The organism is Rhodococcus sp. NPDC127527 (genome assembly GCF_042672245.1).
In the GTDB taxonomy this organism is placed as follows: Bacteria; Actinomycetota; Actinomycetes; order Mycobacteriales; family Mycobacteriaceae; genus Rhodococcus_G.
Genome location: NZ_JBHXVP010000003.1, coordinates 83,522 through 539,224, shown reverse-complemented (window position 1 = coordinate 539,224; position 455,703 = coordinate 83,522). Strand labels below are relative to the sequence as shown.

439 protein-coding genes, 4 tRNA genes and 6 pseudogenes (1 of these 449 running past the window's edge) are annotated in these 455,703 nt (G+C 69.2%); 178 read left to right on the top strand and 271 right to left on the bottom strand.

The window, feature by feature from the left end; all coding sequences use genetic code 11:
* From ACFVH2_RS08420 to ACFVH2_RS08400, 5 genes are all read left to right on the top strand, one after another.
* A protein-coding gene (locus ACFVH2_RS08420; RefSeq protein ID WP_378419985.1) for a TrpB-like pyridoxal phosphate-dependent enzyme crosses the window boundary here: on the top strand, positions 1-443 show its final stretch. 844 nt of this gene lie to the left of the window's left edge; the window shows 443 of its 1,287 coding nt (coding positions 845-1,287); the start codon falls outside the window, past its left edge; it ends in the stop codon at positions 441-443.
* Positions 444-505: 62 nt separating this feature from the next.
* Positions 506-1,303, top strand: a complete 798-nt coding sequence (locus ACFVH2_RS08415) for a carbon-nitrogen hydrolase family protein (protein ID WP_378419986.1) — start codon at positions 506-508, stop codon at positions 1,301-1,303.
* Positions 1,304-1,351: 48 nt separating this feature from the next.
* On the top strand, positions 1,352-1,978 hold the full coding sequence (locus ACFVH2_RS08410) for a phosphoribosyltransferase (RefSeq protein WP_378419987.1): 627 nt from the start codon (positions 1,352-1,354) through the stop codon (positions 1,976-1,978).
* Between the two features lie 183 nt (positions 1,979-2,161).
* The gene (locus ACFVH2_RS08405) at positions 2,162-3,949 is read left to right on the top strand and encodes an AMP-dependent synthetase/ligase (RefSeq protein ID WP_378419988.1); all 1,788 of its coding nucleotides are present in this window, start codon (positions 2,162-2,164) and stop codon (positions 3,947-3,949) included.
* 206 nt (positions 3,950-4,155) lie between these two features.
* Entirely contained in the window at positions 4,156-5,706 is a 1,551-nt protein-coding gene (locus ACFVH2_RS08400) for a molybdopterin-dependent oxidoreductase (protein WP_378419989.1), read from the top strand.
* A 3-nt stretch (positions 5,707-5,709) separates the two neighbouring features.
* On the opposite strand, the gene ACFVH2_RS08395 is transcribed toward ACFVH2_RS08400, so the two are convergent.
* The 3 genes and pseudogenes from ACFVH2_RS08395 to ACFVH2_RS08385 form a co-directional block, all read right to left on the bottom strand.
* Entirely contained in the window at positions 5,710-6,459 is a 750-nt protein-coding gene (locus ACFVH2_RS08395) for a maleylpyruvate isomerase N-terminal domain-containing protein (RefSeq protein WP_378419990.1), read from the bottom strand.
* 119 nt (positions 6,460-6,578) lie between these two features.
* Positions 6,579-7,007, bottom strand: a pseudogene (locus ACFVH2_RS08390) (alpha/beta hydrolase); the annotation flags it as partial.
* 160 nt (positions 7,008-7,167) lie between these two features.
* A complete protein-coding gene (locus ACFVH2_RS08385) occupies positions 7,168-7,950 on the bottom strand; it encodes an NAD-dependent deacetylase (RefSeq protein WP_378419991.1) in 783 nt (260 codons plus the stop codon).
* On the opposite strand from ACFVH2_RS08385, the gene ACFVH2_RS08380 reads away from it, so the two are divergent.
* A complete protein-coding gene (locus ACFVH2_RS08380; RefSeq protein ID WP_378419992.1) occupies positions 7,949-8,398 on the top strand; it encodes a hypothetical protein in 450 nt (149 codons plus the stop codon). The genes ACFVH2_RS08385 and ACFVH2_RS08380 overlap by 2 nt on opposite strands.
* Positions 8,399-8,423: 25 nt before the next feature.
* Here the strand turns inward: ACFVH2_RS08380 and ACFVH2_RS08375 are convergent, their stop codons facing one another.
* Positions 8,424-9,044 (bottom strand): alpha/beta hydrolase, encoded by a 621-nt coding sequence (locus ACFVH2_RS08375; RefSeq protein ID WP_378419993.1) that lies wholly within the window; start codon positions 9,042-9,044, stop codon positions 8,424-8,426.
* A gap of 39 nt (positions 9,045-9,083) precedes the next feature.
* On the opposite strand from ACFVH2_RS08375, the gene ACFVH2_RS08370 reads away from it, so the two are divergent.
* A complete protein-coding gene (locus ACFVH2_RS08370; protein ID WP_378419994.1) occupies positions 9,084-12,533 on the top strand; it encodes a TM0106 family RecB-like putative nuclease in 3,450 nt (1,149 codons plus the stop codon).
* Positions 12,534-12,557: 24 nt separating this feature from the next.
* Here the strand turns inward: ACFVH2_RS08370 and ACFVH2_RS08365 are convergent, their stop codons facing one another.
* Both ACFVH2_RS08365 and ACFVH2_RS08360 read right to left on the bottom strand, forming a co-directional pair.
* Positions 12,558-13,745, bottom strand: coding sequence for an amino acid deaminase/aldolase (locus ACFVH2_RS08365; RefSeq protein WP_378420489.1), 1,188 nt, complete (start codon positions 13,743-13,745; stop codon positions 12,558-12,560).
* Between the two features lie 69 nt (positions 13,746-13,814).
* Complete coding sequence (locus ACFVH2_RS08360) at positions 13,815-14,471, bottom strand: TetR/AcrR family transcriptional regulator (protein ID WP_378419995.1); 657 nt, start codon at positions 14,469-14,471, stop codon at positions 13,815-13,817.
* A 78-nt stretch (positions 14,472-14,549) separates the two neighbouring features.
* On the opposite strand from ACFVH2_RS08360, the gene ACFVH2_RS08355 reads away from it, so the two are divergent.
* Both ACFVH2_RS08355 and ACFVH2_RS08350 read left to right on the top strand, forming a co-directional pair.
* The gene (locus ACFVH2_RS08355) at positions 14,550-15,863 is read left to right on the top strand and encodes a D-arabinono-1,4-lactone oxidase (RefSeq protein ID WP_378419996.1); all 1,314 of its coding nucleotides are present in this window, start codon (positions 14,550-14,552) and stop codon (positions 15,861-15,863) included.
* Between the two features lie 58 nt (positions 15,864-15,921).
* The gene (locus ACFVH2_RS08350; protein WP_378419997.1) at positions 15,922-17,238 is read left to right on the top strand and encodes an amidase family protein; all 1,317 of its coding nucleotides are present in this window, start codon (positions 15,922-15,924) and stop codon (positions 17,236-17,238) included.
* A gap of 9 nt (positions 17,239-17,247) precedes the next feature.
* Here the strand turns inward: ACFVH2_RS08350 and ACFVH2_RS08345 are convergent, their stop codons facing one another.
* From ACFVH2_RS08345 to ACFVH2_RS08320, 6 genes are read right to left on the bottom strand one after another with little or no spacing between them, the layout of a single operon-like run.
* Positions 17,248-18,213, bottom strand: a complete 966-nt coding sequence (locus tag ACFVH2_RS08345; RefSeq protein WP_378419998.1) for an adenosine deaminase — start codon at positions 18,211-18,213, stop codon at positions 17,248-17,250.
* Between the two features lie 2 nt (positions 18,214-18,215).
* Positions 18,216-19,571 carry a DUF1254 domain-containing protein gene (locus ACFVH2_RS08340; protein WP_378419999.1) on the bottom strand — a complete coding sequence of 452 codons (1,356 nt, stop codon included), beginning with the start codon at positions 19,569-19,571 and terminating at the stop codon, positions 18,216-18,218.
* Complete coding sequence (locus tag ACFVH2_RS08335; protein ID WP_378420000.1) at positions 19,571-20,332, bottom strand: crotonase/enoyl-CoA hydratase family protein; 762 nt, start codon at positions 20,330-20,332, stop codon at positions 19,571-19,573. Before ACFVH2_RS08335 ends, ACFVH2_RS08340 begins: the two co-directional genes overlap by 1 nt.
* Before the next feature lie 54 nt (positions 20,333-20,386).
* Positions 20,387-21,184 carry an enoyl-CoA hydratase/isomerase family protein gene (locus tag ACFVH2_RS08330; protein ID WP_378420001.1) on the bottom strand — a complete coding sequence of 266 codons (798 nt, stop codon included), beginning with the start codon at positions 21,182-21,184 and terminating at the stop codon, positions 20,387-20,389.
* Positions 21,185-21,219: 35 nt separating this feature from the next.
* Entirely contained in the window at positions 21,220-22,656 is a 1,437-nt protein-coding gene (locus ACFVH2_RS08325) for a DHA2 family efflux MFS transporter permease subunit (protein WP_378420491.1), read from the bottom strand.
* Between the two features lie 47 nt (positions 22,657-22,703).
* A complete protein-coding gene (locus tag ACFVH2_RS08320) occupies positions 22,704-23,309 on the bottom strand; it encodes a PadR family transcriptional regulator (protein ID WP_378420002.1) in 606 nt (201 codons plus the stop codon).
* Between the two features lie 100 nt (positions 23,310-23,409).
* Between ACFVH2_RS08320 and ACFVH2_RS08315 the strand changes: the two genes are divergently transcribed.
* The 6 genes from ACFVH2_RS08315 to ACFVH2_RS08290 all read left to right on the top strand — a co-directional run bounded on the left by ACFVH2_RS08315 (position 23,410) and on the right by ACFVH2_RS08290 (position 29,281).
* A complete protein-coding gene (locus ACFVH2_RS08315) occupies positions 23,410-24,099 on the top strand; it encodes a GNAT family N-acetyltransferase (RefSeq protein ID WP_378420003.1) in 690 nt (229 codons plus the stop codon).
* A gap of 51 nt (positions 24,100-24,150) precedes the next feature.
* Complete coding sequence (locus ACFVH2_RS08310) at positions 24,151-25,194, top strand: glutathione S-transferase family protein (protein WP_378420004.1); 1,044 nt, start codon at positions 24,151-24,153, stop codon at positions 25,192-25,194.
* A gap of 307 nt (positions 25,195-25,501) precedes the next feature.
* Positions 25,502-26,179, top strand: a complete 678-nt coding sequence (locus ACFVH2_RS08305; RefSeq protein WP_378420005.1) for a hypothetical protein — start codon at positions 25,502-25,504, stop codon at positions 26,177-26,179.
* A gap of 24 nt (positions 26,180-26,203) precedes the next feature.
* Positions 26,204-26,599 carry a DUF6153 family protein gene (locus tag ACFVH2_RS08300; protein ID WP_378420006.1) on the top strand — a complete coding sequence of 132 codons (396 nt, stop codon included), beginning with the start codon at positions 26,204-26,206 and terminating at the stop codon, positions 26,597-26,599.
* Between the two features lie 68 nt (positions 26,600-26,667).
* Entirely contained in the window at positions 26,668-27,291 is a 624-nt protein-coding gene (locus ACFVH2_RS08295) for a DUF305 domain-containing protein (RefSeq protein WP_378420007.1), read from the top strand.
* A 163-nt stretch (positions 27,292-27,454) separates the two neighbouring features.
* Positions 27,455-29,281, top strand: a complete 1,827-nt coding sequence (locus ACFVH2_RS08290; protein ID WP_378420008.1) for a DUF222 domain-containing protein — start codon at positions 27,455-27,457, stop codon at positions 29,279-29,281.
* Positions 29,282-29,285: 4 nt separating this feature from the next.
* Here ACFVH2_RS08290 and ACFVH2_RS08285 read toward each other — a convergent pair whose 3' ends face one another.
* The gene (locus ACFVH2_RS08285; RefSeq protein ID WP_378420009.1) at positions 29,286-30,458 is read right to left on the bottom strand and encodes a YbfB/YjiJ family MFS transporter; all 1,173 of its coding nucleotides are present in this window, start codon (positions 30,456-30,458) and stop codon (positions 29,286-29,288) included.
* 100 nt (positions 30,459-30,558) lie between these two features.
* Between ACFVH2_RS08285 and ACFVH2_RS08280 the strand changes: the two genes are divergently transcribed.
* From ACFVH2_RS08280 to ACFVH2_RS08255, 6 genes are all read left to right on the top strand, one after another.
* Entirely contained in the window at positions 30,559-31,416 is an 858-nt protein-coding gene (locus ACFVH2_RS08280; RefSeq protein ID WP_378420010.1) for an LLM class F420-dependent oxidoreductase, read from the top strand.
* Between the two features lie 67 nt (positions 31,417-31,483).
* Positions 31,484-32,458, top strand: coding sequence for an ABC transporter ATP-binding protein (locus tag ACFVH2_RS08275; RefSeq protein WP_378420011.1), 975 nt, complete (start codon positions 31,484-31,486; stop codon positions 32,456-32,458).
* The gene (locus tag ACFVH2_RS08270) at positions 32,455-33,219 is read left to right on the top strand and encodes an ABC transporter permease (protein ID WP_378420012.1); all 765 of its coding nucleotides are present in this window, start codon (positions 32,455-32,457) and stop codon (positions 33,217-33,219) included. The genes ACFVH2_RS08275 and ACFVH2_RS08270 overlap by 4 nt, the downstream gene beginning before the upstream one ends.
* 54 nt (positions 33,220-33,273) lie before the next feature.
* Positions 33,274-37,080: an ABC transporter ATP-binding protein gene (locus ACFVH2_RS08265; RefSeq protein ID WP_378420013.1), complete on the top strand. Its 3,807-nt coding sequence runs from the start codon at positions 33,274-33,276 to the stop codon at positions 37,078-37,080.
* A gap of 133 nt (positions 37,081-37,213) precedes the next feature.
* Positions 37,214-40,945, top strand: a complete 3,732-nt coding sequence (locus ACFVH2_RS08260) for a multifunctional oxoglutarate decarboxylase/oxoglutarate dehydrogenase thiamine pyrophosphate-binding subunit/dihydrolipoyllysine-residue succinyltransferase subunit (protein ID WP_378420014.1) — start codon at positions 37,214-37,216, stop codon at positions 40,943-40,945.
* 30 nt (positions 40,946-40,975) lie between these two features.
* Entirely contained in the window at positions 40,976-41,677 is a 702-nt protein-coding gene (locus ACFVH2_RS08255; protein WP_378420493.1) for an AAA family ATPase, read from the top strand.
* Positions 41,678-41,686: 9 nt separating this feature from the next.
* On the opposite strand, the gene ACFVH2_RS08250 is transcribed toward ACFVH2_RS08255, so the two are convergent.
* The 3 genes from ACFVH2_RS08250 to ACFVH2_RS08240 all read right to left on the bottom strand — a co-directional run bounded on the left by ACFVH2_RS08250 (position 41,687) and on the right by ACFVH2_RS08240 (position 44,629).
* Positions 41,687-42,826 (bottom strand): LLM class flavin-dependent oxidoreductase, encoded by a 1,140-nt coding sequence (locus ACFVH2_RS08250; protein WP_378420015.1) that lies wholly within the window; start codon positions 42,824-42,826, stop codon positions 41,687-41,689.
* A gap of 65 nt (positions 42,827-42,891) precedes the next feature.
* Positions 42,892-43,917 (bottom strand): hypothetical protein, encoded by a 1,026-nt coding sequence (locus ACFVH2_RS08245; protein ID WP_378420016.1) that lies wholly within the window; start codon positions 43,915-43,917, stop codon positions 42,892-42,894.
* A 94-nt stretch (positions 43,918-44,011) separates the two neighbouring features.
* A complete protein-coding gene (locus tag ACFVH2_RS08240; protein ID WP_378420017.1) occupies positions 44,012-44,629 on the bottom strand; it encodes a TetR/AcrR family transcriptional regulator in 618 nt (205 codons plus the stop codon).
* Between the two features lie 71 nt (positions 44,630-44,700).
* On the opposite strand from ACFVH2_RS08240, the gene ACFVH2_RS08235 reads away from it, so the two are divergent.
* Genes ACFVH2_RS08235 through ACFVH2_RS08225 form a run of 3 tightly spaced genes read left to right on the top strand, consistent with a single transcriptional unit; the run spans position 44,701 to position 48,022 of the window.
* Positions 44,701-46,287 carry a flavin-containing monooxygenase gene (locus ACFVH2_RS08235; protein WP_378420018.1) on the top strand — a complete coding sequence of 529 codons (1,587 nt, stop codon included), beginning with the start codon at positions 44,701-44,703 and terminating at the stop codon, positions 46,285-46,287.
* Entirely contained in the window at positions 46,284-47,114 is an 831-nt protein-coding gene (locus tag ACFVH2_RS08230) for an SDR family NAD(P)-dependent oxidoreductase (RefSeq protein ID WP_378420019.1), read from the top strand. Before ACFVH2_RS08235 ends, ACFVH2_RS08230 begins: the two co-directional genes overlap by 4 nt.
* Before the next feature lie 5 nt (positions 47,115-47,119).
* On the top strand, positions 47,120-48,022 hold the full coding sequence (locus tag ACFVH2_RS08225; RefSeq protein ID WP_378420020.1) for an alpha/beta hydrolase: 903 nt from the start codon (positions 47,120-47,122) through the stop codon (positions 48,020-48,022).
* Here ACFVH2_RS08225 and ACFVH2_RS08220 read toward each other — a convergent pair.
* Complete coding sequence (locus ACFVH2_RS08220; protein ID WP_378420021.1) at positions 48,019-48,666, bottom strand: glycine betaine ABC transporter substrate-binding protein; 648 nt, start codon at positions 48,664-48,666, stop codon at positions 48,019-48,021. The genes ACFVH2_RS08225 and ACFVH2_RS08220 overlap by 4 nt on opposite strands.
* A gap of 194 nt (positions 48,667-48,860) precedes the next feature.
* Between ACFVH2_RS08220 and ACFVH2_RS08215 the strand changes: the two genes are divergently transcribed.
* Genes ACFVH2_RS08215 through ACFVH2_RS08200 form a run of 4 tightly spaced genes read left to right on the top strand, consistent with a single transcriptional unit; the run spans position 48,861 to position 52,329 of the window.
* On the top strand, positions 48,861-49,802 hold the full coding sequence (locus ACFVH2_RS08215; protein ID WP_378420022.1) for an ABC transporter substrate-binding protein: 942 nt from the start codon (positions 48,861-48,863) through the stop codon (positions 49,800-49,802).
* A gap of 9 nt (positions 49,803-49,811) precedes the next feature.
* Entirely contained in the window at positions 49,812-50,957 is a 1,146-nt protein-coding gene (locus tag ACFVH2_RS08210) for an ABC transporter ATP-binding protein (protein WP_378420023.1), read from the top strand.
* Complete coding sequence (locus tag ACFVH2_RS08205) at positions 50,957-51,649, top strand: ABC transporter permease (RefSeq protein WP_378420024.1); 693 nt, start codon at positions 50,957-50,959, stop codon at positions 51,647-51,649. The genes ACFVH2_RS08210 and ACFVH2_RS08205 overlap by 1 nt, the downstream gene beginning before the upstream one ends.
* A complete protein-coding gene (locus ACFVH2_RS08200; protein ID WP_378420025.1) occupies positions 51,646-52,329 on the top strand; it encodes an ABC transporter permease in 684 nt (227 codons plus the stop codon). The genes ACFVH2_RS08205 and ACFVH2_RS08200 overlap by 4 nt, the downstream gene beginning before the upstream one ends.
* Before the next feature lie 86 nt (positions 52,330-52,415).
* Here ACFVH2_RS08200 and ACFVH2_RS08195 read toward each other — a convergent pair whose 3' ends face one another.
* The 4 genes from ACFVH2_RS08195 to ACFVH2_RS08180 form a co-directional block, all read right to left on the bottom strand.
* Positions 52,416-53,609, bottom strand: coding sequence for an NADP-dependent malic enzyme (locus ACFVH2_RS08195; RefSeq protein ID WP_378420026.1), 1,194 nt, complete (start codon positions 53,607-53,609; stop codon positions 52,416-52,418).
* A gap of 332 nt (positions 53,610-53,941) precedes the next feature.
* Positions 53,942-54,283 (bottom strand): hypothetical protein, encoded by a 342-nt coding sequence (locus ACFVH2_RS08190; protein ID WP_378420027.1) that lies wholly within the window; start codon positions 54,281-54,283, stop codon positions 53,942-53,944.
* Positions 54,284-54,287: 4 nt separating this feature from the next.
* Positions 54,288-54,902 carry a MarC family protein gene (locus ACFVH2_RS08185; protein WP_378420028.1) on the bottom strand — a complete coding sequence of 205 codons (615 nt, stop codon included), beginning with the start codon at positions 54,900-54,902 and terminating at the stop codon, positions 54,288-54,290.
* Entirely contained in the window at positions 54,899-55,771 is an 873-nt protein-coding gene (locus ACFVH2_RS08180; protein ID WP_378420029.1) for a PHP domain-containing protein, read from the bottom strand. Before ACFVH2_RS08180 ends, ACFVH2_RS08185 begins: the two co-directional genes overlap by 4 nt.
* Positions 55,772-55,898: 127 nt before the next feature.
* On the opposite strand from ACFVH2_RS08180, the gene ACFVH2_RS08175 reads away from it, so the two are divergent.
* Positions 55,899-56,969, top strand: coding sequence for a magnesium and cobalt transport protein CorA (locus tag ACFVH2_RS08175; protein ID WP_378420495.1), 1,071 nt, complete (start codon positions 55,899-55,901; stop codon positions 56,967-56,969).
* 17 nt (positions 56,970-56,986) lie between these two features.
* Here the strand turns inward: ACFVH2_RS08175 and ACFVH2_RS08170 are convergent, their stop codons facing one another.
* The gene (locus ACFVH2_RS08170; RefSeq protein ID WP_378420030.1) at positions 56,987-57,574 is read right to left on the bottom strand and encodes a suppressor of fused domain protein; all 588 of its coding nucleotides are present in this window, start codon (positions 57,572-57,574) and stop codon (positions 56,987-56,989) included.
* Positions 57,575-57,610: 36 nt separating this feature from the next.
* Positions 57,611-59,023, bottom strand: coding sequence for a cellulase family glycosylhydrolase (locus tag ACFVH2_RS08165; RefSeq protein WP_378420031.1), 1,413 nt, complete (start codon positions 59,021-59,023; stop codon positions 57,611-57,613).
* Positions 59,024-59,097: 74 nt separating this feature from the next.
* On the opposite strand from ACFVH2_RS08165, the gene ACFVH2_RS08160 reads away from it, so the two are divergent.
* The gene (locus ACFVH2_RS08160) at positions 59,098-59,706 is read left to right on the top strand and encodes a hypothetical protein (RefSeq protein ID WP_378420032.1); all 609 of its coding nucleotides are present in this window, start codon (positions 59,098-59,100) and stop codon (positions 59,704-59,706) included.
* Here the strand turns inward: ACFVH2_RS08160 and ACFVH2_RS08155 are convergent.
* The gene (locus ACFVH2_RS08155) at positions 59,644-60,759 is read right to left on the bottom strand and encodes a winged helix DNA-binding domain-containing protein (RefSeq protein ID WP_378420033.1); all 1,116 of its coding nucleotides are present in this window, start codon (positions 60,757-60,759) and stop codon (positions 59,644-59,646) included. The two genes, ACFVH2_RS08160 and ACFVH2_RS08155, sit on opposite strands and share 63 nt — an antisense overlap.
* Positions 60,760-61,095: 336 nt before the next feature.
* Between ACFVH2_RS08155 and ACFVH2_RS08150 the strand changes: the two genes are divergently transcribed.
* Positions 61,096-61,440: a hypothetical protein gene (locus tag ACFVH2_RS08150; protein WP_378420034.1), complete on the top strand. Its 345-nt coding sequence runs from the start codon at positions 61,096-61,098 to the stop codon at positions 61,438-61,440.
* 54 nt (positions 61,441-61,494) lie between these two features.
* On the opposite strand, the gene ACFVH2_RS08145 is transcribed toward ACFVH2_RS08150, so the two are convergent.
* Positions 61,495-61,986 (bottom strand): general stress protein, encoded by a 492-nt coding sequence (locus ACFVH2_RS08145; protein ID WP_378420035.1) that lies wholly within the window; start codon positions 61,984-61,986, stop codon positions 61,495-61,497.
* Positions 61,987-62,060: 74 nt separating this feature from the next.
* Entirely contained in the window at positions 62,061-63,047 is a 987-nt protein-coding gene (locus ACFVH2_RS08140; protein WP_378420036.1) for an HpcH/HpaI aldolase/citrate lyase family protein, read from the bottom strand.
* 87 nt (positions 63,048-63,134) lie between these two features.
* On the opposite strand from ACFVH2_RS08140, the gene ACFVH2_RS08135 reads away from it, so the two are divergent.
* The 5 genes from ACFVH2_RS08135 (at position 63,135) to ACFVH2_RS08115 (ending at position 68,345) form a co-directional block, all read left to right on the top strand.
* A complete protein-coding gene (locus tag ACFVH2_RS08135; protein WP_378420037.1) occupies positions 63,135-64,406 on the top strand; it encodes a magnesium transporter MgtE N-terminal domain-containing protein in 1,272 nt (423 codons plus the stop codon).
* Entirely contained in the window at positions 64,399-64,905 is a 507-nt protein-coding gene (locus ACFVH2_RS08130) for a DUF1003 domain-containing protein (RefSeq protein WP_378420038.1), read from the top strand. Before ACFVH2_RS08135 ends, ACFVH2_RS08130 begins: the two co-directional genes overlap by 8 nt.
* A gap of 161 nt (positions 64,906-65,066) precedes the next feature.
* Positions 65,067-66,137, top strand: coding sequence for a lytic murein transglycosylase (locus ACFVH2_RS08125; protein WP_378420039.1), 1,071 nt, complete (start codon positions 65,067-65,069; stop codon positions 66,135-66,137).
* 194 nt (positions 66,138-66,331) lie between these two features.
* A complete protein-coding gene (locus ACFVH2_RS08120) occupies positions 66,332-67,183 on the top strand; it encodes a lytic transglycosylase domain-containing protein (protein WP_378420040.1) in 852 nt (283 codons plus the stop codon).
* A gap of 25 nt (positions 67,184-67,208) precedes the next feature.
* Positions 67,209-68,345 (top strand): Mrp/NBP35 family ATP-binding protein, encoded by a 1,137-nt coding sequence (locus ACFVH2_RS08115; protein ID WP_378420041.1) that lies wholly within the window; start codon positions 67,209-67,211, stop codon positions 68,343-68,345.
* On the opposite strand, the gene ACFVH2_RS08110 is transcribed toward ACFVH2_RS08115, so the two are convergent.
* The 9 genes from ACFVH2_RS08110 to ACFVH2_RS08070 are packed head-to-tail and all read right to left on the bottom strand — an operon-like array spanning position 68,336 to position 77,653.
* Entirely contained in the window at positions 68,336-69,502 is a 1,167-nt protein-coding gene (locus ACFVH2_RS08110; protein WP_378420042.1) for a VWA domain-containing protein, read from the bottom strand. The genes ACFVH2_RS08115 and ACFVH2_RS08110 overlap by 10 nt on opposite strands.
* On the bottom strand, positions 69,499-70,149 hold the full coding sequence (locus ACFVH2_RS08105; protein WP_378420043.1) for an SRPBCC family protein: 651 nt from the start codon (positions 70,147-70,149) through the stop codon (positions 69,499-69,501). Before ACFVH2_RS08105 ends, ACFVH2_RS08110 begins: the two co-directional genes overlap by 4 nt.
* Before the next feature lie 18 nt (positions 70,150-70,167).
* Positions 70,168-71,058 (bottom strand): AAA family ATPase, encoded by an 891-nt coding sequence (locus ACFVH2_RS08100; RefSeq protein WP_378420044.1) that lies wholly within the window; start codon positions 71,056-71,058, stop codon positions 70,168-70,170.
* Positions 71,055-71,669, bottom strand: coding sequence for an NTP transferase domain-containing protein (locus tag ACFVH2_RS08095; protein WP_378420045.1), 615 nt, complete (start codon positions 71,667-71,669; stop codon positions 71,055-71,057). The genes ACFVH2_RS08100 and ACFVH2_RS08095 overlap by 4 nt, the downstream gene beginning before the upstream one ends.
* Positions 71,660-72,541, bottom strand: a complete 882-nt coding sequence (locus ACFVH2_RS08090) for an XdhC family protein (protein WP_378420497.1) — start codon at positions 72,539-72,541, stop codon at positions 71,660-71,662. The genes ACFVH2_RS08095 and ACFVH2_RS08090 overlap by 10 nt, the downstream gene beginning before the upstream one ends.
* 24 nt (positions 72,542-72,565) lie before the next feature.
* A complete protein-coding gene (locus ACFVH2_RS08085; protein WP_378420046.1) occupies positions 72,566-74,971 on the bottom strand; it encodes an aerobic carbon-monoxide dehydrogenase large subunit in 2,406 nt (801 codons plus the stop codon).
* Positions 74,968-75,546, bottom strand: coding sequence for a (2Fe-2S)-binding protein (locus ACFVH2_RS08080; protein WP_378420047.1), 579 nt, complete (start codon positions 75,544-75,546; stop codon positions 74,968-74,970). Before ACFVH2_RS08080 ends, ACFVH2_RS08085 begins: the two co-directional genes overlap by 4 nt.
* A gap of 45 nt (positions 75,547-75,591) precedes the next feature.
* A complete protein-coding gene (locus ACFVH2_RS08075; RefSeq protein ID WP_378420048.1) occupies positions 75,592-76,458 on the bottom strand; it encodes an FAD binding domain-containing protein in 867 nt (288 codons plus the stop codon).
* Positions 76,459-76,516: 58 nt separating this feature from the next.
* A complete protein-coding gene (locus ACFVH2_RS08070) occupies positions 76,517-77,653 on the bottom strand; it encodes an XdhC family protein (protein WP_378420499.1) in 1,137 nt (378 codons plus the stop codon).
* 181 nt (positions 77,654-77,834) lie between these two features.
* Here ACFVH2_RS08070 and ACFVH2_RS08065 point away from each other — a divergent pair, with 181 nt between their 5' ends.
* Positions 77,835-78,281, top strand: a complete 447-nt coding sequence (locus ACFVH2_RS08065) for a hypothetical protein (RefSeq protein ID WP_378420049.1) — start codon at positions 77,835-77,837, stop codon at positions 78,279-78,281.
* Positions 78,282-78,350: 69 nt separating this feature from the next.
* Here ACFVH2_RS08065 and tatB read toward each other — a convergent pair whose 3' ends face one another.
* From tatB to sigE, 4 genes are all read right to left on the bottom strand, one after another.
* Positions 78,351-78,776, bottom strand: coding sequence for a Sec-independent protein translocase protein TatB (tatB, locus tag ACFVH2_RS08060; RefSeq protein ID WP_378420050.1), 426 nt, complete (start codon positions 78,774-78,776; stop codon positions 78,351-78,353).
* An 81-nt stretch (positions 78,777-78,857) separates the two neighbouring features.
* Positions 78,858-80,342: a S1C family serine protease gene (locus ACFVH2_RS08055; protein ID WP_378420051.1), complete on the bottom strand. Its 1,485-nt coding sequence runs from the start codon at positions 80,340-80,342 to the stop codon at positions 78,858-78,860.
* An 82-nt stretch (positions 80,343-80,424) separates the two neighbouring features.
* Positions 80,425-80,805: an anti-sigma factor family protein gene (locus ACFVH2_RS08050; RefSeq protein WP_378420052.1), complete on the bottom strand. Its 381-nt coding sequence runs from the start codon at positions 80,803-80,805 to the stop codon at positions 80,425-80,427.
* Positions 80,806-80,822: 17 nt separating this feature from the next.
* On the bottom strand, positions 80,823-81,449 hold the full coding sequence (gene sigE, locus ACFVH2_RS08045) for an RNA polymerase sigma factor SigE (RefSeq protein WP_378420053.1): 627 nt from the start codon (positions 81,447-81,449) through the stop codon (positions 80,823-80,825).
* A 314-nt stretch (positions 81,450-81,763) separates the two neighbouring features.
* Between sigE and ACFVH2_RS08040 the strand changes: the two genes are divergently transcribed.
* The 6 genes from ACFVH2_RS08040 (at position 81,764) to ACFVH2_RS08015 (ending at position 87,217) form a co-directional block, all read left to right on the top strand.
* Positions 81,764-82,375: an O-methyltransferase gene (locus ACFVH2_RS08040; protein WP_378420501.1), complete on the top strand. Its 612-nt coding sequence runs from the start codon at positions 81,764-81,766 to the stop codon at positions 82,373-82,375.
* Between the two features lie 71 nt (positions 82,376-82,446).
* Positions 82,447-83,124: a TetR family transcriptional regulator gene (locus ACFVH2_RS08035; protein WP_378420054.1), complete on the top strand. Its 678-nt coding sequence runs from the start codon at positions 82,447-82,449 to the stop codon at positions 83,122-83,124.
* An 8-nt stretch (positions 83,125-83,132) separates the two neighbouring features.
* Positions 83,133-84,050, top strand: a complete 918-nt coding sequence (locus tag ACFVH2_RS08030; protein WP_378420055.1) for an ATP-binding cassette domain-containing protein — start codon at positions 83,133-83,135, stop codon at positions 84,048-84,050.
* A complete protein-coding gene (locus ACFVH2_RS08025) occupies positions 84,047-85,690 on the top strand; it encodes an ABC transporter permease (RefSeq protein ID WP_378420056.1) in 1,644 nt (547 codons plus the stop codon). The genes ACFVH2_RS08030 and ACFVH2_RS08025 overlap by 4 nt, the downstream gene beginning before the upstream one ends.
* A 76-nt stretch (positions 85,691-85,766) precedes the next feature.
* Complete coding sequence (locus tag ACFVH2_RS08020; protein WP_378420057.1) at positions 85,767-86,120, top strand: WhiB family transcriptional regulator; 354 nt, start codon at positions 85,767-85,769, stop codon at positions 86,118-86,120.
* A gap of 113 nt (positions 86,121-86,233) precedes the next feature.
* Complete coding sequence (locus tag ACFVH2_RS08015) at positions 86,234-87,217, top strand: rod shape-determining protein (protein WP_378420058.1); 984 nt, start codon at positions 86,234-86,236, stop codon at positions 87,215-87,217.
* A 61-nt stretch (positions 87,218-87,278) separates the two neighbouring features.
* Here the strand turns inward: ACFVH2_RS08015 and ACFVH2_RS08010 are convergent, their stop codons facing one another.
* From ACFVH2_RS08010 to glgC, 3 genes are all read right to left on the bottom strand, one after another.
* Positions 87,279-90,008, bottom strand: coding sequence for an FtsW/RodA/SpoVE family cell cycle protein (locus ACFVH2_RS08010; RefSeq protein WP_378420503.1), 2,730 nt, complete (start codon positions 90,006-90,008; stop codon positions 87,279-87,281).
* Between the two features lie 101 nt (positions 90,009-90,109).
* Positions 90,110-91,186 carry a hypothetical protein gene (locus ACFVH2_RS08005; protein ID WP_378420059.1) on the bottom strand — a complete coding sequence of 359 codons (1,077 nt, stop codon included), beginning with the start codon at positions 91,184-91,186 and terminating at the stop codon, positions 90,110-90,112.
* Between the two features lie 363 nt (positions 91,187-91,549).
* On the bottom strand, positions 91,550-92,764 hold the full coding sequence (gene glgC / locus ACFVH2_RS08000; protein WP_378420060.1) for a glucose-1-phosphate adenylyltransferase: 1,215 nt from the start codon (positions 92,762-92,764) through the stop codon (positions 91,550-91,552).
* A gap of 155 nt (positions 92,765-92,919) precedes the next feature.
* On the opposite strand from glgC, the gene glgA reads away from it, so the two are divergent.
* Positions 92,920-94,101 (top strand): glycogen synthase, encoded by a 1,182-nt coding sequence (gene glgA / locus ACFVH2_RS07995; RefSeq protein WP_378420061.1) that lies wholly within the window; start codon positions 92,920-92,922, stop codon positions 94,099-94,101.
* On the opposite strand, the gene ACFVH2_RS07990 is transcribed toward glgA, so the two are convergent.
* From ACFVH2_RS07990 to ACFVH2_RS07945, 10 genes are all read right to left on the bottom strand, one after another.
* Positions 94,065-94,919, bottom strand: a complete 855-nt coding sequence (locus tag ACFVH2_RS07990) for a putative RNA methyltransferase (protein WP_378420505.1) — start codon at positions 94,917-94,919, stop codon at positions 94,065-94,067. The two genes, glgA and ACFVH2_RS07990, sit on opposite strands and share 37 nt — an antisense overlap.
* Before the next feature lie 117 nt (positions 94,920-95,036).
* A complete protein-coding gene (locus ACFVH2_RS07985) occupies positions 95,037-95,204 on the bottom strand; it encodes a DUF3117 domain-containing protein (RefSeq protein WP_003406247.1) in 168 nt (55 codons plus the stop codon).
* A 163-nt stretch (positions 95,205-95,367) separates the two neighbouring features.
* A complete protein-coding gene (locus tag ACFVH2_RS07980; protein ID WP_378420062.1) occupies positions 95,368-95,946 on the bottom strand; it encodes a DNA-3-methyladenine glycosylase I in 579 nt (192 codons plus the stop codon).
* Complete coding sequence (locus tag ACFVH2_RS07975) at positions 95,946-96,263, bottom strand: DivIVA domain-containing protein (protein WP_378420063.1); 318 nt, start codon at positions 96,261-96,263, stop codon at positions 95,946-95,948. The genes ACFVH2_RS07980 and ACFVH2_RS07975 overlap by 1 nt, the downstream gene beginning before the upstream one ends.
* Positions 96,264-96,297: 34 nt before the next feature.
* Positions 96,298-97,218, bottom strand: coding sequence for a glucosyl-3-phosphoglycerate synthase (locus tag ACFVH2_RS07970; RefSeq protein ID WP_378420507.1), 921 nt, complete (start codon positions 97,216-97,218; stop codon positions 96,298-96,300).
* Between the two features lie 5 nt (positions 97,219-97,223).
* A complete protein-coding gene (gene folP, locus ACFVH2_RS07965) occupies positions 97,224-98,036 on the bottom strand; it encodes a dihydropteroate synthase (protein ID WP_378420508.1) in 813 nt (270 codons plus the stop codon).
* A 155-nt stretch (positions 98,037-98,191) separates the two neighbouring features.
* A complete protein-coding gene (locus tag ACFVH2_RS07960; RefSeq protein WP_378420064.1) occupies positions 98,192-98,740 on the bottom strand; it encodes a TIGR00730 family Rossman fold protein in 549 nt (182 codons plus the stop codon).
* Entirely contained in the window at positions 98,734-99,558 is an 825-nt protein-coding gene (locus ACFVH2_RS07955) for a TIGR00730 family Rossman fold protein (RefSeq protein ID WP_378420065.1), read from the bottom strand. The genes ACFVH2_RS07960 and ACFVH2_RS07955 overlap by 7 nt, the downstream gene beginning before the upstream one ends.
* Before the next feature lie 76 nt (positions 99,559-99,634).
* Entirely contained in the window at positions 99,635-100,720 is a 1,086-nt protein-coding gene (dapE, locus tag ACFVH2_RS07950) for a succinyl-diaminopimelate desuccinylase (protein ID WP_378420510.1), read from the bottom strand.
* A 90-nt stretch (positions 100,721-100,810) separates the two neighbouring features.
* A complete protein-coding gene (locus tag ACFVH2_RS07945; RefSeq protein WP_378420066.1) occupies positions 100,811-101,731 on the bottom strand; it encodes an SMP-30/gluconolactonase/LRE family protein in 921 nt (306 codons plus the stop codon).
* A gap of 102 nt (positions 101,732-101,833) precedes the next feature.
* On the opposite strand from ACFVH2_RS07945, the gene dapD reads away from it, so the two are divergent.
* Together dapD and ACFVH2_RS07935 are read left to right on the top strand one after the other, a co-directional pair.
* Positions 101,834-102,787, top strand: a complete 954-nt coding sequence (gene dapD / locus ACFVH2_RS07940) for a 2,3,4,5-tetrahydropyridine-2,6-dicarboxylate N-succinyltransferase (protein WP_378420067.1) — start codon at positions 101,834-101,836, stop codon at positions 102,785-102,787.
* A gap of 3 nt (positions 102,788-102,790) precedes the next feature.
* Positions 102,791-104,200, top strand: coding sequence for an amino acid permease (locus tag ACFVH2_RS07935; RefSeq protein ID WP_378420068.1), 1,410 nt, complete (start codon positions 102,791-102,793; stop codon positions 104,198-104,200).
* 32 nt (positions 104,201-104,232) lie between these two features.
* Here ACFVH2_RS07935 and ACFVH2_RS07930 read toward each other — a convergent pair whose 3' ends face one another.
* A complete protein-coding gene (locus ACFVH2_RS07930; protein ID WP_378420069.1) occupies positions 104,233-105,696 on the bottom strand; it encodes a cellulase family glycosylhydrolase in 1,464 nt (487 codons plus the stop codon).
* A 79-nt stretch (positions 105,697-105,775) separates the two neighbouring features.
* Positions 105,776-107,920, bottom strand: a complete 2,145-nt coding sequence (locus ACFVH2_RS07925) for a phosphocholine-specific phospholipase C (RefSeq protein ID WP_378420070.1) — start codon at positions 107,918-107,920, stop codon at positions 105,776-105,778.
* Positions 107,921-108,091: 171 nt separating this feature from the next.
* On the opposite strand from ACFVH2_RS07925, the gene ACFVH2_RS07920 reads away from it, so the two are divergent.
* A complete protein-coding gene (locus ACFVH2_RS07920) occupies positions 108,092-108,901 on the top strand; it encodes an enoyl-CoA hydratase (RefSeq protein ID WP_378420071.1) in 810 nt (269 codons plus the stop codon).
* 12 nt (positions 108,902-108,913) lie between these two features.
* Here ACFVH2_RS07920 and ACFVH2_RS07915 read toward each other — a convergent pair whose 3' ends face one another.
* The 4 genes from ACFVH2_RS07915 to ACFVH2_RS07900 form a co-directional block, all read right to left on the bottom strand.
* A complete protein-coding gene (locus ACFVH2_RS07915; protein WP_378420072.1) occupies positions 108,914-109,258 on the bottom strand; it encodes a hypothetical protein in 345 nt (114 codons plus the stop codon).
* A 114-nt stretch (positions 109,259-109,372) separates the two neighbouring features.
* Positions 109,373-111,130, bottom strand: coding sequence for a cytochrome c biogenesis protein CcdA (locus ACFVH2_RS07910; RefSeq protein ID WP_378420073.1), 1,758 nt, complete (start codon positions 111,128-111,130; stop codon positions 109,373-109,375).
* Between the two features lie 108 nt (positions 111,131-111,238).
* Entirely contained in the window at positions 111,239-111,610 is a 372-nt protein-coding gene (locus ACFVH2_RS07905) for a DUF2568 domain-containing protein (protein ID WP_378420074.1), read from the bottom strand.
* Complete coding sequence (locus ACFVH2_RS07900) at positions 111,607-112,635, bottom strand: NADP-dependent oxidoreductase (RefSeq protein WP_378420075.1); 1,029 nt, start codon at positions 112,633-112,635, stop codon at positions 111,607-111,609. Before ACFVH2_RS07900 ends, ACFVH2_RS07905 begins: the two co-directional genes overlap by 4 nt.
* 162 nt (positions 112,636-112,797) lie before the next feature.
* On the opposite strand from ACFVH2_RS07900, the gene ACFVH2_RS07895 reads away from it, so the two are divergent.
* Positions 112,798-113,703: a polysaccharide deacetylase family protein gene (locus tag ACFVH2_RS07895; RefSeq protein ID WP_378420076.1), complete on the top strand. Its 906-nt coding sequence runs from the start codon at positions 112,798-112,800 to the stop codon at positions 113,701-113,703.
* A 25-nt stretch (positions 113,704-113,728) separates the two neighbouring features.
* On the opposite strand, the gene ACFVH2_RS07890 is transcribed toward ACFVH2_RS07895, so the two are convergent.
* The 10 genes from ACFVH2_RS07890 to ACFVH2_RS07845 all read right to left on the bottom strand — a co-directional run bounded on the left by ACFVH2_RS07890 (position 113,729) and on the right by ACFVH2_RS07845 (position 124,655).
* The gene (locus ACFVH2_RS07890; RefSeq protein ID WP_378420077.1) at positions 113,729-115,126 is read right to left on the bottom strand and encodes an acyl-CoA synthetase; all 1,398 of its coding nucleotides are present in this window, start codon (positions 115,124-115,126) and stop codon (positions 113,729-113,731) included.
* An 88-nt stretch (positions 115,127-115,214) separates the two neighbouring features.
* A complete protein-coding gene (locus ACFVH2_RS07885; protein WP_378420078.1) occupies positions 115,215-115,442 on the bottom strand; it encodes a hypothetical protein in 228 nt (75 codons plus the stop codon).
* A complete protein-coding gene (locus ACFVH2_RS07880; protein WP_378420079.1) occupies positions 115,442-116,596 on the bottom strand; it encodes a Rieske 2Fe-2S domain-containing protein in 1,155 nt (384 codons plus the stop codon). Before ACFVH2_RS07880 ends, ACFVH2_RS07885 begins: the two co-directional genes overlap by 1 nt.
* 125 nt (positions 116,597-116,721) lie before the next feature.
* A complete protein-coding gene (locus tag ACFVH2_RS07875) occupies positions 116,722-117,696 on the bottom strand; it encodes a proline dehydrogenase family protein (RefSeq protein WP_378420080.1) in 975 nt (324 codons plus the stop codon).
* A 2-nt stretch (positions 117,697-117,698) separates the two neighbouring features.
* Positions 117,699-119,342, bottom strand: coding sequence for an L-glutamate gamma-semialdehyde dehydrogenase (gene pruA, locus ACFVH2_RS07870; protein WP_378420081.1), 1,644 nt, complete (start codon positions 119,340-119,342; stop codon positions 117,699-117,701).
* Between the two features lie 108 nt (positions 119,343-119,450).
* Positions 119,451-120,551 carry a succinyldiaminopimelate transaminase gene (dapC, locus tag ACFVH2_RS07865; RefSeq protein ID WP_378420082.1) on the bottom strand — a complete coding sequence of 367 codons (1,101 nt, stop codon included), beginning with the start codon at positions 120,549-120,551 and terminating at the stop codon, positions 119,451-119,453.
* A 1-nt stretch (position 120,552) separates the two neighbouring features.
* A complete protein-coding gene (gene fdxA, locus ACFVH2_RS07860; RefSeq protein WP_142095390.1) occupies positions 120,553-120,876 on the bottom strand; it encodes a ferredoxin in 324 nt (107 codons plus the stop codon).
* A 116-nt stretch (positions 120,877-120,992) separates the two neighbouring features.
* Entirely contained in the window at positions 120,993-121,829 is an 837-nt protein-coding gene (locus ACFVH2_RS07855; protein WP_378420083.1) for a hypothetical protein, read from the bottom strand.
* Positions 121,826-124,360, bottom strand: a complete 2,535-nt coding sequence (locus tag ACFVH2_RS07850) for a bifunctional FO biosynthesis protein CofGH (RefSeq protein ID WP_378420512.1) — start codon at positions 124,358-124,360, stop codon at positions 121,826-121,828. Before ACFVH2_RS07850 ends, ACFVH2_RS07855 begins: the two co-directional genes overlap by 4 nt.
* Before the next feature lie 109 nt (positions 124,361-124,469).
* Complete coding sequence (locus ACFVH2_RS07845) at positions 124,470-124,655, bottom strand: hypothetical protein (RefSeq protein ID WP_378420084.1); 186 nt, start codon at positions 124,653-124,655, stop codon at positions 124,470-124,472.
* A 126-nt stretch (positions 124,656-124,781) separates the two neighbouring features.
* Here ACFVH2_RS07845 and ACFVH2_RS07840 point away from each other — a divergent pair, with 126 nt between their 5' ends.
* The 3 genes from ACFVH2_RS07840 (at position 124,782) to ACFVH2_RS07830 (ending at position 127,566) form a co-directional block, all read left to right on the top strand.
* Entirely contained in the window at positions 124,782-125,261 is a 480-nt protein-coding gene (locus ACFVH2_RS07840; protein WP_378420514.1) for a PH domain-containing protein, read from the top strand.
* A gap of 119 nt (positions 125,262-125,380) precedes the next feature.
* Complete coding sequence (locus tag ACFVH2_RS07835) at positions 125,381-126,853, top strand: PH domain-containing protein (RefSeq protein WP_378420516.1); 1,473 nt, start codon at positions 125,381-125,383, stop codon at positions 126,851-126,853.
* A 23-nt stretch (positions 126,854-126,876) separates the two neighbouring features.
* Positions 126,877-127,566: a uracil-DNA glycosylase gene (locus ACFVH2_RS07830; protein ID WP_378420518.1), complete on the top strand. Its 690-nt coding sequence runs from the start codon at positions 126,877-126,879 to the stop codon at positions 127,564-127,566.
* On the opposite strand, the gene ACFVH2_RS07825 is transcribed toward ACFVH2_RS07830, so the two are convergent.
* Positions 127,563-128,873 carry a YncE family protein gene (locus ACFVH2_RS07825; RefSeq protein ID WP_378420085.1) on the bottom strand — a complete coding sequence of 437 codons (1,311 nt, stop codon included), beginning with the start codon at positions 128,871-128,873 and terminating at the stop codon, positions 127,563-127,565. The two genes, ACFVH2_RS07830 and ACFVH2_RS07825, sit on opposite strands and share 4 nt — an antisense overlap.
* A 238-nt stretch (positions 128,874-129,111) precedes the next feature.
* Here ACFVH2_RS07825 and ACFVH2_RS07820 point away from each other — a divergent pair, with 238 nt between their 5' ends.
* Positions 129,112-129,618, top strand: a complete 507-nt coding sequence (locus ACFVH2_RS07820) for a hypothetical protein (RefSeq protein WP_378420086.1) — start codon at positions 129,112-129,114, stop codon at positions 129,616-129,618.
* A 166-nt stretch (positions 129,619-129,784) separates the two neighbouring features.
* Positions 129,785-129,991 (top strand): annotated as a pseudogene (locus ACFVH2_RS07815) (integrase core domain-containing protein); the annotation flags it as partial.
* Here the strand turns inward: ACFVH2_RS07815 and ACFVH2_RS07810 are convergent.
* From ACFVH2_RS07810 to ACFVH2_RS07780, 7 genes are all read right to left on the bottom strand, one after another.
* Entirely contained in the window at positions 129,988-130,404 is a 417-nt protein-coding gene (locus ACFVH2_RS07810; RefSeq protein ID WP_378420087.1) for a hypothetical protein, read from the bottom strand. The pseudogene ACFVH2_RS07815 and the gene ACFVH2_RS07810 sit on opposite strands and share 4 nt — an antisense overlap.
* 48 nt (positions 130,405-130,452) lie before the next feature.
* Positions 130,453-130,608, bottom strand: a complete 156-nt coding sequence (locus tag ACFVH2_RS07805; RefSeq protein ID WP_378420088.1) for a hypothetical protein — start codon at positions 130,606-130,608, stop codon at positions 130,453-130,455.
* A 79-nt stretch (positions 130,609-130,687) separates the two neighbouring features.
* Positions 130,688-132,064: a glutamate decarboxylase gene (locus ACFVH2_RS07800; RefSeq protein ID WP_378420089.1), complete on the bottom strand. Its 1,377-nt coding sequence runs from the start codon at positions 132,062-132,064 to the stop codon at positions 130,688-130,690.
* Positions 132,065-132,185: 121 nt separating this feature from the next.
* Complete coding sequence (gene mshB / locus ACFVH2_RS07795; protein WP_378420090.1) at positions 132,186-133,079, bottom strand: N-acetyl-1-D-myo-inositol-2-amino-2-deoxy-alpha-D-glucopyranoside deacetylase; 894 nt, start codon at positions 133,077-133,079, stop codon at positions 132,186-132,188.
* The gene (locus ACFVH2_RS07790; RefSeq protein WP_378420091.1) at positions 133,076-134,890 is read right to left on the bottom strand and encodes an ABC transporter family substrate-binding protein; all 1,815 of its coding nucleotides are present in this window, start codon (positions 134,888-134,890) and stop codon (positions 133,076-133,078) included. Before ACFVH2_RS07790 ends, mshB begins: the two co-directional genes overlap by 4 nt.
* A gap of 91 nt (positions 134,891-134,981) precedes the next feature.
* Positions 134,982-136,877 carry a translational GTPase TypA gene (gene typA, locus ACFVH2_RS07785; RefSeq protein ID WP_378420092.1) on the bottom strand — a complete coding sequence of 632 codons (1,896 nt, stop codon included), beginning with the start codon at positions 136,875-136,877 and terminating at the stop codon, positions 134,982-134,984.
* A gap of 253 nt (positions 136,878-137,130) precedes the next feature.
* Positions 137,131-138,255, bottom strand: coding sequence for a helix-turn-helix transcriptional regulator (locus tag ACFVH2_RS07780; RefSeq protein WP_378420093.1), 1,125 nt, complete (start codon positions 138,253-138,255; stop codon positions 137,131-137,133).
* A gap of 113 nt (positions 138,256-138,368) precedes the next feature.
* On the opposite strand from ACFVH2_RS07780, the gene ACFVH2_RS07775 reads away from it, so the two are divergent.
* The 3 genes from ACFVH2_RS07775 (at position 138,369) to ACFVH2_RS07765 (ending at position 141,146) form a co-directional block, all read left to right on the top strand.
* A complete protein-coding gene (locus ACFVH2_RS07775) occupies positions 138,369-139,781 on the top strand; it encodes an FAD-binding oxidoreductase (RefSeq protein ID WP_378420094.1) in 1,413 nt (470 codons plus the stop codon).
* 76 nt (positions 139,782-139,857) lie between these two features.
* Entirely contained in the window at positions 139,858-140,034 is a 177-nt protein-coding gene (locus tag ACFVH2_RS07770; RefSeq protein WP_378420095.1) for a hypothetical protein, read from the top strand.
* A gap of 134 nt (positions 140,035-140,168) precedes the next feature.
* Positions 140,169-141,146 carry a DUF389 domain-containing protein gene (locus ACFVH2_RS07765; RefSeq protein WP_378420096.1) on the top strand — a complete coding sequence of 326 codons (978 nt, stop codon included), beginning with the start codon at positions 140,169-140,171 and terminating at the stop codon, positions 141,144-141,146.
* A gap of 30 nt (positions 141,147-141,176) precedes the next feature.
* Here ACFVH2_RS07765 and ACFVH2_RS07760 read toward each other — a convergent pair whose 3' ends face one another.
* Positions 141,177-141,596, bottom strand: coding sequence for a (deoxy)nucleoside triphosphate pyrophosphohydrolase (locus ACFVH2_RS07760; protein WP_378420097.1), 420 nt, complete (start codon positions 141,594-141,596; stop codon positions 141,177-141,179).
* 15 nt (positions 141,597-141,611) lie between these two features.
* On the opposite strand from ACFVH2_RS07760, the gene ACFVH2_RS07755 reads away from it, so the two are divergent.
* Positions 141,612-141,896 (top strand): 4a-hydroxytetrahydrobiopterin dehydratase, encoded by a 285-nt coding sequence (locus tag ACFVH2_RS07755; protein ID WP_378420098.1) that lies wholly within the window; start codon positions 141,612-141,614, stop codon positions 141,894-141,896.
* Here ACFVH2_RS07755 and ACFVH2_RS07750 read toward each other — a convergent pair.
* Complete coding sequence (locus tag ACFVH2_RS07750; protein WP_378420099.1) at positions 141,844-143,109, bottom strand: mannosyltransferase; 1,266 nt, start codon at positions 143,107-143,109, stop codon at positions 141,844-141,846. The genes ACFVH2_RS07755 and ACFVH2_RS07750 overlap by 53 nt on opposite strands.
* A gap of 347 nt (positions 143,110-143,456) precedes the next feature.
* Between ACFVH2_RS07750 and ACFVH2_RS07745 the strand changes: the two genes are divergently transcribed.
* The 4 genes from ACFVH2_RS07745 to ACFVH2_RS07730 all read left to right on the top strand — a co-directional run bounded on the left by ACFVH2_RS07745 (position 143,457) and on the right by ACFVH2_RS07730 (position 145,960).
* Positions 143,457-144,248 carry a hypothetical protein gene (locus tag ACFVH2_RS07745; RefSeq protein WP_378420100.1) on the top strand — a complete coding sequence of 264 codons (792 nt, stop codon included), beginning with the start codon at positions 143,457-143,459 and terminating at the stop codon, positions 144,246-144,248.
* 54 nt (positions 144,249-144,302) lie between these two features.
* The gene (locus tag ACFVH2_RS07740; protein WP_378420101.1) at positions 144,303-144,680 is read left to right on the top strand and encodes a hypothetical protein; all 378 of its coding nucleotides are present in this window, start codon (positions 144,303-144,305) and stop codon (positions 144,678-144,680) included.
* A 56-nt stretch (positions 144,681-144,736) separates the two neighbouring features.
* Positions 144,737-145,264 carry a nuclear transport factor 2 family protein gene (locus tag ACFVH2_RS07735; RefSeq protein ID WP_378420520.1) on the top strand — a complete coding sequence of 176 codons (528 nt, stop codon included), beginning with the start codon at positions 144,737-144,739 and terminating at the stop codon, positions 145,262-145,264.
* A gap of 243 nt (positions 145,265-145,507) precedes the next feature.
* Positions 145,508-145,960 (top strand): hypothetical protein, encoded by a 453-nt coding sequence (locus ACFVH2_RS07730; protein WP_378420102.1) that lies wholly within the window; start codon positions 145,508-145,510, stop codon positions 145,958-145,960.
* Between the two features lie 45 nt (positions 145,961-146,005).
* Here the strand turns inward: ACFVH2_RS07730 and ACFVH2_RS07725 are convergent, their stop codons facing one another.
* On the bottom strand, positions 146,006-146,740 hold the full coding sequence (locus tag ACFVH2_RS07725; protein WP_378420103.1) for a DUF1906 domain-containing protein: 735 nt from the start codon (positions 146,738-146,740) through the stop codon (positions 146,006-146,008).
* 220 nt (positions 146,741-146,960) lie between these two features.
* Between ACFVH2_RS07725 and ACFVH2_RS07720 the strand changes: the two genes are divergently transcribed.
* From ACFVH2_RS07720 to ACFVH2_RS07710, 3 genes are all read left to right on the top strand, one after another.
* Positions 146,961-147,188, top strand: a complete 228-nt coding sequence (locus ACFVH2_RS07720) for a maltose regulon activator MalT (protein ID WP_378420104.1) — start codon at positions 146,961-146,963, stop codon at positions 147,186-147,188.
* Between the two features lie 162 nt (positions 147,189-147,350).
* Positions 147,351-147,716: a PLD nuclease N-terminal domain-containing protein gene (locus tag ACFVH2_RS07715; protein ID WP_378420105.1), complete on the top strand. Its 366-nt coding sequence runs from the start codon at positions 147,351-147,353 to the stop codon at positions 147,714-147,716.
* Positions 147,717-147,756: 40 nt separating this feature from the next.
* Entirely contained in the window at positions 147,757-148,893 is a 1,137-nt protein-coding gene (locus ACFVH2_RS07710; RefSeq protein WP_378420106.1) for an NADH:flavin oxidoreductase, read from the top strand.
* A gap of 21 nt (positions 148,894-148,914) precedes the next feature.
* On the opposite strand, the gene ACFVH2_RS07705 is transcribed toward ACFVH2_RS07710, so the two are convergent.
* Complete coding sequence (locus ACFVH2_RS07705; RefSeq protein WP_378420107.1) at positions 148,915-149,856, bottom strand: antibiotic biosynthesis monooxygenase; 942 nt, start codon at positions 149,854-149,856, stop codon at positions 148,915-148,917.
* 7 nt (positions 149,857-149,863) lie between these two features.
* Positions 149,864-150,640: a CPBP family intramembrane glutamic endopeptidase gene (locus ACFVH2_RS07700; RefSeq protein WP_378420108.1), complete on the bottom strand. Its 777-nt coding sequence runs from the start codon at positions 150,638-150,640 to the stop codon at positions 149,864-149,866.
* A 219-nt stretch (positions 150,641-150,859) separates the two neighbouring features.
* Here ACFVH2_RS07700 and ACFVH2_RS07695 point away from each other — a divergent pair, with 219 nt between their 5' ends.
* Together ACFVH2_RS07695 and ACFVH2_RS07690 are read left to right on the top strand one after the other, a co-directional pair.
* Positions 150,860-152,557, top strand: coding sequence for a fumarate hydratase (locus ACFVH2_RS07695; protein WP_378420109.1), 1,698 nt, complete (start codon positions 150,860-150,862; stop codon positions 152,555-152,557).
* Between the two features lie 94 nt (positions 152,558-152,651).
* Positions 152,652-154,289 (top strand): amidohydrolase, encoded by a 1,638-nt coding sequence (locus tag ACFVH2_RS07690; RefSeq protein WP_378420110.1) that lies wholly within the window; start codon positions 152,652-152,654, stop codon positions 154,287-154,289.
* A 266-nt stretch (positions 154,290-154,555) separates the two neighbouring features.
* Here ACFVH2_RS07690 and ACFVH2_RS07685 read toward each other — a convergent pair whose 3' ends face one another.
* Both ACFVH2_RS07685 and htpG read right to left on the bottom strand, forming a co-directional pair.
* Complete coding sequence (locus tag ACFVH2_RS07685; protein ID WP_378420111.1) at positions 154,556-155,899, bottom strand: wax ester/triacylglycerol synthase domain-containing protein; 1,344 nt, start codon at positions 155,897-155,899, stop codon at positions 154,556-154,558.
* Positions 155,900-155,967: 68 nt separating this feature from the next.
* Entirely contained in the window at positions 155,968-157,911 is a 1,944-nt protein-coding gene (gene htpG, locus ACFVH2_RS07680) for a molecular chaperone HtpG (protein WP_378420522.1), read from the bottom strand.
* Between the two features lie 176 nt (positions 157,912-158,087).
* On the opposite strand from htpG, the gene ACFVH2_RS07675 reads away from it, so the two are divergent.
* On the top strand, positions 158,088-158,708 hold the full coding sequence (locus tag ACFVH2_RS07675) for a hypothetical protein (protein ID WP_378420112.1): 621 nt from the start codon (positions 158,088-158,090) through the stop codon (positions 158,706-158,708).
* Between the two features lie 92 nt (positions 158,709-158,800).
* Positions 158,801-160,066 carry a M23 family metallopeptidase gene (locus ACFVH2_RS07670; RefSeq protein WP_378420113.1) on the top strand — a complete coding sequence of 422 codons (1,266 nt, stop codon included), beginning with the start codon at positions 158,801-158,803 and terminating at the stop codon, positions 160,064-160,066.
* Between the two features lie 2 nt (positions 160,067-160,068).
* Here the strand turns inward: ACFVH2_RS07670 and ACFVH2_RS07665 are convergent, their stop codons facing one another.
* A complete protein-coding gene (locus ACFVH2_RS07665) occupies positions 160,069-160,668 on the bottom strand; it encodes a methyltransferase family protein (protein ID WP_378420114.1) in 600 nt (199 codons plus the stop codon).
* Positions 160,669-160,982: 314 nt separating this feature from the next.
* On the opposite strand from ACFVH2_RS07665, the gene ACFVH2_RS07660 reads away from it, so the two are divergent.
* Complete coding sequence (locus tag ACFVH2_RS07660) at positions 160,983-161,774, top strand: 3-oxo-5-alpha-steroid 4-dehydrogenase (protein ID WP_378420115.1); 792 nt, start codon at positions 160,983-160,985, stop codon at positions 161,772-161,774.
* Between the two features lie 26 nt (positions 161,775-161,800).
* On the opposite strand, the gene ACFVH2_RS07655 is transcribed toward ACFVH2_RS07660, so the two are convergent.
* From ACFVH2_RS07655 to ACFVH2_RS07640, 4 genes are read right to left on the bottom strand one after another with little or no spacing between them, the layout of a single operon-like run.
* Positions 161,801-162,982, bottom strand: a complete 1,182-nt coding sequence (locus ACFVH2_RS07655; protein WP_378420116.1) for an acetyl-CoA C-acyltransferase — start codon at positions 162,980-162,982, stop codon at positions 161,801-161,803.
* A 2-nt stretch (positions 162,983-162,984) separates the two neighbouring features.
* The gene (locus ACFVH2_RS07650) at positions 162,985-164,529 is read right to left on the bottom strand and encodes a long-chain-fatty-acid--CoA ligase (protein WP_378420117.1); all 1,545 of its coding nucleotides are present in this window, start codon (positions 164,527-164,529) and stop codon (positions 162,985-162,987) included.
* A gap of 40 nt (positions 164,530-164,569) precedes the next feature.
* On the bottom strand, positions 164,570-165,913 hold the full coding sequence (locus tag ACFVH2_RS07645) for a M20 family metallopeptidase (protein WP_378420118.1): 1,344 nt from the start codon (positions 165,911-165,913) through the stop codon (positions 164,570-164,572).
* Between the two features lie 13 nt (positions 165,914-165,926).
* Positions 165,927-166,448, bottom strand: a complete 522-nt coding sequence (locus tag ACFVH2_RS07640; RefSeq protein ID WP_378420119.1) for a hypothetical protein — start codon at positions 166,446-166,448, stop codon at positions 165,927-165,929.
* Positions 166,449-166,727: 279 nt separating this feature from the next.
* Here ACFVH2_RS07640 and ACFVH2_RS07635 point away from each other — a divergent pair, with 279 nt between their 5' ends.
* The 3 genes from ACFVH2_RS07635 to ACFVH2_RS07625 all read left to right on the top strand — a co-directional run bounded on the left by ACFVH2_RS07635 (position 166,728) and on the right by ACFVH2_RS07625 (position 171,065).
* Complete coding sequence (locus tag ACFVH2_RS07635; protein WP_378420120.1) at positions 166,728-167,225, top strand: flavin reductase family protein; 498 nt, start codon at positions 166,728-166,730, stop codon at positions 167,223-167,225.
* 1 nt (position 167,226) lies between these two features.
* Positions 167,227-167,676, top strand: a complete 450-nt coding sequence (locus tag ACFVH2_RS07630; protein WP_378420121.1) for a hypothetical protein — start codon at positions 167,227-167,229, stop codon at positions 167,674-167,676.
* 101 nt (positions 167,677-167,777) lie between these two features.
* A complete protein-coding gene (locus tag ACFVH2_RS07625; RefSeq protein WP_378420122.1) occupies positions 167,778-171,065 on the top strand; it encodes a protein kinase in 3,288 nt (1,095 codons plus the stop codon).
* Between the two features lie 37 nt (positions 171,066-171,102).
* On the opposite strand, the gene ACFVH2_RS07620 is transcribed toward ACFVH2_RS07625, so the two are convergent.
* From ACFVH2_RS07620 to ACFVH2_RS07605, 4 genes are read right to left on the bottom strand one after another with little or no spacing between them, the layout of a single operon-like run.
* The gene (locus ACFVH2_RS07620; RefSeq protein ID WP_378420123.1) at positions 171,103-171,402 is read right to left on the bottom strand and encodes a hypothetical protein; all 300 of its coding nucleotides are present in this window, start codon (positions 171,400-171,402) and stop codon (positions 171,103-171,105) included.
* A complete protein-coding gene (locus tag ACFVH2_RS07615; RefSeq protein WP_378420124.1) occupies positions 171,399-172,850 on the bottom strand; it encodes an amidase in 1,452 nt (483 codons plus the stop codon). The genes ACFVH2_RS07620 and ACFVH2_RS07615 overlap by 4 nt, the downstream gene beginning before the upstream one ends.
* The gene (locus ACFVH2_RS07610) at positions 172,850-173,254 is read right to left on the bottom strand and encodes a YybH family protein (RefSeq protein ID WP_378420125.1); all 405 of its coding nucleotides are present in this window, start codon (positions 173,252-173,254) and stop codon (positions 172,850-172,852) included. The genes ACFVH2_RS07615 and ACFVH2_RS07610 overlap by 1 nt, the downstream gene beginning before the upstream one ends.
* Positions 173,251-174,399 carry an LLM class flavin-dependent oxidoreductase gene (locus tag ACFVH2_RS07605; protein WP_378475697.1) on the bottom strand — a complete coding sequence of 383 codons (1,149 nt, stop codon included), beginning with the start codon at positions 174,397-174,399 and terminating at the stop codon, positions 173,251-173,253. The genes ACFVH2_RS07610 and ACFVH2_RS07605 overlap by 4 nt, the downstream gene beginning before the upstream one ends.
* Positions 174,400-174,759: 360 nt before the next feature.
* On the opposite strand from ACFVH2_RS07605, the gene ACFVH2_RS07600 reads away from it, so the two are divergent.
* Positions 174,760-175,179, top strand: coding sequence for a hypothetical protein (locus ACFVH2_RS07600; protein WP_378420524.1), 420 nt, complete (start codon positions 174,760-174,762; stop codon positions 175,177-175,179).
* A gap of 120 nt (positions 175,180-175,299) precedes the next feature.
* Positions 175,300-176,442 carry a DUF1524 domain-containing protein gene (locus tag ACFVH2_RS07595; protein ID WP_378420127.1) on the top strand — a complete coding sequence of 381 codons (1,143 nt, stop codon included), beginning with the start codon at positions 175,300-175,302 and terminating at the stop codon, positions 176,440-176,442.
* Between the two features lie 28 nt (positions 176,443-176,470).
* Here the strand turns inward: ACFVH2_RS07595 and ACFVH2_RS07590 are convergent, their stop codons facing one another.
* Entirely contained in the window at positions 176,471-177,454 is a 984-nt protein-coding gene (locus tag ACFVH2_RS07590; RefSeq protein WP_378420526.1) for an NAD(P)-dependent alcohol dehydrogenase, read from the bottom strand.
* A 137-nt stretch (positions 177,455-177,591) separates the two neighbouring features.
* Between ACFVH2_RS07590 and ACFVH2_RS07585 the strand changes: the two genes are divergently transcribed.
* Positions 177,592-178,275 carry a TetR/AcrR family transcriptional regulator C-terminal domain-containing protein gene (locus ACFVH2_RS07585; RefSeq protein WP_378420128.1) on the top strand — a complete coding sequence of 228 codons (684 nt, stop codon included), beginning with the start codon at positions 177,592-177,594 and terminating at the stop codon, positions 178,273-178,275.
* Between the two features lie 29 nt (positions 178,276-178,304).
* On the opposite strand, the gene ACFVH2_RS07580 is transcribed toward ACFVH2_RS07585, so the two are convergent.
* Entirely contained in the window at positions 178,305-180,065 is a 1,761-nt protein-coding gene (locus tag ACFVH2_RS07580; RefSeq protein ID WP_378420129.1) for a GNAT family N-acetyltransferase, read from the bottom strand.
* Between the two features lie 63 nt (positions 180,066-180,128).
* On the opposite strand from ACFVH2_RS07580, the gene ACFVH2_RS07575 reads away from it, so the two are divergent.
* The 4 genes from ACFVH2_RS07575 to ACFVH2_RS07560 all read left to right on the top strand — a co-directional run bounded on the left by ACFVH2_RS07575 (position 180,129) and on the right by ACFVH2_RS07560 (position 183,079).
* Positions 180,129-180,908, top strand: a complete 780-nt coding sequence (locus tag ACFVH2_RS07575; RefSeq protein ID WP_378420130.1) for an alpha/beta fold hydrolase — start codon at positions 180,129-180,131, stop codon at positions 180,906-180,908.
* A 45-nt stretch (positions 180,909-180,953) separates the two neighbouring features.
* Positions 180,954-181,931 (top strand): pseudouridine synthase, encoded by a 978-nt coding sequence (locus tag ACFVH2_RS07570; protein WP_378420131.1) that lies wholly within the window; start codon positions 180,954-180,956, stop codon positions 181,929-181,931.
* Positions 181,932-182,644: 713 nt separating this feature from the next.
* Entirely contained in the window at positions 182,645-182,776 is a 132-nt protein-coding gene (locus ACFVH2_RS07565) for a hypothetical protein (RefSeq protein ID WP_378475695.1), read from the top strand.
* Between the two features lie 21 nt (positions 182,777-182,797).
* Entirely contained in the window at positions 182,798-183,079 is a 282-nt protein-coding gene (locus ACFVH2_RS07560; protein ID WP_378420133.1) for an HNH endonuclease, read from the top strand.
* Here the strand turns inward: ACFVH2_RS07560 and ACFVH2_RS07555 are convergent.
* Positions 183,031-183,891 carry an IclR family transcriptional regulator gene (locus ACFVH2_RS07555; protein ID WP_378420134.1) on the bottom strand — a complete coding sequence of 287 codons (861 nt, stop codon included), beginning with the start codon at positions 183,889-183,891 and terminating at the stop codon, positions 183,031-183,033. The two genes, ACFVH2_RS07560 and ACFVH2_RS07555, sit on opposite strands and share 49 nt — an antisense overlap.
* Positions 183,892-183,998: 107 nt before the next feature.
* Between ACFVH2_RS07555 and ACFVH2_RS07550 the strand changes: the two genes are divergently transcribed.
* The gene (locus ACFVH2_RS07550) at positions 183,999-185,543 is read left to right on the top strand and encodes a hypothetical protein (protein WP_378420135.1); all 1,545 of its coding nucleotides are present in this window, start codon (positions 183,999-184,001) and stop codon (positions 185,541-185,543) included.
* A gap of 467 nt (positions 185,544-186,010) precedes the next feature.
* Positions 186,011-186,730 (top strand): hypothetical protein, encoded by a 720-nt coding sequence (locus ACFVH2_RS07545; protein WP_378420136.1) that lies wholly within the window; start codon positions 186,011-186,013, stop codon positions 186,728-186,730.
* 96 nt (positions 186,731-186,826) lie between these two features.
* Here ACFVH2_RS07545 and ACFVH2_RS07540 read toward each other — a convergent pair whose 3' ends face one another.
* The 4 genes from ACFVH2_RS07540 to ACFVH2_RS07525 form a co-directional block, all read right to left on the bottom strand.
* The gene (locus tag ACFVH2_RS07540; protein WP_378420528.1) at positions 186,827-187,819 is read right to left on the bottom strand and encodes a glycoside hydrolase family 43 protein; all 993 of its coding nucleotides are present in this window, start codon (positions 187,817-187,819) and stop codon (positions 186,827-186,829) included.
* A 69-nt stretch (positions 187,820-187,888) separates the two neighbouring features.
* Positions 187,889-189,430 carry a flavin-containing monooxygenase gene (locus tag ACFVH2_RS07535; protein WP_378420137.1) on the bottom strand — a complete coding sequence of 514 codons (1,542 nt, stop codon included), beginning with the start codon at positions 189,428-189,430 and terminating at the stop codon, positions 187,889-187,891.
* 43 nt (positions 189,431-189,473) lie between these two features.
* Positions 189,474-190,568, bottom strand: coding sequence for an NAD(P)/FAD-dependent oxidoreductase (locus ACFVH2_RS07530; RefSeq protein WP_378420138.1), 1,095 nt, complete (start codon positions 190,566-190,568; stop codon positions 189,474-189,476).
* Between the two features lie 27 nt (positions 190,569-190,595).
* Positions 190,596-191,258 (bottom strand): TetR/AcrR family transcriptional regulator, encoded by a 663-nt coding sequence (locus ACFVH2_RS07525; RefSeq protein ID WP_378475696.1) that lies wholly within the window; start codon positions 191,256-191,258, stop codon positions 190,596-190,598.
* Positions 191,259-191,414: 156 nt separating this feature from the next.
* Between ACFVH2_RS07525 and ACFVH2_RS07520 the strand changes: the two genes are divergently transcribed.
* Positions 191,415-191,984 (top strand): YdeI family protein, encoded by a 570-nt coding sequence (locus ACFVH2_RS07520; protein ID WP_378420140.1) that lies wholly within the window; start codon positions 191,415-191,417, stop codon positions 191,982-191,984.
* 18 nt (positions 191,985-192,002) lie between these two features.
* Here ACFVH2_RS07520 and ychF read toward each other — a convergent pair whose 3' ends face one another.
* From ychF to ACFVH2_RS07505, 3 genes are all read right to left on the bottom strand, one after another.
* Positions 192,003-193,082, bottom strand: coding sequence for a redox-regulated ATPase YchF (ychF, locus tag ACFVH2_RS07515; protein ID WP_378420141.1), 1,080 nt, complete (start codon positions 193,080-193,082; stop codon positions 192,003-192,005).
* A 26-nt stretch (positions 193,083-193,108) separates the two neighbouring features.
* Positions 193,109-193,351, bottom strand: coding sequence for a hypothetical protein (locus ACFVH2_RS07510; RefSeq protein ID WP_378420142.1), 243 nt, complete (start codon positions 193,349-193,351; stop codon positions 193,109-193,111).
* Between the two features lie 374 nt (positions 193,352-193,725).
* Positions 193,726-194,304 carry a class I SAM-dependent DNA methyltransferase gene (locus ACFVH2_RS07505; RefSeq protein WP_378420143.1) on the bottom strand — a complete coding sequence of 193 codons (579 nt, stop codon included), beginning with the start codon at positions 194,302-194,304 and terminating at the stop codon, positions 193,726-193,728.
* Between the two features lie 181 nt (positions 194,305-194,485).
* On the opposite strand from ACFVH2_RS07505, the gene ACFVH2_RS07500 reads away from it, so the two are divergent.
* From ACFVH2_RS07500 to ACFVH2_RS07480, 5 genes are all read left to right on the top strand, one after another.
* Positions 194,486-195,052, top strand: a complete 567-nt coding sequence (locus tag ACFVH2_RS07500) for a LysM peptidoglycan-binding domain-containing protein (protein WP_378420144.1) — start codon at positions 194,486-194,488, stop codon at positions 195,050-195,052.
* A 93-nt stretch (positions 195,053-195,145) separates the two neighbouring features.
* Positions 195,146-196,723: an FMN-binding glutamate synthase family protein gene (locus tag ACFVH2_RS07495; protein WP_378420145.1), complete on the top strand. Its 1,578-nt coding sequence runs from the start codon at positions 195,146-195,148 to the stop codon at positions 196,721-196,723.
* Between the two features lie 65 nt (positions 196,724-196,788).
* On the top strand, positions 196,789-198,291 hold the full coding sequence (locus tag ACFVH2_RS07490; protein WP_378420146.1) for a DNA-3-methyladenine glycosylase 2 family protein: 1,503 nt from the start codon (positions 196,789-196,791) through the stop codon (positions 198,289-198,291).
* Positions 198,288-198,791, top strand: coding sequence for a methylated-DNA--[protein]-cysteine S-methyltransferase (locus ACFVH2_RS07485; RefSeq protein ID WP_378420147.1), 504 nt, complete (start codon positions 198,288-198,290; stop codon positions 198,789-198,791). The genes ACFVH2_RS07490 and ACFVH2_RS07485 overlap by 4 nt, the downstream gene beginning before the upstream one ends.
* 34 nt (positions 198,792-198,825) lie before the next feature.
* On the top strand, positions 198,826-200,091 hold the full coding sequence (locus ACFVH2_RS07480; RefSeq protein ID WP_378420148.1) for an AI-2E family transporter: 1,266 nt from the start codon (positions 198,826-198,828) through the stop codon (positions 200,089-200,091).
* A 16-nt stretch (positions 200,092-200,107) separates the two neighbouring features.
* On the opposite strand, the gene ACFVH2_RS07475 is transcribed toward ACFVH2_RS07480, so the two are convergent.
* Both ACFVH2_RS07475 and ACFVH2_RS07470 read right to left on the bottom strand, forming a co-directional pair.
* Entirely contained in the window at positions 200,108-203,089 is a 2,982-nt protein-coding gene (locus tag ACFVH2_RS07475) for an AAA family ATPase (RefSeq protein WP_378420149.1), read from the bottom strand.
* Positions 203,086-204,276 carry an exonuclease SbcCD subunit D gene (locus ACFVH2_RS07470; protein ID WP_378420150.1) on the bottom strand — a complete coding sequence of 397 codons (1,191 nt, stop codon included), beginning with the start codon at positions 204,274-204,276 and terminating at the stop codon, positions 203,086-203,088. Before ACFVH2_RS07470 ends, ACFVH2_RS07475 begins: the two co-directional genes overlap by 4 nt.
* A 98-nt stretch (positions 204,277-204,374) precedes the next feature.
* Here ACFVH2_RS07470 and ACFVH2_RS07465 point away from each other — a divergent pair, with 98 nt between their 5' ends.
* Both ACFVH2_RS07465 and ACFVH2_RS07460 read left to right on the top strand, forming a co-directional pair.
* Positions 204,375-205,541, top strand: coding sequence for a DNA recombination protein RmuC (locus tag ACFVH2_RS07465; RefSeq protein WP_378420151.1), 1,167 nt, complete (start codon positions 204,375-204,377; stop codon positions 205,539-205,541).
* A gap of 20 nt (positions 205,542-205,561) precedes the next feature.
* Positions 205,562-206,440 carry a DUF6542 domain-containing protein gene (locus ACFVH2_RS07460; protein WP_378420152.1) on the top strand — a complete coding sequence of 293 codons (879 nt, stop codon included), beginning with the start codon at positions 205,562-205,564 and terminating at the stop codon, positions 206,438-206,440.
* On the opposite strand, the gene ACFVH2_RS07455 is transcribed toward ACFVH2_RS07460, so the two are convergent.
* Positions 206,437-207,447, bottom strand: a complete 1,011-nt coding sequence (locus tag ACFVH2_RS07455; protein WP_378420153.1) for a 4-hydroxy-3-methylbut-2-enyl diphosphate reductase — start codon at positions 207,445-207,447, stop codon at positions 206,437-206,439. The genes ACFVH2_RS07460 and ACFVH2_RS07455 overlap by 4 nt on opposite strands.
* Positions 207,448-207,542: 95 nt before the next feature.
* On the opposite strand from ACFVH2_RS07455, the gene ACFVH2_RS07450 reads away from it, so the two are divergent.
* The 3 genes from ACFVH2_RS07450 to ACFVH2_RS07440 are packed head-to-tail and all read left to right on the top strand — an operon-like array spanning position 207,543 to position 209,649.
* Entirely contained in the window at positions 207,543-208,148 is a 606-nt protein-coding gene (locus tag ACFVH2_RS07450; RefSeq protein WP_378420154.1) for a lipid droplet-associated protein, read from the top strand.
* Entirely contained in the window at positions 208,145-209,431 is a 1,287-nt protein-coding gene (gene xseA, locus ACFVH2_RS07445) for an exodeoxyribonuclease VII large subunit (RefSeq protein WP_378420155.1), read from the top strand. The genes ACFVH2_RS07450 and xseA overlap by 4 nt, the downstream gene beginning before the upstream one ends.
* Positions 209,428-209,649: an exodeoxyribonuclease VII small subunit gene (locus tag ACFVH2_RS07440; RefSeq protein WP_378420156.1), complete on the top strand. Its 222-nt coding sequence runs from the start codon at positions 209,428-209,430 to the stop codon at positions 209,647-209,649. Before xseA ends, ACFVH2_RS07440 begins: the two co-directional genes overlap by 4 nt.
* Before the next feature lie 27 nt (positions 209,650-209,676).
* Here ACFVH2_RS07440 and ACFVH2_RS07435 read toward each other — a convergent pair whose 3' ends face one another.
* On the bottom strand, positions 209,677-210,246 hold the full coding sequence (locus ACFVH2_RS07435) for a DUF4245 domain-containing protein (protein WP_378420157.1): 570 nt from the start codon (positions 210,244-210,246) through the stop codon (positions 209,677-209,679).
* Positions 210,247-210,345: 99 nt separating this feature from the next.
* Between ACFVH2_RS07435 and ACFVH2_RS07430 the strand changes: the two genes are divergently transcribed.
* The 3 genes from ACFVH2_RS07430 to ACFVH2_RS07420 all read left to right on the top strand — a co-directional run bounded on the left by ACFVH2_RS07430 (position 210,346) and on the right by ACFVH2_RS07420 (position 214,274).
* The gene (locus tag ACFVH2_RS07430) at positions 210,346-211,623 is read left to right on the top strand and encodes a hypothetical protein (RefSeq protein ID WP_378420158.1); all 1,278 of its coding nucleotides are present in this window, start codon (positions 210,346-210,348) and stop codon (positions 211,621-211,623) included.
* Between the two features lie 77 nt (positions 211,624-211,700).
* Positions 211,701-212,783, top strand: coding sequence for a class II fructose-bisphosphatase (gene glpX / locus ACFVH2_RS07425; protein ID WP_378420159.1), 1,083 nt, complete (start codon positions 211,701-211,703; stop codon positions 212,781-212,783).
* A gap of 90 nt (positions 212,784-212,873) precedes the next feature.
* Complete coding sequence (locus tag ACFVH2_RS07420) at positions 212,874-214,274, top strand: class II fumarate hydratase (RefSeq protein ID WP_378420160.1); 1,401 nt, start codon at positions 212,874-212,876, stop codon at positions 214,272-214,274.
* A gap of 6 nt (positions 214,275-214,280) precedes the next feature.
* Here the strand turns inward: ACFVH2_RS07420 and ACFVH2_RS07415 are convergent, their stop codons facing one another.
* The 3 genes from ACFVH2_RS07415 to glyA form a co-directional block, all read right to left on the bottom strand.
* Positions 214,281-214,934, bottom strand: a complete 654-nt coding sequence (locus tag ACFVH2_RS07415) for a L,D-transpeptidase (protein ID WP_378420161.1) — start codon at positions 214,932-214,934, stop codon at positions 214,281-214,283.
* Positions 214,935-215,018: 84 nt separating this feature from the next.
* Positions 215,019-216,329, bottom strand: a complete 1,311-nt coding sequence (locus ACFVH2_RS07410; protein ID WP_378420162.1) for a PhoH family protein — start codon at positions 216,327-216,329, stop codon at positions 215,019-215,021.
* A 327-nt stretch (positions 216,330-216,656) separates the two neighbouring features.
* Complete coding sequence (glyA, locus tag ACFVH2_RS07405) at positions 216,657-217,970, bottom strand: serine hydroxymethyltransferase (protein WP_378420163.1); 1,314 nt, start codon at positions 217,968-217,970, stop codon at positions 216,657-216,659.
* Between the two features lie 194 nt (positions 217,971-218,164).
* Between glyA and ACFVH2_RS07400 the strand changes: the two genes are divergently transcribed.
* Complete coding sequence (locus tag ACFVH2_RS07400) at positions 218,165-218,623, top strand: nuclear transport factor 2 family protein (protein ID WP_378420164.1); 459 nt, start codon at positions 218,165-218,167, stop codon at positions 218,621-218,623.
* A 27-nt stretch (positions 218,624-218,650) separates the two neighbouring features.
* On the opposite strand, the gene ACFVH2_RS07395 is transcribed toward ACFVH2_RS07400, so the two are convergent.
* Positions 218,651-219,847 carry a DUF885 domain-containing protein gene (locus ACFVH2_RS07395; RefSeq protein WP_378420165.1) on the bottom strand — a complete coding sequence of 399 codons (1,197 nt, stop codon included), beginning with the start codon at positions 219,845-219,847 and terminating at the stop codon, positions 218,651-218,653.
* A gap of 92 nt (positions 219,848-219,939) precedes the next feature.
* Between ACFVH2_RS07395 and coaA the strand changes: the two genes are divergently transcribed.
* Entirely contained in the window at positions 219,940-220,872 is a 933-nt protein-coding gene (gene coaA, locus ACFVH2_RS07390) for a type I pantothenate kinase (protein ID WP_378420166.1), read from the top strand.
* Positions 220,873-220,908: 36 nt separating this feature from the next.
* On the opposite strand, the gene ACFVH2_RS07385 is transcribed toward coaA, so the two are convergent.
* Positions 220,909-222,243, bottom strand: a complete 1,335-nt coding sequence (locus ACFVH2_RS07385; protein WP_378420167.1) for a flavin-containing monooxygenase — start codon at positions 222,241-222,243, stop codon at positions 220,909-220,911.
* Positions 222,244-222,380: 137 nt separating this feature from the next.
* On the opposite strand from ACFVH2_RS07385, the gene ACFVH2_RS07380 reads away from it, so the two are divergent.
* Complete coding sequence (locus ACFVH2_RS07380; protein WP_378420168.1) at positions 222,381-223,010, top strand: TetR/AcrR family transcriptional regulator; 630 nt, start codon at positions 222,381-222,383, stop codon at positions 223,008-223,010.
* A 3-nt stretch (positions 223,011-223,013) separates the two neighbouring features.
* On the opposite strand, the gene ACFVH2_RS07375 is transcribed toward ACFVH2_RS07380, so the two are convergent.
* Complete coding sequence (locus tag ACFVH2_RS07375) at positions 223,014-223,781, bottom strand: isoprenyl transferase (RefSeq protein ID WP_378420169.1); 768 nt, start codon at positions 223,779-223,781, stop codon at positions 223,014-223,016.
* 169 nt (positions 223,782-223,950) lie between these two features.
* Between ACFVH2_RS07375 and ACFVH2_RS07370 the strand changes: the two genes are divergently transcribed.
* Positions 223,951-224,616 (top strand): hemolysin III family protein, encoded by a 666-nt coding sequence (locus ACFVH2_RS07370; RefSeq protein ID WP_378420170.1) that lies wholly within the window; start codon positions 223,951-223,953, stop codon positions 224,614-224,616.
* A gap of 12 nt (positions 224,617-224,628) precedes the next feature.
* On the opposite strand, the gene ACFVH2_RS07365 is transcribed toward ACFVH2_RS07370, so the two are convergent.
* The 5 genes from ACFVH2_RS07365 to mca all read right to left on the bottom strand — a co-directional run bounded on the left by ACFVH2_RS07365 (position 224,629) and on the right by mca (position 230,270).
* The gene (locus tag ACFVH2_RS07365; RefSeq protein ID WP_378420171.1) at positions 224,629-225,375 is read right to left on the bottom strand and encodes an ESX secretion-associated protein EspG; all 747 of its coding nucleotides are present in this window, start codon (positions 225,373-225,375) and stop codon (positions 224,629-224,631) included.
* A gap of 44 nt (positions 225,376-225,419) precedes the next feature.
* Complete coding sequence (locus ACFVH2_RS07360; protein WP_378420172.1) at positions 225,420-226,961, bottom strand: phospholipase C; 1,542 nt, start codon at positions 226,959-226,961, stop codon at positions 225,420-225,422.
* A gap of 66 nt (positions 226,962-227,027) precedes the next feature.
* On the bottom strand, positions 227,028-229,049 hold the full coding sequence (locus ACFVH2_RS07355; protein WP_378420173.1) for a thioredoxin domain-containing protein: 2,022 nt from the start codon (positions 229,047-229,049) through the stop codon (positions 227,028-227,030).
* 13 nt (positions 229,050-229,062) lie between these two features.
* Complete coding sequence (locus ACFVH2_RS07350) at positions 229,063-229,371, bottom strand: hypothetical protein (protein WP_378420174.1); 309 nt, start codon at positions 229,369-229,371, stop codon at positions 229,063-229,065.
* A complete protein-coding gene (mca, locus tag ACFVH2_RS07345; protein WP_378420175.1) occupies positions 229,368-230,270 on the bottom strand; it encodes a mycothiol conjugate amidase Mca in 903 nt (300 codons plus the stop codon). Before mca ends, ACFVH2_RS07350 begins: the two co-directional genes overlap by 4 nt.
* 210 nt (positions 230,271-230,480) lie before the next feature.
* Here mca and ACFVH2_RS07340 point away from each other — a divergent pair, with 210 nt between their 5' ends.
* Positions 230,481-230,909: a DUF4307 domain-containing protein gene (locus tag ACFVH2_RS07340; protein WP_378420176.1), complete on the top strand. Its 429-nt coding sequence runs from the start codon at positions 230,481-230,483 to the stop codon at positions 230,907-230,909.
* Between the two features lie 290 nt (positions 230,910-231,199).
* A complete protein-coding gene (gene greA / locus ACFVH2_RS07335) occupies positions 231,200-231,694 on the top strand; it encodes a transcription elongation factor GreA (RefSeq protein WP_378420177.1) in 495 nt (164 codons plus the stop codon).
* Between the two features lie 243 nt (positions 231,695-231,937).
* On the opposite strand, the gene ACFVH2_RS07330 is transcribed toward greA, so the two are convergent.
* The 3 genes from ACFVH2_RS07330 to ACFVH2_RS07320 form a co-directional block, all read right to left on the bottom strand.
* Positions 231,938-233,959, bottom strand: coding sequence for an SEC-C metal-binding domain-containing protein (locus ACFVH2_RS07330; RefSeq protein ID WP_378420178.1), 2,022 nt, complete (start codon positions 233,957-233,959; stop codon positions 231,938-231,940).
* Between the two features lie 79 nt (positions 233,960-234,038).
* Positions 234,039-235,955 carry an SEC-C metal-binding domain-containing protein gene (locus ACFVH2_RS07325; protein WP_378420179.1) on the bottom strand — a complete coding sequence of 639 codons (1,917 nt, stop codon included), beginning with the start codon at positions 235,953-235,955 and terminating at the stop codon, positions 234,039-234,041.
* A gap of 24 nt (positions 235,956-235,979) precedes the next feature.
* Positions 235,980-237,302 carry an NlpC/P60 family protein gene (locus ACFVH2_RS07320; RefSeq protein WP_378420180.1) on the bottom strand — a complete coding sequence of 441 codons (1,323 nt, stop codon included), beginning with the start codon at positions 237,300-237,302 and terminating at the stop codon, positions 235,980-235,982.
* 207 nt (positions 237,303-237,509) lie between these two features.
* On the opposite strand from ACFVH2_RS07320, the gene ACFVH2_RS07315 reads away from it, so the two are divergent.
* Together ACFVH2_RS07315 and ACFVH2_RS07310 are read left to right on the top strand one after the other, a co-directional pair.
* Positions 237,510-237,725 (top strand): hypothetical protein, encoded by a 216-nt coding sequence (locus ACFVH2_RS07315; protein WP_378420181.1) that lies wholly within the window; start codon positions 237,510-237,512, stop codon positions 237,723-237,725.
* A gap of 5 nt (positions 237,726-237,730) precedes the next feature.
* Positions 237,731-238,510: an FAD:protein FMN transferase gene (locus tag ACFVH2_RS07310; RefSeq protein ID WP_378420182.1), complete on the top strand. Its 780-nt coding sequence runs from the start codon at positions 237,731-237,733 to the stop codon at positions 238,508-238,510.
* Positions 238,511-238,582: 72 nt separating this feature from the next.
* Here the strand turns inward: ACFVH2_RS07310 and ACFVH2_RS07305 are convergent, their stop codons facing one another.
* The gene (locus tag ACFVH2_RS07305; protein ID WP_378420183.1) at positions 238,583-239,743 is read right to left on the bottom strand and encodes a cystathionine gamma-synthase; all 1,161 of its coding nucleotides are present in this window, start codon (positions 239,741-239,743) and stop codon (positions 238,583-238,585) included.
* A 43-nt stretch (positions 239,744-239,786) separates the two neighbouring features.
* Entirely contained in the window at positions 239,787-241,169 is a 1,383-nt protein-coding gene (locus ACFVH2_RS07300; protein ID WP_378420184.1) for a cystathionine beta-synthase, read from the bottom strand.
* Between the two features lie 111 nt (positions 241,170-241,280).
* Between ACFVH2_RS07300 and ACFVH2_RS07295 the strand changes: the two genes are divergently transcribed.
* Complete coding sequence (locus ACFVH2_RS07295) at positions 241,281-242,348, top strand: SGNH/GDSL hydrolase family protein (RefSeq protein ID WP_378420185.1); 1,068 nt, start codon at positions 241,281-241,283, stop codon at positions 242,346-242,348.
* A gap of 61 nt (positions 242,349-242,409) precedes the next feature.
* Entirely contained in the window at positions 242,410-243,627 is a 1,218-nt protein-coding gene (locus ACFVH2_RS07290) for an acetyl-CoA C-acetyltransferase (protein WP_378420186.1), read from the top strand.
* Between the two features lie 48 nt (positions 243,628-243,675).
* On the opposite strand, the gene lhgO is transcribed toward ACFVH2_RS07290, so the two are convergent.
* From lhgO to ACFVH2_RS07260, 6 genes are all read right to left on the bottom strand, one after another.
* Entirely contained in the window at positions 243,676-244,863 is a 1,188-nt protein-coding gene (gene lhgO, locus ACFVH2_RS07285; protein WP_378420187.1) for an L-2-hydroxyglutarate oxidase, read from the bottom strand.
* A 99-nt stretch (positions 244,864-244,962) separates the two neighbouring features.
* The gene (locus tag ACFVH2_RS07280; protein ID WP_378420188.1) at positions 244,963-245,808 is read right to left on the bottom strand and encodes a Bax inhibitor-1/YccA family protein; all 846 of its coding nucleotides are present in this window, start codon (positions 245,806-245,808) and stop codon (positions 244,963-244,965) included.
* A gap of 208 nt (positions 245,809-246,016) precedes the next feature.
* Positions 246,017-247,150: a methyltransferase gene (locus ACFVH2_RS07275; RefSeq protein ID WP_378420189.1), complete on the bottom strand. Its 1,134-nt coding sequence runs from the start codon at positions 247,148-247,150 to the stop codon at positions 246,017-246,019.
* Positions 247,151-247,180: 30 nt separating this feature from the next.
* Positions 247,181-247,864: a nitroreductase gene (locus ACFVH2_RS07270; protein WP_378420190.1), complete on the bottom strand. Its 684-nt coding sequence runs from the start codon at positions 247,862-247,864 to the stop codon at positions 247,181-247,183.
* Positions 247,861-248,637, bottom strand: a complete 777-nt coding sequence (locus tag ACFVH2_RS07265) for a M23 family metallopeptidase (RefSeq protein ID WP_378420191.1) — start codon at positions 248,635-248,637, stop codon at positions 247,861-247,863. The genes ACFVH2_RS07270 and ACFVH2_RS07265 overlap by 4 nt, the downstream gene beginning before the upstream one ends.
* A gap of 125 nt (positions 248,638-248,762) precedes the next feature.
* The gene (locus ACFVH2_RS07260; protein WP_378420192.1) at positions 248,763-249,428 is read right to left on the bottom strand and encodes a M23 family metallopeptidase; all 666 of its coding nucleotides are present in this window, start codon (positions 249,426-249,428) and stop codon (positions 248,763-248,765) included.
* A gap of 931 nt (positions 249,429-250,359) precedes the next feature.
* On the opposite strand from ACFVH2_RS07260, the gene ACFVH2_RS07255 reads away from it, so the two are divergent.
* On the top strand, positions 250,360-251,226 hold the full coding sequence (locus ACFVH2_RS07255) for a replication protein (protein WP_378420193.1): 867 nt from the start codon (positions 250,360-250,362) through the stop codon (positions 251,224-251,226).
* A 14-nt stretch (positions 251,227-251,240) separates the two neighbouring features.
* On the opposite strand, the gene ACFVH2_RS07250 is transcribed toward ACFVH2_RS07255, so the two are convergent.
* On the bottom strand, positions 251,241-251,384 hold the full coding sequence (locus tag ACFVH2_RS07250) for a hypothetical protein (RefSeq protein WP_378420194.1): 144 nt from the start codon (positions 251,382-251,384) through the stop codon (positions 251,241-251,243).
* Positions 251,385-251,398: 14 nt separating this feature from the next.
* On the opposite strand from ACFVH2_RS07250, the gene ACFVH2_RS07245 reads away from it, so the two are divergent.
* The 6 genes from ACFVH2_RS07245 to ACFVH2_RS07220 all read left to right on the top strand — a co-directional run bounded on the left by ACFVH2_RS07245 (position 251,399) and on the right by ACFVH2_RS07220 (position 254,319).
* On the top strand, positions 251,399-252,160 hold the full coding sequence (locus ACFVH2_RS07245; protein WP_378420195.1) for a DUF2637 domain-containing protein: 762 nt from the start codon (positions 251,399-251,401) through the stop codon (positions 252,158-252,160).
* Between the two features lie 117 nt (positions 252,161-252,277).
* The gene (locus ACFVH2_RS07240) at positions 252,278-252,733 is read left to right on the top strand and encodes a hypothetical protein (RefSeq protein ID WP_378420196.1); all 456 of its coding nucleotides are present in this window, start codon (positions 252,278-252,280) and stop codon (positions 252,731-252,733) included.
* A gap of 118 nt (positions 252,734-252,851) precedes the next feature.
* Positions 252,852-253,421: a DUF4352 domain-containing protein gene (locus ACFVH2_RS07235; protein ID WP_378420197.1), complete on the top strand. Its 570-nt coding sequence runs from the start codon at positions 252,852-252,854 to the stop codon at positions 253,419-253,421.
* Between the two features lie 199 nt (positions 253,422-253,620).
* Positions 253,621-253,791: a hypothetical protein gene (locus ACFVH2_RS07230; RefSeq protein ID WP_378420198.1), complete on the top strand. Its 171-nt coding sequence runs from the start codon at positions 253,621-253,623 to the stop codon at positions 253,789-253,791.
* Positions 253,791-254,012, top strand: a complete 222-nt coding sequence (locus ACFVH2_RS07225; RefSeq protein ID WP_378420199.1) for a hypothetical protein — start codon at positions 253,791-253,793, stop codon at positions 254,010-254,012. Before ACFVH2_RS07230 ends, ACFVH2_RS07225 begins: the two co-directional genes overlap by 1 nt.
* 13 nt (positions 254,013-254,025) lie before the next feature.
* On the top strand, positions 254,026-254,319 hold the full coding sequence (locus ACFVH2_RS07220; protein WP_378420200.1) for a hypothetical protein: 294 nt from the start codon (positions 254,026-254,028) through the stop codon (positions 254,317-254,319).
* Here the strand turns inward: ACFVH2_RS07220 and ACFVH2_RS07215 are convergent.
* The 4 genes from ACFVH2_RS07215 to ACFVH2_RS07200 form a co-directional block, all read right to left on the bottom strand.
* The gene (locus ACFVH2_RS07215; RefSeq protein ID WP_378420201.1) at positions 254,316-254,516 is read right to left on the bottom strand and encodes a hypothetical protein; all 201 of its coding nucleotides are present in this window, start codon (positions 254,514-254,516) and stop codon (positions 254,316-254,318) included. The two genes, ACFVH2_RS07220 and ACFVH2_RS07215, sit on opposite strands and share 4 nt — an antisense overlap.
* Positions 254,517-255,093: 577 nt before the next feature.
* A complete protein-coding gene (locus ACFVH2_RS07210) occupies positions 255,094-255,690 on the bottom strand; it encodes a DUF416 family protein (RefSeq protein ID WP_378420202.1) in 597 nt (198 codons plus the stop codon).
* A gap of 284 nt (positions 255,691-255,974) precedes the next feature.
* A complete protein-coding gene (locus tag ACFVH2_RS07205; protein ID WP_378475694.1) occupies positions 255,975-257,276 on the bottom strand; it encodes a hypothetical protein in 1,302 nt (433 codons plus the stop codon).
* A gap of 77 nt (positions 257,277-257,353) precedes the next feature.
* Positions 257,354-257,644, bottom strand: a complete 291-nt coding sequence (locus ACFVH2_RS07200) for a hypothetical protein (RefSeq protein ID WP_378420204.1) — start codon at positions 257,642-257,644, stop codon at positions 257,354-257,356.
* A gap of 117 nt (positions 257,645-257,761) precedes the next feature.
* Here ACFVH2_RS07200 and ACFVH2_RS07195 point away from each other — a divergent pair, with 117 nt between their 5' ends.
* From ACFVH2_RS07195 to ACFVH2_RS07170, 6 genes are all read left to right on the top strand, one after another.
* Positions 257,762-258,349 (top strand): SMI1/KNR4 family protein, encoded by a 588-nt coding sequence (locus ACFVH2_RS07195; RefSeq protein ID WP_378420205.1) that lies wholly within the window; start codon positions 257,762-257,764, stop codon positions 258,347-258,349.
* A gap of 14 nt (positions 258,350-258,363) precedes the next feature.
* Positions 258,364-258,528, top strand: coding sequence for a hypothetical protein (locus ACFVH2_RS07190; protein WP_378420206.1), 165 nt, complete (start codon positions 258,364-258,366; stop codon positions 258,526-258,528).
* Positions 258,521-258,766 (top strand): hypothetical protein, encoded by a 246-nt coding sequence (locus tag ACFVH2_RS07185; protein ID WP_378420207.1) that lies wholly within the window; start codon positions 258,521-258,523, stop codon positions 258,764-258,766. The genes ACFVH2_RS07190 and ACFVH2_RS07185 overlap by 8 nt, the downstream gene beginning before the upstream one ends.
* Positions 258,763-258,918, top strand: coding sequence for a hypothetical protein (locus ACFVH2_RS07180; protein WP_378420208.1), 156 nt, complete (start codon positions 258,763-258,765; stop codon positions 258,916-258,918). Before ACFVH2_RS07185 ends, ACFVH2_RS07180 begins: the two co-directional genes overlap by 4 nt.
* A 276-nt stretch (positions 258,919-259,194) precedes the next feature.
* Positions 259,195-260,223, top strand: coding sequence for a hypothetical protein (locus ACFVH2_RS07175; RefSeq protein WP_378420209.1), 1,029 nt, complete (start codon positions 259,195-259,197; stop codon positions 260,221-260,223).
* 121 nt (positions 260,224-260,344) lie between these two features.
* The gene (locus ACFVH2_RS07170) at positions 260,345-260,710 is read left to right on the top strand and encodes a hypothetical protein (RefSeq protein ID WP_378420210.1); all 366 of its coding nucleotides are present in this window, start codon (positions 260,345-260,347) and stop codon (positions 260,708-260,710) included.
* Between the two features lie 35 nt (positions 260,711-260,745).
* On the opposite strand, the gene ACFVH2_RS07165 is transcribed toward ACFVH2_RS07170, so the two are convergent.
* The gene (locus tag ACFVH2_RS07165; RefSeq protein WP_378420211.1) at positions 260,746-260,898 is read right to left on the bottom strand and encodes a hypothetical protein; all 153 of its coding nucleotides are present in this window, start codon (positions 260,896-260,898) and stop codon (positions 260,746-260,748) included.
* A gap of 699 nt (positions 260,899-261,597) precedes the next feature.
* Between ACFVH2_RS07165 and ACFVH2_RS07160 the strand changes: the two genes are divergently transcribed.
* Entirely contained in the window at positions 261,598-261,810 is a 213-nt protein-coding gene (locus ACFVH2_RS07160; protein WP_378420212.1) for a three-helix bundle dimerization domain-containing protein, read from the top strand.
* Positions 261,811-262,340: 530 nt separating this feature from the next.
* The gene (locus ACFVH2_RS07155; RefSeq protein WP_378420213.1) at positions 262,341-263,315 is read left to right on the top strand and encodes a hypothetical protein; all 975 of its coding nucleotides are present in this window, start codon (positions 262,341-262,343) and stop codon (positions 263,313-263,315) included.
* A gap of 78 nt (positions 263,316-263,393) precedes the next feature.
* Here ACFVH2_RS07155 and ACFVH2_RS07150 read toward each other — a convergent pair whose 3' ends face one another.
* The 58 genes from ACFVH2_RS07150 to ACFVH2_RS06865 all read right to left on the bottom strand — a co-directional run bounded on the left by ACFVH2_RS07150 (position 263,394) and on the right by ACFVH2_RS06865 (position 301,360).
* Entirely contained in the window at positions 263,394-263,822 is a 429-nt protein-coding gene (locus ACFVH2_RS07150; protein WP_378420214.1) for a hypothetical protein, read from the bottom strand.
* 3 nt (positions 263,823-263,825) lie between these two features.
* The gene (locus ACFVH2_RS07145) at positions 263,826-265,322 is read right to left on the bottom strand and encodes a hypothetical protein (RefSeq protein WP_378420215.1); all 1,497 of its coding nucleotides are present in this window, start codon (positions 265,320-265,322) and stop codon (positions 263,826-263,828) included.
* Positions 265,319-265,972 carry a hypothetical protein gene (locus tag ACFVH2_RS07140; protein ID WP_378420216.1) on the bottom strand — a complete coding sequence of 218 codons (654 nt, stop codon included), beginning with the start codon at positions 265,970-265,972 and terminating at the stop codon, positions 265,319-265,321. Before ACFVH2_RS07140 ends, ACFVH2_RS07145 begins: the two co-directional genes overlap by 4 nt.
* Before the next feature lies 1 nt (position 265,973).
* A complete protein-coding gene (locus tag ACFVH2_RS07135; protein WP_378420217.1) occupies positions 265,974-267,020 on the bottom strand; it encodes a hypothetical protein in 1,047 nt (348 codons plus the stop codon).
* A 4-nt stretch (positions 267,021-267,024) separates the two neighbouring features.
* Positions 267,025-267,348, bottom strand: a complete 324-nt coding sequence (locus tag ACFVH2_RS07130; protein WP_378420218.1) for a hypothetical protein — start codon at positions 267,346-267,348, stop codon at positions 267,025-267,027.
* Entirely contained in the window at positions 267,345-267,665 is a 321-nt protein-coding gene (locus ACFVH2_RS07125; protein WP_378420219.1) for a hypothetical protein, read from the bottom strand. Before ACFVH2_RS07125 ends, ACFVH2_RS07130 begins: the two co-directional genes overlap by 4 nt.
* Entirely contained in the window at positions 267,662-268,399 is a 738-nt protein-coding gene (locus tag ACFVH2_RS07120; protein WP_378420220.1) for an N-acetylmuramoyl-L-alanine amidase, read from the bottom strand. The genes ACFVH2_RS07125 and ACFVH2_RS07120 overlap by 4 nt, the downstream gene beginning before the upstream one ends.
* A gap of 16 nt (positions 268,400-268,415) precedes the next feature.
* The gene (locus ACFVH2_RS07115) at positions 268,416-269,984 is read right to left on the bottom strand and encodes a hypothetical protein (protein ID WP_378420221.1); all 1,569 of its coding nucleotides are present in this window, start codon (positions 269,982-269,984) and stop codon (positions 268,416-268,418) included.
* Positions 269,985-269,990: 6 nt separating this feature from the next.
* A complete protein-coding gene (locus tag ACFVH2_RS07110; RefSeq protein ID WP_378420222.1) occupies positions 269,991-270,848 on the bottom strand; it encodes a hypothetical protein in 858 nt (285 codons plus the stop codon).
* Entirely contained in the window at positions 270,845-275,590 is a 4,746-nt protein-coding gene (locus tag ACFVH2_RS07105; protein WP_378420223.1) for a phage tail tape measure protein, read from the bottom strand. Before ACFVH2_RS07105 ends, ACFVH2_RS07110 begins: the two co-directional genes overlap by 4 nt.
* 10 nt (positions 275,591-275,600) lie before the next feature.
* A complete protein-coding gene (locus tag ACFVH2_RS07100; protein ID WP_378420224.1) occupies positions 275,601-276,023 on the bottom strand; it encodes a hypothetical protein in 423 nt (140 codons plus the stop codon).
* Positions 276,020-276,289: a hypothetical protein gene (locus ACFVH2_RS07095; RefSeq protein WP_378420225.1), complete on the bottom strand. Its 270-nt coding sequence runs from the start codon at positions 276,287-276,289 to the stop codon at positions 276,020-276,022. The genes ACFVH2_RS07100 and ACFVH2_RS07095 overlap by 4 nt, the downstream gene beginning before the upstream one ends.
* Positions 276,286-276,657 (bottom strand): hypothetical protein, encoded by a 372-nt coding sequence (locus ACFVH2_RS07090; RefSeq protein WP_378420226.1) that lies wholly within the window; start codon positions 276,655-276,657, stop codon positions 276,286-276,288. Before ACFVH2_RS07090 ends, ACFVH2_RS07095 begins: the two co-directional genes overlap by 4 nt.
* 89 nt (positions 276,658-276,746) lie before the next feature.
* Positions 276,747-277,190: a hypothetical protein gene (locus tag ACFVH2_RS07085; RefSeq protein WP_378420227.1), complete on the bottom strand. Its 444-nt coding sequence runs from the start codon at positions 277,188-277,190 to the stop codon at positions 276,747-276,749.
* 33 nt (positions 277,191-277,223) lie between these two features.
* Complete coding sequence (locus ACFVH2_RS07080; RefSeq protein WP_378420228.1) at positions 277,224-277,790, bottom strand: hypothetical protein; 567 nt, start codon at positions 277,788-277,790, stop codon at positions 277,224-277,226.
* A gap of 137 nt (positions 277,791-277,927) precedes the next feature.
* Positions 277,928-278,416 carry a hypothetical protein gene (locus ACFVH2_RS07075; protein WP_378420229.1) on the bottom strand — a complete coding sequence of 163 codons (489 nt, stop codon included), beginning with the start codon at positions 278,414-278,416 and terminating at the stop codon, positions 277,928-277,930.
* Positions 278,413-278,715, bottom strand: a complete 303-nt coding sequence (locus ACFVH2_RS07070) for an HK97 gp10 family phage protein (protein WP_378420230.1) — start codon at positions 278,713-278,715, stop codon at positions 278,413-278,415. Before ACFVH2_RS07070 ends, ACFVH2_RS07075 begins: the two co-directional genes overlap by 4 nt.
* Before the next feature lie 4 nt (positions 278,716-278,719).
* Positions 278,720-278,884, bottom strand: coding sequence for a hypothetical protein (locus ACFVH2_RS07065; RefSeq protein WP_378420231.1), 165 nt, complete (start codon positions 278,882-278,884; stop codon positions 278,720-278,722).
* Positions 278,885-278,887: 3 nt separating this feature from the next.
* Positions 278,888-279,262, bottom strand: coding sequence for a hypothetical protein (locus ACFVH2_RS07060; protein WP_378420232.1), 375 nt, complete (start codon positions 279,260-279,262; stop codon positions 278,888-278,890).
* Positions 279,262-279,654 carry a hypothetical protein gene (locus ACFVH2_RS07055; RefSeq protein WP_378420233.1) on the bottom strand — a complete coding sequence of 131 codons (393 nt, stop codon included), beginning with the start codon at positions 279,652-279,654 and terminating at the stop codon, positions 279,262-279,264. Before ACFVH2_RS07055 ends, ACFVH2_RS07060 begins: the two co-directional genes overlap by 1 nt.
* Positions 279,623-279,991 carry a hypothetical protein gene (locus ACFVH2_RS07050; RefSeq protein ID WP_378420234.1) on the bottom strand — a complete coding sequence of 123 codons (369 nt, stop codon included), beginning with the start codon at positions 279,989-279,991 and terminating at the stop codon, positions 279,623-279,625. Before ACFVH2_RS07050 ends, ACFVH2_RS07055 begins: the two co-directional genes overlap by 32 nt.
* Positions 279,991-281,010: a major capsid protein gene (locus tag ACFVH2_RS07045; protein ID WP_378420235.1), complete on the bottom strand. Its 1,020-nt coding sequence runs from the start codon at positions 281,008-281,010 to the stop codon at positions 279,991-279,993. The genes ACFVH2_RS07050 and ACFVH2_RS07045 overlap by 1 nt, the downstream gene beginning before the upstream one ends.
* 13 nt (positions 281,011-281,023) lie before the next feature.
* Positions 281,024-281,392, bottom strand: coding sequence for a potassium transporter (locus tag ACFVH2_RS07040; protein ID WP_378420236.1), 369 nt, complete (start codon positions 281,390-281,392; stop codon positions 281,024-281,026).
* 22 nt (positions 281,393-281,414) lie between these two features.
* Entirely contained in the window at positions 281,415-282,134 is a 720-nt protein-coding gene (locus ACFVH2_RS07035) for a hypothetical protein (protein ID WP_378420237.1), read from the bottom strand.
* Between the two features lie 129 nt (positions 282,135-282,263).
* A tRNA-Tyr gene (locus ACFVH2_RS07030) sits at positions 282,264-282,344 on the bottom strand.
* Positions 282,345-282,465: 121 nt separating this feature from the next.
* Complete coding sequence (locus tag ACFVH2_RS07025) at positions 282,466-284,115, bottom strand: hypothetical protein (RefSeq protein WP_378420238.1); 1,650 nt, start codon at positions 284,113-284,115, stop codon at positions 282,466-282,468.
* Entirely contained in the window at positions 284,093-285,493 is a 1,401-nt protein-coding gene (locus ACFVH2_RS07020) for a phage portal protein (protein ID WP_378420239.1), read from the bottom strand. Before ACFVH2_RS07020 ends, ACFVH2_RS07025 begins: the two co-directional genes overlap by 23 nt.
* A gap of 16 nt (positions 285,494-285,509) precedes the next feature.
* Positions 285,510-286,112, bottom strand: coding sequence for a terminase (locus ACFVH2_RS07015; protein WP_378420240.1), 603 nt, complete (start codon positions 286,110-286,112; stop codon positions 285,510-285,512).
* Positions 286,090-287,172: a terminase gene (locus ACFVH2_RS07010; protein WP_378420241.1), complete on the bottom strand. Its 1,083-nt coding sequence runs from the start codon at positions 287,170-287,172 to the stop codon at positions 286,090-286,092. Before ACFVH2_RS07010 ends, ACFVH2_RS07015 begins: the two co-directional genes overlap by 23 nt.
* Positions 287,159-287,626, bottom strand: coding sequence for a hypothetical protein (locus ACFVH2_RS07005; protein WP_378420242.1), 468 nt, complete (start codon positions 287,624-287,626; stop codon positions 287,159-287,161). The genes ACFVH2_RS07010 and ACFVH2_RS07005 overlap by 14 nt, the downstream gene beginning before the upstream one ends.
* Positions 287,627-287,981: 355 nt before the next feature.
* Entirely contained in the window at positions 287,982-288,212 is a 231-nt protein-coding gene (locus ACFVH2_RS07000) for a hypothetical protein (protein ID WP_378420243.1), read from the bottom strand.
* Entirely contained in the window at positions 288,212-288,463 is a 252-nt protein-coding gene (locus tag ACFVH2_RS06995) for an HNH endonuclease (protein ID WP_378420244.1), read from the bottom strand. The genes ACFVH2_RS07000 and ACFVH2_RS06995 overlap by 1 nt, the downstream gene beginning before the upstream one ends.
* A gap of 110 nt (positions 288,464-288,573) precedes the next feature.
* Complete coding sequence (locus ACFVH2_RS06990) at positions 288,574-288,711, bottom strand: hypothetical protein (protein WP_378420245.1); 138 nt, start codon at positions 288,709-288,711, stop codon at positions 288,574-288,576.
* Between the two features lie 2 nt (positions 288,712-288,713).
* Positions 288,714-288,890: a hypothetical protein gene (locus tag ACFVH2_RS06985; RefSeq protein WP_378420246.1), complete on the bottom strand. Its 177-nt coding sequence runs from the start codon at positions 288,888-288,890 to the stop codon at positions 288,714-288,716.
* 247 nt (positions 288,891-289,137) lie between these two features.
* Positions 289,138-289,213, bottom strand: a tRNA-His gene (locus ACFVH2_RS06980).
* Between the two features lie 198 nt (positions 289,214-289,411).
* Positions 289,412-290,332 (bottom strand): DUF2971 domain-containing protein, encoded by a 921-nt coding sequence (locus tag ACFVH2_RS06975; protein WP_378420247.1) that lies wholly within the window; start codon positions 290,330-290,332, stop codon positions 289,412-289,414.
* Positions 290,333-290,361: 29 nt separating this feature from the next.
* The gene (locus ACFVH2_RS06970; protein WP_378420248.1) at positions 290,362-291,069 is read right to left on the bottom strand and encodes a hypothetical protein; all 708 of its coding nucleotides are present in this window, start codon (positions 291,067-291,069) and stop codon (positions 290,362-290,364) included.
* Positions 291,066-291,488, bottom strand: coding sequence for a hypothetical protein (locus ACFVH2_RS06965; RefSeq protein ID WP_378420249.1), 423 nt, complete (start codon positions 291,486-291,488; stop codon positions 291,066-291,068). Before ACFVH2_RS06965 ends, ACFVH2_RS06970 begins: the two co-directional genes overlap by 4 nt.
* 23 nt (positions 291,489-291,511) lie before the next feature.
* Complete coding sequence (locus tag ACFVH2_RS06960) at positions 291,512-292,234, bottom strand: hypothetical protein (protein WP_378420250.1); 723 nt, start codon at positions 292,232-292,234, stop codon at positions 291,512-291,514.
* Positions 292,235-292,490: 256 nt separating this feature from the next.
* Positions 292,491-292,865: a hypothetical protein gene (locus ACFVH2_RS06955; protein ID WP_378420251.1), complete on the bottom strand. Its 375-nt coding sequence runs from the start codon at positions 292,863-292,865 to the stop codon at positions 292,491-292,493.
* A gap of 31 nt (positions 292,866-292,896) precedes the next feature.
* Positions 292,897-293,844 (bottom strand): DNA cytosine methyltransferase, encoded by a 948-nt coding sequence (locus tag ACFVH2_RS06950; RefSeq protein ID WP_378420252.1) that lies wholly within the window; start codon positions 293,842-293,844, stop codon positions 292,897-292,899.
* Positions 293,841-294,089 carry a hypothetical protein gene (locus tag ACFVH2_RS06945; protein ID WP_378420253.1) on the bottom strand — a complete coding sequence of 83 codons (249 nt, stop codon included), beginning with the start codon at positions 294,087-294,089 and terminating at the stop codon, positions 293,841-293,843. Before ACFVH2_RS06945 ends, ACFVH2_RS06950 begins: the two co-directional genes overlap by 4 nt.
* Complete coding sequence (locus ACFVH2_RS06940) at positions 294,089-294,496, bottom strand: hypothetical protein (protein ID WP_378420254.1); 408 nt, start codon at positions 294,494-294,496, stop codon at positions 294,089-294,091. Before ACFVH2_RS06940 ends, ACFVH2_RS06945 begins: the two co-directional genes overlap by 1 nt.
* Positions 294,493-294,675, bottom strand: coding sequence for a hypothetical protein (locus tag ACFVH2_RS06935; protein ID WP_378420255.1), 183 nt, complete (start codon positions 294,673-294,675; stop codon positions 294,493-294,495). Before ACFVH2_RS06935 ends, ACFVH2_RS06940 begins: the two co-directional genes overlap by 4 nt.
* Entirely contained in the window at positions 294,672-294,944 is a 273-nt protein-coding gene (locus ACFVH2_RS06930) for a hypothetical protein (RefSeq protein ID WP_378420256.1), read from the bottom strand. The genes ACFVH2_RS06935 and ACFVH2_RS06930 overlap by 4 nt, the downstream gene beginning before the upstream one ends.
* A 100-nt stretch (positions 294,945-295,044) precedes the next feature.
* On the bottom strand, positions 295,045-295,497 hold the full coding sequence (locus tag ACFVH2_RS06925) for a DUF3310 domain-containing protein (RefSeq protein ID WP_378420257.1): 453 nt from the start codon (positions 295,495-295,497) through the stop codon (positions 295,045-295,047).
* Between the two features lie 266 nt (positions 295,498-295,763).
* The gene (locus tag ACFVH2_RS06920) at positions 295,764-296,924 is read right to left on the bottom strand and encodes a hypothetical protein (RefSeq protein ID WP_378420258.1); all 1,161 of its coding nucleotides are present in this window, start codon (positions 296,922-296,924) and stop codon (positions 295,764-295,766) included.
* Positions 296,914-297,777 carry a PD-(D/E)XK nuclease-like domain-containing protein gene (locus ACFVH2_RS06915; protein ID WP_378420259.1) on the bottom strand — a complete coding sequence of 288 codons (864 nt, stop codon included), beginning with the start codon at positions 297,775-297,777 and terminating at the stop codon, positions 296,914-296,916. Before ACFVH2_RS06915 ends, ACFVH2_RS06920 begins: the two co-directional genes overlap by 11 nt.
* On the bottom strand, positions 297,774-297,971 hold the full coding sequence (locus ACFVH2_RS06910) for a hypothetical protein (RefSeq protein ID WP_378420260.1): 198 nt from the start codon (positions 297,969-297,971) through the stop codon (positions 297,774-297,776). The genes ACFVH2_RS06915 and ACFVH2_RS06910 overlap by 4 nt, the downstream gene beginning before the upstream one ends.
* Positions 297,968-298,624 carry a helix-turn-helix domain-containing protein gene (locus ACFVH2_RS06905; RefSeq protein ID WP_378475693.1) on the bottom strand — a complete coding sequence of 219 codons (657 nt, stop codon included), beginning with the start codon at positions 298,622-298,624 and terminating at the stop codon, positions 297,968-297,970. The genes ACFVH2_RS06910 and ACFVH2_RS06905 overlap by 4 nt, the downstream gene beginning before the upstream one ends.
* A gap of 92 nt (positions 298,625-298,716) precedes the next feature.
* Positions 298,717-298,893, bottom strand: coding sequence for a hypothetical protein (locus ACFVH2_RS06900; protein WP_378420262.1), 177 nt, complete (start codon positions 298,891-298,893; stop codon positions 298,717-298,719).
* 112 nt (positions 298,894-299,005) lie between these two features.
* Positions 299,006-299,128, bottom strand: a complete 123-nt coding sequence (locus ACFVH2_RS06895; protein WP_378420263.1) for a hypothetical protein — start codon at positions 299,126-299,128, stop codon at positions 299,006-299,008.
* A complete protein-coding gene (locus ACFVH2_RS06890; protein WP_378420264.1) occupies positions 299,128-299,292 on the bottom strand; it encodes a hypothetical protein in 165 nt (54 codons plus the stop codon). Before ACFVH2_RS06890 ends, ACFVH2_RS06895 begins: the two co-directional genes overlap by 1 nt.
* 174 nt (positions 299,293-299,466) lie before the next feature.
* Entirely contained in the window at positions 299,467-299,838 is a 372-nt protein-coding gene (locus ACFVH2_RS06885) for a hypothetical protein (RefSeq protein WP_378420265.1), read from the bottom strand.
* Entirely contained in the window at positions 299,835-300,602 is a 768-nt protein-coding gene (locus ACFVH2_RS06880; protein ID WP_378420266.1) for a BRO family protein, read from the bottom strand. Before ACFVH2_RS06880 ends, ACFVH2_RS06885 begins: the two co-directional genes overlap by 4 nt.
* Positions 300,599-300,787 carry a hypothetical protein gene (locus ACFVH2_RS06875; protein WP_378420267.1) on the bottom strand — a complete coding sequence of 63 codons (189 nt, stop codon included), beginning with the start codon at positions 300,785-300,787 and terminating at the stop codon, positions 300,599-300,601. The genes ACFVH2_RS06880 and ACFVH2_RS06875 overlap by 4 nt, the downstream gene beginning before the upstream one ends.
* A gap of 56 nt (positions 300,788-300,843) precedes the next feature.
* Positions 300,844-301,032, bottom strand: a complete 189-nt coding sequence (locus ACFVH2_RS06870) for a helix-turn-helix domain-containing protein (protein ID WP_378420268.1) — start codon at positions 301,030-301,032, stop codon at positions 300,844-300,846.
* A 49-nt stretch (positions 301,033-301,081) separates the two neighbouring features.
* Positions 301,082-301,360: a hypothetical protein gene (locus ACFVH2_RS06865; RefSeq protein WP_378475692.1), complete on the bottom strand. Its 279-nt coding sequence runs from the start codon at positions 301,358-301,360 to the stop codon at positions 301,082-301,084.
* A gap of 142 nt (positions 301,361-301,502) precedes the next feature.
* Here ACFVH2_RS06865 and ACFVH2_RS06860 point away from each other — a divergent pair, with 142 nt between their 5' ends.
* The 3 genes from ACFVH2_RS06860 to ACFVH2_RS06850 are packed head-to-tail and all read left to right on the top strand — an operon-like array spanning position 301,503 to position 303,623.
* Positions 301,503-301,961, top strand: coding sequence for a hypothetical protein (locus ACFVH2_RS06860; protein WP_378420269.1), 459 nt, complete (start codon positions 301,503-301,505; stop codon positions 301,959-301,961).
* A complete protein-coding gene (locus ACFVH2_RS06855) occupies positions 301,948-302,397 on the top strand; it encodes a hypothetical protein (RefSeq protein WP_378420270.1) in 450 nt (149 codons plus the stop codon). The genes ACFVH2_RS06860 and ACFVH2_RS06855 overlap by 14 nt, the downstream gene beginning before the upstream one ends.
* A 20-nt stretch (positions 302,398-302,417) precedes the next feature.
* Positions 302,418-303,623, top strand: coding sequence for a tyrosine-type recombinase/integrase (locus ACFVH2_RS06850; protein WP_378420271.1), 1,206 nt, complete (start codon positions 302,418-302,420; stop codon positions 303,621-303,623).
* Positions 303,624-303,659: 36 nt separating this feature from the next.
* Here ACFVH2_RS06850 and ACFVH2_RS06845 read toward each other — a convergent pair.
* From ACFVH2_RS06845 to ACFVH2_RS06820, 6 genes are all read right to left on the bottom strand, one after another.
* Positions 303,660-303,733 (bottom strand) — tRNA-Leu (locus ACFVH2_RS06845).
* Between the two features lie 83 nt (positions 303,734-303,816).
* A complete protein-coding gene (locus ACFVH2_RS06840) occupies positions 303,817-304,761 on the bottom strand; it encodes an exopolyphosphatase (RefSeq protein ID WP_378420272.1) in 945 nt (314 codons plus the stop codon).
* On the bottom strand, positions 304,758-305,309 hold the full coding sequence (locus ACFVH2_RS06835; protein ID WP_378420273.1) for a DUF501 domain-containing protein: 552 nt from the start codon (positions 305,307-305,309) through the stop codon (positions 304,758-304,760). The genes ACFVH2_RS06840 and ACFVH2_RS06835 overlap by 4 nt, the downstream gene beginning before the upstream one ends.
* Positions 305,306-305,833, bottom strand: a complete 528-nt coding sequence (locus ACFVH2_RS06830; RefSeq protein WP_378420274.1) for a septum formation initiator family protein — start codon at positions 305,831-305,833, stop codon at positions 305,306-305,308. The genes ACFVH2_RS06835 and ACFVH2_RS06830 overlap by 4 nt, the downstream gene beginning before the upstream one ends.
* Before the next feature lie 200 nt (positions 305,834-306,033).
* The gene (gene eno, locus ACFVH2_RS06825; protein WP_378420275.1) at positions 306,034-307,329 is read right to left on the bottom strand and encodes a phosphopyruvate hydratase; all 1,296 of its coding nucleotides are present in this window, start codon (positions 307,327-307,329) and stop codon (positions 306,034-306,036) included.
* A 219-nt stretch (positions 307,330-307,548) separates the two neighbouring features.
* Positions 307,549-308,292 (bottom strand): lytic transglycosylase domain-containing protein, encoded by a 744-nt coding sequence (locus tag ACFVH2_RS06820; RefSeq protein WP_378420529.1) that lies wholly within the window; start codon positions 308,290-308,292, stop codon positions 307,549-307,551.
* A gap of 161 nt (positions 308,293-308,453) precedes the next feature.
* On the opposite strand from ACFVH2_RS06820, the gene efeU reads away from it, so the two are divergent.
* Genes efeU through efeB form a run of 3 tightly spaced genes read left to right on the top strand, consistent with a single transcriptional unit; the run spans position 308,454 to position 311,822 of the window.
* Positions 308,454-309,365, top strand: a complete 912-nt coding sequence (efeU, locus tag ACFVH2_RS06815; RefSeq protein ID WP_378420276.1) for an iron uptake transporter permease EfeU — start codon at positions 308,454-308,456, stop codon at positions 309,363-309,365.
* A 17-nt stretch (positions 309,366-309,382) separates the two neighbouring features.
* Positions 309,383-310,516 carry an iron uptake system protein EfeO gene (gene efeO, locus ACFVH2_RS06810; RefSeq protein ID WP_378420277.1) on the top strand — a complete coding sequence of 378 codons (1,134 nt, stop codon included), beginning with the start codon at positions 309,383-309,385 and terminating at the stop codon, positions 310,514-310,516.
* Positions 310,497-311,822 (top strand): iron uptake transporter deferrochelatase/peroxidase subunit, encoded by a 1,326-nt coding sequence (efeB, locus tag ACFVH2_RS06805; RefSeq protein ID WP_378420278.1) that lies wholly within the window; start codon positions 310,497-310,499, stop codon positions 311,820-311,822. The genes efeO and efeB overlap by 20 nt, the downstream gene beginning before the upstream one ends.
* Here the strand turns inward: efeB and ACFVH2_RS06800 are convergent, their stop codons facing one another.
* The 6 genes from ACFVH2_RS06800 to ACFVH2_RS06775 all read right to left on the bottom strand — a co-directional run bounded on the left by ACFVH2_RS06800 (position 311,823) and on the right by ACFVH2_RS06775 (position 319,207).
* Positions 311,823-313,286 (bottom strand): sugar transferase, encoded by a 1,464-nt coding sequence (locus ACFVH2_RS06800; RefSeq protein WP_378420279.1) that lies wholly within the window; start codon positions 313,284-313,286, stop codon positions 311,823-311,825.
* A gap of 204 nt (positions 313,287-313,490) precedes the next feature.
* The gene (locus tag ACFVH2_RS06795) at positions 313,491-315,359 is read right to left on the bottom strand and encodes a putative bifunctional diguanylate cyclase/phosphodiesterase (protein ID WP_378420280.1); all 1,869 of its coding nucleotides are present in this window, start codon (positions 315,357-315,359) and stop codon (positions 313,491-313,493) included.
* 9 nt (positions 315,360-315,368) lie between these two features.
* Positions 315,369-317,501 carry an Rv1355c family protein gene (locus ACFVH2_RS06790; protein WP_378420281.1) on the bottom strand — a complete coding sequence of 711 codons (2,133 nt, stop codon included), beginning with the start codon at positions 317,499-317,501 and terminating at the stop codon, positions 315,369-315,371.
* Positions 317,488-318,234: a hypothetical protein gene (locus ACFVH2_RS06785; RefSeq protein ID WP_378420282.1), complete on the bottom strand. Its 747-nt coding sequence runs from the start codon at positions 318,232-318,234 to the stop codon at positions 317,488-317,490. The genes ACFVH2_RS06790 and ACFVH2_RS06785 overlap by 14 nt, the downstream gene beginning before the upstream one ends.
* Positions 318,235-318,306: 72 nt before the next feature.
* The gene (locus ACFVH2_RS06780; RefSeq protein WP_378420283.1) at positions 318,307-318,732 is read right to left on the bottom strand and encodes an effector binding domain-containing protein; all 426 of its coding nucleotides are present in this window, start codon (positions 318,730-318,732) and stop codon (positions 318,307-318,309) included.
* Positions 318,722-319,207: a GyrI-like domain-containing protein gene (locus tag ACFVH2_RS06775; RefSeq protein WP_378420284.1), complete on the bottom strand. Its 486-nt coding sequence runs from the start codon at positions 319,205-319,207 to the stop codon at positions 318,722-318,724. The genes ACFVH2_RS06780 and ACFVH2_RS06775 overlap by 11 nt, the downstream gene beginning before the upstream one ends.
* Before the next feature lie 273 nt (positions 319,208-319,480).
* Between ACFVH2_RS06775 and ACFVH2_RS06770 the strand changes: the two are divergent.
* Together ACFVH2_RS06770 and ACFVH2_RS06765 are read left to right on the top strand one after the other, a co-directional pair.
* A pseudogene (locus ACFVH2_RS06770) lies at positions 319,481-319,564 on the top strand (hypothetical protein); the annotation flags it as partial.
* Positions 319,565-319,598: 34 nt separating this feature from the next.
* On the top strand, positions 319,599-320,249 hold the full coding sequence (locus ACFVH2_RS06765) for a PIG-L deacetylase family protein (RefSeq protein WP_378420285.1): 651 nt from the start codon (positions 319,599-319,601) through the stop codon (positions 320,247-320,249).
* Between the two features lie 19 nt (positions 320,250-320,268).
* Here ACFVH2_RS06765 and ACFVH2_RS06760 read toward each other — a convergent pair whose 3' ends face one another.
* From ACFVH2_RS06760 to ACFVH2_RS06750, 3 genes are read right to left on the bottom strand one after another with little or no spacing between them, the layout of a single operon-like run.
* The gene (locus ACFVH2_RS06760; RefSeq protein WP_378420286.1) at positions 320,269-320,796 is read right to left on the bottom strand and encodes a YdcF family protein; all 528 of its coding nucleotides are present in this window, start codon (positions 320,794-320,796) and stop codon (positions 320,269-320,271) included.
* 42 nt (positions 320,797-320,838) lie between these two features.
* Positions 320,839-322,158 (bottom strand): UDP-glucose dehydrogenase family protein, encoded by a 1,320-nt coding sequence (locus ACFVH2_RS06755; protein ID WP_378420287.1) that lies wholly within the window; start codon positions 322,156-322,158, stop codon positions 320,839-320,841.
* Between the two features lie 34 nt (positions 322,159-322,192).
* The gene (locus ACFVH2_RS06750) at positions 322,193-323,548 is read right to left on the bottom strand and encodes a glycosyltransferase family 4 protein (RefSeq protein ID WP_378420288.1); all 1,356 of its coding nucleotides are present in this window, start codon (positions 323,546-323,548) and stop codon (positions 322,193-322,195) included.
* 142 nt (positions 323,549-323,690) lie between these two features.
* Between ACFVH2_RS06750 and ACFVH2_RS06745 the strand changes: the two genes are divergently transcribed.
* Entirely contained in the window at positions 323,691-324,635 is a 945-nt protein-coding gene (locus ACFVH2_RS06745; RefSeq protein ID WP_378420289.1) for a glycosyltransferase family 2 protein, read from the top strand.
* Between the two features lie 8 nt (positions 324,636-324,643).
* On the opposite strand, the gene ACFVH2_RS06740 is transcribed toward ACFVH2_RS06745, so the two are convergent.
* Genes ACFVH2_RS06740 through ACFVH2_RS06720 form a run of 5 tightly spaced genes read right to left on the bottom strand, consistent with a single transcriptional unit; the run spans position 324,644 to position 329,468 of the window.
* On the bottom strand, positions 324,644-325,546 hold the full coding sequence (locus ACFVH2_RS06740; protein ID WP_378420290.1) for a hypothetical protein: 903 nt from the start codon (positions 325,544-325,546) through the stop codon (positions 324,644-324,646).
* Positions 325,547-325,551: 5 nt separating this feature from the next.
* Positions 325,552-325,812: an acyl carrier protein gene (locus tag ACFVH2_RS06735; protein WP_378420291.1), complete on the bottom strand. Its 261-nt coding sequence runs from the start codon at positions 325,810-325,812 to the stop codon at positions 325,552-325,554.
* Between the two features lie 23 nt (positions 325,813-325,835).
* Complete coding sequence (locus ACFVH2_RS06730) at positions 325,836-327,062, bottom strand: pyridoxal-dependent decarboxylase, exosortase A system-associated (protein WP_378420292.1); 1,227 nt, start codon at positions 327,060-327,062, stop codon at positions 325,836-325,838.
* Complete coding sequence (locus tag ACFVH2_RS06725; RefSeq protein WP_378420293.1) at positions 327,059-328,630, bottom strand: acyl-CoA ligase (AMP-forming), exosortase A system-associated; 1,572 nt, start codon at positions 328,628-328,630, stop codon at positions 327,059-327,061. The genes ACFVH2_RS06730 and ACFVH2_RS06725 overlap by 4 nt, the downstream gene beginning before the upstream one ends.
* A 28-nt stretch (positions 328,631-328,658) precedes the next feature.
* Positions 328,659-329,468, bottom strand: coding sequence for a hypothetical protein (locus ACFVH2_RS06720; protein ID WP_378420294.1), 810 nt, complete (start codon positions 329,466-329,468; stop codon positions 328,659-328,661).
* 136 nt (positions 329,469-329,604) lie between these two features.
* Here ACFVH2_RS06720 and ACFVH2_RS06715 point away from each other — a divergent pair, with 136 nt between their 5' ends.
* Both ACFVH2_RS06715 and ACFVH2_RS06710 read left to right on the top strand, forming a co-directional pair.
* Positions 329,605-330,600, top strand: coding sequence for a glycosyltransferase (locus ACFVH2_RS06715; RefSeq protein ID WP_378420295.1), 996 nt, complete (start codon positions 329,605-329,607; stop codon positions 330,598-330,600).
* Positions 330,551-331,261 (top strand): polysaccharide deacetylase family protein, encoded by a 711-nt coding sequence (locus ACFVH2_RS06710; RefSeq protein ID WP_378475691.1) that lies wholly within the window; start codon positions 330,551-330,553, stop codon positions 331,259-331,261. Before ACFVH2_RS06715 ends, ACFVH2_RS06710 begins: the two co-directional genes overlap by 50 nt.
* Here ACFVH2_RS06710 and ACFVH2_RS06705 read toward each other — a convergent pair.
* Genes ACFVH2_RS06705 through ACFVH2_RS06670 form a run of 8 tightly spaced genes read right to left on the bottom strand, consistent with a single transcriptional unit; the run spans position 331,171 to position 339,016 of the window.
* On the bottom strand, positions 331,171-332,604 hold the full coding sequence (locus tag ACFVH2_RS06705) for an O-antigen ligase family protein (RefSeq protein ID WP_378420297.1): 1,434 nt from the start codon (positions 332,602-332,604) through the stop codon (positions 331,171-331,173). The genes ACFVH2_RS06710 and ACFVH2_RS06705 overlap by 91 nt on opposite strands.
* Positions 332,601-333,356 (bottom strand): hypothetical protein, encoded by a 756-nt coding sequence (locus tag ACFVH2_RS06700; protein ID WP_378420298.1) that lies wholly within the window; start codon positions 333,354-333,356, stop codon positions 332,601-332,603. Before ACFVH2_RS06700 ends, ACFVH2_RS06705 begins: the two co-directional genes overlap by 4 nt.
* Position 333,357: 1 nt before the next feature.
* Positions 333,358-334,692, bottom strand: a complete 1,335-nt coding sequence (locus tag ACFVH2_RS06695; RefSeq protein WP_378420299.1) for a Wzz/FepE/Etk N-terminal domain-containing protein — start codon at positions 334,690-334,692, stop codon at positions 333,358-333,360.
* Positions 334,689-336,011, bottom strand: a complete 1,323-nt coding sequence (locus tag ACFVH2_RS06690) for a hypothetical protein (RefSeq protein ID WP_378420300.1) — start codon at positions 336,009-336,011, stop codon at positions 334,689-334,691. Before ACFVH2_RS06690 ends, ACFVH2_RS06695 begins: the two co-directional genes overlap by 4 nt.
* The gene (locus ACFVH2_RS06685) at positions 336,008-336,778 is read right to left on the bottom strand and encodes an SGNH/GDSL hydrolase family protein (RefSeq protein WP_378420301.1); all 771 of its coding nucleotides are present in this window, start codon (positions 336,776-336,778) and stop codon (positions 336,008-336,010) included. Before ACFVH2_RS06685 ends, ACFVH2_RS06690 begins: the two co-directional genes overlap by 4 nt.
* Positions 336,775-337,440 carry an SGNH/GDSL hydrolase family protein gene (locus ACFVH2_RS06680; protein WP_378420302.1) on the bottom strand — a complete coding sequence of 222 codons (666 nt, stop codon included), beginning with the start codon at positions 337,438-337,440 and terminating at the stop codon, positions 336,775-336,777. The genes ACFVH2_RS06685 and ACFVH2_RS06680 overlap by 4 nt, the downstream gene beginning before the upstream one ends.
* Positions 337,437-338,534, bottom strand: a complete 1,098-nt coding sequence (locus tag ACFVH2_RS06675; protein ID WP_378420303.1) for a glycosyltransferase — start codon at positions 338,532-338,534, stop codon at positions 337,437-337,439. Before ACFVH2_RS06675 ends, ACFVH2_RS06680 begins: the two co-directional genes overlap by 4 nt.
* Positions 338,535-338,557: 23 nt before the next feature.
* Complete coding sequence (locus ACFVH2_RS06670) at positions 338,558-339,016, bottom strand: colanic acid biosynthesis acetyltransferase (protein ID WP_378420304.1); 459 nt, start codon at positions 339,014-339,016, stop codon at positions 338,558-338,560.
* A gap of 269 nt (positions 339,017-339,285) precedes the next feature.
* Here ACFVH2_RS06670 and ACFVH2_RS06665 point away from each other — a divergent pair, with 269 nt between their 5' ends.
* Genes ACFVH2_RS06665 through ACFVH2_RS06655 form a run of 3 tightly spaced genes read left to right on the top strand, consistent with a single transcriptional unit; the run spans position 339,286 to position 342,724 of the window.
* The gene (locus ACFVH2_RS06665; RefSeq protein ID WP_378420305.1) at positions 339,286-340,491 is read left to right on the top strand and encodes a hypothetical protein; all 1,206 of its coding nucleotides are present in this window, start codon (positions 339,286-339,288) and stop codon (positions 340,489-340,491) included.
* On the top strand, positions 340,488-341,402 hold the full coding sequence (locus ACFVH2_RS06660; RefSeq protein ID WP_378420306.1) for a glycosyltransferase family 2 protein: 915 nt from the start codon (positions 340,488-340,490) through the stop codon (positions 341,400-341,402). The genes ACFVH2_RS06665 and ACFVH2_RS06660 overlap by 4 nt, the downstream gene beginning before the upstream one ends.
* Positions 341,399-342,724 carry a lipopolysaccharide biosynthesis protein gene (locus ACFVH2_RS06655; protein WP_378420307.1) on the top strand — a complete coding sequence of 442 codons (1,326 nt, stop codon included), beginning with the start codon at positions 341,399-341,401 and terminating at the stop codon, positions 342,722-342,724. The genes ACFVH2_RS06660 and ACFVH2_RS06655 overlap by 4 nt, the downstream gene beginning before the upstream one ends.
* Here the strand turns inward: ACFVH2_RS06655 and ACFVH2_RS06650 are convergent.
* Positions 342,721-343,332 (bottom strand): serine O-acetyltransferase, encoded by a 612-nt coding sequence (locus ACFVH2_RS06650; RefSeq protein ID WP_378420308.1) that lies wholly within the window; start codon positions 343,330-343,332, stop codon positions 342,721-342,723. The genes ACFVH2_RS06655 and ACFVH2_RS06650 overlap by 4 nt on opposite strands.
* Before the next feature lie 40 nt (positions 343,333-343,372).
* Between ACFVH2_RS06650 and ACFVH2_RS06645 the strand changes: the two genes are divergently transcribed.
* Positions 343,373-344,338 carry a GDP-L-fucose synthase family protein gene (locus ACFVH2_RS06645; protein WP_378420309.1) on the top strand — a complete coding sequence of 322 codons (966 nt, stop codon included), beginning with the start codon at positions 343,373-343,375 and terminating at the stop codon, positions 344,336-344,338.
* Positions 344,339-344,348: 10 nt separating this feature from the next.
* Here ACFVH2_RS06645 and gmd read toward each other — a convergent pair whose 3' ends face one another.
* Complete coding sequence (gene gmd / locus ACFVH2_RS06640; RefSeq protein WP_378420310.1) at positions 344,349-345,386, bottom strand: GDP-mannose 4,6-dehydratase; 1,038 nt, start codon at positions 345,384-345,386, stop codon at positions 344,349-344,351.
* A complete protein-coding gene (locus ACFVH2_RS06635) occupies positions 345,383-346,813 on the bottom strand; it encodes a glycosyltransferase family 4 protein (RefSeq protein ID WP_378420311.1) in 1,431 nt (476 codons plus the stop codon). The genes gmd and ACFVH2_RS06635 overlap by 4 nt, the downstream gene beginning before the upstream one ends.
* 98 nt (positions 346,814-346,911) lie before the next feature.
* On the opposite strand from ACFVH2_RS06635, the gene ACFVH2_RS06630 reads away from it, so the two are divergent.
* Positions 346,912-347,502: a methyltransferase type 11 gene (locus ACFVH2_RS06630; protein ID WP_378420312.1), complete on the top strand. Its 591-nt coding sequence runs from the start codon at positions 346,912-346,914 to the stop codon at positions 347,500-347,502.
* Entirely contained in the window at positions 347,495-348,583 is a 1,089-nt protein-coding gene (locus tag ACFVH2_RS06625) for a glycosyltransferase family 2 protein (RefSeq protein ID WP_378420313.1), read from the top strand. The genes ACFVH2_RS06630 and ACFVH2_RS06625 overlap by 8 nt, the downstream gene beginning before the upstream one ends.
* 38 nt (positions 348,584-348,621) lie before the next feature.
* Here the strand turns inward: ACFVH2_RS06625 and ACFVH2_RS06620 are convergent, their stop codons facing one another.
* The 8 genes from ACFVH2_RS06620 to ACFVH2_RS06585 all read right to left on the bottom strand — a co-directional run bounded on the left by ACFVH2_RS06620 (position 348,622) and on the right by ACFVH2_RS06585 (position 357,447).
* Positions 348,622-349,569, bottom strand: coding sequence for a hypothetical protein (locus tag ACFVH2_RS06620; protein WP_378420314.1), 948 nt, complete (start codon positions 349,567-349,569; stop codon positions 348,622-348,624).
* Positions 349,570-349,859: 290 nt separating this feature from the next.
* Positions 349,860-350,939 carry a glycosyltransferase family 2 protein gene (locus ACFVH2_RS06615; RefSeq protein WP_378420315.1) on the bottom strand — a complete coding sequence of 360 codons (1,080 nt, stop codon included), beginning with the start codon at positions 350,937-350,939 and terminating at the stop codon, positions 349,860-349,862.
* Positions 350,940-351,007: 68 nt separating this feature from the next.
* Positions 351,008-352,096 (bottom strand): DegT/DnrJ/EryC1/StrS family aminotransferase, encoded by a 1,089-nt coding sequence (locus ACFVH2_RS06610; protein ID WP_378475690.1) that lies wholly within the window; start codon positions 352,094-352,096, stop codon positions 351,008-351,010.
* A gap of 23 nt (positions 352,097-352,119) precedes the next feature.
* Positions 352,120-353,586, bottom strand: coding sequence for an oligosaccharide flippase family protein (locus tag ACFVH2_RS06605; protein WP_378420317.1), 1,467 nt, complete (start codon positions 353,584-353,586; stop codon positions 352,120-352,122).
* Entirely contained in the window at positions 353,583-354,257 is a 675-nt protein-coding gene (locus ACFVH2_RS06600; protein WP_378420318.1) for a NeuD/PglB/VioB family sugar acetyltransferase, read from the bottom strand. The genes ACFVH2_RS06605 and ACFVH2_RS06600 overlap by 4 nt, the downstream gene beginning before the upstream one ends.
* 3 nt (positions 354,258-354,260) lie before the next feature.
* A complete protein-coding gene (locus ACFVH2_RS06595) occupies positions 354,261-355,391 on the bottom strand; it encodes a DegT/DnrJ/EryC1/StrS family aminotransferase (protein ID WP_378420319.1) in 1,131 nt (376 codons plus the stop codon).
* Entirely contained in the window at positions 355,388-356,383 is a 996-nt protein-coding gene (locus ACFVH2_RS06590) for an NAD-dependent epimerase/dehydratase family protein (RefSeq protein ID WP_378420320.1), read from the bottom strand. Before ACFVH2_RS06590 ends, ACFVH2_RS06595 begins: the two co-directional genes overlap by 4 nt.
* Complete coding sequence (locus tag ACFVH2_RS06585; protein WP_378420321.1) at positions 356,380-357,447, bottom strand: Gfo/Idh/MocA family protein; 1,068 nt, start codon at positions 357,445-357,447, stop codon at positions 356,380-356,382. The genes ACFVH2_RS06590 and ACFVH2_RS06585 overlap by 4 nt, the downstream gene beginning before the upstream one ends.
* A gap of 283 nt (positions 357,448-357,730) precedes the next feature.
* On the opposite strand from ACFVH2_RS06585, the gene ACFVH2_RS06580 reads away from it, so the two are divergent.
* Positions 357,731-358,321: an acyltransferase gene (locus tag ACFVH2_RS06580; RefSeq protein ID WP_378420322.1), complete on the top strand. Its 591-nt coding sequence runs from the start codon at positions 357,731-357,733 to the stop codon at positions 358,319-358,321.
* Positions 358,322-358,337: 16 nt separating this feature from the next.
* Here the strand turns inward: ACFVH2_RS06580 and ACFVH2_RS06575 are convergent, their stop codons facing one another.
* The 4 genes from ACFVH2_RS06575 to ACFVH2_RS06560 form a co-directional block, all read right to left on the bottom strand.
* Positions 358,338-359,018 (bottom strand): MazG family protein, encoded by a 681-nt coding sequence (locus ACFVH2_RS06575; RefSeq protein WP_378420323.1) that lies wholly within the window; start codon positions 359,016-359,018, stop codon positions 358,338-358,340.
* Positions 359,015-362,650, bottom strand: coding sequence for a transcription-repair coupling factor (mfd, locus tag ACFVH2_RS06570; protein WP_378420531.1), 3,636 nt, complete (start codon positions 362,648-362,650; stop codon positions 359,015-359,017). The genes ACFVH2_RS06575 and mfd overlap by 4 nt, the downstream gene beginning before the upstream one ends.
* Positions 362,651-362,756: 106 nt before the next feature.
* Positions 362,757-363,389, bottom strand: a complete 633-nt coding sequence (locus ACFVH2_RS06565; protein WP_378420324.1) for a TetR family transcriptional regulator — start codon at positions 363,387-363,389, stop codon at positions 362,757-362,759.
* A 164-nt stretch (positions 363,390-363,553) separates the two neighbouring features.
* On the bottom strand, positions 363,554-364,144 hold the full coding sequence (locus tag ACFVH2_RS06560) for a TetR/AcrR family transcriptional regulator (RefSeq protein WP_378420533.1): 591 nt from the start codon (positions 364,142-364,144) through the stop codon (positions 363,554-363,556).
* 269 nt (positions 364,145-364,413) lie between these two features.
* Here ACFVH2_RS06560 and ACFVH2_RS06555 point away from each other — a divergent pair.
* From ACFVH2_RS06555 to ACFVH2_RS06530, 6 genes are all read left to right on the top strand, one after another.
* Positions 364,414-364,484, top strand: a tRNA-Gln gene (locus ACFVH2_RS06555).
* A 30-nt stretch (positions 364,485-364,514) separates the two neighbouring features.
* Positions 364,515-365,990, top strand: coding sequence for a bifunctional UDP-N-acetylglucosamine diphosphorylase/glucosamine-1-phosphate N-acetyltransferase GlmU (gene glmU / locus ACFVH2_RS06550; protein ID WP_378420325.1), 1,476 nt, complete (start codon positions 364,515-364,517; stop codon positions 365,988-365,990).
* Complete coding sequence (locus tag ACFVH2_RS06545) at positions 365,987-366,967, top strand: ribose-phosphate diphosphokinase (protein WP_378420326.1); 981 nt, start codon at positions 365,987-365,989, stop codon at positions 366,965-366,967. The genes glmU and ACFVH2_RS06545 overlap by 4 nt, the downstream gene beginning before the upstream one ends.
* A 71-nt stretch (positions 366,968-367,038) precedes the next feature.
* Complete coding sequence (locus tag ACFVH2_RS06540) at positions 367,039-367,674, top strand: DUF2461 domain-containing protein (RefSeq protein WP_378420327.1); 636 nt, start codon at positions 367,039-367,041, stop codon at positions 367,672-367,674.
* A 165-nt stretch (positions 367,675-367,839) separates the two neighbouring features.
* Complete coding sequence (locus ACFVH2_RS06535; protein ID WP_378420328.1) at positions 367,840-368,511, top strand: hypothetical protein; 672 nt, start codon at positions 367,840-367,842, stop codon at positions 368,509-368,511.
* Between the two features lie 27 nt (positions 368,512-368,538).
* Positions 368,539-369,027, top strand: coding sequence for a GNAT family N-acetyltransferase (locus tag ACFVH2_RS06530; protein ID WP_378420535.1), 489 nt, complete (start codon positions 368,539-368,541; stop codon positions 369,025-369,027).
* Positions 369,028-369,091: 64 nt separating this feature from the next.
* On the opposite strand, the pseudogene ACFVH2_RS06525 reads toward ACFVH2_RS06530, so the two are convergent.
* A pseudogene (locus ACFVH2_RS06525) lies at positions 369,092-369,199 on the bottom strand (type I restriction enzyme endonuclease domain-containing protein); the annotation flags it as partial.
* A 424-nt stretch (positions 369,200-369,623) separates the two neighbouring features.
* Between ACFVH2_RS06525 and ACFVH2_RS06520 the strand changes: the two are divergent.
* A complete protein-coding gene (locus ACFVH2_RS06520; RefSeq protein ID WP_378420329.1) occupies positions 369,624-371,339 on the top strand; it encodes a cutinase family protein in 1,716 nt (571 codons plus the stop codon).
* A gap of 82 nt (positions 371,340-371,421) precedes the next feature.
* Here ACFVH2_RS06520 and ACFVH2_RS06515 read toward each other — a convergent pair whose 3' ends face one another.
* The gene (locus ACFVH2_RS06515) at positions 371,422-373,386 is read right to left on the bottom strand and encodes a DUF222 domain-containing protein (RefSeq protein WP_378420330.1); all 1,965 of its coding nucleotides are present in this window, start codon (positions 373,384-373,386) and stop codon (positions 371,422-371,424) included.
* 764 nt (positions 373,387-374,150) lie between these two features.
* On the opposite strand from ACFVH2_RS06515, the gene ACFVH2_RS06510 reads away from it, so the two are divergent.
* Both ACFVH2_RS06510 and ACFVH2_RS06505 read left to right on the top strand, forming a co-directional pair.
* The gene (locus ACFVH2_RS06510; RefSeq protein ID WP_378420331.1) at positions 374,151-375,032 is read left to right on the top strand and encodes a ribonuclease H family protein; all 882 of its coding nucleotides are present in this window, start codon (positions 374,151-374,153) and stop codon (positions 375,030-375,032) included.
* A 163-nt stretch (positions 375,033-375,195) separates the two neighbouring features.
* Positions 375,196-375,324, top strand: coding sequence for a hypothetical protein (locus ACFVH2_RS06505; RefSeq protein ID WP_378420332.1), 129 nt, complete (start codon positions 375,196-375,198; stop codon positions 375,322-375,324).
* 52 nt (positions 375,325-375,376) lie between these two features.
* Here the strand turns inward: ACFVH2_RS06505 and egtD are convergent, their stop codons facing one another.
* Genes egtD through egtA form a run of 4 tightly spaced genes read right to left on the bottom strand, consistent with a single transcriptional unit; the run spans position 375,377 to position 379,644 of the window.
* Positions 375,377-376,348, bottom strand: a complete 972-nt coding sequence (egtD, locus tag ACFVH2_RS06500) for an L-histidine N(alpha)-methyltransferase (RefSeq protein ID WP_378420333.1) — start codon at positions 376,346-376,348, stop codon at positions 375,377-375,379.
* Entirely contained in the window at positions 376,345-377,094 is a 750-nt protein-coding gene (egtC, locus tag ACFVH2_RS06495; RefSeq protein WP_378420334.1) for an ergothioneine biosynthesis protein EgtC, read from the bottom strand. Before egtC ends, egtD begins: the two co-directional genes overlap by 4 nt.
* Positions 377,087-378,391 carry an ergothioneine biosynthesis protein EgtB gene (egtB, locus tag ACFVH2_RS06490; RefSeq protein ID WP_378420335.1) on the bottom strand — a complete coding sequence of 435 codons (1,305 nt, stop codon included), beginning with the start codon at positions 378,389-378,391 and terminating at the stop codon, positions 377,087-377,089. The genes egtC and egtB overlap by 8 nt, the downstream gene beginning before the upstream one ends.
* Entirely contained in the window at positions 378,388-379,644 is a 1,257-nt protein-coding gene (gene egtA / locus ACFVH2_RS06485) for an ergothioneine biosynthesis glutamate--cysteine ligase EgtA (protein ID WP_378420336.1), read from the bottom strand. The genes egtB and egtA overlap by 4 nt, the downstream gene beginning before the upstream one ends.
* Before the next feature lie 149 nt (positions 379,645-379,793).
* Here egtA and ACFVH2_RS06480 point away from each other — a divergent pair, with 149 nt between their 5' ends.
* Positions 379,794-380,963: an aminotransferase class V-fold PLP-dependent enzyme gene (locus tag ACFVH2_RS06480; protein WP_378420337.1), complete on the top strand. Its 1,170-nt coding sequence runs from the start codon at positions 379,794-379,796 to the stop codon at positions 380,961-380,963.
* Positions 380,964-381,002: 39 nt separating this feature from the next.
* On the top strand, positions 381,003-382,079 hold the full coding sequence (locus tag ACFVH2_RS06475) for a CapA family protein (RefSeq protein ID WP_378420338.1): 1,077 nt from the start codon (positions 381,003-381,005) through the stop codon (positions 382,077-382,079).
* A gap of 77 nt (positions 382,080-382,156) precedes the next feature.
* Here ACFVH2_RS06475 and ACFVH2_RS06470 read toward each other — a convergent pair whose 3' ends face one another.
* The gene (locus ACFVH2_RS06470; RefSeq protein WP_378420339.1) at positions 382,157-383,992 is read right to left on the bottom strand and encodes an NAD(P)-binding domain-containing protein; all 1,836 of its coding nucleotides are present in this window, start codon (positions 383,990-383,992) and stop codon (positions 382,157-382,159) included.
* A gap of 152 nt (positions 383,993-384,144) precedes the next feature.
* Here ACFVH2_RS06470 and ACFVH2_RS06465 point away from each other — a divergent pair, with 152 nt between their 5' ends.
* The 4 genes from ACFVH2_RS06465 to ACFVH2_RS06450 all read left to right on the top strand — a co-directional run bounded on the left by ACFVH2_RS06465 (position 384,145) and on the right by ACFVH2_RS06450 (position 387,534).
* On the top strand, positions 384,145-385,416 hold the full coding sequence (locus ACFVH2_RS06465; protein ID WP_378420340.1) for a GAF domain-containing protein: 1,272 nt from the start codon (positions 384,145-384,147) through the stop codon (positions 385,414-385,416).
* 204 nt (positions 385,417-385,620) lie between these two features.
* Positions 385,621-386,262 carry a 50S ribosomal protein L25/general stress protein Ctc gene (locus ACFVH2_RS06460; RefSeq protein ID WP_378420341.1) on the top strand — a complete coding sequence of 214 codons (642 nt, stop codon included), beginning with the start codon at positions 385,621-385,623 and terminating at the stop codon, positions 386,260-386,262.
* Between the two features lie 116 nt (positions 386,263-386,378).
* Positions 386,379-386,960 carry an aminoacyl-tRNA hydrolase gene (gene pth / locus ACFVH2_RS06455; protein ID WP_378420342.1) on the top strand — a complete coding sequence of 194 codons (582 nt, stop codon included), beginning with the start codon at positions 386,379-386,381 and terminating at the stop codon, positions 386,958-386,960.
* A gap of 139 nt (positions 386,961-387,099) precedes the next feature.
* Complete coding sequence (locus tag ACFVH2_RS06450) at positions 387,100-387,534, top strand: hypothetical protein (RefSeq protein WP_378420343.1); 435 nt, start codon at positions 387,100-387,102, stop codon at positions 387,532-387,534.
* Between the two features lie 15 nt (positions 387,535-387,549).
* Here the strand turns inward: ACFVH2_RS06450 and ACFVH2_RS06445 are convergent, their stop codons facing one another.
* The gene (locus ACFVH2_RS06445) at positions 387,550-389,187 is read right to left on the bottom strand and encodes a fatty acyl-AMP ligase (RefSeq protein ID WP_378420344.1); all 1,638 of its coding nucleotides are present in this window, start codon (positions 389,185-389,187) and stop codon (positions 387,550-387,552) included.
* 233 nt (positions 389,188-389,420) lie between these two features.
* Between ACFVH2_RS06445 and ACFVH2_RS06440 the strand changes: the two genes are divergently transcribed.
* The 5 genes from ACFVH2_RS06440 (at position 389,421) to ACFVH2_RS06420 (ending at position 394,349) form a co-directional block, all read left to right on the top strand.
* On the top strand, positions 389,421-391,112 hold the full coding sequence (locus ACFVH2_RS06440) for a peptide chain release factor 3 (RefSeq protein WP_378420345.1): 1,692 nt from the start codon (positions 389,421-389,423) through the stop codon (positions 391,110-391,112).
* 4 nt (positions 391,113-391,116) lie between these two features.
* Entirely contained in the window at positions 391,117-391,767 is a 651-nt protein-coding gene (pnuC, locus tag ACFVH2_RS06435; protein ID WP_378420346.1) for a nicotinamide riboside transporter PnuC, read from the top strand.
* A gap of 100 nt (positions 391,768-391,867) precedes the next feature.
* Entirely contained in the window at positions 391,868-392,335 is a 468-nt protein-coding gene (locus tag ACFVH2_RS06430; RefSeq protein WP_378420347.1) for a light harvesting protein subunit alpha, read from the top strand.
* Between the two features lie 23 nt (positions 392,336-392,358).
* The gene (locus ACFVH2_RS06425) at positions 392,359-393,057 is read left to right on the top strand and encodes a response regulator transcription factor (protein ID WP_378420348.1); all 699 of its coding nucleotides are present in this window, start codon (positions 392,359-392,361) and stop codon (positions 393,055-393,057) included.
* Positions 393,054-394,349: an ATP-binding protein gene (locus ACFVH2_RS06420; protein ID WP_378420349.1), complete on the top strand. Its 1,296-nt coding sequence runs from the start codon at positions 393,054-393,056 to the stop codon at positions 394,347-394,349. Before ACFVH2_RS06425 ends, ACFVH2_RS06420 begins: the two co-directional genes overlap by 4 nt.
* A gap of 1 nt (position 394,350) precedes the next feature.
* Here the strand turns inward: ACFVH2_RS06420 and ACFVH2_RS06415 are convergent, their stop codons facing one another.
* From ACFVH2_RS06415 to ACFVH2_RS06390, 6 genes are all read right to left on the bottom strand, one after another.
* A complete protein-coding gene (locus ACFVH2_RS06415; RefSeq protein WP_378420350.1) occupies positions 394,351-395,313 on the bottom strand; it encodes an SDR family oxidoreductase in 963 nt (320 codons plus the stop codon).
* Positions 395,314-395,335: 22 nt separating this feature from the next.
* Positions 395,336-396,016: a pyridoxal 5'-phosphate synthase gene (locus ACFVH2_RS06410; protein WP_378420351.1), complete on the bottom strand. Its 681-nt coding sequence runs from the start codon at positions 396,014-396,016 to the stop codon at positions 395,336-395,338.
* Positions 396,017-396,053: 37 nt separating this feature from the next.
* Entirely contained in the window at positions 396,054-396,533 is a 480-nt protein-coding gene (locus ACFVH2_RS06405) for a nuclear transport factor 2 family protein (RefSeq protein ID WP_378420352.1), read from the bottom strand.
* Positions 396,534-396,635: 102 nt separating this feature from the next.
* Entirely contained in the window at positions 396,636-398,432 is a 1,797-nt protein-coding gene (locus tag ACFVH2_RS06400; RefSeq protein ID WP_378420353.1) for an ABC-F family ATP-binding cassette domain-containing protein, read from the bottom strand.
* Positions 398,432-399,361, bottom strand: a complete 930-nt coding sequence (locus ACFVH2_RS06395) for a 4-(cytidine 5'-diphospho)-2-C-methyl-D-erythritol kinase (RefSeq protein WP_378420354.1) — start codon at positions 399,359-399,361, stop codon at positions 398,432-398,434. Before ACFVH2_RS06395 ends, ACFVH2_RS06400 begins: the two co-directional genes overlap by 1 nt.
* A gap of 64 nt (positions 399,362-399,425) precedes the next feature.
* A complete protein-coding gene (locus ACFVH2_RS06390) occupies positions 399,426-400,835 on the bottom strand; it encodes a wax ester/triacylglycerol synthase family O-acyltransferase (protein WP_378420355.1) in 1,410 nt (469 codons plus the stop codon).
* A gap of 737 nt (positions 400,836-401,572) precedes the next feature.
* Here ACFVH2_RS06390 and ACFVH2_RS06385 point away from each other — a divergent pair.
* From ACFVH2_RS06385 to ACFVH2_RS06375, 3 genes are all read left to right on the top strand, one after another.
* On the top strand, positions 401,573-407,047 hold the full coding sequence (locus ACFVH2_RS06385; RefSeq protein ID WP_378420356.1) for a carboxyl transferase domain-containing protein: 5,475 nt from the start codon (positions 401,573-401,575) through the stop codon (positions 407,045-407,047).
* A gap of 134 nt (positions 407,048-407,181) precedes the next feature.
* Positions 407,182-408,168: a helix-turn-helix transcriptional regulator gene (locus ACFVH2_RS06380; protein ID WP_378420357.1), complete on the top strand. Its 987-nt coding sequence runs from the start codon at positions 407,182-407,184 to the stop codon at positions 408,166-408,168.
* 66 nt (positions 408,169-408,234) lie between these two features.
* Entirely contained in the window at positions 408,235-409,620 is a 1,386-nt protein-coding gene (locus ACFVH2_RS06375) for a lipase family protein (protein WP_378420358.1), read from the top strand.
* A 311-nt stretch (positions 409,621-409,931) separates the two neighbouring features.
* Here ACFVH2_RS06375 and ACFVH2_RS06370 read toward each other — a convergent pair whose 3' ends face one another.
* The 3 genes from ACFVH2_RS06370 to ACFVH2_RS06360 form a co-directional block, all read right to left on the bottom strand.
* Positions 409,932-410,189, bottom strand: coding sequence for a hypothetical protein (locus ACFVH2_RS06370; RefSeq protein WP_378420359.1), 258 nt, complete (start codon positions 410,187-410,189; stop codon positions 409,932-409,934).
* Between the two features lie 210 nt (positions 410,190-410,399).
* Positions 410,400-411,317 (bottom strand): hypothetical protein, encoded by a 918-nt coding sequence (locus ACFVH2_RS06365; RefSeq protein WP_378420360.1) that lies wholly within the window; start codon positions 411,315-411,317, stop codon positions 410,400-410,402.
* Positions 411,318-411,343: 26 nt separating this feature from the next.
* Positions 411,344-412,213 carry an SGNH/GDSL hydrolase family protein gene (locus ACFVH2_RS06360; RefSeq protein WP_378420361.1) on the bottom strand — a complete coding sequence of 290 codons (870 nt, stop codon included), beginning with the start codon at positions 412,211-412,213 and terminating at the stop codon, positions 411,344-411,346.
* Between the two features lie 132 nt (positions 412,214-412,345).
* On the opposite strand from ACFVH2_RS06360, the gene ACFVH2_RS06355 reads away from it, so the two are divergent.
* The 3 genes from ACFVH2_RS06355 (at position 412,346) to kstD (ending at position 416,125) form a co-directional block, all read left to right on the top strand.
* Complete coding sequence (locus ACFVH2_RS06355) at positions 412,346-413,614, top strand: PucR family transcriptional regulator (protein ID WP_378420362.1); 1,269 nt, start codon at positions 412,346-412,348, stop codon at positions 413,612-413,614.
* 155 nt (positions 413,615-413,769) lie between these two features.
* Positions 413,770-414,393: a TetR/AcrR family transcriptional regulator gene (locus tag ACFVH2_RS06350; protein ID WP_378420363.1), complete on the top strand. Its 624-nt coding sequence runs from the start codon at positions 413,770-413,772 to the stop codon at positions 414,391-414,393.
* A gap of 43 nt (positions 414,394-414,436) precedes the next feature.
* Positions 414,437-416,125, top strand: a complete 1,689-nt coding sequence (gene kstD, locus ACFVH2_RS06345) for a 3-oxosteroid 1-dehydrogenase (RefSeq protein WP_378420364.1) — start codon at positions 414,437-414,439, stop codon at positions 416,123-416,125.
* 33 nt (positions 416,126-416,158) lie between these two features.
* Here kstD and ACFVH2_RS06340 read toward each other — a convergent pair whose 3' ends face one another.
* A complete protein-coding gene (locus ACFVH2_RS06340) occupies positions 416,159-416,542 on the bottom strand; it encodes a hypothetical protein (protein ID WP_378420365.1) in 384 nt (127 codons plus the stop codon).
* 794 nt (positions 416,543-417,336) lie between these two features.
* Here ACFVH2_RS06340 and ACFVH2_RS06335 point away from each other — a divergent pair.
* A pseudogene (locus ACFVH2_RS06335) lies at positions 417,337-417,528 on the top strand (hypothetical protein); the annotation flags it as partial.
* Between the two features lie 510 nt (positions 417,529-418,038).
* On the opposite strand, the gene rsmA reads toward ACFVH2_RS06335, so the two are convergent.
* Both rsmA and ACFVH2_RS06325 read right to left on the bottom strand, forming a co-directional pair.
* Positions 418,039-418,962: a 16S rRNA (adenine(1518)-N(6)/adenine(1519)-N(6))-dimethyltransferase RsmA gene (gene rsmA / locus ACFVH2_RS06330; RefSeq protein ID WP_378420366.1), complete on the bottom strand. Its 924-nt coding sequence runs from the start codon at positions 418,960-418,962 to the stop codon at positions 418,039-418,041.
* Positions 418,963-418,985: 23 nt separating this feature from the next.
* Positions 418,986-420,113: a transglycosylase family protein gene (locus ACFVH2_RS06325; protein WP_378420367.1), complete on the bottom strand. Its 1,128-nt coding sequence runs from the start codon at positions 420,111-420,113 to the stop codon at positions 418,986-418,988.
* A 180-nt stretch (positions 420,114-420,293) separates the two neighbouring features.
* On the opposite strand from ACFVH2_RS06325, the gene ACFVH2_RS06320 reads away from it, so the two are divergent.
* The 3 genes from ACFVH2_RS06320 to ACFVH2_RS06310 all read left to right on the top strand — a co-directional run bounded on the left by ACFVH2_RS06320 (position 420,294) and on the right by ACFVH2_RS06310 (position 424,229).
* A complete protein-coding gene (locus ACFVH2_RS06320; protein ID WP_378420368.1) occupies positions 420,294-421,751 on the top strand; it encodes an amino acid ABC transporter substrate-binding protein/permease in 1,458 nt (485 codons plus the stop codon).
* The gene (locus ACFVH2_RS06315; RefSeq protein WP_378420369.1) at positions 421,748-422,503 is read left to right on the top strand and encodes an amino acid ABC transporter ATP-binding protein; all 756 of its coding nucleotides are present in this window, start codon (positions 421,748-421,750) and stop codon (positions 422,501-422,503) included. Before ACFVH2_RS06320 ends, ACFVH2_RS06315 begins: the two co-directional genes overlap by 4 nt.
* Before the next feature lie 103 nt (positions 422,504-422,606).
* On the top strand, positions 422,607-424,229 hold the full coding sequence (locus ACFVH2_RS06310; protein WP_378420370.1) for a long-chain fatty acid--CoA ligase: 1,623 nt from the start codon (positions 422,607-422,609) through the stop codon (positions 424,227-424,229).
* 38 nt (positions 424,230-424,267) lie between these two features.
* Here ACFVH2_RS06310 and ACFVH2_RS06305 read toward each other — a convergent pair whose 3' ends face one another.
* The gene (locus ACFVH2_RS06305) at positions 424,268-425,095 is read right to left on the bottom strand and encodes a TatD family hydrolase (protein ID WP_378420371.1); all 828 of its coding nucleotides are present in this window, start codon (positions 425,093-425,095) and stop codon (positions 424,268-424,270) included.
* A gap of 17 nt (positions 425,096-425,112) precedes the next feature.
* Between ACFVH2_RS06305 and metG the strand changes: the two are divergent.
* The 4 genes and pseudogenes from metG to ACFVH2_RS06285 all read left to right on the top strand — a co-directional run.
* Positions 425,113-426,672 (top strand): annotated as a pseudogene (gene metG, locus ACFVH2_RS06300) (methionine--tRNA ligase); the annotation flags it as partial.
* A 1-nt stretch (position 426,673) separates the two neighbouring features.
* The gene (locus ACFVH2_RS06295; RefSeq protein WP_378420372.1) at positions 426,674-427,846 is read left to right on the top strand and encodes a DUF2786 domain-containing protein; all 1,173 of its coding nucleotides are present in this window, start codon (positions 426,674-426,676) and stop codon (positions 427,844-427,846) included.
* A 62-nt stretch (positions 427,847-427,908) separates the two neighbouring features.
* Positions 427,909-429,012 carry a DUF2786 domain-containing protein gene (locus ACFVH2_RS06290; RefSeq protein ID WP_378420373.1) on the top strand — a complete coding sequence of 368 codons (1,104 nt, stop codon included), beginning with the start codon at positions 427,909-427,911 and terminating at the stop codon, positions 429,010-429,012.
* Positions 429,013-429,061: 49 nt separating this feature from the next.
* Positions 429,062-430,297 (top strand): aminodeoxychorismate synthase component I, encoded by a 1,236-nt coding sequence (locus ACFVH2_RS06285; protein WP_378420374.1) that lies wholly within the window; start codon positions 429,062-429,064, stop codon positions 430,295-430,297.
* Positions 430,298-430,341: 44 nt separating this feature from the next.
* Here the strand turns inward: ACFVH2_RS06285 and ACFVH2_RS06280 are convergent, their stop codons facing one another.
* Positions 430,342-434,457, bottom strand: a complete 4,116-nt coding sequence (locus ACFVH2_RS06280) for a WD40 repeat domain-containing protein (protein WP_378420375.1) — start codon at positions 434,455-434,457, stop codon at positions 430,342-430,344.
* Between the two features lie 388 nt (positions 434,458-434,845).
* Positions 434,846-435,676 (bottom strand): 16S rRNA (cytidine(1402)-2'-O)-methyltransferase, encoded by an 831-nt coding sequence (rsmI, locus tag ACFVH2_RS06275; protein ID WP_378420376.1) that lies wholly within the window; start codon positions 435,674-435,676, stop codon positions 434,846-434,848.
* 23 nt (positions 435,677-435,699) lie between these two features.
* On the opposite strand from rsmI, the gene ACFVH2_RS06270 reads away from it, so the two are divergent.
* Positions 435,700-437,259, top strand: coding sequence for a dolichyl-phosphate-mannose--protein mannosyltransferase (locus ACFVH2_RS06270; protein ID WP_378420377.1), 1,560 nt, complete (start codon positions 435,700-435,702; stop codon positions 437,257-437,259).
* A gap of 43 nt (positions 437,260-437,302) precedes the next feature.
* Here the strand turns inward: ACFVH2_RS06270 and ACFVH2_RS06265 are convergent, their stop codons facing one another.
* A complete protein-coding gene (locus ACFVH2_RS06265) occupies positions 437,303-437,722 on the bottom strand; it encodes a hypothetical protein (RefSeq protein ID WP_378420378.1) in 420 nt (139 codons plus the stop codon).
* Positions 437,723-437,921: 199 nt separating this feature from the next.
* On the opposite strand from ACFVH2_RS06265, the gene ACFVH2_RS06260 reads away from it, so the two are divergent.
* On the top strand, positions 437,922-439,097 hold the full coding sequence (locus ACFVH2_RS06260; protein WP_378420379.1) for a helix-turn-helix transcriptional regulator: 1,176 nt from the start codon (positions 437,922-437,924) through the stop codon (positions 439,095-439,097).
* On the opposite strand, the gene ACFVH2_RS06255 is transcribed toward ACFVH2_RS06260, so the two are convergent.
* The 5 genes from ACFVH2_RS06255 to ACFVH2_RS06235 form a co-directional block, all read right to left on the bottom strand.
* Positions 439,098-440,708, bottom strand: a complete 1,611-nt coding sequence (locus tag ACFVH2_RS06255) for a BCCT family transporter (protein ID WP_378420380.1) — start codon at positions 440,706-440,708, stop codon at positions 439,098-439,100.
* Positions 440,709-440,794: 86 nt separating this feature from the next.
* Positions 440,795-441,220, bottom strand: coding sequence for a DoxX family protein (locus ACFVH2_RS06250; protein WP_378420381.1), 426 nt, complete (start codon positions 441,218-441,220; stop codon positions 440,795-440,797).
* A gap of 71 nt (positions 441,221-441,291) precedes the next feature.
* On the bottom strand, positions 441,292-441,681 hold the full coding sequence (locus ACFVH2_RS06245; RefSeq protein WP_378420382.1) for a DUF2784 domain-containing protein: 390 nt from the start codon (positions 441,679-441,681) through the stop codon (positions 441,292-441,294).
* A 54-nt stretch (positions 441,682-441,735) separates the two neighbouring features.
* A complete protein-coding gene (locus tag ACFVH2_RS06240) occupies positions 441,736-442,095 on the bottom strand; it encodes a GntR family transcriptional regulator (protein ID WP_378420383.1) in 360 nt (119 codons plus the stop codon).
* Positions 442,096-442,131: 36 nt separating this feature from the next.
* Positions 442,132-442,560, bottom strand: coding sequence for a nuclear transport factor 2 family protein (locus tag ACFVH2_RS06235; RefSeq protein WP_378420384.1), 429 nt, complete (start codon positions 442,558-442,560; stop codon positions 442,132-442,134).
* 57 nt (positions 442,561-442,617) lie between these two features.
* Here ACFVH2_RS06235 and arsC point away from each other — a divergent pair, with 57 nt between their 5' ends.
* Positions 442,618-442,965: an arsenate reductase (glutaredoxin) gene (gene arsC, locus ACFVH2_RS06230; protein ID WP_378420385.1), complete on the top strand. Its 348-nt coding sequence runs from the start codon at positions 442,618-442,620 to the stop codon at positions 442,963-442,965.
* 51 nt (positions 442,966-443,016) lie between these two features.
* On the opposite strand, the gene ACFVH2_RS06225 is transcribed toward arsC, so the two are convergent.
* The 3 genes from ACFVH2_RS06225 to ACFVH2_RS06215 are packed head-to-tail and all read right to left on the bottom strand — an operon-like array spanning position 443,017 to position 446,085.
* Complete coding sequence (locus tag ACFVH2_RS06225; protein ID WP_378420386.1) at positions 443,017-444,234, bottom strand: arginine deiminase; 1,218 nt, start codon at positions 444,232-444,234, stop codon at positions 443,017-443,019.
* 52 nt (positions 444,235-444,286) lie between these two features.
* A complete protein-coding gene (locus ACFVH2_RS06220; protein ID WP_378420387.1) occupies positions 444,287-444,919 on the bottom strand; it encodes a response regulator in 633 nt (210 codons plus the stop codon).
* The gene (locus ACFVH2_RS06215) at positions 444,916-446,085 is read right to left on the bottom strand and encodes a sensor histidine kinase (RefSeq protein ID WP_378420537.1); all 1,170 of its coding nucleotides are present in this window, start codon (positions 446,083-446,085) and stop codon (positions 444,916-444,918) included. Before ACFVH2_RS06215 ends, ACFVH2_RS06220 begins: the two co-directional genes overlap by 4 nt.
* Positions 446,086-446,285: 200 nt before the next feature.
* Here ACFVH2_RS06215 and ACFVH2_RS06210 point away from each other — a divergent pair, with 200 nt between their 5' ends.
* Together ACFVH2_RS06210 and ACFVH2_RS06205 are read left to right on the top strand one after the other, a co-directional pair.
* Entirely contained in the window at positions 446,286-447,353 is a 1,068-nt protein-coding gene (locus ACFVH2_RS06210) for an ABC transporter permease (RefSeq protein WP_378420388.1), read from the top strand.
* A gap of 35 nt (positions 447,354-447,388) precedes the next feature.
* Entirely contained in the window at positions 447,389-448,072 is a 684-nt protein-coding gene (locus ACFVH2_RS06205) for an ABC transporter ATP-binding protein (protein WP_378420389.1), read from the top strand.
* Between the two features lie 68 nt (positions 448,073-448,140).
* On the opposite strand, the gene ACFVH2_RS06200 is transcribed toward ACFVH2_RS06205, so the two are convergent.
* The 3 genes from ACFVH2_RS06200 to ACFVH2_RS06190 all read right to left on the bottom strand — a co-directional run bounded on the left by ACFVH2_RS06200 (position 448,141) and on the right by ACFVH2_RS06190 (position 450,926).
* Complete coding sequence (locus ACFVH2_RS06200; RefSeq protein WP_378420390.1) at positions 448,141-449,586, bottom strand: Ig-like domain-containing protein; 1,446 nt, start codon at positions 449,584-449,586, stop codon at positions 448,141-448,143.
* A 224-nt stretch (positions 449,587-449,810) separates the two neighbouring features.
* A complete protein-coding gene (locus ACFVH2_RS06195) occupies positions 449,811-450,644 on the bottom strand; it encodes an SDR family oxidoreductase (protein ID WP_378420391.1) in 834 nt (277 codons plus the stop codon).
* A 126-nt stretch (positions 450,645-450,770) separates the two neighbouring features.
* On the bottom strand, positions 450,771-450,926 hold the full coding sequence (locus ACFVH2_RS06190) for a hypothetical protein (RefSeq protein ID WP_378420392.1): 156 nt from the start codon (positions 450,924-450,926) through the stop codon (positions 450,771-450,773).
* A 161-nt stretch (positions 450,927-451,087) separates the two neighbouring features.
* On the opposite strand from ACFVH2_RS06190, the gene ACFVH2_RS06185 reads away from it, so the two are divergent.
* Positions 451,088-454,537, top strand: coding sequence for a protein kinase (locus ACFVH2_RS06185; protein ID WP_378420393.1), 3,450 nt, complete (start codon positions 451,088-451,090; stop codon positions 454,535-454,537).
* A gap of 80 nt (positions 454,538-454,617) precedes the next feature.
* Here the strand turns inward: ACFVH2_RS06185 and ACFVH2_RS06180 are convergent.
* Positions 454,618-455,703 (bottom strand): Ig-like domain-containing protein (locus ACFVH2_RS06180; RefSeq protein ID WP_378420394.1); only part of this gene is annotated, 1,086 nt, incomplete at its 5' end.

The window sequence follows — 455,703 nt, the reverse complement described above, 5'->3', positions numbered from 1 at the left end:
CCCGGATCGTCGCGGCCGAGCCGGCGGCCTGCCCCTCGATCACCAAGGGCGAGTACCGCTACGACCACGGCGATGTCGCCGGTCTCACCCCGCTGCTGAAGATGCACACCCTCGGCCAGGACTTCGTGCCGGACCCGATCCACGCGGGCGGCCTGCGCTACCACGGTATGGCGCCGCTGCTCAGCCACACCGTCGAGCTCGGCTACGTGCAGGGCCAGGCCGTCGACCAGACCGACTCGTTCGCCGCGGGCGTGTTGTTCGCCCGGGCCGAGGGCATCGTGCCCGCGCCGGAGTCCGCACACGCCATCGCCGCCTGCGCCGATTACGCCCGCGGCCTCACCGAGCCGGAGGTCCTGGTCATCGGCCTGTCCGGGCACGGCATGCTGGATCTGCCCGCCTACCAGGCCTTCCTGGACGGGAACCTCACCTCGACCGGCGACTAGCGACTAGGTGTCGCCCCCGCAGCGGTCGCGTTCTCCACGACCGCTGCGGGATACTCGGCGTCATGGTCGAGATCGCCGTAGCCCAGTTCTCCGCAGGGCAGGACAAGCGGGAAAACCAGCTGACCCTGCGCAACCTGGCCGGCGAGGCCGCCGCCCGGGGCGCCCGGGTGATCGTCGCGCCGGAGTACGCGATGTTCGCCGCGCCGCGCATCGACGAGCGGCTGATCGAGTCCGCCGAGCCGCTGGACGGCCCGTTCGTCTCCGGCCTGCTCGAGATCGCCGCCGAGTTCGGGGTACACCTGGTGGCCGGGATCAACGAGGCGCTGGCCGGCGACGAGCGGGTCTCCAACACCCTCGTCGCGGCCTCGCCCGACGGGACCATCGCCGCGACCTACCGCAAGCTGCACCTGTACGACGCCTTCGGCTACCGGGAGTCGGACGTGATCCGGGCCGGCGCGATCGAGGCGCCCGCCACCTTCAGCGTCGACGGCCTGACCTTCGGCATGCAGACGTGCTACGACCTGCGCTTCCCGGAGGTCACGCGGCGGATCGTCGATGCGGGCGCGGACGTGCTGGCCCTCCCCGCCCAGTGGGTGCCCGGCCCCCTCAAGGAGGACCACTGGACCACCCTGGTGCGCGCGAGGGCGATCGAGAACACCGTCTACGTCGCGGCCGCGGACCAGAGCGCGCGCACCGGGTCGGGCAACTCGATGATCGTCGACCCGATGGGCGTGGTGCTCGCCTCCCTCGGCGACCAGGTCGGCACCGCCCGGGCGGAAGCGAGCGCCGAGCGGATCGCCGAGGTCCGCGAGAAGAACCCGGCGCTGTCGCTGCGGCGGTTCGCGGTCACCGAGAGGTAGCCCGCGCGAGGGTTCAGCGCACCCGATTCGGCGTAGGTTCGAATCAGGATGCTGTACGCCACTCGCGCCATCGCCGGTCGCGCGCTGGCCACGTCGCTCGAGCACCTGCGCGACACGAAACCCCTAGTGCTCGGGCTCCCTCGTGGCGGTGTCCCGGTAGCGGCCGAGGTCGCGGCCGCACTGGACGGCGACCTCGACGTCATCGTCGTCCGCAAGCTCGGCGTCCCCTGGCAGCCGGAGTTGGCGATGGGCGCGGTCGGCGAGGACCACGTGCGCGTTCTCAACGACGACGTGATCGCGCAGACCGGCATCACCCCGCTGGCGCTCGCGGCCGTCGAGTCGAGGGAGAACCGCGAGCTCGGCCGGCGGGTGCGACTGCTGCGCGGGGACCGGCCGCGGACGCCCGTCACCGGGCGGGTGGTGGTGATCGTGGACGACGGTATGGCCACCGGTGCGACCGCCGCGGTCGCGTGCCGGGTGGCGCGGGCCGCGGGCGCGGCCAAGGTGGTGGTGGCCGTCCCGGTGTCCTCCGAGGAGGCGGTCGAGCGGGTCCGGACGGAGGCGGACGAGGTCGTCTGCCCCCTGGTGCCGCGGTGGCTCGGGGGCGTCGGCGGGGCGTACCGGGACTTCCACCAACTCACCGATCAGGAGGTGACGACGGTGCTCGAGAAGTGATGTTGGCCTCATGGCCGTCCCGGCGACAGCAGCGAACACGCAGTTCACGAGACTTCGAGTTACAGACAAATTGACGGATCCCGAGGCGATCCAGTCAATCCGGACAATCGTCGGGAGTGCATCCGGGCACCGAATGTGATCCAATGCACACCCGTAATGTCAGCAGTTCCTGGAGGGGTCCAAGTGCGAGAGTACGAAGTTCCGGCGTCGTTTTCCATCCCGGAAGACATCTCGATGGCCGACACGGTGTTCCGGTTCGAGAAGGAATGCCCGCAGCACGTGCCCTTCAAGAAGTTGGTCGGCGGCGCCTGGGTCGACGTGACCGCCGCCGAGTTCGCGACCCAGGTCAGGGCCGTCGCCAAGGGCCTGATGGCCTCCGACATCGGCCTCGGCGACCGGGTCGCGATCCTCTCCGCCACCCGGTACGAGTGGGTAGTGCTCGACTACGCGATCTGGACCGCGGGCGGCTGCACCGTCGCCATCTACGAGACGTCCTCCGCCGACCAGGCGCAGTGGATCCTCGAGGACTCCGCCACCTCCCTGCTCGTCGTCGAGACCGCCAAGCACGCGGCCACCGTCAAGGACGTCGCCGAGGCCGCACCCGCGCTGCGCGAGATGCTGCAGATCGAGGCGGGCGCCATCGAGGAGCTCACCTCCCGCGGCGCCAGCATCACCGACGAGGAACTGGACGAGCGCCGCGGGCAGGTGGGCGCCGCGTCGGCGGCCACCCTCATCTACACCTCCGGTACCACGGGCCGCCCGAAGGGCGTCCAGCTGACCCACTCCAACTTCAGCGCGGAATCCCAGTCCGTCAAGATCGCTCTCGCCGACGCGATGTACGAGGGCCGCAGCACCCTGATGTTCCTGCCGCTGGCGCACGTGTTCGCGCGCGCGATCTCGTTCGGCGCGTTCGACAACAAGGTGACCGTCGGCCACACCTCCGACATCGGCACGCTGCTCGACCAGTTCGCGGTGTTCAAGCCGAACTTCATCCTCTCGGTCCCCCGCGTGTTCGAGAAGGTCTACAACTCCGCCAAGCAGAAGGCCGAGGACGGCGGCAAGGGCAAGATCTTCGGCAAGGCGGCGGACACCGCGATCGCCTACAGCGAGGCGCTCGAGGCCGGCGGCCCGGGCCTCGGGCTCAAGCTCAAGCACGCCCTCTTCGACAAGCTCGTGTACTCGAAGCTGCGTGCCGCACTCGGCGGCGAGTGCGACCGCGCGGTCTCCGGCGGCGCGGCGCTCGGCGCGCGCCTCGGCCACTTCTTCCGTGGCGTCGGCATTCCGGTCTACGAGGGCTACGGCCTCACCGAGACCAGCGCCGCGATCACCGTCAACACCACCGAGGACCAGAAGGTCGGCACGGTCGGCAAGCCGATCAACGGCCACGCCGCCAAGATCGCCGACGACGGCGAACTGCTCGTCAAGGGTCCCGTCGTGTTCTCCGGCTACTGGCACAACGACGCGGCCACCGCGGACTCGATTCGGGACGGCTGGTTCCATACCGGCGACCTCGGCTCGATCGACTCCGAGGGCTTCGTCTCTATCACCGGCCGCAAGAAGGAGATCATCGTCACCGCCGGCGGCAAGAACGTCGCCCCCGCGGTGCTCGAGGACGCCCTGCGCGCTCACGCCCTGATCAGCCAGTGCCTCGTGGTCGGCGACGCGAAGCCGTTCATCGGCGCCCTGATCACCATCGACCAGGAGGCACTGCCCGGCTGGAAGGAACGCAACGGTGTCGCGGCCGACCTCGCGGTGGCCGAGGTCGTCAAGCACCCGGACCTGGTCGCGGAGATCGACGCCGCGGTCGCCGAGGGCAACAAGAAGGTCTCGAACCCGGAGCAGATCAAGAAGTACCGGATCCTGGACGTGGACTTCACCGTCGAGACCGGCGAACTGACCCCGACTCTCAAGCTCAAGCGCAATGTCATCCACGAATCGTTCGGCACCGCGATCGAGGCGATCTACTCCTGAATCGGCCACCGATGTGAATTAATGGGGCGTTCTCTCGACCTGGTCGGGAGAACGCCCCGTTCGTTTCCACCATTCATTTCTGCAGTGAGAGAAGGAGACTCGATGTTGGTGTACGACCCGACAGTGGCATTCCTCAACCAGATCGCGACCGCACTGGGTTCGAGCGACCTGGTCGTCGCGACGTAACGTCCGACCACCCGGCGGCCATGCGTTCCGCCGTCGAACCACCCCCGGGCACAGGGTCCGGCCGGGGCGCCCGCGCGCTGGCCGGACTTCTCGCCGCCGGGGTCACCCTCGCAGTCGGGGAACTGGTGTCGGTGCCGATCGCCGCGGACGCCTCGCCCTTCTACGCGGTCGGCTCCGCCGTCGTGGACGCCACCCCGCAGGGCGTCCGGGAGTGGGCGATCGCCACCTTCTCCACCTCGGACAAGACCGCCCTGTTCACCGGGATGGCCGTGGTGATCGCGCTGGTCGCGGTCACGGCGGGAATCCTCGAGCGGCGTACCAGGCCGGCCGGCAGCGCCGTTCTGGTCGTGCTCGGAATCGTCGGGGTGACGGCATCGCTGACCCGGCCGGGCGCCGACTGGACGTGGGCGCTCCCGACCGTCGCCGGCGTCGCCGCCGGGGTGTTCACGCTCCGCGCCCTCACCGGCGCCCTGGAACCGAGCGGCGTCGGCAGCTCCGTCGGCATCCCCCGCCGACGCTTCCTCACCCTGGCGTTGACCGCCGCCGCGGTGGCCGCGGCGTCCGGTCTCCTCGGCCGGATGCTCGCGGAGGGTCGCCGTGTGGTCGCCGAGAACCGGGCCGCCTTCCGGGTGCCGACCGCGACCTCCCCGGCGCCGGCGCTGCCCGCAGGCGTCGAACTGCCGGTTCCCGGGATCACGCCGCTGATCACCCCGAATCACGACTTCTACCGCGTCGACACGGCCCTGCGTGTGCCCTCGTTGACCACGGACGACTGGCGGCTGCGGATCCACGGAATGGTGGACCGCGAGATCACCCTCGACTACGCCGCCCTGACCGCCCGCGCCTCGGTCGAACGCATGGTGACCCTGACCTGCGTGTCGAATCCGGTCGGCGGCGGTCTCGCCGGCAATGCCGTGTGGATCGGGTATCCCCTCGCGGCCCTGCTCGCCGAGGCCGGGGTGCACGCGGACGCCGACATGCTGCTGTCGACCAGCGTGGACGGGTTCACCGCCGGCAGCCCGACGGCCGCGCTGACCGACGGCCGGGACGCGATGGTCGCGGTCGCCATGAATGGCGAGCCGCTGCCGCTCGAACACGGCTACCCGGCGCGGCTGGTGGTCCCGGGCCTGTACGGCTACGTCTCGGCGACCAAGTGGGTGGTCGACCTCGAGCTGACTCGCTTCGACCTCGCCCAGGCGTACTGGACGCGACGCGGCTGGGCGGCGCGCGGTCCGATCAAGACCGCCTCCCGCATCGACGTCCCCCGAGACCGGACGCGGGTGCCCACCGGACAGACTGCGGTCGCGGGGGTCGCCTGGGCGCAGCACCGCGGGGTCTCTGCGGTGGAGGTTCAGGTCGACGACGGCGCCTGGTCGCCCGCCACCCTCGCCACCGAGTACTCGAACGACTGCTGGCGGCAGTGGGTGTGGAACTGGAACGCACCGGCGGGCGAGCACACCCTGCGGGTACGTGCGGTCGACGGCGCCGGCAGTGTGCAGACCGGTGAGGTCGCCGACCCCGTCCCGGACGGCGCCACCGGATGGGACACCGTGCACGTGAGCGTCGACTAGCTGTCAGATCCTCGCGGCGTCGACCAGTTGCTGCGCGACCGACACGTCGCCGGACATCTCGAGCGCGGCCAGCGGCCTGCGCCGCCACATCGCCAGCAGCAACTCCTCGGCACTGCCCAGCACCGCGACGTCCGCACCGGCGTGGCCGGACTCGACCTGCACGCCGTGGGGCGTGAACCGCAGCACCCACTCGGCATCCGGTGTGTCGGTGCCGTGCAGGTGAACACTGCTGCCGTGCAACGTATGCGGCACGGTGGGCAGGGCTCGGGTGAGCATCAGCCGGGCCCACTCGTCGACACCGTCGGCCGCGCCCTCGGCGTCGACGGGCTCCGGCGCCGCACCGCCCGCCGCGTGCACCGCATCGGCCGCGTCCACTCGGTGGACGGCCACCTCGTGCGCCTGTCGACGCATCCAGAACCGGATCGTGCCCGGACCGGCGAAGGTCGGCGCCGCGCGCTCGACGTCGTGGGCCACCAGCTCGGCGAGCAGACCGTCGAGGGCCTCCCGGTAGGCGGGCAGGCAGTCGGGGCCGTGCGGGAGTGACTCGATCCCGGCCGCGCCGTCGAGTTGCGCATCCGGGCCGGCGGCCAGGGTTGCACGGACCCATCGGTGCACCTTGCCGGTGTGCCGCAGCACCCGCTCGAGCGTCCAGCCCGGCACGGTGGGCACCGGCGCGCTCAGGGCGTCGGCGGGCATCGCGGCGAGCCGCAGTCCCTCGGTCCGCAGCAGGTTCAGGTACTGGTCCGGCGTCATCCGGCAACGGTAGTACGAAGGACGAACTCGGCGACGTCACCGATCACCGTCCGCTGCACCGGTTCGTGCAGCAGATCGTGTCCGGCGTCGGGATACTCACGCAGCTGCGCACCGGGAACGCGGTCCACGAACTCGCGCGCGCCGTCCACCGCGGCGCGCCGGTCGTCCACGCCGTGCACCACCAGAATCGGTGCGCGCACCTCGTCGACCGCGGCGGGGTCGGACGCCGTCTGCCGCGGGATACCGCACAGCACCGCCGCCACGAACCTGCCCGGGTCGGCGGTCAACGCGGCAACGGTCGCCGCCGCGCCGAGCGAATGCCCCATCACCACCAGGTCGAGGCCGGGACGATCCACGGCCGCGATGTCTGCCAGGCGCAACGCATTCTCGCCGAGCTCGGCCAGCGGTCCGTAGTCACCGAGCTCACCCTCGGTGAGGCCGTGCCCCACGTGGTCGAGTGCCCAGACCTCGACGCTTCGCTCGCCGAGCGCCCGCGCGAACCGGTGATAGTGCCCACTGTGCTGGCCCAGGCCGTGCAGGAACACCATGCCGACCACGGGGTCAGGGCACGGCCAGTGTCGGTAGTGGACCTGCCCGGAGGCCCCATCGAAGAACGGCACCGGCAGAGTATGGACCAAGTCCCGGTCCCAGCCGACCGAAATCGACCAGGCAGTCTCTACCAGCTCTGAAGGGACGTGTCGACGGTGATCACGACGCTGTCGATCCAGACCCGGCCGCCGCCAGCACCGGCAGCGCCTGCGCCGCGGTGGCCCGCCACGAATGGGTCACCGCGGCGCTCAGATCCGTCGGCTCCGGGTTGATCTCGACGACGGCCGCACCGGCCCGAACAGCCCGCAGCGGCAGTTCCGCCGCCGGGTACACCACCGCGGAGGTGCCGACGACGAACAGCAGGTCGCAGTTCTCGACCGCGTCCACGGACGTTTGCCACGCCACGGCGGGCAGTTCCTCGCCGAACCATACCGCGCCCGGACGCACCGCGGCGCCGCACGATTCGCACACCGGTGGCGTGATCCGTTCCGCGGGTTCGTGATCCAGCTCGTCGAAGCGAGCGTCGTCGAGGTCCGCGGGCCGGCCGCACAGACTGCAGCGTGGCGCGTAGAGGCTGCCGTGCAGGTGTGCCGCCACTGCCGACCCGGCCCGCTCGTGCAGGTCGTCGACGTTCTGGGTCAGCACCGTGATTTCGGTGCGCGTGGCCCAGTCCGCGAGGGCACGGTGGCCCGCGTTCGGCTGGGCGCGCCGCACCAACGCCGCCCGCCACTCGTACCACGCCCACACCAGCGCCGGATCCCGTTCCCACGCCTCCGGCGTGGCCAGCTCCGCGGGGTCGAACCGCTCCCACAGCCCGGTCAGCGCGTCCCGAAACGTCGGGACCCCCGACTCGGCGGACATGCCCGCACCGGAGAACACCACCACCCGCCGCGCGGTGCGGGCGGCGTCGAGAACGACGGGATCGGGTTCAATGGCGGTCATGGCGACGATTGTGCCCGCACACGGCGACACATTTCCCAAGCTGCTGCTGGTCGACACCTCGGCGGCCGGCGAGCCGCGACTGCTGCGCGCGCTGCACGTGGCCGGCGTCGCCGCGACGCCCGGCGGCCACGACGACGTCGGCCAGAAGTTGTTCGGCGCCCGTATCGTTGCCGATCCGGCCGCCGAGTGGGACGAGCTGCGGCCCTGGGTACGGGCGGTCGTCGCATTCGGCCCCGACGCGTGGGCGGTGGCGCTGCCGGTGCTGGGCATCGAGGAGGCCGGGTTCGCACACGGCACGACGGTGTCGAGTGCGGCTGCGAAACCCGTTGCACTACTGGGATGCCTGCCCCTCGACGATCCCGAACTCACCGACGCGATGCTGGCCGCGCTCCTGACGGCCGCACAGCAGGCAGCCGGTCTGTCCTGGGGTTGCGGCGGCCGCAGCTAGCCGGATTCGAGGTGCCCGCCCGGTGTCATGATCGAATGCCATCGCGGATGAACGCGGCGACGTCGGACGTGACCCTGCGGTGCACCGGTTCGTGCAGCAGATCGTGGCCCGCGTCCTCGTACTCACGGAGGTCGGCGGCCGGCACCCCGGCCGTCCAGGACCGGGCACCCTCGAGCGGGGCGAGGCGGTCGTCGACGCCGTGTACGACGAGGATCGGCACCCGAACGCCGTCGACGGCACCGAGATTCGCGGCAGCCGCACGCGGCAGCCCGCACAGGACAACGGCGGCGAAGCGATCCGGCTGCTTCGCAAGGGCAGCGATCGCCGTGGCCGCACCGAGCGAGTGGCCCATGATCGCCAGCGGTAGGCCGGGACGCTCACCTTCGGCGATGGCGGTGAGCTGCAGGGCGTTGGCGGCAAGATCGGCGACGGGTCCGGGATTGCCGGGCTCGCCCTCGCTCAGCCCGTGACCCACGTGGTCGAGCGCCCACGTCTCGATGTGCTCGGCGCCCAGTGCCCGCGCGAAGCGATGGTAGTGACCGCTGTGCTGCCCCATCCCGGGCAGGAACACCAGTCCGGCGACGCCGTCGGGGCACGGCCAGTGGCGGTAGTGGACCTGCCCGGAGGTCCCGGTGAAGAACGGCACCACCCAATTATGTCGGGGCCGTCTGCGATAGTCGGGTCCGTGTTCCTCCTCGACAACGTGATCGTGCACAGCGCCAGCGACCTGTCCCAGGCCGCGGACTGCGAATACGCGCTGCTGCGGCGGCTCGACGTGAAGCTCGGCCGGCTCGACAGGCCGCAGGTGGACGCGCCCGACCCGATGCTGGCTCGCACGTCCAGCCTGGGTGACGCGCACGAACGACGCCGGCTGGACGGGTTCCGGGAGCGCTTCGGCGCGGGCGTCGTCGCCATCGACCGTCCGGACCTCGACCACGAGGACCTGACCCGTGCGAACCTGGCGACGGTCGCGGCCGCACGGGCGGGCGCCGACGTCATCTACCAGGGCACCTTCTTCGACGGCCGGTTCCTCGGGTTCTGCGACTTCCTCGTCCGCGAGGAGGACGGGTACCGGGTCGTCGACACGAAGCTCTCCCGGCACGCCCGGGTCCCGGCGCTGCTGCAACTGGCGGCCTACGCAGACGCGCTCGCCGCCGACGGCATCGCGACCGCGCCGACCGCGAGCCTGATCCTCGGCGACGACAGCACGGTGTCGTACCCGCTCGCCGACATCGCCCCGGTGTTCCGGCAGCGTCGCGACGCCCTGGTGCGACTGCTCGACGGGCACCGCAACGCCGGTGTACCCGTGTCGTGGGGAGAGGTGCGGGGCTGCGGACGCTGCGCCGACTGCTCCCCCGAGGTGGAACGCAGCCACGACCTGATCCTCGTCGCCGGGCTGCGGTCCACGCAGCGGGACCAGCTGATCCGCGCGGGCGTCACCACGATCGACGCGCTCGCCGCCGCCGACTGCCCGGTCGAGGGCATGAGCGCGCGGACCTTCGAGTCGCTGCGTGCGCAGGCCGCCGCCCAGGTACGCCAGGCGCAAACTCGCACACCGGTGTTCGAGGTGATCGGCGGCGGCGAGGCCCTCGCCGGGATCCCAGCTCCGGACCCCGGCGACATCTTCTTCGACTTCGAGGGCGATCCACTGTGGGCGGAGGGCGGATCCTCCGACTGGGGTCTCGAGTACCTGTTCGGGGTGATGGAGGTGGACGGCACGTTCCGTCCGTTCTGGGCGCACGACCGCGAGCAGGAACGCCGGGCCCTGCTCGACTTCCTCGACTACGTCACCGAGCGCCGGAAACGCTTCCCGCACATGCACGTCTACCACTACGCGGCGTACGAGAAGACCGCGCTGCTGCGCCTCGCCGGCCGGTACGGCGCCGGCGAGGAGACGGTGGACGCGCTGCTGCGCGAGAACGTCCTGGTGGACCTGTACCCGGTGGTGCGGGGTTCCGTCCGGGTCGGGGCACCGTCGTACTCGATCAAGAAACTCGAACCGCTGTACATGGGCGACCGACTGCGCGGCGGCGACGTCACCGATGCCGCCGCGTCCATCGTCGCGTACGCCGACTACTGCGACCTGCTGGGCGCCGGCCGCGACACCGAGGCCGCCGCCCTGCTGCAGGGGATCGCCGATTACAACGAGTACGACTGCCTGTCCACGCTGCGACTGCGGGATTGGCTGCTCGGGCTGGCCGGCGACCGCGGAGTCCGGCCGCATCCGGTGCAACAGGTAATCGCGACCGAGATCGAACAGCCGGACCCGACGGAGCTGGCGCTGCGCGCCTACGTCGGGGACGCCCTGGCAGGCAAGCGGTCCGCCGACCAGCAGGCGGCGGCGCTGCTGGCGGCCGCGCTCGGCTACCACCGCCGGGAGCGGAAACCGTTCTGGTGGGCGCACTTCGCCCGGCTCGTCGCACCGGTGGACGAGTGGGCCGACGGTGCGGACGTGTTCGTCCCCGAGTCGGTCACGGTCACCGAGGACTGGCACAAGAGCACCCCGCGGCAGCGCAAACTGCGCCGGAAGGTCCGGCTCGTCGGCAGGTGGGGTTCCGGGTCGACGGTCCGGGTCGGCGACCAGCCATTCGCCCTGTACGACGCGGCGACCGGGATCGGCAGCGAGGACGCGGCAACCCGCGGAACCGTCGGGGTCACCGTCGTCGCGCTCGAGTCCGAGGCCGGTCCCGACGGCACGCGCGACGTGGTGGTGGTCGAGGAACTGCAGGGCGCCGACCCGCACGACAGCGTGCCGATGGCGCTCGCCCCGGGTCGCCCGGTGCCCACCAAGAACATCGAGACCGCGATCGCAGCGCAGGCCGCCGCGGCGGCCGCGGTGCTGCCGTCGATGCCGGGCACCGCGGCCGTGGACATCCTGCGCCGGATCCCGCCGCGCACGCGCTCCGGCAACCCGCTGCCGGTCGCCGACCCCGATCACCGCGCCCCGGCGATCGTCGCGGCGCTGCTGGACCTCGACGACTCGTACCTGGCGGTACAGGGCCCGCCCGGCACCGGTAAGACGCACACCGGTGCGGCCGTCGTCGCGGAGCTGGTCACCCGGCACGGCTGGCGGATCGGCGTTGTCGCGCAGTCGCATTCGGTGGTCGAGAACATGCTCGATGCGGTGGTCCGGTCCGGCGTGCCGGGTGAGCAGGTGGCGAAGAAGCCCGGCTCCGGGCTGGCCGCGGACCCGCAGTGGACGAAGGTCGACGCGTCCGGTCTGCCCGCGTTCCTCACCGAACATGACGACGCCGGCTGCGTGATCGGCGGCACCGCATGGGATTTCGCGCATTCCGACCGGGTTCCGCCGGGCAGCCTCGACCTGCTCGTCGTCGACGAGGCCGGGCAGTTCTCGCTGGCCAACACCGTCGCCGTCGGGATATCGGCACGGAACCTGCTACTGCTCGGCGACCCGCAGCAGCTGCCGCAGGTCAGTCAGGGCATCCACCCGGAGCCGGTGGATACCTCCGCGCTCGGCTGGCTGGCCGACGGGCACGGCGCGCTGCCGCCGGAACTCGGCTACTTCCTAGACGTCACGTGGCGGATGCACCCCGCGGTGTGCGCGTCGGTGTCGGACCTGTCCTACGAGGGCCGGCTGCACGCCAAGGAGTCGGTGACCACCGGCCGCGACCTGGCCGGGGTCGACCCCGGCGTGTGGACCCTGCCCGTGGACCACGTCGGGAACTCGACGTCGTCGATCGAGGAGGCGCTCGCGATCACCGCGCAGGCGACCGCACTGATCGGCACGCCGTGGATCCCCGCGGCCGGCGAGGCCCCGCGCCCCCTCGATCAGTCCGACGTCCTCGTGGTCGCGCCCTACAACGCGCAGGTGTCGCTGATCCGCGAGACGCTGGCCGAGGCGGGCCTGGGCGAGGTCCTGGTCGGCACCGTCGACAAGTTCCAGGGCCGCGAGGCCGCGGTGGTGTTCGTGTCGATGACCGCGTCGTCCGCGGACGACGTGCCACGCGGCATGGGGTTCCTGCTGTCCCGGAACCGGTTGAACGTGGCCGTCTCCCGCGGCAAGTGGCGCGCGGTGATCGTGCGCTCCCCCATGCTGACGCACTACCTGCCGACCACCCCTGCCGGGCTGGCCGAACTGGGCGCGTTCATGCGGATGCACGACTCGACGCGGTGACCGGGTTCCGGGACTAACGGCCGATCAGCCGAAGCACTGGCCCTCACCCCGGTAGGTGGGCACGGTGGTCCGGGTGCCGTCGGCGTCGACGAGGTGCAGTTCGGTGAACCGCTCGCACAACTCGCCCGCCTTGGCGTGCCGGAACCAGACGCGGTCGCCGATCCGCAGTGCGCCCGCCGCGAGTCCGGTGACCGGGGTCTGCACCTCGCCCGCTCCCTCGTTGCGGAGCAACTTCAGTCCGGCCGGCCAGACCGGGGTAGGCACCCGGGAGGCACCGGCGGGACCGGACGCGATGTAGCCGCCGGAGAACAGGGTCGCGATCTTCGGGGTCGGCCGCCGGACCGCCGACAGCGCGAAGAACATCGCCGGCCGGGGCGTGAACGAACGGTAGCGGTCGAAGAGCGTCGGCACGAACAACCCGGAGCCGGCGGTGACCTCGGTGACCACGCGGTCGGCGGAGCTGACCTCCAGCGAGCCCGTGCCCCCGCTGTTGACGATCTCGAGGGTGCCGGCAACCTCGGTGACCGCGTCGACCACCTGCCCGCGACGGGTGGACAACTCCGCCGCGGACGCGCGCTTGACGAGCCGGACCGCCGCGCTGCTGTCCGGCAGTCCGGCGATCTGCGCCTCGTAGAACATCACTCCGACCACGGAGAATCCTCGCCGCTTCGCCGCGCGCGCCACCGCCGCGGCGGCCTCGGGGGTACGCAGGGGCGAGCGGCGCACGCCGAGGTGGACCGGCCCGATCCGCAGCGAGGCGTCGACGTCCAGGCAGACCCGCGCCGGCACCGCGGAACTGCCCGCCGCCGCATGCACCACGTCCAGATGTTCGGGGCAGTCGATCATGAGGGTGATCGACTCCAGCAGCAGTGGGTCCGAGGCCAGTTCGGCGAGGGCGCCGCGGTCGGTGACGGGGTAGCCCATGAGCACGTCGCGGGCGCCGGCACGGACGAGCCAGATCGCCTCGCCCAGCGAGTAGGACATGACGCCACGGAAGCCGCCGCGCCCGGTCAGCCCGGAGCCGAGCGCCTCTTCCAGCACCGCCCGACTGCGCACCGACTTGCTGGCGACGCGAACCGGTGTGCCGCCCGCCCGCCGGGCCAGGTCCGCGACGTTGGCCCGCAGGGCCGGCAGGTCGACCGCGGCCAGCGGCGGATCGAGCTGGCGTGTCGCCGCGTCGAGTCGCTCGCGGGTCGCCGATTCACCGGCCATGGCATCCAGTCGTTCCGAGGTGGTGGTCACAGAACGGGAGTCAACCATCCAATTGGACGAGTGTCCATGTCAGGACTGGGTGGGGCTCGTTTCGACCGCCTTCATCGCGATCATCTGCACCGCGTCGTCGAGCTGCGCGATCACCGCCTCGCCGTCGCGATCGACGAGCCAGCGCAGCACGATGCCGTCGATGATCGCGAGGCAGAACCGGGCGATGTCCGCCACCGGCTCGGTCCACTTCGTTCCCGTGTAACGCGCGGTCTCCGCGAGAAACGCCGTCGCCTCGTCGTCCATCGTGTGGTACTGCTTCGCCGCGATGGCGCCGGCCAGCTCCGCGCCTGCCGCCTGCTGCCGCAGCCCGTAGGCGGTGATCTCGTACGTCAGCAGCTGACGGTCCGGGGTGGCCTCGATGATCGGCCACATGTTGGACAGACCGCTGTGGAGCACCTCACGAAGCCCGCGAAGACCGCTCTGGTCACCCTCGCCCTGCGCCGTGCCGAAGGCGTACCGGAGCGCGGCGCTGAGCTGCAGGACGATCGCCTCGCCCATCGCAGCGACCAGCGCTTCCTTGCTGTCGAAGCAGTAGTGGACCACTCCGAGGGAGACCCCCGCGTCCTCGGCGACGGCACGGATGGTGACGGAGCTGATGCCGCCCCTCTCCGCAATGCCCATCGCCGACTCCACGAGTTGCGCGCGACGTTCGTCCGCGGGAAGCCGATTCAGCATTCGACGATATTAGAACGCCGGAGCCGGACTTGCGTAAGGGTGTTGACCTGGACGGCCGTCCAGGTGAATAGTGTCAACATGGATTCGAAGACCTGGCACAACTGGGCTCACAGCGCCAGCGCCAGCCCCCGCCGCTTCGCGACGCCTGCGAGCGTGGCCGAGCTCAGTGCCGAGATCACCCGAGCCGCAGCGGAAGGCCTGCACGTCAAGTGCGTCGGCGGCGGACACTCGTTCACGCCGGCCGCCGCCACCGACGGCGTGATGATCAGCCTCGACAACCTGTCCGGCATCGAATCCGTTGTCCCCGTCGAGCCGTCCGGCGCACTCGTAACCGCTTTCGCCGGCACCCGATTGCACGAACTAAATCCCAAACTGTGGGATCTCGGTCTCGCGATGACCAACCTCGGCGACATCGACGTCCAGTCCCTCGCCGGCGCGATTTCGACCGGCACCCACGGCACCGGCGCGAAGTTCGGCGGCCTGGCGACCCAGATTCGCGCACTCGAGCTGGTGCTCGCCGACGGCAGCGTGACCAGCTGCTCCGCGGACGACAATCCCGACCTCTTCAATGCCGCCCGCCTCGGACTCGGCGCGATCGGCGTCATCTCCAAGATCACGCTGCACTGCGAGTCCGCGTACACGATGCGGGCGGTCGAGTCCCCCGCGCTGCTCAGCGACACGATGGCTCGGCTCGACGAGGACGTCGAGGGCGTCGACCACTTCGAGTTCTTCTGGTTCCCGCACACCGACCGGGTGCTGACCAAGCGCAACACCCGACTGCCCGCCGACACCCCGGTCAACCCGATCGGCAAGGTCCGCGCCTACGTCGACGACGAACTGCTCTCCAACACCCTGTTCGAGGGCATCAACCGCGTCGCCACCCGGTTCCCCGGTGCCATCCCGCAGATCAACAACCTCTCCTCTCGCGCGCTCTCGGCCCGCGAGTTCACCGATCGCAGCTACGAGGTGTTCGCTTCCCCGCGCCGCGTGAAGTTCCGCGAAATGGAGTACGCGGTACCCGCCGAGACCCTGCCCGAGGTGCTGCGCGAGATCGAATCCTGGTTCGCCCGTTCGGAGTTCCGGGTCGCCTTCCCGGTCGAGGTCCGCTTCGCCGCGGCCGACGACATCTGGATGTCGACGGCGAACGGCCGCGACACCGCCTACATCGCCGTGCACCAGTACCACCGGCGCGACCATCACGAGTACTTCGACGCGGTCGAGGCGATCGCGCGTGCCGTCGACGGCCGCCCGCACTGGGGCAAGATGCACTCGCGGGCCGCCGCGGATCTGCGCCCCACCTACACCCATTTCGACGAGTTCTGCGCGGTCCGCGACAAGTACGACCCGCAGCGGGTGTTCGACAACGACTACCTGCGCCAGGTTCTGGGATAGCCCGTCCCACACGGCGAGTCACCCGCATCACCTGTTCCGCTCCGCCTAGCCTGACGTGATGGCCGATCTGAGTCGTCGACGCTTCCTCGCGGTGGGCGTGGCAGGCGCCGCCCTGCTCGCCGGATGCAGCGAGGCAACCAACCCCGGTGTACCCCCGCTGCCCGGCGGCACACCCACCACCCCCACCCCGGCGCAGAAGGCGACGTGGCGGGTGCAGGGCGCGCCGCTGGTCCCCTCGACGGGTTCCGGCGCCCTGGACGGTCTGACGGTGGCCGTGACCGACCTGTTCGCGGTCGCCGGTCAGAAGATCGGGGCGGGCAGTCCGCAGTGGCTCGCCCAGGCTCAGGCCGAGGCAGGCAACGCGGAGGCGGTGGCTCGGCTGCTCGGTGCGGGTGCCGCGGTCGCGGGGCTGGCGCAGACCGACGACCTCGGCTACGGCCACTCGGGCGTCAACGACCACTATGGGACGCCGCCCAATGTCGTGTCCGAGGAACGACTGCCGGGCGGCTCGACGTCCGGGGCCGCGGCCGCGGTGGCCGGCAGCGAGGCGTCGATCGGGTTGGGCGCCGACACCGGCGGATCGGTCCGGATCCCCGCGGCCTACCAGGGGCTGTTCGGCTTCGTCGCGAGCAGGGGCGCGGTGCCCACCGCGGGCCTGCTGCCGCTGAGTCCGACACTCGACACGGTCGGCTGGGTCGCGGCGAACATCGCCGACCTCGACAAGGCGGTCACCGCCTCGGTTCCGCGGACGCCGGCGCGCGAACTCACCGCCGCCGTCACTGCTCCCGGCGTGAACGCGATCGCCACCGGCGGCGCGCTCGCCGCGACCAAAACGGCACTGGCCTCGTGGCGCACGTCGGATCTCCCCACCCTGACCGACCGTGACTTCGACATCGCGGCTCTGCCGGACTGGTACGACGCCGTCACCACCGTCGTCGGGTACGAGGCGTGGAAGCGGTACGGCGACTTCCTGTCCGGCACGCTGTCCGGACTCAGCGGCGAGGCCCGGGAGAACTTCGCCACCGCGAGCCGCACGTCCGAGGAGGCCTACCAGCGCGCCCGCACGCAACTCGACACCGCGGCCTCGGCGGTGCGGAGTTACCTCGGCGACAACGTGCTGGTGCTGCCGACCACCGCCACGCAGGCCCCCGACAAGTCGGACGGCGATCTCAGCGGCGAGACGTACGCGAACACCATGCGCAGCACCGGCATGCTGCTGTCCATCGCGACCGTCGCCGGGCTGCCCACGGCCACGGTGCCCCTGAAGACCGCGGACAAGATTCCGGCCGGGCTGTGCCTGGTCGGACCCGCCGGACGCGACCTCGACCTGCTCGCCCTGGCCCACCGGGTGCAGGGCAGCGGGTTCGTGCGCTGACCCGGCCTGCTACCCGCCGAGCAGTTCGGCCTTGCGCTCGTCGCTCGCGAACGAGGCGTGGATCGAGTTGCGGGCCAGCGTTTCCCGCTCGGCGTCGGTGAGCCCGAGCTCGGCCTGCAGGCGGGCGAAGTTGTCGTCGACGTAGCCGCCGAAGTACGCGGGGTCGTCCGAGTTGACGGTCACCAGCAGACCCGCCTCGAGCATCCGACGCAGCGGGTGCTGTGCCAGGTTCTCGACCACCCGCAACCGCACGTTCGACAGCGGACACACCGTCAACGGCACCTGCTCCTCGACCAACCGGGCGACGAGTTCCTCGTCCTCGAGGCAGCGCACCCCGTGGTCGATGCGCTCGACCCGCAGGAGGTCGAGCGCCTGCCGGATGTAGTCGGGCGGCCCCTCCTCGCCGGCGTGCGCCACGGTGCGAAGCCCGTTGGCGCGGGCCCGCTCGAACACGTCCACGAACAGCGACGGCGGATAGCCGGCCTCCGCGGAGTCCAGCCCCAGGCCGAGCACCGGCACCTCGAGGCGCAGAACCTCGTCCAGCATCGCCTCGGCCTCGGGCACCGGCCGGTCGCGCAGCACCGCGGCGATCAGGTCGCTGGACACCCCGAACTCGGACTCGCTCGACCGGACGGCGTCCGCCAGGCCCTCGAGCACCGCGGGCAGCGGCACCCCGCGAGCGGTGTGCGCCTGCGGGTTGAAGAAGATCTCGGCGTGCCGGACGCCGCCCTCGGCCGCTCGGGCGAAGTAGGCCCGGGCGAGGTCCGCGAAGTCCTGTGCGGTGTGCAGCACGGTCATGTTCGCGAAGTACAGGTCGAGGAACGACTGCAGATCGGTGAACTCGTAGCGCGAGCGCAGGTCGTCGAGGTCTCGATACGGCAGGTCGACCTTGTTCCGTTGCGCGAGCTCGAAAATGAGCTCGGGCTCGAGGGAGCCCTCGATGTGCATGTGCAACTCGGCCAGCGGGGTGGGCATTGCTACTCCTTCAACTCGGGTTCGGGCGGTGTCCAGTCCGGTGCGGTCGGCAGGTAGGACCGCAGCATGAGCACGAACTCCCCGGCGGGCGCGGGCAGCCAGTTCGACTGTCCGGACGGGGGCGGTGTCGCGCCGATCCACACGTCGAGCGATCCGTCGGGCCCGCGCACCAGCCCCGGCGTGCGGTCCCCGATCGCGTACCGGCCGAGAGCATTCGGCACGAAGAACATGTCCGGTCCGTACAGGGTGACCGACCAGAATCCGCGCGGATCGGTCGGGGGCAGGCTGTCGGCGGCGAAATGCAACCGGTAGCCGCGGTCCCCACGCAGCGCGCCGCCGTCCGATCCGGAGCGAGCCACGTAGTACATCGACTCCTCCGGCACGTTGGCGCCGAGGCCGATCCTCGCGACCAGGGCACGGAGCAGGTAGTCGGTGCCGTAGCGCCCCGCCGCGCGCAACGAACTCCAGGCCCCGTCCTCGCCTGCGGGTCTCGCCGTCAGTGCCGTCACCGCCGCGTCGCCGCGCACCACGCCGGTGGCCAGCGCCGCCACCTGAGCGGCCGGACCCTGCGACGGGTGCGCCCCCGGCGTCACCCCGACCGTCGCGATCCGATCGAGCAGCGGCCGGTCCGCGGCGGGCGGCGGATCCGCGGCGAGAATTGCGGACAGCTCGTCGAAGAACTCCGGCCCGGACGCCGCGAGCGCCTGCGGCGCCGGGTTGTTGCCGCAGTCGGTCGGCGGCAACGACGGCGGTGCACCCGCGACGGGCCCGCCGAGCACCCGCATCGAGTACTGCTGTTGCACGGCCCGGGCGGCGGGCAGGTCGGCCGCGGACTCCACCAGGGTGCGGCCGATCATCCACGCGTCCCACGTCGGGGACTCGATGACCGCGGCCCCTTCGGGCGCGGGCCCGGTCCAGCCGGGCGGAACGATCACCCTCGATCCGGCGCCGGCCCCGGTCTCGCGGGTGCCGACGTTGGCGAACACATTGGTGTACATGTCGAGAAACTGGAACCCGAAGTAGCGCGCCCCCATGTCCGGGTGGGTGAGCAGCACCGGACCCGACCGAAGGTCGAGCCAGGCAATCGAATACAGCGTGTCGACGTTCGGGGCGACCACCGTCCGCGAGTCCGGCCCCGACAGTTGCGCCTGACTGTAGAGCTGATTGAGCGGCAGCAGACAGGTCATGCTCGCCCGGGTCCGCGCCAGCGTCACCGGCGCCGCACCGTAGACGTACCCGTCGGCGGCGATGTCCGCGGGGGTCTCCGGCGCGGGTCCCGAGTCCGAGCCGGAACAGCCGCCGAGGAGCCCGGCGACCAGCAGCACCGGCGCCGCCAGCAGGGCTCCCCGGCGCGGCACTAGCGGCCCTTCCAGACCGGCGCGCGCTTCTCCGCGAAGGCACGGGCGCCCTCGCGGGCATCCGCCGAGACGAACACCGGGCCCAGGACTTCGAGCTGCCGGGTGAAGGCCTCGTCCGCGGACCAGCCGGCGGACCTGACGATCACCTCCTTGGTCGCCGCGACGGCGAGCGGTCCGTTGGCGGTGATCCGTTCGGCGAGCTCGAGCGCACCGTCGAGCGCCTTGCCCGGTTCGGTCACCCGGTTGACGAAGCCGTACCGGTACGCCTCCTCGGCGGTGAAGCTGTCACCGGTGAGCGCGAGTTCGAGCGCCTTCTGGTACGGGATCCGTTGCGGCAGCCGGAGCAACCCACCGGCCCCCGCGGCCAGACCGCGCTTGACCTCGGGGATGCCGAACCGCGCCTCGCTGGACGCGACCACGAGATCGGTGGCCAGCACCAGCTCGGTGCCGCCGGCCAGGGCGAAACCCTCGACGGCGGAGATGATCGGCTTGCGCGGCGGCGCCTCGGTGAAGCCCAGGCCCTTGCCGGGTGCGATCACGTTCTCCCCGGCGACGAAGGCCTTGAGGTCCATGCCCGCACAGAAGTTGCCGCCCGCGCCGGTGAGTACGGCGAGGGACAGGTCCGCGTCGTCGTCGAGCTCGTCGACGGCCGCGGCGAGTCCGTTGCTCACCGCGGAGTTGATCGCGTTGCGGGCCTCGGGACGGTTGATGGTGATGATCAGGATTCGGCCGTTGCGTTCGACCAGGACTTCATCAGACATGACCACACCCTAGGCGCTCGAACGTGTCCTGGGTCACGGTCCGGTTCCGGCGCCTCAGCGTCCGGAGTAGCGGGCCTTCCCCGGGCCCACCTCGAGGAAACTGCGGACCGCGCCGCGCAGGTCGTCGGTCTCGAACAGCGCCCCGGACACCTCCGGGGTGATCGAATCCGCATGCGCGACACCGCCGGAGCGCCAGGCCTCGATGATTCGTTTGGTGGCGTGGTGCGCTCGGGTGGGCCCGTCGGCCAGCCGCGCGGTGAGGGCCCTGGCGGCGGTGTCGACGTCCTCGTGGACGGCGTTCACCACGCCCCAGTCCGCCATCGTCGCGGCGTCGTAGAGATCGCCCGTCATCACGAACTCACGGGCCCGCCCCGAGCCGGCCCGTTCGGCCAACCGCTGCGGCCCACCCATCGAGGGCGTCAGCCCGACGACCGTCTCGACCAGCCCGAACTTCGCCCTCGGCGCAGCGAGGATGAGGTCGCAGGCCAGCGCGATCTCGAAGGCGGCGGTCAGGGTCAGCCCGTGCGCGGCGTACACCACCGGGCAGGGCAGCGCCTCGATCCGGTGGACGATCTCCGCGAACAGGGTGCGCCACAGTTCGGCGCCCGCCTCGGCGGACAGGCCGTCGAAGACGTGCACGTCCACGCCGCCCGAAACGACCTTGCCCTCGGCGCGCAGCAGGACCGCTCGCGGCGGTTCCGTGGTGAGGGCGTCCAGGTCGGCCGTGATCGCGTCGAGCATGGCCTGGTCGAACAGGTTCAGCGGCCCGTGCGCGAAGGTGAGAACGGCGATCTGCGCACCCGCCTCGGTGGTGCTTCGTTCGAGCCGCGTCGGCTTCACGGGTTCGGTCATGGCGTCAGCCTGCCACAACCGAACCCGCGCGGCCCTCAGGCCTCGATCACCTCGGGCGCCGCGTCGGCCGGGCTCGGATCGCCCGCCCGGACCGGACGCGCGAAGCACAGCGAGGCAACGAATCCGACCAACAGCACGGCGGCAGGCAGCAGTACCGCCTGGGCCATCGAGGTGCTGAACCCGTCGACGATGAAGCTCGGCAGCGAACCGCCCGCCTCCGGTCCGCCGCCGGCGGGCACGCCGTTGGCGGTCAGCCGCGAGGTGATCAGGGCGCCGACGCCCGCACTACCGAGCACCGCACCGACCTGACGGGTGGTGTTGTAGACGCCGGATCCCGCACCGGCCGCGTTCATCGGCAGGTTCCGGGTTGCGGTCGCGGCGAGCGGCGACCAGATGAAGGCCATCGCCACACCCATCAGCCCGATCGGCAGGAGCAGCTCCCAGATGGCGGTGTCGGGCTTCATCGTCACGGCGAGCCAACCGAGCGCGATCGAGAGCATCAGGAAGCCGGGCGCGGCGATGTAGCGCGGGTGCACTCGGTCCACCAGCTTGCCGACGTTCGGCGCCAGCGCGCCGGTGAGCACGGCCATCGGCACCATCAGCAGCGCCGATCCGGTCGGCGAGAGCCCGCGGACCGCCTGTGCGTAGAACATCAGCGGCAGCACCACCGCGGTGATCGCGAAGCCCATCGAGGTGATGGCGATGTTGGCGAGCGAGAAGTTGCGGTCCCGGAACAACCCCAGCGGGAGCAGCGGCTCGTTCTTGTTCCAGGACTGGTACCAGACGAAGACGACGAGGAGGAGCACACCGGCGGCGATGCACAGCCACACGCGCCCCGACCAGTTGTAGGTGTTGCCCTCCTGCAGTCCGAACACCAGGAAGAACATGCCCAGTGCGCTCAGGATGACGCCGGGGATGTCGAAGCGGTGAGCGTGCGTCTCCAGTGCCGGCACGTACCGCATCGCGGCGGCGAAGGCGATCACGCCGACCGGGACGTTGACGATGAAGATCCACTGCCAGCCGAGTCCGTCGACGAGGACGCCGCCGGCCAGCGGCCCGACCAGGGTGGCCACGCCCGCGACGGCCCCCCACAGCCCCATCGCGGTTCCGCGCTTGTCCGGCGGGAAGATTCGGGTGATGACGGCCATCGTCTGCGGCGTCATGAGCGCCGCGCCGAAGCCCTGGAAGACGCGGGCGACGATGAGCATCTCGATGCTGCCCGAGAGGCCGCACCACAGCGACGCGAGGGTGAACAGGGTCAGGCCGATGAGGTAGAGGTTCTTCGGTCCGAACCGGTCGCCGAGCCGGCCGGTGACCAGCAGCGGCACCGCGTAGGCGAGCAGGTAGGCACTGGTCACCCACACGACGCTGTTGATGTCGGTGTGCAGGGACTCCATGATCGCGGGGTTGGCGACCGCGACGATGGTGGAGTCGACGAGGATCATGAAGAACCCCAGGCACAGCGCCCACATCGCCGGCCACTGCTTGATGGCGGCTCTCTGGTCGATCTCGGTCACGGTCAGCCCCTTGCCTGTTGGATGAGCATCTGATGGTGGAGTTCTCGTGTGAGCCAGGGAAGTTCGCCACTGGCGATCTCGGCGACGGTGCCTCGCAGCCAGTCGAGCTCGGTCCGTGTCACGGTCCGCTGGTAGTCGAGACCGAACCAGAACACCCGCGGCTTCCCCGCTGCGACGAGGACGGCGCGGATCGAGTCGAGTTCGTCGAGTTCCTGCTCCTGCAACGCGATCCGGCCGCGCAGCAATTCCACGACGGTGTCCTGGTCCAAGTTGTGCGCCTCGGCCAGCGCGAGCGGGAACTGCGGGAACTCGTGCACGGACTTCTCGAGCAGCTCGGCGACCCGCGACTTGAGCGCGGCCCGGCCCTCGTCGGTGACGGCGTAGAGAGTGCGTTCGGGTCGATTCCCGTCCCGCTGCGTACCGACAACCGTCACCATTCCGTCGCGTTCGAGCCGGTCGACCGTGTGATAAAGCGAGCCCGGACGCAGCTTGACGAGCCGGTCACCGCGCCGCTGCACGTGCAGTTGGTACATCTCGTACGGATGCATGTCGCGCTCGTTGAGCAGTGCCAGCACCGTGATCGCGAGGGGTGTCAACTGAGCCGCCATGCACCCACCCCCGACATACCCCGAGCCAATTAGTCCAGATGGAATATACGGTACGGAACAGTGCGCGACAAGGGCCGGGCGCGCCCGATACCGTCGCAGTGTGGACTCGCACCAACTCGACATCGTCGCCCTCGCCTGGTCCCGGGAACTCGGCCTGCCGGACGACGCGCTGCGCCGCACCGGCACCCGAACGATACGGCCGGCCACCGACACGATCCGATTCGTCCGGCTCGGCGGCGCCAGCGCGCTGGTCGGCCCCGACTGGCTGCTCGAACGAGCCGCCGGCGTCGACGACGCCACCCTCGCGACGCGGGCGACGCTCGTCGAGATGACCAAGGAGCACGGCGGCCGGTGCACGGGCCCGCGACTGCTGGCGTACGCCGCCGAGGTGGGAGACGAGATCGGCGTCGAGAACCCGCTGATCTCGCACGTCCTCCCGCACGTACTCGCACTGCAGGCCCTGTGCCCGCCCGACGACGTCGCGGAGGCCGACCTGACGAGCCGGCGCAATTGGTTCACCGTGCTCGACGAGGACGAGACCCCTCTCGCCGGAGCCGGGTACACGGAATGGCAGGGCATCGTCGCCCGGGTCGGGGTGCTCACCGTCCCAGGCGCACGGCGACGCGGACATGGCTCGGTCGTGGGGCGCCTGTGCACGAACGACGCGATCGACGAGGGACTGATCCCGCAGTGGAGCCCGCACCCCGACAACACCGCGGCGCGGCGGCTCGCGACGCGGCTCGGATTCGAAGAACTCGGTTCGGTCACCGAGGTGGCACCGCGCGCGTGACACGGCCGCGACATCGCGCGGGTCGCGCCGGGCGCGCACTACCGTGAACGCGTGACCGAAGAGAACAGCACCACCGGCGCGTACGTCGAGTCGGGCAAGGAGTTCACCCGCGACACCCGCTACATCGAGTCGCGGATCACCGCGGACGGCCGGGACGGCTACCCCGTCGAGCCGGGCCGGTACCGGCTGGTCGTCGCCCGCGCCTGCCCGTGGGCGAACCGAGCGATCATCGTCCGGCGACTGCTCGGCCTCGAAGACGTTCTCTCCATGGGGATGTGCGGGCCCACCCACGACAAGCGGAGCTGGACCTTCGACCTCGATCCCGGCGGGGTCGACCCGGTGTTGAAGATCCCCCGACTTCAGGACGCCTACTTCGCCCGCGTCCCCGACTACCCCCGCGGCATCACCGTGCCCGCGATCGTCGACGTCCCGACCGGCCGGGTCGTGACCAACAACTACCCGCAGATCACCCTCGACCTGTCCACCGAATGGACGCAGTACCACCGCGAGGGCGCACCGAAGCTGTACCCGGAGCACCTTCGCTCGGAGATCGACGAGGTGGCCGACCTGATCTTCCGCGACGTCAACAACGGCGTGTACCGCTGCGGTTTCGCCGGCTCCCAGGAGGCCTACGACGCCGCGTACGACCGCCTGTTCGCCCGGCTGGACTGGCTGACCGACCGACTGTCCGGCCAGCGATACCTGGTGGGCGACACCATCACCGAGGCCGACGTCCGACTGTTCACCACGCTGGCCCGGTTCGATCCCGTTTACCACGGGCACTTCAAGTGCAACCGCAGCAAGCTCAGCGAGATGCCGGTCCTCTGGGCGTACGCCCGCGACCTGTTCCAGACGCCCGGCTTCGGCGACACCGTCGACTTCACGCAGATCAAGCAGCACTACTACGTGGTGCACACCGACATCAACCCGACCCGGATCGTGCCCAACGGCCCGGACCTGGCGAACTGGCTGACCCCTCACGGCCGGGAGTCGTTGGGCGGCAGGCCGTTCGGCGACGGCACCCCGCCCCCGCCACCGAAGCCCGCCGAGGCGGTGCCGGCGGCGGACTGGGTACCGGTTCACTCCCCCGCGTAGGTCCCGAAGCTCCAGATCACGCCCTGCGGGTCACGGACCGTGAATCCGCGGGAGCCAGACGACGGTCTTGGTCTGCGTCGAATTACGCTGAACGGTCATACCTCCGACAGTGCACTTTCGGCCTGCCGGTCGTCGTGCACGAAGGTGAACAGTTCCTCGGCACACACCGGCAACGGGTCAAGCGTAGGCAGTGATCCGCGTCGCATCCAGGAACCCTTGTCGTGACCGGCGGAACAAAGCCGGGACACTCGACCGTTGGTAGGGAGTTCGGCCGCAGACGGTGCGGTCGCGACGAAGGGGAGGTTCGATGGCGGACACGCTGGGGCGCATCGAGCAGGTCATCGTGTCGTTGCTGGACAACGGCGCCAAACTGCAGGGTCCTGCGGTGCACAAGTACGTCGAGCGGGTCCGGCGTGCGCATCCGGACGAGAGCCCGCAGCAGATCGTCGAGCGGATGGAACGCATGTTCCTGGCCGCGGTGACGGGCAGCGGCGGTGCGGTCGGGGCCGCCGCGGCGGTTCCCGGCATCGGCACGGTCGGGTCGATCGCGGCGGTCGGCGCCGAAACCGTCTTCTTCCTGGAGGCCTCTGCCCTGCTCACCCTCGCGATCGCCTCGGTGCACGGCATCCCGGTCGATCGGCACGAGCAGCGCCGCGCCCTGGTGCTCGCGGTGGCGCTCGGCGCCTCGGGGATGGAGATCGTGGAGAAGGCGGTGGGTGCGACCACCAAGAACTGGGGCTCGCTCATCACCAACCGGCTCCCCGCGTCCACGATGACCGGGATGAATCAGACCCTGCTGCGCAAGTTCGTGACCAAGTACGCCGCGCGTCGCAGCGCACTGATCCTGGGCAAACTGGTCCCGGCCGGGATCGGCGCGGCGATCGGCGGGGTGGGCAACCGAACCATCGGCAAGGGCGTGGTGAACAACGCCAGAGACGCGTTCGGGCCGTTACCCGCGCACTGGCAGCACGCCCTCACCCCCTGACCCCCCGGGGGTATGGTGGTTGCCATGGATCGCCGCCCCACCACTCGCCGAGCCGGGCTCGCGCGCGCGGTCCTGCTCGTCGCGGTGGTCCTCGGAATTCTGGCGATGCATCACGTGGCGGCATCCGCGGCGCCGGCCGCGATGTCCGCCGAACATCCCGTCGCCATGGTCGCCGACATCACGACCGGCGACCACACACCAGCCGGTCACGCGGGCGATCACCACATGCTCAACGCCTGCCTCGCGATCCTGCTCGCAGGCACGCTGCTACTACTCACGCTGGTGCTGCTCGGACTCGCACCCGATGCCGCCACACGGGCCGGCGTGCTGCGCCGCGTCACCGCAGGTTCGGGCCGCGGACCACCGTTCGCCCGCGCGACCTCGAATCGCCTTGCGCTCCTGAGCATTCTGCGGGTGTGACAGGTCCACTGCGCGCGTACGCAGCCGGACCCAACCCCTCATGCACAGCGAAAGAACAAGGAACGAAAATGAACACGCGAACCAAGACCGCCGGACTGATTGCCGCCGCGGCGGCCGCGGCTGCCCTCGTCGCGGGCTGCTCGAACAACGACTCGGGCTCCGGTCATTCGATGGAGTCCATGCCGATGTCCCAAGGCATGTCGGCTCCCGCATCCGCCGCCGACCACAACGCGGCCGACGTCGCGTGGGTGCAGATGATGATCCCGCATCACCAGCAGGCGGTGGAGATGGCAGCGCTCGCCGAAGGCCGCACCCAGAACGCTCAGCTGCTCGCCCTGGCGAGCCAGATCAAGGCCGCCCAGGACCCGGAGATCGAGCAGATGTCCGGCTGGCTGACCGAGTGGGGCGTGCCGACGATGCCCGCCGGCATGGATCACTCCGCGCACGGCATGAGCGGCGACATGGGCGGCATGATGTCCGCCGACCAGATGTCGCAGCTGGAGAAGACCACGGGAGCGGACTTCGACCGCGCCTGGCTGGAGATGATGATCGCGCACCATCGGGGCGCAGTCGACTCCTCGAAGCAGATCCAGGCCGACGGCCAGAGCGAGCAGGTGCGGGACCTCGCCGGCAAGATCATCGCCGGCCAGCAGGCCGAGATCGCGCAGATGAACGCGATGCTCGGCAGGTAGTTCGCAGGCCGCGGACGCCCCGACTCGGGGGCGTCCGCGGCCGCACATATGCGGTACACGCGCGGGTTCGCCCAGCACTGGACGGCGACTTGATGCTCACGTCACGATCTCGAAGATCCTCAATCCACACAATTTGTCACACCTTTCAGGTAGTCTCGAACACATGTTCGATATGGGGGATGTGCAACATCCGGAGAGCGGTCGCGTCGGGATTCAGGACCCCGCCGCCGATGGCACGACCCTCATCGACATCGCCCACGCCGCTCGCCTCGAAAACCACTACACCGCATGCAAAGTCCTCACCGCAGGGCGGTTCTGGCAGTCCTGGATCGAACGCGACGCCCAGCTCGGATCCGGTGACATCGTCGACTGCGGCAACAACGCGATCACCGAGATCGCCGTGCGCCTCGGCTGCTCGAAGACGATGGCCGAAAGTTACGCCACGACCGGCGTCGACCTACACCTTCGACTGCCCTTGATCCGCGCCGCCTTCCAGGCAGGCGACCTCGACTACGCCCGCGTCCGCACGGTTTGTCGTGAAACCACCGGTTTGCACCCCGACACCACCACCGCGCTCGAACCCGAGATACTCACCGCCGCCCGCAGTTTGACGCCCGGCCCGCTCGCAACCGAAATCGCGCGACTGGTCACCCATCACGCCCCCGAAGAGGCCGCGCAGCAACGGGAGGAAGAGCAGGCGCACTGCCGGCGGATCGCTCAACGCCGCGCGGGCACCGCCGCCGCCACCCTCGAGATCACTACCTCCCCCGACGAGGCCCAGCAATTCATGCAACTGGTCACCGAATTCGCAGCCACCGTCTGCCCCAAGGACAAGCGCGGCAAGCAGTGCCGCATGGTCGACGCGGTGATGGCGATCATGCACGGCGAGCCGTACCTCGCCTGCACCTGCGGCAGCGAGGACTGCAACCAGTCCGGACGCACAGCACTTCCCGGGCGGCGCACCCCACTGACCCAGATCACCATCGACGTCGCAACCGTCCTCGGACTCCTGTCCGAACCCGCCTACCTGCACGGCCACGGCCTGATCGATCCCGACCTGGCCCGGCAACTAGCCGCCGACGGCACCTGGCAGGCGATGCTCACCGAGGCCCTCGACCTGGCCGAACAACTCGGCCTCACAAACAACCAAGAACAGACCGAGACCGACTCCCAGACCCGTACCTGCCAACCGACCGCAGAAGATACCGATCTTGGAAACGTTGCGGCAGTGGATAATTCTGCCAGCGATGAGCCGTCGAGCACACACCTTCCCCGCACGCCGGAGCAGACAGGCAGGCCAATCGAACCCCGAGAACCGCAGCCGACCTCCCCACAGCCGACTCCACGATTCCGCCTGCGATCCTTCCTCGCCCAGGGCCGTCGGCGCAAAGCCGGCCACGTACCCGACGCCGGGCCACCAGGCGGAAGCCCCACCTCGGAGTCGAGCACCGAAACACCAAGTGCGCCACCGGCAAGTGTCGGCACCATGGCCGAAGCGATGCTGGCTGCCATCGCGGCAAACCCGACGCTCGCGCTCGGCGAACACCCCGACGGGCACGGCGGTCTCACCTGTCGGCCCGACGGGGCCCTGACCTACCGTCCCGACGTCGCCACGTCCGCACTGGTCCGCGCCCGCGACCAGCACTGCCGATTTCCCGGCTGCACTCGGCCCGCCGCCCAGTGCCAACTCGACCACATCGTCGAGTACCTCGCCCACGATCCCGTGTCCGGTGGCTGGACCATCGTGGCCAACCTGCAGTGCCTGTGCCAGTTCCACCACCAACTGAAAACTCTCGGCCTCTGGGACGTCACCGCCCTGCCTGGACACGCCCTCCTCTGGACCTCCGCGAACGGCACCAGCGCCGTCACCCTCCCGGCCGGCGCCCACCATGGCAACCGCACCCTCGAGACCCTCGCCCCGGCCGTCACCGGCCGCCGCGGATCACCGCCACCACCGACGACACCGAAACAGGACCCGCCGCCGTTCTGAGAAATCAGCGAGTACCGGACCCCGACAGGACGGGCTCCCGACTCGACCGCAACAACGGCACCATGAACACCACACCGAGCGCGAGCACCCCAGCCGCGACCGCCAGTGCCGGCGAGTAGCCGTGCCCCAGCAGCGGCGCCACCATCATCGGCCCGACCACCTGACCCAGCCCGTACACCGCGGTGCCGATCGCCGCCGCGCGCGGACCCACCAGCGCCGCGCCCTCGCCGAGCGCCAGCATTACGATCCCCATGAACGTGCCGCCGAAGCACAGCGCCCCGATCAACTGCACCACCGCCGAACCCGACACCGCCGACACAGCGACGGCGACCGCCTGTACCGCCAGCGCAACCGTCATCATCGCCGCCCGGGAGTGCCTGCGCGAGAGCCTGATCCACACCACGCACGACGGCAGCGCGGCCAGTCCGACCGCGATCCACACCGCACCACCGAGCCAGCGTTGCGTCCCGACCGACGCGACCGCGGCGACTAGGAAGGTCGCGGACACGATGTAGCCGACGCCCTCGCAGAAGTAGGCGGCCATCAACCAGCCGAACGCCCGCCTGGCTCCCGGCTCGGAAGCGGGCGGGCCGCCGCTCGACGCGGACACGCTCGCCCGTCCGGCAGGCAGCGTCCACGCCGCCGGTATCAGCACAGCGGCCAGGCCGGCCGACACCAGCCAGCCGACCCTCCAGTCCGCGTCGGAGCCCAGTGCGAGAATCGCCAACCCCGACAACGTGATTCCGCCGCCAACGCCACCGAACACCCACCCGACCCCGTCGCCGCCGGACGCGACCTCCTGGTGCGCGACCCGAGCGGTGAAGACGAAGATCGCCGCACTCGCCACTCCCGCGACGAACCGGAGCACCATCAACCAGCCGACCGACTCCGTCGCCGTCATCAGGACCAGCGTGCCGACGAGAACCATCAGCGACAGTCGGAGCGAGAGCCGGCTTCCGGCGAGCCGATGGGCGAAGATCGCGGCGACCGCACCGGCCAGGTACCCGAGATAGTTCGCGGTCGCCAGCGTCGCGGCCGACTCCGAACTCAGGCCCGCCTGGGACTCCATCAGGGGCAGGATCGGCGTGTACGCGAATCGGCCGAGGCCCATCGCGACGGCCAGCGCGAGGCTCGCCCGTAGCACCAGGAATCGACGACTTTCCGCGAACGACACCATGCCCTGCAGGCTACGACGGCCGCGGAAGGGTGCCGTCGGCGGCCGGAATGAATCGAAGTCGACCGCGGTTACCCCGATCACACCAAACGCGAGGAGACCCATGCCTGCAATCGAGCAGACCCCCGACCTCGGACGAATCGGCGTATGGCGTCACGCCTACGGCCTGACCCCCGACTACCTGCGCGCGATCGAGCGGCTCGGCTACGGCACGCTGTGGCTGGGCGGCTCGCCGCCCGCCGACCTGCTCATCGCCGAGGAGGCGCTCGACGCGACCGAAACGCTCACCGTCGCGACCGGCATCACCAACGTCTGGTCGGCGCCCGCGAACGAAGTCGCCGAGTCCTTCCACCGGCTCGAGGCGCGGCATCCGGGACGGTTCCTGCTCGGGGTCGGGGTCGGCCACCGCGAGGCGCACGGCGAGATCTACGCCAAACCCTACGAGGCCGTGGTGTCCTACCTCGACGAGCTCGACGCGGCGGGTGTGCCCGCGAGCCGGCGAGTGCTCGCGGCGCTGGGCCCGAAGATGCTGCGGCTCGCCGCGGAACGATCCGCTGGCGCCCATCCGTACCTGACCACACCCGAGCACACCCGACGGGCTCGTGAAGTCCTCGGAGCCGGAACACTTCTCGCTCCCGAGCACAAGGTGGTCCTGAGCACGGACTCCGCGTCCGCGCGGACCATCGGCCGCGCAGCAGTGGAGAACCCGTACCTGCACCTGCGGAACTACGTCTCGAACCTGCTCCGGCTCGGCTTCAGCGAGGAGGAACTCGGCGACGGCGGCAGCGACCGTGTCATCGACGCGCTCGTCGCGCACGGTGATGCCGGGTCCGTCGCAGCACGCCTGACCGAGCACCTCGCCGCCGGCGCGGATCACGTGGCGGTCCAGGTGCTGCCCGCCGACGGCGACGCCGTCCCTGCCCTGACCGCCCTGGCCGCCGCACTCGGACTGTCCACGTAGCCTCCCCTGCCGTACCCGACCGATAGGGTGAGCGCGATCGGTCGGGTACGCCAGGGGAGGTCAGTTCATGAGCGACGCCAACGCGGGTCCGGCCGTCGAGGCGTTCGGTCTGAGCAAGCAGTTCAACACGGTTCACGCCGTGTCGGACCTGAGCTTCACGGTGCCGACCGGCTCGATCACCGGATTCATCGGACCGAACGGCTCGGGGAAGACCACTACCCTGCGCATGCTGCTCGGATTGATCGAGCCGACGTCCGGGCGGTCGACGATCGCCGGACTGCCGTTCGCCGCGCTGCCGCAGCCCGGCCGGACCGTCGGCGCGGTGCTGGACTCGCTCAGCCTGCACCCGAACCGCACTGCGCTCGGGCACCTGCTGGTGTTCGCGGCCGCGATCGGAGTCCCGGACGAGCGCGCCCGGCAAATCCTCGCCCTGGTCGGACTCGAACAGGCCGCCCGACAACGGGCGGGCACCTTCTCCCTCGGCATGCGTCAACGCCTGGCGCTCGCCACGGCGCTGTTGGGCGACCCGCAGATCCTGATCCTCGACGAGCCCGCGAACGGCCTCGACCCCGAGGGGATCGCCTGGCTGCGAGACTTCCTGCGCGCCTTCGCCGAGTCCGGTCGCACCGTGCTCGTGTCGAGTCACATCCTGCGCGAGGTGGAACAGACGGTCGACCGGCTCGTCATCGTCAACCGCGGCACCCTCGTCTACCAGGGTGGGATCGACGACCTCCGGCGCACGCACAGCGCCCGCGTCCTGGTCGCGGCATCCGATCCGGCTCGTCTGGCCCTGGCCCTCGGCGCCGCGGGATTCACCGACGCCCAGGTGCTGCCCGACGGCAGGCTCGCGGTGCGCGGCGCCGTCGAGCAGGTCGTCGCCGGGATCGCCGAATCCGCGGGCGTGACCGTTTTCGGATCCACCACGGAGCCGGTCGATCTCGAGCAGGTCTTCCTGTCCATGACGGCCGGCCAGTACGCCGCCCAGCACTACGGTCCTCCGCCCACCGGGTACGGGACCGAGCCGTTCGGAGGTCCCCGATGACCGCGCTGCTGACCAGCGAACTGCGCAAGGTGACCACCCTCCGGTTCTGGTGGGCGCTCGTCCTGGCCCCGCTGGCCGTCGCCCTGTTCGCCGCGTCCATCTACGCCGCGATGGCCGACGGCATCGACTCCTTCGGCTCCGACCTGTCCAGCGGCGCCGCCTCCGTCGGGCTGTTCGTCTCCGTCGCGTCCGTGGTGCTGTTCGCCGGCCTGTTCGGCGCGCTCAACGCCGGCACCGAGTTTCGGCACAGCACACTGACACCCACCTTCCTCACCGCCCGGGGCCGCGACGGTGTCGTCGCCGCCAAGCTGATCGTGACGGCGGGATTCGGAGCGGCGTACACCCTGCTGGTCGAGATCGTCGCCGTCGCCTGCATGGTCGCGTTCGCGGGCGACGGCTTCGATCTGACCGGGAGTGTGCTCGCGATGCTGGGCGCGGGCCTGCTCGCCGGTGTCGCATGGTCACTGATCGGAGCTGGGCTCGGCCTGCTGCTGCGCTCGTCGATCGGCGCCGCGATCGCCCTCGTCGTCTGGTACCCGATGGGCGAGCTGATCGTGACCGCCATCCTCTTCGGGCTCGGCGCACAGTCGTTGCCGCAATGGCTGCCGGGCGCCGCCACCTGGGCCACGATCGCCGCCGACTCCGCCGCCGGCATCGACGGCTTTGCGCCGTGGCTGTCGGCCGCGGCGGCTCTGATCGGTTGGGCCGCGCTCGCCGCCGGCCTCGGCTGGTGGACGACCCGAAGCCGCGACGTCACCTAGAGTCGAACGTCCCCCGCCCACCACTGTCGGGGTGCGAGGTTAACGTGGATTGCGATGCCCACCACCACGAGTCACCCCGGCTGGATTCGGCGCCTGACCGCCGAATGCTTGGCACACCGGTCCGTCGCCGTCGGCGCGCTAGCGGTGACCCTGATCGCCGCGGTCATCGACATCACCTTCCCGCTGCTGACCCGGATCGCGGTCGACGACGCGAGCACCGGTGCCACCGACGTGATCGTGGCCGTCGCGGCGGCCATCGCCGCGCTGGCGGTGGTGCGGTTCGGCTGCCAGTTCGGCCGCCGGATGCTTGCCGGCCGACTCTCCCTCGACGTCCAGCACGACCTGCGACTCGGCCTGCTCGCCTCGCTGCAGCGCCTCGACGGGGTCGGCCAGGACCAGATCCGGACCGGGCAGGTGGTCTCCCGCTCGATCACCGACCTGCAACTCGTGCAGGGCCTGCTCGCGATGGTGCCGTTGTCGGCGGGGGCGCTGATCCAGTTCGTGCTCGCCATCGTGGTGATGGCGTGGCTGTCGCCGCTGCTGACCGTGGTCGCGCTGCTCGTCGTCCCCGCGGTCACGCTGGTGGTGTGGCGGATCCGACCGACGCTGTTCGCCGCCACCTGGTCCGCCCAGCAGTGCGCGGCCGACCTCGCCCAGCACGTCGAGGAGACGGTGACCGGGGTGCGGGTGGTCAAGGGATTCGGCCAGGAGGCCCGGGCGGTCGAGCGACTGGAGGACCTCGGGAAGACCCTCTACGCGCAGCGGCTGCGGGCGGCCCGGATCAACGCCAGGTTCGCCCCGACCATGGCCGCGCTACCGCAGCTCGGCCTGGTGGCGGTGATCGCCCTCGGCGGCGTCCTCACGCTGAACGGTGCGATCACCGTCGGTACCTTCCTGGCCTTCGCCACCTACGTCGCCACCATGTCCAACGTGGCCCGGCTGCTGTCCTCGGTGGTCATCATGGCGCAGTTGTCGCGGGCGGCGGTCGAGCGCGTCTACGAGGTCATCGACACCGAGCCCGCCGTCGCCGACCCGCCGCATCCGGTCACGCTGCCCGCCGGACCGATCGGGGTGCGGCTGCGCGGGGTCACGTTCGGGTTCGAGCCCGACCGTGACGTCCTGCGCGGGCTCGATCTCGACCTCGCGCCGGGCGAGACGGTCGCGATCGTGGGTCGCGCCGGATCCGGCAAGACCGCGCTGTCGCTGCTGCTCCCCCGCTTCTATGCACCCAGCGCCGGCACCATCGGCCTCACCGTGGACGGCACGGCATTCGACGTCGCGTCGCTGCGCGCCGAGCAACTGCGCGAGGCGGTCGGACTCGCCTTCGACGAACCGTTCCTGTTCTCCGACACCGTCTCGGCGAACATCGCGCTCGGCCGCCCCGGCGCCAGCGCCGAGGAGATCCGCGCCGCCGCGCGGATGGCGCAGGCCGACGAGTTCATCGAGGCGCTGTCCGAGGGCTACGACACCGTGGTCGGGGAACGCGGGCTCACCCTGTCCGGCGGGCAACGCCAGCGCGTCGCGCTCGCCCGCGCCCTGCTGGTCGACCCGCGACTGCTCATCCTCGACGACGCGACCTCCGCGGTCGACGCCGAGACCGAGGCGGCGATCTTCGACACCCTCCGGTGCCGGCGCGACCGCACCACCCTGATCCTCGCGCACCGGCGCTCGACCCTGACGCTCGCCGACCGGGTCGCCGTCCTCGACGACGGCAGGGTCGTCGACACCGGGACCGTCGCCGAACTCGACGAGCGCTGCCCGCTGTTCCGCGAGCTGCTGGCCGACCCCGACCCAGATTCGGACGGGACCGAGACCGGCGTTCCGGCGCCGCTGCCCGACCGGCCCGAACCGTCCGAGGCCCGCCTCTGGCCGGACACCGTGCCGGGTTCGGCGTACGACGCGACGGTCTCCGACTCGGTCACCGCGGGCGGTACCACCCACACCGCCGGTGCGCCGGGCGGCGGTCGTGGCGGTGGTCCGGTCGCGGGCGCGCTCGGCGACGTGGCCGCCACCCCGGAACTCCGGGCGGCGGTCGATGCGCTGCCACCGGCCACCGAGCAGCCCGCCATGGACGACGCCGAGCTGGTCCGGCCCGACCCGGGATTCCGGCTCGCGACGCTGCTGCGGCCGGTCCGGTGGATCCTCACCGCGGTGGTGGCGTGCCTGGCGCTGGACTCTCTCGCGGGCGTGCTGTTCCCCTCCATCGTCCGGTTCGCGCTGGACCGGGGCGTCGCACCGGACCAACCGTCCATGCTGTGGTGGGCGACGGCGGCGGGCACCCTGCTGGTCGCAGCAGACTGGCTGGTGGTCGCGGTCATGACGGTGATCACCGCGCGGGCGGGCGAGAGGGTGCTGTACGGGCTGCGCGTGCGCAGCTACGCCCACCTGCAACGCCTCGGCCTCGACTACTACGAGCGCGAATTGTCGGGCCGGATCATGACCCGGATGACCACCGACGTCGACGCCCTCTCGTCGTTTCTGCAGACCGGACTGTCCACCGCGGTGGTCAGCGTGCTCACCGTGGTCGGCATCTCGGTCGCCCTGTTGGTCACCGACGCGGTGCTCGCGCTGGTCGCGCTGGCCGCGGTGCCACCGCTGCTGGTGGCCACACTGATCTTCCGCAAGGTGTCGTCCGTCGCGTACTCGGTCTCGCGCGAACGGATCTCGATCGTCAACGCCGACTTCCAGGAGAACATCGCCGGGCTGCGAGCGGCGCAGGCCTACCGGCGAGAGGACTTCGCGGCCGAACGCTTCGCCGAGCGCGCGGACAGCTACCGGCGCAGCCGGATGCGGTCACAACGCGCCATCTCCGTCTTCTTCCCCTTCATCACCCTCCTCTCGGACCTGGCGCTGGCCGCGGTGGTCCTCGTCGGTGCGACCCGCGTCGCCCACGGCGAGACCACCGCCGGCGTCCTCGTCGCGTTCGTCCTCTACCTCGGCCTGCTGTTCGGTCCGATCCAGCAGCTCTCGCAGGTCTTCGACGGCTACCAGCAGGCCTCCGTCGGGCTGCGGCGGATCGGGGACCTGCTGCGGACCCCGAGCTCTATCGAGACCGCCACCCAGTCCGACACCGTTCCGCTGACCGGGCACCTGCGCGGCGACGTCGCGTTCGACGACGTGACCTTCCGGTACCGCGGCGCCGACACCGACGCGCTGCGCGGGGTCGACCTGCGGATCCCGGCCGGTACGACGGTGGCGCTGGTGGGCCGGACCGGCGCGGGCAAGTCGACCGTCGTCAAACTGCTCGCCCGTTTCTACGACCCCACCGACGGCTCGGTGCGCGTGGACGGGACCGACCTCCGCGGCTATCCGCTGCACCGCTACCGGGCCCGGCTGGGCGTGGTCCCGCAGGAGGCGCACCTCTTCTCCGGCGACGTGGCCGGCAACATCGCCTACGGCAGGCCCGACGCGACCCGGGCCGAGATCGTCGCGGCGGCGCGGGCGGTGGGTGCGCTCGGCACGATCGCCGACCTTCGCGGCGGCATGTTCGCGCCGATCGGCGAGCGCGGGCAGGGACTGTCCGCCGGGCAGCGGCAGCTCATCGCTCTGGCCCGAGCCGAACTGGTCGACCCGGACCTGTTGCTGCTCGACGAGGCCACCGCGACCCTCGACCCGGCAACCGAGCGCACCGTGCTCGAGGCGAGCCGTCTGCTGACCCGCACCCGCACCGCCGTCGTGGTGGCGCACAGGCTGGCGACCGCCGCACGATCAGACCTCGTCGTGGTGATCGACGGGGGGACCATCGTCGAGTGCGGCACGCACGCCGAATTACGCCATTCGGGCGGTTCGTACGAGCGGTTGTGGGCCGCGGCACAGAGCCGGTCGGGGAATAAATTGGCCGCCACTGCTGTCATCGATTAGTGAGATGCGAAAAGGTCGGCGTGACGCAGCTCACTCGATGCGCGCCCGCTGCACGTCGGTCACTGGGGGGGTCTAGCCTCGGGTGTACAAGCGCCGATCGGGGACCAAGAGAGAAACGAGGCGAACACCTGCCGTGAGCAGCAGTTCTACGTCACAATTCGGACAGAACCAGTGGCTTGTCGACGAGATGTACCAGCGCTTCCAGGATGATCCCACATCCGTAGACGCGAGCTGGCACGAGTTTCTCACCGACTACAAGCCGGACGCGACTGGCACGAACGGGCAGATCCCCGTGACCGCCACCGCGTCGACCACCGCAACCGCCCCCACCAACGGCACCGCCGCTGCCCCTGCCGCACCGCAGGTGGCCGCCGCGCCCGCAGCTCCGGCGCCCGCGCCGGCCCCGGCCGTCGCACCGCCGACTCCGGCGCCCGCACCCGCGCCGGCTCCCGCAGCCAAGCATGCCGCCGCTGCGAAGCCCGCGCCGGCCGTGACCGAGAACGACTCCAAGGTGCTCCGTGGCGCGGCCGCTGCCGTCGCGCGGAACATGTCGGCCTCCCTCGCGATCCCCACCGCGACCAGTGTTCGCGCCATCCCCGCGAAGTTGATGTTCGACAACCGCATCGTCGTCAACAACCACCTCGCGCGGACCCGCGGCGGCAAGGTCTCGTTCACCCACCTGCTCGGGTACGCGATCGTGCAGGCCGTCAACGCGTTCCCGAACATGAATCGGCACTTCGCCGAGATCGACGGCAAGCCGAACGTGGTCACGCCCGCCCAGACCAACCTCGGTCTGGCGATCGACCTGCCCGGCAAGGACGGCAGCCGCTCGCTGGTCGTCGCCGCCATCAAGGGCACGGAGTCGATGAACTTCGTGCAGTTCTACACCGCGTACGAGGACATCGTCCGCCGTGCTCGTGAGGGCAAGCTGACCGCCGAGGACTTCTCCGGCGTCACCATCTCGCTGACCAACCCCGGCGGCATCGGCACCGTGCACTCGGTGCCGCGCCTGATGCAGGGCCAAGGCGCCATCATCGGTGCGGGCGCGATGGAGTACCCCGCCGAGTTCCAGGGCGCGAGCGACGAGCGCATCGCGGACATGGGCGTCGGCAAGCTGATGACCCTGACCTCGACCTACGATCATCGGATCATCCAGGGCGCCGAGTCCGGCGATTTCCTGCGCACGATCCACAACCTGCTGATCAGCGACGAGTTCTACGACGAGATCTTCCACGCGCTGCACATCCCGTACGAGCCGGTCCGCTGGCGCAAGGACGTGCCGGAGGGCGCCGTCGACAAGAGCACCCGGGTGCTCGAGCTGATCGCGGCCTACCGCAGCCGCGGCCACCTGATGGCGGACACCGATCCGCTCCAGTTCGTCAAGGACAAGTTCCGCAGCCACCCGGACCTCGACGTCACCACGCACGACCTGACGCTGTGGGACCTCGACCGCGAGTTCAACGTCGGCGGGTTCAACGGCAAGACCCGGATGAAGCTGCGCGACGTGCTGTCGATCCTGCGCGACGCGTACTGCCGGCACATCGGCGTCGAGTACACCCACATCCTCGATCCCGAGCAGATGCGGTGGCTCCAGGACCGGGTCGAGGCCAAGCACGTCAAGCCCACGGTCGCGCAGCAGAAGTACATCCTGAGCAAGCTCAACGCCGCCGAGGCGTTCGAGACCTTCCTGCAGACCAAGTACGTCGGCCAGAAGCGGTTCTCGCTCGAGGGCGCCGAGTCCGTCATCCCGATGATGGACGCGGTCATCGACCAGAGCGCCGAGCACGGCCTCGACGAGGTCGTCATCGGCATGCCGCACCGCGGCCGCCTCAACGTGCTCGCGAACATCGTCGGCAAGCCGTACTCGAAGATCTTCACCGAGTTCGAGGGCAACATGAACCCGGCGGCCGCGCACGGCTCCGGCGACGTGAAGTACCACCTCGGCGCCGAGGGCAACTACATCCAGATGTTCGGCGACAACGACATCAAGGTCTCGCTCACCGCGAACCCCTCGCACCTCGAGGCGGTCGACCCGGTGCTCGAGGGCCTGGTCCGCGCCAAGCAGGACATCCTCGACAAGGGTCAGGACGGGTTCACCGTGCTGCCGCTGATGCTGCACGGCGACGCGGCGTTCGCCGGCCAGGGTGTCGTGGCGGAGACGCTCAACCTGTCGCTGCTGCGCGGCTACCGCACCGGCGGCACCGTGCACATCGTGGTCAACAACCAGGTCGGTTTCACCACCGCCCCGGAGCACTCGCGTTCGTCGGAGTACTGCACCGACGTCGCGAAGATGATTGCGGCGCCGGTCTTCCACGTCAACGGCGACGACCCCGAGGCCTGTGTCTGGGTCGCGCAGCTGGCGGTGGACTACCGCGAGAAGTTCGGCAAGGACGTCGTCATCGACATGATCTGCTACCGCCGCCGCGGTCACAACGAGGGCGACGACCCGTCGATGACGCAGCCGGCGATGTACGACCTGATCGACACCAAGCGCAGCGTCCGCAAGAGCTACACCGAGGCCCTGATCGGCCGCGGCGACATCTCGCTCAAGGAAGCGGAAGACGCCCTGCGTGACTACCAGGGCCAGCTGGAGCGGGTGTTCAACGAGGTCCGCGAGCTCGAGAAGTTCAAGCCGGAGCCGTCCGAGTCGGTCGAGCTGGACCAGACCCCGCCTGCCCGCCTGCAGACCTCGGTCGACAAGGACACCCTCGCCCGCATCGGCGACGCCTTCGTCAACGTGCCCGAGGGCTTCACCGTGCACCCGCGCGTCAAGCCGGTCATCGAGAAGCGGCACGAGATGTCCCGCGACGGCAAGATCGACTGGGCGTTCGCCGAGCTGCTCGCGTTCGGTTCGCTGGTCGAGCAGGGCGCCCTGGTGCGTCTGGCCGGCCAGGACTCGCGTCGCGGCACGTTCACCCAGCGGCACTCGGTGCTGATCGACCGCAAGACCGGCGACGAGTACAACCCGATCGCCCAGATCGCGGCCGACGCCGACAACGGCGGCAAGTACATGGTCTACGACTCGGCCCTGACCGAGTACGCGGGCCTGGGCTTCGAGTACGGCTACTCGGTGGGCAACCCCGACGCGTTGGTGCTGTGGGAAGCGCAGTTCGGCGATTTCGTCAACGGCGCGCAGACCATCATCGACGAGTTCATCTCCTCGGGTGAGGCCAAGTGGGGCCAGCTCTCCGACGTCGTGCTGCTGCTGCCGCACGGCCACGAGGGCCAGGGTCCGGACCACACCTCCGGCCGCATCGAGCGCTTCCTGCAGCTGTGCGCGGAGGGCTCGATGACCGTGGCGGTGCCGTCCACCCCGGCGTCGTACTTCCACCTGCTGCGGCGCCATCACCTCGACGGCATCCGGCGTCCGCTCGTGGTGTTCACCCCGAAGTCGATGCTGCGCAACAAGGCCGCGGTCAGCGAGCTCGAGGACTTCACCACCGGCAAGTTCCGCTCGGTGTTCGAGGAGCCGAGCTACGAGACCGGCAGCGGCGAGCGCGACAAGGTCAAGCGCGTCCTGCTGGTCAGCGGCAAGCTGTACTGGGAGCTGTTGGCCCGCAAGCAGAAGGAAAATCGCGAGGACATCGCGATCGTTCGGATCGAGCAGCTCTACCCGCTGCCGAGCCGTCGTCTGCGCGAGACCCTCGACCGCTACCCCAACGCGACCGAGTTCCGCTGGGTCCAGGAGGAACCGGCGAACCAGGGCGCGTGGCCGCTGTTCGGTCTGGCCCTGCCGGAACTGATCCCGGACAAGCTTGCCGGCATCAAGCGGATCTCGCGGCGCGCCATGTCGGCCCCGTCTTCGGGTTCGAGCAAGGTGCACGCGGTCGAGCAGCAGGAGATCATCGACGAGGCGTTCAAGTGATCGGATAGATCGCTGAACCTTCCGCTAGCCCTGAGCCGGGTCGAGTTCACTCCACGGAGTGGATTCGACCCGGCTTCGTGGTATCTGCAGGTCCCGGTGATCGACGAATTGCGTAGGGAGGGTATCGACTTCACCAACCCGGTCACGGTGATCGTCGGCGAGAACGGGGCCGGCAAGTCCACCCTCGTCGAGGCGATCGCCGGCGCCTGGCAGTCCGGGTTCCGCGGCGCGCAGGACCGGCTGTGGTCGGCGGGCGGCAGCGCCGAGGACACCGACCTGCCCCGGCATCTGAGTTGCATCGGTGCGCAGCCGAAGCCCTACGGCGGCTGCTTCCTGCGGGCCGAGTCGATGCACGCACTCTTCGACCGGGCCGACGCCGACCGGGTGCGCGGCGGCGACCAGGGGTTCAACGAGCTCTCGCACGGGCAGTCTTTCCTGCACTACGTGGCCGAGCGACCGGTCGGCGTGGGGCTGTGGATCCTCGACGAGCCGGAGGCCGCACTGTCGTTCCAGTCCTGCCTGGCCCTGCTCGGCGTCATCAGGGATCTGGCGGCCGAGGGCTCCCAGGTGATCATGGCGACCCACTCCCCCGTGCTCGCCGCGTGCCCCGGCGCCGAGATCTGGGAGCTGACCGAGGACGGCATCGAGTACCCGGACTGGCCGGAACTCGACCTGGTCCGAAGTTGGCGGTCGTTCCTCGATGCGCCGGAGCGCTTCCTGCGGCATCTGTGAGGCGTCCCGTCACAGGCGCCTGAGACCGCGCAGGACCCGGAACAGCGGAGCAGCGGCGAGCATGCCCTTGGAAAGGCTGCGGTGGCACAACGCACCGAGGTTGGCCAGCACCGCGTAGGCCAGGCCGTGATCGCGCCAGTCGACCAACTGGTCGAGAATGTCGGCGGGCGTACCGGTCAGGCTGGACTCCCTCAGGACCGCCTCTGGAACCCGTTCGACGAAGGCCATGATCGTCTCCTCGTCCAAGGTCTGCGGCAGTAGATCCTGCATCCCCGAGAAATCCGGTCCGAGCGGGTGCTCCGCGCCGTGCCTGGCCCACACCTCGGCCGGTACGCACAAGCCGAGTGCCCTGGCCCCCACCGTCCCCATCATGTCGTCTGCCTCGGCGCGGCTCCGCGCCGGAAACACCGCAAACCAGCCCGCAGGCATGATCGAGTCGGGATCCCGACCCGCATCCGAGGCCGCAGCCCGCACCTGTTCGAGTTTCGCGCCGTAGTCCTTCGGCCGCTGCGGATAGGCCGGGAACCAGGCGTCGGCGTACCGCCCGGCGGCTCGCAACATCCGCGGGCCGTGCGCACCGACCCAGATCTCCGGCCGAGTCCCGCGATGCGGCGGAAGGTCGAAGACCGCGTCGCGCAGCGGGAAGAAGGCCGAATCCCGGCTCACCGGACGGCCGCCCGAATCCCAAAGCGTCCGGATGGTGGCCATCGCCTCTTCGAATCGGGCGACGGGCTTGTTCCAGTCCACACCGTAGGGCTCGTTGCCTTCGCGCTCACCTGGGCCGATACCGAGGATGGCCCGTCCCCGAGTCATCAGGTGCAGCGTGGCGGCCGCTTGCGCGGTGACGGCGGGGTTTCGCCGCCCACAATCGGTGACACCGACCCCCAACCGCAGCCGGGACAACCGATTTCGGCCGGCCAGGTAGCCGAGGGTCGTCCACGGCTCGTAGTAGGCATCCGCCCGACGGGCCAGGCGTGAGGCGCCCACGTAGCGCGGGGACCAGATCGCGGCGGGAAACACACCGAGAAGATGGTCGGGGACCCAGAGCGAGTCGGCTCCCGCGGCGGCCGCCAGCACCTTGCTGTTGGCCAGCAGCAGGTCCGGCGTGACGCGGGGGTTGATGGCCATGTCCATCAGGCCGGTACGCATGTCGCACTCCTCCGCGCGACCTCGCCACGTCGCGTGCCGACGCGGGCCGGTCGTACTGTCACCGACTATTCGCCCGCGCCGCGGGCGGGTCGCGAGTAGTGCGCTACCCGAATTCCGACCGCAAGCCCACCGGCCCGACCGCCGGAGAGCTGCGAGCGCGCGCGGACCGCAACGACGCCGAGCACCGTGGCCGCCGCCAGCCCGACCGCTGCGACCACGGTGAGCAGATCCGGGTCGGTCAGTGGCTGTCCGCGCAGCGCCTGCCAGGTCAGCAGCGCCAGCAGGCCCGCGTAGCCGGAAGCGAGCACGCCCATCACCGCTGCCCGCGTGGACTCGTCCCGTAGCCAGGTGACGCGCGGAGCGAGCGCCGCCAGGACCACCGCCGCCAGCAGCAGGACCTGCAGCGCGTGCAAGCCGACGAAGTGCGGGATGCGCAGATCCCCGCCCGCGGTGCTCCAGTGGGTGATCGGCATGCCCGGACGATCGTCGGTTGCGCCGACTGTGTGCCGGGCGCCGAGTTCGACCACGCGCCCGTTCGTGTCGAGCGCCGACTGACCGCCCTGGAACCCGACGAGGTACGCGATCGCCATCCCGGCCAGCGCCAGCCAGAGCCCGGACTTGACGGCCAGGGAGATCGGCCGATCGACCAACCGCTGGCGCAGCAGGATGACTGCGATCACGAGATTGGCCGCGAACAGGCCCAGCACGCCGTACATGAAGATCGTCTGCCCGACCGAGTTGACGATGTCGTCGGACTTGTTGAAGTGGCTGAAGGTGCCGCGCGCCGCCTGAATCGCGATGAAGGCGACGTCGGCGAGTCCGAAGACGGCGAAGGCGGCGGCCAGTACCCGCGTCCAGCGACTTCCCTTGTGCGGCAAGTTCAGTAACCACGCCAAGGTAGCGCCGTAGAGGGCGAAGGCGATCGCGAACTTGAACGGTTTGACCCAGACCGACACCCCCAGCAGCATGCGGTCGTCGACGACCATGCCGACAGCGGAGGCGAGTGCGAGCAGCACCATGGCGGCGACCATCACCGTGAGCGGCCGTTGGCGGTCCAGGAGGGGGCGGACCTGCGATCGGAGGGTGTCCATGCGATCGACGCTATGGACACACCGTCCACGGCCGCGTCCCTCCGCAGAGCCAGATCGGCTCTGATACCTGGGTATGACCCGGGCGCCTCGGCGGCTAGTTCACGGTGCCCAGCAGCGCGGCGGCCGAGGCCGCACCCAGCGCGACCGCGGGCAGCGCGGTGACTATGAGGTCGATCAGCTCGTCGCGGGTGATCTGCGGGTCCCGCAGCCAGCTGATCGTGGCCTCCTCGACGAAGGCGATCCAGCCGCGCACCGCGAGGCTGACCCGCGCGTCCGCGGCGATGCCTATCCGGGGCAGCTGCGTGACGATGCGATCGGCCATGGTGGCGCGGGTCCGTTCGAACTCCTCGCGCATCTCCGGATCCCCGCTCGCGGTGCCCCGCAGGAGGGAGACGTAGCTGTTGCGGTTCTCCGAGACGTAATCGACGTAGGACTCGATCGCGGCATGCAAGATGTCGAGGGGTTCGCGAGCGAGGTCCGGGGCGGTGCGCTCGAGCATCTCGGCACTGACGTGCCGCACTATGGCCAGATGAAAGTCGCGCTTGGAGGTGAAGTAGTGGAACAACAGCCCCCGGGAGACACCGGCCTGGTCCGCGATCTCCTCCACCGAGACCTGCTCGAGCGGCCGCTCGGCGAGCATGCGGGCACCCAGGTCGATCAACTGGGCACGGCGCTCCTCCGGGCTCATCCGGGTGCGCTTGACAACCTCCATGGACAGCAGCTTACTGAATCCGAGTCAATTAGCTGTTGACTGGGGATCAGTAAGGCCATAGTCTTCGGTACATGAGTCTTCCAGTTACAGATACTGCAGCGGAGTCCCGGGCCGTTCCGCGCGAGGTCGACACACTGATCATCGGCAGCGGCTTCGCCGGCCTCGGCGCCGCTATCAAGCTGGTTCAGGCAGGAAAGCACAACTTCCTCGTCCTAGAGCGGGGCTCGGACGTCGGTGGCACCTGGCGGGACAACACCTACCCCGGCGCCGCCTGCGACGTGCCCTCGCAGCTCTACTCCTACTCGTTCGCACTGAACCCGGACTGGACCCGCTCGTTCTCGCCGCAGCCGGAGATCCAGCGCTACATCGAGTCGGTCTCCCGCAAGTACAACGTGCTCGACAAGCACGTCTTCAACTGCGACGTGCTGTCCGCACGCTGGAACCAGGCCACCGCCCGGTGGGACGTCGAGACCACTCAGGGCCCGTTCGTCGCCAAGATCGTGGTGTCCGCGATCGGCGCGCTGTGCGAGCCGTCGCTGCCCGACATCAAGGGCATCGAGGGATTCACGGGCGAGATCTTCCACTCCTCGCGCTGGAACCACGACGCCGACCTGACCGGCAAGCGGGTCGCGGTGATCGGCACCGGCGCCTCAGCCATCCAGATCGTGCCGCAGCTCGCGTCGAAGGTGTCCCGCCTCGACGTGTACCAGCGCACCGCGCCGTGGATCCTGCCCCGCGCGGACCGCGAGTACACGACGCTCGAGCACCTCGCGTTCAAGTACGTGCCCGGATTCCAGCGGCTCTCGCGCCTGGGCATCTACCTGATGCGCGAGACCCAGGTGGTCGGCCTCGCCAAGGCCCCGGTGTTCATGAAGCCGCTGCAGTTCACCGCCCAGCGGCACCTGCGCCGCCAGATCAAGGATCCGGTGCTGCGCAAGAAGGTGACGCCGAACTTCCAGATCGGCTGCAAGCGCATGCTGATCTCGAACAACTACTTCCCGGCGCTGGCCAAGCCGAGCACCGACCTGGTCACCGACGGCATCGCGGAGGTCACCGCCACCGGGATCGTGGACCGCACCGGCACGACCCGCGAGGTCGACGCGATCGTGGTCGCCACCGGCTTCCATGTCACCGACTCCCCCACCTTCGCCGGCATCTACGGCCGCGACGGCCGTTCCGCGGCAGAGGTTTTCGAGGCCGGCGGCCAGCAGGGCTACAAGGGCTCGGCGATCGCGAACTTCCCCAACATGTTCTTCCTGGTCGGCCCGAACACCGGTCTCGGCCACAGCTCGATGGTGTTCATGATCGAGTCGCAGCTCAACTACGTGGTCGACGCGATCGAGACCATCGAGCGCAACGGCATCGGCACCGTCGAGGTCCGCCAGGAGGCACAGGACAGGTACAACAGGGACCTGCAGGACAGGCTCGCGAGCAGCGTCTGGAACAACGGCGGTTGCGCCAGCTGGTACCTCGACAAGCACGGCAACAACACCACGCTGTGGCCGGGCTTCACCTTCGAGTTCCGGGGCATCACCCGGAAGTTCGACCTCGCCGCCTACGACAGTGTGGCCGCGAAAGACCTGCCGACCCTCACCGGCGACGAGATCGCCGCAGAGATCGCCCACGACATCGACGACGAGAAGGTTGCAGCAGAATGAGCGCGTTCACCGGCAAGGTAGTGGTCATCACGGGCGCGGGCTCGGGCATCGGACGTGCGCTCGCACTCAACCTCGCGGGACAGGGAGCCCGGCTGGCCCTGTCCGACATGGACAGCGTCGGACTCGCGGAGACGGTCCGGCAGGCGAAGGCGCTGGGTGCCGAGGTCCGGTCCGACCACCTCGACGTCACCCAGCGTGAGGCGGTCCTCGAGTACGCCGCCGCGGTGGCGGCGCATTTCGGCAAGGTCAACCAGGTCTACAACAACGCGGGCATCGCCTACCACGGCGAGTTCGAGAAGTCCGAGTTCAAGGACATCGAGCGGATCATGGACGTCGACTTCTGGGGTGTCGTCAACGGCACCAAGGCGTTCCTGCCGCACCTGATCGCGTCCGGCGACGGTCACGTGGTCAACGTGTCCAGCCTGTTCGGCCTGCTGTCGATGCCCGGCCAGAGTGCCTACAACTCCGCGAAGTTCGCGGTCCGCGGGTTCACCGAGTCGCTGCGCCAGGAGATGCTCATCGCGAAGCACCCCGTCAAGGTGACGTGCGTGCATCCGGGCGGCATCAAGACCGCGATCGCGCGCAACGCGACCGCGGGCCCGGGCGAGGACCTGGCCACCTTCGCCGAGTTCTTCGACAAGAAGCTGGCCCGGACCACCCCCGAGGACGCGGCCACGACCATCGTCAACGGGGTCCGCAAGGGCAAGGCGCGGGTGCTGATCGGCGCGGACGCCAAGCTCCTCGATGCGTGGGTGCGGCTGGTCGGATCGAGCTACCAGCGGATCGTGGCCGAGCTCGCCGGCCGCGTGCTGCCGAAGTCGAAGTAGCCGACGTGCCGTACCTTCCACGACCGTTGGTCGCGGCCAACCTCCGAGCGTTCTACCGGCTCGCGCTGCACTCGAAGGTGCCCGCACCGGTGGCCCGGGTGCTGCTCGACGCAGGTTCGGTGCTGCAGACCCTGCCGTCGGACACGGTGGTGCGGCCGACCACCCTGGCCGGCCGCAACGTCGAACGGGTGACGGTCGGGGCCACCGAACGCCGCACCGCGGTGCTGTACCTGCACGGCGGCGGCTACACGCTCGGTTCGCTCGCCACCCACCGGTCGCTGGCCGCGCATCTGGCCGGCGCGAGCGAGGCCGCGGTGTACGTGCTCGACTACCGGTTGGCGCCGGAGAACCCGTACCCGGCGGCGCTCGACGACGCGATCGACGCGTACCTGGAGCTGCTCGTCGAGCACGGGTACCGCGCCGATCAGGTTGCGATCGCCGGTGATTCGGCGGGCGGAGGGCTGTCGCTGGCGGCCGCCCGGACGCTGATCGACCGGCACGGCGTGCGTCCGGCCGCACTCGGGCTGATCGCGCCCTGGGTGGATCCGGGTGCCCGGGACGCACCGTTCGATCGCGACCTCGTGGTGAACACGGCGTGGTCGTTCGCCGCGGCGCAGGCGTATCTGGGCGACGGTGACCGCACCGATCCCGGCTACGCGCCGCTCCTCGGTGACATGTCGGGCCTGCCGCCGACGATCGTGCACGTCGGCACCACCGAGGTGCTGTACCCGCAGGTGGTGGAGCTGGTCGAAAAGTTGCGCGGCGCAGGCGTTCCGGTCGACTTCACCGAGTACCCGACGCTGTGGCACGTCGCGCACCTGCAGGCGTCGATCGTGCGGGAGGCCGACGCCGCGGTGCGCGAACTCGGCGGTTTCCTCGGCAGCGCGCTGGCGGGGGTTCGCGCCTAACGAGCGCCGAGCCAGTCCGCGGCGGCCCGGTCCGCGGTGCGCTCACCGCTGCGCACCGACTCCCCCATCTGCGCCAGCTCCGCCGAGGTCAGCTCGCCCGCAACAACGTTGAGCGCCTTCACCTGAGCCTCCGTCAGCACCCCCGAGCGCATCAGCGGCACCACGTTCTGCGCCGGCACCGAACTGCCCGCCTCGCCGGCGTCGCCGCTGCCTGGTTCCTGGGCCATGCCGTAGTCGGACACCGACAGACCGGCCGGGAGCGAGCGGTTCAGTTCCTCGAACACCGCGTCCGGCTCCGTCTCGGCGGCGCCGGGATGCAGTCGCTCGAGGAGTCGACCCGTGTACTCGGGCACCAGCGTCACCGCGCCCGAGTCGAGTTCGGCGAGGTCCTCCCCCGGCGCCAGATCGAGCCGGGTCTCCACCGGGGATCCCGTGCCCCGGAGCACGCCCGCGTAGATCTCCGCCAGCACCCGGTTCTCCGCGGACTGCCCGGACCCGACGGTGATCGACGGCAGCCGTGGCGGGCCGTCGAGACCCGACTCACCCGACGAACACCCCGTCAGCAGCACCGCAGCCACGGCGACCGCGCCCGCCCACAGTCCGAGACCGACGGTCGCTCCGCGGGCTCCGCTTCCGGCATTCACGGTCGCTCCGCGGGCTCCGCTCCTGGCATTCATCGCCCGCCACGCTCCTTCGGTCACCGTGCAGATGTCGTACCCATCGTTACACTGAGCGCCAGCACCATCTCGAGCGGCCGAGAGATCCGGCTTGACGACGCCGCAGCAACCAGTCCCGAACGTGGGCGGGTGCTGACGCCGGAGCCGATGGAAGGATGCCGATGCCGTTCTCGCCCCGCCTCTCGATCGCCGTCGTGGCCGCAGCCGTCGCGCTGACCACCGTCGCGGCCTGCGGCAACTCCGACCCGCTGGCGGGCGGCGGCGGCAACTCCGACCCCAACGCCATCGTCGTGGGGTCGGCCAACTTCCCCGAGTCCGAGACGGTCGCGAACATCTACGCGGAGGCCTTGAAGGCCAACGGCTTCGACGTGAGCACCAAGCTGAACATCGGCAGCCGTGAGGCCTACGTGCCCGCCGTTAAGGACGGGTCGATCGACGTGATCCCCGACTACACCGGAAACCTGCTGCAGTACCTCGACAAGAATGCGACCGCGACCGCCGCCGCCGACGTGGACGCCGCGCTGACCGCCGCCCTCGGCCCCGAGCTGGCGGTCACCACGCCGGCGCCCGCCGAGGACAAGGACGCCGTCGTGGTCACCCGCGGCACCGCCGACCAGTGGCAGCTGACCTCCATCGCCGACCTCGCCCCACACTCCCCGGAGGTGAAGTTCGGGGCGCCGGCCGAGTTCCAGGAGCGCTCGGTGGGCCTGCCCGGGCTGAAGGAGAACTACGGACTGGACGTCAGCCCCGGGAACTTCGTGCCGATCGCCGACGGCGGTGGACCGGCGACCGTGCGGGCCCTGGCCGACGGAAAGGTCACCGCCGCGAACATCTTCACCACCTCGCCCGCCATCGCGGCGAACAACTTCGTCGTCCTCGCCGACCCGAAGAACAACTTCCCCGCCCAGAACGTGGTGCCGCTGCTGCGGGCGAGCAAGAAGTCCGACAGGCTCACCGCCGTCCTGGATGCCGTCTCGGCGAAGCTCACCACCGAACAGCTTGTCGCACTCAATGATTCGGTGTCCGGCAGCGCCAAGACCGAGCCCGCCGCGGCCGCCGCCCAGTGGGTGACCGCCCAGGGGCTCGACAAGCCGGTCTCCTAGGGATCGCCCGTGATCAGTTTCGAGTCGGTCACCAAGCGCTACCCGGACGGCACCACCGCCGTCGACGACCTCGACCTGACCATCGAGGCCGAGTCCTTCACCGTCTTCGTCGGTCCGTCCGGATGCGGCAAGACCACCTCGATGCGGATGATCAACCGGATGATCACGCCGACCGCGGGCACCGTCACGGTGAACGGTCGGGACGTCGCGAACACCGACGTCGTCGACCTGCGTCTCGGCATCGGCTACGTCATCCAGGGCGCGGGACTGCTCCCGCACCGCACCGTGATCGACAACGTCGCGACCGTCCCGGTGCTGCGGGGCGATTCGCGCCGCGCCGCTCGCCGGGCCGCCCTCGAGGTGCTCGAACGGGTGGGGCTCGATCCCGCTCTCGCCGGGCGCTACCCCGCGCAGCTGTCCGGCGGGCAGCAGCAGCGCGTGGGGGTCGCGCGCGCCCTGGCCGCGGACCCGCCGATCCTGTTGATGGACGAGCCGTTCAGCGCAGTCGACCCGGTGGTCCGCGAGGACCTGCAGACCGAGATGCGGCGGTTGCAGGCGGACCTGCGCAAGACCATCGTGTTCGTCACCCACGACATCGACGAGGCGGTCAAGCTCGGCGACCGGGTGGCGGTGTTCGGTCCACGGGGCCGCCTGCAGCAGTACGCGCCGCCGCAGACGGTGCTCGCGTCCCCGGCGACGGACTTCGTGGCGGCCTTCGTCGGCCGTGACCGCGGCTACCGCGGACTGTCGTTCCGCGCCGCCGACCAGGTGCCGCTGCACGAGGTCCGTACCGCCACCGAGGCTGAGCTCCCGGCGCTGCGACTCGACCAGGGCGAGTGGGTACTCGTGGTCACCGACGTCGGCGCCCCGCAGGGCTGGATCGATGTCACCGGCGTCGAGGGTGTCCGCGCGGGCAATTCGCTCTTCGACAGCACCGCGGCGGGCGGTTCGCTGTTCACCCGGGGCGGTGACCTGCGCCAGGCCCTGGACGCGGCGATCTCCTCGCCGTCGGGAATCGGTGTCGCCGTGGACGACTCGGGCACGGTGATCGGCGGCATCCACGGCTCCGAGGTCATCCGCAGGCTGGCCGAGCAGCGTCAGGCCGAGGACCGGGAACGGGGCAGGCACTTCTTCGACGGCGAAACGGTCGGCTGATGCGCTGGCTGATCGACAACTTCTCCTACGTCGTCGACCTCACCAAGACCCACCTGTACCTGGCGTTGGTGCCGCTGCTGATCGGGCTCGTCCTGGCCGTGCCCGTCGGCACCGCGATCCGCAACGTCCCGTGGCTGCGCAAGACGACGACGACCATAGCCTCGGTGGCGTTCACCATTCCGTCGTTGGCCCTGTTCGTCACCGTCCCGACCGTCTTCGGCCTCAGCATCCTCGACCCGTTGAACGTGGTGATCGCGCTGGCGATCTACTCGACCGCACTGCTGATCCGGGCGGTGCCCGAGGCGCTCGACTCGGTACCGGCCGACGTGATCGACTCGGCGACCGCGATGGGCTACACCCCGCTGCGGCGAGCGCTGACCGTCGAACTGCCGCTGGCGATTCCGGTGCTGATCTCCAACATCCGCGTGGTGGCGGTCACGAACATCTCGCTGGTCTCGGTCGGTTCGGTGATCGGTATCGGCGGGCTTGGCGAGCTGTTCACCAAGGGATACCAGCGCGACTACCCCGACCAGATCATGGCCGGCATCATCGCAATCGTGTTCCTGGCGTTGGTGTTCGACGCGCTGCTGTACGTGCTCGGCCGAGTCCTGACACCGTGGACCCGAACCGCCAAGGGCCGCAAGGCCACAGATCCGGTCAACGTCTTGCGCGACGCCGAGGGGCCGGCGTGAACATCTTCGGATCCGCGTTCGAGTACATCGCCGACCCGGCCAACTGGTCCGGTCCGACCGGTATCGGCACGCGCATCGTCGAGCACCTCTGGTACAGCCTGCTCGCGCTCGTCGTCTCGGCCGCCGTCGCGATCCCGCTCGGACTGCTGATCGGCCACTTCCGACGCGGCGAGGCGGTGCTGGTCGGGCTGGTCAACTCGCTGCGGTCGCTGCCGACCCTCGGCGTGCTGACCTTCCTGGTGTTGCTGCTCGGGCTCGGGCTCGTCCCGCCGATCCTCGCGCTGGTCCTGCTCGGCGTACCCCCGATCCTGGCGGGCACCTACGCCGGCGTCGCGAACGTGGACGGCGTCGTGGTGGACGCGGCGCGGGCCATGGGGATGACCGAGCGACAGGTGCTCGCCCGGGTCGAGGTCCCCAACGCGCTGCCGTTGATCGTCGGCGGACTCCGCAACGCGACGCTGCAGATCATCGCGACCGCGACGATCGCCGCCTACGTCAACCTCGGCGGCCTCGGCCGGTACATCTTCGACGGGCTCGCCCTGCGCGACTACACCCGGGTGGTCGTGGGCGCCGTCCTGGTCGCCGTGCTCGCCCTGATCGTGGACGGCGTCCTCGCGCTCGCGGTCTGGGCATCGGTGCCCGGCACCGGGCGCCTGCGGCGCGCGCCCGCGCTCGACTGACTCCCCCGGAAACGAGTGATGGGAACCATCCCCCGGTCAGGCCGAGCGATGGTTCCCATCACCGTCAGTGTGCGGGGTGCTACCGGCTAGCCGGCGACGCCCTCTGCCTTCGCGGCGGCGGCGACGGCCTCGGCGACCGCGGGTGCGACCCGCGGGTCCAGCGGGCTCGGCACGATCTTGTCGACGGCCAGCTCGTCGGCCACCACGGAGAGGATGGCCTCGGCGGCGGCGAGCTTCATGCCCTCGGTGATCCGCCGCGCGCCGGCGTCCAGGGCACCCTTGAACACGCCGGGGAAGGCCAGCACGTTGTTGATCTGGTTCGGGAAGTCGCTGCGGCCCGTCGCGACGATGGCGGCGTGCTTGGCGGCGATGTCCGGGTGGATCTCCGGGTCCGGGTTCGACATCGCGAAGATGATCGCCTCGGGCGCCATCGTCGCGATGATCTCCTCCGGCACGGTGCCTGCCGAGACACCGAGGAACACGTCCGCGCCGTCGAGCGCCTCCACGATGCCCCCGGTCCGTCCGGCGGGGTTGGTGCGCGCCGCGAGGTCCGCCTTGATCTCGTTGAGATCGCCGCGGTCGCTCGAGACGATGCCCTTGGAGTCGAGCACGGTGATGTCCGCGATACCGGCCGCGAGCAGGATGTTCGCGCAGGCCACGCCCGCCGCGCCCGCACCGGAGATGACCACCCGCAGCGCGGTGATGTCACGGCCCTGGACCTTGACCGCGCCCTTGAGGGCGGCGAGGGCCACGATGGCGGTGCCGTGCTGGTCGTCGTGCATGACGGGGCAGTCGAGGGCCTCGATGACGCGCTTCTCGATCTCGAAGCAGCGCGGCGCCGAGATGTCCTCGAGGTTGACCGCACCGAAGCTCGGGCGCAGCCGGATCAGGGTCTCGACGATCTCGTCGGGGTCCTTGGTGTCGAGCACGAGCGGGATCGAGTTCAGGCCGGCGAAGTTCTTGAACAGCGCGGACTTGCCCTCCATGACGGGGAGCGAGGCACGCGGCCCGATGTCGCCGAGGCCGAGCACCGCGGAACCGTCGCTGACGACGACGACCAGTCGGTTGGTCCAGGTGTAGCGATCCGCCAGCGTCTCGTCCGCGGCGATGGCGCGGCTGACCTGAGCCACACCGGGGGTGTACGCGATCGACAGCGCGCGCTGGCTGTCGAGGGGGGCCGTCGTCTCGACCGAGAGCTTGCCACCGATGTGGCCCGCGAAGATCTCCTCGTCGGTCAGCTCAACCTTCTTCGGTGTGGTTGCTTCAGACACGGAAGACACGATGACACTCCTACTCAAGCCGCTCCCACTCGGGGGCGGGTTACTGGTAAGTAGCAGCGCCGAAGGCAAATTCGACGCAGCCGCAGGTTCTTGTCGAGATGGGGGTGAGGCTAGCCGAGGGTGCACGATCAAATCCCGTTTGGTCTACGGGCACAGCACTCACTTCGGAAGCGCGAACGCGCCGGGCGGGGTGGGCCCAGGCACCGAATCTGCCGCTGGTGAATCCGACTCTCACTTCATTACCGGGGGGTAGCACCGGCTTGGAGTGCAGCAAGTGTGCCACCGATGCCTCACCGAGGGCAAATCTCACTGGTGAGTAGGAATTCGGTGAGCTAGCCCCACCACTGGGTCCAGAGCAACAGCGTTGTGACCAACAACACGGCGATCGACCCGCCGACGGCCACCGCACCGCGCCGGTGATCGGCGAACCACTGCGCCACCACGACCGCCACCGCCGCCACGATGTGCGCGCCGACCGACATCTCGCCGGGCCCGGGAAAGCCGCGTCGCCCGCCGAGGTAGGCCGTGCCGACGACGACCACCGCGAGCACCACCACACCTGCGGCGACGGCGCCGCTGAACGCCCGCAGGCCGCGGGACACACCGCTCCGTCGCCGCCCGCTGCCGGAGTCGGCCCCGGGCTCGGTGTACTCCTCGTACTCGTCGATCGACACTCGCCTACCCGCCTGCGATGAATCCGCGGACCGAGTCCGCAATGAGCTGGACCGCGATCGCGGCCAGCAGGAGCCCGGCGATCCGCGCGAGCAGCGTGATGCCGCTCTCGCCGAGCAGCTGGATCAGCACCGTGGAGAACCGGAGCACCAAGAACAGGATGAGGTGAATCGTCAGAATCGCCAACCCGATGGCCACATACGACGACGGATGACCCTCCGCCTGGCTGACGAACACGATCACGGCGGCGATGGCTCCGGGTCCCGCCATCAGCGGGGTCCCCAGCGGTACCAGCGCGACGTTGACCTCCTCGGCGCCCTGCGGCTGGTTCGCGTCGCGCCCGGTGAGCAGCTCCAGTGCGATCAGCAGCAACAGCAGCCCGCCTGCGCCCTGCAGCGCCGGGATGCCGATGTGCAGGTAACGCAGGATCGCCTGCCCACCGACCGCGAACACCGTGATGACCGCGAGCGAGACCGCCGGCGCCTGCCAGGCGGCCTTGTTGCGCGCCTCGCGGTTCTTGCGGCCGACGAGCGAGAGGAACACCGGAATCGCACCGGGCGGGTCCATGATCACGAACAACGTGATCACAGCGGTGAGGTACAGCGTGGTGTCGAAGCTCATGGACGTTGCTCGCTCATCCCCCGGACCACCGGTACACCGGTGGCCGAGTCCACGATCCGCTCGAATTGGTCTGGTGCGGTGAGGAACTCACCGAGCACAACCGTCTTGTTGATGCCGTGGTAGTCCGAGGACCCGGTGACGACCAGGTCGAGGTCGCGCGCGAGCCCGGTCAGCAGCCGGGCGTCCTCCGCACTGTGGTCGTGGTGCTCGATCTCCACCCCGGACAGCCCGTCCGCGACCAGCTCGCCGATCTGGTCCATCGCCATCAACCGGCCCCGGCTCGCCGCCCGCGGGTGCGCGAGGACGCTCACGCCGCCGGCCTGCGCCACCATCCGCACCGCCTCGGGCAGGGGCGTGTCCTGCTTGTGCACGTAGTACCGGCCCCCGGTCCGCAGCAGGTCGGCGAAGGCCTCGTTCACCGAGCCGACCACCCCCGCCTCGACCAGTGCGCGGGCCAGGTGGGGGCGGCCGACGGCAGGTCCGGCCGCCGCCATCAACGCCTCGGGGTCGATCGGCAGCCCGTCCGCGGCCATCCGCTCGGCCATCACCCGCAGCCTCGACGTGCGCTCGGCCCGCAGCCGCTCCCGTTCCCGCGCGAAGGCGGCGTTCTGCGGGTCGAACAGGTACGCCAGCAGGTGCACCGCGACGGGCCTGCCGTCCTCCCCACGTCCCTCGCACGACATCTCCATGCCCCGGACCAGGTTCAGCCCCGGCGGCAGCGCCTCGACGGCCTCGGACCAGCCGGCGGTGGTGTCGTGGTCGGTGAGCGCGACCACGTCCAGGCCTGCCGCCGCAGCGGACCGCATCACCTGGGCCGGGCTCTCGGTGCCGTCCGAGGCCGTCGAATGGGTGTGAAGGTCGATGCGCACCCGGCCATTGTCGCAGGCTCGCCCGCGCCGGTCCGCGCGACGACGCACCGGTGCGCGGCCGGGCGCGGCGATACGATCGAGGCAGATCGTCTCCCACCCGCCGAGGAAGTGACCGCCCGTGCCGTCGATGCCGCCGTTGCCGTCGCTTCGCCCCGCCCGAAAGCCGGTTCCCACGCGGAAAGTCGTCCCGGTCCCCGCGGCCAGGGCGATCGTCGACTGTGCGGTGTACGTGGACGGCGTGCGACTGCCGGGCCGGTTCACGCACTCGGCCGCACTCGCGGAGGTCCGTTCCCGCGGCGAGGGTTTCGCCTGGGTGGGGCTGCACGCGCCGGACGCGGACCAGATGAACAGTGTGGCAAAGGTTTTCGGTCTGCACGAACTGATGGTCGAGGATGCCGTGCACGCCCACCAGCGTCCCAAACTCGAGATCTACGACGACGTGCTGTTCCTCGTGCTGCGCACCGTGAACTACGTCGAGCACGAGTCGATCTCCACCGCGAACGAGATCGTCGAGACCGGCGAGATCATGATCTTCGTCGGCGCGGACTTCGTCGTCACCGTCCGGCACGGCGAACACTCCGGGCTCGCGGGCGTGCGCGCCGACATGGACGCGCACCCGCAGCGTCTCACACTCGGGCCGACCGCGGTGCTGCATGCCATCGCGGACCACGTCGTGGACAGCTACCTCGCCGTCACCGAATCCGTGGAGCGGGACGTCGACCTGATGGAGGAGGACGTCTTCAGTCCCCGCGGCCGCGTCGCCATCGAGCAGATCTACCTCCTCAAGCGGGAGATCGTCGAGCTGCGCAGGTCGGTGAACCCGCTGGCCAGCCCGCTGCAACGGCTCGCGCACGACACCGGCCTCGGGGTCGGCAAGGAAGTCCGCCGTTACCTGCGCGACGTGCAGGACCACCACACGATCGTCGCCGAGCGGATCGCGGAATTCGACGAGGTGCTGAGCACCCTGGTCGAGGCGGCGCTGGCCAAGGTCGCGGTGCAGCAGAACACCGACATGCGCAAGATCTCGGCCTGGGTGGCGATCGCCGCGGTGCCGACCATGTTCGCGGGCGTCTACGGGATGAACTTCGACCAGATGCCCGAACTGCGATGGAGCTTCGGCTATCCGGCGGTGATGTGCGTCATCGCGACGATCTGCACCGGCCTGTTCGTGACGTTCCGTCGCAACAACTGGCTGTGACGGCTCGGCGAACGTCGCTACAGCGAGGCTGCGCCCCGCGCCGGGTCGCGAACGTCGATCCCGGCCTCCGCCCAGGCCTCCCGCAGGGCGCCCGCGCCACGCAACCGCACCCATGCGGCCTCGGTTCCGGTGATCGGGACCGCATCGAGGAACCGCACCGGGTCCGCCGGCTCGGGTAGCGGGAGGTCGTCGATGTCACTGTCCCCCAACAGCATCGCGGTGAACGGTGCGCCCTTCCACAGCGGGTCGCCGAGGTCGAGCAGGCCGTCGGCGGTGAGAACCACGCCCTCCACGGCCGGTGCCGCGGCCAGCACCGCGAGCGTGCGGTGCACCCCGGATGCGACCCCGGCGCCGCCTCGCAACGACAGCACCAGTTCCGCTCGCGGACCGCGCACCGGGTCCGCGATCAGGTCGCCGGGATCTCCCATCGGGTGCCGCGAACAGCCGAGCGAGACGTAGCGCACGAGGTCGCCGTCGAGCGGTCCGAAGCGGAGCACCTCGAGGGGTTCGAGGCCGAGGAAGGTGACCGATGCCGAGGACGGCTCGGGTCCGCCGATCCTGTCGATCAGGTGCGCGCGGACGGAAGCGATGACACTCTCACTCACCCGTTCATCTAACACCCGCGTCCGGCGTGTCCCGGTTCAGGGAGCCGGGGTCACGGTCACGGTGACGCTGTCGGAGGCGCCGGGACCGCGCAGCGTCAGCAACCTGGTCTGCGGATTCCAGTCCTGGACCTGCGCGCCCGCCACGTGAACTCCGGCCGGGAACCCGCTGCGCGGCAGGTAGATCTCGGTCGGCGCCGTCACCGACGGATTCGGCCGGAAGGTCAACTCGAGGCGATCGGGAGCGGCGGTCCAGTCGGTCGGGGTTCCGGCGACCGCCCGCGGGTACGGCGTGTCCAGTGCGGCCACCAGATTGCGGGCCGTGCCGTCCTCCTCGTACGGCCCCCAGTCCCCCGGGTCACGCGACCAGTAGCTGACGCCCGCCCCCATCTCGGCCGCCGTGGCGTACATCCGGTCGACGAACTCGAGCGCCCCCGGCAGGGTCGTGTCGAGCCCGAACTCCCCGAGGATGATCGGTGCGTCGCCCAGCGCCCGCGCGGTGCGCAGAGTGTGGTCGCGCCACGAGTCGATCGTCGCGTCGACGAGCGAACGGGAGGTGCCCTCGTAGCCACCGCCCAGATCCATCGGCAGCGGGTAGATGTGCGGGCAGTAGGCAATTCGGGGGTCACCGTCCCGACGGTCCGTCACCGGACCGAGCCCACTCGGTGTACCCCAGTTCACGCCCATGGCCTGCGGCGCCACGCACACCCACTTGTTCGCGTCGACCTGCCGAATGGCATCGGCACTGCGTTGGTACAGCGCGGTCAGCGGGCCGGCCTCGAACGCCGGCCCCTGCAGGGTCCCGCCGTAGGGTTCGTTCATCAGGTCGTACGCCACCACCGCCGGGTTGCCGGCGAAACGCTCCGCAACCGCCCGCCACGCATTGGCGTAGTGGTCCGCGAGCTCGGGGTGCGCCCCGGTGGTGTTCCAGAAGTTGTCGAATGCGCGGATCACCCCGGGATCGAGGTAGTACTGCTCCCACATGTCGTGCGTGCCGACCGGCAGCCCGTCCAGGTAGGTCGCCCACGCCGGCGCGCCGTTGCCGGTCCTGCCGTCCGGGGTGATCGCCCCGGAGTAGAGGTCCTGATGCATGTCGAGCATCACGTGGTATCCGCGTTCGGCGTACCAGCCGACCCGTTCCTCGACCCGGTCGAGGTACGCCTGGTCGTACCTGCCGGGCTCCGGTTCCACCGAGCGCCAGGAGATCAGGAACCGGACGAAATTGGTGCCCATGTCGGCGTGTTCGCGATCGAGCTGCGCCTCGGTGAACTCGGGCATCCCGTCCGGCGTGCTCTTCGCGCTCGATGCGGTGTTGAAGCCGCGCAGCACCAGCGCGCGGCCCTGGTCGTCGGTGAGATACGTCGTGGACGGCTCCGGATCGTCCCGCACCACTGCCGCCGCCCCGCCGACGAGCAGCAGGGCCGCCGCCGCGGCCAGGGACGCGATTCGCACTCGCCGCACGCCGCCACCGATTCTCTCTCCGCCATTCTGGACGCTTGGTCCACTGCCCGCGTTAATGTTGCGCCATGGTGCAGACGAGCGTGCCCGTTTCGGACGAGCCGGACGTCGCGGCCCGCCCGGCGGACCTCCGGCCCGGACTCGCGACGCTCGCCGCCGTCTCGGTGCTGGCGGGGTTCTGGCCCGTCACCGGATGGATCCTGACGTTCGCACCGGCGTTGCTGGTGCCGAGCGCGCTCGGGCTTCCGTTCGCCCTCCCCGCGCTGCGCCCGTTCCCGCTCGGCGCGACCACGACCGCGTCCTGGCTCGTGGACCTCGTGGCGGCGTTCGTGATGCTCGCGGTCACCGGCATGCGCCTGGTCGACTCGTCGAGCCGCCATCCGCACGGCGGCCCCGGCCGCGCCTTCCTGGCCGGCTGGGGCGCGACCGTCCTCGGGGTGCTGGCCGGCAACCTGATTCGCATCGTCTACCTGAGCTTCGTGGTCCACGCCGGCTCCGGCGCGTACCTGCTCTCCCTCGCCGGCGGGGCCCTGGTCTCGCTGCTGTGGGGCGGCGTCGCCGGACTGGCCGTCGGTGCCGCACAAACGATCTCGTCCGTGGTGCGATCGCGCCGTTCACTCCACCGCGACGACGCGAACGTCGTGGGTGTCGGCCCCCGGATGGACGAACCGCAGTAGCCGCGAGGCCTCCGCCTCGAGCGCCGCCGCCGCGGCCGCCTCGGGTCGCACGAACGTCGCCACCTCGACCGACGCCACGCCCTTCCGGGCGGCGACGGTGACGAAACCCGCGACCCTGCCGTCGATCAGCACGGCCGGCTTGATGATGCCGTTCACCGTGAACACCAGGGTGCGATGGTCGTCGGCGAGCACCCGGGACCGGTCGGCGTGGCCGAGCAGGACGCTGTCGAACGGCGCCAGGATGCGCGCGGGAGCGGTGGTCGCGGGATCTGGTCGCGGCGCGTCGGGAAGGTCGTACAGCTCGGCGCCGTCCTCGCCGACGAACCGTCTCAGCCGCGGTGCGAGGGTCTCGAAGAGCTCCGCGAGACGCGTCAGCCCCGACCAGGCCTGAGCGTCCGCCACCGTCGCGGGACCGAAGGCGGCGAGGTACCGGAGCACCAGAGCCTCCGGGGCGGTCGCGCGGTCCAGCGGCGCACCGAGCCACGATTCGAGCGTGGTGCACACCGGCTGGCCCGACCGTCCCCACAGCCCGCGCGGGGGAATCTGCACCAGCGGCAGCAGGTCCCGAACGGCGTGCGCAAGCGCGGCCGGGTCGCGGTCCGGCCACCGCTCCGCCAGCCGCGGTCTCAGCGCGGCCATGGTCATCGGCGTGCGTTCGAGCACATCCCGACCGAATTGCTCCAGCGCCGCACCGTCGACCGCGGCAATCTCCTTGCGGTGCTGCGAGTTCGTCCGCAGGTCGGCGTCCATGATCGGCTGCACCCACGGACGCAGCGCCAGCGCGTCCGCAGCGGTCACCGCGTGCACGGTGCCACGCATGAGCACCATCCGCACGACCTCTCGGCGCTCGAGCAGCTCGCCGAAGTCGGTCGGTGCGAACCTCTCCAGCCGTGCCCACAACGCGTAGTAGGGGGCAAGCGGTGCCTGCGACTGGAGGCCGAACAGGTGCTCGACCATCTCGATGGCGGTGCCGGAGGAGCGGGCCAGCAGGTGCTGCCGCGCCAGGGTGGCTCGGCCGAGCGCCCGCCCGGACATCCGCTCCACCGTCGCCATCGCGTTCCTCCACCCCGCAGCACTTCGCCAGCCCTTCCCTGCCGCCCCATCTTCTCAGCAGACTCGCAGCGGGCACGTCCTCCGGAGCGTCGTGTCGCGCGCGCCACGAGCCGACCCGACCCAGCGAGAAACCCGTGGTGATCAGCGAACATTGTTGCGCTAGCACGATTTACGCACGAGTCCCGGACGGTCCTGGGACGCTGCTGTGAATCGTCCTCCGGACCTGTCCGGGCGTCGGCGCCGTGCCTAGCGTGGGAATCGGATCGGGGATTCGGCACACCCGGATTCGGCACCGCCGACTCGCCCCGATCCCCCCACGACGAAAGGGACACACCCATGTCTGCAACCGAGAAGCCGCGACGAGGCCGACGGATCGTTCGACGCCTCGCGGTGACCGGCGCGCTGGTCGGACTGCCGCTGATGGCGATCACCGGAACCGCGCTCGCCGACCCAGCGCATCACGACGACGGCGACCACGCGCAGCATCACGACTGGGACCACAACGGCGGAGACCGGCACCACGACTGGAACGACAACGACGGGAACAACGACGGGAACAACGACCCCGGCGACTGGCAGCCACCCGCGCCGGATCCCGGCCAGCTTCCTCAGATCCCGCAACTTCCGCAGGTGCCCCAATTGCCGCAGTTGCCGGGCGGACTCAATTTCGGTAGCAGCTGACCGATCGCGCCGGTCCGCCGCCCCGCACCCTCCCCGATCGGGGGCGGCGGACCGTCAGATCGCGAGCTTGGCGAGCAGGTCGCGGGCCCGTTCCGCCGTCTTCGGTTCGCAGAGCACGTCGTAACGACCGGCGACCAGCTGCATGGTCGAGGCGAAGTCACGGGTACCGCGAGTGGCGGCGTACGGGATCGTCGTGGAGATCACACCGAAGATGATGCCGCCGATGATGCCGGCGATGAGCGGGCCGAGGAAACTGGTGGTGAACAGGCCGAGCAGCAGGCCCAGGAAGACGCCGAGCCAGGCGCCCGAAACGACACCGCCACCAATGACTTTCGCCCAGGTGAGCCTGCCGAGCACGCGCTCGACCTGCATCAGGTCGACGCCGACAATCGTGACGTCCTCCACCGAGAACTCCTGATCGGACAGGTAGTCGACCGCACGCTGCGCCTCGGCGTAGGTGGGGTACGAACCGATCGGCCATCCGGTGGGCGGGGTCGGAAGCGCTCCGCGGCCGGGCCGGTTCGGCTGTCCAAGTGGATTGGTCATGTCGACGCTCCCTGCTGAACGGTGCTTACTGATATCGCTGCCGTGGGCGCCACTGCGCCCCTTCCGTGTCCAGTTTACGGAGATTCGGGATCGGTCACACTTCCCGAGGCTTCGCCCGAGTCGAACCGCATGGTGCGCGACATTCCCGCGGCCCGCCCCTTGGCCGCGACCACCTGAGCCATCTTGGCACTGGCCTCGTCGATCATCTCGTCACCGAGCATCGCCGCCCCGCGCGCGCCACCGGCGGCGGAGGTGTGGAACTCGTAGGCCTCGAGGATCAGCTCGGCGCGGTCGTAGTCGGACTGGCGGGGACTGAACGCCTCGTTGGCGGCATCGATCTGGGTGGGGTGCAGGACCCATTTGCCGTCGAACCCGAGCGCGGCGGTCCGGCCCGCCGCACGACGGAACGCGTCCACGTCACGGATCTGCAGGTACGGCCCGTCGATCGCCTCGAGCCCGTGGGCGCGGGCCGCCAGCAGGATCGTCATCAGGATGTGGTGGTACGCATCCCCGGCGTCGTAGCCCTCGGGTTGCTCGCCGACCACCAGCGTGCGCATGTTGATGCTGGCCATGAAGTCCGCGGGCCCGAACACCAGCGTCTGCACGCGGGGACTGGCCGTCGCGATCGCGTCGATGTTGGTGAGCCCGATCGCGTTCTCGATCTGGGCCTCGATGCCGATTCGGCCGACCTCGAGCCCGTTGGCCTTCTCGACCTGGGTCAGCAGAAGATCCAGTGCCTGAACGTGACTGGCGTCGACCACCTTCGGCAACAGGATGGCGTCCAGATTGGCGCCGGCTCCGGAGACCACGTCGACCACGTCGCCGTAGGTCCACTCGGTGGTCCAGTCGTTGACGCGCACGACCTTGATCTGGTCACCCCAGCCGTCCGAGTTGAGCGCTTCGACGATCTCGGTGCGCGCCTGCGCCTTTGCGATCGGCGCGACGGCGTCCTCGAGGTCGAGGAAGACCTCGTCGGCGGGCAGGCCCTTGGCCTTGTCGATCATCTTGCGACTGCTGCCGGGAACCGCCAGCACCGACCGACGGGGGCGCGGGTACACCATGCGGACCTCCACTCGAGCGCCTCGCGACACCGTGCTTGGGCACACTCGTTCAGCGTCACTACGCGACAAACAATTAGCCTTGCCATCATGGCAGCAGTGAGCAAGGTCTTCGCAGCCAGGCTCGCGGGCCTGGTGGTGCTCGGACCGGACGGCGAATCGATCGGCAGGGTGCGCGACGTCGTCATCACCATCCGGATCGGGCGGCAGCGCCCCCGGGTCCTCGGACTGGTCGTCGAACTCGTCACCCGCAGGCGGATCTTCGTGCCGATGCTGCGCGTCACCGCGATCGAACCCGGGTCGGTGACCCTGACCGGGAGCGTCAGCCTGCGGAAGTTCACCCAGAAGCCCGGCGAGGTGTTGGCCCTGGCCCAGGTGGTGGACACCACGGTGCGCGTGGACGACCCCGAACTCGTGGAGCTCGCCGGCATCGACGTCCTGGTGGTGGACCTCGGCATCGAGCTCACCCGGACCCGCGACTGGGTCGTGTCCCGGGTGGCCGTCCGGCGACCGCGGGCCCGGCTCGCCCGTCGGTCGGCGGTGCACGTCGTCGAGTGGCCACACGTCGAGGGGTTGACCCATTCGCAGCTGGCCATGCCGGGGCAGGGCGTCTCACAGCTGCTGGCCCAGTTCGAGGGGATGCGCCCGGCGGACGTCGCCAACGCGATCCGCGACCTGCCCGACAAGCGTCGGCACGAGGTCGCCGTCGCTCTCGACGACGAGCGGCTGGCCGACGTGCTGCAGGAGCTGCCGACCGACGACCAGACCGACCTGCTGACCCATCTCGAGGTCGAACGCGCCGCCGACGTGCTCGAGGCGATGGATCCCGACGACGCCGCCGACCTGCTCGGCGAGCTGCCCGAGACCGAGGCGGAATCGCTGCTGCAGCTGATGGACCCGGAGGACTCGGAGCCGGTCCGCCGACTGCTCGAGCACTCCCCGGACACCGCGGGTGGCCTGATGACGCCCGAACCGGTCATCCTCACCCCCGCGACGACGGTGGCCGAGGCGCTCGCGCGGGCACGCAACCCCGACCTGACGCCGGCGCTGGCGAGCATGGCGTTCGTGGTCCGGCCGCCGATCTCGACCCCGACCGGCCGTTACCTCGGCTGCGTGCACCTGCAGCAACTGCTCCGCGAGCCGCCCGCCTCGCTGGTCGGAGGGATGCTCGACACCGACCTGATCCGGCTCGGCCCCGAGGACCCGCTGGCGAGCGTCACCCGCTACTTCGCTCGGTACAACCTGGTGTGCGGGCCGGTGGTCGACGACGAGGGCCACCTGCTCGGCGCGGTCGCGGTCGACGACGTGCTGGACCATCTACTGCCGGAGGACTGGCGGGAGGAAGCTGCGGACGATGAGTGAGAAGACCACGCCTGCCCGGCAGCGCCTCGACACCCCCCGGGGTTCACGGTGGCGCGGCTTCGGCATCGACGTCGAGGCCGTCGGCCGAGTCAGCGAGTCCATCGCCCGGTTCCTCGGGACCGGCAAGTACCTCGTCATCCAGACGGTCATCGTGATCGTGTGGATCGCCCTCAACATCACCGCGGTCGGCCTGCAGTGGGACCCCTACCCGTTCATCCTGCTGAACCTGGCCTTCTCCACCCAGGCCGCGTACGCGGCGCCGTTGATCCTGCTCGCGCAGAACCGGCAGGAGAACCGCGACCGCGTCTCGCTCGAGGAGGACCGCGCGCGGGCGGAGCAGACGAAGGCGGACACCGAGTTCCTCGCCCGCGAGCTCGCGTCGCTGCGGCTGGCGGTCGGCGAGGTGGCCACCCGCGACTACCTGCGTCGCGAGTTGGAGGAGATCAAGGCACTCCTCGCCGAACGCGACGACCAGGAGCTGCGGCCCTCCCGCAAGTAGCAACGCCGAGATCTCGACCCGAGGCTTCGCCCGAGGAGCGATCTCGACCCGAGGCTTCGCCCGAGGAGAGACCTCGACCCGAGGAGTAACAGCGCCGGACGAGTGGCCGATCTGTAACCTGGGTCACATTCCGGGTGGGGGCTCGTCGAGGAGGGGTGCGGATGCGGATCCGTGGACTGGTGGCCGTTGCGGGTGTTGCACTGGTCGGGGCCGTCACAGCGGCACTGTCGATCGGCGCACCGCCACCGCCGGCGCTGGCCGAATCCTCGTCTCCGCTCGACGCGGCGCCGGCAGGGACGGTCGGTCTGGTGGCGCCCGCGGCCCGGCCCACACGCGGCCCGCACGCCTACACCCCGCCCGCCCCGGTGACCTTCGCGCCACCACCAGCGGTGGCCGAGAAGCTCGCACCCATGCCGATCTCGCTGAGCGCCCTCGGCATTCCGGAACTCGTTCTGAGCGCCTACCGAGGAGCCGAGGCGACGCTGGCCGCCGACCAGCCGGGATGCGGGGTCACCTGGCACCTGCTCGCGGGGATCGGACGCATCGAGTCCGGCCATGCCGGCGGCGGTCGCACCGACGCGGCAGGAACCACGCTCACCCCGATCCTCGGGCCGGTCCTCGACGGCTCGCTCGCGGGCAACAACGTCGTCTCCGACACCGACGGCGGCAAACTCGACGGCAACCCCAAGTTCGACCGGGCGGTGGGGCCGATGCAGTTCCTCCCCGGCACCTGGACGCACTACGCCGCCGACGGCAACGGCGACGGCATCGCCGATCCGAACAACGTCTTCGACGCCTCGCTGGCCGCGGCCCGCTACCTCTGCTCGGGCGGGCTGAACCTCCGCGACAGCGCTCAGGAGGTCCGAGCGGTGCTGCGCTACAACAATTCGATGGCGTACACGGCGAACGTGCTCGCCTGGTCGGCCGCCTACGCCGGCGGGGGCACCCCGACCCCGGGCTCGATCCCGGAGGTCACCCCGGAACCGGGCAAGCCCGCCGCGCCGACCGCAACGCCTGCCAAGCCTGACGCGGCGATTCTCGCCGCCGCAGCGGCCCCGGCGCCGGCCACACCGGCGCCGACTCCGCCACCCCTGATTCCGGGCCTGCCGGCACTACCCTGTCTGATCTTCTGCCCGCCTGCGACACCCCCACCCGCACTCGCACCCGTCACGCCGCCCGGCGCCGCCGTGGGCACGCCGCCCGGGCCCGCACAGCCGGCACCCGTCCGGTAACGCTTCCGATACCTTCCGGCCGCCCTCCCGAGACCTCGTCGACATCTTTTTTACACCCGCCCTTACCTGCATCGATGGGGGCAATAACGGGCATTCTGATCACGGTTGAATAACGGAAATATCTCGAATCGGGTAGCGTCGGGTGCGGTCTACAGGAGCAGCACGCCCCGCCCGGGGCCGCAGGAGGTATTTCGGTGGGTCGGCACAGCAAGAAATCGAACTCGAAAATTCGACGTAATTCGGTCATCGCTCTGACCGGCCTCGTCCCCGGTGGACTGATCTCGGTGGCCGCCACCTCGGGCGCATCGCCCGTCCCGTTCCTCACCGCGAAGTCGGCCCCGATCGCGGACGCCCCGGCGCCGCAGTCCGCCCCCGCCCCCGCGACGGCAACCGCGCCGACGACCCAGGCGCCGGCTCCCGCCCCCGAAGCACCCGCACCGGTCCCGGCGCCCGCTCCCGCGCCTGCACCCGCTCCCGCGCCGCTGCCCCAGGGACCGCTGGGCATCCCCGCGATCAACTTCGCCGCCTACCAGGCCGCCGAGAAGACCCTCGCCGAACGCGCGCCGGGCTGCGGCATCACCTGGCAGCAGATCGCGGGCATCGGCCGCGTCGAGTCCAGCCACGCGAACGGCGGCGAGGCCGACGACAAGGGCAACCTGCTGAAACCGATCATCGGCCTCCCGCTCGACGGCAGCCTGCCCGGCCAGGCCGTCATCATGGACACCGACGGCGGCAAGCTGGACGGCGACCCGGTCTACGACCGCGCGGTCGGGCCGACGCAGTTCATCCCCAGCACCTGGGCCCGCTACGGCATCGACGGCAACGGCGACGGCGTGGCCGACCCGCAGAACCTCTTCGACGCGGCCGCGTCCACCGGCAACTACCTCTGCGACGGCGGCACCAACATGCGCGACCTCGCCTCGGCCACCAAGGCGATCCTGCGCTACAACAACTCGATGGCCTACGTCGCGAACGTGACCGCCTGGTCTCTCGCCTACTCGACGGGCATCAACCCCACCGCGGACGCCCTGCCGCGAATCCACTGACCGCACGACACCTACCATTGGTGTCATGTCAGCAGTGACCGAGTCCGATGTTCGCAGCGCCCTGTCCAAGGTGCTCGACCCGGAGATCCGTAAGCCCATCACCGACCTGGGCATGGTCAAGAGCATCGACCTTGCCGACGACGGGGGCGTCGACATCGTCGTCTACCTGACCACGTCGAGCTGCCCGATGCGCACCGAGATCGTCGACCGGGTGACCAAGGCGGTCGCCGACGTCGCCGGCATCGGCGCGATCCGCGTCGAGCTCGACGTGATGAACGACGAGCAGCGCACCGAACTGCGCCGGTCGCTGCGCGGTGATTCCGCCGAGCCCGTCATCCCGTTCGCCCAGCCCGGCTCGTTGACCCGGGTGTACGCCGTCGCGTCCGGCAAGGGCGGAGTCGGAAAGTCCTCCGTCACAGTCAATCTCGCAGCGGCAATGGCCGCCCGCGGACTGTCGGTCGGCGTGCTCGACGCCGACATCTACGGCCACTCGGTCCCCCGCATGCTCGGCACCGACGCCAAGCCGACTCAGGTCGAGCGGATGATCATGCCGCCGCAGGCGCACGACGTGAAGCTGATCTCGATCGCCCAGTTCACCCAGGGCAACACCCCGGTGGTCTGGCGCGGTCCCATGCTGCACCGTGCACTGCAGCAGTTCCTCGCCGACGTGTTCTGGGGCGACCTGGACGTGCTGCTGCTGGACCTGCCGCCCGGCACCGGCGACGTCGCGATCTCGGTGGCGCAGCTCATCCCCAACGCGGAGATCCTGGTGGTGACCACCCCGCAGCAGGCCGCCGCCGAGGTGGCCGAGCGCGCCGGCGCGATCGCGCTGCAGACCCGCCAGCGCATCGCCGGCGTGGTCGAGAACATGTCCTGGATGGAGCTGCCGGACGGCACCCGGATGGAGGTGTTCGGGTCGGGTGGCGGTCAGGCCGTCGCCGACCGGCTCACCAAGGCCGTCGGAGCGAAGGTCCCGCTGCTCGGCCAGATCCCGCTCGAGCAGGCCGTCCGCGAGGGCGGCGACGAGGGTGTGCCGATCGTGCTCGGCGCCCCCGACTCCCCGGCCGGCACCGCGCTGCTCGAGATCGCGGAGAAACTGGCGGTCCGTTCCCGCGGCCTCGCCGGCATGTCCCTCGGCATCGACACCACCCGTCACCTGTAGGACTGCGCGGCGAAGCCGCCGAACTCGTCCACGTACGGCAGCGCGGCGGCCAGCGCGCCGACCAGCGGCCGGTACCCCGGCGCCCCGGCCCGCGGGTTGAGCCAGATCACCCGGTAGGCCCGGCGGTGCAGGCGCGCCATCGCGGCGCCGAGCTCCTCGGGGGTGTCGCTGTCCCAACCGTCGGAGGCGATCACCACCACCGCCCCCCGCAGGGCGTTGCCGTGGTGTGAGCCGAGCAGCTCGCGCAGGCTGCCGGCGATGTGCGTGCCGCCGAGCCGGTCCCGGACCGTCGCGGTCGCGTGCGCGGCGGCGGCGCCACCGGCCCGGTGGGCCAGCACGGCGGTGAGCCGGGTGAGCCGCGTCGAGAAGGCGAAGACCTCCGCGTCGCCGCGGAGCACCGCCGCCCGCATCAGGTGCAGGCAGGCATCGACGAACGGCTGCATGGACTGGCTGACGTCGCACACCAGCACGATCCGCCGCGGTCGGGGCACCGGCCGGGTCCGCACGATCCGCACCGCCTCCCACCCGGTCCGCCTCGATCGGGCGATGGTCTCGCGCAGGGCAACCCGACGACCCGCCTGGTGGGGGCGTTCGCGCCGGGTCCGTCGCTGCGGCCACCCGGCGGCGGCCGCGTCCAGCCACGCGCGCAACGCCCGCAGCTCGTCCTCCTCGAACTGCCCGAACGGCCGGCCGCCTGCCGCGACCACGCGGCTCGGGAGCCGATCCGCGACGACGCCGGTCCGATCGTCCTCGTCGCGGGCCGTGCGGGTGTCGGCCGGGGCTGCCGCGGATGTCCCGATCCCGGCCAGACCCGCGCCGACGCCCCCCGACCGCGACGGGACCACGGTGCCCTGTGGGTTGGGCGGCGACGCCGGGTTCGGCCGGCGGGCATCCGGGTCCATCGCGAGTACCCCGCCACCGAAGACCGCCGCGAACGCCTCGTCGAACCGGGCGAGGTCGCCCTGCCTGCGCACCAGGGTCAGTCGCGCCGCCCAGTACAGCCGGGACGGCGAGGCGGGCCGCAGCAGGGCCAGCGCGCGGGCGAACTCGGCGGCGGCGCCCTCCGACACTCCGATCCCCGCGGCCCGCAGCCGACCGGTGAACGAGACGGAGAACGCCGCGAGGTCGACTCGGCGGGCGATCGGGGCGGTGCTCATCGTCGGCGAAGTAGCCGGATCGCAGTCACCACCGCGATTCCGGCGAGCAGTGCCGCGACGGCGTGCGGCCACCATCGGACGAGCGTCGGCCGGGCCAACGCCACGAGATCCAGCGGTTCAGGTTCCGCTTGTGCCGGAACCGAATCCGCAAGGCCCTCCCGCTCGCCGGGGGTCGGGACGACGGTGAGTGTCGGCTGCTCGGAGCCGCCGGACAGCTTGGCCTCGAGCGCGTCCACGAACTGGTCCATCAGCTTCTCCGACACCTGGGCGATCATGCCGCTGCCGAACTGCGCCAGTTTGCCGACGACCTTCATGTCCGTGTCCACGGTCGCCGAGGTCCGGCCCTCGTGCTCGTCGAGCGCCACGGTGATCGTCGCCGACGCGTTCCCGCCGCCCCGAGAGTCCCGACCCTTGGCCTCGATCACCGCGTGGTGCGCCGCGTCGTCCTTCTCCCGGAACTCTGCGCGTCCGGCGAACTCGCTGACGACCGGGCCGACCTTCACCTTGACCCGGCCGAGGTACGCGTCACCGTCCCGACCTGTCAACTGTGCCCCCGGGAGCAGCCCCGCAACACTCTCCAGGTCGGTGAGCGCTTCCCACGCGACGTCCACCGGTGCACTGACCGGGAATTCGTGCTGCAACTTCATTGTCTGCGCCCCTTCATCTCACGTTCCGGACCGGTCGAGATCGGCGTCGTCGAGCAGTGCGAGGATCGCGACGCGGTCGTCGGGCGTCTTGGCGATCGCCCCGATACTCGCCGCCGCGTCGCCCCGGACGAGTTCGCTGGTGCCCAACGCTGCCAGCGCCGCCACCCAGTCGATCGCTTCCGCGACACCCGGCGGCTTGTCGAGGTCGAGCCGCCGCGCCTCACCCACGAACTGCGCCGCCGTCGCGATCAGCGCCTCGTTGGCCGCGGGCACGACACGGCGCAGGATCGCCACCGCCCGTGCCGGTTCGGGATAGTCGATCCAGTGGTACAGGCAGCGGCGGCGCAGGGCGTCGTGCAGGTCGCGGCTCCGGTTCGACGTCAGCACGACTCGTGGCGGTGCCTGCGCGGCGAAGGTTCCCAGTTCCGGCACCGTCACCGCGGCCTCGCCGAGGAACTCCAGCAGCAACGCCTCGAATTCGTCGTCCGCACGGTCGATCTCGTCGACCAGCAGTACCGGGGTCGCACCACCACGGTGCCGAACGCACCGCAGGATCGGCCGCTCCAGGAGGAACTCCTCGGTGAACAGGTCGGCCTCGTCGAGCCGCTCGGTGCGCGACTCCGCCAGCCTGATCGCCAGCAGTTGACGCTGGTAGTTCCAGTCGTACAGCGCCTCGGCCGCGCTCAGACCCTCGTAGCACTGCAGTCGGATCAGTTCGGCGCCGAGCGCCGCGGCCAGCGCCTTCGCCGCGGTGGTCTTACCCACCCCCGGTTCGCCCTCGAGCAGCAGGGGACGTCCCAGCGCGGACGCGAGGTAGATCGCCGCGGCGGTGCCCTCGTCCAGCAGGTAATCCTGCGCGTCGAACCGCGCGATGACGTCGGCGATGTCCGCGAACTGCGGGGCCGTCACGACGCATTCCGGTCCTGGCCCGCGTCCCGGTCCTCGTCCCGGTCCAGCAGAATCCGGTAGTCGTCCCAGGTGTCGACGTCGGCGGGCACCTCGCCCGATGCCGGCACCTCGACGACCACCGCCGCCGCGGAATCGAACAGCTTCCACACCGCCTTGTCACCGTGCAGCGCCGCCAGCCGCCCGAACACCGAGCGCCCCAACCACAGCGGATGCCCCCGCCCGTTGGCGTAGCGGCAGACGCCGATGGTGTCGGCCGACGCGTGCGCGATCAGCGCCGCGACGGCCTCCGCTGCGATCCCCGGCTGGTCCCCGAGCAGCAACACGATGCCGTCCGAGCGCGGATCAACCTCCGCCACAGCCGCTTTCACGGACGACGAGCAGCCGCCGGCGGACTCGCCGCAGTGCACCACGGTGGCGCCGTGCAGGTCCACCGTCGACTCGATGGCTTCCGCCGAGCCGGGCACCGTGACCAGGAGCTGGTCGAAGTTGCAGGAACGCGCGAGTCGCAGGCTCGCATCGAGCAGGGTGGCGCCGCGGTACGGCAGCAGCTGCTTCGGTCGGCCGAGCCTGCGCGAGGCCCCCGCCGCCAGTACCAGTCCGGTCACGAACATCGCGCACGCTCCTTCTCGTAGGCACGCAGGCATCCGGGGCCGCAGAACCAGTAGTCCCGACCCTCGACCGTCAGGTGCGGGGTGTCCGGGCCCACCGCCACCTCCATCCCACACACCGGGTCCGTCGTGCGGTCCGTGGCCGGGGCCGCGGCGGGCACGACGCCCAGCCGCTCGACCCGGCGGGCACGGACCACCTCCGCCATGACCGACACGGCGATCTCCGCCGGCGTCCGCGCGCCGATCGGCAGGCCGACGGGGGTGTGCACCAGGGCCCGTTCCGCGGCGGTGGGCTCGAGCTGGTCGATCACGGCGGCGCCGCGGACCCGGCTCGCGACCAGACCGACGTAGCCCGCCCCCGCGTCCAGCGCGGCTCGCAGCGCCCGCGGTTCCTCTTCTCCGAGGCTCGCGACGATCACCGCCACCGGGTCCTCCGAGCCGTCGTCTCCGTCCCGCCGAACCGCGAAGTCCAGGAACCGCGCCAGCTCGGCGACCGCGTCGGCCACCGGCGTCGCGCCGACCACGCGCACGACCGGGGCCGGCAGCCGGGGCTCGAGGAAGATCTCCATGGCCCCGCCGGACAGGCACGGGTTGACCACGACGGCCGCGCCCGGCGCGTCGGGAAACTCCGGGGCGCCGTCGGGCAGCACCCGCAGCAGCACGCTCTCCTCGGAACGCAAGGCGCCGAGCGCGGCGACACGCACCGAGTTCCGCGCGCACTGGCCGCCGACGAAGCCCTCGATGGTGCCGTCGGGCAACACGATCGCCTCGTCGCCCGCGCGCGCGGACGTGGGCGCCTGCGCGCGCACCACCGTGGCATGCACGAACGGCTGCCTGCGCTCCGTGAGCTCGGCGATCCGGGCGTTCATCTGCACAACCCGCACCATTGTGTTCAGCTCCTAGATCGGCGGGGCCGCCCTGCCCTGCATCGCTTCCCACACCCGCGACGGGGTCAGTGGCATGTCCGCGTGCCGGATCCCGAACGGCTTCAGCGCGTCCACCACCGCGTTGACCAGCGCGGGCGGGGATCCCACCGTCGCGGACTCGCCGATGCCCTTGGCCCCGATCGGGTGGTGCGGCGACGGCGTGACCGTGAATCCGGTCTCGAAGTGCGGCACCTCCAGCGCGGTCGGGATGAGGTAGTCCATGAACGACCCGCCCAGGCAGTTACCGTCCTCGTCGAACGCCATGATCTCCATCAGCGCCATCCCGATGCCGTCGGTCAGCCCGCCGTGCACCTGGCCCTCGATGATCATCGGATTGATCCGGGTACCGCAGTCGTCGACCGCGAGGAACCGGCGCACCTTCACCACCGCGGTGCCCGGGTCGACGTCGACGACGCAGAAGTACGCCCCGTACGGATAGGTGAGATTCTCGGGGTTGTAACAGATCTGGGCCTCGAGGCCGCCTTCGAGCCCCTCCGGCAGGTCCCCCGCGCCGTAGGACCGCATGGCGGTGTCCTGGATCGTCACGGCCGCGGTCGGGTCACCGGCGACGTGGAAGCTGCCCTTCGTCCATTCGAGGTCCGCGACGGAGACCTCGAGCATCCCGGACGCGATGATCCGGGCCTTGTCCCGGACCTTGCGCGCGACGAGCGCCGCGGCCGCACCCGACACCGGCGTCGACCGGCTGCCGTAGGTGCCCAGACCGAACGGGGTGTTGTCGGTGTCGCCGTGAACCACCTCGATGTCGTCCGGCGCGATGCCGAGCTCCTCCGCCACGATCTGCGCGAACGTCGTCTCGTGGCCCTGCCCCTGGGTCTGCACCGAGATCCGCAGCACCGCCTTGCCGGTGGGGTGCACCCGCAGCTCGCAGCCGTCGGCCATGCCGAGCCCCAGGATGTCCATGTGCTTGCGGGGTCCGGCCCCGACTGCCTCGGTGAAGAAGGACATCCCGATGCCCATCAGCTCGCCCCGCTCGCGGCGTTCGGCCTGCTCGCGGCGCAGGTCGGCGTAGCCGATCATGTCCATGGCCTTGCGCATCGTGGTCTCGTAGTCGCCGGAGTCGTACACCCAGCCCGTCTTGCTGGTGTACGGAAACTGGTCCGGCCGCAGCAGGTTTCGCAATCGCAGCTCGGCCGGATCCATGTCGAGGTCGTAGGCGAGGCAGTCGACCAGTCGCTCGACCAGGTACACCGCCTCGGTGATCCGGAACGAGCACGCGTACGCCACCCCACCCGGCGCCTTGTCCGTGTACACGGCGGTCATCTTGCAGTACGCGGCCTCGAGGTCGTAGCTGCCGGTGAACACACCGAAGAACCCGGCCGGGTACTTCACCGGCGCGGCGGTGCCGTTGAAGGCGCCGTGGTCGGCGAGGACGTCGGTGCGGACGGCGAGGATCTTGCCGTCCTTCGTCGCCGCGATCTCGCCCTGCATGATGTAGTCCCGAGCGAACCCGGTGCTGGTCAGATTCTCGTTGCGGTCCTCCATCCACTTGACCGGGTGGCCGGTGACCAGCGACGCGACGATGGCACACACGTAGCCGGGATAGATCGGCACCTTGTTGCCGAACCCGCCCCCGATGTCCGGGGACACGACGCGGATCTTGTGCTCGGGCAGCCCCGCGACCAGCGCGTACAGGGTTCGGTGCGCGTGCGGGGCCTGGGAGGTGCACCACAGGGTCAGTTTGCCGTCGACCGCGTCGTAGTCGGCGACGGCGCCGCAGGTCTCCATCGGAGCCGGGTGCACCCGGGGGTAGACGATCTCCTGCCGGGTGATCACATCCGCCTTCGCGAAGGCGGCCGCGGTGGCCGCGGCATCGCCTGCCTCCCAGTCGAAGACGTGGTTGTCGGTCTTGCCGTCGAGGTCGGTGCGGATCACCGGGGCGTCCGGGTCGAGCGCCCGGCGGGCGTCGATCACCGGGTCGAGAACGTCGTACTCGACGTCGATCAACTCGAGCGCGTCGCGGGCCGAGTACCGGTCCTCGGCGACCACGCAGGCCACCTCCTGGCCCTGGAATCGCACCTTGTCGGTGGCCAACACGGCCTGCACGTCGTTCGAGAGGGTCGGCATCCAGGCCAGTCCCTGCTCGGCCAGGTCGGCCCCGGTGATGACCGCCCGCACCTTCGGATGTGCCTGCGCCGCAGTGGTGTCCACGCTCACGATGCGGGCGTGCGCGACCGGTGAGCGCAACACCGCCAGGTGCAGCATGCCGGGCAGGACGATGTCGTCGACGTAGTGGCCCCGCCCCCGCACGAACCGCGGGTCCTCCTTGCGGAGCATGCGGCCGTAGCCGACGGGTTTGGTGTCGTTGTCGATGTGGTCGGCGTCGGGCTGGTCCGGGACCGGGCGGTCGACGGTGGTCATGATCCACTTCCGATGTGCTCGCTGGTTCGCGGCGACTCCGCGGGCGGCGGCGTCGAGTCCGGCTGCGCCGCAGTAGGACCGGTGTGCTGCTCGGGTTCCGGTGCCCGCTCGGCGCCCTCCTCGTGCTCGGCCGCCCACAGCACCGACCGCACGATCGTGGTGTACCCGGTGCAGCGGCAGATCTGGCCGGAGATCGCCTCCCGGATCGCCTGCTCGTCGGGATGCGGGTTGCGGTCCAACAGCGCCCGCGCCGTCATCATCATTCCCGGCGTGCAGAACCCGCACTGCAGGCCGTGGCACTCGATGAACCCCTGCTGGACCGGGTCGAGTGCGCCGTCGTGCTCGAGGCCCTCGACGGTGCGGACCTCGTGCCCGGCGGCCATCACGGCCAGCATCGTGCAGGACTTGACCGGCTCGCGGTCGACCCACACCACGCAGGTGCCGCAGTTGCTGGTGTCGCAGCCCCAGTGGGTTCCCGTCAGCCGCAGCTGGTCCCGCAGGAAGTGCACGAGAAGCATCCGGGGTTCGACCTCCGCGGTGACCTCCTCGCCGTTCACGGTCATCGTCACCTGCATCGCTTCTCGTCCTTCCGTGCTCGACAGCCGGTGCTCACGGCCCGGCTAGTGCACCCGCCCGGCCGCGGCGAGCAGGGTGCGGCGGGTCAGTTCCTTCGCCAGGTGCCGCTTGTAGTCCGCGCTGCCGCGCTGGTCCGACACCGGTTCGCAGTGCCGAGAGGCCAGCTCGCCCGCGTACCGGGCGACCTCCTCGGTGCACGCCTTGCCGACCAGGAACTCGTGGACCTCCCCGAAGCCGGCGGGATCCGCGTTCACCGCGGTCAGCCCGACCCGGGCGTCGACGACGACCGGACCGTCCAGCCAGACCGCGGCGCCCGCCGCCGCGATCGCCCAATCACCTACGCGCCGTTCGACTTTCTCGTACGCGTTCGATCCGTGGTCACGGAACGGGATCCGGACCTCGGTGAGGATCTCGTTCGGCGCGACCGCCGTCTCGTACGGCCTGACGTGGAACTCCGACATCGGCACGGTGCGTTCACCGGCCGGGCCGCGCAGGACGCAGGTCGCGTCGAGGACCCGGCACACGGTGGTGAGGTCCTCGGCGGGGTCGGCCTGGCACAGCGATCCGCCGATGGTGCCCCGGTTCCGGACCGTCGGGTCCGCGATCACCCGCTCGGCGTCCCGGAAGATCGGCCACAGCGCGGCGAGCTCGGGCGACTCGAGCAGCTGGCGGTGCCGAACCATCGCGCCGATCCGCGCGCCGCGCGGGTCCACGACGATCCGTCCCAACTCGTCGTGCAGCGGGTTGATGTCGATCAACCACTCGGGGGCGGCCAGGCGCAGCTTCATCATCGGCAGCAGGCTGTGGCCGCCGGCGACCAACCGGGCTCGGTCGCCGTGCCTGTCCAGCAAACCGATCGCGTCGTCGACGCTCGTCGCTCGTTCGTACTCGAAGGGCCCTGGCACCTGCATGGGATCCACCTCGCTCACCCCACCGACCACTTCAGCGTCGGCCGCTCCGGCGGCGCTGTCAACAGTCGGGAGGGGGTCCGTCGTGGTGGATCCGACCCGGCACGAAGGTCAACCGCTCCCCGCCGCCGCCCCAGCGCAGTTCGATGATTTCCGCCGCGATGGACACCGCGGTCTCCTCGGGCGTGCGGGCACCGATGTCGAGACCGATCGGGCTCGACAGCCGACCCAGCTCGGCCTCGGTCAGCCCGGCCTCACGCAGCCGCTCGAGTCGATCCAGGTGTGTGCGGCGCGAGCCCATCGCCCCGACGTAGCCGATCTCGGGCAGTCGCAACGCCACCGCCAGCAAGGGCACGTCGAACTTCGGGTCGTGGGTCAGCACACAGATCGCGGTGTTGCCGTCGACGGCCCCCGCCTCGACCTGTTCCTGCAGGTACCGGTGCGGCCAGTCGACGACCACCTCGTCCGCGGTCGGGAAGCGCGCCCGCGTCGCGAACACCGGCCGAGCGTCGCACACGGTCACGCGGTAGCCGAGGAACGCGCCCTGGTGTGCGACCGCGGCGGCGAAGTCGATAGCCCCGAACACCAGCATCCGCGGCCTCGGGCCGTGCGAGTGCACGAACACGCGCATACCCTCCCCGCGCCGCTGCCCGTCCTCCCCGTAGCCGAGCACCGCCGTCCGACCCGCGGCCAGCAGACCCCGGGCGTCGTCCGCGACGGCTGCGTCGGCGCGCGCCGAACCGACCGTCCCGCGGGCGCGGTCCGGGTGCACGATCAACCGCGCCCCGACCCGGCCGGGGTCGGGATGGTCGACGACGGTCGCGACCGCCACCGGCCGGCCTGCCGCGATGTCGTCAGCCACGTCGGCGAGCTCCGGAAAGCTCGCCGGCGACACCGCCTCGATGTAGACGTCGATGATGCCGCCGCAGGTCAGACCAACCGCGAACGCGTCGTCGTCGCTCACGCCGTAGCGCTCGAGTACCGGCTTCCCGGTCTCGACAACCGTGACGGCACGCTCGTACACGTCACCCTCGACGCAGCCGCCCGACACCGAACCCGACGCCGTCCCGTCCGGCGCGACCACCATCGCCGCGCCTGCCGGTCGCGGTGCCGAGCGAAATGTCGCCACGACCGTGCCCACACCGGCGGTACCGCCTGCGTGCCAGATCTTCATCAGATCCGCGAGGACGTCCTGCATGAGCTGCACCCCGATGCATCGTGGTTCTCGATTCCGCCATCGTATGGCGAAGACACCTGTAACCCCGAGACACTGACAAATCACCCGTTTCGTGCACGGCGATTCGTCCCGATTGTTACCTTCGCAGACGAATTACTCAACGACGCCGCGGGACCGCGGCGTCCGACGACAGGGATCGGGAATGAAGAGTGCTCTCCTGCGTGCGGCGATCGTCTCGGCGGCCACCGCGCCACTGCTCGTGCTCGCCCCGGCAATCGCCTCCGCCACGTCGATCGAATCGACCGCCGACGTGACCGAGAACGACGTGACGGCGTCGGTGAACAACGTTCCGCTGGGCACGCTGTGCGGGGCCACCCTGATCGACCAGGCCACGGGCACCGTGGTCGAGGACATCGCCCCGACCTCACCCGGCGACGACGGCTGGCAGGGCTACTCGTGGGGCGGGGTCGCCGACGGCGTCTACCAGGTGCGCCACCACTGCACGGTCGACGACACGATCGTCTTCGAGATCACCCACCGTGACCTGGTGGCCCCGAGCCCGATCCGGCCGATGTTCGGCTCGCTCGACGCCGGCAGCGGATGGGTCGGCGAGCCCGGGCTGATCGAGAACCTCTTCGGGTCGTCGTAGCCCCGCACCGATGCACCGAGCCCCGCCGCGAAGTATCGCGGCGGGGCTCGGTGCGTGAGTGGCGGAGTGTCAGGTGGCGTCGGCGTCGAACGGCGGACGCTCGCCAGATTCGAGCGGCTTCGACTCCGGACGTGCGACAGGTGGGCGTGCGGGCCCACTTCCGTTGCCGCTTCCGTTGCCGCTTCCGTTGATCGCCTTCGAGATGTCCAGGTCGTTCAACAGCGAGTCGTCGCCGTCGAGCAGATGCTTGGTGATCATCGTGCGCGGCGTCATGCCCCGCAGCTGCTGCAGGTCGGACAGGGGCTTGCGCAGGTCCTCGAACTCCGGGCCCAGCTCGTCCTTGAGTTGCGCGGTGGCGCCGCTCGCGTAGTCACGCACCTGCCGCAGGGACTTGGTGACCCACGTGACGGCACCGGGAAGCCGCTCGGGTCCGAGGATCACGAGCGCCGCGACGAGGAGGACCATGAACTCGCCCCAGCCAATGTTGCCAAACACCTGACCAGACTACGTGTCCGTCAACCACCGCGCCGCGACGTGTACAGAATTCGGGGCGACTTCACAGCCGAGTCCGGGCATTCAGTCCGAAACCGGCGTCACCTGCACCTCGACCTCGCGCCCCGAACGGATCACCTGAACCGGCACCGACTGCCCGACCGGCTGCTGGTGAACCGCGACAACCAGCTCGTCGGCGTTGGCGACGGTGCGGTCCCCCACCTTGACGATGACGTCGCCCTCGACGAGGCCCGCCTGCTGCGCTGGGCTGCCTGCCTGCACGTTCGCCACCTGTGCGCCCGCGGTCTGGTCATTGGTCACCGAACGGGCGTTGACGCCGATCTCCGAGTGGTGCATCGCACCGGTGCGAATCAGTTCCTGCGCGACCTTGGTGACGTCGTCGACCGGAATCGCGAATCCGAGGCCGACCGACCCCCCGCTCTCGCTGCGGATCGCCGAGTTGATGCCGATGACACGCCCCTGGTCGTCGACGAGCGGGCCACCGGAGTTGCCGGGGTTGATCGCCGCGTCGGTCTGGACCGCGTCGATCACGGCGTCGGTGTCGGTGCCCTCGCCGCTCAGCCGCACCGGCCGATGCAGCGCGCTGACGATGCCACTGGTCACGGTCTTGCTGAGCCCGAGGGGGGAGCCGACCGCGACGACGTCCTCCCCCACCTGCAGGTCCGCGGACTTGCCGAGTTGCGCGACCGTCAGATTGCCCACGTCGACCTTGAGCACCGCAAGATCGGTCTTGGTGTCGCGGCCGACGATCCGGGCCTCGGCCCGGGTGCCGTCGGAGAAGACGGCCCGCAAGGTGGCCTTGGCGGGATCGCTCGCGGCCAACGAGACGACGTGGTTGTTGGTGACGATGTAGCCGGCACCGTCGATGACCACGCCCGAACCGGTGCCGGACTGGTCGCCGAGAGCGACCTGGATCGAGACCACCGACGGCAGCACCGCCTGCGCCACCTTGGCGACCTGCCCTGCCTCGCGGCCACCGTCGCCGGACTGGGTCAGTTCGACCTTCTGACTGGTCAGTGCACCGACGTTCTCCGCCGTCACACGGCCGATGATCCCTCCGACCAGCCCGATCGCGAGTGCGGCACCCACGAGCACGGCCAGGGCACGCGGTGCGACCCGTTCGCCGAGCAGCACCTCGCGCACCCCGAGTTTCGCGGCGGGAGGAAGCGGTGCGGGCGGCGGGGTCTGCACTGCCGCGGCGCCCAGCCGCACCGCGGCCGCGGGATCGCGCCACGGGTCGGACACGGCCGGTGCCGCGGACTCGGCGGACACGGATGCGTCCGGGTCGCGCTGGATGGTCGCGGTCTCGCCCTCGGGGCGACCGAACGCCTCGGCCAGGACCGGGTCGGGCGGACGGACGGACAGGGTGGGGTCCGCCTCAGGCGAATCGGCGCCGGCACCCGGGACGAATGGCTCGGTGACACCCTCCGGGCGAGAGAACGCCGCAGCCGACGCGGCGTCGACGGTGGGGCGGTACAGCGGTCGCGGCGCCAGTCGCTCCGGTGTCGAGCCGTCGGGCGTGGTCGGCAGGGCGGAGTCCGAGTTCACGCGGCCGAGCACCGCTCGTAGTCGTCAGTCACGCGACCCAGTATCGCCGACGCCCGCGCCCCCGGGGCACGCGACGCAGCATCTAGCGCCGTCGGCGCCACGTCGAGAGCGAATAGGAGGTGACCATCGACGAGAGGTACCCCCGCCGCCTGCCGAACTGCACGTCGCGGTCCACGGCCTTGGCCCGGTCGTCGCCCTCGTCGACGGGCGAGGTGCAGGTCGGGATCTGGCTGAGCAGGCCGAACAGCGAGGTGGGCATGCTGATCTCGGAGGCACGGCGCAACGCGCCGCGCACGTGCTGCTGGGCCTCGACCGAGGCCGCGCACTCCGGGCACATCGACAGGTGCTGCGCCGCCCGCAGGTAGGCGTTCATCTGCAGCTCGCCGTCGACGTACGCGGCAACCGCCTCACTGGCCAAGTGCTCGGTCGAGCTGAACTGGCGCGGTTTGCGGGCCTGCGTCATCCATCCCTCCTGCACTGTCACGCGATTGTCAACTTCCCGGTCCCGGACCGCCGGGACTGTGCGGCGGTCAGGTGCTCTCGCAAGGCCTGCCTGCCGCGATGGATGCGGCTGCGGACGGTGCCGAGCTTGACTCCCAGTGTGGCACCGATCTCTTCGTACGACAGACCTTCGACGTCACACAGTACGACCGCGGCACGGAACTCCGGTGCGAGGGAGTCGAGCGCGGACTGCAGGTCCGGGTCGAGGCGGGCGTCGTGGTAGATCTGCTCGGGATCGGGCCCCTCCGCGGGAACCCGCTCGTAGTCCTCCGGCAGCGCCTCCATCTTGATCCGATTCCGACGGCGGACCATGTCGAGGAACAGGTTGGTGGTGATCCGGTGCAGCCAGCCCTCGAAGGTTCCGGCCTGGTAGTTCGACAGCGAACGGAACACCCGGATGAAGGTGTCCTGGGTGAGGTCCTCGGCGTCCTGGGCGTTACCCGACAACCGGTAGGCAAGTCGGTAGACGCGGTCGCCGTGCTCGCGGACGAGTTCGTCCCACGACGGCATGGTGGACTGGTCTCCGCTGGCGTCGAAGGCGGCGGTGCCGCTCAGCTCGGCCGACTCGGCGACCTCGGTGCTCGTGACTGACTGGGCGTTGACCATCGAGATTGGTGGAACCTCCTGCTCGGGACAGCTGGTGGCAAGCGCGCGGACTACGTGCGCATGAGGGGTACAACTCCCGGGTTGTCCGGATTGTTCCCTCGACGCGATCGTCCGCGCCTCCCTCCGGTGCAGTCTGCGGATCTCGTGATGGACTCACCCTGTCGCATCCGAATGTGTGCCGAATGTGAGCAACCTGAGCGTCGCCTGAGAATGTCCGTGGTGCGCACCCTGGGAGGGGTTGCGCAGCGCGCGCCTGAAGGCGGGCGGGGCGCGACGGCGATAACCTCGTGGTCGTGCAGACCAATGGCGACCAGATGCTGGCCCACACCGAGGACTCGGTCATGGAAGACGACGTCCTCGTTTCCGCACGTGAGCGGGCCGAGGATCTCGGTGCGGACCCGGTGCCGCCGTCCGTCGGCGCGCTCCTGAGCCTGTTCACCCAGATGCTCGACGCCAAGACCGTGGTCGAGATCGGCACCGGCGCGGGCGTGAGCGGGCTGTGGCTGCTCGACGGCATGCGCGGCGACGGCGTGCTCACCACGATCGATCACGAGCCCGAACACCAGCGCGCCGCCAAGGAGGCATTCCGGGCCGGCGCCATCGCCCCGGGCCGGACCCGGCTGATCAACGGCTGGGGCCTGGACGTGCTGCCGCGACTCGCGGACAGCGCGTACGACCTGGTGTTCATCGACACCTCGCCGGACGATCACCCGCACTACGTCGAGCAGGGCGTGCGCCTGCTGCGCCCGGGCGGGGTGATCGTCCTGCACAATGCCCTGCTCGGTGGCCGGGTCGCCGATCCGGCGGCGCGTGATGCCACCACCCTCGCGGTGCGCGCGGCGGCCCGCGCGATCGCGGAGGACGAGCGGCTGACGAAGGTCCTGCTGCCGGTCGGCGACGGACTGCTCTGCGCCTCCCGCGGCTGATCCGATCTTGACGACTCCTTGACGGGGCCGACCCTTGCCAGCGCACTGAACACCCGTTTAATATATTGAACATGCGTTCAGCCATGGTCGATCGGCCAGGCCCGGACCGGGACCTGACCACCCGCGCCCGCATCCGCGACGCCGCCATCACCGTGTTCGGCGAGCAGGGGTTCGCGACCGGCGTACGCACCGTCGCCGCTGCCGCGGGCGTGTCGCCGGGCCTGGTCAATCACCACTTCGGATCCAAGGAGGGCCTGCGCGCCGAATGCGACGCGCACGTCCTCGAGATCATCCGGGTGGCCAAGACGGAGTCCCTCACCCGGCCGAGCGCGGCCGGACTGCTGCAGCAGCTCGCCGAGGTCGAGGAGTACGCACCCCTGATCGCCTACGTCGTCCGCAGCTATCAGGCGGGCGGCGCGCTGGCGCAGTCGATGTTCGATCACATCGTCGCCACCACCGAGCAGTACCTCGCGGACGGCGTGGCCGCGGGAACCCTTCGGCCGAGCCGAGATCCGGCCGCGCGGGCCCGCTACCTCACCATGCAGTCGCTGGGCAGCACGCTGCTCTTCCTGCAGATGCGGGGCGAGCAGGGCGAATCGGTCGACTGGGGTCGCGCGATCCGAGATCTCACCGACGAAGTCATGTTCCCGGCGCTCGAGCTGTACACCGAGGGACTGTTCACCGACACCACCTTCCTGGACGCCGTCGTCGACCAGCGGGCCGACACCGTCAGCGGCACGAACAACTAGGAGAATCGATGACTGGAATCATCGAAGTCCACGACCTGCACAAGCATTTCGGGCACGTACGCGCCCTCGACGGCCTGGACCTCGAGGTCGCCGAGGGCGAGGTGCACGGCTTCCTCGGACCGAACGGTGCGGGCAAGTCCACCACCATCCGGGTCCTGCTCGGGATCCTGCGCGCCACCTCCGGTCGGGCCCGGGTTCTCGGTCGCGACCCGTGGACCGATGCGGTCGACCTGCACCGGGACATCGCCTACGTGCCAGGCGATGTCACGCTGTGGCCGTCCCTGTCCGGCGGCGAGACCATCGACCTGCTGGCCCGGATGCGCGGTGGCATGGACGAATCCCGGCGCGACGAACTCGTCGAACGCTTCGACCTGGATCCGCGGAAGAAGGCACGCACCTACTCGAAGGGCAACCGGCAGAAGGTCTCGCTGGTGTCCGCCCTCTCGTCGAATGCCGGCCTGCTACTGCTCGACGAGCCGACCTCCGGCCTGGACCCGTTGATGGAAAAGGTCTTCCGCGAGTGCGTCACCGAGGCGTCGGCGCGCGGTGTCACCGTGTTGTTGTCGAGCCACATCCTCTCCGAGGTGGAGGCGCTCTGCCAGCGCGTCACCATCATCCGCGCCGGCCGGTCGGTCGAGAGCGGGGCGCTGTCGGACATGCGCCATCTGAGCCGCACCTCGATCAGCGCCGAACTCCTCGGCGACCCAGGCGATCTCAGCCGCCTCGAGGGCGTCGAGGACGTCTCCCTCGAGGACCACACCCTGCACTGCCAGGTCGACGGCGAACACCTCGGCGCGCTGATCCGCGTGCTCGGCGACGCCGGTGTCCGCAGCCTCGTCAGCAAGCCGCCGACGCTGGAGGAACTGTTCCTGCGGCACTACCAGATCGATGGACCCGAACCCACCGGGGAGAAGGTGACGGCATGAGCACCGCCACGATCGCGGGCGGGGGGCGCCCCGCCACGACGACCACCCGCGGCGACCCGAACTTCTCCGGCACGCTGCTCCTGCTGCGCCTCGCACTGCGCCGGGACCGGATCGTCCTGCCGCTGTGGGTGTTGCTCCTCTCGGTGCCGCTGGCATCGGTCTACGTGGGCAGCATCGAGAGCATCTACCCCTCCGAGGCAGAACGCGCGGCCTTAACCGCGACGATCATGGGGAGCCCCGCGCAGCGGGCCATGTACGGCAACATCTACAACGACAGCCTCGGCGCGGTCGGCATCTGGAAGGCCGGCATGTTCTACACGCTGATCGCGGTCGCGGTGATCCTCACCGTCATCCGGCACACCCGCGCCGAGGAGGAGTCGGGCCGGACGGAGTTGCTCGACTCGACCTCGGTCGGCCGGTACGCCGGCCTCACCGCCGCGTTGACGGTCTCGTTCGGCGCCTCGCTGCTGACCGGTGCCATCGGCGCCGCGGGGCTGTTCACCACCGACGTCCCCCGTTCCGGCTCGCTGGCGTTCGGACTCGCGCTGGCCGCCTCCGGGTGCGTGTTCACCGCCGTCGCCGCGGTCGCCGCACAGCTCAGTGCCAGCGCCCGGGTCGCCCGCGGTATCGCGTTCGCGGTGCTCGGAACTGCCTTCGCGCTGCGTGCCGTCGGCGACGCCGGTTCGGGGGCGCTGTCCTGGCTGTCCCCGCTCGGGTGGTCACTCCAGGTTCGCCCGTACGCCGGTGACCGCTGGTGGGTTCTGCTGCTTCCACTGGCGACGACGGTCGTGGCGACCGCGGCCGCCTACGCCCTCCTGCGCGGTCGGGACGTCGGCGCGGGGTTGATCGCAGAGCGTCTGGGCCCCCCGACCGCAGCTCCCTCCCTCCGCGGCCCGTTCGGGCTCTCCTGGCGGCTGCAGCGCGGCATGCTGATCGCGTCGACGATCGGGATCTGCCTGTACGCCTTGCTGATCGGCAGCGTCGTGCACGGGATCGGCGACGAGATCGGCAGCAACCAGACGGTGCTCGACATCGTCAACCGGATGGGCGGCTCACAGGCACTGGAGAACTCGTTCATCACGATCGCGTTCACCATGCTGGCGGTCGGCGCCGCGGCGATCGCGATCTCGTCCGCGCTCCGGCTGCACAGCGAGGAGAGCGCCGATCGCGGCGAGCTCGTCCTGTCCGGCGCGGTCGGCCGGACCCGGTGGGCGTCGAGCCACCTCGTCCTCGCGATCGTGGGACCGGCCGTGGCGATGCTGGCGGCGGGAGTCGTCGCCGGGATCACCTACGGCATCTCGGCCTCCGACGTCGGCGGCACGGTGCCGGGAGTGCTCGCCGCGGCACTGGTGCAGTTGCCGGCGATCTGGCTGCTGACCGGCGTGGCAGTCCTGCTGTTCGGGCTGGTGCCGCGATTCGCTCCCGTCGCCTGGGGTGTGCTGGTGGCATTCGTCGCGGTGTACCTGCTCGGCTCGATCTCCGGGATGCCGCAGTGGGTGCTCGACCTCGAACCGTTCACCCACACCCCCCGGGTCCCGGGTTCCGAATTCGAGCTCGCACCGGTGCTCTGGCTACTCCTGATCGACATCGCGCTGATCGCGATCGGGCTGGTCGCGTTCCGCCGACGGGACCTTCAGTAGCCCCGAGATGGACAGTTGACCAACTTCGGGTCGTACGGCGGGCGAACGACCTCGCGCGGGGGCAGCATGTGATCTCGTGACGTACTCGAACAACCCGCGATCCGCGTATCGGAACTGCGCCCCCACCGACGTCGACCTCCCGCAGCCGGCGGTGCCGCACACCTGGACGGCCCGTGCGTTGTGCCGTGCCGAGCACCCCGATCGGATGTTCGTTCGCGGCGCCGCCCAACGCGAGGCGGCGGCCGCGTGCCGCCGGTGCCCCGTCATCGTCCAGTGCGGCGCCGAGGCGCTCGACAACCGAGTCGAGTTCGGCGTGTGGGGCGGGATGACCGAGCGCCAGCGACGCGCACTGCTCAAGCGTCACCCGAACGTCGAGTCGTGGGCCGAGTTGATGAGGTCCACCGAGCCGGTACGCGCGGCCGCGGGCTAGGGACTTACACCGTGAGCCCGAAGGGCGGCGACCGCTCACCGCAAAGTCGACCGAACGCCACCTGACTGCGTACGATGTGATGCGTCTCACATCACTCCCGTTCGGAGGCCGACGTGCGTGGACTAGGGATCGATCTCGGAACTGCAAACACTGTCGTCGGCACGCCCGATGACGGCGTCGTCCTGAACGAGCCGTCCTTCATGCTGGTGAAAGCGAAGGATCGCGAGCACGCCCTCGCGATCGGCACGGACGCCCGGAACCTGCTGGGCCGCACGCCTGTCGGGTTCTCGTCGGTGCGCCCGGTACGCGACGGAGTTGTCGTGGACCTCGAATCGGCACGGACGTACGTCTCCGCCGTCCTCGACCACGCCGTCCCGCACCGGCGGTTCAGCCCGCGCACCAAGGGCGTGATGGCGGTGCCCGCGGGCGCCACACCCCTCGAACGCCGCGCACTTCTCGAGGTCGGGCACGAGTCCGGTCTGCGCAAGGTCGGCCTCATACCGGAACCGGTCGCGGGTGCGCTCGGCTGCGGCATCAACCCGATGGAACCGCGCACCCACCTCGTCGTCGACATCGGCGGTGGCACTTCGGAAGTCACCGCGTTCTGCTTCGGTGGCATCCTGTCGAATCGCAGTTGCCGCCTCGCGGGCGATCACCTGACCGACGTGCTGCGGCAATACCTGCGGACCGAGCACAAGATCATCGTCGGCGACCTCACCGCCGAACACGCCAAGATCGGCGTCCCCGACGAGGACCGGTCGCTCGTCGTCGAGGGCATCGACCCGTTGACGGGGCGCGCGCGCCTGGTCACCGTCGACACCGAGGAGATCATCGAGGCGCTGCGGCCGGCGATCACCGAGATCGTGCAGACACTGGCCACCTGCCTCGACGACCTTCCCGCCCAGGCGATCGGGGACGTGATGTCGGAGGGACTCCTGGCGATCGGCGGCGGGTCGATGCTGCGTGGTCTCCCACAACTGCTCGAAGAGCACTTCGGCGTCGGCGTGAAGGTGGCCGAGAACCCGCTCACCTGCGTCGCCGAGGGCGCGACCGCCTGCCTCGATCACCCCGAGGTGGTCGCCGCCTACAACGCCTGAACCTCCAGCGCCGGAACCGAAAGCGCCTGAACCGAAAGCGCTCGAGGCCACACCATCCTGATCAGCGGGTCGGCGCGGTGCCGCGAGTCTGCGCGAGGTAGAGCTCGAGAAGCTTCTTGACCACGGGTCCCGCTGTCGCCGAACCGAATCCACCACCGCGCACCAGCACCGTCACCACGACCTCCGGCGCGTCGAAGGGCAGCACGGCGGAGAACCAGGCGTTGAGACCTCCGGGCGCCGACGGATCCTCCGCCGTGCCGGTCTTCGCGGCTGCGGGCACCGGCAGACTCGCCAGCTGGCCGGCGGTACCGGCGGCGGCCGACGCCCGCATCCCCGCACGCACCGGTCCGAGGCGGTCCGCGAAGGACAGCTGGTGCGGCTCGGCGGCGGGAATGGGCCAGCCGTCCCCCGGCCCGTACGACGCCGCCAGCTGGGGCGTGACCGTCGCACCGGTGGCGATACCGGCCGTCCAGCGCGCCACCTGCACCGGCGACGCCGTGACCGTGCCCTGGCCGATGCCCATCAGCAGCGCCGACCCCGGGTACCAGGTACCGCCCATCGCGGCGACCGATTCCGGTGTGCCCACGAACCCGTCGGCCTCACCCGGCAGGTCCAGCCCCGATGGGCGGCCCACCCCCAGTTCGTCGGCGGCCGTGGCTATCCGCTCGGGACCGAGTCGTTCACCCAGCTGATAGAAGTACACGTTGTCCGACCACTGGATCGCCCCGACCAGGCTGTTCGGGCCCATCGGCTGCCAGTTCGCGAACGTGTGCCCGCCGTAGGTGTACGACGCACCGCCCGCGAGCTTCTGGTCCGGCGGCACCACGTCGTACTTGGCGTTCGCCGAGGCCACCACGATCTTGAAGGTCGAGCCGGGTGGCGCCACCGTCTGGAAGACGTGGTTGACCATCCGCCCCGGCCCCTGGGTCTGCGCAGCCAGCGCGGCCGCGTCGACCGGCGGACCGTAGACGTTGTTGTCGTATCCGGGCACGCTGGCCATCGTCAGCACGGCCCCGGTGCGGGCGTCCATCACGATCGCCGCGCCGAGGTCGCCGCCGCCGGTACGCACCGCGTCGATGAGGGCGTCGGTGGCGACCTGCTGCATCGCGCTGTCGAGATGCAGGCGCAGGTCGTGCCCGCGCACCGGGTCCACCCGCCCGGCGGTGGCCACCGGCCGGCCGGACGGGTCGACGTACACACACTGGCTGCCGTCGATGCCGCGGAGCAGCGCGTCGTACTGCTTCTCCAGCCCCGCCTTGCCGACTCGTGACCCGAGCTCGAGCTGTGGCCAGGTCTTCATGTCGTCCGCGTCCGCAACCCCGACGTAGCCGAGGACGGTTGCCAGCGTCGCCGCCTGCGGGTAGTTCCTGCGCCCGGTCGGATAGACCAGTACCCACGGCACGTGTGCGTCCACGATCGCCCGGGCACGCTCCGGCCCGACCCTCGCCAGCACCGCCTCCACCTCGTCGCCCCCGTCGCGCAGCGTGCTCGCGAGTTGGTCCGGGGTGATCCCGAGCAGCGCGGCGAGTTCGCCCCGCACGCCCGCGTTGTTGTCGTCGAACATGCGGGCCACGACGGAGACGGTGTACTCGGGGACGTTCACCGCGAGCGGGACGCCGCCCCGGTCGAGGATCTGACCGCGCTCGGCGGGCAGGCGGATGCACCGCATCAGCTGCCCGTCACTCATCGCCCGGAACTCCGCACCCCGATCGCTCTGCTGGTGCCAGGCGACCCCCGTCATCGCGACCAGCGCGGCGGTGACGGTGACCGCGCCGACCGAGATGCCGCGCGGCAACCGGAGGCGACGATGCGGCGTGGCCCACAGTGGCCGTGCGACACCGTCGCGGCGCACCGCGAGCACCAGTCCGATCTCGACGAATCCGATGATCGCGGCCGTGCCGCCGTAACTGAACAGTGGAATCGGCATGCCCGTGTGGGGCAGCAGCGACAGGCTCTGCGCGATCGAGACGGCGGCGTGCATGCCGAACAACCCGCCGACGCCCGCGGCGACGAGGGCGGTCTCCCGGGTCCGTGCCGTCCGGGCCGCGACCGTGGCCCGCCACACGATGACCGACGAGGCGATCACGACTGCCAGTCCGGCGATCAGCCCCCACCCGTAGACGAGGCTCGCGAAGGCGAGGTCGTGCTCCGATTCCGGAAGGAACTCGGCCCGGAGGGCGTACTGCGGTTGCCGCCACAGTCCCCACATCCCGCCGCTGCCGATCGCGATGTCGGCCTGCCACGCGGCCCACCCCGACCCCTGGGGATCGGCGCTGTCGGACAGGAACACGTGGATCCGCTCCAGCTGGTACGGGCGCAGGAACAGCACGGCGAGCGGTATCGACGCCACCCCCAGCGCGAACAGCGGTGTCAACGGCGCCAGCGGCACCCGGGCGAGGATCAGCATGAGCATCACGATCGCGATGAGCACGATCGCGGTCGACAGGTCCGGTTGCAGGGCGACGAGACCGATCGGCACGCTCGCCACGAGCAGGACGCCGGCGAATCGGCCGAGGGTGTACCCCCCGGCGAGAATGGCGGCGGGCACCAGGATCAGGGCCAGTTTGGCCAGTTCGGACGGCTGCACGGTGAACACACCCAGGTCCAACCACCGCTGCGCACCCTTGGTCGCGACACCGACCAGCGGTACCGCCAACAGCAGAAGAACGGTGGCGGCGTACAGGATCCACCCGAATCGGCGATATCGGTCCACCCGGATCCGGGAGGTCACCCACATCGCGCCGAGGCCGACCACCGCGAAGGCGGCGTGCCGCACCGCGTAGGACGTCATGCCCGTCGACAGCAGGTTGAGCAGGCCGAGCACCACGAGGACGATCGCCGCCGCGACGAGCCAGGGATCGCTTTCGCGCTTGCCTGCCTGCACGGAGGTTCTCACGGGCAGGTCGCGTTCTCTGCGGGCACGTACACCGGGTCCGACGCGGCGGCGGCCGGGACGCTGGTGAGCGCCGCGATGGCGACGGCGGTGCCGGACGGCACCGCGACGCTGCCGATGCCGTACACCTCCTGCTCGCCGCTCGGTACGGGCATCGTGACGTCGGCGCCGGGGTGGACCGCACCCGAGCAGCGGTCGTACACGGCCAGCTTCCAGGTCACCGCGTCGGTGTTCGCCCGGGGATCGACGCGGACGTCGACACGCAGTACACACTGCTGTCCCGCAGTGCAATTCCCGTTGGCAAAGGTGGCGGTGACATCCGTGATCGGCCCCGCACTGCCCGGAAGGCCGGTGTCAACGGGAGCCGCGGCGGATCCCGCCGCGGGCGCCGGGGTGTCCGGCGCCGGTGGCGAGACCGGGCGGATCTGATCCTGCGCCGACTGGCTCTCGGACGAGAGGAGGGTGTCCCATCCCAGCCGCAGCTGTGTCCAGGCTCTGGGTGCGTTCCACGCCGCGCCGACGAGCACCCCGATCACGATGACCGCGACCGCGCCCTGCCGCTTCGAGGGCCGCCACTTCCGGCGATGCCACGGATTCTCGACCGGGGGAAGCCAGCCGGCCGGGGTGAGGGACGCTCCGGCCGCCGCGCCAGCCGGGGCCGGCACCGGCGTGCGCGGGATCGGGTCGGACCCGCCGTCGCCGAGGGATCCGCGCGTCGCCGCGACGAGCCTGCCGATCTGGCGGCGCGTCCGATCCGTGGTGGGCGGATCGAGGTCGACCGCGGCCGCACCGGACACGCGACGTGACAGGTCGGCCAGGTCCGTTGCTTCCGAGATCGATTCGTTCACCCGCTCGGCGTATGCCCGGTCGCGACAGGTCGCGGCGATCGCCCGCAGTGTCCGCACCGCCGCCGGGGTCACCTCCCGCCCCGTTCCGGCGTCGCCGGCGATGACGAGCTGCCCGTCGCGCGACACCGTCACCGAGTGATCACCGAGGGACCCTGCGCGCCCCACCGCGAGTTGACGGGTCACGTCGCCGATGAGCAGCGCCGCCTGCGCCGGCGTCAACAGTGCCACCGCGAGCAACGTGTGTAGGTCGACCTCATCGCCGGCGTCGACCTCACCCCCGGCGGCGGGATCGTCGGCTCGTTCGGGTGGTTCGGGTCCCGGCGGCACCGACGCAGCGCTCGGCGACCCGGCCCTCGGCAACCCATTCCGCGATGAAAGCTCTGGCACTGCTTCGATCATCAGGCACCCCGGCACTCTGCGGCCCCTGCGCGGGTGTGCGAGCAGACCGGAACGCGTGGCCCGACCCTCGACTAGGGCTTATCCGTCCTTGAAACCCTTTACGCCTCTGTGCTTTCCAATTAAAGCAAGACCGAGGCCAACGCGGAACATCCGTTACTCATCCGAGATGCCCCTGGGGGCACGGGCTCGGCATCAGATCCAGACGCCCTTGCCGATGGCGACCACGCCCCCGGAGCTGATGGCGAACCGCTGACGGTCGCGTTCGAGGTCGACGCCGATGATCTCGCCCTCGCCGACCACCACGTTCTTGTCGAGGATGGCGCGGCGCACCACGGCGCCCTTGCCGATCCGGACACCGGGCATCAGCACGCTGCCCTCCACGGTCGCGCCGTCGTCGACCATGACGTTGGAACTGAGCACCGAGTTGCGGACGGTCGCGGCGGACAGGATACAGCCCGCCCCGACCACGGATTCCTGCGCGAGTCCGCCCTGTACGAACTTGGCGGGGGCCAGGTTCTCGGCCGCCCCGCGGATCGGCCAGCGCCGGTTGTAGAGGTTGAACACCGGGTGCACGGACACGAGATCCATGTGCGCGTCGTAGAAGGCGTCGAGCGTTCCCACGTCGCGCCAGTAGCCGCGGTCCCGATCGGTGGCGCCGGGGACCACGTTGTCCTTGAAGTCGTACACCGAGGCCTCGCCCGCGGCGACCAGCGCCGGGATGATGTCGCCGCCCATGTCGTGGTCGGAGTCCGAGTTCTCCGAGTCCGCCCGAATGGCGTCGACCAGAACCTTCGTCGTGAACACGTAGTTACCCATCGACGCGAACGTCACGTTGGGATCGTCGGGGGTCCCGGGCGGGTGCGCCGGCTTCTCCAGGAACTGGACGATCTTGCCCGACTCGTCGCTGTCGATGCACCCGAACGCGAAGGCCTCGCTGCGGGGCACCCGGATCCCGGCGACGGTGACGCCCGCGCCGGACTCGATGTGATGCTGGACCATCTGCTCGGGGTCCATCCGGTACACGTGGTCGGCGCCGAACACCACGATGTACTCGGGATCCTCGTCGTAGACCAGGTTGAGCGACTGGAAGATCGCGTCTGCGCTGCCGGTGTACCAACGCGGACCGAGCCGCTGCTGGGCCGGCACCGGGGTGATGTACTCCCCTGCGAAACCGGACAGTCGCCACGTCTGGGAGATGTGCCGGTCGAGGGAATGCGACTTGTACTGGGTCAGCACGCAGATCCGGAGGTAGCCTGCGTTCACCAGATTGCTGAGCACGAAGTCGATCAGCCGGTAGGCGCCGCCGAACGGGACGGCGGGCTTGGCCCGGTCCGCAGTCAGGGGGTACAGGCGTTTCCCCTCACCGCCGGCGAGCACGATTCCAAGCACATGCGGCTGGCTCCTCACCCTGCCAACCTATCGGCCGTGCCTGACGCCCGCTACCGGACATGCCCGCGGCTTCGCCCGAGAACGACATGCCCGAGAACGGGACGAGACACGCCCGAGGCTCCGCCCGGGGGCGAGCGGTGGCCCGAACACTGTCGGGCGGCTACCTTTAGCGCGTGCGCGTGGCGATGATGACCAGGGAGTACCCGCCGGAGATCTACGGGGGCGCCGGCGTTCACGTCACCGAGCTCGTGGCGCACCTCGCCCGGCTCTGCGAGGTCGACGTGCACTGCATGGGCGTGCCCCGCGAGGGCGCCCTGGTGCACCAGCCCGACGCCGCACTGGCATCGGCGAATCCCGCGCTCGCGACACTGTCCGCCGAGCTGCGGATGGCCGCAGGCGCGGGCGGGGTCGACGTCGTCCACTCACACACCTGGTACACCGGCCTCGCCGGACATCTTGCGGGCGAACTGCACGGCGTTCCACACGTGCTCACCGCGCACTCGCTCGAACCCCGCCGGCCGTGGAAGGCCGAGCAACTCGGTGCCGGATACCGGATCTCGTCCTGGTCCGAGGCCAACGCCGTGCGTCACGCCGATGCGATCGTCGCGGTCAGCGCCGGCATGCGAACCGACCTGCTCGACGCCTACCCGTTCGTCGATCCGTCCCGGGTGCACGTGGTGCGCAACGGTATTGACACCGACGTCTGGTATCCGGCACCCGACGAGTGCGCACCGTCGTCGGCACTGGCCGCCCTCGGCGTCGACCCCGACGCCCCGATCGCGGTGTTCGTCGGCCGCATCACCCGGCAGAAGGGGGTTGCCCACCTGATCGCCGCGGCCCACGACTTCGACCCGGACGTGCAGCTGGTGCTGTGCGCCGGCGCACCCGACACCCCCGAGATCGCCTCGGAAACCGAACGCGCCGTCGCCGCGCTCGCCGCCGCGCGCGGCCGCGTGTTCTGGGTCCGAGAGATGCTACCCACCGCCCAGCTTCGCGAAATACTCTCCGCAGCAACGGTGTTCGTGTGCCCATCGGTGTACGAGCCGCTGGGCATCGTGAACCTCGAGGCGATGGCGACCGAGACCACCGTGGTCGCCTCCGACGTCGGCGGCATACCCGAGGTCGTGGACGACGGCGTCACCGGCCGGCTCGTGCACTACAACTCCTACGAGCCGGAGGCGTTCGAGCAGGCACTCGCCGTCGCGGTCAACGAGGTCTGCGCGGACCGGGGCGCGGCACGCGCAATGGGGCGCGCCGGGCGCGTTCGCGCGATCGCGGAGTTCTCCTGGGCGCGGGTCGCCCGACAGACGCTGGCCGTCTACGAGGCCGCGGTCGCGGGGTGCAGCGGCCGGTAGCGCGAGATGGTGACGGACGCCGTCACGACGGACCGTTCGGGCAGCTCCTCGATGCGCCGCGCCCGCGCCCGCTCGTCGAGGTGACGGGCGGACGGACCCATCGCGACCAGGCTGTCGACGTCGCTGCGCGAGAGGGCCATCGGGTATTCGACGTCGACCCGGTCGATCCGCTCGAAGTGCCCCGCCATGGTCGCCCCGAGCCGCGCGGTCTTGTTCTCGTCCACCCGCACCATTCCGAGCAGCTCGACCAGCTCGCGCAGGTGCCGGTCGGTCGGCGTGAGCACCACCAGCGTGCCGTCCGGGCGCAGCACCCGACGCAGTTCGGCCGCGTTCCTCGGCGCGAAGATCGACAGCACGTGGCTGGTCGCCCCTTCACGCACCGGCAGCTGCGTCCAGATGTCCGCGACCACCGACGCCGCGCGCGGATGACTGCGGGAGAGCCTGCGGGCCGCGGCCTTCGAGACGTCCACCCCGATCCCGCGGGCGGCAGGCAGCGCGTCGAGGACCGCGGCGAGGTAGTGGCCGGTGCCCGCCCCCACCTCGAGCACCGCGGGCCGCTCGGACGGTTCGGCGGCGCACGCACGGGTGACCGCGTCCATGAGCGGATCGAAGTGCCCGCCGTCGAGGAATCGCACCCGCGCGGCGATCATCTCGGGACTGTCCCCGGTGATCTTCGACGCCCCCGACAGCAGGCTCACGTAGCCCTGCCTGGCGATGTCGAAGCTGTGGCCGCGCCCGCACAGCAGGGTGCGGTCGGACACGTCGAGCTCGGCGCCGCAGTGCGGGCACGCGAGCAGGTCCACTACCTCGTCGAGCAACTGCGCCGCACCTCCCCCGAGCGCCCGATCGGGCGCGATGCCCACAGCAAGACCCCGCCTGCCGTGACGGCGAGCGGGGCCCTGTGCACGTCGGTGACCACACCGACCGCGAGGAAGCTAACTGGTAACGCCCTTCAATTCGTCCCCCAGCGCGGCGGCTTCGTCCGGGGTCAGCTCGACCACGAGCCGACCTCCGCCCTCGAGCGGGACCCGCATGACGATTCCCCGTCCTTCTTTGGTTGCTTCGAGGGGACCGTCCCCGGTCCGGGGCTTCATGGCCGCCATTGCCTGCTCCCTCCAGATCTGCGCCGCCGTGCTCTGCGCCTAGGCTTACCGTCAGTCCCGGCTGCTTGTACCGGGTCCACCAGTGTCATTCTTCCCTATTGCAACTAGCGGCGGGTAGCTGAGTCGCCCAAAGCGCCCGTCGGACCCACCCGGAGACTGATTCTCAGCGCCGGAGAACCCAGCAGTCGGCCAGGTGATCGTCGACCATTCCGGTCGCCTGCATCAGCGCATATGCCGTGGTGGGGCCCACGAACCGGAACCCTCGACGCTTGAGTTCGCGTGCCATCGCGGTGGACTCGTCGGTGATCGCGGGAACCTCGTCGACCGTGCGGGCGCGCCGCGGCCGGGCGGACGGGGCGAACGACCAGAGTAGCGAGTCGAGGTCCGTGTCCGACATCGCGAGCACGGCGCGGGCGTTGGAGATCGAGGCCTCGATCTTGGCCCGGTTCCGGATGATCCCGGGCTCGGCCAGCAGTCGCTCGACGTCCTCTGCGCCGAAGGCCGCGACCGCCTCCACGTCGAAGCCGGCGAACGCCTCACGGAAGGCCTCCCGCTTGCGGAGCACGGTGATCCACGACAGTCCGGACTGGAACGCCTCGAGACACACCCGCTCGAACAGTTCGTCCCGGCCGTGCAGCGGAGTCCCCCACTCCTGGTCGTGGTAGTCGCGGTAGAGCGTGCTGCCGTCGGTGTCCACGGCCCACGGGCACCGGACCCTGCCGTCGTCGATGCGGGCGGTCATCACTCCTCCACCGGTCCGGGCGGGGTGGACCGGGCCTCCCGCAGCTGCGCCACCTCTGCCCGGAGCGCGTCGATCTCGGCGCCGAGCCGGTCCAGGGCCCAGTCCACCTCGCTCGCCTTGTACCCGCGCAGCGTCTGCTGGAACCTCAACTGCTGCACGTCCGTTCCGGTGACGTCCCGGGCAGGCAGCGTGGTCGCGGTGGTGCCCGGCGGCAACGGCTCCATCTGCTCGCCCCGCCCGAAAACCATGGACACCACCAGGAACAGCACCCCTCCGACGAGGGCCATGATCAGCAGGTAGAGCAGCACCGTGAACATGACCCGATACTGTCACGAGCCTCCGACACCGCGCTCAGGGGCGCAGCGTGTTCATCGGCGGCCGATCGGCCAGCGATACCTCCGTGGTCACCGGCAGGAACGAGCCGCCGTCCGCCCGGAACTGAGTCAGCCCGGCACCCGAGTCATCGATCCCGCAGCGGCCGAGCATGGTGCCGATGATCTGCCTGCTCATCACGCCGAGCTCGAGCAGCGGCCGGTTGCGATGCTTGCGGACACCCAGATTCACCTGGCCGATCGCACTCAGCCCGAGCCGGTCGTAGGTGTCGAGAAGCAATCCGATCTCGACGCCGTAGCCCGGCGCGAACGGGACCGCCGACAGCAACTCCCTGGTCCCCGCGTACTCACCGCCGAGCGGCTGCAGCACCGAGGTCAGTTCGGGGCGCATGGCCGCCAGCAGCGGCCGCGCGACCAGTTCGGTGACCCGACCGCCGCCGTTCGCATCCTCTGTGCCGCTGACCCGCAACGGTCGCCGGTAGTAGCCCTTCACCAGGTGAATGCCGTCCACGGTGAGCAGCGGCCCGAGCAGCTTCGGTACGAATGCCGGATCCGGGTTGATCAGATCGGCGTCCACGAAGGCGATGATGTCGCCGGTGCTCGCCGCGATCGAACGCCACAGCACCTCTCCCTTGCCCGGCACCGGGGCCAGCTCGGGGACGGCCTCCTCCCGGCTGATCACGGTCGCCCCCGCCGCTGCCGCCCGCTCGGCGGTCTCGTCGGTCGACCCGGAGTCGAGCACGATCAACTCGTCCACCAGCCCGCCGAGCAGGGGGTGGATGGTGTCCACGACCGCGGAGACGGTCTTCTCCTCGTTCAGCGCGGGCAGCACCACCGTCACGGAGCGCCCGGCCTTGGCCGCCACCAGCTCGTCGACGGTCCAGTCCGGGTGATCCCAGCTGTTCGCCTCCGACCACAGGCGCAGCCCGCTCGTGCTCATCGTGCTCATGCCAACCCCCGTACGGTCCTGACCGGAGCCCTCGTGCCGACGATCGCGGCAACCATGTCCACCACCCGACGGGTGGACGCCACCTCGTGGACGCGGAACACGCGGGCGCCACGTGCCGCGGCCAATGCTGTCGCTGCCAATGTGCCCTCCAACCGGTCGGCGAGTTCCACCCCTAGAGTCTCCCCGACAAAGTCCTTGTTGCTCAGTGCCATCAGCACCGGCCATCCGGTCTTAACGAGATCGTCCACTCGCCGCAACAACTCGAGCCCGTGGAAGGTGTTCTTGCCGAAATCGTGGGTGGGGTCGATCAGGATCGCGTCCTCCGCGACCCCCATCGCGTGGGCCCGCTCGGCCGCCGCGACGACCTCGGTGACCACGTCGGTGACCACGTCGGTGTAGCGGACCCGGTGTGGTCGCGTCCGGGGCACCGCGCCGCCGGTGTGCGAGCAGACGTATCCCGCTCCGAGGTCCGCGGCCACCGCGACGAGTTCCGGATCGGCACCGGCCCAGGTGTCGTTGATCAGGTCCGCGCCCGCCGGGCAGGCGAGCCGCGCGACGTCCCCGCGCCAGGTGTCCACCGAGATCAACAGGTCCGGGTAGCGCCCCCGGATCGCCTCGACGAACGGCACCACCCGGCGGATCTCCTCGGTGGCGTCGACCTCGTCGCCGGGCCCGGCCTTGACCCCGCCGATGTCCACCAGGTCCGCGCCCTCGTCGACCGCGCGGTCGACGGCCGCCATCGCGGCCTCGTCGGTGAACGTCGCGCCGCGGTCGTAGAACGAGTCCGGGGTGCGATTGACGATGGCCATCACCAGCGCACGATCGGTCGCCACGGGTCGGCCGCACAGGGTGGGCAGCGGCGCCGGTCGCTGCCCAGGCTCCGCTCTGGCACTTGGTCGCTTCGCAGGCTCCGCTCCGGCGGTCTCGGTCATGACTTCATAGTTGCATGCGTGGGGCGGGGCACTCACCGAGTGCAGGCGTCGAGCGCAGCGCCGACGTCCGCGGTCACGACCAGCGCGTCCAGGGCCCGCTGCTGCACGAAGCCGCCCTCGCGCAGCCCGCCGAGCCATTCCAACAGCCCGGTGTAGTGACCGACCGGATCCAGCAGCACCATCGGCTTGTCGTGCATGCCCAGGTATCCCGCGGTCCAGGTCTCGAACAGTTCCTCGAGCGTGCCGATTCCGCCGGGCAGCGCGATGAAGGCGTCGGCCCGGTCCTCCATGGTCTGCTTCCGCTGACGCATGGTGTCGGTGACGATCAGCTCGTCGGCGTCGGTGTCGGCGACCTCCCTGTGCACCAACGCCTTCGGGATGACACCGATGGTGTGGGCCCCGGCCTCGCGGGCGGCCGCGGCGACCGCGCCCATCATCGAGACGTTGCCGCCGCCGGAGACGAGTTGCATGCCGCGAAGGCCGATCTCGGCTCCGACGCGGGCGGCGAGCTCGAGATACGAGTCGGCGACCGGTCCGGAGGCGCAGTACACGCAGACCGCGACCGGACGACCGGTCACCACTCCTCCTCGGTGCCCATCAGTGCCGCGGCGTCCACGCCGTGCTGGGACTCGACGACGATCCGCACGACCTCCTCGACGCTGTCGGTCAGGTGCAGCAGGTCCACGTCGGCCTCCGAGATCTTGCCGCTCTCGACCAGCGTGGACTTGATCCAGTGGACCAGGCCCGACCAGTACTCGGTGCCGAACAACACGATCGGGAAGCGGGTGACCTTGCGGGTCTGCACCAGGGTCAGCGCCTCGAACAGCTCGTCGAGCGTGCCGAATCCGCCGGGCAGGCAGATGAACGCCTGGGAGTACTTGACGAACATGGTCTTGCGGGCGAAGAAGTAGCGGAAGTTGATCCCGAGGTCGACCCACTCGTTCAGGCCCTGCTCGAACGGCAGCTCGATGCCGAGGCCGATGGAGTAGCCACCCGATTCGCTGGCGCCGCGGTTGGCGGCCTCCATCACGCCCGGGCCGCCGCCGGTGATGACGGCGTAGCCCGCCTCCGCGAGCGCCGCGCCGAGCGCGCGACCCGAGGCGTACTCGGGGTGGTCCTCGGCGGTGCGTGCGGAACCGAACACGGTCACCGCGCGGGGCACCTCCGCGAGCGCGCCGAAACCCTCGACGAACTCGCTCTGGATTCGCAGTACCCGCCACGGGTCGGTGTGCACCCAGTCGGTCGGGCCGCGCTGGTCGAGCAACCGCTGATCGGTGGTGCTGGTGTCCGCCTTGCGGTCGCGACGCAGCAGGATCGGGCCGCGATGCTTGACCGAAGCGCTGCCGCGCTTGGCGGTGCTGCGCTTCGCGGGCCGTCCGGGCGTCTTGTCGGGTGCCATGGCGGCAAGGCTAGCGGGTCGGCGCGGACTCCTCGCCCGCGCCGCGACCTCGCGTGCGGCGGTGCCGGTCGACGGTTCAGGCGCTGAGGTAGCCGCGCAGCACAGCGGTCACGTCGAGGATCTGCTGCACCGGGACGCGCTCGTCGCGTTTGTGCGCGAGGTTCGGGTCGCCCGGACCGTAGTTGACCGCCGGGATGCCCAGCGCGGAGAAACGGGACACGTCGGTCCAGCCGTACTTCGCGCGGAACTGTCCGCCCGCGGCCTCGATCAGTGCGGCGGCGGCGGGCGCGGACAGTCCGGGCAGCGCACCCGCGGAACTGTCGGTGACCTCGAAATCGAGGTCGAGGCCGTCGACGACCTCGCGTACGTGCGCGGTCGCCTGCTCGACGCTGCGGTCCGGCGCGAACCGGAAGTTGACGTCGATCTCCGCGGCGTCCGGCACCACGTTGCCTGCCACTCCCCCGGCGATTCGGACCGCGGACAGGCCCTCCCGGTAGACGCAGCCGTCGATGTCCACCGAGCGCGCCCGGTAGTCGGCGAGCCGCTGCAGCAGCGGCGCGAACTTGTGAATCGCGTTGTCCCCCAGCCAGGATCGGGCCGAATGTGCGCGAACCCCGTTCGCGGTCAACCGAACCCGCAGCGTGCCCTGGCAACCCGCCTCGATGAAGCCGCCGGACGGCTCTCCGAGCACCGCGACGTCCGCCTGCAGCCAGTCCGGGAGTTCGCGCTCGATACGGCCGAGACCGTTGTACTTCGCGGCGATCTCCTCGCAGTCGTAGAACACCAACGTCAGGTCGTGTGCGAGGTCCGGGACGGTCGCGGCGAGGTGCAGGAACACCGCGTCACCGGACTTCATGTCGACGGTGCCGCAACCGTGCAGCACGTCCCCCTCGACCGGATCGACCGCGCGCCTGCTGGGCACGTTGTCGGCGATCGGGACGGTGTCGAGGTGGCCGGCCAGCATGACCCGGCTGGACAGGCCCCGGTTGGTGCGCGCGAGCACTGCGTTGCCGTTGCGGACGATCTCGAATCCGGTGGTCTGCTCGCGTAGCGCAGCCTCGACGGCGTCCGCGATCAGCGACTCGTCCTGAGACACGCTCGGGATGTCGACGAGCGCGGCGGTCAGGTCGATCGGGTCGGCGGACAGGTCCAGACGCGGCAGCGAAGTCACCACGCCAGCGTAGGCGGCTCCGCCGCCCGTGCGCGGTCAGCGGGTGCACAGACTCGTCAACTGCGCACGGGCGCGCAGCGCCTAAATCTCGTAGATGTCGCCGTCGAACCCCGCCCGGAAGAGCCGGCCCTCGGAGAACCCGCCGCTGCCCCGTCCGTAGGTCAGCACGCTGGAGGCTCGAAGGCCGCCGGCCAGCGCACAGAACTGGTTGGGCCCGTCCACCCGCAGGATCTCGCCGCTCACGTCGGTCGGGACGATCGGTCGGCCCTGTGGGTCCAGCACCAACCCGTCCGGCGCAGCGAGCACGTCCGCGCCGGCGAAGGTCACCAGGGACTCCGGCGCGCCGGGGTTCGCGGTCGGGATCCGGCTCACGCCGGGGTTCGCGAACGTGCGCGAGACGTAGAGGTAGCGGTCGTCGGCACTGAGCGCCGCGCCGTTCGCGCTGGGCAGCACCGCCCAGTCCGGCTGGACGACCCCGTTCGGCAGCACCCGCCCCACCAGGGACGCGAGGTCGTTGGTCGCGTAGACGGTGCCGTCGCGGGCCACGGCAAGCCCGTTCGCCGCGGACAGTCCGGTCGCGAAGGGGCGCACCGCCCCGGTGTCGACGTCGACCTTCACGATGCCCGCCGACCGCGTGAGATCACCGACCAGTACCCGCGCGTCGCCGTAGCCGACCAGCAGTGCGCCGTCCGGCGCCCAGGCGAGTCCGCCGCTCATGGCGCCGGGCACGGTCGCGATCGGCACCGCGGGCGCACCGGGGCGGTCGATCCGAAGGACGCGGGCGCTGCTCAGGTCGGTGAGGTAGAGCCTGCCGAGACCGTCGACGGTGGCACCCTCGATCACCGTGCCCGGTGCGCTGCCCACCAGCACCGGGGCGTGACCTGCGCCCGGGCACATCGGTGCCGCGACCGCGACGGGTGATCCGAGGGCGGCCACAGCTGCTGCCAACACGGCACCGACCGCCGCGATCCGGGTCGAGCGCACGAACTTGATCCCACGCATGGCTCCACGTCCTTCCGGCACGTCTCCCCGACCCCCGTCACAGCCTGGCACGGATGCGCTCGCGTGAAGGTTCAATCGCGCCTGCCGGTAACCTGAGTGCCCGTGAGCATTCAGGGAGCATCCGCAGTCGGCATCGCAAACGTGACCACGGGCGGGGTCGTCCTCGACACCTGGTACCCGGAGCCCGTGCTCGGCGAGTTCGCCGACACCGGCACTGTCGTCCTCGACGGCGCCGACGTCCCGGCCGAGCTGGCCGCGCTGACCGGCGCCGACGAGGCCCGCGGCGTGCGCCAGGTCGCCGTTCGCACCTCGATCGCCGATCTGCAGGCCGCACCGGTCGACGCGCACGACGCCTACCTGCGCCTCCACCTGATCTCGCACCGCCTGGCGGCGCCGCACGGCCTGAACCTCGACGGGGTCTTCGGCCTGCTCGCCAACGTCGTGTGGACCAACTTCGGACCGTGCGCGGTCGAGGGCTTCGAGCTGGTGCGTGCCCAGCTGCGCGCCCGCGGCCCGGTCACCGTCTACGGCGTCGACAAATTCCCGCGGATGGTGGACTACGTGGTCCCGTCCGGCGTCCGGATCGGCGACGCGGACCGGGTCCGGCTCGGCGCGCACCTGGCGTCGGGCACCACCGTCATGCACGAGGGCTTCGTGAACTTCAACGCCGGCACCCTGGGCCACTCGATGGTCGAGGGCCGGATCTCCGGCGGCGTGGTCGTCGACGACGGCTCGGACGTCGGCGGCGGCGCCTCGATCATGGGCACCCTGTCCGGCGGCGGCAAGGAGGTCATCTCGGTGGGCAAGCGCTGCCTGCTGGGCGCGAACTCCGGCCTCGGCGTCTCCCTCGGCGACGACTGCGTCGTCGAGGCGGGCCTGTACGTCACCGCAGGCACCAAGGTCACCGGCCCGGACGGCACCGTCGTCAAGGCCAAGGACCTCAGCGGCCAGTCCAACATCCTGTTCCGCCGGAACTCGGTCACCGGTGGCGTCGAGGTGGTTGCGAAGGCGGGCACGGGCGTCGAGCTCAACGCCGCGCTGCACAAGAACGACTGACCGATGACCGACGCAGTGCCGAGTACCCCCGCGAGCACCGACGAGGGCGACACCTCGCATCTCGGGCACGGGCTCAAGGTCCGCCATCTCACGATGATGGGCCTGGGCTCCGCGATCGGCGCGGGCCTGTTCCTCGGCACCGGCGTCGGCATCGCGAAGGCCGGGCCGGCGGTCCTGATCTCGTACATGATCGCCGGCCTGATCGTCGTGTTCGTCATGCGCATGCTCGGCGAGATGGGCGCGGCGATCCCGGCCAGCGGATCCTTCAGCCACTACGCGCGGATCGGCATCGGCGAGTGGGCCGGGTTCACGATGGGCTGGCTCTACTGGTTCATGCTCATCATGGTCCTCGGCGCCGAGATCACCGGCGCCTCGGCGATCGTGCACGGCTGGCTGCCGGGGCTGCCGCAGTGGGTGATCGCGCTGGTGTTCGTCAGCTTCTTCGCGGTGGTCAACCTGGCCAAGGTCAGCAACTTCGGCGAGTTCGAATTCTGGTTCGCCGCACTGAAAGTCGCGGTCATCGTCGCGTTCCTGGTGATCGGCGTCCTGCTGGTGTTCGGGCTGCTGCCCGACACCGACCCGGTCGGCTTCACCAACCTGTTGGGCCAGGGCGGCTTCATGCCCAACGGCTTCGCGGGGATCGCGGCCGGACTGCTGGTGGTGGCCTTCGCGTTCGGCGGCATCGAGATCGTGACCATCGCGGCGGCCGAATCACACGACCCCGAACGCTCGATCGCGACCGCGGTGCGCAGCGTGGTGTGGCGGATCAGCGTCTTCTACATCGGGTCCATCGCCATCATGGTGCTGGTGCTGCCGTGGAATTCCGAGCACCTGCAGAGCGGGCCGTTCGTCGCGGTGCTCAATCAGGCACACCTCCCGTACGTCGCGGGCCTGATGGAACTGGTCGTCGTGGTGGCGCTGCTGTCCGCGTTCAACGCCAACGTGTACGGCACCTCGCGGATGGCGTTCTCGCTCGCGCGCCGCGGCGACGGTCCCGCGCTGCTGTCCAAGCTGTCCTCGACCGGCGTGCCGACCAACGCGGTGATCCTGTCGGTGTTCTTCGGATTCGTGTCGGTGCTGCTGAACTGGCTGCTGCCCGACTCTCTGCTCTCGATCCTGCTCAACGCGGTCGGCGCCGCCCTGCTGGTGATCTGGATCTTCATCGTGGTCTCCCAGCTGCGGCTGCGTCCGCGACTCGAGGCCGAGGGCGAGCTCACCGTGCGGATGTGGTGCTTCCCCTACCTGAGCTGGCTCACCCTCGCCGCCCTCGGCGCCCTGATCCTGCTGATGCTCACCGACGTGGACGCGCGCAAGCAGCTGATCTCCACGGCGGTGCTGTTCCTGGTGATCACCGGACTGTCTGTGCTCAACGCGCGGCGTCGTCGCCAGGCGACGGCGGCACTGCCCGACTGACCGTCGCTGTCGAGCGACGACCGAGCCGGTGATCACGCCGTCGGCGTCACCGTGACCGTCACGCTGTGTGCGTCGGCCGGGGTCCGAACGGTGAGCAGTCGACTCTGCCGGTTCCAGTCCACGACGTCGGCGCCGTCGACGTCGACACCGCCCGGGAACCCGCTCCGGGGGAGGTAGATCTCGGTGGGTGCCGTGACTGCGGGGGCGGGGGTGAAGGTCAGCTCGAGGCGGTTCGCGGTGGACGACCATCCGGTGGGCGTGCCCGCCACCGCGCGCGGGTACGGCTTGTTCACGGTGTCGACGAGGATCGTCGGCGTTCCGTCGGGCAGGTACGGACCCCAGGGTCCGGGATCGCTGGACCAGTACGAGACTCCTGCCCCGATCTCTCGGGCGGTCGCGTAGACGCGCTCGATGTAGTCACGGGCACCCGGCTTGGTGGTGTCGAGACCGAACTCCCCGAGGATGATCGGTGCGTTGCCGAGCACCTTGGAGGTGTGTACGGCGTTGGCCCGCCAGGCCTCGACGGTCGCGTCGGTGAGCGTGCGGGCAACGCCCTCGTACCCGCCGCCCAGTTCGGTGCTGAGCGGGTAGAGGTGCGGGCAGTAGGCGATGCGCTGCTCGCCGGGGCGGGGATCGTTGATCTTGGTGAGCCCGCTGGGCAGGCCCTGGTTGACGCCGATCGCCTGCGAGGCGACACACACCCAGCTGTCCTTGTCGACCTGTCGAATCGCGTCGGTGGTCCGCTGGTACAGCGCGGCCAGCGGACCGGATTCGAACTTCGGCCCCTGCAGGGTCCCGCCGAACGGCTCGTTCATCAGGTCGTAGGCCACGACCGCGTCGTTGCCGGCGAACCGCTCGGCCACCGCCCGCCACGCGTTCGCGTAGTGCTCGGCGAGCTCGGGGTGCTTGCCGGTGGTGTTCCAGAAGTTGTCGAACGCACGCATGACACCCGGCTGGATGTAGTACAGCTCCCACCGATCCTGGTGTTCCACGGGAAGGCCGTCCGTGAACGTCGCCCACGCGGGCGCGCCGTTGCCGATCGCGCCGGCGCCGTTGCCGGTGTTGCCGTCGGCGGTGATCGCGCCGGAGTACACGTCCTGGTGCATGTCGAGCATCACCTTGTAGCCGCGCTCGGCGTACCAGCTCACCCGGTCCTCGACGCGGTCCAGATACGCCTGGTCGTACTGGCCCGGTGCGGGTTCCACCGAACGCCACGAGATCAGGAAACGCACGAAGTTGGTTCCCATGTCGGCGTGTTCGCGTTCGAGGTCCGCCTCGGTGAACTCCGGCATGCCGTCCGGCGCGCTCTTCGCGCTCGATGCGGTGTTGAACCCCCGCAGGACGAGGGAGCGACCGGACTGGTCCTTCAGGTAGGACGGCGACACCGCACCGCCGTCACCGCTGCCCGTCGGCAGGCTGCCCTGTGCGGCTGCGACGCCGCCACCGAGGATCAGCGAGCCCGTCACGATCAGGGATGCGAGCCGGATACGACGCACGGAACCTCCCACTGGACGCTTGGTCCAGACATCATGTCCCAGCGGCGGCCGCCACGTGAGGGAAACAGCGAGACCGAATTCACGTCGGCTGGCTGATGCTCTCCCTGCCGTTCTCGACGTGACCGACTAGCCTGCGCCGGAAGGCGGCGTCCTCGTCGACGGTCACGGTGGACCCGTACCAGCCGTCCACCGACCGCACCGTCCAGGATTCGCGGCCACCGGGCGCGAGTCGGCGGTGCTGGCCGTCCACCGCGACCGTCACCTCGTGCGGCCCCGAATTCTTCACGGTCAGGTCCAGCGTTCGCGCCGCCGCGTTCACCGTCGTCGACACCGCTAGTCCCGCTGCCGCGCCGTCGACCGAACCCGCGAACTCCCGCCGGAAACCGTTCGGGCCCAACAGGGTCAGTTCGTACAGTGAGCCGGGTAGGGCGACGGTGTCCTCCACCGAACCCCGAACGTCGTAGTGCCGCGGCACGTCGAACTCCCCCGCGTACGGGTACAGGGCCAGGTGCGCCGACGCGGCACCGGCATTGACCAAATGCACCGTCAGGGAACGGGCCCCGGCGTCCACGGTCGCGCACGCGTCGGGCTGGTATGGCAGTGCGCGAGCGGGACGGGTGCCACTCTCCTGCAGCGGCATTCGCTGCAGGGCCGGCGGAGTCGGTGTCCACCTCGGATCCAACGGCGGCGCGGGCCGCGGGCGGGTGAGGTTCGGCCGGCTGCGCGGATTGACGAAGTCGAACGCCGAGGTCAGATCCCCACTCACCGTGCGCCGCCACGGATCGATCTCGGGCTGGGTGATCCCGAACCGCTTCTCCAGGAACTGTGTCACCGAAGTGTGGTCGAACACCTGTGAACACACGAAGCCGCCCACCGTCCAGGGCGACACGATCGTCATCGGCACCCGGGGGCCGAGTCCGAGTGGCTGTCCCGCGACCCACTCCGTGCCGACCGACTGCGGTGGACGCGGCGGCGGCACGTGGTCGAAGTAGCCGTCGTTCTCGTCGAAGTTGACGATCACGGCCGTCTTCGCCCACAGTTCCGGATCGGACGCGACGGCGTCGAGCACCTGGTACAGCAGCGTCGCACTCGCCGCCGGCGACGATCCCGACGGATGCTCCGAATCGACCTCGGACGGAACCAGATAGCTGACCTGCGGCAGCCTGCCCGCCTCGACGTCGCGCCGGAACTCGGCGGCAAGCGTGCCCGGCCGTGACCGGTACAGCGCGCGGTCGTACAGCTGTCGGTCGGCCGGGGACAGCTGGTCGACGGCGATCTCGAGGGCGCGCACCGCCGCGTCCTGGGCGGGCGCCGGCAGTGACGGGAGCGCCAGGTAGAACCCGGCCAGGGTCTGCAGCTCGTACGGCACCAGGCCGGGGTTACCGAGCAGGTGAGCCCCCACCTTCTTGAAGGTGGTGAAGTACTCGAGGTTGTTGTCGCCGAAGTTGTCCCACTCCTGGTACGTCTTCCAGGTGATGCCGGCGGACTGCAGCCGCTCGGGCACGGTGGTCCACCCGTAGCCGGCGTGCCAGGGGTCGTAGGCGGCATTGGTGACCGCGCGACCCTCTGGGCTCGCCGGACTCGCCAGATCGGTCGACCCCAACGATGCGGTCGAACCCAACGGATTCGGGCCGGCGGGTTCGAATCCGGTGTACCCGGACACCCAGTAGTTGCGGTTGGGGCTCGTCGACGTCGGCACCGAGCAGTGGTAGGCGTCGCAGATCGTGAACGCGTCGGCGAGCTCGTAGTGGAACGGGATGTCCTGACGGTCGTAGTGGGCCATCGTGGTGCCGGTCTTGGCCGCGATCCAGCCGTCGTGCCAACCGTCCGCCAGGGCCTGGTGTCCACCGTCCCAGCTGTGATCGAGGCCGGTGACGTTCTGGGTGTCCATCCGCTGGGCGGCGGCGGAGTCCCGAATCGGGAACGGGAGCACCGGACCGTTCGGGCTGGGCTGCTCGAAAACGGTTGCCCCGCCTCGCAATCGCAATGCGTTGGGGTCACCGAATCCTCGTACCCCGCGCAGCATTCCGTAGTAGTGGTCGAAAGACCGGTTCTCCTGCATGAGCAGGACGACGTGCTCGATCGAGTCGAGCCCTCCCGACGGCACCGGCGCGGCCAGCGCACGCTGCAGCGACGGCGGCAGCATCGAGGTCGCGGCGACGGCTGCGGCGGCCCCCGCACCGGCGGTGAGAAACCTTCGTCGGGAGAGAGAATTCCAGGTCACGTGAGCCCCATTGTCGGACGGATCGCTGCCACTGCCACCCGGGACAGTAAACCAAACGTCCAGTAGGCGTCGGCCGATCGCGGGAACCTTCTTCTAGAACCTGTTCCAATTCACGCCCGCTCGACGTAGGGTCGGCTGGTCCGACCGTTGACGCAGAGCAGGAGAACTACCGTGAGCTTCATCCTCGTCGAACGGCCTCGCGAGAACGTCGCGCTGGTGACGCTGAACCGCCCGGAGCGGATGAATGCGATGGCGTTCGACGTGATGGTGCCGCTCAAGGAATCGCTCGAGGCGATCAGCAACGACAACTCGGTGCGCGCGGTGGTGCTCACCGGCGCGGGCCGCGGCTTCTGCTCGGGAGCCGACCAGGCCTCGGCGGGCAGTCCCCCGCACATCGACGGACTGACGCGACCGTCGATCGCGTTGCGCGCCATGGAGATCCTCGACGACGTGGTGCTCGCGATCCGCCGGATGCATCAGCCGGTGATCGCGGCGGTCAACGGCGCCGCGATCGGCGGCGGATTCTGCCTGTCGCTGGCCGCGGACATTCGACTGGCGTCCCCCGACGCGTACTTCCGTGCCGCGGGCATCAACAACGGGCTCACCGCGAGCGAGCTCGGGTTGAGCTACCTCCTGCCGCGCGCGATCGGCTCGTCGCGCGCATTCGAGATCATGTTGTCGGGCCGCGACATCGAGGCCGAGGAGGCCGAGCGAATCGGCCTGGTCTCGCGCCTGGTGCCCGACGAGGACCTGCTCGAGGAGTCCTTCACGCTCGCCGAACGGATCGCCGCGTTCTCCCGGCCCGGCGTCGAGCTCACCAAGCGAACCCTGTGGTCGAGCCTGGACGCCTCCTCGATGGCGCAGCACATGAACCAGGAAGGCCTCGGCCAGTTGATGATCCGGCTGATGACCGACAACTTCGAGGAGGCCACCCTGGCCCGGCGCGAGAAGCGGGACCCGGTGTTCCGGGACATGCGCTAGGGACGATCGACGCTAGCGCAGGCACGCCAAGGCGTCGTCGAGCGAGTCCACGGTGTCGAGTCGGGACCGTTCGCGCTGGTCGTCGCGAAACCGCTGCATTGCCGATCGGCCGTCGACCACCACGCAGTCCACCGCCGCCGAACGCAGCCGGATGCCGATCGCGTTCACCGTTCCCACGACCCGGGAATCGACGCTGCCGATCGCCTCGATGTCCAGGATCACCCCCCGTACCCCCGTTCGAACCGCCTCCGCGACAACCAGCTCGCCGACCGCGACCGCAGCCTGGTCGTCGCGCAACGGCAGCATCCCGACCACGAGACAGCCCGACAACTCCACCATCGGCACATCCGGATTCATTTCGATCTCCCCCATATCGATACTCTCTCGCCTCTTGTCGTCCACAGGTCCCGGTTTGTTTCACGATCACGCGATTGCGCCCACACCGACCGACCGCCGTCGGTCACTCGACGGCTACCCATAGGTGAACGAGAAGGCCTGCAGGCCTCGGGACAAGGTCACCTCGAGGTGACCGGAACCCGAGGCGTCACCGGCAACGATCTGACGCAGGGTCGGCGGCCCCGCGATCGGCACCGTCGTGGCCCGACCGTTCTTGACCACGGTGACCGTCCCGGAACCGCCGACGACGAGGAAGACGTTGCGGGCGTGGTAGTTCAGTTCGATGCTCGAGGTGTCGCCGTCGGCCGTCGCACCCTGGTGGTCGAGCGTCCAGGACCCACGGTAGGCGAAGCTGTCGGCGGGCAGCGACGGCGGGTAGTCGAACGTCGCTGCGCCCTGGTCGTAGGTCCCGCCCCCGCCGTAGTTGACCACCTTGCCGACCCCGAGGTACGTCTCGGGTGTGATCTCGGCCCGGGGGGCGGTGTCCTGGAGGTTCGTCGCCGCGGGCAGATCGGCGCCGGGGCGCGCCTCGCTGAGCAGTTGCCGGATGAGGTTCTCGGTGACGTCGTAGTCGCCCTCTCCGAACTTGACATGCCGCACAGTACCGTTGGCGTCGACGAGGTACTCCGCGGGCCAGTAACTGTTGCGGTAGTTCGTCCACGTCGAGTAGTTGGTGTCCAACGCGATCGGATAGTCGATGTGCAGACCGGCGGCACCTGCCGCGACATTGCCCGGGACACGCTCGAATGCGTACTCGGGGGTGTGCACGCCGATCACCTCGAGGCCCCGGTCCTTGTAGGTGTTGTACCAGTCGACGACGTGCGGGATCGCGCGTTGGCAGTTGATACACGAGTACGCCCAGAAGTCGATCAGGGTGACCCTGCCACGCAACGACTTCAGGTCGACGGCCCCGCCGTCCGGTGTGTTCAGCCATCCCGTGATCCCGGTGATGTCCGGCGCGGTGCCGCAGCTTTCGAGCGTGGCGCCACCGTCGGTGCAGTTCGACAGTTCCCGGTTCTGGTCGTTGACAATGCCGCCGAGGTCGAGTGAGCCCTGCAAGTCGTCGCTGCCTGCCACCCTGCCCTGGAGGCCGCTGGTGTAGTCGGGGATGGCGCGCTGGAGCATCGCAGGCAGATCGAAGACCAGCCCGATCGCCAGCGCGATCATCAGCATTCCGCCTACGACGCGGATCTGACGTTCGTGGTTGCGAAACACCGTGACCCGCTCGGCGACTCGACGTCCGGCCAGGGCGAAGACCAGCAGCGGCAGCGCCGCGCCGATTGCGAACGACAGCGTCAGCGCGATGGTTTCCGGGCCGATGTGCCCGGTGGCCCCCGCAACGACGATTGCCGCGAGAACCGGTCCCGCGCACGGGACGTAGAGCACACCGAGCGCCAGGCCGAGTCCGAACCCGCTCCTGCCGGTGCGTACCCGACGTTGCGGAAGTCGCGCGAAGGGACGCTCGAGGAGTTGCTCGACCTGCGGGAAGATCAGTCCGAGACCGATGAGGGTGAGCACCACGAGTCCGGCCCAGCGCACCGCGTCCTGCGGCAGGCGCAGCAGCGAGAGCAGCGCCGATCCGGCCAGCGTGAACACGCTGAAGCTGACCACCAGCCCTGCGATCACCCGGTACGGGCGCAGCGCGTCGCCGAGGGACGGTTTCGGCGCGGCCATCGCGAGCACGTCCCCACTGTCGGCTGCCCGCTGGGCGGACTCGCCGGTGCGGGCGTTCTGGGCACCGGAGAAGAAGACGACCGGCAGGACCGGAAGGATGCACGGGGAGATGCCGGTGATCAGGCCGCCGAGAAACCCGATGAGCACGATCGTGTACATGATCGGCATTCGGAGCTGAGCTTGCGCCGGATTGGCCGTGCGCGAAAGAGTGACCGATGATGAAGAGAATTCAGCGCAGGGCGCCGTGTCGCTGCGGAGGTGACCCGATCACGGTGCGCGGAGTTCGCGCCGGCACAACTCCCCGAACACCAACGCGGACACCAGGAAGAAGGCCGCGCCCAGCGGCCACGCGAGGAACGCTCCGACGACCGCCCCGGCCACCGCGAACAACGCGATCTGGGCGTACAGCCGCACCGGGTTGCGCAGCCTGCGACGGGAGGTCGGCGCCATCCACACCGACCAGATTCCCGCCGCCACCGCGGGCAGGGCGATCGCCGCGACCACCCGCCACGGCAGCGCATCGGTGGACTCGGCACCCGCGAGGGCGAGCAGGACGAGCATCGCGAGCTCGCACACGAACGCCACGACGTCGAGAACACCGACGCGGGCCTGCGGCTGGTGACTCACCAGCCCGGTCACGCGTCGGCCACCTTCACCAGGAGTTTGCCGAAGTTCTTGCCCCGCAACAGTCCGATGAACGCCTCGGGGGCGTTCGTCAGCCCGTCGACGACGTCCTCGCGGTAGCCGACCTTGCCGTCGCGAATCCAGCCCGACATGTCCAGCATGAAGTCCGCGTACGACTCCTTGACGAACTCGGACTGGATGAAGCCGCGCACGGTCAGGCTCTTGGTGAGGATGCGGCTCATCAACGCCGGGGCCCGGTCCGGGCCGGGCGGCGCCGAGGTGAGGTTGTAGTTCGCGATCAATCCGCACACCGGCACCCGGGCGTAGGTGTTGAGCAGTGGCAGCACCGCGTCCCACACCTTGCCGCCGACGTTCTCGAAGTAGACGTCGATGCCGTCCGGCACCGCGGCGGCCAGCTGGTCGGCGAAATCGGGGGCGCGGTGGTCGATCGCGGCATCGAAGCCGAGCTCGCGCAGGTAGGCACACTTCTCGGCGCCACCGGCGATCCCGACCGCCCGCGCGCCCTTGATCCGGGCGATCTGCCCGACCGCCGAGCCGACCGGCCCGGTCGCCGCGGCGACCACGACCGTCTCGCCAGGCTGCGGCTTGCCGATCCGGAGCAGCCCGGCGTACGCCGTGAATCCGGGCATCCCGAGCACCCCGAGGGCCGTCTCCACCGGCGCGACGCTCGGGTCGATCTTGCGGACGTGGTGCGCGTCCGCGACCGAGTGGCTCTGCCATCCCGAAAAGGACAGCACCACATCGCCGCTGGAGTAGCCGGGATCCCGTGACTCGAGCACCGTGCAGACGGTGCCACCGACCATGACGTCGCCGAGCGCGACCGGGTCGGCGTACGACTCGGCGTCGCTCATCCGGCCACGCATGTACGGATCCAACGACAGGTAGCGGGTCTCGAGCAGCAACTGTCCCTCGCCCGGCGCGGGCAGCGGCGCGGACTCGATTCGGAAATCGGACTGCTGGGGCTCGCCCACGGGGCGCGAAGCGAGCACGATGCGGGTGTTCTCTGCAGGCTGGCTCATATTTGTCGAGGCTAGTCCCGTATCGCGGGAAAAGTCCTCAGGAACGAGCGTTCATCGGACGCAGCCGCCGAACCGTGACCGCGGCGTGAACTCTCGGCGAACCGTGCTCGTGCCGGTCGCTCTCGACGCGACGGCGCGGCCCGCCGGATCTAGGCTCGGTATGTGAATTCGAGGGTGACCCGCCGGTCCGTGCTGCTCGGACTGCTCGGGGGCGGCATCGGCGCCGCGAGCTGGGCGTACGTCGGCCCCTCGCTGGTCAGCCCGGCACCCGCGGACGCCGCGCTCCCGGCCCCCGGACTCCCCGACGTCGGCTCCGCGGCGCCCTGGTTCACCGAGCCCCCGACTCCGCCGCCACCGGACCCCGCGGCGGTGCAGGCGAAGTACGCGACCGCAGTCCCGCACGAGTGGGGCACGGCCGTGACCGGGATCCGAACCCGGCTCGGGTCGGCCGGTCACCGTCTCGCGCTCACCTTCGACGCGTGCGGCGGGCCAGGGGGCGGCGCGGCGGTGGACACCGCGCTCCTCGACCTGCTCGAGCGCGAACGAGTCGCCGCCACCCTGTTCCTCAACAGTCGCTGGATCGACGCCAATCCGGCGGTCGCGGTCCGGCTGGCCGCCAACCCGCTGTTCGAGCTCGGCAATCACGGAACGCGTCATCTTCCGCTGTCGGTGACCGGGCGCAGCGCCTACGGCATCGCGGGCACCCGATCCGCCGCGGAGGTGGTGGACGAGGTGTGGGGGAACCACCAACGGCTGCAACAGATCACCGGCTCCGCACCGAGGTGGTTCCGGCCCGGGACCGCGCACTGCGACGACGTCGCGACCGCGATCGTCCGCGATCTCGGCGAGGAGGTGGTCGGTTTCACGGTGAACGGCGACGCCGGCGCCACCCTGCCCACCGCGAAGGTCCAGGGCGCGGTGACCGCCGCGGCACCAGGGTCCATCGTGATCATGCACATGAACCGACCCAGGGGCGACACCGCCGCGGGTCTGGCCGCCGCCCTGCCCGCATTGCGCCGCGCGGGAACGGAATTCGTCACCCTCACCGGCGCGGGCGGACTGGCCTAGAACGCAGCGACCGGCCCGACAACGCTCAGCCGAGCAGCTTCTTCTGCACCTTGCCCATCGCGTTGCGCGGCAGCGAGTCGACCACTCGAATCTCACGCGGCCGCTTGTGCACCGACAGCTCGCCCGCCACGTGCGCGATCAGGGACTCCGGATCCACCGTGTCGCCGACGACGAATGCCACCACTCGCTGCCCCAGGTCGTCGTCCGCCAGTCCGACCACCGCTACCTCGCGCACCGAGGGGTGTCCGAGCAGCGAGGTCTCCACCTCACCCGCGCCGATCCGGTAGCCACCGGACTTGATCAGGTCGGTCGATTCGCGTCCGACGATCCGGTGGAAACCGTCGGCGTCGATCGCCGCGACGTCGCCGGTGACGAACCAGCCGTCCGCCGTCCACGACGCCGCCGTCGCGTCGGGCCGGTTCAGGTAGCCGTCGAAGAGCATCGGCCCGCGCACCTGCAGACCGCCGATGGACTCGCCGTCGTGGGGGATCGGCGTCCCGTCCTCACCTACGAGTCGCGTCTCGACTCCCCGGACCGGCGTCCCCACCCAGCCGGGACGGCGTTCACCGTCGGCGCGGGTGCTCAGGGTGATCATCGTCTCGCTCATGCCGTAGCGCTCGATCGGCGTCAGCCCGGTCAGCTCCGCGAGCCGCGCGAACACCGGCACCGGCAGCGGCGCGCTGCCCGAGACCAGCAGGCGCGCCCCGCTCAGCGCGCGCGCCGACTCCTCGTCCTCGACGACCCGGGACCAGACCGTCGGGACGCCGAAGTACAGCGACCCGCCGGCCTCCGCGTAGGCACGCGGGGTGGGTTTGACGGTGTGGATCAGCCGGCTGCCCACCCGCAGGGGGCCGAGCAGCCCGAGGATCAGACCGTGCACGTGGAACAGCGGAAGGCCGTGGACCAGAGTGTCTTTCTCGCTCCACTGCCAGGCCTCGGCGAGGGCGTCGAGGCCGGCGGCGATGGCGCCGCGACTGAGCAGCACGCCCTTCGGCGGCCCGGTGGTGCCGGAGGTGTAGAGCACGAATGCGATCGACGACGGGTCGGGCTCGGGGTGACTGTGCCAGTCGCGGGCGTGCACCCGCACCGGGACCACCGGCAGGGTCGAGTCCTCGGGTGCAGAGCCGAGCCACGCCTGGGCGCCGGAATCGGACAGGATGTGGGCGAGCTCCGCCGGCCCCGAGTCGGGGGGCACCGGAACCACCGTCACGCCGGCGAGCAGGCAGCCGACCACGGCGATCACGGTGGATGCACTGGGAGTGGCCAGCACCGCGACCCGCTCGGCACCGCCGATACGCCGAGCCAGGGCCCCGGCACCGCCGAGGACATCACTGCGGGAGAGGACGTCGTCGCCGATCCGAACGGCGTCGGCGACGTCGTCACCGCGGGCGACGGAGAGGGGGTTCAGGGAACGGAGCAGCACGACTGCCAGCGTCTCACAGCGGATGCGACGGGGCCGCCTCCCCCGCCACATCGAACGGTCGTCGGGGCCGGGGAGGCGGTCGCCTCGGTCAGTCCGGGACGGTGATCCGCCCCTCGAGGACGGCCTTGTTGATCGACTCGCGCAGCGCAGAGCACCGGCCGACCCGGGCCCCACGCAGGGTCAGGGCCGGATCCTGCCGGTACTCCTCACAGATGACCTCGGGGTGGTCGGTGTTCCACTGGACGCTCGTGTGCTGCCAGCTGCTCTTCTCGACGAGGACCCGGATCCCACAGCGTTCGCACTCGACCGGCTCCATCAGGCCGACGCCTCCGCCGCCGCCTTGCGCGCAAGGTTCTCCGCGACCTCCTTCTTCCAGGCCTCCACCGGCTTGGTGGTGTCGAGTTCGAACTCGAAGCGGTCCACCATGTCCGGCGTGACGTCCGCGACGTCGACGTAGAACTGCTCGTACCAGCGGCGCAGCTGGTAGACGGGGCCGTCCTCGCTGCACAGCAGCGGGTTGTCGATCCGGGTCTTGTTCTTCCAGATCTCGATGTCCTGCTCGAATCCGACGCCGATGTAGCCGATCATCGCCTCGACGAGCTGATTGGCGATCTCGGCCGGCACCTCCTCGGTCTTCTTGATCGAGATGCCGTACATGAGCACGAACTTGTCCGGGCCCACCGGGTAGTGGCAGTTGATCAGCATGGACTCGACCTCGTACCGGTCGTACACGTACACCAGGTCGTCGGTCATGAAGGAGGGGCCGTAGTACGCGGCAACCGACCGGTTGCCCAGCAGCTTCGGCACGTCCGGGTCGTCCCACTCGACGATGTCCTCGCGGCTCTCGCCGGCCTGCTCCTGGATGGCGATGTGGCCCTCGAAGACGTTCTTGAAGTACGTCGGCATCCCGTAGTGCACGTAGTAGAAGTGCGCCATGTCCACTACGTTGTCGACGATCTCGCGGCAGTTGGTGTCGATCTCGATCGTCTTCCACACCCAGTCCGTCCACTCCGCGTCGGGTGTGCGGATCTCGGGGATGGCGACCTCCGGCGGCGGCGGGTTGCCCTCGGGGTCGTGCCAGACGAACAGCAGCTCGTCCTTCTCCATCGTCAGCCAGGCGCGGGTGCGGGCCAGCGGGGGGACGCGCCGCGCGTACGGGATTGCGGTGCACTTGCCGTTGCCGCCCCAGCGCCAGTCGTGGAACGGGCACGCGATCGAGTCGCCCTTGACGGTCCCCTGGCTCAGGTCGCCACCCATGTGCCGGCAGTAGGCGTCGAGGATCTTGATGTCGCCCTTGCTGTCCGCGAACACCACCAGCTTGGTCCCGAAGGCCTCGATGGAGTGCGGCACGCCGTCACGGAACCCCTCGACGAGGCCCAGACAGTGCCAGCCTCGCGCGAAGCGATCGGGCGGGGTGCCCTGGTCGATGATGCGAACTTCGTCGGTCGCATCGGTCTCGACGTTGGTCATCAAGCGTCCTCTCGTTCAGCGGCCACCCATGGCCGCGGTGATACCGGTCACAACACTTCCAATCTCGTTCCACTAGAACGTGTTCACCAGAGAACCTCCCATCCACCGGGCACTTTGCTCACCCGTCAGCCCCTCGTGGCCAGTGAACGCAGGAAGAAGGTCAGGTTCGCGGGTCGCTCCGCGAGCCGGCGCATGAAGTAGCCGTACCACTGGCGGCCGTACGGCACGTACACCCGCATCTGGACCCCCGCGTCGGCCAACCGCACCTGTTCGACGTCGCGGATCCCGTAGAGCATCTGGTGTTCGTACTCACCGGAGCCGCGCGCGACTCGGCGCGCCGACACCGCGGCCGCGGCGACCATCGCCGGGTCGTGCGAGGCCACCATCGGATAGCCCCGGCCGTCCATCAGGATCTCCAGGCACCGCAGGTACGACGCGTCCACCTCCGTCCTGGACTGGAAGGCCACCGACTCCGGCTCCCGGTAAGCCCCCTTGCACAACCGGATTCGCGATCCGGGCCCCGCCAGGTCGCGGCAGTCCCCCTCGGTGCGCCGCAGGTACGCCTGCAGGACGGCGCCCAGCCACGGGTACTCCGCGCGCAGTTCGGTGACGATCGAGAGGGTCGAGTCGGTGGTGGTGTGGTCCTCCGCGTCCACGGTGATCCACACTCCCGCCTCCTGCGCCGCCGCGCAGAGCTGGTGCGCGTGCTCGAGCGCGACCGCACCGCCACCGGACGGCAACGACTGCCCGAGGGCGGACAGCTTGACGGACACCTCCAGCCGGCGGGTCCCGCCGCCGGGCGGATGTGCCTGCGGTAGATCGCCGAGTTCGGCCAGCAGACCGCGGTACTCGGCGACCGTCGCCCGCGCCTGGGCGAGGTCGGTGGTGTCCTCGCCGAGGTGGTCGATGCTCACCATCCGGCCCGAGTCCAGCAGTGCTCGGGCCACCGCGAGCACCTCCGCCCGGGTCTCACCCGCGACGAACCTGGTGACCAGGGATCGGGTGCCCGGCGCGTGGGTGATCGCCGACTTCACCCGGGGCGAGCGGGCCGCGGCGAGGATCGCGGGGCGAAGCGGGTTCGCCAGCGCCCGGGGCACCACGGTCAGACCTCCGGCCCCATGTGCGGGTACCGGTAGTCCGTCGGCGGGACGAACGTCTCCTTGACGGTGCGGGCGGAGGTCCAGCGCAGCAGGTTGATCGGCGAGCCCGCCTTGTCGTTGGTTCCGGAGGCTCGGGCCCCGCCGAAGGGCTGCTGCCCGACCACCGCTCCGGTCGGCTTGTCGTTGACGTAGAAGTTGCCCGCCGTGAATCTCAGTGCGGCCGAAGCCGTGTCGACGGCGACACGGTCGTCGGCGATCACCGCTCCGGTCAGCGCGTAGGGCGCGGTGGCGTCGACCACCGCGAGCAGCTGCTCGAACGCACCGGGGGCGCGGTCGTCGTAGACGTGCACCGAGAGCACCGGTCCGAAGTACTCGGTGGCGAAGGACTCGTCGGCGGGGTCGTCGGCGAGCAGGACCGTCGGACGCACGAAGTAGCCCTCGCTGTCGTCGTACTTGCCGCCGACCGCGACCTCCACCCCGGCGGCGCCACGGGCGCGCTCGATCGCCGCGACGTTCTTGTCGTAGGCCGCGCGGTCGATGAGCGCGCCGCCGAAGTTCGACAGGTCCGTCACGTCTCCGTAGCTGAGTTCGTCGGTCTCGGCGAGGAAGTCCGCGCCCATCAGCTCCCACACCGACCGCGGCACGTACGCCCGCGAGGCCGCCGAGCACTTCTGCCCCTGGTACTCGAAGGCGCCGCGGATCAGGGCGGTGCGCAGTACGTCCGGGTCTGCGGACGAGTGTGCGACGACGAAGTCCTTGCCGCCGGTCTCCCCGACCAGCCGCGGGTAGCTCTCGTACCGTTCGATGTTGCTGCCCACCTCCCGCCACAGGTGCTGGAAGGTGCGGGTCGAGCCGGTGAAGTGAATGCCCGCCAGCCGCGGATCGCCCAGTGCCACATCGGAAACCGCGGCGCCGGATCCGGTGACCAGGTTGATCACCCCCGGCGGCAGGCCTGCCGCCTCGAGCAGTTTCATCGTCCAGTACGCCGCGAGCGTCTGAGTGGTCGAGGGCTTCCACACCACGGTGTTGCCCATCAGTGCGGGGGCGGTCGGCAGGTTGCCCGCGATCGCCGAGAAATTGAACGGGGTGATCGCGTACACGAATCCCTCGAGCGGCCGGTACTCCATCCGGTTCCACACGCCGGGACTCGATCCAGGCTGTTCGGCGAGGATCTGCCTCGCGAAGTGCACGTTGAACCGCCAGAAGTCGACCAGCTCGCACGGGGCGTCGATCTCCGCCTGCTGCACCGTCTTCGACTGTCCGAGCATCGTTGCCGCGGCGAGGGTCTCGCGCCACGGCCCGGACAGCAGGTCCGCGGCGCGCAGCAGCACGGCGGCACGGTCGTCGAACGAGAGCGCCCGCCAGCCGGGTGCGGCCGCGACCGCGGCCTCGACCGCGGCGTCGGCGTCCTCGTGGGTGGCCTCGGTCAGGGTGCCGAGCACCGCACGCCTGCGGTGCGGCTGCACCACCTCGACCCGCGCGCCCTCACCGAGTCGGTGGACCCCACCGATGACGTGCGGCAGGTCGATGCGGTCGGCGGCGAGTTCGGCGAGCTCGGTGGCGAGGATCGTACGCTCGCGACTACCGGGCGCGTACGAGTGCACCGGTTCGTTGGTGGGTGCGGGAACCTGTGTGACGGCGTCCATGCTGCCTCCTGCCCCGAGGTGGTGCAGTCCACGCTAGCCCAGGAAAAGGCGCTTCGCGCAGTGGTGCGCTTTCGGAGGGCAGACACTCCGTAAGCGCACCACTGCGCGTCAGCGCAGCCGGGCAGCCGCGGCGGCGATCCGCTCGTCGGTCTCGGTCAGCGCCATCCGCACGTGGCGACGGCTGCCGGGGCCGTAGAAGTCGCCGGGGGCCACGAGGATGCCGCGGTCGGCGAACCAGTCGACGGTATCGCGGCACGCCTCCTCGCGGGTGAGCCACAGGTACAGCCCGGCCTCGGAGTTGTCGACGGTGAAGCCGGCACCGCGGACCGCGGCGAGCAGGACCTCGCGGCGAGCGCGGTACCGCTCACGCTGCGCGTCCTCGTGCTCGTCGTCGCGCAGCGCCGCCGTCATCGCGGCCTGCACGGTCGTCGGCATGATCATGCCGGCGTGCTTGCGGACCTCGAGAAGTTCGGCGACGAGCGCCGGGTCGCCGGTGACGAAGCCGGCCCGGTAGCTGGCCAGGTTCGAGGTCTTCGACAGCGAGTGCACGGCCAGCAGGCCGGTGTGGTCGCCGTCGCAGACCCGCGGGTCGAGGATCGAGTAGGCCTCGGCGTCCCAGGTCAGGCCCAGGTAGCACTCGTCGGACACCACGATCGCGCCGCGCTGGCGGGCGAAGTCGACGACCTTGCGCAAGTGGTCGACGCCGAGCACCTTGCCGGTCGGGTTGGACGGCGAGTTGACGAAGATCAGCGCGGGGCTCTCGGGCCCGAGCCGCATCGTGCCGTCGGCGCGCAGCACCCGGCAGCCGGCCAGCAGCGCGCCGACCTCGTAGGTCGGGTAGGCGACCTCCGGGATCACCACCAGGTCGTCGGCGCCGAGCCCGAGCAGGCTCGGCAGCCAGGCGATCATCTCCTTGGTGCCGAGGGCGGGCAGCACCGCGGACGGGTCGATCCCGGTGACCCCGTACCGGCGGGCCAGCGCCGCCGACGCCGCCTCACGCAGTTCCGGGGTGCCGTGCGTGGTCGGGTAGCCGGGCACCTCCGACACCGAGGCGAGAGCCTCGCGGATCAGCGGTGCGACCGGGTCGACGGGCGTGCCGACGGACAGGTTGACGATGCCGTCGGGATGCGACTGCGCCCTGGCCTTCGCCTCGGCAAGCGAGTCCCACGGGAAGTCGGGCAGTCCTCGCGAGACGGGTGTACGGGGCAAGTCAGTCCTCGCCCATGGGCGGCAGCGCCTTGATGAACGGCGGGTCGTAGTCGACCTTGCCGAGCTTGGCCGCGCCACCCGGAGAACCGAGTTCGACGAAGAAGTCGACGTTCGCGCTCACGTACGCGTTCCACTGGTCCGGCACGTCGTCCTCGTAGAAGATCGCCTCGACCGGGCAGACCGGCTCGCAGGCGCCGCAGTCCACACACTCGTCGGGGTGGATGTAGAGCATGCGGCCGCCCTCGTAAATACAGTCGACGGGGCACTCCTCGATGCACGCCTTGTCGAGCACATCCACGCACGGTTCAGCAATCGTGTAGGGCACTGCCGCTGCCTTTCTGAACGGACCTGATTCGTCGAGCGCACAACGTGAACGCTCACGAGTTACCAGTATCCCCCCTCCGGCGCGCACCCGGCCGGGCAGGGTGCCCTCAGAGTGCGTCAGACCGTGGTCGTCCCGAGCGCACCGCCGTACTCGACCGCCGTGCGGACCGTGTGCCCGTCGATCCACCGCCTGCCCTGCACCGCGGCGTCGAACAGTGCGCCGCGCTCACCGAGAAAGTCGGCGATCGCGCCGAGGAACGGCACGTGCCCGAGCGCCTGGTACGGCCGGGACGGCTGCGGCCGCTTGTGCAGCTCGTCCGGGATCGCCCGCAGCGTCTTCGCGGTCCGCCACATCCCGCTGAGCATCGCCAGCGGACGCCACGTCTCCGCCGACCTGCCCGGCAGCTCCGCGTCCCCCTCCTGCGCGAGCAGCGTGCGGGCGTCGGTCGAACGCTTGCACAGCACCGCCGCGAGCATGTCGACCTGGGCCGCGCGGTCGGTCACCCCCAGCTCGCGCGCGACGGCGACGAGCACCATCGTCTGGTTGGCGAACCCGAGCAGATCCTGCAGCGGCAAGCGTTTCGCGAGCGGACCCAACACACCCGGGAACGCGACGACGATGGTGTTGAGCAGTCCCAGCCTGGTCAGCCACCACCGGGCACGGCGCTCGTCACTGGCCCGCACCCACGCGGCGGTGCCCGGCACCTCGGCCACGTCCAGCAACCACGCGACCCCGTCGAGCGCCCTGTCGAGTACGTTCCGCGACGGTCCATCCGTCTCCGCTGCATGCAGCACGAACGTTCGCGCCTTGATGCCCAGCGGGTCGCTGCTCGCCAGCTCGAGCAGCGGATTGACGCCCCACGCGGCTCGGTCCAGGACGGCGACGACGCGCTCGTCTCCGATGGGGTCCCCTGCGTTCCGATCCTTGGCGGCCTTCCGATCCGGTGCGTTCATGAAACCCCCACTCTCTCGGCGTAGCCGGTCGTGCGCTGACGAGCCGGGCGACCGATCCCCTCCGCGATGGCGCGCAGTTCGGCGACGGTCTTCTCCGAGCCGTGCTGCGAACCCGCCATCCGCGAGATCGTCTCCTCCATCAGGGTGCCCCCGAGGTCGTTGGCGCCGCCCTGCAACATCGCCTGGGTGCCCTCGGTGCCGAGCTTGACCCAGCTGGTCTGGATGTTCGGGATCCGCCCGTGCAGCATCACCCGCGCCAGGGCGTGTGCCGCGCGGTTGTCCCGGCGCGTCGGGCCCGGCCGCGACGCACCGGCCAGGTACAGCGGCGAGGACTGGTGCACGAACGGCAGCAACACGAACTCGGTGAATCCGCCGGTGCGGTCCTGGATTCCGCGCAGCACGTTCAGGTGTCCTACCCAATGGTGCGGCTGGTCCACGTGCCCGTACATCATGGTCGAACTGGACCGCAGGCCCACCTCGTGGGCGGTGGTGACCACGTCGATCCACGTGCTGGTGGGCAGCTTGCCCTTGGTCAGCACCCAGCGCACCTCGTCGTCGAGGATCTCCGCCGCGGTGCCGGGAATGCTGTCCAGGCCGGCCTCACGCAGGTCCGTCAGCCAGTCCCGGACGCTCTGCCCGCCCCGGGAGGCGCCGTTGACGATCTCCATCGGGCTGAAGGCGTGCACGTGCATCGACGGCACCCGCGCCTTGACCGCGCGCACCAGGTCCGCGTAGCCGGTGACCGGCAGTTCGGGGTCGATGCCGCCCTGCATGCAGACCTCGGTCGCCCCGGCGACGTGCGCCTCCCACGCCCGGTCCGCGACCTCGTTCGCGGACAGGGTGAACGCGTCCGCGTCGCCCTTGCGCTGCGCGAATGCGCAGAACCGGCAGCCGGTGTAGCAGATGTTGGTGAAGTTGATGTTCCGGTTCACCACGTAGGTGACGTCCTCGCCGACCGCCTCCCGCCGCAGCGCGTCGGCGAGCGCGACGAGGGCCTCGAGGCCTTCGCCGTCCGCGGTGGCCAGCGCCCGGTACTCGTCATCCGAGCAGCCGGCCGGGTCGGCCTCGGCACTGCGCAGCGCCGCCAGCACGTCGGTGTCCACCCGAGCCGGCGCGCTCAGCGAGAGCACCTGTTCGCGGACCGTCTCCCAGTCGCCGAACGCGCTGCCCAGGTCGCTGCGGGTCTCGGTGTTCCGACCCTCGGTGTCGATCTCGGTGTTGAGGTCGACGCGGCCGGTCGACTCCCAGGTCTCGTCCGGCTCCTGCCACGGCAACCCGACCGGGGCCGCGTCCGGCCTGGCCAGTCCGCTGTTCGGGTCGGCGAGCGCCTGCACGTGCCCGGCGATCCGCGGGTCGATCCACGGCGACCCGGCGAGCACGTACTGCGGCTGCGCCGCGGTGCGCTCGACCAGGGTGTAGCCGGCCTCCGCCGTGATCGCGGCGAGGGTGTCCAGATTCGGCCAGGGACGTTCGGGGTTGACGTGGTCGGGGGTCAGCGGGGACACCCCGCCCCAGTCGTCGACGCCCGCCGCGATCAGCGCGAGGCACTCCTCGCCCGAGACCAGGTTCGGCGGCGACTGGATCCGCATCGACGGTCCGAGCACCAGCCGGGCGACGGCGATCGCGGCGCGGAACTCCTCGATCCCCGCATCCGGCGTCTCGCGCATCGCGGTGTCGTCCTTGGCCAGGAAGTTCTGCACGATCACTTCCTGGACGTGCCCGAACGCCTTGTGCGACTGGCGGATCGCCATGATCGACTCGGCCCGCTCGAGCATCGTCTCGCCGATGCCGACCAGAATGCCGGTGGTGAACGGCACCGACAGCCGGCCGGCGTCGGTCAGCGTGCGCAGCCGCACCGCCGGATCCTTGTCGGGGCTGCCGTAGTGGCACTCACCCTTCTCCGTGAACAGCCGCGTCGAGGTGGTCTCGAGCATCATGCCCATCGACGGGGCGACGGGCTTGAGCCGGTTGATCTCCTCCCAGCTCAGCACCCCCGGGTTCAGGTGCGGGAGCAGTCCGGTCTCCTCGAGCACCCGGATCGACATTGCCCGCAGGTAGTCGAGGGTGGAGTCGTACCCGCGGGCGTCGAGCCACTCCTTGGCCTCCGGCCAGCGCGCCTCCGGGCGGTCGCCGAGGGTGAACAGGGCCTCCTTGCAGCCCAGTTCGGCGCCGCGGCGGGCGATGTCGAGGACCTCGTCGGCCTCGAGGTACATCCCCTGCCCCTCCGCGCGCAGCTTGCCGGGGACGGTGACGAACGTGCAGTAGTGGCACTTGTCGCGGCAGAGCCGGGTCAGCGGGATGAAGACCTTGCGCGAATAGCTGACCGTGTTCGGTCGCCCCACCGCCTCGAGTCCCGCGTCACGCACCCGCGCCGCGGACGTGCACAGGTCGTCGAGGTCCGCGCCGCGGGCGTGCAGCAGCACGGTCGCCTCGTCGACGTTCAGCGTGGCACCGTCGCGGGCCCGGCGCAGTGCGCGCCGCATCGCCGACGCCGACGGGGCGGTGACCGCCCGCCGGTCGCCCGACGGCATGGCCGGGTCGGGCAGCGGTGCGGACGTGGTGGCGTGGTCGTCGCTCGTGGTCACGCGTTCGATCATGCGCCATCGACGGAGACTTGTGCCACAGCAGGTCCGCGCTCACTCACCCCCGCGGATAGTCCTCGTCGTCGGGCACGCTGCGCTGCTGCTCGGCCACGTCCGCCTCGTTCACCTCCAGGGCGTCGGTCGCGATCTCCTCGACGGGGTCCTCGCCGTCGTCGGTCCCGCCGACCGCGGTGCCCTGTTCCACACCGTCCGCCTCGGGAACCTCGGCCTCGAATCGGTCCATGTGCACCTCCTGCTCGGCCCAGTGTCCAGGCTAGTCCTGCTCGAAGGGGCGAGAACCACGCAAGCACGGCCGCCCCGAATCGGGCAGGCTGAGCATGTGAGCAGCCCCGCACCCTCCGTCGTGACCATGGCCGATCCGCAGTACCGGCCGAGCACCAGGGCGCCGCGACTGTGGGCGATCAACGCCGTCCTCGCCTGGATCCCGGTCTTCGTCGCGCAGGCGGTGTGGGCGGCCGTCACCGACCGGTGGACCGACTGGCCGCACGTCGCGATGTTCGCGGCCACCCTCGTCCTCGCCCTCGTGCACGTCCTGGTGGTCCCGCAGTGGCGCTACCGCGTGCACCGCTGGGAGGTCAGCCCGACCGCCGTGTACACCAAGACGGGGTGGTTCAACCAGGAGCGGCGCATCGCCCCGATCTCCCGGATCCAGACGGTCGACACCGAACGCGGGCCGATCGACCGGATGCTGGGACTGGCCACGGTCACCGTCACCACCGCCTCCTCGGCGGGCGCCGTCAAGATCACCGCACTCGACCGGGACGTCGCCGACGCGACCGTCGCCCAGCTGACCGAGATCGCGGGCCGCAACCTCGGGGACGCGACGTGAGCACCCCCGAACGGCTCGACGCCGTGAACCCCGCTCCGGGCACCGCTCCCCCCGAGGCGTCGGGCGAGGAGGCACTGGCCGCGGAGCGGGAGCAGCCCTGGCTTCGTCTCGACAAGCGGATGCTGCTGGTGCACCCGGTCAACGAGGTGGTCAGACTTCTTCCGGTGCTGCTGATCTCGCTCGTCGTCGGCACCCGGACCGGCAATCACCTCTGGGGACTCGGTGCCGTCGCCGTCCTGGTGGCCTACGCGGTCGCACGCTGGTTCACCACCAGCTACCGACTCGGACCGGTCCACGTCCAGATGCGGTCGGGGCTCTTCCAGAAGAAGCTGCTGTCGGTGCCGCGCAACCGGATTCGCTCGGTCGACGTGGAAGCCGGCGTGCTGCACCGCATGCTCGGACTGTCGGTGGTGCGGGTCGGCACCGGGCGACGCACCGGTCGGCCGGGAGAATCTTCGACGTTCGAGCTGAACGCCCTCGACTCCCGGCTGGTGCCCGCCCTGCGCGCGGCCCTGCTCGCCCGACACGTCGACGCCCCGCCCGCCGCGGCACCCTCCATCGCCACACTCCGGGCGGCGGCCGAGGAGGAGGTCGAGATCGCGCACTGGTCACCCGGCTGGGTGCGCTACGCGCCGTTCTCCGTCACCGGGGTACTCACCGTCCTCGCGGCGGTCGCGCTCGCGTTCCAGTACGGCATCGGCCAGCAGATCGCCCACTCGTCCGCCGTCTCACGCGGACTCGACACGGCCCAGCGTGTCGGCATCACCGTGGCCGTGGTCTCCGGCCTGGTCGTGCTGCTCGCCGTCGCGAGCACGCTGGCGTGCGCGCGCTACCTCATCGCGTTCAGCAACCTTCGCGTCACCGACGACGGGCGGGTGCTGCACGTGAGCCACGGCCTGCTCGAGACCCGCCAGACCACCCTGGACCGGACGAGGCTGCGCGGTGCCACGCTGCACGAGCCGCTGCTGCTGCGGCTCGCCCACGGCGCGCGGCTGGACGCGATCATGACCGGAGTCGCGGTGGAGAAGCGGCATTCGTCGATGCTGCTGCCGCAGTCGCCGCGCGAGGAGGCCACCCGCATGATGGGGATCGTCCTGCGCGAGCACGACTTTCCCGCCGACGTCACCGCGTCGCTCACCGAGCACGGGCCGGCCGCCCGCCGTCGCCGCTACACCCGGGCACTGCTGCCGGTCGGCGCACTCGCCGCGGTCGTCGCCGTCGCGGCCGCGTTCGGACGGAGCGCGGGCTGGCCGGAAGTGATCGTGCTGGTGCTGCTCGCCGGGTGTGCCGCCGCGCTCGCGTACGACCGCTACCGCGGGTTGGGCCATGCCACGGCGCCGGGCTGGCTGGTCACCCGGAGCGGCTGTCTGGACCGCAGCAGGCACAGCCTCGAGGCTGCGGGCATCGTCGGCTGGACCGTGCGCCAGACGTTCTTCCAGCGGCGCGCGGGCGTGGCCACCGTGGTCGCGGCGACGCCCGCAGGCACCGGCCACTACGAGGTGATCGACCTTCCCGCCGAGCGGGCGTGGGATCTGGTCGAGTCGGTGACGCCGGGGGCCGGCGACATCTGGGCGCGCCGGGAACGACCGTGACGCGATATCCGAGCCTCGCGGACATGGACGGCGACCTGATCGCCTGCAGGCGCTGCCCCCGACTGGTCGCCTGGCGCGAGCGGGTGGCGGACGAGAAGCGGGCGGCATTCCGCAACGAGACCTATTGGGGCAGACCGGTACCCGGATTCGGTCCGTCCGATGCCGCGATGCTGATCGTCGGGCTCGCACCCGCCGCGCACGGCGGGAACCGCACCGGCCGGATGTTCACCGGCGACCGTAGCGGTGACGTGCTGTTCGCGGCGCTGTACGCGGTCGGGCTGGCCAACCAGCCGACCGCCGTCAGCCGCGACGACGGCCTGCTGCTGCGCGGGGTCCGGGTCACCGCACCCGTGCACTGCGCTCCGCCGGACAACAAGCCCACCCCCGCCGAGCGGGACACCTGCCGTCGCTGGATCGACGAGGAACTGCGGCTGCTCACGCCGACCCTGCACGCGGTGGTCGTGCTCGGCGGATTCGGTTGGCAGGCACTGTTTCCGGTGCTCGCCGACGCGGGTTGGGCGGTGCCGAGGCCGCGGCCGAAGTTCGGCCACGGCACGCGGGTGACGCTGCCCTCGACCGGCGGCGGCCACGCACTGGAGGTGTTCGGCAGCTTCCACGTCAGCCAGCAGAACACCTTCACCGGCAGGCTCACGCCCGCCATGCTCGAGGCCGTACTGGCCGACGCGGGCCGCGCCGCCGGGCTGCTCAGCTAGGAGTCGGCGCTCCCGCCTCCCCCGGTCCCCGGATCGCCGCCGGCCGCGGTCCCCGTCCAGCCGGCGGGGACGTGTCCGAGGCGAACCCGCTGCGGGTGGTCGCCGACCGGAACGGTGGCCACCTTCTGCCCCGTCGCGAAGTCGATCGCGCTCACCGCATCGTTCGCGCTCTCCGAGATCACGCAGTGGGTGCCGTCCCCGTTCACCGTGGCCCAGTAGGGTTTTCCGGCGGGAACGGTCGGCGACTCCTGCAGGGTGTCGGTGTCCACCACCGTGACGTAGTCGTCCATCGTCCCGGCGATGCACAGCTTGCGCCCGTCGGGGCTGATCGACATGCCGTGGTGCCGCGAGTCGTTGACCCACGTCGTCCGGTCCGGGCTGGTCTTCGGATTCTTGGGCAGTTCCTTGACCCTGGTGATCTTGTCGGCGGCGATGTCGTACTCGACGAAGCCGTTGAAGAAGGACACCTGGAAGTACATCTTGCTCTCGTCGGGTGCGAAGGCCACCGGCCGCACCGCGTCCGAGAGGTCCTTGCGACCGAATGCGTCCAGCCTGTCCCGCATGTCGATGACGCGGACCGTCTGGAAGGTCTGGGTGTCGACCACCGTGATCTTGCGGTCGCCCTTGGTGAAGTCGAGTGACGGGTCGTCCAACGGGGTGTTGACCTCGCCGATCGCCATGTTCCACAGGTACCGGCCGCCGTCGGTGAAGACGTTCTCGTGCGGCTTGTCACCCGTCCTGAACGAGCCGATCTGGACGCCCGTCGAGATGTCGAGGACGTGCACGGTGTTGCTCGTCGACGCCGAGACCGCGACCCGTCGGCCGTCCGGCGAGACCGCCATGTGGTCGGAGCGGTAGCCGGAGACGGGGAAGCGCCAGTTGATCTTTCCGCTCGCGAGGTCGATCGAGACGACGTCGGCGAAGCTGGGCCGGGACGCGACTACCGCGGACCCGTCGGGCGTCGTGTACATGTCGTCGACGTTCTGGTCGTGCCCCTCGCCCGCGGTGAGCCGGATGCCCTGGTAGAAGCCGTACCGGACCGGGTCGCTCTGGATCTCGCGCATTCGCTGGGCCCGGTCCGGGATCATGTTCACCCGGCCGATCTTGGCGTAGTCGCCGGTCGAGGCGATCACGTCGGCGGTGCCCTCCCAGTTGTTGCCGACGAACAGCACCTCCCTCAGCCCGTCCGGTGACGGCGGTGCGGCATTGGCGATTCCGAAAGTTCCGAGCGCGAACACCGCGACGGCGGAGGCCGTGGCCCATCGGATCGGACGTCCGCACAGATACCGAGTCGATGCCGCCGCCACGTGTCCACTCCTGTCGTCGAGCCGGTGATTACGCGCCGAAGGGTAGCGACTGAACCTCGGCGAGGGAGCGGTTTCCTCGATCCCTCGCGCCGGCTAGCTGTTGCGGGTCATGACGTTGATGGCAGCACCGCCCTTGACCTTCAGGTAGGTCGAAGCCGAATGATGCTGGGGGGTGGCGGACTTTCGCTAACCCTCGGCCGACTACGGCGATCTCACCACAACCGAAGGAGCAGGGGAAATGACAGAATCCATTGGCACGGACTCGATGATGGACGCGATTGGCAAGGCCATCACCGAGGGGCGCAGTGGAAACGTCGTCGGTGCCCGCGGCCAACTGCTGGACCTGTGGAAGACGATCGGCGTCGGCGGCGATCCCTTGCACCGCTGCACACTCGCGCACTCCCTCGCCGACCTCTATGCCGATCCCGCCCAGGCGCTGGCGTGGGATGTGCGCGCACTCGATGCCGCCGACTCCATCAGCGAGCAGCGCGTCCAAGAACACCACGCCGGCCTGCATATCGCTGGCTTCTATCCCTCGCTTCACCTCAACCTCGCCGACAATTATCGGCGGCTGGGCTCCTTCGAAGCCGCACGTGAACACCTCGACGTAGCTCGGGAGCGCTCGTCGGCGCTGCCCCCCGACTCCTATGGGCAACTCATTCGTGCGGTGATCGACGAGGTGACCACGGCCGTCGAGAATCGGGACACCGCGGTCCGCGCTTCGGCGCCTGGCGTGACCGCGTGACACACGAGAACGCGCCCCTCACACCGGAGGGGCGCCGACGTCTCATCGAGCGGTGCTGGACCAGACCGATTGCGCACGTGGCCGCCGAAATGGGTATCTCGCGTGCCTGCGCGAGCAAGTTGGTCGGCCGCTATCGCCAGTTCGGCGACCTCGGGCTTCTAGATCGATCCGCAAAGTCGAGCGCTACAACAGGATCCTGGCCGAGGAGTTCCTCTATGCCCGGGAATGGCAGTCCGAATACCAACGCTCAGAAGCGCTCGGAGTGCGGACCGTGCACTACAACTATCACCGGCCCCACAGTGCCGCCGGTGACCTGCCACCGGCTTCGAAGCTCCACGCCGGCGTCACCAACGTGGTGGCCTCATACAGCTAGCGCGGTCGTGCCGCCTGGCCCCGCGCCACGGCGGCGTCCGAGGCGAACTTGAACAGCAGGACCCCGGGCGGCACCAACCCGCAGACCAGCAGTAGCAGGGTGCGCCAGTCCGCGAGCAGCAGTACGTCGCCGCCGGGACCGCCGAACATGCACACCGCGAAGCCGAAGAACCAGCCGATCACCGGCAACGCCGTCATCGAGGTGCGGTCGGTGACCGTCCGTGCGCCGATCACCAGGAGCACGTTGATCAGTCCCGCGGCGAGAGCGCTCACCGGGAACGGCACCGTGCCGAGGCGCAGTGGGAGGAAGAGCACCGCGAGCACCGCGGTGAGCAGGCCGTCGAACACCAGCAACGCCAGGATCGCCGAGTCGAGGATTCCTGGCGTTCCGGTGGTTCGCGGGCTGGCCGTCATGACCTCGATCGTAGGACCCGGGTCACCGAACCACGTTCTCGGCAGCGATCAGGGCACCGGCGGATAGCCGAGCATCGTCAACAGATGGCTCTGCATGTCGACGAATCCGTACAGCGCATTCATGTACATGTCGTGGTACATCTGCGCGTTCGGCCGCAACGAATCCACGAAAGCCACGATCGCGTTCTGCACGTCCCAGTTCAACTTCGACACCCTTCGCCGGCCCGACCGCTATGACCTACCTCACATCGTAGCCGGGTCGGCGGGTGTTACCGGGGGCAGATCAGTGATGGAACCCGGTGCGGGCCGCGTCGCTGGGCGTGCCCGACTTCAGCCTCGTCAAGGCCGCCCTGATGTCGTCCGCGAGCAGGGCGATCTCGTCACGAGAAACGCCGTGGCGGACCAGCACGCGCTGGATCACCGTCTCCTGGCGGTCCGGCGGCAGCGGGTAGGACGGCACCTGCCAGCCGCGGATTCGCAGTTGCTCGCTGAGGTCGTACAGCGAGAACCCCGCGGAGTCCGGGTCGGTGAGCGTGTACGACACCGCGGGCAACCCGCCGCGGCCGTCGTAGAGCAGGGTGAACGGGCCCATCTCGCTGACCTGCCCGGCCAGGTACTGCGCGGTGTCCACGCACGACTGGTGGATCTGCCGGTACCCCTCCCGACCGAGGCGCAGCAGCAGGTAGTACTGGGCGACGATCTCGCCTCCCGGCCGCGAGAAGTTCAGCGCGAAGGTCGGCATGTCGCCGCCGAGATAGCTGACCCGGAACACGAGGTCCTCCGGCAGCAGGTCGGCCGACCGCCAGACCACCCAGCCGACGCCGAGCGGCGCCAGCCCGTACTTGTGCCCGGAGGAGTTGATCGAGGCCACCCGGGGCACCCGGAAGTCCCACACCAGGTCCGGTTCCAGGAACGGCGCGATGAATCCCCCGCTCGCGGCGTCGACGTGGATCGGCACGTCCCACCCGCTGTCCGCCTCGATCGCGTCGAGTTCGGCCGCGATGTCGGCGACCGGCTCGTAGTCGCAGGTGTAGGTGACGCCGAGGATGGCCACCACACCGATCGTGTTCTCGTCCACGTACTTCCGGAGCTGATGCGGCTGCAGCCCGGTCGCACCCTCCTCGATCGGCACCTGCCGCAGCTCCACGTCGAAGTAGCGCGCGAACTTCTCCCAGCACACCTGCACCGGACCGCACACCAGGTTGGGCCGGTCGGCCGGCTTGCCCGCCGCTTCGCGGCGTTGCCGCCAGCGCCATTTCAGCGCGAGCCCGCCGAGCATGGCCGCCTCGCTGGACCCGGTGGTCGAGCAGCCCATCGTCCCGCGCCCGTCCGGCGAGTTCCACAGGTCGGCGAGCATGTGCACGCAGCGGGACTCGATCTCGGCGGTCTGCGGGTACTCGTCCTTGTCGATCATGTTCTTGTCGAGGCAGTCGTTCATCAGGCGATGAACCTCGTCCTCGGACCAGGTCGAGCAGAAGGTGGCCAGGTTCTGCGAGGAGTTGCCGTCGAGTGCCAGCTCGCCACGAATCAGCGCGTACGCGATCCTCGGATCCGACGATTCCCGCGGCATCTGGTACTTCGGCAGCACGGCCTCGCTCAGCGGAGAGGAGTAGATGTCGTCGACGGTGTCTTCCTTGTTGCTCACCCGATGCAGCGCCATCTACCTCGTCCTCCGTCATCCGATATCGAAATTCGACAATGGATACAACGCGTCCAGAGCAGGTACTAGGTGGAACGCCCTCAGGGTAACCCCGATGGCATCGCGGCGTCGGGCAGACGAATCAGGCGATTCCCGAGAACAGGTCCCGCTCCCGGCCGTCCGCCGCGGTCTCGCCGCGGGTTCCCCGCACCAGGACGAAGTGTTCCTCCGCCAGGATCGGCTGGGCGATGTTGTTGGAGAGGGCGTACTCGACGCCGCTGGGCGACACCGTCACCTGGGTCGCGTGCGCCGCCAGGGCCGACACCTTGCGGTCGAGGACACCGCGGACGTCGATCGTGGTCGTCACGGACTCGTCGGGCACGCAGGGCAGCTCGCCGGGCTCGGGCAGCCGCCAGCCGGACGGCAGCTCGCCGATCGATTCGATCCCCCGCTCGAGCGAATCCGCCTCCGTGACAGTCCAGTACAGCTTCGACGGCACCCAGGGGATGCCCGCATTCGGATACCGGACGGTGCCCGCCGCCTCGAAGGCCGCCGTCGTCAACCGATGCACCTGCATGTGATCGGGGTGCCCGTAGCCACCTTCCGGGTCGTAGCAGACCACCACCTGCGGTCGCAGCTCCCGAATCACCGCCACCAGCGCCTCGATCGCCTCGTCGTGGTCGGCGCCGACGAAGGCGCGGGGATGGTCCGCCGACGGGGTGCCCATCATGCCGGAGTCGCGCCAGCGGCCGGCGTGGCCGAGGAAGCGCGGTCCCGCCACGCCCAACGCCGCCAACGCCGTGGAGAGCTCGAGCACACGGAAGCCGCCGAGCTGATCCGCCTGCGCCGCAACCAGTCCCGCCCACGTCCGCCCGATCACCTCCCCCTCCTCGCCGAGGGTGCAGGTCAGCACGGTCACCTCGGCGCCCTGCGCGGCATAGCGTGCGATGGTGCCGCCGGTGGTGATCGTCTCGTCGTCCGGATGCGCGTGCACGAGCAGCAGCCGGCGCGACGGCCGGGAGTCGTGGGCGGTCACTTCTGCCTCCTCGACCAGGCCTCGGCGTCGCCGAAGACGCCGACCTGGATCGCGCCGGGCAGCGTCACGCCCTGAACATCGGGCCCGACCGCCTCCACCGTGGCGTCCTGCATCAGCGGCAGCACCGCCGCCAGGTCCCACAGGCGCGGTTCGGCGTGCGCGATCGCCTCCCCCACGTCGACACTCCCCCGCAGCGCCTCGTCGATGCTCGCCTGCAACGACGGGTCGCACAGCCCCGAGATATTGCTCGGCGCAGCGAGATTCGGCTCCGCCTCCTCGGATTCGGCGGTGGCGGTGGCGGTGGCGGTCGCGCCGGGCGCCGGGACGGGCCCGGCAGGCGGCGGACACCCGTAGCGGGAGGCCATCGAGGTGGCCGGGTCCGATCCTGCCCGCATCCAACCGACCACCGCGTCCACCTTGCCGCCGACGAGGGCCTTGCCGTACAGCTCGTCGGGACGCACGGTGGTCACCGTCGCGTTCACCCCGGTGCCGCGCAGCTGGTCCGCGGCGGTGTCCGCGACGGCGATCGCGGTGTCGTCGTTCTCCGGTGCACCGATGACGACGGCCAACTGCTTGCCGTCCTTGATGATTCGCGGCGGCTCGGTGCCGTCCGGACCGGTGCCGGCGGAGTACACCCAGCCCGCCTCACCGAGCAACCCCAGCGACTGGTCGCGGGTCAGCGGCGGCGGGGCGGTCGGCGCGTATCCGGGATCCGAGGGGGCGAGGACCTGCGCCCGGGCCACCGTCGCGTTCGATCCGGTGGGAGTGCCGACCGCGGCCAGCAGATCCGGGTTCAGCATCCCGAGCAGGCCACGACGGACGCGTTGGTCGCCGAGGGACGGCACCCGGCCGTTGAGGGTCAGTGCCAGCGTCCGCGGTTGGGCCGAGGTCGCGGCGTGGACCGACGGGATGGCCCCGAGCTGCGCCTGCAACGGCCCGGCCCCGCGGACCTGCGCGACCTGCGCGTCGCCGGACCGCATCGAGTCCGCCAGTTGCGCGTTCGAACCGCCGCGGCGCATCAGGATCTGGTCCGCGGTGGCGGGCTTGCCCCAGAATCGGTCGTTGCGTTCGAGCAGGATCTCGTCGCGGCCGCGGTCGATGGACTTGATGTGGAAGTGCGCGCCCGAGACCGGGATGTTGTCGGCGAGGCCGCGCGCGAAGCCGCCCGGCGAGTCCTTCACCAGGTGCGAGGGCAGCAGGTCGGTGAACAGCTCACGCCAGGCCGGATACGGCGAACGCATCGTGACGGTGACCGTCTTGCCCCCGCCCGAGGACCCGATGTCGTCGATCAGGGCGTAACCGGCGGGGTCGACGACGCCGGGCTGGCTGGTCATCTGCTGCCACAGGTAGCGGAAGTCCTCGGCGGCGATCGGCGCGCTGTCGGACCACTGCGCCTCGTTGCGGAGCTGGTAGGTGATGGTGAACGGAGCCTGGGAGGTGACGTCCGCGGAGACGAGCAACGACTGGTCGGGCAGCCAGTCGGTGCCGCCGGGGTGCGTCGGGCTCGGCACCGGGCGGAACGGGCTCGGCAGCACCATCGAGGTGACCGCCGAGTTGACCGGCGACTGGTCCGCGAGCAGATGCGGGTTGAAGCCCCTCCCGATCTCGTCGATCGCGACCACGACGGTGTTCTTGGTGGCGACGGCCGTGGTCGGCTTGGGGCTGTCTGTACTTTCCACGGGCGGAGGCGGATTGGCTGTGCAGCCCGCGAGGGTGACCCCCACGACCAGCGCGCCCACCACCGGCAGGACGCGGCCGGAGCGGAGCCTGCGCAGCGACCACCCGTCGTACAGCCGTCCCGCTCGATGCACTCGCCAGTCCCTTCGATCTACCGCCATGACAACTGTGCGCGGTCGACGAGTCCACGGACTCGTCGACCGCGCACAGGCGCGAAGCGAAACCTTACAGCGCGGCCTTGTCGCGCGACTTCGCACGCGAACGCTCACGGGCGCGCTCGGTGGCGTTGAGATGGACCTTGCGGACGCGGATCGCCTCCGGGGTCACCTCGACGCACTCGTCGCCGGCGCAGAACTCCATCGCGGACTCGAGCGTCAGCTCGATCGGCTTCGCGAGGGTCTCCGTGACGTCGGCGGTCGCCGAACGCATGTTGGTGAGCTTCTTCTCCTTGGTGACGTTGATGTCGAGGTCCTCAGCACGCGGGTTGATGCCCACGACCATGCCCTCGTAGGTGTCCGCGCCCGGATCGACGAAGAACGTGCCGCGGTCCGACAGCTGGATCATCGCGAACGGGGTGACGCTGCCGCTCCGGTCGGAGACCAGCGAGCCGGTGTGGCGGGCGCGGATCTCGCCTGCCCACGGCGCGTAGCCGTGCGAGACGGCGTTGGCGATGCCGGTGCCGCGGGTCTCGGTGAGGAAGTCGGTGCGGAAACCGATCAGACCACGCGACGGGACGATGAACTCCATCCGGACCCAACCGGTGCCGTGGTTGGTCATCTGGACCATCTTGCCCTTGCGGTTCGCCAGCAGCTGGGTGATCGCGCCGAGGTGCTCCTCGGGGGTGTCGATGGTCAGTTCCTCGAACGGCTCGTGCACCTTGCCGTCGACCTGGCGGGTGACGACCTGCGGCTTGCCGACGGTCAGCTCGAAGCCCTCGCGACGCATCTGCTCGACGAGGATGGCCAGCGCCAGCTCACCACGGCCCTGCACCTCCCACGCGTCCGGACGGCCGATGTCGAGGACGCGCAGCGACACGTTGCCGATCAGCTCGGAGTCGAGGCGGGTCTTGACCATGCGCGCGGTCAGCTTGTGGCCCTTGACCCGGCCGACGAGCGGCGAGGTGTTGGTGCCGATCACGACCGAGATCGCGGGCTCGTCGACGGTGATGGTCGGCAGCGCGACCGGGTTCTCGGTGTCGGCGAGGGTGTCGCCGATCATGATCTCGGGGATGCCGGCGACGGCGACGATGTCGCCCGCGCCAGCGCTCTCACCGGGCTCGCGGGTGACGCCGACGGTCTTGAGCAGCTCGGTGATCTTGACGGTCTTGACGCCGTCGGCGTGCATCCACGCCACCTGCTGACCCTTGCGGAGCTCGCCGTTGTGGATGCGGACCAGCGCGAGGCGGCCGAGGAAGTCGGAGGCGTCGAGGTTGGTGACGTGAGCCTGCAGCGGCGCAGCGGAATCACCCTTGGGGGCCGGCACGTGCTCCATCAGGACGTCGAACAGGACGTCGAGGTTCTCGGTGTCGGGCGCCTGGCCGTCCTCGGGACGGTTGAGCGACGCCTTGCCCTCACGGCCCGACGCGTACAGGACCGGCAGGTCGAGCAGCGCCTCGGCGGCCTGGGCGGCCTCGTCGTCGAGGTCGGACGCCAGGTCGAGGAGCAGGTCCTGCGCCTCGGTGACGACCTCCTCGATGCGGGCATCGGGACGGTCCGTCTTGTTCACCACGATGATGACGGGCAGCGACGCGGCGAGCGCCTTGCGCAGCACGAAGCGGGTCTGCGGCAGCGGGCCCTCGGACGCGTCGACGAGCAGGACGACGCCGTCGACCATGGACAGGCCGCGCTCGACCTCGCCGCCGAAGTCGGCGTGGCCGGGGGTGTCGATGACGTTGATGACGGTGACCGTGCCGTCCGCGTTGTGGCGGTGGACGGCGGTGTTCTTCGCGAGGATGGTGATGCCCTTCTCGCGTTCGAGGTCACCGGAGTCCATGACGCGGTCGACCAGCTCGGCGCGCTCGGCGAAGGCGCCGGACTGGCGCAGCATGGCGTCGACGAGGGTGGTCTTGCCATGGTCGACGTGCGCGACAATGGCGACGTTACGGAAATTGGTGGTGCTCACGCGGGGCGTTCTCCTGGCTGCTGACGGGGCCACACGAAGTTGGTGTCGTACGGCTTCTGGCTGCCGCTACGCGCATGCGTGATTCCCATTCGCGATCCCCGTCCACCGAACAACGCTCGAGCTTCACGATCGGTGCGCCGGCGCAGGGACTGCGGCCAGCAAATACAGTACCCGCCCTCGTCGCCACTTCTCGCCCCGCGACCGGCAATCAGCACCGTTGACCTGCGGATCGTGATCTACACCACTGCCACCGTCACGGCGACGAGACAAACCAACCCGACGGCCCCAACCGGGAATCCTTGCGCGCCGCGTAGTGGTCGAAGAACACCCGTGCGGTGAGCTCCTTGCGGTTCGAGACCCCGGCCTTGTCGAAGACGACCTTGAGGTGGTCCTGCACCGTGTACGGGGACAGGTGCAGCGCCTTCGCGATCTCGGCAGTGCTCGCCCCACGCAGTACGCCGTCCACGACGTCCCGCTCCCTGGGTGTCAGCCCGAACGCCGCCACCACCAGTGGCACGATTTCGGGGGCACCGGCAGGCTCGATGGTGACCACGACCTGCGCCGGGTGGCCGGCGCGCCCGGCGAGCGGGGCGGCGTGCACGGCGAGCCACTGCCCGGTCCGCGACCGCACCCGCACACGCGGCACAGAGGTGTTCCGTCCGGAGGCGAGCGCCCGCGCCCCCGACAGCGTCGCCAGCACCGATTGCGGAAGCTCCGACCAGAGGTCCCCGCCCAGTTCCTCCACGCGGACCTGCGCGGCCAGGGTGGCCTGGTACAGGGTGTTGTCGTGGCCGAAGGTGAGCACCGCGGGCCCGTCCTCCGCGCTGACGACCTCCGCCCCCGGCGCGGCGTCGGCGATCAGTCCGGCACGCACGCCGACCGCCAGCATCCCCGACAGGCCGTCCACGAAGCCGGCCTCGGCGGGGCTGAATCCGCTGCCGCCGGCCCTGCGGTAGATCGCCAACCCGCCCCAGACGTCTCCGCCGGTGCGCATCGTCGCCCGCATCTCGTGACCGAGATCGAACACCGGCTCGAACAGCTCGCGGAAGCGAGAGCTGCGGCGCGGATCACCACCGGTCGCCTCGTGCAGGATGCTCGCGCCGACGTCGCGGCGGGCCAGGTCGCTGAACAGGTTCACGTCGTCCTCGACGTACTCGTGGTGCGCGAACTCGACCTCGCACGGGTTGTCGAGTCCCGCCTTGACCGACCCGGTGACCATCGCGGTGACGGGATCCAGCGTGCCGAAGCACGCCGCGTCGAACGGCACGGCCTTGGTGAGCACCTCCATCGCGCTGTGCCCGAACTCCTGCCACGGCAGGCCGGCCCGGGAGAGCGCATCGAGCCGGGTGCGGGCCGCTTCCGCGCGCATGGTCGCCATGGCGTCGAATTCTCCCGCGCCCCGGCCGTTTCCGGTACCCCAGACTCCTGGGGTACCGGAAACCCCGCCCCGGGGGATGTTCCCGGCGAGTCCGGCCGCACAGGCTTTCGACCATGACATCCACACCGATCGATCTCGATGCCCACCGCTCCCGCGCCCGCCTCGCGTCCGTTCCGTGGGACCGGCTCGCCGCCGCTCTCGACGGCCGGCTGGACCTGCCCGACAGCACCGACTGGCCAGCCGTGACACAGGCGTGGAACGTGAGCATCACCCAGCGCCCCGCCGCGGTCGTGACCGCCGCGACCACCGCCGACATCGTCAGGTCCGTCCGCTTCGCGGCCGACAACCACGTCCCGGTGACCGCACAGCCGGGCGGCCACGGCGCGACCCAGCGGCTCGACGACACCCTCCTGATCCGGACGAGCGCCCTCGACGACATCTGGATCGACGCGACCGCACGGACCGCACGGGTCGGTGCGGGCGTGAAGTGGGGCGCCCTGCAGTCCGCACTCGACGGCACCGGACTGACCGGGCTGATCGGCTCCAATCCCGACGTCTCAGTCGTCGGCTTCTGTCTCGGCGGCGGACTGTCCTGGTTCACCCGCCCGTTCGGCCCGGGCTCGGGGTCGCTCAGCGCCGTCGAACTCGTCGACGCGCAGGGTGTGCACCGCTGGGTGAGCGACGACAAGTCACCCGAGCTGATCTGGGCGCTGCGTGGCGGGGGCGGCGAGTTCGGCATCGTCACCGCCGTCGAGATCGACCTCTTCCCCGCGCCCGAGATCACCGGCGGACGACTGGCGTTTCCCGCCACCGACGCCGCGTCGGTGCTGCGTGCCGTCGCCGCCCTGACAGCGACCGCGCCCGCCGAGCTGTCGGTGTGGGCGTCGATCATGCACTTCCCGCCGATCCCGGAGTTGCCCGACGAGATTCGCGGGCAGTCCTTCTGCTTCGTCGACACGGTGCTGTTGGGCTCGGGCCTCGAGCACTCGGCGCACCTGGCGCCGATCCGCGCGGCGGGCACGGTGCTCCGCGACACGACCCGCCCGCTGCAGCCCGGCGACGTCGGCGCGATCTGCGAGGAGCCGACCGATCCGTCGCCGGGCCTCCACTCGTCGATGATGCTCACCGCGCTCGACGACGACGTGATCGACTTGGTGGTCGAGCGGACCGGCACGGCCGGTTCACTCCCGCTCACCCAGGTCCAGTTCCGGCATCTGGGCGGACCGGCCCGGACGGGGCGCGACGGCGCGGTCGATCTGCGACGCACCCGGGCGGAGTTCGCGGTGATGACGCTGACCGTCGCTCCCCAGCCCGACCTGCTCGCCGCCGCGACTCGGGCGATGTCGGGCCTGTTCGACGCGCTCGCACCGTGGTCCGCGGGCCCGACGGTCCCGACGATGCTCGGGCCGGGCGAGTCGCTGGGGCGTGCCTTCGACTCGTGCACATTGGATCGGCTGCGCCGACTCAAGGAAGCCGTCGATCCGTCGTACGCGGTCCGCGGGAACTATTCGGTACACGGCCGCTGAGGTTGCGGCTGAGGACACGCTAACCTCGACTGGGGATTGCCTCCCCGGTCGTCGAAGCAGAAGGGCCCGGTCGCCGATGGGCAAGGTCAAGGCGAAGAAGGTCTCGGGCCTCAAGCCGAAGAAGAAGTGCTGCCGCAGCAAGAAGCGCTGTCTCAAGTGCCCGGTCGTCATCATGCGGATGAAGAAGCTCGAGAACGAGGGCGTCAAGGGCAAGGACCTGAAGAAGGGGCTCGCGAAGGCCCGCGCGTCCTGATCCCACCCCTGGGGACGCGGTTCATCCCCCGAGGATGACGCGCACCGGTCACGAGGTCGGCAGGCTGACCTCGTGACCGCCCCGTACCGCGCCGCCTCCCGGGCCGCGGGTCTCGAATCCGATCGAAGACCACGATGAGCGCGCTGATACCCGACAACCAGCGTCGCACCCTCGAGGAACTGGGCGATCGCCTGGACCTCGACTCCGGCGACGTCCACGCCAAGCGGTCCGCCTTCTGGATCATGCTGCTGTTGTCGGCGACGATCGCGGTCGCCGGGGTGGTCAGCGACTCCACCGCCACCGTCATCGGAGCGATGATCGTGGCCCCGCTGTCGACCCCGATCCTCGGCATCGGGCTCGGCATCGTCACCGGGCGGGCCGGTGCGGTGGGCCGGAGCATGCTGTACGTCCTCGTCAGCGCCGTCGCCGTCGTCGCGCTCGGTGCGCTGATCGCGCAGTTTCTCCCGAATCCCACCAACGTGCTGACCAATTCACAGGTGACGGGGCGCACGTCACCGACCCTGATGGACCTGCTGGCCGCGATCGCGACCGGGTTCGCCGGGTCGATCGCCATCGCCCGACGCGACGTCGGCGACGTGCTCCCAGGCGTGGCCATCGCCATCTCGCTCGTGCCGCCCCTGGGAGTGGTCGGCGTCTGCCTCGGGTCGGGTGCCCCGTCCCTCGCCGCCGGGGCGATGGTGCTGTTCCTGTCGAACGTGCTGGCCCTCGTCACCGCGTGCACCGCCGTCCTGATGGTCGCCGGCTACGCGCGTGATGCGGCCGAAACCTCCGGCGGGACCCGGCGCACCCGCGCTTACCTCGCCATCGCCGGGGCGTTCGTCGTCGTGATCGTGCCGATGGTGCTCAATTCGCTCTCGAGTCTCTGGGCGAGCCAGGTCCGGGTTGCCGCGGAGCAGTGGCTGAGCGGGACGCCGTCCGCCGAGGTCGGCACGGTCTCGATCCAGTCGGACACGGTCGTCGTCGACGTCACGAGCCCGGCCGACCTACCACCCGTCGACGACCTCCAGCGCACGGTCGACGGAATCGTGCCCTGGAACCCGACCGTCGTGGTGCAGTACACCGTCGGTCAGCGAGTCGAGTCCGGCCGGTAGGCACGCGATCGTCGCAAGGCACCGACGGTCCTACACCGAGGAGTCCAGCAGCGCAGTCAGCTCCGGCAGCCACACCTTGTCATTGGGAACGAGGTGCGCCGCGGCCAACTGTGCGGCATCGACCCACCGCACGGCAGCATGCTCGAGAGCCGTCGGGGTCCCGGACTCGAGCTCGACGACGTATGCCCGCAGCACCATCGCGCCGGGCAGCGGTACGTCGGCGCCGACCCGGGCGCGGACGATCGCCTCGACCCCCAGCTCCTCGCGCAGTTCCCGGCGCAACCCCTCGGACGGGATCTCCCCCGCCTCGATCTTGCCGCCCGGCAACTCCCACAACCCGGCCAACTCCGGCGGCGAGACCCGCTGCGCCAGCAGCAGCCGACCTGCGTGAACGATCGCGGCTGCGGCAACCTCGCGTAACTCGGCACTGTCGCCCACACCCCTGCGCATGGGACCATCATTGTCATGGTCGAGTTGCTGACCGACGCCGAGGTCGACACCGCACTCGCCGGGCTGCCGGACTGGCAGCGGGTGGGTTCGGAGATCGTCCGGGCCGTCGAGCTGCCCACGTTCCCCGCTGCCATCGCCCTCGTCGACCGCGTCGCCGAGGCCGCCGAAGCCCGCAATCACCACCCGGACATCGACATCCGTTGGCGAACCGTCACGTTCACCTGTTCCACCCATTTCAAGGGCGGGCTCACGGAACTGGACGTGGCGCTGGCTCAGGAGATCGATCGGCTCGCCGGGTGAGCCGTCCGGCGTAGATCACCCATGCGTAGAAGGCCACCGCCCCCACGACGTTGACCGCGCCCAGCCAGGCGAGCAGCGCGGGACGGGAGATCAGCCAGATCGTCTCCTGGAAGAAGCTGAGCACCCAGGGCACACCGACCAGGATCGACGCCAGCCAGCATCCCGCGAGGATCCGCGAACCCAGCAGGTCCGACAGCGGCCCGTGCACCAGCCAGATCAGCATGGGGATCAACCACACCCAGTGATGCGACCACGAGATCGGCGAGATCAGCAGCCCCAGCATCTGGACCACGAGCAGCGTGCCGAGCAGGTCGTCGGGGCCGAGTGAGCGCCACGCGAAGAACGCGAGCACCGCCAGTACCGCGACCGCGGTCAGCCACAGCGGTCCGCTGTCCACGTCGTGCCCGACCACGCGGCTCAGCGCGCCCCGCACCGACTGGTTCCACACCGACCCGACCGGGCCGATCCGGGAGGCGTCTCCGAGCAGGTGCTCGAAGTAGCGGCGCGCCTCGGACCCGATCAGGAGATAGCTGACGCCGACCGTGAGTCCGAACGCGACCGCCGAGAACACCGCGGCCTTCCACCGTCGCCGGAGCACGAAGTAGAGGCCGGTGATGGCCGGCGTGAGCTTGATGCCCGCGACGAAACCCACCAGTCCGCCGGCGACCCACCAGCGAGTGCTGCGCACCGCGACCATCGCACCCAGCGCGAGGAAGACGTTGACCTGGCCGTAGTCGAGCGTGGTCCGGACCGGTTCGGTCCACATACCGACGGCGGTCCAGACGACCGCGATCGAGGTCCAGCGCGGGTCGAGGCCGCGGGTGCCGAGCAACAGCTCGAGGCTCATCTTGACCAGCAGGTACAGCGCACCGATGGTGAGCAGCTGCCAACACACCCCCACCAGCCCGAACGGGAGGTAGTGCAAGGGCAGGAAGACCAGCGCCGCGAACGGCGGATAGGTGAACGGCAGCGGGAAGTCGGGGGTGAACTCCGAGTAGGTGTAGTCGTAGAGGTTGCCGCGCAGCAGGGCCGCCGAGCCGTCCACGTAGACGTGCAGGTCGACCAGGTTCATGCCGTTGGGACTCAGCAGACCCCACGCCATCCGGGCGAGCACCGAGACGGCGAGTAGCAGCGGCGCCAGGCGCAGCAGTCGCGCGGCGCGCGGACCCGTGCGAGGGCTTCGGACCGCCGATGCGGAGGGCGTCTCGGACACAGTGTTCGCGTTCTCCCGTGTGAGGTGGACCGACGGGGCGAACCCGAAGCCTGCAATCCCCGGAGCCTACGTCAGTGGCCCCGGACGACCCGAACCGGCAAATTCACATCCATAACAGTTGCATCAACAATCTCAATCTTCACTCCAGTCCCACGCTATTGTCACCGGGCAACCATCGGTCACACAGCGTGTGAATAGACTGCCCCGAATCACCTGGACCATCACCATCACATGGGACGGGCATTTCAAACGCTGTACAACGCCAGATGGCCTGCATAGAGTGGCCCCTCGACACTGAGTGGCCGGCCAGGCCAGCCGACGCTCGAGAACATAAGGATGGGGACATCGTGCTTCGTACGCGACGAACGCGCAGAACGATCACCGCGCTGGCGATTGCCGCCACAGCAGCTCTCGCCGTACCGGCGGGCGCGCTCGCCCAGCCCGCACCGGCACCCGCCCCGATCCAACTGCCCGCAGGGCTGGACATCGAGGCACTCGCGTCTCTCGCGCCCGCGATCCTCGGCGCGGCGGCAGGTCCGCTCGACATCGCGCAGCCGTCCAACATCGCCGGCGGCCCGCAGGCCGACCTGCTCGCGCAGGCCAAGGCGCTGCTCGAGTCCTCCAACCTGCCTCCGCAGACGAAGGAGACCCTGCAGAAGGTCATCACCTTCCTCGACGGCAGCGGTGGCGGCGGACCGGCGTTGCCGCCCAAGGACGGCCCGGTGATCGCGCAGTTCCTGTACCCGACCATCGGCAAGGGCTGCATCGGCCCGACCTCCGATTCGATCGGTACCGCGCTCGCCGTCCCCGGACCGGCGCACCTGCCGCCCCCCGGACCCACTGCCGGCCAGGCCGGCTTCGTGTTCACCGCCCTGGGCACCAAGTCGGCCACGGCGCAGCAGCCGAACCCGCTGACCGTCTCCTGGGTCAACATCGACAGCCGCAAGTCCGGCAATGCGACCCTGACCACCGCCTCGCGGATCAACCCGGACGGTCCGGCGACCCTCTCCGCGATCGCGGACACCGGCCACGGCCGCGTGCTCGCGGTGATCTCGGGCGGACTGACCACGCAGGCCGAGGGCGCAGCCCCGATCACCTGCAGCTTCCTGCCGACGGTCGGGACGGTCTTCGTCCCCTGACGCAGCCGTACATGACGGAAGGGCTCCTCGCGATGCGCGAGGAGCCCTTCTGTCATGTACGGGCCTGTGGTACACCAGGGAATGGCCTACCCCCAGAGTTCCCGACGGCAGCACTCCTGGAAGTCGACCCACGCCAGGCGCTCGATTCTCTCGATCCGCTCCGAGGGTTCGATCCTGTCCATCGGCTCGGCGTACTCGATCCTGTCGATCGGCAGCGTGGGCTCGATCCTCTCGATAGGCTCCATCGGCTCGGCCGGTTCCGCGCTGTCCACCGGCTCGTTCGGCAGCCTCGGCTCGGCGCTGTCGGGCCTGTCCCGCTGGTCGGTGCTGTCCTGGCGGGCGGACGGCGACAGTGGCAGCGAGCGACCGCTGCACGTGCTGGCCGAGGAGCCGGAGCTGGCGACCTCACCCACCGCACACACTCAGACCTGACCCGGCACACCATGATCGACGTATCGACAACCCACGACGGAGGCAGCGTGACCGAGCTGGACCACGGCAAGAAGGCGACGGCGACCGAGAGCGGTCGGTGGACCAGGGCGGAGCTCGAGGAGGCGTTCGCGGGCTACCAGCGCACGGTGGTGGAGGCGAAGCGGACCGGCGACTGGAACCTCTTCGCGGACATGTTCACCGAGGACGCGACCTACATCGAACACGCCTACGGCAACTTCTCCGGCCGCGAGGAGATCCGCAGGTGGGTCGTCCGCACGATGACCCGATTCCCCGGCAGCCACATGACGGAATTCCCCGCGCTCTGGTACACCGTCGACGAGGAGCGCGGTTGGGTGATCTGCGAGATCGACAACCCGATGCCGGATCCCGGTGACGGCAGCGTGCACGGCGCGTCGAACCTGACCATCCTGCACTACGCGGGCAACGGCCTGTGGTCGTGCGAGGAGGACGTCTACAACCCGATGAAGTTCCTCGAGATGGCCAAGCGGTGGTGCCGCAGCGCCGAGGCCGCGGGCGCGCTGCCGGACGAGGCCAAGCAGTGGCTGGCGGCGGTCGGCGCCTGACCGATCGGCAGGGCGCTCAGGGCTTCGTCGTCGGAGGCGGGGTGGACGGTGCCGTCGACCCCGCCGAGACGCCCTGGTAGATGTCCGAGGCCACGGCGTAGAGGAAGTCGATGATCACGTTCATGGGCGTTCTCCGTCCCGATCGAATCGATTGTCGTGTCCTGTACGTCGTACAACGGGACCCGCGCCGTTACGGCACGAATGCCCGCGTTCGTCGGCCGCCGGGGACTACGCTTGGCGACTATGAAAATTGCAGCAGCAGTAATCGCCGCCTCTGCCATTTCACTCGCCGTCGCAGGCTGCAGTTCGAACAGCAGCGACACCACGACCACCACCGCGAATGCCAAGGACAAGGCTTCCGCCGCAATGAGTTCGGCCGCGAACGCCGTCGGCGGAGCGGTGTCCTCGGCCAGTGCCGCGGCGGGCAGCGCCATGAGCAAGGCCCAGGGTGCGGTGGACACCGTCAAGACGACCACCTTCACCGTTGCGTTCAAGGCCGGCTTCCCCAGCCTCGCCGAGGGCCGCGACGACGCGGCGATCGCGGACATCCTCAACCAGACCTGCGCGGACATCGCCGCCAACCAGGACGAGGCCAAGGTCGTGACCGGACTCGAGACCCGCGCCGGGAACAACGGCGTGCCGGCGACTCAGGAACAGGCGCAGCACATCTACGACCTCGCCAAGCCCCTCTGCTGACCGGCCTCGCCCACGCAGGTGGTCACCGGACGGAGCGCTGCGGCCTCAGCTCGGTGACCACTGGCCGTGCCGGGGCTGCAGGATCGCATTGAGGTCGACACCGACGCCGTCGATGGCGCGCTTGTCGATCTCGAACTGGTGCAGATGCGCGGACGGATGCACGTATCCCTTGGGGGTACCCCAGTTGTGCTGCCAGTAGTACGCCCCCAAGCCTTCGTCGACCAGGGCGTCGAGGGTCGGCGAGTTCGCGTACACGCCGGTGTTCGCGTGCCCGAGAACCGACTCCCAACCCTGCAGGTACGGCACGATCAACCGCTCGATGTCGGCGTCGCTCGGGTTGTCGTCGATGGAGGCGTAGATCGGGCTGTCGTCGGGACCGCCCGCCGCCCGGTGCAGTTCGAGGCCGCGCTGCGCGTGCCGCTTGCCCGCCTCGAGGCCTCCGCGCCAGTCGGCCGTGCTGCCCTTGCCGAACTGGTAGCACGAGACCACCTCCAGCCCGGCCGCGGCGAGGGCGGTCGCCTCGTCGGCGAGCATCGGCTTGCCGGTCATCCACTTCGCGTCGGGCCTGCGGTCCGAGACGTAGCGGATCGCGCCCGCGTGACCGGCCGCCCTGATCGCCTCGGCATCGGGCACACCGCCCGCGTAGTCGACCAGCGTGCCGAGGTTGGGCGCGGCCTGCGCAAGGGAATTCGTCCCCAGCGCGGCGACACCGAGGGCCGCCGAACCGACGGCCGCGTACTTGAAGAGTTCTCGACGGGAAACCTGCACGTTGCCTCGCATCTTCGATGGCCGGACTACCGGTGTGCCTGACGATTCGAAACCACGGTCGCCGGTAGCCTTGACGGTTTCGTGCATTTCACCACAGTCACTCTGGTGTCGCCAGTCACACCGGCTCCACCAGTCACAACAGTATTCATCGAGCCTGGACACCGCGGAACCGATCGGCGGTAGTCTCGGGAGGTATCCACACCCTTCCCTCCCCGAGGAGGACGAGGCTGTCATGGCCAAAGAAACGTGGTGGGTCATCGCACCCGAGAGCCGATTCTCGTTCGAGCAGCAGGCAAACGGCGATCTCGTCGTCACCGACACGTCGGCGGCGGAACAGCACGTCCTGCACGGCTACGAATGGATGCACGTCAAACACGGAGACGAGGGAGAGCACCGGATCAAGGTGCACGGCGAGGGACCACCGCCGTTCGGGCAGTGGGTAGCCCTCGACGAGGGTTGACCGCCCACATCCTGAGCAAGGCTCACAATTCGCCGTCGTCCCGGCGGCCCACCGAGTACCCTTCCCGCGGGGGTCGCCGACGCCGCGGTCTCGGCTGCGCGGCGCCGTAGGCGGCGGTGCGCATCGGGCGCGCCGCAGCACTAGCGGGGAGGGTATTTTCACGTGCCGTACATGGCATTCGGGCTGATCACGCTGCTGCTGTGGGTCTTCTGCCTGGTCGACGTGCTGACCAGGCAGGACTGGGAGGTCCGCAACATCCCCCGGATCGGCTGGATCCTGATCGTGCTGCTGGTCCCCACGATCGGCTCGATCCTCTGGCTGGTGTTCGGCCGTCCGGAGGGTCCGGTTCGCCCGCCGAACCAGCGTCCGCATCCGTCCACGTTCGGCGAGTACGAACGACCGGGGCGGCACATCGCACAGAATCCCGACGACGACGAGGCCTTCCTCCGGCAGTGCCGCGAACGCGCGGAGGAGCAGCGCCGGATCGCACGGCAGCAGCGCCTCGCGCGTGAGGCCGGAGACGAGTAACCCCGGAATAACGTGCGCCTGCACATAGTTACCTCAGGTCATGACCGAGCCCAGCATCCCCTTGCCCGTCGACGGACTTTTCGAGCCTTTCGCCGTCAAGTCGCTCCAGCTGAACAATCGATTCGCCATGGCCCCGATGACCAGGGCCTTCTCCCCGGACGGGATTCCCGGCGACGACGTCGCCGAGTACTACCGCCGACGCGCGGCGGGCGGCGTCGGGCTGGTCATCACCGAGGGCACCTACATCCCCGACCCGGCCGCCGGGCCGCTCACCCGGGTGCCGCGGCTCTACGGCGACGAGAGCCTGCGCGGCTGGAAGGCGGTCGTCGACGCCGTGCACGCCGAGGGCGGCTCGATCATCCCGCAGCTGTGGCATCTCGGCGTCGAACGAGGTGACCGCCCGCGACTGAATCCGGACACACCCACCGTCAGCCCGTCCGGTCTCGCCCTCGACGGCACACCCCTCGGCCGCGCCTTCACCACGGCCGACCTCGACGACCTGCGCGAGTCCTGGGTGGCGGCCGCGGTGAACGCGAAGGACGTCGGCTTCGACGGCATCGAACTGCACGGTGCGCACGGCTACCTGCTCGACGAGTTCCTGTGGTCGCGGACGAATGTCCGCACCGACGGATACGGCGGCACGCTCGCGGCCCGGACCCGCTTCCCCGCCGAGGTGGTCGCCGCCATCCGGGAGGCAGTCGGCGAGGACTTCGCCATCGTGTACCGCTACTCCCAGTGGAAGTCGAACCACTACGACGCGCGCCTCGCCGACTCGCCCGCCGAACTGGAGCAGGTGCTGGCGCCGCTGGTCGCCGCCGGCGTCGACGTGCTGCACGCGTCCACCCGCAGGCACTGGGAGCCGGCGTTCGCCGACCTGACCGGCGCCGACGCGGACCTCGGCCTGGCGGGGTGGACGAAGAAGCTCACCGGGCTGCCCACCATCACGGTCGGCTCGGTCGGCCTCGACAAGGTCTTCACCACCGCGTTCACCGCCGACGGGGCGTCCGGCACCGTCGGTGTCGACCGCCTGCTCGCGCAGTTCGAGAATGGGGAGTTCGACCTGGTCGCCGTCGGTCGCGCGCTGCTCGCCGACCCGAACTGGGTGAGCAAGCTGCAGGCGGGCCGCACGGACGATCACATTCCGTACGCCAACGAGCACCGCGAAGTCCTGCACTGACCGCTCGCCGGCGTCGGCGAGCTAGTCCCAGAACTGCAGCCAGCGCACCGATCCGAACAGGGCGAGCGTCGCGGCGTAGAGGACCAGGACGGTCGCGGCGCCGGCGAGGCTGATCCGGGCGTCCGCCCCGTCCACCGGGTCGAGCCAACGCCGGAACCGCGCGGTCACCGCGGGCATCAGGGCGAACGTCAGGAGTCCGACGCTGACGAGCTGGCCGAGCCAGGTCGACAGCCAGGGCGGTGCGCCCCAGTCGACGAAGTGCGGCGTGACGAACCGAGACAGGGTCATCACCGTCGGGTACAGGACGAGCAGGACCAGCATCGCGGTCTTCCACCGCGGCGTGACCGTGGCCCTGCCGTCCTGTACCCGCAGGATCGAACCGAACGGCGTGCTGCTCGCGATCACCGCGAAGTCCTCGGTCAGCTCCGATCGGAGCTCCGGCAGCGCGTCGGCGCGCCTGCGGGATTCCATCCACGACGCGAGCTGGCGGTCGGTGCGGAAGCGGAGCACCGAGAACCAGCGGCCCGGTCCGCGTGGACCGAGCACGGCGGACCCCTCGAATCCGGGGAACTCGGCGACCACCGCCGCGAGCCGCGCCTGCGCGGCCACGAACTGCGGCTCCCGTCCTTGGGCGACGGGATGCTCGAAGACCGCCGTGCCGGGCGGGAGGTGGCCCTGGACGAGGATGAGGTCCGCGCTCGTCCGGCGACAGCCCACGGCCACCCCCTCGGCCAGCAGGCGTCTGCGGTCCGGGTCGTCCAGCCACCGCTGCAGGTTCTCCTCGGAGTCGAACGTGACCGAGACCGCCCAGTCGAGTTCGCGCGCCTCGTCCGCGGCGACGCGCGCCTCGACGAATCCGGCTGCCCGGGCGGCGGCCGCACCCATCCGATCCGCCCAGTCGACGAAGGTGACCGCGTCCGGCTCGCGGTGAAACACCGTCACGGCTGTCGCGGCGGCGGTCATCTCGACGTCAGCTCAGCGTCATGTGCCACACGAGGGCGGCGGCCAGCGCGCCGACACCGTTGAGCGACCAGTGCAGGGCGATCGGCGCGAGCAGGCTGCCGCTGCGCCGACGCAGCCAGGTGAACACGAAGCCCGCGGCGGTGGTGGCCGCGACCGCGCCGGCGATCCCGAGCACTTGCCCGGCGACGCCTCCGCCGAGGATCCCGGTCAGGCCCTTGTTGCCGGTGGTGAGGCCGAGCGACGAGGCGATGTGCCAGAGCCCGAACAGCAGCGAGCCCGCCGCGAACACCCCACGCGCACCCCAGGCGCGGTCCAGGGTTCCGTGCAGCACCCCGCGGAACGCGAGTTCCTCCGGGATCACGGTCTGCAGCGGGATCACGATCATCGAGGCGATCAGCGCGCCGGAGACGGTGGCGTAGCGGTCGGCCATGAAGAACTGCCGGGTGATCGGGAGTGCGACCCCGACCGCGACCACCGCGAGGACGACGCCGACCGCCGCGAAGGCGTACAGCGAGCCCTTCCGCCAGTGCCGCGGCGACAGGCCGAGTTCCGCCCAGCCGAGCCCGCGGCGCTTGGTCAGCGCGACGAGCACGACCGCCGCGATCGGCACGGTGGCGACGCTGGCCCAGGCGTTGGTGAAGTGCGCGACGAGGTTGGTTCCGACCAGCACCACCACCACGACGGCGACGTCGAGGTAGGCGTGAAACCGATGTCGGGGGCGGGGCGCGTCCGAGGGGTGGTCGACCTCGACGACGGAGTCCGCGTATCCGGCCTCGACGCTCATATGCGCTTCACCTGCCCACCTGTTCGGTCCACCCCGACCAGTGTACGGATCGCCGCGGCAGCCAATGTGACTGCCGTCACACCGGATTGCGGGAGAACGCCCGCGTCGGAGCCGCACCACGACGGGTCCGGTGGCCGTATGATCCCCGCCTTCGGCGCGGCCGATGCGCACGTTTAGCCTGAACTGGACTCCACACGCCCATGTTCAGGAGATGTGACGATGGCCGACTTCCTCTACGAGGACCTGCTGCCGATCGGTGACGACCCCACCGAGTACCGGCTGCTCACCACCGAGGGGGTGTCCACCGTCGAGGGACCCGACGGCCGGACGTTCCTGCAAGTCGAGCCGGAGGCGCTGCGACTTCTCACCGAGACCGCGCTGCACGACATCTCGCACTACCTGCGCACCGACCACCTGAAGCAGGTCGCGAGCATCCTCGACGATCCCGAGGCGTCGAACAACGACAAGTTCGTCGCGCTGGACCTGCTCAAGAACGCGAACATCTCCGCGGCGGGTGTCCTGCCCATGTGCCAGGACACCGGGACCGCGATCGTGATGGGCAAGCGCGGCCAGCAGGTGCTCACCCCCGGTGACGACGAGGAGTCGATCGCCCGCGGCGTGTACGACGCGTACACGCGCCTGAACCTGCGCTACTCGCAGAACGCTCCCATCACCATGTGGGAGGAGAAGAACACGGGCAACAACTTGCCCGCGCAGATCGAGCTGTACGCGGACACCGCGAAGGGCCACGAGAACTCCTACAAGTTCCTCTTCATGGCCAAGGGCGGCGGATCGGCCAACAAGTCGTACCTGTACCAGGAGACCAAGGCCATCCTGAACCCGGACTCGATGATGCAGTTCCTCGAGGCCAAGATCCGCTCGCTGGGCACCGCGGCCTGCCCGCCGTACCACCTCGCGATCGTCGTGGGCGGCACATCCGCCGAGTTCGCACTCAAGACGGCCAAGTACGCGTCGGCGCACTACCTGGACGAGCTCCCCACCGAGGGCGCGATCACCGGCCGCGGCTTCCGCGACCACGAGCTCGAGAAGCAGGTCTTCGAGCTCACCCAGAAGATCGGCATCGGCGCGCAGTTCGGCGGCAAGTACTTCTGCCACGACGTCCGCGTCATCCGTCTCCCCCGGCACGGCGCCTCCCTGCCCGTCGCCATCGCCGTCTCCTGCTCGGCGGACCGCCAGGCCAAGGCGAAGATCACCCCCGAGGGCGTCTTCCTCGAGCAGCTCGAGTTCAACCCCGGCCGGTTCCTGCCCGAGGTCACCGACAGCCAGCTCGACGCCGAGACGTCCGGCGTCTCGGGCACCGGCAAGGGCGCCGCGGTGAAGATCGACCTCACCAAGCCGATGCCGGAGATCCTGGCCGAGCTGTCCAAGCACCCGGTCAAGACCCGGCTGTCGCTGACCGGTCCGCTGGTCGTCGCGCGCGACATCGCGCACGCCAAGATCAAGGAGCGCCTGGACGCCGGCGAGGAGATGCCGCAGTACCTCAAGGACCACCCGGTGTACTACGCCGGTCCGGCGAAGACCCCGGACGGCATGGCCTCGGGTTCGTTCGGCCCCACCACCGCCGGCCGGATGGACTCCTACGTGGAGCAGTTCCAGGCGGCCGGCGGCTCGATGGTCATGCTGGCCAAGGGCAACCGGTCAAAGCAGGTCACCGACGCCTGCGACACGCACGGCGGCTTCTACCTCGGCTCGATCGGCGGCCCCGCGGCACGCCTGGCGCTCGACTGCATCAAGCACGTCGAGGTCATCGAGTACGAGGAGCTCGGCATGGAGGCGGTCTGGAAGATCGACGTCGAGGACTTCCCGGCGTTCATCGTCGTCGACGACAAGGGCAACGACTTCTTCGCGCACACCGGCGAGGTCACCCTGACGATCGGCAAGCGCCCCGGCCTGTAGGCCCGAACAGCGCGAGAGGCCCGGCGGATCGAACGAATCCGCCGGGCCTCTCGTGTTCCCGGGGTTTCCCGGGTTCCCCTGCCAGAATCGGGCGATGCAGAGTCCTCCGCCCGGCCATCCCGCTCCCGCCGACCTGGTGCTCTTCGGTGACATCGTCACCATGCACGAGGCACTCCCCCGCGCCGACGCGCTGGCGGTCCGCGACGGCCGGATCGCCGCCGTCGGCGACCGGTCGAGCGTCGAGCCGCTGATCGGCGCGGGCACCAGGACCGTCGACCTCGGTGACGCGTGCGTCCTGCCCGGCTTCATCGAGCCGCACGGGCATCCGCTCGAAGAGGCGGTCGTCCTCGGCCCGGCCATCGCCGACATTCGGCCGGTCACCGTGTCCGACGCCGACGCGGTGGTGCGCACGGTTCGCGAGACGGTGGCGGCGAGGGGCGCGGCCGGGGCCACCCTGAACGGCTGGGACCCGTTGCTGCAGAAGGGACTTCCGGCCCCGACGCTCGACTGGCTGGACTCCGTCGCGCCACGGCATCCGTTGGTGATCCTGCACAACTCCGGCCATGTCGCCTACTTCAACTCGGCGGCCGCGGCCCGGGCCGGCATCACCCGCGACACCCCCGACCCGGTGGGCGGCTCCTACGGCCGGGACGGGTCGGGCGAGCTGGACGGCTCCGCGTTCGAGGTGCCGGCGGTGTTCGCGGTCGCGGGTGCGGCGCTGACTCCCGGGGACGGCCTGGCCGAGCTGCTGTCCGCCGAGTGCGCGCGGCTGAACGCGGCAGGCATCACCACGATCGCCGAGATGTCGTTCGACCCGCGGCTGCGGCCCGCGCTCGCGGCGGTCGCGGCGTCCGGCGCCCTGACCACCCGGCTGCGCCTCTACGAGATGTCCACGGCGGCCCTGACGAGCGAGGCCTCGCCCGGCGACGGTGACGACCGGGTCCGGCAGGTCGGCATCAAGGTGTGGTCGGACGGTTCGCCGTGGGTGGGCAACATCGCGACGCGATTCCCCTACCTCGACACCGAGGCCACCCGCGGGCTCGGCATCGCGTGCAGCCACGGCCACGCGAACTACACCGGCGAGCAGATCCACGACATCACGTCCGCGTACTTCGAGAAGGGCTGGCAGCTCGCGTGCCACGCGCACGGCGACGAGGCCATCACCATGGTGCTCGACGCCTGGGAGCGGGTTTTGGGCGAGCACCCGCGCCCCGACCACCGGCTGCGACTCGAGCACGTCGGCGCGATGCGGCCGGACCAGTTCCGGCGGGCGGCGGACCTCGGCGTGACGGTGAGCATCTTCGTCGATCACCTGCACTACTGGGGCGACGTGCTGGTCGACGACCTCTTCGGTCCCGAGCACGGCGGGTCCTGGGCCGCGGCGGGCTCGGCACTGGCCGCCGGGCAACGGTTCTCGTTCCACAACGACGGACCGGTCACCCCGGCGAACCCGCTGCGCAACATCGCCGACGCGGTCACCCGGCGCACCCCGTCGGGCCGGGTCGCCGCGCCGGACGAGCGGATTCCGGTCGCGGCGGCACTGCGAGCGCAGACCGTGGATGCGGCCTGGCAGCTCTTCGACGAGGACAGCATCGGGTCACTGTTCCCCGGCGCGTACGCGGATCTGGTGGTGCTCTCCGGAAATCCCCTCGACACCGACCCGGACGCCCTGGCCGGGCTCGAGGTTCGAGCCACCGTGCTCGAGGGACGGACCGTGTTCGGCGAGCTGTAGCGGCGGGACGCGGAAGGGCCCGGTGGAGCAGCTGCTCCACCGGGCCCTTCCGGTCCGGATCGTCTCGGCTGTCGGACGGCCTACGGCCCGACGGCGAGCAGGCTCGCCAGGTCAGTGGCGGTGGCCTCCCCGACGTAGGGAACCAGGGCGTCGTAAATGTAGGTCGACATGTCGTGACTCCGTTCGATTGCTGCGTCGCTGCCGGTTTTGTCCCGGCGCAGGCCACAGCGTATAGGTGTTGCAGCGGGTCTGCCACCACTCTCGCGTCATTCGGCCGGCCGACCGACGGCCGCAGCGTCCCTCACCTCGGCCACCGCCGCCCGGAGCAGGTCCTCGTAGGTGTCGACGTCGGTCATCACCGACGGACTGGTCACGATGCTGAGCGTCACCGTGTCGCCGATGCCGTGCACCCCGTGGGTCAGTCCCATGAACTGCGACAGCGCCGGGAAGCCCGCGGTGAACCGCACCGCGGCACCGCCCAGCGTCAGGTCGGCGGGCCCGCGGGCGACGCTCGAGACGACCGTGTGGCCGGTGACGGTGTCCGGGACCGCGGTGAAGTCGAACTGCTCGACCCCGCGGCGCACGAGCACGGCGGGGATCGCGGCCATCGCGCGGTCCTCCGCCTCGCGCGCCGGATGATCGCCGCGCAGGCGGCGCGTCTGCAGCGACTCCGCGATCGACTCGGCCCGTTCGCGCGGATCCTCGACGTCCGGGAACAGGTCGACCGCGAGGTTTCGGAAGTGGTTGCGCGCCAACGCCGGTCCGGACTTGGCGACGGTCACCTCGGCGGCCAGCCCCTCCTCGATCGCGATCCCGTGCAGACCCAGGTACCGGGTCAGGGCCAGCGAGATCGCCGTCATCGCACCGACGGTGACGCTCGTTCCCGCCCCACGCAGGTCGGCGGCGTCGAGGACGACGGTTCGGATCGTCCGGTACTCGTTCGGCCTGGCGTTGGTGGACAGCTTGGGCAGGCTCGGCGGCTTCGCGGGCACGAGGCCGGCCTCGGTGTCGCGTTCGAGTTGCCGGTGCGTGCGGTGCGCCGGCCCGGCGCGGCGGATCGTCTGGGCGACCTGGACCGGCAGTCGGGCGGCGGCCGCGGCGAACGCGAGGGCCGGTCGCCACGGCCGGTCCTCGGTGGGCGCCGGGGCCTCTTCGGAGAACAGTGCCCGCGCGATCTCCGAGGCGCGGGTGCCGTCCGCCAGCGCGTGCGCGACCTGCAGCACAGCGACGACCGCCGGGCCCTCCTCGCAGCGGGGAGCGCCCTGCACGGGACCGAAAAGGTGTAGGCGCCAAGGCGATTCGGACGGATCCAGCCTGCTGGTCAGCAGGCCGGCGACGGCGTCGCGGCAACGCTCCCAGGACCGCGGGCCGGACCCGTGCACGCGGACGTGGCCGCCGTCGACGGCCATCGGCACCCAGTGCGGGTAGTCGGCACGCAGCGGGATCTCGCCGACCTTGACACGCAGGTCGGGGATCAGCGCCGCCCGCCCGAGCAGGGCGGCGCGGATCTCGTCGAGCCCGTCGGTCGGGTCGGCGAAGCAGTAGAGCAGGAACTGGTCGGTGGGAATCTTGCGAGAGATCCAGTACGACTGCGCATCTGGGGCGAACATCCGCATCACCGACAGAAGATAGCAGCGCCGGTCCGGCGTCGCGGGGGCGACGTCGGACCGGCGCTCGCTCACACCGTCGCGGCGAGGCGGCTGGCGAGCAGCCCGGTGAATCGCACCGGGTCGTCGAGCTCGCCGCCCTCGGCGAGCAGCGCCATGCCGTACAGCAGCTCCGCGGTCTCGGCGGGGGCGGTGTCGTCGGGACGAGCGGCGTGGGCGGTGCGCAGCGCCGCGACGAGCGGGTGGTCGGGGTTGAGCTCGAGGATGCGCTTGGTCTGCGGCACCGGCTGCCCGGACGCCCGGTACATGCGCTCGAGGGCGGGCGACATGCTGAAGTCGTCGCCGACGATGCAGGCAGGCGAGGTGGTCAGCCGGCTCGACAGCCGCACCTGCTTGACCTGATCGCTCAGCGTCCCGGTCATCCAGGTGAGCAGGTCGGCGAAGTCCTTCTCCCGCTCCTCCCGCTCGAGCTCGTTCGCCTTCTTGTCGTCCTCGGTGTCGAGGTCGACCTCGCCCTTGGCGACGGACTGGAACGCCTTGCCGTCGAAGTCGGGGACCTGCGCGGCCCACACCTCGTCGACGGGGTCGGTGAGCAGGAGCACCTCGAGTCCCTTCGCCTTGAACGCCTCGAGGTGCGGGGAGTTCTCGAGCAGCTGACGCGAGTCGCCGGTCGCGTAGTAGATCTGCTCCTGCCCGTCCTTCATCCGGCCCACGTAGTCGGCGAGGGTGGTCAGCTCCTCGTCGCTGTGCGTGGAGGCGAACGAGGAGATCTCGAGCAGCGCGTCGCGGTTGTCGGAGTCCGAGACCAGACCCTCCTTGAGCGCGCGCCCGAACTCCGACCACAGGGTGCGGTAGTCGTCGGGACGCTCGGCCTGGATGTCCTTGACGGTCGCGAGGACCTTCTTGGTGAGCCGTCGGCGGATCGCGCGGATCTGCCGGTCCTGCTGGAGGATCTCGCGAGAGACGTTGAGGGAGAGGTCCTGTGCGTCGACGACACCCTTCACGAAGCGCAGGTACTCGGGCATCAGCTGGTCGCAGTCGTCCATGATGAACACGCGCTTGACGTAGAGCTGGACGCCGGACTTGCCGTCCCGCATGAACAGGTCGAACGGTGCGTGCGACGGGATGAAGAGCAGCGCCTGGTACTCGAAGGTGCCCTCCGCCTTCATCGGAATGGTCTCGAGCGGGTCGTCCCAGGCGTGCGCGATGTGCCGGTAGAACTCCTTGTACTCGTCCTCGGAGACCTCGTCGCGCGAGCGCGCCCACAGCGCCTTCATCGAGTTGATCGTCTCGGACTCGATGGTGACCTGCTCGGTGCCACCCTCCTCGGTCGCCGGGGTGCGGCGCTCGACGTCCATCCGGATCGGCCAGGCGATGAAGTCGGAGTACCGCTTGACCAGTTCGCGGATCTTGTGCGCGGACGTGTAGTCGTGCAGGTGGTCGCCGGTGTCGACGGGCTTGAGGTGCAGGGTCACCGAGCTGCCCTGCGGCGCGCCCTCGACGGTCTCGATGGTGTAGGTCGCCTCGCCGCTGGACTCCCACCTGGTGGCCTGCTCCTCACTGGCGCGGCGGGTCAGCAGCGTCACCTTGTCGGCGACCATGAACGTCGAGTAGAAGCCGATACCGAACTGACCGATCAGTTCCTCCGAGGCCGCGGAGTCCTTGGCCTCCTTCAGCTTTCGACGCAGTTCTGCCGTGCCCGACCTGGCGAGGGTGCCGATCAGGTCGACGACCTCGGCGCGGGACATGCCGATGCCGTTGTCCCGGACGGTGAGGGTCCGGGCGTCCTGGTCTGCCTCGATCTCGATGTGCAGGTCGGAGGTGTCCGCCGCGAGGTCCTTGTCGCGGTAGGCCTCGAGCCGCAGCTTGTCGAGTGCGTCCGAGGCGTTGGACAGCAGCTCCCTCAGGAAGGAGTCCTTGTTCGAGTAGACCGAGTGGATCATCAGGTCGAGCAGCTGGCGGGTCTCCGCCTGGAACTCCAACTGCTCCCGACCGGGAGCGTCCTGTTCTCCGATGTGCGCGTTCACTTCGTATTCCTTTCGACAGCGGTGACCCGCTCCCGGACACGTCGTCGGGATTTTAGCGCCGGCCCGGCCCACCATTGCCATGCCCGGTCGGTGGGAGGAGGGTGTGAAGTGGGGTTGACCGGTGGCGCCGCCGGGGCGCCGCCTCGAGCAGAAAGGGGTGGATCGTGTACGCGCGCTCTACCACTATCCAGGCCCACCCGTCCCACATCGACGCAGGTGTCAAGCACATCCGCGACACCGTCATGCCCGCGCTCGCCGACCTCGAGGGATGCGCCGGACTCTCGCTGTTGGTCGACCACGACACCGGACGCTGCATCGCCACCAGCTCGTGGATGGACGAGGACGCGCTGCGCGGCAGCGAGGGGCCCGTCAATGACATCCGCGACCGCGCCGTGGAGATGTTCCACGGCACCGCCCACGTCGAGCGGTGGGACATCGCGGTCCTTCATCGCGACCATCGCTCCCAGCGCGGCGCCTGCGTCCGCGCCGCCTGGCTCAAGATCGAGCCGGGGCGCATGACCCGGGCCGTCGACGTGTTCAAACTCGTCGCGATGCCGTCGATGCAGGAACTCGAGGGTTTCTGCAGCTCGAGCCTGATGGTCGACCACGCCGCCGGCCGGGCGGTCGTCTCGGTGACCTTCGACAGCCACGACGCCATGGACCGGAACCGGGACGCGGCCGAGGCGCTGCGGACCAGAGTCGCCCGGGAGATGGGAGCCGAGGTGCTCGAGGTGTGCGAGTTCGAGCTCGCGATCGCGCACCTGCACGTGCCCGAGATGGCCTGACACCGCAACCCGGGGGCGGCGAATACGCCGCCGCGGGTCCGGCTGCGCGGATACGCTCGCGGGGATCGATCGCGCGCAACCGGGAGGCGCAGATGAACCGGACGTGGCGTGGCCTCACCGCGGTGGCGGCCCTGGGCGTGGCGGTGACCGCGTGCGACGCGCAGTCGTCGTCGACGGCGCAGCCCCGGTGGGGCACTGAGTGGACCCCGGCAGAGAGAATCTCGTCCACCGACCCGATCGTCGGCCCCGCCCCACTGGCGCTCGAGGTGCCGTTCGCGCCGACACCCGTCGACACCACCGACGGCACCAGCCACCTCACCTACGAGGTGGTGGTGACCAACGCGACGACGGTGCCGTTGACGGTGCGCCAGGTGACGATCGCCGCGGCGGATGCGCCCGGCACGCCCCTCGCGACGTACGGGGCCGACGCCGTCGCGCCCAACATGAACCTCGCAGGCGACCACACGACTCCGGTCGCCCGACTGCTGCCCGCCCAGACCGGGATCTTCTACGTGGACCTCGCCCTGGCCGGCGGAACCCGGGCCCCCGGCGCGGTCGCGACCTCGATGTCAGTCGTCGCCGACGCTCCCCCGCCCGCACCACCCTCGGAGGGCGGCACCCTGACCGGCATGGTCGACGAGTCCGGCCCACCGGCGGTGCCGACTCCCGACACGACGGTCACAGTCCCTGTCTTCGACGGGAAGGTCCCGGTCATCGGGCCGCCGCTGGCCGGGGACGGCTGGGCGGCGATGGAGGGGTGCTGCGGCTCCGACACCCACCACCGGCGCGGCGCCTGGTCTGTGAACGGCAAGCTGCTCCTGTTCAAGCGGTACGCGATCGACTTCCTCGGCGTCGACCGTGACGGCTTCGCGTACCGGGGCGAGAACAACAAGGAGAACTACGTCGGGTACGGCCAGGACGTGCTCGCGGTCGCGGACGGGACGATCACCTCCGCGGTGGACGGCAAGGCGGAGAACGTCGTCGGCGCCCCGCAACCCGAGCGGGACTTCACCGAGGCGATGGGCAACAATCTGGTCCTCGACCTGGGCGACGGACTGTACGCGGCCTACGCGCACCTGCAACCGGGCAGCCTGCGCGTGAAGGCGGGCGATCGCGTCACCCGCGGCCAGGTCCTCGGCAAGCTCGGCAACACCGGGCAGTCGACCGCCCCGCACCTGCACTTCCAGGTGATGGACAACACCAATCCCGCACTGGCGCAAGGCGCGCCGTTCGAGTTCGACTCCTTCGCCCTGGCCGGGCATGCCACCCTCGAGGACGTCACCTACCTGCCGACGCCCGAACCGCGGACGGATCAGATGCCGTTGAGCCAGACCGTCCTCGACTTCCCCACCCACTAGTCCTAGAACACGAACGGGATCAGCCGGGTGGTCCGGCGCATGTACCGGCGGTACGGTTCGCCGAGCTCGGCGGCCAACAGGCGTTCCTCGTACGGGATGCGAACGAGGTAGGCCGCCGCCAACCCCAGCACGGCGAGCGGGGCCAGCCAGTTGGTGTAGGCGACGGTGAACCCGAGCGCACAGATCAGCGCGCCCGTGTACGACGGATGCCTGACCCACCGGTACGGGCCGGTGTCGACGACGGTCTGCCCGGGGACCGTCTGGACCCGGAAGGTGAACGAGGACCCGAGTTCTCGGACCGCACGCAGCCGCAACCCCTGACCCGCCGCCGCGACCAGCAGCCCCGCGGCGAACCACCACCACTGCCCGTCGACGACCACCGTCGCGGTCGCCAGCACGCTGACGGCGAGTCCGCCGAGATACGAGACGAGCAGGCCGAGCCCCACCGCGAGACCGCTGCGATCGCGCGGGCGCGACGCCGACGGCCGGAGCCGGCCGATCCGGTACTCGGAGAACAGGAATGCCGCGAACGCCGCCGCCAGCACCGCGCCCGCGACCGGATCGGTCGCGAACAGCGGCAGGACCCGGCCGGGTTCGGTCACGTCATCGCCTCAGCGCGCCTCGAGACCGGTGCCCACGACGGTCGAGCGTTCGACGAGGAAGCCGTCGGCGCCAGCGGGGGCCATGACGGGTCTCCGTTCCGGGCCGTGCCCACGGCGGCTCCATCAGCGCATCATCCCTCGTGTCGGGGGCGCTCGCTACCCGGCAATCCGTGCGCATCATCGCCCCGTTTCGCCGTGACCGCGCCGCGGCGTGCGGTATAACACGTTCTAGTTTTCTTGCGTCGGCGACACCACACGGCGCAGCCGACGACGGTGGCCGACCAGCGGCCACGCGCACAAGACGAAGGACCTCGATGCACTGGTACACCGGGAACACCACGTACGACACCGTGCTGACCCTCGCGTTCGCGTTCGCCGCGTTCGTGATCGTCGGCAGCTTCTTCGCCCAGAGTTCGTACGGGCGCTTCTCCTCCACGAATCTCGGGTTCAACCTCAACCCGAAGCTCGGCTGGTGGCTGATGGAGATCCCGGCGACCGTGGTCTTCCTGGTGTGCTACCTGACCGGGCCGAACCGGTTCGAGCCGACGTCACTGGTCCTCGCGGCGATCTGGCTGATGCACTACGCGAATCGCGGCTGGTTCTTCCCGCTCGCGATCCGGCAGGTGCCCGGCAAGCGCAGCACGTTCAACATCTCGGTGATCGTGATGGGCATGCTGGTGACGTCGATGCACGGGTACCTCAACGGCGCACTGTTCAGCCACGACTACTTCGGCCAGTACGGCACCGACTGGCTGACCGATCCCCGGTTCCTCGTCGGACTGGTCGTCTACCTGTCCGGATTCGCACTGCTGGTCAGCTCGGAGTCGATCGTGCGGAACCTGCGCGACAAGAAGAACCCCGGCGCCGCCGAGTACCGGATCCCGTTCGGCGGCGGGTTCCGCTTCGTCACCAGCCCGGCCTACCTCGGCGAGCTGATCGCCTGGTCCGGCTTCGCGCTGCTGACCTGGGCCTTGCCCGGCGTCGTCATCCTGCTCATCACCGCAGGAAACCTCATCCCCCGAGCGATCGCCACCCACCGGTGGTACCAGGAGAAGTTCACCGACTACCCCACCGACCGCAAGGCCCTGGTGCCGTACCTGGTCTGAGTCTCTCCGACACCAACCCAACCCGGTCACGTCGTCTCCAGGACGAGTGCGTTGCCCTGCCCTCCACCGCCGCACAACGCTGCGGCCCCGATGGACTCGCCACGGCATCGGAGTTCGACGGCCAGCGTCAGTGCCAGACGCGCGCCGGACATCCCGACTGGGTGCCCGAGAGCGATCGCACCGCCGTGGACGTTCACCCGGTCGGGCCCGAGCGAAAGGTCGTTCATGGATGCCAGCGCGACACCGGCGAACGCCTCGTTGATCTCGACGACGTCGAGATCCTCTGCCGACAGGTTCCCGTCGCGTTCGAGTGCCGCGCCGATCGCAGCGGCCGGTTGATGGAGGAGCGAGGTATCCGGTCCTGCCACGAAGGCGTGGCTGCGAATCTCTGCGAGCCAGGTCAATCCGAGTGATTCGCAGAGGTCCTTGCGCATCACGACGAGTGCACAGGCCCCGTCGGACAATTGGGACGAGGAGCCGGCGGTGATCCTGCCGTCCTCGGAGAACGCCGGCCGAAGCGCTCCGAGCGATTCGGCTGTCGCATCGGGACGAATCCCTTCGTCCACGTCGACGACCATGACGCCACGGCGCGATGTCACGGTGACCGGTGAAATCTCGCGCGCAAGGATGCCGCCCCGTGTCGCCGCATCAGCACGTCGGTGGGATCGGGCACTGAAGGCGTCGAGGTCCGCACGCGAGAACCCTTCGGCCGACTGATATCTCTCGGTGGCTGCTCCCATCGCGATTCCGTCGAACGCACACACGAGTGCGTCCCGGTCGAGCGCATCGTCGAGCGCGCCGGGTCCGTACCGGAGTCCGTGTCGAACGCCCCGGACGAGATGGGGTGCATTCGTCATCGACTCCATCCCGCCCGCGACCACGACATCTGCCTCACCAGCGGACAACAAACGGTCCGCAACTCTGATTGCCTCGAGGCCCGACAGACAGAGATTGTTGAGCGTGAGAGCGGGAGTGGACAGGGGCACGCCCGCTGCGACGGCGGCTTGACGTGCAGGATTGGGGCCGACGCCGGCCTGGACCACGTTGCCCATGACGACATGATCGACCTGGTCCGGCCGCACACCTGCTCTCGCGAGCGCAGCCCCGATCGCGTGTGCACCGAGGTCGGTAGCGGACAAAGTGCGGAGGGCGCCGGAGAGCTTGGCGATCGGGGTGCGTGCTCCGTGCACGATGACGTTTCCGGGCATGGTCAGGCTCCGTTCGCCGTTGCGGCCGAGTACGGGGTGCGCAGTGCCCGCTTGAGGATCTTGCCTGCGCCGGACACCGGCAGCGCATCGACGAACTCGATGCTGCGGGGCACCTTGTAGCTGCCGATGAGCGCTCTGCAGTGAGCACGCAACTCGTCGGAGCTGGCGTGGCCGCCGGGTGTGGTCACGATGACCGCGTGCACACGCTCGCCCCACCGCTCGTCGGGCACACCGATGACGGCGCACGCAGCAACGGCAGGATGCTTGGCCAGGGCGTTCTCGACCTCGACGGAGTACACGTTCTCGCCGCCGGTGATGATCATGTCCTTGAGACGGTCGACGATGAACACGTAGCCGTTCTCGTCCATGTAGCCGCCGTCGCCGGTGTGCATCCAGCCGCCACGCAACGCCTCCGCCGTGTCCTTCGGCATGTTCCAGTACCCGCGCATGACGTGGTCGCCGCGCGCGACGACCTCGCCCACTGTTCCACGCGGAACCTCGTTGTCGTCGGCGTCGACGATGCGTACCTCGGCATGGGGCACCGCACGCCCCGCGGCACGCTGCAGGGTCGGGTCGTCGTGGTCGGCAGGCGACAGCAGCGTCGTGATCGGCGAGAGTTCGGTCATCCCGTACGCCTGCGTGAACTGGGCGGTGGGGAACATCGTCCGGGCGCGGGCGAGCAGCGACTCCGAAATCGGCGAGGCGCCGTACACGAAATGCTCGACGCTGGTGAGGTCGACATCCGCGTCCTCGGCGTGCTCCACGAGCATCTGGATCATCGTCGGCACCAGCAAGGCATCCGTGATGCCGTGTTCTGCAATGGCTTTCACCGTGCCATCCGGGGTGAACGCCGGGATGACGACGTGGGTGGACGCAGCGAGATTGCCCACCGCCCACATCGCGATGTCGGCCATGTGAAACATCGGGGCGACGTGCAGCACCCTACCGCCGGGTGAGGCGACACAGCCGGTCGCCAGTGAGCCGAGTCCCGACGTGACGAGGTTGCGGTGGCTGACCATCACCCCTTTCGGGCGCCCGGTCGTGCCGCCCGTGTAGAACAGCCCCAGCAACGAATCATCGCTGGTCCGGGTGTCCTCCACGGGGGCACTCGCCTCGATCAGCTCTTCGTATCGCAGTGCCCCCGGAGGCGCTTCCCTTTCCCCTGCGAAGATGACCGTCTCCACACCGTCGCACCGATCCCGCAGCGCGGGAACAACTTCGGCGAACTCGTCGTCAACCATCAGGACGCGGGTCCCGGAGTCTGTCAACGAGAATGCGATCTCAGCGGCGCTCCACCGGATGTTGACCGGATTCACCACACCCCCGATCCACGGCACCGCGAAGAGGTACTCGTGATACCGGTCGGAATTCAAACCGAGGAATGCCACGCGGTCCCCGGCCCGCACGCCGAGCGACCGCAGCGCCCCGCCCAGACGTGCGATCCGGTCCACCGACTCGGCGACGGTTCGGACCCGGTCCCCGAAGATCGTCGCGATCCGGTCGGGTTCTTGCTGAAGCGCACGGTGCAGAGATTGCGTGAGATACATCGTTCTTCCTTCGATGGTGAGGGGTGTGCGGTTGTGCGTCTCAGCCGGTGACCGGCCCGCACCACTCCAGCGCCAGAGCCGCATAGGTGCGCGCAGCGGTGTGGACCTCGTCCAGCAGGCAGTACTCGTCGTCCGCGTGGGAGACGCGCAGGTCACCCGGTCCGTAGCTGATCGCGGGGACACCCGCGCGGGTGAGGAACGAGCAGTCTTCGACGGCGCAGAAGCCGGCCACCGTCGCCGGGCCCGCGTAGGGCGTGTCGCCGGCGGCGGCAACATGCGCGGCCGAGACGGCCGCGGTGATGTCGCCGGCCGCCTCGCCGGGATCGTTGGCGGGCCAGTTGAGCTTCCACTCGACCGTGGGGGGATGTTCCCGAAGCCATCCGTCCGTGCGCGCGATCGCCTCGATCTGCGCTTCGATCTCCGCCTTGACGTCCTCCGGATCGTCCTGCGGCGGATACCACACGCAGTACTCGATGGTCATGTACTCCGACAGGAAGAACGGAACCTGGACGCCATGCGGCCCGCCCGTGACAACTCCCGGATGGATGGTGAAGTGGCCGGGGGCGAACAGCGGGTGGGTCTTGGTGAACGACCACTCCTCCTCCAGCCGCTGCATGGCCTGGAAGACGTGGAAACCCTTGTCGATGGCGTTGACGCCTACGTCCGGGCCGCCGCCGCCCGCGCGGATGGTCTGGCCGCGCATCGAGGAGTGCGTGGTCTTCCCCCCGACCGTGACCGAGAACCACAGCAGTCCCGGGGTGACCGGGATGACTCCGAGCCGTGTCGGGCCGCTCGGCTCGGCCACGACCGCCGCGTCTGCCCGGTAGCCGCGCTCCAGCGTCGAGGAGACACCGCACTCGTGGTCCATCACCTCCTCGCCAACGACGGCCTGGATGATCAGGTCGCCCTGCAAGCGGACTCCGGCGCGTTCGAGTGCCTTGACGGCGAAGGCCTGCGCGACCAACCCGGCCTTCATGTCGCTCGCGCCGCGACCCCAGACGCGGTCGTCGTCGATACGGCCGGAGAACGGCGTGCCCGACTCCCATCGGTCGGAGTTGCCGGGAGGCACGACGTCGACGTGGCCGTTGAGGATCAGGGATCGACCTCCGCCGCTGCCGGCGATCGTGCCGACCGCATTCGTACGCTTGGGCTCGACAGCCCACTTCTCCACCTGCGCGCCCGCGTCTTGATAGATCTCGGCAAGCAACTCGCTGACCCGCCCCTCGGCACCCACGACATCGTCGTACACCTGACCGGGATACTTCGGATTCACGCTGGGTATCGCGATCACGTCGGACAGGACCGCGACCATGTCGTCGCGCAGGGCATCCACTGCTTGGAAGACGGCATTCCGCTGAGCCGTATCCGCCGGTTGTCGTGACATCGTCATCTCCTCACTACCTGGCGTTCGGCACGGGAGCGGCATTGGGCGAGACCAACACCAACAGCCCGCCCGCGATGAGCAGCAGGATCCCGATCAGTTCGAGTACTGCGCCGAGCCGGATGTTGGCGATGCCGTCGAAGAACACCGACCACGGCAGCGGGCCCTTGACCGCCAACACCGTCAATGCCAGCTGCGCGGCGCCGACCACCGTGCACAGCACGGCGACCACGCGAGAGCGGGTCCTGGCGAGCAGCACCACCAGCGCCGTCGCCGCGACCGCGAAAAGCCATGCAAACCAACCGAAATAGGCCGCCTGCGCGGTGGAGGTGCTACCGACTGAGGCAGCGGACAGAGCAGCGAACGACAGCTCCGCGGCGGGAGCGTTGGCTTGCGGCTGCGGCGGGATGTAGGTCCAAGCGGGGCCGAGCAGACCGAGCCACACTGCCGCTGTGCTCGCGATGGCGCACATGGCGATGCGCCGGCTGGCGGTGCTGGACGCTGCCCGGGTCTGCGGTTCTGCATAGATCGCGTTCATCGTGTGAAGCCTTCTTCCCTGGATTCGGCCGATCTGCCGACGAGACCTTGATGTGACGACTCGCGTCGGTCATGGCGTCCAAGCATGCGGACGCGGGCCCCTCAGCGAATCCGTCATCGTGCGGAGCGCATACGGAGTTCGGGCGGTGGCACGCACATTCGATCGGTCGGCAGCGTCGAATCCGTAGCCGGATACGTACAACGACCGATGCATGGTCGGCGACGACGTTCCAGAATTCGGTCCATCAGTCTTGTACCGATCCCACGGGAGTGCATCGCCATGACGACGATTTCCGAACCCTTCGACCAGACGACGTTGCGGTCGTTCTACGGCCGGATACCGAGCGGTGTTCTCGTGCTCGGCGCGATGGTGGATGGTGAACCCGTCGGCATGGCGGTGAGTTCGTTCACCAACGTCTCGCTCGATCCGCCGTTGATGGTCGTGTCCATCCGCAACGAATCCACCACCTGGCCACTGATCGCCAGGGCGGAGGCTGTCGGCGCAAGCATCCTGGCCGAATCGCAGGGGGCTTGCGGGTTGCAGATGTCCGCCAGTGAGGCGGGCAGCCGCTTCGACTCGATCGGCTACAGCGTGAGCGCATCGGGGGCGGTCGCCATCGACGACGCGTCCGCGTGGTTCGAGGCAACGGCATCGGACCCCATCCCCGCCGGCGACCACTCCCTGGTTCTGCTGACGCTGCGCAGCATCTCGAACGGCATCGACAATTCGCCACTGCTGTTCTTCCGGAGCAAGTTCGCGGCGGTGCGCCATGGTTAGGGTGGCCGTTTTCGTCACCGGACACCACGCCGATCCGGTGTTCACGCCGACCGGCGCAGGCAGCGCCCGCTACCCGCATCTCCTGGACGCGGACAATCTGAGCGATGCGGCGTCGACGTCCAGCCGGCTCGAGCGCGACGACTCCGGGAGAACACCACTGCCGCTCTTGCGCATAGACACGACATCATCGGCGCCCGCCGCCACGTGCGCGCGCCGGGACCGCCAGGCGATTGCGTTCCCCGATTCGCCGAGGTTGTTAGCGGGCTTGATCGCGGACGCGGTCCGGGTGGGCGTCGCTTCGGGCGCCGTGATCACCGTCGGTGGGCGGCCGACGCGCTCGCACAGGCTGCGCGACGAGATCGCGGACCATCTCTTGCTGGCCGGATTCGATGTCGCATTCGACGTCCCAGGGTGGGCAGTGGAGGACACGAGCCTCCAGCCGTCGAGCTGAAGCCCGCCCGGTCAGCCGATGTCGAACCCGCTCGACCGTCTCCGGGCAGCGATAAACTTGATTGGCACAGTTGCCCACCGATACAGAATCTGGGACCGCCGATGGCTGAAGTCGACCCGCTCGCCACGCAGCGGGGAGCGGCTGTCGATATTGCCGCCGAGCTTGCTGTCGACGGCTATAGCGACGCACAGGAGATCGCTCACGGAGGATTCGGAGTCGTCTACCGCTGTGAGCAGAAGCCGCTCGATCGCACGGTGGCGGTCAAGGTTCTCACTGCCGACCTAAGCGAAGAGAATTTCGAGCGGTTCGTCGAGGAACAGCACGCAATGGGGCGGCTGTCCGAGCATCCCAACATCGTCACGATCCTCCATGCGGGAGCGACCGAGAGCGGTCGACCATACCTCGTGATGCCGTACCACCGACAGGAGTCTCTGGAGACTCACCTCCGCCGTCACGGCCCGATCGGCTGGGCCGACGCACTCCGGCTCGGCGTGAAGATTGCCGGTGCGCTGGCCGCCGCGCACAGGATCGACATCCTGCATCGCGACGTCAAGCCGGGAAACATCCTGCTGACCGAGTACGGCGAGCCCGAGCTGACCGACTTCGGCATCGCACGGATCACCGGAGGATTCCAGACCGCCGCCGGCATCGTTCTCGGCTCACCGGCGTTCGCCGCACCCGAGGTGCTGCGCGGGCAAGCCGCAACTGCCGCATCCGACGTCTACAGTCTCGGTGCGACATTGTTCAGCGCGGTGACCGGCCACGCCGCATTCGAGCGGCGCAGCGGCGAGGACGTCGTCGCGCAGTTCTTGCGCATCTCGAACGAACCGATTCCGTCCCTGCACGAGTACGACATTCCCGCCGACGTAGCCGCCGCGATCGAAAGGGCCATGGCGCACAATCCCGAAGACCGCCCCGCCACGGCAACGGCATACGGCAACGAACTGCGCGAGATTCAACGTCACCTGGGGCTGGTGGTCGACGAGATGGCGACACCCACCGCGCTCGGAAGCGGAGCGAGTGCGACGACCGGCGGCGCTCTACAACCGGTGAAACCCGGTTCCGGGCGACACAACATTTCGGCGGACACAACCAGTTTCGTCGGTCGCACGCAGGAAATTCGCGAGATCAGGACGCTGCTACGCAAGGCGCGACTGCTGTCGCTGACCGGGATCGGGGGCGTGGGCAAATCGCGACTCGTGAAGGCCGCCGCGTTGACGTTTCAGCGCGCGTTCCGCGACGGGGTGTGGCTCACGGACTTCAATTTCGTACAGGACAGCAGATTCGTGCAACAGGCGATCCAGGATTCGGTACCAGGACCGGCCACTGTACTGTCACTGACCGAGCAGCTCCGCGACAAGAGTCTCCTACTGATACTCGACAACTGCGACAAACTCACGACCGAAATCGGAGACGTCGCGGCGAGTTTGTTGACCCAGTGCCCGAACGTGAAGATCATCGCGACCTCGCGGACGCCACTGGACATCAGCGCTGAATACGTACTGAATGTACCGCCGTTCGCCGCCGATACCGGCAACGGAACGCGCCCGGAGACCGCGAACGACGCCGTGGCACTGTTCCAGGACCGCGCACAGGCAGCCAGCGGATGGGAATACGACGCCAGCCGAGGGGACGACATCGTCGACCTGTGCAATCGGCTGGACGGGCTGCCCCTGGCGATCGAACTCGCCGCACTACGAACACGGACGATGTCGATCCACGACATCAACACCGGACTGACCGATCGATTCGGGCTCCTCAAGGGCGGACCACGAGACATGCATCCCCGCCATCGCAGCCTGTGGACGCTGCTCGGGTGGACGTGGGAGCAGTGCAGCAGCGCGCAGAGATCGCTGTGGGCCCAGTTCTCCGTGTTCGTTGGTTCGGCCTCGTTGGACGCGGTGCGCAGCGTATGTGAACTCGACGACGAGGCTGACGTCGCCGACGTAGTCGACGGTCTCGTTCAGCAATCCATTCTGTCGCGACGGCAATCAGGGAGCGTTCTTCGCTTCCAGATGCTCGACACCATTCGTGAGTTCGGCCAGTTGATGCTCGAACGAGATGCCGCGTCTCTCGGCCTCAGCTCGTCGCAGGCGGACCTGCGCGATCGACACATGCAGTTCTATTCGGTGTTGGCCAAGAAATCGGAGAACGACTGGTTCGGCCCGAATCAACGTCGTGCGAGTTCGACTGTCGCCGAAGAGATAGCAAACATGCGCTCGGCCTTCGAATGGGCGCTCGAAACCAGAGACCATTGCGGTACAGGCGCCGCGATGGTGGCCGACCTGTGGTTCTACTGGGTGGGTTGCGGGCACCTGAAGGAAGGCCGGCTGTGGTCGGAACATGCCTGGGATCGGGTCCACAGCCTCGGCATACCCCACGAGGCGAGATCACTGTGGACACTCGGGTGGAATCTACTGATCACCGGCGAGGTGGATCGCGCGGAACTGCATCTGCGAGAGTGCCTTTCGCAAGCCAGTGAACAAGGCGACGCGCGCGCGGGCTCGTTCGGCAGAGCGCTGCTGGGTGCCGTGCACTTCTTCCGGGACGATTTCGACACCGGCGTCGAGCTGTACCGAACCGCGATCGTGGAGGCACGCCAGCGCGGCGACCAACTCGCCACCGCGATGTTCTTGTATCAGCTCGGGGAGGGCTATTGCCTCTACCACGAGTTCGAACTCGCAGAGGAGTGCTGTCGCGACTGCATCGCGGTCTGCGAGCGGAACAATGATCAGTGGTGCATCTCGTACGCCCGGTGGGTGCAGGCCCTCGCGGCATACATACAGGGATCGTACGAACGCGCCGCATCGATCGCGGAACTGTCATTGGCGACGATGGCGACGATCGACGATCACCTGGGCATCGCACTGGTCGGGGAACTACTCGCCTGGCTGGCCGTGGAGAACGGCAAATACCTCGACGCGGCCACCCTCCTGGGCGCGACGGAGGCGTACTGGTCCGCCAGTGGCTCCTCCGTGATGGGACTCCATCGACTGATGCAGTACCGCGAAGCATGCTTCACGAAAGTCCAGGCACACCTCGCGGAACGCGACATCGCCAACGCAACCGCGAAGGGAGCCGCGCTCGGATTCGAGTGGATCGCCGCACTCTCAGGTTCGGCGATCGTCGACCCCGGTGCCGCTTCCGGCCCCAGCGGTCGACACCCCACCGCGGACACACGATCGACTCTCCTGCAACCTCTCACGCAACGGGAGCGGGAGATCGCCAACCTCGTGGCGCGCGGGCTGACCAACAAAGAGATTGCGGCGCAACTGATAATCGGCAAACGCACCGTGGACACCCACGTCGCGCATGTGCTCGCGAAGTGCGGACTGCGCCGCCGCTCGGAGATTGCCTCGTTGGTCACCGCGAGTCCGGACATGCCGTGACCATCGGCCACCGAGGAGGCAATCTCCACCGGACACCTCACCTCCAACGGATATGGGCACGCACCCGACTGCCCTCAGCATCGGTCCAGCCCTTGCCGGCGGCGTAGTCGATCATCGAAGCGAACCCGCCGTTCCAGTCTTCGGTCCCACGACCCCGCTGACGGAGGAAGTCGATGTCGATCCACAGATGATCGCCGTCGACGACCCCCGCCCCCTCCGAAACAGCAACCCCGACAACGTCTTCGACGGAGAGACCGAGCGCGTCGACCGCCAGCTCGGTGAAGTTGTCCCCGTCGTCGAGGCGGATCGACGCATTCTCGGTGATGACGACGATCATGACGCCTCACCCAGGTTCATGACGTGCAGTGCCGGTCGACGATCAACCCACGGCCGTGCCTGCTCGAGCTGCGCGGCCAGCCCGAGCAGCAGGTCTTCTCGGTAGATGTCGGCGCCGAACTGCACCCCGACCGGAAGACCGTCACTGGTGGTACCGAGCGGAAGGCTGATCGCCGGCGCACCCGTGACGTTGTACAGAGCGCACGTCGGGTGAGGCGCGATGACCTCGCGCACCCACCCCTGCGCGGTGAACGACTCGTCGTTCGCGTCGAACGTTCCCAGATCGACCGGCGGGGTGATCGCGGTCGGCGTGACGAGGACGTCCCAGTCCACCATGAACCCCGCGAGCTGCCTGCTGACCGCGTTGTTCGTCGCGAAGGCGCGGGCCAGGTCCATCGGCGTCAACCCGCGGCCGGCCTCGACGGCCGCGACCGTGGTGGCCTCGAAGAACTCGGGGCTCAGCCCGATCCCGAGCGACTCCGCGAGGGGCACGACGTCGGCCGCGGCCCCCGCGCAGAAGGTCACGGTCAGCGCCTCGAGGAACCGCTCCCAGTCCAGCGCGGGCCGCACAACCTCCACGTGATGCCCCAACTCCGCCAGCAACCGGATCGTCGCGTCGAGCACGCCGGCGACCTCCGGATGCAGCAGCCGGTCGGTCCACGAGTCCGGACACACGGCGATCCGCAGCGGTGTCCGCGGCGCCCGCACCTCGTCCAGATACGGCCGAGCCGGGGCGGGTGCGCCGTACCTCTCCCCCGGCATCGGCCCGTGCACGGCATCGAGCAGTGCCGCCGCGTCCCGCACTGTCCGGGTGATGGCGAACTCCGCCACGTTGCCGTAGAAGGCCTCCGCGATGCCCGGCCCGATCGGAATCCGCCCACGGCTCGGTTTGAGCCCGACGGTCCCGGTGTGACCCGCGGGAATGCGGATCGACCCGGCACCGTCGTTGGCGTGGCCGATCGGCACCGCGCCCGCGGCCACCAACGCGGCCGAACCGCCGCTGGATCCGCCCGGGCTCTTGGTCGGATCCCACGGGTTCAGCGTGGCCCCGCCGAGCAACGGTTCCGTTGTCGGGCTGAGCGCGAACTCGGGGATCTTCGTGACGGCGACCGCACCGAGCCCGGCCCGGCGAAAGCGCGCCATCAACTCCGAGTCGTGGTCGAACACGATCCCCTCCGCCAGGGCGCGGCTGCCCAGGTGCATCGGGACGCCCGCGGCGTGGCAACACAGATCCTTCAGCACGAACGGGACACCGGCGAACACCCCGTCGGTGGCGGCGTCCAGCGGCGACTCCCACGGACCCTCGGCGCTGGCGTGCAACCCGGCATCCGCCAGTTCGACCGCCCGCACGCCGGCCTCGTGCACGTCCGACGGCTTCACCTCACCGGATCGCACCAGCTCTGCCAGCCCGGTGGCGTCGTACGACGCGTACTCCTCGATCGTCAACATCAGTACGACACCTCCGCCGGTACCCCGGCTCCGACCCGGGTCCAGATGTCACGGTGCATCAACCACGATCCGTCGTCCTGGCGCAGGTGGACGACGACGTAGTTGCTGCGCACCGCGGGCCGACCGGCGAATTCGCCGACCGCGACGCCCTCCTCGACGGCGACCGTGTCGCCGACCGTCAGTTGCACGTTTTCGAGTGACTGCCGGACGAATCCGTCTATCAGCCAGCGGGCGAACTCCTCGGCGATCGCGGCCCGCCCGCGCACGGCACGCCCGTCGGGGGTGAGCAGGGTGCCCGCATCGGTGTACAGCGACGCGAACAACCCCGGATCCCGCTCGTCGACGGCCCGGACCACGTTGCGGTGGACCTCGGTGAGATGCTCCTCGAACGTCGCCATCGTCATCCCGCCAGTTCTTCCGCGTTGTCGTAGCTCGGACGCTGCCGGGGGTCGCCGGGCAGCAGGCCGACGGGCCCGGTGCGCACCACACCTGCGGGGTTGGTGAAGTACGGGATCACGTAGCGACCGAGGTTCTCGATGGTCTGCATCCGCTCCTCGTGGGTGCCGCCCTCGATGCGAAGCACGATCTCGTCTGCGCCCATGTCCGCGGTCCGCTGCACCTGTTCGATGCAGTACTGCGGATCGCCGACCAGGACGGTCGGGCCGCAGGTTCGCAGCCATTCCGCGTCGTCGGCGTGCTTGCGCAGCTGTCCGATCCGGGAGAACTCGCCGTACTGTTCGGGCGAGCGCTCGGCGAGCTGCACGTAGACGTCGTTGATGATCATCTGCGCGAACTTCAGCAGGTCCGCCTCGGCGAGTGCGAGCGCCTCGTCGGTGGTCTTGGCGCACCGCACCGACATGACGCTGCTGGCCGCGGACTTGACCGCGTAGCGGCCGACGGGCGACACCTCGCCCTCGGGCACCGAGTTGTACGCGTCCAGGTTCGCCTGCAGCACCTCCCAGCCGAGGTACGCGTCGGAGGTGATCATGCCCAGTCCCTGGCGCCGAGCGGCGGCGGCGGACTCAATGCTCTGCACGATCTTGTACAGCGGCGGATGCGGTTCCTGCAGCGACTTGGGGCTGAGCCGCCGCTCCGGGATCTTGCCCCAATGCGGTCCGTCGTGGCTGAAGGTGTCATCGCTCAGCGCGCGGACGATGAGCTCGAGCGCCTCCTCCGACCTGCCACGGGTCTCCTCGAGCGAGACGCCGAACGCGTCGAGCTGGAGCAGCGTGTTGCCCCGAGCGGTTGTCAATTCGACGCGCCCATTGGACAGCAGGTCGGTGGCCGCGGTCTGCTCCGCGACGAGGATAGGATGAATCACAGAGATCAGGCGGCTCATATAGCGCAATCGAATTCTGTTGGTGCGCATGGCAACCGCCGTGAACAGCACCTCCGGCGCAGGCGTGACGCACATGTCGTTGAAGAAGTGGTGCTCGGATGTGCCCCAGCCGTAGAAGCCCATCTGCTCGGCGAACACCGCTTCCTCCACCATGTCCAAGTAACGACGGTGTTGCGTGGTGCCGGGCTCAGTTGCACACTCGCTCATCATGATGAATCTCATTGTGATTTCCTTCGGTCCGGTGGGTGAACGGTGCCTGCGTGGCGAGTTCAAGCGTCCCGGTTCCGAGCATCGACGCGGATCCGTCATCGTGCGGAGAAGGTACTGAACTTTGCGACGGCGATGTCGTGCGAGTACCCCGCCTACCTCGGCGACCTGACCGCCTGGTCCGGCCTCGCACTGGTCACCTGGGCCCTGCCCCGCGGTCGTCATCCTGCTCATCACCGCAGGGCCCTGTGCCGTACCTGGTCTGACCCGACGCCAGCCTCGGGCATGCAGCGGACCGGGACCTGAGGGAGGATGGACCCGACGCGGGGTCGGGTCACCCCGCCGATATGGGAGGTCACCGTGCTGAATCTCGTTCGTGCCCTGGGCATCTCCGCCGCCGGCGTCGTTGCTTCGAGCTGGTTGGCGGCGGGGGTCGCCGCGGCGGCGGTGACCGTCCCGTTTCAGGTCGATCCCGCACCGTTCGGGAACCCGAACGGAAGCTTCGACGCGCCACCGGTTCGCTGCGCGGTCGTGGTCGGGGACCGGCCCGGCAGCGCGACGATCACCGGCGGGAAGCCCGGTCGCTGGGGATGCCCGCTCTCGTCCGAGGTGCACTGGCTGAACCTGTCGACCGGGGCGTCCGGCTCCGGCCGGCTGTCGGACGGACTGAACGGAATTCCGGCCGAGGCGACACTGCACACGGGCGCCGGGCAGGTCGTGGTCGCTCTCCTGCCGCAGCCGGGCCCGATCACTCCCGGTTTCGCCGCCTTCTCGGTGCCGTAGGCCAGTCGAACGGATGAATCCGCGCCGATAGCCGCCCGACCGGTCCGAAATGCCTGATATGGATGAGGCTGACGATGCGCCGAGACCGACGCGCATCACCGCACCGTTGAAGGAACTGCCGTGCCCTCCAGGATCGCCACCCCCGTCAGCGCCCGGCTCGTACGCAGGGACACCGCCTGGGCCGTCGGCGCGGCAGGGTTGCTGGTAGTCGTGAGTCTGGCCGGATGCCGCGCACCGGACGCGGCGGCGCCGTCCCCGACCACCAGCGCCCCGGCGACGTCGTCCGCGGCGGCACCGACGTCGCGGACCACCACCACGACGACCACCGCCGCCACGCCGACCGTCGCCGCGGTCGCGTTGTCCGCCACCGGACCCGACGCCGCGAACACCGCGCTGGCACAACTGGACACCCTGCCGGTCAAGGGCCGAGCCCCGAAGACCGGCTACGACCGTGCCCTGTTCGGGCAGGCCTGGTCCGACGACGTCACCGTCGCGGGCGGCCACAACGGCTGCGACACCCGCAACGACATCCTGCGACGCGACCTCTCCGCCGTCGCGCTCAAACCAGGCTCGAACGGCTGCACCGTCCTGACGGGCACCCTCGCCGACAGCTACACCGGCACCACCATCGCCTTCACCCGCGGGTCCGGCACGTCGAACGCGGTGGAGATCGATCACATGGTGGCGCTGTCGGATTCGTGGCAGAAGGGTGCACAGCAACTCGACGAGCAGACCCGGCGCAACTTCGCGAACGATCCTCGCAACCTGCAGGCCGTCGACGGTCCGACCAACCAGAGCAAGGGCGACGGCGACGCGGCGACCTGGCTGCCGCCGAACAAGGAGTACCGCTGCACGTACGTCGCCCGGCAGATCGAGGTGAAGGCGGCGTACGGCCTGTGGGTCACCGCCGCGGAACGGGACGCGATGGCGCGGGTGCTCGAGACGTGCGGGGCAGCGCCGGCGAGGGTCGTTCCCGCCGCGGATCCCACGGTCGAGCGGCAGCAGGTCACGACGGTGGCGCCCGCACCTGCACCGGTTCCGTTCGTCGCCCCACCGGCGACCGCTCCCGCACCGGCCGCGGTTGTTCCACCGCCTGCACCTGCACCTGCACCTGCGCCGGCACCCGTGCCGCAGCCGGGCGCGGGCGTGTCGTACGCGAATTGCAGCGCGGTGCGGGCCGCGGGCGCGGCGCCGATCTACGCGGGGCAGCCCGGGTACAGCCGGAAGCTGGACCGCGACGGCGACGGGGTCGCCTGCGAGTGAGCCGCGGCAGCGGTCGGGGCGTCGACGGTCACACCGTCACGACCGTCTTCCCGCGGGCGTGCCCGTCGCTGAGGTAGGTGACCGCCGCGGCGGCGTCTGCGAGCGGGAAGGTCCGGTCGACGACCGGGACGACCCGACCCGCCTCGATCAGCTCGGCGAGAACGGCGAGGTCGTCCGCATTCTCCGAGCTGACGTACGTGCGCAGGTTCTGACGGATGAACGGCGACAACAGGAGTGCGCGGATCTGGCGGTCGGTACCGCCGAGCCACCGACCGCTCGTCTCGGAACCCACGATGACCAGGGTCCCCCGCGGCGCCAGCGCCCGCCGCAACTGTGCGAGCGAACGATGGCCACCGGTATCCAGGATGACGTCGTACCGCGTGGACGACTCGTCGATGTCACGGACCTGGTAGTCGACGACGTGGTCCGCTCCGATCGAACGGACCACGTCCAGCTTCGCCGTGCTGCACACGCCCGTGACCTCCGCCCCGAACGCCTTGGCGATCTGCACGGCGAATGTTCCGACACCGCCCGAGGCGCCGATGACCAGCACCCTCTGACCGGACTTCACCCGCCCGTGGTCACGAACACCCTGAAGTGCGGTGAGCGCGGAGATGGGAACGGCCGCAGCCTGCTCGAAGGTGAGGTTCGCCGGCTTGGGTGCGAGCACGCCGTCGCCGACGCTGACGTACTCGGCAAGGCAGCCTTCGGCGATTCCGAAGACCTCGTCCCCGGTTCGCCATCGAGTCACCTGACTGCCGACCGCCTCGACGACGCCCGCCGTCTCTCGTCCCCGCACGCGGGTCCGCGGTGCGCGAAACCCGTAGCCCGCGAGGCGAATCGGATAGGGAAGCCCGGTCATTATGTGCCAGAGCCCGCGGTCCACGCCCGCTGCCCGAACCCTGACGAGCACCTCGTCGTCGCCGACCTCGGGCCGGTCGATCTCCTCGAGCCGCAGGACCTCGCCGGCTTCGCCGTACCGGTCCTGGACGATCGCCTTCATCGTTGTCATCTCCGCCACGGCCCGTCGTCCGTCTGCCCGGATCCGCCCGCAGGTCGCTGCCACCCACCGGCTAGACTTACGTCGTAAGTATGACACTTACTTTGTAAGTCCCGTCAAGACTCGGGGCGGAACGGGAGTGGAAACCGATGGCGAGACCGTCCGGCGCACCGGCACCCCGGGCCCGCCTGGACCGGGCCCAGGTCGTGAGCGCGGCCGTCGCGATCGCCGATTCGACGGGGATCGACTCGGTCACCATGCGCAAGCTCGGCGGCGAACTCGGCGTCGAGGCCATGTCGGTGTACAACCACGTGGCCAACAAGGAGGACCTACGGGACGGAATGGTCGACAGCGCCTTCGGCGAGATCGAACTCCCCCACGACGGCGCCGGCTGGAGGGACGCCATGTTCCGCCGGGCCTCCTCGGCCCGCGAGGTCCTGTCGCGCCACCCCTGGGCCACCGAGCTGATGAGCTCGCGGACCAATCCCGGGCCCGCGACCCTGCGTCACCACGATGCCGTGATCGGAACCCTTCGGGGAGCGGGCTTCTCGATCGCCATGGCCGCCCACGCGTTCTCCGTCATCGACAGCTACGTCTACGGGTTCGCGCTTCAGGAGACGAGCCTGCCGTTCGACACCGCGGACGAGACCGCGGAGGTCGCACAGACGATCCTCTCGCAGTCCACCTCCGACGAGTACCCCCACCTGACCGAGCTGACAGTCCAGCATGTACTCGAGCCCGGCTACGACTACGGCGCCGAGTTCGAGTTCGGGCTGGACCTGATACTCGACGGCCTCGACCGGGCCCGCCGATCGCAGGACCTGGCACCCTAACTCGTCCGAGCAGCTGCGGCCGGACCGCGTCACAGTGCCCGCTTGAGCCCGACCTGGCTGTTGTCGTATCCGAGCCGCGCGTAGAACGCCAGCGCCCGCTCCCGGTCCCGGTCGGTGGTGACCTGCGCGAGTGTCGCTCCGCGGTGTCGCCCGTGGTCGTGCGCCCACTCGAGCATTGCGGTTCCGACGCCGAGGGAACGTTCGGAGGCCGCCACCCGAACCCCCTCGATCTGAAGGCGGGTGGTGCCGCCGCGGGACAACCCGGGGACGATGGTGAGCTGCATGGTGCCGACGATCCGGTCGTCCTCGTCGCGGACCACGGCCAGGTAGTGCGAGGAGTCCCGGGCGACGGCGTCGTACGCCTCCTCGTACCGTGCGATCTCGGCGCCCTCTCGGAGGCGGCCGATCTCGTCGTCGGACAGCAGGGCGACAAGCGCAGAAACGTCGGCACGGCCGGCACGCTGCACCCGATAGATCCTGTCGCCGACTCGGAGCCGCCCACCGACCGATGCCCGTGACTGCAGGTGCGCGACGAGCGTGTCCAGCCAGGTGCCGACATGCCGCCGGGCCTCGGGGGTGTCGGGGTAGCGACAGCGAAGGTGCAACCCGGACTCGTCGAGGATGAACCACAGCATCACGCCGTCGGTCCGGATCGTTGCGCCGACGTACTGCGCCTCCAGACCGGTCGCGTCGACCCGGACCGGCAGCCGGCGCAGGTCCAGCCACGAGATCGCGAACATCCCTGGCGCCTCGGGCATCCCGCCCCACGGACGCAGCACGTCCTCCAGTGGCCAGGACCCCATCCGGACGGCCTCCTTGACCGCCTCCGCGCTGGCGCGGGGATCGGGGTCGGTCGATTCCAGCACCGAGTTGGTGATGAACCAGCCGACGGAGTCGTGCCAGGTGGCGTCGTATCGACTGTGCACCGGAAACACCGCCCGCAGCGGGGTACCGGCCAGCTCGCGGGTCACGTCGGTCATCGCCGACACCACCAGCGCCAGGGTCGAGACGCCCTCGTCGCGGGCCTGCGCCGAGAACGCCGCGCTGCCGTCGACATCGAGCACGTCGCGCACCTCGACCCGTTCCTGCTGCAGCGTCGCCGCGCCCAGCGACAGCGGGAAGCGCGGCATCACATCGCCGCCGGCGGCCAGCACCGCGGTCCAGCGGCGGCGAACATCGTCGGGTGCGGCCGGGCGGTCCCGCAGCGCGCGGGTGTGCTCGGCGAAGGCGGGTGCGGGCGGCAGCGACGGCGCTCGACCCTCCTGCACCGCGGCCAGCGCGGCAAGCAGGTCGCGGGCGATCACCAGCATCGACCACATGTCGACGTGCGAATGGTCCGCGGCGACGACGACCGTCGGGCCCACCGCGGTCTCGAGCACGCACAGCCGGTGCGACGGACGACTGTACGGCGAACACGCGCGGTCGAGCACCTCCCGTAGCGCGTCGTTCACGGCCTGCCCGGGTGCGATCGAGTGCTCGGCCCAGTCGCCGGGGAGGATCTCGACCTCGTGCAGCCGCGGCTCGCCGTCCTCGCCAGGCACGAACACCGACCGCAGCGTGCCGTGCCGAGCGATCACCGACAGCCACGCGGCCGCGAGCTCGTCGGCCGGCACCGGCTCGGACAACCTGAAGGACAACGCCATCCAGGACCCGGCACGGTCTCCCGCACCGACGTGGCGTCGTTGGTCGAAGGAGACGGGAAGCGATCGGCCCGGCCGGCCTACAGACACGTCGTAGCCCAGCAGCCGACCGAAGGGCAGGCGCAGGTGCGCGACGTTGGTCAGCCGCATGGCGGTAGCCTAGGCGCTTCCCCAGCGACCGCCACCTCGCCTTTCAATCACGCAGGAGCCGCCATGTCGACCTTCAGTGTCCCTGGCGCCGAACTCGACGTGGAACTGAGCGACGAGGGTGGCCACCCAGTCGTCCAGCTCCACGGCCTCACCTCCAGCCGCCATCGCGACCGCGTGATGGATCTCGACCTCGGACGCGGGCTCAGCGGCACCCGGCTGTTGCGGTACGACGCGCGCGGGCACGGCCGCTCGACCGGGCGCGCGGTCCCCGAGGACTACCGTTGGCCGGTCCTGGCCGACGATCTGCTGAGGTTGCTCGACCACTGGTTCCCCGGGGAGCGGGTGCACGGCGTCGGCCCGTCGATGGGCACGGGAACGCTGCTGCACGCGGCCGTGCGCGATCCCGGCCGGTTCGCCGGCCTCACCCTGATGGTGCCGGCGACCGCGTGGCGCACCCGCGCCGCGAAGGCCGGCGACTACCGGCGCAATGCCGCGATGATCGAGGAGCAGGGGCTCGACGCGTTCCTCGGCGCCGATCTCGCCGTGTCCCGCCCCCCGGCGACCGTCCGGGCGCCCGAGACCGTGCCGGACGTCGCCGAGCGACTGCTGCCGTCGCTGTTCCGCGGGGCTGCGCTGAGCGACCTGCCCGCACCGGACGAGATCGCCGCGATCGGCGTTCCGACCACCGTGCTGGCCTGGATCGACGACCCCGCCCATCCGGTGTCCACCGCCGAGGCTCTGGTGGACCTGCTGCCCAGTGCCACGCTGGAGGTGGCGCACACGCCGGCCGATCTCGCCCGCTGGCCCGGCATCCTGTGCGAGGACGTGGCGCGGCACGGATAGCGCCTCGTCGCGGACCGCGGCGCGGCCGAGCCGGTACCCGGTGGGATGATGGCGCGCGTGCCGATGCCCTCACCGCTGCCCGTCAAGGACGGGGTCGGGCCGACGCGGCTGCGCGTGCCGACGTCCGGGCCGTGGGCGACGATCGCCGACTACGTGGTCGCGAGGTTCGACCACATGGACTCCGACGACCTGTACCGGCGGTTCGACGCCGGCGAGATCGTCGGCGCCGACGGGCGTCCGATCGGTCGCGCCGCGGCACTGGGTGCGCACCCGTTCGTCTGGTACTACCGCGATCTGCCGATTGAAGACCCGGTGCCGTTCCACGAGGAGATCCTGCACGTCGACGACGACCTCGTGGTGATCGACAAGCCGCACTTCCTGCCGACCACCCCGAGCGGGCGTTACCTGCGCGAGTCGGCGCTCGTCCGATTGCGGGTCCGCCTGGGCAACCCGGACCTGGCGCCGATCCATCGACTCGACCGCGGGACCGCGGGCCTGGTGATGTTCTCGGCCCGTCCCGCGACGCGCGGCGCGTACCAGTCGTTGTTCGAGAAGCGGCGGGTCGTGAAGGTCTACGAGGCGGTGTCGGCGCGACCGTCCGGGTGGGACCCGGCCGCACCGGCGCTCGCCGGGCGCGCCGTTCCGCTCGTCTACCGCAACCACATCGCGGCTCGACGCGGTGAGCTGCGGGTCGTCGCCGACGACGACCGTGAGCCCAACGCCGAGACGGCGGTCGAGGTGCGCGGGACCGGTGTCAGCACGTCCGGACGTGCTGTGCTGCACACCGTCCTGCGCCCGCGCACCGGTCGGATGCACCAGTTGCGGGTGCATCTGGCGGCGCTCGGCGTCGGAATCCTGGGCGACCGGCGATACCCCGACCTGCTGCCCGAGGCGCCGGACGATCATTCCCTCCCCCTCCAATTGCTCGCGCGGGAACTGGAATTCACCGATCCGCTGTCGGGGACGCCGCGGCGGTTCGTCACCCGCCGTACGTTGGGCGAGGCGCCCGCATCGGGGCACTGAGCGGACGCCGCGAGGGATCCTCGAAACCACCGATAGTTTGTCGGTGGTGCTCAATACAATCGAACACATGAGCGAACCGAGGGCGGAGGGCGAGGCCGTGACGACCGCAGCGTTGGATCGGTGGATCCGCCGACTTGCCGACGCACACGGCCCCGACGAACAACCCGAGCGCATCGATCTGCTCCGCGCCCTCCAACGACTCACCTGCGCCGCGGCCGGCCTGCAGGCTCAGGTCACCTCCGATTTCGCGGCGCAACAACGCCGCGCGGCCGCCGATGCGGGAGTGGCACGCGAGCGTCGGGATCGGGGAATCGCCTCGCAGATCGCGTTGGCCCGCCGTGAGTCCCCGCACCGCGGCGGCATCCACCTCGGCCTGGCCACCGCGCTCACTTCCGAACTTCCGCACACCCTCGGTGCGCTGCGTGGAGGGTGGATCACCGAGTGGCGCGCCACCCAGATCGCACGTGAAACCGCCTGCCTCTCAATCGAAGACCGAGCCGAGGTTGACCGGAAGCTCGCTGCCGATCCCGAACGACTCGAGAAGATGAGCGACAAGGTAGCGGTCGCCAGCGCACGCCAGATGGCGTACGAGGCGGACAAGCTGGCGGACACCCTCGTCGCCCGCATCGTCGCCGGATCGACCGAGGACACCCTTGGGCCGGCGACACCGGTTCGGGTGCACCTGACGGTGTCCGATCGCACGCTGTTCGGCGGTGGGTGTCGCCGAACTTCGCCAGGTGTACACGCGGCCGGACAACGGCGCGGTGGTCGCCTTGGACCGGAACACCCGAATGTTCCCCGCTTCCCTGGCCGAGTTGATCCGGCTCCGCGACCCCGTCTGCTGAACACCCTGGTGCGATGCACCCGTGCGGCACATCGACCACGTCCATTCCGCCGCCGACGGCGGACCGACCACCCTGGAGAACGGTCAGGGGCTGTGCGAGGCGTGCAACTACGCCAAACAGGCGCCGGGATGGGACGCCGAGGCAATCGACTCCCCGGACGGCAGACATCTCGTCCGGATCACCACTCCCACCGGGCACATCCACCACAGCCTCGCGCGCCGCCCGCACCGAGGCCGGCGGTTGCGTGACCGCAGTCACGGCTGCGACATGGCCTTTGCCGTGGCAGTCAACTCGTCGACATAGGTGCGCCGTTCGTCCGGGGTGACCGCTGACCGCAGTGGGCCGATCTGCAACTCCCACCGCGGCGTGCCCGAAGCGTCGAACACCGGGGTGGTCAGATAGCTGATCGGCAGTGACTCGCGGGACCCGAGAGCATCCACCGTGTACGGGTACCCACTGGTGTCGCCGATGAGGGCCTGCACCTGTTCGCGCAATCGCTGGTTGGCGGCGTTGGCAGCCAGGTGGGTCACCACCTGTGCCAGCACGTCGATGCGATCGAGGTCGGCAGCATCGGCACCCCAGACCGCGACGCCGGTTGCGGCGACCTGCTTCAGGAGATCCGCGTACTGCTCCCGGCGGTCCGGGGGCGCGGTGTCGAGCCATCGTCGTTGTGCCGCAGGATCGGAGAACGCCACGACGGAGGCTCCGCCCGGCGCCTGCAACGGCAGCCTGACGCCCACGTCGATACCCGCCGGAATGTGTCCGAGCCCGTCCGTCATCGCGACGAAGATGAGTTCGGTTCCGTCGACCAGGCCGAGCGCGGCGCCGCACCGAACGCGCGACGCGAGGGCTTCGAGGTGCGCCGACGCGTCGTCGGGCAGATCGAGAGCGCTGCGCGCACGCCCGGCGATCGAAGCAAGTCCGGGTCCGATCTCGTAGCGCAGGTCGGGCAGGCGCGAGACCCATCCTCGCTGCTGCAGGGTGCCAAGGATCGAACCGGTGGTGGACCTGCTCAGACCGAGCGCGTCCGCGAGGTCCGCCGACGTCACCGGCGTGCTGCGCGCGGACAGCAGCTCGATGATCGACACGACCCGGTCGGTCGGGGGCGACGACACCGACGATTCGCTCTTGCCAGGCGCCAATGTTACTCCTACCCTCATCACAGTTCGGATATATGCATTACTTGATGCGAATATTCGTATCACAGAGATGGGGAGCGCGCATGACCGTGACCATGACCACCGATCCCGACGACGTCGGCACCCGCCGCCCCAGGGACGCCTCGCGCAAACCCGTACGGGCCGGTGTCGCCGCGAGCGCGGTAGCGATTTCCTTCGTCCTGGGCAGCGGCCTGGCCGCCGCCCAGCCGACCTGGGGCCCACTGGCACCGCCGAACCCGTTCCTCGGCCCGAACGGCACCTCCACCATGCACGGCGACGCCGGCTCCTCCGACGCGACACCCTTGGCGGGACCCGGCACCGGAGGGCTGAACGTCGGCGCCACCACCCTCGCCTCCGCCTGCCCCACCCTGCTCCAGGGCTCCGACTCGATGGTGGTCGCGTTGTGCACCACCATGATCGGACGCAACCCGACGGTGCACCTGATCGACCGCCCCGCCTCCGGCTCCACCGGCGGACTCGGATCCGCCGACCTCGGTTCGATCGCGGCCGGTTCGACCGGCGGCCGCGACGCCGGAACCTCCCTCGCCGAACTCCAACTCCCCAAGGGCAGCCTCCTCGGCGGCGTGTACGCCTACCTCGACAACAACGACCGACTGGTCGCCGTCGACGGCAACCGCCACCTGGTCCGAGTCGGCCACCACAACAACGGCGGAAAATGGTCGCTGACCGTCGACGAGTCCGTCGACCTCACCGGCGCCATCACCACCGACGACAGCGTCACCGGCCTCGCCCCCGACTGGACCGGCAACGTGTGGTTCGCCACCGGCGCCGGACGCGTCGGCGTCGTCGACACCACCGGCCATGCCCGCACCGTGGATCTGCCCGCGGGCGAACGCGTCGAGAACAGCATCTCCACCTCCCCGAACGGCACCTCCGTCGCCACCACCCACGCGCTCTACCAACTGTCGACCGGACCGGACGGCACCCCGCACGTCGACTGGCGCGCCGCCTACGACCGCGGCAGCGCCCGCAAACCCGGCCAGCTCAGCTGGGGCACCGGATCCACCCCCACCTACTTCGGACCCGGCACCGGACACGAGTACGTCACCATCGTCGACAGCGCCGACACCCAGGTCTCCCTGCTCGTGTACCGGGTCTCCGACGGCCAGCAGCTCTGCCACACCCCGGTACTGGCCAAGGGCGGCCCCGGCAGCGAGAACTCGCCCATCGGAGCTGGATCCAGCGTCTTCGTCGCCGGCACCTACGGCTACCCCTACCCCGCGGTCCCCGAGAACGCGGGCCCGTCGGTACCCGCCTCCGCCCCCTTCGCCGGCGGCATGACCCGGGTCGACGTCGGACTCGGCGGCTGCACCGTGGTGTGGGACACCGACGTCAAGAGCTCGGCGGTGCCGCACCTGTCCACCGCCGACGGCACCCTGTACACGGTGCTGCGCAAGGGCACCGGCGGAGCGCTGGACGGCTTCGCCTACGCCGCGATCGACCCCACCACCGGCGCGGTCCGCGGCACCGCGGACCTGCCCGCCAGCACCCTCAACGACACCATCCAGATGTCCGGCCTGATCACCGCCGAGGGCGACTACCTGCAGGGCACGCTCAACGGCATTGTGCGGGTCTCACGCGGATAGCTCGCACCAATCGGCCGGCGGAGGCAACCCGCCACCTCAGCAGGAGAGCACCGGTTGACCCAATCGAGCGGCGGTCCGGACGCCACAAGGCCGTCCGGGCCGCGGCAGACCTTTCCGCCCGTCCCGGAGTCCGCGAACGAGATGCGGACCGGGGCGAACCGGGAGGACCACGAGCTCCTCGACTTCGCCACCGTCTGGGCACCGTTCGGAGGTCCCCCCGTCGAGGAGATCTTCCTCAGGTTCGGCATGCCGCCGGACAGATACGGGAGACGCGTACGTGAGGCTGCGACCCGTGTCGCGGCCGTCTCCCCCACGAACCCCCGGCTGCAACGCTTCCGTACCGCGGTGCGTGAGGCCGCGGTGAGACTGGCTGGAGGCCAAGACATGTGAACAGTCTGGCCCGCCGGACAGCGAGTACTTCCGCACGCCCGACCGCCGGGCCTGCACTTGATCGAACGGAGATATGCATGTCCCGATCCTCGATGGCCCGCGTTGCTGCGGCCGCCGCCTCCGGTGCCCTCGTCGTGGCCGGCGTGACCGTCGGTGTCGGCCTCGGCGCGGGCACGGCCGGCGCGGCCGGCACCTGCAACCAGAGCAGCCAGGACAGCAAGAAGGACATCAGCACCTGGGGCGTCACACACAACTACTCGAAGACGGTCTCGGCCGCAGATGCGGCCGGCGGCACCGAGGTGACCTACACCACTGTCGTGTCGACCACCGGTATCGGCAACCCGTACGTCAACACCATCAACGACATCCCGCCCGCCGGCTTCGGCGCGCCGGTCAAGGCCACCGTCACCGCCTACCACTTCGCCCAGGGGCAGGTCTCCACGGATGTGACCCCGACCAAGAACGGCACAGGCTGGAAGGTCACCAGCACCGGCTGGTTCGTCAACTCCGGAAACCCGGTCACCCTGAAGATGACCTACAAGGTTCCGGGCAACGCGACGATCGGCTCGCAGGTCACCAGCGGCGGCACCGGCGTGGCCGGCACCGTCGGTGTCTCCAACGAGATGCCCAACCTGACCGCCTGCTTCACCGTCCGCATCCCCAACCCGGGTGAGGCCACCACCGGCAGCCTGGACATGGCGGGCCTGGGCTCCTCCGAGGGCCAGCTCAGCTCCACCGGCTCGGTGTCCGATGTCCTCGGCGACACCATCACCCGCGTCCTGGAGAACGGCAGCTAGCAGCACCCGAAGCTCCGGCCCCGGCGTCCCGCGCTCTGCGGCGCCGGGGCCCGGTTGTCGGCCCGCCCTCGCACTGGTCAGACGTTGAGACCGGACTCAGCTCTGGGCGTTTGCCAGCGGTGGAGAAACCGGCTCTCTCATCACGCCGACATGGCGCACCGTCCCGGAAAGGCCCGGAAGCTCTTGCCGGGGCGACCACGTATTCAGCCCATCCGTGCTGTCGGAGTAGAAGTACTTTCCTTCGGTGTAGGCGTCGAAGTACATCCGCCAGGTGCCGTTCGGCAACTGGACAACGGCCGGTCCCTCCACCAGCGAACCCCAATTCCCAGGCGGGACGAAGGAATAGGGTCCCGTCAGCGACGGCGCGACGGCATGCTCGATGACCTTCTTCGTCTCGTTCTTGGTGAACGCGTGATAGGTCGAACCCACCTTGACCACGGTGGTGTCGATGTGGTCCGCGCCGATCCCGGCGAGCGGAACGGGCGGGCTCCACAACCTGAGGGACGGGTCCAGCGCCGTCATCAGATACGGCACGAATCCTCCCCCGGTCGACATCGACAGGATGACGTTGACGCGGTCGCCGTCCACGAACCATTCGGGCGCCCAGGCCTTCGTGGTGAACGGCGACAGCGACGGTCCGTCCTTGAACCCGGCCGAGCCCGAGAAGCCCGGCGGGCTCGCCGATCCGGTGCCGTCTCCCGTGCCCGGCAGGAAGGCGCAGCAGAACGGGACCGGCCAGTTCCCCAGGGGCGTCCAGTTGATGCGGTCGCTGCTGCGCGCGAAGCCGATGTTCGCACCGTCGGAGGTCGTGTAGGTCACGTAATAGGACCCGTCCGTGTGCCTGAAGATGCTCGGGTCGCGCACCACCCCCGACGGCGGCCGATACGCCGACAGCCGGACCGGTTGGAAGTGAGTGGCGTCCCCCGACTCGTACACATCCATGTCGCGGTCGCTGGCGTTGCTGAACGCCACCATCGTGTATCGCCAGTCGGGCGGCGCGGCGCCACTGCTCCCCGGGGTCGCGATCAGCATGCCCGTGACAGCGAGAATCACCATCGATATGGCGGAAAAGCCGTTTCGTTTGGTCATCAGCACTGGTGCAGTATCGACGACAACAGGCGCGCGATGCGCAATTTTGGCCGTAGGCGCGGCGGATCGTTACCGACGGGTGGCGCCGGTGTATCGACCGGCAGTCGAGCTCGCGGGCCCGGATCGGTTGTATTCGTAGTGGTCGAGGTCGAATGTGCGGCTGGCACGGCGGAGGCCGCGCCCCGAGACGGGGCGAACGAAGGGGGCTTCGCCGTGGCGATCGAAGTAGTAGCTGTTCGAGTTGATGCAGCTGGGCTGCGCGAACGCGGTGTGGCGCACTTTCACGCGCATGCTCCGCATGTAGGCATCGTGCGCCGATTGCCTTACGACGACTTGGGTTGCGCCGCGTCGGCGAGCCTCCATCAGGCACCGCGCGATGTGGCGGCTCCCGGACTCGATCACGCTGAACCAGGACGGCCCCGCCGCCGACCAGGGCCCGTTCATGAGCCAAAAGTTCGGTAGCAGGGGCGTGGAGATGCCCTCGTAGGTCTGGTAGCCGTGCTCATCCCACCATTGCCCGGCATCGACGCCGGCGGTGCCGCGGACAGGGAAGGGCGGAACCACCCCGAGCTGCATGGTCTTGAACCCCGTTGCCAGCACCAGGACATCGAGCTCACGGTGAGTCTCGGTCACCGTGCCCGCAGCGGTGTCCGCCACGGCGGTGACGATGCCCTCCGGGGTGACCCGAAGGATCCGTTCGGTGACCAGCTCCACGTTGTCGCGGTTGAAGGCCGGCAGGTATGTGTTGGAGAAGGACGGGCGTTTGCAGCCGAGTGCGTACGCCGGCGTCAGCTTCGCGCGTACCTCGGGGTCCACCACTTGCTTGCGTAACTGCCGCAGACACATTCGCTCCATGCTGCGAACAAACAGTGGTGCCCGCGTGTGGTACGCGACGCCCACGGTCATGACGAACTCGGCCAGCAGCGAGGTGCCGGCGCGCAGCACCCGCTGGGTGACCGGAGCGTGTGCGAACAGTTCCCGCATCCGCGGGGAGATTTCGGTGTTCGGTTTCGGAATCACCCAGATCGGTGTCCGCTGGAACACCGTCAGCTGCTCCGCCGCGGGCGCGATTTCCGGTATCAGCTGCAGAGAGGATGCACCGGTCCCGATGACGCCGATTCGTTTACCGGCCAGCGCGACGTGCGGGTCCCAGCGTGCGGTGTGGACGGTGGGACCGTCGAAGGTGCCGAGGCCGGGGATGTCCGGGTACTTCGGCTGATCGAGCGGCCCCACCGCCGAGACGAGGAAGCGGGCCGTCAGGATCCCCCTGCTCGTCTCGACGACCCACCGGTGATTCCGACCGTCGTATCTGGCGGCCTCGACGCGCGTCAGCGGATGCACATGGCGGCGGACGTCGTACTTGTCTGCGCAATGGCGGGCATAGGCGGCGAGCTCGTCGCCGGGCGCGAACAGTCTTGACCAGTACGGGTTCGGTTCGAAGGAGTACGAGTAGGTCGTCGACGGAATGTCGACGGCCACCCCCGGATACCTGTTGTGATGCCACACGCCCCCGACGTCGTCGGCGGCATCGAGGATCGCGAAGTCGGTGAGGCCGGCCTTCCGTAGCTCGATACCGAGTCCGATACCGGAGAACCCCGCGCCCACGATCACTACTTCATGGTCGATCATTCCCGCCGGTTCCATTGCCGCCTGGTCACTTCGCGCCAGGAAGCCACGCGTAGATGGCGGTGCGCGACCCGTACTTGGCGTAGCGGTTGATCCCTTCCTTGCTCACCGCGCCGACTCGCCCGGCGATGAAGATTCGCCTCGGGGTGTCGTCCCGGCGACAGGCCTGCACCAGACCGTTGCGTCGCCCGAGGCTCAGCGCTTGCCCGGTGTAGCCCATGGAGAACCGCTTGAGTTTGCGTCCCTTGGCCATCCGGATCAGCGTGCCCGCTGCGTGCGCGCCTTGCGGGGTGGCCGTGGCACAGGCGAAACGCGCACCCGGAACGGCCGCGCAGTCGCCGACGACGAAGATGCGTGAGTCCGTCACGCTGCGCAGGTGCTCGTCGACCACCGCACGGCCTTCGGCATCGACCTCCAGGCCGCTGCTCGCGACGAGATCCGGTACACCCGCGACGATCGCCCACAACGTGAGATCGGAGTTCAACGCCTGCCCCGACCGCAGAACCACAGCGCCGCCGCCGTCCGTGTCCGCCGTGCGCACCTCGCTGACCGCGCCCTCGATGACTTGAACGCTCATCCGCTCGAGGTCGGCGTGCACCCGTCGCTGCGCGCCGGGCGAGAGGGTCGCGCCGATCGTCTCCCCCACGATCCGCACCTGCAGGTCCGGGCGTGCTTCGGCGACTTCGGTCGCAGTCTCGATCCCGGTGAGCCCGCCGCCGACGACGGTGACGACGGCGCCGCTGGGCAGGTCCGCCAATGCGGCGCGTGCTTGCTGCGCGCCTTCCCAGCTGCCGACCGGGACCGCGCCAGGCAGCGGCGTGACCGTGCTGCCGACGGCAACGACGAGGTAATCGAAGCCGATACCGGTGCCGTCGTCCAGGTTCACGGTGCCGTCACCGATCTTGTCGACCGAGCCCACGTGCACGGCGACACCCTCACGCAGCATCTCGGTCAGAGGCGTTGCCGCGGTACCGCTTCCGGCGATCTGCTGGTGCAGTCGCACCCGTTCGACGAAGTCGGACCGCGGGTTGACCACCGTGATCTCGGCGTCCTCGAGCTTCTTCGCGAGCCGGTTCGCGGCGATCGTTCCCGCATAGCCGGCACCCACCACGACGATCTTCACAATTGCCCCCTTTGTGTTTGAAGCGGATTAAGGATGTGCATCTCCACTGCCCGACCAGGACAGTCGTGCGGCGACGAGTTCTGCGGTGGCACGCAGATACTGTTGTGCGTCCACTCCGGCCGGATGCTCGCCCTCGAAGATGTCGGTGATCATCCAGAAGTGCGCGACGGCACCGATCAGCACGGCGGCCACCGGCCGCCAATCGGTGTCGGCATCGCCCGAGAGTTCAGCCAGCCCGCGAGTGAACACGGGCATCGACGTCTCATACTCCTCGCGGCGAAAGGTCTCGAGAACCTCCTTGTCGATGGTGTTGTCCCGAAAAAGGATTCGCGTGACATCGCGATTGTGTTCGAGCCGGGCCAACCCGATCCCACACAGCAGGGTCAGGCGGTCGGCCATGTTTGCGTCCGGCGCCACTGCGTCGAGCATCCGAACGATCGAGAAGTCGGGATCGAGGTACTGGGCCCACTCCTCCTTCTGTTCCAGACGGCTCGCGACGGCGGCGACCAACAGTGCGTTCTTCGATCGGAAATGCCGGTAGAGGGCGCCCGATCCTCCCGTCAGTCCCGCTTCGGCCTCGATCTGCGCCACCGACGTCCGCGCGAAGCCCTGCTCCCCGAACAGTCGCAACGCCGTTTCGATGATCCGATCCTTTGTCGACACACCGTGAAAGTAACTACTTACTGACATCGCGTCAAGAGGACACGGGAACTCACCGAAGAGTTGCGGCATTCGCCATTGGACAGCTCTCGCTGCCGTCCGGATCGGACGCCGATCCACCGACTCGACCGCGCGACCGGCACCGAGGCCGGCCGGCGCGTGACCGTCAGCGCCTAGCCTTGCCCTATGGCCAACTCGAATGCCGAACACCTGCATCCCGAATCCCTCGACGAGTGGCACGCGTGGCTTCGGGACAATCACGCCGAATCCGCCGGCATCTGGCTTGTGTTCTGGCGCAAGGAGTCCGGGAACACTCCACTCGACTACGACCAGGCGGTCCGGGAGGCGCTCTGCTGGGGATGGGTGGACGGGCACACCCGGACCATCGACGAGCACCGACGGGGCATGTGGTTCACCCGACGCGGACGCAACAGCGCATGGGCCGCGTCCAACAAGGCACGCGTGACCGACCTGCTCGCCGAGGGACGCATGCAGCCAGCCGGACAGACTGTCATCGACGACGCCAAACAGCGTGGTCTGTGGACCCTGCTCGACGACGCCGAGGCACTGGTGGAGTCACCGGAGCTCGCCGCGGCCCTCGACGCCGACCCGCAGGCCCGTACCCACTGGGACGCGTGGCCGCCGAGTGTCCGCAAGTTCGCGCTCAGCCAGATCGCGTTCGCCAAGCAACCCGCCACCAAGACCAAGCGAATCGCCGGCATCGTCGAGAAGGCCGCGCGCAACGAGCGGCCATGACCTCACCCTGACGAGGGTTTACACGTTGAAGCGGAACTCCACCACGTCACCGTCGACCATCACGTAGTCCTTGCCCTCCATGCGCACCTTGCCGGCGGCCTTGGCGGCGTTCATCGACCCGGTGGCGACCAGGTCGTCGAAGGACACGATCTCGGCCTTGATGAAGCCGCGCTCGAAGTCGGTGTGGATGACGCCGGCGGCCTGCGGGGCGGTGTCGCCCTTGTGGATCGTCCAGGCGCGCGCTTCCTTGGGACCGGCCGTCAGGTAGGTCTGCAGGCCGAGGGTGTGGAAGCCGGTCCGGGCGAGCGCGTGCAGGCCCGGCTCGGACTGTCCGATCGAGTCGAGCATCTCCTGCCGGTCCTCCTCGTCGAGCTCGAGCAGCTCCTGCTCGACCTTCGCGTCGAGGAACACCGCGTCGGCGGGCGCGACGGAGTCGCGCAGCTCGGCGACCTTCGCCTCGTCGGTCAGCACCGCCTCGTCGGCGTTGAAGACGTACAGGAACGGCTTGGTGGTCAGCAGGTGCAGCTCGCGCAGCAGGCCGAAGTCCAGCTTGTCCTTGACGCTGAACAGGGTCTTGCCCTCCTCGAGGAAGGCCTGAGCCTTGACGGCCTCCTCGTGCAGCGGCTTGAGCTCCTTGTTCTTCTTGGCTTCCTTCTCCAGCCGCGGCAGCGCCTTCTCCAGGGTCTGCATGTCGGCGATCACGAGCTCGGTCTCGATGATCTCGATGTCGGAAGCCGGGTCGACGCGACCGTCGACGTGCACCACGTCGTCGTCGGCGAACACTCGAACGACCTGGCAGATCGCGTCGGCCTCGCGGATGTTGGCGAGGAACTTGTTGCCCAGGCCAGCGCCCTCGGAGGCGCCCTTGACGATGCCGGCGATGTCGACGAAGGACACCGTCGCGGGCAGGATGCGCTCGGACCCGAAGATCTCGGCGAGCTTGTTCAGCCGCGGATCGGGCAGCTCGACCAGGCCGACGTTGGGCTCGATGGTGGCGAACGGGTAGTTCGCGGCCAGCACGTCGTTGTTGGTCAGGGCGTTGAAGAGGGTGGACTTGCCGACGTTGGGCAGTCCGACGATTCCGAGGGTAAGGCTCACGGTCTCCAGAGTCTACGGACCGGCGCTCACCGTGTGGTCACGCCGGTCCGCGGAACTCCCCGACCGAGGCTCAGTACCCGCTGTCCGCGGCGTTGATCGCGGCGATGATGCGGCGCGGGCACCGCGCCCGGAACCGGAGCGCCGTACGGGGCCGGGGCCTGCACGGGCTGCGGGCCCTGTGCGGGCTGCGGATAGGACGGGTACGCGGGCGCCCCGTGGGACGGCACCGCTGCGGTCGTGGGCGCGCTCGCAAATTCGGTCTCGGGCATGCCCCCCCCCCTGACCACGGCATACAAACGGGTAGCCCACGGCCGTGACATGCCCTGTTCTGGCGCTCACAATAAGTAGAGCGCAATCCGAGGGCCCACCGGAACGCGCGGTGCGCCACAGCCGCCACCAGGAGGAAAGCCATGACCAGAAATCGACTCCGTGCAGCGATAGCAGCTGCGGCCACGGTGCCGATGATCGCGTTCGGCCCGGCGATCGCCTCCGCCGGACCGGCATCGCCGGCCCCCACACCCGTTTCGCCCGCAGCCCTCAATCCACAGCAGGGCCCATTGGGTGCCGCACTGACCTGCTCGCCCTTGGCCTTCATTCCGTTCGCCGGGCCACTCGCCATAGCCTGTTGGGTCTGAGGCGGCCGCTACCCTCGCTTGCGTGCGACCGTCACCGCCCAGTCCGCGCCCTCGCGCCACGGCCGCAGGTCCCACGTCGCGAAGCGGTGCTCCCGCACGAAGCCTGTCGCCGCGAGGTCCGCGTCGAACTCTTCGACGGTGTACCGGTAGTCGGTGGCGAAGCCGGTGACGAACACGCCGCCGGGAACCAGGTGATCCGCGAACCCCTGCAGGACGGCTCGCTCGGTGCCCGGCTCGAGAAAGATCATCACGTTGCCGGCGGCGATGATCGCGTCGAACCGGGGCCCGGGTAGGTCCAGCTCCGACAGGTCGGCGCGCGCGACGGTCAGCCCGGGCTGTGTCGCCGCCACCTCGAGCAGCACCGGGTCGAGGTCGACGGCCGTCACCGCGTGGCCGCGCCTCGCCAGTTCGGCCCCGACGCGCCCGGTGCCACAGCCCGCGTCGAGCACCCGCGACCCGCGTCCGATCACCGCGTCGAGCATCCGGGCCTCGCCGTGCAGGTCGACGCCCTGCGCAGCGAGCTCGTCGAATCTCCGCACGTACTCGCGCGACTGCGCCTCGCCGCGTTCCTGTTCCCATCGCGTCACACCACTCAGACTATGCGCAGGTTCGGCCCGACCACGCGGCGGACCGCACGAGTTCCACCCAAGTTCACGAGTTCCACGTAATGTCTCGCAGGGGGTCGTGGGGGCTTCAATCGCGAGGTCTCCCAGCGAATCACCCATCCATGCGCTTCATCGACGATGCACCTCCGAAAGGGGAATCACTGTGGCGAACACCTTGCAGGCGGGATCGGGTCTCACGGCCGGACAGTCGCTCACGTCCGACAACGGCGCATACACCCTCACGCTGCAGGACGACGGCAACCTCGTCCTGAGCGAGAACGGAAATGCGGTGTGGGCGAGCAAGACCAACGGCAAGTCCGTGACCAAGGCCGACCTGCAGGACGACGGCAACTTCGTCCTCTACACCGGGGGCAACGACGCCGTCTGGGCGTCGCAGACCGCGGGCAACTCGGGCGTGCGCCTGGTCCTGCAGGACGACCGCAACGTCGTGCTGTACGCGGGCGACAACGCCGTGTGGTCGACGGACACCGTCACCGACACCCCGGCCGCGGCGCCCGAGCCCGAGCCGGCTCCGGTCGAGCCCGCCGCCGCCGAGGCACCGCCGGCCCCCGCGGCGCAGACCCACACGGTCGAGAGCGGCGACACCCTCTGGGACCTCGCGCAGCGCTTCTACGGCGACGGCAACCAGTTCCAGCGCATCGCCGACGCGAACGGGATCCCGAACCCGGACGCGATCAACGTCGGTCAGGTGCTGACCATCCCGGCGTAGTCACCCTGGCAGCGCGGCGGCCTCGGACCTTCGTCCCGGGCCGCCGCGCTGTCGCCCGGTCGCCCTGAGGGCCCGATGTCGAAGGGAATGCACGTGATTCGATGGCTGATCGTTGCCGGGGTGTGGACGGCGGGTCTCGCCGCGACGGCGCTCGCGATCGGCGTCGGCGCCGGCTGGTGGGTGCTCGCGCTGATCCTGCTCGCGCTCGCGGCGGTCGGGACCCGGGACCTGACCCAGCGCCGGCACAGCCTGCTGCGGAACTATCCGATCCTCGGGCACGCGCGGTTCGTCCTCGAGAAGATCCGCCCGGAGATCCAGCAGTACTTCATCGAATCATCCACGGATGGAACGCCGTTCGACCGTGAGACCCGCGATCTCGTCTACGAGCGGGCGAAGGGCATCAAGGATGCCGAACCGTTCGGCACCGAGCGCGACGTGTACGCGCCGGGCTACGAGTTCTTCACCCACTCACTGCGCGCACGACACCCCGACGAGGAGACCCCGACCGTCCGGCTCGGCGGCCCCGACTGCACCCAGCCGTACGACATCGCCCTGCTCAACGTCTCCGCGATGAGCTTCGGTTCGTTGTCCGCCAACGCGATCGAGGCCCTCAACGCCGGCGCCGCGCTCGGCGGGTTCGCCCACGACACCGGCGAGGGCGGCATCAGCCCGTACGACCGCAAGCGGGGCGGCGACCTGATCTGGGAGATCGGGTCCGGCTACTTCGGATGCCGCACCGCCGCGGGCGGGTTCGACCCGGACGCGTTCGCCGCCAAGGCCGTCGACGACCAGGTCAAGGCGATCTCCATCAAGCTCTCGCAGGGCGCCAAGCCGGGGCACGGCGGCGTGCTCCCCGGCGCGAAGGTCAGTCGGGAGATCGCCGAGACCCGCGGTGTACCGGTCGGGAAGACGGTCGTCTCGCCGCCCGCGCACAGCGCGTTCGACTCCCCCGACGGCCTGATCGACTTCATCGTCACGTTGCGCACCCTCTCCGGCGGGAAGCCGGTCGGATTCAAGCTGTGCGTCGGCTCGCGGGTCGAGTTCCTCGGGATCTGCAAGGCCATGATCGCCCGCGGGGTCACCCCGGACTTCGTCATCGTCGACGGCGCGGAGGGCGGCACCGGCGCCGCACCCTCGGAGTACGAGGATCACATGGGCATGCCGTTGACCGAGGGGCTGATGCTCGTGCACAACGCTCTGGTCGGCACCGGGCTGCGCGACCGGATCAAGATCGGCGCGTCCGGCAAGGTGGCCAGCGGCAGCGACATCGTCAAGCGGCTCCTCCAGGGCGCCGACTTCACGCTGTCTGCGCGCGCGATGATGTTCGCGGTCGGCTGCATCCAGGCCCAGTCGTGCCACACCAACCACTGCCCCGCCGGCGTCGCCACCCAGGACCCCGCGCGGTCACGGGCGCTCGACGTGCCGGACAAGTCCGCCCGGGTGCATCGCTTCCAGCGCGCGACGGTGGACAGCGCCAAGGAGTTGGTGGGGTCGATGGGACTCGACGGCTTCGCGGACCTGCGTCCGGCCATGCTCAACCGGCGGGTCGACGCCCACACCACCCGGACCTACGCCGAACTGTACGAGTGGCTACAGGTCGGCGAGCTGCTCGAGCACCCGCCGGAGGGCTGGCGCAGCGACTGGATCGACGCCGCCGCCGACCGGTTCTGACGCCGACCACCGTCGTGTCCGATTCCCGCTAGCGCGGCGCCCACGCGGCTGCCACAGTGGAGTCCATGACCGCCCCGTACCTGGACTTCGACCGCTGCTACCGCGCAGTGTCGTCCCGCGACGCGCGCTTCGACGGGCAGTTCATCACGGCCGTACGGACCACCGGCATCTACTGCAGGCCCTCCTGCCCGGCGATCACCCCCAAGCCGGGCAACGTCACCTTCCTGCCCACCGCGGCCGCCGCCCAGCAGGCCGGCTACCGCGCCTGCCGCCGCTGCCTGCCCGACGCCGCGCCCGGATCACCCCTGTGGAACGTCCGCTCCGACCTCGCCGCCCGCGCGATGCGCCTGATCTCCGACGGCGCGGTCGAGCGCGGCGGTGTCGACGCACTCTCCGCCTCGCTGGGCTACTCGTCCCGGCAGCTCACCCGGGCGCTGACGGCCGAACTGGGCGCCGGACCGCTCGCGCTGGCCCGCGCGCACCGCGCCCACACCGCCAGGATCCTGATCCAGACCACCGCCATGCCGATGTCGGACGTGGCCTTCGCCGCGGGCTTCTCGAGCATCCGGCAGTTCAACGACACCGTGCGCGAGGTGTTCGCCGCGACGCCGTCGACGATGCGCTCCGAGGCGGCCCGGCGTACCCCCGACGCGCCACCCTCGACCGGGACCGTCTCGCTGCGGCTGCCCTACCGCGCCCCACTCGATCCGGCCTGGCTGGCCTGGTTCCTGTCGGCGCACGCCGCCACCGGGGCCGAACACTGGTCCGGCGGCGAGTACCGCCGGGCCCTGCGACTTCCGCACGGCACCGGGGTGGTCGCGACGGTGGTACACCCGGGGTACGTCCGGGCCGACCTGGCGCTGACGGACATGCGCGACCTCGCCCCCGCGGTCGCCCGGCTACGCCACCTGCTGGACCTGGACGCCGATCCCGACGCCGTGGACGGCGCGCTGTCCACCGACCCGGCGCTCGCCCCGGCCGTCGCGGCAGCGCCGGGCCTGCGCGTGCCCGGCAACGTCGACCCCGCAGAGTTGCTGCTGCGCACGATGATCGGCCAGCAGATCTCCCTCGCGGCGGCCGCGACGCACACCGCCCGACTGGTGGCGGCGCTCGGCGACCCGGTCGACGATCCGCACCTGACCCACGTCTTCCCGAGCGCCGACGCGGTCGCGCGGCACGGCCGGGAGGTACTCACCGGCCCGGCGGCCCGGGTCGACGCCGTCGTCGCGGTGGCCGAGTCGCTGGCCGAGGGCACCCTCACGCTGCACGCCGGTCGCACCGCTGCCGATCTACGCGCAGAACTGCTCTCGTACAAGGGAGTCGGTCCGTGGACCGCGGACTACGTGGTGATGCGCACCCTCGCCGACCCGGACGTCCTGCTCGGCACCGACCTCGTCGTCCGGCAGGGCGCCCGCACCCTCGGGGTGGACCTCGACGCGGGCACGAGCTGGACCCCCTGGCGCTCGTACGCGTCGATGCACCTGTGGCGCAGCGCACTTCTCGCGCGCGGCGCCTATCCGACCACACCCCCACCCACCACCAACCGCGCAACGGAGGACCTCCGATGACCGCACGCTATGCGACCACCGACACCCCGATCGGCCCCTTCACCGCCGTCGTCGACGGCGACGGAGCCGTCCTCGCGTCGGGCTGGACGGCCGACCCGCAGGAGCTGTGCACGCTGGTGCACCCGTCGTTGCGGCCGACCGCCCTCACCCGACGCACCGACCTGGGTGCCGTGACCCGAGCCGTCGCCGACTACCACGACGGAGACCTGACCTGCATCGATTCCATTGCGGTGCGGCAACACTCGGGCGAGTTCCTGGTCGCCGCCTGGGAGGTGCTGCGCAAGGTGCCGGCGGGCGAGCCGGTCACCTACACCGAGTTCGCTGCCCTCTCGGGCAGGCCCGCCGCGGTCCGCGGCGCGGCCTCGGCCTGCGCGCGCAACGCCGCCGCGCTGTTCGTCCCCTGCCACCGGGTCGTGCGCGTCGGCGGGGCCCTCGGCGGCTTCCGGTGGGGGCTGCCCGCCAAGCGCTGGCTCCTCTCCCACGAGGAGACCGCGCGGTAGATTCGGGGCGATCCCCGCCAGGAAGGACCGAAACGTGAGCGAACAGCCCACATCGACACCGCCCGCAGCACCACGACGCAGCTTCCGAGACCGCGGCGAGGTGTTGGGCATCGGCGGCATGTGGGTGGCCAAGTGGTCGCTGTGCCTGATCGCGATCGCGGGCGGCGCGTGGGTGCTGTGGACCGTCCTCGGCCAGCTGTGGGTGGTGGTGCTCCCGGTAGTCATGGCGATCGTGGTGTCGACGGTGCTGTGGCCGCCCACGCGCGCGATGACGCGCCGCGGGGTGCCGCCCGCGGCGGCCGCCGGGATCACGCTGCTGGGGTTCGTCGCCGTGCTGTCGGGAATCGTCGCGCTGATCGTGCCGTCGGTCGTCGACCAGGCTCCCGAACTCGCGAACAAGGCCAGCCAGGGCCTGAGCCAGGTGCAGAACTGGCTCAAGGGGCCGCCGGTGAACCTGCGCGACGACCAGATCGACACGGCGATCGCCGCGATCACCTCCAAGCTCCAGTCCAGCGCCCAGACCATCGCGAGCGGCGTGTTCAGCGGGGTGACCACCGCGGGCTCCATGCTGATCACGACGTTCCTGGTGCTCGTCCTCGCCTTCTTCTTCGTCAAGGACGGCCCCCGGTTCCTGCCGTGGCTGCACGGGGTCAGCGGCGGACGCGCAGGCAGGCACTTCGAGGCCGTGGCCGTGCGAATCTGGGACACCCTCGGCGGATTCATCCGCACCCAGGCACTGGTCAGTTTCGTCGACGCGTTCTTCATCGGTCTCGGCCTGGTGGTGCTCGGCGTTCCCCTGGCCCCGGTGCTGGCGGTGCTCACCTTCCTCGGCGGGTTCATCCCGATCGTCGGCGCGTTCGTCGCGGGGGCGCTGGCCGTGCTGGTGGCACTGGTCGCGAAGGGGTGGACCACCGCGCTGATCATCCTGATCATCGTGCTGGCGGTGCAGCAGCTGGAGGGCAACGTGCTGCAGCCGGTCCTGCAGAGCCGGAGCATGAACCTGCACGCCGCGATCGTGTTGCTCGCCGTCACCGGGGGCAGCTCGCTGTACGGGATCGTCGGCGCGTTCCTGGCAGTGCCGGTCGCGGCATGTGCCGCGGTGGTGATCCGCTACATCGGCGAGCAGGTCGACCGAAAGCTCGACGAGTCGCACCGCCACAGCCCGGGCGACCGCGGCGCCTCCGACCGTCCCGAATCCGCCGGTCCCACGGAGCCGGGAGCCGACGAGCCAGTATCCGGCGAACAAGGGTCCGACCTTCCGGACGAGCTCGACGGCCTCGCGCCCGCGACCGCCCGCTGACGGGTCCTTCGACGGCTCACCCCGCGACGACCTCAACGCTGGACCCGGTGCGGCCACGCACGACGTGCAGCCGGCTCGGGATCCGCGCGCGCATCTCGTCGACGTGACTGACGATGCCGACCACCCGGCCGCCCTCGCGCAGCTCGTCGAGCACGCCCATCACCGATTCGAGGGTTTCGGCGTCGAGGGTGCCGAAACCCTCGTCGATGAACATGGTGTCGAGCACCACGCCGCCCGACTCGGCGGCGACCACGTCCGCCAGCCCCAGTGCGAGTGCGAGCGAGGCCAGGAAGGACTCGCCGCCGGAGAGCGTCTTCGCCGACCGCACCACGCCGGTGTAGTCGTCGCGGATGTCGAGGCCGAGCCCGCCGCGCTTACCGCGCGGACCCGCACCGTCCTCGTGCACGAACTCGTAACGGCCGCCGGACATCCGGCGCAGCCGCACCGACGCCGACAGCGCGACCTCCTCGAGCCGGGCCGCCAGCACGTAGGACCGCAGCGACATCTTGCGCGCGTTCTGACCGCGGCCGGCGATCACGTCCGCCAGTGCCGCCAACTCGTCGTGCCTGCGCAGTGCCGGTCCGAGCGCGGACAGTTCGCGCTCGAGCTGCCCGACCAGCCGCTCGAGGTCGAGCACCCGGTCGTCCGCCTTCGCCTCCACCGAGATCGCGGCACCCAGCAGTTCGCCCACCCGTTCCCGCTCCACGGCCGCCGCGCCAGGATCGGCAGGATCGGCAGTGGCCACCGCCGACACCTCCGGTTCGGCGAGCACCGACTCGGCCCGCACCGCCACGTCCCGCGCCTGCATGAGGATCGACTCGAGTTCGGCAATCGTGGCCGGTTCACGAACCGCAGCGAGGGCCGCCTGCGGCGAGTCGAACCCGGCGGCCGTTGCCACGGCGGAGACCTTGGCCTCCAGCGCGGTCGCGTTCTCCTCGACGGCGGCGACCTGAATCCGCAACTCGCCGAGCCGCGAGACCGCGGCGGCGAGCGCGTCGAGCCGGTCACGGCGGGTGCGGAGGTCCTCGTCGGCGCCCGCGGCCACCGCGATCTCCGCGCGCACCCGCGCCACCCTGTCGATGCCAGTGGCGATCCGCTCCGTCAGGCCCGCTCGCTCGACCTCGAGCGCGCGGATCCGTTCCTGCAAGCCGTCGCCCTCGGCGCGGAGGGCGGTCACCCCGACGGCGAGCTCGTCCACTCGGGCGGCGAGGGCGAGCGCCCGCCCGTGCTCCTGGGCGACCCCGCGCACCAGGGCGTCGAGTTCGTCGGGGTCGCGATCGCCGCCGCGGGCCACGTACGCGTCCACCGCCCGTTCCGCTGCGCCGAGCTTGACGGTCGCCGAGTCGAATTCGGCTGCCCGGCGCTGTTCGAGCGCCAGCGCGTCGTCCTCGTCCGCCTTGCTGACCGCCGTCTCTGCGGGGCGGGCCGGTGCCGGGTGGACGTCCGATCCGCAGACCGCGCACGGCGCACCGTCGACGAGGACGCCCGCCAGCTCGGCGGCCATGCCGTCGATCCGGGCCTTCCGCAGGTCGAGCAGATCGGATCGAGCCTGCTGGTGCTTCTCGCGCGCGTCCGCGCGCGACTCGGCCAGCTCGGCGACCGTACGGCGCTGCAGTGCGAGCGCGGTCGCCGCCTCCCTGGCGTCCGCCAGTCGTGCCCGCTCGGCGCCCAACCCGTCCACCCGCGCGGCAGCGGACCGGGCCTCGGCGAGCTCGGCCTCGGCGGCGCCGACCAGGTCAGGCAGCGCCTCGAGGCGTCGCACGAGTTCGGTTGCGGTGGTCTCGAGTTCGCGGCTGCACGCCTCGTCCCGGTCGACCGCGGCCTGCGCCTCGTCCGCTCCCGACGCCTGCTCGATCAAGGCGGCGAGGCGGGTCACCTCGGCGGTCCATTCCCGTACGGCGGCGGCGAGGGTGTCGCGGTCCGACTCCGCCTCGGGCCAGCTGAGCCGGTCGAGCAGCACCCTGCCCTCGTCCGCGGTCCCGACGCCGTCCCCGAGGCCGGCCAGTCTTCGGCGTTGCGCAGCAACCTCGTTCGCGACCGCGTCGGCCTGTGCGCGGAGCGCGGCAACCGGCTCGGCCGCGCGGGCCCTGGACACCTCCTGCGCCACGTCGGCACGCCGGTCCGCGGTCTCCGCGTGTGCGGCCAGATCGGCCTGGGCGCCCGCCGCGCGACGCTGCAGTTCGTGCACGCGCTGCGACTCCGCGAGCACCTCGGCCGCCGCGGTGTCGAGGGTGCGCACCCGCAGCAACTCCGCCGCCGCGGTGTCGCGTGACTCCGTCGCGTCGGCGAGCAGTTTGCGGGCCCACGCCATCGGGTCCGCGTCGGCGCCCGCCTCGATCCCGGCCGCGGTCGACACCCTCGCGACGGCGATGTCGACCGTTCGTCGACTGGACTCGATCTTCGCCGCGCTCTCCCGGCGGCGTTCGGCGAACCACTCCTCCACGGTGCCGAACCGGGCGGTGTCGAAGAGCCGCTCGAGCAGCTTGCCGCGCTCTTCGGTGTCCGCCCGGAGGAACCGGGCGAAATCGCCCTGCGGCAACAACACCACCTGGAAGAACTGGTCGGCGCTCATCCCCAGCAGGCCGCCGACCGCGTCACCGATCTCGTCCAGCCGGGTCAGGTTCTCGCCCCGCCCGTCCAGCCACTCGAGGGTGGCCTTCGCGTTCTCCTTGGTGGTACCGGTGCCGCGCAGCTTGGCGCGCTGGAACTCCGGGCTGCGGGTGATCCGCACGTCGCGGCCGCCGATGGTGGCCTCGAGCACCACCTTCGGTACCGCGCCCGGTTCGGCATGGTCGGAGAGCAGTCGCTTGCCCTCCTGGCGCGCACCGGGCACCCGGCCGTAGAGCGCGAAGGCCGCCGCGTCCAGGATCGTGGTCTTGCCCGCGCCGGTCTGCCCGTGCAGCAGGAACAGGCCGTCCGCGCCGAGGGCGTCGAAGTCCACCGACACCGAGCTCCCGAAGGGGCCGAAGGCCGTCGCCTCCAGACTGTGCAGCCTCATGCGATGCGCTCCGCGGCTTCGGACTCGTCCCGGTCCGGACCGTCGACCTCACGCGCGGCCGCGGCGAAGGCCTGCTCGGTCCAGCGCAGTTCGCTCGCTGTCGGCTCGCCCCGCATGTCCGACAGGAAGCTGGTCGCGATCTCGAGATCGGTTCGGCCGCGCACCTTCTCCCGGTACCGCAGGTCCGAGTCTCCTTCCGGCCGAACCCATTCCAGATGCACCAGGTGCGGGAACCGGGACCGCAGCGTCCGCATCGCGTCCAGCGGCCGAACCGGGTCGGTGAGGACCCCGGACACGTAGTCGTCCTCGGCCGCCGCGAACCGGTCCTCGGAGAGCAACTCCTCGACGGTCCCCGTGAGCTGGCTGAGCCCGCGCACCACCGGCAGGTCGTACCGGACCACCTCGGACAGTCCGTTCGCGTCGAGGTCGGCGATCCACACGGCCTTGCGGTGCGAGCGTTCCCCGAACGAGAACGGCAGCAGCGAGCCGGAGTACCGGACCCCGTCCGCGAGGGTCTGCGGCGAATGCAGGTGGCCGAGCGCGACGTAGTCGACACCGTCGAAGGCCGCGGCGGACACGGTCTCGACCCCGCCGACCGAGATCGACCGCTCCGACCCGGCCGCCTCGCCACCCACGACGAAGGCGTGCGCGAGCAGCACCGAACGCGGCGCGGCGCCGTCGACGGCACGGTCGGCGAGGTCGGCGCGCACGCGGGCCATCGCAGCGTCGAGAATCGCCGCGTGCGTGCGCGCCGTCGGCACGCCCAACTCGGCGCGCGTGGTCTCCGGCTCGAGGTAGGGAATGCCGTAGAACGCGACCGGGCCGAACTCGTCCGACACGACCACCGGACGGTCGACCTCCGAGACCCTGGTCATCAGGTGCAGCCCGCCGGCCGCGGCGAACGCGGCCCCTGCGCCGAGCCGGACCGGCGAGTCGTGATTGCCCGAGGTCGCCACGATCACGGCACCCGCCGCCCGAATCGCCTCGAAGCCCTTGTTGCACACCGCGACGGCGTCGGCACTCGGCACCGCACGGTCGTACACGTCGCCCGGCACGACCACCACGTCGACGGCCTTGTCGGCGACCAGGGCCGCCACGGCGTCGAGTGCCCGGGCCTGGTCACCGAGCAGGTCGACCCCGTGAAAGGTCCGCCCGATGTGCCAGTCGGAGGTGTGCAGGATTCGCATGGGCCGACCGTAGTTCACCCCACCGACAGCCCCGCGCACGCACGCCGAGCGGCCCCACCCCACACAACTTGTCGGTGCCCTGGTGCACCATCTGCGCCATGAACGCCGTCACCGCATTCGGACTGCTCGTCGCGCTGGTCCTCGGCATCGCCGTCGGTTGGCTCTGGCACTCCGCCCGGACCGGACAGCGCACGGCGCGGGCCGAGGCACAGCTGGCCGCGCTGCGGGACAACGAGAAGCTGCTGCGCCAGTCCCTCGCGGCGGTCAACGAGGACTCCGCGCGGCGGACCTCGGGGATCGTCGGCGAGCAGGTCGCGCATCTCGTCGGCCCCTTGCACGACGCCGTCGACGCGCTCTCGCACCAGGTCCAGCAGGTCGAGCGCAGCCGCGTGCACGCGTACGCCGGACTCTCCGAACAGGTCGCGGGCATGCGCCACACCTCCCAGTTGCTCTCGACGCAGACCGGTCGGCTCGTCACCGCGCTGCGCGCCCCGCAGGTTCGTGGCCGGTGGGGCGAGATCCAACTCGAGCGGGTCGTCGAGCTGGCGGGCATGGTCAAGCACTGCGACTTCGAGACCCAGGTGGTCGGTGAGGGGGTGCGGCCGGACCTCGTCGTCCGACTCGCCGGCGGCAAGAACATCGTGGTGGACGCGAAGGTGCCCCTCGCCGCCTACCTCGACGCGGCCCAGGAGGAGGACGTCGCGGTCCGGGACGGTCACCTCGGCCGGCACGCCAAGCAGCTGCGCACCCACGTCGACCAGCTCTCGGCCAAGGCGTACTGGGCGGCCTTCGACCCGACTCCCGAGTTCGTCGTCCTCTTCGTTCCCGGCGATTCGTTCCTCGACGCCGCGTTGACCGCGGACGCGGGACTGCTCGAGCACGCCTTCTCGAAGAATGTGATCCTCGCCACGCCGACGACGCTGGTCGCCCTGCTGCGGACCATCGCCCACACCTGGCGCCAGGAGACGCTCTCGCGGGAGGCCGACACGATCCATCGGCTCGGCCGCGAGCTGTACAACCGGATCGGTGTCGTCGGCAGTCACCTGGACCGACTCGGCTCCCAGCTGGGTAAGGCCGTCGACTCGTTCAACCTGACCGCCGCGTCGATGGAATCGCGGGTGACCGTCACCGCCCGCAAACTCCACGAGCTCGAGGTCGGGGACGGCGAGATACGGGAGGTCGGGCGGGTCGAATCGTGGCCGCGGACCGTCGGACTTTCGGAGATCGTTCCCACAAACGGCGCCGCTAACGAGGTTATCGGCTGACGAGCGACTAATGTCGAGGCGTGTCTGCAACCCAACGTGCTCGCTCTGGGGTGCCGCTCGATGCGCGGTCCGTTCTCCCCACCGTCCCCGGCCTCCCCGCCTGGGGCGCGGTGTTCGTTGCCGTCGGTGCCACCTTCGTTGGGTTTCTGCTCGATTCGATGCGCGGTACGGAACTGACGTCGGCGTTCTCGATCTTCTACTTCCTCGGCTGCGTCGCGGCGGTTCTCGCGGTACGCAGCCGCGGTCTGTTCGCCACCATGGTCCAGCCGCCGCTCGTACTCGTGGTGGCGGTCCCGATGGCGTACCAGCACTTCTCCACCGGGCCAAGCGGCGGCATGAAGGACCTGATCCTCAACGCGGCGATCCCGCTGGTCAATCGCTTTCCGCTGATGCTGCTGACCACCGTGGCGGCGCTCGTGATCGGCCTCGGCCGGATGTACATGGGCCGCCAGGCCGACAAGCTCGCCGCGCGACCTCGCCGCAAGTCGGCGGCCGCCGGTCGCTCCGACCAGCCCACGCGACAGTCGGCGGACCGGACGGCGGACGCGCCCCGCCCGGCGCGGACCGCCCCCGCGACCGGCCGCTTCCCGACGGGCCAGCACTCGACCGGAGCCCGGCCGGTGGTCCCGGAGCGCCCCCGCGAGACCGAACGGACCCAGGAGGTCGCGTTCGATTCGGAGCCGAACAGGCAGCAGCGTCGCCCCGAACCGGCTCGTAGGCCGGTAGCACCCCCGTACGGCGACAACCTCTCGCGCCGCCCGGAACGCGGACCCGCCCCCGTGCGGGCCCCGCAGTTCAGCAGGCCGTCCGAGCCCGAGATGCCGCTGCACCCGATCCCGCAGGTCCGGTACCGGGACCGCTACGACGCGCCCACCGAGCAGTCGCGGCACACCCGCTAACCGGTCGTCGGGCTCGGCTTGCGGAGCTCGCGGGGCAGCGAGAAGACGAGGGTCTCGTTGGCGGTGGTCACCGTCTGGACGTCGTGGAACCCCTGCTCGGCAAGCAGGTCGATGACCCCGCTCACGAGGATCTCCGGCACCGACGCACCGGAGGTGACGCCGACGGTCTGCACGCTCTCGAGCCAGGCGAGGTCGATCTCGCGGGCGTAGTCCACCAGGTGACTCGCCTTCGCGCCGGCCCCCAGCGCCACCTCGACCAGCCGAACCGAGTTCGACGAGTTGCGCGAGCCGACCACGATGACCAGATCGCACTCGGGCGCCATCGCCTTCACCGCGACCTGACGGTTCTGGGTGGCGTAGCAGATGTCGTCGCTCGGCGGATCCTGCAGGAGCGGGAACTTCTCGCGAAGGCGGGCCACCGTCTGCATGGTCTCGTCCACGCTCAGGGTGGTCTGGGAGAGCCAGATGACCTTCGACTCGTCGCGGACCGTCACCGCGTCCACCGAGTCGGGACCGTCCACCAGCTGCACGTGGTCGGGTGCCTCGCCTGCGGTCCCCTCGACCTCCTCGTGACCCTCGTGGCCGATCAGCAGGATGTCGAAGTCGTCGCGGGCGAACCGCTTCGCCTCCTGGTGCACCTTGGTGACCAACGGACAGGTGGCGTCGATGGTGTGCAGGCTGCGCTCGGCGGCCGCCTCGTGCACCGCCGGCGACACCCCGTGCGCGGAGAAGACCAGGACCGAGTTCTCGGGGACCTCGTCGGTCTCGTCGACGAAGACGACGCCGCGTTCGGACAGGGTCTCGACGACGTGCCTGTTGTGCACGATCTCCTTGCGCACGTAGATCGGCGCGCCGTGCTTCTCGAGCGCGCGCTCGACCGTCTCGACCGCCCGGTCCACACCGGCGCAGTAACCCCGCGGCTCGGCCAGCAGGACACGCTTGCCGCGTGCGGCGGCCGGCGCGTTGGAACGGGCGATACCCAGGTTCAGGGGGACTGCGGAAGACATGGTTCCAGGGTACGGGGCGTGGCCGCGGCCGTCCGATCAGGCGCCCCACACCGCGTCGGCTACCAAATGAGGCCCTCGTGAGGCACTCTAGGACCATGATTCGTCCCCCTTTCGCTGCCCGGGTGGCGGCCGGGATCGCGGCCACCGTCGTCGAAGAGGTACAGAAGCTGCCGAGCACCGCGGTGGCGCTGCCGATGACCACGGTCAGCCAGGTCCTGCAGACCTCGATGCGCATCCAGCAGTCGATGACCGCGCTTGCCATCAAGGGCGACGAGGCGCTCGCGTTCCTGTTCCACACCACCGAGGAACAGCCCGGGTGGGCCACCTTCGACGAGGATCTCGAGCCGCCGGCGACCAACGGCGCGGTGGCGACGCCCGTGGTGACGGACTCCAAGCCGGCGAACCAGGGCCGTTTCGAGCTGTACTCGATGACGCCTGCGGTCGACGCGCCCGCGAAGGCCGCCACTCCGGAGAAGCCGCGCACCGCCGCGGCAGCGAAGCCCACGGCGCCGGTGGACCGGCCCGAGATCGCCGAGTACCTCGACTACGACAACCTCACCCTCGCGCAGTTGCGGGCGCGCCTGCGGTCGCTGTCCGTCGACGAGCTCGAGGCCTTGCTCGCATACGAGAACGGCTCGCTCGGCCGCGCCCCGTTCCAGACCATGCTGGGCAACCGGATCACCACCGCCAACTCCAAGTGACCTCGGCCCAGCCCAACCCGGCGGGTACCCGCCCGTCCGCGCAGACGTCGAACTCGGCCGAGAGCCCGTGGCCGGTCCGATCCGTCGCAACGAAGGTCGCGCAGTGGATCGACCGACTCGGCAGCATCTGGGTCGAGGGGCAGATCACCCAGATCAAAGTCCGGCCCGGCACCCGGACCGCTTTCCTGGTGCTGCGCGACCCGTCCGCCGACATGTCGCTGTCGGTGACCTGCTCTCCCGCCCTGATCCGGGACAGCCCGGTGCCGCTGACCGAAGGCAGCCGGGTGGTGGTGTTCGGCAAGCTGTCGTTCTTCACCGGCCGGGGCACGGTGTCCCTCCGCGTCACCGAGATCCGCCCGGTCGGCATCGGCGAACTACTCGCCCGGATCGAGCGGCTGCGCGGCCTGCTCGCCGCGGAGGGACTGTTCGACCCGCGACTCAAGCGGCCACTGCCGTTCCTGCCGCGGACCGTCGGGTTGATCACCGGGCGCGCCAGCGCGGCCGAACGCGACGTGCTCAGCGTCGCCGGAAAACGCTGGCCCGCAGTGCAGTTCGAGATCCGCAACACGGCCGTCCAGGGTCCCACCGCGACAGCACAGATCGTGGCGGCGCTCGCCGAACTGGACGAGGACCCCGCGGTCGAGGTGATCGTCCTGGCCCGCGGCGGCGGCAGCGTGGAGGACCTGCTGCCGTTCTCCGACGAGACGCTCTGCCGCGCCATCGCCAAGTGCACGACGCCGGTGGTCAGCGCGATCGGCCACGAGCCGGACAATCCGTTGTGCGATCACGTCGCCGACGTGCGCGCCGCCACCCCGACCGACGCGGCGAAGCGGGTGGTGCCCGACGCCGTCGCCGAGCAGGCGCTGGTCGCGGAGTACCGCGCCCGTGGCGCAGCCGCGCTGCGGAACTGGGTTGCGCGCGAGGCACGTTCGCTGGCGGACCTGCGCAGCCGGCCCGTGCTCGCCGACCCGCTGGCCGCCGTCGACCGCCGCGCCGAGGAGGTCGAGCGGCTGCGCGAGGCGGGCCGACGGGACGTCACTCGACTGGTCGCCGGGCAGACGACCGTGCTCGAGCACCTGGCCGCCCGACTGACCACGCTTGGACCCGCGGCGACCCTGGCGCGCGGCTACGCGGTGGTGCAGCGGGTGGTTCCGGGGTCGGATCCCGAGGTTCTGCGGTCGGTGGACGACGCCCCACCGGGCACACAGATTCGGGTACGGGTCGCCGACGGCGCGGTCGTCGCGGCCGTCATGGGCAAGGACAAGTCAGGAGATTCCAGGTGAACGAACCGGTGTCGGACCTCGGCTACGAGGCCGCACGCGACCAACTCGCCGAGGTGGTCAAGATGCTCGAGCAGGGTGGTCTCGACCTCGACCACTCCCTCGCACTGTGGGAACGGGGCGAGGCGTTGGCCAAGCGGTGCGAGGAGCACCTGGCCGGCGCGCGGGCCCGGGTGGAGCGGGCGCTCGCGCATGCCGAGGACGAGGACTCGGCGAACTGATCTCGGCGAGGCGTCGCCGCGCGGCACTCAGCGGGTGAGCGGCTGGGCCTCGCCGACGGCGGTGGCCAGGTCGGTGAACTCCGGCTCGGACCCGGACCCGGTGATCAGCACGCGCACGTCACCGAGGTTGGTGATCCAGATCGGTTCGCTGCCCTGCTCGGAGTACTTCACCCAGGAGTCGGGGCCGATCTGCTCGACGCCGGTCGACGTGCGCGGATTGCCGGCCACCCACGGCACCAGCGCCTCCTCCGTGGCGGCACTCTGGCTCAACTGCAGGTAGCGCCCCTTGTCGGTGATGTATCCGACGGTGCTGACGTCGCCGCCGCCCTCGCCGGTGACGGTGCCCCGGCTACCCGAGTTCGGCTGCCATCCCGCCGGGACCGCGGGGTTGCGGACCGGGAAGCCGAGTTCGCGGGAGTCGTAGCGGAGCGCGGCGTTGATGTCGAAGTGCGGGACCTGACCGGGAGTCGGGCCGCCCGGGCTGAGCGTGCACTGGCTGGCGATGCCGGCGATGATCAGGCAGAGCACGACGAGCGGGATTATCGACCACAGCATGTCGCGGTTGCTCTGCAGAATTCGGGGTTTGTTGCCAGCCACGATGTCCAGTATCCCAGCACCCCGGGACCCTGCTCCGGCCGGTCCCTTCCCGACCGAAACCGACCATCGAGTCACATATATGCAGATAACTTGCACAGCATGAGTGCGAGCATCGCCACGCGTCCGGCCGTCCGGTCCCACGCCTGGTTTCGAGGCGTCCTGGTCGCCGTCCTCGGCGCCGCCGCCGTCGCGGCAGGGTCCGCGCCGGCGGCGGCCCAGCCCGCCACCTACACGGAGTACCTCGACATCACCCCCGCCAACGCGAACGCCGAACTCGCGGGCGGCCTCGATCCCCGCCTGCCCACCGATCCGGCCGTCCTCGGCGGGGCGCTGGCGTCGGCCCGAACCGACCACGTGCCCCCGGTCCGCTATGCCGCGCTGCTGCACCAGTACTGGCTCGCGCTCGGCGCCCAGGCGACCGGGATCGACCTGGCCTCCTGGGACCCGAACGCCGGGTTCGCGGCCAACTCGACCCTCGTCGACCGGGTGTACGCGAATTACGGCCGCTACCAACGCGAGCACTCCGAGCTGAACTGGGCCGGCATGGCGGGGATGGCCGGCGCGTCGTTCGCCGCGGGCTTCTGGGACCTCGACGGCGGCCGCACCGCACTGACGGTCGACGCCGTCCATCGGCTCGGCACCGCGGTCGGGTCGGCCGTCGGAGCGCTGCCCGCCGAGGCGGCCGCCGTGCTGCCCGACGACGTGCGGGCCCTGGCCACCCTCGGTCCGGCGATGACCGCCGCGGACCTCGACTGGTACCAGGAGCGACTGCTGATCATGCAGAAGCACATCTACTTCGACATGGTCCCGATGCACGAGGCGTACGTGCGGGCCGGGCGCCCGGCGATCGAGGAACTCGGCGCCGCCGGCCTGCTCGACGCCAATGCCCGGTCCGCGTGGCAGGGCATCTTCTCCGGCACCGCCGAGGGCCGCGCCGACGCCACCAGGCGGATGGCGGACCGCGAGCAGAACGAGATCGTCGCCGACCAGTGGGACGCCACCGCGAACGGCCGCGGTGGCGCCGGACGGGTCCTCAGCTACGTCACCACCGTCGCCGCACAGCCGTCGATTCCCGGCACGCGGTCGCCGGGGGTGGTCGCGCCGCTGTCGGTCGTCGGCAGGGTCGGCGGCGCCACCTACCGTCTGCAAGCCCCCCTGCCCGACTTCAACTGGGCCGATCGCGGACCACGGTGGTCGTACATCGGCGGCGACACCGTGCCCGCGTACGCGCGGCTGGTCCAGGACCGTCCCGCGGAGGCGTACGCGCTGCTGGCGTTGCCGTTCGGCGACTTCATGGACCAGCAGCGGGTGCTGCACCGGATGCCGGCACTCGCCCGCGACCTGGGCACCGGATGGTCGCTGACGCGGGAGCCGTAGACGCGCCGGGATCGGACCGGAGGCGTGATGAGATAATCACGCTTCGAGACCGACGGTCTCCCCCATCGACCGAACCTATGGCGACGCCGACCGCGTCGACCGCAAGGAGGCACTGCCCAATGACGGCCAGCACCCCAACGAGTCGCCGCGAGGCCCCGGACCGCAACCTGGCGATGGAGTTGGTGCGAGTGACCGAGGCGGGTGCGCTGGCCGCCGGCCGCTGGGTCGGACGGGGCGACAAGGAGGGCGGCGACGGCGCCGCGGTCGACGCCATGCGTCAGCTCGTCTCCAGCGTCTCGATGCGCGGCGTCGTCGTGATCGGTGAGGGCGAGAAGGACGAAGCGCCCATGCTCTACAACGGCGAAGAGGTCGGCAACGGCGACGGCCCGGACTGCGACTTCGCGGTCGACCCCGTCGACGGCACCACCCTGATGTCCAAGGGCATGCCCAACGCGATCTCGGTTCTCGCGGTCGCCGAGCGCGGCGCGATGTTCGACCCGTCCGCGGTGTTCTACATGGAGAAGATCGCCGTCGGCCCCGACGCCGCCGACGTCATCGACATCACCGCCCCCGTGGCGGAGAACGTCAAGCGCATCGCGAAGGTCCGCAAGTCCTCGGTCTCCGACGTCACCGTCTGCATCCTCGACCGCCCCCGGCACGCGCAGCTGATCGCCGACGTCCGCGACACCGGCGCCCGCATCCGGCTGATCTCCGACGGCGACGTGGCCGGCGCCATCGCCGCCGCCCGCCCCGACTCCGGCACCGACATGCTCATCGGGATCGGCGGCACCCCCGAGGGCATCATCGCCGCGGCCGCGATGCGCTGCATGGGCGGCGCCCTGCAGGGCCGGCTCGCCCCGACCGACGACGCCGAGCGGCAGAAGGCCATCGACGCGGGCCACGACCTGGACCGGGTGCTGCTGACCGAGGACCTCGTCTCCGGCGAGAACGTCTTCTTCACCGCCACCGGCGTCACCGACGGCGACCTGCTGCGCGGCGTCCGCTACAGCGGCGGCGGCGCGCACACCCAGTCCATCGTGATGCGCAGCAAGTCCGGCACGGTGCGCATGATCGACGCCTATCACCGCCTGTCGAAGCTGCGCGAGTACTCCTCCGTCGACTTCGACGGCGACCCGGACGCCCAGTTCCCCATGCCGTAGGCGCTCCGCGCCCGTGAGTCCTTCTGGTCCGGATATGGGCCAAGGGGACTCACGGGCGGCACAGCCGCTTCGGTGGCAAGCTAGCAAGGTATGACCGAAGAACCGCAGTACCGCATCGAGCACGACACCATGGGCGAGGTTCGCGTCCCGAAGGACGCGCTGTGGCGGGCACAGACGCAGCGGGCGGTGGAGAACTTCCCGATCAGCGGTCGCGGTCTCGAGCGCGCCCAGATCCGCGCGATGGGTCTGCTCAAGGCCGCCTGCGCAGAGGTCAACAGGGACCTCGGACTGCTCGACGCCGAGAAGGCCGACGCGATCATCGCGGCGGCGAACGAGATCGCCGACGGCCGCCACGACGACCAGTTCCCGATCGACGTCTTCCAGACCGGTTCGGGCACCAGCTCGAACATGAACGCCAACGAGGTCATCGCCTCGATCGCGCTCGCGAACGGCGTCGAGGTGCACGCCAACGACCACGTCAACATGTCGCAGTCGTCCAACGACACCTTCCCCACCGCCACCCACCTCGCCGCCGCCGAGGCCGAGGTCAAGGATCTGATTCCCGCACTCGACCACCTGCGACTCGCACTGGGCGACAAGGCCTCCGAATGGAAGACGGTGGTCAAGTCCGGTCGCACGCACCTGATGGACGCGGTGCCGGTCACCCTTGGCCAGGAGTTCGGGGGTTACGCCCGACAGGTGGAGGCCGGCATCGAGCGGATCCTCGCCACCCTTCCCCGACTCGGCGAACTCCCGATCGGTGGTACCGCGGTGGGCACCGGCCTCAACGCTCCGGACGGGTTCGGAACGAAAGTCGTTGCCCGGCTTGTCGAGTCGACGGGAATCGACGCCCTTTCGCCGGCCCGCAACAGCTTCGAGGCGCAGGCCGCGCGCGACGGGCTGGTCGAGGCGTCCGGCGTGCTGCGCACGGTCGCGGTGTCACTGACCAAGATTGCCAACGACATTCGCTGGATGGGATCGGGGCCACTCACCGGCCTCGGAGAGATCCGCCTGCCCGATCTGCAGCCGGGCAGCTCGATCATGCCCGGCAAGGTGAACCCCGTCCTCCCGGAGGCGGTGACCCAGGTTGCCGCACAGGTCGTCGGCAACGACACCACCGTCGCCTGGGGCGGAGCCGCGGGAGCGTTCGAGCTCAACGTCTACATCCCGGTCATGGCACGAAACCTGCTGGAGTCAATTCGACTGCTGTCCAACGTGTCCCGACTGTTCGCCGATCGGTGCGTCTCGGGTCTCGTGGCGAACGTCGAGCACCTGCGCACCCTGGCCGAGTCGTCGCCGTCGATCGTCACGCCACTGAACTCGGCTATCGGCTACGAGGAGGCCGCCGCGGTGGCGAAGGAGGCTCTCGCGCAGCGCAAGACCATCCGGCAGACGGTGATCGACCGCGGCCTGATCGGCGACAAGCTGTCACTCGAGGAACTCGACCGCCGCCTGGACGTGCTCGCGATGGCGAAGGTCGAGGATCGGTAGTCCGGTTCAGGCCTCGATCGCGATGACCGCGCCGGGCTGGAGCCAGCGAATCAGCCAGACCAGCGCCGTCTCGTCGATCGCGACACACCCTTCGGTGGGTTCGCCGTTGGTCACGTGCAGGAAGAAGGCGCCGCCGTCACCGGGCACCCGGTCCTTGTTCACGCCCATCACCACGGCGTAGCGGTACGCGGGAATCTGCAACCGCTCCGATTCGGATTCGTCGAACGCACACGCACCCGGCGCGCAGACCTGATGGGTGTTGTAGGTCGGGCTGTGCGGGTCGCCGTCCCACCAGTCGTCGGCGCCGACCGTCCGGTACGGCAGACCGCCACCGGGATTGGGTGCGGTACCGAAGGTCGCATCGAGGCTGTAGACCCCGGTGGGCGTCGCGGGGACACCGTCGTGCGACTGCGGCGCGAAACCCGCCGAGCCGACCTTCGCGGGCAGTGCGGGCGAGATGCGGTGCCAGCCGATCGGTGAGCGCTGCCAGGCCTCCACCGTCGCCTGCGAGCCGCCCGCCCCGTTGACCGTGACGACCTGGGTGGCCGCGCCGACGGTCCCCTCGAACCAGGGTCCCTGCGCGACCGCGTGTGGCGCGCACAGCAGCGCCAGTACCGTCGCGACAACGGTCGAAAGTATGACGCCCATCACATTGCGCACACCGCATCGTAACAATGCGCTAAGCGCAGTGGTGCGGTTACGGAGTCCTGACCCTCCGTGTCCGCACCACTGCGGCGAAGCCGCCTATGCGGTGGGGCCGAACTCCTCGAGCATCTCGGTGACCAGTGCGGCGATCGGCGACCGCTCGCTGCGCGTCAGCGTGACGTGCGCGAAAAGCGGGTGTCCCTTGAGCTTCTCGATCACCGCGGCGACGCCGTCGTGCCGGCCGACCCGCAGGTTGTCGCGCTGGGCGACGTCGTGGGTGAGCACCACCCGCGATCCGGTGCCGAGCCGCGACAGCACGGTGAGCAGCACGTTGCGTTCGAGCGACTGGGCCTCGTCGACGATGACGAACGAGTCGTGCAGCGAACGACCGCGGATGTGCGTGAGCGGCAACACCTCCAGCATTCCGCGGCTGACCACCTCGTCCATCACCTCGGGGCTGGCCAACCCGTCGAGGGTGTCGAAGACGGCCTGCGCCCACGGCCCCATCTTCTCGCTCTCGCTGCCCGGCAGGTAGCCCAGCTCCTGACCGCCGACCGCGTACAGCGGGCGGAACACGACCACCTTGCGGTGGGTGCGGCGTTCGAGGACCGCCTCGAGGCCCGCGGTCAACGCGAGCGCCGACTTGCCGGTGCCGGCCTTGCCACCGAGCGAGACGATGCCGATGCTCTCGTCCAGCAGCAGGTCGAGCGCGATGCGCTGCTCCGCGGAACGCCCGTGCAGCCCGAACGCCTCCCGCTCGCCGCGCACCAGCTGCACCCGCTTGTCCGGGTTGACCCGGCCCAACGCACTCGAGCTGCCGCTGATCAGCCGGATGCCGGTGTGGCACGGCAACTCTCGCGCCTCGTCGAGATCGATCTCCCCCTCCGAGAACAGTTCGTCGATGCGACCGGACGCGACGTCGAGTTCGGTCATGCCGGTCCACCCCGACGGCACCACGTCGTGCGCGTGGTACTCGTCGGCGGGCAGTCCCACCGCACCGGCCTTGACCCGCAGCGGGATGTCCTTGCTGACCAGCACCACGTCCTTGCCCTCGGCGGCGAGGTTCAACGCGCAGGCCAGGATCCGGGAGTCGTTGGAGTCGGTGCGGAAGCCGACCGGCAGCACCGCCGGGTCGGTGTGGTTCAGTTCCACCTGCAGGGTTCCGTCCACCGTGCCGATCGGCACCGGTTGGTCCAGCCGCCCGTGCTCGATCCTCAGGTCGTCGAGCATCCGAAGCGCCTCTCGCGCAAACCATCCCAACTCGTGATGGTGGCGTTTACCCTCCAGCTCGCTGATCACCACGAGCGGCAGCACGACCTCGTGTTCGGCGAACCGGGTGACGGCCCAGGGATCCGAGAGCAGGACCGAGGTGTCGAGAACGTAGGTGCGGACGGAGCGGGATTCGGTCACGGTGGCTCCTCGACCTGCGCGGCACCCGCGCAGGCGGCGTTCGCTGGGCCGTTCGGTCCGGGTGGGTCTTACGTCCCACAGGGGCCGGGTGCCGGCCCCTTCGCCCTGAACGAGTCAGTCACGATTCGAACCTCCCGGACGGGCGACTTCCCCTGTCACCCGGTAAGCAGAACGCTACGTCCGAACGCCCCGCGACCGCGTGAACAACACGATGAACGTTGCGTTAACCGAGGTCGGCGACGACAAATTCGGCACCGCCGTCGGCGCGCCGACCGAATACGCGAACGGCCCGCGCCCCAAGGGGACGCGGGCCGTGAAGGCGATCGGTCAGACGTTCTTGGAGAGCAGGCCCCAGTCCTCGAGTCCCTCGTAGAGGGGGAAGTCCAGCGCCAGCTTGGACACCCGGGCCCGCAGGGCCGGGACGTCGGCTCCGGCGCCGGCGGCCAGCGCGGTCGCGATGATGTCGGCGACCTCGGTGAACTCGGCCTCGCCGAAGCCGCGGGTGGCCAGCGCGGGGGTGCCGATCCGCAGGCCGGACGGGTTCATCGGCGGGCGCGGGTCGAACGGGACGGCGTTGCGGTTGACGGTGATACCGATCTCGTGCAGCAGATCCTCGCCCTGCTGTCCGTCCAGCTCGGAGTGACGCAGGTCGACGAGCACCAGGTGCACGTCGGTGCCGCCGGTGAGCACGGAGATGCCGTTGCCCGCGACGTCGGCCCCGGTGAGACGCTCGGCCAGGATCTTCGCGCCGGCGAGGGTGCGGGCCTGACGGTCCCGGAACTCGTCGGTGGCCGCGATCTTCATGGCGACGGCCTTCGCGGCGATCGCGTGCATCAGCGGTCCGCCCTGCTGACCCGGGAACACCGAGGAGTTCAGCTTCTTCGCCCACTCCTGCTTCGCGAGGATCATGCCGGAACGGGGGCCGCCGAGGGTCTTGTGCACGGTGGTGGAGACGACGTCCGCGTGCGGCACCGGCGACGGGTGCAGGCCCGCGGCGACCAGTCCGGCGAAGTGCGCCATGTCGACCCACAGCTTGGCGTCGATCTCGTCCGCGATGGACCGGAACGCGGCGAAGTCGAGGTGCCGCGGGTAGGCGGACCAGCCGGCGATGAGGACCTGGGGACGCTCGGCGAGGGCGATCTCGCGGACCTTGTCCATGTCGACGACGTGGGTGTCCTCGCGGACGCCGTACGACGCGACCTGGTACAGCTTGCCGGAGAAGTTCAGCTTCATGCCGTGGGTGAGGTGACCGCCGTGCGCGAGGTCCATGCCGAGCAGCTTCTCGCCCGGGTTCATCAGCGCCATCAGCACCGCGGCGTTGGCCTGCGCACCCGCGTGCGGCTGCACGTTCGCGAACTCCGCCCCGAAGACCTCCTTGGCACGCTCGCGCGCCAGGTTCTCCACCACGTCGACGTGCTCGCAGCCGCCGTAGTAGCGGCGGCCCGGGTAACCCTCGGCGTACTTGTTGGTGAGCACGCTGCCCTGGGCCTGGAGCACCGCGCGCGGCACGAAGTTCTCCGACGCGATCATTTCCAGGGTGTCGCGCTGACGGGCCAGCTCACCGTTCATCGCCGCGGCGACCTCGGGGTCGAGTTCGGCGAGCGAGGCATTGTTGACGTCGGTGCTGGGCACAGCGGTCATCGAGGGATCTCCAAGCGGATGTCCGGGCAGGGGCAGCCCTCATTCTAAGGCCAGGTCACCCGCACCCATCCGCGGGATCCGTGTACGCCGCACACACCTGCGTCCCGATCGCCGGGATCGCGGTCCCACCCGGCCGCCGTGATCGGGTTCGCTGTTCCCGTCCACCACTTCTGCACCGACTTTCGGGAGCCCAGATGACCCTCGACGACTTGCTGACCGAACGAGCGATCAACCGCGCCTTGACCGAGATCGCACGGGCTATGGACCAGCGGGACTGGGAAGCCCTCGAGGAGCTGACCCTGCCCGACATGACCGCGAACCTGGGCACCGGGGAACTGACCGGTCGCGCGCACGTCGTCGCGAGCATTCGCTCGTTCCTCGACGAGTGCGGACCCACCCAGCACCTGCTCGGCAATGTGCTCGTCGACGTCGACGGCGACACCGCAACCAGCCGGGCGTACGTCAGTGACATGCACATCGGCGCGGGCGAGCGGTCGCACCTGACCTTCAGCACCCTCGGCGACTACCACGACTCTTGGGTGCGCAGCGGCGGCGTCTGGCGGCTGGCCCGGCGGGTCAAGCACAACCGCGGACACGTCGGCTCCTTCGCCGCGCTCGGTCCCGGCCCGGAGGGCTGGTCGCCGCGCGGCTGACCCCACGCTGCCGACCGGTGCGCAGGGTCAGCGCAGCGCGGACGGGATCAACGGCTCGTCGAGCAGCCGCCGGAACAGCTCCGAACGTTCGTCGGCCGTCTCGCCGCGGTCCAGCCACGCCCCGAGCAGGCGGTAGCCCTCGACGTAGGTGCTCGTGTACGCCCGCCACAGCGGCGAGGACAGGAATCTCAGCGACTGCCGGGCGCGTTCCGGACTCGCCAGGGTCCACCGCTGCAGGAACTCGGCGACCTCGTCGTGACTGCGTCCGTGGTCGTGCAGCAGCAACGCCGCGTCCTGCCGCACCCCGAGCAGCTTGGCCGACGCCGTCGACAAGGCCTCGGCGCGCTCCCCGTCGAAGCGCAGGCCCAGGTCGGCGTAGATCTCCTGGGCCCACGGCCCCCAGCCCGGACCGACGATCGACGCGAGCGCCAGGTCGGCCAGGCCCTCGGCCATCAGGCACTGCGGGGTGTTCACCAGGAACAGCGTGTGTTCGGCCTGACCGGCACCGACCAGGCCGGCCTCCTTGCGGCAGTGCTCGGTGTGGTGCCCGGGGTACGACTCGTGCGCGATCAGGTGCGGCAGATTCGCCATGTGCTGCTTGAGGTCCGAGTTGATCGCGACCCGGGACCGGTAGTCGCCGAGGTAGTAGTTGAAGCCCGACCACGGCTTGTCCCCCACCACCTCGTACTCCACGCGCTCGGTCTCGGGCAGCTGATAGCGGCCGCGGACCAGGTCCCGCAGCGCGCTGGAGAACGCGTCCACGCACTCGGCGAGCCGGTCCGGCGGGATCTCGTCGGCGACGCGGTGTGCCTGCAGCCGCTCGGCCAACGGTCGGCTCCGGTCGCCCGCCAGCACCTCGTCCATCGCCCGGTGCGCCTCGCGGTAGTCGTCGACGCTGCCGGGCTCGATCCGCACGTCGAAGTAGGCGTGCACCTCGTCGACGAATCCGATCTGCTCGCCGGCGAACTTGCGAGCCGAGCACTCGAGCGCCCGCAGGTGCACGTCGAGGAAGCCCGCGCGGTCCGCGGACAGGTCCGCGCTCGGCAGTTCGGACCGCAGACGGGAGGCCCGCGTCGCCAGCTCGCGAGGGTCCGGGGCGGGTGCGTTCTCGACCTGCCTGCGCAGCGCGGGGTCGCCGGTGTAGGCGTCGACGAAGCCCTCCTCGACCCGGTCGAAACCGAGTCCGAGCAGCAGGTATTCGCGGACGAATGCGTCGGGGTCCATGCTGTTGAAGGGTAGTGCCCGGACCCGCCGATCCGGCGCGGTGTGGGGACGCGCACAATTCCAACTATGCAGACCGATTTCGGGGGACGCGAATGGCGCGGGTGAGCGAGAGCAGCCCCTACGTCGAGTTCGACCGCAAACAGTGGCGAACTCTGCGCAAGTCGACTCCGCTGGTCCTGACCGAGGAAGAGCTCCTCGGCATGAGGGGTCTCGGCGAGCAGATCGACCTCGACGAGGTGGCGGAGGTCTACCTGCCGCTGTCACGACTGATCCACCTCCAGGTGGCCGCGCGCCAGCGCCTGTTCGCCGCGACCGCGACGTTCCTCGGCGAGAAGCACCCCGACCGTCAGGTGCCGTTCGTGATCGGCGTCGCGGGAAGCGTGGCGGTGGGCAAGTCGACCACCGCGCGCGTGCTGCAGGCGCTGCTCGCGCGCTGGGACCACCATCCGCGCGTCGACCTGGTCACCACCGACGGATTCCTGTACCCCACCGCGGAGCTGACCCGCCGGGGCATCATGCACCGCAAGGGATTCCCCGAGAGCTACGACCGTCGCAAGCTGCTGCGGTTCGTCACCGAGGTCAAGTCGGGCGCGGAAGAGGTTGCCGCACCGGTGTACTCGCACCGGTCCTACGACGTGGTGCCCGGCCAGTACCACCTCGTTCGCCAGCCCGACATCCTGATCATCGAGGGGCTCAACGTCCTGCAGACCGGCCCGCGACTGATGGTCTCGGACCTGTTCGACTTCTCGATCTACGTGGACGCCCGCATCGAGGACATCGAGCGCTGGTACATCAAACGCTTCCTCACGCTGCGCAAGACCGCCTTCGCCGACCCGAACGCCCACTTCCACCACTACGCCGCGCTCTCGGACGAGCACGCGACCCTGGCGGCCGACGACATCTGGAACTCGATCAACCGGCCGAACCTGGTCGAGAACATCCTGCCGACCCGCCCGCGCGCGACGCTGGTGCTGCGCAAGGACTCCGACCACTCCATCAACCGGCTGCGCCTGCGCAAGCTGTAGGTCGCGAAACGGACAGGGCCGAACGGGATCTCGCGGCTAACGCGCGGGCACGGCCCCGGACTGCGCACGCTTGCGCCCGGACTCGATCTCCTTGGTCAGGTCGCGGACGTAGCGCGCGAAATCTACCTGGATGGTGTGCCGCGGGGCCTCGTAGTACTGCGCGAGGCTCGCGGCGTCGTCGGTCGCGATCACCCGGTGCATCTCCTCGGTCGCCGGCAGGGCGTACGACCCGTCGAGAATGCCGGCGATCAGCTTGCTCTGCTGCTCGGCCAGGTTCACGATGGTCGGCGACGCCTGGGCCAGTCCCACGAAGAACAGGTTGGGCACACCGGGCAACACGATCCGCTTGAACAGCGGGAAACGGTGCTGCCCGTCGGGCTGCAGCGACGGATCGTCGAAGAACGGGAAGCTCATCTTGTAGCCGGTCGCGCAGACGACGACGTCGGCGGGCACGACACGCCCGTCGACGAGCCGCACGTGGTCACCCTCGAGCGCCTCGACGGCGGGCACACACGTCAGGTCGCCCGACCCTGCCTTGGCCAGGAAGTCGATGCTCACCGAGGGGTGCGCGCCGAGCGGCTCGTGGTCCGGCACGGGAAGACCGTAGTCCTCCATCCGGCCCAGCGACTTCTTGATCTTGCGGCGGGCGATCGCGAGGCCGAGCTTGCGGGGCATCCACGGCGGCATCATCATCTTGTCGGCCGGCTTGCCCTCGCGGTACTTGCTCAGGACCCAGACCCCGCGCCTCGCAGAAACCCAGACGTGCTTGGCGATCGATCGGTGCGAGAGCTCGGACGCGATGTCGAGCGCGGAGTTCCCCATCCCCACCACCACGACGTTCTTGCCGCGCATGTCCACGGGCTCGAACTGGTTGACGTAGTCGTGACTGTGCAGGATCGGGCCGTTCAGTGTGCCCGGATACTCCGGCATCCGCGGATCCCAGTGATGCCCGTTGGCGACGACAAGCGCGTCGTACGAGCGTGTTTCGCCGTTGTCGAGCTGGACCGACCACGTTCCGTCGGCGGCGCGTCGAGCCTTCTCGACCCGGGTGCCGAAGGTGATCGTCTCGCGCAGGCCGAACTCGTCGACGTAGTCGCGAAAGTAGCCGTGGATCAACGAGTGGTGCGGGAAGTGGGGCCAGTCGTCCGGCACCGGGAAGTCCTCGAACTGCAGTCGAGTCGAGGAGGTGTCGATGTGCAGGCTCTCGTAGCAGGCCGAACGCCCCGTCGGGTTCCGGAAGTACCAGTTGCCGCCGACGTCGTCGGACTCCTCGAAGCAGTCGTACGCAATTCCGTGATCCTTGAGCCGCTTGGCGGTCGTGAATCCCGAGCAACCGGCGCCGATGATGCACACCGTGGGAGATGTCGACATGTGGTTCCCTCCGATCCGACGGCGCGGCCCGTACGCACCCGCCGCAGTGTGATGTACGCCATAAAACAGGATTCGCTGACACGCTGTCAAGCGAAACTTTCGACCCGAACTCCTATGATCCGACGGGAGGTGTTGCGGTGAGCGAGACCACGGATCGACCCGACAGGAAGCCGACCACCCGGGACGAGCAGAAGCGCAGAACCCGGGCGGCCCTCCTCGACTGCGCGCGAGAACTCTTCGAGGCGAACGGCTACGCCCGGGTGAAGATCGACGACATCGCCGCCGCCGCCGGCTGCAGCCGGGCGACGTTCTACCTGCATTTCACGAGCAAGGGCGATGTCCTGCAGAAGGTCGGCGAGGAGTCCCTCCCGCCTCGCGCGGCCACCGTCTACACCGATCTGGACCGGATTCTCGAGACCGGATCCAGGGCCGAGTTCACCGCGTGGGTCGAACGCACCATCGACTGGTTCGACGAGCACCGGGCGATCCTGCCCGCCTGGGACGAGGCGATGGCGCTCGAGCCCGGCTTCCGGGACATCGCCCGCGGTGCGTACGGGTCGTTGCCGAGTGCGATGCCGTCCTATCTCGCCCGGTGGGGCCCGGACCGGCAGACCGAGGCACGCTTGCGGATCGAGTTGCTGGTCGCGCAGCTCGAGCGGTTCTTCACCCGGTGGGCGGTGCACGGCACGATCGAGATTCCACGCGAGCTGGCCGCCACCGTGCTCACCGACATCTGGTTCCCGGCACTCAACGGGCCGCAGGCGTAGTTCCTAGGTACCGAAGCGGCGGTGCCGGGCCGCGTAGTCCCGCAATGCCCGCAGGAAGTCGACGCGACGGAACTCGGGCCAGTACGCCTCGGTGAACCAGATCTCCGAGTACGCGCTCTGCCAGAGCAGGAAGCCGGACAGTCGCTGCTCGCCGGAGGTGCGAATCACGAGGTCCGGATCGGGTTGGCCCGAGGTGTACAGATGCCCGTCGATGCCCTCGACGCTCATCGCCTTGACCAGGTCGTCGCCGGACAGGCCTGCGGCCAGCTTCTCGCCGAGCAGCGACTGCACGGCGTCCGCGATCTCCTGCCTGCCGCCGTAGCCGACCGCGACGTTGACGTGGGTCCCGGTGCGGCCGTCCGTTCTGTCGGCGGCCTCGCGCAGGCGTCGCGCGGACTCCTCGGGCAAGAGGTCGAGGGTGCCCACGATCTTCACCGACCAGTTCTGGTCCGGTCCCGAGATCTCCTCGACCACGTCGGTGATGATCTCGAGCAGCGAGTCCAGCTCTTCGGGGTCGCGTCGCAGGTTCTCGGTGGAGAGCAGGTAGATGGTGGCCATCTCGATGCCTGCGTCGTCGCACCAGCGGAGCAACTCCGCGATCTTGAGTGCGCCCATGCGATGACCGTGCGCGACGTCGGTGAACCCGTTCTCCCGCGCCCACCGACGATTGCCGTCGCACATCACCGCCACGTGCCGAGGCTGCCGCAGGCCCTCGAGCTGCCGGGTGAGGCGACGCTCGTAGATGCTGTAGAGCAGGTTCGACGGCTTCACCAGGACATCACCACGGGAGCCCACATTACGCCGGGCTCACGAGGTTCCGACGGGCACCGGTGTAATCGGCATCTCACCCCGCGCCTGCCGCGTTCCACTGCAGGTACAGTGACCCACACTCGAACCTACGGTTCCGTAGGTTCGCCGTTGTCGACCACGGGAGCAGCGAATGACCGCACTGGATCTCGACACGCCACCGGTCAAGCCGCGGTTGCGCGGCTGGATTCACCTGTGGGCGTTCGGCGTCGCGGTCGTGGCGGGCGGGGCTCTCGTCATCCTCGCCGCGGGCGAGTCGGCCCGGGCGGGGATCGCCACCGCGATCTACGCGCTGACGGTGTGCGGGGTGTTCGGGGTGAGCGCCACCTACCACCGCGTGCACTGGTCGACCGTCCGCGCCCGGATCTGGATGAAGCGCGCGGACCACTCGATGATCTTCCTGTTCATCGCCGGCAGCTACACGCCGTTCGCCATGCTGGCCCTGCCCCCGAGTACCGGCCGGCCGCTGCTCGCCGTGGTGTGGGCGGGCGCGCTCGCGGGGGTCGCGCTGAAGATGCTGTGGCCGACGGCGCCAAGATGGGTCGGCGTGCCGCTGTACCTGCTCCTCGGCTGGGCGATCGTGCCGGTCGCGGGCCAGCTCGTGCGCGAGGTCGGCTGGGCTCCGCTGGTGCTGCTCGCGGTCGGCGGGGTGCTCTACAGCGTGGGGGCCGTCCTGTACGCCACCAAGTGGCCCAACCCGTGGCCTGCGACCTTCGGCCACCACGAGTTCTTTCACGCCGGCACCGTCGTCGCGGCCCTGTGTCACTACGCCGCTGTGTGCCTGGTGGTGTTCGGCTGACGTCGGACCCGGTCACCGCTCGCCGCCGACGAGTCCGATCAGTCGCCGCAACTCGGCTGCGATGTCGTCTCCCCCGGCAGGCACGACACTGACGGCCTCGGCGTCGCGGACGAGGTAGCGCCCGTCGTCCTCGAAGTCCATCCACTGCACGACCCGCCCGTCCGCGGTCGGCCGCCAGTCGAGCGCCGGGCCCGCGAACACGCCGATCTCGCCGAGTCCCGTTCGCGGGCGGGCGAAGAACTCGACGCACGCCTCGTCGGGGCCGAGCCGGGTGGCGGCGAGCATCAGCGACTCGTCCGCCGCTCGTGGCCTCGCGAGGGCGGGCGGGGCGCCGCGCCCGATGCCGCGCCGCGCCGACGGCAGCGCCGCGGCGATGCGCGCGGCCACGCTGCCCGCGGGTACCGACAGCAGCACGACGTCGCCGCCGGCATCGAGATCGACGCCCGGGTCCTGGCGAGCGAGCGTGGCGCGCTCACCGCGCACTCCCGCGTGCGCCCGCGTCATCGTCCCGAGGCCGCGGCCGTGGAAGCCGCACACCTCGACGCGCACGGCCGGTGTCGCGAGCGTGGAGAGCGCCGCGTGCAGGCCCTCGTCGAGGCGTGGCAGGACCCGCCGCGCCGCGGCCCGGCGCTGCCGCCGGAAGTCGCCCTCGGTGGCGGCGCCGCCGCGGATCCGCATCGGATACGGCAGCCGGTCGCGGCCGAGTTGCTGCCACAGCACGTCGAATTCCAGTGCGGTGAATCGCCACTGATCGGTCACGCCCGGATAAGACGCACCGCCGCGGCGATCGGTTCCATTCGCGGTCAGCGGGTCGCGCCCACCACTCCGGACGGCGTCCCGCGGGTGCCCGGCTCCTGGACCGGCATGGAGTTCGGGGGCACCGGGTACGGAGTCCCGCGATTGAGGAATCCGGCGGCCACGTTGGTCCCGCACTGCGCCTCCGCGGCGGCGAGCAACGGGCCGGGGTCGTGCACCGGCGGTCGCGCGGGATTCGGCGCGGAGGCCATGTTCAGCGCGGACGTCATGTCCCCGACCGCGTGCCGTCTCCAGGGCGTCAGGTTCGGCACCTCTACGCCGAACCGCCGCTCGAGCAGGCGCAGCTGTGAGGTGTGGTCGAAGGTCTCGGACGCCACCAAGCCGCCGCGGCTGTACGGCGAGACGACCAGGCACGGAACCCGGAATCCCAGCCCGATCGGCCCGGTGATCCCGTCCGACTCGGCGACAGGACCGAGCGGGACGGTGAGGAACTCGCCGGGGGTGCCCGGCGGCGGCACGGGCGGCGGCACGTGGTCGAAGAATCCGCCGTTCTCGTCGTAGCTGACGATCAGCGCGGTCTTCTCCCACACCGCCGGGTTCGAGGTGAGGATGTCGAGGACCTCCATGATTCCGACCGCACCGGCCGCGGGCGGCAGCGCGGGGTGCTCGCAGGTGAACACGGACGGCACCACCCAGGACACCGACGGCAACGTCCCGGCCGCCACGTCGGCACGAAAATCGTTGGGGTACACCGGGTCGACGCCACGGCGGGCGAGCTCGGACGCCGGGTTCGAGTACTGCTTGAAGCACCCGAGCATGCCGTCGAGCAGCACACCGGACACCGGGCCGACGTCCTTGTTCTGGTACACCTTCCAGCTGACTCCCGCCTCCTGCAGGTTCTCCGGGTAGGTGCGCCACGAGTAGACGTTCTTCGGCAGCAGGGTCGGCGTCTCCACCAACGGTCCGCCGGCCCTGCCGTCCGGGTCGAGGGTGCCGCTGATCCAGTACAACCGGTTGGGGTCGGTGGGGCCCAGGACCGAGCAGAAGTAGTGATCGCCCACCGTGAAGGCGTCGGCGAGGTCGTAGTGCACCGGGATGTCGGCGCGGGTGTAGTAGCCCATCGTGGCCGGCCCGTTCCCCGGCCCCTCGTGCTGCAGATGCACGTCCGCCCACCGGTCCATCGCCCCGCCGTTCCATGCCTGGTGCTGCGGACCCCAGGCGTGGGTCGGGTCGTTGACGCACTGGCCGTCGAGGCTCGGCCCACGGGTTGAGTCGAGCCGGAACGGGTTGAGGTAGCCGCTCGGCGTCGGCCCGGTGCCCGGCTGGTAGCCGTACTGGCGCCAGGCCGGCGAGGGGTCGTCGAATCCGCGCACCCCGGACAGCGTGCCGAAGTAGTGGTCGAACGAGCGGTTCTCCTGCATGAGCAGCACGAAGTGCTCGATATCGCGCAGGGAGCCCGAACCGCCCGGGTCGGCGGCGTAGGCCCGTTCGATGATCGGGCCGGCCCACGAACTCAGCAGCGCGGCGCCCCCGACCGCGGCGGCCCGCCCGAGAAACCCGCGCCGTGACATGCCCGCGTAGTCGTTCATCTGCGCACCCCAGATCGTCGACGTCTCGTGGTGCGATCGTATGCGCCGGACCGGTGCCCGCAGGCGTCAACGGGACAACGCAGCGACCAATTCGTCCGGGGACGTCACCGGCCGGTCGCAGACGAAGCCGCGGCAGACGTACGCCGCCGGGGCGCCGTCGACGAGGGGACGGTCGGCGAGCAGCGGTGCCGAGTCCGGCGCACCGCCGAGCACGATCACCCCGCCGGGGGCGGCCCGGCGGGCGGCGTCGAGCAGCGCGGACTCGCCGTCGCCCATGGCCACCGCCACCTGGACCGGTCCGCGCACCGAGGCCTCGGCGACGGCCAGCCAGTGCCCCGCCGAGCGCGCCGCGCGGGACATCAGCACGGTCGCGCGGTCGAGGGTCGCCCCGGCGGCCGCGCCGTATCGGGCCGCGCGCTCGGGCTCCGCCAGCGCGGCCGCGACGAGCAGCGCCTCGGCCATCAACGAGCCACCCGAGGGCGTGGCCCCGTCTAGCGGATCGCGCGGCCTGCTGATCAGTACCTCGGCGTCGTCGGCGGTGTCGAACCAGCTGCCCGGATCCTCGGGGTCACCGAAGTGCTCGATCGCCAGGTCGATCAGTTCCCCTGCACGGGTGAGCCATTCGGGATCGCCGGTGGCCTGGTGCAGGGTCAGGAGTCCGGTGGCCAGCGCGGCGTGGTCGTCGAGCACCGCGGCGGCCTCGCCGACCACCGCACCGAGGGACGCCCTCCGCAGCCGACCGTCGATCAGGTGCGCGTCGAGCAGGCTCCGGGCGCAGCGGGCGGCGGCGGCGATCCACTCGGGGCGGCCGAGACCGGCGCCCGCCTCCGCCAGTGCCGTGACGGCCATCCCGTTCCACGCGGTGACGACCTTGTCGTCGCGTCCAGGTTGCGGTCGACGCGACCGGGCCTCGAAAAGCTTGGCCCGCACCGCTTCCCAGCGGGCCGGGTCGTCCGGGTCGGCGGGCAGCTGCAGCACCGAGGTGCCGGCCTCGAAGGTCCCCGCCGAGCTGACGGCAAGCAGCCCCGCCGCCCACACCCCGTCCGCGAAGCCGAGCGTCGAGACCAGTTCCTCCGGGGTCCACGCGTAGGTGAGCCCCTCGACGCCCTCGGTGTCGGCGTCCAGCGCGGAGGCGAAGCAGCCGGTCTCGGTGCCCAGGTCGCGCAGCAGGAACTCGGCCGTCTCCTCCGCCACCCGCGTCGCCAGCGCAGACCCGGTGCGCCTGCCGAGGTGCGCGTACACCCGCAGCAGCAGGGCGTTGTCGTAGAGCATCTTCTCGAAGTGCGGTACCACCCACTCCGCGTCCACCGAGTACCGGGCGAAGCCGCCGCCGAGCTGGTCGTAGATGCCGCCGCGGGCCATCGCGGACGCGGTCCGCTCGACCGCCGCCAGCACCCGCTCGTCGCCGGTGCGCTCGTAGCCGCGCAGCAGGCCCTCGAGCAACGCGGACGGCGGGAACTTCGGGGCCAGGCCGAATCCGCCCCGGGTCTGGTCCTCCTCGTGCAGCACGGCGTGGATCGCGGCGTCGAGGAGAGCGGCGTCGAGCGCCGGACCGGCCGGGAGCCCGACCTCGTTGGCCTTCAGTTGCGCGGTGATCGAGGCCGACGCCTCCTCGACGTCCTCGCGCCTGCCACGCCAGGTGTCGGTGATCGCGTCGAGCAGTTGCGTGAACGACGGCATGCCGCCGCGCGGGGCCGGTGGGTAGTAGGTGCCGCAGTAGAACGGCTCCGCGTCGGGGGTCAGGAAGCAGGTCATCGGCCAGCCACCCTGCCCGGTCATCGCGACCGTCGCGTTCATGTAGATCGCGTCCAGGTCCGGGCGTTCCTCGCGGTCCACCTTGATGCAGACGAAGTTCTCGTTCATCACCGCGGCGGCGGCCTCGTCCTCGAACGACTCGTGCGCCATCACGTGACACCAGTGGCAGGCCGAGTACCCGATCGACAGCAGGATCGGCACGTCCCGCTCGGCCGCCCAGGCGAGCGCATCCGGGCCCCACTGCTGCCAGTGCACGGGATTGTCCGCGTGCTGACGCAGGTACGGGCTGGTCGCCTCGCCGAGGGTGTTGCGTGCGCGGGCGTCCGAGTTCACCGCGGCCGCCGGCCTAGCTCGGTGCCTGAGCCGGCGGTTCCGGCTTGTTCGGCTCGTCCGGGGTGGTCGGCTCGGCGGGCGGCACCGCCGCGCCCCGGTCGGTGCCCTCGTCGGCGGCCTGATCTGCCTCCGGGTGCTCCGGCTCGAAGGTCTCCGGGAGCTTACGCAGCTGCCGGTTCATCGAGCGGATCAGCAGCACCGTGCCGGCCAGCAGCGCGAGTATCAGGACCAGCCCGACCGGCGACGCCTTGCCGAACTCGGGGCCGGTGGGGGTGCCGGGGGTCTGCGCCAGCCAGTCGACCGTCGCACTTGCCAAGATCACTTCGTCTCCTCTTGATGGCCGGGCGCCACACCGACGTGATCGATGCCGGCGAACAGGTCGTTCTCCGGAATCGCCGTGCGGACCCGGGTCTTCGCCAGCTCGAACTCCTCGGTCGGCCAGATCTTCTGCTGCATCTCGAGCGGCACCGCGAAGAAGGACCCGTTGGGGTCGATCTGGGTGGCGTGCGCGCGCAGGGCGTCGTCGCGTTGCGGGAAGTAGTCGCCGCAGGTGATCTGGGTGGTGACCCGGGCCATCAGGTCGCCCTGCTCGGTCTTCCACTTCTTGAGCCACTCGGCCATCGGGAACTCCTCGCCCCGGCGGTCGTACTCCTCCTGGAACAGCTGCAGGCGCTTGCGGATGAACCCGTGCGAGTAGTAGACCTTCTGCACCTCCCAGGGCTCCCCCGAGTCGGGGAACCGCTCGGCGTCGCCGGCCGCCTCGTAGGCGGCCATCGACACCTCGTGGCAGCGGATGTGGTCGGGATGCGGGTAGCCGCCGTTCTCGTCGTACGTGGTGATCACGTGCGGCCGGAACTCGCGGATCACCCGCACCAACGCCTCGGTGGACTCCTCGAGCGGGACCAGCGCGAAGCAGCCCTCGGGCAGCGGGGGCAGCGGATCGCCCTCGGGCAGTCCCGAGTCGACGAAGCCGAGCCAGGTCTGTTCGACGCCGAGGATGCGCGCCGCGGCGGCCATCTCCTCCTTGCGAACCTCACTGATCCGGTCGCGCACACCCGGCACGTCCATCGCCGGATTGAGGATGTCGCCGCGTTCGCCGCCGGTCAGGGTCACCACCAGCACGTCGTTGCCCTCGGCCGCATAGCGGGCCGTCGTCGCGGCCCCCTTGCTCGACTCGTCGTCGGGATGGGCGTGCACGGCCATGAGACGCAATCCGCTCACTGTGTTCCTTCACCTCAGCTTCGCCTGTAGCCATCGTCGGCCTGCCTGACAACGCCGCCCCTCGACGCGTACCGCGCCAGCGAGCCGCCGTTGTCCTTCCCCTATAGTTCCACCCGATACCTCCAGCGTCAGCCGTGGCCCCGCCCGGACCCCGCGGGGGTGCCCACCGGGTGGGGCAACTCGCCCGGACCGCTTCACGAGAGCTGAGCCATGACCGAGACGCTTCCCGCCGACCGCTATCCGACGCCTACGCAGCGCAGCCTGCACGGGTCGCGGATCATGGCGATCGTTCTCACCATCGGGGTGATCCTGCTCGGCACCGCACTGGCGTACTACGCGTACAACAAGTTCGACAACAAGGACATCTCGACGAGCGTCATCTCCTACGACATCGTCAACGACTCGACGATCAACATCCGGTTCACCGTGACCCGCGACGAACCCTCCGAGCCCGCGGTCTGCATCGTGCGCGCCCGCTCCCGGGACGGTTCCGAGACCGGCCGCCGCGAGGTGTACGTGGCGCCGTCCGACAGCGGCACCGTCGACCTGACGACCTTCATCCGGACCTCCCAGGCGCCCGGCATCGCGGACATCTACGGCTGCGGCGCGGACGTCCCGCGGTACCTCGCCGGCAGCTGATCGGGCACACAACCGCCCGCCCGGGCTGCCCGCGGTCTTCCTGGCGAAATCCCAGCTCGTGCTAGAATACGTCGATACACGGTTCCGGATTGGAACCGTGTATTGCTGCATTTGCGTACTGCTGTGTGATTGCACAGCTGCAAGGCGGCAGGGTGCACTGCTCACATGACTGAGCCGACCGGGGGATCACATCAGCCGGGGGACCGCGCGCTCTGCCACCGCCGACCACTGGATTTCGGTGGTCCGTCCGGGGCGCCCGCAAGGGCTCCGACTACGAGGAGTGATCGAGCATGACCGAGACCCAGGTGACCTGGCTGACCCAGGAGTCCCACGACCGGCTCAAGAGCGAACTCGACCAGCTCATTGCGAACCGTCCGGTCATCGCAGCCGAGATCAACGAGCGGCGCGAAGAGGGCGACCTGAAGGAGAACGGCGGCTACCACGCGGCCCGCGAGGAGCAGGGCCAGCAGGAGGCTCGGATCCGCCAGCTCCAGGAGCTGCTCAACAGTGCCAAGGTCGGCGAGGCCCCCACCCAGTCCGGCGTGGCCCTGCCCGGTTCGGTCGTCAAGGTCTACTACGACGGCGACGAGTCGGACACCGAGACCTTCCTGATCGCCACCCGCGAAGAGGGTGCCCGCGACAACAAGCTCGAGGTCTACTCCCCCAACTCCCCGCTCGGCGGCGCCCTGCTCAACGCGGCAGTCGGTGACACGCGCGAGTACACCCTGCCGAACGGCAAGACCATGAAGGTCACGCTGCTCAGCGCGGAGCCGTACCACAGCTGAGGCACCCCTCCGGACGAACCGACGCCGGACGCGACGAACCCCGGCCCGCGCATCGCGGCCGGGGTTCGTTCGTTTCATTCGATTCCGGTGGGCAGTCTCCCCCAGCACGACTGCCCACCGGACGTGGAACCGTCCGAAGACCGGTCCTCCCCCGGCCCGGCCTTCTTCGGCTCACAACAAGTCAGACGCGGCGGAGCGCAGGACGGTTCCGCACAGTTTCACCGGAATCTTCCGACACCGGATTCATGATGGCGTGAACGCGAGCCCGAGCACGTCCACCAGCTCGTCCGGCTCGGTCTCCGCGGACCCGCACAGCTCCATCAGCTCGCCCCGGTACCGCGGGTCGACCGGTTCGATGCCGCCGAACGCCCGGATCGATTCACCGGTCGGCAGCAGCCGGGCGCAGACCAGCGACCCGACCGCGAAATTGTCTCCCGCCACGGCGTCGACCACCTCCACGGTCTCGGCGCTGGTCACCTCGCGCAGGGTCAGCGACCTGCCGGACGTCACCGCCGTCACCTCGTACAGGCCCCGCCGGCCGGCCAGCCATTGCCGCGCGAGTTCGAGCTCCGCCTCGGGCAGCACCTGGGCGCGGCGGGCCAGGAACTGTTCGAGGACGCCGCCCTCAAACAGCGCGGCATCGATGACCAGGCCGCCCTCGAGCGCCGCGATGGTGGCGTCCTCGCTGTCGTCGACGTGCGAGACCCGGATCTCGGCCAGCTCGTGCACCAGATCGAACAGTTCCGGTGTCCGCGCGAACATCAGCGCCTTGGTGTACAGCCAGGATGCACGCGCGTCGGCGCCGAGGTCGGACCGGCCGAGGTGGCAGGCTTTGTACTTGCGTCCGGACCCGCACCAGCAGCGGTCGTTGCGGCCCAACCCGGGCCGTTCGGCCGGTTGGTAGCGCGCCAGCACCTCCTGCAGGGTCTCCGCGTCCCCGCCCTCGATGCGGGCGAGCAACGACTGTGCGCGGGTCACGTCGCCGGCGTCGGAGGCGAGCAACGCCAGGTCGAAGACCGCCAACATCCAGTCCGGGTCCCGCTTCAGGGCACGCTCGTAGTGCCTCACGGCGACGAGAGCGTCCCCGAGCAGGTCGGCGGCCTTCCCCGCCAGCCAGAGCGCGGCCGGCTTCACCCGGCGCGGCGCATGCTCGATCAGTGCCGCCGCGGCGGCACCGAGGGCCTCGGCACGATCGCCCCCGGTGGTGGCGAGGTCGAGCGCTACCGCCGCGGCAGACGGATCCTCGAGCCCGACGAAGGCCCCCGGGTCGGCGGCCACACGGGCGGCTGCGACGGCGCCCGGCTCCTCACCCCGCGCGGCCGCGTCGCCGATCTCGTGGACCAGGTCGGTGAAGTCGACGACCGCGCCCGCCTCGGCCACCCGCAGCCGGTTCTCCCGCGCGATCGACTCGACGAGTGCGGCGCGGTGAAACGCGTCGAAGTCGAACCCCCGGGGTGCCAGGTAGTTGCGTTCGCAGACGTACCCGGCGCCGTCGAGCAGTTCCGCCAGTGGCACCGTCGGCGCGGTGAACAGGTCACGGTGGTCGGCGACGAGCTGCCAGACGACGGGGTCGGTGTGTTCGGCGGTGCCGTCGGCGATGATTCCGCGCAGCGACTCGACGAGGTCGGGGGCCGCGACGGTGCGGTCCACCCGGACCAGCCGCAGCTTCCCGCCCGCCAGACCGAGGCCGATCATGTCCCCCGCCGTGTAGTCGAGAAGGGTGTCGGGATCGAGCAGCAGCCGCTCGATCTCCGGGCCGACGATCCCGGTACGACCGCGTTCGGCCAGAACCGTGGCGTCCGACGTGGGGAAGACGACGTCGACCTCGCAGTCGGCGCCGAGGGCTGGGGATCCGACGAGAACCGTCAGCGCGGACAGGTCCGGATCGATGTCGACCACGCCAGAGGCGATCTCCTCGTCGGAGAGCCGGTGCGTGAACACCCGCCCCTCGAGCAGGCCGTCGATGGCGGCGATGCGCCCATCAGCGAGCACGCCGAGCGCGGAATCCTCGAGGGTACGCACCACCGCGGCCATCTCCGCCGACGTGCCGAGCCCCCGGTCGACGAGCGCCGCGACCCAATCGTCGCGGGTGAGCGGCCCACGTCGACGCAGCACCGAGATCGCCGCGTCGGCGACGTCGACCGTGTCCGGCTCGGGGACGGGGACGGTTTCGGGATCGGGCAGCGGCTCGGTGCGGAGCTCGGCGGCGCGGCGACCCACGATCTCGAGGTGCCGGTCACCGCGGGATTCGGTCGAGGCGATCACGCTGTGATCGTATGCGACCACCGGAGTTCGCCGAAAACCGTTCAGGTCAGGCCGAAAACGGCCCGGAGGTGCGCCACACTCAGTTCGACGCGAAACGCTCGCTGAGGAACTCGACCAGCCCGGCAGGATCGGCGTCCTCCGCGTCCAGCAGCGCCATCAGTTCGGCCCGGCTGCCCGGCGCCACCGGTTCGATGCCGCCGAAGATCTGCGTCGTCGATCCCGCGGGAACCACTCGGGCGCACACGAAGTCGCCGGATGCCAACTGCGCGCTGCCCGCCCGTTCGAGCACCTCGACCACCTCGCCGGTGCGTTCGTCGCGCAACGTCAGTCCGTCGTCCGGCCGCACCGCGATCACCTCGAACACCGACCGCTTCGCCTCCGACCAACGCTGGGCCAGTTCGAACTCGTCGGCGGGCAGCAGCGAGCCACGCCGCGCCAGGTACAGCGCGAACACCCCGCACTCGAACAGCGCGACATCGAGCGCGAGCGGGTCCTGGAAGGCCCGGCCCACCGCGTCCTCGTCGTCCCAGTGCGCCGCCCGAACCTCGGCCAGGTCGTACGTGAGGTCGAACAGTTCCGGACTCAACGCGAACCACTCGGCCTTCCGGTAGAGCCACAGCGCCCGGTCGTCGAGGGAGTTGTCGACCTTGCCCAGGTGGCAGGCCTTGTACTTGCGGCCGGAGCCGCACCAGCACCGGTCGTTGCGCCCCAGCCCGGGATGCTCGGTCGGGACGTACCGCTGCAGCAGCGCGTACAACGGCTCGGCGTCCCCGCCCTCGATCCGGCCCAGCAGCGAGAGTCCCCGGACGGCGTCGCCCCGATCGGAGGCGAGTTGCGCGAGCGCGAACACGGCTGGCGCGCAGCCGTCGTCGAGCGCCGCGGCGTCCTCGAAGTGTGCCTCCGCGGCGCCCACGTCGCCGAGACGATCGGCGGCATTGCCCGCGAGCCAGTGCGCCGACGCCTTGGCCCGCCGCGGACCCGCCACCACCAACCCGACCGACGCCGCGTACAGCGCGTCGGGCCGGTCGGAGAAGCCGGCGACCAGTTCGAGCGCGGCGGCCGCGGCCACCGGGTCGGCGAGACCCGCATAGCGATCCGGCTCCGACGAAACATGCTCGCGCGCCCAGGATCCCGGGTCGGTGCCGTCGTGTGCGACGTCCCGGGTCTGCCCGACCAGCGCGAGGAACGCGACGACCGCGGACGCCTCGTCCGGGTGCAGTTCGTGTTCGCGGGCGACCATGCCGATGTGGGTCGCCAGATGGTGTGCCTCGAAGTCGAATCCGCGCACCGCGACGTAATCGCCGTCCCGCTCGAATCCGGCCGCCTCGATCAGCTCACCGAGCGGCGCGGTGGGGCGGGTGAACAGTGTCGGGTCGTCGGCCGCCAGCTGCCAGATCACGGCGTCGAGGTTGTCGGCCCCCTCGTCGCCGAGGATCCGGCCGAGCCCGGCCGACAGGTCCGCGCCCTCCACCGCATCGACCGACTCGAACTCCACCTGCCCGCGGCGGACGGCGAGTCCGACGAGATCGCCTGCGGCACAACCCGACAGCGCGTCCGGAGCGAGTAGCAGGCCCTCGCTGTACGGGAAGTTCGGGTCGTCGACGCCGCGATCCGCGAAGGTCGGCTCGTCGACGTCGGCGAAGACGACTCGGAACTGGCCGGCCCGCTCCTGCTCGGAGTCGAGGACGAACACCGTGAGCGGGGTCAGGTCGGGGTTGGCGTCGAGAATGCCCGCCGCGATCTCCGTCTCGGTGAGCCGGTGCGTGAACACTCGGCTCTCGAGCAACGTGTCGAGCGCGACGGTGCGACCGTCCGGCAGGTACCCGAAGTCCTCGTCGTCGAGCAGTTCGACCACCCGCACCATCTCGACGACGGGACCGTGCCCCGCGTCGGCGAGCAATTGCCCCCACGCCTCGGCCGTGAGCGGGCCGTGCCGGCGGAGGATGCTCATCGCCGCATCGGCGATGACGTCACGAGGATCGATCGGATCGGTCACGTCTTCGATCCTAGGCGCTGACGACTAGACGATGCGGCGAACCTTCATCCCGTCGAACACCTTCCCCACCTTCACCACGTCGCCGGTCTGCGGCGCATGCACCATCTGACCGTTGCCGATGTAGATCGCCACGTGCCCGGGACCGCCGTCCTGCCAGTTGCCGAACAGCAGGTCGCCCGGCCGCGCCTCCGACATCGGGATCTCGGTACCGATGTTCCACTGGGTCTCGGAGGTGCGCGGCAACGCGAGAGTGTCACCGGTTGCCGAGTACACCGCGTACGAGGTCAGGCCCGAGCAGTCGAAACCGCCGCCGGACGGACCGTTGATGTTGCCGCCGCCCCACACGTACGGCAGACCCAGGTACCGCAGCGCCGCCTCGACGACCTTGCTGCCGATGGTCCCGTCGCCGCTGAACGGCGCCAGGATCGCCGCGAACACCGGCTCCGACGCCCGGATCTTGGCGACGTACGGCTTGGTCTGGTGCTCGTAGTCGAACGAACCCCCGGGCATGCCGCCCGCGCGGCGTACCGCCTCCACGCCGGCGTTGTAGCCGGCGAGGGTCAGGTCCAGGGTGTCGCCCTTGACGATGCCCTGCTTCTTCCAGTCCTCGATCTGGCCGTACATGTCGCAGAGCAGGTGCCCGGACGCCATCACGGGGTCGGCGACACCGAGCACGTCGGCCTTGCCGTCGCCGTCCGCGTCCTTGCCGTACTTGGCCCAGGTACCCGGCATGAACTGGCCGGGCCCGAGCGCGCCCGTCCGAGACACCGGTGCGGTCGGACCGAACCGAAATCCGTTCTCCGCGTTGTACAGCGCCGCGATGACCGGCGCCTTGACGCCGTCACAGATCGCGCCCGCCTTCTGCAACCAGGGTACGAACACCCCGATCGCCCCGATGGGCGCCAGATTCGCGCCCGGGAAGGCTGCGTCCAGCGAGGAGACCGTCCGCGAGAAGTCGCCGCCGAGCGGAATCTCGGCGACGTCGTCCGCGGTGATCGTGGTTGCCCGCGGCGTCACCGGCACTGGTGCAGGTGCGGGCGGGGTGATCACGGGCGGTGGCGCGTCCGCGGGCGCGGGGGGTGCGGGCGGCGGCAGGTACGGCTGTACGGCCGTCTGCACTGCCGTGGCAGCGTCCGCAACCGCCTGCCGGGCGGGTTCCTGCATCTGCTGAGGCAGTTGGCCGATGACGTCGCTGATCTGCTTGCCTGCCGCAGGCGATGAGGCTTGTACCGATTGAATTGCTTGTGTCGCTTGCTCTTTGACCGGAGCGGGGATGTCTGCACCTTGTACCAGGCCGCCGAGAGCTGTCGCTACGGCGACTATCACCGCCGTGGGGTCAACCGGCATTCGCAATCTCCCTTGGTCGAGCGGGCCTTCGAGGTCCAACGTTATGACTCGCGGGGTGGTGCTGGGGCGAATTTGACGCGTTCTCTTAGTTTGCCTTCAGGTTGCTGCCCACACCGTGGAATCGGGCCCGGCGAGTCGGCCGTTACCTGGGGCAATTGCCAGCCCACGCTCAGGTAGTTCTCAGGCCCGAGGTGGACCCTGGGAGCCATGAGTGCCCGACCCGATGCCCGACAGCCCGCGACCGCCGGATCCGTCCCGGTGAACCGCCCCTCGCGGGTCCGCCGAGCCATCGCCGCATCCGGAATCGTCGGCGCGATCGGCCTCGGGTCCCTCGCCGCCGCCCCGCTCGCGGCGGCCGACACCGCGCCGCCGCCCGTCAGCGCCGGCAGCGGCGCCTTCGACGTGATCTCCGGTGGATCCTGACGCCGGTGACACACAAGGCCTCGAAGAGCCGGTCCCTGTGGGGTGTCCGGGCGGCGGTGGTCGTCACCGAACCCGACCTGCTGGACTCGGCCTGGCACCTGGTTCGCGGACACCTGGCGGTCGCCGACGTCGCCGTGAGCGACACCAGGGAGGATTCCGAGATCCGGGCGCTAAACCAATCGGACGGCCGGCCGTTCTCGGCGAGTGCCGCTCTCGTACAACAGGTTCGGCGTGCCCTCGCGGCAGCCGAGCTCACCGACGGCCTCGTCGACCCGACCGCAGGTTCGGCCCGGCCGAGGGCCTGGCGCTCGGTCGTGGTGCACGACCATCTGATCACCGTGCCCACCGGCATCACCCTCAACCTGGACGCGACCTCGCGGGCGGCCACGGCGGACCAGTGCGCCGAGGCGGTCTCCACCCTGCTCGGCTGCGGCGTCCTGGTCAGCCTCGGCGGCGACGTGGCCACCGCGGGCCCGGATCCGTCCGACGGCTGGCAGATCAAGGTCGAGGACCTGCCCGGGGACCCGTCCTGTCAGGTCTCGATCCCGTCCGGGTCCGGACTGGCCACCGCCAGCACCGTCACGCCCCTGCACCCCGACCCCACCGATCCCCCGTACTGGCGCACGGCCAGCGTGGTGGCGGGGTCCGCGTGCACCGCGGCGGCGGTGAGCCGGGCCGCGGTGTGGGCGGGTGCGAGCGGGGCGGACTGGCTCGAGACGCTGGGACTGCCCGCCCGCATGGTGGACCGGGAGTTCCGGGTCCGACTACTCGGCGGCTGGCCGTAACCGCGGCTGCGCCGCAGTGGTGCGGATACGGAGTCCAGACTGTCCGTATCCGCACCACTGCGCGTCAGCGCATCAGCGCAGCGCCTGCTCCACGTCGGCGAGCAGGTCCGCGGCGTCCTCGATACCGACCGACAGGCGCACCAGGTCCTCCGGCACCTCGAGCGCCGAACCTGCCGTCGAGGCGTGGGTCATCGCACCGGGGTGCTCGATCAGCGACTCGACGCCGCCCAGGGACTCGGCGAGCGTGAAAATCTCTGTGCGCGAGCAGAAGTCGAGCGCGGCCTGCTTGCCGCCTGCCAGACGCACGGAGATCATGCCGCCGAAGCGCCGCATCTGCTTGCTCGCGACCAGGTGACCCGGGTGCGACTCGAGGCCCGGGTAGATCACCTGGGAGACGGCCTTGTGCCCGGCGAGAAGCTCGACGATCTGCTCGGCGTTCTCGCTGTGCCGCTCCATCCGCAGCGCCAGGGTCTTGATCCCGCGCATGGTCAGGTAGGCGTCGAACGGTCCGGGCACGGCGCCGGCACCGTTCTGCAGGAACGCGAACTTCGCGTCGAGTTCCTCGTCGTCGGTCACCAGCGCACCGCCCACCACGTCGGAGTGCCCGCCGATGTACTTGGTCGTCGAGTGCAGCGCGATGTCCGCACCGAGAGCCAGCGGCTGCTGCAGGTACGGAGAAGCAAAGGTGTTGTCCACCACGATCTTTGCGCCCGCATCGTGCGCGACCGCGGACAGCGCCTCGATGTCGCCGATGTTGAGCAGCGGGTTGGTCGGGGTCTCGACCCACACCAGCTTGGTGTTCGGCCGGATCGCGGCCCGCACGGCGTCGACGTCGGAGACCGCCGCGGGCGTGTACTCGATGCCCCACTGGGTGAACACCTTGTCGATCAGCCGGAACGTTCCGCCGTAGGCGTCGTTCGGGATCACCAGGTGATCGCCCGGACGCAGCGCCGAACGCAGCAGGCAGTCGGTCGCCGCCATGCCCGACGCGAAGGCGCGACCGAAGGTGCCGCCCTCGAGCGCCGCCAGGTTGGCCTCCAGCGGTCGGCGGGTCGGGTTGCCGGTGCGCGCGTACTCGAAGCCGTTGCGCATCCCGCCGACGCCGTCCTGCGCGAAGGTCGAACTGGCGTAGATCGGCACGTTGACCGCGCCGGTCTGCGGATCCGGCTCGTAGCCGGCGTGGACGGCCCTGGTGGAGAATCCGTGCTGGTCGCTGCTGCGCTGCTCGCTCATGCCGGTAAGCCTAGCGAGCCGCCAGTTTCCGAGTAACTCGCCATTACGCCCCCGCGCTGAGGAATCCGAGCAGGTCGTGCCGGGTGATGACGCCGACCGGCTTGCCGTCGTCGACGACCATCAGCGCGTCCGACTCGCCGAGCGCCTTCGTCGCGGCGGTCACCGGCTCGCCCGAGCCGATCAGCGGGAACGGCGCGCTCATGTGCTTGGCCACCGGGTCCGCGAGCTGCGCGCGGCCCTCGAACACCGCCGAGAGCAGGTCGCGCTCGGTGACGCTGCCTGCGACCTCGCCTGCCATCACCGGCGGCTCGGCCCCGACGACCGGCATCTGCGAGACGCCGTACTCGCGCAGGATCTCGATGGCATCACGCAGGGTCTCCGAGGGGTGCGTGTGCACCAGGTCCGGCAGCTCGCCGGACTTGCCGCGCAGCACGTCCCCGACGGTCGGCTCGTGGACCTTGCCGTCCAGCGGGCTGCGCAGGAAGCCGTAGGAGGCCATCCACTTGTCGTTGAAGATCTTCGAGAGGTAGCCGCGGCCACCGTCGGGCAGCAGTACGACGACCACCGCGTCCGGGTCGCGCTCGGCCACGCGCAGGGCCGCGACGACTGCCATGCCGCAGGAGCCGCCGACCAGCAGGCCCTCCTCGCGGGCCAGGCGACGGGTCATGTCGAAGGAGTCGGCGTCGGAGACCGCGATGATCTCGTCCGGGATCGACGGGTCGTAGGCGGTGGGCCAGAAGTCCTCGCCGACGCCCTCGACGAGGTACGGCCGACCGGTCCCGCCGGAGTACACCGAGCCCTCCGGGTCGGCGCCGACGACCTTGACCTTCCCGCCGGAGACCTCCTTGAGGTAGCGGCCGGTGCCGGTGATGGTGCCGCCGGTGCCGACGCCCGCCACGAAGTGGGTGATCTTGCCCTCGGTGTCGCGCCAGATCTCCGGGCCGGTGGTCTCGTAGTGACTCTCCGGTCCGCCCGGGTTCGAGTACTGGTCCGGCTTCCAGGCCCCGGGGATCTCCTTCACGAGCCGGTCGGAGACGTTGTAGTAGCTGTCCGGGTGGTCCGGCGCGACGGCGGTCGGGCAGACCACGACGTCGGCTCCGTAGGCCTTGAGGACGTTGCGCTTGTCCTCGCTGACCTTGTCGGGGCACACGAACACGCACTTGTAGCCCCGCTGCTGCGCCACCAGAGCCAGGCCGATACCCGTGTTCCCGGAGGTCGGCTCGACGATGGTGCCGCCCGGCTTCAGTGCACCCGAGGCCTCCGCCGCGTCGACCATCTTGACCGCGATGCGGTCCTTCGAGCTGCCGCCCGGGTTGAGGTACTCGATCTTCGCCGCGACCAGGCCGGAACCGGGTTCGACCACCGAGTTCAGCTTGACCAGCGGAGTGTTTCCGATGAGGTCCACGACGTGATCCGCGATGCGCATGCCTCCATGGTCCCAGAGCGCGCGGCCGCGGCAACACGTGGACCGCTCAGCGGGGCACAACGCGGCGATCGGCACTAGATTCGGGGTGACAGTTTCGTGTGCCGAGGGGGGATGGTCGCGGTGCCCAGCAGCGGATGGAAGACCGCCACGAAGGCCGGTGCGGCGGCGGTCGTGGCGGGGTCCTCGGCGGGCACGGCGTCGTGGGCGCTCTACAACTACCTGATGGGGCAGGCCTCCACCGCGCGCGGTGTGATCGGCCGCAACGTGACCAAGCCACCCGAGGCCGACGGCGTGTACACACCGGGGTGCGGGGCCCCGCAGCCGTGGTGGCCCGGCGTGGACTGGGACATCTATCTAATGATCTTCGGCGACTCGACCGCGGCGGGGGTGGGCTGCACCAGCGCAGACGAGGTACCGGGGGTCCGGCTGGCGCGCGGCCTCGCCGAGGAGACCGGCAAGCGGGTGCGGCTGAGCACCAAGGCCATCGCGGGCGCCACCTCGAAGGGACTGGAGGGGCAGGTCGACGCGATGTTCATCGCCGGGCCGCCGCCGGACGCCGCCGTGATCCTGATCGGCGCGAACGACGTCACCGCGAAGAACGCGATCCACGCCTCGGCTCGGCGACTGCGCGACGCGGCGATGCGGCTTCGCCTCGCCGGCAGCGTCGTCGTGGTCGGCACCTGTCCCGACCTCGGTGTCATCGGGGCGATCCCGCAGCCCCTGCGCACGGTGGTCAGGCGGTGGGGCCGCCTGCTGGCCCGCGCACAGACCGCGGCGACACTGGAGGCGGGCGGGCATCCGGTCGCGCTGGCGGACCTGCTGGCCCCCGAGTTCCTGGCCGCCCCCGACGCGATGTTCTCCGCGGACCGTTTCCACCCGTCGGCCGCGGGCTACGAACTCGCGGCCAAACAGCTGTTGCCCGTCCTCGCCGCGGCTCTCGGCGAGTGGGACGGCGGTCCGCTACCCGTTCTCCCCGAGGTGTCCGAGGCCGCGGAGGCCCAGCGGATCGGGTCGCGAATCAGCGCCGCTGCCAACCACTTCCTGCTTCGCCGCGGCCTCGACCGGCACCCGGCGGAGGCGGGCAACGGCGCCGATGGGGGCCTCGCCGAACCGCGCGCGGCAGCGCCCGAAGCCGTCGATGGCCGACTACATCGTCAGCGCGCGGAAAGCGCCACGTAACGTCTGAGCCAAACACCCGTGTTTCGCGTCGTACACACAAGCAGAGAAAAAGGAGTACTCCATGCCTGAGGCAGTCATTGTCTCCGCCGTGCGCTCACCCATCGGCCGCGCCGGAAAGGGTTCGCTCAAGGACATTCGCCCGGACGATCTGGCCGCACAGATGGTCGCCGCCGCCCTCGCGAAGATCCCGGAGCTCGACCCCACCGAGATCGACGACCTGATCATGGGTTGTGGCCAGCCGGGCGGACAGTCCGGCTACAACATCGCCAAGGTCGTCGCCACCACGCTCGGGTACGACTACCTGCCCGGTGTGACCGTCAACCGCTACTGCTCCTCGTCGCTGCAGACCACCCGGATGGCCATGCACGCCATCCGCGCGGGCGAGGGTGACGTGTTCATCTCCGCCGGCGTCGAGTCCGTGTCCAGCTTCGCCACCGGCAGCGCCGACGGCTGGCCGAACACCAAGAACGCCCTGTACGCCGACGCCCAGGCTCGCACCGAGCTGGCCACCCAGGGCGGCGTCACGTGGACCGACCCCCGCGATGCCGGCATCCTGCCCGACATCTACATCGCGATGGGCCAGACCGCGGAGAACGTCGCGTCCCTGACCGGCATCAGCCGTGAGGACCAGGACCACTGGGGCGTCCGTTCGCAGAACCGCGCGGAGGAGGCCATCAACCGCGGCTTCTTCGAGAAGGAGATCACCCCGGTGACCCTCGCCGACGGCACCGTCGTCTCCACCGACGACGGCCCGCGCGCCGGCACCTCGTACGACAAGATCAGCCAGCTCAAGCCGGTCTTCCGTCCCGACGGCACCGTCACCGCCGGCAACGCCTGCCCGCTCAACGACGGCGCGGCCGCGCTCGTCATCATGAGCGACACCAAGGCCAAGGCCCTCGGCCTGACCCCGCTGGCTCGCGTCGTGTCCACCGCCGCCACCGGCCTGTCCCCCGAGATCATGGGCCTCGGCCCGATCGAGGCCGTCAAGAAGGCCCTCGGCTACGCGAAGATGACCACCTCGGACATCGACCTGTACGAGATCAACGAGGCCTTCGCGGTGCAGGTGCTGGGCTCGGCCCGCGCGCTGAACCTCGACGAGGACAAGATCAACGTCTCCGGCGGCGCCATCGCGATCGGCCACCCGTTCGGCATGACCGGTGCCCGCATCACCAACACCCTGCTCAACAACCTGCGTGAGCAGGACAAGACCTTCGGCGTCGAGACCATGTGCGTCGGCGGCGGCCAGGGCATGGCGATGGTGCTGGAGCGCCTGAGCTGATCGTCTCCGCCGAACGGGCGGTCACCGGGTATCCCCTTCAGGCGATGCTCAGGTGACCGCCCGTTCGGCGATCATCTCGCCGATCGGCAGCGCAGACGTGGCCGCAGGTGAGGGCGCGTTGACGACGTGCACCATCCGGTCGGTGGCCCGGATGAGGAAGTCGTGCACGAAAGTGCCGTCGGCGAGGACCGCCTGGGCCCGGATGCCGGCGTGCTTGTCGCGGAGGTCGTCGAGTTCGAGCGACGGACAGTACTTCCGGCACTCCTCGAGGTACCCGCGTTTGAAGACGGCGTTGCGCAGTTCGCGGATCCCCGTGCGCACGTTCGCGGCCGCGACCCGGCGCAGCCCCGGGAAACGCAGCATCTCCGCGACGTCGCCGATCTCGACGCCGAACGGCCGATACTTCTCCCGCGCGAACCCGAGGACGGCGTTGGGGCCGACAGTGATGCGGCCGTCGACGGTCGGGCTCAGGTGCACGCCCAGGAACGGCAGGTCGGGATCCGGGATCGGGTAGATCAGGTGACGCACGATCGACGACTTCTCCGGTCGCAGCCGGTAGTACTCACCGCGGAACGGCACGATCTGGAAGTCGGTGTGCAGCCCGGCGAGCCGCGCGATCCGGTCTGCCTGCAGCCCGGCACACGCGATCAGCGTGCGGGCGGTCAGTGTCGCGTCCCCGGCGCAGACCGTCACCCCGTCCGCCCGCTCGACGATCTCGGTGACTGCGCAGCCAGTGCGGACCTCGCCGCCCGCCACTGCGATCTCCTCGGCGAGGGCGGCGCACACCTGCCGGTAGTCGATGATCCCGGTGGCCGTGACCAGCAGTGCCGCCACCCCGGACACCAGCGGCTCGCGGTCGCGGAGTTCGACGGCGCCGAGGCGTTCGTGGTCGATGCCGTTGACCCGCGCGCGTTCGACGAGCCGCTCCATCCGCCCCAACTCGGTCGCGTCGGTCGCGACCAGGAGTTTGCCGGTGACCCGGTACTCGATGCCGTGCGCGTCGGCGAACCGCTTCGTCGCCTCCGCGCCGCGCTTGCAGAGGTCTGCTTTCAGGCTGCCCGGCTCGTAGTAGATCCCGGCGTGGATGACGCCGCTGTTGTGCCCGGTCTGGTGGACACCGACTCCGTCCTCCTTCTCGAGCACCACCACCGATGCGCCGGGTTGCCGTCGCAGGATTGCCCGCGCCGTCGCGAGCCCGACGATCCCGGCACCGATGATGCAGTGGTCGAAGGTCATGGCACGATAATGCCCCCACGGACGCCGAACGGGCGGTTGTCGGGCAGGCCCCTCGGCCGATGTCCCGACAACCGCCCGTTCGCGGTTCAGCGCTTGTGACTAGTCGCTGTTGAAGTAGCTCAGCAGTCGCAGGATCTCGACGTACAGCCACACCAGGGTGACGGTGAGGCCGAACGCGACGCCCCACGCCGCCTTCTCCGGCGCCTGCGCGCGGATCAGCTGGTCGGCGGCGTCGAAGTCCAGCAGGAAGCTGAACGCGGCGATGCCGATGCAGACGAGGCTGAAGATGATCGCGAACGTGCCGCCGTCACGCAGGCCCATCCCGCCGGGGGTGAAGAAGCTGGCGATCAGGTTGCCGAGCGCGAGCACCAGGACGCCGATGAGGGCTCCGACGATCATCCGGGTCAGCCGCGGCGTGACCCGGATGGCGCCGGTCTTGTAGACCACGAGCATGCCGAAGAACACGCCGAAGGTACCGAGCACGGCCTGCCCGATCAGCATCGACGCGTCCGCGCCCTGGAGTTGGAACGTGAACATGAACGACAGCGCACCCAGGAACACGCCCTCACAGGCGGCATAGGCGAGCACGATCGCCGGGTTGTCCATCTTCCGGCCGAACGTCGCGACCATCACCAGCACGAAGCCGACGAGTCCGCCGCCGATCACGAACGGCGGCGCGAGGGCGGCATTCGAGTTGACGAGCACGTAGGAGATGATCGCCGCGACGGACAGCACACCGAGGGTGATACCGGTCTTGGTGACCACGTCGTCGATCGTCATGGCCCGCTGCGCGGGGCCGGTCGTGTAGGGCTCGGCCTGGGTGTACTGGGGCTGGCCGAACTGCTGAGTCATCTGCCCGGCGCCCGCCGTGGCAGAACCGAACGAGGCGTATCCGCCCTCCTGCTTGGGGAGGTTGCGGAACACCGGGTTGCTGGTGGTGCGCACCGTGCGTGTCCCTTCTTTCGTTGCCCCTTGCGGGGCCCGTCGCGCCATTGTGGCCCGACCGCCGCGGGTTCGCACCCGCTCTTGATTGGTCAAACGACCGGCATCCGCCGGTAAGTTCCCGGCGTGACCAGCACGACCGAAACCGCGGCCGGACAAAACGGACTCTACCGGTCCACCCTGCTCGGGGCAGTACCCCTCGGAGGAAGCCCTACTCCCCCTTGACGGAGCGGGTGACGGTGAACTTCGGATTTCGCGCGATCACCTCGGTCCGACCGACGGCGCCGCGCAGCGCCCCCCGGTAGCCGAGGTGCGAGTTGTAGACGGTCCACAGTTCGCCGCCGGGACGCAGTACCCGCCCGGCGGCCCGGAACATCGCCAGCGCCGCGCCGGTGTGCACCGCGGCCCCGACGTGGAACGGCGGATTGCACACCACCAGGTCCACCGAGCCGTCGCCGAGGGTGGACATGGCGTCGTCACGCAGGGCGGTCACCCGGTCGCCGACGCCGTTCGCCGCGGCGGTCGCCGCGGTGGAATCGACCGCGGCGATCGACTGGTCGGTCGCGACCACTCGAAGTCCGGGCCGGGCTCGGGCCAGTTCGACCGCGAGAATGCCGGTGCCGCACCCGAGGTCGACAGCAGTCTCGGCGCTCGGGTCCATCCGGGGCAACGATGCGAGCAGGAAGCGGGTACCGATGTCGAGCCTGGTCCCCGCGAACGCGGCACCGTGCGCGACGACCTCGAGGTCGAGTTCCTCGATCCGTTCGCGCAGCGGAAAGGTCGGCTCGTGGGGAACGGGCAGCACACCACGCGCGACGAGCACCCGGGACTTCTGCCGGGCGAGGGTTGCGTGGACGTCGGCGAAACTGCGGCCGAGCACCTCGTTCATCGCGACCGTCAGGTGCTTGATGCGACCGCCCGCGTACACCACCACGTCCCGATCGGCGTACCGGGCGATCGCCTCGGCGATCTCGGCGAGCGCGGTGAGACTGCGCGGCAGCTGCAGCAGTACGACGGCCGCGCCGGTCAGCAGCTCCGCGCCGAGCGCGCAGTTCCGGTAGCCGGCGAGTCCGGCACGCTCCGCGTTGAAGGCCAGAGCCTGCTCGCCGGTGAGCGGATCCTGGTGCACCCGAACGTTGTTCGCGCCGAACCCCGACACGGCACCGAGGGTGAGCGCGCCGTACCGGTCGCCGACCACCACGACCGTCCCGGACCGTGCGGCCTGCAGCGTCTGCCCCGCCTCGTCCAGGATCAGTCGATCGGCACTGTCGGCGGCGAACAGGTTCGGCGCCTCCACGTCGGGGAAGCGCCGCAACTGGGCGAGGAGTTCTTCGGGAACCGGCACGCGGTCCAGTGTTTCAGGTGACTCGGCGGGCTACCGCGACACCCAGCTGACCACCCCGTCCGGGTCTGCCCGGGTGGTGCGGAAGCCGTTCACCGGGTGATCGGTGTCCGGGTAGCCGAACGAGATGGCGCACACGACGTTTCGCCCCTCGGGGATGTCGAAGAAGTCGCGCAGGTAGGGCGAGCAGCCGGCCAGCGCGGCCTGCGGGATGGTGGCGACGCCGAGGCTCTGGGCGGCGAGCAGGAAGGTCCCGACGTACAGCCCGCAGTCCACCGCGCCGTAGGTGCCGAGCGCGTCGTCGGTGGTCACGACCGCCACGTGAGGCGCGTCGAACAGGTCGAAGTTGCGCATGGTCTGCTGGGCCGAGGCAGCACGGTCGCCCGCGATGCCGAGGCTCGAGTAGAGCTGCATTGCACACTCGCGGCGCCGGTCGCGGTACACGCCGCGATATTCTCGAGGAAACTCGATGTCACTGGCCTGCGTGACGGTGCGCATCGCCTCGGCGAGCCCGGCCCGGAACCGGTCGGTGGCCTCGCCCTCGGTGATCGCGACCTGCCAGGGCTGGGTGTTGCACCAGGACGGGGTGCGCTGCGCCAGTGCGAGGATCTGCTCGATCACCTCGCGGCGCACCTGTTGCGGCAGGAATGCGCGGCAGCTGTAGCGGGTGTCGAGCAGTTCGGTGAGGGTCTGCGCGACGAGGGCCGTCTCGGTCACTGGTCGTTGTGCCCGTTGCCGGTCCACGTGACGGTGACGCCGTTGTCGCGCAACCACTTTGCCGGGTCGACCTTGGTTCCGGTCGTGTCCCAGACCTCGAAGTGCAGGTGCGGTCCGGTGGACTCGCCGCGGTTGCCGACGGTCGCGATCTGCTGGCCCGCGACTACCTGCTGACCCACCGTCACCTGGTAGTCGTTGACGTGGCCGTAAACGGTGATGGTGCGGTCCTCGTGCATCACCCGCACCCACTGGCCGAATCCCGAAGCCGGGCCGGCGGAGATGACCGTGCCGTCGGCGGCCGCCCGAATCGGCGTCCCGATGGGGGCGGCGATGTCGAGTCCGCCGTGGTGGGCGCCCCATCGCGACCCGAAGTCGGACGTCAGCGTCCCCGAGACGGGCTGCACGGTGCGCGCCTTGAGCGGGCTGAACTGCTTGGCCTGGTCGTCGACCCACTGCCGCGCCGTCGCGAATCCGGGAATCGAGTCGGCGGCCGGAACGTCGGGCACCTCGATCGAGGTCGGCAGCTCGACGCCCGCGGGCAGCAGATTCGTCACCTCGGTGGGCAGCGTAGGCAGCTGGATGGGTGCGGCCGAGGCGCTGGCCGCCCCGAGCTGAGCCCCACCGGCGAGGATCGCGCCGGTGGCGGCGGCGACCGTCGCGGCCTTCACGCCCGCGCCGCTGCCCGCGGCCTGCGCGCGGTGACGTCCGCGCATCGCGTCCGGATCGATGCGAAACGCCGTCACGTGCCTGTTCGACCTGCGGTGATCTCCCACGGTGCGGTACCTCATCCGTTGTCGGCTGACGGGGCGCCAAATAGTGCGCACCGTTTGTCCGCGTCCGAACATAACAAAACGGTATCGACAGCGTCCACCGTTACCGGATCTTTATGCCAAACCGGTCAGGAACCCCAGGTCACGCCGACGCCACGGTCGGCGAGCCACTGGCTCGGGTTCATCCGGTGGCCGTTGGGGTCCCACACCTCGAAGTGCAGGTGCGGCCCGGTCGACTCGCCGCGGCTGCCCACGGTCGCGATCTGCTGGCCGGCCTCGACCCGCTGGCCGACACTCACGAGATAGGTCTCGACGTGGCCGTACACGGTGACGACCCCGTCGTCGTGCCGAACCCGGACCCACTGGCCGAAACCGGACGCGGGCCCCGCCGAGATGACCTCGCCGGCCGCCGCGGACTTGATCGGCGCGCCCATCGGGGCGGCGATGTCGATGCCGCCGTGCCGGGTGCCCCAGCGTGCGCCGTATCCGGAGCTCAGGGTGCCCGCGACGGGCTGGACCGTCAGCGACCTCGGCGCGGCACTGCCCCCACCGAAGGAGCCGACCAGGTCCGTCAGCCACTGACCGGCCGGACCGGCGGGCGCCTCCACCGGCGGGAGAACGACGCCCGCGGGCAGGACACCGGGGGCGACCTGCAGCGGTGCAGCGGAGGCGCTCGCGGCGCCGAGCTGGACGCCGCCCGCCACGACGGCGCCGGTCGCGATGGCGACCGTTGCGATCTTGAGGTGGGTGGTCAGTGCGCGAGAACGATTGAACGTCCTGTGGTGAATAGCCACAGTTTCTTTCCTTCATCTTCGTCGGCTCGGCCGGCTCCGCTTCCGCGGTCCGGTCCGTCGTCGCCCACGAAGGTAACGACTTGGTATCAAGTCGTCGATTGTGACCAAATGTTTATTAAACTATGATCTTGCTGTACGACGTAAGGTAAACGCCGTGCCCAGCGGCTATGCAGATTTCACGAGTTTCCCGTGACGCCGGTCACTTGACGGCCGGTCTGGCCGATTTCGGTGCGGAACCCTGGAGCCGAGACACGGCTCAACACGCACAAACACCCCCGGCCCGCACCCTGGTTCGGATGCGGGCCGGGGAGCGACACATGCCCCGAAACGACCAATGTCCGCCGCGCCGGTGAGGCGGGCGGACATCGTGCATGCGTCGCGACTACGAGCCGATGGCATCCTTGACCAGGTTCGTCAGAACCTGCGCGAGAACGCCGATGAGAATGGTTTCCGCGCTGCCCATGTGTGCTCCTTCTGCTGCTGTGTCAGTGTGTCGTCGAAGACGGTACGGGACCGAGGCGTCCTGTATGTGAGTTTTAACTGAACAATCGTCCAACTGAATGAACGGGCGCACGAGTCACGCGGTGCCGGCACAGAACGACACCACTGCCGTGCCCCCAGTCGGACTCGAACCGACACTTGGCGGATTTTAAGTCCCTCCGTAGGCCGCAGTGGAGCGAAGCTGAGCGAGTCGACCAGCGCGTTCGGGAAGCCCAGCGAAGCGGACGACGGGGCGGCGAAGCGCGAGTTGTGACAACCGTGTGACAACTCGCGCTGCCGACGATTCACACCGATCGACGACCGGCGAATCGCGAATCAGGTTGATGGACAGATGGTTCACCCTGTGCCACGATCGCCACCACAACAGAAAAGGACCCCGGCGAGCGCGCCAACGCTCCCGGGGCATGGCCGAACTGACAAGGAGTTCGACGTGACAGAGCATACCCATGCCCAAGGTGGGATTCAGCGTGGTCCACGCCGCGCCGATCGCTTCACCATCCTCTCCAACGCCGTCCTCAACGACGCCCGTCTGAGCTTCCGCGCTCGCGGCGTCCTGATGTGGCTCCTCTCGAAGCCCGCCGACTGGCGAACCCGATCCGAAGCGATCGCCGACCAGTCGCCGACCGAGGGCCGTGACGCGATCCGCACCGCGATGCGCGAGCTCGAAGGGCTGGGCTACCTCGTCCGCGAGAAGGTCCAAGATGATCGCGGCCGCTGGCACACACTCCAGACCATTTACGAGGAGCCGGTGACCGCGGCCGCTCCGGGGCCTGAGAAAACGACTCACGGTCAGTCCGACGGCGGCCAGTCCGGCGCTTTCACAAAGGACGGAGCACATAGGACTGAGACAAACGACAACCCTGCCCCGCTGCGCGGTCGCGGCACGCGGCAGTGCGCTGAGGCCAGATTCATGTTGTCGTTGTCGGAGAAGTCCCGGGAGAGCCTCGCCGCGGCCGACCAGTCGCTCGCCAACCTCGAGGCAGCCACCCTTGCCGCGGGCCTGCCCGCCTCGTACGCCCGGACGAAGGCCACCCAGCGCGGCGAGATCCTCGCGATGATCGACCTCCATGGCATCCCCGCCCTGGTCGACGCCGCGAAACGCGCACACCGCGAAGAGAACCCGACGATGCACGTGCACGGCTGGATCCGCCTGTGGAAGGCGTTGCCGCTCCCCCGCCCGGTCCGACCCGCTGCGCCGTTGTGCGGTAGCTGCGTCGAGGGCTGGCTCGACGACGACGAGGACGGTCGCGCCGTCCGCTGCTCATGCCGCACCACCGGAGCGGGGGCGAGCTCGTGACCATCGCCCGCCAACTAGCCCAGCTCCTCGCCGCGTCGCAGACGCGCCTGACCGATGAGCTCCACGCCACCGATCCCGATCGCACCGCGGCCCTCGGCTACGCCCGCGCTCTCCGGGCACTTGAGGACGAACTCCGCCAGCTCGCCACCTGCCTTCACGAAGGAGACCAGCCGTGACCCGTTTCGCCGCCGCGTGCACGTACGTGATCGCCGTCCTGGCGTTCGCCCTGAGTTACAGCAACCTCGCCGCCCTCGCGGCGCGCGCCGGCTACGGCACGGAGATGGCGCATGTCTGGCCTCTCGCCGTCGATGGTCTCGCGGTCGTCGCGACGGCCGCCGTGATGCGCCTGCGTTCGTCGCGCCTCTACGCCTGGTTGCTGCTCGTCGCGTCGACGGTCGTGTCGATCGTCGCGGGCGCCGCGGCGCACCTCCTACCGGCGGGCCCGCTCCCCGGGTGGGCTGGCGCGGCCGTCGCGGTCGTGCCGCCGCTGTGTCTGCTCGTCGCGCCGCACCTCGCCGTGCAGCTGCACCGCGACGCAGCGGCCGCGCCGGTCGAGGTCGAGGTCGAGGACCAGGGCGACGCAGCGGATGTGACGCGGCCCGACGCGCCGAATGGCGGCGCGCCAAAGCCTGTCGCGGTGACGCACGTAGTGAAGCTGGACGCGCCAGCGCCGGACTGCACCCCTGACGCGGCCCTGTTCGACCTGGTACGTGACGCACCCGCGCGACGTACGCGACGACGCGGCAGCGTCACGGCCGAGCAGCGCGCCAAGGTGCTGCGTCTCGCCGCGACTACCCCCATGTCGGGACGAGACATCGCCGACGCGGCCGGTACCTCCGAGGCGTCGGTGCGCCGAATCCTCGGCGCCGCCGGTGGCCGTGACGCGCTACAGCATCACGGCGCACCAGAACTCGCCACCGCTGCGACGGGATGACCTGTGGCACGCGGGCCGGCGCAGGGGGTCGGCCCGCGATGCCCAGTTCGTCTGGCCCCAGTGCGGAGTGTCGTTCATTCGACTGACCCGCCCGGTTCGTCTGATTGGATGCGGGGCATGACGAAGTTGCGTGCCCTCACCGGAGGGCTGCTATTGCTCTCACTCTCGTTCGTGACTGCGTGTGGTTCGAGTGAATCCAGTGGCGCTGCACCGACCATGAGCGACCGCGACTACGCCTACGCAGTCGCGCACGAGGTCTACGGCAAGAGTATGGCGGCGGCTGACGCGGCAGCTGATCGACCGGACGCGGTCAAAGCGACGGTGGCCATGGGAGAGGCCAATTGCGACGTACTTCGCCAGTTCACCAAGTCTGGCGTACTCACATCCTCAAAGGGTGACACCTCGACGAATGCAGACACCCTCGACCCACTCGTGGCCAAGCAGGCGCGGGAGTTCGGGCGAACTGAGCAGCAGGTCCGGACTGGGTATCTGCTGAGCTCACAATTCAAGTGCAGTGAGTATGCCGAGATGCTCCAGTCGTACGACCGGGTATCCCGAGCATTAGGGAAGTAGGGCCGGCGGCCGGTGGCCATGCGTCGCAATGAAAGTGACGGTGTCGTTCATTCGACCGACTGCCCGGTTCGTCTGATTGGATGCGGGCATGAAAAGGATAATTGCGACAGGAGCTGCCGTGGCCGGCGTCCTCATGCTCGCGGGCTGCGGCTCCAATGACACGTCGAGCGACTCCGCCATCGCTGACGTAAGTACCACGAGCCGAGCTGTAGCAACAACTACCGCCGCACCCACTCTCGCAACAGTCGGCCAGCAGGTCAGGAACGGCGGTTTGGCGATCACCGTCAACTCGGTCACTGCGGCCCACGACATCTCCTACACCAAGGAGACGTACCGAAACGTCTACGAGACCAAGACCGCACGCAACGGCGGCCAGTTCATCATCGTCTCGACCAAGGTTGAAAACGTAGGCAGTAAAAGCCTGGACCTTACCTGCGGATACGCGGTCGCAAACCTCCTCGCCGACGAATCGAAGCGGCAGTTCGACACGATCGACAGCCTCTACCGCGTCGAGGGCAACCCCGAGTGCAACGACAACCTACAGCCGGGGTTCTCCGCTGACATGAAATACGTCTACGAAATCCCCAGCAGCGCCCGGCCGATGTTCTTTGGTTTCTACGATCCGTCAACGCAGAGTGCCAAGCAGGTCAAGTTCATTGACACCGGATCTGTCCCGCCGCCGGCCTAGTTCTCCCACCGGCCTTCCTGTGGCTGCGCTCCGGTACACGGTGGCCGGTAGGGGTGATGGCCCCGCACTCGCAACATTCGTGCGTCCGGTGCCCGAGGCGCGGCGAGTTGAGTGCACGGCATGACACAGCAGCGACTGCTACCACAGCAGTCATCGCGATACCCACAACCAACCGCGCACTACAGACAGGACACAGGCCATGAAGACCTACGTGAACAGCCCCGGAGTCCGGGCATCAATCCTCGCGGGCATCGTTGTCCTCATTGCCGCGATCGTCGCCCCCAGCTGGTACATCGCAGCACTCGCTGTCGTGTGGCTGATCGTCACCACCGTGGCGGTCGTCAAGGTCAACCACCAGGGTGGCCGCTGATGGCGCGCCTGGGGCCGCGTCGTGTCCAGGTGGCGATCCGGCTCACCGACGAGCAGGTCGAGTCCCTCGACCGGCAGGCCACCGCGGAGGGGCTCCTCACCAAGAGTGGGGAGCCCAACCGCTCCGAGCTCGTGCGCATCCTCCTCGAGTACGCGCGCGAGAACATGCCCGCGAACTGGCGGCCCGAAGGCTACGACCGCGAGCGCGGCGTCCGGAACTGACTTGGAGGCGAGCATGATCCGTGAACGGTCCCTCGGACTCGCCGCGTGTTCGGCAATCGCCGCTGCCGTCCTCGGCGTCGTCGGCAGCATCGCCATCGGCACCGTCGCGGGCGGTGTGGTGTGGGTGCTCGTCGGTGGCGGCGCGGCGGCGTACCTGCTCGCGGTCCGGCGACGAACACGCGCGGCGGAGAATTCCGTCATCGCCACCCGGGCGGACGAGCAGAACGCTCGCTACCTCGAGGGTGACGCCTCGGGCCTGTATAGCGACCACAGCCCGACGGACCTCGACGGCCCGGAGCGCAGCTAGCACCACCGTTCGCGCTGCGACTGCAGCCCGGTGCACGGCGGCGTGTAGATCACTGCGCCGCACGTCCGGCATTCGTGCGTCCGGTGCCCGAGGCGCGGCGAGCACGCACAGGCCTGCCAGCCGACCAGCACCCGCCGCGGCCCGAGCCGGTGCCCGCGGGGGCAGTGACTCGGGGACGTCTCGATGAGCGGGGCCATGTCCCGAGCTTAGTTCGATTCGCACACTCGTTCGATACGCGCTACGGTATCCGCCGCGGGCCGGTGGAGCGGCCAGCTCGGGAAGCACCGGCCCGCACCATTTCCTCGAAGCAGGGGCCCGTCCTGGCGGCGGCGATTGGACGCCTATCGCCCCCAGCCGTTGCTGTTGAACGGAAATATCTTGGTGCGCGTCCCGTCGGGACGGCGAGGGGCCACCGATGAGTACCCGCTGGCAGTTCGGTCGCGGAGCAGGTTTCCCGGGCGAAGGAAATCGAAGATTGCCCGGATCGACCACAGTCGAGTGCGAACCTCCGGCTGTTCAAGCCGCGGATCCGGGATCGGTTCCCGCCTGACGTAGTGGTCCATGTATGGATTCTAGGCGCGCGAGCTCCGCCGCCACGCAACACTTGAACGGGTAGGTGTTTCGGCTCGACGAGGGGGCGCCGGCCCGCACCGTTCTATCTCGCGTTGATCGCGGACCACTCCTCAGCTTCAAGGTGTTTGGCGCATCGAAACAGCGTTGTGCTGGCCATGTTGTCGACTTGCAGTAGAACTAGCCCAACGCGACGACTAAGTCTTAGGGCAGCGTTCCAGCCCACTCCTGACCGTCAGCTGCAGCGTCTGTACGGAGCTGCTGCCAGGTCGATGGAGCCGATTCGACAGCAGCCAATGCGCGATCAAGCGCAGAGAGCGCGCTCTGGACGATTCCCGACGCCAAGATCCGTGTCTCGCTGCCAGGAGCGTTGAGGTCGAGTGATGGGTTGGCCTGTTGCACCGCGTAATCGGCGAGCTCGTAGACCTGGTACGCGGCCAACGCCGCCTCCTGCGGATCATCGGTCAGCCACGTCCCGACCGCGTACGCCGCAGCAGCAGCCGCGTTTTGGCCGTAGCCGGTCTCGAGAATCCAGCTGTCCTCGTCCGAGGGAACCATGGCCCCGGCTTCATCCTGATACGCCCGAACATCCGCTTCCACACCCGAGGCAACTTCCCAGGCTGCGGCCACGATCACTCCCAGCTGGGATCCCAGCTCCACGGCTTCCACTGAGCGCGCATAGCGCTCGAAGAGCGGGAGCAGACGTTCCGCGCAGGAAGCGGCGAACGCGGTCTTCGACCTACGGTCCAGCGCGGCGAGCCGCTTGCCAATGGCGAGTTCGTCATATGTCTGAAGATTCATCACACGGACCGTACCGCTGTCGTAGGACTCGTGACGGGCGCGGCGGAAGGACGGAAGTGCACGTCCATGACGAACGACCGGAATCGAATGATCCACTGATGCAGCTACATTGACGGGCTCAGTCGACACACCCGAGATGTCGACGTTCGTCAAAGTAGGTGCGTTTGTCAAGACGCAGCTCGTAGTCACCGGATACGGCACCGCAATTCGGCAAAAGCCTGGTGTGTCAGGACTTCCCGCCAAAGTAGGCGGCGCGTAACCGTGCGACCAGAGCGGACGGGACATTACACAGGTGTCGCGGCTGACGGTGGTTGCTCGATCGGGCGTCGCTGCAACCATGCGATGGTGATCCCAGACACCACCACCGCGGCCACCGCGACTCCAGTCGAGACCCACAAACCGGAACCCGACGACAACCCGCTTTGTGAACTGGTCAACGGTGAGTACGCCGTCCATCCGAATTGCGCGGGCAACGGCACGGTGACGGCAGCAGGCGCCGCTAGAGAGATCGTGGTAGCGGCCGCACTCGACGGCAAGCACGCCGCCACCGTGAACGCGGCCGCAAACGGCAACCCCAACGCTGTGGCCCCGATGTGCAGATTGTCCCACGGTTGGTCCTCGAACACCGCCGTCGCCGCGACAGCCGCGAGTGCGGCAACACCCGCAAGGGGGTGCGGCCATCGTCGTCCACAGACCGCACCCACAACGACCAGCCCGCCAGAAACGAGTAGCGCCGGCCACGAATCGGTGGACAGTTCGAGACGGCCGTAGGAAGCGGACACCACCGCGAGAGCAGCGAGCAACACCAACCCGTGGCGGCGAGGAAGCCACAGCGAACCGACAACGAACACCGGGACCACCGCAAACCCGAACACCCAGTGACCCGGTGTCGCCACTGTGGAGCCCATGTCGCCAACGGCGCCGACGGACGACCAGTAGAGCAGCAACCCGACCACCGGCACAGCCACACCGACCGCGAGCACGCGGACCCGGCCATCAGTCATCGTCGGCTCCGGCATCCCGAAGGCGCCTCGGCGAAGCGCGATGAACAACGCAACCGCGGTCAGCGTCAGCAGGCCCAGCATGAACGTATCGGGGGGCACGGCAGAGGCTGGTAGATAGTCGGCATAGCGGCGGGGCGACGGCGACAGGTAGAGCTCGATCGGCGCGGCGAACAGAACACCTGCGAGTGCACCGGTTGCCAACGCGGTCTGGAGTAGGGGCCGTTCGCGTGCGTCGCACAGTCCGGCGAGTGCTCCCAGGAGCAAGCCTGCACCGACAGCGTTGGGATACAGCTCCCACTGACCGGAGCCCGGCAACGACGACATCACGGCCAGCAACACGAGCCCCAGCGCCGCGGTCCAAACCAAGGCGCGCCGCCGACGGACGAGACCAACGGAAATCACCGCGACGATGGCACCGAGGGTCGCACCGGCGGCGGTGCTGTGAACGAGTACCCCCGCTCGGCTGCCGCCGCTGGCGATGCCGAAGGCGCCGGGCATCGCGGAGACCAAGGAGACGGTGGCGGCGAACCCACCCACCAGAAGAGAGGCAACTGCGGCCGCACGGTTCATGTACTGCAGCATGTCCTACCGGGTTCGGGAACCGCCGACCCGCCTTGGCTGTTCGCATCGCTGCCTGGTCAAACTAGCGTCGTGTATCGCTAATCTCCGTCGCAAGTCGACAGAATTGCCGCATGTGAGTGCACAAACCATGCGATCACCCCGAACAGCGGCAGCATCCACACAGCAAGGATCCACAAGACAGTTCGTGTCACTCCGAGCTTCGAGTCGATGACGGCGACCGTGGCGGTCAGGGCTGCGGCGAGCCAGACGATCACGAGCAATCCAGCGACCGCCCACGTGACCAGGAGCATGCCGAACCCGGGCATGCAATCCATATCGGTTCGAGCGCATTCGCTCAGCCCAGCTTCGCCGAGCACGTTCACAGCCATGACGACGAACCTACCGCCGGTGGAGCAGCCAGCTCGGGAAGTACCGGTCCGCACCAATTCTGCTGGCGTTATGAGTGTTTCGCCGAGTTTCGGAACGTCCGCCATTAGCTTCAGGGCATGAGTGTCGAAGCGAACTGGGCCCGGATCATCAGATGGTGTGAGCAGCATGCCCCCACGACTCCAACTAGGTTGCTCCCGCCGGCCGAATCGGAGGCCGTCCGCGCGGCCCAAGCAGCGACAGGCCAGACCTGGCCTGAGCAGTTGTTCCAATGGTTCGCGTTGCATGGCGGCGGCTACCGCGAGTACCCAGTCCCGCTGGTTCTCCCCAGCAACGAGCCGCTTTCCGTTGCCGATGCCGTCGAGATCCACGACCGGCTGACCCGGCTGTGGGAGGACGAAACAGAAGATCTCGGCGGTACTGAAGCCCTCATGGCAGAACTGGCGGGAAGCGAAACCGAGACATACCTGCCTGCCTTCATCCCGATCGGCGACACCGGCGCCGGCGACTATCTCGCTGTCGACACCCGCGGCGGAGACCGCAGCGGGTGCGTCGTCGAGTTCTTCAATGAAGGGGGTGCAACCGTCCGGTGGGACTCAATCGAGGCCATGCTCAACTGCACTGCCTCGGCGCTCGAGCAGGGAACAGACTGCGCCGGGTGGGTACCCGTCATTGAGGACGGTGTGCTCCGTTGGGACTTTCCGTGAGGGAGGATCGAGCAATGAGGAAGTACGTCACCCCGGCCGTCGCGCTCGCCGTCGCAAGCGGCGCGTGGATCGGCTACGGCGCCGCAACTGGATGGGGCCCTGTCTATATCAGTGTTGCCGTCGTGATCTGGGTCAGCATCATCGCGATTGTCGTACGTCAGGCCCGGCGGCATGCCTGAGCAGGTGCGCTACCTGTCTGTGAGTCAGTTCGCCGAGCGGATCGGCGTCGAGCCGCCGACGATGTCGCGGTACAACCTGCCCGAACCTGATGCGATCATCGGCCCGGTGAACGAGGACGGGAGCTTGCCGCGCGGCACGACGCGCGGCTGGCTTCCTGCCACGGTCGACGAATGGAACGCGGCCAGACCGGGCCACGGCGGCCGCCCGCGCGCAACGAAAGCACCAGATTCGCGATGAGCCAGTCCGAGCCGCCCTCGGACGAGGGCCAGCCCGGGTGGGTGAAGCTGCCCGATGGTCGCACTGCGTACCGCTACCCGGGCAGCGACGAGCTGATCATCCCCGAGACCGGTCAGTCGAATGGCGGACAGCTGAACGACGGACAGCGGTAACGCAAGTCGCACCACGTCCGAATATCACCGTGAGCTGTCCCGACCCCCGACTTGGGCCAGCTGCGACAGGCCCCGCGGGTCACTGACCGGCGGGGTCTTCTCATGCGTCCAATGCGGCATCGTGCTCGACCGATGTTCGGTCAAGCGAGACGGTACGGCTCGTGGCGGTTGCGCTCCGCGAAACTGGGCAAACAGACCACTCTGCGTTCGGTAATGTCCAGCTGACCTTGCCCGCAGTCGGGTCGGGGCCCATTGATTTCGACTAGGAGTTCGTGCGTGGCGGATTACCAGATCACTCCGTACAAGGTCTACGTGACGCCGGCTGGCGACCCGAGTTCACCTCATCGCATGGGCGAGGTAAGTCCGGGAACGAACATCTCGGCACTTGAAGCAGTGACGAACACGTTGGTCGCACTGAGCCTAGAGGAAACCCCGCGCAAGCGATCCGATGACCGCACTCGGCACCTCGACGTCCAGAGTGTCACAACGGTCGAACATCAAGTTGAAGCCGGATGCCTACTGGGAGTGAGTGGTTACACAAGCAAGCTGTCACTCGAGGCACTCGATGTCCCCGCCGTGCGGGAACATTCCGACGCAGAGTGGTTCGATCTGCGGGTCCTCTTCGCGGCGTCCCCGTCGGCTCGGGCAGGAATCCTCTTGGTTGAAAGTGTCGGCAACTTCGGCATTGGGAAGCACGTGGGGGATCTCCTGCGGCAGTCGATCCGGGCGAGCGTTGACAGTGGAATCATCGTGCGAATCGATCCAATTCAGGAGGCGCTCACTCTCGGGAAGCAGATTACCGAACTGCAGACCCAGTCGATTGAATTTCGAACATTGATCAAATCAAGCGACAAGTCGCAGAATGCCAAGAAAGGCGGAAAGGAGATTCCATATTCGAAGGTAATCAAGATTCAGCGGCGCGGCGGACTTGGGTCATTCTCGAAATTCAAGGGAAAGACGCCTAGTGAACTTGTTGCAGCATACGGATTCATGTCGAACGACGAGATTCGCGATGACACAACTGCAACTGCAAGCGTTGTAATGCCGAGCGGTAGACCGCGAAAGGTCAATGTCGAAGAAGGCACGCCATCCTCGATCTCATTTCCCATCGACCGGGAGACCCCCCTCAGGCCTCCAACGGCGTCGGAGTTCTACAAGACGGCAACCAGCATCGTCGACGAGGTGCGGCAAGGCGTTGGGCTCGGCGCGCTCAAGGTCGTTGACCAGTCAGGCAATGACAACGTAGTGTCTGTCGACAACCTGCAGGCGAAATGGACGGTATGCGATGAAACTCCTACCAGCTGATGTACTGCGCGACCAGGTTGCAACACTCCGAGACGATGCGCGAGATCGGCAGTCATACTCAGACCTCGCGCTCCTTTACTTACTTCCTGCGGCGCTGGGTGTCGCCGTAGGCGTCTGGGGCGTGGCCAAGCTGGATGTACCGGCGATCCTGGCCGCGGTCGCGGTCTTTACTGGTCTGATATTCAACTTGGCCTTCCATATTTTCGACAAGAGCCTCCAAATTCGCCGCGACCCATTTCAGAGTGCGGATGCAGACGCAATTCAACTCGTAGATGAACTTCAAGCCAACGTGAACTACACGGTACTCGTTGGGATCATACTTACAGGTACGCTGACAGGGATGCTTCTATTCAGCATGCCAACAGGTGGCGCAGTCGTTACGCGAGTTTTCAACGGAGTTGCAGCAGCGATGCTGCTGCATATTCTGCTGATGAGCGGGATGATCCTTAAGCGATTCACCAGCCTTCACAGCGTAATGAAGCCATAAGAAAGTCGTAGCCTCGCCCTCGTTCAAGGGTGGGGCTACGACTTTCTTAGCGCGCGAATCTCCGCGACGACCCGCTCGAGCCCATCGAGTTCCTCCGCCCACTCGGGCACCTGACGCAGGCGCGCGAGCACCTCCGGGTCTCCGTCGGCGTGCAGTAAGGCGAGGGCCAGTCGCTCTGAGTCGGTCATGCATGGTTGGACGCGGCGGACCGTTAGTGGGTTCCCGGAGACGCCGAAAGCCCCCACCCTCGGAAGGATGGGGGCGAATTCGTGCCGAGGTCGCGTAGTTCGCGATGCACCTGGTCGAGGGCGTCGAGCACAGCGGCGGACTCGGGGTCGCGTCGGCGCCACCCCTGCCGACGCCGACGTTCACCCCACAGTCGTGTCGGCGCAGGACTATCGTCGAATCCGGACGTCGTCCACCTACCGGCGGACGGCGTCAAGCCCCGGTTGGTCGACTAACCCTGCGGGCTGGCCGGGGCCCCCGGACTTTCAGCGACGCATCAGGAGCACCATAGATCCAGGGTCGGGGGACCAAATGGACATGGGACTGATCGACCGGATGGACAGGTCTCGACGGGCGCCGATGTGGCCCTGGCTCGTGGCAACCTACGTCATCGTCGGCACGACGCTCGGGCTACTCATCCTGCTGAGCTAGCAACCCGAAGCCGTGACGGCGCCAGAGCAGCATCGACCCGAATGGATGGGGTCGGGTCGGTGCTAGGCCCCGGCAGGGTGAACCTCCAAGGAGCCCGCCGGGGCCGACCAGCTCAGCTGAACCCTCAGCCATGCTGGGTGGGTCCGAACCGAGAGACGCCGAACCCGAACGTGCATCGGTGGCCATCCGGACCTTGACGAGGTTCGCACGGTGCGAGAACACTGTCGACAATGTCGCCCGAGGAAGAGCAACGTCAGATCAAGCTCGTGGTCGATCGTCTGTCCCTGAGGTACCCAGAGAAGACCTACGCCCAGGTCAGTGATGCAGTCGCCCGCGCATACGGTGGCTTTGCGGGTGGGCGTATCCGGGACTTCATACCGCTGCTCGTGGAACGGCATGCCGATCAGGAGTTGGCGCGCGCCGTCGTGCCGGTCCGCCCGTAGCAGAGCTCGTGCCCCACGTCATTGACGTTTGTGCCGTGCCCATCGCCGCGCTCAATTAATGTTCGGGTTAGCGCGTCACGGCCGCACCCCTCGAAGGCCGTGCCTCGTAGCCCCGGTTGGCCTACCCCCAGGCCAGCCGGGGCATCCACATCTACGGGAACCTCAAGGCCATTCGGTCAACGCATGGTCTGCCCTAAGGCTGCGAAGCTCGCGCTGCGCCCAATCGAGCCCGTCGAGCTCCGCGGCCCACTCAGGCACCTGACGCAGGCGCCAGCACCGCGGGGTCGCCGTCGGCGTGCAGCTCGGCAAGGAGCAGTCGCTCAGGCTCGGTCATACCAGGTTGGACGCTCCCCCGTCCGGTTCGGTTCCCGCCTCCAAGCAAGTTGGCGACTACCTGCCTGATCTCAGTTCGTTAGCTTTGGCCGGCTTCTCGAGGGCTGAGAACTGGGTGGATGTTCCCAAGATCAAAACAGACCAGTAGGTATAGCGTCCGCGTGATTGCCAATCGACAACCACGATTTGGAGAGTGCATGAATCGCGCCAGCCGCTATATCACCGGCATACTCGCCGCCACGGCCCTGACCGTCGGCCTCGGTGCGGGAACAGCCCACGCCTCGTTGATTCCCTACCCTGCCGTCCCGCCCGCCAAGACTGTCGAGCCCGGTATGCGGATCAGTTTCGACAACCACACGGAAGCCAAGGATGCGTGCACGATCGGTGCGGTCGGCACCGATTCGGCCGGCCGGAAGGTTGGCATCACCGCCGGACACTGCAACCCGACCACGAATACTGACTTCCCCAACGATCCGGCCCCGTACTACCCCGGTCCGAACCGGCAGGTTTACACCACTGACAACACCCACCCGGTCTTTGACTGGCGTGACCGTGCGGCAGGCCCCATCGGCTGGATCCGCTGGGTATCCCACGATCAGCGCTACGGCTTCGACGAGTCTCTTGGCAAGCTCGACTACATGGTGATCCAGTTCGCGGACAACATCACCGTTTCGAGCCGCATGAAGACGGCCCCCAAGTACGGACCCACGAATGGGATCGCATTCGATCCCGTGAACGCCTCCTCGCCTGGCCCGATTGTGACTCCATCCGAGCCCTGGCTCAACATGAACGCGCTCTACGCCGACGCCGCCGGGAACCCCAAGGAAGCCCAGCCCGGACAGACCATCTGCCAAGTCGGCTCCAGCACCGTCGGGGGCTACGCCCAGGCAGATGATCCGAAGCAGGCGCGCTGCGGTGTCGTCCTCACCACCCAAAACGGACTGATCGATGCCTGGACCCAGAACTTGCCAGCCGACTCGGGCGGACCTGCCTTCGTCGACGGCTCCAACACGAAGTGGGCCGGAATCGTCAATGCGCACATCGCTCGCTTCATCCTCGGGGTGCCCGTGCAGAACTTCTACCGGTACACCTCCGCCAAGAGGATCCTCGACGACATGAACACGAAGGCCGGAGACTTCACCGGCAAGGGCTTCCAGATGGCCAACAACTAAATAGGCTAGAAGCACGAGATGGCCCCCACCCGAAATCAGGTGGGGGCCATCTCCAACTGGGTGTCGGCACGAGAGCCGTCATACTGGGGTGGCGATCAGGTAGGAGTTCACGCCGCCCGCGACGGCGCCCTTGCTGTAGGAGAACCGAATCTGGACGCTGATCAGGTCGCCGGCGGCGATCGTCACGTTGTTGAGTGCGGCACCCGAGAGCGCGACGGTGGTCCGGTAGTCGGTGGTCGAGTCAGTCCACAGTGCGGTGCTGTTCCGCAGGATGCGGACCTCCCGTTTGTTGTCATCGTTGGTGAACGTGATCAAACCGGACAGGTTGTAGGTCCCGGGGTACAGGGCGAGCGCATTCGACTGGATGACGGTGTCCGCGTAGCCGGTTCGGGGCGCCCAGCCCGGGACCGTGACCCACGTGTCCAGGGTTGGGGTGGTGCCGTTGCCGGACTTGTCCATGCCCATCGGGACGGCACCGCCGCCGGCGGCGGGAACGTAGAGGTACATCGATCACCCGTCCAGGTTCATGGTGCCGACGAGGGTGACGGTGCATCCCTTGCCGGGTGTGCCGCCGATGCTGTCGATACGGATGAACAGGTAGTCGCCGGCCGCGAACGAGAACGGGCCGGCGGCCGTACCCCTCACTGCCGCGGCATTGATGGTCACCGACCCGAGCGAGGGCCCGCCCTTGTCGATCCGCACCACCGATGACAGTGACCCGTCTGGGGTGCCGAAGTCGACGATCATCTGGGTGATGATCGTCGGCCATGGGATGTAGAAGCCGGTGAGGTTGCTACCGGTGCCGACCTTGCGTGCCGTGTCGCCCGTGTGCCCGATCACGAGGACGAGCGGCTCGACGCTGCGCGCGACCGCGGCATCCGCCTTGCCGAGGGACGTCTGCACCGCGGTTGCGAGGTCGGTCTTGGGGATCCCGGCGCCCGGCTTCTGGTACGCCGAGTCGGCCTTGTCGAGCGAGGTTCCGACTGTGGCCGCGAGGTCGGTCTTCGGGATCCCGGCGCCCGGCTTCTGGTAACCCGAGTCCGCCTTGCCCAGCGAGGTCTGCACTGCCGCCGCGAGATCGGTCTTGGGGATCCCGGTGCCGGGCTTCTGGTACGCCGAGTCCGCCTTGTCGAGCGAGGTCTGCACCGCGGTCGCGGTCTTCGCCTTGGTGACCGCCCCGTCCTGAATCTTCGGCGTGGAGATCGCGTTGTCGGCGACACCACCGACGTAGCCCGCCGCATCGTCGCGGTACTGGCGGGCGAGGTCCCGCGCAGCCTCGGACTGCCCCTTCGCGGTGACAGCGCCGGTCTTCGCGGCGACCGTGTCGGTGAGCAGGCCCTGCATCTGCGGGATCGCGACGTCGTAGACGTTGTCGTGGATCTCCTGCACCTCACCCTTGAGGGTGTTGGTGTCGGACTTCGCTTGCTGCGCGGCGGCGGCGTTCGTAGCCGCGTCGACGAGCGCGGGAAACGTCTTCGCAGGCAGGGAAGTCCCGTCGTCCAGGTTGAGGACCACGTCGTTGCCAGTGACGGTCCAGCCGTCGACGCCGACGCCCCGCTCACCGCGCGTCACCCCGGGCGGCGGGGTGCCGGGCACGGCCCACACGTCGGTCAGGTCGACCTCACTGTCCGGGATCGCCGGTATCTGGATCGACCGCAGCTGCAGCGGCCGGCCGTCGCTGGTGACGTCGATGAAGTCGACGCGGTAGAAGCCAGTGGCCGGGTTCGTCCACTGGTCCGGGCACCACAGTTTCACGTACGGCTTGCCGCGCATCGTCACCCGGCCCTGCACGTCGAGGGTCGCGGCGATCGGATCGACCAACATCGTCCGAGGTCCCTGCGGGTGGTACGGCAGCAGCACAGAGTCGCCCGGATTCAGCATGAACGTGAACCGGATCGTGGCCTTGACCGCGACCTCGTCGGGCAGGTCGTCGGCGTCGAGACCGTCGGCGATGATGTCGCCGATGGTCCCGGTCACCTTCATGTACTGCAGAGGATGGGTGGTCACAGCAGGTCTCCTCCCGAGCACAGGTAGAGGTAGGGAAAGTAGGTCGACCCGGTCGACGACAGCGACGACCAGGACAACGATTCCGGCATGTACACGTCGTCGGCCGGCCTCGTGCTCCATGTCCGGGTACGGGCCATCGCGCCCAACGCGGATCCGAACGGCGGGTTGATGTTCGACTGCGGCGCACCGAGACCCTGCAGGCAACTGGCGGCCGCGACGTTGTTCTGCCACCACGCGAGCGAGAGCACGTAGTACTGGCCGGCCCTCACCTGAAAGCTGTTGTAGGCGTAGAACCGCCGCTCGATGAACTCGGGTGTGAACATGGTCCGCATGTTCTGCGTCTTCCCGAGCAGACCCATCGCACCGGACTGGGTGTCGAGACTGTAGGCGCCGAGCTGGAAGAACGGCGCCGCATCGACCGGGTTCCCCCCGATCAGCCCGATCGAGTCGCGCATCGCGTCCCGGGTGGCGCGGAACGCGATCAACATCTGCGCCCCACTACCCGGGGCCGCGTAGATCGGCGTGCACGACTGCCGAGGAAACGTCTCGTCGGAGTCGGCGTCCTGCGCCTGCCACGACGGTCGGACACCGCCGAGTGCCTGCGTCGCGACGGTCTGCGACGCGGCGAGGATTTCGGGTGCGAGGTCCACGTCAGACCGCCGGCCTGCACTCGACGTCGAGGTGCGCGTGCGCAGTGTCGGTCAGCCACGCATCCCAGAACCCCTCGCTCTTGACCGCGACCACGTAGATCGTCGACCCGGGCCCGGAGGTGTTCTTCGTGACGCGGGCGACCGACGCGTTCGGCGCCATAGCGGACGCGAGCTCCGGGGTGATCGTCACGGGAAAGTAGTTCTCCGTGACGATTCCGCTGCCGTACCCGATCAGAGTTCCGGAGGTGGGGTCGCCGAGCCGGACCTCGACGTCGATCCGCGTGGACTTGCCGCCGCGCGTGCGGATATGGCCGGACACCCGCGGGAACCAGTCGGTCGGCTGCGCCGGGATCGTGATCTGCGCGAGCTGCACACGGGTGGTCGAGGACCCCACGAGCACGTTGGCCGCGGTGAACGAGGACGGCGGGATGCCGTACCAGCCGCCGCGCGCGACCGGTGCCGACGTGACCTTGCCCGTGGTCGGGGACAGGACCAGCGCGTCACCGGGCGCGGCGCCGGCCGCCGCGACGAAGTCGACGGCGGTCAGGATCCCTGACGATGGCCCCTTGTCGCCCTTCTCGCCCTTCTCGCCCGGGTCACCCTTCGGCAGAACGAGGTTGAGGTGATAGTTGTCCGCGGCACCGGGCGTGAACGATGCGCTCGCTGCCGGCCCGCCAGTCACCGTCCCGATCGACAGCGTCGGCGTCACACCGGGGTCGCCCTTCTCCCCGATGTAGTTCTTCTTCTCGATCAGCGCGGCACCGTTCCAAAACCACGCTGACGAGGACCCGACCACGGTCCAGAAGTGGCCGATCTCGTTGTCGGTCAGGTCCGAGGTCGAGGGCAGGTCCGCCGTGGTGGGGACCTCCCACTCGTACACCGGCGGCGCACCCGGGTCGCCCTGGTCGCCCTTGGCGCCCTTGTAGGCGGGGATCTCGACCTCGATGGCGTCGTCGATGAACTCAAGCACCGCCTTGTTCGTCTCGCGGACGTTCCATGCGTCCTTGAAGGACAGCAGGAGCTTCACGGATCGTTCGAGCTGGTACATCGGGCTACCCTTCCTCGTCCAGCGGCGGCGGGTCTTCCACCTCGATACCGGCGGCGCGGAGCTGCTCGGCGACGTCGCGGTCCCACCGGGCGTGCTCGCGCGCGTTGGCCCGCCGCTTGTCTTTGTCTGCCTTGTCGGCCGTCTTGTGTGCCTCGAGGTCCGTGCGGACCGCGGCGAGGTCGTCGGCGAGGTCCTGCGCCAGGTCCCGGGCGATGTCGGTGAGCACCTTCGCGGTGTCCGCGCGGGTCTTGCGGTGGGTGACCACCCACGCTATGAACGCGAGAAGGATCGGACCGGACCCGATCGCGGTCGCCCACTCCGGCGTCACCCGCGGCTCCGGTGCCGACCGCCCGCGGTCAGGTCCTCGATCTGCCGCTGCGTCACACCGTTCGGGGTCAGCTTGATCCCGAACACGGTGAGGACGGCGATGCCCACCGGAACCCACTGCATGACCGCGTCGGGGAGGTCCAGGCCAACAGACAGGGCCATCCATGCGACGCTCACGATGGCGCCGACCGCGGCGGTGACGGTGTTCGCGACGCGCCTCCACCACGGCTGCCGGTCGAGCTCGGTGCGGAGTCGGTCACCGATCAGGTCGTCGACGAGACCGACGCCGTAGACGAGATCGCCTGTGTGCCCGTTCACTTGGAGCCTCCCGCGGTGTGCCGGGCGAGGGAGTCGACCAGTGTGAGGTTGTGGCCGTCGCTCGTCTTGCCGAGCTGTTCCCAGCCCCTACCTCCGGGTCCGCGTAGCTGTTCCCAGATCTCGCGGGTCTTGACGAGCAGTTCACGCTGCTCTGCGGCGGTCAGTGCGTCCATGTCGGAGCCTCCCTGTTTCGGGGCGGTGGGTTGGGGTGCGAGCTTCGCGGCGACCTTCGCGATCAGGACGTCCTTCGGGAAGTTCGGTCCGGGGTCGGTGTGGTTGACTTCGCGCCACGCCTCGGAGATCTCGGCGTGGCCGCAGATTCCACGTTTGCCTGCCCGCACGTCGGCGGCGGTGAGCCATACGGCGGGGATCTGGTACTTGCGGCAGTAGAACGCGAGCATGTCGGCCAGTCGGTCGAGCTGCCCTGTGTACGAGAGCCATTCGCCGCGGGACTGGGCTGCGAACCCCAGCAGGCAGACGTGCCATCCGCGGGCGTTGCCGGTCCAGCCGGCGGCCCATGGTGCGTACTGGTCGTCGTTGCACCGGCCTGTGCGGCCCTGTCGGTCGATCATCGTGTTGTAGCTCGCGCCGCGGTTCTTGTCGGCGCACCACGCGAGCAGCGACTCGATCGTCAGTGCGCCCTCGCTCGTGTGGATCGCGAGGAACTGGGTCGTGGGGCGGACGCCGCTGTCGGCCTCGGTGAGCAGGGTCTGGTCGACGGGGTACTGGTCCATGGTGGGGCTCCTTCTCTCAGTTCACGGCAAGGAAGTTGGTGACGGAGAACAGTTCCTTGATCTGCCGCATCCCGACCTCCCACGGCGCCTCGTCGGCCTTGTCATCGCCGATCACGGTCTTGAGGACGATTCCGCCCTCGCGTGTGTGCTCGCCGCGGATGGAAGTGATGCGGTCGTAGTAGATTTCGCCGTCGTCCTCGTCCTCCCATCCGGCGAGGACACCGAGGTCGTAGTCGACGAACGCGGTGTACGGGTAGCCGTCGCGGAGGGTGATCGACGCGGACCGGGTGCCGCGCCCGTCGTACAGGCCCTTGGTGCCGGCCTGGAACCCGGAGAACGTGTACGCGGCACCGGCGTTGACGAACCCCTCCGGGAATCCCAGCGGCCCGAGGTCCTGCTTCAGGGACCAGTCGACGAACTTCTGGAACGCCAGGAACACGTCGTGGAACATTCCCGAGATGAACGCCGCCAGCCCGGGGATCACGGCGAGGGAGAGCAGGGAGAAGATCCACGTGATCGCCATCTGCACGCCGAGGTCGATCAGCTTGTTCACCCACGTCGGGGACTTGCCGCCGATCACCGCCGAGTAGTACAGCGGGTGCGTCACCGTCACGGTGGCGTCGTCGATCGCTGACCCGTCGCTGCGAAACACCACACGTGGCATCTCGTCGCTGGTCAGTGCGTCCGAGATCGCCTGCCCGATGCCGGGGTTCAGCCAGCCGGTGAACAGGTTGACGCCCGCGGCGATGAGGTTGCCGATGGTGTCGGCGATCCCGTCGAGCACCGTGCCGGTGTTCAGTAGGCCACCGGTGCGGGGCTGCTGAACGACGTCGACGATGTACTGCGGCTTGGTCAGGAACAGGTCCGGGTGTGGCTGCTTGTCGCCCGGCATCCACAGGGTGATCGTCAGGTGGCAGCCGGTGTCCTTGAGCCACTGCTCGAACAGCTCGTCGAGCGGGACCATGCGCGCCATGCCGACCCGCACCGGGGTGGTGTCGCGCAGCAGGGTGTACGGCATGAACGTGATCGGCAGACCGATCCGGAACGCGTTCCGGATCGTGTACCACGCGACCAGGGTCCGGACGCCGGCGATCATGATGTCCTGCGGTGGGAACTGGATCTCCGGGATGCTGAGCGGCTGCGGGTACGCGAGGATCGCGTGGAACCACGCGTAGTCGGAGATCAGCTCGCACGTGATCTTCTTGTCGCGGGTGATGCCCGTCCGGGTGGACTTGTTGATCCGGCCCGACCATCGCTTTCCGTTGTAGGTGATGACGATCGGGACGACGGTCCGGTCGATCGACATCACCAGCTTCGCCCAGTCGTGGTCCGCGGGGATCGTGAACGACGCGGTGCCGACCGCGTTCCACACCCACTCCCACGTCAGGGCCTCGTAGCCGACGATCTCGCCGAGCGGCTGGTTGAACTTGTCGAGGATCAGTGCCTCGAGCTGGTCCTCCTTCGGCGCCGGCTTGAGGATCTCCGTCCAGATCGCCGCCGATTCCGCGTCGAGCGGGCCCGGCTTCGAGTAGAGATCGACGTCGATTGGATTGATACCGTTGAGAACGCATGTGCCCGTAGTCATCTCACCTCACCAGGGTCGTTTCGATTTCGGATCCACCCGCAGGACCACGGACGACTCGGCCAGGCCGTCGAGGAACCGGATCCGGGACAGGTCCAGGTGCCCGCGCGGCGGGATCGGTTGGCGGAAGCGCTGCAGCCCCAACGTCTTGAACAGGTTCCGGTTGTAGGACGAGGTGACGGTGCGGTGATCGCGATGGGTGTCGATGTACGCGACCTCGCCGGGAAGGAGCGGGCCGATGAAGATCTCGTTCGACCCGTCGCCGTCCGGGAGGACCACCATCCCGGGGCCCTTCGCGACCGCCGTGTACCAGGCTGGCCGGTCGCCCTCGTTGCGCAGCACCTTGCCCTGCATGTACTGCCCGTTGACGTACTCGAACGTCGACTCGATGCCGTACCAGTGCGGGTCCTCCACCACCACCGGCAGCAGGTAGCCCGTGAACTGTTCGAGCATCGGATCGAGCTGGTGCACGATCTGCGGGGCATCCGCCTGCCGCAGGTCCACCCACCAGAAGCCGCGGTGCTGCGTGATCACGTACAGCCGGGACTGGTAGTCGAAGTCGATGTCCGAGCGCCACGGGTCCTGCACCCGCATGTAGCTGTGCTCCTGCGTCTTGTGGACCAGCACCGGGATGTCGAACTCCCGGCGCTCGAGCACCGACCCCAGCCACGTCGAACCGTCCTGCCGCGCACCGGTGTACCACCGGTGCGTCTGCTGCGGTTCCTCGAAGTCCGCCCACCCCTCGCCGAGCGCGACTCCCTCTTCGCCGGTCGAGAGGTGCCACGCTCGTTCAGGGAGGCCAGCGGCGGCGCCCGGACCGCACAGCACGACGTTCGCTGTGCGGTCCGGGAAGAACGTGCCGGTCACCGTGCCCCCAGCCGGACGCGCTGCACGCGCCGCTGTTCGACCTTCACGAGCGTGCGTTCCACCCCGTCACCTCCTGGTGCGTAGTTGTTGACCGCGATCGGACGTCCGATCGCCTCGGTGACCGTCTGCGCGAGGTGCGCGAGGTCGGCACGCGAGAGCCCACCGTTGCCGCCGCGGCCCGCGCGCAGTGCCGCGAGATCCCGCCGGTCCACCTCGTACTGACGGCGCTGCGCCCCGTTGAGCACCCACTCCGTCTCGCCGGACAGGTTCAGGCCGGCGACACCGTGCGGCAGCGGTCCGCCCGTGTCGCGGATGACCGTCGGGATGTCCTTGAGGTTCTTGAACAGGTTCGGGAACGACATCGCATTCGCCATCGCCGTCGCCCACTCCGGAGTCCCCGGCACCGCCGGGGCCTGCGTCTCGATCTCCGCTGTGGAGAACGTAGGCGCCTGTGCCGGACCGACGCCGGACTTCTCTCCGCGTGGGTCCTGCGACCACTGCGCGATTCCCACACCCAGGCCAGCGAGCCGGCCAACCGCCGAATCGTTGACGCCGAGCACCGAGAACAGATCCGAGACGTTCGACGTCACGAACTCGGAGGCGACGTCGCCGAGCATCTGCGACAGCGACTGAGTGCCACCGCCACCGGCCGCCGACGTTCCCAAGGTGCTGGACTTCTTCAGCTCCTCGGCCTGCCGTTTCTGCTCCGCGGCCAGCGCGTTGATCGCCCGCTGCAGTGCGTCGTCGGCATCGTCGCGTTCGCCGATCCGCTCCAGGTCGTCGTAGACCTCGTTGCGATCGGCGTCGGCCTTGTTGATCGCTCGCTGCAGATCCCGCAGTCGGAGCTCGTCGTCGGTCAGGGACGACTCCAGACCGGGTGCCGCGGGCGCCGGACCGGCGTCCGCGCCGGACTCGGCCGCGGACTTCTTCGCCTCGAGATCCTTGACCCGCTGCTCGGCGCGGGCGACCTTGTTCGCCGCCTGGTCCCTGTCGGCCGGCGTCTTCTTCTCGTTCCCGTTGGTGCGGTCACGAGCCTCGATCGCCTGCTGTACCGCGATCTTCGCCGAGTTCAGCTGGAGCTCGTCCTTCTCCTCCCACGTCGCCTTCTTACGCGCCGGCCGCCCGTACGCCGTGGCCGAGTTCGAGTCGTCCTCCGGCGGGCTGAAGCGGGACGCCGGCAGGTGCCAGTGGTTCTCGAACTGCGGGTCCGTCGGGGACGCGGCCCCGGAGCCGTAGCGGACGCCGTTGGCACCGGACTCGAACGGGATCCCGCCGAGCGCGGACGCCATGTGCGAGTACTGTCCGCCGCCGCCGTTGTGGACGCCGAGGTTCAGTGCCGATCGCGGCCCCAGTCCCTGCACGAATCCGAGTGACAGGAAGTCGGATTCGGTGGTGTACCAACGGGTGTGCGGGTCGCGGCCGGTCAGGATCGCGTACGCGGCCGAGCTGTAGGCCGAGCAGTCCCACGAGGGATTGCCGACCCCGGCGTACTGGTACTTCTTTCCCGACTCGCCAGCGAGGAACTGGTGTGCGTCCTGCGACGCTGACCCGATCCTGCCGCCGGTGGCATACCCGGGCAGCTTCGGGAAGGTGCCCGCGTTGATCGCCGCCAACTCGCGGTCGTACTTGTCGGACATCTCCGAGTTGACGACCCACTCGCGTCCGTCGACCATCGCGATGCCCCGACCCTCGCGAGTGACCGCATAGATGCCGTCGGTCCTCTCGGTGCCCGGGCCGCTGCCCGGCATGCGGCCGCCGCCGGCGAATGCGGGAAGCCGCCCACCGTCGGCATTGCCCCGCAGGACCGGCGCGATCGGTCCTTCCTGTCCGGTCGCGTTGAACGCCCGCTGAGCTGCCGCCGTCGCAGCGACATCGATGTTGATCGTCCGGGGTCGGGTTGCATTGTCGGCGGCGACGTCGACGGCATTGATGTCCCGCAGCGCGTCCGCGACGTGCGCGATGACCTTCGGATCAGCCGTCTTCTCGCTGATCGTCTGCAGGTCCTTCAGGGTGAGTTGCTTACCCTCGCGCAGCTTGTCGAGAATCAGCCGAACCTCGGGCGCAGCCTCTTCCTGGTCGAGGATGCGGATCAGGTCGCGGGTCTGCTGCGCATTCATCTCGAACACGGTCTTGTCCAGGGCGACGTTCGCGATGGCCTTTGTGTTCGACAGCATGTTCAGGCGGCCGATCATGTCGGCGAGCGACGCCTTCGCCTCGTCGTCCCGGGCGACGACCTTGAACGAGCCGTCCTCCATCTTCTCGACCGAGAAGTTGAGATCGCGCAGCTTCTTCTGCGCTTCCTCCGTCAGACCCCGGACCATGACGGTCTTCTCGTCCGGCACCGACTCGACAGTGGCGCCGTACTCCGCGAACTTCGCCTTGAGGGACTCGGTGATCGGAATCGACTGACCGAGTGCCTTGTTGGCGTCCATGGTCGCGCGGGCCTGGCGGTCGAGCGATATCCGAGTCGCATTGATGTTCTGCGTCATCGTGATCGCGGACTCGTCGTAGGGCTGCATTCCGTCGATCAGGTCCTGCAGTGGAGTCAGCGCTGCACCGAACTTCTGACCCGTGGCCGCGAGGCCCTTCTGAACATCGTTGTACCGAGTGATTTTCTCGTTCAGGGTGTCCCAGCTCTGGCCCTCACGCAGCAGTCCGGAGACCAGCTCCTCGCGGCTGATTCCGGCAGCCTTGTACGCGTCCGCACTGAAGGTCCTCTGGGAATCGAGTCCCGCGCTGGCATGCTCACGCGCAACAGAAGCGATCCGCTGGTACGCAGGCTGATCGCCGGTCTGCGCGTTGACGTAGTCGCGGGTGTCGAGTCGGTACGACTCCATCCGAGCCAGGTCACCCGATGACTCCGCCTCCTCCGCCAGCTTCTTGCGCGTGGCGGCGGTGACCTTGCCCGTCTGCTCGTCGAGCGTGTCACCGAGAGCCTTCTCGGCTGCCTCCTGATCACGGGCCTTCTGCTCAGCCTTCGCGTGGCTGTCTGCCAGGAACCCGATCGCGGTCGTCGCGCCCATGATGGCGACACCCCACGGGCCTCCGAGGGCACTCACCAATCCGCCCGCGGCGGTGGTCAGGCCCTTGACGCCCGCCGCGCCCACACCTGCCGCGGCGCGGCCGAGATCCGCGACACCAGCAACAGCACCGTGCCCGATCGAGCGCGTCAGGATATCCGCCGAGGACGCAGCATCCCTGGTCCGGAGGGCCAGAGTCTGCAGGTCCGTCGACGCCGTCCGGTGCCGAGCTGAGAAATCGGACAGTCTCGAGCCCGCGGTCCGGTAGGCCTCACCCATCGCCCCGATCACCGGGACGCGCTGTTCTAGGACCGCCAGTGCCGCCGTGGTGGTTCCGATGCTCTTGCCAGAGCCCTCGATCGCGACACCGAACTGGTCGTATGACTGCGTCGACTGCCGTGCGAGCACCTGCTGCGCCCGGACAGCGTCACCAAGACCCTTGAACATCGACGTCGCGCGGCCGGTCTGCTCCGACAGCTTGTCGCCGAGACCCGTGACCCTCAGCGCGACGAGAGCGGCGGTTGCGGCCTGCACCGGCGCCGGGAGATCGAGGAAGAACGAGCCTGCCTCCGCGGCTGCCCCACCCATCACGGAGAGCCCACCGACCACCTTCGGGGTCGCGTCCTCGACGAAGTTCGCGAACCCATCCGCCGCGTTCTCGAGTGGCCCCTTGGCGAGGTCGTAGAGCCCGAGTGCAAGGGTCTCGACGTTGTTCTCCACCGCGGCGAGTGCGCCGGGCAGGCCCTGAGTCTTCGCGGCTGCGACGTCCGCGGCGGCGCCCTGGCGGTCGATGGCGCCGCGCATCTTGTCGTAGCCCTCGGCGCCCTGCTCCGCGGCGACGCCGGCCAGGCGCATCGCGTCGGACCCGAACAGGGTCGCGGTCGCCGCTTGGTACTGCTCGTCGGTCATGTTCGCCGACGCATCCTTGAGCTGCTTGAACAGCTCGTGCATCCCGACGAACTTGCCCTGCGCGTCGTACACGGTCAGACCCAGTTCGCGGATCGCGGCCTGCGCGGGCTTGCCCTGGTCGGTCAACGCGAGCAGCGCGGACTTGAGCAGGGTTCCCGCGTCGGAGCCGGTGATGCCAGCGTTGGCGAACATGCCGAGCACCGCAGACGTGTCCTGCAGGCTCAACCCGAACTGGTGCGCCACAGCACCGGACTGCTGCAGACCCTGCGCGATGTCGCCGATCTCGGCGGAGGAGGCGTTCGCGGCGTTGGCGAGGGTGTCCGCGGTGCGCGCGGCCTCGCTGGCGTTGAGGCCGAACGCCTGCAGCGCCTGGGACTGGACCGTCGCGGCCGATGCGGCGTCGATCTGCGCGGCCGCGGCGAGCTGCAGGGTGCCCTTCGCCGCGGACATCGACTCCTCGACCGAGAACCCGCCCTTGGCGAGCTCGGTCATTGCAGCAGCGGCATCCGAGGCGGACGTGTTCGCGAGGGACTGGTCGTTGCCGAGTTCCTTCGCCCGAGCAGAAACCGCCGCCATCTGCTCCGCGGTCGCCGACGAGACGGCCTGCATGGTGTTGAGCTCGTTGGTGAAGTCGTTGCCGAGCTTGATGATCGACTTCGCGGCGAGCGCGACACCGCCGGCGCCGAACGCCAGCCCCATCGCGGCGCCGAGCTTGCCCGCCATACCGACCGTGCCCTGCAGCCCCGACTGGAGCTTCCCGGGGAACGCCTTCAGATCGGGGCTGACCTCGATATCGATCCGACCACCGGGCACGGAACCACCTCTATTCTGTTGCTGCAGTGCTCATTTGCTCCCACGACTCGTAGCCGTTGACGCGGGCGTGGGCGTCGCGGGCTGACCAGCCGGTGAGGATTTCGCGCACTGTGGCCGTCAACTTGGTCGGGCCGGGGGTGCGCTTGTTGGCGCGGTACAGATCGAGCAAGGCGACGATCTCGGTGATCCGCTCGATCGGGTCCGGCCGGGCTGGGTCGTGGAACCGCAGACCCTTCTCGTGCCACGTCTTGGCGACACGGGTCGGTTCCGGCATCTCCACTCGGATCGGGGGCATCGCGCCCTCGGACGGCGCCTCGATCATCCGGATGACCTGTGCGATCTGCTGGACCTGCGGGTCCAGCTGCATCGCGGCGAGATCGACGGCTCCGCCGGGCATCCGGTCCGGTGCGGGCGGTTGCGGTGCGGCGCTCACGTGTCGGTCCGCTCGACGAGTTCCCAGTCCCATGGCGGCGACGCCATCCGATGGTAGACGGCGGCACCGTGGTCGGGCGCGGCGGCGCGGGCGTCGTCTACGGTGACGTGCTCGCGGACCTCGCCGGTGGCGCGGTCGATCGTCGCGAACTGCAGCTGCCCGGTCGGTGCGACCGCCGACGCGTGGTGAGCGTTCGGGTTGGTCTGCAGCTGCTGGTACAGCTCGACGATCTCGTTCTCGTGGGGCAACCCTGCCGGGGTAGTCATTGTTGTTGTCCTCCAGTGATTCCGGCCAGGCGGTTGTATTCGGCGACGGTCCGCTTCTCCGTGGGGTTCACAGAGCGTGCGATGTCGGCTATGTGCTGCTCGAGCAACCTCGTGACGGCCTCGGGTGTCCGGCAGGCGACCGGGATCAGGAGCGGCCGCGGCGGCGGCTTGAGCCCGGCGCGCTTGCGGCGCGCCCGTTCTGCCTTGACCTCGGGGTCGTCAGGATCGGTGGTCCACGTCGAGTACTCGGAGTTGAGCCAGTAGTCGTGGCGGTCGACGAGCATCGCCAGGTTCTCCGAGTCCCGCGCAGCGCGCGCGTCCTGCTCGGTCGCGTCGTCGAGCAAGGCTGCGATGTCCCGCCACCACATCTGCCGCAGCGCGGCCCGCAGGTCGCGGTGGTGGTGGCGGGACAGGCTGGCGTAGGCGGCGCTCCAGCCGTCCTCTGTCAGGAGGTCGGTCAGAGCATCCGGAATTTTCCCGCCGCGTTGAGCAACCCCGCGATCTCGAAGATCTGCTTCGTCATCCCGTCAGTCGGCCCGACGTTCTGGTCGGCGAGATCCGCCCACAGCTCGTCTGCGCTGCCGGACGCGAGCACGAACGCCAGACGCTCGATGTTCAACGCTGCCCAGTCCTCGCCGTCGACCAGCGGCTGCTTACCCTTCTCGGCGGGCAGCAGCTTCACAGTCCGTTGCAGCATCCGGCCGAACTCGAGGACCTCGTCGCCGGTGAAGTCGCGGCGCACCGAGTACTGCTTGCCGAGCAGCGTGATGTCCTGCGGCGGCTCGGGATTCGGGTTCGCGAACTGGGCGGCCAGATCGATGGGCGGCGTGACCGCCCCGGTCGGGTTCTGCTCGGTGAGCACGGTCCGACGCGGGGCGGCCCTACCTGCTTTTCCTGCCATGGTGGTGATCTCCTGCCGTGAGATGAGGGGGGGTTAGGGGACGAGGGGGTTCTCGGTGCCGAACTCGCGGACCTTCGTGAGTGCGAGGAGTTCGAACTCCCAGCCGTCGAGGTCCTCACCGGTGAAGTTGCGCGGCGCCGGCGTCGCGAGACGCACACGCGGGCAGTAGAAGAACGTCGACGCGGTGATGTCGACCGCGCGCCAGATGAACGCGAACTCCTCGCCGTCGCCGCGCTCGTACTCGAACACCCCGGAGGCTGCCCCGACCTCGGTGATGGTTCCGCCTTCGAGCGCGGTGAGAAGGGTGGCCTTCGACCGGTCGACCGCCCGGAACTTGAACCGCTCCGACCGAGGGCCGCGGGTGACGCCGTAGGCGGAGTCACGCTTGTTGAAGACGTTGTGCTCCTTCACGTCCTGGGTCGGCGCGACGTCGAGTCCCTTCTGCAGGCCGCCGTACGCGTCCCAGGTGACGCCGGGCGAGGTCCCGGTGACGAGTGCCGCGGCCTTCAGGTCAGCGGGAAGCAGGGTACCGGCTGGGGCGCGGAACGCGTCGCCGTCCTGGTAGACGGTGGCCTTGCTGGGATCTGCGTAGGTGCTCACTGGTGTTCTCCTTCATCAGCAGAGGGGTGCCGCGAGAGGGCTCGGGCACGGTTGGATGTCCCCGTCCCCGGGCACGGCAGGCAACCCGGGGACGGGGACGATCAGGGGGCGGCCGGGGCTGGCCCGGCCGGAACTGGCTACAGCCAGGTGAATGTCGGTGCGACGGTCATGCGCATCGACAGTTCGACGCGGACCGGCGCCCGATACAGCGGGTTCTCGACGCCGCGGGTCTTGTCGATCATGTTCATCGGCCCGTCTTTCCAGTCGCCGTTCCATGAGCAGTTCCGGAACGGGACCGCGCGGGCGCGGCCGATGATCTCGCCGGCCAGGCCCGCGATGTCCCACGCGACCTCTTCGGGGTCTGCCGTGATGTTCATCGGCCCGGCGGCGAGGATCTCCGACTTCGGCACCCACACGTCGACCTGCACGAGCGGGGTCCGCATCATCGGATCACCCGGCCCGCCGGTCATCGCGGAACGGCAGGTGACGAACGGGCGGTCGATCATCCTCGGGACGTCGCGGGTGGAGATCAGTTCGGCCGGTACCACCGCGGTGAAGTCGGCGTCGCGTTTGAGGAAGTCGCGAACCGCGGCGGGCGCGAACGGGATCCGTGTCTTGGTGGTCACCTGGGCCTCCATCCGGAGTAGCGGCCGTGCTCACTGGCCGCGGTCGTGAGCACCGCGTGCGGTGGGGTGTCGACAGTGCCGTACTCCTTGAACACCGCGTCCTCGTCGTTGTCGACGAGGAACACCCGGTCGCCGTCGACTTCGACGCTGATGCCGTCGCGGTACTCGCCGGTGAGCACCGGTGCTGTCGCGCGGGCCTCCAGCGCGGCCTCGTTCGCGATGTCGATCCGCTGGTCGGTCGAGATCGCGCGCGCCTCACTACGGGCGCGGCCCGGGTACACCGTCACCCGAGTCGGCACGGGATCACTCCTGCGGCGGCGGGTCGGCGACCGCACTGGTGGCGGCCGACGGGGTCTTCCCTTCGGCCCGGTTGAGGTAGGCGGGCGCGTCAATCGCCGACCACCGCTTCACGCCGTCCGCGTCGACGAACTCGACACTGTTCGACTGGGGAGCCTTCTTGGAGGCCATCTCTCACTCCTTCATGTCGGAAACATGCCGCACGATCGCGGCGATGTACGCGGGCCGGCGGGACCCGCGCGCCGGGCGGCGGGCCCGCGGGGTGCCGACGACCTGGACGATGCGGCCGTCGGCGTCGCGGAACCGGTCCCGTCGGTTGGGGAACGGGGTCAGGCCCGGGTCAAGCAGCAGATCGAACACCGACACCTCGTGCCCGTCCTCGAACTCGACGTTGCCCGCATCGACCGACGACGCGGACAGCTGCCGCTGCTGCAACAGCCCGGTCCAGGGGTACTCGGACGGGGCGACCGGGATCTCGTTGCCCGTCGACGGGTCCTGCAACGGCTCGTTGTCGCGCAGCAGCGTCCACCGCTCAGGCAGCCGAGACATCAGCCGATCCTGATCGTGAAGGCGTCCGAGGATGCGCGGTCGTCGCGGTCGATCAGCTCCTCGATCTCGGAGTCAGGGAAGTCGACCAGCGATGGGTTCGCTGGCGCCTCGTAGTCGGTCGACACCTCGGGGAACTGCTGACGCCGCACCCGGATGCCGATACGGAACGAGTCGAGTGCGCGGATCACGGCGAACGCCGCTGTGCCCTTGACGAGTTCCGCGGACAGTTCCAGGTTCGCGAGCCGGTCGTCGAGGCGCGGTACCTTGCCCCGCAGCTTCGCCTGCGCGATGCCGATAAACCGGTTCACCTGGGCGATCTCCGGATCCACGTACGTTTCACCGGAGATCGCCTGGACGTCCTCAATCGACAGCAGCGGTACCGGTGCCGTCACCGTGGTCTCCGTCGTCGCCCGCCGGCTGCTCGCCGTCGTCGCCCGGGTCGCCGGCTGCGATGGCGGCCAGGATGTCGGCCTTCTTCGTCGCTTCCCCGAGCTCGATTCCGTGCTCGGCGGCGTACGCCTTCAGCTCGGGAACCTTCCACGAGTCCGACGGCCCACCGTCCAGGTCCGCCGCGTCGTCCGTGTCGACCGGGTCCGGAGCGTCCCCATCCCAGGCGGCCGGGTTCGTGATGACCTCGGCCGCCCAGGCGGGAACGTCGTCGCCCGGCCCGAACACGTGGTACGTCCCCGACTCGTCGGGGACGTGGACATGCGTTGCGAGCCGGGCCATCACAGCACCTTCGCGATCATCGTCGCGTTGGCGTTGCCGAGGATCGGCAGGCCGACACCCGAGGCCTTCGTCCAGCGCGCGACCGGGTCGTTGTCGATGTACGAGCCGACCACGACACCGGGCGCCTCGTCGGCGTCGATGCTGTAGTCGGGCTCGATCGCCTCGGCCGTGGTGCCCCACAGCGTCTCGCCCAGCTTCACCGCGGTGCTCGCGGTGTAGAGGACCGAGTCGTCCGGGATCAGCCGCACCGCAGCGCCGGAGGCATCCTCGACCTGCGCGTCGAAGACCTCGAACGCTGGGTGGCCGAACGAGGTGAACAGTGCGTTCACCTGGTCGAGGGTCACGACCCCCTGGGTGGAGCCGGGCGGCAGGCAGAATGCGCGGATCTTCGCGTTCATCATCAGCGCGGACATGACGCGCTGCGAGGTGATCGCGCGGCCGGGGTTGCCGGAGTTGCGGATCCGGAAGGTGTTGAACCAGCCCATCTGGTCGGCGATCGGGTCGCCGGCACCGGACCACACCGCGGCCGCGGTGACGGTGTGGCCGGGGTCGCGCTGGAAGTCCGCCTCAATCTCGAGGCCGTCCTGCGCGAGCGACACCTTGCCGGTCACCACGGCCTGAGCCTTCGCGATGATCAGGCGGGTGTGGATCGCCTCGGCCAGCTCGACGCCGTCGTTGTAGATCAGGTCGAGGATCGCCTTGTCCGCCTTGCGCAGACGCAGCCGGTCGTACTCGCCGAGTCGCCGCTTCTCCGAGATCGGTGGCAGCTCACCGTTAATCCGGGTCACGCCCTTGCGCGGAGACAGCGGGGCCTCGACGTCCCAGCCGCGGAACTTCGCGGCGCGGCGCAGACCGCGCTGGGTGACGTTCGCGCGGAAGTCGACGTCGTCGACGAGGGTGTCCGGCAGCAGCTGGTCGATCAGCGACAGGTCGTTGATCGGGCGGTCCTTGAGAGCCTCGCGGACGTATCCGGTCAGCTCGGCGGGAGTGACGTAGTCACTGTTCAGTACGAGTGCCATAGGTCACCCCTCCTTAGAAGTAGCGGATGTCGCGGGCAGTGGCCTGCCCGGCGGTGTTGACGGAGACGGGCAGCTTCGTGGCCACGACGGCGCCGTGCCACAGCAGCGCCCCGACGACGACGGTGGCGCCGGCGGGCACCTTCACCGCGGTGAGCAGGTGGCCCTCGATCGGGTCGGTGTCACCGTTGGCCCACAGGACGTAACGGGTGCCGGCCTTCTTCAGCGGGAGCCCCGACTTGAGGCTCCCCTCGGGGTAGTGCGTTGCCGCGGTGAACGACGCGACGTTGAGGTTGATCGACCGCGCGGTGTTGGTACCGTGCGCGGACGCGAGCCAGGACTGGTCGTCCTGCCCGAAGTTCTCGGTCTTGATGGTCAGATCCATTGTGCTGCCCTCCTTCTCAGGGTCAGTTGGACTTCTTCTGGTGGCGCGCCTGGTAGGCGGCTCGGCCGGAGGACACCGTGCCCGTCGCTTCGCGCGCTCCACCGCCTTGGCGGCGGTCGGGCTTCGGGACCTTCCGGGTGCCGCCTTGCGCGGCCAGGTACGGCTTGCTCTGGATCAGGTCGTTGATCGCGTCCGCGATCTCGCCCTGGTCGACGTCGCCGTCCTCACCGACCTCGAACTGGGCGAGGTCGAGAAACTTGTAGGCGTCGGAGGGGTCGGCGAGCTTGTTGGCGGCAGCGGCCCTCACCTCCGCGCGCAGGATCTTCTGGTTCGCTCGAGCGGTGACGCGTTCCTCGATGATCCGGGACTTCTCGTCGTCGCTGTCGTTGGAACCCTTGCCCGCGAGCTGGGCCTCCAGCTGCCGGTTCTTCTTCTCGGCAGCGATCCGGCGGGCCCGCTCGGTCTTCCGCTGCTCCTTGAGTGCGGCGAGGGCCCTCTCGCCCTGCGGGCCGAGCGGCTTGTCGTCCTCATCGCCGTCGCCGTCTCCGCCGTCGGCATTGTCGCCGTCGGTGTCGTCGTCACCGCCATCGTCGTCGCTGCCCCCATCGGCCTCGCCGTCGTTGTCGCCGCCATCGTCGGACGAGCCGCCGCCCGTGGGGCCGACGCCGCCCGGTCCCGCGCCGACTAGCAGCCGGAGAGGTTCGGCGGTGAGCAGGTCAAACGGCAGGACAGTGGTAGCCATGGTTCTCCTCCGGGGATTGCCCCGCAGTGCACGAGGACTTGGTGGGGTGACTCGCCCAGTGCGGGCGAGACGATTGGCCCGATTCCGGGCATGAGAAAAGCCCCGGAGCAGATGTGCTCGGGGCCTCAGTGGGAGTGGCAGGGATCGAACCTGCCTTGCGTTGCCGCACCGGATTTACAGTCCGGGTGACGCACCAGCGTCATCACTCCCGGAACGAACGAACAGGGCCCCACTTTCCTCCGCTTTCAGACGGCCGATCATTCAACGGCTGGCAGAGGGGGTAGCCCTGTTCGGCGTCCATTCTAGCGTCACGGCACGAACGTCGCCACGACTATTCGACCTGGTCGATCCGCGTCAGCTCGCCCTTGGCGATGACCCACAGTCCGACGATCCTGTTGTCCGGGTTGCGGGCGTTGTACCGGGACAGTTGCCCCCTGAGCTTGTCGGTGAGCCACCGCGGGCCGAGGTCGATGATGAAGTTCTCCTTCACGACGTCCTGCGCTCGCGCCTTGATGACTGACCGGCGAAGGTGTGTGCTGATCGCGTCGTACTTCGATCCGGTCGACTTCAGGTCGAACTCGATGCCGCCGTTCGTCTTCCAGATCGCATCGTTGGTCGGCAGCCAGCTCCGAGGGATCCACTCGAACTCGTGCCCGAGCGCTTGGAGTCGTTCCACTGCCTCGACCTCGTGCTGGTACAGCTGCTCGCCATTCAGGTTGATGCCGAGCTCTCGCTGCCGCGCGACTCGTTCAGCCTCGGACCAGATCGGTTGCGAGTGCGGGTGCTGATAGCCCCTCGTGTGACCGTGCCAACCGTCTCCCTCGCCGCCGTCATCGCCTCCACCTCCGGTGCCGGGCTTCTTCGGGCCGATCGGCCCCGTGGGGCCGTTTCCGTCGCTGGACGCCTTCGGATGCTCGACCTCGGGCTTCGTGACAGTCGTGCCGGACTGAGGGCGATGGGTCACATCGGGTGCCGCGTGCCGCGGCCCGTCGACGACGTATCCGTTCATCCGCAGCAGTCGCAGCGCCTCGTTGCGGGACTCCGCGATCTCGTAGATCGCTTCGGGCATGAGGCGGGGCGTGGTCGCGGCGTCGCGGCCGCGAGCCCGGATGGCCCTCCCTGCGATACCTCGTTTGGTGACGCCCTCGGTGGTCGTGTGCAGCTGCTGCCCGTACACGTCGCGCCGGACCAGCCCGCGATGGAGCAGGCTGCTGCCCGCCACCTCGAGACCGTGCGCACCGCGACGCGCGTTCACCACCTGCGACATGTCGGCACCGTCGCGGATCGCCTGCGCGCCCGCGATCGTGAACGCCTTGTCCTGTTCGGCCTCGCTGAGGCTGTCGAAGAATCGGCGCGGGTCGGTGCGGACGTCGTCGGCTGTGTCCTCGTTGGCGGGGATGTGCCGGCAGTTGCACTGCGGGTGCCGCAGAAACCCCGCGCTGTACGGGTAGAAGCGGCCCGCGAGGATCGCGCACCGCGAGCACGAGCGCCCGACGAGCATCCGCACGTACCCGACCCGCGGCCGGGCCGCGATCGACAGCCCGGTCGCCGCGCGCGCGGTGTCGGCGAGCAGGGTGTGCATCCGCACCGTCAGGGCCTGCAGCCCGAGATCCCACGCCACCGATGCCGGTGCACCGTCGGCGATCTTGCCCTTGGCGTGGATCACCGACCCGTACAGCAGGCTGTCGAGCGGACGACCGTCCGACGCAACACCGACCAGCGCCCGCGGCCGCGCAGCTACCTCCGCGGCGACCGAGACACCGGTTTCCTCCAGCACCGCGGCGACGTAGCTGTCGGAGTCCGCGATGACCTGCTGCTGCCCTACCATCGCGGCCGCGACGAGGTCGTCGACGTTGCGGCCGAACCAGCTATCGAAGTCTCGCGGCGGATGCGGACCCCACAGTTCCCCAGCTAGTGCCAGGAATTCGAGGGTGCTCTCCCGCTGCGAGTCGTAATAGCTAGTGGCCGCCGACGGGAGCATCGGAGCTCAACTTGTCTGCCATGCGAGCCAAGGGCGAGTGCGCAGCCTCCTGCTCGAAGTAGCCGCGTTCGCGCTCCTTCCGCGGCTCGTCCCAACCCATTTCGTCCCACGAGCCCTCCTGTGACAGAACAGGAGTGCCGCCATTGAGCTTCTGAATGAAGTCGGCTTCCTCGGCCTTGGTCGGGGTGGCAGGGTTGCGCCACTCCACCTTCATCGCCCGGGCAGCGTCAGGCCACTCGCCAGTGCGGAAACGCTCGGACAACGCCATCAGCCAGCCGATGCCGACACCCTGGGATTCGTTCTTCTCCTCGGTGTTCGAGATCAGCCGGGACTCATCCGCTCGAATCGCACCCTCAGCGGCAGGGTTCGCAGTGTTCTGCCCGAAGAACCGGAACGGAAGCCCGGTCACCGACGACGCCATCGCCGCATAGTGATTCGTGGTCTCGTGGAAGTTCTTCAGGTCCGACGGCGAGAACTGCCCGACCTTCACCTTGTCCGGGCTGGCTTGGTTCGCCCAGATCGCCGTGTAGTACGACTGCCACACCGGGATCGGGTCGCCGTTCTTGTCGACGAAGTCACCGCGCGACATGCCGAGCACCCACTTCTGCGGAACCGAGTGCGTCTCCAGTGCCACCTGCAGGTTCGTCAGTGAGCGGGCGGCAGCGTCGACTAGAGGGATCAGATCCACCATCTCTGATGTGCCGTACCAGCTTCCGAGACGACGACGGTTGAGGAACATCACGCCTGGGACACGACCGAGGCCATGTTCGTCGATCCCGTCGTCGTCACCGACGACGTCGAGCTCCCAACCGCCGCGACCCGCGACCACCTGGAGCGTCCTGTTCGGCAGCATCAAGGTGCCGACTCGCTGGCCGTCCTCGGTGCGGTACTGACGGAAGAGTGCGTCCATCCGCCGGCGGCTGTGGTCGATCAGGCACGACATGTTCAGCGGCGACTCGATCGAGATGATCGGGTGCTCGCGATCCTCGGGGTTCGTGCCGACGGTCCCGAAGCAGCGGCCGAAGATCATCGTCTCGGTGTTCAGCAGACCGATCTCGGATGAGAGATTGTTCGCGTCGAACGCCTCCTGCAGAGCCTTGCTCCGCTTCTTCTTCCCGCCCGGAGCCATGATCGACTTGATCTTCTGTCGACGAGCGATCTCGTTGACGTACATGCGGTTCCAGTTGATCACCATCTCGAACATCCGCAGCTCCGGCGGAACCGCGATGCCGATCTGCTTGAGCCGCTGCTCGCCCTCGTAGTACGCCTCGCAGAGCTTGTCCTTCGGCTGCACCCTGTGCAGCTTGGCGTTGAGTCGGCCGATGATGTCCCGCTCGTCGTCGGTGAGGGTCGTTCGCAGGGCAGGCGTTGTTTCCACGAGGGCGGCCCTCCTTTCAGAAGCAGAACATTCGGTTGTCGGAATCCGCCCAGCCGGCCTCGCGCGCGTCGGCGGCCGCTTCGTGGGCGACGATCGACGCCATCACGGGGTCGATCTTCTGGTGGTCGGCAGGTTTGCCGAGGACGTACTTCTGGCCGGGCTTTGCGACCTTCCGCGCGTTCGCCATGGCCGTGAAGGTCAGCGGGCAGCCGTCCTGTGTGATGCGACCGGTCGCCAGGTCGGTCTCGAATCGTCGGATCGCGTGGAACATCCGGTCGACGCGGTTCGTCGCCCACTCGAGCACGTGCTCGTCGCCGTACTTCAAGGCCCAGTCGCCGATTTCGGAGTACCAGTCCTGCGGGTCGCAGTACATGCGCGCGACCGACCAGGTCGTGAAGATCTCGTCGACCGCGGCGTGCACCTCTCCGCGCGGGATCTGCCCACCCCACTGGTCGGGGTTCCAGATCGCCGGCCGCTGGTCCGGTCCGTACCGAGGTGTGAACTGCAGCCCGTCCCGGGTCTCACACCGCAGCGCGGTCCAGTCGTTGTTCTCCGAGCCGTCGAACCCGACACAGACCGGCGTCCCGGGGGCCGGGTTAGGAAGCCACAGTTGCGGCATACCGTTCCTCCCACAACCCATCTCGCAGCCAGGAACCCTGGCCGTAGACCAGCCGGTTGCCGAAGAACCGCTCGGCCTGCGCGGGGTCGCGCTCGCCGATCTCGGCTGCCTCGGCTTCGATCGAGTCGAGATCCACCCACGGCGAGCCCTCGTAGACGTACTTCAGGATCCGGCGACGGTCCCGTTTGTTGCCCCAGGACAAGCCCTTCGGTGGGATCCGGAAGAACTTGAAGATGTCGGGGGCCTGCGACTCGTAGGTGCGCTGTGCCGTCGAGTTCTGCGACGGATCCCACGCGTTCGTGGTTTCCAGGGTCCGGCCGCCCATGCCTGCCGCGCCGCGCCGCTGCGTCTCGGCGACATCCACCATCTTGTTCGCCTTGGTGTACAGGCCGGACTCATCCTGCAGCGACCAGGAGATCGGGTTGCCGAGACGGCCACGCGCACTGGACGTCACAGCATCGATGCGGTCGAAGTCCTCGCCGCCGCTCTCGCCAGCGATCCGGATGAACCCCTCGCGGGGGAACATCAGATCCGACAGTGGGCCGAGGCGAATCATCGCCGTGAGCGGCCGGTACACGTTGGCGACCTGGTCCTCGTTGTTCGCGGTCAGCTGGATGACCGGTGAGGGATGCCGCATCCCCATCGGCTCGCCCGGCTGGTACTCGTACTCCCAGCCGCAGCCGCAGCCCCAGTCGGAGCACGCGTAGCCGTCACCGGCTTCGGCCCAGCCGTAGAACTGCGACGGGCCGACAGCTTCGAGGCAGGTCATCGAGGCGCCGAACGGACCCTTGCCGGTCTTCTGCGGGGCGACGATCTGCGCTCGCCGGTAGACGAACGCCCGGTTGAACAGCGGCTCCGGTTCTCCGGACTCGCCGATCTTCCACTGCGCCCCGGGGCGTACCTGGTTGTACTTCGCGGCGCACCAGAACTGCCAGTCCGACCACACGAACTCCGCGCCGCGGCGGTAGCCGTCGGGGATCCGGCAGTGCTGCCGAACCCACGCGTCACCGATGTCGCCGAGGGTGGGGAAGTCGACAACGAACCCGTCAGCGTCCGCCATCGGACACCGGCCGCAGCCGCCGCGTCGGAGCGGCCTTCTCCACCGGCGCTGGCTTCTCCGACCGCTTCGCTGCAACCTCGTCAGCCGCTATCTGCCAACCGTTCTCGCGGAGCCCCGCCGGGGTCATCCCGATCTGGTCGGCCAGCCGATGCAACACAGTCACGTCAGCGGCCGTCGCCTCCGGTGACTCCGCGAGTACCTTCCGGCGGACCCACATCGCGATCGTCTCCCACCGCCACGGCTCCTTGATCCACTGCGCCCCCTGCGGATAGGTCCAGGCCTTCTTCCACACCGCACGCTCCCGCGTCGAGCCCTTCGAGAAGGGCCAGTCCGGTGCCTTGCCGGTGAAGCCCTCGCTCGGCAGCGTCGTGAAGCTCAGCCCTCGTTGATCCGAGCGACCGGACTTCGGGTCGGCCGGCGGACCGGAGCGATTACGGCCACCTCCACGCGCCATTTCCATCACTCCTCGTGTGGCATTGCGCCACGTCAGACGGGGCGGTCGGCGTTGCGCAGACGGCCGGGTCGTCGGAAGTTTTGAACCCTCCGCGCGTTTTTGCGCCCTCCCCCGCGGCGGCGGCGCGAGGGGGTCGAGGGGTACCCCCCACCCCCTGTGTGTTTGCCCTGGTCAGCGAGGTCGTTCGCATGCCGAGCGGGTTGCGTTCCCGCAGGTCAGAGCGTTGGTTCGCGATACGAAAGGTTGTCATCGCCGCTGGTCAGCGCGCCGTCGGGCAGGGGCGGACGCCGCCGCAGTCTCGAACGATCCGGTTCGACGGTCAGTGGTGGCCCATGCGGACGTCGCCGCCTCGCGCTTACCCCATCTCCGATGCCGCGGTGACCAGGCCGTTGATCGCGCTGACGGCCTGACCGGTCGGTGCGGCGATCCCGGTCAGGTGGGTGTCGTCCACCTTGACCGTCGTGGGTTTGGTGACGGCGAGGTCCGCTCTCGTGTCGGCGTTCTCTTCGGCGTCGACGAGGGTCTGCTGCAGCTGCCGGACGAGGGCGGGGGTCGCTGCGGTCACGTTGATCGTCAGGTTGAACATCAGGTGGGTGCTCCTCTCACTGTGTCGCGGGCGGCCTTGCGGCTGTTGCATGACCGGCACAACACACCGAGCGGGCCGTCAGGTGCTCCGCCCTGTGCGATCGGGGTGGTGTGGTCGGCGGTGAGGTCGGTCGCGGCGTGTGCGGGCACTCCGTGGCCGGGGCACCAGTTGCCGTGCTGCAGGCGGTGCGCTGCGACGGCCTGTGCTCGCCGCATGCGCTCGCCGTGGGTGCGAGTCACCTTGGTGGGCACGGTCGCTCGCTGGTACCGCTCGCGCTCACGACGATGGGCCGGGCACTGTGCCTCGGCCTGCATGGTCGGGCAGCCAGGCTCGGAGCACACACGCTTGCGGGCCCGGGCCATTAGGCGTCCGGCAGGTCGATGGTCTCGCCGTACTGCGCGAGGAGGGATTCCATCTGCTGCTCCAGCACTACGACCTGACGCTTGGCTGCGTCGAGGTTGGCGCGGCACGCGTAGAGCTGGTCAATCAGGCTGGGCATGGCTACCTCCCGAACCGTTTCGGTGGCGCTTGGACGACGACTTGGGCGATGTGCACGACCACGGGCGGTTGGCCGGCGGTCTGGGCGTCGAGTGTGTCGGCGATCTGCCGAAGTATCTGGGGCAGGGTTTCGCGGGTGACGGCGGTGGAGATGCGGGTGAGCCAGGCGATCGGGTCCATAGTGGCCTCCTCGGTGGTTGGGGTTCGCCCGCGCCGCGACGTGCCTCGGGGGAACGGGGCGTGGTGGTCGCTTGGGGTTCCGCCGCCGTCGGTTCCTACGCCAGGGGAGGTGTGGGGTTGGCGGGGCGGGAGCCTGGTTGACGCGGGCGAAGTAGTGCGCGTTGGTTCCGCTGCCGTCGCGCTCACCCGATCCCGGGGAGCAAGCGTTGCTGGTTCAGCGATCCAGGCGCGCCCCTGGACGATCAGTTGGTCCCACTGCGCGGAGTCGAACCGCGTTCTCCGGTACCACAAACCGGCGCTCTAACCGCTTGAGCTACAGCAGGGATTCGCTACACCGCTCGACGGCGGGGCAGCTGTCAGGGACGGTAGCGGGCGGGTGTGGGTCGGTACCAGTGATTTTCGGTGGCTGGCCCGGGTACGCGAAAGGCGCGAGGTCTCGGGTTGATCCGATAACACTCGCGCCTTGCTGGCGTCAGCCTAGCACGGGCAGGGTCCCTAAGGGTTGGTACCGCAGCGGCGAGTCAGCCGCGAAAAGGGACGTCCGACGAGTGCACCTCGACGTCGCTGAACCCGCGTTGCCGGAGCAATTGCAGGACAGATTCCTTGCGAAGCTTCCGGTCTGGCCCGGGACCGACTGTGACGGACTTGATCGCAGACCTGGCCACGAAGGGGTTGTTCGGATCTTCCTGGAAGCGATGCACCTGAATGTACGGAACAATCATTCCTGCAGGCGTTGTCCGGTAGCGGCACGCTTGGTAGAAGGTCCCTGCCGGAACAACGAGGCGCCACTCATCTTCCTCCTTGAATGCAGGATCCTTGAACTGCGCGAGGGCTCCGACTGCGTCCACCATGACGCCGGATCCCGACCTCCCATCAACGATTGATTGCGCCGCCTCCTCAATACGGGTGGCATCCAACCCGTATGCCACCTTGTGCACGAACGCGGCCCCTGTCACATACCCGACCGATTCATCGCCGACACGGCCGATTGGTGTAGTGATTTGGCTCAGTGCAGAACTGCGCAACTCGATGGAGTAGCCACCGCCGTGCACCCCGTACCCACGCCATTGGCTTAGCAGGTCACCTTTGCGACAGAAGCTTGTGACGTACGCCGTGTGCGGCATGCCTTCTGCGTATCCACTTCCGGTGAAGTCGAGCTTCCGGATCCGTTCCGCAGCATTTCGAAGCGATGCTTCCCGGGCCGCCCCTGGTACAACCAGAGCCTCGATTCGAGAGGCGAGTTGTTCGGCTGCGTAGGCAAGCTCAGCTGAGTCGTTGAGGTACCTCGCGTCAGTTGCCCACAGTGAAATCGAGCGGATGCGCGAGATTGTTCCCATCACATGGGCATCTTCGGAGAGCGGTCCAAGCTTGACCTGATCGGTAATTCCGAGCAAGCCCGCAGCGGTGGTGTAGTGGTGCAACGTATCGGGAAGCTCAACCATGCAGGGGATCGTATCCGCACCTTGCGGTCTCACCCCGCCACCGTTCGCGCCGGATGCACCAGGTGCGCATCTAACACTTCCCCCAGCACGTAGATCTCCGCCCGCGTCGCGACCACGCAGCGGATCGCGTGGATCCGCTCAGCCTTCGCCAGCGTCCGCACACGTCGGGCTGTGAGGTTGGCCCATTCGCCGCCGATCTTCCGGGCGGCGATCTCGATTTCAGCGGCGTGGAGTTCTTCGTCGCGGGCTTTGTCGACCTTCGTGTCGTCGATGGGGATGACGGCTCGGTCGTCATGTTGGTCGCAGGCGTTGCGGCATCGCTGCATGGCGTGGCTGATCTCGTCATAGGCGTCTTCGGCGCCGGAGACGCGGGCGAGGCTAGTGATGTGTCGTTCGAGCCAGCGGGCGACGGCGAGGGTGGTGGTGCCGGGGAGGGTGGGCCGTCTGCGTTCGTGGGGGTGCAGTGGGCCGATGAACCCGCGGGGGTGGGTGAACGCCCCGGCGTATACGAGGCTGGCCCAGTCGGTGAGTGTCTGGTTGAGGAGGTCGTGCGCATCGGATGCGCCGATGTCGTATGGGAGTGGTTGTTCGTCGGTGCCGGAGTCGACGCGCGGTCCGCCGCTGATGCGGGATTGGCGGGTGAGTGCGATGGCGAGATCTTCGACGAGTCCGGGGATTTCGCGGATGAGTTCGCGGAGTGCGCGCATCTCGGCGCTGGTGATGTGGAACTGGGTCATCGGTTCCTCCTGCGTCGGGTGCGCGTGGGGTCGTTCGCCCACATCGGCGGGACGTGCGGCTGGCTGAGCGCATCGGTGAACTCGGTCAGGGCTGCCGTGACCGGTGCGAACGCGGCGCCGATCGTTCGGCTGAATTCTTCGAAGGACTGGGCAATCCGGCAGAGGCCGGAACATGTCCGCGCCCACTCGACTTCGGCCTTGACGTCGGGCAGGCCAAGGATGGCGCGCATCTCGTCGTAGGGGATCACGATGGGTTTCGGCGGCCCGATCGTCAGGGTCATGTTCGCGTCGGCCAGGTGGTCGCGAGCGACCTCGGCGAATGGCCGGAGTCGTGACCTACGGATCTGTTCGTTGAGGTGGAGTTCGCCCCAGGGGCCGGCTTCGTTGTCGGCGAACCTGTAGCCGCGGCCGTACAGCATCGGGTCGCCGTCGGGGATCTCGGTCATCGGGTTCTCCTGCGGGTGGCGCGGTTCGGGGTGGTCGGTTGGTCGAGCGGGGCGACGGGGAGCTGCCATCCGTATGCCGCGGCGTAGGTGTAGGGGCAGTGGCGGCAGCGGCCGATGCCGTCGTTGCCGATGTCGATCAGGCGGGACTTGGGCAGCAGCGTGAACTGCAGCGAGAACGAGTCGACGGCGTTGTAGCCCTCCCAGCCCCAGCCGAGATCGCTGAGCCGCTCCCTGAGCAGGTGGAGTTTGAGCCGGCGGGCAAGGTCGCCCTGGGTGGCGGGGCCCTCGTTACCGATGGTACCGATCGACTCCCACGCCGGGTCGTTGAGGCGGGTCGGCGGTGGCGTGCCGATGGGTGCGGCTGAGATCGACGTTCCGGGCTGAATGGTGGTCATCGGGCCTCCCAAGGTCAGTTCGAGCCACATCGCGCCGCCTTGGCCCTGCTGGGCGGGTTCGAGGCGTGGCATGTGCTTGCGCATGAGGTCGGGGGTGTCGTCGGCGACGAGGCCGTGGTCGACGAGGCCGTCGCAGCAGGCCTTGAGGACGGGGACGAGATTGTCGGCGTCGCGGCGCCGGCGGTCGCGGGGCCGGTACGCGAGGACGACCTCGACGCGGTCTAGGTCTCGCGGGAGCCGGGCGGTGCGGGCGAGAAGTCGGACAGCTTGGCGCATTTCGCGGGTGCGCTTCGCCTTGACCCGCCAGTGCTCGCGCCCGTTCATGGTGAGTGGTGGGGTTGTCCACGGGAGGTGGATGATCCTGTGGATAACTCCGATCGCGTCGTCGGGCGCCGCGTCAGCGTGCGCCGGATCGGTCTCGCCGCCGGCCGACTCCGCTGCGAATTCTGCTGCCCCCCTGCGCGCGTTGCTTACGTGAGGAGATGTGCTTGTGGTGAGTGCTTCTCCGTTAGTTCCGTCCGTCCGTCCGTCCGTGCACGTGCTTCGAGCAGTGCTTGGCGGCAGTGCTTCAAGCACGTGCTTAGGCACCTGCTTCGTCGCGCCAGCATCCACATTCCGGTCCATGGTTTTTGATGCACCCACCCTTCTTGGCTCGCTGCTTCCTGGCTTTCGATTCGTCGTCGCTGAGCTGGTATTCGTCCCATCCGTGGATCTCCCAGCCGCCGGCCGTCACCTTCCAGAGGCCGACGCGGACGAGGCGGTCGGCGTCGGTTTTTCGGCCGTGGATGAACGGCAGGGCGCCCTTCGGGATGAACCCGTCGGTGCCGTGTTTTCCGGCGTAGGTCATCGCGAGGAGGTGCGTGGCCATCGCCTGAAATGCCTTGCCGTCGGCGAGATCGAGCATCTTCGGGTGGTCGGCGATGGCCGTATCCAGCCGAATCCAAGGCAATCCCACGGTCAGTTCCTCTCTTGTTCGGGGTCGTTCATCACGCCGCCAGGGCCTCAGCGACCCGGCCGCCGAGCCATCGCGCGACGTCCACGGACACGGCGTTGCCGATCTGCTTCTTCACCTCGGCCGCGGTGCCGACGAACTCGTACGAGTCGGGGAAGCCTTGGCCGCGGGCGCATTCGCGGTTGGTGAGCATCCGGAACCGTGGCCCGTCGTCGGTGAGGGTGGCGATGCCGTGGTGGTTGCCGCCGGCGGTGATCGTGGCGAGCGGGTGCTCGTCGGCGCGGCGAGCCTTCGCGTTGCGCCGGTACGTGACCAGGTGTGGCACACCGTGGTCGGTGATCTGCTCGATCTGCGGTGTGACGTACAGGCGCCGTGTGACGAGTTTCCCGGGGTTCGGGTCGAGGATCGTCGCCGCCGGCGCCCGCCGCGGCTGGTCGATGGTCAGGTCGACGTCACCGCGCTGGGTGAACACCGCGAAGTACCGGACGCGGCGCTGCGGTGCGCCGAGGTCGGCGGCGTCGAGATGCACGGTCTGCACCTCGTAGCCGAGGGCGCGCATCCCGTCGAGCCACCACAGGTACAGCGTCCACGCCTCGAACTCGGGGACGTTCTCGACGATCACCGCGCGGTACCGGTGAACCTCGGCCGCCGCGACGACCGCGAACGCGGTTGCCCGGTCGACGGATCCGGCGTCCTCGCGGCGCCACTCCACCTCGGGTGGCGGCTGCTTCCGGCCGCCGGACCGGGCGTGCCACACACACGACGGTGAGAACCAGGCGACGTCCGTTGTCGGGAACGTCCGCCAGTCGACCTCGGACAGGTTCGCGAGCCGGTGCTCGGTGCCGGGGTGGTTCTTCTCGTGCGTGGCGACCGCAACGGGCCAGTGGTTCGCGGCCACGCGGACATCGAACCCGGCCTGCGCCAGGCCCTCACTGCTGCCGCCGGCGCCCGAGAAGGAATCGGATGCGGTCAGGACCGTCACGGCAGTGCCTCCCCGGCGTCGGCGCAGCGCGCGTGCATGACGGCGTCCTCGGCGTACTCGTGATGTTCGATCCACTTCGAGGTTTCGACGATCCGCTGGCCGTCCTCGATCCACTCGCCGCAGACGTCGCAGACGGGCGCGGTGTCGTCGCCGCAGGCACAGAGGTCGGGGTTCCGGTCGGTGCAGCCGGTGAAGTCGAAGCCCTTCGCGATCCGGGCCCGCTTCGCGGGGTACGTGCGCGCCATCAGGCGTCACCGCCCAACGCCTCGCGGAGCAGGTCGTGGTCGTCGAAGCCTGGCGTGGTGAGCAGCTCCTGCACCTTGGCGAGCCGCGCCTCAGCGGCCCGTCGCCCATGGAACTCGCGCTGCCAGTTGGCGAACTCCATCGTCGCCTCGGCGGTCTTCACGCGGGCGACCAGGGCGAGGACAACGTCAGGGCTTGCCGCGGCGATGAACTCGGCGTCAGCGGTCGGCATGATCTCGCCTGGATCGCCACCAGCGCGGTTGGTGATGAAGGCAATCGGCCCGCTCGCCGACGAGACGAAGGCACGGGCACGGAGGCCCTCGGCGCCATCGTCATACGGTGCCCACGGTCCAGGCGTAGCCTTGCCCGCTGCCTCGGTGAGTGCGTCGAGGTCCAGGTCCTCGCTCACCGCGACACCGCCCGGCGGTAGTGCTCCGTGCCCCAGTGCATGAAGCCGAACATCCCAACCGCACTGAGCAGCAGTGACACCCAGTTCCCGTTGGCAATGGAATTGAGAATGCCGCAGGAGCACACGAGCACGATCGCCCAGCACAGCAGGGACGCGATAGCCGGAATCAGTTGCTTCACTTCTGGTTTCTCCTGGTGGTGTCGGGGACAGACGGGGCGAGCGGGTGGTCGCGCACGGCGGCGTCGATCTCGGCGTTGATCCGCTCTCGGGTCTCGCGCTCGACGCGTTCGAGCTCCTTGAAGTCGAGCGGTTCGAGGCCGTTCGACTCTCGGATCCAGTTGACGAGGGCCTGGCTCTCACCGGTGAGTCGGGCGACGGTGAACTCGAGCTGATGCACGCGCTCCGACAGGTCGACGATCGCCCGCTCCGTGGTGATCGTGTTGGGCATCAGCGGTTCTCCTTCTCGGTCATCTGGCAGTCGTGGCACACGCGGCCGTGTGCGTTGATCGGGCGCCCGCAGCGCCCGCAGGACGGGGGCGGGGGCGGGGTCACTGCGTCACCACCGCGGCAGCAGCGAGCTCGTCGAGGCGGGTGCGGATGCTGTTGCGGGCGGCCGACCAGTCGCTCGCGAGGATGAATCCGAGCGCACGGTAGACAGGGTCGACGGCGTCGAGGCGCGGGGCGATGTGCTGGTCGTACAGGGTCCACGCGGCCACGCGGTGTCCGTCGAGGATTGCCGGCACCCGGTCCTCTGCGGCCCAGTCGAGGTAGACGAGGGCCTTGCGCAGGTCTTCGGCGCCGTTCTTCTCGGCGTGCCGGAACGTGTACTTCCACGCGTTGAACGCGGTCCCGATCAGGTGCCGGCCGATGGCGATGCACTCAATCCCGAACCGGTCGGAGTTGTAGTGCGCCGGGTGGTTCACGTTGTCGGTGGGTGCGGGGACGCGCCACTCCGCGGCGGGGTCGGATCCGGGGTCGGCGTGCGGGTTGAGGTCGGTCATCGCCACACCCCGGGGATCGCGAAGTAGCGCAGCGGGGCCGGGTGGCCGGTGAGCAGGTGGCAGAGGATGTGGTGCCAGTAGTCGGCGAGGGTCATCGGGTGGTCCTTTCCGAGGGCGTGAGTGCCTCCATGACCTGGGAGGCGATAAGGAAGGTCGCGAACGCCGCCCCCGCGGTGGCCGTAGCCACCGCGAGAGCGAGCGATCCGACCGCGGTGCGTGTCACGCGAAGTCCTGCGCGGGCAGCGCGTGCACGTGCGCCCGGGCGATCACGCCTGGGCCTCGCTCGCCTCGACGGGTTTCTCGCCGGTCTCGAGGAACCGCACCGTCGCGGCGACCTCGTCGCGGGTCATCTCCTTGGACGAGGCGAGCTCGCGGCGGACGCGGGCCGACAGGAACGCGCGGCGCTCCTCCAGGTCGCCGATCCGGGCGGCGCGGAGCGCGCCGTCGAGCTTGCGGAGATCGGCCGTGGTGGCGAGCTTCACCGTCTCTGCGGGCGCTTCCGGCTCGGCCGGCGGATCCTGTTCCGCCTCGGGCGCAGCGGGTTCGGCGGGCGCCTCCTCCGCGGCAGGTTCGGGTTCGGGCTGCTTGGGCTGCGGCTCGGCCGGCGTCTCGGCGGCCGAGGCCGGTTCGATCGCCACGGTCGCGCGCTGCGCGCCGAACTCCTGCTCCTTCGTCAGCTCGCCGTTCTTGATCGACGTGAACGTGATGCCGAGCTCGGTCACGTCGTGCTCGGTCCACTCGGAGGACGGGCGGCCGACCTTCTGCTCGAGCTGCTCCTGGGTGACGCCGATCTGCTTGAACCACGCGATGCTGTTCGCGATCCGCGTCGGCAGGGGGACCCCGCCGCCGTCCTGCAGGGTGGCTCGGCACCGCTCCTGCGCCTCTTCGATGAACCAGCCGGGCAGGACGGAGAAGATCGCTTCGCGCAGTCGGCGGGCGCCGTTGTTGGCGTTGTTCTCGTAGATGTCCCGCATGTCGGTGAGCTGGCGGACACCCTTCTTCGTGTCGCGCTTGTGCGGGACGATGAAGGTGGTCGAGTTCCGGGCGTTCGTTTCGAGATCCCAGGCGTAGGCCTGCATCTCGCTCTCGGCCTTGTCGTCGTCGCGGCGCAGCTCGGTCACGCCGAACTGGATGTTCCCCCAGCAGCGAGCGAGCTCGCGGGCGAGGTGGATCGACGGGCCCGAGACTGTGCCCTCGGAGCGTGGGAATTTGAAGAACGCGCGATCGGCGACGGACTTCTGTTCGCACACCTCGTGCATCTCGGCGATCGCGAAGGGCTTGCTGCGACGGTTCTGCTGCGCGACGAGGACTGCGGCCTGGACCTCGGCGACCGCGCGGGACTGCTCGATCGCGGTGGCCTGGCTGACGTTCGCCTGCGCGACAGGTGCCGCGGCGACGGGCCGGTACTGGGCTGGACTAGCGGACACGGAGGGTCTCCTCTGCTGAGTAGTACGCCCACTTGGGCAGGTCGATGAGGTGGATCTGGTCGCCGTACCCCGGCCATTGGTCGGCGGCGGTGCACTCGGCGTAGATGTCGATCGCGGCCCGGTTCAGGTCGCGGCCGAGGAGCATCGCGTCGGCGGTGAGTTCGACGACCGAGACGAGGTAGGGCGGGTTCTTGTCCTGGACGATGAACACGAACCCGCAGTCGTGGACACCCAGCGCGGCCATCCCGTCGAGGTAGTACGGCGCCTGCTGGTGGTACCCGTACTTCGCAGCGGAGCTGCGGAAGTCGTCAGGGTTGGCCGAGGTGCTGGTCTTGTAGTCGACGAGGATCGGCCGGCCGTCGGCGCCGGTGGTGGTCCAGTCCGGGCGGGCCCGCAGCCACACACCGGTGACGGGGTCGCGCCAGAACAGGGACCGCTCGGGGACGCCGGTCCGGAGCAGGCTCGCGGCGTACGGGTTGGCGCGCACCGCGGCGGCCATGTCGTGCACCTGCTGGTACTCGTCCGGCTTCAGCGGCACCGCCCCGTCGGCGCGGGCCTGCTCGACGAAGGCCTTCGCGTCCTTCGTCGTCGCCGCACCGTTCGCCGACAGGATCTCGGCCGGGATCATCCGAAGCTCCGAGCCCTCTCCGAGCACCAGCGAGTGCGCGGCGTGCCCGAGGTCGAACGCGTTCGACGGTGTCGGCGGATGATCCCGCTCGTGCCGGAAGATCGCCGGGCACGACGGCGGCAGCAGCTTCCGCGCACCCGACGACGACAGCGACCCGCGATCGGAGTGGTACACGTGGTCCGGGATTCCGTCGTAGGCACCTTCGACGTCGACGATGTCGCTCATGCGAATCCCCTTGCTGCGTAGGCGGCGCGGGTGCCGCGGTCTCTGTCTTCGATCTGCTTCTCGGTCAACCGGATCCCGCCGACGCGGAGCTGGTCACCGAACGCGGTCTGGCATGCGCCGCAGGCCTCGCCGATGCACTCGACTGGGTGCCCGCAGCCGGGGAGCACGCAGTCGGGGAACAGGCCGGCGCTCATGCCACGCTCCGATCGCGGACGACCGTGCGGGGGTCGATGCCGAGCCGGGTCGCGATCTCGTCGGACGACAGCCCGGCCGCCGTGAGACGTGCAACCTCGGCGCGACGGTCGCGGCGCTCTCCGGCGTCGAGACCACCGCGCGGCTCCTGGCTGCGGCGCCGCGCCTTGGGTGGGGTCACACGAGGGTCGTCGATGTCGTATCCCTCCCACTCCATCGGCAACTGGAAGCCGAGAGAGCGGGCCTTTGTCGCGGCGTTGCGGGACGGGCCCATGGCGCCCGACAGTTCCTCGTACACGCGGTTGATCGCCGACCACGACGAGTAGTCGATGATGCTGCGACGCAGGAAGTTCCGCAGGGAGTCGAGGCTTGTTCCCGCGCGGCCGGCGATTTTCTCCATGGGCCATCCGGCCGCGACGAGCGCGTTCACGCGGCGGCGGGCTCCGATCGCGAGGCAGCGGGACTGGCGAGGGTGCGGAACGTGGTCCACGTCGAGGATCGCGCCGGCGGTGCGGTAGCGGACGTGCTCCCATTCGCCTGCCGCGATGCGGCGCAGCCCGGTCGCCGTGATCCCCGCTGCGCGGGAGATCATCGGGATCGTCATGCCCAGCGCGAGCAGGCCGTCGATGTGGTCCTGGACGTCACGTGCAGGCATGTGGGTGGGAAGGCCTGCGGCGGCCGCGGCGCGGCGGGCTGACACCTGGTGCTTCCGAGATCGCGCAGGACGGAGGAGGGTCTGCGGGTGGCTCACGAGAACTCCTCGACGTCGTCAGTTGCGGCGTCCTGCTTCTCGCGGGCGATGCGCGCAGACTTGAACTCCCGCGCGTTGATTCGCTGCGCCGGCAGGCACACCGGGCTGCACCCGGCGTTGCGCGTCTTCCCACAGCCACTTTTTGGGCAGACCCAGGTGATTACCTGCTTCATTCGGTCTCTCCGTTCTTGTGCGGGGTGAGGTCGTACGCGCGGTCAGCGGCCGCGCCCGGGTCGTCCTCGATGTCCCACTGCTCGGCGGGATCTCGGAGCGGATCGGGCGCCGTCATGCCATCGCTCGAGTCAGTTCGCGGACGGCGTGCGCTGCGTGCGTCGCGGCGGCGAGGTCGCCGGCGGCGAGCGCTGCGCGGACCAGGTCCATCTGCACGACGAGGATCGCGGCCAGCATCACGCCACCCCGTCCGGGATCGGCGTGCCGGCGGCGAGCATGTCGCGCACCAGCTCGACGAGGACCGGGTTGCTCTGCGCGAGACCGCGCTCGACGAGATCGGCGTGCGCCCCATCCGGGCTGGCGACGGCGCTGGTGGTCTTACGGCGTAAGAAAGCGAACATGGCTGAGGTCTCCTGTTTTCGGGTGCAGAAGGGCAACGCAGGTGGTCACCTGCGGAAAACGGTGGGTGGGTGTGGGCTAGGTCTGGGCGCCGTACCAGTAGCCGAGCAGCGGCGCCACGATCGTCACGACAACGGCGACAATGAGAACCGCGACGAGGGTCCAGTCGAGGCGGTTCACGACGTCCTCACCCGCCGGCTGTCGATGTACTGCTCGAGGTCGCCCGGGTGGATCCGCACAATCGATGTCTCGTCCTCGCCGATGCGGGGTGCACCGATGTGGATGTAGTGCAGGCCGTCAAGCCGGTACATCCACTGCACCTCGGCAACCGTCGCAGCGAGACGCTCCGCCGCCTGCTCGACGGTGAGCAGGTTCGAGTACCCGGTGGCCCGCTGCGCGCGAGCCTGCGCCCGGTCGGCCGCAATGATCTCCGCGACCACCTGATCGCTCACGAGGCCAAGCGAACCGATGAGTTCAAGGGCTGCGGCTGCGGCAGCCATGCCCATCTCGTCGCGCAGCGAGCGGACATCGTCCGCAGACATGCTCACGCTGCCTCCTCGATCCAACGAGGCAGGTTCCGCGCGATCGCCTCCGCACCCGGCGGGGTGACCAGCAGCGTCTGCTGCACCTCGCCGTTGATCCGAGGCGCGTCGTGCAGCGCCCTCAGCCGGAAGTACGCCTTCTTGTCGGCGTAGGCGCGATACTGGTGGATGGTTTCCTTGCGCTGCTTCGAGTTCGACCAGCGCGTCCCGCTGACCTTGTAGATCCAGTTCCGTTCGATGAGGATCTCCCGCAGCCGCGCCTCGCCGACCGCGAGGACGTTCGCGACCGTGCGGAAGAAGATCAGATCCTCATCCGCCACGAACTCATCGACGTACGCGGCCTTCGGTTCGAGTGCCGCGATCGTCGCGTCCCTCGCGGCGAGGGTCTGCTGCGCCTCGACAAGCGCAGCCGCCATCAGCTCGGGTCCAGACAGCTCCGGCACGGCACCGTACGAACCGGTCTTCCGGATCGACGGGAGCACGTCGCTCGTGATCCAGCGCCGGAACGCCGCGGCTTCCGGCTTGTCGGATCGGATGACGATCTCGTACATGCCCGATTCCGACACGATCGTCGCCTGTTGCGTGCGACCGCGAGAGTCGATGACCGGAGCCAGATTCCGGGCATCGGCGTCGATGCGCTCGGCGACCTTGTGTGGGCTACCGAGACCGAGGACTGCGCAGAGGTCAGTGAGGACGAACCACGGTTCGCCAGCGACCTCGAGGACACGCACCTGGGCGTCCTCGTAGGTGAACGGAACGACGTTGCTCACGCCGCCACCAGCCGGGCCTCGAGAGTGGCGATTGGCACGATCACGTCGTGGCCGCCGAAGCGGGCCAGCGTGACGTCGACCAGGCGCTCGCCGGTCTGGCTGTCGGTCCGGTAGCCGCGAACCTCGGCGATCGAATGGGCGAGCCCTTCGTACACGTCGAAGAGGCGGTAGTCTGTAGCAGACATTTGGTTCTCCAATCGATGTCGTTGGCCGTCAGGTGGTGGTGCACCTGACGGCTTCTTCAAGGGGCGGGGTCGAATTGCTCACGCTCGGCGATGAACCGGGCAATCTCAGCGTCGGAAACCTTGCGGCCCCGACCAACTCGCACGTATTTCAGTTCGCCTTCGTTCCACATCACGCGGACTGTGACCGCGTGGATGCCGAGCCTCTCCCCCGCTTCAACAGCTGTGAGCAGGCGTGTTGGCTGCATGCTTCTCACCTCCTTTTCGGGCGGATCGGTTGGAGCGTTGGGCTAGCCGCTAGGCGGCCGCCGTACCAGTGGGTCGCTTGATCACGCGAGCGCGTCGCTGCCGTGCCTCCTCGACCGTCGCGACGAATGCTGTGTCGAAGTCGACGCCTAGCTTGATGAGCACCGTTCCAATGCATCGGTTCGATGCTTCGTGTCGGCCACTCATCCACCGGCTTGCGGTGGAGAGGTCGACGTCTAATTTCTCCGCGAGTCGGGTCAGCGTGCCGTACTTGTCGAGCTGCTCCTCGACCCACTCGTCACGGATGCGGGTTGTACAAATCGGCTGCACTTCACCTGCTCCTATTCGAGTGCTGCAAGCGCGAAGTGCGCTGCTGCAATCGAAGATAAGCCACTGGTTCTAGTTGTGCAAGTAGGAATTGCAATGCTGCACTGACTTGCAGGCTTGCAATGTTGCAAGTACCGTCGCGGCCATGACAGACAGCCGATGGTGGACCTACCTTCAGCGACTCATGGGCGACGACAACGCCATGACTGCGGCCAAACGAGCCGGCATCAGCGCTTCGAACTTCTCCCGCTGGAAGAAGGGCGCCAATGCTGACCCCGAATTCGTGGTCAAGATCGCCCGCGCCTACCACGCCAACGTCCTCGAAGCGCTGGTCGAGGCTGAGTTCATCACTGAGGACGAGGCTGGGCTAACTGAGGTACGAGTGGGCGAACAGGAGCTACTCCGCACCATCGACATGGTCTCGTTGATGGATGAGCTCACTCGGCGAGTCCTGCAACTGAAGGCGGAAGGACCGGAGGGAAGGAAGGCCCGCGCCAAGGTGCAACAGCTACCTAAGCGTCGCGCGGACCTGAACAACCTTCGAGGCGCTGCGTCGCGCCGGGTTAAGGAGACATACCCGGAGACGCCCGATGAAGGATTGTAGGAGACATCACCCCTGGCGTACGCTCCGCGATCAATACCCTCACATCGACATCGCCTGGGATGACAACCTCCCAGATGGCGTCGCTGGATTCTGGGACGGCGAGACCACGATCTTTCTCGACCCACGTCTCACTCAGCGCGCCAGGCGGTGCGCTCTCGAACACGAGACCACGCACGTCAACCGCGGATTCGTCCCGGTCGACGAAGTGCTCCGCGCTCGGGAGGAGGGCAAGGTCGATGAGATCGCGGCCCGCAACCTCATCTCTCTCGACATGCTTGCCGACGCCCTGCGCTGGTGCCGGGGAGTCGCCGGCGCAGAACTCGCTGACGAAGTGTGGACCGACCAGCACGCCCTCAATGTTCGGCTCGCGCACCTCACGCCAGCCGAACGCACACAGATCGAGTCCGCTCTCGCGGACTGCGACTGGATGAACTGACGAACCTGGGGAGTTGAAGCATGGCGAAGCGCCAGCAGTTGCCGCCGCAGATCCGGAAGATCGAGCTCGCAACGCGCGAGCGCGGCAAGCCCGCCGTGCGATACCAGGTCACCGTGGATACCGGGGTCGACCCCGAGTCGGGCCGCCGGAAGCAACATAGGAGGCGGTTTCGGACCGAGGAGCACGCCCGCTCGGAGCTCGCACGCATTCAAAGCGAGGTCGCCAGCGGAACCCACGTCCACGCTCGCACCATCACCGTGTCCGAGGTGATCGACGGGTGGCTGCTCTCGAAGCACTCGCTGAAGCCGTCGACAGCCCACGGCTACAAGGTGGTACTCGCGCCGGCCCGCTCGGAGCTTGGCGACATCGCCGTTCAGAAGCTGACCAGGAAGGACATTGACAAGCTGATCGGCCAGCTCCGCGCCGGTGGGCTTGCTGGCGAGAGCCGGGAGGTGCGGAAGCCGTGGAAGGCTCGCACCGTCAACTACATGCTGACTGTCCTCTCGGCTGCGCTGGAATCCGAGGTCAAGCAGGGCACTCTCGTCCGGAATGTGGCGAAGCTCGTCGACAAGCTCCCAGAGGCCGGCGAAAGGCCGGAGATGAAGACGTGGACACCGGAACATGTCGAGAAGTTCCTCGCTGCCGTGGATGGTGACCAGTACTCGCACGCATGGTGGCTGGCCCTCTGCGGCCTACGACGAGGCGAGATTAGTGGACTCCGGTGGGATGACGTCGACCTCGACGGCAAGGTGCTGACAGTCGCGACGTCGCGGGTGGCGATCGGGAAGTCGATCACGGAGGGTGTGCCGAAGTCGAAGCGGTCGGCGCGGACACTGCCGATGCCCGACGACCTAGTGGCCGCCATGAAGGCTGCGAAGAAGCGGCAGGCTGCAGCTCGGCTGGCGCTGGGTGGCGCGTGGCAGGACACCGGCTACGTCGTCGTGGACCCCGAAGGCAATCCCCCGACGCCCAATGCGCTCACTTACTGGTGGAAGCGATCCACCGAGAAGGCCAGCATCCCGCAGATCCGGCTACATGATGCTCGTCACACTTGCGCAACACTGATGCATCTTCGCGGCGTACCAATCGCGGTAATCGCGGCGTGGATGGGGCACGCATCGGCGGCCTTCACTCTCTCGACGTACGCCCATTCACAGGACCCCGCGTTGCTTGCTGCCGCGAGTTCCGCACCGGTTGTGACAATCCGTGACAACCTCGGCTCCTGAGAGCCGAGAAACATCCGGAAAACCGGCCCTGACCTGTGCCCCCAGTCGGACTCGAACCGACACTGCGCGGATTTTAAGTCCGCTGCCTCTGCCAATTGGGCTATGGGGGCGTAGCACGTCCACCCGGTGAAGCCATAGGTGGCTGCACGGGATGCTAGCGTGCCGACCCGCCCCCGACAGCAGGTCTTCACCGTTACAGGATCGAGAGTGCGATCCCGTCCAGGATGTCGTGCTCGCTGACCACCAGCTCGTCGATGCCGGCCCGCCGCGCCAATTCCTCGGCGAGCGTGTCGGCGACGATCGCTCCGCCACCGATCACGTCCACCCGACCCGGATGTATCGGGGCGATCGCGGCTCGCTGCTCGTGGGTCATGTGCAGCAGCTTCGCGTTCACCTCGTGCAACCGCGGCAACGACATTCGCGACAGGTGCACGCGCTCGGCGTCGTAGTGCGGCAGGTCCAGTGAGACTGCGGCGAGCGTCGTCATGGTTCCGGCGACGCCCACCCAGGTGTGCGCCTGCTCGACCGGGACCCGCTCGAACGCCTCGGCAAGCTTCGCCGACGCGAATTCGCGCGCCTGCGCGACCTGCTCGGCAGTGGGCGGGTCGTCGTGCAGGCAGCGCTCGGTGATCCGCACGCAGCCGATGTCGGTGGAGTAGGCCGCCCGGACACCGGCACCGTCGCCGAGCACCACTTCCGTGGACCCGCCACCGAGGTCCACCACCACGAAAGGCCCTGTCGCGGGGTCGAGTTCGCCGACGGCACCGGAGAACGACAGTCGCGCCTCCTCGTCACCGGAGATCACCTCGGCCTGCGCCCCGGCGATCACCGCGCCGAGCACCTCACGGGTCATCGCGAAGAAGTCCTCGCGGTTGGCTGCGTCGCGGGTCGCCGAGGTCGCGACCATCCGCACCGCGGTCGCGCCGGTCTCACGGATCATTCCGGCGTACTCCTCGAGCGCGACGCGGGTGCGCTCGATCGCCTCGGGCGCGAACTCGCCCGTGGCGTCGACGCCCTGGCCCAGTCGTACCACCCGCATCTCGCGCCGCACGTCGTGCAGGCGGCCGGACTCGTCCGAGTCGGCGATGAGCAACCTGATCGAGTTCGTGCCGCAGTCGACGGCGGCGACGCGGGTCATTCGGCTTCGCCCTCCGGCCCCTGGTACTGCGGCCAGTCCGCGGGAATCGCGGTGCCGCGCAGCTTTCCCCGGGCCGCGAGGGCCACCGACTCGTCGCCGAGCGGGTTCACCCCAGGCCCCTTGGCGAGCGAATGCGCCATCAGCACGTGCAGGCACTTGACCCGGTCCGGCATGCCTCCGCCGGTGAAATCCGTTCCGAGCGAATCGATCTCGTCACGCTCGGCGAGGTAGGACTCGTGCGCGCGACGGTAGGCGGCGGCCAGCTCCGGGTCCGCAGCCAGACGCTCGGTCATCTCGCGCATCACCCCTGCCGACTCCTGCCGGCTCGCCTCCGCGGTCAGTCGCGGATCGGTCAGGTAGTACAAGGTGGGGAACGGCGTCCCGTCCGGCAGTCGCGGCGCCGTCTTGACCACGCCGGGTGCGCCGTCCGGGGCGCGATAGGCGATGGCGAGCACACCGCGCGGGTCGCGACCCAGCTGCGCGGCTACCGCCTCGAGGTCCTCCGCGGACACCGCGGGGTGGGCATGGCTTTCGGCAGGCTCGGTCACCCGACGGGCCCTCCTTGATCGTGTGGAATGGTCATCGATCCCGGGTTCGCCGGATTGGGCGCGGGCCCGGGCATGGGCGTCGGCGACGGGGCGACCTGCGGCTGCGGTTCGACGATGGGCCGCCACAAGTCCGTGTACCAGGGGTTGCCGCTGCGCTTCGGCTTGTTCAGCGTCTCGACCGGCGGCGCGGTCGCCCCGGGCAGCTGCACCTGGTACGGCGTCTCGCCGGGCATCACGTACTGCAGCCGGTCCCGAGCATCTGCCTTGATCCGCGCCGGGTCGTTGCTCTGTTCCTTCTCGCGAGTGAGCCGGGCTACGTCATCCTCGAGCTGCCGCCGCTGCACGGCAAGCTGTTCTGCCTCGCCTCGCTGAGTCAGGTAGGTGCGCAACGGCATTGCGAGCGTGAGCGCCAGCGCACACACCACCACACCGAGCGTCACCGCCTTCGCGGTGGACAGTCCGAGGAAGGTACGTTCCTCACCCCGGTCCGCCGCACCCGCCCGACGACCGGACCGCGCGCCCACCGGCTTCTCGGTGGGCGACGCGGCGCCGAGGTCGGGATCGGCGTCGCCCGGGCCGCCACGACTGCCCGACGCGGTAGGTCCCGCGGACCGGGTTCGCGACGGTCGACGCGCAGCCGCCCCGTCCCGAACCCGCCCGCCCGGGCTCTTGCCCGGACGGGACCTACCGCGACCGCTCACAGCTCAGCCCCGTTTCGCCTGGATCAGTTCGCGGAACCGTCGAAGGAGAAACGCGGGAAGGCCAGTTCGCCCGCGTAGCGGGCCGCGTCGCCGAGGGACTCCTCGATGCGCAGCAACTGGTTGTACTTGGCGACGCGCTCGCTGCGGGCGGGCGCACCCGTCTTGATCTGGCCGCTGCCGACCGCGACCGCGAGGTCGGCGATGGTGGTGTCCTCGGTCTCGCCGGACCGGTGGCTCATCATGGTCTTGTAGCCGTTGCGGTGCGCGAGGTCGACGGCGTCGAGGGTCTCGGTCAGCGTCCCGATCTGGTTGACCTTCACCAGCAGCGCGTTGGCCGCGCCCTTGACGATGCCGTCCTCGAGCCGCTCCGGGTTGGTGACGAACAGGTCGTCGCCGACGAGCTGGATCTTGTCGCCGATCTGCTCGGTGAGCGCGACCCAGCCCTCCCAGTCGTCCTCGCTGAGCGGGTCCTCGATGGACACCAGCGGGTAGGCGCCGAGCAGCTCCGCGTAGAACGCGCCCATCTCGGCCGCGGTCCGGTTCTTGCCCTCGAACTTGTATCCCGTTCCGGCGGTGTAGAACTCGGTGGCCGCGACGTCGAGCGCCAGGGCCACGTCGACGCCGAGCTTGAGGCCGGTCTTGGCGACGGCCTCACCGATCAGGTCGAGCGCCTCCTTGGTGCCCGCGACGTCGGGGGCGAAGCCGCCCTCGTCGCCGAGGCCGGTGGACAGGCCCTTGGCCTTGAGCACCGACTTGAGGGAGTGGTAGACCTCGGCGCCCCAGCGCAGCGACTCCTTGAAGGTGGCGGCGCCGACCGGCGCGACCATGAACTCCTGGACGTCGACACCGGTGTCGGCGTGCGCGCCACCGTTGAGGATGTTCATCATCGGCACGGGCAGCACGTGGGCGTTGGGGCCACCGACGTAACGGAACAGTTCGAGACCCGAGGAGTCCGCGGCGGCGCGGGCGACGGCCAGCGAGACACCGAGCAGGGCGTTGGCGCCGAGGCGAGACTTGTCCGGGGTGCCGTCCGCGTCGAGCAGCTCCTGGTCGACGGCCCGCTGCTCGGTGGCGTCCATGCCGATGATGGCGGGCGCGATCTCGCCGAGCACCGACTCGACGGCCTTCTCGACGCCCTTGCCGTTGTAACGGTCGCCGCCGTCGCGCAGCTCCACGGCCTCGTGCTCACCCGTCGAGGCGCCCGAGGGGACCGCGGCGCGGGCGAAGGTGCCGTCGTCGAGCAGCACCTCGACCTCGACCGTGGGGTTCCCTCGGGAATCGAGGATCTCGCGGGCTCCGACCTGCTCAATGATGGCCACGGATGGTTCTCCTTATTGGCGGCTTCGATGTGTTGGCGACGCCAGCGATGCGTGCGGTGACACCACCGCCGACGATTTCGCTACATAGTGCCAGGTCTGAGCCTAACGTCAGTAACCGGCCAGGACGGTAGCGGCGCGCGGTCGCACCGGGTCACACAGGCTCCGCTGCCAATGTCACGCAGCTCCGCTGCCTTTGTCACGCAGGCTCCGCTGCCGATGTCACGGGCGGACTCCGACCGAGTAGGCCGCGGCGCGGTAGCGAACCTCCCCCAGATACTCGACCGACTGGTTGTAAGCCATCAACGCCTGACGCCAGCCGTCCGCGCCGGTGAGGTCGCCGCCCCGCGCGCACAGGTACCGAGCGGCGGTCAACGAGGCGTCGTCGATGCTGTCGGGGTCGGCGACGCCGTCACCGTTCGCGTCGACGCCCCAGCGCCTCCAGGTCTCGGGGATGAACTGCAGCGGTCCCATCGCGCGATCGTGCACCGCGTCGCCGTCCATCGTCCCGCCGTCGGTGTCCGGGATCACCGCGAGACCGGGGGCGCCGTCGAGTGGAACCCCCCGGATCGGGGGGCTCACCTTGCCGTCGGGCGCGACGTGCGACCCCCGGTAGGTCCCGTGTCTGCTCTCGACGCCGGCGATGCCGGCGATCGTCGTCCACCCGATGCCACAGTCCGGCCGCGACCGGGCCATCACCGCGGCCGCGTACCCGTACGCCTCGAGTGCGGTCACCGAGATGCCGAGCTCGTCGGACCGGCCCGCCGCCCAGTCGGCGAGCTGGTCGGCGCTACGACCGGGCGCGTCGACGTCGATCGCGGGTAGCGGGGCGCCGGGCCCCGGCGGAATGCCCGGCGGGACGGCGATCCTCGGCTGGCTCGCACATCCGGCAAGGGCGGCGGCGCCGACCACTACCGCGGCCGCGCAGCCGAGTAGTCGCCGTTTCGGGGTGGTCACCGGGTCCATCATCCACGGCGAGCGAGAGCCGGCGCCGATCCGGGCATACCGGACGAACCCTTTGCTCGGTTCACGAGGCCCGCGGAGTAAGTGCTACCTTAGTCGGGTTCCAGAGAAGGTTCGCCTTGCCTATATCGCGGCGGTGGACATGCACAGATGAGGAGCCCTTTGTGCTCACCCTCGCCTCGAGCGCAACCGCGCCGAGTATCGCGACACAGCTGTTCGGCAGCGGCCTGATCGGAGTCCGCGAGGGCCTCGAAACCGGCATCGTCGTGATGATTCTCATCGCCTTCCTGGTCAAGTCCGACCGCCGTGACGCCCTCAAGTGGGTCTGGCTCGGCGTCGCAGCGGCCGTCGCGATGGTCGTCGGCATCTTCGTCGCCATCCACTTCGGTACGTCCACCGTCACCGGTATGGCCGCCGAACTGATCAGCGGCATCGCCTCCCTCGTCGCGGTCGTGATCGTCACGGCGATGGTGCTGTGGATGCGCAAGGCCGCGGCGTCGATCTCCGGCCACCTCAAGGCGGGCATGAGCAAGGCCCTCGCGGTCGGACCGCTCGCCGTCGCGGCGATGGCGTTCTTCGCGGTCGGGCGCGAGGGGGTCGAGACCGCGCTGCTGCTGGTCGGCTATGCAGAGAACGCTGCGGGCAGCGCCTGGCCGCTCGTCGGGCTGATCCTCGGCATCGTGGTCGCCGCCGGACTGACCGTCCTGCTGTACTTCGGCGCGGTGCGCATCGACTTCGCCAAGTTCTTCCGCTACACCGGCATCTTCCTGATCGTGGTCGCCGCCGGCATCCTCGCCTACGGCGTGCGCGCGCTGCAGATCGCGGGATGGCTGCCCGGCGGCTCGAGCCTCGCCTTCGACGTCTCGTCGACCTTCGACACCTCCAGCTGGTACGGCACCGTGCTGCAGGGGATCTTCAACTTCCGGCCCGACCCGACGGTGTTCCAGGTAGTCGCCTGGCTCGTCTACGTGGTTGTGGTGCTGGCGCTGTTCCTGCGCCCCACTCCCCCGAAGCCGGCGCCGGCGCCCACCGAGGAAGAGCCGACCGCCGACCAGACTTCCGACCTCCCCGCATAACCGAAAGGCCCCCGCTCGTGCGTCGCTACACCACTGCCATCGCCCTGACGGCGATCGCGCCCCTCGCCCTCGTGGCCTGCACCTCCAAGTCGGATCAGGCCGCGGACTCGATCGCGGTCACCGCCACCGACACCACCTGTGACGTCGCGGCGAACACCGCCACCGCAGGCACCACGACCTTCGCGATCACCAACAACGGCTCGAAGGTCACCGAGTTCTACGTCTACGGCGCGGGCGACCGGGTGATGGGCGAGGTCGAGAACGTGGGTCCGGGCCTGACCCGGCAGCTGATCGTGAACCTGCCCGAGGCGGGCACCTTCCACACCGCCTGCAAGCCCGGCATGGTCGGCGAGGGCATCCGCAACGAGTTCACGGTGACCGGCAACGCCGCCGCTCCGACCGACGAGTCCGGGCAGCTCGCCGAGGCCGCCGCCGGCTACAAGCACTACGTCACCGGGCAGATCTCCGCACTGCAGGAGTCGGCCGCCAAGTTCGTGGCCGCGATCAAGGCCGGCGACGTCGAGTCCGCGAAGGCCCAGTACCCCACCACACGCACCTACTACGAGCGCATCGAGCCGATCGCCGAGTCCTTCCCCGACGACCTCGATCCCCGACTCGACCTGCGTGAGGTCGACGTCGAGCCGGGCCAGCGCTGGACCGGCTTCCACCGCTTGGAGAAGGACCTGTGGGTCACCGGCCTGCAGCCGGACACCAACGCGATGGCGGATCAGCTGATCGCGGACCTGAACGAATTGTCCGACGGCATCAACGCCGCCAACTTCACCGTCGACCCGATTCGGGTCGCGGGCGGCGCGCAGACCCTGCTCGACGAGATCTCCCGCACCAAGATCACCGGCGAGGAGGACATCTTCAGTCACACCGACCTGTGGGACTTCCAGGCCAACGTGGACGGTTCCCAGGCCGCGATCGCCTCGGTCCGCCCGATCCTGGACGAGCGCAACAAGGAGCTCGGCGCCCGCATCGACCAGCGGTTCGCCGAGCTCGACACCGAGCTCGCCCAGTACCGCCGCGGCGACGGCTTCGTCTTCTACGACACCGTCACCGAACCGCAGCGCCAGGCGCTGTCGCACAAGATCGACGCATTGTCCGCCGAGGTGAGCCAGGTGCAGGGTGTCGTCGCCGAACAGTAACGAGCCTGCCGCAACGGGTCCGGAGCCGGCCAAGATCTCGCGCCGCAAGCTCTTCGGTGCGATCGGGGCCGGCGCGGTCGTGGCGGGCGCGGGCGCCGCGGTCGGACGCCTCACCGCGCCGGACTCGGTGTCCGAGTACGGCGACGTGGTCGCGTTTCGCGGTGAACATCAGGCCGGGATCGTCACCCCTGCACAGGACCGGATGCACTTCGTCGCGTTCGACGTGACCACCGAATCGCGCGACGAACTCGTGGCTCTGCTGCAGAAGTGGACCGAGATGGCCGAACGGATGACCGCCGGCCAGGAGGCGAGTCCCGACGGCGCGATCGGTGCGGGCCAGTACACCCCGCCGAGCGACACCGGAGAGGCGCTCGACCTCGACGCGTGCCAGCTGACCCTGACCATCGGATTCGGCCCGTCGTTGTTCACCACGCCCGACGGCAAGGACCGGTTCGGTATCGCCGACAAGCGCCCGGCCGCGCTGGCGGACCTGCCGAAATTCACCGGTGACGCGCTCGAACCGGCCAGGAGTGGCGGCGACATCTGCATCCAGGCCTGCGCCAACGACCCGCAGGTCGCGGTGCACGCGGTCCGCAACCTGGCGCGGGTGGGTTTCGGCACCGTCGCGGTGCGCTGGTCGCAGCTCGGCTTCGGCCGGACCTCCTCGACCTCCACGTCGCAGACCACGCCCCGAAACCTGTTCGGCTTCAAGGACGGTACCCGCAACATCAAGGCCGAGGAGCAATCCACGGTCTCGGACTTCGTCTGGGTGGACCCGAAGGACGACCAGTCCTGGATGGGCGGCGGCTCGTACCTGGTGGCCCGCCGGATCCGGATGCTCATCGAGCCGTGGGACCGGACCGTGCTGCACGAGCAGGAGCGGGTCATCGGGCGGAGCAAGGGCAGCGGGGCACCGCTCGGCCAGAAGGCCGAGTTCGACGAGCTGGACCTCGATTCGAAGGGCCCGCACGGCCCGCTCATCGACAAGGACGCGCACATCCGACTCGCCTCGAAGGAAGAGTTGGGCGGCATCGAGATCCTGCGCCGCGGCTACAACTTCACCGACGGCTCCGACGGCTTCGGCCACCTGGATGCGGGCCTGTTCTTCATCGCCTACTGCCGAAATCCGCAGACGCAGTTCGTGCCGATGCAGTTGTCCCTGTCCCGCAACGACGCCATGAACGAGTACATCAAGCACGTCGGGTCGGCACTGTTCGCGGTCCCGCCCGGGGTCCGCGAGGGCGGGTTCTGGGGTTCGACGTTGTTCGGATCGGCGGCACCGGCGGCCGTTCAGGCCGAGAAGTAGTCAGTAGGCGCCTGCCGAGTGAAACACGGCGCCCGCGGTCTTCCACAGGATCATGAAGTCCAGTGCCATCGACCAGTTCTCGACATAGCGCAGGTCCATGCGCACCGACTCCTCCCAGGAGAGGTCACTGCGACCGCTGACCTGCCACAGCCCGGTCAGCCCGGGCTTGACCAGCATCCTGCGTCGCACGCCGCCGTCGTCGTACTTCTCGACCTCGGAGATGAGCGGCGGCCGCGGTCCGACCAACGACATGTGGCCGGCGACGACGTTGAACAACTGGGGTAGCTCGTCGATCGAGAACCGTCGGATGAAGTGGCCCACCGTGGTCACTCGTGGGTCGTCCCTCATCTTGAACAGGACACCCGATCCCTCGTTCGCGGAGGTCAGTTCGGCCAGTCGGGCGTCCGCGTCGCGAACCATGCTGCGGAACTTGACCATCCGGAACGTCTGCCCGGCGCGACCGACCCGGGTCTGCTTGTAGAACGCCGGACCAGGGCTCGTCAGCCGCACCGCGCACCCGACGGCGATCAGTGCCGGCGACAGCGCGACGAGCAGCGCCAGCGCGAGCAGGCGGTCGAGGACCGACTTCGCCACCCAGGCGGGCCCGGTGAAGCGGGGGGCGCTCAACTGCAGCAGCGGGGTGCCCGCGACCGGACTGATGTGCAGCCGCGGACCGACGATGTCCATCAGTGCGGGCGCGATGAGGAGATCCGCGCCGGTGCCCTCGAGGTCCCAGGCGAGCCGTTGGGTTCGATTCTGCGACCAGCCACTCGACGGGAGGATTGCGACGGCGGCGAAGCCCCGCAGCGCCACGATCCCGACGACGTCGTCGTCGGTGCCGACGACGGGCACCCCGTCGACCTCCACGGGCAACTCCTCCGACCTGGCCACGCCGGCGAGGCAGACCGCCTCCACGCTCCAACCGGCGTACGGGGCTCCCCGGGTCCGTCGAATCAGGTCCCGCACCGACGCCCGATCCCCCGCCGCGACCACGGATTTGAGTAGTGCCCCAGATCGACGACGACGGTGGAGCCACCGGCGCAGCAGGTAGCGGCCGATCAGCGACATCAACATCGCCAGTGGCAGCGCGCCGAAAACCCACGAGTGCCCGCCCGCCGTCCCGGCGGCGTAACCGACCACGGCCATCACCGCGATCACCGCCACGTAGGCGGACGTGACCTTCCGGAACTCCTCGGGACCGCAGCCGAGGCTCCTCGGATCCCAGGCGCGCCCCAGGCCGAGCGACAACAATGCCAGTAGCGGAACAGCAAGTGCAACAGCAAGATTGGCGGGCAAGTCGAGAACCGAGACGTCGTGGTAGACCACCGAGACGAGGACGTCCGCCGTCACCAGGCTCAGTATGTCGACAACCAGCGCCGCCTGCCCGTACCGGGATTCCCAGGCGGGTCGGGCGGGGACGGGCAGCGGCAGCGGCAGCCGCCACGCCCCGGCCGGACGAAACACTTCCGCCAGCGGACGCCCGCACACCGCGCAGACAGCCCGCACCTGGCCTTCGGGGAAATCCCCCTCGACCCGCGCAACACCGACTCCACACTCGCACATCCGGAAAGCCCCAGCTGTTGAACTCCACAACCCCGACTTACCCTCAAAACATACTCTAAGTCGGTTATTCGGCTCAACACTGCACGGGTCCCCAGTTTGAAAACCTCACGCTGGCCGCAGAGGGAGGATTTGCGGTGGCTCGGGCAATGGTGCCGGGATTCGACCGAGCCGGAGCAGGTCGACACATCGCTCCGCGGATACCGGCCGACTGAACAGATAGCCCTGCCCCCGACCACAGCCGAGTTCGAGGAGCGTTCGTGCGGCCCGTTCGCTCTCGACCCCCTCTGCGACCAGATCGAGATCGAACGATCGAGCCAGTCCCACAATCGATTTCACGATCGCACGATCGCCGGGGCTGTCACCGAGGTCGCGGACGAACTCCTGGTCGATCTTGAGCACGTCGAACCGCAGTTGTTTGAGCTGCGCCAGCGAACTGTAGCCGGTACCGAAGTCGTCGATGGCCACCCGCACCCCGAGGTCGGCCAGACCCTGCAGCACCACCCTGGTGCGGTCCAGGTCACCGACCACCGCGTTCTCGGTGATCTCCAGGCATACCCGCTCCCCGTCCACTTCGTACTCCGCGAGGGTCCGCTCGATGACATCCAGGAACTCGAGGCCCACCAACTGCGCCGGCGAAACGTTCACCCTCAGCGTCACATTCAGACCCGGGATCTCGGTCCGCCACTGGGCGTACTCGCGGCAGGCCCTGCGCAGCACCCACGCCCCCAGCTCACCCGCGAGGTTCGTCGACTCGGCCACCGCGATGAACGAGCCCGGCAGCAGCAGCCCCAGGACCGGGTGATCCCATCGCACCAGGGCCTCCACCGCAAGAATCTCGCCCGTACGGAGGTCGACCTCCGGTTGGTAGTCGAGATGAAGCCAGTCGTCGTTGATCGACGACCTGAGGCTGAGCTCGATGATGTTCCGGACCTCGATCGCTGCGCGCATGTCCTCGGTGAACGCGACGATGGCATTGCCGCCCCTGGCTTTCGCCGCGATCACGGCCTGGTCCGCCTGCCACAGCAGGTCGGTCCCTGTGAAGTCGCCGGGCATCCCCACCGCGATCCCGATGCTCACGCTGCGACTGAGCGACACGTTGCCGAGCATCACCCAATCGTTGACGAATCCGCTGATTCTCTCTGCCTCCCGGCGCGCCGCATCCACGTCCACGCCCCCACCGAGAACGACGACGAACTCGTCACCACCGAGCCGCGCCACCAGGTCACCGGGCGCACACCGGTCGGTGAGCCGCGAGCCGATCTCGGCGATGAACCGGTCGCCCGCGGTGTGGCCGAGGAAATCGTTGAGCGACTTGAGCCGATCCAGGTCGAGGAACAGCAGGGCGACCGGACCGGGCTGTCCGGGCGACATCCGCCGCTCGAGCTGTTCGACCAGCGAGTGCCGGTTCGCGAGCCCGGTCAGTTCGTCGTGATGCGCCCAGTAGCGCAGGCTGCTCTCCGCACGCACCCGCTCCTGCACCTGGGTGAGCAGAGCTGCGATGGCTTTGAGCACGTTGATCTCCGCCGCGATCCACTCCTTGTCGCCGAACTTGACGAAACCCAGGGTGCCGGTCGTCGCATCCCCCGAGAGCAAGGGAATGGCAGCAAGGGTCACCGCCGGCACACCCGTACCCTCGGCCACCAGGTCCTGGTACTCCGCCGCATCGAGACCGGGTCGAACGAACCCGACCTCCTTGAGATGCTCGGCCTTGGCGAACTCCGGGTCCGCGTCGGCGAAATACACCACCGCCAGCGGATCGGGCTCCTGTGTCACCGGGCGGTGCGGCCACTCTGCCACCAGTATGGTGGCCCGCATCTCGTGGTCGTTGCGCCGCAAGAAGCACGCATCGAGGTCGAAGTAGTCGACGAGGTCGTGCAGGACCTCCTCCGCGCTGGAAACCCAGGTGCGGGCGGTGGTGGCAGTCAGACGGGACGCGACACCCGTGACGAGTTCCTCGAGATTGTGCGCGTGCATGACGTCCCCTCAGGCCATCCGCATCACGGGTTGCGCGACCGCCTGCCTGCGGAGACTCCGAACAGACGCGGCCCCCGCGTGGCTGAGGCGGAGGACGAGTGCGAAGGCCTCGTTTGCACCGACATCGAACAGTGCGCGCCATTCTCGGCTCCCCGTCGCCAGTTCGCCGGCGTAGCCCGGAGCCAACTCCGCAAGCTCGTCCTCGGCCACCCCGTAGAGGAACACGGGCGAGATCGGCTGTACTGCCAACCCGTGCTCCTCGGCGGTGATCCACACCGACTCGACCGCGCAGCCGCCGCGAACGAAATCCACCGAGCCGCTGCCTCCGACCACGACGGCCGCGAGCGCAGAACTCGAGACGATCCGATCCCGACTGGCCACGCCGAGCGAGCTTCCGAGCCCCCACTCCGCCAGTGCGGCCATGGCATCGGGCCTGCACAGAACTCGAAGTGTGCTGAGATCGGCGTCGTCGAGTTCGAGCGAGCGCACATCGATGCCGGTCTCCATGGCATCGGCTCCGGGCCACCGCAACTCGCCGACCATCTCGCCGTGCAGGCGTGGTTCGAGAAACCGGATCCGTTCGGCGGCAGCGAACACCCCCGCCGCGGATTCGATGGCTCTGCGGTCGGTGACCAGTGTCAGTCGTGCACCCTCGGCATGAGCTGCCGTCGCAAGCGCCCTGCCTGCCTCGATCGTGATCGGTCGGGGCGATCCAGCTCGCCGATTGGTCCCGCGGCGTACCACCGCGTCGTACCGGCCCGCCAGCATCTCGTCGGCTTCTGCTCCAAACGACATCGTGGCCACCAGAGTCGGTGCGCTGTCGTCCCCGAAGTACTCGATCGGCCCGAGCAACCCATGCGCGGCCGCCGCGACCCGCGCGTTGAACAGCGCAGCTCCGATCGCCACGTGACTTCCTCGGTGCGCCACATCCATTGCAGTTGTGCGATCGGGATCCAGATACACCCTCAATTCACCCTCACCGACGACCACATTCCAGGGCTGTGCGTTACCCCCAGACGGCGCAAGAGTCGCGGCTCGAGCGATCGCGGTGGGCCCGTCTGGGGCCTTCGCGCTGCCACATGGGGCCGGGGCGGGGTCGCGGCTCGGCTCAACAATCGGCGTTCGGAGGCCGTCGAGACGTTCGTCCAGATCGACCCGCGCCCGTCCCGATGGCAGTGGAAGTCCGAGGCCGATCCGCCGCACAGCCGCGGACACGCTGGCACCCCCCAACAGGACGTCACCGCCGAGCTGGGGCCAGCTGGAGATCGTGTTGCCGACCTCGACCAGCGACGCGACCATTCTGGTCGACAGGTCCTCCGCGCCGAGAAGGCGCAGAATGTGCGGAATCTTCTCCCGCTGTGACAACCCGGCCAGCTCCCGCGCATCGAGATCACCGAGCAACCCGTGGAACACGGCTCGGTCCGGTTCGAGATCGAACCGCTCGACGTCGAGCAGTCCACGGTCGCTCGTCTCCATCACCACTGGCAATCGTCGACGACGGGCCTCCATCCGCACGGCCACCTTCATTTCCAGCGAATCGCACTCTTCGACCACGACATCCAGCCCGTCGAGGAATCGGTCGATGGTGTCGGTGGTGACGCCGTCCCCCCATACCGACACCGTCAGGTACGGGTCGATCTCCGCTATTCGGCGCGCAGCTACGACGGCTTTGTTGACCCCGAGATCGAAGACGGTGGCCGGCACGCGGTTCAGGTTGGACAGTTCGAGGGTGTCGAAATCCGCCAGGCGAATCGCTCCGCACGAAGATTCCAGGGCGAGCGCCAGCGCCACCGCATGTCCGACGCTGAGTCCGACGATCCCGACGTGCAACTCCGCCAGGCGGCGCTGCTCGTCACCGGTGACCTTGTTTCGATTCCGGTCGAGCCGCAGCATCCGGTACCCGGTCGGCCCGAGAATCCGCACCGCTTCTCGCCGCCACGGGTAGTACGCCCAGTTCGCCGGCTCGTCGCGTACCGAGGCGTCCGGCGTGGGGATCAGCTGCCTCAGCGCGACGCGCTGAGCCGCCAGTGCGTCGCGAAAGCTCACGCCCTGGTGACCCCTGAGTGCGGCGAGGCGTGCCGCGCCGTCGGCCGTGGATTCGTCGAGAAGCGTTACCGTGCAGGAATCGTCACGCGGTGGCATCGCGGTTCCCACCTGCCCGTCGCGCAGGCACGACGGGTGAGCCGTTCTGCACCGAGCACAGGCGAGCGAACTGCTGTGCCGCCGTACGGCAGTCGACGCTGTCGCGATCCCACCACATGATCCGGGTCTCGTAGCGATCATCGGGATAAGGCGTGGGAGGAATCGCGGTGGCCACTGCGCCCCCTGACGAGGCCCACAGCTTCAAGACGTGGTCGGCAGCGGATGCCATCAGAAACTGAACGTCGAGCAACTCCAGAGCACGGACTCCGACATGTGCGAGAGACTGGGTCAGGGCACGACGCTTCGACGCGCCCTCACGGACCCATGCGGCCTTCATTTCCACGACCCCGAATGGAAGGCGGTCGGCGATCATCGCACTGACGGCGCGTTCACCGGGCTGACCCGACCATTCCTCGGTCGCGTGAGCCTGGTCCGCGCGATCGTACGGTCCCTGCGCCCGAAGGCCACCGTCCACCGAGCCGTCCGGCGCAATCGCGACGAAGAACAGTGCGGTCGAGCTCCCGTCGCGAATCCGGTTGTATTCGAGGGCTCGGAGCACATCGTGTTGGGCGTAGCTCTCGAGCGCGCCGGCCAGGTAGGCCGACCACAATTCCGGTTCGTCCGCGGGTCGGGCCGCGACAAATCGGCATTCCGATCGAGGATCCCACACGCTCGTAGTTTCGAATTCCTCGTTGGCCGCCGGCGTCGCGACGCTGGAAAGTGCACGGGCCATCACTGCCTCCAATTTCGGACTGTTCGAGTTCGGAATTCACACCGGAAACCCGACCATCCGCGGAGAGCGCGCCTAGGCCAATGAGATGTAGAGTTCGACCGCGTTCGGCGCTCGGGTGATCTCGATTTCCTCGGCGAAGGCACGGTCGATCTTCCCTTCGGTTGCCGCGACCTCGGCCTGGTTCCACACATCGGCGATCGGATCGTCGACGGGCCCTTCCGAAGTGAACTTCGCGAAGTACCCGGCCGGAACCCGGACCATCACATCCCCCTCGGCAAGTTGCTCGGTGCTCACGCAGCGATACCCGACGACCGCGGTCGAACCTTCTGCGGAGTTCGGGGTGAAGACCGTGACGATCTCGGTGACGCCCCGCTCGAGTACGCGTTCGCGGGTGAACTCCATCAGCCCGCCCGAGCGTCCCCCCGCCCCAACCTCCACGTTCGGCAGAACCAATCCTCCGACGTCCAACACCGGTCGTTTGACAATCTCAAAGCCCATGACGGGCGCTCCCGGGCGCGGCGTCGACCGCGATGTAGAGGTCGATTCGATAGGCGTGCGGGTAGCACTCGAAGGCGCCCGTGGACGCGCGATCGATCTGCCCGGCCTCCTCGGCTGCGCGCACCTGCTGCCAGAGATTGCTCACGACGTCCGGAAACTCCCCCGTCGACATGAACCTGGCGTACCGCCCACCCGGAACTCTGGCCATGACATGGCCCCGCATCACGTCCTCGATCGAATGACACCGGTACCCCACCACCTGGGTGTAGAACGACCCGGCATCCGGCGAGTGATCGGTGTAGATGGACGCCAACTGCGCCGGAGGATTCTGGTTGAGGACCGCAGACCAGGCTCGCTCGAGATTCGGGTCGCGAAGCATCCCCAACGGACGCTTGGGACTTCGTACCGGGAGTCCCCCCACGAAGGACTCACCGAGCTCGACGAACTCAATTTCCCCACGCTGCACTTCAACCACGCTCCCTCCCCGGAACGAGCCCCCGACTGCTCATTTAGACACCCGACCCGGTTACAACACATCCACCATAACCGCGAATACGCGGCATCGGGGAGACATGACTGGAAGACCAAATCCCTGCTCGAGCCGCGCCATTTCAGTTACCAACTCAGCGGGTGTGAATAATAGACAAAACAAACTTGCAGTTATAAATCATGCTTGAAAACAGGGATTGAGTGTGGTTAGTTGGATGGAGTCCACCAGTCGAAGGTTCGGACGAGGGAAGACAGGCCAATGCGGTGCAGACTGTGCGACTCGGACCGCCTCCTGAGCATCCTCGACCTCGGCGCCACGCCGCCGTGCGACAGGTTTCTCGCTGCTGCCCGTCACTCGGGTGGGTGGGATCACGGCCATGATTGACCTGCGCGCACTCGACATCATCGAAGTTGCCGTGCTCGGCGCCCACTGCGACGACATCGCCATCGGGGTCGGCGGAACCCTACTCACACTCACGGCCGCGGTCCCTCGCATTCGGGTCCGCGCATTCGTGTTGTCCGGCAACGAATCACGCCGTGAGATCGAGGAGCGCCACGCACTCGCGGCACTGTGCCCCGGCGCAGATCTCGAACTGTCTGTCCTCGACATTCCTGACGGGCATTCGCCCGAGTACTGGGGTCCCATCAAGGTCGCTCTCGAGTCGTTCCGGTGCGGGGTCACGCCAGACGTGGTCTTTGCGCCACAGCGCGGCGACGCGCACCAGGATCACCGACTGTTGGCCGAACTCGTGCCTACCGTGTTCCGGGACCACCTGGTGCTGGGGTACGAGTTCCCCAAGTGGGAGGCGGACACTCCACAGACCCAGATCTACCACCCGCTCACCCGGCAGGTGGTCGAGGAGAAGGTGCGAGTGCTGCTCAAGCACTACCCCTCTCAGGCCGAATACGACTGGTTCGACGAGAGCGTCTTCCTCGGCCTGTCCCGACTTCGTGGGGCGCAGTGTCACCGAGCCCATGCCGAGGCGTTCGTGGTGGAGAAGGCAACCGTCCGGTTCGGAGGGAAATGACATTGCAGACAGTCACCAGTCAGCACGCCGGCTGGATCACCGCCCGGACGTACCCCGCCGTCTGATAGACGTATTGCCATACCCATTCCGCGGGTGAGATCTCCGCTGGGCTTGCAACCATGATCACCTCTCCGTGGAAGCAGTGTTGAATCATGTAGCGCGCCCGAGAGATGTGCGGGGTGAAAGTGACCACGATAACGCTGTGCCATCCCTCTTCGGCTGCCCGGCGACTGAGTTCCTTGACCTCACCGGCGGTCGTTTCGGGAGAGGGTTTGAAACAACTCACGGTGAATCCGTACGGGGCTCCGCATATCGATGCCAGCCACGGTTCGGACGCGCTGGGAGTGGACAGAACCACCTGACCCGCGAGTCCCTGCCGGGCCAGTTCCAATCCGAAGTTGTAGCGGTCGTGCCCCGGCCCACCCAGGACGAAGATCGCGTCGGCTCGGCGGAGTGAATCGACCTGCGGATCGACATATACCTGCACACCCGCCGCCGACCCGCAGACGGTCGCCACGACAGCGCCAATGAGCATCCAGCGCAACAACTTCGCGGTCCTCGATACCTCGAGTCCCCTCTTCACGATCAGCTACGGCCTCCCGAGTCCGCGGTAGGTCCACCCGGAACTGCGCCACTGCTGCGGTTCCAGGCAGTTTCGGCCGTCGATGATCGACTTCTGGCGGACCACCGCCTCCAGATCCGCCGGCTGCAGCTTGCGGAATTCCTGCCATTCCGTGAGCACAAGCACCACGTCGGACCCCTCACACGCTTCCAAGGAAGTCGACGCGTAGCCGAGGGTCGGGAACAGAGCACGAGAATTGTCCATCGCCCTCGGGTCGTAAACGTTCACCGTCGCGCCCTGCAACTGAATCTGACCGGCGACGTTCAGGGCCGGGGAGTCGCGTACATCGTCGGACTCGGGCTTGAACGCGGCGCCCAGCACGGCAACCCTGGCACCCAGCAGCGAACCGCACGCCTCCCGAGTCAGCTCGACCATCCGGGTTCGTCGGCGCATGTTGATCTGGTCGACCTCGCGCAGGAACGTGAGAGCCTCATCGGCGCCCAGTTCGCCGGCGCGGGCCATGAACGCCCTTATGTCCTTGGGCAGGCAGCCACCGCCGAAACCCACGCCCGCGTTGAGAAAGCGCCGACCGATCCGGGCATCGTAGCCAATCGCATCGGCCAGCACCGTCACGTCCGCATGGGCCACCTCGCAGACTTCGGCCATCGCGTTGATGAAGGAGATCTTCGTGGCGAGAAACGCGTTCGCAGCAGCCTTGACCAACTCCGCGGTAGCCAGGTCGGTCACCAAGAAGGGAATACTCGCTGCGATGAGGTCCGCATAGATTTCGCGCGCGACGTCCTCAGCACGTCCCGGCCGGTCACGATCGACGCCGAGCACCAATCGGTCGGGGTGGACGGTGTCATTCACCGCGAAACCCTCACGCAGGAACTCGGGGTTCCACGCGACCTCGACACCGTCGCCAGTCGGCGCCAGTTCACGGGCCATTGCACCCAGACGTTCCGCACTTCCGACCGGGACCGTCGATTTTCCGAAGATCACGGCCGGACGCGTGAGCAGCGGCGCGATATTTTCGATGACGGAGTAGACATATTTCAGGTCGGCTGCGAAGTCACCCTTCTTCTGCGGTGTGCCCACCGCGATGAAGTGCACGTCGGCGAATCGGACGGCCTGCTCGTAGGAGCCGGTGAATCGCAATTTGCCAGCGGCGATATTGCGCCGCATCACCTGCTTCAGTCCGGGCTCGTAGAAGGGCACCCTGCCGGATTCGAGGGTGGCCAGTTTTGCGGCATCCACGTCGACGCCGAGAACCTCGTGCCCTAGTTCAGCCAAGCATGCGGCATGGGTCAGCCCGAGGTAACCGACTCCGATCACCGTGATTCGCATCGTTCCCCTCACACAGTGAAGCGCGACACTCGCCCTACCTGGGATGTGCGGGACGGGGCGTCCGTTCGATGATGAACCGTTCCAGTTCGGACTCGTCGTCGAGATCGACATATGGCGGAGAACCGCTGTCCAGGCGAGCGTCTGGTAGATGGGCCCCGAAAGGCCAGCGTGCCAAACGGTCTGCGTCGCGCGGATTGTCGAGCAGTTCGTCGTACAAGGCGACGTACGCCCGCGCCTGCGGCTGCCAGTCCAACTCGTCGACCACCCGACCGCGCGCCGCCGTGCCCAAGCGTGCGCGCAGCGCCGGACTGTCCAGCAGTGTCTCGACGGCGGTCGCGAAGGCTTCGACGTCTCCGGACGGGACCAGGAGTGCTGCGTCGCCTGCCGAGACGCGCGTCTCGCTGAGATCGAAGGAGACCGACGGCAGCGCATAGGCCATGTATTCCATGGTCTTGTTCATGGTCGACACATCATTGAGCGGTGTCTTCTGGTCGGTTCCGACGCCGAGGTCGGCTGCGCTGAGGTACTGCGCGATGGTTGCGGGGCCGACCCGCCCGGTGAAGCGCACAACATGGTCGAGGCCGAGATCCGTCGTCCGCGCCCTGAGGTCGTCCAGGCAGTCACCGAAGCCCATCAGCACCGCCCGCAGGCCGCGCCTGCCGCGCCGATTGACCAGCTCGTCGACGACATCGAGGACGATTTCGACCGTATCCTGCGGTCCCATGATGCCGAGATACACGAGCAGGTGCTCCGCCCCGCCCCGGCACTCCGGGTCCGGGTACACCGGGCGCATGATCCGGGTGTCCGGTCCGCTGCGGACCACGGTGACGGTCTCGGGCTCGCGGCGCCCCCGAGTCTCCGCGATCCTCTTGTAGGAGGCGTTGGTGGAAATGACACGGTCCGCGACCCGGAAGGTCATTCGCTCCAGCCACAGCAGGCCCCGGTACTCCATCCGCGCCGCCCACGACCGCGGCTGACCGAACCGCGAGATGAACAGCTCGGGATTCAAGTCGTGATGGTCGAATACGAACCGGACCGAGCCCGCACGCCACAACCAGGCGAGCAGCCAGTAGGTGTCGGGCGGATTGCAGGCCTGAATGACGTCGAAGCCGCGTTGCCGACGAACCCGAACCGACAGCGCGGCGGTGCGCAGCCACGACCAGCTGAACTCGACCGCAAACCCCAGCAGCCCACCTGCCTCAGGTGCCGGCCGGTACTTGTAGATCGCGACCCCGTCGATTACCTCGAACTTCGGGTCACCGGGCCCCTTCGGGCAGATCACCGACACGACGTATCCCTGGGCGGTGAGCGCGTTGCACTCGAGCCACACCCGACGGTCCAGCGGGACAGGAAGGTTCTGCACGATGATGAGAACACGGCGAGCGCGCATGCCCGAACCTCCGATGACGTGCACTTGAATCACGTCGGTTGGTGGGTTCAATCTATCGGATATTGTGATCTGCAGCCGCGAAATCCGGCCTATTCTCACCACATGTGTGGCGTGACGGTCTTCCACGGGGTGGAGCGCAGCGGTGCGCGCTGACACGGTACGTTTCGTTGCTGCAGACGAGCCTGCCGACGTGTCCGTCGTGGTTGTCACATACAACAATTCGCACGATCTCCCCGGACTCGTCACCGACCTTCGGCATTGCGCCAGGCGCCTGACGCTGCGAATGATCGTGGTAGACAACGACTCGGCCGATGACACGGCTGAAGTGGCGGCGGAGCACGAGGACATCATCCTGGTTCGCTCCGGCGGAAACCTCGGCTATGCGGGTGGTATCAACCGCGCCCGCCCACACATCGGCCGCTGCTCGGCGGTACTGATACTCAACGCGGATCTACGTATTCCTGACGATGCAATCGAGGCCATGTTCGCCGTCCTGACACTCCCACGGGTGGGGGTGGTGGTGCCCCGCATGGTCGACGGCAACGACGCGCTCGACCTGACGCTACGGAGGGAGCCCTCGATCGCGGCGGCACTCGGCGATGCCGTGATGGGGCGGCGACTGGTGAATCGTCCCGGTTGGTCGTCCGAAACGGTGCTCCGCCTGTCGAAGTACCGGCAGTCGCACGCCGTCGACTGGGCCACCGGCGCCGCGCTGCTGATCCGCGCGGAAGTCGAGGAGGCTGTCGGAGACTGGAACGAGGAATACTTCCTCTACTCGGAGGAGACCGAGTTCTTTCGTCGTGTCCGCGCAGGCGGGCATCAGGTGTTGTTCGAGCCGAGTGCGGTGGTCAAGCACCGCGGCGCCGGTTCCGGGTCGTCGCCCGCGCTGGCGGCCCTACTGGCGGTGAACCGCGTGCGGTACGTCGAACGCCACCACGGGTGGCTGTACTCAGCCGCCTTCCGCGGCGCGGTGGCTTTGGCGGAGGCTTTGCGCGCGTCCACCAGCGTGCATCGCACTACCCTCGCCGTGGTGTTGAAGCGGGCTCGGTGGGCCGACCTGCCGAAGGCATCGAAATCCGCGGAGTAGCAGCGCCGCTAGCCACCAGCCGGCACCTCGGTACCGTCGTCCCACCTGTTGCCCGACCAGACGTTGCCCGAGCCTGGTTTGAATGATGTCACCGGCCCGTAGGATGCGCACTTTCCGTTAGCGCCACGTTGAAAGATGTTGTTGGTCACCGTAATCTCGGCCGGGTCGTCGCCGTACGGCTTTTCTGGGTTGTAGCCGGCATAGAGGCAGTACGACCCCGGGCCGGCGACGAAGAGGTTGAGCTCGTACGCGATGTTCCGCAGCGGCGCAAAGTCCCCGAACGACGAGGCCGGCCCGGTGCAACCGCCGCCGTCGGGATTGTTCAGTGGTTCGCAGGCCAGCGTGTTGTGCCGAACGATCACGTTCGAGCCGCCGTTGGAGACGTAACCGTTCACGTGCCAGTCCGCCCCGGGAGCCAGGTACTGACCATGCAGCCAAGAATCCTGGATGTCGCAGTTCGACCCACACAACACGGACACACGGGAACCGTGGACGTCGACGCGTCGCATGGTTATGTTGTCGAACCCGATGGCTGGTTGCTTCGAAGGTGCCCCGTCCACCTCCACGTCTTCGAGAACGACTGAGGACCCCGCACTGTCGACATCGAGGTTCCCGATGATCTTCGATCGGGTGATGGTGACATTTGCGGCGGCGACCTTCAACGTACCGCGAATCAGCCGGGCCACGATCATCGTGCCAGGCTCCGTGATCGTCATCGGACCGTTGTAGTCCGTCAAGGTCGTGTCGGCGGGAACACCCGTGTCTGCGGGCCCGGGAAAGGCGGAAATCCCGTTCACTGCGGTGGGTTGCGCCATCAGTGGAGGATTCGGCGTGGGGCCGGCGCATGCCCCCGCCAACACCGCGACCACGGCACCCATCGCGGCGGCGACCATCAGTCCGTAGCGCCGCACGACTCCTACCCTCGGCTCTTCTCGACGAAACTCGCAAGGCTGCCGACGGTTTCGAAAGCGTCACCGGTGACGTCGCTGTCGTCGATCTCGAACCCGAACTCTTTCTCCAACGCGACCACCAGTTGGACCACTGCCATCGAATCGAGTTCCGGCATGCTGCCGAACAGCGGCGTGGACGGCTCGAGAGTGTCGGCCCGATCCTCGATGGCGAGGGTCGTCACGATGACAGCCTTCACTCCGTCCAGGGTGGATTTACGGATCTCCATGTGTCCTCCCGGTAGTTCGAAGCCTAGACGAGCACCTCGGCAGGCGCGGGGTGTCCGAGAAACGCTGTCGGGCTGGCGGTGAGTCCGTAGGCGCCGGACTGGAACAGCACGATCAGGTCGCCGACCTCTGCGTACGGCAGCGCAACGTCGTCTCCCAGCAGGTCGAGCGGCGTACACAGACAGCCGACCACGTCGACGGTGCCGTCGACGGGTTCGTCGATGCGGTTGCCGACGGCGATCGGGTAGTTCCGGCGGATCACCTGGCCGAAATTGCCGGAGGCGGCCAGTTGGTGATGTAAGCCGCCGTCGACCACCAGGTACGTTCGTCCGCGGGATTGTTTGCGGTCGACCACCCGGGTCACGTACACGCCGCATTCCCCGACGATGTACCTGCCCAACTCGATCACCACCCGCGCATCGGGCAGGTTCGGCGAGATCGTCTCCCCAACCAGTTCGGCCAGGTTAGCGCCGATTGCGGGCAGATCGAGCGGTGAGTCCCTGTCGAAGTAGGGGATGCCGAAGCCGCCACCCAGGTTGAGGTAGCGGATTGGCCAGGGTGTCCTGGCTGCCAGTGCCAGCATCAAGTCGACCGTCCTGCGCTGGGCATCGCACAAGATGTCGGCATTGAGGTTCTGCGATCCGGCGAAGACGTGGAACCCGAGAATCTCCACGTCCGCGGACGCGAGATCCGCCAACAGCGCCGGTACCTGTTCTGCGTCCACGCCGAATTGCTGAGGTCCGCCACCCATCCGCATGCCGGACCCCTTGACCTGGAAATCTGGGTTCACTCGGATCGCGACTCTCGGGCGCAAGCCCAAGCGATCGCCGGCCGCCACCAGCCGGGTGAACTCGGAGGCCGACTCAATCTCGAGGGTGACCCCCGCGGCGACCGCCCGGGCGATCTCGGCATCGGTCTTGCCGGGGCCGGCGAAGCTGACTTTGGAGGCCGGCATGGGTGTGTCCAGCGCGGTCTGCATCTCCAGCGCCGACGCCACGTCGAACGAGTCCACCAGTCCCGCCAGGTGCTGGACCACCGCCGGCATCGGGTTGGCCTTGACTGCATAGCTCAGCTGGATCTGCCTGGGCAGCGTCCTCCTCAGCAGTTCCACTCGAGCGGTGAGCAAGGCGCGGTCATAGGCGAAGAACGGGGTCGAACCCACTCGTTCGGCCAGGCGGTCGAGCGGGATCCCTCCAACAGCGAGTTGGCCGCCCACGGCTCCGAATGCGGCGACCGCGGGTCGGTGGTTCATGGGTCGAGCTCCGCACGCAGTTGGGCGCGATCGAATTTCCCGTTCGGCGATCGGGGAAGCTCAGTCCGCACGACGACGGACGCGGGCACCATGTAGACCGGCAGCCGACTCCTCATCGCGTCGAGCAGGGCAATGGGGTCGAGTCCGTCGGGTCCTGCCGGACTGGCGACCAGCAGCACGAGTTGACCAAGTCGTGGGTCCTCCACGCCCAGCGCCACGGCGTCGCGCACGAGGCCGGTCGCGTAGGCAACCTCCTCGATCTCGGTCGGGCTGACCCGGTAGCCCGAGGTCTTGATCATCTCGTCCTTCCTGCCGACGAAGTACAGGAAGCCGTCCTCGTCGGCGACCACCATGTCTCCGGACCAGACGGCCAATTCGGGGTTGTGCCACCGGGCATCCCTGCCTGGCACCGGCCGGAACCGCTCGGCGGTCCGAACCGGGTCGTTCCAGTAGCCGAGCGCGACCAGTGCGCCGCGGTGGACCAACTCGCCCTCCTCCCCTGGGTCGCAGGCCGAACCGTCTGGTCGCACCACCAGGATCTCGGCATTGGGAACGGCCATACCGATCGAGTCCGGGTGCTCGTCGACCGCGGCCGGGTCCAGGTAGGTGGACCGGAAGGCCTCGGTCAGCCCGTACATGAGGAAGGGAAGCGCACCGGGAAAGTGTTCGCGAAGCCTGTCCAGCGTGGGCTTCGGCATCCGTCCGCCTGTGTTCGCGAAGTAGCGCAACGAGGCCGTCGCCTCGGCCGGCCACTCCAGGTCCGCGATCTGGATCCACAGCGGCGGCACGCAGGTCAGTCCGGTGACGCCGTGCTGTGCACACAGCCGCACTACGTCTCGGGGTACCAGGTAGTTCATCAGCACGACGTGAGCGCCGACGCTGAACGCGGTGGTCAGCTGGCTGAGGCCGGCGTCGAAACTGAGGGGCAGGGCGGCCAGCACGACGTCGTCCGCGGTGTTGCCCAGGTACTGGCTGACGCTTTCTGCACCGGCTATCAGGTTGCGGTGGCTGAGCACGACACCCTTCGGGCTTCCGGAGCTCCCCGAGGTGTACAGGATCGCGGCGACGTCGAGGTCGATGGCGCCGCTCGGCGGCAGCTCGGCGGAATCGTCGCAAAACTCCGTCCACCGATGGACCGCGTACCGTTCCGGCGAGCCATCCACAGCCGACCCGACCAGCACCACGTGCTCGACCGAGCGGCAGCCCTGCAACTGGTCACGGAGCAACGACAGCCGTTCCGGTGAGGTGATCAGGACCCGGGCACCGCAGTCGTTCACGATGTGGGCAACCTGCTGCGGCCGCAACAGCGGGTTCACCGGCACGAAGGCGCCGCCCGCCGCGGATACGCCGAAGATCGCGGCTACGGTCTCGATGCGCTTGTCCAGGTAGACCGCCACCCGCTGCTCCCGCGTCAGACCGACGAGGTGCAGCCCCTTCGCCACAGCGCGGGCCTGTTCCCAGAGCTCGGCATAGCTGCTCGTGTCGTCCTTGGCGGTGAGCGCGGGGGCGTCGGGGTGCGACAGTGCACGGTGCTCGAGCAGATGGTGCAGGTTGGCCCTCATGGACATCGGGTCCTTCCTGTGCTGAACACGGTTCTCACCAGGGCACGCAGGTGAGTTCGCTGTACAGGTAATCGATCTGATCGGGGCGCAGGCTCTCGCTACGAAACATCTTTGGCCTCGATGTCACCATGATCGAGCGGGCGGGACGGTTACCCACCACCCGCAATTCCGCGAGAGTGAACGGGATCCCGTGGTGCAGCAGCAGATAGCGAAAGAAATGGTGAGCGACACTGCGGAATCGTTCGGGATTTCCGACGTACAGTATCGATGCGAACAGCGGCAGATTCTTTCGTCTGACTCGGCGAAAGATGATGTAACAGGTCGCGGCCCCATCGAGCAGGACAACGTGGCGGGCCGCTGCAGTTCGCGCATGGTCACGGTATATCTGCAGGTCGTGCCCCCGAAGGGCGCCCTCGATCTCCCCCGGCTCGCTTACGACCCGGACTCGCCGCGACCACATCGGTGTGGGCATGTTGGGCACCAGCGCAGTCGCCGTGTCCAGTGCGGCGAACCCGAGTCGGATGTTCAGGGGCACCACGTTGCCGCTGGGTGACAGGTCGGTGAAGTGGAAACCCCGCTGCGCGAGCAGCGCGAAGAGCAGGCGCACGCCCCGCGCCCGGTACGCGTCGAGCACGCACCAGGCCCCCAGGTTGCAGAATCTCTCCGGCCAGCCGTCGATTGTGCGTTCGGAATAGAAGGCCAGGTAGACGCCGACGACCCGGTCCCCCGCGCGGAGCAGAAACCCGTGGTTCGGTTGTTCGGCTGACCATTGTGGGGTGATCGCCGCTGCCCACGCTTCGGAGCTCACGCGCGAGTTCAACTCTGCATGGAGGAACTCAGCCACCGGATGCACGTCCGCTGGGTCGATAGGTCGTAGCTCGACGGTTCGATCAACCGACATGGCGTAAAAATACGGCAATGACCACTGGGTTGCCGCGTGTTGCGGAATCGCACGCGCTGCTTGTTCACCGGGCATACCTTTGGATGGCGACGTTTCGAATGATCGATTGACCAGATGGGCTCGAAAGGGCGAGCATGTACCCGGCATCTCAGAGGCTTTCGGTGTCGCGATGACCAGCATCGTGATCGCGGCACACAACGAGGCGACGGTGATCGGACTCTGCCTGGACACGCTGTTGGCCGACGCCCGGCCTGGAGAGTTCGACGTGACCGTGGTCGCCAACGGCTGCGTCGACGACACCGCCGTCGTCGCAGCGAGACCCGGAGTGCGTGTGGTCGAGGTGTCGGAGGCCAGCAAGCCGAAGGCACTCAATGCCGGTGACGACGTCGCGCTCGGCTTTCCGCGCATCTACCTCGATGCCGACATCGTCGTGACAGCCGACGTGCCGCGAGCACTGTGCGAAGTGCTGACGTCGGCGACGGGGGACGCGCGTGATTCTCGCCCCCTCGCGGCCGTCCCGCGCCGCGACCTCGACCTGACCGGCCGACCGTGGCCGGTCCGCCACTACTTCTCGATCAATTCCCGGCTTCCTGCCTTCCGCGACGGATTGTTCGGCCGCGGCATGATCGCGCTGTCTGCCGAGGGGCGTGCTCGCTTCGATCGATTCCCCGACATGGTTTCCGATGACCTGTTCCTGGACTCCCAGTTCGATTCGGCCGCGAAGAGACAGGTGAACCATGTGGCTACCGTCGTCGCCGCTCCGTACCACACTCGGGATCTGGTGCGCCGGTTGATACGAGTGAGGCGCGGCAACTCGGCTATGCGGGCTGCGGGTCGGACGGGTGAGGTCGCAGTGGACATTCGGCCCTCGGACCGGTTCGCATGGCTGCGGGACGTGGTGGTGCCACACCCCCGGCTTGCACCGGCGGCCCTGTCCTATTTGGTGATCACAGGTTTGGCAGCTGTGAAAGCGCGCCGGGTTCCGGACCCGGCCGATGCCTGGGGCCGGGACGAGTCGACTCGCCGTGGCCGTGGCCGTGGCTTCCCTGGTCTCGGGGGAACATCGGATGACTGACAGGAGACTGCTCAACATCTGCTTCCATGGGATAGGTACTCCCGCAGGCGAACTCGAGTTGGGCGAGGACGGCTACTGGATATCAGTCGACGAGTTCCATCGGATTCTCGACGAAATCATGACGTGGCCACGGGTGGAGATCAGTTTCGACGATGGCAATGCCTCGGACGCTCAGATCGCGTTGGCGGCACTGGAACAGCGCAACCTCACGGCAAGATTCTTCATATTGGCCGGAAGATTCGGCGCTGCAGGCAGTCTCACCGAGGTCGATGTCCGGGAACTGCGGCGCAGGGGCATGACGATCGGCACCCACGGCATGGACCATCAGTCCTGGCGTGGCATGACGCCTTCGATTCGGGACCGCGAACTCGTCGAGGCCAGACACCGGATCGCCGACGCCGCCGGTGGTCCGATCGACGAGGCTGCGGTTCCGCTCGGCCGATACGACCGCAGACTGCTAGCGGATCTGCGCGGACTCGGCTACACAGCAGTACACACCAGCGACCGCCGCGCCGCCCGTGTGGGCTCATGGATTCAGCCACGATTCAGCGTCCGCAGGGGCGACACCGCTCAGACGCTCCGCGACGATGTACTGACCGAATCGTCATTGATACAGACGGCATTGCTTGCCGGTAAGGGTGTCGTGAAGCGGTTGCGATGAGAGGACGGGCGGCGCCGCAGTCCGGAAGGGTAGTACGTCGACCACAGCAGGCCGAAGAGGATGAAATACATGAATGCTGCCTGCTGGAAGCTGAACAGGTCGAACGCCGTACTCGAGGCGAGAACACCGACGAAGGCCGCACCTATCGCGTACACCTGGTCCCGCTCTCGTGGTGATCTGGCGCAGCGCAATCCTGCCACGATTCCCGCTATGCCGCTGACAGTCAGCAGGACCATGGCAGCCAGACCCAGTGCGCCGCCCTGGACGGTCGACTGCAGCCACTCGTTGTCCAGAAAGCGATATTCGGTCGGCGGGGATCCCCCGAGACCGAGACCGAACCAGGGGTGCTCGTGGAATGTCTTCGACACTGCCGCGTAGTCGCCGACTCGCGACGTAATGCTCACGTCCTCTTCTGAATTGACGATCGTCGCCCAGAGTGCGTTCCAGGAACTGGAGAAGGCGGCTCGGTAGCCCGCCAGAACACCCAGGCCGATCAGAACGGCATAGCCGAGCTGCCTGAGGCTCATCGCGAACATGTACACCAGGAGGGCCGCGACGAGGGAGGTCACGCCCGATCTCGACACTGCGGCCGGCACCGCTATGAGGGCGATCAGGCAGGCGACGGTGGAAAGCTGGCGGTGCAGCGGTTTCACGGCATAACGCGCAAGGTGCAGGGCCAGGGGAACCGCCGCCGCGGCCAACACCGAGAACTCGATTGCATGATCGGACGTGCCCACGACGCGTAGCGCGCCGTTGCGACCGGCCAGTCCCGCCGCTTCGGTGTTGAGCACGAATCCGGGGGGCTGAAAGAGGAACCGTAGGTCGATTGCTGTGAGGCTCTGCAGCAGTCCGACCACGCAGGCGAAGGTCAAACCGGTGACCAGGACGCCGAGGACAATCGATCGCTGCCGAGCGGTCTTGACCGTTTTGAGGATGTAGAGCACGATGCCGACGTTGGCCACCAGGCTCAGAACTGCGCGAGTCTTGCTGGCCTCGAGCACCGCGTTGCCGGAATGCATGATCCCGACGCCGTAGACGAGGAGCTGAATCAGAAAGTAGACGCCGATCAGTACGGCACCCGGATTCACCGTTCGCGTCTCCCCGGACCGAGACACCAGCACGAACCCCAGGAGAGCGAGCGCAAAGAACAGGATCGCGACAATTCTCGCGGGTGAGCCATTGCTTCTCAGCGGCCCGGGAAAGACGGAGATCGCCGGGAGCGCAGGGACGAGCAGGCAGAAGAATCCGATCAGCCACGGTGTCTTCTCCCGCGGTTGGGGTGGCGGGGTGAGGCGCCTCGCAGCGATCGAGGTAGGCCCGCTCTCAGACAATGGCGTGTTCATCCGCCATCCGAACTTGGATCTCCAACAGCATTTTCCGGCAGTTTCGGCACCTCAACGTCATCTTGTCCGGGGCCCGGACCTGAATGGGTGGCGTCGGCGGGCGGCGCGGGAACTGGCACTGCGTTCCGGTCCTTGCGTCGCATCAACAGCAGGTCGAGCAGCACCGTCGCCAAGACTGCGAGACCGGTGCCGGCCACGAATATCGTCACCGTGGAACGGGTCCGGCTCGGCATCCCCGGTACCGGCGTACCGGGTGGCTGTACCGAAAATGGCCCCACCATCCGGTCTTCGGGCACCCGAGCGTTGCGCTGCAGAGTTTGAAGCGTTACATCACCTTGTGCTGCAACAAGTTCAAGCGTCTTCGTTACCGCGGCGGGATCCGCGTTCGTGGCTTCGATCATGACGAGCGGAAGCTGACCACCGGGAGGCGGTAGCTCCATCACCTTGGCGTTGTAGTCGGGCAACCCACCCGCTGCGACCACCTGCTGCACCACCGACGGATCCTTCAGGCCCATCGCCAGCAGGTTGGCCAGGAGCGATGCCCCGCCGGTATCCACGAGCGCGTTGCGGCGCACCTCTCCGATGTCGGGTTGAACAACGCTGGGCGGCGCGAAACCGACCGTGGCACTCGCGTAGTAAACGGGCTTCACACCGGCGTATGCGTTGTGGCTGAACCACACCACGACCATCATCATCGGCAGGAATACGTACCATCGCCGAAAGCAAGACCGTGCAACGTCGAAAAGATCCACGTCATACTCCCTCTTGCGATCGAATGAGCAATGCGTCGTTCGCTCCCTCGGAGATGCTGTCGAACGCACCGGGCCCATGGGGTGGCATGTACATCACGACTCCTACGAGCGGCGCGCCCGTGGTCCGAAGATTCTCGACGGCACGGGTGAGGTCGCGCCTCAGGGTGGCACCTGGGACCACGACGAGCAGAACGCCGTCGGCGTGCGTACCAAGCACTGCGGCTGCAGCGGTCGACAGCACGGGCGCGGCGTCGATGACGACGTGGACGTAGGCGGCGCCCAACCGGGTGACCAACTTCCCCATCGCAGTTGCCGCCAGCAGATCATCGACACTGTCCCCAACACCTGCGGGCATCACGTCCGGGCCGTCCAAGCCGCATCGGATTGCCTGATCCGCCGAGACCGACCCGGCAAGCACGTCGAACAGTCCTGGACCGTCGACGGTCCCCGTTGTCGCCGGGTTTGCCTCGACCACGATTACCCGGTCGCCCCCTGCCGCGAGGGCGCGTCCCAGGTTCGTCGAGAACGCTGCGGCATCCGTCTCTCCGGCGGGACAGGTCACCACCCACACCTGCGCGGCCTCCTCGACCCCTTCCGAACGGGGGGCGCGAGATCGCAATCGCATACGCAGGTGGCGGTACTCGTCGAGGCCCGACCCGTCGGTCTCGCGCGCTGACCCGACGGCCCCGAGTACCGGCGTGCCCGACACCGCCGCAGCGCGGTCCGCACTCCGAATGATCGGGTCTGAACGGTCGCGAATCCACACCGCGACCGCCCCCAACACCAGACCGACCAGCGCCCCGAGAGCTCCGAACGTCAGTGGTCCGGGAAGCCTCCGGTGCGGCGTGTTCGCCGATGTGACGACGGTGGTGTGCACCTTCTGGCCGTCCACACCGGTGGGTGTCTCGAGCGCGTTGGTGTACGCGATGAATTCGCCGGCCAGCGTGTCTGCGAGCAGTCGTGCCTGGTCCGGAGAGGTGTCGGCCACGGCGAGGTCGATGACCGTGGTCTTCGGCGGCACGATCGTGGCACTGACGTTGTCGGCGAGTTCCCGCGCCGATTGCGGCAGCCCCAGTTTGTCGACGACTCGCTGGTTGACAGCCTCGCTGGTCAGCAGGTCGACGTAAGAGTTGACGCGCCCCCACACCACCTGATCGTTCTCGTACGCGGTGGCCGTCGCGGAACCCTGAATCGACACCAGCAGTTGAGTGGTCGAGACGTACTTCCCAGGGGCGAACAGTGCCGCGCCCACACCGACGACGACACAGGCGACGACAACCGACAGAAACAGCTTCCAGTGCAGCCGGACCGCAGCGAGGAACGTTCTCACATTCATCTTGCACTCGTCCTTTCCCTGGACCGACGTTCACTGAAAACGCTGAACACATTGACTGCACTGCGGTCGACGGCATGGTCGACAACCACGGCCACGGTCGTCGCCGTCGGCAGGGATGCAGAAGTGTCGAGCAATTCGTCCTCGGTGGTCACGCCGTGCCGAACGACCAGAACAATCGCGTCGGCCGCGCCGACGACCGCATCGGCCGCCGCGACCGACGGGCAGGAAAGCACCACCCAGGCGTAGTTCTCGCGGAGCTCGCGCACGACGGCGGGCAGAGCGGTCGGGTCGATCGAGTGCAGCGGGAAGTCGGCTGCGCTGCCGGCACCCAGCACTGGTCCGTGCCCGGAGTCATGCACTGCCTCCAAGACGGCGGCATGTCCCAGAACGACGTCCGTGATACCCGGGCACCCTTGGCCGTCACAGAGTTTCGTCAACTCCCACGAGGTGTGATCGAGATCGACGAGGATCGCAGAATCGCCCTGAACGCGCAGCGCGTCGGCCAGCGCGACAGCCGTCGCGGCGGTCACGGACCTGGCCGCGGGCTCGGCGACCGCGATGACGCCTCGGTCGGGATCACCCATCGCCGAGAGCAGTCGACGCCGAATGAGACGGCTGCTCTCCACGGCCGACCCTGCCGGAACATCGCCGATCGATCCGAGTACCGGCTTGCCAGAGATGCGGGCGGCGTCGCGCGGGTCACGGACCGCGCGGTCGAAGACCGAACGCAGCACCGCACCGGTCGCCCCGAGAAGCATCCCGACCAGGCCCGCCCCGAGCAACACCGCCGGCGGGGGCAGTCCCCAGAAGGACACCCGGGTGGGCGGACTCGGTTGGTCGACGACGGCGAGCTCCGCGCGGGGCACCACCGAACCGGTCACGGTTTCGAGTGCCTTCACCGCCGCCGCGTACTCGTGCAGGAACACGGTGAGGGTCTGCTGGGTCTCTCCCGCGGTGGGGGCGTCGACGGCGACATCGATCAGCACGGTGCCGGGCCGGTTGGTCGCCGTGGTCCGCCGGGCGAGAGTCTCCGGTGCCAGATCGATGCCGAGATCCCGCACCACCCGCGCGGCGAGGTCGGTGCTGCCGGCGAGTTCGACGTAGTTTCCGGCGCGGTGCTGGGCGTAGGTGTCACCGCCGTCGACCGCGCGGCTGACGTCCCCGGGCGTCCGGATGAATACGGTCGCCGTCGATCGGTAGAGCGGGGGCGCCACCAGCAGTGCGACCACAGCGGCCCCTACCCCCAGGAGCATCCCCCACGCCGGCCAGCGCCATCGCTCGCGAAGGACACGCACGTAAGCGCGCAGCGCGGTGCTCATGACGAGGGATCCACGCCGTGAGCGACGAGCGATGCCGCCAGGGCCGCACCGAGCTCTTCCTCGCCGCGGGGATTGGGGTGTTTCCCGTCCGAGGCGAGCAGGAAAGAGGTGTCTCCGACGGCAAACGGCGCGTCCGCGATGGGGTCGAGGAAGAGGACACCGGCGGTGGCCGGGTCGGATTCGAGGCGAGCCATGAAGCCGTCGTCAAATCCCAGGTCGTCGCGAGGGCTCGACAGGTACCGGGGCCTGAGGAACACCATCTTCGCGGCGGGCCAGGCCTTACGTGCCTCTCCGATGGTGAAGACCACCGCCTTGAAGACATCTTCGCCGGGCGCGAAGACGTCGTTCCGGCCACCGTCGAGGACGACGATGTCGGGTTGGTACTGGTCCGCCAGCTTGGGGATGCGTTCGGCGAAGGAGGTCGAGTCCCCGACATACTCGTTGACGACGAAGCGATTGGGGGGACCGCCGCTGATGTACCCGGTCCCCGGCACCGCCGACAGGTCACAGTGCCACCGCATCCGGACCGCCGCCAGGCAGGCGTAGGACACTTCTTTCAGTGGTCCGCTGCCTCCTGTGTACGAGTCGCCGATGAACAGGACGGCCGGCGGTGCCCCGGAATCGGCATGCGGGCGCTCGATCTGTCCGGTTGTCGGCGCCGCCTGGGGCGTCGGGGTACCTGGTGACACGACGACCACCGCGAGTCCGGCCAGCACCGCCGCGGCGAGCGTGATCAGGGCAGCGTCCAGCCACCGTCGCCCCGTCATCTGACGACCTCCGTGCGGACCCACGCCGCGACCCTGTCCGCGAGGAGAGACTGGCCCTCGTCCGTGGGGTACGCACGGTCGGCCTGCATCAGTGGCGGCGTCAGCCACGGAGGATCGAGGGCGTCGAGGTAAGGGACGCCGGTCGACTTCGCGGCGGCCTGGGCCGCGTCGGACACCCGGGTCACCGCCTCCGGCACCGGGGTTTCGTACCACGTAGGTCCGATCACGAGCGGCCTCTCGCCGCCGAGAACGATCTTGTGAATGGCGGCGGCGGCGCCCGCCTGGATCGGAGCCGCTTCGGGGAACCCGGTGTCCTTCAGTCCACCGAACACCAGAATGAAATCCGGGTCGGCGCCCTGAGCCCGGTCCACCTGGTAGGTGAACGCATACCCGCCCGCACCGTCCGCCAGGTAACCGGCGCCCGGCAGCGCGAAATTCGACACGGACCACCCGGTGCGCTGGGCCAGCAGGGTGGGCCAGACCACCCGGTTCTGACGTCCGGCGGTGAAGTCATCCCCGACGACAGCGATCCGTAGCGGGTGCGGAAGTGCTTCCCCCTCGTTGCTCCCCCGCAAGATCGCCGAGGCCGTCACGAGGGCTGCGACCAGGATCACCGCCGCGGCGGCCGACACGATCGGGATGATGCGGCGCCGGCGATTCACGACACGGCCTCGACCAGGTCGGTATACGTGGCCAGCAGCCGGTCTGCAATGACGGCCATGCCGAACTCGGTGCGCACCGTCGATCGGCCTCGCCGCCCCATCTCCAGCGCCCGGGAGCGGTCCCCCAACAGGGTCCCGACCGCGGCTGCCAGCGCGGGGGCTGTGGGGTTGGTGACGATTCCGCTGCCGGTCCGGCTGACGGTCGGTGCGAGCCCACAGTCGTTCGAAACGACCACGGGAACCCCGACGGCCATCGCCTCGAGCACCGACATCGGATACGGCTCGCGGACGGACGGGAGGACGTACACGCTGGCCCCCGCCATCCGACGCGGGACTGCGGCCGAATCGAGCGCACCCTCCCAGACGATCCTCGGGTCGGCCCCGATCGACCTGCGCAATGCCGTGCCTTCACCCTCGTCGGGCCCGACCAACGTGAATCGCGCATCGACACCGTTGTCCAGCAGGAGCCGGGCCATCTCGACGAACGCCGTCGGCCGCTTTCGCGGATGCATGCGGGCAGCAAAGAGCACCTCTGGCGTACCGCAGTCGACGGCGTCCCGGGAGTAGTGCGGCACCCCGTTGCCGAGCTGTGTCAGTCGCAGCGATTCTCCCCCGACCGCGACTAGCTGCTCACGCTCGGCAGGAGTCAGGTAGAACACGGCTCCGGCCCCGCGGAGCACCTTGTGCGTCCACACCGCATCCAACGGCGCCGCGAGCGGACGGCTGGACGGCGCGACCATGCCGTGGGTCTGCAGTGCGTACGGGATCCCGTAACGCCGCGCTGCGACCGCCAGCGGCAGCACCACCAGGTCGCGGCCCAGGTGGATGTGCACGACGTCGAACTCGGCGCGATGGCTTCGGAACCAGCGACCGAGACCGGGCGCGCCGAGACCGGCGAAACCTGTGCCGGGAACCAAGGTCCGGGCGGTGAACAGCCGGACCGGCACGTCGTCCACCGTTTTCGGGGCCACCGTATACCCTCGAGTGCCGGCCGTGATGATCGTGTTGTACCCGCGACGAATCAACTCCACGCTCTGGTTCAGCGCCACCCGAGCAGGTCCGCCGTACGCCCCGTCGGGGCTGATCAGCGTCACTACCTGCAGGATCCGCATGGCAGTCAGCCCGGCGAAATGCTCGGTTGAGGAGGCCGAACGCTGGAGCCGGGCGGAATGTCGGCCGACACCACCGACATGGCGCCGACCACCGAGTTTGCGCCCACTGTGACGCCACGCAGGACCATCGACCTCGCACACAACCATGCCCCGTCCTCGATGACGATGGGTGCGTTGTCGAACTCGAAGGTCGGCGACGTGCGGTCATGGCTACCCGTGCACAGGTAGGCGTACTGGGAGATGCACACATCGGAGCCGATGACTATGCGATCGATGTTGTAGAGGTCCGCCGCGGTCCCGATCCACGAGTCGTTGCCGATCGACAGCTTCCACGGCCACTGGACGTTCACCCGGTGCTTGATCAGGACGCCCGTGCCGACCTCGGCGCCGAACCAGCGGAGGACGGCACACCGCAATCGGTTGGGGCACCACACCTGGGTGAACAACAGGGTCGATGTCGCCACCCAAAGCGCCTGTGCGAGGAACCCACGGCCCTTGTCGTAAGACCGGCCGCGCCCAGCAGCCAACGATCGCAGAACTGGCATGCGCACCTCCCCGCCGGATCACCGACTGGTTCGGCAATCCACGTTACGAGCCCCCTCCCAGTCCGTGTCAAGAACCACTATCGTTTTGAGGGCACGCCCCAGCGCAACCGTGAAGGGGGTGACACATGGCCGGAGTCGGATTCGCCCCGACCCGGACGTTCGCGGAGCGACAGCGGGCCCGCAGGGCCGTGCTGGCGCAGTTCACCGTATTTGCCATCGGCGCCACGTCTTGCGTGCAGATCGCGAACTTCACGGCTACCGCCCTGTCGGTGGTGTGCCTGCTGCTGGTGCCCGCGTTCCTCCTCATGACGCATCGCGGGGTCGAACTGGTTCCGTTGGTGCTCGCCGCGCTCGGGTGGATCTCCTACATCGCGTCCGGACTGGTCCACGAGGTCAGCCCGCTGTGGCCGAATGCCATTGCACCAGCGTCATTTTCGCTGTATCTCATCGGACTCACGGTGATCACCGGCCGCGCGATGGCGTCGATAGCCACGGTCCTCGCGGGGATTTCCGCGGGCACCGTGATCTTCTTTCTGTTTCGGGGGATCGAGCTGACCAGGACCGGGAGTTTCCTGGACCTCTGGAAATACGGCATCGCCCAGTCCGTGACCATCCTCGTCCTGTACGGCCTGGCAAAGAGGGCGCGCGTGCACCGGCTCGCCTTCCCTGTGGCGCTCGTCCTGCTCGGCCTGGCCAGCCTCGGCCTCAACTTCCGTTCGCACGCATTGGTCTGCCTGGTCTCCGGTGCAGTCGTCTTCACCCGACAGGTCATGGGGTCGCGGGTCGCGCGTGGTTGGCAGTTCGCCGCGATCGCGGCCTTCGGAATCGCTTTCGCGTACGTGATGCCGATCGTTGCGCGCGCCGGCCTGTTCGGTCCCGCGTTGCAGCGGAAGACTGTCGAGCAGCAGGCGACCCACCTGCCGCTGCTGCTCGCGGGCCGGACCGAACCGCCGATGTCGATCACCGCGATCCTCCAACGCCCGATACTCGGTTGGGGCAGTGGCGAAAAGCTGACCCCGGAGCTGTATACCGCGGCCGAGCATCTCGCCGTACGGATGGGTTTCGCACCTACCTACGAGTTCGACCTCGCCTGGCGCCTGCCTCCCCGCGACTACTCGGCGATGCACTCGATCCTGCTCGGATCCTGGGTGGAGGGCGGTGTGCTGGCCGTACTGCTTCCACTCTGGCTGCTCGTTGCCTGCGTAGGCGTGATCTGGAACCTGGAGCGGTACGGAGTGTGGGCTCCTCTGGTGGTGACCATTGCCGTGCAAGGCATCTGGGATCTGGCCTATTCGCCGTGGACGTACAACGTGATCCCGGTGTATGCGTGCATCACGCTGTTCTTCACGACGGCACATTTCGTCCGTCCCGTCGGCGACGTTCGTCCGCCATGAGCGGCAGAACGTCCGCCACCGCGCGAGTAAGCGTGGTGATCCCAACCGTCGGGCGGACGTCGCTCACCCGTGCGGTGCAGTCCGCCCTGTTCCAGACATATCGGGTCGCCGAGATCCTGGTGGTGGCCGACACCGATGCACCGCTGACGCTGCCTGCGGACGACCGGATCATGGTGCATCGGACACGGCTGCGTGACGGACCGTCGAGGTGCCGGCAACTGGGCATCGATGCCGCGACCGGCACGGTGATCGCACTGCTCGACGACGACGACGAATGGCGCCCCGACAAGTTGCGGCGGCAACTCGCCGCAGTGGGGCGGGGCGCCGGCGACCGGTGGATCGCCTCGTGCAGGATGGCCGTCGAGGGGCCCGGCGACCGCCGACGGACCTGGCCGCGGCGAACCATCGAACCCGGCCAGTCGGTGGCCGAGTACCTGTTCCGCTTCACGGATCTGACGTTCGGTGCCGCGACCCTGCAGACATCGACCCTCTGCTTCCCGACCGACGTCGCCCGCGTGGTCAGGTGGGATGCCGACGGGAGCCACCCGCACGACGAACCGAGCTGGCTGATCCGGGTGCAGGAGGCGATGCCCACGGTGCGGCTCGTCCAGCTGCCCGAGGTGCTCAGTACGTACCACGTCGACGGTGAATCACTCTCGCGCAGCACCCGCGACCGGACCGAGGAGTACCTCGACTGGGGCCTGCGATATCTCGGCGAGCAGTCGGCCCGGGTGCGCGGGGACTACCTCTGCACGAGCCCGGTCAGTGCGGCGGTGTCGGCGCGATCGCTGGCCGGCGTGCGACGCTCGCTCTGGTCGGCGCTGCGCCACGGCCGACCGGGGCCGTGGGCATTGGCCTACGCGGCGCTCAGCTCGGCCCGGATCCTCGCACTGAGGGCGCGTAAGGCATGACTGCGGGGCCCGGCCAGCTGGCGCCCGAGGAACGGCGTGCGCTGGTCCGCGGCACTGTGTACCGCGTCGTCGGCACTCCGGTGGTCGCGGTGCTCGGCCTGGCCAATACGGCACTGATCGTGCGCGAGACCGGTGCGGCGGTATTCGGTCTGGTGTCACTCGTGGCGACGGTGACCCTGCTGCTTCCCTTCGCCGATCTCGGGATCGGGGCGGTCGTCCTGAGCGCCGGCGCGCTGCTCAGCGGGCCTGGCTACGACCCGCGCGCGGTCGACGTCATCCGCCGGGCTTATCGGGTGCTGATTTCGGTGGCCGCCGCCCTCGCGGCCACCGCCTTCGTCGTGATGGCGATCGACGGCTGGGGTTCGCTCGTCGGGATGTCGAGCGGACCCGACGACCGGTGGGCGATCACGGTCGCCGCAGTGCTTTTCGCGCTCACCATCCCGGCGGGGCTGGGAGTGCGCATCCTCATCGGGATCGACCGCAATCAACTGGCCACCCTCGTGATGATGAGCAGCGCTGCGTTCTCGTTGCTGTTGACTCTGCTGCTGTACTGGTTGGACGTCGGAGGGATCTGGTACGCGCTGTCCGCATTGGGCGGCGTGCTGATCGGGCACGTCCTCGGCACTGTGCTCGCCCTGCGCCTGTCCGGCCTCGGGTGGTCGGTGTTCGCGCCGGTGAGCGCCCCGGCGGTCCGCACCCGGCTGCTGGAGGGCAGCCTGTGGCTCTTCCTCGTCGGTGTCGGACTGCCGATTGGGCTGCAGACCGGGCGCATCCTGCTCGCGCACCTGTCCACACCCGCGCAGTTGTCCGCATACGCCCTGACGGCTCAGATGTACTCGGTCGGCTGGTCGGTACTCTCCACCGCGGGGATGGCCTACTGGCCGGTCTTCGTCAAGAGGCGGGGTGCCGCGGAGGTGACGATCCGAATGTGGTGGCGGCTCACCGGCGTACTCGGTGGGGTCGCCGCGGTCGGTGCGGTCGCGCTGACAGTGCTCGGCCCATGGGTCGCGTCGATCCTCTCGGGTGGGGAGATCGAGGTGTCCGCGTCCCTTGCGATGACGTTCGGCGTACTGCTGGTTGCGCAGGCCGCCTACCTTCCCGCGGGCGTGTTGCTGACCAGACCGAATGAGGCACGGTGGCAGACGTACTGGACAGCCGCGATGGCCGCCGTCAGCGTTGGCTGTGGTTTCGCCCTGGCGGGTCCGTTCGGAGCGGTCGGGGTGGCGGGTGCGGCCGGGTTCGGCGTGCTTGCCGCGCAGGTGGTTCCGGCGCTGCTGTGGGTGCCTGGACTGGTGCGCCGGCGCCCTCCTGCGGGGAGCTAGTTGTGTTGTGCGTCCCGATCGCGAGTCAGCGGCTGCGCGAGGGGGGCGACGACGGTGACACCGGCCGCTACGTCGTGGATCACGGTGGCGTTCGGGCCCACGGTTGCGTTGTCGTGCAACGTGATCGGTCCCAGCACAATGGCGCCGGCGCAGACCCGGACACCGTCGCCGAGTGTGGGCCTGCCCCTCTTGTCGTGCCCGATCGTGACCTGTTGGTTGATCCAGCAGTGACTTCCGATGACTTCGGCGGTGACAATGGTTCCCACGCCGTGCTGAATGAACAGTCCCGGGCCGATTCGGTCGGCGTCGAGCGTGAGCGTCGACTCCTGCCGGTACACCGTCCTGAGCAGGAACCGCAGCAGCGGGCGGGCCGGCCGGAGTCGGTAGTGGACCAGGGCGCGGAACTCGGGCAGGGCACCGGCCAGGTAGGAGAATCGCGAGTAGGTGTCAAGCTCCCGGATGCGCTCCGCACCCATGCACTCGAGCCACCACTCGACGTCGACCGCGACCGAGCCCGACACTCCGCAGCGCTTGACTGCCCACCACAGCGGAAAAGCCCACACGCGGGCCGCTCGGAGGAGCACTGCCCGCCGACCGACGGAGGTCATTGCCCGATTCTAGGGCGTCGGACGCGGGCACGCGGGGACAATGGATGGCATGGCGCCCCAGCCGATATCGAAGGAGGCCCGGCTGTACATCGCCGGGCACAGGGGACTAGTCGGCTCGGCATTGTGGCGGCACTTCGCCGCGCGAGGATTCGAGAACCTGATCGGACGGCCGTCGGACGAGTTGGACCTGCGTGATCGGCAGGCGACTGCGGCATTCTTCGCAGAGACCCGGCCGGAGGTGGTGATCGATGCAGCCGCCCGGGTGGGGGGCATAGCCGCGAACAGGGACCAGCCGGCCGAGTTCCTGTCCGACAACCTGCTGATCCAGGTCAACCTCCTCGACAGCGCCGTGGCCACGGGAGTCGAGCGGCTCCTGTTCCTCGGCTCGAGCTGCATCTACCCCAAGTTCGCCGATCAACCGATTCGCGAAGAAGAATTGTTGACGGGCCCATTGGAAGAAACCAACGAGGCCTATGCGATCGCGAAGATCGCCGGTATCGAACAGGTCAAGGCCATCCGCAGGCAGTACGGACTGCCCTACGTCTCGGCGATGCCGACCAGCATCTACGGCCCGGGCGACAACTTCCACCCCCACGACAGTCATGTTCTCCCCGCCTTGATCCGCCGATTTCACGAGGCCGCACGCGGAGGCGCCGACTACGTGACATGCTGGGGCACAGGACGAGCCAGGCGCGAGTTCATGCACGTTGACGACCTGGCCACGGCCTGTCACGTCATCCTCGACAGGTACGACGACGGCCGGCCGATCAATGTGGGTACCGGATCGGACCTGACGGTCGCCGAGTTGGCACACCTGGTCGCCGGGATCGTCGGCTTCCGCGGCGAGATTCGTTGGGACGTCGACAAACCGGACGGCACGCCGAGGAAGATCCTCGACGTGCAGCGGCTGAGCAGGCTCGGATGGAAGTCGACCATCCCGCTCGATCAAGGCGTCCAGGCGACGTACGAGTGGTTCGTCGCGCGGCAGGACGCCCATCGGGCGTGAAGGGTCCAGGTCACCGCGATTCGGGGCCCCAGCCCGGCAGCTCGGGTCGGTCGATGCAGGGGGTGCCGCCAAGTTCGAGCGCCCGGATGTCGGCCGCCACCATGATTCTCGCCAGTTCTGGCGCAAGCACTTGCGCCTTCCACCCCAGAGCGGACTGCGCCTTCGATGCGTTGCCGATCACTGTGTCCACCTCGGCTGGACGCAGGTAGCGATCGTCGAATCGCACGTGCCTCTCCCAGTCGAGTCCTACCTGCGCGAAGGCCAGGGCGAGGAATTCGCGTACCGAATAGCCGATTCCGGTCGCGAGAACGTAGTCGTCCGGGTCGTTGGCTTGAAGCATCCGCCACATGCCCTCGACATACTCGGGCGCGTAGCCCCAGTCCCGCACCACGTCGAGATTTCCCAGATACAGGTGCCGGTCGACACCGGCTTGGATCCGTGCCACGGCGCGAGTGATCTTGCGAGTGACGAAGGTTTCGCCGCGACGTGGCGACTCGTGATTGAACAGGATGCCGTTGACGGCGAACAGTCCGTAGGCTTCCCGATAGTTGCGGGCCGACCAGTAGGAGAACAACTTGGACACGCCGTACGGCGACCGCGGATGAAACGGGGTGTCCTCGTTCTGCGGCGGTGGTGAGGATCCGAACATCTCGGAGCTGGACGCCTGATACAGGCGACAGTCGAGATCGAGGTGCCGGATGGCCTCGAGCAGCCGAATCGTGCCCAGACCCGCCGAGTCCGCCGTGTACTCGGGTTCATCGAAACTGACCCGGACATGTGATTGGGCCGCCAGGTTGTACACCTCGTCGGGCGCGATTCGGGACAACAAGGTGATCAGCCTGGCGCCATCCACCATGTCCCCGAAATGCAGGAACAACCGAGCTTCGGGCGTGTGTGGATCTACGTACAGGTGGTCGATCCGTGCGGTGTTGAAAGACGACGTGCGCCGGATTACCCCGTGCACCTCGTAGCCCTTGTTCAGTAGGAACTCCGCCAGATACGACCCGTCCTGACCGGTGATTCCGGTGATGAGCGCACGTCGGGTCATCGGTGGTCCTCCCCCGTTCGGGCCCGCCGGGCCGCCGCGAGCTCCCCGATCCATTCCTCGTACCGGTCGATGGCCGCGCCTGCCGACAGGGTGTCCGCCGCATAGCGACGGCCGGCCTCGGCGAGCGGCCCAGCCAGCGCATGATCAGTGCCGAGACGCACGGCCTCGCTGAGCAGCAGATCCGGCCGACCGGCGGGCACACAGATTCCGCCGCCAGACGCGACGACCTCGCCCGCAGTGAACCCGCCGGCGTCAGTCGCGGCCAGGACCGGTCGGCCCGACGTGAAGTAGGACGTGAGTTTGCTCGGCACCGCCATCTGCGCCACCCCGGGCCGCTCGTTGACCAGCAGCACGTCCGCTGCGCCCAGTGCGGCCGGGAACTCACGCTCGGGAACCGGCGGCAGGAACTCGAGGGCCGCAACGCCGACCGCCTGCTCCTCCAGCTTGGCGCGCTCGTTACCGTCTCCGAGTAGAACGAACCGGACCCGGCGTTGGTGGTCGCCGGCTATTCGTGCCGCCTCGATCACGTTCTCCAGCCCCTGCTTTGCGCCGATGTTCCCGGCGTGCAGCACCACGATGTCGTCGTCACCCCAGCCGTGCGCGGTGCGGAAGGCTGCGCTCGCGCGAGGATCCGCCGGTGCGATATGTGTCCAGTTGCGGATCTCGCAAATCCGACGCCGATCGACTCCCAGCCGGTCAACCAGGTCCGTCGTGAACCCGCGGTGAATGACCGCGACGCCGTCGGCGCACCGGGCGGTAGCCGACTCGAGGGCACGGACGGCGCGGGCAGGGGCCCCCGACATCGCTTCCGTCTCGACGACCGCTCGGCTGTACACGTCATGGATGAGCAGCCCGACAGCGGGCCGTCGTCGCGTCAACCGTGCGCGGGTGGCGGCCAGTGCGGCGGCGAGAAGCGGTGGGCTCACACAAACCACCACCTCAGGCCGATTCCACCCCGCCGTGATGAGCTGCAGCCCGAAGGTCAGTTCCATTGCAGCACGACCTCGTGCGGAGTTTCGTGCAGGCACGGAGTGGTTGAACCGGCGGACCCGTACGGTTCCGTGATACTCCTCGGACCTCAGGCCCGGGTATCCGTCCGCGCGCCGCCACTGCGGATAGTGCGGGTACCCGGTCAATACCTGTACATCGTGACCGCGAGCGGCGAGACCGGTCGCGAGTCCGGCCGTGTACGGTGCAATTCCGGTCGACTCGGGTACGTAGTTGATCCCGAGAATGGCGAGTCGGATCCGATCACCGGTCACAGTTACCGAGCGTAATGGTCCGAGGTCACCGAATGGGCGCCGATGCGGCGAGTTGTCGACACCGGCAGTATCCGCGAGATCGACTGCGATGACGCTCCGACTGGCCGTAAACTGGGCGAACCCGCCATCGATCTCGAGGTATGGCGCATATGAGCGAACAGGCATCAGTAACCCGGTGGCAGCCCTCTGCGACCGGCCTGCGGCGACTGCTCGTCGACTCACCGACGTCTCTGGGTGCCAAGACGCGCGCGCACCGCTGGCAGGTGTTCGCCGAGGCCTTCCCTACGATCGAGGGCCTTCACGTCCTGGATCTGGGCGGGACCGTCGAAGCGTGGCGCCGGACCCCGGTCAGACCACAACACGTCACCGTGCTCAACCTGTTCGAACCCGGAGATGCAGACGTCGACTGGGTCACCCCCTTGACCGGTGACGCGTGCGCAGCCACCGAGGCGCTGGAGAGTGCGGGTGTGGACCCGCATTTCGATCTGGTGTTCTCCAACTCACTGATCGAGCACGTGGGTGGGCACGCGCGACGAGTGAGCCTGGCCCGGGAGGTCCGTCAGTTGGCGCCGCGGCACTGGGTACAGACCCCATATCGCTATTTTCCCGTGGAGCCACACTGGCTGTTTCCGGGAATGCAGTTCATGCCCGCCGTGATCCGAGTGGCGATCGCAAGGCACTGGCCGCTGGTGCACACGAAACCGGAAAGCTACGACGACGCCGTCGAATCCGTTCTCTGGACGGAACTGGTGGGGGCCACCGAAATGCGGAACTACTTCCCGACCTCGACCATCCTGCGGGAGCGGGTGCTCGGTGTGCCCAAGTCGCTCATCGCAGTGTCGGTCGGTGGCTGACGTGCGGACTCAGCGACTTCGGCCTGTCGAGTCGTCGCGCGAACCTTCCGTATCGGTGGTCGTTCCCTGCTACAAGTACGGGAAGTTTCTGCCGGACGCGGTCGGGTCCGCACTCTCGCAGACTGGCGTGCGGGTCGACGTCCGGGTCGTGGACGATGCATCGCCCGACGACAGTGCCGAGGTCGCGAGAGCTTTGGCAGCGGCAGACAGTCGAGTGAGCTGCGTCGTGCACTCGCAGAATCATGGTCACATTGCGACGTACAACGAGGGACTCGGCCGCGCAACCGGAGACTACGTCGTGTTGTTGTCTGCTGACGACCTACTGACGCCGGGGTCGTTGCGGCGTGCGACCGACCTCCTGGAAGCGCGCCGTGACCTGGCCTTCGTCTATGGCTACGCGCCGTCGTTCTCCGACAGAATCCCGGTCCCGAATACTCAGCTCCGGAGCTGGTCGGTGTGGTCTGGAACCGAGTGGCTCGGGCGGATCTGCAGTCGGGGGAATGGCTTGGTGACCAACCCGGAGGCCGTGATGCGGCGATCGGTACTGGCGGAACTAGGCGGGTACGATGCCGCGCATCCACATGCAGCCGACTTCAAGCTCTGGTTGCACGCTTCTCTCCGGGGCGCAGTCGGCCGCGTCAATGGACCCGATCAAGCGTTCTACCGCGTTCACGGCGCGAACATGCACCTGACCGACTTCAACGGCGTCTTCACCGACCTGCGTGAACGTCGGCGCGCATTCGAGGACTTCTTCGCCGAGGAACGGACGGCGTATCCCGAGATCGACCGTCTGCGTCCCGTCGCCCTGCGCGCACTGGCCCACGAGTCGTTGAAGTGGGGCTCGCGGGCATACGACGAGAGTGCATCGAAGCAGCGCGAAATGGGGGCCCGAACCGCGCTCGAGGAATACACCGAATTCGCGGTCGACACGTGGCCGGACATCCGGGGATCGGCGTCGTGGCGCGCCTGCGAAAGGCGGTCACGCGGCGAGGTCAGTTGGATCGCACAACAGATGTCCGCCGCGGAATGGAGCCTTCGTCACAAGCTGCGGTGGCGTCGATGGCGCAGGTTCGGGACCTGAGCGCCTGCACTGGCGGCAACGGGTAGCGCGTCGCGGCACTACTGGCTTGTGGTGGCACCCTCGTACACTTCGTCCTCGACGATGCGAACCACCTGGTTCCGAGTTGCCCTCCAGTTGTCCCCCCGCGCACTGTGCGCCGCCGCCACGGCTCGAGATTCGACAGCATGCTCTCCGAGGACGAGGGTCAACGCGTCTGCGATCCCGGAGGGTGTCGGTTGTGCCCACTTCACCATCGGACTCGGCATATCGGCGCGGGAATACGGCGAATCATTGACGACGGGGACGACGCCGCAGGCCAGCATCTCCTCGACGGTCAGCGAGATGTTGGTGAACGACAGGCCGATACCTCCGATCACCTGGTTGTAGAGCAGTGCGAGTTGATGCGGACTGAGTTGGCCGTGTCGCGTGACCGGAAACGGGAAATCGCCCGACGTGTCACCGAAGACATTGATTGTCTGGTCAGGGTGATTGCGATGGAACTCCGAGAGCGCAAGCTGGGCCAACAGACTTCCGCGGCGCGGGGTCTGGGGTCTCGAGTAGAAGACGATCCCGGCCCGCTCGCCGTCGTTTCTGAGCGCGTAAATTGTTGAGTCGCAGCTGAATTCGACGACATCTACTGGCGCATGCTTCCGAACGAGTTCAGCCACCATGTGACCGAGTGCGATATTCCTGAATCCAAATCGGTAGGTGTCTTCGGCCAGTGCGTACTCGGATCCACGTGCGTAGAAGAACGGCTCGAAATCCTGGATGAAGTAGAGACGGCGGCCAGGCATCGCCCCGTGTGAACCGAGAACGTGAGCAGTGTCCCAGGACGTCGCCAGGTAGCAGTCGCAGGGCTGTAGTCCGTCCTTCGCATCCACGACGCTCGCCCGAATCGTCGGCCAGCCGTTGCGGATCGCGTTCTCGTGGAACGTGACCGGAGAGGAGTAGCGGTCATAAACGTGCAGGACGCACTTGTGTCCGGCGGACTCCAGTGCCTCAACCATGCGAAATATCGTGGCGTGCCCCCCGGACAGCCCAGCCGGTGGAGTGATGATCCACCCGATTTCCAGAGGAGCGGGGCGGGCGGGACGACGCGCGGGGACCGTCCACTGCACTCGTGTGGAGTCGCAGGTATTGACGGAAGTCAGGGGGAACTCGAGCGCCGCCGCCCCGGTGGCCAGATAAGCCCGGCGGGCCAGACGGCGACAGATCTCGGGGCGTCCACCCGTCCGCAGCGTCGCCGCGATCTGGACCATTCGTCGACGTACAGCGGGGACTCCACCACTGGCCCCGGTCATACTCCCCACCTCATCCATCGGGTCAGGAACAGCTCGTACTCGAGGCGGCGGAGGACCGCCGCGCCGGCGAGTGGAGATATCCGCCACGGCCAGCTCGACTGCACCCGCTCCCTGCGGCGCAGAGATCGCCATGCTGGGAGTTCCGCCGCACCGGGGTAGAAATCGATCGCACAATCACGAAGGGCCACAATAGATGTCGTGTCGCACCGACCGCGATCGCATTCATGAGCCGCATATCGAAGGGTTGCACGCGCCAATGCCCGGCTGGCCAGATCGTGCAGATGGTCAGCTTCGGCAAGCTCGCCGCCAATCCCGGCGAAGAACATCTCGAATGCGGCGTGCCGTTCGCGGATCTCGTGAACTGGATCGGACAGGTCGCGCGACAGGCTGTTCGGATGCTCGCGGTGCCACGCCTGATCTGCTCCCTCGATGTGTGCTACATCTGAGACCGCCGACAGTCGGAGCCACATCTCCATGTCGTGCGTATGTGCGAGCGACTTCTGCCCACCTACCCGATCCACGACCGAAGCTCGCATCAGCACCTCGGGCGAGGTGATGACATTGAGCCCCGTCCGGCAGCGGTCCGCGAGCCAACGTCGGCCCGGCCAGACTGTCCACGAATGGACTCGCGAGCGGAATGGCGCGCGACTTCCCGGCGCGACGGTCACCGGCCTGCCCCACCCGCGGAGACTCTCCTTGGGGTCGGAACTCTCGAAGAAATGAATGGGATGTCCGTAGACCAATCCGACAGTCGGGAAGGCCCTGGCCAGGTCCACCGAGCGGGACAGTGAGCCGGGTGTCAGCATGTCGTCGGCGTCGAGACGTACGACAAACTCGCCGGTGATGGCGGCGAGCCCGTCGTTGAATGTCTCGACAGGTCCACGGTTGCGCGAATGCCGAATCAGCCGCGCGCGAGCGTCCACCTTCGAGAGCGCTTCCACGATCATCGCGCTCGAGTCGGTCGAGGCATCGTCGACCACGATCAACTCGATCTCGACGCCCGTCTGCGTCAGCACGCTCGACACCGCGTCGGGAAGGAAGTGCGCGTAGTTGTAACAGGGAACGACCACGGACACGCGCGCGGGAGGAAGCCCCTGAGCCCGACTCGGAGGGACCCGCACCCGTCTCGTGATGCGCCGCTGCGTCATTGCCCGGACAGTTCGAGTCGGAGAGCCGCAGCCACGGCGTCTTGCTGCTCTTCGGTGATGCCCGGAAAGATCGGCAGCGACAGGATTTCTTTGCTCAGTCGCTCCGCGACTGGGAAGTCTCCTTCGCGACAGCCGAGCACCGAGAACGCCGGCAATAGATGGACAGGGGTCGGATAGTGAATCCCCGCTCCGATCCCATGTGTGTTCAGATCAGACACCGCGCGGTCCCTGTTCGGAACTCGCACGACATACAGGTGCCACACATGTTCGTTCCCTTCCGTCACGGCCGGTAGCGCGATCTGTTCGTTCTCGGCCAGCAATTCCTGGTACCGAACCGCGGCGGACTGACGCTCCTTGTTCCATGCGTCGAGCAGTGAGAGCTTGATCGAGAGCACGGCAGCCTGAATTCCGTCGAGACGTGAGTTGACGCCGATCTGGACGTGCTCGTGTTTGCGGACACCGCCGTGATTCCGGAAGGCGCGAATGGACTCGGCGGCAGCGTCGGAATCGGTCAGCACGGCGCCTGCATCACCGTATGCACCGAGATTCTTACCCGGGTAGAAGCTCGTTGCCGCCACGTCACCCAGCGAACCCGCCCGCCGCCCGAAGCGTTCGGCGCCCTGTGCCTGCGCGGCGTCCTCGACGATCGCCACCTCGGCGCCGACCGCCTCGCGGACGGCCTCAACACGTGCCATCTGACCGTAGAGATGCACCGGGATCACCGCCCGTGTGCGCGAGGTCAATCGCTCGCCGACCAACGCCGGGTCGATCAGGAAATCCTCATCGCAGTCGACCAGGACCGGCGTGGCCCCGCAGCGCACGACGGCCTCCGCCGTCGCGACGAACGTGTTCGCGGGCAGGATCACCTCGTCGCCGCGGCCCACTCCAACGCTGCGCAGGGCAATCTCCACTGCATCGGTGCCGTTCCCGACCCCGACGGCATGGCGCGCTCCGCAGTACGTGGCGAACTCGCGTTCGAAGCGCTCCACCCGTGATCCGAGGACGAACTCGGCATTCGCCATCACATCGCGGAGTACGACCTCTACGTCCTCGGCAATCCGCCGGTGTTGGAGCGAGAGATCCACCAGCGGAATCGGGGGGTGTGCATTCATGTCGCTCCTTCGGCCATCAGTTCCGTCGAGCGTGACCGCGTGGACTGCCTGAGCCTCGACAGCCACCGATGCAACAGTCCGACGTACACGGCGAGACCGACGGTGCCGCCGCAGAGCAGCGCGACGACCGGGGTATCCAACTGGCGGGACACCAGGTGCGCCACGAGCCAGGCAGGTCCAGCTGCCAACACAGGCGGAACCAGGGCCCGGACGACCGCGGCGATGTCGGCCCCTACGCGACGTGCGGCCAACAGGTACATCGGCAAGACGACGACGGCGCCGATGATCACGTGCGCCCAACCGCCGCCCGCGATGCCGTAGTGCCGGGTGCCGAGAATCATCGCCGGTACCAACGCGACGATCCACAGAGCCTGTATCCACAGCACGGGGCGCGCCGCCCCGCGGGCCATCAGGTACGTCGCGATCATGTCGAACAACACCCGCAGCGCACCGAACAGGCCGAGGGCAGCCAGTGCCGCGGCGGACGGAATCCACCGGTCGCCGTACAGCAGTCGCACCAGCGGAACCGACAGCACCGCGAGCAGGACGCCGGCAGGCACCGCAGCGGCCCAGGTGAAGGCGGTCCCCACCGCCAGGCCCCGGTCGCGGGCGGCGGCGATGCCCCTGGGCTGCCCGCGCGCGGTCTCCGAGAAGGCGGCCAGCGCCACGGACCGAACCGCCTGACCGATGGCGGTCATCGGCCAACTCGACACGTTGAAGGCGAGCACGTACAAGCCCAGCGCCGCCTCGCCGGCGACCCGGGCGATCACCATGTTGTCGACATTCAGCAACAACCAGGACAGCAGGTTGGCCGATGCGATCGGAATCCCGAAACGCAATGCTGGTCTCGCCTCGACACGGTCGAAGCCGAACTGCGGTCGTCGCTTCGAGAGGACGAATTGCACTGCCGTTCCGCAGGACTGCGCAACGAGCCGCGCCACGGCGAGCGCCATCGGTCCCAGACCCAGCACCACGAGCAGGATGGCCACCGCGGTGCCGACGGCGAAGTCGGTGGCACTCGCCGCGAAGAGCTTCTTCTGCTCGAAGTTCCGCTGGAGCATGCCGAAGGGGACGACGCCGATGCCCGACACCAGCAAGGTGAACGACAGGACGACGATCACCGGGGCCGCGGCCTGCGCGCCGAACAGGTCGGCGACGACCCGCGCACTCAGTGCCATCGCGCCGGTCAAGGCCATGCCGGCCAGCAGTCCGAGCGTGGCAACCGTGGGTGCGCGTCGCTCTGGGTCGGTCGTATGGACCAGGTACGCACTCAGCGCGAGGTCGGCGAGCGTGACGAGGACGGTCTGGACGGTCAGCGCCACGGCGTAGACGCCGAACTCCCCAGGAGTGAGGAGCCTGGCCAACACGATGCCGAGGACGAGGCTGCCCAGCCGCAGGGTGAGAGCGCTGGCCAGGCTCCACGCAAGTCCGTGGCGGATCAACCGCTCGAGGTCGACGCTCATCTGGAACTCGCGGTGCTCGCGGTCGGTACGTGCGCCGCCGCCAAATCTCGGGCGGGAACCCCGGCCCACGTCTGCGCTTCCGGAAGGTCGGTCAGCAGCGTCGCCCCCATTCCGAGTACCGCATTCGCGCCAACGTGGATCTTCTCGCGTACGCAGGCATTCATACCTAGATAGGCGAGCCGTCCAACTCTGACTCCGCCGCCGAGCACCACACCCGCACACAATGTCGCGAAATCGTCGACCCTGTCGTCGTGGGTGAGCACCACATGCGGCATCACCACGACATGTCGACCGACCTCGACATTCGCGGTGAGAACGGTCTGGGCCAACAGAATCGACCCGACCCCCACGTTGCAGGTGGTGGGCACTCGAACGCTGGGATCGATCAACGTGGCAAACCGGTCATCACCAATTCCACACTGCGACAACCGGTCCACGATCACGGACCGCGTCCGTCCGGATCCGACGCAGACGACGAACTCGGCATCAGGATGATCCTCTGCCGCCGCGAGCCCACCCAGGACAGGTAGACCTGAGACGGATGTCCCGTGTAGCAAGACGTCGTCGTCGAGGAATCCGATCACCATGCGATCTACCGATGCCCGCACGCTCGACACCACCTCGCGTGCGAGTCCGCTGGCGGCGACCAGTACGAGCGGCTTCGTCGGCATCGGTCAGTCCACTCGCAGTACGTCCACGATCCGGGACTGTACGGAATCCGACATCTGGTGGAACAGAGGGAGAATCAGGGTGCGATCAGTCAAGCGGTCAGTGGAGGACAGGACCGCGTCACCATGGTCTCCACCGGCATAGGCCGGCTGCCGATGGGAGGCCATGACCCCGCGCCTCGCGGAGATGTCCGCGTGGGCCAGCCGAGCGAGCAGACCCTCGCGATCAACGGGGTACTCCGAACCCACTTCGACCCAGAAGGACTGGTAGTTCGCCTCACCACCGTCCGGATCGGTGACGCAGCGCAGCCCCGGTACGTCGGCCAGGGCTCGCTGGTAGCCGGCCGCCAGGATCCTGCGCCTGCGGACCACTTCGTCCAACTTGCCGAGCTGCACGAGCCCGACCGCGGCCTGCAGGTCGGTCATCCGAAAGTTGTAACCCACCTCCAGGTATTGCTCGGCGGGTGCGAGTGCGCTGCGGTGCCGTTCGGCGGCGCTCACACTCACGGCGTGTTCGCGCAGGGCGCCGGCGCGCTCCGCCCAGTCGGCCCGGCTGGTGGTGAGCATGCCGCCCTCGCCGGTGGTCAACAGCTTTCGGGGATGGAAGGACCACGCGGTGATTTCCGCGCCCTCCCCCACTGGTCGCCCGTGGTAACGAGACCCGGCGCCGCACGCCGCGTCCTCGATCACCGTGATGTCCAGCGGGTCACACAGGGAACGTATCGACTCGAGGTCGACGGGAACGCCGCACTGATCGACCACGATGACGGCCCTGGTGGCCGGTGTCAGCGCTGCTTTGACGGAGTCTGCGGTCAGGTTGCCGGTTGCCCGGTCCACATCCGCGAATACCGGCCGCGCGCCGACATGCACGACGGCGTTCGCCGTCGCGATGAACGAGAACGACGGAACCACCACGTCGTCACCCGATCCAATACCGGCCACGACAAGTGAAAGATGCAGGGCTGTCGTGCAACTCGAAGTTGCGACCCCGAACCTAGCCTGCATCCTGCCCGCGAAGGCGTCCTCGAACTCGGCGACCTTCGGGCCCTGGGCCACCCATCCGGATTCGATCACGGCAGTGACCGCCGCGACCTCCTCGGCACCGAGCCACGGCTTCATGACGTTGATCCGCGTCACGGCGCGCCCACCGCCCGCCCCGCCGCGATCGCCTCACGCTGAGGCTCCCACCACTCGACCAGTCGGCGCAGACCGACGTCCAGCGGCACCTGCGCCACGAAACCCAGGTCACGTCGCGCGGCCGAGGTGTCCGCCAGGCGGCGGGAGACGCCGTTCACGACACGCGCGGGGCCGTACTCCACCGGCAGGTCTGAGTCCATCGCGCGCAGAAGAGCTTCCGCGAGCTCGAGCAGGCTGGTCTCCACCTGGCTGGCGATGTTGTACACGCCCTCCGTGACATCACTGACGGCGGCGAGGAGGTTCGCTCGGGCAATGTCCTCGGTGTACACGAAGTCCATGGTCTGGGTGCCGTCGCCGAAGATCAGCGGGGGCAGTCCGTCGGCGATGCGTTCCATCCACCGGACGAGGACCTCGGTGTAGAGGCCGTGTACATCCATCCGCGGGCCGTACACGTTGAAGTACCGCAACGCAACGTAGTTCAAGCAGCTCATGGCGTGGAAGCTGCGCAGCATGCCCTCGTTGAAACTCTTCGCGGCGCCGTAGAAGGTGTCGTTGTTCTGGTGGTGGTGTCGCTCGTCGGTCGGAAAATACTCGGCCATCCCGTACACGGAGGCCGAAGAGGCCGCCACCACCTTGTCGATCTTGTGCTCGGCAGCGGCTTCCAGCACCGTGAAGGTACCGTCGACCAACACCTGCAGGGCGAGCCGGGGTTCCTCCGCGCACTGGGTGATCCGGATCGCCGCCTGATGGAACACCACGTCGGAACCCCTGACGAGGTCGTGGACAAGGTCCACGTCGCCGAGATCGCCCACGACCAACTGGGTGCGTGGGTCGCCGAGCGCGCCGGCGAGGTTCTCCCTCCGGCCACGCACCAGATTGTCGAGCACCAACACCCGCGCGGCGCCCGCGGCAAGCAACCGATCGACGATCGTCGATCCGATGGTGCCCGCGCCACCAGTGACCAGCGCCGACGCCCCCGCCAGCGCGGTCACGACGGTTCCCCGTCGTCGCCCAGATCTTGTTGCTCGGGGACGATCGGCCTGCCGTGCGCGACCAGACTGGCTGACGCCGCCTCGAGAGTCGCCAGCACCCGCAGCCCCGCGGCCCCGTCGGTGCGAGGCGAGCGTTGTTCTCGGATCGCCGCGGCGAACTCGGTCACCATCGCCGACAGCGCCTCGCGTTCGGGCAACGCGGGGACAGTGACGTCACCGAGACGATAGGAGACGGCTGCATCCCGCCGTTGATCGCCACTCGCGTCCTGGAGGGCGAGATCGATGCCGCGGTCGTGAAGAGACACGCGTTGCTGCGGGTTGAGGTCGTCCCAGACCAGGGTGCGGTGGCTGCCGCCGATCACCATCCGGCGAATCTTGGTGGGCGAGAGCCAGTTGACGTTGACGTGCGCGGTTCCCCCGCCGGCGAGGGGCATGGTCAGGTAGCCGACGCACGCCTTGCCGGCCCGCAGCGGATCCGCGCCGGTCGCCGACACCTCGGCCGGCACCAGCCCTCCCGGCAGGATGAGGTCCAGGATGGAGAGATCGTGTGGGGCGAGATCCCAGAACACGTCCACGTCCGGCTGCACCAGTCCGAGATTGATCCGGATCGAATCGACGTAGAGGATATGGCCCAGTAGGCCGTTCGCGATGGTGTCGCGTATGTACTGCACCGCGGGCGTGTAGCAGTACGTGTGGTCGACCATCAAGGTCAGCCCGGCATCGTGCGCGGTGCGGACCATCTTGGCCGCATCGACCGAGGTCGGGGCCAACGGCTTCTCCACAAGGACATGTTTGCCTGCCGCGAACGCGGCCAATGCCAACGGCGCGTGAGTGTGTGCGGGGGTTGCGATCGCGACCGCGTCGATGTCGTCCCTGGCCAGCAGTCGGTCCACCGACGTTTCCGTGTCGACTGTCGAGCGCGGGCCGACCACTTTGGCTGCGCGACCCTGGTCGATATCGCACACAGCGACCAGGTCCCAGTCGGGAGATCCTCGGAGGTTGCGAACAAGGTTCGGTCCCCAATAGCCCGCCCCGACTACCGCGGCGCGATACGCCTGAGCCATGTCTGCCCCCTCCCCCGGTGCCACACCGCGGGGACTGGTGTGAACGTCTCACTCCCGATCAGAGTGGACGACAGGTTTCCTATCCATTCTTAGCCATTGCCCCCGATTTGGCCAGTGAATCAGACCTTGAGTCTGTTTCTGCACGGAAGTTGGGTGCGAACACCAGTGCGACTTCGATGAGTCCACCCAGCCGCGCAGAGTGGGCAGCGCCCGCCCCGATGTGCCAGGATGCAATCACCGTCATCGACGGGACGCTGGAGGACCTCGAGGGGTGGGAGCACCCATGGTCAGCGAAGCAAGTGATGCGCCGGATGGAGTTTTCGTGCATCCGCTCGGACTCTGCGAGAGCTCGGAGGTCGGCAGCGGCACCCGAGTTTGGGCATTCGCGCACATTCTGCCGGGGGCGCGCGTCGGTGGTGACTGCAACGTCTGCGACCACGCCTACATCGAAGGCGGGGCGGCGATCGGGGACCGCGTGACCGTCAAGAACCGCGCCCTGGTGTTCGAGGGTGTCACGATCGAGAACGACGTCTTCCTCGGACCGGCCGTGATCTTCACGAACGATCTGCGACCACGGGCGGCGATCAAGCGCCGCAGCGACGAACTGGCGCGCACCCTCGTGCGGCGCGGCGCGACGCTCGGCGCTGGTGTCGTGGTCGTGTGCGGGACGACGATCGGGGAGAACGCGTTCGTCGGCGCCGGAACGGTCGTTACTGCGGATGTGCCCGCCCACGGCTTCGTGGTCGGGAATCCCGGGCGTCTGATCGGCTGGGCATGTACATGCGGCAGGCGGCTCGATTCGCGTCTGACATGCACCTGTGGACTCGAGTTCGTCAAGACGACCGAGGGACTCACGCATCGGCCGGAATCGTAGACGCCCGAAAGCCGACCTACCGTGCGCTCCAGTATCGCGTCCAAGCGTCCGCATTCAGGCGCCCCGGCTCGATCCCGCCTGCGTGCGCGGCGAGCTCCGTCGCCCTGACCCGACGCACGAAGCTGAGCGTCGCCCTGCGCAACGCATCCTCGGCGTTGTCCCCCACCTCGACCCGCACCATCCGCAGCTCGTCAGGGACATACTCGAGCGGCAGCCCGGCCCTCGTCGCCCGTTCGATCACCTTCTCCGCCAACGCGAGTGCGGGCTGGGCCATCGCGATGCCGTCGAGGCAGGAGGCCCGGGCCTTCTCGGCGGCCTTCGCTTCCTCCCACGCCCGCTCCTGCTCCGCGACGTCGATCGGTCCGGAGTGACCGTTGGTCAGGTGCGGGCTGCGCAGTGACAGTTTGGTCACGAGGGTGCGGGCGACGTCGTCGACGGTGAACGGGTCGGTCGCCGATTCCTGCGCGATCCGCGAGTGGAACAGCACCTGCAGCAGCAGGTCGCCGAGTTCCTCGCGCAGACCCACCGGGTCGCCCGCATCAATCGCGTCGAGCAGCTCGTACGTCTCCTCGAGTAGGTAGCGGCGCAGCGAGTCGTGGGTCTGGGTGACTTCCCAACCTCCGTACGACCACAGCCGGTCCATCACCTCGGCGGCCTCGACAAGCCCGTCCCCGAGCCTGGGATCGTCGGCACTCATGCCGACGCACCCACCACCGGCACCGACACGTCGACCGCGCCCGCTGCCTTGCCGTCCATCGCGAGCAGGAAGTCCGCGATGTACTGCAGCAGCTCCACGTCCCGTACCCGGTCGGCGCCGACCCCACCGGACCCGGTGCGCGGCAACGGCATCTGCACCATCCCGGTGGTCGCGCGGTACTGCGCGCTCGAGTACAGCCGCTTGAGTCGCAGCTGCTTGGAGTCAGGCAGCTGCATCGGCGCGATCTTGAGCTGGGTGCCCGCGACCGACACCTCCTCGATCTCGTACTCGCGGCACAGCAACCGCAACTTGGCGACCGACACCAGCCGGCCGACCTCCTCCGGCAGTGGGCCGTAGCGGTCGACGAGTTCGTCGACGACGGCAGCGATCGCGGCGTCGTCGGTAGCGGCGGCCAGCTTGCGGTACGCCTCGAGCCGCAGCCGGTCGCTCGTGACGTAGTCGGGCGGGATGTGCGCGTCCACCGGAAGGTCGATCCGCACTTCCTTGGGCGCCTCGTCCGTGGTGATCGGGCGGCCGTCCGCGACGGCGCGGTAGGCCTCGACCGCCTCCCCGACCAGGCGCACGTAGAGGTCGAAGCCGACCCCGGCGACGTGCCCGGACTGTTCGGCGCCCAACACGTTACCGGCGCCACGGATCTCGAGATCCTTCATGGCGACGGCCATGCCGGCGCCGAGGTCGGAGTTCTGCGAGATGGTCGCGAGCCGGTCGTACGCCGTCTCGGTGAGCGGCTTCTCGGGTGGGTACAGGAAGTAGGCGTAGCCGCGTTCGCGACTGCGCCCGACGCGGCCGCGCAGCTGGTGCAGCTGGGACAGTCCGAGCGAGTCGGCCCGTTCCACGATCAGGGTGTTGGCGTTGGAGATGTCCAGGCCGGTCTCGATGATGGTGGTACACACCAGCACGTCGAATTCGCGTTCCCAGAAGCCCTGCACCGTCTTCTCGAGGGTCTCCTCGTTCATCTGACCGTGCGCCACCACCATCCTCGCCTCGGGCACGAGTTCGCGAAGTCGCTTGGCGGCCTTGTCGATCGAGCTGACCCTGTTGTGCACGTAGAACACCTGGCCGTCACGCAGGAGTTCACGGCGGATCGCCGCGGCGACCTGCTTGTCGGCGTAGGCACCGACGTAGGTGAGGATCGGGTGTCGCTCCTCGGGCGGGGTGAGGATGGTCGACATCTCGCGGATGCCGGCCATGCTCATCTCCAGCGTGCGCGGAATCGGAGTGGCGGACATGGTGAGCACGTCCACGTGGGTCCGCAGTGCCTTGATGTGTTCCTTGTGCTCGACGCCGAAGCGCTGCTCCTCGTCGACGACGACCAGACCGAGGTCCTTCCACCGCACCCCGGTCTGCAGCAGGCGGTGGGTACCGACCACGACGTCGACCTCGCCGTCGGCCAGTTGCGCGATGATCTCCTTCGACTCCCCCGCGTCCGTGAACCGGGACAGCCCGCGCACCTTGACCGGGAACGACGCCATCCGCTCGGTGAAGGTCTGCAGGTGCTGCTGCGCGAGAAGGGTTGTCGGAACCAGAACGGCGACCTGCTTCCCGTCCTGCACGGCCTTGAACGCGGCGCGCACCGCGATCTCGGTCTTGCCGTAGCCGACGTCGCCGATCACCACGCGGTCCATCGGGACCGGCTTCTCCATGTCCGCCTTGACCTCGCCGATCACGGTCAGCTGGTCCTGGGTCTCGGTGAACGCGAACGCGTCCTCCATCTCCTGCTGCCACGGGGTGTCCGGCCCGAACGCATGGCCCGGGGCGGCCTGGCGCGCTGCGTACAGCTGCACCAATTCACCGGCGATCTCGCGAACCGCCTTGCGCGCCTTGCGTTTCGTGTTCGCCCAGTCGGACCCACCGAGCTTGCTCAGCGCGGGCAGCTCGCCGCCGACATAGCGGGAGAGCTGATCGAGTGACTCCATCGGGACGAACAGCCTGTCACCGGGATGACCGCGCTTGCTGGCCGCGTACTCGATGACCAGGTACTCCCGGCGAGCGCCGCCGATCGTCCGCTCCACCATCTCGACGAACCGGCCGATGCCGTGCTGGTCGTGCACGACCATGTCCCCCGCGGCCAGCGCCAGCGGGTCGACCTGGTTGCGGCGCTTGGCGGGCAGGCGTCTTCCGTCCCCCGCCGCGGCCACCCGGTTGCCGGTCAGGTCCGACTCGGAAATCAGCACCAGGCCGACTTGGTCGCTGTCGTCGTCGGCGGGGAAGACGAGACCGTCGTGGAGGCTTCCGCACAGCACCTCCACCTGACCCCGCAGTGGCTCGGCGCCCGGTGCGAGAGCGGCGGCGGGCACCTCGGCCTCGCCGAGCCGCTCGAGCACCCGGTGCGCGGTACCCGAGCCCGCGACCACCACCGCCGCCCGACCACCCGCGGCAACGTGCGCGCGGAGCATCACGAACAGCTCGGCGAGCAGCTCGTCGGAGCCTCGGACCTCTGGCGCGGGGCGCAGGTCGAGGACCAACTCCTCCTCGCTCCCCGAGGCGAGCGGGCTGATCGTCCACCAGGGCCGACCGGTCGCCTCGACGCTCTCGCGCACCTGCCGCAGGGACCGATACGCGGACGCCCCCAGGTCGATGCCCCGGGTGTCGATCGGTGCCGCGCCGCCGATCGAGGCCGCGGTCCACGACGCCTCCAGGAATTCCTGGCCGGTCCGCACCAGATCCGTTGCGCGAGTGCGAATCTTCTCGGGATCACACAGCAGCACGTGGGTACTCGCGGGCAGCACGTCGGTCAGCAGCACCAGCTCACCGCCGAGGAGGACCGGAAGCAGTGCCTCCATGCCCTCGACGGGGATGCCTGCGGAGAGTTTGTCGAGCATCTCGACGAGTGCGGCGTCGGCCTGGTTGTCCTGGGCCAGCACCGCCGCGCGGTCACGCACTCGTTCGGTGAGCAGCAGCTCGCGGCACGGCGGCGCGATGAGCGTCGCGATCTCCAGTTCCGGCAGCGACCGCTGGTCGGCCACCGAGAAGGCCCGCAGCTCGGTCACCTCGTCGCCCCAGAACTCCACGCGCACAGGGTGATCGGCGGTCGGTGAGAACACGTCGAGGATGCCGCCGCGGACCGCGAACTCGCCGCGCTTGCCGACCATGTCGACGCGGGTGTACGCCATCTCGACCAACCGCTGGATCAGGCCGTCGAACGAGGTCTCGGTGCCCACCCGCAGCGTGACCGGTTCGATCTCCCCGAGGCCGGGCGCCATCGGCTGCACCAGCGAGCGGACCGTGGTGACGACCACCCGCAGCGGCGGCCCGTAGTCGCCGTTGTCCGGGTAGGCGAGCCGGCGCAGCACCTCGAGTCGCCGCCCGACCGTGTCCGCGCCGGGCGAGAGCCGCTCGTGCGGCAGCGTCTCCCAGGACGGGAACTGGGCGACCGCGTCGCCGAGGATTTCGCGCAGTTCGACTGTCAGGTCGTCGGCCTCACGGCCGGTGGCGGTGACCAGGAGAAGTTGGACCTGCTCGGCGACCGCGCTCGCGACGAACGGGCGAGCCGGATTCGGGGCGACGATGTCGAGGTCGACTCGCCCGAGAGCATCGCGCACCGCACCGAAAGCCGGGTGGGCGAGCGCGACGCGGGCGACACCGGCAAGCGGGAGCGGCTCGTGCGTCACCGGGATCGGCGCGGGCTGGGAAGGAGTAGGCAACGTCGATGCTCCTGTGTAAACGAGCGAGTGTGAAAATGAGTCTATGCCGGGCCACCGACCGACGCCCTCGGGGTCAGCGCCGCAAACGTCGCGCCGCGAACTCCCGGAAGTAGTCGACCTTCCCGGCTGCGACCAACGACGGCAACATGAAGTACCACGCCCTCTCCATCCGGGCCGGGAGTTGATCGAGCGTCCCGGTCGCGTGCGCAACCACGCGGGCCCCGAACAACGTCTCGAAGACGAAGGCTCCCACAGCCTCAGGGTCCGTGCCGGCGATGTCGCCCTCGTCCATCGCGCGTCCTGCCAGGTCCACCTGGTAGCGCTGCCACGTCTCGACGACGTTGCCGTCGGTGCCGCGGTGATCGCCGATCTCGTGGTGCAGACGGAACATGGCCGCGACGATCGGATCTGCGGCCGCCACATCCGTCGCGAGGTAAGGCAGTCCGATCATGACCTCCAACGCGGGATCGCGAAGGTCGGCCAGCGGCGCGCATGCCGACTCCAACCGCCGACTGCCCTCGTCGATCACGCCGCGGGCCAGGTCCTCCTTGGAGGCGAAATGGAAGTACAGCGAGCCCTTCGTGACGCCCGACTGGGCGATGATCTCGCTGAGATTCGCCTGCGCGTACCCGGATCGGGCGAAGACCTCGGCGGCGGCGAGCAGAACGGCGTTCCGGGTCGCCTCGGCCCGCTCCTGCCTAACCATTCAACCCGCCTCTGGTGACCGCGTCATGTGTCGACTGCGCTCGAAACATAACACCCAGTGGGTGAGCTTCCCCTGATCACGACCGCGAGTCGGGCAACCGACCGATTCCGGAGCAACGCGCCTACGTCGTCCCCCAGCGGCCCGTTGACGTCGCCCGTTCCCAGCTACTCCCCCAGCTGCGGGTCCGCCTCGAGGTTCGTCAGACCGTTCCAGCACAGGTTCACCAGGTGCGCGGCGACAACTTCCTTCGATGGCGTGCGCTCGTCGAGCCACCAGGTCGCGGTGGTCGCGACCATCCCGACCAGGGCCTGCGCGTACAGGGTCGCCAGCTCCGCGTCGAAACCGCGTCGGGAGAAATCGCCCGCGAGGATGTGGCCGACCTGCGAGACCGCCTCGTTGAGGAGGCTGGAGTAGGTGCCCTCCTTCGCGGCCATCGGCGAGTCGCGGACGAGGATCTGGAAGCCCTCGGTCCGTTCCTCGACGTAGGTCAGCAGCGCGAGGGCCACCCGCTCGACCCGGACCCGGGAACGGTTCTGGGTGAGCGACGACGTGATCATCTGGAGCAGGGTGGACATCTCGCGGTCCACCACGACGGCGTAGAGGCCCTCCTTGCCGCCGAAGTGCTCGTAGACGACGGGCTTGGACACGTTGGCCCTGGTGGAGATCTCCTCGATGGACGCGGCCTCGTAACCACGCTCGGCGAAAACACTGCGCCCGATCTCGATCAGCTGCTCGCGCCGCTGCGTCCCGGTCATCCGGGTCCGCTGTGACTTGATCGGCAGAGCCGACTGCGACTTGATCGGCAGAGCCGACTGGGACTTGATCGGCGCAGGCTGCGATTTGTCAGCGGACGCCTGCGGTGGTCGGGACATGACTTCCACACTATCGGCCGTCGATCTCCTCACCGGCGAGGCGGTTCGCACGAAGGACGGGTGTCGTGCGAGGATCGTGGGCGCACATCGGGGCCGGATCGACGATGGGTCGAGCCTTTACCTGGATCGATACGAATCCGCACGTGCGGCAATCCGCCGTAGTGTAATGGCAGCACCTCTGATTTTGGTTCAGATAGTTCAGGTTCGAGTCCTGGCGGCGGAGCGTTCCAGACAGTCGATTTCGAGGAGCTTCATGCCAGTCGAGACCGCCGTGATCGTCCTCGCCGCGGGCGCGGGGACACGAATGCGGTCCAAGACCCCGAAGGTGCTGCACACCCTCGCGGGCCGAACGATGCTCGCCCACTCCCTGCACGCGGCCGCCGAGGTCGCCCCCACCCACCTGGTGACGGTGATCGGGCACGAGCGCGAGGCAGTCGGTGCCGCGGTCGCCGACGTCGCGGCCGAGCTCGGGCTCAAGGTGGCCACCGCGGTCCAGGAAGAGCAGAACGGCACCGGCCATGCGGTCGCGTGCGGCCTGAGCGCCCTGCCCGACGACTTCGACGGCACCGTCCTGGTCACCTCCGCCGACGTGCCGCTGCTGGACGGGCACACGCTGCTCGCGCTCATCGACGAGCACCACTCCGAACCGGGCCCCGCCGCGGTCACCGTGCTGACCTTCGTCCCGGACGACCCCAACGGCTACGGCCGCATCGTCCGCAACGCGGGCGGCGACGTCATGGAGATCGTCGAGCATGCCGACGCCACGCCTGAACAGGTCGCGATCACCGAGGTCAACTCGGGCGTCTACGCCTTCGATGCCGCGACGCTTCGGGACGCGCTCGGCCAGCTCGACACCCACAATGCCCAGCGAGAGCTGTACCTCACCGATGTGTTGAAGATCGCCCGCGAGGCCGGTCGGGACGTGTACTCGGCGCTGCTCGCGGACCCGGCAAAGGTCGCGGGCGCCAACGACCGGGTGCAACTCGCGGATCTGGCGAAGGAGATGAACCGCCGCATCCTCGAGACGCACATGCGCGCCGGCGTCACCGTGATCGACCCGTCCAGCACCTGGATCGACGTCGACGTGACCATCGCGCAGGACGTGACGATCAAGCCCGGCGTACAGCTGCACGGCCGAACGGACATCGGCGAGGACGCCGTCGTCGGACCCGACAGCACGCTGACCGACGTGATCGTCGGGGCGGGAGCGTCCGTGATCCGGACCCACGCCGACCGCTCGAGCATCGGTGCGGGCGCGACCGTCGGGCCGTACACCTACCTGCGACCGGGCACCGTGCTCGGCGACTGCGGCAAGCTCGGTGCGTTCGTCGAGGTGAAGAACTCCGACATCGGCGAGCACTCCAAGGTCCCGCACCTGACGTACGTCGGCGACGCAAGCATCGGCTGCCACAGCAACATCGGCGCGTCGAGCGTGTTCGTCAACTACGACGGCGTCAACAAGAGCCGTACCGTGGTGGGGTCGCACGTGCGGACCGGGTCGGACACCATGTTCGTGGCGCCGGTGCAGGTCGGCGACGGCGCGTACACGGGCGCGGGGACGGTGCTGCGGTTCGACGTCCCGCCGGGGGCGCTCGCCGTCTCCGGGGGCAAGCAGCGCAATATTGACGGCTGGGTCGAGCGCAATCGACCCGGTACTGCGGCCGCCGAGGCGGCCGCTCAGGCACAGCAGGACAACGAGAACACGAACGAGGACGGCGAAGAGCAGTGACCGCGAATTGGATCGACAACCAGAAGAACCTCATGCTCTTCTCCGGTCGCGCCCATCCCGAGTTGGCCGAGCAGGTGGCCAAGGAACTCGACATCCAGGTGACGCCGCAGACGGCGACCGACTTTGCGAACGGCGAGATCTTCGTCCGGTTCGAGGAGTCGGTGCGCGGCAGTGACGCCTTCGTCCTGCAGAGCCACCCCGCGCCGCTGAACCAGTGGGTGATGGAGCAGCTCATCATGATCGACGCCCTCAAGCGGGGGTCCGCCAAGCGCATCACCGCGGTGCTGCCGTTCTACCCTTACGCCCGCCAGGACAAGAAGCACCGCGGCCGCGAGCCCATCTCCGCCCGCCTGATCGCCGACCTGCTCAAGACCGCCGGCGCGGACCGGATCATCACCGTCGACCTGCACACCGACCAGATCCAGGGCTTCTTCGACGGCCCGGTCGACCACATGCACGCACAGGGCCAGCTCGCCGAGTACGTCCGCGAGAACTACGGCACCGAGAACATCTGCGTGGTCTCCCCCGATGCCGGTCGCGTCAAGGTCGCCGAGAAGTGGGCCGATGCACTCGACGGCGCGCCGCTGGCGTTCGTGCACAAGACCCGCGACCCGCTCGTCCCGAACCAGGTCAAGTCGAACCGGGTCGTCGGTGACGTCAGTGGGCGCACCTGCGTGCTGATCGACGACATGATCGACACCGGCGGCACGATCGCCGGCGCGGTGAAGGTGCTCAAGGACGCCGGTGCGGGCGACGTCATCATCGCCACCACGCACGGGATCTTCTCCCACCCGGCCGCCGAGCGGCTGGCGAGCTGCGGCGCGAAGGAGGTCATCGCGACCAACACGCTGCCGATCCCGGAGGAGAAGCGTTTCCCGACGCTGACCGTCCTCTCGATCGCTCCGCTGCTCGCGCGCACCATCAAGGAGGTCTTCGAGAACGGCTCGGTGACCTCGCTGTTCAACGGCAGCGCATAGGCGCTTCGCGCCTGTGCGCGTTTGACGAGTCCTTGCACCCGTCAAACGCGCACAGGCGCTAGCCTTCTTTTGTGTTCTCCGGATTCCCCGACGCCGCACTGGACTTCTACGAGGACCTCGAGGCGGACAACAGCAAGATCTTCTGGACCGCCCACAAGGCGGTCTACGAGTCGTCGGTGCGCGCGCCGATGGTCGCGCTGCTGGCCGAGCTCGAGCCGGACTTCGGCGAGGGCAAGGTGTTTCGCCCCTACCGCGACGTCCGATTCTCCAAGGACAAGGCTCCGTACAAGACCCATCAGGGCGGCGTCGTCATGGTTCGGCCCGGTATCGGCTACTACGTCCAGGTCGACGCGTCGGGCCTGTTCGTCGGCGGCGGCTTCTACCAGAACACCCCTGACCAGCTCGCGCGCCTGCGGGCCGCGGTGGACGGCGACCTGCGCGGCGAGACGCTCGTCCGGTTGACGCGCGCACTGGAGAAGTCCGGATTCGAGATCGGTGGCGACCGACTCAAGACACGACCGCGCGGGTTCGCCGAGGACCATCCCCGGATCGAATTGTTGCGTCACCGCACGTTGACGGCGGGGCGCAGTTACGGCTGCCCGCCGTGGCTCGGCAGCGAGCGAACGCTGACCGAGGTCCGGGCCGGCTGGGAGTCGCTGCGACCTCTCGTGGAGTGGTTCGAGGACGTCGTGGGCGCGCCGACGTAGCCGTCGACCCGAGCCCGGAACCCCTTGCGCGGCAAGAGTTTGCCCCTGCACGCCGTCGAACCCCCGTCAACTGAACATGAGATTGATCACGGTGGAACACAGAATCCCAGGTTCGTAACGATCCGGTGTCGTGGACCGGCGAGCTCTGCCCTATTGTCATGCGTCGTGATTGACGCGCAGACTCTCGATGCCCCGGCCGAATCGACGACAATGAAGACGGCCCGGCGTTGGGTTCCCGGAGCGTGCGTCTGGTGCGGCGACGACGTCGCGGTGGAGATGTACCGCAACGAGCCGCGATGCGGCACGTGCCGCGAGAACGAAGAGATCATCGAGGGCGCGCGCCGATTCCTCGGCATGTACGGACTTCGTCCGCTCGGCGGCACCCTGCAGTCCGACGACGAAGAAGAGCGTGAGTGGCGCGTCACCGCTCGCGACGCTCGCGCCGCGCTGAACCAGACCAAGCTGGCCTCGCCGCCCGACCCGGCACTGGTCCGTAAAGCGTTGCGCCCCCGCGCCGCCGCGGTGGTCGCCGAGACCGTCACCGCGCCCCGCGCATCGACCGTGACGGGCTCGAGTACCCGCACGACCCGTCCGGCGTCCGCGTCCGCGTCCGCACCGGCGCCCGTGAACTCGGACGCCGTCGACCTCGACGAGATCCAGGCCCGCGGACTGGCCCTGCTGGACCAGATGAGCTCCATCGACGCTCAGCTCGCGCAGGTGGCGGATCAGTCGGGCCTGGCGGCCCGTGCCCGCCGCAGCGATCTCGAGAAGCAGAAGGCGACGATCATGCGCACCCTCGGCGCCCTGGAGAAGGCTCGCCAGAGCGCGCAGCGGTAAGCGGTGCGTCACGATGGTCTGGTGACCATCGAGATCCGTGACGCCCGCCCCGACGATCTGCCCGGCATCCTCGAGATCCACAACGAGGCGGTCCGCAACACGACCGCGATCTGGGACGAGGAACCGGTCGACATCGACGACCGTCGCGCGTGGCTGGACGGTCGAGAGCAGGCCGGATTCCCGGTACTGGTGGCGGTCGACGGGGAACGGGTGGCCGGGTACGCGTCCTACGGCGTGTGGCGCGCCAAGAGCGGCTACCGGCACACCGTGGAGAACTCGGTGTACGTGCACGTCGACCATCACCGCAAGGGCATCGCGTCGCGGCTGATGGCCGAGCTGATCGACCGGGCCCGCGCCGGCGGGATCCACGTGATGGTCGCGAGCATCGAGTCGTCCAACACCACCTCGATCGCCCTGCACGAGCGGTTCGGGTTCCGGACGGTCGGGGTGATGCCGGAGGTCGGCATCAAGTTCGGGCGGTGGCTGGACATGACGTTCATGCAGTTGACGCTGTAGTCCGTGGACTACCCGGTCGGCCCGGCGACGGTCAGCGGGGCCGACGCGGGGCGCCACGGCAGCCTCACGCCGCCATCTCCGGTGCGATGATCTCCATCTGCTCGAGCACCAGTTTGATCGCTTCGGGCTGCCGGTCCGGCGGATAGCCGTGCTTGGTGAGCAGTCGCTCGATCTGCCCGACTCGATGTTCTCCGGTGGTGTGCGCGTCAACCTCCCGACGCGTCGGTGAACCCGCACTCGTAACTCCGAGACGGTTCACGGCGACGCGACCCCTTGTGCGATCGGCGTTTCCACACGATCAGGTTGCGGGTGGCGCGCATGCGGTCTTCCGCTCCGTGAGCGTCTTGGGGGTGTGCGGGACGGTCATCGTCGCATGCGCTGTTGCGGCGCATCTGAATATCCGTGCCCGTCCCGGGCCTCGTCCCGGTGGCGCCTACCTGGCGTCTTCCCGCTGGTCGCGCCGACCGCAGGCGATTGCCATACGCTGTACAGCCACGGTCTGTGTAGCGGTTCAGGCCCTCGTGACGATGTAACCGATGACGAGACACGCCGCCGGGGGCGACGCGCGTGTCAGGGGCCGGGAGTTGGGAGTGGACATGTCACCTCGTGGGTTCTTCGCGCGACATCGCATCGCATCGGGCCTGATCGCGCCCGGCATTCTCGGGATTGCCGCCGTGGTCACGCTCCCGTGGGCTCTGAGTTCCGGGCCGCGCACCGCGGACACCGAGCTCACCGCGTCGGTGACCGAGTGCCACGACATGGTGACCGTCTCGGTGGCAGGCCGAGGTGACACCCCGGTGGCGGGCACGACGAAGATGCTGGTCGGCGCGAACGGCGAGGAACTCCCGGCCGCGTTGTCGAGTGACTACAGGAGCAAATGGGTCGATCCGGTGGCAAACGCGCCTGGCGGTGTCGTCGATCCGAAGTCGTACGCCGCGGTGTACATCGCCTACCCGGCGAACATGGACAGCTACGAGGATGCGGTCAACGCCGGTGTCGCCAATGCCGAGTCCGTGATGACGAAGATTCAACAGTCGTGCCCGAACACGAGGTTCGCGGTGGTCGGCTACAGCGAGGGCGCCGACGTCGCTCGGCGGGTCGCGATGGACGTCGGGCATCAGATACCCGACACCAAGGGCGGCTACGCGATCGCCAACCCGGCGAACGTCGTCGGTGTCGTGATTCTCGCCGATGCCGGGCGCGCAGCCGGTCAGGGACCGTTCCCCGGCGCGCTGAATCCGTTCACGAACCCGAACGGATTCGATGTGAAGTATCAGAACGGCACCGCTGCCGTGCCCGGCGGAGGCGCTGTGACGGGGACCGGCGGTGCCGACTTCGGAGCCCTGGCCGGAAAGGTCGCGTCGTTCTGCTCGGACGGCGACCTCACTTGCTCTGCACCACAGAATATTTCGCTGCTGGACCTCGTCGTCAACGTCGGCAGGCAGCTGAACGTCGACGCACTCGAACGCACCGGTCTGACACCGGCGACGGGGCAGGACATCGCCGTCGTGCTCGGCCGAATCGGATTCGCGGCGTTCGAGGAGATTCAGTCCCAGCCCAATTGGATGCAGGGCGACCAGACCTTCCTCGACGTGCTGCTGAAGGTGTCGGACCCGGCATACAAGCCGGGGACCGCGGTGGCCGCGCCCACCAAGGCCGAGTCGATCTCGGCCAATGCGATGTCACCACTCGCCTACCTGCCCCAGAAGGTGTTCAAGGAGATCGTCGGCTTGATCGTGACGAACCAGAACACCATCCCGGTGGTCATGAGCGACCCCTACAACCTCACTCTCGGACCGGATGCCAAGGGCCACCATTTCGACTACTGGCGTGACGCGAACCCGGGCAACGGCAAGCCCCTGACCTCCGCCGAGTACGCCGCGGCGTGGCTGACGCAGCTGGCGAAGCAGGCGCAGAGCGGGCAGCCGATCGATCCGACGACGAAGCCGGACTCCGCCAGTGCGGCAGCGGCCCTCGAGGAGTTGACGACCGCACCGGCCACACCGTCGGCGACACCGTCAGTCGCCGCGACCACCTCGCCGACGCCGACATCCACAGCCCCGTCCACCACTGCCACGTCCACCACGTCCACCACGTCCGGGACCGCCACCTCCGCGGCGGCCATGTCCACGACCGCGACTGCACCCACACCGGTAGCAGACGAGGTCGACGCTCTGGAGGGAGTGGCCCCGGAGACGGAGAGCGCGACCCCAACGGTGGAGACGCAGACCACCACGGCTGCCCCCACAACGTCGATACCGGTGACGACCACCCCAACCACGAACCCGCCGGTTCCGAGCCCGACCAGGTAGGTCAGTCGGCGTCCCATCGCCCGGCGGATGCAGGACTCAGGCTGGGTAGACCGACGGTCCATGCCTCGTTCGGGCGAGCCCGTCAGAAGGGCGCGGGTTCGCCGAGGTCGACAACGAGGACCGGCGGCGGCGATGGGTCGGTATCTCGGTCGCGGTTGCGCCAGTCGGGCGCGAGCACGTCGAGAATGTAGACGAGATCGTCCTCCGCGCCGCGGCCGCGGTGCGAGCCGAAGAGTCGTTCCATCGTCGCGTGGTCGGTGAGTGGACCGAACGGGAGACCCACGTCGGCGTCGGCGAAGGCGCCGGCTGGTTCGGTGATGGTGACGATCCCGTTGGGATCGGTCCATTCGAGGCGGCCGCCCCCTATCTGCCGCACCTTCCATCGGCCACTCGTCTTGAGGCGGTGGTGTCGGCGGCACAGGCAGGCCAGGTTCTGTTCGACCGTCCACCCGCCCGACGCCGGATCGGCGTGGTCGAACGGCACCGTGTGGTCGATGTCGCAGGTGGAGGCTCGCGCGGTGCATCCCGGGAACCGACACGTCCCGTCCCTGGTGCGGACCATCTCGACCAGCCTCTCCGAGGGCCGATAGGTCAGCGCCTCGCGCCGGCGTCGGGAACGTTCGCGGACCGCGGTGGGGGTGATGCCGGCCGCGGACAGACTGCGGCCGATGCCGAGGATCGGGCCGTGTGCGGCGGTGTTGACACGTCGACCGGTCAGCCACACCGCATCCGGGTCTGGATCCGGCACGCCGGAATCTGCACCGGCGGATGACCGGTCGCGCCCGCTCGGGGCGTCATACCCTGATTCGCCACCTCGTACCCGTCCCCAGGTCTCGGGACCCCTCCACTCCGCTCCGCACAGCGCGTCGAGAAGGGCTTCACGGTCGGCTTCGCTGAGCGTCAACACCTTCCGCCACGTTCCGTCCCCCGCGAGTTCCCGCGCCAGGTCCGCATCGATGGGCCCGTACCCGGCGAGGTGGCCGGGCAGGTCGTCCAGGCCGAGGAGGGTGGTCACGTTGACCCCGACCATGATCGTTGCCTTCGGCAGCGGCGGCAGGGCAGGCGGATTCGACGTCGTCGCAGACTTCGCAGACGGCGCATTCGGTTCCGTCGTTTCGGTCGGTTCCGTCTGCGACGTCGTTTCGCTCGGTTCAGCCCGATCCGTCGGTGCAGGTACTGCAGTCTCGTCTGCGAGGGATGCGATCGAGTCGGCTTCGCTCGCGGTGGGATTCACAGTTCCACGGTCGTCGGGTTCCGTCGCGTTCGGAGCGCTCACGTCCGACGACTCGGGCTCATCGTTCGCGGTGCAGTCTCGGCGTCCGCGCAGGCATTCCAGTCGGCCGAGACCCTCGGCGAGGGCTTGAAGTGCATCGGCGCGGCGCTGCGCGAAGGTGCGCGGATCGTGGGCGCAGACGTCGAACGCCATGGACCGCAGGCGCATCGCGACAACCTGGCCCGCAGCGGCCGGCATCAGGCCCTCGAGCGTGCACACTCCGTCATCGGCGACGCGCACTCGGACGTCGCGATCCTCGACCGCCCGTTCCCGTCGACGCCGCGCACCCTCCGGATCGTGTCGGGCGATCAACCGCTTTGCTCGACGCCGTAGTGCCGTCGAGGTGAGTAGCCCGGAGCCCTCGACCATCCGGCGTTCGAGTTCGTCGAGCGCGTCCTCGGAGACGTTCGCGAGTGCGTCCGAAATGACGCTTGCCTGCACATGATCGAGCTTTCCGGCGGCAAACAGAGCCGAGACGCGGTGCAGCCGCCACCGCAGATCGCAGCCGAGCCCGATGAGGTTCTGCGCTGCCGTCTCGGTGATGTGCAGGATCCCGGCGACCTCGACGTTCGCGAACTCGCCCTGCACGGCCTCGTTCCGGCCACTGCGCGCATCCTCCGCGCACCTCGCGATGTACAGGGTGGCCGCGGCGTCCACTTCGAGGTACTGCGCCCGCGCGATCGCCGCGTGCTGGTCCGCCAACGCCGATGGCCACTCGCAATCAGAGATGCCCTCGAGCATCCCTGATTGCGGTGGATCATCGCGTTCGAACACATTTTCGACTGTACTCCGAATTGCCTCTCGCCGCATCATTCTCGCGATTCGAAAATCGCCCAGTCGCGGAGGTCGGCGACGCGGTCTCGCCGAAGTCAGGAGCAGTCGCCGTGCTCGCCCTGTTTGACCACGGCGAGCACCGCGTCGCCCTCGCCGATGATCGAGCCGGCGGACGGGGTCTGACTGACGACCACCCAGTCCCGGTCGAGCACCCGCGCACGACCCTTGCGTCACGTGGGGCATGACCGCGGACGGCGCGGGGCCGCGGCAGCCGCGACCGAATGGGTGGTCGGCGAGACCGATGGCGTCGGCCGTGCGGCGGGTGCCGCCGTCCCGCACTCTGTTGGACGTCACCGCGACGACAAATCGCGTTGGCACACAAGCAATGCACATCAATCGTGAGGAATGCACACTGCGCAAGATCGCCAGTGTCGTCGGAATGTCGCTCGCGGCGGCGGGGCTCGTCATCGGAGCCAAAGGCAGAGTTCACCGGGGAGTCCGAGGACGTCATCGCTCGGCAGTGCGGTCGTCGGCAGCGCGGTACTGCCCATGGCGGCCCCGCCGCTGCTGGCCGGCTCGTCCGCTCAGTCCCTGCATCCCAAGCACTCCGGGGCGGCCTCACATCTCGAGGGGTTGCGAGGCGGCCCCGGGTTCGAACCACACTCCGTCCGGGCGCCCTCGCCCGGCCGTTCGTGTCGTACCCCTCACCTAACGTGAGGCCAACGCCACGGCACTGCGGCCCTCTCGATCGTCAGGAGTAGTCGATGACCCTTGCAGCAGTTCACTTTCGTCAGGCCGACGTCGACGGCCGACAGCTGTCCCTGACAGTCGCGGCGATCGGGACGGACGGGCCCGGTGAGCGGCTGATCTTCCAACGGCCCGGCTTCGACCCGATCGCGCTGCGCGCCGCGGTCCTCGACGCATTCGAGGCCGTCTACACGCGGGCCGCCGCCGCGCCGGGCGGCCCGATGCCGCTGTACGTCACCGAGGCCGGAACTCGCGGTGAGCTCGAGGGCGTTGCCGCGTCGTTCCCCGCGGTCACCCTGGTGCGGACCCCGCGCGGCAGGCTGCCGGAACTGCTGTGCGATGCCTCGGACACGTTGTCCGCGTACGTGTCCGGGCTCCGACCGCCCGCCGAACCTGTCAGCCTGCAGCGAGTCTGGGACCAGCCCGAGCTGACCGTGGCGACCGATGCGTCGAAGTCGTCCTCGCGCCGAGGGGTGGGGGTGGCATGCATCAGCGAGGAGGGCGACCTGCGCCAGAAGATGTATCCGGAGGTCAAGACGGTACTCGCGGGCGAGCTTCTCGCAATCAAACACGCGCTCAAGCGTTTTCCGCACCGCGACCTCCACATCCTCACCGACAGTCGCGGTGCGCTCGGATGCCTCACACTGCCCCGCGCCGCCCTACTCGACCGGTACGACGGCGAGGTGGTGACGACCGTCGCCAGAATCCGGGAGCTGTCGGCCCGGCGACGAGTCCGCTACACGTGGGTGCGCGCGCACAGCGGGCACCCGCTCAACGAGGCCGCCGACCGCCTCGCGGTCGCCGCGCGCCGCAACCACGAGTTCGGCGTCGACCCCGCCACCCGCGCCGCGATCGCCGACAACATCGTGGCGCCATTGCTCGCGCGCACTGCGGCCTGAGCCGGCCCGCGGAAATCGTCACCCTTGTCCGTTTTGCGCGGAATAAACTGTGAGCAGAGTTTTCCCGCTGAGTGAGACCTACAGTGCCGATCGTTCGTGTGGTCCAGTACCAATATCTCCAGCACTGAGATGTGCGTCACAACATCACTCACTAGGAGCACTCATGGGATCTTCCGCAACTGACATGGCCAACCTCGGTACCGTCGCCAAGGTCCTCGGACTTGCCACCGGCCTGCTCAGCGGCGCCGGCGCCGTCCTCGGAACCGGACTCTTCCTGGCCTCGATGTCCTGACGCCCTGGCGCCGGGCCCGCACCCCTCGGGCGGGCCCGGCGCCAACCGCCTGCTACCCGCGATCGGCCAGAATCAGCGCGAATCGGTCGAGCGAATCCGTCCACACCCGATCGCTTCCGAAGCCCGCCGCGGCGAGTTCCTTGCAGATGCCCTCGACGCGGAACTTCGCCGAAATCTCGGTCCGCATCTGTTCGCCGGCCCCGAAGGTCACGTCCAGGCCCAGCGCGGGAACGTGGACCGTCATCGGTTCGACCGCCTCCACCCGCATCTCGATCCATTCCTTCTGTTCGTCCCACACCGCGACGTGACGGAACAGGTCGAGATCGAAGTCCGCTCCCAGCCGATCGTTGAGCACCGACAGCACGTTCATATTGAACCGTGCGGTGACGCCCGCAGCGTCGTCGTAGGCGGGCACGAGCACCGCGGGATCGGTGACCAGACCGACACCGAGCAGCAACTGCTCACCCTCCTCGAGCACCTCGGCGACCGAGGCGAGGAACTCGGCCCGCTCCTCCGGCACCAGGTTTCCGAGTGTGCCGCCGAGGAAGGCGATCATCCGTCGACCCCCGCGCGGAAGGTTGTGCAGCGTGTCGGTGAAGTCGCTGACGATGCCGTGCACCGTCAGCGTCGGGAACTCCGTCGCCAACTGCCGCACCGCCGACGTGAGTGCCGCTTCCGACACATCCTGCGGCACATACCGTTCCAACGTGCCGTGATCGGTCAGCGCGCCGAGCAGCAGCCGCGTCTTCTCCGACGACCCCGAGCCCAACTCGACGAGGATCTGCGCCGACGTCGCCTCGGCGATGTGCGCGGCACTGGCCCGCAGCAGCTCCCGCTCCGTGCGGGTCGGGTAGTACTCCGGCAGCCGGGTGATCTCCTCGAACAACTCGCTGCCCTTCGCGTCGTAGAACCACTTGGGCGGCAGCCACTTCGGGTTCGCCGTCAGGCCGAGCTGCGCATCCGCCCGCAGATTCTCGTCCAGTTGCTCCGGCGCCAGGTGAACCTCGACGGTCGGATCGTTCATGCGCTTGCCTCCAGTTCGGTGAACACCAGATGCCCCGGCCTTGCCTCGAGCAGGTGGCGGTCGGGCACCACCAGCCACCCCTCCTCCTCGTCGACCGGTTCCGAGGCCACCATCGCGACCGACTCGTCCACCCGGACCGCCAGCGAGTGGTAGACCGCCGACGCCCACAACGTCGTCCCGTCGCACAGCAGCAGGTTCAACCGCGACTGCGGCGCCGCCTCGAGGACGTCCACGAGCACGCTGCGCATCGCCTCACCCGGTTCCTCCGTGTCGAGTCGGCGCCGCAACATCGTCCACAGCAAGGCCGAATCCGTGAGTGCCGGCATTCGAAGCAATTCCACCGCCGGCAGCCACTCCGCCAACGCCGCCATCGAACCCGGCCACCCGTCTATTCGGCCGTTGTGGCTCAGCGCCCACATCCCGTCCGTGAACGGCGCGCAGGCTTCGCGGGTGAGCGGCATTCCGACCGTCGCCGAACGCACCGCGGCCACCACCGCCGACGAACTCACCTCGCCGAGCACACCCTCGACGGCCGGGTCCGACCAGATCGGTGCGGGATTCCGGTAGACGACGGGGTCACGGCCTACCGGCCACCACGCGGCGCCGAAGCCGTCAGCGTTGACGGTGCCGCCGCCGCGCATGTCCCGCGGCGCCCACGACTGGGTCAGCAGGCTCCGCTCCCCGCCCGACGTCAGCACGTCTGCCACTGTCCGCGGGGTACCGAGATAGCCTACGTGCCTACACATCTACGTCTCGTGCGCAGCGGAACCCGGCGAAGATCTGGCGGCGAACCGGGTGATCCCAATTGCGGAACGTGCCGCGGCAGGCCACCGGATCGGTGCCGAACGAACCGCCACGCAGCACCTTGTAGTCGCCGCCCAGGAACACCTCGGAGTACTCCCGGTACGGGAAGGCCGAGAAGCCCGGGTACGGCAGGAAATCCGAGGACGTCCACTCCCACACGTCACCGATCAGCTGGTGCACACCGAGCGGCGAGCGCCCCGACGGGTACGCGCCGACCGGCGCCGGCTCGAGGTGCCGCTGGCCGAGGTTCGCATGCCTGGCCGTGGGTTCCTCGTCACCCCACGGGAATCGGCGCGAATCACCGGTCTGCGGATCCCACCGCGCCGCCTTCTCCCACTCCGCCTCGGTGGGCAGCCGTTTGCCGGCCCACCGCGCGTACGCCTCCGCCTCGAAGTAGCTGACGTGCACCACCGGACGGTCGAGCGGCAGCGGGCTCAGCACGCCGAACACGCGGTGCCACCACTCGCCGGCACCGTCGCGTTCCCAGAACTGCGGCGCCACCAACTCGGCCGACTGGCGATGATGCCAGCCGCGCTCGCTCCACAGGTCCGGTCGCTCGTACCCGCCGTCGTCCAGGAACTCGACGTACTGCCCGTTGGTCACCGGCGCCGCGTCGAGGGCGAACGGCCGCACCTCGACGCGATGCGCGGGCCGTTCGTTGTCCAACGCCCACGGGTCGGTCGAGGTCCCCATCGTGAAGGCGCCGCCCGGCACCACGATCTCGTCGGGGAGCACCGCTTCGCTCGCGGCCGGCACCGGGGACACGGTGAGCACCGGTGCGCCGCTGCGCAGTTGGTGGGTCGCGAGCATCGTCTCGTCGTGCTGCTGCTCGTGCTGGGCGATCATCGCGAATGCGAATCCATCGTGCTCGAGCGGCCTGCCCCGCAGCGGCGAGCGGTCCAGCACGTCCCAGGCCTTGTCGCGGACCTGCGCCACGTAGCCGCGGGCCTGCTCGGGATTCAACAACGGCAGCGCCGGCCGGTCGCCTCTCGCGTGTTTGAACGCGTCGTACAGCTCGTCGATGTCGCGACGCACCGGCTCACGGCCACCGACGTCGCGGACCAGCCACAGCTCTTCCTGGTTGCCGATGTGCGCGAGGTCCCAGACCAGCGGGCTCATCAGTGGAGAGTGCTGGGCGATCAGCTCGCGCTCGTCGAGGCATTCGGTGAGTGCGAGGGTGCGGTCGCGGGCACGGGCCAGGACGGTCTCGAGCTCGGCGCGCAACGCGTCGGTCGTCATGCCCCGGCCTCCTGCGTCGGCGTTCGGCCACGCCGACATCGCTGCGCCGCGGCCGACAGCTCCGCTGAGAACGACCGCGACCTCGACGCGGCCAGCTCCAGCAGATCAGTTGCCGTGCAGCGCAGTTCACCTTCGCGAAGTCCGAACTCCGCCGCCGCACGCCACCGACCCGCGGTCCCCGCGCACAGCGCGGCGGCCTCGTCGATCGTCCCCCGGTCGCCGAGCAGCGCAGCCAACGCGGCGATCGGTACCCGCCACAGCTCCCCCGGCTGCGCATCGAGGTAGCGCACCTCCAGATGCCCCGCCGGGCGCACCGGCGGGAACAACGTGCTCAGGTGGTAGTCGAGGTCGTGGTAGTCGGGGCGGCGACCGATCACGTCGTCGAGCGCGCCCGAGATCCAGTCGGCGAAGCTGACCTCACCGGCCAGAGACCAGTCGTCCGGACAGTCCCCGCAACCGCCGATGACGCACAGCATCGGCGCGTCCAGGGCCCAGCGTCCGTATTCGGCGATCGGGTCGGGAAGTGGGGGCGGATCGGTCCGTCCCACGTCGAGTTCGAACCATGCCCGCATCCGCTGCGACGCCCACTCGCCATCCGGTATTCCGTGCAGCCGAGGCGAGCAGGCGAACGCGGCCAGCAGCGCGGGCCCCATCGCGTAGAGCGCCGACCAGCGCTCCGACACCTCGGCCGCGTCGGCGCCTGCATCCACGCTGACCTGCGTGGCGGCCGTGTTGCACATCATCAGCCGGCCGTAGGGGCCGATGCGGTCGAACCGCTCCTCCATCGCGCGGTACCTGGGCAACTGCAGGACGCGCTCGGCCTGGCGGGAGGTGTCCGCGGCCGCGTCGACCATGGTGACCTGCGCACGGGCGAGTCGACTCCGGAGCAGCTCGGCGTCTGCGGTGAGTGCGGCGCACAACTCCTCCACCGACGGGAGGGGCGTGCTGGAGAGTTCGACCTGGCCGCCGGGCTCGAGCGTCACGGCACTTCCGGCCGGGAGGGGGCGGGCGGGCGAATCGGGGGCGATGCTGGTCGGGGCGTGCGGCCCGAGGGCCGTCGCGAGGTCGTGCAGGTCCGCGCGGGCGGGGTGGGACGGATCGCCGGTACGACACGGCAGGGTCAACCACTCGAGCTCGGCACCGATGAGCCGGGGCGGGCCGAGTTTGAAGCACACGCCGCCGACGTAGGCCTCCGCCGCGGCCCTCGTGGTGAGCCGCGCCGACTTCACTTCCCTTGCCAATGTCACTGCCATCACGCGCTCCGATCACCGGGCGGGAACTGCTACAGCACGTACGAGCGAGAGGGTATACACCGCCACCGACACTAAACCGTGATCGGTGATCGTGTCACCCCGCCGGCGGTAGCGTCGGAGGCAAACACCGACCACCACCAGGAGGTTCGATGCTCGACCAGCAACGGCTCCGGGAGGACACCCCGGGCTGCCTCGACAAGGTGTTCCTCGACAGCGCGGGGTCATCGCTGCCACCACGACCGGTTGTCGACGCCGTGGTGTCCCACCTGCGGCGCGAGGCCGAGATCGGGGGCTATCGCGCAGCCGCGGAGCGCGCCGATGATCTGATCGCGGTGAAGGCCTCGATCGCCGAACTGCTCGGTGCCCAGCCCGAGGACGTCGCGCTCGTCGAGAGCGCAACCCGCGCCTGGGCGGACTTCTTCTACGCGGTGCCGCTGTCGGCAGGCGACCGCATCCTCATCACCGAAGTCGAGTACGCCAGCAACGCGATCGCCGCACTCCAACGCGCCCGCACCACCGGCGCCACCGTCGAGGTGGTGCCCTCGACCCCGACCGGCGAACTCGATCTCGAGGCTCTGCACCGGATGCTCGACGAACGGGTCCGCGTGGTCTCGCTGGTGCACGCGCCGACCAACGGCGGACTGCTCAACCCGGTCCGCGAGGTGGTCGACCTGGCCCACGCGGTCGGCGCGCTGGTGCTGCTCGACGCCTGTCAGTCGATCGGACAGGTCGGCGTCGACGTCGCCGAACTCGGGGTGGACGCGCTGTCGGCGACCGGCCGCAAGTGGCTGCGCGGCCCGCGCGGCACCGGACTGCTGTACCTGCGCCCCGAGCTGGCCCGGACCATGGAACCGGCGGCGCTGGACCTGCACGGCGCCCAGTGGGCCGAGGAGTGCGGCTACCGTCTCGCGCCCGACGCCTCGCGGTTCGAGTTCTGGGAGTGCAGCGTCGCGGGCCGGCTGGGGCTCGGCGCCGCGGTCCGGTACCTGCTCGACCTCGGCATCGACGAGATCGAGCAGGCGGTCTCGGCCCGGGCCGAGTACGCGCGCACCGAACTCGCCGCCGTTCCCGGCGTCACCGTCCGCGACCTCGGTGGCCAGCGCAGCGGCATCGTCTCGTTCACCGTGGACGGTGTCGACCCGAACGTCGTCCGGGAATCGTTGGCGGACAAGGACGTCACCGTCACCGTGAGCGGTCACGGTTCGACGTTCGTGGACATGAGCAGGCGGAATCTCGACGGCGTGGTGCGCGCGTCCCCGCACTACTTCAACTCCTTCGAGGACGTCGACCGCCTGGTCGCGGCCGTCGCGGAGCGGTGAGGCGCCACGCCGTCCGCGGTCGGGCACTAACGTGGACGTGTGCCCAGCACGGTGGCCCTGTTCCTCGCCGGGGACGTGATGACCGGGCGGGGAGTCGACCAGATCCTGCCGCATCCGGGTAGCCCGCTCCTGCGGGAACGGCTGGTTCGAGACGCCCGGGACTACGTCGCCCTGGCGGAGCGGCGGAACGGACCGATCCCGCGGCCGGTCGGCTTCGAGCGCCCGTGGGGCGTCGCGCTGTCGGTGCTCGACGACGCCGGACCGGACGCCCGGATCGTGAATCTCGAGACGTCGGTGACGACGTCACGGAACTACGCGCCGGGCAAGGGCATTCACTATCGGATGCATCCGGCGAACGTCGGGGTGCTCGGCGTCGCACAGATCGACGTGTGCGCGTTGGCGAACAATCACGTGCTCGACTTCGGCAGGCGCGGGCTGATCGAGACCGTCGACGTGCTGGAGTCCGCGGGCCTGCGGCCGACCGGCGCCGGGCACGACGATGCCCGGGCGTGGGCGCCGGCAACGGTCCCCGTCGGTTCCGGGCGGGTGCTGGTCTATTCGATGGGATCGGCGTCGAGCGGACTCTCCCGCCGATCCGGGGCCGGGCCGCGACGACCAGGGGTGGCGTTGCTGCCGAATCTGTCGGACGCGACCGCGGCCCGGGTACTCGACCGGATCGCCGCGGTACGCGGCCCCGACGACCTCGTGGTGGTCTCGGTGCACTGGGGGTCGAACTGGGGGTACGACGTTCCCCGCGACCAGGAGCGGTTCGCGCACCGGCTCGTCGACGGCGGCGTCGACGTCGTGCACGGCCACTCCTCGCACCACCCGCGCCCGGTCGAGATCCACCACGGTCGCCCGGTGCTGTACGGCTGCGGCGACCTGATCAACGACTACGAGGGCATCGGTGGTTACGAGGAGTTCCGCGACGAGCTGCGGCTGCTGTACCTGCCGGTGTTCGCGGCGGACACGCGGGAGCTGCGCGAGCTGCGGATGGTGCCGGTCCGGGCCCGGCGCATGCGGCTCGAGCACGCCACCCTGGAGGAGGCTCGGTGGCTGCGAGTGACGCTCGGCGTGGGCGACTCGGCGAAGGACGTGGCGTGGATATCGTCGTGACGCCGCGCCCCCCGCATTCGTGAGAACGAGGACGGAGGGCGCGGGCATGGACGTCACGGACGAACGACGGGCTCGGGTCAGCTCAGGTGGTGCACTTCCTGCAACCCGTACACCGGGGTCGCGATCCCCTCGTACCGAGCCTTGAGCTGCAACGCGAGGTACAACGAGTAGTGCCGTGACTGGTGCAGGTTGCCTCCGTGGAACCACAGCGCCTCCTGCTGGGTGGGCTTCCACATGTTGCGCTGTTCGCCCTCCCACGGGCCCGGGTCCTTGGTGGTGTCCGAACCCAGCCCCCAGACCTTGCCGACCGTGTCCGCCACGTCCTGCCCGATCAGATCCGCGACCCAGCCGTTCATCGACCCGTAGCCGGTGGCGTACACGACCACGTCGGCCGGCAGTTCGGTGCCGTCCTCGAGGATCACACTGGATTCGGTCAGCTCGCGGACGTTGCCGTGAGCGAGCTTGATGTCGCCGTTGGCAACGAGTTCCGCCGCGCCGACGTCGATGTAGTAGCCCGACCCGCGGCGCAGGTACTTCATGAACAGTCCGGAGCCGTCGTCGCCCCAGTCGTGCTCGAAGCCGGCCTTCTCGAGGCGCTCGTAGAAGTCCTTGTCCCGCTCACGAATCGCGTCGTACACCGGGATCTGGAACTCGTGCATGATCCGATAGGGCAGCGACCCGAACGTCAGATCCGCCTTGTGCGTGGTCATGCCCGCGGCCAGCGCGCGTTCCGAGTAGAGGTCGCCCAGCCCCAGGTCCATCAGTGAATCGGACTTGACGATGTGCGTCGACGAGCGCTGCACCATCGTCACGTCGATGCCGTGCTCCCACAGCGCCCCGCAGATGTCGTGCGCGGAGTTGTTGGCGCCGATCACCACGACCTTCTTCCCTGCGTACTGGTCGGGCCCCGGATGCTTGCTCGAATGGTGCTGGTCCCCGGTGAAGATCTCCTGTCCGGGGAACGACGGCACGTTCGCCTTGCCGGACATGCCGGTGGCCATCACCAGCTGCTTGGGCCGCAGCGTGAGCTGCTCGCCGTCTCGGTCGACGTGCACCGTCCACTCGCCCCGCGTCTCGTCGTAGGCGGCGGAGGTGCACGTGGTCGAACTCCAGTACGGGACCTCCATGACCTTGGTGTACATCTCGAGCCAGTCGCCGATCTTGTCCTTCGGCGCGAACACCGGCCAGTTGGACGGGAACGGCAGGTAGGGCAGGTGGTCGTACCAGACCGGGTCGTGCAGGCACAGCGACTTGTACCGGCCGCGCCACTGGTCGCCGGGCCGCGCGTGGCTGTCGACGACCACCGCCGGAACTCCGAGCTGACGCATCCGGGCGCCGAGCGCGATGCCACCCTGCCCGCCACCGACGATGACGACGTACGGCTGGACGGTGCGGCCGAGTTCGCGGTCCTCGATCTCTCGCTGCTCGGCCCAGGTGACCCGGTTCCGGTCGGCGCCGTGCTTGGCCCCGCGCGGCCGCCGCGTGCCGGTTCCCTCCTCGAAGCCCTTCAGCTCCTGCAGGGTGGTCAGCAGGGTCCAGGCCCGATCGCTCTCGGCGTCCTCCGTCAGCCGCAGGTGGCCCTCGCCACGCCCGGTCGCCGTCTCGAACGCGATCCACGCGCTGATGACGCCGCCGGCCTCCTCCGGGGTCTCGATGGTGCGGAATCCGGACGGGTCCGCGTCGGCGAGCCGCGCGGTCAGCATGTCGGCGATGCCGTCGCGGCCCTCGACAGTCTTGATGTTCCAGGTGAACGCGACGAGGTCGCGCCAGAAGCTGTCGGCGGCGAACATGCCCGCGGCGGCCTCGACGTCACGCCCGGCGAGCGCCGTCTCGAAGGCGGCCAGCCAGGCGTCGACGCGCTGCTGCGGTGTCGCCGGGTCCGATCGGAGTACCGGGTCGAGTGTCTGTGTCATCGCTGTGCCTTTCGGTGGATGCCGCTGTGATCCAGAGCACACTCCACGGCCGCGCTCGCGACAAGCGTTGCGTCACGTTGCACCGACTGTGGCGCGCGACACACTCCGGACATATGCTCGCCGGACCGGAACGACGAGGAGAAATGGGGATCGTGGGCACCTTCAGCGCGATCACTCCCGGCACCGACCTGCCCCGATACGCCCGCGAGCTGTCCCGCATGCACGACGCACTGATCGGCGGCGGACGGTCCGCGATGCGCCCTCGGACGGTCGTGCAGCGGTCGTGGGCGCGCGTCCTGGGCGCGGGCCTCGCACCGGACCGCACCAACACCCGAGCACTGCTGCCGTTCGCCGAGGTCGAACGGCGTCGCTCCCGCTCGCCGCTGTCCGGCGTGATCGACGATCTCGCGCAGGTCGTCGCGGCCGTCGCCGAGGCCTCGCAACTGCTCATGGTCGTCACCGACGCCGATGGAATCATCCTGTGGCGCGCCGGCTCGGCCAGGGTGCGTGAGCGCGCGAACGTCCTCGGATTCCGAGACGGCGCCCAGTGGACCGAGACCGCGGTCGGCACCAACGCCATCGGCACCGCGATCGCGGAAGCTGCTCCGGTGCAGTTGTTTTCCGCCGAGCACTTCGAGCAGGCGCAGCATCCCTGGTACTGCACCGCCGCGCCGATCCACGATCCGCGCACCGGCGAGCTGCTCGGTGTCGTCGACGTCAGCGGACCCGCCCTGACGCTGCATCCCACCATCAGCGCGCTCGTCGCGACCGCCGTCCGCATGGCCGAGGCGCAACTGTGGCGCCACCACGAGCATCGCCTCGAGCGCTTGCGCACCACCGCCGCGCCGTTGCTCGCGTCCGTTTCCGGACCGCTGCTACTCGTCGACGAACACGGGTGGGTGGCACACACCTCCGGGGTCGCCGCCACCAGACGAATAGCGGCCCCGCGCAACGAGCGAGCCGTGACGGTGCCGGGCCTCGGCATGTGCCTGCCCGAGCCGGTCGCCGGCGGCTGGCTGATCCGGCCGACTGGCGCGGCCACGCGAATCCTCATGGAGTTGGACCTGTCCGACCCGCCGACCGTGCAGGTCACCGGCACGGACTCGACGTGGCGCGCGCCCGTCACGGCCCGGCACGCGGAGATCCTGCTGTTGCTGCACCAGCGCGGACGCCGCGGCATGTCCGTCGCCGACCTGAGTTCGGGTGTCTACGGCGACCCGGATCACGCTGTCGCGGTCCGCGCGGAGATTTCCAGGCTCCGGCGGGCGCTCGGCTCGGTCGTCGAGGGCCGCCCCTATCGCCTCGCGGACTCGATCGAGCTGTCGCTGACGTTCGGCGACGCGGAACGCCTCGCCGACTGCGCGTTCGTGCGCCGCGCCGCCAGCCCGGCGGTACGCGCGCTCGCGGGGCCGCAGGGCGATTAGCCGCAAGTGCGCTCGTCGGGTAGGCTGTACAAGTTGTCTCGGCGAGGGTGACCCGCTCCTGATTTGCGAAGCAGGGTCACCGTGATCGACGCGGCCACGGATTCCATCAGAGCTGTTGCTCCGGGCCGTTGCGCGTTGTCCGCCCCGTCGAGAACAGCATCCAAGCGAAGTAAATCTGATGTGAGCCGTAGGAGCTGTATTCCCATGTCGACCGACGTCAACAACCTCGTCGCCGCCGTCCGCACCGAGTTCGGCAAGGGCGCCGCCCGCCGCGCCCGCCGCGACGGCCAGGTTCCCGCCGTGCTCTACGGCCACGGCACCGACCCGCAGCACCTCAACGTGCCTGCCCGCGAGTTCGCCGCGATCCTGCGCGCCCACGGCACCAACGCCGTGCTGACCCTGGACATCGCCGGCACCGAGCAGCTCGCGCTGACCAAGTCGGTCGTCGTCCACCCGATCCGCAACTACATCGAGCACGCCGACCTGCTCGTCATCAAGAAGGGCGAGAAGGTCACCGTCGAGGTGCCCGTCGTCGTCACCGGTGAGGCCGCCTCCGGCACCATGGTCGCCCAGGACGCCACCGTCGTCTCCATCGAGGCCGACGCCCTCAACATCCCCGAGCAGATCGAGGTCTCGGTCGAGGGCCTCGAGGTCGGCAGCCAGATCCACGGCAGCGGCCTGGTCCTGCCCGCCGGCTCCACCCTGCAGGGTGACCCGGAGGTGCTGATCGTCAACATCGTCGCGGCCCCGACCGCCGAGGCCCTCGAGTCCGAGGGCTCCGGCGCCGAGGGTGCCGAGGCTCCCGCGGAGGAGGCCACCGAGGCCGCCACCGAGTCCGAGGCCTAGGCTTCGCCACCGCACACATCAGTGCAGCGCTAACGTCAGCGGCGCGCCATCCCACCGGGACGGCGCGCCGCTGACGTCTGTGCGGCACCTCCCCACAACCGAGAGGGTCGACCGCGTTGAGCGAACCAACCGAAGCCCCCGCACTGGTCGTCGGGCTGGGCAATCCCGGACCGCAGTACGAGCGCACCCGGCACAACGTCGGTTTCATGGTCGTCGAGACTCTGGCCGACCGTGAACGCGCCAGGTTCAGCGTGCACAAGAAGAGCGGCGCCGACGCGGTGACCGTGCGCATCGCGGGCCGCCAGGTCATCCTCGCGAAGCCCCGCTCCTACATGAACCTGTCGGGCAAACCGGTCGCCGCACTGGCCCGGTTCTTCTCCGTCGAGCCCGCGAATCTGGTTGTCGTGCACGACGAACTGGACCTCGACTACGGGACGCTGCGACTCAAGTTGGGTGGCGGCGAGGGCGGTCACAACGGCCTGCGGTCGATCTCCCAGGCAATCGGCACCAAGGACTACCTGCGCACCCGCGTCGGCATCGGGCGCCCGCCCGGCCGAATGGATCCCGCCGACTACGTGCTCAAGCCGTTCTCCTCGGTCGAACGCAAGGAACTCGACCTCGTCCGGGAGGAGGCCGCCGACGCCGTCGAGCTGCTGCTGCGGGTCGGTCTCGAGGCGGCGCAGAACCAGCTGCACTGACTGTGCAGCGAGACGAGTTCGACGGGCTCTGATCGCGTAGTCGACTACGCGTGTGCCGCGCCTCGACGGGCCTGACGATGAGGTTCCCACGCCCCGGACCACACCGCGGCCGGGACATCCGACGAGGAACGGACACGTCATGAAACTCTGCGCTCCCCTGATGATCGGGGTGGTGCTCGCGCTGCCCCAGGTTGCGGCCGCACCGGCCGCAACGGCCGCCGACCCCCTCGGTGACCCCGCGCTCTGGCTGACCACCTACCGGCACTCGATCGTCTGCGACAGCGGCGTCTGCGCCCCGGTGGGCGACGACGTCGCCCGGGTCAGGATCAACGGCGACCACTTCACCGTCAAGAGCCCGGTCGACCTCGTCGTCCGGCGACCGGACGGTTCGACCTCCTCCTTCACGACCACGACCCAGTCCCTGCCGGGCTTCGTCGGCGGCGCGTTCAGCTACGAGTCTCCCCTGCTCGACCACTGCGACGGGACCGCCGACGGCTACGTCCGGGCCCGCGACGTCGCGTCCGACCGGTGGTCCCCGGAGGTTCCCGTCACCGACGCCTGCAGCACCTCGTGACGGCCGCGACGTAACTCAGCTACCGCTGACGAGGGTCGCCGAGTGGGTGCGCCGCAGCTTGCCCGAGGACGTCTTCGGAATGCTGCCCGGTCCGAGCACCGCCACGGTCCGCGGCCGAACCCCGACCTCCGAGAACACCGCGTGCACGACCTCGCGCTCGATCCGCTTGACCTCGTCGGGGTCGTCGACGGCATTGGTCTCCACCGCGACCGCGAAGGACTCCCGCTTCTGGCCCGCGTCCAGCCGGATTGCCACCGCATTCCCCGGACGCACCCCGGCCACCGTGCCCGCGGCCCGCTCGATGTCGGTGGGATAGACGTTGCGGCCGGCCATGATGATGACGTCCTTGACTCGGCCGCAGACCACGACCAGATTGTCCTCGGTGATGTACCCGATGTCGCCGGTGTCGATCCAGCCGTCGGCGTCCTGGGCAGGTCTGGGACCGTCCACCGTCAGGTAGCCCGGCGTGACGGATTTGCCCCGCAGCTCGATGACTCCCACTGCCCGGCGCGGCAGCACCAGCCCGCCCGCGCCCACCACGCGCCCCTCCAGTCCCAGCACCAGGCGACCGAGTGTCGGCATGCTGCGGGCGTTCGCCCGCGGCGACGGCACCGCCAGGCCGCCCGCCTCGAGCAGGTCCGGATCCACCTGATCGAGCACCATCCCCTGCCCGGGCTCGGGCAACGACACCGCGAGGGTCACCTCTGCCATCCCGTACGTCGGTGCCAGCGCCGCCGGATCCAGACCGAAACGCGCCCCGGCCTCCGCGAGCGCGGTCATGGTGGCCGCATCGACCGGCTCGGCACCGTTGAGCATGCAGCGCATCGTCGACAGGTCGAACGCGCCGTCCTCGACCTGCGCGAGCCGCCGAGCCAGCAGCGAGTACGCGAAATTCGGTGCGGCGGTGACGGTTCCGCGGTACTTGCTGATCAGTTCGGCCCACAGGGTCGGCGTCCGCAGGAAGTCGAGCGGGGTGACGCTCACGACCTCCCCGCCGATGTGCATCGGGACGGTGAGAAACCCGATCATGCCCATGTCGTGGAACAGCGGCAGCCAGCTGATCATCACGTCGGTCTCGGGTCGGAACTTGAGCCGATCGGTGATCGCGCAGGAGTTCGCGAAGAAGTTCTCGTGCGTGATCTGCACGGCCTTCGGCGACCCCGTCGAACCCGACGTGAGCTGCTGCAGCGCGACGTCCGCTTCGCCGGTCGCGACCGGTGCGGAGTCGGGCCCGTCGCGCAGGCTCTCGATCGGCAGCACCGTGATGCCGCGCTCGGCGAGCAGCGGTGCGGCCGCCTCGAACGGCGGCCCCAGGATCACCGCCCGGGCCGAGATCATCCTGATGATCGTCTCGGTGTCCTGCGCCCACATCCCCAGGTCCGTGCGGGGCGTCGGCTGGTGCAGCATCGTCACCGAGGCGCCCCGCATCCAGGCGGCCTGGCAGGCGGGCGCGATGTCCACCGGCTGCCCGGCGAGCACACCGAGGGCGTCGCCCGGACCGATGCCGGCGCCTTCGAGGGCACCCGCCATACGCCGGGCAATCCGGTGCACCTCGCCCCAGGACTGCCGCAGCGAGGTGCCCGGTTCGCCGGTCACCAGCCCGCGGGAACTGCTCGCGGCCGTCGCGTACATCTCGTCGGTGAACCTGCTCACGATGCTCTCCTCACCTATGCGGGTCGCGCAGGATGGTGGAGTCACGCTGATTATGCGCCGGGACACAACGGCCCCACATTTGTTTCAGCGCGAACCGGCGCTCGGTTGTTACACGAAAACCGCGGCGCCGCGGTTCGGGGAGCGCCTCACCCCGGCGCCGGAGGCACGGGTAACCTGGACTACTGGCGCATCGCCACTGCTCCCCCGCCTTGTCTGTCAGTTAGGAATCCCCGGTGACCACCGAGCCCGCGTCCGCGCCAGCCGCATCGTCCACCGGCACCGCCGCCGAGCCCGCGGTGGTCGACAAGTCCGCCAGGGCGCTGGCCGCCGAGGCGACGCGACGCCGCACCTTCGCCGTCATCTCGCACCCGGACGCCGGAAAGTCGACGCTCACCGAGGCGTTGGCGCTGCACGCGAAGATGATCGCCGAGGCAGGCGCCGTGCACGGCAAGGCGGGCCGGCGCTCGACAGTCTCGGACTGGATGGAGATGGAGAAGGCCCGCGGCATCTCCGTCAGCTCCACCGCCCTGCAGTTCAGCTACCACTCCACCGAGACCCCGGACGACCAGGTCAACGTCATCAACCTGGTCGACACACCCGGTCACTCGGACTTCTCCGAGGACACCTACCGTGTCCTCACCGCCGTCGACGCCGCGGTCATGCTCATCGACGCCGCCAAGGGCCTCGAACCGCAGACCCTCAAGCTGTTCCAGGTCTGCCGCCACCGGGGCATCCCGGTCATCACGGTGATCAACAAGTGGGACCGGCCCGGCCAGGCGCCGCTCGAACTGCTCGACGAGATCTCCGAGCGGATCGGCCTGACGCCGACGCCGCTGTACTGGCCCGTCGGCATCGCCGGCGACTTCCGCGGCCTGCTGCGCCGCGGCGAGGACGGCGCCGCCACCGAGTACATCCGATTCACCCGCACCGCCGGTGGCGCGAAGATCGCGCCCGAGGAGATCCTCGACGCCGGGGCCGCCGCCGCCCGCGAGGGCGGCGAGTGGGAGACCGCGGCCGAGGAGAGCGAGCTGCTCTCGGCCAGCGGCCAGGACCACGACCAGGAGATGTTCCTGGCGGGGCAGACCTCACCGGTGATCTTCGCGTCCGCGATGCTGAACTTCGGAGTCCGGCAGATCCTCGACACCCTGGTCGCGCTCGCGCCCGCACCCGGTGCGCGCGAGGACGTCAAGGGCACGCCCCGCGAGGTCACCGACCCGTTCAGCGCCGTCGTGTTCAAGGTCCAGGCCGGCATGGACACCGCACACCGCGACCGGCTCGCGTTCATGCGGATCGTCTCCGGGGTCTTCGAGCGTGGCATGGTCGTCACGCATGCGCAGACCGGAAAGCCGTTCACCACCAAATACGCGCAGACGGTGTTCGGCCGCGAGCGCTCCACCGTCGAGTCTGCCTACCCGGGCGACGTCGTCGGCCTGGTGAACGCGACCGCGCTGGCGCCCGGACACACCCTGTTCACCGACAAGAAGGTGGAGTTCCCGCCGATCCCGTCGTTCGCCCCCGAACATTTCTCGGTGCTGCGCGCGGAGAGCGCAAGCAAGTACAAGCAGTTCCGTCGCGCGGTCGAACAGCTCGACTCCGAGGGTGTCGTGCAGATCCTGCGCAACGACATTCGCGGCGACGCGGCGCCGGTGATGGCCGCGGTCGGACCGATGCAGTTCGAGGTCGTCGCCGCCCGGATGAAGGCGGAGTTCTCGGTCGAGGCCCGGATGGAGGGCCTGCCGTACCAGCTCGCCCGTCGCACCGACGCCGAGTCCGCCACCGAGCTCGGGCGCCAGCGCGGGGTCGAGGTGTTCACCCGGTCCGACGGGGTGATGCTCGCCCTCGTCAGCGACAAGTGGCGGCTGCAGTACATCCAGAAGGAGCACCCGGAGCTCACACTCGAGCCGCTCGTCGCGACCGCCGACTAGCTCCGTGAATCCGCTGCTCACCCTGTTCGACGCGGAACTGCACATCGGCGGGGCCACGATCCTGTGGCGCGAGATCGTCGGCAACGGCTTCGGCATTGCCTCCGCGATCGGTGGGATGAAGCGCGTGGTCTGGGCGTGGCCCGTCGGCATCGCCGGAAATGCGTTGCTGTTCACCGTGTTCATGGGCGCGCTGTTCCACACCCCACAGGAGCTGAACCTGTACGGCCAGGCCGGTCGCCAGCTGATGTTCATTTCCGTGAGCGTCTACGGCTGGTCGCGGTGGCTGCGCTCGCGGCACTCCACCGGCGAGGCGGTGCTGCCTCGCTGGGCCACACCCCGTGACCGACTGCTGCTGATCTCCGTGATGACAGTCGGGACAGTGCTTTTCGCGCAGATCTTCGAACGAATCGGGTCCTACGGTCCGTGGCCGGAGGCCTGGATCTTCACCGGTTCGATGCTCGCGACCTACGGCATGGCCCGCGGCTGGACCGAGTTCTGGCTGATCTGGATCGGCGTGGATCTCGTCGGTGTACCGCAGTTGCTGCATGCCGGGTACTACCCCTCGGCGGTGCTGTATCTGGTGTACGGGGCCTTCGTGATCTGGGGATTCGCGGTGTGGCTGCGGATCCAGCGCAGGGTCACCGCGCCGGTCTAATGAACCCCTAATGACTCGCTAACGGACGCCGAGTTTTTCGTCCATACCTTGAGTCGTGTCGAAGCCGCTGGAGCCTCGACACGACCGAAGGAGTTCGCTCATGCCCACTTCCCTCACCACCAGCAACGTCCGCCGCCGGATCGGCGTGACCGCGGCGGGCCTCGCGGCAGTCGGGGCCCTCGTCGCCCCCGGCGTCGCCTGGGCGGACAACGCGATCCCGCAGGGCGGTCCGGTCGTTCTCCGGGACGCGGCGCCCACCGCGACGGATCCGTCGATCACCGAACCCCGGTGCGGGGTCGCGGCGATCCCGCTGAGTGACGCGGAGGTGCAGAAGATGATCGGCGAGGGCACGATCATCGCCGCCGCCCCGGTCGTCCCCGCCACCCCGGGCGACCCCGCCAACCCGGTCGACCCTGCCGCGTCCGCCGTCCCATCGGCACCGACCGTGCCCGCCACCCCGGCCGATCTCGTGGCTGCGGATCTTCCCGCGCAGGTGATCGAGATGCTGCGGCTGGCCCTCGGTGACACCGCACCCGCGGGCACCGTCGCGGCGACGCGCACCTGCTAGGCCAGTCCGTCACCGCTGGCACCATGGATCGGGTGACCGCAACCGCCCGCATCCTCGTCGTCGACGACGACCCGAAGGTCCTCACCTCGCTCGAGCGGGGGCTCCGACTGTCCGGATTCCACACGGAGACCGCGGCGGACGGGGCCTCCGCCCTGCGCGCGGTGGCGGCCGACTGCCCCGCCGCGATCGTGCTCGACGTCAACATGCCGGGTCTGGACGGGGTCGGCGTGGTGACGGCGCTGCGGGCCATGGGCAACGAGGTACCGATCTGCGTACTCAGCGCGCGCAGCTCGGTCGGCGACCGGATCGCGGGCCTCGAGGCCGGGGCGGACGACTACCTCACCAAGCCCTTCGAGCTCGGCGAACTCGTCGCCCGGCTCCGCGCCCTGCTGCGTCGGGCACCACGGGCCGCGGTCGCGGGCCTGGTTACCGTCGGTCCGCTCGAGGTGGACCTGCCCGGCCGGCGCGCCCACGTCGGCGGCCGACGGCTCGAGCTGACCAAGCGCGAGTTCGACGTTCTCGGTGTGCTCGCCGAGAACGCGGGAATCGTGCTCAGCCGGCCACAACTGCTGCGGCTGGTGTGGGGGTACGACTTCGACGCCGACACCAATGTGGTCGACGTCTTCGTCACCTACCTACGCAAGAAGCTGGAGGCGAACTCGGTACCGCGAGTGCTGCACACCGTCCGAGGCGTCGGCTTCGTCCTGCGGGACCAGCCGTGAGGCGCTCGATCTCGCTGCGAGCGCGGGTCGCAGTCGTCTCCGCGCTCGCAGCGACGATCGTGATCGCGGCGATCGGGATCGCCGTCGCGGTGTTCCTGCGCGTGAACGGGTCCGAGCAGCTCGACCGCACCCTCGACTCGGCGACCCTGTCGGTGCCGACGAGCATGGCGTTCGACGCGGCGCCGGCCCTCCCCGCCACACCGCTGCTCCCCCTTCCGGAGAGTGCCGCGCCGGAGGTGATCCGATCGGAATCGACATCCGGTGTCGCCGTCCGCAGGCGCGACGTCCCCGTCGCCGGCGAACCCGGCACGGTCATCGCCCTCAGCGTCCCGGAAGACCCGCTGATTCGGGCGATCCGACAGCAGCAGGTGGCGGTAGCCGTTGCCGCGATCGGTGCCATCGCCGCGGCCGGCGCCCTGGGCTGGCTGCTCGCCGGGCGCGCGGTCCGGCCGTTGCGACTGCTGGCCGACGCCACGCACACCATCGGCGACGATCCGGGCGCCGGGCGACCGAACGTGCGCGGCGCACGCGAGGCCGAGGAACTGTCGGAGGCGATCGGTCACATGCTCGACCGGATCGCCGCGGCGCAGAAGCGGACCGAGAAGGCACTCGGCTCGGCCCGAGACTTCGCCGCGGTGTCCGCGCATGAACTGCGTACCCCGCTGACGTCGATGCGGACCGATCTCGAGGTGCTGTCCACGATGCGGCTGAGCCGATCGGAGCGCGAGGAGATCCTGCGCGACCTGCTCGCGACGCAACGCCAGGTGGAGACCACGCTGACCGACCTCGAGCGGCTCGCTGCGGGCGAGCTGTCCGATCCCGCAGACCACGAGCAGGTCGACCTCGCCGAGCTGGTCGACCGCTGTGTCCAGGAGTCCGCGCGGATCCACCCGGGCCTCGACATCGCCGTCGCCGCCCCCGAAAGCCTTGTCGTTCGGGGCATCCCGACCGGTTTGCGACTGGTCCTGGACAACGCCGTGACCAACGCGGTCCGGCACGGGAGAGCCGGCCGGGTGCTCGTCAGCGTCGCCACCGATCCGAGCGACGGCAGTGTCACGATCGCGGTCGACGACGACGGCACAGGGATTCCCGAGTCCGAGCGGGAGTCCGTCTTCGAACGTTTCGTTCGCGGGGCCGGGTCCCGGGCGGAGGGATCCGGACTCGGGCTGGCGGTGGTCGCGCAGCAGGCCGAATTGCACGGCGGCACCGCGACCCTGACCGACAGCCCCCTCGGCGGCGCCCGACTGACGCTGCGACTCCCCGGCCCACGGCCGAGCGCCCCGCGCGGCTGACTCAGATGCCGGTTCGCCGGACCAGGGCGTCGGCCAGTGCCGGGGACAGCGAGTCGACGAACCGCAGCACCTCCGTGTAGCTCGGCATCATCTCGACCGGCCGGGTCCGCACCGCCCGGACCAACCAGTCGGCCGCCTCGCGTGGGGTGAGCGCGGCCATCGAGTCGTAGTCCGCGGTCGGCGCGATCATCGGGGTACGGATCAGCGGGAAGTGCACCGTCGTGACGGCCACGCCGCGGCCCGCCACCTCAGCACCCAGATCGCGGCCGAACGCGGTGATCGCCGACTTCGACGCGTGATAGGCCGCGAACTTCGGCATCACCCGCCCCGGCACGCCCCACGTCGCGACGTTCACCACGTGTCCCGCGCCGCGCTCGAGCATCGCGGGAAGCATCGCCAGGGTCAGGCGTACCGGCCCGAAGTAGTTGAGCGCCATGGTCCGTTCGTAGTCGTGGAATCGGTCGAGCGACTCCTCGACGGTGCGGCGGATCGACCGTCCGGCGTTGTTGATCAGCACGTCCACCGGCCCGTGCTCCGCCAGTACGACCTCGGCCAGCCGCCCCACCGAGTCGGCGTCGGTCAGGTCGCAGGCGAGCGCATGCGCCGCCCCGCCCGCGGCACGGATCTCGTCGCGCACCGCCTCCAGCGCATCGACGCCGCGGGCCACGAGAACGACCTCCGCACCGAGGTCGGCGAACCGGTGCGCGGCCGCCTCCCCCACCCCGGACGAGGCCCCCGTCAGCAGGACTGTCTTCCCGTCGAGCCGGCCGTCCCCGGAGCCGGTCAGTCGCTCGGCGAGCGAGCGGACCGACGGCACCGGGTTGAGCGCGGCCCGGGCGAGCATCTCGGAGATCATGTGTCGAGTGTGCCTGCCCGCGGACCGAACAGGGCGGCGATCGCGCCGGGGTCCACGTCGTCCAGCCGTGCGGGCGACCGGGACGGGTCGCGATTGAATAATGGTCACACCCGCTCCCGTCGCACGTCGTTCACGGCCAGAGCGTCTCGGTGGACCATCCCGTCGGGACGGCCCGCCGGTACCGCCACCGCCTATGCCTGCGGCCCGGATCGGCGAGCCAGAATTCGACGCTGTCCGGGACCAGGCACCAAGCCTGCCAGCCCGGCGCGACGTAGCCGGGATCTGCCTCGATTCGGGCCACGGTCGCGGCGATCGCACGGTCGTACTCGGCCTCGTCGACGAGCGGCTCGCTCTGACTGCTCGCCGCGGCCACCGCCCGCGCCGTCACCGACCGCTCCAGGTAGTCGCGGGCGCTGACCTCGGCCGGTCCAGCCTCGACCCGGCCACGCACCCGGACCTGCCTGCCGAGACCCGGCCAGTAGAACGTCAGGGCCGCGGCGGCGTTCGCGGCGAGCTGGCGCCCCTTCGGCGAGTCGGTGGTGCCCGAGAACCACCACCCCCGCTTGTCGACGTCCTTGAGGATCAGCACCCGGGCGTCGACGTCCCCCGTCGCGGTCGCCGTCGACAGCACCGTTGTCTGCGGTTCCGGCTCCCCCGCCATGACCGCCTCCTCCAGCCAGCGCAGGAACAGCGTGGACGGCTGCGCCGGGATCGGGCCGGGATCCACCGCGGGGCTACCGGGGAGCGCCGGCAGCGCACGCAGCCAGGCCCGGGTGTCGGGGTACGCAGACCGAGGCGGTAGGTCGGGCATTCTCGACACCCTGTGCCCAGGCCGGGGCGCTCGCGCGTCAGGCCGTCGCGGGCGGAATCTCCATCGCCGCCCAGCGATTCGACGTCAGCTGGAAGCTCGGCACGTCGGAGAGCGCGATCACCATCTCGTAGGTCCGCTCGTACCCGGTGTGCGAGATGCGCCACTCGCCGTTCTCGTTCCGGGCGTACCGATCGTGATAGAAAGCCGAGCCGCGCAACAACATTCCGTCCTCGGGAATGATCACCGTGTCCGCGAGGACCCAGACACCGGTGGCGGTGTCACCGCTGACGTCGATCTCGGGCTGACCGCACAGATGCTCGGTGAGGACGTGCGGTCCGAGGGTGATCTCCATGAACGAGCACAAGGCGTCCCGGTCCTCGAAACCCAGGTGCTCACCGTAGGTTGCAGTCGCATCGGGGAGCAGCGTCTCCCGGAACACCGGCCAGTTCTTGGTGTCCAAGGCCCGCGTGTAGCGGTACTTGAGCTTGCTGATCTCGGCGAAGGCCTCCAGATCCATGACGCACGCCCTCCATGACGGTGACCCATGAAACAGACACTGACCTGTTTCGCAGAGTAGTCGCCTTCACACGTACGCGGGAGGTGAATAGAACCGGCCGGGCTACTCGAGCTCGGCCGCCAACTCCATCCACCGCTCCTCCGCGGTCTCCTTCTCCGCGACGACCGCTCGCAACTCGGCGTCGAGCCGCTGCAGCTTCTCCGGATCGGTGGCAGCCTCCGCGAGCGCCGTGTGCAGCGTCGACTCGCGCTCGTCGAGCTTGGCCACCTGCCGCTCGAGGCGACTGAGTTCCTTGCGCGCAGCACGATCGGCGGCACCGTCCCGAACCACCACCGGGTCGCCCGCGCCGCCGGTACGCGCGGACGTGACAGGCGCCGGACCCGGCGCGGCCATGGCTGCCACCGCCTCCCGTCGCCGCAGGTACTCCTCGATGCCGCCGGGCAGATTGGTCAGTTTGCCGTCGCCGAAAAGCGCCCAGGTGGAATCGCAGAGCCGCTCGATCAGGTAGCGGTCGTGACTGATCACGACCATCGTGCCCGCCCAGCCGTCGAGGATGTCCTCGAGCTGCTGGAGGGTGTCGATGTCCAGGTCGTTGGTCGGCTCGTCGAGCAGCAGCACGTTCGGCTCGCTCATCAGCACGCGGGTGAGCTGCAGCCGACGCCGCTCGCCACCGGACAGGTCACCGACCGGGGTCCGCTGCCGGGCCGGCGTGAAACCCAACCGCTCGGCCAGCTGTCCTGCCGAAATTTCCTTGTCTCCCAAGGTGATCCGCTCGGCGACGTCCTTGACCGCCTCGAGTACCCGCATCTTGACGGGCAGGTCGTCGAGCTCCTGGCGCAGCCAGCCGATCTTGACGGTCTGCCCCTGGATGCGACGACCCGTCGCCGGTTCGAGCTCACCAGCGAGGGTGCGCAGCAGGGTGGTCTTGCCCGAGCCGTTGACGCCGACCAGACCGATCCGCTCGCCCGGCGCGAGCCGCCAGGTCAGGTCGTGCACGAGTTCGCGTCCGTCGGGCGTGGTCAGCCGCGCGTCCTCGAGTTCGATCACGACCTTGCCGAGCCTGCGCTGCGCGAAGGAGGCCAGCGCCACGTTGTCGCGCGGCGGCGGGACGTCCGCGATGAGCGCCTCCGCGGCCTCGATCCGGTACTTGGGCTTCGACGTTCGCGCCGGGGCGCCGCGGCGCAGCCACGCCAGTTCCTTGCGGGCGAGGTTGCGGCGGCGCTCCTCGGAGGCATCGGCCTGCCGAGACCGCTCCGCGCGGGCGAAGATCCAGTCGTTGTAGCCGCCCTCGTAGCTTTCGACCTTGCCGCCCACCACTTCCCAGGTCCGGTTGGCGACGGTGTCGAGGAACCAGCGGTCGTGGGTGACGACCACCAGCGCGCTGCGCCTACCGACGAGATGCTCGGCCAGCCACTGCACACCCTCGACGTCGAGATGGTTGGTGGGCTCGTCGAGCACCAGCAGGTCCAGGTCCTGCACCAGGGCTGCGGCGAGCGCGACGCGGCGACGCTCACCGCCGGAGAGCCCCTCGACACCGCGGTCGAGTCCGACCGAGTCGATACCGATCCCGGCCAGGATGGACCGGATTCGCGCGTCGCCCGCCCACTCGTGCTCGGCCATCCCGAGCGGCGCGAGCACCACGTCGGCCACCGTGGACCCGGCGGGCAGCACGCCACGCTGGGTGACCACGGCCATTCGGAGTCCGCCGACCGCGCTCACCCGGCCGCTGTCGGGCGGCTCGAGTCCGGCGAGCACCTCGAGCATGGTGGTCTTGCCGCCGCCGTTGAGACCGACGACACCGATCCGCTCGCCCTCCTGCACCCCGAGCGAGACGGAGTCCAGGAGCGGTTTGATCCCGAAGGATTTCGAGACCTGCTCCAGGTTGATCAGGTTGGCCATCAGTGCTCCGTCTCGTGATCGATGATGCGGGCGCCGGGCACCGGTCCGTGCGCGATCCGCACGGTCCGGCACACGCCTGCGCCTGCCAGTTCCGCTCCGACAGCGACCGCGGCCTCGGCGTCGGCGCACAGGAATGCGCAGGTGGGTCCGGAGCCGGAGACGATGCCGGCGAGCGCGCCCGCATCGGTGCCGGCGCGCAGGGTACGCCGCAGCACGGGCGCCAGGGACAGCGCGGCGGGCTGCAGATCGTTGCCGAGCAGGGGCGCCAGAGCGTGGGGGTCACCGGCGGCCAGCGCGTGCATCAACGCCTCGGCGCCACCGAGGCGCGGCGGACTGCCCTCGGCACGCAGCCGGTCCAGCTCCCGGAACACCGTCGGCGTGCTCAGGCCACCCTTGGCCAGCGCGAGCACCCAGTGATAGGTGTCGCGCGCGAGCACCGGCAGCAGCCGTTCCCCACGGCCGGTGCCGAGGGCGGTGGCCCCGTGCAGTGCGAACGGCACGTCGCTGCCGAGCTGCGCGCCGATTCCGCTCAGCTCGGCGCGGTCGAGTCCGAGCTGCCACAGTTCGTTGAGCCCCACCAGTGCGGCCGCGGCGTCGGCACTGCCGCCGGCCATACCTCCCGCGACCGGGATGCCCTTGGTGATGGAGACGGCGACGTTCGGGGCGCGGCCCGCGCGCTCGGCGAGCAGCTCCGCGGCCTGCCAGACCAGGTTCCGGCTGTCGGTGGGGACTGCGCCGGCGTCGTCGCCGTACACGGTGACGGAGAGCTCGTCGGCGTCGGCGAACCGGACGTCGTCGCTGAGCGAGAGCGCCTGGAAGACCGAGGTCAGCTCGTGGTAGCCGTCTTCTCGCAGGTCACCGACACCGAGATGGAGGTTCACCTTCGACGGCGCCCGGACGATCACCGGATGCGGAACTACGGACAGCACAAGGCACCAGCGTAGTGGACGAATCGCCCCGCCCCGACCGGCGGAGCGCCGCCTTCGCTCTGCTCTAGAGACCGACCGCGTCCTCCAACGCATCGAGTTCGTCGCCGAGGAAGCCGAGCATCGGCTCGAGATCGGGCACGGTGCGCCTGCACCCGGTGAGCCCGAAGGCGATCTCGTCGTCGGTGCTGGTGCAGGTGATGTTCAGCGCCTGCCCGTCGACCGGGATCGACAGCGGGTAGAGCGCGGTGAGCCGGGCACCGTTCCAGTACAGCGGCATCCCCGGCCCGGGCACGTTGGAGATCATCACGTTCGCCGGCCGGATCGGGGCGCCCGAACCGAGGAACATCCCGAGCGCGAGCGGGGCGACTCCCAGCGCGCTCATCGCGCGAATCTGGGTCGCGCTGCGGGTTCGCATCGACTCCTTGCCTTCGCTCATCGACTCCCGCACGGCCGCGAGCCGGTCCCCTGCGGCGTCGAGGTGGGTGCCGAGGGTGCAGGTCAGCATCCCGATCTCGTTGCCTGCCGTGCCCTCGCGTCGCTCGCTGCGCAGCGAGACGGGGACCATCGCGACCAGCGGGCTCTCGGGCAACTCGTCGCTCGCGGCCAGGTGCGTCCGCAGGGCCCCGGAGCACATCGCGAGCACCACGTCGTTGATGGTGGCGTCGGCGAACTTGGCCACCAGCCGAAGCCGTTCGATCGGCCAGGACCGGGCGGCGAAGCGTCGCGCCCCGCCGATCGGCACGTTGAAGACGGACTTGGGGGCGGCGAGCGAGAGGGCACCGCCGCGGTCGTGCAGTGCGCGGTCGACGGTCCCCGCCAGGGCGGGCACCAGGCTCGCCGCCTCTCCGACCACGTCGCGCGCGACGCGCACCGCACTCGCGACCAGATCGAGTGCACCGCCGCCGTCGGTCGTGGGCTCGTCCACGACCAGCGTCAGTCCCGCCCTGCGCTCGGCCGGCGTCGGCTCCCAGGGTGCCGGCATGTCGCGGGCGTCCGGGTCCTCGCTCAGCGCGCGCCGCAGCATCCGCATCGCCGAGACCCCGTCGGCCAGGGCATGGTGGATCTTCATGTAGACGGCGAAGCGACCGTCGGCGAGGCCCTCGATCAGGTGCATCTCCCAGAGCGGACGGTTGCGGTCCAGCAGGCCCGCGTGCAGTCGCGAGACCAGGTCCATGAGTTCGGTGGTGCCACCCGGTTGCGGCAGTGCGTCGTGTCGGATGTGGTAGTCGAGGTCGACCTCGGTGTCGGTGTCCCAACCCCACTGGCCCAGCGAGGTCACCGAACGCCGGGCGCGCTTGCGCAGTCGGGGCGCCACGTCCCCGCGCCGCAACGCCGCATCGAGCATCGACCGGATCTCCTTCGTGTCCATGCCCTCGGCAGGCTGCAACAACACGAGGCCACCGACGTGCATGGGATGCTCGCGCGACTCGCCCAGCAGGAACATGGAGTCGGTCGGCGACATCGGCAGGAGCATGGTCAACCTTCTTCCGGCGGGATCGGGTGTGGCGCACGTTGTGCGCTTACCCGAGGTAACAATGAGATGTGAGAAGGATCACGACTTGGCCGCTATGTGACTTTCTACAGCATCCGAATCCACCCAGCCACTCGGTCGAACGTCCAGGTCGGCGGCCGAAAAGGCACCCACGGGACCAATCCGGCATCCGCGACATCGAGAGCGGTCGCGTCGACCCGTGGCGACTCCGCAATCCACGGCCGAACCCCGCGTCGAGCGCTACTCGCCGTCACAGGAATCACCTCGAAATCGATCGGCAAATGCTACTCGCGAGTACGCAAAACATTACTCGGAAGTAGCCTTTTTCGGCCGATCCGGACCCTCGATCGACTCTCGAATTCCATTGCCGTGCAACCTAATTGAACAATCAATGTAACGACATGACATCGCCGCCGAAATAATGCATGCTGGCATACCGGAAGGGCCGACTGGGGCCGATCGGGTTCCGGAGGAAATGCCGGAGTTTGCGGCTGCCGCGTCCATGCTCAACACGACGCGGCCGAACCTCCGGGCACCCGGTGTCCGGTAGTCCAGCGGCCATGGCTTGGCTGCGGGCGGTCGGGCGCATCGAGGACACCGGAAGGTTTCCACTCGATGGCCCAGGGCGTGCCCGTACTGCGTGGCCGTCGAGCGCTCACTGTCGCGCGGTCGACAACTGTCTTTCAAGAAACGGTGGCACGAGAACGGTGGCTAAAGGGATGTTCACACGGATTGCGGTAGTCAACCGGGGTGAGGCGGCGGTCCGCCTCATCCGGGCCGTACGCGAGCTCAACGCGGAGCACGATCACGCCATCACGACGATCGCGCTGCACACGGACGCCGAACGGCGCGCGATGTTCGTCCGGCAGGCCGACGAGGGTGTCACCCTGCGGCCCTCGACCACGGCCGCGACGCCGTACCTCGACCACGCCGAGCTCGAGCGCGCCCTGATCGAGGCCCGCGCCGACGCCGTCTGGGTCGGCTGGGGCTTCGTCGCCGAGGACCCCGCCTTCGCCGACGTGTGCGCCCGACTGGGCATCACGTTCATCGGCCCGTCCGCCGACGCCATGCGGCTGCTCGGCGACAAGGTCGAGGCGAAGCTGCTCGCGGAGAAGGTCGGCGTCCCCGTCGCCCCGTGGTCGGGCGGCCCCGTGGAGACGCGCGCCGACGCCCGCCGGCACGCGCAGGCCATCGGCTACCCGCTGATCATCAAGGCCCGCTCCGGCGGCGGTGGCCGCGGCATCCGCAAGGTGTACTCGGAGGACGAGCTCGAACTCGCGCTCGAACGCACCCAGGGCGAGGCGGAGCGCTCCTTCGGCGACCCGGTCGTCTTCATCGAACGGCTCGTCACCGAGGCCCGCCACGTCGAGGTGCAGGTCATCGCCGACGCGCACGGCAACGTGTGGGCCCCCGGCGTGCGCGACTGCTCGATCCAGCGCAAGAACCAGAAGGTCATCGAGGAATCCGCGTCCCCGCTGCTGACGGCCGAGCAGTCCGCGGAGCTGCGCAAGGTCTCCGCCGAGCTGGTCAAGGCCGCCGGCTACTGCGGCGCCGCCACCGTGGAGTACCTCTATCAGCCCTCGCAGCAGGTGTTCACCTTCCTCGAGGTCAACACCCGCCTGCAGGTCGAGCACCCGATCACCGAGTTCACCACCGGCCTGGACCTGGTCAAGCTGCAGATCCACGTCGCGAGCGGCGAACCGCTCGTCGGCGAGTGCCCGACGGAGTTCGGACACGCCGTCGAGGCACGCCTGAACGCCGAGGACGCGGACAACGGCTTCGCGCCCGCGCCCGGCACCGTGCAACTGCTCAAGTTCCCGCTCGGCTCCGGCCTACGCGTGGACACCGGCATCGCCCAGGGCGATGTCATCCCGCCGGACTACGACTCCATGGTCGCGAAGGTCATCGCCTGGGGCCGCGACCGCTCCGAGGCCTTCGCCCGGCTGCGCACCGCACTGCGCGAGACCACCGTCGTGCTCGAGGGCGGCACCACCACCAAGTCGTTCCTGCTCGACCTGCTCGACCGCGAGGAGGTCGTCACCGCGTCCGCCGACACCGGCTGGCTGGACCGCACCGGTGCCGGCACCGCGAACGGCCCGACCCGCACCGCGTCGATCGCGCTGCTGGCCACCGCGATCGACGTCTACGACGCCGAGGAGGCGCTCGAGCGCAGTGCCTTCCTCGCATCCGCTCGGGGCGGTCGCCCGCGCACCAAGAACACCGTCGGGCGCCCGGTCGAGCTGAGCTACCAGGGCCAGGCCTACCAGCTGGTGGTCGGTCAGACCGGACCGCACCGCTACCGGATCGACGGCGACAGCGGCGAGATCGAGGTCGACGTCGACCGGCTCGGCGAGTTCGAGAGCCGGCTGGTCGTGGGCGGCCGGCGCCACCACGTGGTGTCGGTGGCCGGTCCGGCCCATCACCTCGTCGAGGTGGACGGCATCAGCCACCAGGTCAGCCAGGACGAGGCCGGTGTGGTGCGAGCCCCGTCGCCTGCGGTCGTCGTCGCCATGCCGGTCGCGGTCGGCGACGAGGTCGAGGCAGGCGCCACGCTGGTGGTGCTCGAGGCCATGAAGATGGAGACCGCGATCCGCGCGCCGCACGCCGGCATCGTCCGCGAGGTCCTGGCGATCGTCAATTCCCAGGTCGACGCGGGTGCCCCGCTGCTGCGCGTGGACCAGGTCGCGGAGGAGGCGGTCACCGAGTCCGCACCGCGGGTGGAGTTCGCCGCGCCGGAGGCCCGCGACGGCGACGTCCTCGGCGACGCGCTCGCCCGCCTCGATGCGCTGAGCGCGATGATCACCGGCTACGACGTCGAGGCGGCCCGCTCGCGCGCGCTGCTCGCCGAGTACCTCGAGCTGCGCGAGAGCCTGCCCGAGTCCGACCACACGCTGGTCGAGGCCGAGTTCGCGCTGCTGACCACGTTCGCCGACCTGTGCGAGCTCTCCCGCAACCGACCGACGGTCGGCGAGGAGGACACCGACGAACGGGTGCACAGCCCGCGCGAACACTTCCACTCCTTCCTGCAGTCCCTCGACGTGGACGTCGAGGGTCTCCCGGAGTCGTTCCGCGCCAAGCTGGCCCAGTCGCTGCGGCACTACGACGTCGCGGAGCTCGAGCGCACCCCGGACCTCGAGGAAGCCGTGCACCGGATCTTCGTCGCGCAGCAGCGGATGGAGGCGCAGGTCCCGATCGTGGCAGGCCTGCTCTCGCACTGGCTGCGCGACGGCCGCGTCGGCAGCGAGACCGTCCCGGCCCTGGCCGAGGTGCTGGACCGACTGATCGTCGCCACCCAGGCGCGCTACCCGCTGATCGGCGACGTGGCCCGCAACATCCAGTTCCGCATCTTCGACGAACCGGTCGTCCTGCGTGCCCGCGAACAGATCTACGACGGGGTGCGCGGCAGCCTGCAGTACCTGGCCGAGAACCCCGGCTCCACCGACCGGCCCGGCCGGATCGACGCGATGGTCGACACCCCCGAACCCCTCGTCGGCCTCCTCGCCGAGGCGTGGTCCGCGCCCGCCGACCTGCTCGAGGTCGTCACGCGCCAGTACTACAAGATCCGCGGACTGTCCGAGGTCAAGTCAATCACCGAACGCGAGTTCCCCTGCGTCACAGGGTCGTTCGAGCTGTCCGGCGAGCACCTGAACCTGGTGTCGGTGGTCGCGGAACACAGCCGACTGTCCGACGCCCTCGCGGCCCTCGACGACGTGACCGGTCCGGCGCCGGTGAACCTGGTCGCCGACCTGTACCTGTCCTGGCCCGACGCCCCCGCAGACGACGACACGCTCGCGCAGTCGCTGCACACGAGTCTGTCCGCGCACGCGAGCACCGCGTCGTGGCGCCGCATCACCGTCACCGTGACGGTGCCCGGCGCGATGACCACCCAGCGTCAGGTGACCTTCCGGCCGTCGGCCGGGGAGGGCCTGGTCGAGGACCGGATCATCCGCGGCATGCACCCCCTGACCGCGCAGCGTCTGGACATGTGGCGGCTGAAGAACTTCGACGGCACCCGTCTTCCCGCCACCGCCGACACCTACCTGTACCACCTTGCGGCCAAGGACAATCCGTCGGACGAGCGCCTGATCGCGATGGCCCAGGTGCGCGATCTGACCATCGCGTTCGACGCGGACGGCGAGATCGCGGCCGCCCCCGCCATCGAGCGAGCCGTCGCCTCCTGCCTCGACGGCATCCGGCGGGCGCAGGCCGAGCGGGGCAGCAAGCGCCTCGACAACAACCGCGTGGTGCTCTACGTGTGGCCGCGACTGGACGTGGCCGCGGACCGGATCGCCTCGATCGCCCGGCACGTCGCGCCGCTCACGGTCGGGGCCGGCATCGAGCAGATCACGATGATCTGCCGACTGCAGGAGTCGCCGAACGCGAAGCCGCGTCAGGTGGCGGTGCGCTTCTCGTACCGCTCGGGCGCCGGCATGCAGGTCGCGATCACGGAGCCGCCGACCGAACCGCTCAAGCCGCTCGACGAGTACACCCAGAAGGTGCAGCGTTCGAAGTCCCGCGGCACCGTGTACCCGTACGAGCTGATCCCCGCACTGTCCGCAGGCGGCAGCTTCGTCGAGTACGACCTGGACGAATCGGGAAGCCTTGTGCCCGTGGATCGTCCGTACGGCCGCAACACCGCCGGTCTCATCGTCGGTGTGGTGTCCTCGCCCACCGCGCGCTACCCCGAGGGCATGACCCGGGTCGCGCTGTTCGGCGACCCGACCAAGGCCCTGGGCACCGTGGCCGAGGCCGAGTGCGCCCGTCTGGTGGCGGCGATCGACCTCGCCGAGTCTCTCGGGGCACCGGTGGAGTGGTTCGCACTCTCGTCGGGCGCGACCATCTCGATGGAGTCCGGCACCGAGAACATGGACTGGGTCTCGCGCGGACTGCGCCGGATCATCACGTTCACCCAGAACGGCGGCGAGATCAACGTGATCGTCGCGGGCATCAACGTCGGCGCCCAGCCGTACTGGAACGCCGAGGCCACCATGCTCATGCACACCAAGGGCATCCTGGTGATGACCCCGGACAGCGCGATGGTGCTCACCGGCAAGCAGTCGCTCGACTACTCCGGCGGCGTCTCGGCCGAGGACAACTTCGGCATCGGCGGCTACGACCGGGTGATGGGCCCGAACGGCCAGGCGCAGTACTGGGCGCCGAACCTGACCGCCGCCATCGACGTGCTCTTCGGCCACTACGAGCACGCGTACCTCGCTGCGGGCGAACGCTTCCCGCGCAAGGCCGAGTCCACCGACCCGGTCGAGCGCGACGTCCGCTGCTTCCCGCACGTGCACCCGTCGAGCGAGTTCACCACGGTCGGCGAGATCTTCTCGGCCGAGACGAACCCGGACCGCAAGAAGCCCTTCGACATCCGCACCGTGATGCGCTCGGTGGTCGACCAGGACCACGCCGTGCTCGAGCGCTGGGCCGACATGGCCGACGCCGACACGTCGGTCGTCTTCGACGCGCACCTGGGCGGGAACGCGGTGACGGTGATCGGCATCGAGTCCCGGGCCATCGCCCGCAAGGGCTGGTTCCCCACCGACGGCCCGGACCAGTGGACCTCCGGCACGCTGTTCCCGCGCTCGTCGAAGAAGACCGCCCGCGCGATCAACGCCGCCAGCGGAAACCGTCCGGTCGTGGTGCTGGCGAACCTGTCCGGCTTCGACGGCTCCCCGGAGTCGCTGCGGAACCTTCAGCTCGAGTACGGCGCCGAAATCGGCCGCGCCATCGTCAATTTCGACGGGCCGATCGTGTTCGTGGTGGTCTCGCGCTACCACGGCGGCGCGTTCGTGGTGTTCTCCGGCGCACTGAACGAGAACATGGAGGTGCTCGCGGTCGAGGGTTCGTTCGCCTCGGTGCTCGGCGGCGCGCCCGCCGCGGCCGTGGTGTTCACCCGCGACGTCAACACCCGCACGTCTGCGGACCCGGGCGTCCGTGAGCTCGAGGCCAAGCTGGCCGCCGCCGAGGAGGACGCCGAACGCACCCGGCTGCGCGTCGAGCTCGCCGCCGAGCGGGCCGCGGTTCGCTCGGCCAAGCTCGGCGAGGTGGCCGCCGAGTTCGAGGCGATCCACAACATCGAGCGGGCCCGCGAGGTCGGATCGGTGCACGCGATCGTCCCGGCCGCTGAGCTGCGCCCGCGTCTGGTCGACGCGGTGGAGCGGGGCATGGGCAAGGCCCTGAACTCGCAGTAGCGGGTGTAGCTCGTCCAGGACGGCGCCGTCGGGGTTACCCCGGCGGCGCCGTTCTGCAGTCCGCGGCCCGCACCCGGTAGCCCGACCCGCAATCGAGGACCGCTGTCGTCCGCAATAGCTGGCAGAGTGAACCCATGCTCGAGACCTCGGCACGACTCCTCCGGCTGCTCACCTTGCTGCAGACGCGGCGCGAGTGGTCGGGTGCGGACCTGGCGCAGCGACTCTCCGTCACCACCCGGACGGTCCGGCGCGACGTCGACAAGCTCCGCGACCTCGGCTATCCCGTCAACGCGAATGTCGGGGTCGGCGGCGGCTACCAGCTGGGCGCGGGTGCCGAGATGCCTCCGCTGCTGCTCGACGACGAGGAGGCAGTCGCCGTCGCATTCGGGCTGCAGTCGGGCGCGACCGGCTCCGTCGAGGGCATCGGCGACGCCGCGCTCCGCGCCCTGACGAAGCTGCGCCAGGTGATGCCCTCGCGGCTGCGGCACCGACTCGACGCCCTGCGCATCGACGTGGTCCCGCAGAGTCCACCGCGCTCCGCCGTGGACGCGGCGGTACTCACCTCGATCGCGTCCACGTGCCACGCGCACGAGCGGCTGCGCTTCGACTACCGCAGCCACGACGGGACGCAGACCCGGCGCGAGGTCGAGCCGCACCGCCTGGTCCGCGCGGGCGCCCGTTGGTACCTCGTCGCCTGGGACCTCACACGGTCGGACTGGCGCTCGTTCCGGGTGGATCGGATGACGCCGAAAACACCTGCCGGACCGCGATTCACACCTCGCCAGCTCCCAGTGGGCGATGCTGCCGAGTTCGTCTCCCGTGGCATCAGCCGCGCCGCCGGCCCCGTCACGGCCCGGATCCTGCTGGACGCGCCGATCACACGGATCGCGCCGATGGTCGACGAGCACTGGGGCGCAATCGAAGCCGCAGACGCGAACCGGTGTGTGGTGGAACTTCGCGGCGACTCGTTGGCCGGTATCGCGGGTTGGCTCACTGCCTTCGGGGTGGACTTCACGGTGCAGAGTCCGCCCGAACTCCGCGACGAATGCCTCCGACAGTCGGAGCACCACACGATGCTCAGCGAACGGTACCGCCGGGCGACCCACCGCGGCGAGGATTGACACCGTCTCCGAACTGGAACTTGTTATAGTTCGCGCCGTCACCGATGCTCGAAGGGATGCCATCGCATGATCGTGAACTTCAGGAGCCGCGCCTCTGCGCACCTTTCTCGCGGGCTGCGCGCGGCACTGCTGTCGCTGGTCGTCACCGCGCTGGCCGCGCCGGTGGCGGGCGCAGATCCCAACGTCTCCGACCCGTTCTACGCACCGCCGGCCGGGTACCAATCGACCGCACCGGGCACGATCCTGAAGACGCGACCGATCGATGCCAGCTTCTTCCAGGCGATCCCGATGCAGGTCGACGGGTGGCAGTTGCTGTACCGGACGACCCGCGCGGACGGCAGCCCGTACAGCGCGGTCACCACCGTGCTGAGATCTCGCCACACCCCGCGTCCGGGCGCGATCCTGTCGTTTCAGAACATGACCGACGCCGTCGCGCCGCACTGCATGCCGTCACAGGCTCTGCAGCAGGGCGCCGTGCCCTGGATCGACCCCGCCCGGCCGGCCCCGATCACGCTCTCCACGATGGCGGCCGAAACGCCGATGATCGCCGCGGCGCTGGCCCGCGGGTGGGCCGTCTCGGTGCCCGACTACGGCGGCGTCGACAACCACTTCCTCACCCCACGTGAACCCGGCTTCGTGGCGCTCGACGGCATCCGCGCCGCCGAGGGATTCGACCCGGCCGGCCTGTCGGGTCCGGCGACGCGCGCGATGTTGTGGGGTTACTCGGGCGGCGGCATCGCAACCGGATGGGCTGCGCAGGAACACCCGCGCTACGCACCGGAACTGAACATCGTCGGTGCCGCGCTCGGCGCACCGGTCGGCGACTTCAAGGCGGGCCTGCGCGCGGCGAACGGGAAGCCCATCGACGGCGCACTGTTGCCGGTCGCGCTGATGGGTGTCGTGCAGAACTCCCCCGACTTCGCCGCCGCGCTGGACCGGTACCTCACCCCGGCCGGGCAGGCGAGCGTCCGCGATGCGATGGCCAGGTGCACGCCGCAGAATCTGCTGTCCAACTTCGGCTTCGACGCCAACCGTCACCTGACGGCGCCGCTCGACACGGTCTTCGCGGATCCCGTCATCAGCGCCACCATCGAGGCCGCCGAGCTGGGTCACGCGGCCCCGACCGCACCGATGTACGTCTACAACGCGATCGGCGACGACATCAGCACGATCGACGGTGTGAGCGCACTGGTGACCTCGTACTGCCAGGCGGGCGCTCCGGTCACGTTCCGCAAGGAACAGCTGCCCATGCCGGTGTCGGCCCACACCGTCGAATGGGGACTGGGCGCGCCCGGCGCACTCGCCTGGCTCGGACACCGCGCCGACGACACCGCCACCCCACAGGGCTGCGACATCCAGGCCGTACCCGCCACCATCGCCGCCCCCGACGCGCTGGACAGCCTCGGCTCCGGGATCGTCACCGGATCCGTTCGCCAGCTTCTCGGCTACTGAGCGGATGCACGCCTGCCCGTGACCGCTCGGGAACCCGTAGGGTCGCGCAGCCGCTCCCGCACGGCCACCGGCAGACAGCCCACCGCACTGCGGGCCGGCGCCTGGGGCGCGGGGGCGTTCCACCGGACCACCCGCATCAGACCCACACCGACTCGACTTCGGGATCGCTCGCCCCGGCTGTGCGGAGCGTGACGGCGGCGAGCACCGCCCCGGTCAGAGCGATGACCGGGGGCCGCGGCCAGGGAGGCGGGGAGCACATCTGATCAAGGGCAACGTCCAGCCCCCCACACATCCGAATTCTGATGCCCCACCTACAAACCGGGTCCATACGAAGGTTCTTGACTTGCGCTTCCCAGCACGATGAACGGAAAGGCCATCAGAATAGCGAGCGTTTGAACGGGGTTATCCCGCAGGGCTTCCGGCAATCCGTCGAACATGGTTCCCTCCATCGATCCGGAGACGCCGGCGGCGACGGATTCGGCCGGCAGGAGGGATCCGGCGGGTGCCGCGGACGCAGCACCGGAACCAGCGGCGAGGCCACCAGCCAGCACGGCCGAAGCAACAACCACGGAAGCGATACGACCCGCCCTGGAACTACGCATATCTCGATACCCCGATCAGTAGATGATGAACACGAACGCTTCGGCAGCATCGGAGCCCACCGATCCCACCATGCCGCGAGCCACCATGCCGACGGCGGCCAGATCCAGTGCACAAACACGCATACTGTTGCTGCACAGTCCAATTCGTTGAACACAACGACCTACGCACAGGCGTGCTCAGTGAACACCCTCGGCCCGCGCGTTGCGCTTGACCAAACTGAAGTCGGGATCCTGTGGCAGCAGCCAGTTCTCGCCTACGAAGAACCGGCCGGCATCCGGGTCGCCCCGCAGGGTGTACAGCAACCAGGCGGTGCTGATACCCCACAGCGGCCCCGACGGGTCGTGGTCGAGGGTGTCGAAGTGCCCGACGCCCCGACCGACCGCCAGATAGGTCGGGTTGGGGTTGCCGTAGAAGTCGAGCTGCGGCCACAGGAACCACGGCACGATCCAGTCACGGTCACCGCCCACCACCAAGGTCTGCGAACGCACCAACGGCGGCAACGTCAGCGGCCCCGGCTGGATCGCCAGCGTCGATGTCACCCGGGGATTGGCCGCCATGTTCAGTGCGCCCTGTCCCCCGGCCGAGTGACCGACCGCGGCGATCCGGGTGGTGTCGATGCGGCCGAACAGGGGGCTCGCCGGATCCGTGTTCGCCAGGTCGGCCTGAATCAGGCTCAGGTTCATGGAGACTCCGAACGCGGGCATCGGACTCGCCGAGGCAGCCACTACGAACCCGTAACTCGCGAGGTGCCGGAGCAGCGGAGCGTAGAACGACGGCACCGCACCGCTGCCGTTGCCCCACACCACGAGCGGAAGCGGGCGCCCGACCGATGCCGGGTTGTCGGGGTAGAAGAACTGCGTGGGCACGAAGGCCAAGTCTCGAGGCCACTCCACGTTGTCGGTGCCGAGCAGGGCACGAAGCGGTCCGGCGAGGACCCCGATGCTGTCGCTGCGCGCGTTCGACGTCACCGCATACGGTCCCGGACCCGCCCACAGGTCGTTGCTGCGTGTCGACACCGCCGGGGCGCTCACCCCCGCGGGAGCGGCAACCGCCACACCAGTGCCGAGGCCCGCAACCACGATCAGCGCGGCCACGACCGCGCAGATCCTGTTCCGCACCGCTACCGCAGCTGCTGCGCGACGTGCGTGCCGATGGCCCGCATGCCGAGAGCGGTCGGGTGCAGCGGGACGGCCACCTCGCCCGGCACCACACCTGTGTAGTAGGCATTCGCGGGATCGGCACAGATGTCGTGGCCGGCGGTCGCCGCGGTGATGTCGACGAATTCGACTCCTCGCGACCGGGCTTGCGCGGCCATCGCGGCATTCATGTGGTCGATCACGCCTTGCAGGTAGTCGGCGTCCTGGGGCCAGATCGGCTGGGTCCCGGGGCATCCACCGGCGCGGATGTAGGTCCCGTACCCGACCACCGCGACCCGGGCGCGCGGGGCGCGCTCGCGCACACGGTCGAGCATCGCTCCCCAGGCCGGCGCCCACGCGTCGATCTGAGCGAACTGCTGGTCCTGCCCGCCCTTCGCGAACCGGTCCCGGCAGGAGAATCCGGTCGGCTGGGGCAACGGGTTGACACAGCTCAGTGCGGTGACAACCAACCCGAAGTCGTTGGCACCGGAGGTGATCGTGACCAGGTCGGTGGTCGGACCGAGCGCGTCGATCTGGCGGGCGGCAGGTCCGCCGACCGTGGACTGCGGGACGTCGGTGAGGTTCACGGTGCGCGCCGAGGAACAGGACACGTCGGTCAGCCGGGCGCCGAGATCGGCGGCCACCACCGACGGATAGTTGTGGTTCGAACGCAGGCAGCCGAGGTGTGCGGTGTCCTGGTCCGGGATCAGCGGTCCGGCCGCCGCCGAATCACCGAGCGCGACGTACTCGATCGGTTGCGGTGCCGCGACGGCCACACCGGACGCGACGACCGGTAGGGCGAGCGCGGCACACACCGCGCCCCAGCGTGACGCTCGTCTGAACGGTCGGAACACTTCGAACTCCTTGTCTGCGATGCGGTCCGCGCCCCTCGGCCGGTTGTCCGCTCGGGAGTGACGTGGATTACATAGTCTCCGGAAGATGGCAGGTCGGCATTGTCGGCCGCGCTCGAGATTCGGGAGGAATTTGTGTCCGGAGACAAATCGGGGGGTGCCGGTCCGGTAGTGCTGAGCGGCCGTCCACTGGCCGACCAGCTGGCCCAGCGAACCCACCACCTGGTGGCCGCGACGGTGCGCGCGGTACGCACCGAGGTGCCGTTCTACCGGTCGTTGCCGGACGAGGCGGTGCGCACCGACGTCACCACCATCATCCGGCGCAACCTCGAGTTGTTCATTGCGGCACTGCGCGCGAACCGGACGCCCGAGGCGGCCGAGCTCGCCGCGCTGAGCAGGTCGGCGGGTCGCCGCGCGGAGGAGCTCGTCCCGATGGCGGACGTGCTGCGGGCCTACCACATCGGGGTCGAACACTGGTGGGAGGCGATCACGGCGCTCGCTGCCGAGGGCGACGGGCCGGCCCTGGCCCGGGCGGGCCGACTGCTGCACAGCTACCTGTTGGCTGCGACCACCGCCGTCCTCTCCGGCTACGGCGCAGACCGGTCGCCGCCGCGAGAGGACGACGCCGCGCTCCGGTCGTTGTTCGCTGCGCTCACTTCGGGGTCAGGGGCGGAGTCCGCGGCCGACGAGTACGGGCTGACCCTCCCCCGCCTCTACTGGGTGGTGGTCATGCATGTCGCGCCGCACCCGGACGAGGCCGCCGTCGACGTGGACACCGCAGTCGCGCAGCGGCGCAAGGCCAGGCGGCTGCTGGGCGAGCTCGACGCCCTCGGCCGGGACCGGGCACTGACCGCGATCGGCGCCGCGGGCGGCACTGCGCTCGTTCCCATCGTGGAATCCGAACCGTCCGAATCGGATTGGGCCGACAGCCCCGAGTACCTGCAGCTGCGCCGCAGCCTCGCGGGAATCGAGCGGATCCTCGACACCTCGATGGTGTGCGCCGTGGATGTCGCGGCACCGGCGCAAGTCCCCGACGCGCTCGCCCGGGCGCGCGATGTGCTCGACGTGGCCCGTCGCTACGGCCGCCGCAGTGGCGCGGTGGCGATGCGCGACGTCGCCGTCGAATACCAGTTGACCCGCCCGAGCGCGGCGACCACGATCCTCGCGAATGCCCTGTCCCCGCTCGATTCCCACGAGGACGTACGCCTCACCTTCGAGGCGTACCTGGACGTCGGGTGCGACCGGACTGCGACGGCGGCAGTGCTGCACGTGCATCCGAACACCGTCGCCTATCGCCTGCGCAAAGCCGCCGCGCTGACGGGGCTGGACCTGTCCACGCCTGCGAGCCTCCTGCGGGCTGCGGCCGCCCTGGCGGCGCGGCGATCCACCTCGCACCTGCCGTGACCGAACCACCCGAGCAGATTCGACACAAACTCACTACTTGACAGAAGCTGTCATGTTTGGAGAGCATCTCAAAAGGGCGGAACCACGAGACGGCGCCGCCCGCGACGAGAGGCGGATCCGGGGACGGTCCCCGGGTTCGGGAAAGGCGCTACTCGATGTCCTTGCGTGAGCGGCAACGACTTCAGGTTCGGGCGGACATACAGCGCGCGGCGTTCGCGCTGTTCGCCCGTGACGGCTTCGACGAGGTGACCACCGAGCAGATCGCTGCCCGGGCCGGGGTCTCGCCGAGCACGTACTTCCGGCACGTGCGCAACAAAGAGGACCTGCTGCTGGACCCGGTGCGCCAGGGTGGCGCCGGCATCGTGACCCTGCTCGAGGAACGTCCGGATCCCGAGCCCGCCGACGTGGCCCTGGCACGGGCGATCCTGGCTCGATCGAACACCTTCGAGACTGCGGAGATCGACGAGTGGCGTTCAGCCTTTCGTACCGCCCCGCACCTGATGGACCGGGTGGCGTTGATCGCCCCGGAGCACCGGGACCGGTTGGTCGCTCTCGTCGCGGCGCGGATGGGATGCGGCACCGAGCTCGACAGCCGCCCGGGCCTGCTGGTGCATCTGATGCTGGCCGCCGCGGAATTCGGCTACCGGCAATGGATACGCGGACCGCAGCGGCGCGGCGCATCGCTGCAGGTGTGCGTCGAAGGGGCCCTCGACGCGGTCCTCGACACCCGGTGGCGCACGGCGACCGGAAACGACACGAAGGGAGTCGAAAGTCTATGAACTGCAATATAGTCGGGACGAACCGCCGCACGGGGGTCCCTCGATGACGCGGCCGAACGACACCGCACCGAACGACGTCGTCGACCTGGTCGTCGTCGGTTCGGGAGCGGCCGGGATGGCCGCCGCCATCACTGCGGCCAGGCACGGCCTCGACACCGTACTCGTGGAGAAGTCACGGTACTGGGGCGGCTCGTCCGCCCGGTCCGGTGGCGGGGTGTGGATCCCGGGGAACTCGGTGCTGCGCCGCCAGGCACCACCAGACGAACTCGATTCTGCGCGAACGTATCTGGACAGTATCGTGGGCGACGACGTAGATCCCCGCCGTCTCTCCGCATACATCGACCGCGGCCCGGAGGCCCTCGACTTCCTGATCGACAACTCGCCGCTGAAGCTCGAGTGGGTGAAGGGCTACTCCGACTACTTCCCCGAGGCGCCCGGGGGCCGGGCAACCGGGCGGTCGTGCGAGCCGGTCCCGTTCGATGCACGCCAGCTGGGCGACGACCTGGACACGCTGCACCCGCCGTACACGAAGGTGCCGCTGAACGTCGTGGTCAAGCAGTCCGACTACCGCTGGCTCAGCACCGGGCTCCGCAGCTGGCGCGGGCCGCAACGGATGCTCCAGGTGGGCGCACGAAGCGCGCTCGCAAAGCTGCGGCGGCAGAAGCTGATCGGCCTCGGGTCCGCGCTCATGGCCGAGTTGATGCTCGGCGTGCGCGCCGCGGGCGTCCCCGTCCGGCTGGACACCGCCATGACCGACCTGATCACCGAGGGTGATCGCGTGGTCGGGGTGGTGCTCGACAGCGACGGTGTGCGCACCCGCCTGCATGCCCGCCGCGGCGTGGTGCTGGCCTGTGGCGGGTTCGACAACAACGACGAGATGCGCAAGCAGTACCAACGCGAACCGAGCAGCGCCGAGTGGACCCTGGGCGCCCCCACCAACACCGGCGACGGGATCACGGCCGCCCTGCGACTCGGCGCGGCGGTCTCCCACATGGACGACGCGTGGTGGGCGCCGTCGATCCCGCTGCCGAAGGGTCCGTGGTTCGCCCTGGCCGAACGGTCACTCCCCCGCAGCCTGATGGTCAACGAGCGCGGACAGCGGTTCATGAACGAGTCCCTGCCGTATGTCGAGGCCACGCACGCCATGTTCGGCGGGCGGTACGGTCGGGGCACCGGTCCGGCGGAGAACCTCCCGGCATGGCTGGTCTTCGACCAGACCTACCGCGATCGCTACCTGTTCGCGGGCGTGCCGGCCCGTCGGCCGCTGCCGCGATCCTGGACGAAGTCCGGCGCCATCGTCACGGCCGGGACCATTGCCGAGTTGGGTGACAAGATCGGGGTGCCCGCAGACGCCCTCGTGGCCACGATCGAACGGTTCAACGGGCACGCCCGCACCGGCAGCGATCCCGACTTCCATCGCGGCGAGAGCAAGTACGACCACTACTACGGTGACGGCACGAACCGGCCCAACCCCAGCCTCGGCGAGCTCACCAAGGCGCCGTTCTACGCGGCGAAGATGGTGGCCGGGGACCTCGGCACCAAGGGCGGCATCGACGCCGACAGCACCGGCCGGGCGTTTCGCACGGACGGCACCGTCATCGACGGCCTGTACGCGGTAGGCAACACCAGCGCACCCGTCATGGGCCACACCTACGCCGGCCCCGGGGCGACCATCGGGCCGGCGATCGTCTTCGGCTATCTCGCGGCGCTCGACGCCGCCGGACACAGATAGAGCGGGCCGTCCGGGACGCCCCCGGACGGTTCGTCACCCGATCCCGGTGCCGTTGTCAAGACAGTTGTGACCAGTCAGAATTCCACCGGCACAAATCGCGACCCCGGAAAGCACGTCGGCGATCGGATCCGGAATGACGAAGTCCGAGGATCCTGCAGCGAGGGCGGAGGACCCTCCCGAGGGGGCGGCGGTCGCCACGCCCGACCCGGCGGCAACGCCACCGGCCAGCACTGCCGAGGCGAGAATCGTGGCTGCGAGACGACGCATCGTGGGACGAGGCAGAAACGAACTCCATTCGGTGACGACGATCGGGTCGCGCGTCGGCGGCGTCAAACCGCACCGGCACCGCGGACGCTCCACGTCACAGTACACACGAAGGGCAGTCACCATACGAAGATCGGCATACTGTTGCAGCACTCGACAATTCGATAAATACTACCGATTTCGAGCGAAGCTCGTCACGGCGATGGCCGCGGGTGGCTGACGCAAACCCGATGCCCGTTGGCACGGCGATGACATTCTCGAGCGTCTTCGTGGTGAGCGAAGCCTTCGGCTGCGGGGCCTCAACTAGGCGGCTTCGAGGAGGCCGGTCAGCTCAGAAATCCGGGTGCTGTTGCGGCACCGACTTGGTCGTACCCCACGACGGGCCGTCCGAGAGATTCTCGGATGGCCGTCAAATCTTCGGTCCTACCTACACGCTCGCGCCCTACATTTGGCTGCAACCAAGGTAGGTGAAGCAGGGACGGTAACTTCCGGTTGCATCTCCAAGCACGAGGAGCGGAACGGTTAGCACCCTAAGGAGAAATTCCAAGGGGTATTCGATCGGCGGGCCGCCGAAGACGTAGGCGAGAGATCCGTCGGGAAACGGACCTGCCGGAACTGCGGCGGCGGTGCCTGCGCCGGCTGCGAGGCCACCGGTCAACACTGCCGAGACGAGAACAGTGGCCGCGAGACGACGCATCGTGGGACGAGGCATGTACGAACTCCATTCGGTGACGAGGATTGGGTCGCGCGTCGGTGGCCTCGACAGCACCGGCACCGAGCACGCTTCGCGTCACCGTACAGACGAAGGGCCAACACCGTACGAAGTTCCGCAAACTGTTGCCACACTTGGCAATTCGTTAAACGCAACGGGCTCCACAGAAGCCCGATTCCGACGTCAGCGCCGCGTCGTCCGATCGGGTCGAGCGGCGGGGCCGCAGCCAGATACAGACGCACTCCGGCTCGTACACAGGACCCTAGGGACGATTCGCGACAACCGTTTCTGGACATTCGCCTACAACGCGGCGGCCGCCCCGCCGGCCGCGGCCGGCCCGCTCAACCCGATGCTCGCCGGTGCGGCGATGACGTTCTCGAGCGTGTTCGTGGTGAGCAACAGCCTGCGGCTGAGTCGATTCCGGTAGGCGACTGCGTCAGCCGGCGACAGATCCCCTACATGTTGCAACCAAACGGGCCGTCGGGGCAGGGGGCCGGGGCGCTTCCGCTTGCATTCCAAAGAAAGATGGCCGAAATCGCGAACACGATACCGAAAAAATCGATAGGGGAAACGTTCTCCACGCCACCCGTGGATCCGGTGGGCATGGCGGCGACGGATCCGGCCGACTGGAGGGATCCGGCGGGCGCGGCGGACGCAGTACCAGACCCGGCGGCGAGGCCACCGGTCAACACTGCCGAGACGAGAACAGTGGCCGCGAGACGACGCATCGTGGGACGAGGCATGTACGAACTCCATTCGGTGACGAGGATTGGGTCGCGCGTCGGTAGCCTCGACAGCACCGGCACCGAGCACGCTTCGCGTCACCGTACAGACGAAGGGCCAACACCGTACGAAGTTCCGCAAACTGTTGCCACACTTGGCAATTCGTTAAACGCAACAGGCTCCACAGAAGCCCGCTTCCGACGTCAGCGCCGCGTCATCCGATCGGGTCGAGCGGCTCGACCCCGGACAGGCGCACATAGGCCGCCACGTCGAGAACCTCGCCGCGGGCGGTCGGATCGATGCCCGCCGCGACCAGTCGACGTTCCGCCTCCGCGGGCGAGCCCGCCCACGTCGCCAGCGCGGCCCGAAGGGTCTTGCGGCGCTGCGCGAACGCGGCATCGACGACCGCGAACACCCGCTTGCGATGCGCCTCGTCCATCGGCCACGGCGCGTCCTCGTAGCGGTCGATCCGGACCAGACCGGACTCGATCTTCGGTTCCGGCCAGAACACCTGACGCCCAACGGAACCCGCACGCTTCACGCGCCCGAAGAAGCACGCCTTCACGCTCGGCACGCCGTAGATCTTGCCGCCCGGCTGCGCAGCAAGCCGATCCGCGACCTCCGCCTGGACCATCACCAGCGCGGTACGGAGCGATGGGAACTCGGCGAACAGGTGCAGCAGCACCGGGACCGCCACGTTGTACGGCAGGTTCGCGACCAGCGCGGTCGGTGAGACGGGCACCTGAGACGGCAGCACCCGCATGGCGTCCTCGAGGACAACGTCCAGGCGGGCGGACAGTTCCGGTGCCCGCTCGGCGACCGTCGTGGGCAGCCGGGCCGCCAGCTTCGGGTCGATCTCGACGGCGACGACCCGGTCGACCACGTCGAGCAGAGCCAACGTCAACGAGCCGAGACCCGGGCCCACCTCGAGGACCACGTCGTCGCGGGTGACACCGGACACCGCGACGATCTTGCGGACCGTGTTGCCGTCGTGAACGAAGTTCTGGCCGAGTTGCTTGGTGGGCCGGATGTCGAACTCGGCTGCCAGGGCCCGAACCTCGGCCGGTCCGAGCAGGGCCGCCTGCCCCCGCGGAGCGAATTCGGGCAGGTCGGAAGGGGCGGCGGGTTCGTCGGACACCTGGTGAATCTAGCGCAGCGGGACTAGCGCATGCCGAGTCGGCTGGTGCACGACGGCCACGCACCCCAGCCCTGTGACTGCTGGGTCTTCGACGCGATCGCGATTTGCTCCTCGCGGGTGGCCAGGTCTGCGCGGGGCGCGTACTTCAGACCACCCTGCCGCTCCCAGGTGTTCTGGTCGAACTGCACGCCGCCGTAGAAGCCGTTGCCCGTGTTGATCGCCCAGTTTCCGGTCGCCTCGCACTGCGCGAGCGCGTCCCAGGTGGATCCGTTCGTCACCGGCGGCACCTCGGTGCCGGGCTTGGCCCCCACCCGCACGACCTTCGGCTGCGCGGGCGTGGTGACGTTGGCGGCGACCTCCTGCCGCGCGGTCTCGACGCCGTTGACGGTGGTGACCGCGTACGTCACGTCCTGGACACCGGGCGTGCCCGCATGCTCCTGAACCGTGCGGCTCATGTTCATGGTCGGATCCTCGATGCGCTGCTCCGGCGGTGCCAGCGGCTGGGTCTCGACCTTGTTCGCGGTGCGGGTTCGGGTGACCTTCACGTCGAGGCCCTCGGTCACCGGGGTCTCCGGGCCCGGCACGACGGTGTCGGCCTGCTCGAGCGGGATGCCGTGTGCGGTGAGCAGGTCCCCGACGGTGGCTGCGGCCAGGCGCACGGGGGCGGAGGCCGCGGCACCGTCGATCAGGTTCACGACCTTCGGGCTGATCACGTCCAGGTTGGCGCCGTCGAGCGGCAGGCGCTGCGAGCGGGACGCCGAGACGTGCACGTCGCCCGCGAGGCTCTCCTGCGTGAGCGCCTCGTCCACCGTCAGCGCCGTGGTCCACAGCGTGCGGGGCGCGCCGTCGACGGTGAGGGTCAGCTCGCGGGCCCGCCGCAGCACCACCGTCTCACCGTCCGACACCGAGGAGTCCTTGGCCGGCGCCACCAGGTCCTTGTCGCCGATCGAGTACCCAGCGTCCGCGAGGACGCCGCCGACGTCGGTGGACATGGTGCTCAGGGCGATCGCCTCGCCGTCCACGTCGACGGTCACCGTCTTGTGCCGGTTGACGGCGAGCACACCACCCGCGATCAGCGTGAGCAGGAGCGCCCCGACGACGAGCCGCAACAGCGGCGAGTTGGCCTGGTTGATCCGAGTGAGTGGTGACACGAGTAGTCCTGGTTCGGTCGGTTACCGGAGAGTGACCCCGGGCTTAGATCGATCACAGTACGGTAACGAAAGGGGGGAGTTCCGGCAACCACAGTGCTGTGACCTGCAGGGGAAGCGTGTCGCGGACTAGTGTCGGACGCCGGGTGACCGCCCGCGATACGGCCACAGGAAGTGACGTGGATGCGCACACACAGACGCCGAACACTCGCCCGACTACCCGTCCTGCTCGGCGTCCTCGCCCTGCTCGGCCTGGTCTTCGGCCCCGGTACCGCGGCGGCACAGGGCGATTCCGGTAAGACGTACCTGATCGCCACCGACGTCACGTTCGCACCGTTCGAATTCCAGAACGAGCAGGGCGACTTCGTCGGGATCGACATGGACCTGCTGAAGGCCATCGCCGAGGACCAGGGATTCAAGTACCAGGTCAAACCGCTCGGCTTCAACGCCGCGGTCCAGGCACTGCAGTCACGGCAGGTGGACGGCGTCATCGCCGGCATGTCGATCACCGACGAGCGCAAGATGGTCTTCGACTTCTCCGACCCCTACTTCGACTCCGGCGTGCAGATGGCCGTCGCGAAGTCGAACGACAGCATCAAGTCCTACGAGGACCTGCGCGGCAAACGGGTGGCGATCAAGACGGGCACCGAGGGCGCGATGTTCGCCGAGTCGGTCAAGGACAAGTACGGCTTCACCACCGTCACCTTCGACGACTCCGCCAGCATGTACGACGACGTCAAGACCGGTAACTCGGTCGCGGTCTTCGACGACTACCCGGTGCTGCTGTACGGCATCGCGCAGGGCAACGGCCTCAAGGCGGTCGGCGAGAAGGAGGCGGGCAACTCCTACGGCTTCGCGGTGTCGAAGGGCCAGAACGCCGAACTGCTCGCCAAGTTCAACACCGGGCTGGCGAACCTGCGGGCCAGTGGGCAGTACGACAAGATCCTCGACACCTACCTCGGGGAGGGGGCGCAGCAGGCCCAGGGCGGCAACACCTTCTTCTCCCTGTTCAAGGACAGCTTCCCACTGCTGATGAAGGGCCTGTGGCTGACGATCGTCCTCACGGTCGCCTCGCTTGCGATCGCGCTGGTGCTCGGTCTCGTCTTCGGCTTCTGCCGGGTCTCGACCAGCCGGATCCTGCGCGGCATCGGCGTCACCTACGTCGACATCTTCCGCGGCACGCCGCTGCTGGTGCAGGCCTTCTTCATCTACTTCGGCATCCCCGCCGCGCTGGACTTCCAGATGCCGGCGATGACCGCGGGCATCATCACGCTGAGCCTGAACGCCGGCGCGTACGTCACCGAGATCATCCGCGGCGGCATCCAGTCCGTGGACCGGGGACAGATGGAGGCCGCCCGCAGCCTCGGCATGGGTTACCTGCCCGCGATGCGGAAGGTGGTGCTGCCGCAGGCGTTCCGGACGATGATGCCCTCGTTCGTCAACCAGGCCGTCATCACCCTCAAGGACACCTCGATCCTGTCTGTGATCGGCATCGCCGAACTCACCCAGACCGGCAAGATCATCATCGCGAGGAACTTCGAGTCGTTCAACATGTGGCTGATCGTCGGCATCTTCTACTTCGTCATCATCATGGCGCTGACCAAGCTCTCCAACCGGCTCGAGAAGAGGATAAACGCGTGACCGAGTCGACAAGCGTGACAACCGAACCCAAGATCAGGGTCGCTGGGCTGACCAAGTCCTTCGGCGAGAACGAGGTGCTCAAGGGCATCGACGTGGACATCGCGGCCGGCGAGGTGGTGTGTGTCATCGGGCCGTCCGGCTCCGGCAAGAGCACCTTCCTACGCTGCCTGAACAAGCTCGAGGACATCACCGGCGGCACCGTCGTGGTCGACGGCTTCGACCTCACCGACAAGAAGGTTGACATCGACAGGGTCCGTCAGCACATCGGCATGGTGTTCCAGCACTTCAACCTGTTCCCACACATGACCGCGCTGGAAAACGTGATGCTGGCACCGGTCCAGACCAAGCGCGCCACCAAGGACGAGGCCAAGGCGACCGCCCGGAAACTGCTCGATCGGGTGGGCCTGGCCGACAAGGCGGACGCCAAGCCTGCCAACCTGTCCGGCGGACAGAAGCAGCGGGTGGCCATCGCGCGGGCGCTGGCGATGAGCCCGGACATCATGCTCTTCGACGAGGCGACCAGCGCGCTGGACCCGGAGATGGTCGGCGAGGTGCTGCAGGTGCTCCGCGACCTCGCCGCGGAGGGCATGACGATGGTGGTGGTGACGCACGAGATGGGGTTCGCACGCGAGGTCTCGGACCGCGTGATCTTCATGGCCGACGGCTACATCGTCGAGGAGGGCGCGCCCGCCGAACTGTTCGGCAGCCCGCAGCACGAGCGCACCCAGGACTTCCTGCGCAAGGTGCTGTGACCGCCGACACCGCAGCGCGCGGTTCGTGACTAGCATGTGATCCGGACCACACGGTGAGCCGGACGCCGATCACGGGCCGGCCACGCACGAACCAGGAGTTGCCATGCTGAGCACGATGCAAGACGCCCCACTGTCCATCGCGCAGATCCTGCGCCACGGCGCCACCGTGCACGGCGACGCGGAGGTGGTCACCTGGACCGACCAGGGGCCACGGCGCGAGAGCTACGCCGAGGTCGGCCGCCGCACCGCCGCCCTGGCACACGCGCTGCGCGGGCTCGGGGTCACCGGCGACCAGCGGGTGGCGACATTCATGTGGAACAACGCCGAACACCTCGAGGTGTACCTGGCGGTGCCCGCGATGGGCGCGGTCCTGCACACCCTCAACATCCGGCTCTTCCCCGAGCAGCTGGTGCACGTCGCCAACCACGCCGAGGACCACGTCGTCATCGTCGACCCCACCCTGATCCCACTGCTGGCGGCCCAGCTGCCGCAGCTGACGACGGTCAAGCACGTCATCGTCACGGGCAAGGACACCGCGGGCCTGCAGGCGCCCGCCGGCGTCCAGGTGCACAGCTACGAGGAACTGCTCGCCGGGCAGCCGCAGGAGTTCGACTGGCCCGAGGTGGACGAGCGCAGCGCGGCCGCGATGTGCTACACCTCCGGCACCACCGGCGACCCGAAAGGTGTTGTCTACTCACACCGTTCGATCTACCTGCACTCAATGCAGGTGTGCATGAGCGACGGCCCGAACCTCCGGCAGGGCGATCGCGCCCTGGCCGTCGTGCCGCAGTTCCACGCGATGTCGTGGGGACTGCCCTACGCCGCGTTCATGATCGGTGCCAGCCTGATCATGCCCGACAGGTTCCTGCAGCCCGCCGCCCTCGCCGAGATCATCGCCGCCGAGAAGCCGACGATGGCCGCGGCCGTCCCCACCATTTGGCAGGGCCTGCACCTCCACCTCGAACAGCACCCGCAGGACATCTCCGGGATGAAGGAGGTGTTGATCGGCGGGTCCGCGGTGCCGCCGGCGCTGATGCGGGCATTCGAGGAACAGCACCAGGTCACGGTGCTGCACGCCTGGGGGATGACCGAGACCTCACCGCTCGGATCCGTCGCCCGACCGCCCGCCGGCGTCACCGGCGACGAGCGGTGGGCCTACCGGTCCACCCAGGGCCGCTTCCCGGCCTCGGTGCAGGCCCGGCTCGTCGACGACGAGGGTGCCGTCGTCCCGCACGACGGCACCAGCATCGGCGAACTCGAGGTCCGCGGACCGTGGATCACCGGCTCGTACTACGGCGTGGACGCGGCGGACAAGTTCGACGACGGCTGGCTGCGCACCGGCGACGTCGGCACCATCACCCCCGACGGTTTCCTCACGCTGACCGACCGCTCCAAGGACATCATCAAGTCCGGCGGCGAGTGGATCTCCTCGGTCGACCTGGAGAACGCCGTGATGGGCCATCCGTCGGTCGCCGAGGCCGCCGTGATCGGCGTGCCGGACGAGAAGTGGGACGAGCGGCCGCTGGTGGCAGTCGTGCTGCGCGAGGGCAGCGGGACCACCATCGCGGACCTGCGCGACTTCCTGGCCGACAAGGTCGCCAAGTGGCAGCTGCCCGAGAACTGGGCGCTGATCGAGGAGGTGCCCAAGACCAGCGTCGGCAAGTTCGACAAGAAGCGGCTGCGGGCGACGTTCCAGGACGGTGGACTGGACGTGGTTCGCCTGTGACCTGCTGGTCCTAGCAGGCCCTCGAACTGCCGTCGCCGTCAGATTCCGTAGACCCGCCTCGCGGTCGCGGTGGCGGCGACGGCCAGTTCGAAGGGGTCCTGACTTCGCGTCTGTGCGAGCGACCGCACCGTGTACGGCAGGCAGTACGGCTCGTTCGGCGCACCCCGGAAGGGGTGCGGGGTCAGGAACGGCGCATCCGTCTCGACGAGCAACTGGTCGTCGGGGACGAGCTTCGCCGCCTCGTGCAGCTCGCGGGCGTTGCGGAAGCTGACGGTCCCGGAGAAGCTCAGCACGTAGCCCGCCTCGACGCAGGCCAGTGCCATCGTCGCGTCCGAGGAGAAGCAGTGGAAGATCACCGTCTCCGGCGCACCCTCGTCGAGCAGGACGGTGAGCAGGTCGTGGTCGGCCTCGCGGTTGTGGATCATCAGAGGCTTGCGCAGCCGCTTGGCCAGGTCGATGTGCCAGCGGAAACCCTCGACCTGATCCTCGATCGAGGCGCAGCCGTCGAGTTTGCCCGGCCAGTAGTAGTCGAGGCCGGTCTCGCCGACGGCGACGGTCCGAGGATCGGCGGCGAGGCGTTCGATCTCCGCCTTGGTCGCGTCGTCGAGCACGTCGGCCCGCGTCGGGTGGATGGCAACCGCCGCGTACACCCGACGGTCCCAGTGCGCGGCGTCCACCGCGAAGCGTGCGGCGGCGAGGTCGTCGGCGACCGTCACCACCCTGCCGACGCCGACCTTCTCGGCGCGGTCGACGATTTCGGCCACCGAGGCCGCATCGGTCGCACCGCAGGCGTCGAGGTGCGTGTGGGCGTCGATCAGCGGCGCGAGCGGCTCGGGCAGGTCCGGGGCCGGACGATCTCTGGGCACGCAGATACAGTAAACGCACCATGACTGCATCCACCCGGCCCCCGTTCTACATCACCACGGCGATCGCGTACCCGAACGGCGCACCGCACATCGGACACGCGTACGAGTACATCTCCTCGGACGCGCTCGCCCGCTTCAAGCGGCTCGACGGCTTCGACGTGTTCTTCATGACGGGCACGGACGAGCACGGCCTGAAGATGCAGCAGACCGCCGCCAAGGAAGGCATCGACGTCCGCGACCTCGCGGCGCGCAACTCCGACGTGTTCCAGGCGATGGACAAGGTCCTGGGCATCTCGTACGACCGGTTCATCCGCACCACGGACACCGATCACGAACTCGCGTGCCAGGCGATCTGGGAGCGGATGGTCGCGGCCGGCGACATCTACCTGGACACCTACGCCGGCTGGTACTCGGTGCGCGACGAGGCGTACTACACCGAGGCCGAGACCACCCTGTGCGAGGACGGCAGCCGGATCTCGACGGACACGAGGACAGAGGTCGAGTGGACCGAGGAGTCCACCTACTTCTTCCGACTGTCCGCCTACCAGGACAGGCTGCTCGCGCTCTACGAAGAGCACCCCGAGTTCATCGCCCCCGCCACCCGGCGCAACGAGATCGTCAGCTTCGTCTCCGGCGGACTCAAGGACCTGTCGGTCTCGCGGACCACCTTCGACTGGGGTGTGCCCGTCCCCGGCGACCCCTCGCACGTGATGTACGTGTGGGTCGACGCGCTGGCCAACTACCTCACCGGTGTCGGCTACCCGAACACCGAGTCCGAGGCCTTCACCCGGAACTGGCCCGCCGACCTGCACATCATCGGCAAGGACATCAGCCGCTTCCACACCGTGTACTGGCCCGCGTTCCTGATGTCGGCCGGCCTCGAGGTTCCCAAGCGCGTCTTCGTGCACGGCTTCCTCTACAACAAGGGCGAGAAGATGTCGAAGTCGGTCGGCAACGTGGTCGACCCGCTCGAGATGGTCGAGCAGTACGGCCTCGACGCCCTGCGGTTCTTCCTGCTTCGCGAGATCTCCTACGGCCAGGACGGCAACTACAGCCACGAGGCGATCGTCACCCGGATGAACGCCGACCTGTCCAACGAGCTGGGCAACCTCGCGCAGCGGTCGCTCACCATGGTCGCGAAGAACTGCGACGCCGTGGTGCCGACGCCGGGCGAGCTCACCGACGACGACCGGGCCCTGCTCGCCCAGGCCGACGCGCTGCTCGAGAAGTGCCGCGCCGAGTTCGACGTGCAGGCCCTGCACCACGCCCTCGAGGCCATCTGGCATGTGCTCGGCGAGACCAACCGGTACTTCTCGCAGCAGGAACCGTGGGTGCTGCGCAAGACCGACCCCGCCCGGATGGCGACGGTCCTCTACGTGACCCTCGAGGTCGTGCGGATCGTCGGGATCCTGGTCCAGCCCGTGATGCCCGACGCCGCGTCGAAGATCCTCGACCTGCTCGGACAGTCCGAGACCGCCCGCGACTTCGCACACCTGGGCGAGCGGATCGTCGCGGGCAGCCCGCTGCCGGCGCCGTCACCGGTGTTCCCCCGGTACGTGGAGCCCGAAACCGCCTGACATGTCGGGGCGCGGCAACTTCGACGACGGACGCCCGTCCGCCGAGGCCGGGGCGCTCGTCGCGGCGGTGACGGCCGCGTACCGGCGCGGCTGGCAGCCCGCGGACCTGGTGCACCTGACCCGGCGCGGCGGCGAGTGCCCGCCGCCGCTGGCCGCGGTCGCGGTCCTCTACGACGCGCGGCAGACCCGCGCGGCCGAACGCGCCCCGGCCGAGTGGTCCGACCAACTGCGCTCACTCGCCGAGCAGTTCCCGGATCAGGCCCGGCTCGCGGACGGTGTGCCGGTCGCCGATCCGAACGGTGACCATCTCGCGGGCGCGCTCGTCGCGGGACGGTCCGGCTTCCTGGGATACCAGCTGTCGGAGCTCACGGCGGAGTGGGACCGGCTGCCGGGCACGACGATCCTGCTGCCGCCACCCGAGGAATGGCCCGCCGACCGCGCCGAGGCCCCCGACCCCGGCGACGACGCCGATCCCAAGGTGCTCGGACGGATTCGCGGCCTTCTCGCCAAGGCCGAGCGCACCGAGTTCACGGAGGAGGCCGAAACCTTCACCGCGAAGGCGCAGGAACTGATGACGCGCTACGCGATCACCTCGAGCCTGGTGCGCTCGCGGGTGGCGACGGGCCGAACGTCGGTGCACAGCCGCCGCTTTCACCTCGACAACCCGTACCTCACGGAGAAGGTGCACCTGCTGACCTCGATCGGCGAGGCGAATCGGGTACGCACCGTCTGGGCCGCCGACCTCGCGATCGCCACCGCGGTCGGGACCCGCGTGGACCTGCAGCAGGTCGACCTCCTGTTCACCTCGCTGCTCGTCCAGGCCACCCGGTCGATGCAGTCCAGTGCCGCCGAGGGCCGGAGCGGCGCACGATCCACGCCGTTCCGCAAGGCTTTCCTCGCCGGGTTCGCCGCCCGGATCGGGCAACGGCTGCGCGAGGCCGACGCGCGGGCCACCGAGGACGCCGCCGCCGAGGAGGCGGTGCCGCTGAGCACCCTGCTGCCCATCCTCGCCACCACGTCGGCGGAGGTCGACGCCGAGTTCACCCGGCTGTTCCCCGCCACCCGCCGGGCTCGGGCCCGGTCGGTGGACGCCCACGGCTGGCATGCGGGTCGCTCGGCGGCCGACGACGCCTCGCTCTCGCCGGGCGCCCGTCCGATTCGGCGCGGCAGGTAGCCGAAAAGGCACCCCCACCTGCCCGGACATTTCTTGTCGGACCCCGGGTGCACACTGTCGCCATGGGGAGCATTCGAACGCACATTCGACAGCCGGAAACATCCGACGAGCAGTGGCACGCGCTGATCGGCGCGCTGGCCGCCGCCTACGAACGCGGGTGGCAGCCCGCCGACCTGGTCCACGTCGCGGCCCGGTCCCTCGATGCCGCAACGGTCCGGAACGCCGCCGGGGCGGTGCTGCACGAGGCACACGTGAGCGGGGCGTGGTCGCGGGCCCCGCAGGGGTGGCTCGACCAGCTGCGCACGATCGCCGACGCCCACCCGGCCGGAAGCGGCCGAGCGGGGATCGACGCCGCGCAGTGTGGGTCGCTGACGTTCCTGTGGCGGCGGCTTCCGCGCTGGCACGTCCTGTGCCCACCGCCGTCCGCCTGGCCGGCCGATCGCGCCGACGATCCGGGAGACGCCGCCACCAACGCCGACCCGAAGGTACTGAACAAGATTCGAGGCCTGCTCGCGAAAGCCGAGAGCACCGAGTACACCGAGGAAGCGGAAACGCTGACCGCCAAGGCGCAGGAACTGATGACCCGCTACGCGATCGGCGCGGCGTTGCTCGAGGCCGCGACGCCCGGTTCCCGGGTGGTCGTGCACAGCAAGCGAATTCACCTCGACAACCCGTACGTGAAGCAGAAGGCCCTGCTACTCACCTCGATCGGCGACGCCAATCAGGTACAGACCGCCTTCACCGCACCGCTGGGCATCGCGACGGTGGTCGGGTCCCCGGTGGACCTCGAACAGGTCGAGATGCTGTTCACCTCGCTGTTGGTCCAGGCCACCCGCGCGATGCGTACCGCAGGCGAGACCGGTTCTCGCTCCACACCTTTCCGCAAGGCCTTCCTGTTCGGGTTCGCGGTCCGCATCGGCCAGCGACTGACCGAAGCGGGCAAGGCGGCCACGGCACAGGCGGTGGTCGAGTCGGAGGTCGAGTACCGAGATCTGCTGCCGATCCTCGCCAACCGCGCCGAGGCGGTACGGGCGGAGGTCACCCGACTCTTCGGCCCGATGCGCGAGATGACCTGCTCTGCGGCCGACGCCCAGGGGTGGCACGCTGGGCGCTCTGCCGCCGACGAGGCGACGCTCACCTCCCCCGGGCCCGCGATCGCCGGGTGAGTCGTGCACACGATTCGGGCGGTGGGCGCGGTCGTGTCAGTCTTGTCCGATGCAGATCGAGCGGATCGGAGAAGGCGGCACCCCGGCGGAGGTGCTGCGCGAGCTGTCGCGTTGCGCCGCCGGGCGCGGCGAGGCGCCGCCCGCCGCCCTGATCGGCGACTGGTTCGGATCCCGCGCGGTGCTCGCGCCGACACTGCGCGCCACCGCGGTCGAGCCCGCCAGGGCATTCGACCTGACCGCCCGCCGAACGGAATCCCCCGACTCGCCGACCGGCGGATGGATCGGCGGCGGATGGATCGGTTACCGCTCGTACCCCGATCGGCCCGCCGGCGCGCCCGACCTCGCCCTGCCCGAGGCCGCGGGCGGGTGGACGGACAGCGTCCTGAGGCAGGACGCGGACGGCTGCTGGTGGTACGAGTCGTTCACCGAGGAGCCGTGCCCTGCGCACTGGTCCGCCGCCGTGACCCGGCCCCGGACCGCCCCCCGGCCCTGGCGCATCGACTGGACTCGGCCCGACCGTGCCGTGCACCGCGACGGTGTCGAACAGTGCCTGGAGGCCATCCGCCAGGGCGAGGTGTACCAGGCGTGCGTGTGCACCCACTTCCTCGGCCGCGCGCACGGCGATCCGCTGGACTTCTTCGCCGACGCGGTCGAGGCGACCCGGCCCGCGCGCGCCGCGTTCGTGGCGGGCGAGTGGGGCGCGGTCGCCTCGCTGTCACCGGAGCTCTATCTCGCCCGGCACGGCGACCGAGTCACCTCGAGCCCGATCAAGGGCACGCTCCCCATCTCGGGCGATCCGGACCTGCTCCGCGCCTCCACCAAGGATGTCGCCGAGAACGTGATGATCGTCGACCTGGTGCGCAACGACCTCGGCCGGCTCGCCCGCCCGGGATCGGTCAGGGTGACCGACCTGCTCGGCGTCTACCCCGCACCCGGTGTCTGGCACCTGGTCTCGACCGTCGAGGCCACCGTGCCCACGCCGACCACGACCACCGACCTGCTCGACGCGAGCTTCCCGCCTGCGTCGGTCACCGGCTGCCCGAAGCACCGGGCCCGGCAGCTGCTCTCCCAGTGGGAACCGACCTCCCGCGGGGTCTACTGCGGGACTGTCGGTTTCACGGCGCCGCGAGCAGGCACGGAGCTGAACGTGGCGATCCGGACCGTCGAGTTCGATTCGCGCGGCGGCGCGAGGCTCGGCGTCGGCGGCGGCATCACCATCGACTCCGACCCGGACGCCGAGTGGCAGGAATGCCTGGACAAGGCGGCGAGCATTCTCTCGCTCTGACTACCGGTCTCCCCACCCTGAGCCGAACCGGCTGCCGCACGGCATCATTCGGACCTGCACTCCCCTCGCGTGGATCCCGACAGCTCGAAATCGGTCCACCGCCCCGCCGACAACTCCGCACTGGACGAGCAGATCCGGTCGACGATGGACCCCGCGTCCAGTCGCCACGCCCGCAGGACGCCGTCGCCGTCGCCGGCGAAGACGGTCTCCGACCCCGGCCGGAACGCCACCTGCCACCGCCCCTTGCCCGCCGTGGTGATGGGACCGCCGACCTCACGCATGTCGCCGGCATCGGAGACGTCCCACAGGCGCACCGTGCCGTCGTCGCTGCCGCTGACCACGTGCTGCCCGTCCGGGTCGAACGACACCGAGTACACCGTGCCGGTGTGCCCGCGCAACGCCGCGTCCCTGACCTCGAGCGAGCCGTCGGATCGCCTGTCCCAGACCAGAACCGACTGGTCGTCGTCCCCCGTCGCCATGGTCTTCCCGTCCGGGCTGAAGGCGATCGCGTTGATCCCGCTGCGACGTCCGTCGGTGGTGACCGTCACCGAACTCGGATGCGCGCGATCGCGCACGTCCCAGGCATGCACCCCGCCGTCCGCATCGGCGGCCACCAGGTTCAGCCCGTCCGGGCTGAACGCGACCGTCCGGACCAGATTGCTCGGCCCGCCCAGCGCCTCGCCCCACGGCACCGGCCGTTGCGGATCCGCCAGGTTCCACAGCCGCACACTCGTGTCGTCGTCGCCAACGGCAAGGGTCGAACCGTCGGGACTGAACGCCAGTTCCCAGGTGAACCGGGTGCGGGTCAGAATCGGTTCCCCCAACGCGAGCGGATGCTCACGGTCGCGCACGTCCCACAGCTGCACCTGCCCGCCGTTGGTGGGTGCGGTCGCCATCAGCTCACCGTTCGGCGACAGCGCCACCACGTGTGCACCGCCGAAGGGCCGCGGCATGGCGGTCGCGCTCGCGAGCGTGGCCCGGCCGCCGCCGACCAGCCGCCACAACCGGATCACCGAGTCGTAGCCACCGGTGGCCATGAGCGAGCCGTCCCGCGACATGGCGGGCAGCGTCAGCGCCGACTCGGAGACTGCCAGCGCGGTGCGGGGCAGAGTCCAGATCCGGACCATCGAGTCCTGGCCGCCGGTCACGATCGTCTCGCCGTCCGACACCAGGGCGAGGGCGGGGACGCCGCCGCCGTTCCCGGTCAACGCGGGCCGAAGCTCGCGAAGGCTGCCACGGGCGGGGTCCACCGACCACCGCTTCACGGTTCCGTCCCAGGACGCGCTGACGAGCGTCGCGCCGTCGGGCGCGAACGCGATGGTCCAGATCGCGACGGTGTGTGCCTGGACCGGCAGCCCGATCGGCCGCACCGCGGCCACGTCGTTCGCGTCGAACAGTCGCAGCACACCGTCGTCGCTGCTGGCGGCGAGCGTTCGGCCGTCCGGCGAGAACGCGACCGAGTGCACCACGTCCCCGAATCCGCCGAGCACCGAGGGAAGCGGGGTCGGTGGACCGTGCTGCGACATGCTCCACAAGCGCACGCTGCGGTCGTCGCTCGCCGTCGCCAGCACTGCGGAGTCGGGACGGAACGAGACCGTCCGCACGCCGCCGGCGTGCGCGCTGAGCACGGTCTGGGGAAATTCACCCGAGGCCGGGTTCGAGGTGTCGAACAACATCACCGTGCCGTCGTCGTTCGGCGCGGCCAGGGTCCGTCCGTCCGGACTGAACCGGATGTTGTGCACCGTACGGGATCCCGCGCGCGCTGCCACGAGCAGCGGCTTCGGCGCCGAACGATCCGTGACGTCCCAGATGAACACGGTGCCGTCGCCGCTGCCTGCGGCCAGGATGTTGCCGTCCGGGGTGAACGACACCGAGGCCATGTACTTCGCGGATCCACCGAGCGGGGCCCCGATCGGGCGCGGATCCGCGCGATCGGTCAGGTCCCACAGCCGTACCGTGCGGTCGTCGCTTGCCGAGGCCATCGTCTTGCCGTCACCGGTCACCGCGACCCCGTAGACCGGACCCTGATGCCCACTCAGCGCTCGACCGACCGGGGTCGACTCCGTCGCGATCAAGCCGGCGTAGGCGGCGTCGTTCCCCGGTCGCATCTGCCAGGCGGCCAGCGACAGCCGCGCGGCGGTCGTCGGGTCGGACTCCCGCAACGAGTCCGCGAGCGCCACCACCTGACGGAACTGCGCGGCGCTGCGTTCGGACTCGGCGCGACTCTTCGCGGTCCACGCCATCGACACCGCCACCAACGCGATGACGGTCGACACCACCAGCGCGGCCATCACCGCCCGCTGTACCCAGGTGTTGCGGCGCACGTGCTGGGTGGAGGCGGCAAGAAACTCCGTGGCGCCGGGGGTCAGGGACGACGAGACCGGGGCTGCGCCGAGGCCCTCGACCGCGACCCTGGACGCGTCGTGTTCGGCGACCGTGTCGAGGCGGGCACGCTGATACAGCAGGCTGCTGTCACGCTCCGAGTGTTCCCACCGTCCGGCGTCCTCCTCGATCTGCTGGCGCAGCGCCGAGTACGACCGGTCCTCCTGGATCCAGGTCTTCAGCCGCGGCCACGCCTCGATCACGGCATCGTGGATGAGCTCGACGCTCTCGGTGTCCGCGACGAGTACCCGAGCCGCGATGAACTGGTCGACCACCTGCTGCCCGCCGACGGTGTCGTCGCCGGCGAACGCCAGCAACTGCGGCAGGGTTCGACGAATCTTGACGTCGGTGCCCGTGTGCGTGACGTACACCAGGTGCACCATGATCGAGCGTGCCAGCACCCGGCCGTGCTCGTCGAGATCCTCCCAGGTCCGTTCCGCCGTTGCCGCCACGGATCCGCGCACGCCGCCCGTGGAGCGGTAACTCGCGACCGTCAGTGCGCCGCCGCGGCGCCGCTCCCACATCGTGTCCAGCAGGTGCGAGAGCAACGGCAGCACGGTACCGCTGCCCTCGGAGGAGGTCAGCACACCCAGGTCGTGGAGGATCAGGTCGACCAGCCCCGCCTCGAGCTTGAGGCCGATCAGCTGTGCGGGCTGGGTGATCACCTCGACCATCTCGGCCCGCGTCAACGGCGCGATCGCCTTGCTTCGGCGTTCGAGCGCCTCGGCCAGAACCGGATACGACAGTGCCTGTCCGTAGAAGTCGGACCGCATGGTCGCGATGACCGACGGGGCCGCGTCCGGGGTCTCACCGGCGCCGAGCGTGGCGGCGGCATAGTCGAGGACCGTCAGGAATCGCTCACGCTCGGCCTGGTCACCGCACTGGGTGAACAACTCTTCGATCTGGTCGACGACGATGACCAGCGACGGCGCACCCAACCGCCGCGCCGCCGCGCGCACCGCACGCCGCACGCCCTCACGGCGGGGCCGACCGACCACCTCCACCAGTTCCGGCAGCGCCTCGCTCATCGCGGCGAGCGGATTCGGGCCCGGCGTGAACACCACGCTCGCGCAGGCCGCCACCTCCGAGTCGGGGTCCCTACGTGCCAGGTCCGGCACGAGTCCCGCCTGAACGAGGGACGACTTGCCGACGCCGGAGGCTCCGGTGACGATGACCAACCCATGGCCCTGCGCCGCGATGACGGCGTCGGCAAGACCCCGCAGGCTCGCGGCCCGCCCGAAGAAGAGGCGGGCGTCCTCGACCCGGTACGGCTCGAGACCCCGGTACGGTCGCATCCCGGACACCGGCGGCGCCGCGGCGACCGGCTTGGCGGATTCGGCCCGCCCGCGGACGGCGCCGCCCTCGCGGGCTTCCCGCCACCACACGTGCCAGCGCTTGACGGAATACAGGCCGGGGGCGGGCGGCTGGGCGCCGTGCAGTTCCTGGGCGGCGCGGATGAGGACGACGAGGACCGGGCGCACCGAGTCGAAACTCGCGGGTACCCGCTTGCCCGATCGCCAGTCGCTGAGCCGTTGCACCGAGACCTGCTTGTCCCCGCCGAGGGCCCTCCCGAGCGCCGAGGCGTCCGACACGACGGTCTTGAGCGCCGGCCCTCCGGCGGTCGCGAACAGCAGCCGCAACTGATCCGCGAACAGCAGTCGGGCCTCGGCGACGGCGTCGCCTCGGAGCACCCCGTCACCGTCCGTCGAGTCCGCGGGCGGGCCCTGCGGGTCCGGTTCCGAACCCGGCTCGCGATCCCCCGATCGGCCATCCGTCACGTCGATCACTCCTCGTTCACCCCGGCGGAATTCCGCTGCGGAAAAGTTCCTCACCGGTGTTGAACTGGGACGATACCCGACAAACGCTGCACACCGATTGGTCGGGTTCGGACCCGGCGAGCAGAGTTGGCCTCGGCGCCCGGCGACCGGCGCCACGACGCAGCGCCGGCGGGAACTAGGAGTTCGAGGGGTAGTTCCCGCCGGGCAGCGACGTCATCTGACCGCACCGATCCCGAACCCGTGGAGCAACCGTGAGCAGACTCGCCGTCAAGATCGCATCGATGGTCCCGCCGACCCTTGCCGCTGCACTGGTCGTCGCCGCCTCAGTCGCACTCATCTTGGTGATGGCGGCGCCGCCGAACTGAGGGCCGCGCCCCGACCCGACCCACTAGTCCTTGCGGGCCTCGAGCACTGCCTCGTAGACCTCACGCTTGGACACCCCGGCGGTGGCCACCATCGCGCACGCGTCCTTCAGGCGTGCGCCCTCTGCCACCAGACGCTCCACCTCACCGACGAGGTCTTCGGGCTCGGCGGCGACTGGACGGGCGCCCTCGAGTACGACGGTGATCTCGCCCCGGACCCCGTCCGCGGCCCACTCCGCGAGTTCCGCGAGGGTCCCGCGGCGCACCTCCTCGTACGTCTTGGTCAACTCCCGGCACACCGCCGCCCGCCGCTCGCCGCCGAGCACGGCGACCGCGTCCGCCAGGCAGTCCGCCAGCCGATGCGGCGCCTCGAAGAACACGCACGCCCTCGGTTCGGCCCGCAGCGCCTCCAGCCACGACCGTCGCTGACCCTGCTTGCGGGGCGGAAACCCGTCGAAGCAGAACCGCTCGACCGGCAGTCCCGACAGCGCAAGCGCCGTGGTGACCGCCGACGGACCGGGCAGGCAGGTCACCGGCAGGTCCTTCGCGACACAGGCAGCGACGAGTCGGTAACCGGGATCGCTCACCGAGGGCATTCCGGCGTCGGTGACCAACAGCACCGTCCGTCCCTCCTCGACGTCGGCGACCAGTGCCGGCAACCGGGTGGTCTCCACCTGGTCATAGAAGCTGACGACCTTTCCCGTGATGGTGACGCCGAGCGCGGAGGCGAGGTGCTTGGTCCGCCGGGTGTCCTCTGCCGCGACGACGTCCGCGGTCGCGAGCGCCTCCCGCAGCCGGTCCGAGGCGTCGCGGACCTCCCCCATCGGTGTCGCGGCAAGGACCAGGCAACCATTCATGTTCGACAGCCTACGATCGACGGGTGACCCAGTTGACGGACGAGCGTGCGACGCCCCCCGTCGACCGTCGAACCCTCCTCAGCCCCGGCCCGATCGCCCCGCCCGCGGACCACGGACCGACCGACCGCTTCCGCGGCTGGGTGGTGACCGCGTTCGTCACCGCGATCGCCGCGATCACCCGTTTCGCGATGCTCGGCTACCCGACCGACGCCGGTACCCCGGTGTTCGACGAGAAGCATTACGCGCCGCAGGGCTGGCAGGTGCTCACCGACGGCTGGCTCGAGGACAACCCGGGCTACGGGCTCGTCGTGCACCCGCCGGTCGGCAAGCAGATGATCGCGGTGGGCGAGGCGATCTTCGGCTACAACGGCTGGGGATGGCGGTTCACCGCGGCGGTCGCGGGCACCCTGCTGGTGCTGCTGGTGCTGCGGATCGTGCGGCGAATGACCCGCTCGACCCTGGTCGGCGCGATCGCGGGAGTGTTGCTCATCGCGGACGGCATGACCTTCGTGTCGTCACGGATCGGGATGCTCGACATCTTCATGGCGCTGTTCGTGGTCGCCGCGTTCGGCTGTCTTATCGTCGACCGCGATCAGGTGCGGGCGCGGATGGCCCGGGTGTACGCCGAGGGCCGGATCCTCGACACCGCCTACGGTCCGCGCCTCGGCGTGCGCTGGTGGCGGTTCGGCGCGGGCCTGATGCTCGGACTGGCGTGCGGCACCAAGTGGTCGGGGCTGTACTTCATCGCCTTCTTCGGCCTGATGAGCGTGGCCTTCGACGTCGCGGCCCGGCGCCGATACGGGGTGACCCGGCCCTGGGTCGGGGCGGGGCTGCGCGACGTCGGACCCGCGTTGTACGCACTGGTGCTGGTCCCGGTCGGCGTGTACCTGGCGACCTACTGGGCCTGGTTCGCCTCGGAGACCGGGGTCGACCGACATGCGGTCGGCACGAAGGTCGGGTTCGGCGGGTCCTTCTCCTTCGTCCCCGAGGCACTGCGCTCGCTCTGGTACTACAGCGGCAACGTGCTCGACTTCCACGCCGGCCTGACCAACTCGGCGGGCAACCACCACCCGTGGGAGTCGAAGCCGTGGACGTGGCCGATGGGCCTGCGGCCGATGCTCTACTACTTCGCAGAGGGCGACCAGGTCACCGGATGCGGCGCGTCGAGCTGCGTCAAGGCCGTCATGCTGATCGGCACGCCCGCCATGTGGTGGCTGGCGCTGCCGATGCTGGCCTGGGCGCTCTGGCGGACGCTGGTCGGCAGGGACTGGCGGTACGCCGCCGTGCTGGTCGGCTACGGCGCCGGCTTCCTCCCGTGGTTCGCGACCATGGACCGTCAGATGTACTACTTCTACGCGGTCGCGATGGCGCCGTTCATGGTGATGGGGCTGGCCCTGGTCTGCGGGGAGGTGCTCGGCCGGGCCACGGACGCTGCCGAGAGACGCGGCACGGGACTGCTCGCGGTCTGCCTGTACGTCGGGCTGGTGATCGCAAACTTCGTCTGGCTCTGGCCGATCCTCACCGCGATGCCGATCACCCCGGACGCCTGGCAGCAGCAGCTCTGGCTGCCCAGCTGGCGGTGACCGTCACCCCTCGAAGCGGACACCGCGCTGGGTCGACCCCCGCCTAGGATCCGAGCCCCTCCAGCATGTCGCGGAACTGGTCCATCGGGCCGGGCGGGACGGACACCGTCTCGTTCTTGACAGGAGCGGCCGGCGCCATGCCGTCGGTACACAGGAGTTCCACGTTGTGCTTGCCACTGCTCAGTGGCGGCGCCGGCGGCCCGGTGACCGCGGTCCCGGACATCCCCGCCGCGATGACAGGTGAGAATGGCCCGAGAGGGACACCACCTTCCTGAATCTGACAGGTCTGGGGGGAGGTGTTGCCAGCCGTGATGTTGGCCGTGATGCTGGTTGCGTTGGACGTGAAGTACACCCGCTTGGGTGCCTCGACGGCCCCAGCAGGTCCCACCTGGACGAGCACCAGGGTTGCCGCGGCCACACAGGCGGCCGACACGGACATCGTGCGTCGCGTGATGGTTCTCATCGCAGTCTCCTTGGAATGTCGGGTCGAAGGGCGTTCCGCCGGTGACCCGGTCGAGTAGCTGAGTTCGGCTCCGAGAATCGGCAGCCACACACGAGCACATCACCTTCGGGCGCGCGTTTCCTCGTGCAAACAGATGAGATCGGCGACAATCGGATGGGAACTCCGCACGCACATACCCGAGAAGCCGCAGGGGTGGTCGATGACCACTGTCGACGAATTCTCCCGACTTGTGTCCGCGATCTATGCGTCGGCGGTCGACCCCGAGCGATGGGACGCGACGCTCATCGAACTCGTCCGAGCCTTCGACGCGGGCGGCTCCGGGCTGATGACCTCGGTTCCGACCAGCCGGGATTCCGACGTGATGGTGCGACAGGTCGGCGGCGAACCGTCCTCGCAACTGGCCTACAACGACTACTACGGCAGGCTCGACTATGTGGCGGCAGCCCTGGAACAGGCTCCGGTCGGCCGAGTACACACCGGAACCGAGCTGATCCTCCCCAACACGAACACGGAGTTCTACAACGACTGGTGCCGTCCGAACGAGTTCGGTGACGGCCTGTTCGTCCGGCTGACCGGAAGCACCACCGGCGCGTGGCTGGGGCTGGCCGCACCTCTGGGCTCGGAGCCGTTCGGAACGCCCGATCGACTCACGCTGATCGGGCGACTGGTGCCCCACCTGGGGCAGGCGATTCGCACCCAGGAGAAGCTCGCGGGCTCCGCGCAGGGCGAACGCGATCTCGCCTCGGCGATCGAGCGGAATCCGCACGGGATCGTGATCGTCGGACCGGATGGTCGGGTGCTGCGGACGAACTCGGAAGCGGAGCGGATCCTCACCTCCGGCGACGGGCTTCGCCTGCGCCCCGGTGGATCCATCGCGGCATCGCTCGCCGCTGCGGATCGGGAGCTCCACCGCCTGATGCACCGCGCGCTGACCGGACGAGAAGGCAGTGTCCGCGGCGGCGGCCGCCTGTCCTGTCCCCGTCCGTCAGGGCGATGCGACTACAGCCTCCACGTCGTTCCGCTCAGCGCAGACGCTGCCGGCCTGAGCCCGTCGAGAGCCACCGCCCTCGTCGTGATCGCGGACCCCGACCGCGAGCTCAAACCGGAAACAGCCACCTTGCGGCGCATGTACTCGCTCACCGAAGCCGAAGCGGAGGTCGCACTCCGGGTCGCGCGCGGGGACGGGCTGAAGCCGGTCGCCGAGGAGTTCGCCGTCTCGATCACCACCGTCAGAACGCACCTGCAGCACGTCTTCGACAAGACCGGAACACATCGCCAAGCCGAACTCGTACGGCTTCTCCTGTCCGTCGGCCCGCCCATCCGCGAGACCGCCCGGTACCGAGCCACACCCGTCGCCGCGAGGCCGACCGACTGATCACCCTCGATCAGGGCGCAGGCGCTGCAGCGCCGAACGGCGTGGGCGGTCCGGATGAAGGATCATCGGGTCGTGACACAGGTCCCGGTACAGCGAGACGCACAGTCCGATCATGACCAGGACGAACGGTGCCGCCGCGATGATCGTCATCGTCTGCAGGCCGTTCAGGGCGTCCTCGCCGCCGGTCCACAGCAGCAGAACCGCGACGCCACCGGTGAGCATGCCCCAGAACACCACCACCGCACGGGTCGGGCGCATGGTGCCGCGCTGGGACAGTGTGCCCATCACCAGTGACGCCGCGTCCGCCCCGGACACGAAGAAGATCGCCACCAGGATCATCACCAGGACCGTCGAGATCCCGGCGAGCGGCAGGTGGTCGAGCATCCCGAACAGTTGGGACTCGGAACTGCCGCGGCCCGCGAGGTCGACGCCGTCGCGCTGCTGCCCGATGGCGGCGCCGCCGAACACGGAGAACCACAGCAGGCTCACCAGGCTCGGCACGAGGATCACCCCGACGACGAACTCACGGATGGTCCGGCCCCGACTGATCCGGGCCAGGAACATCCCGACGAACGGAGTCCACGAGATCCACCACGCCCAGTAGAAGATCGTCCACGACGACAACCACTCCGCGGTGTCCGGATTGCTCGACGCCGCGGTGCGGGCCGACATCTCGGCGATCTGGCCGGCGTACGCACCCAGAGTCGTCGGGATCATGTTGAGGATCAGCACCGTCGGGCCGAGGACGAACACGAACACCGCCAGCACGAGCGCGAGAACCATGTTCGTGTTCGAGAGCCACTGGATGCCCTTCGAGACCCCGGAGACGGCGGACGCGACGAAGGCCAGCGTGAGGACGGCGACGATGGTGACCAGCAGCAGGGTGCCTGCCTCCTCGAGCCAGCCGGTGACCTCGAATCCCGACCCGATCTGCAGGGCACCGAGACCGAGCGAGGCCGCGGTGCCGAACATGGTCGCGAAGATCGCGAGAATGTCGATGACCCGGCCGATCGGGCCCTCGGCGCGGCGACCGAGCAGTGCGATGAACGCGGAACTGAACAACTGTTTGCGGCCGCGCCGGTAGGTGCCGTAGGCGAGCGCCAGCCCGACCACCGCGTACGTCGACCACGGATGCAGGCTCCAGTGGAACATGGTGGTTGCCATCGCGGTGCCGACGCCACCGTCCGTCCCGGGCGGCGGCGTGACGAAGTGTGCGAGCGGTTCGGCGACACCGAAGAACATCAGACCGATGCCCATGCCCGCACTGAACATCATCGCGATCCAGCTGACCGTGCTGAATTCCGGCTTCTCGCCGTCCTTTCCGAGCGGGATGCGACCGAACTTGCTCACCGCCAGCCACAGTGCGAAGAGCACGAATCCGCTGGCGGCCAGGATGAACAGCCACCCCATGTTGGTCACCAGCCAGTCCAGGACCGACCCGGTCACCGAGTCGAAGCCGTCGGGTGCGGCGATACCCCAGATCAGGATGGCCGCAACGATGGCGGTGGTGACGCCGAACACGACGTAGTCGGTGCGCGGACCGCCGACGGGAGGTGGAACGTCGTCGGGTTGGCCTGAATCCTGCTCGGTTCGATCAGTATTGGCCAGCATGCACGCCTACGTTGCTTGCCTTCGTGCCCAAATGCAACCGCAGGCGGGTGCGCGCGTCGCACCCGCCTGCAGGCCGAGCCCCGCCGCTACGCCGAGACCTTGACCCCGAAGCGACCGCCGACGAGGGCGTCGAGACTGAGCCGGCCCGCGCCGGTCGCGGCCAGCAACAGCGAGCCGACACCGAGCGCGACCACCAGTTCGTAGCCGGCGGGCATGAACAGGCCCTGGTCGTAGTGAACGATGAAGAAGGCCCCGAGCATGTCGAGGAACAGCAGAATGCCCGCGATCGGGGTGAGCAGTCCGGCGATCAGGAGGACGCCACCACCCAGCTCGATGGCGGCGGCGAGGATCGCCGACACGTCGGGTACCGGCGCACCCATCTGATCGAAGGACGCCTGGACGCCGTCGATCCCGTAGGTGAAGAACTTCTGCCAGCCGTGGGCCACGAAGATCACGCCGAGGCCGACGCGGGCGACGAGGATGGCGAGGTCGCGGAATGCGCTGGATTTCATGTACTGGTCCTTTGCGATGTGCGGCGCAGTGTCTGGGAACGTGTCCACCCTGACACAGGTAAGTTGAAGCGTCAACTAAGTGGGGTCGGAACAGTGGCCCTCCCGCGCAGCACGAACCCCACCCAGGACCCGAGCACGAGCACCGCGACCAGCAGCCGGACCAGGTTCACCGCATCGACGGGGTACAGCACACCCGTGATGTAGTGCGCGATGAAACCGCTCGACGGCAGCGGCGGCCGGCCCGCCATTCCGCGTGCCCAGTTCTCCAGATTCGTCAGCGGGCAGTCGTACCCGACGAGTACCGAACCGAACCCCCACACCACCGCGAACACGTGCGCCGCGATCGTCCGGCGCCAACGCCACGCGAGGAAACCGCCGACCACCACGTAGCCGATGAAGGCGAAGTGGACGGTGACGGCGAGGATCTCGACCGCCCCGAAGGTCCACGCGGGGTAGACCATCACCACCTCCAGTGCCGGCCCCGAGTCTCAGGGTAGTCCGGCACGCCGCCCCGGTCAGGCTCCGCGGAGGGCGGCGTCCACCAGCCGTCGGGCAACCTCGTCGGCCAGCCCGAGCCCGCGCACCACCGCGACGTACTCGGTCGCCGCCCGCTCGGCCGCGGCCATCGACGCGTCACCCATCGCCGCGACGAACGACCCGAGCCTGCCGCGGGTCTCGATCGCGCCGAGCGTCTCGAGCTCGCGATACGACTTGGCAACCGTGTTGGCGGCCAGGCCGAGCTCCTCCGCGAGCGCCCGGACCGTCGGCAGCTTGGTGCCCGCGATCAGCGTGCCACTGCGCACCTGCTCGAGCACCTGGCGCTTGAGCTGCTCGAAGGGGGCAGTCGGCGAATCGGGGTCGATGACGATGCGCATTCCGCGAGGCTAGCCCGGCGGGACCGCACCGGCATGTCAGTCGGCGAAAGCCTCCGCGAGGTTCTCGAACCAGGCCGACTCCTCGACGAGTCGGCGACTGCGCCAGCCGCCCGCTGTGCGGACCAGCTCGTGGTTGTACCAGCCGCCGCAGAAGAACTGCTTGCCCGGCTTGACCACCATCGGGTTGAAGAACATCGCCCGCACCGCGGCCTCGTCCCCCGCCAGGGTCACGTCCAGGTTGGACACGAAATGCTGTGTCCGCGTGAACAGGTCGAGCATCGGGGTCAGCGCGGACACCACCTCCTCGACCGTGCCCTGCGGACCGCCCGTGGCCGAGTAGTCGATCCGCGCGTCGGGTGTGAACACCGTTCGGTACAGCGCCCAGTCCTTTGTGTCGACGGCGTGGGCGTACCGCGTCAGCAGGTCCGTGATCTCGATGCGGTCGCCGATCGTCTGCAGGTCCATGGGGACATACAAACGCACTTGCGCGCGGTTCCCACCCGGAACGGCAGAATGGGCGCCATGGCAACGAAAGCGACGATCTACCACAACCAACGCTGCAGCACCTCCCGCACGGTCCTCGCCCTGATCGAGGAGGCCGGCATCACCCCGACCGTGGTCAAGTATCTCGAGACGCCGCCGTCGCGTGATGGTCTGCGCAAGCTGCTCGACGACGCGGGGCTCAAGCCGAGCCAGGCGATCCGCACGAAGGAGTCCGTCTACAAGGAGCTCGGCCTGTCGCAGGCCAGCGAGGACGAACTGCTCGACGCCATGGTGGAGAACCCGATCCTGATCGAGCGGCCCATCGTGGTCACCGACCAGGGCACGGTGCTGGCCCGACCCGCCGACTCGGTCCGCAACATCCTCTAGGCGGCTGCGCCGCCCGTGAGCACTTCCGGTCCGCACAGGGGCCGGAAGGACTCACAGCGGGTCGCGCTGCACCGGGCAGGACATGCAGCGCGGGCCGCCTCGTCCCGAGCCCAGCTCGGAGCCCGCGATCCGCAGCACCTCGATACCCGAGGACTCCAGCCGCGCATTGGTCTCGACGTTGCGTTCGTAGGCCACCACCACGCCCGGCGCCAGCGCCAGGGTGTTGTTTCCGTCGTCCCACTGCTCGCGTTCGGCGGTGACGTGGTCGAGCCCGGTGTCGATGACCCGGAGCTTGCCGATGCCCATCGCGTCGGCGGCCGCCTCGACGAACGGGTCCGCGCCCCGGATGCTCACTCCCGAGTCCTCCCGATGCAGCGTGAACGCGGTCAGCGTGTGTGCGACGGCCGGATACATCACCACCGCGTCGACGTCGACCATCGTGCACACGGTGTCCAGGTGCATCGAGGCACGCTGCTGCTCGATGGGCACCACCAGCACGGTGTGGGCGAGGTCGTCCTCGAAGACGCTGCGCGCCAACGCCTCCGCCCCCGCGGGGGTGGTGCGCTCCCCCACACCGACGGCGATCACCCCCGGCGCGAGCAGCAGCACGTCGCCGCCCTCGACCGGTGCGGTGTGCGACTCGTAGGCCCGTCGCACACCGAGGAAACGCGGGTGGTGCGCGTAGATGAGGTCGGTCAGCGACGCCTCCCGCGCCCGCGCGGGCAGGGCCAGCGAGGTGATCGCCACCCGGTCGCCGATCCAGAACGACGAATCGCGGGTGAAGAGGAGGTTCGGCAGCGGTTCGATGACGAAGTCGCCGCCGTGGTGCATGCGCCGCACCAACGAGGCGCCGCTCGGTCCGATCGGCAACTCGTCGAAGGTCATTCCCGCCGTGAGCACCGTGGCGAGGGTGACGGGGTCCACCGTCCGCAGGTACGCCGACAGCTCCTGGGCGAGGGTGTGGCCGAGGCGCCGAGGGTCGACCGCGGCGGCGATGCCCTGGATCCGCGCCGCCCCGCTGACCGTCAGCGCCTCGGTGAGCACGTCGGACAGGAGCAGGGTTTCCACCCCACGCGAGCGCAGCAACTCGGCGAACGCATCGTGCTCGTCCTGGGCACGATCCACCCAGGGCAGGCCGTCGAAGAGCAGTTGGTCGTTGTTGCGCGGGGTCAGCCGCTTGAGCTCGTCACCGGGGCGGTGCAACAGCACGGTGCGCAGGGTTCCCACCTCGGAGTCGACCCCCGGACCGGAAGAACGTTCGCTCGCCATGACTCGACGGTAGTGCGCCCGTGCACGCGTCGCGAGCGATCCGTGCGGCGGGTCAGGCGATCAGACCGCGTTCCCGGGCCGCCGCCACCGCGGCGGTCCGACTGTCCACAGCGAGTTTCGAGAACACGTGCACCAGGTGCGATTTCACGGTGGCCTCGGTGACGAACAACTCCTTGGCGATGGCCCGGTTCGACAGACCCCGTGCGACCAGCGCAACGATCTCGGTCTCACGCGCACTCAACTCCACCCGCGGCGACCGGATTCTTCGGTAGAGCCGTTGCGCGACATCGGGATTGAGCACAGTCTCCCCGCGCGCCGCGGCGCGGACCGCATCCATCAGCACCGTCGGGTCACTGTCCTTGAGTAGGTACCCCGCGGCTCCCGCCTCCACCGCACGCAGGATGTCCGCATCGGTGTCGTAGGTGGTGAGCACCACCACCCGCGGCGGGTCCGGTCGCGCGGTGATGGCGGCCGTCGCCTGGGCTCCGTCCATCCCTTCCCCGAGGCGCAGGTCCATCAGCACCACGTCGGGCCGCTCGCTGTCGACGAGCTCGAGCGCCGCTTCCCCGGAGGAGGCCTCCGCGACCACGTCGAGGCCGTCGTGGGAGGACAGCAGCGCCCGCATGCCCGCCCGCACCACCGGGTGGTCGTCGACGAGCAGGATGCGGAGCCGGTCGCCGGTCATCGCTGCTCCGCATCCACGGGAAGCGTTGCGGCCAGAGCCGTTCCGTCACCCGGCGCCGACTCCACGACCAGCGACCCGCCGAACGAGTCGAGCCGGTCCCGCATGGCACGCAGACCGAACGAGGTGGGCGCGAACTCGCCGTCCGGGTCGAATCCGACGCCGTCGTCGACCACGTCGAGCCGGATCTCGTCGGGGCCGTAGCTCAGCGTCAGCCGAACCTGCCGGGCCCCGGAGTGCAGCCGTACGTTCGCCAGGGCGCTCTGCGCCACCCGTAGCAGCGCCACGTCGTAGTCCATCGGCAGCGCGCCGATCTCCCCGTCGACGACCAGCTCGCCGACGATGCCGGCGTGCTCACGCAACTGCACGAGCAGTCGGCGCAGCGCGGATGCCAGGGACGCGTCCTCGAGCGCCGACGGGGTCAGGGCCCCGACCACCCGGCGCGCCTCGGCCAGATTGTCCTGCGCGGTCTCCGCGATCTGGCCGAGGACCGCCGCCGGCTCGTCGCTGCGTTGCCCTGCCCGGGCCAGCAGGACGATGGAGGAGAACCCCTGTGCCAGGGTGTCGTGGATGTCGCGGGCCAGCCTGGCCCGCTCGTCGACCGCGCCCGCCTCGCGCTGCAGCGACGCGAGTTCGTCCTGCGCACTGAGTAATTCGTTGTGCGAGCTGGTCAGTTCGTCGAACAGTCGACGGCGCTGCTGGGCGTCACGCAGCAGTTGCTGGTAGACCACCGCCATGCCCGCCGCGGCCGCGGCACCGAAGATCGGGCCCAGGATGGAGGCGAGCGTGTTGTCGGTGCCGTGCCAGAGCACGCCCCCGACCGCGACCGCCGTGATCGCGACCGTGGCGGCCAGGGCGCTGCGCGTCGAGAGCAGATGGAAGCACAGGAAGAACAACGGGAACGCCAACCACACGAAGTTGACGCTCAGCGCCGCCAGGCCCAGCCAACCGAGCACGAGGACACCGAGCCAGACCCGGCCGTACCAGTCGCCGCCGCCTGCGGCGGACTTGCGGGCGAACCACATGCCGAGCAGGTACCAGACCAGGACCACGGTCGCGAGAATCAGTGCGGCGACCCTGTGGTCGTCGTCCACGGCGCTGCGCGCCGCGCCGACCGCCAGCAGGAGAACGAACAGCGCGTGCGCGCCGAGTTGCATGATGCGCAACACCGGCGCCGGACCGTCGTCGTGGCCGCCCGCGAGTGCCGCGCCGTCGCCGTGGCCGGGGTCCGAGTACTGCATTGCATCCACGCTAACACCCGCCCGAGGCTCTGACCGGCCACGACTGGCGATCTCCAACTTTCGATTGACCGCGGCACCCATCCGTTGCGCGATGCCGTGACCGGGCCTCGGCGGCCAGGCTGGTAGCCATGTTCCTCAGTATTCGTGACCTCCGATTCGCCAAGGGCCGCTTCGCGCTCATGAGCGTGGTGCTGTTCCTGATCTCGCTCATGGTGGTGATGCTCTCCGGCCTGACGGCCGGACTGGGCAACCAGTCGATCGCGGCGGTGAAGAATCTCGGCGCGAATTCCTTCGCCTTCGGCGCTCCCGCCGAGGGACAGAAGGTGTCGTTCAGCGATTCCCAGGTCACGCAGGAACAGCAGCGCGAACTCGCGGCGACGCCCGGCGTCGACGCTGCCTCCATCATCGGCATCGCCCCCGCCCGCGTGACCGCCGACGGACACGACATCAGCGCGAGCGCCTTCGGCGTCGACGGCTCGTCGTTCGCCGCCCCCGTCCCGCTCGCACCCGGCGAGATCGCCGTCAATCGGGAACTCGCCCAGGACAACAACTGGGCCGTCGGCACGGCCGTCGAGCTCGGCGGCCGACCGTTCACCGTCTCGGCGCTGGTCGACGACTCGTTCTACAGCCACCAGTCGGTGGTGTGGCTCGATCGCGCAGACTGGCTGGCGCTGCCGACCGCGGGCGGCAGCGAGGGCACCGTGATCGCGATGCGGACCTCGGCCGGCTTCGACGCGACCGCGGCCGGCGCCGCGACCGGAACCGCCGTGACCGACGAGAACGGGGCGATCAACGCGATCGGGTCGTACACCTCCGAGCGCGGCTCGCTGCTGTTGATGCAGGGCATGCTCCTGGTGGTCAGCGCGCTGGTCGTGGGCGCCTTCTTCACGATCTGGACGATCCAGCGGGGACAGGACCTGGCCGTGCTCAAGGCGGTCGGGGCGTCCACCGGCTATCTGCTGCGCGACGCGCTCGGACAGGGACTGGTGGTGCTGGTACTCGGCGCGGGCCTCGGCACGCTGGCCGCGGTCGGACTGGGCACGGTGGCAGCGACGGCGGTCCCCTTCACCCTCACCGCGACCGGCACCTTCCTGCCCTTCTTCGCCCTGATCGCGCTCGGCATGCTCGGCGCGACCGCCGCACTGACCCGGATCGTCTCGGCCGACCCACTGACCGCGCTGGGTTCGGCGCGCTGACCCGCGACCCGTCGCCACTACTCGAGGAGAACGCCATGAGCATCGTCCTGAAGAACACCGTCCTGACCTACCCCGACGGCGACACCCGTCTGCGTGCCCTCGACGACGTCGACTTCGCCGTCGGCCGCAGCGAACTGGTCGCAGTGACCGGGCCGTCGGGCTCCGGCAAGTCCAGCCTGCTGGCCGTGGCGGGGCTGCTGATCACGCCCGACTCCGGAACCGTCACCGTCGACGGCGTCGACGTGACCGGGCTGAGCAGGTCGGAGCGCACCACCGTGCGACGCACGCAACTCGGGTTCGTCTTCCAGCAGGCCAATCTGATCGCCTCGCTCACCGCGACCGAGCAGTTGCTGATGATCACCCACCTCAGCGGCGGAAAGGTCCGCGGCCAGCGGGACCGTGCCCGGGAACTGCTGTCCTCGCTTGGCCTCGAACAGCAGCTCGACAAGCGTCCGCACCAGCTCTCCGGCGGTCAACGGCAGCGGGTGGCGATCGCCCGGAGCCTGATGAACGACCCGTCGGTGCTGCTGGTGGACGAGCCGACCTCCGCGCTCGACGAGAACCGCAGCCGCGAGATCGTCGGTCTGCTGGCCGACCTCAGCCGGGAGCGCGACGTGGCGATCGTGATGGTCACCCACGACCTCGGCCAGCTCGACCTGGTCGACGACGTGTACGAGATGCACAGCGGCAGGTTGACGCGGGCCGCCGTGCCGGCCTGACCGCACGAACGCCACCGGCCCGGACGCGCGCTGCGTCCGGGCCGGTGGCGTTCACGGGTTGGCGACGATCAGCTGCCGTTGCCCCCGAGCAGTGCCCCGATCATGTCGGCGCTGCCGCCGCCGCTGGTGGGCGGCAGGGTGTCCGCGACGGTCAGCGTTCCGGTGCCCTCGGAGGGGAGGAAGCCGGGCGCGCCGGTGTAGACGGCGCGGATGTCCGCGACGCCGTCGACGGTGAAGATGTTGGTCATGTTGGCCTTGCCGTTGACGAGCGCCACCGGGTTACCGATCGGCTCGGTGCCGCTGTAGAAGCGGACGGTGCCGCCGGTGGCGTTCGGGGCCACCTGCGCGACGAGGAAGGCCGCGTTCCCCTTCTGCACGACGGTCGGCAGGATCAGCGTCGTCGTGGTCGCCACGTCGGTCGCATTGGGATCGGAGATCGTGAGGGTCACCGCGGGCGAGGTGGACCCGGTGAACCCGGGCACGCCGGAGTACACGGCCGTGATCGACTTGGCGCCGGGCAGGGTGAACGGAACGGTCACGGTGGCGGTGCCGTCTGCACCGACCGGCGCGGTGCCGAGCACCGTGGCGCCCGACTTGAACGTCACGTCGCCGCCGGTCGGGAACGGGGACACCTGCGCCTTGAGGGCGACGTCGACACCGGTCAGCGCGGTGGGCGGCAGGATCAGCGTCGTCGAGGTGGTCATGTCACCCGGCTCGACGGTCACGTTCTGCACCGGCGAGGTCGATGCGGCCGCGAAGGGCGTCGCCAGGAACTGCGCGGTGAGGGCCTGCGGCCCGGCATCCGAGATCGCCGGCTTCCAGGTGTAGGTCGCGAAACCGTTGTCCGCGTCCAGCGCCCCGGACCCGAGTTCGGTGGTGCCCGCGAAGAACTTGACCAGGTCGCCCTTGCGTCCACCGAGCACGTTGGCCGTCATCTTCACCGGCACGCCCGCCTTGCCGACGGTGACGGGGTTGAGCTGGGTGGTGGTCACGTTCTTCGCCACCGTGACCAGCGGGCCCTTGGTGTCGAAGGTGCCGGAGGTGGCGCCGCCGCCGTACTTGAATCCGGTGGTCTGGACGACCTCGCGGGTGCAGTTGGCACCCACGACGTACTGGAACTCGGTGGTCGGCGAGCCGTTGGCCACGGCCGCGTCGATCGGCCAGCTACCTGCCACGCGCACCACGCCCGCACCGGTGCTCTGCAGCGGCACCGTCAACCCGGCCACCTTCGCCGTGCCGGTCTTGTAGGTGAAACAGGTCGGGGTGTAGCTCTCGAACCAGTTGAGCGTGTCGGGAGTGGCGGTGCCTGCGAATTGCGTTGTCACCGTGACCGTCTCACCCTCGTTGGGGTTCACGTTGCTCACCGTGCGGGTGATGGAGTTCGCCCCGTCCTGCACCGTGATCGTCTCCGGCGCCGCGCTTGCAGCGCCCGCCCCCATCGTCACCGCGAATCCGGCGGCGACCGCTAACGCACCCGTCGCCGCGACCGCGCGACGCACAGACATCCCCGACATGCCGTTTCCTCCAGAGCCGAGGGCGCCCACCAGCGTGGGGGCACCCAGTGTTGTCGCCGGCTACAACCGACTCCCCCGTCCCGGGGGCCATCGGCATGGGCCGAATCGAAGGGCAGTAGACCACGTCGGCGGACCCGGCGAGGGCACTTTCGGCCAACAAGATGGACGCTTGTCCGCTCCGATCGGCAGAAAACAGACCAATTGGTCACGCACGGTGGATCGGCTCAGAGAAACTTGCTGAACTGGTCGTTGGCCTTCTGCATCACGAACTCGTACGGCGGCGCGAACTTGCGCGCCCACCAGTAGCCGAAGCGGATGTCGTTGGAGGTGTAGACGAGGTAGCGGTCGCGCTTGATGCCGCGCACGATGCAGTCAGCCACCTTCTCCGGGGTGACCGCGCGCTTCTCGAAGCGGTGCACCAGCTTCTGCACCCGCGGGTCGTCACGGTCCACGCCCGCGATCTGCACCGTGCCCACGAGTGGGGTCTTCACGCCACCCGGCACCACCAGGGAAACCCCGATACCGTGCCGCTTGAGATCGAAACGCAGCACCTCGGAGACGCCGCGCAGACCGAACTTGCTGGCGCTGTACGCCGCGTGCCACGGCAGGGCGAGCAGGCCCGCCGCCGAGGACACGTTGACGAGGTGACCGCCGCGACCGGCCCGCACCATCGGCGGCACGAAGTTCTCGATCACGTGGATCGGCCCCATCAGGTTGACGTCGACCATCGACTTCCAGTGCCGGTGCTCGAGATTCTCGACGGTCCCCCAGGCGGAGATGCCGGCGACGTTCATCACCACGTCGAGCGCGCCGTGGGCGGCGTCGACGTCGCGTGCCCACGCGGTGACCGCGTCGTAGTCGGACACGTCCAGCGCCCTCGACTCGGTCACCGTCCCGCCGGCACGGCCGACCAGTTCGACGGTCTCCGCCAAACCGGCCGCGTTGATGTCGGTCAGGAACAGTTCGGCGCCCTCGGCCGCGACGGCCAGGGCCGTGGCCCTGCCGATACCACTGCCGGCGCCGGTGATCAGGCACTTCTTCCCGCGCAGATCCTTCACCGCTGTCTCCCCCTGCCATGTGGTCGAGTCAGGCGGAGTCTACGCGGCGACCGCGGCACGACGCGCGGATCGTCGCGGCCGCGCACCGGCGGCCGTCACCGACCGGATGCGCGGTGCCGCACCGGCTTACAGGCGAGTCGACATCTCGTCCTGGTAGTCGCGGATCGTCTTCTCGATGGCGTCGGCTGCTGCCGTGTCGTCGTGGCGCCGGGCATCGTCCGCACGGTCTCGCAACGTCCGAATCGCGGTGCGCAACTCGTTGTCGGTCATCCTGTGGTCCATGTCTCCCAGTCTCCCCCGCACGATCGCGCCCGGCTAGCCGTTCGGCCCGATCGAGACCACACCGTTGGCCCCGTTTCCACGCCCGGCGACCTCTGCCCGTGGCGGGTTAGGCTGGAGGCGTCGGCGGTCACAGGTGACCAACCGAGATCGAGGCTCCCACCATGGGCGAGATCGACCCATTTGCGACGCAGCGGGACGGTGCCGGGATCGCTGCCGAACTGGCAGCCGCGGGTTTCGAGGAACCCGAGCAGATCGGTCGGGGCGGCTTCGGAGTGGTGTACCGCTGCCTGCAGCGTGCACTCGACCGAGCGGTCGCGGTGAAGCTGCTCACCACCGACCTGGACGAGGAGAATCTCGACCGGTTCCTGCGCGAGCAGCGCGCCATGGGTCGGCTCTCCGGACACCCGCACATCGTGAACATCCTGCAATCCGGCGTCACCTCGGCCGGCCAGCCCTACATCGTCATGCCGTACCACCGGCACAACTCCCTCGAGGCACGAGTGCGCGCCGAGGGTCCGCTGGACTGGGAGGAGGCGGTGAGCGTCGGGGTGAAGGTCGCGGGAGCGCTCGAGACCGCACACCGGGTCGGCACCCTGCACCGGGACGTCAAGCCTGCGAACATCCTGTTGACCGAGTTCGGCGAGCCACAGCTCACCGACTTCGGAATTGCCCGTGTCACAGGAGGATTCGAAACCACCGCGGGAACCTTCGCCGGGTCGCCTGCCTTCACGGCCCCGGAGGTGCTCCGGGGCCTACCGGCGACCCCTGCCTCCGACGTCTACGGCCTCGGTTCGACACTCTTCTGTCTGATCACCGGGCACGCGGCGTACGAGCGGCGCAGCGGCGAACAGGTCGTGGCCCAGTTCCTGCGGATCACCACCGAACCGGTGCCCGATCTGCGCCCCGGCGGCACGCCCGCGGACGTCTGCGCCGTCGTCGAGGCGGCCATGTCGGAGGAGCCGGCGGCCCGCCCTGCCTCGGCAGCGGCGCTCGGCGAGGCACTGCGCGAGGTCCAGCGCAGGCACGGACTCCGGGTCGACGAGATGGCGATCCCCGACGGGCTCGAAGCCGACCCGGACCGGTCCGACTCGACCGCAGCCTTCCCGGCCCCGTCGGCGACGACCGGGCGACGCGATCGTCGGGTTCCCGTCGTACGCACCCCCGGCGGCACGACCACCCCGCCGGTCCCCGAGACCCGGTTCCGGCCGCCGACACCGACACGAAGTCTGGTCGAGCGAAGCCGGCTGATCGCGGCCATGCACACCGATGAACGCCGCCGGCTCACGGTCGTGCACGCGCCCGCCGGATACGGCAAGAGCACCCTCGCCGCGCAGTGGCGGGACGTGCTCGTCGCCGACGGTGTGGCCGTCGCCTGGCTCACCGTCGACGACGACGACAACAACGTGGTGTGGTTTCTCGCCCACCTCGTGGAGGCGATCCGGCGGGTGCAGCCGGCGCTGGCGGGCCAGCTGCAACTCACGCTCGAGGAGCATGCCGACGAGGCGGAACGGTACGTTCTGACCTCGCTGGTCAACGAGATTCACGACCGCGGGGTACGCACCGCCGTCATCGTCGACGACTGGCACCGCGTGACCGATCCCGCATCGATCGAGGCGCTGAACTTCCTGCTCGAGAACGGCTGCCATCACCTGCAAATCCTCGTCACCACCCGAAGTATCGGTGGACTTCCGATGAGCCGCATGAGGGTTCGCCAGGAACTGGTCGAAATCGATTCCACCGCACTTCGCTTCGCCACCGAGGAGTCGCAGCGGATGCTGGTCGAACTGGGTGGCCTGCGAATGACGCGAGCCGACGTCGCCGAGCTCAACGAGTCGACCGACGGGTGGGCGGCCGCCCTCCAGCTCGCCGCACTGTCGCTGCGCGAGAGCGAGGATCCGTCCACACTGATCGACAGCATCTCCGGCGGACACCAGGCGATCGCCGAGTACCTCGCCGAGAACGTCCTCGACACCATGGATTCCACCACGCTCGAGTTCATGCTCGCCACATCGGTGACGGCCAGGACGTGCGGCGACCTCGCCTCCGAGCTCTCCGGGATCCCGCGAGGCCTGGCGATGCTCGAGGACGTCGAGCGCCGCGACCTGTTCCTACGCCGAATCGACGACGGTCACGATCGCGACTGGTTCCGCTACCACCAGCTGTTCGCGAAGTACCTGCGCAGGCGCCTGGAACGCGATCACCCGGAGCGGGTGCCCGAACTGCACCGCACGGCCGCGCAGTGGCTGGCCGCACACGACAATCTCAGCGAGGCAGTCGATCACGCGCTCGAGTCGGGCGATCCACCCCTCGCCGTGGACCTCGTCGAGGTGCACAGCGGCGCCCTCGTCGAGCGATCGCAGCTCGCCACCCTGCTCGGCCTGGCCGGAAAGCTGCCTCCCACGCTCGCGGCGACCCGGCCGCGGCTACAACTGTCGGTGGCCTGGTCCAACGCGCTGTTGCAGCGCCTCGCCCCGACCCGAACCGCACTCGAACTCGTGGACGCCACCCTCGACCGAAGCGGGCTGAGTCCGGTCGAGATCGGTGACCTGCGCGCCGAGGCATCGGTCGTCGAGGGGGTCCTCGCCGTCTCGACCGGCCGGCTCGACGGGGTTCGCGAGCTCACCTCCGCCTGCCTGGACCGCGCCGAGTCGCTGCGTCCCTGGGTGGTGTCGGCGGCCGCGAACATCACCTCCCTGTGGGCCCTGCAGCGCTACGAATTCGCCGAGGTACGCAGCCTCCAACGCTGGGCCGCTCGATATCACGAGCAGTCGAGCAGTCCGTACAACGCGATGTACGGATACTGTTTCGCGGGCATCGCGGCCAACGAGGAACTCGACGTGGACGCCGCGGAGCACAACTTCCGGACCGCCCTCACCCACGCGGCTCGACTCGGCGGCGGGCACTCGCACATCTCGCGACTGGCCGGATCGCTGCTCGGCAACCTGCTGTACGAACGCGGCGACGTCGTCGCTGCCGAACAGCTCCTCGACGAGAGCATCGGCCTACCCAGCGAGACTGCGGCTTTCGACTTTCGGTTCACCTCGCTCGGCGCGGGACCCCGAATCCGCGCCCTGCGAGGGACCCTCGCCTCCACCGCCAGCGAACTGTGGGGCCTGGCGAACGGTCCGCTGGTGGACCACACCCGCGACGCCTCGTCCGCGGACCGTCCCACGGTCGGGGCGCCGGAGGTCTCGGGTCTGGCCGAGTTCACCGCGGAACTCGAGGAGATCGCGGGCATTCGCGCACTGATCGCCGAGAACGTCCCCGGCGCCGCGGAGACCGCGACCAGCCGGGCGCGGGAGATCGCGGCGCGCCTCGGCGGAGGTGATCGAGCACGGTCGGGGCTGGAGGCGCGACGACTTCTCGTCGCCTGCCTCGCCGCGGCGGGACATCTGGACGAGGCGAAGGACACCCTGGCACCGGTGGCGGCGACCTGCGCGGAACTCGGGCTGGTCCGGTTCCTGCTGGACGAGGGGCCGCACCTCGTCACCGTCGTTGCCGCGCTGGCGGCTGATCGGCGCAGCGACCGCTGGCCGTCGGACCGGCCGGCGGTCCCCCTCGAATTCCTCGAGGAGGTTCTCGTCGCCGCGGAGCCCGACGCGCGCGGTTGATCCTCGGGAGACAACCGATCCCCGCCGCCTGACGAGGCGACGGGGATCGGTGAACTACCTGTGCAGCGGCCGGACTGTCCCTAGGAGCCGAACACCGAGCCGAGGCTGCCGCCACCGCCGGTGGCACCTGCGACCACGAGGACCGAGACCTGATCGGCCGAGGCGTTCACCCCGGCGCCGCCCGAGTACTCGGCGGTGATGACGCGCTGGCCGTCGTTCGCGGGCGTCCACGCGGCGGTCGCCTTGCCGGTCGCGTCGACATCGGCGGTGGCGATCACGGTGTCGCCGTCCTTGAAGGTGACGGTGCCACCCGCGTTACCGGGAGTGACCTGGGCCGAAACCGAGCCCGCGACACCGACCTTCGCGTTCGCGCCGACGGTCACCACGGTGGTGGAAGCAACGTTGCCCGCGGGCTGCTCGGCAACGGACACCGAGGCGTTGGCGGTCGAGCCGGTGACGCCGGTGCGGCCCGAGAAGGTCGCGGTGATGGCGTGGTTGCCCGCGGTGGCGGGAACCCAGGTGTAGCTGGCCTCGCCGTTGGCCGCCACGGGCACCTCGGCCAGCGTCGCGGCGCCGTCCTTGAAGGTGACGGTGCCGCCGGCTGCCGCCGGGGTCACCGTTGCCTTGAGCACGCTGGAGCGGCCGACCTGCGCGCCGGAAACCGCGGCCAGGGCGGTGGTCGACGCGGCGTCCGACTGCGCGACCTGCACGGTCTGGTCGGCGGACTGCGAGGCGTTCGCCTTGGAGGTGTTCAGGTACTTCGCGACCAGGGTGTGGGCACCACGCGTGGACGGCGTCCAGGCGTAGGTCGCGACACCGTTGTTCAACGCACCCGTACCCACCTTGGCCGCACCGTCGTAGAACTCGACCGTGTCACCGTTCGCACCACCGGTCACCGTCGCCGACAGCGTGCTGGCCTGGCCGACCTGCGCACCCGAAACCGCCGCCAGGACCGTCGTCGACACGTTCTTGCGGACCGTGATCGCCGGACCCTTGGTCGCGTAGTTGCCCGAACCCAACGAGCCCGCGTACGTCATCCCCGTCTGCAACGCGACACCACGATCGCAACCCGCGCCGACCTTGTACGAGAACTCGAACGTGTGCGACTTCGGCTCGATGTTCGGGTACACCGTCCAACTGCCCGCCACCCGCGCGAAGTCCGGACC

Coding starts and splice junctions, on each gene's coding strand:
- ACFVH2_RS08415 (WP_378419986.1), top strand. CDS start 506: ATGGTCGAGATCGCCGTAGCCCAGTTCTCCGCAGGGCAGGACAAGCGG.
- ACFVH2_RS08410 (WP_378419987.1), top strand. CDS start 1,352: ATGCTGTACGCCACTCGCGCCATCGCCGGTCGCGCGCTGGCCACGTCG.
- ACFVH2_RS08400 (WP_378419989.1), top strand. CDS start 4,156: ATGCGTTCCGCCGTCGAACCACCCCCGGGCACAGGGTCCGGCCGGGGC.
- ACFVH2_RS08395 (WP_378419990.1), bottom strand. CDS start 6,459: ATGACGCCGGACCAGTACCTGAACCTGCTGCGGACCGAGGGACTGCGG.
- ACFVH2_RS08380 (WP_378419992.1), top strand. CDS start 7,949: ATGGCGACGATTGTGCCCGCACACGGCGACACATTTCCCAAGCTGCTG.
- ACFVH2_RS08385 (WP_378419991.1), bottom strand. CDS start 7,950: ATGACCGCCATTGAACCCGATCCCGTCGTTCTCGACGCCGCCCGCACC.
- ACFVH2_RS08365 (WP_378420489.1), bottom strand. CDS start 13,745: ATGGCCGGTGAATCGGCGACCCGCGAGCGACTCGACGCGGCGACACGC.
- ACFVH2_RS08360 (WP_378419995.1), bottom strand. CDS start 14,471: ATGCTGAATCGGCTTCCCGCGGACGAACGTCGCGCGCAACTCGTGGAG.
- ACFVH2_RS08355 (WP_378419996.1), top strand. CDS start 14,550: ATGGATTCGAAGACCTGGCACAACTGGGCTCACAGCGCCAGCGCCAGC.
- ACFVH2_RS08350 (WP_378419997.1), top strand. CDS start 15,922: ATGGCCGATCTGAGTCGTCGACGCTTCCTCGCGGTGGGCGTGGCAGGC.
- ACFVH2_RS08345 (WP_378419998.1), bottom strand. CDS start 18,213: ATGCCCACCCCGCTGGCCGAGTTGCACATGCACATCGAGGGCTCCCTC.
- ACFVH2_RS08335 (WP_378420000.1), bottom strand. CDS start 20,332: ATGTCTGATGAAGTCCTGGTCGAACGCAACGGCCGAATCCTGATCATC.
- ACFVH2_RS08330 (WP_378420001.1), bottom strand. CDS start 21,184: ATGACCGAACCCGTGAAGCCGACGCGGCTCGAACGAAGCACCACCGAG.
- ACFVH2_RS08325 (WP_378420491.1), bottom strand. CDS start 22,656: ATGTGGGCGCTGTGCCTGGGGTTCTTCATGATCCTCGTCGACTCCACC.
- ACFVH2_RS08320 (WP_378420002.1), bottom strand. CDS start 23,309: ATGGCGGCTCAGTTGACACCCCTCGCGATCACGGTGCTGGCACTGCTC.
- ACFVH2_RS08305 (WP_378420005.1), top strand. CDS start 25,502: ATGGCGGACACGCTGGGGCGCATCGAGCAGGTCATCGTGTCGTTGCTG.
- ACFVH2_RS08300 (WP_378420006.1), top strand. CDS start 26,204: ATGGATCGCCGCCCCACCACTCGCCGAGCCGGGCTCGCGCGCGCGGTC.
- ACFVH2_RS08295 (WP_378420007.1), top strand. CDS start 26,668: ATGAACACGCGAACCAAGACCGCCGGACTGATTGCCGCCGCGGCGGCC.
- ACFVH2_RS08290 (WP_378420008.1), top strand. CDS start 27,455: ATGTTCGATATGGGGGATGTGCAACATCCGGAGAGCGGTCGCGTCGGG.
- ACFVH2_RS08285 (WP_378420009.1), bottom strand. CDS start 30,458: ATGGTGTCGTTCGCGGAAAGTCGTCGATTCCTGGTGCTACGGGCGAGC.
- ACFVH2_RS08280 (WP_378420010.1), top strand. CDS start 30,559: ATGCCTGCAATCGAGCAGACCCCCGACCTCGGACGAATCGGCGTATGG.
- ACFVH2_RS08275 (WP_378420011.1), top strand. CDS start 31,484: ATGAGCGACGCCAACGCGGGTCCGGCCGTCGAGGCGTTCGGTCTGAGC.
- ACFVH2_RS08270 (WP_378420012.1), top strand. CDS start 32,455: ATGACCGCGCTGCTGACCAGCGAACTGCGCAAGGTGACCACCCTCCGG.
- ACFVH2_RS08265 (WP_378420013.1), top strand. CDS start 33,274: ATGCCCACCACCACGAGTCACCCCGGCTGGATTCGGCGCCTGACCGCC.
- ACFVH2_RS08250 (WP_378420015.1), bottom strand. CDS start 42,826: ATGCGTACCGGCCTGATGGACATGGCCATCAACCCCCGCGTCACGCCG.
- ACFVH2_RS08245 (WP_378420016.1), bottom strand. CDS start 43,917: ATGGACACCCTCCGATCGCAGGTCCGCCCCCTCCTGGACCGCCAACGG.
- ACFVH2_RS08240 (WP_378420017.1), bottom strand. CDS start 44,629: ATGGAGGTTGTCAAGCGCACCCGGATGAGCCCGGAGGAGCGCCGTGCC.
- ACFVH2_RS08235 (WP_378420018.1), top strand. CDS start 44,701: ATGAGTCTTCCAGTTACAGATACTGCAGCGGAGTCCCGGGCCGTTCCG.
- ACFVH2_RS08230 (WP_378420019.1), top strand. CDS start 46,284: ATGAGCGCGTTCACCGGCAAGGTAGTGGTCATCACGGGCGCGGGCTCG.
- ACFVH2_RS08215 (WP_378420022.1), top strand. CDS start 48,861: ATGCCGTTCTCGCCCCGCCTCTCGATCGCCGTCGTGGCCGCAGCCGTC.
- ACFVH2_RS08205 (WP_378420024.1), top strand. CDS start 50,957: ATGCGCTGGCTGATCGACAACTTCTCCTACGTCGTCGACCTCACCAAG.
- ACFVH2_RS08185 (WP_378420028.1), bottom strand. CDS start 54,902: ATGAGCTTCGACACCACGCTGTACCTCACCGCTGTGATCACGTTGTTC.
- ACFVH2_RS08175 (WP_378420495.1), top strand. CDS start 55,899: ATGCCGCCGTTGCCGTCGCTTCGCCCCGCCCGAAAGCCGGTTCCCACG.
- ACFVH2_RS08160 (WP_378420032.1), top strand. CDS start 59,098: ATGGTGCAGACGAGCGTGCCCGTTTCGGACGAGCCGGACGTCGCGGCC.
- ACFVH2_RS08155 (WP_378420033.1), bottom strand. CDS start 60,759: ATGGCGACGGTGGAGCGGATGTCCGGGCGGGCGCTCGGCCGAGCCACC.
- ACFVH2_RS08150 (WP_378420034.1), top strand. CDS start 61,096: ATGTCTGCAACCGAGAAGCCGCGACGAGGCCGACGGATCGTTCGACGC.
- ACFVH2_RS08145 (WP_378420035.1), bottom strand. CDS start 61,986: ATGACCAATCCACTTGGACAGCCGAACCGGCCCGGCCGCGGAGCGCTT.
- ACFVH2_RS08140 (WP_378420036.1), bottom strand. CDS start 63,047: ATGGTGTACCCGCGCCCCCGTCGGTCGGTGCTGGCGGTTCCCGGCAGC.
- ACFVH2_RS08135 (WP_378420037.1), top strand. CDS start 63,135: ATGGCAGCAGTGAGCAAGGTCTTCGCAGCCAGGCTCGCGGGCCTGGTG.
- ACFVH2_RS08130 (WP_378420038.1), top strand. CDS start 64,399: ATGAGTGAGAAGACCACGCCTGCCCGGCAGCGCCTCGACACCCCCCGG.
- ACFVH2_RS08125 (WP_378420039.1), top strand. CDS start 65,067: ATGCGGATCCGTGGACTGGTGGCCGTTGCGGGTGTTGCACTGGTCGGG.
- ACFVH2_RS08115 (WP_378420041.1), top strand. CDS start 67,209: ATGTCAGCAGTGACCGAGTCCGATGTTCGCAGCGCCCTGTCCAAGGTG.
- ACFVH2_RS08110 (WP_378420042.1), bottom strand. CDS start 69,502: ATGAGCACCGCCCCGATCGCCCGCCGAGTCGACCTCGCGGCGTTCTCC.
- ACFVH2_RS08105 (WP_378420043.1), bottom strand. CDS start 70,149: ATGAAGTTGCAGCACGAATTCCCGGTCAGTGCACCGGTGGACGTCGCG.
- ACFVH2_RS08095 (WP_378420045.1), bottom strand. CDS start 71,669: ATGTTCGTGACCGGACTGGTACTGGCGGCGGGGGCCTCGCGCAGGCTC.
- ACFVH2_RS08085 (WP_378420046.1), bottom strand. CDS start 74,971: ATGACCACCGTCGACCGCCCGGTCCCGGACCAGCCCGACGCCGACCAC.
- ACFVH2_RS08080 (WP_378420047.1), bottom strand. CDS start 75,546: ATGCAGGTGACGATGACCGTGAACGGCGAGGAGGTCACCGCGGAGGTC.
- ACFVH2_RS08075 (WP_378420048.1), bottom strand. CDS start 76,458: ATGCAGGTGCCAGGGCCCTTCGAGTACGAACGAGCGACGAGCGTCGAC.
- ACFVH2_RS08070 (WP_378420499.1), bottom strand. CDS start 77,653: ATGCAGGACGTCCTCGCGGATCTGATGAAGATCTGGCACGCAGGCGGT.
- ACFVH2_RS08065 (WP_378420049.1), top strand. CDS start 77,835: ATGAAGAGTGCTCTCCTGCGTGCGGCGATCGTCTCGGCGGCCACCGCG.
- ACFVH2_RS08050 (WP_378420052.1), bottom strand. CDS start 80,805: ATGACGCAGGCCCGCAAACCGCGCCAGTTCAGCTCGACCGAGCACTTG.
- sigE (WP_378420053.1), bottom strand. CDS start 81,449: ATGGTCAACGCCCAGTCAGTCACGAGCACCGAGGTCGCCGAGTCGGCC.
- ACFVH2_RS08040 (WP_378420501.1), top strand. CDS start 81,764: ATGCTGGCCCACACCGAGGACTCGGTCATGGAAGACGACGTCCTCGTT.
- ACFVH2_RS08035 (WP_378420054.1), top strand. CDS start 82,447: ATGCGTTCAGCCATGGTCGATCGGCCAGGCCCGGACCGGGACCTGACC.
- ACFVH2_RS08030 (WP_378420055.1), top strand. CDS start 83,133: ATGACTGGAATCATCGAAGTCCACGACCTGCACAAGCATTTCGGGCAC.
- ACFVH2_RS08025 (WP_378420056.1), top strand. CDS start 84,047: ATGAGCACCGCCACGATCGCGGGCGGGGGGCGCCCCGCCACGACGACC.
- ACFVH2_RS08010 (WP_378420503.1), bottom strand. CDS start 90,008: ATGACGTCCTACGCGGTGCGGCACGCCGCCTTCGCGGTGGTCGGCCTC.
- ACFVH2_RS07985 (WP_003406247.1), bottom strand. CDS start 95,204: ATGGCGGCCATGAAGCCCCGGACCGGGGACGGTCCCCTCGAAGCAACC.
- ACFVH2_RS07980 (WP_378420062.1), bottom strand. CDS start 95,946: ATGACCGCCCGCATCGACGACGGCAGGGTCCGGTGCCCGTGGGCCGTG.
- ACFVH2_RS07975 (WP_378420063.1), bottom strand. CDS start 96,263: ATGTTCACGGTGCTGCTCTACCTGCTGATCATGGCCCTCGTCGGAGGG.
- ACFVH2_RS07970 (WP_378420507.1), bottom strand. CDS start 97,218: ATGAGCACGAGCGGGCTGCGCCTGTGGTCGGAGGCGAACAGCTGGGAT.
- folP (WP_378420508.1), bottom strand. CDS start 98,036: ATGGCCATCGTCAATCGCACCCCGGACTCGTTCTACGACCGCGGCGCG.
- ACFVH2_RS07955 (WP_378420065.1), bottom strand. CDS start 99,558: ATGGCACCCGACAAGACGCCCGGACGGCCCGCGAAGCGCAGCACCGCC.
- ACFVH2_RS07945 (WP_378420066.1), bottom strand. CDS start 101,731: ATGCGTGGGATCAAGTTCGTGCGCTCGACCCGGATCGCGGCGGTCGGT.
- ACFVH2_RS07935 (WP_378420068.1), top strand. CDS start 102,791: ATGACCGACGCAGTGCCGAGTACCCCCGCGAGCACCGACGAGGGCGAC.
- ACFVH2_RS07915 (WP_378420072.1), bottom strand. CDS start 109,258: ATGAATCCGGATGTGCCGATGGTGGAGTTGTCGGGCTGTCTCGTGGTC.
- ACFVH2_RS07910 (WP_378420073.1), bottom strand. CDS start 111,130: ATGTACACGATCGTGCTCATCGGGTTTCTCGGCGGCCTGATCACCGGC.
- ACFVH2_RS07900 (WP_378420075.1), bottom strand. CDS start 112,635: ATGAGCCAGCCTGCAGAGAACACCCGCATCGTGCTCGCTTCGCGCCCC.
- ACFVH2_RS07885 (WP_378420078.1), bottom strand. CDS start 115,442: ATGGAGCCGGTCGAGTGCGAACGCTGTGGGATCCGGGTCCTCGTCGAG.
- ACFVH2_RS07880 (WP_378420079.1), bottom strand. CDS start 116,596: ATGACCAACGTCGAGACCGATGCGACCGACGAAGTTCGCATCATCGAC.
- pruA (WP_378420081.1), bottom strand. CDS start 119,342: ATGGACGCCGTCACACAGGTTCCCGCACCCACCAACGAACCGGTGCAC.
- ACFVH2_RS07855 (WP_378420083.1), bottom strand. CDS start 121,829: ATGAACGCACCGGATCGGAAGGCCGCCAAGGATCGGAACGCAGGGGAC.
- ACFVH2_RS07850 (WP_378420512.1), bottom strand. CDS start 124,360: ATGCCGTCGGGCGACCGGCGGGCGGTCACCGCCCCGTCGGCGTCGGCG.
- ACFVH2_RS07845 (WP_378420084.1), bottom strand. CDS start 124,655: ATGGACCGATTCGAGGCCGAGGTTCCCGAGGCGGACGGTGTGGAACAG.
- ACFVH2_RS07840 (WP_378420514.1), top strand. CDS start 124,782: ATGGCCGATCCGCAGTACCGGCCGAGCACCAGGGCGCCGCGACTGTGG.
- ACFVH2_RS07835 (WP_378420516.1), top strand. CDS start 125,381: ATGCTGCTGGTGCACCCGGTCAACGAGGTGGTCAGACTTCTTCCGGTG.
- ACFVH2_RS07830 (WP_378420518.1), top strand. CDS start 126,877: ATGGACGGCGACCTGATCGCCTGCAGGCGCTGCCCCCGACTGGTCGCC.
- ACFVH2_RS07820 (WP_378420086.1), top strand. CDS start 129,112: ATGACAGAATCCATTGGCACGGACTCGATGATGGACGCGATTGGCAAG.
- ACFVH2_RS07810 (WP_378420087.1), bottom strand. CDS start 130,404: ATGACGGCCAGCCCGCGAACCACCGGAACGCCAGGAATCCTCGACTCG.
- ACFVH2_RS07800 (WP_378420089.1), bottom strand. CDS start 132,064: ATGGCGCTGCATCGGGTGAGCAACAAGGAAGACACCGTCGACGACATC.
- ACFVH2_RS07780 (WP_378420093.1), bottom strand. CDS start 138,255: ATGGCGACCATGCGCGCGGAAGCGGCCCGCACCCGGCTCGATGCGCTC.
- ACFVH2_RS07775 (WP_378420094.1), top strand. CDS start 138,369: ATGACATCCACACCGATCGATCTCGATGCCCACCGCTCCCGCGCCCGC.
- ACFVH2_RS07770 (WP_378420095.1), top strand. CDS start 139,858: ATGGGCAAGGTCAAGGCGAAGAAGGTCTCGGGCCTCAAGCCGAAGAAG.
- ACFVH2_RS07765 (WP_378420096.1), top strand. CDS start 140,169: ATGAGCGCGCTGATACCCGACAACCAGCGTCGCACCCTCGAGGAACTG.
- ACFVH2_RS07760 (WP_378420097.1), bottom strand. CDS start 141,596: ATGCGCAGGGGTGTGGGCGACAGTGCCGAGTTACGCGAGGTTGCCGCA.
- ACFVH2_RS07755 (WP_378420098.1), top strand. CDS start 141,612: ATGGTCGAGTTGCTGACCGACGCCGAGGTCGACACCGCACTCGCCGGG.
- ACFVH2_RS07740 (WP_378420101.1), top strand. CDS start 144,303: ATGTACGGGCCTGTGGTACACCAGGGAATGGCCTACCCCCAGAGTTCC.
- ACFVH2_RS07730 (WP_378420102.1), top strand. CDS start 145,508: ATGAAAATTGCAGCAGCAGTAATCGCCGCCTCTGCCATTTCACTCGCC.
- ACFVH2_RS07725 (WP_378420103.1), bottom strand. CDS start 146,740: ATGCGAGGCAACGTGCAGGTTTCCCGTCGAGAACTCTTCAAGTACGCG.
- ACFVH2_RS07720 (WP_378420104.1), top strand. CDS start 146,961: ATGGCCAAAGAAACGTGGTGGGTCATCGCACCCGAGAGCCGATTCTCG.
- ACFVH2_RS07710 (WP_378420106.1), top strand. CDS start 147,757: ATGACCGAGCCCAGCATCCCCTTGCCCGTCGACGGACTTTTCGAGCCT.
- ACFVH2_RS07705 (WP_378420107.1), bottom strand. CDS start 149,856: ATGACCGCCGCCGCGACAGCCGTGACGGTGTTTCACCGCGAGCCGGAC.
- ACFVH2_RS07700 (WP_378420108.1), bottom strand. CDS start 150,640: ATGAGCGTCGAGGCCGGATACGCGGACTCCGTCGTCGAGGTCGACCAC.
- ACFVH2_RS07695 (WP_378420109.1), top strand. CDS start 150,860: ATGGCCGACTTCCTCTACGAGGACCTGCTGCCGATCGGTGACGACCCC.
- ACFVH2_RS07690 (WP_378420110.1), top strand. CDS start 152,652: ATGCAGAGTCCTCCGCCCGGCCATCCCGCTCCCGCCGACCTGGTGCTC.
- ACFVH2_RS07685 (WP_378420111.1), bottom strand. CDS start 155,899: ATGTTCGCCCCAGATGCGCAGTCGTACTGGATCTCTCGCAAGATTCCC.
- ACFVH2_RS07670 (WP_378420113.1), top strand. CDS start 158,801: ATGAACCGGACGTGGCGTGGCCTCACCGCGGTGGCGGCCCTGGGCGTG.
- ACFVH2_RS07660 (WP_378420115.1), top strand. CDS start 160,983: ATGCACTGGTACACCGGGAACACCACGTACGACACCGTGCTGACCCTC.
- ACFVH2_RS07655 (WP_378420116.1), bottom strand. CDS start 162,982: ATGCCCGGAAACGTCATCGTGCACGGAGCACGCACCCCGATCGCCAAG.
- ACFVH2_RS07650 (WP_378420117.1), bottom strand. CDS start 164,529: ATGTATCTCACGCAATCTCTGCACCGTGCGCTTCAGCAAGAACCCGAC.
- ACFVH2_RS07645 (WP_378420118.1), bottom strand. CDS start 165,913: ATGTCACGACAACCGGCGGATACGGCTCAGCGGAATGCCGTCTTCCAA.
- ACFVH2_RS07640 (WP_378420119.1), bottom strand. CDS start 166,448: ATGAACGCGATCTATGCAGAACCGCAGACCCGGGCAGCGTCCAGCACC.
- ACFVH2_RS07635 (WP_378420120.1), top strand. CDS start 166,728: ATGACGACGATTTCCGAACCCTTCGACCAGACGACGTTGCGGTCGTTC.
- ACFVH2_RS07625 (WP_378420122.1), top strand. CDS start 167,778: ATGGCTGAAGTCGACCCGCTCGCCACGCAGCGGGGAGCGGCTGTCGAT.
- ACFVH2_RS07620 (WP_378420123.1), bottom strand. CDS start 171,402: ATGATCGTCGTCATCACCGAGAATGCGTCGATCCGCCTCGACGACGGG.
- ACFVH2_RS07615 (WP_378420124.1), bottom strand. CDS start 172,850: ATGTTGACGATCGAGGAGTACGCGTCGTACGACGCCACCGGGCTGGCA.
- ACFVH2_RS07610 (WP_378420125.1), bottom strand. CDS start 173,254: ATGACGATGGCGACGTTCGAGGAGCATCTCACCGAGGTCCACCGCAAC.
- ACFVH2_RS07605 (WP_378475697.1), bottom strand. CDS start 174,399: ATGATGAGCGAGTGTGCAACTGAGCCCGGCACCACGCAACACCGTCGT.
- ACFVH2_RS07590 (WP_378420526.1), bottom strand. CDS start 177,454: ATGACAACGATGAAGGCGATCGTCCAGGACCGGTACGGCGAAGCCGGC.
- ACFVH2_RS07585 (WP_378420128.1), top strand. CDS start 177,592: ATGGCGAGACCGTCCGGCGCACCGGCACCCCGGGCCCGCCTGGACCGG.
- ACFVH2_RS07580 (WP_378420129.1), bottom strand. CDS start 180,065: ATGCGGCTGACCAACGTCGCGCACCTGCGCCTGCCCTTCGGTCGGCTG.
- ACFVH2_RS07575 (WP_378420130.1), top strand. CDS start 180,129: ATGTCGACCTTCAGTGTCCCTGGCGCCGAACTCGACGTGGAACTGAGC.
- ACFVH2_RS07570 (WP_378420131.1), top strand. CDS start 180,954: ATGATGGCGCGCGTGCCGATGCCCTCACCGCTGCCCGTCAAGGACGGG.
- ACFVH2_RS07550 (WP_378420135.1), top strand. CDS start 183,999: ATGACCGTGACCATGACCACCGATCCCGACGACGTCGGCACCCGCCGC.
- ACFVH2_RS07545 (WP_378420136.1), top strand. CDS start 186,011: ATGTCCCGATCCTCGATGGCCCGCGTTGCTGCGGCCGCCGCCTCCGGT.
- ACFVH2_RS07540 (WP_378420528.1), bottom strand. CDS start 187,819: ATGACCAAACGAAACGGCTTTTCCGCCATATCGATGGTGATTCTCGCT.
- ACFVH2_RS07525 (WP_378475696.1), bottom strand. CDS start 191,258: ATGTCAGTAAGTAGTTACTTTCACGGTGTGTCGACAAAGGATCGGATC.
- ACFVH2_RS07520 (WP_378420140.1), top strand. CDS start 191,415: ATGGCCAACTCGAATGCCGAACACCTGCATCCCGAATCCCTCGACGAG.
- ACFVH2_RS07510 (WP_378420142.1), bottom strand. CDS start 193,351: ATGCCCGAGACCGAATTTGCGAGCGCGCCCACGACCGCAGCGGTGCCG.
- ACFVH2_RS07490 (WP_378420146.1), top strand. CDS start 196,789: ATGACCGCCCCGTACCTGGACTTCGACCGCTGCTACCGCGCAGTGTCG.
- ACFVH2_RS07485 (WP_378420147.1), top strand. CDS start 198,288: ATGACCGCACGCTATGCGACCACCGACACCCCGATCGGCCCCTTCACC.
- ACFVH2_RS07475 (WP_378420149.1), bottom strand. CDS start 203,089: ATGAGGCTGCACAGTCTGGAGGCGACGGCCTTCGGCCCCTTCGGGAGC.
- ACFVH2_RS07470 (WP_378420150.1), bottom strand. CDS start 204,276: ATGCGAATCCTGCACACCTCCGACTGGCACATCGGGCGGACCTTTCAC.
- ACFVH2_RS07465 (WP_378420151.1), top strand. CDS start 204,375: ATGAACGCCGTCACCGCATTCGGACTGCTCGTCGCGCTGGTCCTCGGC.
- ACFVH2_RS07455 (WP_378420153.1), bottom strand. CDS start 207,447: ATGTCTTCCGCAGTCCCCCTGAACCTGGGTATCGCCCGTTCCAACGCG.
- ACFVH2_RS07450 (WP_378420154.1), top strand. CDS start 207,543: ATGATTCGTCCCCCTTTCGCTGCCCGGGTGGCGGCCGGGATCGCGGCC.
- ACFVH2_RS07430 (WP_378420158.1), top strand. CDS start 210,346: ATGAGTGCGAGCATCGCCACGCGTCCGGCCGTCCGGTCCCACGCCTGG.
- glpX (WP_378420159.1), top strand. CDS start 211,701: ATGGCGACGCCGACCGCGTCGACCGCAAGGAGGCACTGCCCAATGACG.
- ACFVH2_RS07420 (WP_378420160.1), top strand. CDS start 212,874: ATGACCGAAGAACCGCAGTACCGCATCGAGCACGACACCATGGGCGAG.
- glyA (WP_378420163.1), bottom strand. CDS start 217,970: ATGACCGCTGTGCCCAGCACCGACGTCAACAATGCCTCGCTCGCCGAA.
- ACFVH2_RS07400 (WP_378420164.1), top strand. CDS start 218,165: ATGACCCTCGACGACTTGCTGACCGAACGAGCGATCAACCGCGCCTTG.
- ACFVH2_RS07395 (WP_378420165.1), bottom strand. CDS start 219,847: ATGGACCCCGACGCATTCGTCCGCGAATACCTGCTGCTCGGACTCGGT.
- coaA (WP_378420166.1), top strand. CDS start 219,940: ATGGCGCGGGTGAGCGAGAGCAGCCCCTACGTCGAGTTCGACCGCAAA.
- ACFVH2_RS07385 (WP_378420167.1), bottom strand. CDS start 222,243: ATGTCGACATCTCCCACGGTGTGCATCATCGGCGCCGGTTGCTCGGGA.
- ACFVH2_RS07370 (WP_378420170.1), top strand. CDS start 223,951: ATGACCGCACTGGATCTCGACACGCCACCGGTCAAGCCGCGGTTGCGC.
- ACFVH2_RS07360 (WP_378420172.1), bottom strand. CDS start 226,961: ATGAACGACTACGCGGGCATGTCACGGCGCGGGTTTCTCGGGCGGGCC.
- ACFVH2_RS07340 (WP_378420176.1), top strand. CDS start 230,481: ATGACCGAGACGCTTCCCGCCGACCGCTATCCGACGCCTACGCAGCGC.
- greA (WP_378420177.1), top strand. CDS start 231,200: ATGACCGAGACCCAGGTGACCTGGCTGACCCAGGAGTCCCACGACCGG.
- ACFVH2_RS07320 (WP_378420180.1), bottom strand. CDS start 237,302: ATGCCGGTTGACCCCACGGCGGTGATAGTCGCCGTAGCGACAGCTCTC.
- ACFVH2_RS07315 (WP_378420181.1), top strand. CDS start 237,510: ATGAGTGCCCGACCCGATGCCCGACAGCCCGCGACCGCCGGATCCGTC.
- ACFVH2_RS07305 (WP_378420183.1), bottom strand. CDS start 239,743: ATGAGCGAGCAGCGCAGCAGCGACCAGCACGGATTCTCCACCAGGGCC.
- ACFVH2_RS07300 (WP_378420184.1), bottom strand. CDS start 241,169: ATGCGCATCGCGGATCACGTCGTGGACCTCATCGGAAACACTCCGCTG.
- ACFVH2_RS07295 (WP_378420185.1), top strand. CDS start 241,281: ATGGTCGCGGTGCCCAGCAGCGGATGGAAGACCGCCACGAAGGCCGGT.
- ACFVH2_RS07290 (WP_378420186.1), top strand. CDS start 242,410: ATGCCTGAGGCAGTCATTGTCTCCGCCGTGCGCTCACCCATCGGCCGC.
- lhgO (WP_378420187.1), bottom strand. CDS start 244,863: ATGACCTTCGACCACTGCATCATCGGTGCCGGGATCGTCGGGCTCGCG.
- ACFVH2_RS07240 (WP_378420196.1), top strand. CDS start 252,278: ATGACGAAGTTGCGTGCCCTCACCGGAGGGCTGCTATTGCTCTCACTC.
- ACFVH2_RS07230 (WP_378420198.1), top strand. CDS start 253,621: ATGAAGACCTACGTGAACAGCCCCGGAGTCCGGGCATCAATCCTCGCG.
- ACFVH2_RS07225 (WP_378420199.1), top strand. CDS start 253,791: ATGGCGCGCCTGGGGCCGCGTCGTGTCCAGGTGGCGATCCGGCTCACC.
- ACFVH2_RS07220 (WP_378420200.1), top strand. CDS start 254,026: ATGATCCGTGAACGGTCCCTCGGACTCGCCGCGTGTTCGGCAATCGCC.
- ACFVH2_RS07215 (WP_378420201.1), bottom strand. CDS start 254,516: ATGGCCCCGCTCATCGAGACGTCCCCGAGTCACTGCCCCCGCGGGCAC.
- ACFVH2_RS07210 (WP_378420202.1), bottom strand. CDS start 255,690: ATGAATCTTCAGACATATGACGAACTCGCCATTGGCAAGCGGCTCGCC.
- ACFVH2_RS07205 (WP_378475694.1), bottom strand. CDS start 257,276: ATGCTGCAGTACATGAACCGTGCGGCCGCAGTTGCCTCTCTTCTGGTG.
- ACFVH2_RS07200 (WP_378420204.1), bottom strand. CDS start 257,644: ATGGCTGTGAACGTGCTCGGCGAAGCTGGGCTGAGCGAATGCGCTCGA.
- ACFVH2_RS07195 (WP_378420205.1), top strand. CDS start 257,762: ATGAGTGTCGAAGCGAACTGGGCCCGGATCATCAGATGGTGTGAGCAG.
- ACFVH2_RS07190 (WP_378420206.1), top strand. CDS start 258,364: ATGAGGAAGTACGTCACCCCGGCCGTCGCGCTCGCCGTCGCAAGCGGC.
- ACFVH2_RS07185 (WP_378420207.1), top strand. CDS start 258,521: ATGCCTGAGCAGGTGCGCTACCTGTCTGTGAGTCAGTTCGCCGAGCGG.
- ACFVH2_RS07180 (WP_378420208.1), top strand. CDS start 258,763: ATGAGCCAGTCCGAGCCGCCCTCGGACGAGGGCCAGCCCGGGTGGGTG.
- ACFVH2_RS07165 (WP_378420211.1), bottom strand. CDS start 260,898: ATGACCGACTCAGAGCGACTGGCCCTCGCCTTACTGCACGCCGACGGA.
- ACFVH2_RS07160 (WP_378420212.1), top strand. CDS start 261,598: ATGTCGCCCGAGGAAGAGCAACGTCAGATCAAGCTCGTGGTCGATCGT.
- ACFVH2_RS07155 (WP_378420213.1), top strand. CDS start 262,341: ATGAATCGCGCCAGCCGCTATATCACCGGCATACTCGCCGCCACGGCC.
- ACFVH2_RS07150 (WP_378420214.1), bottom strand. CDS start 263,822: ATGTACCTCTACGTTCCCGCCGCCGGCGGCGGTGCCGTCCCGATGGGC.
- ACFVH2_RS07135 (WP_378420217.1), bottom strand. CDS start 267,020: ATGTACCAGCTCGAACGATCCGTGAAGCTCCTGCTGTCCTTCAAGGAC.
- ACFVH2_RS07120 (WP_378420220.1), bottom strand. CDS start 268,399: ATGGACCAGTACCCCGTCGACCAGACCCTGCTCACCGAGGCCGACAGC.
- ACFVH2_RS07115 (WP_378420221.1), bottom strand. CDS start 269,984: ATGACTACGGGCACATGCGTTCTCAACGGTATCAATCCAATCGACGTC.
- ACFVH2_RS07095 (WP_378420225.1), bottom strand. CDS start 276,289: ATGACTACCCCGGCAGGGTTGCCCCACGAGAACGAGATCGTCGAGCTG.
- ACFVH2_RS07090 (WP_378420226.1), bottom strand. CDS start 276,657: ATGTGGTGGCGGGACATCGCAGCCTTGCTCGACGACGCGACCGAGCAG.
- ACFVH2_RS07085 (WP_378420227.1), bottom strand. CDS start 277,190: ATGGCAGGAAAAGCAGGTAGGGCCGCCCCGCGTCGGACCGTGCTCACC.
- ACFVH2_RS07065 (WP_378420231.1), bottom strand. CDS start 278,884: ATGGCCTCCAAGAAGGCTCCCCAGTCGAACAGTGTCGAGTTCGTCGAC.
- ACFVH2_RS07060 (WP_378420232.1), bottom strand. CDS start 279,262: ATGTCTCGGCTGCCTGAGCGGTGGACGCTGCTGCGCGACAACGAGCCG.
- ACFVH2_RS07050 (WP_378420234.1), bottom strand. CDS start 279,991: ATGGCCCGGCTCGCAACGCATGTCCACGTCCCCGACGAGTCGGGGACG.
- ACFVH2_RS07045 (WP_378420235.1), bottom strand. CDS start 281,010: ATGGCACTCGTACTGAACAGTGACTACGTCACTCCCGCCGAGCTGACC.
- ACFVH2_RS07040 (WP_378420236.1), bottom strand. CDS start 281,392: ATGGATCTGACCATCAAGACCGAGAACTTCGGGCAGGACGACCAGTCC.
- ACFVH2_RS07035 (WP_378420237.1), bottom strand. CDS start 282,134: ATGGCTACCACTGTCCTGCCGTTTGACCTGCTCACCGCCGAACCTCTC.
- ACFVH2_RS07025 (WP_378420238.1), bottom strand. CDS start 284,115: ATGCTCCCGTCGGCGGCCACTAGCTATTACGACTCGCAGCGGGAGAGC.
- ACFVH2_RS07015 (WP_378420240.1), bottom strand. CDS start 286,112: ATGCCGCAACTGTGGCTTCCTAACCCGGCCCCCGGGACGCCGGTCTGT.
- ACFVH2_RS07010 (WP_378420241.1), bottom strand. CDS start 287,172: ATGGCGGACGCTGACGGGTTCGTTGTCGACTTCCCCACCCTCGGCGAC.
- ACFVH2_RS07005 (WP_378420242.1), bottom strand. CDS start 287,626: ATGGCGCGTGGAGGTGGCCGTAATCGCTCCGGTCCGCCGGCCGACCCG.
- ACFVH2_RS07000 (WP_378420243.1), bottom strand. CDS start 288,212: ATGTTCAACCTGACGATCAACGTGACCGCAGCGACCCCCGCCCTCGTC.
- ACFVH2_RS06990 (WP_378420245.1), bottom strand. CDS start 288,711: ATGCCCAGCCTGATTGACCAGCTCTACGCGTGCCGCGCCAACCTCGAC.
- ACFVH2_RS06985 (WP_378420246.1), bottom strand. CDS start 288,890: ATGGACCCGATCGCCTGGCTCACCCGCATCTCCACCGCCGTCACCCGC.
- ACFVH2_RS06975 (WP_378420247.1), bottom strand. CDS start 290,332: ATGGTTGAGCTTCCCGATACGTTGCACCACTACACCACCGCTGCGGGC.
- ACFVH2_RS06970 (WP_378420248.1), bottom strand. CDS start 291,069: ATGACCCAGTTCCACATCACCAGCGCCGAGATGCGCGCACTCCGCGAA.
- ACFVH2_RS06965 (WP_378420249.1), bottom strand. CDS start 291,488: ATGCTGTACGGCCGCGGCTACAGGTTCGCCGACAACGAAGCCGGCCCC.
- ACFVH2_RS06960 (WP_378420250.1), bottom strand. CDS start 292,234: ATGAACGGGCGCGAGCACTGGCGGGTCAAGGCGAAGCGCACCCGCGAA.
- ACFVH2_RS06945 (WP_378420253.1), bottom strand. CDS start 294,089: ATGGCGCGCACGTACCCCGCGAAGCGGGCCCGGATCGCGAAGGGCTTC.
- ACFVH2_RS06930 (WP_378420256.1), bottom strand. CDS start 294,944: ATGCCCAACACGATCACCACGGAGCGGGCGATCGTCGACCTGTCGGAG.
- ACFVH2_RS06925 (WP_378420257.1), bottom strand. CDS start 295,497: ATGACCGACCTCAACCCGCACGCCGACCCCGGATCCGACCCCGCCGCG.
- ACFVH2_RS06915 (WP_378420259.1), bottom strand. CDS start 297,777: ATGAGCGACATCGTCGACGTCGAAGGTGCCTACGACGGAATCCCGGAC.
- ACFVH2_RS06910 (WP_378420260.1), bottom strand. CDS start 297,971: ATGAGCGCCGGCCTGTTCCCCGACTGCGTGCTCCCCGGCTGCGGGCAC.
- ACFVH2_RS06905 (WP_378475693.1), bottom strand. CDS start 298,624: ATGCCTGCACGTGACGTCCAGGACCACATCGACGGCCTGCTCGCGCTG.
- ACFVH2_RS06900 (WP_378420262.1), bottom strand. CDS start 298,893: ATGAAGCAGGTAATCACCTGGGTCTGCCCAAAAAGTGGCTGTGGGAAG.
- ACFVH2_RS06895 (WP_378420263.1), bottom strand. CDS start 299,128: ATGCTGGCCGCGATCCTCGTCGTGCAGATGGACCTGGTCCGCGCAGCG.
- ACFVH2_RS06890 (WP_378420264.1), bottom strand. CDS start 299,292: ATGTTCGCTTTCTTACGCCGTAAGACCACCAGCGCCGTCGCCAGCCCG.
- ACFVH2_RS06875 (WP_378420267.1), bottom strand. CDS start 300,787: ATGTCTGCTACAGACTACCGCCTCTTCGACGTGTACGAAGGGCTCGCC.
- ACFVH2_RS06870 (WP_378420268.1), bottom strand. CDS start 301,032: ATGCAGCCAACACGCCTGCTCACAGCTGTTGAAGCGGGGGAGAGGCTC.
- ACFVH2_RS06860 (WP_378420269.1), top strand. CDS start 301,503: ATGACAGACAGCCGATGGTGGACCTACCTTCAGCGACTCATGGGCGAC.
- ACFVH2_RS06855 (WP_378420270.1), top strand. CDS start 301,948: ATGAAGGATTGTAGGAGACATCACCCCTGGCGTACGCTCCGCGATCAA.
- ACFVH2_RS06850 (WP_378420271.1), top strand. CDS start 302,418: ATGGCGAAGCGCCAGCAGTTGCCGCCGCAGATCCGGAAGATCGAGCTC.
- ACFVH2_RS06840 (WP_378420272.1), bottom strand. CDS start 304,761: ATGACCCGCGTCGCCGCCGTCGACTGCGGCACGAACTCGATCAGGTTG.
- ACFVH2_RS06820 (WP_378420529.1), bottom strand. CDS start 308,292: ATGGACCCGGTGACCACCCCGAAACGGCGACTACTCGGCTGCGCGGCC.
- ACFVH2_RS06795 (WP_378420280.1), bottom strand. CDS start 315,359: ATGCACGCGCACAATCTCGAGGAACTCGTCACGGGTGTCGCGTCCCGT.
- ACFVH2_RS06790 (WP_378420281.1), bottom strand. CDS start 317,501: ATGCCACCGCGTGACGATTCCTGCACGGTAACGCTTCTCGACGAATCC.
- ACFVH2_RS06785 (WP_378420282.1), bottom strand. CDS start 318,234: ATGGCCCGTGCACTTTCCAGCGTCGCGACGCCGGCGGCCAACGAGGAA.
- ACFVH2_RS06780 (WP_378420283.1), bottom strand. CDS start 318,732: ATGGGCTTTGAGATTGTCAAACGACCGGTGTTGGACGTCGGAGGATTG.
- ACFVH2_RS06765 (WP_378420285.1), top strand. CDS start 319,599: ATGATTGACCTGCGCGCACTCGACATCATCGAAGTTGCCGTGCTCGGC.
- ACFVH2_RS06755 (WP_378420287.1), bottom strand. CDS start 322,158: ATGCGAATCACGGTGATCGGAGTCGGTTACCTCGGGCTGACCCATGCC.
- ACFVH2_RS06750 (WP_378420288.1), bottom strand. CDS start 323,548: ATGCGCGCTCGCCGTGTTCTCATCATCGTGCAGAACCTTCCTGTCCCG.
- ACFVH2_RS06735 (WP_378420291.1), bottom strand. CDS start 325,812: ATGGAGATCCGTAAATCCACCCTGGACGGAGTGAAGGCTGTCATCGTG.
- ACFVH2_RS06730 (WP_378420292.1), bottom strand. CDS start 327,062: ATGAACCACCGACCCGCGGTCGCCGCATTCGGAGCCGTGGGCGGCCAA.
- ACFVH2_RS06725 (WP_378420293.1), bottom strand. CDS start 328,630: ATGTCCATGAGGGCCAACCTGCACCATCTGCTCGAGCACCGTGCACTG.
- ACFVH2_RS06705 (WP_378420297.1), bottom strand. CDS start 332,604: ATGAACACGCCATTGTCTGAGAGCGGGCCTACCTCGATCGCTGCGAGG.
- ACFVH2_RS06695 (WP_378420299.1), bottom strand. CDS start 334,692: ATGAATGTGAGAACGTTCCTCGCTGCGGTCCGGCTGCACTGGAAGCTG.
- ACFVH2_RS06690 (WP_378420300.1), bottom strand. CDS start 336,011: ATGAGCACCGCGCTGCGCGCTTACGTGCGTGTCCTTCGCGAGCGATGG.
- ACFVH2_RS06685 (WP_378420301.1), bottom strand. CDS start 336,778: ATGACGGGGCGACGGTGGCTGGACGCTGCCCTGATCACGCTCGCCGCG.
- ACFVH2_RS06660 (WP_378420306.1), top strand. CDS start 340,488: ATGAGCGGCAGAACGTCCGCCACCGCGCGAGTAAGCGTGGTGATCCCA.
- ACFVH2_RS06655 (WP_378420307.1), top strand. CDS start 341,399: ATGACTGCGGGGCCCGGCCAGCTGGCGCCCGAGGAACGGCGTGCGCTG.
- ACFVH2_RS06650 (WP_378420308.1), bottom strand. CDS start 343,332: ATGACCTCCGTCGGTCGGCGGGCAGTGCTCCTCCGAGCGGCCCGCGTG.
- ACFVH2_RS06645 (WP_378420309.1), top strand. CDS start 343,373: ATGGATGGCATGGCGCCCCAGCCGATATCGAAGGAGGCCCGGCTGTAC.
- gmd (WP_378420310.1), bottom strand. CDS start 345,386: ATGACCCGACGTGCGCTCATCACCGGAATCACCGGTCAGGACGGGTCG.
- ACFVH2_RS06635 (WP_378420311.1), bottom strand. CDS start 346,813: ATGCCTGTTCGCTCATATGCGCCATACCTCGAGATCGATGGCGGGTTC.
- ACFVH2_RS06620 (WP_378420314.1), bottom strand. CDS start 349,569: ATGGTTGAGGCACTGGAGTCCGCCGGACACAAGTGCGTCCTGCACGTT.
- ACFVH2_RS06605 (WP_378420317.1), bottom strand. CDS start 353,586: ATGAGCGTCGACCTCGAGCGGTTGATCCGCCACGGACTTGCGTGGAGC.
- ACFVH2_RS06600 (WP_378420318.1), bottom strand. CDS start 354,257: ATGCCGACGAAGCCGCTCGTACTGGTCGCCGCCAGCGGACTCGCACGC.
- ACFVH2_RS06585 (WP_378420321.1), bottom strand. CDS start 357,447: ATGGCTCAGGCGTATCGCGCCGCGGTAGTCGGGGCGGGCTATTGGGGA.
- ACFVH2_RS06580 (WP_378420322.1), top strand. CDS start 357,731: ATGGTCAGCGAAGCAAGTGATGCGCCGGATGGAGTTTTCGTGCATCCG.
- ACFVH2_RS06575 (WP_378420323.1), bottom strand. CDS start 359,018: ATGAGTGCCGACGATCCCAGGCTCGGGGACGGGCTTGTCGAGGCCGCC.
- ACFVH2_RS06565 (WP_378420324.1), bottom strand. CDS start 363,389: ATGGTTAGGCAGGAGCGGGCCGAGGCGACCCGGAACGCCGTTCTGCTC.
- ACFVH2_RS06560 (WP_378420533.1), bottom strand. CDS start 364,144: ATGACCGGGACGCAGCGGCGCGAGCAGCTGATCGAGATCGGGCGCAGT.
- glmU (WP_378420325.1), top strand. CDS start 364,515: ATGCCAGTCGAGACCGCCGTGATCGTCCTCGCCGCGGGCGCGGGGACA.
- ACFVH2_RS06520 (WP_378420329.1), top strand. CDS start 369,624: ATGTCACCTCGTGGGTTCTTCGCGCGACATCGCATCGCATCGGGCCTG.
- ACFVH2_RS06510 (WP_378420331.1), top strand. CDS start 374,151: ATGACCCTTGCAGCAGTTCACTTTCGTCAGGCCGACGTCGACGGCCGA.
- ACFVH2_RS06505 (WP_378420332.1), top strand. CDS start 375,196: ATGGGATCTTCCGCAACTGACATGGCCAACCTCGGTACCGTCGCCAAG.
- egtD (WP_378420333.1), bottom strand. CDS start 376,348: ATGAACGATCCGACCGTCGAGGTTCACCTGGCGCCGGAGCAACTGGAC.
- egtC (WP_378420334.1), bottom strand. CDS start 377,094: ATGTGTAGGCACGTAGGCTATCTCGGTACCCCGCGGACAGTGGCAGAC.
- egtB (WP_378420335.1), bottom strand. CDS start 378,391: ATGACGACCGACGCGTTGCGCGCCGAGCTCGAGACCGTCCTGGCCCGT.
- egtA (WP_378420336.1), bottom strand. CDS start 379,644: ATGGCAGTGACATTGGCAAGGGAAGTGAAGTCGGCGCGGCTCACCACG.
- ACFVH2_RS06480 (WP_378420337.1), top strand. CDS start 379,794: ATGCTCGACCAGCAACGGCTCCGGGAGGACACCCCGGGCTGCCTCGAC.
- ACFVH2_RS06470 (WP_378420339.1), bottom strand. CDS start 383,992: ATGACACAGACACTCGACCCGGTACTCCGATCGGACCCGGCGACACCG.
- ACFVH2_RS06460 (WP_378420341.1), top strand. CDS start 385,621: ATGTCGACCGACGTCAACAACCTCGTCGCCGCCGTCCGCACCGAGTTC.
- ACFVH2_RS06450 (WP_378420343.1), top strand. CDS start 387,100: ATGAAACTCTGCGCTCCCCTGATGATCGGGGTGGTGCTCGCGCTGCCC.
- ACFVH2_RS06430 (WP_378420347.1), top strand. CDS start 391,868: ATGCCCACTTCCCTCACCACCAGCAACGTCCGCCGCCGGATCGGCGTG.
- ACFVH2_RS06425 (WP_378420348.1), top strand. CDS start 392,359: ATGGATCGGGTGACCGCAACCGCCCGCATCCTCGTCGTCGACGACGAC.
- ACFVH2_RS06410 (WP_378420351.1), bottom strand. CDS start 396,016: ATGCCCGACCTACCGCCTCGGTCTGCGTACCCCGACACCCGGGCCTGG.
- ACFVH2_RS06405 (WP_378420352.1), bottom strand. CDS start 396,533: ATGGATCTGGAGGCCTTCGCCGAGATCAGCAAGCTCAAGTACCGCTAC.
- ACFVH2_RS06400 (WP_378420353.1), bottom strand. CDS start 398,432: ATGGCCAACCTGATCAACCTGGAGCAGGTCTCGAAATCCTTCGGGATC.
- ACFVH2_RS06390 (WP_378420355.1), bottom strand. CDS start 400,835: ATGCTCCTGCCGATGTCGCCGACCGACTCCATGTTCCTGCTGGGCGAG.
- ACFVH2_RS06385 (WP_378420356.1), top strand. CDS start 401,573: ATGTTCACACGGATTGCGGTAGTCAACCGGGGTGAGGCGGCGGTCCGC.
- ACFVH2_RS06380 (WP_378420357.1), top strand. CDS start 407,182: ATGCTCGAGACCTCGGCACGACTCCTCCGGCTGCTCACCTTGCTGCAG.
- ACFVH2_RS06375 (WP_378420358.1), top strand. CDS start 408,235: ATGATCGTGAACTTCAGGAGCCGCGCCTCTGCGCACCTTTCTCGCGGG.
- ACFVH2_RS06350 (WP_378420363.1), top strand. CDS start 413,770: ATGTCCTTGCGTGAGCGGCAACGACTTCAGGTTCGGGCGGACATACAG.
- kstD (WP_378420364.1), top strand. CDS start 414,437: ATGACGCGGCCGAACGACACCGCACCGAACGACGTCGTCGACCTGGTC.
- ACFVH2_RS06320 (WP_378420368.1), top strand. CDS start 420,294: ATGCGCACACACAGACGCCGAACACTCGCCCGACTACCCGTCCTGCTC.
- ACFVH2_RS06310 (WP_378420370.1), top strand. CDS start 422,607: ATGCTGAGCACGATGCAAGACGCCCCACTGTCCATCGCGCAGATCCTG.
- ACFVH2_RS06295 (WP_378420372.1), top strand. CDS start 426,674: ATGTCGGGGCGCGGCAACTTCGACGACGGACGCCCGTCCGCCGAGGCC.
- ACFVH2_RS06290 (WP_378420373.1), top strand. CDS start 427,909: ATGGGGAGCATTCGAACGCACATTCGACAGCCGGAAACATCCGACGAG.
- ACFVH2_RS06285 (WP_378420374.1), top strand. CDS start 429,062: ATGCAGATCGAGCGGATCGGAGAAGGCGGCACCCCGGCGGAGGTGCTG.
- rsmI (WP_378420376.1), bottom strand. CDS start 435,676: ATGAATGGTTGCCTGGTCCTTGCCGCGACACCGATGGGGGAGGTCCGC.
- ACFVH2_RS06265 (WP_378420378.1), bottom strand. CDS start 437,722: ATGAGAACCATCACGCGACGCACGATGTCCGTGTCGGCCGCCTGTGTG.
- ACFVH2_RS06260 (WP_378420379.1), top strand. CDS start 437,922: ATGACCACTGTCGACGAATTCTCCCGACTTGTGTCCGCGATCTATGCG.
- ACFVH2_RS06255 (WP_378420380.1), bottom strand. CDS start 440,708: ATGCTGGCCAATACTGATCGAACCGAGCAGGATTCAGGCCAACCCGAC.
- ACFVH2_RS06250 (WP_378420381.1), bottom strand. CDS start 441,220: ATGAAATCCAGCGCATTCCGCGACCTCGCCATCCTCGTCGCCCGCGTC.
- ACFVH2_RS06245 (WP_378420382.1), bottom strand. CDS start 441,681: ATGGTCTACCCCGCGTGGACCTTCGGGGCGGTCGAGATCCTCGCCGTC.
- ACFVH2_RS06240 (WP_378420383.1), bottom strand. CDS start 442,095: ATGCGCATCGTCATCGACCCCGATTCGCCGACTGCCCCCTTCGAGCAG.
- ACFVH2_RS06235 (WP_378420384.1), bottom strand. CDS start 442,560: ATGGACCTGCAGACGATCGGCGACCGCATCGAGATCACGGACCTGCTG.
- arsC (WP_378420385.1), top strand. CDS start 442,618: ATGGCAACGAAAGCGACGATCTACCACAACCAACGCTGCAGCACCTCC.
- ACFVH2_RS06225 (WP_378420386.1), bottom strand. CDS start 444,234: ATGGCGAGCGAACGTTCTTCCGGTCCGGGGGTCGACTCCGAGGTGGGA.
- ACFVH2_RS06220 (WP_378420387.1), bottom strand. CDS start 444,919: ATGACCGGCGACCGGCTCCGCATCCTGCTCGTCGACGACCACCCGGTG.
- ACFVH2_RS06210 (WP_378420388.1), top strand. CDS start 446,286: ATGTTCCTCAGTATTCGTGACCTCCGATTCGCCAAGGGCCGCTTCGCG.
- ACFVH2_RS06205 (WP_378420389.1), top strand. CDS start 447,389: ATGAGCATCGTCCTGAAGAACACCGTCCTGACCTACCCCGACGGCGAC.
- ACFVH2_RS06200 (WP_378420390.1), bottom strand. CDS start 449,586: ATGTCGGGGATGTCTGTGCGTCGCGCGGTCGCGGCGACGGGTGCGTTA.
- ACFVH2_RS06190 (WP_378420392.1), bottom strand. CDS start 450,926: ATGGACCACAGGATGACCGACAACGAGTTGCGCACCGCGATTCGGACG.
- ACFVH2_RS06185 (WP_378420393.1), top strand. CDS start 451,088: ATGGGCGAGATCGACCCATTTGCGACGCAGCGGGACGGTGCCGGGATC.